The organism is Mucilaginibacter gossypiicola (genome assembly GCF_900110105.1).
Taxonomy (GTDB): domain Bacteria; phylum Bacteroidota; class Bacteroidia; order Sphingobacteriales; family Sphingobacteriaceae; genus Mucilaginibacter; species Mucilaginibacter gossypiicola.
Window position 1 is genome coordinate 1 of sequence record NZ_FOCL01000006.1, and the last position, 417,383, is coordinate 417,383.

A 417,383-nucleotide genomic window follows, 5' to 3' on the forward strand; every position below is an offset into this window, starting at 1 on the left:
GACTACTACGTTGATAGGTTACAGGTATAAAGGTGGTGACATCATAGCCGAGTAATACTAATTGCCCGAAGCTTTCTTCAGATAGAAATAAGGTGAGTGGTTGATGGAGTTGAATAGGAGAATGGTTGCAAAGCCGTACAAATAAACAATAAGAACGATCACTCACCTGAAACAAACAAAAACAACAAATGCTGTTGTTTTCTCTTAAATTCAATCACTTCTTTCAATAATATGTCATGTTAATGGTAGGTGAATAATAGTGAATGGTGAATAGTTGATTAAGTGGGTAGTTGAAAAGCTGCGAACAAAAGTCAACCATACAAGAACCACTCACCACTCACTAAATCAACCACTAACTTAAAAACATTCAGGTGCCTATATCGGCGGTGTCTACCTCTTCCCATTCCGAACAGAGAAGTCAAGCCCGCCAGAGCCGATGGTACTGCGGTAAAACGTGGGAGAGTAGGTCGGTGCCACCCTTTATCACCTTCAATGGTGCAACAATGCAAAAGCCTTAGCTAATACCTAAGGCTTTTTGCGTTGATAACACTTTTGCTCCTTCCTGCATATCAACCGGAAACCATTCTCCGCTCTCCATTCACTAAAAACATTACTATCCCCTTCTTGTCATCCTTCGTGCCTAACCATGACATGATTAAAATGGGTCATGCTGAGCCTGTCGAAGCATGGCGGGCAGGCCTCTGCGCGCGACCCTTCGACAGGCTCAGGGTGACAGCCCTTCCACACCAAATGTCATCTCACCTTTATAGATCCCGATTTTCTCTCACTCAGGGTGACAGGCCCTCTTTGCTTGATGTAAAAAAATACAAGTTAACACACATACTTTTCATTGTGGTAATAATAACTTACAATCATTTTTTTATGTTTGCGCTTCCAAAAATAGCCCGATGGAATTTGAAAAATTAGCAGCCCAAATTAAAGCAGAAATAGCCAAACTGGATACCACGCCCGAGCTTGATAAAATCAACAAGGCTTTTGACGAAAAGATCCGCAAGGTGGAGGAAGCCCGCCGCGAAAAGCTGGCTACCGTACCCGATAATGCCGTTGAACGGAAAAAACTTATCGCCGCCCTTGAGGCCCTGGGCGAAAAGTATGTTGAACCGGCTAAGAAGAAAAACAGGGAATAGTTTTAGCTCAGTAAAAGAATTTGAAGAAGGTTGGCCGGGTTTGGGCTGACCTTTTTTGTTTATGTGCGAGAGGGGCCGTTTGCTGTACTGTTCAATTTTTGAAAGTGTAAACACTTAGCGTTTTATAGAAAAATTGAACGGTTGATAATCAGTTGCTTACAAAATGTAAAATCTGTTCAAAAAGCTTATTTGAACAGATAGTATCTGATAATCAATTGTTTGTAAAGTTCGATTTAAAAACATTGAACACCTGGTTTTCAAAAACTGAACACTGACAAAACGGTGTCACCAACGGCGGGCCTTTTGGTTGGTAAATTTGAGTGCCTTTCATGATTGCCGGCAGGTTTGCGGCAAATAACGATGAATTATCCTGCTTTAGCTGCGGGACGGGCAACAATTTTTATGGACCATACTTCGGAGAAACCTTTGGTTGTTCAAATGATTCAAAAGGATGTGAGGGATATGGCGGCTGCGGCTGCACGTAAGGGGCAGATTGTGATTTCGGACCCGGATGCGGTGATTGAGCTGTTTGATATTTACCCGGCCAATGAGTGGATGGCTATGGAAACCGAACACGAAACGCCGCAAATGCTGTTTGGCAACTTTTGGCTGGAGGGCGAACTGTGCATCCTGTTTGCTGATACCAATATGGGCAAAAGCCTGCTGGCTGTGCAGCTTGCCGACAGCATTACCCGTGGCGAACCCATTGCCCCTTTTACGCTTGGGGCCGAAGCCTCGCCGGTGTTGTATATTGATTTTGAACTTACCGGCAAGCAGTTTGAACAACGCTATACCGACGGCCAAAACCGGTATCATTTTGCCTCCGAATTTTACCGCGGCGAATACAACCAGTTTAACCGTGCAAGTTCGCACTATCAAAAGCTCGACAAGTATGTGATTGAGGCTTTAACGCGGGGCATTAAGCGTACCGATGCCCGGGTGCTCATCATTGATAATATTACCTGCCTGCGCAACGGAACCGAGAGCGCCGGCGCTGCACTGTTGCTGATGAAGGAACTGAAAAAGCTTAAAACCCGCCATGGGTTAAGTATCCTGGTGCTGGCCCATACCCCTAAGCGTAACCCGCGGCTGCCGCTTAGCCGCAATGATTTGCAGGGCAGTAAAATGCTCATCAATTTCTGCGACAGCGCCTTTGCCATGGGCGAAAGCCACTCCATGCCCGGCCAGCGGTATTTAAAGCAAATAAAGCAGCGTAGCACGGCTGAAACTTATGGTGCCGATAACGTATGCCTTGCACAACTGGAGCGGCATAATGGCTTTTTAAAGTTTGTTTTTACGGGTAACGATTGCGAGAAAAACCATCTGCGAGATACCTCCAGGCAGGAGCGCGAACGCATGAACCGCGAGGCGAAAAGGTTAAGCGATGAAGGACTAAGCCAGCGGCAGGTGGCCGAGCGGCTTGGGATGAGTGCGGGGAATGTGAACAGGATGCTGAAGAGCCACCTGTAAATCTCCCTCCGGTATGTATTAAGCTGGCGCACGCGTGTCGCGTGTGCTTAATATGCTAAGTATGCCACGGAGTTTAACCGTTTTCTTTTATTGTTGAATTATTACAGGGGAATAAGAGATTGCAAGTTTTTGGGATGTAGATAGATTAATTATAAATTAAATATACTAAAAATATTAGTTTTTTTTCGACATTTCTGTTTGCTAATGTTGATAATAAAACTAAATTTGTCAAAAAAGGGTCAAATCATAAAATGTAAAAGATGCCTATGGCAAGTTTTGGAGATTTTATCAAGCAAGAGAGAGAAAACCATTCTTGGACGCAAACTGATTTTGGTGCTAAAATCGGAATAAATTCAAGTGCTATAAGCCGAATTGAACATGGCACTAAACAATTGAGTGCAAATAAACTACCAAGAATCGCTGAATTATTCGGGCTTGATATTAGTAAAGTTAAAGAGCTTTATTACAGCGATAAATTTGCCAGGGAAGTTTACAAAAATGATTGTCCGGAAACTGTATTCTCGGTTGCAGAGGAAACCGTAAAATATTTAAAAACTAAGCGCTCTTCAACTAAACAAGTTGCTGTTGTGTAATTACGCCATGCCTGATAAAAGCTTTTTACAAAATCTCGGTTTCAATGCCAAAGAAAATACATCCGGCATCTATCATAAAAAATATGATAGATGCGATGGCTATTGTATTGAAGTCGACTTTGAGAACGAAAAATTTAACTATGGTGAACTGATATTATCAGATAGTAAAACAACCTTAAATTTTTCGCAAACTGAAAACTGGGTAGTATTAGAATGTGTTGACCGTCTTTTAGAAAAAGGCTATAAACCTGCTAATATAAAACTTGAAAAAATATATCCTGCAGGGCACGGTCATTCCGGTAGGTTAGATATTTGCGTTACACGAGATAACAGTTCAGAATATTTACTAATTGAATGTAAAACATTTGGTAAAGAGTTTGATAATGCTGTTAAAAAATTAAATAAAGACGGTGGTCAATTATTTACCTATTTCAAATTCAGTAATAAAGCCGATATTTTGATGCTTTACGCTTCTGAATTAAAAGGAGGCAGTATCCGCTATAAGAATGAGATCGTTAAGATTGAAGATGATTATAGAACAGGTGACGTAAAAGACTTTTTTGAGAAATGGAATAAGTTAACTAAAGACAACGGAGTTTTTGAAAGTTGGGCAAATGTTTATAATTTCGAAAGTAAAGCGTTAACTATAAATGACCTGGATGAGATAAAACAAGAAGATAGTAGTTTTATATTCAATCGTTTTCTCGAAATATTACGTCATAATGTAGTTTCTGATAAAGGCAATGCTTTTAACAGAATATTCACTCTATTTCTTTGCAAAATTTATGACGAAAAGATCAACGAAGGCACTGATAACGAATTGGGTTTTCAATGGTTAGAAGGGGTGGACGATCATAGGAGTTTTCAAATTCGGTTGACCGACCTTTATAAAAATGGAATGCATGAATTTCTTGAAAAGGTAGTAACCGACTTTTCAGAAACTGAGTTCAATAACAAGTTTAAACACCTTGATGACGGACTACGCAATTCAATACTTGGCGAGTTCCAAAAAATTCGATTAGAAAAGAATAACGAGTTTGCTATAAAGGATGTGTATGATGAACAGTCGTTTAATGAAAATGCAATTGTTGTCAAAGAGATTGTTCAGTTGTTGGAGAAATACAAACTTAGATACACCAAAAAGCAGCAATATCTTTCTGATTTCTTTGAGTTATTATTAACTACCGGGCTAAAACAAGAAAGCGGACAATTTTTCACACCTGTTCCAGTAGCTCAGTTTGTTATCAAAAGTTTGCCAATTGACACAATATTGGAAGAAAAACTATCATCTGCTAAAATTGATAATGACACGTTATTACCCTATGTAATAGACAACGCAGCAGGGAGTGGGCACTTTCTTACGGAAACGATGCATGAAATGCAACGTTTGATTAAACTGAAAGTTGATAAAAAATACAACCCCAGTGTTGCGAAGAAGATCAGAAACTGGCAGGATGATCATTTTGCCTGGGCAATGCAGTATGTATATGGTATTGAAAAAGATTATCGCTTGGTAAAGGTTGGTAAGGTAGGGTGTTACTTACACGGTGATGGCTTGGCTAACGTAATACATTCAGATGGATTAGCTCGTTTTGGACATCATGATTATAAGGGGAAACTATTATCTACAGACAAGGACTTTCCCCAAGAAAACAAGCAGTTTGATATTTTGGTTTCAAATCCTCCGTATTCTGTTTCTGCATTTAAAAATGCTGCTCGCTCTTTTTATAAAGAGAATGACTTTGAACTATATAATAGATTAACTGACAATAGCTCGGAAATAGAATGTCTTTTTATAGAACGAACAAAACAACTACTAAAGGATGGAGGTGTTGCCGGGGTAATTTTGCCAAGTTCGATATTGAGTAATTCTGGTATATATTCTAAATCGCGCGAATTGATTTTAGAATATTTTGATATTGTAGGGATTACGGAGTTAGGATCCAACACTTTCATGGCAACTGGAACTAACACAGTTATCTTATTTTTACGACGGAGAAACAACTATGTAAGTATTAATTTAAAGAAAGCAGTAGAAAAGTTCTTTACTACATTTTCTGACGTTACTACTAACGGAATAGAAAAGCCGGTGGCTAAGTATGTTAATTATGTTTGGGAAAATGTTTCTTACGATGACTATGTAACTCTACTACAAAAAAATCCTAACAAGGCAATTACGGAGCACGAAATTTATATTGAATATAAAAAGAAGTTAAAGGTCAAAAATGAAAAGGAATTTTGGAGCTTACTTTTAGATAAAGAAGCTGATAAATTATTTTATTTCATTTTAGCTTACCCGCAAAAGGTTGTTTTGGTTAGAAGCGGAGAAAAGGATGCGGAAAAAAGATTTTTAGGATATGAGTTTTCCAATCGTAGGGGTAGTGAGGGAATACACCCAATGCAACGTGGGAAAAGTATAGAAGAATGCACACAATTATTTGATTCCGAGATTTTTGACAACCCACAAAAAGCAAGCACTTACATTTACAAAGCATTTCAGGACGACTTCGACTTCCCTATAGATGAAACGATGCAAGGTAATGTTAGCCGACATAATTTAGTAAATATGCTTACGTTTGACAAAGTTGACTTTGAAAAGAACATCTCACTTTCGGTAAAAAAAAAAGCAAATCCAATAATCAGCACTAACTCTCGATACCCTGTTAAAACACTTCAAGATGTTGCTGAATTTAAAAGAGGGCCTTTTGGTGGTTCGTTAAAAAAAGAAATTTTTGTAGACAGTGGATATAAAATTTATGAGCAACAACATGCCATTAAAAACGACTTTACGCTTGGTAGATATTTTATAGATGAAGAAAAGTTTAATGAAATGAAATCATTTGAACTTTTGCCAAACGATATAATAATGAGTTGCTCTGGAACTATTGGGAAAGTGGCAGTTTTTCCGTCTGATGCGAAAAGGGGCATTATAAATCAAGCTTTATTAAGACTAAGACCTTTAGGCAATATTTCTACTCCTTTCTTAAAAATTTTGTTGGAAAATATAACCAATAATTTTATCGAAAACAGTCATGGTGCGGGGTTACAAAACGTGGCATCAGTTAGTATATTAAAAGATATTAAGATTCCTTTACCGCCTAAAGATGTCCAAGAAAAAATAGTAGCAGAGATTTTGCATTTAGAAGAGCTTAAAAAAGTAACGACTCAAGAAAACGAAAGATTGAATTTAGAAATTAAAAGCATTTATGCACATGCAAAATCTTTGTTCGAATCACGAGTATTATCTAATGAAATTAATATTATTGGCGGAGGAACACCTAACACAAATAACCCTAAATATTGGAACGGAAACATTCCATGGCTATCAATAGCTGATTTTAAGAATATTAGCCGATATGTTACTATTACTGAAAAAAACATAACTCATGAAGGATTGAAAAACAGTAGTGCTAAATATTTAGATGAATCTGATATAATTATTTCAGCAAGAGGAACGGTTGGTGCTGTAGCTCAATTAACAAAACCTATGACATTTAACCAATCGTGTTATGGGATAAAGGTCAAAGAGAATCTTCTTTCAGATTATTTATTTTTTGCTCTAAAATTTGAAATTGAGCAATTTAAAAATAATGCTTATGGAGCTATCTTTGATTCAATAACAACCAAAACTTTCGATTTAATAGAAATCCCACTTCCTCCATTGGCCGAGCAACAGAAAATAGTTGATGAAATTGAAATCATAGAAAGCAAGATTAATAAGCTGAGAGAAGAAATAGCTGTCATTCCACAAAAGGTGGAAGCGGTATTAAATAGTTATCTAAATTAATCGACTATATATGAGTGGAGAGCATATCCTCACAGGTAAGGCAGCTCAACGATACCTTGATTTAAACAATGCTTTATTAAAGTTCAGTGAACTATTTCAATATAATGAGGGAGATGATAGGGCGATTGTAATAATTGGCGGTTCCTATCTTGATATAGTTTTGGAACATGTGTTATTAGCTTTCTTCCCCGAAGATGATAGTGAGGTCGATAGGTTAATCCAATATGACCAACCTTTAGGAACATTTGGCAATAAAGTAAGAATGGCCTATTGTCTTGGCTTAATTGAAAAAGTTGTTAAAGATGATTTGAAGCTCGTAGGAAAGATAAGGAATCGTTTTGCTCACGATTTATATGTTACGTTTGAAGATAAAACTATTAAGTCATGGTGCAATGAACTTAAATGGCATAAAATTTCGATGATGGCAAATCCCCCGGAAGGAGCAACGACAAGAGATTTATACCAGGTTGGAGTAAATCAACTAATTACCTTCTTGAATGGTGCTGTTGCAATAGGCCGTGGAGACAAGAGAAAAATTAGAAATAATTTTTGAGCACATCTCTTTCTTTAGTAAGATCGTTAGCCTTATCTTCCTTGATTGGCTTTACTAATTAGAGTAATCCCCAACTGGGGCGATGTAGCGCAGATTAATGTGCGGTGTACTCGTTACTTTTTAAGGTAGCAAATAATGAACTGGTTTTTATTGAATCCTCAATAGGGCTGTTCGCCGGATTTTAATTAGGGAGGTATATATCTTTTAACCTATAATTTATCCAGCCCTGAGCCCCAGCCGCGTTAGGGATTGCAGCGGAAAACCCACAGCCCGCCCCGGTCTTCGCGCGGAGGCCGGGGCGAGGATTTGCAGCGTAAAGCCCGGGCCGCAGGCAACGCCATTGTTTTGATTTCGGAATTGGGATTCTTGTAATGTTGATTTGATGGGGTAACAAGCAGTGGTGCAAATTTGCTCTGTATAGCATGCGGTTGCCACGCTATCGCTCGCAATGACATATTCATAAAATTTAGTCATGTTGAACTTGTTTCAACACCCCACATGCTAAGCCGGGTGCTGAGCAAATCGTTTACCTGTCCTGTGAGGTCCCGAAACAAGTTCGGGATGACGTTGGGGAAACAAGCGGTAATTAAGCAATTGCCACTGCCACTGCAACTGCCACTGCTACTAAAAAACAACTGCCAACCAAAAAACTACTGCAAAGTCACCACCTTATACAAGATCCAGCCGTCGGTTTCATAGGCCCGTTTGTAGTTTACACCGCTGTTGAGGCGGCGGATTTCGGGGATGTACTTGTCGTTGAGCTGGGTGTAGCCGGTGAAGGGGTTTTTGGGGGTGGCTATCAGGATATAGTCGTCGTATTTGTAGGGGGTTTCAATGGCTGATAGAAACGAACCGAGCTGGTAGGGCAGGGTTAGCTTTTTGATGTTGTTGGTAAAGGCCACTATAGGGTATGATACGGCATCGTCCATGAGGATGTGCGTACCATCGGGCAGACTGTTGATGTAGGCCGCTATTTCTTTGCTTTCGCTTTGATCGGCATTTGGCTCCAGGCGGTTAAGGGTGGTGATGAAGCGGCGTTCGTCGGTAATGAGCGAGTTGGTTAAAAAGATGTAGCCGGTGTACAGTTGCAGCACAATTACGCAGGCGAGGCCCACCTTAACAACCAGCTTATTTTTAATGGTATGTACCTTAAATATGATACACAGCAGCGCTACAAATAAAAATATAAGATAATATTGGTAGGTGAGGAACAGCTTATCGTACTTAATGTGCAAAAACTCCACAAAGGCAAACAGGGTGAGCACGGTTAACACGTGGTAAGTGCTTTCGCGCAACAGGTACAGGCCAAACAGTATCAGCGGACAAAAATAAATTACCCTTAATGATACCAGGATGCTGAGTTCGGGCAGCTGGTAGTTTACGGCGGTTACGGTGGTATCGTAATTAAGCTTATCAACCAGTACGTTCCAGGTGGCCAGCGGGCTTTCCATAAAGTAATTGTAATCGCTGGCATGGGTTTGGTTTAGCAGCTGATAGCAAATGAGCGATACTACGGGCAGGATAAACAGGATAATGTAAATGGCAAAGGTTTTACTAATGAGCTTACGCCTTAACGACGGACTGTTAAAGCTCATGAACAGCCTGAAGATGGATTCCTTTTCGCCCAGATTAAGACTGGCCAGCGTGATTGACAGCACCAGCGGAATAAAGAACAGCGTGAGCCAGATAAAACGGTAATCGCAAAAAATAAGCGTTACCAAGCACATACTGGCTACCGATACGTGAAACGTGGTGTTTGAGCGGTAAAACTTTAACAGGTTAAGGAAAAACAGGTATACACAAATAACCACCAGGTATATGGCTTTGCCCGAGCAGGCCATATAAATAATACCGGGGTGCAGCGCAAACAGTATGGCTACCATAAACAGGTAAAAATCATCCTTAACCCTAATGAGGAACGAGCGCGAAATAAGGTAGAAAAAGCCTGCCGTACCCAGTGCCGATGCTATTACCGGGGCCCAGTAACTGTTTATCCACGAAAATACGAGCGACGAGTAAAAAGGCAGCAGGGGGGCAGTTAAGCCCATCACCTTTAGGCGGTTGCCCAGTCCCTCAAACACGATCTTTGTTTTTTCGATATAAAACAGGCTCTCCTGGTTATAATAGCCCAGTTTATTGAGGTAGATGCCGATAAAAAGGTACCAGGCTGCCAGCACCAGGGTAAATATAAACAGGTATGTACTTTTGGCAATTTTCATTTAATAACGTTTGTGGGGTTATTAACCTTACTTAAACCGTGGTTGGTTTTTTCCCAGTAAAACGGATTGGTGATAAGCTGATACAGGCCCATATAGGCTGCCACCGAGTGCATAAGCCAGTAAATGGGGTTGGCTATGGCAAACAAAATGAGCTCAAAATAGCGGCGTTTAAACACGGCCATCATGTTGATATAGATCATGAGGATATTACCCACCATGAGGTTGAATATGGACATGAACAGCACCCAATCAGGAAACAGATTGCGGATGGTTGAAAAATCAAATATCAGGTAACAGATAAAGATGATGAGCAGCACCGGATAGATGAGGAAGGTAGCCGATGTAGCGCCGATGAAAAAGTTAAAACCCAGGAAACCGCGGAAGCCTATCTTTTTAATGAGTGCTACGGGGTTGCGCATGTGCACCAGGTAGGTTTGCATGTACCCCTTAATCCAGCGTGAGCGTTGGCGAATCCAGTTCCAGAAGTTGTTGTTGGCTTCTTCGTACGTGGTGGAGTTTATTATGGCTACCTTATAGCCTTTGGCATAGGCGCGCACGCCAAGGTCGGCATCTTCGGTTACGTTAAAGGGGTCCCAGGCGCCAAGCTCAATCAGCACGTCCATTTTAAAGTGGTTGCTGGTGCCGCCAAGGGGGATGGGGATATCCAGCGTATCCAAACCAGGCAGCATATAATCAAACCAGTACGAGTATTCGAGGGTAAACATCCGGGTAAGGAAGTTCTCGTTGCGGTTAAAGTAGTTTAAGGCGCTTTGGATGCAGATATAGTTTTCGGGCAGCTTGTTAAACAGGGCTACCACTTTTTTAAGCTGATCGGTATCGGGAATGTCCTCGGCATCATAAATGGTGAGGTACTGCCCCCTTGAAAAATGCAGACCGTAGTTACAGGCCTTGGGCTTGGTTTTAGGCATGTGGAAAGGCACCACAATAACTTCAAACACGGCAGGGAAATCAAGGTCTTTTACTGCGCCGAGGGTTTTGCTGTCGTCTTCCTCTATCAGGAGTTTGATATCGAGCTGCTCGCGCGGATAATCCAGACTTTGCAGGTTCCAGATGAGTTTTTTAATCAGCTTATCTTCCTTGTAAACGGGCAGCAGTATGGTATACACGGGCAGCTCATCATTTACAATGGCCCGCAGCTCGGTTTTGGTAACGGCCTGGTGCAGCTCAAAGCGCGAACCCACCAATGCCAAAAACAGCTTAAAGATAATAGCTACCAAAAAAAACGAGCTGATAACCAGGTTAATGCCGATGGATACCGTTTTAAAGTTAAGGAACAGGCCAATGGCGGTAAGGCCCCACAAAATAAATATAAAAGCAAGCTGCGGCGCGGTAAAGGTTGTTGAAGCCGAGCTTTTAGGGTCGCGCTTAAGGAGCTCAAAAACTGATGACTTAACATACTTTTGCCCGGTAAGCTTATGGCTTAGCCAGGTAATCTCCAAATCGGATGCTACAATAACTTCGGGTTCCAGATCATAGGTAAACCTTACAAAATCGAGGAAAAGGTTATTGCTTGGGTCGGCCAAAACAGTAACCACCTTATTGTTTTCGATGCGGAGGGGCAGGCCCAGCTGGTCGTTGGCAAATTTCAGGTCAACCTGGTCAAGGATCTTTTGGTCGAAGGTTTCATTGCGGATTTCGGCAAACTGGTAACCGGCGTTGCCTAAAGAGCGTTCGTAGTTTTTGCGGGAAACATAGCCGAAGTTAAGGGCTATTTTAAGGTATGACATACCCGATCTTTCCGAAAAAGCATGGATCTTTTCCTGGTCGGCCGGCGAAATAAAGCCGTCGGCAACCAAAATATCAGGAATTGAAATACTCAATGTATCCATATTAGGTGTTTTATAAACCTCACCCCCCGCCCTCTCCAAAGGAGAGGGGGCTTTTTTTAAGTTCTTTCCAGAGAGGACTCCGGTTTGTTGCTGTATTTATGATGATGCCTTAGCCTCATTTTTCTTAAAACCCTCTCCTTTGGAGAGGGCAGGGTGAGGCATCAATCGTTAAACAAATCCTGCGATTTCTGAACTTTTGAACGTACATACAGGAACGAAAGCAGGATCAGGATCAGGATGCCTAACAAAATGTACAGGTTATAGCTGTCCCAGAAACGGGTAAGGCCGCTCTTGGTATCAATGTATTCCAGGTTTTCGCTGGATTTGTTGATGTTAAACAGGTATTTGTTTGAGTTAACATCCGAGATACAAACATTGCTCGACAGGGTTGAAAGCTGCTCGGTAATGGATTTGGATACTGCCAAAAAAGCTTCGGAAACATGCTTGCCGGTGGCGGTAAGCACCAGGGTAGCATTGTTGCTTACCCCGTAAAAGATCTGGGCCAGGCCGTTTGATACCGTATCCGAAAGGGAATAAACCGGATTATTGTTATCGGTGTTGTATAGCCTGAAGTTCCTGTCGAACTGGATAGGGGCATCGCGAAACTCCTTAAGTATTTTATCATCTTTTGATAGCAGGGCTATGATATTGTTTTGCTTCAGATCAGTTGGCTTCAAATCTTTCGAGTAAACAAACTCGGGGAAGTTATTGGCATTGATGTTATTGTTAAGCTCGTAAATGATCTCGCCCATAGCACCGGCGGCATATTTGGCGTATTCCTCGCTTACTACAATTTTGGTTGTGCCCTTGTTAAATGCCTCGGGATACTGGTAAAAGCTCAGGTCGCTGGTAATGAACGGGTTTTTTGATTCGAGGTATGATTTGTCAACGTCAACTTCGGCAAAAAAGTTGGTGAAGCTGTTTTTACAGTTACCGTTGGTAGGGTAAAACCGAAATTCGGCCTCCAGCGTGTTATATTTGTGGTGCTGGTAACGGTTAATGGTGATGCTGGTGTTCAGCTTGCCCGATGCATCCAGCTTTTCGCTGCTGATAAGCAAACCGTTAAGGTAAATGTTGAAGAAACCGCGGTCGCCGGGGGCAAGGCCGCTGTAGTTGGCAACAAAACGGATTTCCACCTCTTTAGGGGTGAAGCTGAAATCGCTGTTTTTAAAACTGTAAGCACTTTTCAACGAGCCAATGCCCGACAGGAAATCGCTCACACCGCCAATTTGTTTTAACGATAGCTTCGAGCGGTTTTCGTCGATGGTTTTAAAGAAGGTGTTTTCGGCCTTGTTTATCAGCAGGTAATCGCCATAGGTTGAGTTAAGCACGTTCATGTTGCCCAGGGCAGTAATAGCCTTTTCGTAACCTGTATCATCGCCGCCGGTAACAAACAATACCTCTTTAGGCGATTGCTCCTGCGTTACGGTTTTAACAGGTACCAGCTGGCCTTTTACATCAACCATATGCACAATGGTATCTGTTAACAGGCTTACCGATTTGTGCAGGTAAAATAAACCCTGATTAGCCTGCGGGGTAACTTTTACCAGTTCGCGCGCATCGGCAGGTAATTTATCAATAGCACCTACCCTGATGTAGTTACGAACGCTATCGGGTAATTTGCTTTCTTCGTAAACTGCAATGTCACGTGTTTGGGTCTTTTTTAACCTCGAATAAGCCCAGGCTACTGCCTTAAGGTCATGCAGGCTTGGGTTTGATGGATAAACGATAGCTTTTTTTGAATCGAAGCAGTTGCTGATATTTACGTTATCAAAAAAGTTTTTATTGCTTTTAACCAATGATAGGTATGAGTAGTTTTTGATCTTTAACCACATAGCCGGGTTATCAAGGTCCTTACACTGATCATCGGTAATGGTAAGCAGGGTTTTGATCTGTACCTTCAGGAATTTATCGGGGCTTAAATCGGCGCGGCTTAGGTTAAGGGTGATCTTCTGGATAGAATCGGGACCTAAACGACTGCTGTATGCCGGTTTGTTATTAATAACCAGGTTTATGTATGAATGCGATTTTATCAATGCCTGCGATGGTTCAAAATATAAAACCAGTTTACTGCCATTCATTTCAACCAAAGGTGTAATCTTGAAGTAAAATGAAGTAGCACCACTCATGCCGTATATCATGTCATCGTCATGGCCATAAGCTTTAAAGGATACAATGCTGTTGCCCTGAGCCTGTGAAGCCGTGCTGAATAATAAAATAAAGGCTAATAAGGTAAAAAACTTATTCATTGATTATAAATATTAATTTATTACGTAAAATTCTACTCTGAAATAATTGCCGTTGTCGTCGCTGCGGTAGCTGAGCTCGCCGCCCATTTCCTGGGTCATGAGCTTGGCAATGGATAAGCCCAAACCTAAGCGGCTTTCGGTAACGCCCGATGTATCGTTAAGGGTTTTAAGCTTGTTAAACATCATTTCCAGTTCCTGCTGGCCTATGGCAATACCTTCATCAATGATCTCAAAAACAAACCGCTGGCGCTGCAGGCTGGTAACAACCTTTATGCTGTTATTGGTTTGCGAAAACTTAATGGCGTTTGATAACAGGTTCTGGAAAACCTGGCCTGCAAATACCTTATCCAGCCTTACATTAAGGGGCAGCTTCAGGATATTATCAATAAGGTGGATGTTTTTCATGAGGGCTGTTTCATACAGGCCTTTAAAAACATGCATCACTTCAACGTTAATGTCGAAGATTTCCATGTTGAATTTCATATCCGGCGATTCGATCTCCTTAACATCCATCAGCTTATTAAGCATGTACTGCATCTTATCCGCCGACTCGGAAATATATCCAACAAACTCTTTCTGATCATTGCTGAGCCTGAAGTCCTCTTCCTTGATCATATTATTGCTCATTACAATAGAGCCAATAAGGTTTTTAAGATCGTGCCCGGCAATGTTGATGAAGCTGTTCTTCTGGCTGTCGAGCTTGCGGAGCTGCTCATATTGCAGATCGATAAGGTTGTTTTTTTCGGCGATATCCTTGTTTTGCTGTTTAAGCTGTTCGTTTGATTTTTCGATCATGATCTGCGAGCGTACTTCACGCTGGATCACTTTATACCTTGCACTGGGGATCAGGCAGGAGATACCGGCAATGATAAAAAAGATTTGCCCGCCGTTACTCAAAACCAGGTCGAGATTGTATTCGCTTAGCAGGTTAAAGAAAATAGCAAGCAGCAGCAGCGCCATTAACGTTTGGATAATGGAGTTCAACGGTTCCCAAAAGGCCTGCAGGTTAAAAAACAGCAGGGTAGTGGCAAACAGCATAAAGTAAATGGTCATAAACTGAACGTTCACCAGGTTACACAATACTGCCGCTGTTGTTGAAAGCATGAAAAAGCTGATGTGCAGCAATATGCGGTAACTGAATTGTTTATGCTGAAAATAGCTGAACAGCCCGTATATAATAAGGATAGTTATAATGCGAATGATAAAAAACTGCAGCCAGAAGTTGTTTGCGTAGATGAAATCAACAATACTAAAAAGAGGGTACAGGAATATAATTGTCCAGATTATATTATTGGTTTGATACCACGCCTTTTTTGAGGTCTCTCTAATTAATTCTTCTTTAGTAATTTGAACAAACATTATTTGTTATCTTGAATTGTAATTAAAAATTAAGGCCGCTGTTTAAATTAATTCAGTTAAATATTGGTTGATAAAAATATTCGTTATACGATAATTCAAACAGGTTTGTTGTTGTTGCTGCTAACAGTAATCGCTTCTGTTGCAAAAAGCCGTCCAATTCATCAACAAGCCCGGGCTGTTGTTTTTAAACGGGCCCGAAGTTTAAACAACGGCATCAGTATTTCATGGCTGGAGCAAACCTGGAACGAAACTTCGCTGGCCCAAAATGCCATTAAAAAAACCGATTTCCTGCTGCTCAAAAAATTGGGCTTCAAAAGTATCAGGCTGCCGGTGGCTTTTACTTCCTTTGGCCCGGCTACAACTGCACAGCTATTTACCTCTATAGATAAAGTTGTTGAGCAATGCGATACTTACGGATTTAGGTTGGTTATAGATTATCATTACGGCCGCCTAAATGATAATAATTACCTTACAGAAACACCCCCTATAATTGATTTGTGGCTAAAAATAACCAAAAGGTATAAAAACGCAAGTTATGACAACCTGTTTTTTGAAATCTATAATGAGCCACCCCATATCAACCCCAAAGTGTGGAAGGATGCTGCATACAATATTGTAACTGCTATCCGTAAAATTGATAAACAACGCACGCTTATTGTAGGGGCATCAAACTATAACAGCATCTACGAGTTAAGCCGGTTTGAAAGGCTTGCCGACGATAATATTATTTACACCTTTCACTTCTACGAGCCTTTCATTTTTACCCACCAGGGTGCAAGCTGGGTAGGCGACCAGGTTGCCACTACCGGGGTATCATTTCCATACAATGCGGAAAATTTTCCTGCACTTAATCCACAGGCAAAAAATACCCCCGGCGAAAGCAACTACCGTATGTACCCGCGCGATGGTAATGAACAGTCAGTAAATGATAAATTACAAATTGTTAAAAACTGGGCCCTGAAGTACGATGTACCAGTTATTTGCGGCGAGTATGGTGTTTACAACAAGTATGCCGATGTAGATAGCCGGTGCCGGTATATAAAAGCCGTACGCAGAGCTTTGAAGAAGCTTGATATTCCTGGCATGCTTTGGGATTATAACAGTAGTTTTTCGCTGTTTACCGGCAAACCGGCTATAGCGAATTTGCCCTTGTGTATGAAAGACGCAATTAGCACTATACAGTGAAATATAAAAACATAAATGTTACAATTTTAGTTACCTTTGCTGATTAATATACCTGTTTTATGGAATTTTTTGTAGAAAAGCGCAGAGAAGTAATGGTGCACATTGAAAAGTTCATGTTAGAAAAAATACATGAATATTTAAAGCCCATTGATACCATCTGGCAGCCATCTGATTTTTTGCCCGATTCTTCCAGAGAGTCGTTTTTCAGCGAGATAAAAGAACTACAGGAAAGTGCCTCAGGTTTATCCTATGATTTGATAGCCGTTTTAATTGGCGATACTATTACCGAAGAGGCTTTGCCAACTTATGAATCATGGTTAACCATGGTGCAGGGTGTATCAGATGACGAAGAAGGCGGCTGGATGCGTTGGACACGCCATTGGACAGGCGAAGAAAACCGTCACGGCGATTTGCTTAACAAATATCTGTACCTATCAGGGCGCGTTAACATGCGTATGATGGAAATCTCAACCCAGTACCTGATAGCCGATGGCTTCGATATTGGTACCGGTCATGATCCGTACCGTAACTTTATATATACTTCTTTCCAGGAGCTGGCAACCAATGTGTCGCACCGCCGTGTAGCTTCGCAGGCAAAAAAATATGGCGATCCGCTGCTTTCAAAAATGTGCGGTGTTATTGCGTCAGACGAGGCGCGTCATGCTAAAGCTTACAAATACTTTATCGAAAAGATATTTGAGGTAGATCCAAGCGAAGCCATGATAGCTTTTGAAGATATGATGCGTAAAAAGATTGTAATGCCTGCCCATTTCCTGCGTGAGGTTGGTTTAAAGGTTGGTCAAACTTTTGGCCACTTTACCGATGCTGCACAGCGTTTAGGTATTTACACCGCTATCGACTATGTGGATATTTTGAAAGAACTAATAACCGACTGGCATATCGAAAGCGTAACAGGTTTGGACGAAGCCGGCGAAAAAGCCCGCGATTACGTTATGAACCTTCCGGCCCGCTTACTGCGTGTAGCCGAGCGCATGAAAAACCCAATGCTGGAGTACAAATTTACCTGGATAAACGGGTAGGTTTTTCAAATAGATTTTAAATAAGACTTATACCTGCGCGTCATTGCGAGGTACGAAGCAATCCCCGATTGGTGTAGAGAACATGCAAGTCTCTCAGTATAATTTGGAATGGTTTCGCGGTTTATTAATGACGTGGTTGTAAGTTGTTGATTAATAAAAGGTTTTTAATTAATTTGCTAACGTGGGCGTTGCCTGCGGCCCAGGCTTTCCGTTGCAAGTCCTCGCTATGCCCGCACTCAAACCCGGTGCTCGCTGTGGGCTTTCCACTGCAATCCCTAACGCGGCCCTCGCACACATCCTAAATATATTTGCAAGTCACACTATTTTTTCCGGACTGCCATGGTTGACAGTCGCAATGATGTCTTTGTTATACCTTGTTTACAAAGCCAAGCGCAATTCAATTTGCATTACTCTTCCCGCTCTATCTTATACCCCGGCTTTTTATATCCATCGGCAACGTAATTTTCGGGGATTTGGATATGGCTGCCATCGCGTATTGCAGTGAAATGCGGCGACATGATCTCCATGCCGGCTTCATTAAATTTATCCTGTATGTTTTGGTATAGCCTTGAATAAATGACAGCCATTTTGCCCGGCTGATCGGTATAAGCATTGATCTGGTAGCTTACATTAAAATCATTCAACGCGGTTTGCAGTACAAACGGCTTGGGATTGGCGAGGATCCCATCGGTAGCTTCGGCCGCACTGATAAGGAGGTTATGGATGGTTTCCCAGGGCGCATCATAACCAATGGTAACACTGGTGTTCAATATCAACCCTAAAGTTTTTGATGACGAGGTATAGTTAACTGTAGCGCCGCTTAAAATAGAAGCATTGGGTACAGTCACGTCTTCGTTTTTAATGGTGCGTACCCGGGTAACCAGCAGGTTTTTCTCAATTACATCACCCATAATTTCGCCCACTTTTATCCGGTCGCCAATTTTAAAAGGGCGCATATAGGTAAGCACAATACCCGATACCATATTGGATATTGCCGAAGATGATCCCAGCGAAAACAGTACACCAATAAAAACAGTCACGCCCTGAAAAACCTTAGACTGTGATCCCGGCAGGTAAGGAAATATCACTACAAACATAAAGGCATACATCAGTACACGGACGATGTTGTAAGTTGGGATAGCCCATTCGGGGTAAAAACCTTTTAGGGTGATAGCTCCATTAGCGATTTCGGTGGCTATGAATTTTACCAGTTTTACAATGTAGCGCGTAACCAGATAGATAACCGTTATAGTAAGCAGGTTTGGTATAAAATGAACAATGGCCAGCAATATGCTCTTAAGCGGATCGACCACAAAGCCGATAAGCTGGGTGGCAATAGATTGCGACGAGGGGAAAATATAAAACAATACCGGTAAGGCCAGGTAAACCAGCAACAGGATAATGAACAGGCGCGCAATATTTACCAGTCCGCTGATAAACGGGAGCAGTCGCGATGCATAGGCTATTGGAGCTCCCTTTTCTGCCAGTTTCTTAACACGGTTTTCCCATCCCTGTATAATTTTAAGTTTTATCCACCTAAAGCCTTTATTAACAATCCAGATCAGTACAATAAGCAATATAATAACCGCAACGGCTTCAAGAACGTTGGTGATCAGCTGTTTGGGGCTATTGCTTTCAAAAACGTTACCGAGCTTATTTTTTAATACAGACAGATAACTTGCCGCAAGTTGAGGCCGGTTAAGTTCGGAATAAGAGGCATCGGTATTATTAACGCCCATAATCATTTGGCCGTTATAGGTTATTATCGATATCGAGGTATCGTTTTTAAGGGTTAGCGAATCGGGATTAAAATCTATCCGGCTCATTAACGCTTCAATGCGTTTGGTAACAATCCCGGCGCGCTCTTTTGGGTCAAACAATCCTTGCGGTGCATAAAATTTAAACAAGGTATCCCGGTTAATAATTACCGGTTCGCCGTTTTTAGCGGGAAGTTTTTGTGCTTGTAAGGTAAATGCAGCAAACAGAAAAAGGATGAGCACGCTATAAATTTTAGGCATAGGGATGTTTTTCTGTTAAAGCTAAAAATTATTTGGCTCATTTCAACCCGTTTAATAAGGCTTTCAGCCCTCCTGCACCAGGTCGGTACCTAAATCTCCTGATATATCAGCGAACAGTTCGTTCATGATCGACTCAATAGCGAGTGAATTTACATCATCAACATAGTGCTCATTACGGGTTATCCACAATTCATGGCCATTAATCACAATGCTGAATAATACACTATCATAAGTTGAAGGCAACGAAATTTCAATAGTTTCGCCTTTGCGTTCAACTGCTACGTTTAAGTCGGTTTGCCGCCTTTTATGAAATATGGTGTTAAGCTTATCGTGCAGCAACAGGTATAGCTCGTTAACGTTGGTATCGGTATGGAGGGTGATGATTTTCATAATTTGGTATATTAGCGATGTATTAAATAGTACAAAACAGAGCTGGGGATTGTTTGGATTTATAGTGCGCCGGCCAGCGTTAGGGATTGCAGTGTAAAGCCCGGAGCGCGTGTTGGGATAGGGTTGGGAAAGCGAGGACTTGTAACGGAAAGCCCGACCCGTTAGCTAACGGGAACGCCCAAATTAACAGCAACGCTTCTGGAAAATATAATCAATAGCCAACAAATTACAATTACATCATTATAAACGTCACACTTCACCCGCAATAACACATTTAAGTAATAACACACCAAACATCACTACATATGAATTACAAATTATTAGGCCGTTCGGGCCTCAAAGTTTCTGAACTATGCCTGGGTGCAATGGGCTTCGGTACCGAAGGTGGCTGGGGAGCCGAAAAAGATGCCAGCTTTGCTATAATGGATGCCTTTGCCAATGCCGGCGGCAATTTCATTGATACCGCAAACGTGTATAAATTGGGCACCAGCGAGAAGATCATCGGCGAATATTTGGGTAATCACGATCGCGACTATTTTGTACTTGCTACCAAATACACTTTAAAAGATAATACCACCAACCCCAATGCATCAGGCAATAACCGCAAAAACATGATGCGAAGTGTTGAGGAAAGCCTCAAACGCCTCAAAACTGATTTTATTGATGTGCTTTACCTGCATATCTGGGATAATATTACCCCTATTGATGAGGTACTGCGCGGGTTGGACGACCTGATAAAACAAGGTAAAGTTACCTATGCTGCTATCAGCGATACACCTGCCTGGATAGTATCAAAAGGGAATACCCTTGCCGAGCTGATGGGCTGGAGCCAGTTCATTGCCTTACAGGTGGAGTACAGCCTGCTGGCACGCACTGCCGAGCGTGAGCTAATCCCGATGGCAAAACACTACGGTATGACGGTTACCCCATGGGCGCCGTTGGCTGGCGGTGCTTTAACCGGCAAATATCTGCGTGGCGAGCAGGGGCGTGTAAAAGCCGAAAGCAACCGCCGCAACAACAGGGCGCAAACTATTACCGAAGCCGTTGTTGAGATAGCGGCAGAATTGGGTGTATCCGAAAGTCATGTTGCCCTGCAATGGATGATGGACAGGGATTTTAGCTGCATACCTATTGTAGGTGCAACCAAAATTGACCAGCTAAATGATAACCTCAAAGCCATTGACACCAAATTAGCCCCTGAGCATTTTAAAAAGCTCAATGAAGTTAGTGCTATTGAGTTAGGTTTTCCCGGCGATTTTTTCAATGAAGATGCTGTGAAAATGAACAGCTTTGGCGGATTTTATGATAGGGTTGAAAAAAGGTAGTTATTGACTTGAATAGCATAAGTTTTGTCATCCTGAGCGATAGCGAAGGATCTTCTTCGATATGCAGAGCCGCAATACAGAGCGAAGAAGATGCTTCGTACCTACCCATGACATGACTAAAAAATGGGTGTCATGCTGAGCCAGTCGAAGCATAGCGGGTAGGGCCTCTGCGCGCGACCCTTCGACAGGCTCAGGGTGACAGCCCCTCCACACCAAATGTCATCTCACCTTTATAGATCCCGATTTTCTCTATGTCCCCTCAGGGTCTCTCGGAGAGGACCCTGAGGTTCACCACGTTCTAAACATATACAAGGGGTCAGAACAGCGAATCAGCATGGCGTAAGGATTTTCTTCGATATGCAGAGCCGCAATACAGAGCGAAGAAGATGCTTCGTTCCTACCCATGACATGACTAAAAAATGGGTGTCATGCTGAGCCAGTCGAAGCATAGCGGGTAGCGCCTCTGCGCGCGACCCTTCGACAGGCTACCCATGACATGTTAAAAAAGTGTGTTTCCCGTCAGCAGGAAAGCTTCGGGTGAAAACGGACAGAACAATGGTGGCCAGGAGCGAAGGACGGGGCATAGCAAGTTTTTGCAGCAGCGTTGGGAAAGCGCGCGCGAAGCGGGGCAAAATAATTGCAGCCCGTGGTTCTGACCGTTTTGCAGGGCAAAAGCCCGCGCGACGGGCAGCGGGAAGGGCAGCGCAAAGAAGCCTCCCTGCTGACTTGATTTTTTGGGTACTTTTGTATCAAGACAAAAGTACCTGGCCCCGCGCGGCCAAGAGCGCGACGATGCAAGTTTGATACCTCTAAACGCGTTACCTGCCAGTAGGGGATTGCTTCGTTCCTCGCAATGACGTGGTGGAGATGTCATTCCTCTTTCACAGATCTCGATTTTTTCCTACTCAGGGTGACAGCCTCTCCACACCAAATTTCATCTCACCTTTATAGATCCCGATTTTCTCTCATTCAGCATGGCAAGACTTTTCGTTTCTTTATAGCAATGACGCGTGTGTGAGATTTATTAGCTAATATTTCACCTAAAACTGCTTCAGGTAATTTTTGCTGATCAGTTCGCCATACAGGATACCACTGTGCTGGTCCATAGCAAACCAGGGCGAGCTGTATTGAAGCACCTGGATATTTTGTGCCGGCATAAAACTCTGCGCCAGCAAAAACTGTTTCTGATGAGCAGCATTTTCCACAACATCGAGCACGATGAAACAATGCCCCGGCGAGCCGCCACGGATAAATACATCCCCCGGTTTTACGTTGTTGGGGTCGGTTACTGTTTTTAATTCTTTTTGAAGAGATAGTGTGCCGGCATAGCTGAACACCAGGTTCATGTAGTTTAAAAACGTCTTGTACGAATAATCGGGTTTGGATTTTAATACCCAATGATCATTTTTGTAACGATAGCCTTTGGCATAATGCTCATAATCGCATTTAAAACCGCTGGTGAAGTTGAATGAAATTTCACTGTACTTTTTTTGCTGAAAAAGGTATTCGCCACGTAAACGCATTACGGCATCGGCGCATTGCTGCAGGTCCTGGTTACCTACACTCATATCAATAACCGCTGCGGTGTAAACATCGGTACGGGCAATATCGCCTTTATAGGTTTTAGTTGGCGTACCCGCCGGTTTCAACGGCAATGCCTGTAACCATGCCCCGAAACTACCGGGTGCGGTTGTTATACGATGATAACCTGTCGGCACTGCAAATCTTTTAACAACATTATCAGGTGGGATAATATTTGTATTCAAAAGCAACAGCAGGCAAGCGATCAGGATTTTCATAATGTCTTAGCTTTCTTTAACTGTTCGTAAGGATTGAAAGGTACAGGGATGTCATCCACCAATTTAAACTCCGAAAAATGCAGGTGTGTTGGCGAGCGTTTTTTATAAGCATTATAACCTGTTCTGCCAACCTCGGCTATTTTTTGACCTTGTTTAACCTGTTCGCCAGGAATTACAAAAATCTGGTTGTTATGGGCATAGTAGGTGAATACGTTACTTGCCGGGTGGTAGATCCAGATGAATTTGCCACCGCGCATATTGCTGTGAGGTTCCCATTGGTTGGTACATGCTACAACCCAACCGTCGTCAACACTAACAACATCAACTGGTTTACCGGTATGGTCATCCATACAATCCTGATTTTTGTCATTGATGAAAATATCATGTGCGGGATGTGCGCCATGTTTGTTGCCATCGAGGTATCGGTAACCCTTATCAAAGTAGCCATTGCCATGGCTACCACCTATGGCATTGCTTTTATAGCCTTTAAGCGGAAACACCCAGTTACCTTTAGGAAGTATGCCTTCATTTCTCACCTTTTCACGAAAGCTGATGTATTTTAATAAGCTTTCAAATTGCTTTTGTGCTTCGGCCTTTTTTATTCCTCCGTTTAGTACGGCGTTATTAAAATCATTGAATTTGGCAAAAGCAGAGGTATCGGCCTGTGCTAAGGCCCCGGTGCTTATTAATAAGAAAGAAAAAAGCAGGATAAGTTTTTGCATAAGGTTTATAATCAATAACATTAACTAATAAGTCGTCAAAATATTATCCTATGCGGATATCATATTTGGCAAGCAACCCCGGTAAACCATGAAGCGAAAACTTTGCCTTTTTAATGATGTTATCATCGGGGTCGATGATGAAGTTGTAAGAAGTACTCAGGTCGGCATTTTTTAGAACGGTGCGACTGAAGAATGCATTTTTAAGATTGCAGTTATTGAATTTACAATCGCTCAGATCGGCTTCGGTAAGGTCGGTTTCAATCATCGAGCAATCGGTGTAAGAGGCTTTCTTATTTTTCTTTTTGTAAAATACGGCATTATCTAAAATGCAATCCTCAAAATGTACCTCAAACAAAAAGTCGTTGGCTTTGCCAAAGTTTACGCCGCTTATTTTGCAGTGTTTAAAGCGGATGTTTTGCAGGCCGGTATTACCTAACTCTGCAAGGAGCAGGTTGCAGGTATCAAACTGGCAATCAACAAAGGTGATGCCTGCTAACTGGGCATGAGAAAAATCGCAGCCGATGAATTTGCAGTTTTCGTAAGCGGTGCCGGTAAGTTGACCGCTGGTTATTTTGGTGAAAGTTTGGTCTTCGTAGAGTAGGGTTTGCATAGTAACAAATGTAAAGTTTAACAGGATTATGTGCGAAAGAGAGGCCGGTTGGTAGAAAAAATGTATGTTTAAGTCTTTAACTTAACTAATTAACCTTATCAAAAATATGGGAAATACTTATACCCAATTATATATCCACTTTGTATTCGCCGTAAAATATCGTGCATCTTTAATCGATGAAACATGGGGAGAAAGGTTGCGGCAGTATATAACTTCTATTGTTCAGAAACAAGAACATAAATTGATTGCTATTAATAATATGCCAGATCATCTGCATTTATTTGTTGGATTAAATCCTAATCAGGCAATCTCTGATTTAATAAGAGTAGTCAAAAGTGATTCTTCTGAATGGATCAATAGAGAAGGATTAACACGCAGTAAATTTCAATGGCAGCAGGGGTATGGTGCTTTTAGCCATAGCAGATCACAGGTAGAGAAAGTTGTACATTATATTGCAAGTCAGCAAGAGCATCATAGAAAGAAAACATTTTTAGATGAGTATCAACAGATATTAAAGGATTTTAATATAGAGTTTGATGAACGATACATTTTTAAACTACCGGAATAGAATGTTTTACAAGTGGAGCTCCTAAGGAGCTCTAAGATAGTTGCTTTATGTGTTGCTACAAACCTGTTGTCCCGATGGGACAGATATTCCAGTTTACTTTTTAGCTATTGAACGGGAATAAACCTAATGCTTGCAACGGCTTCCGATGGTAATGTCAATAAGCTAAAACTTTGATAATTGCGCCGTAGGTGCAAAAGGTTTGTAGAATAATGTGAATTTAATTTTAGCGTGCCGTAGGTACGCAACTCCCGCTGTTCTCATCGACGCTACAGCTCATCATTGCATTTTAATAAAATTATTCTCCATCACTGGCACAGCTATTGTTTTAACTACCCTGCATCAAAACTATAAGCTATGAAAGCATTAAAAATAAAACTGGCCATGATGTTACTGGGATTAACGCTCGGAGCTGCTGCACCGGTATTGGCACAGTCATCACAAGATACCTCATCATTAACTACAAAGGCCAACGGGGCGGGAGCCGGAAATGGATCCAGTCAGGGAGCGCCCGGTACGGCTACGGTATCCGGTACCGGGACTGGCACCCTGCAGGATAGCGATAAAGCCAGCGTTCCCAGCGGCGACGCCAGTATAAAACAGAACGCAGATCAAAAAATGGTAAACCCTTCGCAATCGGCCGGATACTGGATATTGGGAGCGTTTAGCCTGGTTGGATTGATCATGTTGATCATATTACAGAGAAAGAGGCATATAAATTCATAATCAGGCATGATGCTGACTATTAGCTTCGCGCTCTTTGATAATGCGGTAGCCAAATTTTTGAGCAGGCAGCTCAATAAAGTGATGTAAAAATGTGGAAATAAGCATGCTGGCCGATAGTACTATTATTAGTCTTATGGTGTAATTAGCAACGGCGCCGGCTGGGCTTTGAACCGGCAAATAGTCAATTATATGAAAGCGCGTTAGCCAATGCAGTACAGCAAAATGGCTTAAATACATGCTGAAACTTATTTTGCCGGCATAGGCAGTAAAGCGGTTAACCAAAATTTTGTATTCGTGCCTGCTTAATGCAAGTGCCAGCACAAAAAACGCGATGGTACAAAATACATGATCAGGAAGAAGCACTACACCCAGATATTGTGTTAGTAAAAACACTGCAGCAATCAGTATAGCATAGGGCTTAACCTTGGGCTGGTAATTATCTTTAATGATAAAATAAAATAGTATGCCCAATGCAAATACAGGCAACTGTGACGGCAGATAAAAATAAAGATAGTTATACCACAGCATATCATTTTGCATCAGGTGGAAGCGGCGCAGTATGATATCGAGCACAAAACGAAGAACAAGTGTTAAAAGAAAGAATACCGTGGCTTGCTGGGTGTTTTTGATTTTATAAAATAAAAAAGGGATGGTGAGATAAAAAAGCATCTCGACAGCAATTGACCAGCCACCAGGCACAAGGCTATTTATCCAATAAGCATTAAACCCGTGTATAAAAAATACATTGCCGGTAATATTGCCTATTGTTACACCCAATGCATCACCTAACCAAAAACGCGGACCAAAGCCGTCCTGCCATAGGTAATAAATTATAGCGATGTAATACATTGGGGCAATCCTGAAAAAACGACGGATAAAAAAATTGCCCGTAAAGTATTTTTCCTTTCCATGTCTCGCATTCACCGAAAGAAACAGCGTGAATGCACTCACAAAGAAAAATAGCTGCACTCCGTTTATACCGCGGCTTATTGCATGAACAAGCATAGCCGGCAACATTGTATTGTTACCAAACTGCGAAGTATGGGTAATTACAACTGCTAAAATGGCCAAACCTCTTAAAGCATCAATATATCTTAATTTTAACATGCCCGCACTTGTGGTAAATTGTTCCTCTCGTCAATTATTTCAGAGAGCCTAAAAATGTAAAAAAGATAACACAAATAAGAAGGCTGAAAGCAGAATGCAAAAAGCCTAAAGCTAATAAGTTGATTATTAATTAGCTTCAGGCTTTATATAACTTGTTTTCCTTGCGGTTATTAGTTTACTTCTATGATCTTAATACCCCATGGTTCCAGCTTTAAACTGGCATTTTTACTAACGTTATCACCCGATAACAATTCTTTACCATTGCCGTAAGGGTAGGTGAGGCTGGTTTCGTTAGCCGAATAATTGAAGTAATAATGTACCGTTTTGCCTCCCTGGTTTACCCCTTGTTTGGTAATAACCGGCCAGGCTACCTGCTGATCGGCTCCCCATAAGCCAATGGATTTTACCTCATCGGCGAGTAGTTTATCGGTAACGGCGCTGGTGGTGAGCGTGCCTATATAGGTAGCTACACCTTTACCATATTTGTTTTGGGTGATAGCAGCGTATTTGCCCCAAACCGGATGATCGTAATGGGCCAATACTTTGGCTGTGGTTGGAGTAATGAGCTCCATCCAGGTGTTTAGCCTTTTATCTTCGGGTTTCAGGTTCCAGTCGTCGGCTTTTAATGAGGTATTGCCTGGTTCGGTGAACTGGCTGTAGTAAATACCACAAGCTTCGTCAATAATGCCCGGCTGATGCGTGGTGCGCACCTTTACGTTTTCATCGGCAAAACCGCTTTTGAATGTATAAATGATATGCCCGCCGTTTTTAACATAGGCATTAAGGCGTTTCAGCAAACTATCTGGTGCTGCATACAGCAAAGGGACTACCAGCAGTTTATAATTTTCAATGTTTTTACTTGTCGGATCCACAAAATCGCAGCCCACGTTCATGTGGTACAGGCCATCGTAAAACTGGCGCAATACATCGTTATAGCCGGTTCGTGTTCCCCAGCCAAAGCCAAAAGCTTTAAAACCGGTAAGGGCTTCGTTGCTGAACAGGATGGCTACATCGTTTTTCTTTTTCAGGTTGATGAGCTTGCTGCTTAACCTGTCGAAATCTTTGCCGATGGTTTTGGCTTCGTCATAAACCGGGTTTGGTTCAAAATCATGGCTTAGCAAACCTTTCCAGTAAGTTTCGGCCGAATTATGGATAGAATGCCATGGCCAGTAGCTCACCATATTGGCGCCTGATGCCAGGTGACTAAAAGCCTGCAACCTTAGCTGACCGGGATAAGGTACCCATTGCGGAAAGCCCTGCGCCTCTGTTTCGATAGTAAGATAATTCTTACCGCCTTTCATAGAGCGGGCCACATCGCCGCCGAAAGAAATTTCGACACCGGTAAGCTTATCCTGGCTGGGGTGATAAATATCTATGCCGGCAATATCCAACGCTTTAGCTGCCGCAAAGTGGTCAACATCCGGCTGGATGCCGAACGAATAGCCGTGCCATTCCAAATCGAAGTTTTGGGTGATGAACTGGTCGGGCCGTTTGTATTCGCGCACTATGGCGGCCTGCCATGCTAAGTAATCGGTAACCAGCTGGCGTTGAAATTTCGCAAACTCCGACGAAAGACTACCATTAATCGTATTAACCATCGACGGAAAATCGTCCCAGTTATTGATGCGGTTGCTCCAGTAATCGAGCCCAAAAATGTGGTTAATATTATCCAGTGTTTTATACTTTGCCTTCATGTAGTTAACAAATAAGGCCTGCACGTTTGGTCCTGCCGTACCGTATGATTTGGTTTCGTTGTCAACCTGATATCCTATCACTGCGTTGTTGTCCTTCACATGCTCCATTATCTTGCGGATAACACGTTCTGCATAAAAACGATAATCTTTGTTAGTGATGTCCATATTTTGCCTTGGCCCATACTGGTTTTGACCCGATGGGGTAATAGCTAAAATTTCTGGGTGCTTTTTTACCATCCATGTAGGTACGGCATAAGTTGGTGTACCGATGATAACATGGATCCCCGCTTTCTGCATGGCGTTAAGCACCCTGTCAATATGGGTGAAATCGAAAACACCATCCTGCGGTTCTTCGGTGCTCCAGGTTGATTCGGCAATGCGTACCACGTTAATGCCGCAGGCTTTCATCATTTGCACATCCTTGTCCAGCCTTTCGTAAGGCATGTACTCGTCATAATAAGCCACGCCATAAAGCAACTTATCCATTTTAGGATATTGAGCAAAGGCAGATGCAGCAAAAAGCAGTTGCGTGACGAAGAGCAGCAGGTATTTCTTATCCATAACAGCGATATTTAGGGTAATTGGCTTGTGCTGATGAAAGTACGAATTAATTGTATTTTTAACACACATTAAAAAATATTTTATAATGTGAAACAGATGTAGTAGTACACAAAACTTTTATTGCTGTTTAAAAACTGATATTAGCCCCCTGTTGTAATACCATTATAACCTGTTAGTATTTCCTTATGAAAACAGTTATCCGTTACCTGCTTGTCCTGATGTTTTGCTGCGCGATGAGCGCCCATGCGCAACAAAGGCGCCTTACTTATTGTAACCCGCTTAACCTCGATTATGGTTACACCCCCTTCGAAACATTTGCAGGCTGGGGTAAACACCGCGCTACTGCCGACCCAACCATGACTTTGTTTAAGGGTAAATACTACCTGTTCTCAACCAATCAATTCGGTTACTGGTGGAGCGATGATATGCTGAACTGGAACTTTGTTTACCGCAAATTTGTCCGCCCGTATAACGAGGTGAAAGGCGATGAACTTTGTGCTCCCGCTACATTGGTTTTGGGCGATACCCTGCTGGTGATCGGATCTACCTATAATAAAGATTTTACCCTGTGGATGAGCACCAACCCCACGCGCGACGACTGGAAAGCCGCCAAAGACTATTTTAAAGTAGGCGCCTGGGATCCCGGTATGTTTGCCGATGACGACGGCAGGGTTTATATTTATCACGGCTCCAGCAATACGCTGCCGCTGTACGGACAGGAGATTGACAGGCATACTTTTGAACCTATCGGCCCTAAAAAAGAAATGGTTAAGCTTAACCCGGAGGAGCATGGCTGGGAACGTTTTGGCGAACATAATGATAACGTTTTCCTGCTGCCCTTTATTGAAGGTTCGTGGATGAACAAGTATAAAGGCAAATACTACCTGCAATTTGGCGCTCCCGGTACCGAGCAAAGCGGCTATGGCGATGGCGTTTTTGTAGGGGATCATCCGCTTGGGCCTTTTACTTATCAAAAGCATAACCCATTCTCGTACAAACCCGGTGGTTTTGCCAAAGGTGCAGGTCATGGTGCTACATGGGCCGATAAATATGGCAATTACTGGCATATCAGCACGATGGGGATCTCGGTAAAAAATAATTTCGAGCGCCGCATCGGTTTCTGGCCAGCGGGGTTTGACCAGGACGGCGTACTGTACAGCAATACTTCCTACGGTGATTATCCACATTATTTATCCAACGGCCCGGAAGACCACCTGAAAAGCAATTTTACCGGTTGGATGATCCTAAACTACAATAAACCCGTAGAGGTTTCATCAACCCTTGGCGCTTATGCGGCTAACAATGCTGTTGATGAGGATATCAAAACCTACTGGAGCGCAAAAACAGCCAACAAAGGCGAGTGGCTCAAAACCGACCTGGGTGAGATCAGCACCATAAATGCCGTCCAAATAAACTATGCCGATCAGGATGCCGGTTTTATGGGTAAATCGTTAGGCGTGTACCACCAGTACATCATCTACTCATCGCTCAACGGCAAAACATGGCAGCCGGTTATCGACAAAAGTAAAAACCATAAAGATGTACCGCACGATTACATCGAACTAAAAACCCCAGCCAAAGCCCGCTATATAAAAATGGTGAACCTGCATATGCCTACGGGCAAATTCGCACTATCCGGCTTAAGGGTATTTGGCAAAGGAGCCGGTGCAAAACCCGATACCGTGCAAAACCTCATTGTGCTGCGTGGCGATAGCGAACGCCGTAACGCCTGGCTTAAGTGGAAACCAAACGACAATGCCACCGGCTACACCGTTTATTTCGGAATAGCACCAGATAAGTTGTACAACAGTATGATGATTTACGGTAAAAATGAATACTATTTTAATGGGATGGATAAAAGCCTGCCATACTATTTTCAGATAGAGGCGTTTAATGAAAACGGTATTTCGGCGAGAACGAAAGTTGTGAAGGTGGAGTAGTGTTGACTCACCCCGACATCGCTGCGCTTGTCACCCCTCTCTACGCAAGCGTAAAGAGGGGTTTTAATTTATGTTTTTTCTTACCCTCTTTATCCGCAGGATAAAGAGGGTGGTCCAGCGTAGCGCAGGCCGGGTGAGTAAACTATGCGCCATATAAAATTATTGCTAAATTTAGCGTTATTCGAATAACCTTCAACATAAGACATTAACTCCCCCGATGCTAAAAAACATCCTCCCCCTCCTCATAATCCTAATGCTCAGCATCGCTGCCAAAGCCCAGCAGGCCGACAGCACCCTGAAAAAATCGCCGGTAAAAACACTAAGCGATAAACAGTTTACCCAATTGATCAGCGGTGAATATTTGTTTGACGATATTGAGCAGGTAGCCCGGCTTAACCATTACCCCATGCCCGATGCTGCACTGAAGTTTAAAAAAGAACTTAGTTTGAGCCCTGTACAGGTTACCAAAATAACTGCTATTGCTGCCGAACTGCACCGCAAACGGGTAGAGATGGGCAATTTTATAGTCACCAATGAAACTACGCTTGATAAATTGATGAAAAAAGGGACGGATAATGGTAGTATCATCTTTTACTCCAACCGCTCGGGGTTATATTACGGCGAGCTTCGCAACGCCATTTTACAGGCCTGTTTAGGTACGGGGAATGCCCTTGCGCCACAGCAAATCACCAAGTTGGAAACACTCGCTGCTCATAATTGAAAATATACCATTTGATTTGCTTAATTTAGCGCCTCCAAATAAAGTGTATGAAGATTACGTTTGATTTTGAAAAACCACTGGCTGAGCTACAGCAGCAGATAGAGAAGGTAAAACAGGTTGAGGAAAAAAACAAACTCGACATGTCGGCAACCGTTGCCGAGCTGGAAGGAAAGCTGGAAGATGCCAAAAAAGATATATACAACAACCTAACAGGCTGGCAAAAAGTACAAATTTCACGTCACCCCGAAAGACCGTATACCTTGCAGTATATCGAACTGATGTGCGATGATTTTATTGAACTGCATGGCGACCGTACCGTAGGCGATGATAAAGCCATCATTGGCGGTTTCGGCACATTGAATGGCCAAACCGTTATGTTTATCGGTCACCAGAAAGGCCGTAACACTAAAGAACGTCAGTACCGCAACTTCGGTATGGCCAATCCTGAAGGCTATCGCAAAGCTTTAAGGCTAATGAAAATGGCTGAGAAATTTAATAAGCCAATTGTTACCCTTATAGATACTCCGGGAGCATATCCAGGCTTAGAGGCCGAAGAACGCGGCCAGGGTGAAGCAATTGCCCGCAATTTGCTCGAAATGTCGGTGCTTAAAGTGCCCGTGATTTGCGTTATCATTGGCGAAGGAGCATCGGGTGGTGCGTTGGGTATTGGTATTGGCGATAGGGTATTGATGCTGGATAACTCATGGTATTCGGTGATCTCGCCCGAAAACTGCTCAACCATCCTTTGGAAAACCTGGGAAAACAAGGAGCGTGCAGCCGAAGTACTTAAACTTACCTCGACAGAGATGTTGAAGAACAAGCTGATTGACGGTGTGATTAAAGAACCACTTGGCGGTGCACACCAGGATCCTGTTGCTATGGCCGGTATCCTGAAAAAACAATTACTAAAAGACCTTAAAACCCTCAAAGAGCGTAATATCGATGAGCTTGTAGCCGAGCGAATTGACAAGTTTTGCTCAATGGGTGTGGTTAATGAATAAAAGGTATCCCATTTTGATAGCAAGAGCTGCCCTAAAAGGCGGCTCTTGCTGTTTGTATTAAAACCATGTCATTGCGAGTATCCACCAGGGAAACCCCGGAAAAAATCGTAATGACGTGCAAGATATTTTTAGAGATGGTGCGCTGGGCCGCGTTAGGGATGGGAGCGGATACCGGCCTGTGGCTAAGGCCTGTGCAGTATGAGCATACAGCCCGGGCCGTAGGCAACGCCCATATTATAAATCTACCTAAAAAACACAATTAATAATCAATAACTTACGGCCACGTCATTATAAGGCACGAAGCAATCGCACGGAGGTTTGGCCGCCCTGCATAGCATGCGATTGCCACGCTGCGCTTGCAATGACATGGTTTTTATTTGTTTTTTCAGGCCATTTCCTCTTCTCTGCACTTGTGTGTTCAAACGAGTGCAAGAAAGAATGACATGCGTTTTATCACACCTCATAATAGTCGCAAATGCCCCTTACATAAAAGTTAATTTGAGGGTAAATTTGATCATCAATAAAACCATTCATTATGAAGACTGAAGAACCAGCCAGCCCTTTTGGCAAATTGGGTAACCCTGCCCGGCGCGCATTGGCCAATGCGGGTATCACATCATTACTTGAATTGTCAAAACTTACCGAGAGGGAGTTTTTGCATTTGCATGGCGTTGGCAAAAGCTCGGTGCCGATAGTGAAGGAGAAGATGAAAGAAGAAGGTTTAGGCTTCAAAGAATAAAATAAGTGAACCCCTGTGCCTTCCCGCACAGGGGTGTAAAGCTTACAGTATATAATATACGTCGGCTTTAGCGGCGGCAGGTTGTACTGCTGCCTTTTCACTCTCATGTTTATCGTTAAGCATCTGCTTTAAATCGCGTTCAATGGTTTGCGATATGGCAGTTGTTGGGGTGTCTGTTGGTTTGTTTTCAAACGGGTCCTGCAGGTGGATAGCCATTTTTTCTACCAGTAAAAATGCAGCTGCTATGGCTATGATCAAAGGCACTTCAAACATGCCGAAGAACTCGATCAAACCAAATGGCAACAGTATAATGAACAGGTACAAACAAAAATGAATGTACAAGCTGTAAGTAACCGGGAATACGGTGTTCTTGATCCGCTCGCATTTACCCATGGCATCGCACAACCGGGTAAGCGTACCATCTATTTGTACCTGCTGGTAATCATTAAGCCATCCGTTTTTATAAGCCAGTTTCAGATCGAGCCCGTGCAGCTTTAACAAGCTGTTAGGCATGTTGTTAAAACGATGGGTAAACTTCACTTCTTCGTCAACTAATAAATGAGCGTTCTTTGCATATGGGTCCTGTTTACGTAACGATTGGCTTAAGCCGTAGCACCAGGCAATCTGGCGGTGAACAAACCGTTTTTTGAAACCTTCTATTTCTTCGCAAGCCGCGTTATCGCCATCCAAAAAAGTGATCAGTTCGCGGGTTAACGATCTTGAATCGTTAACTATTGCTCCCCAAATGCTTCGTGCTTCCCACCAGCGATCATAAGCCTGGTTTGACCGGAATGCCAGCAACAACGATATGATGGTTGCCAATATGGCCGGTACAGCAATTGGAATTGAGATCCTGTATTCGGGAAAAAAACGGTGGAACAAGGCTATTGATACGGCATACCCGGCAACCAGTAAAAGCTCGTTCTTAATTTTTCCCACCACGTATTTTACCGGGATATTTTCTTTTAATAACATAGATAGTCTTTTAAATAAATTGATAAATATTAAACTTCCAGCAACTCGTGTTCGACTTCGGCTTTAACCACTGTTAATGATTGTTTAACCTCGGCTTTAAGGGTTACTATTTTATACCCGCTTCGTTGCATCAGTATGCTTGGGTCAAAACTGTTAGGTGTTAACCGGGCATAGTTATGGTTTTCGGGCATGGCAATCAGGTCTGTCTCTCTCTCTTCAAGATAGTTTTTAAATACCGCTACTGTGTTGCCGTAAAAAAAGTCGGGTGTAATGTTTTCAATCTGATCCTCATAATCATTTTTCAGCATGGTACAACCGGCATAAAATTCATCGCTGATGAGCTGGTATTCCCTGCTTCTGCGTGATAATAATAACAGGTCGGATATGGAGTCGGATAGTTGCAGAAAATGAACGAGCGAGATATTTAGTTTTTGCTTTGGATACCGCTCTGCTAAAACAGGTATAATGTTTAATGATGATAAGGCGAAATCAGACGGGATAATGATGTTTAATGTTTTCATGATGATACCTTTTTTTGTGAATACTACTGTTTGTTGATACAATAGTAGGTACCAGGCATTAAAGCGGTTTAAGAAAGAAATTAGAATGTGATTAGAATTGGTGTTTTTCTTGTCGGGGTGAAAGAAAGGGACATCACCACCACGTCATTGCGAGGTATGAAGCAATCCCCGATTAGCAGAGCAGCTATGCAGATCCCCCTGTAAAGTTCGCGATTGCTTTGTGCCCCGCAATGACGGGTTGTAGAAGGCTTCTAAGTGCATACTTCTGCAGGCGGCAAAAGTATAAAAATATTTAATTTTTCTCCACCTCATAAATCGGCAGCATCACCCTGATCTCGGTGCCTTCGCCCTCTTTGGAGATAATGCCGATATTACCCTTATGCAGTCTCACAATGTTCAGTGCCAGCGGAAGCCCTACACCATGCCCCTGGTATTTACCCGTGTTTGAGGCGCGAAAAAATGGCTCGAAAATATGCTGAACATCACTTTCAGGGATACCAATGCCCTGGTCTTTCACACTAAAAATGATGCTGTTGTTTTCGGCATATACTTTAAGTACTACGGGCTTGTTCTCGGAGTATTTACAGGCATTGAGGCCTATGTTACTTATAGCCAGTTTAAGCAGGTTGATGTTTCCCTGTGTTACCAGGCTATCCACATCATCGGGTAGTGACGAAAAATCAATGCTGAGCTGGTTGGCCGGGTTGATGTGATCAACAGCCTCTTTAACCATAAACGCCATTTCATCGGCGCGGATCTGTTCCCAGTTTTGCTTTTTGCCGTCGAAACCGCTTTGCGCCAGCCCGAGCAGACTGGTAATAATATCCTGCAGACTTTGAGTGCCGGTTAATATTTCCTGTAGGTTTTTATGAAGATCGGCACCGGGTTGGTCTATGTTTTTGAGTGAAAGCTCGGCCTCTCCTTTAATAATGGCCAGCGGCGTACGCAGCTCATGCGAGGCGTTGCTGATAAAGTTGTTCTGCGTTTCAAAGGCGGTTTCCAGCCTGTCGAGCATATTATTAAAGGTTTGGGTAAGCTCGGCTATTTCGTCTTTCCCGCTGTAATCTTCCAAACGCAGGTGCAGGTTACTGGCCGTAATGGTGTTTACCTTTTTAATGATGTTACGTACCGGCTTAAAGGTATGGTATGAAAAACGGCGGCCAATGAGGTAAACAATTAATATCGAAATCAGGAAACTAACAATCAATACCTGTTCAAGGTCATTAAGCTCACTAAGGCCCGAAGGATTGGTTGCCGAAACTACAATAATAGCGTCACCTTCGGGAAAGTGAAATATATTGCCGGCATAAAATACATTGTTGGCCTTAAATCTTGATTTTCCGTTGGCAAGGATATTATCTATCAGTTGGCGCGGAACACCTTTTACAGTTTTGCCTTTTGTATAAACCTCCGGTTTAATAATATATTGCTTTTCGGCAATGAGGCGTTCAAGATAGCGCTGGCGGATTTCCCTGTACATGCCAAGGCTGTCGCGATCATTAAGGTGATGAATCTGTGAGGATATGTTTACCCTTGTTTCCAGGCGTTTAAAAAAATCATCGAAGGTAAACTGGTGTACAAAATAAAAAATAGCGCCGCTAAATAATAATATTACCGATACCGTTAAGGCCAGGAACAGCAGCGCAACTTTTTTCTGGATACTCATTTAGGCTGCGTTGTTTTTTAAAATATAGCCCATGCCTATAACCGTGTGGATAAGCTTGTTGTCAAAATCCTTATCCACCTTTTTGCGCAGGTAGTTGATATACACATCAACCACATTGGTACCCATATTAAAATCAATGTTCCAAACATGCTCCAATATCTCAATGCGACTAAGCATATGGTTTTTATTTTTGGCCAGAAACTCCAGCAGGCGGTATTCGGTAGCTGTAAGATCGATGATCTTATCGCCGCGCTTAACTGATTTTTCGTCGCCGTTAATTACCAGGTCGGCAATTTGGATTACGTTTGCCGGTTGTGTAAGATTTGAATTGCGACGGGCTAATGTCCGGATGCGTGCGTTAAGTTCGGCCAGGCTAAAAGGTTTAACCATGTAGTCGTCGGCCCCGCTGTCAAGGCCTACTACCACGTTTTCGGTAGTACCGAGTGCGGTAAGCATTAATATGGCAGCGTTTTGGTTGGCTTGCCGTAAGCGGCGACAAACCTCAATGCCATTGATGCCGGGCAGCATAATATCCAGAATGATCAATTGAAAATCCATTTTAATGGCCATGTCCAGCCCGGTTGTACCATCAAGGGCAACACTTATTTCGTGGCCTTCGGCAGTAAGGTCGCGCTGGATAATGGATACCAGTTTCGCTTCATCTTCTATGAGGAGGATCTTCATTGTGGCAAATATATATTACGCTTACTATAAACAATAAATAACGCCGATGTTTTAGTTAAACTCATCAGGAATATCGGTAAATTAATGCAATATTAATTGTAAGCCAGATTATGCCTAATCCTTTCAAAATCATCAGTGTTTTAGCTTGTTTTGTGTTCCTATTAGGGGCATTGGGGTGTCATCCTGCAAGTAAACCGGCAGATAAACAACCATCGAAAAAAACAGCCAGAAAAAAAGTAAAAGAATATAAAGAGATCAAATATTCGGACAAACAGCTTATTGCTTTTTTTGACAGTGTGGGTAAACTACCTGTTAACCCAATGGCAAACAAAGTGGCTTTCTATGCCGATTCCGTTTTTAAAACTTTTACTAAACCGGTAAACCGCCAGCTTTCGGCTCCCGATTTTGCATTGTTAAAACAAGCCATACGGGCTAAAAAAATAAACGTCCATATCGCAAAAAAAATATTTGGAGAGTTTACGGTGGATAGTAACTGTAATTCAAATGGTTTATTTGATTCGGTGAAGAGGGGCTATGTGTATTTGCAGGCCTATCATTTTATCCGCAATAAAAACAAGTTTGATGAATTTGCGGTTGGCGTGGCCGACCGGGGGCACTGCGAGGGGGCTATGATCTATTATTTTAGGGGAAGTAAAATCATAGCTAAACAGGATGGCTATTCACGATATGGAAGTGATCCTGAATATTTTACTAATGTAGATGGTGAAAATATTGTTTACAGGCAATATGAGTTTGCCGTAGGATCAGGCGTTGGATGGTTTAATTACTTTTTTTATAAATACGATGGTGATAAATTAATCCCGGTGTTAAATGAACTTGCAACCGGGAATGTGCAGGGAAGTTGGATAGGGCGGGTGACATGGTTAGATGCCTCTGTTAAAAAAACGAATCCATTAACACTGAAGATGGTGTATTATAACCAGTTTGTTAGTGAAGACAGAACGACTTGGGGGCCTATGGTTATCAATGATTCAACTATGGTTAGTTATAAATGGGATGAAAAATCAAAAACACTTATCGGCCAATACGAAAAATCTAAAATTAGTAAAGCTCAGATTTTGTCATATTATCTGGAGGATAATGATCTATTGTTTATTAATGTTTTTAAGAAGCCTTTAAAGGCGGCTTTAAATAGCAAAGAAAACAGACCGTTAATATTGAGGTATCTCACTAACGTAAAAGCCTATCAGGATACCGTTCATAAATGATTTTCTAACACTGATTGAAATTTAGCGACAGCGTAACTTCAACCAGTATTAGGGTGATATTATTAATTTTAAACAACAGCTATATATTCAACAGTAAAATAACATGATAAAATAAGAGGGATGAGTTTGATAGTTAGTTATGACGATGTTGAACAAAAAGGCACTGACGCCGGCGGTGATATCATTTATTATTAATAGAGCGAACCTTTAACTGGAATAATTAAAGACTATAAGGATGGTGTATTAGTGGGTGAAGCTGAATTTACAGATGGGCACAGAGGAGGTATTCAAAGGGAATATAATTACCCCAGCGGAATATTAGTTGAAGAATATTTTATACAATTTAACAAACTGGAAGGTTCGTTTAAAAATTGGGATGATAACGGCATTTTAATAAGCCATACCATTTGGCAAAATGGAAAATGTGTACAAACGGTACTGTAACGGCAGGCTCTGGTCAAGGCAATCCTTCACCATCCCGTCATCGCGGGGTACGAAGCAATCCCCGATTAGTAGAGCGGCTAAGCAAATCCCTGTACAGTTCGCGATTGCTTCGTGCCTCGCAATGACGCTTTTTGTTGGCTAAACTTCGACCAGGAATTTACCAAAACAAAAAATGCCCGCTTTTGGCGGGCATTTAAATAAAAAAAGCATTAAAGGTTAACTTATCTCTTTCCTGTCACCCCAAATTTCTTTTCAAAGCCACTCAGTTGTGTATTGAATTTGTTGAACAGTTGCGGTTGCTTGTATTGTTTACTAAACTCAACCAATCCTCCCAATATCTGCATTGAATATTGCAGATCGCGGTTTTCGAGGTTGGTTTCTCCTTTTTGGATTTGGGCATAGCTATAGTTGAGTTGGTTATTTACATAGTCATCAACCAGGTTAGCCAGTTTGTTGCCTAACTGAATGTCATTTAAGCGATATGCGTTTTCAATCATGTAATATTTGCGCACCGCTATCTCTAACGAGTTGATGGTAGTTGGCATTACCTCGTCATATTTTTTAAGCACTTTGCGCGCCGAATCAGGTTTGCCTGCTTTTGCCAGATCATCGGCCAGGGTTGAATAAAGTCTGGTAATGAGCGGGTAAAACATGGTCATTGATTCGTGATCAAGATAGCTGGCGTTTTTCATGTTGCCCCATTTGTATTTGGTCATCATGTTTTCGTACATTTTACCTGTGTTGCTGGCCTCAAGAGGGCCAACTGCGGTATCAGGTTTTAACGGCAGCAAACGGTAAGCAAAACCTTCGTTATACATGTATTTATCCAAGCCAATCATGTTGCTGTTAGGTACAGTAACTGAAAAATAGATAGGACGCTTCCAGTCGTTGTGCGATAAGATATCCATCATCGCCAGTACATCTTTGGTAACATAACGGCCGCTAAATGTCCAGTTCATTTCAGGGGCTATCTTGTCTTTATCGGCTGCCTGTACGGTGCCGGTTTTAACAACCTCATCGGCATTAACGGTCAATTTGAATTTGTTGGTTGGCAAATAATTGGCAACATCGCCGTTATTGTATTCAACCATGGCTTCTTTTTTATCAGAAGTAATAAAGTCAAAAACATCTTTTAACTCGGTAGCTCCGGGAATTTTCTGATCACTAAAATAGATCACATCGCGTACGCCCGGTTTAAACTTGTCGTTTGTCATGCTGATCGGCAATGGCTCCGACTCGTTCATCTTGTTTTTCATGCCACGAATGTACCAGTCGGTACCCAGCAAGCTCAGGTTCACGATACGCACATCGGGACGCACATTTTCAACCTCCTGGATATACCAAAGCGGGTAAGTATCATTATCGCCATAAGTAAACAAAATGGCATTTGGTGCACATGAGTTAAGATAGTTATAAGCCATGTCATGCGGTGTAAGCTTGGTTGAGCGGTCATGATCATCCCATTCCTGGTTAGCCATTAGTAAAGGCGCCGCAACAAGGCAAACTGCTGTAGAAATGATTGCGCTTACCTTTGCATTAAGCTTTTTGCTCAGCACATCGGCAATGCCAATCACGCCCAGGCCTATCCATATCGCGAAAGCATAAAAGGAGCCGGCATAAGCATAATCACGTTCGCGGGGCTGCAGCGGGTCCTGGTTTAGGTAAAGCACAATGGCTAAACCGGTGCAAACAAACAGGATGGCAACAACACCGGCTTCGCGCTGGTTACGTGCAAAGTGAAATACCGCGCCAAACAAACCTATGATAAGCGGTAAAAAGAACAGGCGGTTGTAGCTTTTACTTTCGGTAACAGAATAGGGCAGAGGTTTGTTGAAATTCCATCCGCTGATCCATTCACCATCGGCACCTGAATTTAAACTCTGACCATCGAGATCGTTTGACCGGCCTGCGAAATTCCACAGGAAATAGCGGGTATACATCTGGTTAATTTGCCATTTAGCAAAAAAGTTAATGTTTGAGCCAAAGGTAGGGTGTTCGCTTTCGCCAAGGCCAGTCCACTCCCGATAAAACTCCGGGTGACCGGGCTTATCGCTGAACATACGCGGGAATATGGTATTTCGGTCGTAAACGGTATTGAGTTTTTTGCCGGCAATTTCGTATTTGGTTGCGCCGCGGCGGTAAATATTGGCTCCTTCTGTTTGTGCTGTAGCTTCCGAATCAAAAAACTGGCCGTACAATAATGGGGTATCGCCATACTGGTCGCGGTTAAGGTAGCTGTTCAGGGCGAAGGCATTCTCAGGGTCGCTGTTGTTAAGATTAGGATTGGCTTTTGCACGCACCACGATCATCACAAATGAGCTGTAGCCGAACAGGATAAACAACAGGCAGATCAAAAAGCTGTTGAGTGCAAAACGCTTTTCGCGAATTTTTACCACGTATTCCAGCAGGGCTAAAATACCTACGCTTACAATAAGCCCAATTATGCCGCCACTAATACCTAATATCAGCACAAAACATACGGCAGCTAAAATAATAGCGGGTTTAACCGGATTTATAGTATAGTAAATACCTGCAACAATGGTGATGATCAACAACAGGAAGAATACCACCGCACCACTGCCAAAGCCCATGCCCAGCGTATTAACAAAAAGCAGGTCGGAAAAAGCCGCGCCTTTTACTGTATACTGAATAACTCCCCAAAGCACAAATGCAAGTGCTACAACGCTTGCCAAAAAGGTAAGTAATGTGCCTTTTGTAGTAACATTTTTTGCCCTGCGGAAATAGATCACCAAGCCAATAGCAGGTATCACCAGCAAGTTTAATAAGTGGATACCTATGGAAAGGCCCATTACATACGCAATAAAAACTATCCACCTGTCGGCATGAGGTTCATCGGCATGGGCATCCCATTTTAAAATAGCCCAAAATACAACAGCGGTACAAAGAGATGATTGCGCGTAAACTTCCGACTCAACGGCCGAAAACCAAAATGTATCCGACCAGGCATAGGCTAAAGCACCTACAATACCCGAACCGATGATCAGGATCAGGTTTGTTGAATTGAGCTGCTCCTCTGTTTTAACCAAAAGCTTTTTGGCAAGAGCCGTAATGGTCCAAAACAGGAACATGATGGTAGCGCCGCTGGCCAGTGCCGATGCCATGTTGGCCCAATAAGCCACTTTGGTATTATCACCCATAGATAACAGGGTAAATACCTTGCCTATCATGGTAAATAAAGGGGCACCGGGCTGGTGAGCTACCTGTAAACGATAGATACAGGCTATAAATTCGCCGCAATCCCAGAAGCTTGATGATGGCTCAAGGGTTAAAATGTAGGTTACTGTGGCAATAATAAAGGCTACCCAGCCAAATATATTGTTGAGTTTTTTGTAATTCATGATTGGACACTATGTGAAAAAACAGGATTAATGCAGCCGAAAATAGTAAAACTATTGGGATGTTACCATCAAAAACGGGCTTTTGAGCCCTGTTTTAATTTTATTTTGCTGTATTTGAGGTGTTAATGAATTTTTTTAAAATTCTATTTTGACTTTCAAATATTCGCGCTATATTTGCATTCCTTTTCGGGGAGTAAGACAAACCAAAGGAGATTGCCTGATAGTATAATGGTAGTACGACGGTTTTTGGTACCGTTTGTCTAGGTTCGAATCCTGGTCGGGCAACAATAAAAATTCGGATTTCGGATTTTCAATTTCGGATTTATTCTGATTGGAAAACTTGAAATCCGAATTGTGTTTTAAGGCGTTTGTGAGCGGGATGTCTTATTTTTATAAGGCAGAATAATCAATCCGAAATCGAACATCCGAAATCCAAAATCAAAGAAAATGCCCTTACAATTTAACCCGGTTAAATTATTTACAGGATCAGGCTCGCCGGAGCTTGCGCGTTTGATAGCTGATGCTTATGGCCGCGAATTAGGTGAAGTTGTAATATCGCGTTTCAGCGATGGTGAATATCAGCCGCATTTTAATGAATCTGTAAGGGGGAGTGATGTTTTCCTGATCCAGTCTACCCATCAGCCTACCGATAATTTAATGGAATTACTCATGATGATTGATGCCGCCCGCCGTGCATCAGCTCATTATGTAACCGCCGTTATACCTTATTTTGGTTTGGCCAGGCAAGACAGGAAAGATAAACCGCGTGTTGCCATTGGTGCAAAGCTGGTAGCCAACCTGTTGGTTGCAGCAGGCATTAACCGTATCATGACCATGGATTTGCACGCAGCGCAAATTCAGGGCTTTTTTGATGTTCCGGTTGATCACCTGGATGCTTCTATCATTTTTGTGCCTTATATCAAAAGCCTTGGCTTAGGTCATCTTACTATTGCGTCGCCTGATATGGGCGGTTCATACAGGGCCCGGAGCTTTGCCAAGTTCTTTAATGCCGAAGTGGTAATTTGCGATAAACGCCGTAAACGCGCTAACGAAATTGAAGCCATGACGCTGATTGGTGATGTTACCGATCAGGACATTGTACTGATTGACGACATTTGCGATACCGCAGGTACATTGGCAAAAGCAGCCGGCTTGATCATGGAGCGTGGTGCACGCAGCGTTCGCGCGGTTTGTACGCACCCGGTATTATCAGGTAAAGCATATGAAACTATTGAAAACTCGGCATTAACCGAACTGATAGTTACAGATACTATACCGCTGAAACAGCAAAGCTCAAAAATAAAAGTGCTTTCAACTGCCGAATTGTTTGCAAAAGCGATCAGCAATGTAAACGAACACGGTTCGATAAGTACCTTGTTTAAGGTGGACTAAGAAACCTCTCCTAAATCCTCTCCAAAGGAGAGGACTTGAAAAGGTTAAAGTAGAATTAAAATATCCTTACAAAAGCTCCTCTCTTTCGGAGAGGGGTTGGGGTGAGGTTTAAATAATAAACAAATAAATAAAAATGAAATCAATTGCTATTAGCGGTTCTCCAAGAGAGAACGTAGGGAAAAGAGACGCGAAAGAGCTGCGTTACAATGGCCAGGTGCCTGCAGTTCTTTATGGTGGTGCTACCCAGACCCACTTTTATGTGTCCGCAGCTGATTTGAGAGCCGTAGTTTATACTCCGGTTGTTCATTTCATCGATCTTGAAATTGCCGGTGTTAAATCACAAGCTATCATCCAGGACATTCAGTTCCACCCACTAACTGAAAAAATCACTCACGTTGACTTTTTATTGTTAGACGAGAAAAAACCTATCGCCATCGAGATCCCTGTTAAATTAACCGGTACTTCTCCAGGTGTTAAAGTAGGTGGTAAACTGGTTCAAAAATTAAGGAAACTGCGTATCAAAGCGCTTCCTAAAGATCATCTTGATGCTATTGAAGTAAGCATCGAGTCTTTAGAAGTTGGTAAATCAGTAAAAGTATCTGATATTAAATTAGATAACTTAACTATCACCAACGCTAAAGAAGATACCATTGTTTCTGTAACTACCTCACGTGCATTACGTCAGGCTGAGCAGGAAGCAGCTCAAGGTAAAAAATAAGTTCTGCCTTTCCTTTCAGGAAGCAGAAGCTGAATTAAAAACAGCGGTAGAGTATCTCTATCGCTGTTTTTGTTTGAGCAATAAATAATATCTTCGCATAAAATTTTAATAATCATTCGGAGATTATCTGAAATGGAAATAAAAACGTCATTGCGAGGTACGAAGCAATCCCCGATTAGCAGGTCAGCTCTGTATTGTTCGCGATTGCTTCGTGCCTCGCAATGACGCTGGTTTATTTGTTTTTGGATAGCTTCATAAATTTCTCCGCTGATTAGCGGAGGCCAGGGGGCATGAAATATTTAATTGTAGGTTTAGGAAATATTGGTCCGGAGTATGCAGATACCAGGCATAATATCGGTTTTATGGTGTTAGATGAGCTGGCAAAGCAGGAGGGAACAAGGTTTCAAAACTCGCGCCTGGCTTATTATACCGAGGTATCGCACAAAGGCCGTACGCTTTGTCTTATAAAACCTACCACCTACATGAACCTGAGCGGAAAGGCCCTTAACCATTGGATGAAGGACTTGAAGATCCCTATTGAAAATGTTTTGGTTATCGTAGATGACCTTGCATTACCATTAGGTACCCTGCGCTTAAAACCTAAAGGCAGTGCCGCCGGGCATAATGGCCTTAAAAATATTGAAGCCGTGCTTGGCAATAACAATTACGCGCGCCTGCGTTTTGGCATTGGCGATAATTACCCCAAAGGCCGCCAGGTTGATTTTGTGCTGAGCGCTTTTGATAAAGACGAGCTGCCCGAACTTCCGGCACTGATAGATCGTTCGATAGAGATGATCAAGAGCTTTGCTACCATTGGTACCGAACTTACCATGACCCGCTATAATAAGTAACATGCCTGTTACAAACTAATAAATTAGTTAAAAAAGCGTTCAAATTGTAATTCGTGTTGTAACACACGAAGGTGTTCTTACGTCTTGTAAACCTAAATAACCTTATGAAACAAATCCTGTTAACGGTACTTTGCTGTTACTTTTCTACGCTCTTATTTGCTCAAACAAAAACTGCTCCTATTGCTCCGGCAGTCCCCAATATCACTGTAAAAGGTACCATCATTGATTCGGCTGTAAACAAACCTATGGGGTATGTTACCGTTGCCCTGCAGGACGCTGCTACCAAAGCCCCTGTAAAAAGTACCCTCGCTAAAGACGACGGTAGTTTTGAACTGAAAGCTCCCGAGGGTAAAACATACCAGTTAGTGGCTGTATTTATAGGTTATGCTACTAAAACTATCCCGGTAAAACTTACCGGTAATACATTTAACGCGGGTAGGATCCTGCTTTCGGCATCAAGCAAGCAATTGAAGGAAGTTACCGTAACTGCGGTAAGACCGGTGATGAAACAGGAGGTTGACCGCCTGAGCTATGATGTACAGGCCGATCCGGAAAGTAAATCGATCACCGCGTTGGATATGATCAGGAAAGTACCCTTACTTTCTGTGGATGGCAACGATGCGATCAAGTTACGTGGAAATGATAATTATAAAATCCTGATCAACGGTAAAGAATCGGCTATGATGGCCAAGAATCCGTCGGACGTATTGAAATCAATGCCGGCTGCCAATATCGAAAAGATTGAAGTGATCACCACACCGCCTGCAAAATATGATGCAGAGGGTTTGGCGGGGATCATCAACATCATCACCAAGAAAAATGCCGATCAGGGATATAACGTAAGTATTAACACTGGTTATAATAGCGTTTATGGCGAACGTGCTAATGTAAACTTAACGGTAAAACAAGGTAAATTCGGTTTTAGCGGGTATGCGGGCTATAACTACAGGCCGTTACGTACGTTATCGTTTGAGAACATGACCACTTTTTTTAAACCGCAGTCAACCGATCCGCAGTCAACACTTAGTCAAACCGGTACAAGAGGCAACAGTGGTAAAAATCTGTACGGTAGCGGCGAGTTAAGTTATGAGGTTGATACCCTGAACCTGATTACCGGTATGTTTGATTTTTATAATGGAAAAAGTAATTCGCAAAATTACCAGGTTACCACCCAACGTGATAGTGCCGACGCTGTTACACAATTTTACCGATTGTTTAACAATGGCACAGGCGAATTTAAAGGATCGGATGTGGGGCTGAACTACCAGTTAGGTTTTAAAAAAAACAAGGAGCAGTTGCTTACTGTATCCTATAAATATAACTATAACAACAATCTGCAAACCAGCGAAGCCACAAAAGGGAATGACTTTAGCGGCGAAGGTGTCCCTAAAGATTACAGGCAATACAATAACTCGGGTTCAAAGCAGCATGCTTTTCAGTTAGATTATATCCAGCCGTCCAAAATCCTGACTGTTGAAGCCGGTGGTAAAGTAACCCTGCGTAATAATTACAGCCAGTTTAATACCGATGTAAAGAGCGATGTGGATAACGAATATCATGCCGATACTGCACAGGTGAACAATTTTACCTACAAGCAAAACATTTACGGTGTGTACAATTCCTATTCGGTTAAGCTAACCAAATGGGCTTTTAAAGGCGGTATGCGCCTGGAACATACCACGGTTAATGCCAATTTTGCCATAGGGAAACCGGTTGTTAACCAGGACTATGATAATTTTGTGCCCTCGGTGTCGGTACAACGGAGCCTGAAAAGCAGCAGCCTTACATTGGGCTTTACCCAACGCATTCAACGGCCGGGTATTTATCAGCTTAACCCTTATACCGATAATTCCAACCCGCAATACCGTAACGTAGGTAACCCTAACCTGAAAGCGGCTGTTACCAATAACTTTGAGCTGGGATACAGCAATTTTGCCAAAGGCTCTATCAACCTGAGTACCAATTACTCGTTTGCCAATAATACAGTACAAAACCTGGCAAGTGTTGATACCGCAACAGGCGTTACCACTACTACCTATGCCAACGTAGGCTCCAACAAAAACTGGGGCTTTGATCTGAATGTGAACTATCCTATCACATCCAAACTGAATGTAAATATAAATTCAGAGCTGCTATTTGTTTGGTTGAAAGGTTATTATAATGGTTCGCTTTTTAGTAACAGCGGTAAACAGGGGCACATTTTTACATACACCACGTACAAGTTTAACGGCGGCTATCGTGCTGGCTTAAACATTGGTTACGATAGTCGTTACGTATTGCTGCAGGGAAAGGATAATTATTTCTTCTTTAGCTCTATCAGCGGCAGCAAAACCATGTTTAAAGAAAAATTGAGCCTATCCCTAAACGTTAACAATCCGTTCAAAAAATTCAACAAGCTCGATTTTTATACCAAAGCGATGGCTTTGAAACTTACACCGCCAATAACAACTTTTATCGCACCATTAATGTAAGCCTGAGCTACAAATTTGGCAGGCTTAACAGTAGCATAAAGAAAAATCAACGTGGTATTAATAATGATGATACCAGTAGCGGAAGCCGCAATTAACAACTTCAGTAACTAATCCGTTACCCGGCGCTGGCAAACGTTAAAAAGTGTTAAACGCATATTTTTTGGTGTCACACCCGGGTATTTTAAACGTCTTATGACCAAAATCGCAATTATGAAACAATTTTTACTAACAGTGATCTGCTGTTTTGTCACGGGTATGGCTATGGCCCAGGCTGCCGCACCGGTTACTGTGCAAAATATAACTGTTAAGGGCACTGTCATCGATTCTGCAACCAACAAGCCATTGGGGTATGGTACTGTTGCATTGCAGGATGCCGCAACCAAAACTCCTGTAAAAAGTACGCTTGCCAAAGATGATGGCAGCTTTGAGCTAAAGGCCCCCGAAGGTAAAATTTACCAGTTGGTAGTGGCTTCGGTAGGGTATGCAACCAAAGTACTCCCGGTAAAAATAAGTGGTAAAACGTTTGATGCAGGGCGCATCCTGGTGGCAGCATCAAGCAAACAATTGAACGAAGTAACCATTACGGCCGTAAAACCGGTAATGAAACAGGAGGTTGACCGCCTTAGTTACGATGTTACCGCCGATCCGGAAAGTAAGGCCATTTCTGCATTGGATATGATGCGTAAAGTACCGCTTTTAGCTGTAGACGGTGATGACAATATTAAGTTAAAAGGCAGCGGCAAATACAAGATCCTTGTTAACGGTAAAGAATCGGCGCTGATGGCTAAAAACCCATCAGATGTATTGAAAGCTATGCCTGCCACCAATATCGAAAAAATTGAAGTGATTACTACGCCGCCGGCAAAATACGATGCCGAAGGGTTGGCCGGTATCATCAACATCATCACCAAAAAGAACGCCGACCAGGGCTACAACGGCAGCGTTAATTTACGTTATAATAGTGTTTGGGGGCCGGGCTATAACCTTAACATGACTGCCAAGCAAGGTAAGTTTGGTATCTCGGGCTATGCAGGTTTTGGTAACCAGAGGCATAATACCAATACTTTCACAACCACACAAACCCAGTTCGAGCCGGATTCGAGAACGGTACGCTCAACCATTTTACAGGACGGTACCAATACTTTTGGTGGTAAATACCGTTATGCTAACGCGGAAATGAGCTATGAGATAGATACCCTGAACCTGCTTACCGGTTCATTTGAGTTTTTTCATGGCGAATTTGACCAGAACGGTTCACAACGATCAGCCCAGACAAACGCTGCTGGTGACCTTACCCAGGGTTATAACCTGCAAAGTAACGGCTATAATCACGATCAGGGCCTTGATGCATCTATCAATTACCAGTTAGGTTTTAAAGGGCATAAAGATGAGTTGCTTACTTTATCCTACAAATACAGCTACGGGCCGAGCAAGAATTTTACCGACAACCAGTTTTCGGACAGGGTTAATTATTACAATGCCATCCAGCCCGATTTCAGGCAGTATAATAACGCCGGTAACCGTGAGCATACTTTTCAGTTAGATTATGCTTATCCATTAAAAAAGATCAGTATTGAGGCTGGTGGTAAAGTGATCCTCCGTAACAATTTCAGCGATTACAGGCGTGAAGATAAAGATTCAACCAGTTCGGTATATAATGTAAATGCTGGTCAAACAGGCGAGTTTGATTATCATCAGGATGTATACAGCGCCTATAACTCGTACCAGTTAAAGTTTGAAAAATGGACGGGCAAAGCAGGTTTGCGTTTAGAGCATACCCAGGTTAATGCCGAATTTACGGGTGTGCCGCTTGATAAAAGCTATAATAATTTTATCCCGTCGGTATCTATCCAGCGGTCGATGAAAAGCAGCAGCATTAGCCTGGGCTTTACCCAGCGCATCCAAAGGCCGGGCATTTACCAGTTGAACCCTTTTATTGATAAATCAAACCCTAAATTCATCAACACAGGTAACCCTGATCTGAAACCTGAATTGAACAACACTTTTGAATTGAACTATAGCAACTTTTCAAAAGGATCGATCAACGTTGGTTTGAGCTATGCGTTCTCCAATAATGCTATTCAGAATGTGACCAGTCTGATTCAAAACAATATGGGCGATCATATTGATACGGTTACTTTTACCACTTATCAAAACCTGGGCAGTAACCGTTCGCTGGGATTAAACATTAATACTAATTATTCAATCACTAAAAAATTTACGGTTAACCTCAATGGCCAGATTTCGCATATATGGCTAAAAGGCACTTATAACGGTCAGTTTTATAAAAACGATGGTTATACCGGCAATGCTTTCGCCAATATTGGATATAAGTTTGATGGTGGATATCGTATTGGCCTGGATGCCGGTTTCTTTAGTGGTGATGTTACCTTGCAGGGTAAATCAAGCAATTTTATTTATAACTCTTATGTGGTTTCAAAAGAGTTGTTGAATAAAAAGATGACCATATCATTAGTAGCCAATAACCCGTACAGTAAGTACCGCACTTTCCGGTCGACCACACATACAGTTGACTTTGACCAGGAGTCGTTATATCATAACCGCTACAGGCATTTCGCCATCAGGCTGAACTATAAGTTTGGTAAACTGAGCAGCGATATCAAAAAGAACCAGCGCGGTATTAATAACGATGATACCAAAGGCGGCGGCAAAAGTAATGGTGGTGGCAATGGATAATTGTTAACAGATATTTGTTGGAAAAGGCGCGTAATAGCGCCTTTTCTGTTTTGTATCTATTCATTGTAAAAAGAGATGGGTTGGATGGGATTACGCGTCTGAATAGAATATCGAAAACCGTAAATTTGCCACATGAAAGTTTACGGAATAACCAATTGCAATACAGTAAAAAAAGCCCTCGACTGGCTTAAAGAAAATAAAGTAGCGTATGATTTCCAGGATTTTAAAAAGCTGGGTGTAAGCACCGAAAAGTTACAGGAATGGGATACCAAAGCAGGCTACGAAAAATTCATGAACAAACAAGGCCTCACCTGGAAGCAGCTTGACCCGGCAGTTAAAGAAAGCATCAAAACCAATACCGACGCGTTGCAATTATTACAGCAAAAAACCAGCATGATCAAACGCCCGGTTATTGAGGATAATGGTTTCCTTTTCTTCGGCTTTGATGAGAAGGTTTATGCCGATCATTTTTTGGAGAAGTAGGGAGAAAATAAATGATGCTTAATCATGTCTTTTCGAGTTCACATTTTGTGAACTTTTTTATTATATTTGATTTGTAATGAGGGTTCACCTAATTAAGAGGCAAACAGTGGAAGACTTTGCGATTCAATATCCGGGAAGTCGCGCCTCTTTAAACGATTGGCTTGGAAAGTTAAAATTTGCTGATTGGGATGAGCCGTCTGATATTAAACGGACATATAATGCAGTTGATGTTTTGGGCCGAAACAGCAATCGGGTAATTTTTGATATAGCAGGGAATAATTACCGTATGATATGTAAATACGCTTTTGGGGCAAATCAGGTGCATTTATTTGTTTGCTGGATTGGCACCCATGCAGAGTATGATAAAATTTGTAAGGCAGGTAGTCAGTATAGTATAAATATTTATTGAGATGAAAACAACAACGATTAAATATACTGTAATTAAGAGTAGGGAACAGTATTATCAATATTGTAAAGAATTAGAAGACCTATTGGCCGGAGATATAGATGTCAGTGTTCAGGATGAAATTGACCTGATTACTTTATTAATTGAAAAATATGACGAAGACCACAACAGCTTTACGGAAACTGATCCTATAGTTTTATTACGCTCTTTCATGGCCGATCATCATTTGAAATCGCAGGATTTAAGCGAAATACTTGGGATTAGTAAAGGATATGTATCTGATATTTTAAATTATAAAAAGGGGCTTTCAAAAGAAGTGATTCGAAAGTTGTCTGATTATTTTAAGGTGAAGCAGGAGGCATTTAACCGCCCCTATAAATTATCTTCAATAATCAATCCCCGTTTACTAAATCCTAATCTTTCCAATACAACAAAACAGTTGAGATACGTTAAGCATTAATTTATCGGTATGAAAAACCTGCTTAAAGAGATTTCCAAATTAGCTATCCCGGAAGATAGATGGAATCTTTTAACACAGCAACAGATTAAAAATGAGTGGTTAGGAGGTCTGCCTGTTGCTGAAAATGAAATAAAAATTGCTGAAGATAGGTTAGGTGTTAGATTTCCCGATGATTACAGGCGTTTTCTTTTAATTGCAAATGGCTTTTCAGCCCCAAATGATATTGAACCGGGATTTGAAGCTATTGATAAAGTAGATTTTTTAAAAACTATAGATCCTTTTCTGATTGAAGTTTGGAATGAAACAGGATTGGATGAAAGCGCTGATTTAGCCAGGGCGATAGTGGTTGCAGGAATTGATCAAGAGCAATATTTTTTACTCGTACCTCCGTCGACCACTGCAATAGAGTGGAAGTATTGGAAGTTCGCGAACTGGATTCCGGGCAGAGAGTCTTTTGATGATCTGAAAAAATATTTTGAACATGTTTTGGATTTTATGCGAGAGAACTAAAAGGCTTTGTCGTATTCTTTGTTAAGATCATTTTCTATATCTTCCCAGTCTCTTGCTGCCGTTTTTCCATCTGAAAAATCCTGCTTAGTTTGAAGCAAGTCTTCGATATCTCTTTCAGATAAATGATTTGCTTCGTTTGGATTAACAGATTGATTCATATGTAAATTTACAAATATTTATGTCGATAATAGATCTGTGGTTTTTTTAAACCTCATCCAAATCTACCTGATATATAGGCTTTAAGCCTGGATTTAATTATTTAATAAATCGGTAACAATCGTTTTACCAATCTTTTGCATCTGCCTAATTTGTAGTATACTTGTTCCTTTACGCAATTTATTTGACTGAACATGAAACTAAAACTGACGGCAGGTTGCAGCCTTGCCTTAATGTTGGCCGCAAGCGTAACTTACGCCCAGCAGCCAGCACCTCCCACCACTACCACACCCGCCGGATCTGTTTATGATTACCACGAAACTTTTGGTCCTGGGTTTTACACTAAAAACGGCACCGAATTTCGCGCGGCAAGCGGCGAACCAGGATATAAATACTGGCAAAATCGCGCCGACTATCAATTGGCTGCCAAACTAAACGATCAAACCAATGAAATTACCGGGTCAGAAGTTTTAACGTATACCAATAACAGCCCGCAAACATTGGGCTTTATGTGGATGCAGTTGGATCAAAACCTGTTTAAGCTCGATTCAAGGGGAACAGCTATTGTTCCGCCTGCAGGCAGCCGTAACTGGGGACGCGGCGAGGCATTTGATGCCGGTTACAAAATTAAAGCGGTAAAAGTTGCCGGCCTTAAAGGCGAATATGTTGACGTTAAATTCCTGATTACCGATACCAGGATGCAGGTTTTCCTTCCAAAGGAAATTGCTGCCAATGGTGGCCAGGCTAAACTGAAAATTGAATACTCATTTGTGTCGCCAAATTATGGGTCAGACCGTATGGGATATCTGCAAACTAAAAACGGTAAAGTTTATACCATTGCACAATGGTACCCACGCGTATGTGTATATGATGACGTAATGGGCTGGAACACGCTTCCTTACAGTGGGCCGGGTGAGTTTTACCTGGAGTATGGTGATTTTGACCTGAGTATCACTGCTCCTGCAAATCATATCGTAGTAGCATCCGGCGAATTATTGAACCCGCAGGAAGTATATACTCCTGAGCAATTGAAACGTTGGGCAGCTGCCGAAAAAAGCGAAAGCACTGTAATCATCCGCTCGGCTGATGAAGTTACCGATCCAAAATCGCGCCCGGCTGGTAAAACGCAATTAACCTGGCACTTTAAGATCAAGAATGCCCGCGACGCTTCATGGGCTTCATCAGCAGCATTCATCGTTGATGCTGCCAAAATGGATTTGCCAAGCGGTAAAAAATCAACTGCAATATCTGCCTACCCGGTTGAAAGTGATGGCAACGATGCATGGGGCCGCTCAACCGAGTATGTGAAAAAATCAATAGAGTATAACTCATCAAAATGGTTCGAATACCCTTATCCTGCTGCTACTGCCGTTGCCGGTATTGTGGGCGGTATGGAATATCCTGGTATCGTATTTTGCGGAGCTAAAGCAAAAAAGGCAAGCCTTTGGGGGGTAAATGATCACGAGTTTGGTCACACCTGGTTCCCGATGATAGTTGGCTCAAACGAGCGTATGTACGGTTGGATGGACGAAGGTTTCAATACTTTTATCAATACCCTTTCTACCGCTAACTTTAACAATGGTGAATACAAAAGTACCCGTGTGCCTGACATGCATGCCATCGGCAGTAACTTTACCAGGCCCGATCTTGAACCTATCATGAGCCAGCCGGCCAACCTGAAAGAAAGAAATACAGGTACCTTGCTTTACTCAAAACCAAGTGCCGGTTTAGTATTGCTGCGCGAGCAGATCTTAGGCCCAGAGCGTTTTGATTTTGCATTTAAAACATACATCAACCGCTGGGCATTTAAACACCCAACTCCCGATGACTTTTTCCGTACTATAGAAAATGCAGCCGGCGAAAACCTGCAATGGTTTTGGAGAGGCTGGTTCCTGAACGATTGGCGTTTGGACGTTGCTGTAAGCGATGTAAAATATGTTGATAACGATCCAACCAAAGGTTCATTGATCACTTTAGATAACCTGGGTAAAATGGCGATGCCGGTTATTCTGGAGATCAAAACCAAAAGCGGTAAAGTTGAACGTATGAAACTTCCTGTTGATATTTGGGAGCGTTACGCTTCATGGACATTTAAATATCCATCGACAGAAGAAATTGAATCGGTTACTTATGATCCGGACAAAGTATTGCCTGATTACAACCAGGACAATAACGTTTGGAAGAAATAATCTCCCCTAAAGGGGAAACTTCAAAGAAACGGCGATGAGTGTTAGCTCATCGCCGTTTTTGTTTTGTTACCGTTGATAGGAAATAAAAAAGGTTACAAAAAACATGTCATTGCGAGGAACGAAGCAATCGCACGGAGGCAGGGCCGTTCTGTATAGCATGCGATTGCCTCGTCGCACCCGGGGCTCATTTCCATTTTGCTCCTCGCAAGGACATGGTTACTATTTGTCGAAGAGTATTAGAACGGCTTTATGTAACAATAAAGTTCAACTGACAAACAATTAAATACTACACCGTTATTTTACAGTATCAAACACAAACTATCATGAAAAACAAAGTATGGTTAATAACCGGCTGCTCAACCGGTTTCGGCAGGGAACTGGCAAAGCTTGTTTTACAATCAGGCTACAAGGCTGGTGTTGCTTCGCGTAATACCGATGATGTAAAAGACATTGTTGAAAGTTATCCCGAAATGGCTGTTGCATTAAAACTCGATGTAACAAAACCTGAAGAAATCAAAACGGCTGTTGAAACAGTTACGCAAAAATTCGGTACCATTGATGTGCTGGTGAACAATGCCGGCATCGGTTATTTTGGCGCCATTGAAGAAAGCGAAGAGGACGAAGTAAGGCGTATGTTCGAGATCAACTTCTTTGGCCTTGCCAATATGACCAAAGCTGTTTTGCCAATTATGCGTACGCAGAAAAGTGGACACGTGGTTAACATAGCCTCTATAGGCGGACTGGTGGGTTTCCCGGCAGTAGGTTTTTATAACGCGACTAAATTTGCTGTCGACGGTTATTCCGAAGCGCTATCTAAAGAAACCAAACACTTGGGTATTAAAGTCACGGTGATTGCACCAAGTGGTTTCCGTACTGATTGGGCAGGCCGTTCGGCTAATAATAGCAAAATTGTTATCGACGATTATAAAGAAACTGCGGGTACCAATAAAAACAATATCCGCGGCTATAGCGGCAAACAGCCCGGCGACCCGGAACGTGCTGCCAAAGCTATTGTTGAAGCAGTTGAAGCCGAAAACCCACCGTTACGTTTGTTATTAGGTAAAGCCGCTCTAAAAGGTGCCCGGAATAAATTGCAGGAGTTGCAAAAGGATTTTGATACCTGGGAAGCGACTACCGTAGGTGCTGATTTTCCGGAAGGGGAATAAAGGGTTTGCTTTCTAAAATTTGTCATTTCGATTGAGCAGGGGCGGAATGTGCATGAGGGCGAAAGAGAAATCTTATACGCCAGGCATGACAGCTATGCAAATCCGCTTAGTATGTTATACAAGATTTCTCCCTACGGTCGAAATGACAATTTTTTGATTGCACCTTAGAAAGGATCTCTATTTAAAAGCCCCGCGGTTTTTTCGTAAATTGCATCTACAATAAACTGAAACCCATGGGACAGATTGTAATTGTTGCCTATAAACCCAAACCGGGCAAAGAGGAAGCACTAAAACAATTGATGAAAACGCATTTGCCGCGCCTTAAACAAGAGGGGTTGGTAACCGATCGTGAATCCATCATCATGGAAGCTGCCGATGGCACCATCATCGAGGTTTTTGAATGGCTGAGCGCCGAAGCTATCGCAAATGCCCATCACAATAAAGCAGTGCAGCAAATGTGGGGCGAATATGCTGAAGTATGTGATTACGTTCCGTTGAATACATTGAAGGAGGCTGGAGATTTGTTTGCCGGTTTTAAGCCTGTTGACTAAGATAGTATTTAATTTATCCACCCATCTGCAAGCGCTCATTCTTCAGCTTTTTCTGCACATCCTGTTTATAATTACGGCCTATAGGCAATTCATGCCCTGCGACATCCATACTGTAGGCATAGAAAGAATCTATTTTGTTTAACGAAACTATAAACGACCGGTGAATGCGCACAAACCGGCTCTCGGGCAGCATTTCTTCCAATAGGCTGATCCTTTGCCGGGTGATGTGGACCTGGTTGTTTACCGCCACTACTTTCACATAATCGCGCAGGCTTTCTATCCATAAAATATCATTGATGTTAACCTTGATGGTTTTGCGGTCTACCTTTAAATAAATGAAGGTATGCGTATCGCTTATAGGCTCTTCATGGGCAATAACGGGTTTGCCTTTATGCTCGTTAAGCTGATAGATCTTGTCGACTGCCCGCAAAAAGCGTTCAAAAGAGATCGGTTTTAGCAGGTAATCAACAGCATTAAGCTCAAAGCCATCAAGAGCGTATTCACTGTAGGCGGTGGTGAAGATAACTTTAGGTGGATTTTTGAGGCTTTTAGCAGATCGGTACCTTTTATTCCTGGCATCTGTATATCAAGGAACATCAGGTCGATAGGTTTTTGTTGCAACAATCTGAAAGCCTGGATGCCATCGGTACAGGTTGCGGTAACCTCCATCTCGTTGAAACGCTCAAGGTAATTTTTCAGTACCTCAATGGCATGTGGTTCATCGTCAACTATAAGCGTACGTATTTTCATGCGGTTACCATTTGTGGAGTTGCGGTTTGCTTTACAGTTTTCAGGTCGAGATCAAGCGCCACGAAAAAGGTATCTTCTTCGTTTACGATCTTCAGGCGCGAAGAATGAGGATAAAGCAGATTGAGTCTTTTGGTCACATTTCTTAATCCGATGTGCCCCGGCGTATTACCTGCCTCAACCGGGTGTTCGGGTTTGCTGTTGGCTACCTTTAGTTTAAAGTGGTTTAGCGTAACGTTGATATCAATATTTATCCAGGCCGCGCCTACCTGTTCGCTGGTACCATGCTTAAAGGCATTTTCGATAAAAGGTAAAATCAACAGCGGCGCTATGGTTTTATCTTTCAAATTACCGGTAATGGTAAAGTTGATATCGATGCGTTCTTCATAACGCAGCTTTTCAAGCTTCACATACTGCTGCATCATAAATACCTCTTTTTCCAAAGGCACTTCGTTATCTGAACACTCATAAAGCATATAGCGCAACAAATCTGAAAAACCAATAATGGCCTGCGGGGATTTAGGTGAATTATTAAGACTTAAAGAGTAAAGGTTATTAAGTGTATTAAATAAAAAATGTGGATGTACCTGGGCTTTCAGCGCATTGAGCTCGGCCTCAAGAGCTGCCTGCTTACGTTCATACCACATTTTAAAAAGCTTTATGGCCAAAACAAAACCCGTGAACAGGTTGGTACCTTTAAACGAATTTACCAGGCTTTGTCCATCCAGCAGTTGCTCAAAAAATGGGCGATGGGTAGAGGCTATATAGCCTGCATCGGTTACGCGCATTACCCTGATCAGGTAGGGGGCAACAAAAGTAATTCCGATTGCGCGGCTGATGAACATACACGCAAAAACAAGCGGTATCAACATCATGAAAAACATCACATATCGCTTTTCAAAAACGTATTTGGGCACCAGCCAATAGGCAATAGCATAATAGTAGCCTATTTGAATGGGCATGTACAAAAGATTATTGCGAAAGGATACCCAAAAATTGGTTTGCAATGAATAAAGCGCGGTGATAAAAAATGACACTATCACCCAAAATATTACATGCTGCCAAAAGCGTGGCAGTTTGATATTGTTAAGCATCATATCAAAACCATTATTCATATAGCTAATTTACTGCAAAACAGTTTAATCAGGTTGATTTTAGTGTGAATGTGCGACAAACTGCAATCAATTAATGACGAACTGCATAGGGGATACGGGCTTCAGTACGCATTGCGGGATGAATGTACATTCGTCGCATAAAAATACAGTTTATCGTACCTGGCCGGTAATGTGCCTATGTTGTTTTTGCCGGATTTTATAATCCCTTAAGTTTAGTTTATAAATTAAAAATAAGGCCATGAAAAAGTTAATTATCACAATTTGCATCCTGGCATTTGCAGCAGCTGCAGTGCAGGCTCAGAATAAAACAACAGACGTACACGGATTTTGGGTAGTTGAACACAACGTTAATTTACCCCGCGTGCAAACCGTTAAATTTTATAACGATAACAATAAGCTTATTTACGAAGAAACAGTTTACAGCAAACTCAATATCAAAAAGAAAAAGACGCGCCTGGCGCTTGATCAAATTTTAGACAGGCTGAATGAGCGTACAGCTTATATCGAAAATAAGAACCTCGTAATGCTGAGCCTTAATTTAAGGAATTAAGATTTTTTTAAATATACGTTTAAGAAACCGGTTGCCAACGCGAGGTATGGCGCCGGTTTATTTTTTGTAGGAAAGATTTGATTTTCTATAGCCTAAAATTGGCAAAAGGTGAGATGAGTTCTCCACCATGTCATTGCGAGGTACGAAGCAATCGCACAAAGGCAGGTAACGACTTTTGTTGTATTGAACTTACATCGTCGCGCTCTTGGCCGCGCGAGGGCCAGTTACTTTTGTCGCCACAAAAGTAACCAAAAAGGCTTGCAGCAGAAAGGCTTCTTTGCGCACAACCCATCCTCGAAGCCCACCTCGCGGCCTTTACCCTGCAAAACGAACAGAACCACGGGCTGCAATTATTTTGCCCAGGTTCGCGCTCACCCACTGCTTCTGCAAAAACTTGCTATGCCCCTGCAGCCGCACATTCCCTACATGTTCTGCTCGTTTTCACCCGAAGCTGATCTGCTGCGGAAAACATTTGGGAAACAAGATATCTTCGTTTTTGCGCGCTGGTATAATATCAAGAAAGGCTTTGCCTCTTAAGTGTATTTCCTAATACTCCAGATACTTCTCCACCCTTACCGCAACAAAATCCCCTTCAACATACTTTCCTGTCTCTTCACTTAAAACCCGGAGAATAATACCGCCATGCTCAAGGATCAGATCTTCATAAAAACCTTTAAACAATACTTGCTTAACAACCCAGTTTTTTACTGCGGCTATCAGCTTTATTTTGATCTGCTCTGGATAAATAACAGCATATTCTTTTGAGATTTCAATGCCGCAAAGGTGGGCTTCATGAGCAGTAAGTACATTGCAGTTGCTTAAAAGTTGTGCGGTATAAAGAAATTTAGGGTGTTTGTATAATGATTTAGGTGTTCCGTGCTCTACTATTTCGCCTTTATTAAGTACGATGAGCTCATCGGCCATGGAAAGCACTTCGGCAGGGTCGTGGGATACCATGATCACCGTTAAACCGATTTCTTTAACTATCTGCCTTATATCGTGCTGTAAGCCTTCCCTGAATGAAGTATCTACCTGGTTAAATGGTTCGTCGAGCAGTAATACCTGTGGATGCGTGATAATGGCGCGGGCAATGGCTACGCGCTGCTTTTCACCGCCGCTCAGGTCGGCCACACGCTTATCGGCCATGGCAAACATGTTGAGCTGTTTAAGCACTCTTTCGGTTTTCTCCTGTTTGGCTTTAAGGTCGGTTGCGGGGAGCATAGCCGCCACGTTATCCCAAACTTTTGCAAAAAGGTTAAGATCGTCGGTATGCTGTGTCACCATTTTCATGGCATCATGACCGGGGATTAGCTTTTCTTCAGGCCCCCAAATGCGTTCGCCCTTAAAGTAAACAGTGCCTTCATCGGGCGAGAGCAAACCATATAGCAACCTGAGTAAAGTACTTTTACCGCTACCGCTTTCGCCGATAATGGCCGTGATTTTGCCGGGTTCAATAATCAGTCCGGTTTTTTTTACGCCGGCCTGCTGTTTTCCCGGATATATTTTACTTACGGCAACCGCCTGCAAAAAAGGAATCTCTGACATCAGGGGCAAAGATAAACGTTTGAACCATGATTCTGAACCATGATTTGCCTGATTTAAGGATTACAGGATGGGGTATGAACTATGATTTGTCTGATTTAAGGATTATTGGATAGAGCAGGTTATCTATCTATCACGGTAATCCCAAAATCCTGAAAATCATGGTTCAGAATCATGGTTTTGTTTAAAAGCCAAAAGTTAACCCAAATGAGAAGTTTCTCAGGCCTTTTTGATCGGGGCTGTTTTCAAACATATCGTTGAAGTAATATTTGGCATATAGGCCCATGATGCCGTAACCCATGCGCACAAATACACCTTTGCGCAGTTTGGCAAAATGATAATCGTCGTTAAATTTCTGTTTGCCGTTTTCCTCACTGATCTGTTTTACGCGGCCATTAAGCAGGATGCCAATCTCCGGACCGGCAACTAACCTGAAATAGTTCCCCCGGTCATCTTCATGGCTGCGGTAATAGAACGATAGCGGGATGCGAAGGTAGGTTGATGAAAAACGGTTTTTGCTGAAGTGGATACTATCCTGAACGTAGGTTAATACCGGCGCATTACGCTGAATGGTGATATCATTACGCAGGCGGATGTGTGTCCAGTCGAAGCCGCCGGATACATAAATTTTGAAAGCGCTGTTAAAGCGATAGCCAAATTGCAGCACATCGAAACCAAAGTTGCTTGTTTTCCATTGGCGGTAGCTTAAAAATTTGTTTTTATCGGATAATGTGAAACTGCCATTGTCAATGAGCGTAGCAAAGCCAAGGTCGATCCTTGAAAAGGTTACCCCGAATGAAAAGCCCGGTGCTTTGTGTGCATGATAGGTGGTATCGGGCCCGTTGCTGTTAATGTTTACCTGCGGCACGTCATCGCCAAAGCCAAGCTTTACCTTAACATGCTTGTTATGGGTAGTGGTGGTATCGATGGTATTTCTTGCAGAATCGGCAGGTGTGCTCTGAGCAAAAGTAAAGCTCGCGGCAAGGCATATTGTGATGGTAAAAATAAGGCGTTTCATATGTTGTGGTATATATTTATCGTTCGCTAAAATATTATTTGTCTTTCTCTTTTTTTACTTTAATAAAGCCCAGGTTTAATCCTGTAATGGTGGCATCATCTTCATCGGTATTGCTAAATTCAATCACTTTATCTTTACGTTTATCAACAGCGGCTATCACCACGTTAAAAACATCGCCAAGGCTGCGGATGCGGTGCTTTTTTACAGGTTTGGCCGCAACAGGAGCCGCTTGCGACGGTACCCTGGCTATCAATACCGGCTGTGTGCTGTCGTTGTTAATAATGGCCAACTTTAGGCTTATCCTGGTTGCTGTATCCTGGACTGCGGCTTTAACAACAGGGTAATCCATGGCAGGAGTATTTGCCAGTAAGGGCTCGTCTGCATGGGCAGTTACAGCTGATTGGACAGGGTTTACAGGCTGTGATAGGGATGGCGTCAAATTGCTTTTTGTTTTGGTTTTATTAATGTGCGCTAACTGGTTAACAGGTGCTATAACCGGATTTGCAGGTACTTTGTTTTGGGCCGGGGTTGGAGGTACCACGGGCTCAACAGTAACTGCAACAAGTTGTTTTACCGGTTGGTGGGTTTTAACTATTGCTGTTGAATGGTCATGATGTTTAACTGGTTGTTTAGGAATAAACAGGATACCTGCGGTAATAAGTAAAATAACGCCTGCTGCCGCGCTTAGCAAAGGCAATATTATTCCTTTACGCCTGCCGGCGTTTAATTCGGCATTGATGCCCTGCCATACATGGGCCGACGGTTGTATCTCCAGGTCATCAAGCTTTTGTTGAAACAGCCTGTCCAGTTCCTTATCCTGCATATCCATAACTTTTGCCCTCCATTTTAGCAATTTGTTCTTTCAAAATTGTACGTGCCCTTGATAGCTGCGATTTAGAGGCACCCTCGGTAATGCCCACAATCTCTGCTATCTCTTTGTGCGAATAACCTTCAAGCGCATAAAGGTTAAACACTATCCGGTAACCCGGTGCCAGTTGCTGTATTATGCCCATCAGCACCTTTGCATCCAGGTTGGCCGCTGCCAGTGGATTAACCGATGGCTCATGTCCGGCCTCTTCAATATCAATTACCTGCATCATCTTATGATGTTTCCGATAATACTCAATCGAACTGTGAACCATAATGCGCCTAACCCAACCTTCAAATGATCCGTCGCCCCGGTAATCATTCATTTTTTGGAAAACCCTTATAAAGCCATTCTGCAACATATCTTCGGCCTCCATGCGGTCGGTAGCGTAGCGCATACATACCCCCAGCATTTTTGAGGCGAACTGTTTATAAAGCAGTTCCTGAGCCTTCCGCTCGCCTGCCCGGCAGCGGTCTATCAATTGGTGAATGGTATATTTAGGTTCCAAAAACATCATTTATAAGTAAGATGGTATAGTGATGTAAATGGTTGCATGGGGATGTAAATATTTTAATAAATAGTTTATCCGGTGAACAGCATGTAAAATAGGGAATCGCTTTTAAAATACGAGGCACCTCCGGAGCCCTTAAAATTGATTTAATTTTTTCTATAAACACGTTATCCCAAAGGGCAATGTCATTAAGTTAAGGGAAATTCCCCAGAGGGGGAACAGGTTTGTAGTAATGTCATATACCGAAAATAACCGTGCCAGAGGTACGGAACACTCGGGGTTGTGTACCTCTGGCACACCAAGACAAACAAATCTTTAATTTCTACAAACCTTTTGCACCTCTGGTGCAACCTGTCAAGCCCTTAACTTAATGACATTGCCCGCTGGGGTAAACAGCGATTTCAAAACTCCGTTAGGAGTATCGTGTTTATAGCAAAAAATTAATCGGAAAGTGGCTCCATAGGTGCCTCGTGTCGATGGTTAATTTATAAAAGTAGTCCATCTGCCTAAGGGGATTGATTGAATTGGCAGAAAAAATTGAGATAGCGGATTAGGTGATTACTTCTTCTCCCTATACCGCTTATAGATCTTCACGGCAATCATCAGGATAACCCCTAAAGAAACTATCCCAACCACGCCGAATACCCAGCTCAAAGCATCCTTTTTTACAGCAAGAAAAACAATGGCGAAAAGAAAAATAGTGGCCAGCTCATTCCAGAGGCGTAGCTGGCTGGAAGTCCATTTGAAAATGCCTTTGCGCATTTGTTTTATTTTGGATTCGCAAATGTGGTGATAGGCCACCAGGCCAAATACAAAAGCTAATTTGATATGCAGCCAGGGCATTTTTAACCAGGCTGGTGTTAAATATAGCATAGTACAGCCCGCCAATATGGTGATTAGCATGGATGGTTTGGCTATAACATTCCATAACCTGCTCTCCATAATTTCAAACTGTTTGGAGAGTATGGTACGTTCCGGTTCGGGTTTATCCTGTGCCTCGGTATGATAAATAAATAAGCGCACAATATAAAACAGCCCCGCCATCCAGCAGACTACAAAAATGATGTGTATGGCGAGAACGTATTGGTACATACCGTAAGTTCATGTCATTGCGAGGAACGAAGTAATCGCGAACTTTACAGAGTGACTTGCATAGTTCGCGATTGCCACGCTATCGCTCGCAATGACATACTTTTTTTTAATTTCTGTATTCTTTTATCACTTCCACCGCGTACTTCACATTATCAAACGGGATATCCGGCATAATGCCATGACCCAGGTTAAAGATGAAGCCGTTTTCGCCTTTCATGCGGTCGAACAGGCGGTAGATGCGTTCTTTAATTACTTTTTTATCAGCATAAAGGATGTGCGGATCAAGGTTACCCTGTACCGCTATGCCTGCCGGTAAGCGTTTTTTAATATCTAACAGATCAACATTCCAATCGATAGAAATTACATCCGGTTTAGCCTCGGCCATTAATGGTGCAAAAACCGAGCTGCCTTTACAGAAAGAGATCACCGGGATATCTTTACGGTTCAGCTTGCTGATGATCTCGGCAATATAACGGTGGCTAAATTCTTTATAATCATCCCATGCTAAAGCCTGCGCCCAGCTATCGAAGATCTGTACGGCGTTTACACCGGCAGCAATCTGCATGTTCAGGTAATCTGCGGTAACGGTGGCAATTTTTGATAACAGCTGATGGGCCATTTCGGGCTCATTGTGCAGCATCAGTTTGGTCCGCTTGAAATCTTTTGATGATCCGCCTTCAACCAGGTAGCTCATTACTGTAAATGGCGCACCGGCAAAACCGATCAGCGGAATACGACCGGCAAGGCGCTGTTGAATCACTTTGATGGCATCGCCAACGTATTGCAACTTGTCCAACACATCGGTTCGCAATGCATCAACATCGGCCTGTGTACGTACGGGGTTTGCAAACAGCGGACCAACGCCTGCGTTAAAGCTCAGGTCGCCGCCCATGGCTTCACCTGTTACCAGGATATCTGAAAATAAAATTGCGCCGTCGATGCCTAACAGGTCGACAGGCAGCATGGTAACATCGGCAGCAATCTCCGGTGTTTTACACATTTCAAGGAACGAGTATTTGTTTTTAATGTCCCAATACTCTTTCATAAAGCGGCCCGCCTGCCTCATCATCCAAACCGGTGGGCGTTCTGTTTGCTCCGAAAATGCCGCTTTTATTAATAACGAATCTCTCATATTTTAGTTAGATGCAAGAAGTTAGGTAGAAGCAAGAAGTCAAGAATCAAGAGACAGGAAAAGAAATTTCATCTATCTTGCTTCTTGCTGTTTTGTCTCTTGACTCTTTCCATCCTGACTCTTGCCGTCTTATTTCTTAATATCTTGTCTCCTGACTCTTAAAGTCTTGACTCTTTTTTTCTGGTTCTTTTTTCAATTCCTGCTGAAGGCGGCTTATCACATCCTTCATTTTGGCTGTTATTTTTTCTTTATGCTTTTCGGTTAATTGAAGATATGCTTTAGCTTTTTCAACATTACCGCGCCTGATGCTGATATTGGCCACACTAACCAATGCTGCTACGTGGTCATTAACCGAACGCAATGGATATTGTGCCGCTATTTCATAATGCTTTTCAGCCTCTTCAAAATCCTGCCTTTGCAAACAAAGACCGCCGTAAATGAATTCATAATAACCCCGGCGGTTTTTGCTGAGCCACTCGGGTTTTGCGATCTCACTTAATGAAGCGGCTGTTTTGTCGAAATCCTTTACATGAAAATGCTTGGATGCAACAATTAACGTACCCTGTCTGAAATAATCCCAGATAAGCAGGACGATCATCATTGCTGCCACTACTGCAAGTTCATAAATACGAAAATACACCAACACACCTAACGACAGCAGAAATACAAACGCAATGAATATACGTACCCTGTTACTGAACATTAATGCTGATTATCGGTAAATTTATAGCCTACACCACGGATAGAGTGAAAATAAACCGGGTTTTTAGGGTCTGGTTCAAAATACTTACGGAAGGTTAGGATGAAGTTATCGATGGTACGGGTTGACGGATAAACGTCATAATTCCATACTGTTTCCAGGATCTGCTCGCGCGATACAGCATCATTACGACGCTCAATCAACAGTTTAAGCAGCATGGTTTCCTTTTTAGTAAGGGCGGTAATTGAGCCATCTTCATTAACCAGTTCAAACGAGTTAAAGTGGATGGTTTTATCACCTATTTTGTAGCTGTTAAACTCTTTCAGGTCTTCACCTTTCAGGCTGCGTTTTACCAGGTTGTTCACCCTTAAAATAAGCTCTTCGAGGTTAAAAGGTTTGGTAAGATAATCATCGGCACCTTTCTTTAAGCCCGAAATCTTGTCCTCATTGGTGTTTTTTGCCGTAAGGAACATGATAGGTACTTCGGTATTTTCAAGCCTGATGGTTTCAGCAACAACAAAGCCGTCAATTTCGGGCATCATTACGTCAAGTATCACCAGGTTAAAGCGTTCTTCTTTAAATAGCTGTAAAGCTTTTTTGCCGTTTTTAGCCGGAGTTACCTTGTAGCCTTCCAGCTCAAGGTTAAGCTTAATTGCTTCTAACAAATGCTCTTCGTCTTCGGCCAATAAAATCCTTTTTTTGTTTGGCATGCTCATATTCAAATTTAGGTTAATCCAAATGTAACTTCAAAAATACTACCAGCAGGGCGGTTATCTTTAACCCTGATACTGGCCTGGTGTTTATCCAACACCTCCTTAACAATATAAAGGCCCAGTCCGGTACCTTTAGTGTTACGGGTTTCTTCGCTGCCTACGCGGTAAAAACGCTCAAAAATGCGGGTCTTTTCCTCGTCGGCAATACCGATACCATGATCGGCTACCTGTAAATAAACTTTATCGTCTTTCGAAAACAGCTTTACCCCAACAGACGAGCAGGGGCTTGAATATTTTACAGCGTTTTCGATCAAATTGGTTACTACCGATGTAAGGGCAAATTTATCACCTACAATCTCCACCTTAGGCTCAATCTCGGCCTCGATGATCTGTTGATTGCAATCGCATTTGGAGATCTGCAGGCGGTTAACAATGCTGTCAACCAAAACCGAAAGGTTAAAGCTGGCCTTAGGGAAGCTATATGAGCGGTTCTCGATCTTAGATGCAAGCAGCATATTCTCAACCATATCATCCAAACGTTCAACATCGTTTAATGATTTCTCAATAAAATCAAGAAGCTGTTCTTTGGTCAGATGACGCTTTTGAATAGTTTGCAGCAGGATCTTGATTGATGCCAGCGGCGATTTCAACTCATGTGTTACCGAAAGCAGGAAGTTCTTTTTTTGCTCCTGTAGCCTGCGCTCTTTGTTAAACGAGCGGTGAAGGTTGATTGCGCCAATTAAAAATACGGCTACAAACATGGCCCCTTCGCCCAGGATCATACCGGTGCGGCGCGGTTGCAGCGTAACCAGCATATAGCCCCACCATACCAGTTCGGCAACGGCATAGGTGATGAGCGCGTAAAAAATAACAAATGACTTCTTCATCTCAGTATGTTAATCAGTTTGCAGTTCTCGGTTTGCAGTTTGCAGTAGTCAATTAGTTAGCAATATGATTGTCCCCTTAACTGCAAACTGCCCACGGGCAACTGCCAACTTATTTACTATTAAATACCAAATCTAAACTATCAAATATAGCACGTTTTGTTTTCTCCAGGTCGGTTTTGGTGTGTGCCGACGATATAAAGCCAACCTCATACCCCGACGGACCCAAATAAATGCCCCTGTTCAGCAGCTCACGATGGAATTTCTTGAATTTCTCCATGCTTGAGGCATCAATATCTTCGGCTTTACGAATATACTCTTTATCTGTAAAAGCAAACCAAAATATAGAGCCTATGCCAAACACCTTGAACTTGTAATTACGGGCAGTAGCAAAACGTTGGATAGCTTCTACGAACTCTTGTGTTTTATTGTTCAGGTCGCGGTAAAAGCCCATACGTAAAAGCTCGCTGAGCTGGGCGATACCGGCACCCATAGCAACCGGGTTGCCTGATAAAGTACCTGCCTGGTAAACCGAACCCTCGGGCGAAATATTGCTCATAATTGTTGCCGATGAGCCATAGGCACCAACAGGCATACCGCCACCAATGATTTTACCATAAGTGATAATATCAGGTTTGATTTGGTAGTAACCGGCAGCACCTTCAAAGCCAACACGGAAACCAGAAATCACCTCATCAAATATCAGCATGGTGCCGTTTTGAGTGCAGATGTCGCGGAGGTATTGCAGGTATTCTTTTTCCTGTAATAGTAAACCATTGTTTGCCGGCACAGGTTCAATGATCACTGCCGCAATCTGGTCTTTAAATTCGTCAAAAGCTTTAGTCAAAGCTTCTTTATCATTAAGCGCTACCACAATGGTTTCGTCGGCAACTGATTTTGGTACACCGGCAGATGAAGTTTCGCCGAAAGTAACCAGGCCCGAACCTGCTTTTACCAATAAGGCATCGGCATGACCATGATAGCAACCTTCAAACTTAAGAATTTTATCGCGTTTGGTATATCCCCTTGCTAACCTGATGGCCGACATTACAGCCTCAGTGCCCGAGCTTACAAAGCGGATCTTTTCAATAAACTTATTGTTTTTCAGGATCAGTTCGGCCAGCTCATTTTCCAATGCGGTAGGCGCGCCGAAGCTCATGCCGTGTTGCATAACCTCGATAACCTTTTCCCTTACTTTGGCATTGTTGTGGCCCAGGATCAGTGGTCCCCATGAGCAGCAATAATCGATAAACTCGTTGCCATCGGCATCCCAGATATGGCTGCCATCGCCTTTTTGAATAAACAGCGGTGTGCCATAAACAGATTTAAAAGCCCTTACCGGTGAGTTAACCCCACCCGGAAAATAGGTTTGTGCCTTAGCGTAAAGCTCGGCCGATTTTTCACGACTGATATCGGGCTTGCCCGTAGTATTTACCGGTTCATCCTCTGCAGAAAACATCTTTTTTATTGAATCGAACATTTTTATGAGCTTAAAGCTGAAAGCCAAAGGCTTAAAGCTGTTTTATTATTTATTGAGGCCTGTGCCTTTATTTGTAAGCCGTCATTGCGAGGAACGAAGCAATCGCAAACTATACAGAGCAGACCTGCTTCCGTGCGATTGCTTCGTTCCTCGCAATGACGGGGTGTAGATCCAGCCTTACGAAGTTTTTAAAACTTCGTAAGGCTTAAACTGCTTTGTACCTCGCAATGACGTAGTGTAGATTAGCTTCTACCTTTCGCCTTTGACCTTTTCCCTTTCACCTCAACCTACAACCACTTATTCTCCAAAACCTCTTTGGCATGGTAAGTTAAAATAGCAGTTGCACCGGCACGGCGGATGCTGGTAAGCACCTCGGTGATGGCACGCTGCTCGTTTAGCCAGCCACGTTGTATGGCAGCTTTGATCATGGCATATTCGCCGCTTACGTTGTAGGCTGCAACAGGCAGTTCGGTATTATCTTTTATTAATTTAATAACATCCAGGTAGGGTAGGGCCGGTTTCACCATCAGGAAATCTGCGCCTTCCAGCTCGTCCAGTTCGGCTTCAATCAGGGCTTCGCGCTGGTTGGCCGGGTTCATCTGGTAGGTTTTTTTATCGCCAAACTTAGGAGCCGAGTTAAGGGCATCCCTGAACGGGCCGTAAAATGCGCTGGCGTATTTAGCCGAGTACGACATGATAGACACGTTTGTAAAACCGTTATCGTCAAGCACATTGCGAATGTACCCAACACGGCCATCCATCATATCCGATGGAGCGATGATATCAGCACCTGATTGTGCATGCGCCAAAGCCATTTTGCCTAAAACATCCAGCGTTTCATCGTTCAGGATCACACCGTTTTCCACAATGCCATCATGTCCGTCGCTGCTGTATGGGTCCATGGCTACATCGGTAATAACGCAGGCTTCCGGGAAGTTTTTCTTTACCTCGCGGATGGCGCGTAAGTAAAGACTTTCATCGCGGTAGCTTTCAGTAGCAAATTTGTCCTTCAGGTCTTCGGCGATATTAGGGAACAGATCGAAAGAGTTTAAGCCCAGTTTAAGGCAGCTTTCAATTTCGCGCAGCAGGTTATCGATAGAATAACGGAAGATGCCCGGCATTGACGCCACTTCACTTTTCTGGTTTACGCCGTCAATAATAAAAAGCGGGAAAATCAGGTTAGCAGCACTAACATGTGTTTCCTGCACCATTTGGCGTATCACTTCACTTTTGCGGTTCCTTCTTGGTCGTTGTAACATAATAAGTCATTATGTCATTGGGGCATTGAGTCATTACTTGTCAGCTTTATAAAAAATGACCTAATGACCCAATGACTCAATGACGTTTAAAGTCCAAACACTGCCTCTGCCAGCCCAACTTCGTCGGGTGAGTAGGGGAGCGTGTATTTTACACCCATTTCGTCAAACTTTTTGCCGGTTGATTTGCCTATGGCTACCACCTTTTGGTATGGGTCCAGCAGGTTATCGGCAAAATAAGCCTCTACGTTTGATGGGCTGGTGAATACCATCACATCAGCGCCGCTGGCCTCAACATCTTCTTCCAGTACGGTTTCATAAACAGGCAGGTCGATGATTTTTGTATCGGCAGATAAGCCTTGTTGTATGCTCCTCATCGGGCTTTCGGCACCGGGGAACAGTACAATTTTACCGTTAGCCAGTTTAGCAAATTCTTCAGCAACTTCGGCAGTATCGGTGCCTTCGCCAACATAATCGGTAAAGTGACCTTTACGACGCAGCATTTCTTCACTGCCGCTGCCCATTACCCCAAATTTTACTTTTTTAGGGAATTGCGGGTTCAACTGGAAAAAGTACTCAACAGCATTTTTACTGGAGAAGAATACCCAGTCGATATTTTTTAATATGTATGAGTCAAAGCGGGTGATCACAGGCACAGTACGGATTAGCGAACGATCTTCTATCTGGATACCATGTTTTTCAAGCGCTTTACGGAAATAGCTTTGCTCGCCAAGCTCGCGCGAAATAAACACGCTTGCAGGGTGTTTGCGACCTTTAGCAAATTTGGCTACTACTTTTTCTGCCAAACCTTCGGTTGTTGGTGCTTCTAAAAACAACCTATCCGGAAATTCATCTCCTTCGTTGGCCTTAGAAGTAAACACCTGGAAAAGGCCGTCTTCCTTACGGCAGTAACAGCCTAAAGGCAGGTGGCAACCGCCACCAAATAATTTCAATACGGTACGTTCAACAGCCAGTTCTTCGGCAACATCAATATGGTGTAAGGCCTGTAATGCTTCAAAAAGCTCATGGTCAGTTTCGCGGATCTGGATAGCCAATGCACCTTGTGCAGGAGCAGGGATCAGTTCAACCGGGGTGATCTCTTCTACATGAAATTCGCTCAGGTCGAGGCCTAAACGGGTAACGCCAGCTTTAGCCAGCATAATGGCATCATATTTTTCATCGCGAAGTTTACCTATACGGGTAGGCACGTTACCGCGAAGGTCTTCAATTTCAAGATCGGGGCGGTGAGCAAGCAACTGGGCTTTACGGCGGTTTGATGATGTGCCCACAATGGCGCCATACTTAACAGACAGCTTTTGATGAACATCAACACAATCCTTCAGGATCAACAAAAGTTCGGCGGGGTCTTCCCGTTCTGAAACTGCTGCAATGATGAGTCCCGGAGGATTTTCAGTTGGCAGGTCCTTATGTGAGTGCACGGCGATATCAATAGTGCCAGCAATCAATTCTTCTTCTAATTCTTTGGTAAAGAAACCCTTACCTTCCAGCTTGTCAAAGCTGAGGTTCAGGATACGGTCGCCCTGGGTTTTAATGATCTTTAACTCGGCGGTAATGTTAATGGCAGCGAGGCTGTCTTTAACGAAATTGGCCTGCCATAAAGCCAATTCACTGCCACGGGTTCCTATAATTAGTTTTCTGTCCAAAAGAATGATTGTTTTCAGCTGCAAATTTAATTTTTTATGCCGATGATAAGATACATCAACTGCATGAAATATTGTTAATTGCAACAAAATGACTGTAATGTGTGGGTTTTGATGTTTGTATAAATTTGCCCGGCATATCGCGTACTTAACATATTTGCCATAAGGCACAACCTCGCTGCAGCGGATGTAGCTTTGTAACAAAGCGGGTGTCCCAATTTTTTGATTCCCGAAAAAAAATGAAAAAAGCCTGGTGCTTCTTTTTCTTAAAAAATAGATATGTTCCATTTTTTAAGAGTGAAACAGTGAAACGGCTTTTAAATGTTACTTATTGGAAATCAGTAATTTAGTTTTTTACCTGAAACGGTATTAAATTATTGATAATCAGTATTTAAAACTTTTTAGAGTACGGGTCTGGTGTTTTATGATCATTGCGGATCGGAGCTTTTTTTGACGCGATTTTTTATGCTTTTTTTGATGTTTTTTCTAATCGGTGCGGGGTGTTTGAATTTGATGATGACAAAATGCTGCCACCATGTATTAAAGCAGGGAGGTTTAGCTTTGGGCATTAATACACCTTACGAAGCGAAGCTTCGTAAGGTCAATATCCTTTTTCTGGTCGAAGTTTAGCGAGGCGTAACTTCGTCCAGTTAATGAGCGGTGATAGGATCATAGTAGCCTCCGTAGCCCGCTGCTGTATCAGGCAAAAACGCACACCCGTTGTAACGTTTTCGAACGGTATTATAAATAAAATAACATTAATTTATTGTTTTTCAGTTATTTAAATTGATGGCATGGGTTTTAAGCACTACCAGTGTATCAGATAGTTTATTTAAGTTTAACAGCTTCTACAATCAACATCCCTATGCTCAAAACATATTTTAAACTTGCTTACAGGAACATAATAAAGGACAAAGCTTACTCCATTATTAATATATCCGGTTTAGCCATTGGCCTTGCCTCCAGTATCCTGATTTTGCTTTGGGTGCAAAATGAATTAAGCTACGATAAGTTCCATAAAAATGCCGCGCAGATCTATCGTATCGATAGCAATTTCGGCGATTCTAAAACAGCAGCAAGTTCGGCTGGGATGCCTTTTGGCTTGAAATCGGAGATCTCTGTTGTAAAGAACGTTGCTCGCTTATACCCCGGTTTTCCTTCCGTGCTGTTTGAAATTAACAACCGGAAATTCCAGGAAGAACACGTGTTTTATACTGATCCGGGTTTTATGGATATGTTTTCATACCCTTTAATAAAGGGCGACCGGGCTACAGCTTTAAGTCAGGCAAATGGGATTTTAATAACAGAAGACATCGCCATAAAATATTTCGGGAAAGAAGACCCTATTGGTAAGGTGATCCGGAAAGATAATAAGGAAAGCCTGGTAGTAACAGGTGTTATGGCCAATATTCCGGCCAATTCCGATCTGCAATTTGATATCCTGCTTCCGATGGCTTTGATAGCTCAAACCAATTACGATCTAAAAAATAACATCTGGGATAATTTTAACTTTTACGGCTATGTTCAGTTTGATAAACACTTTGATCCATCTGCCGCTAATCTATCTAAACTGGAAACACAAATTGGTCAGATTTTTCATAAACATAGCCCGGATACCAAGGCTACGTTCAAATTGCAGCCTTTAACCAAAATACACCTCGATCCGGAAAGGTTAGGGGATTCGCCGGGCCATGGTAATGCGCAGTACGTAAGTATCTTTTTTGTGATTGCCATATTGATATTGATTGTGGCCTGCATCAATTTTATGAACCTGGCAACTGCGCGTTCGGCCCGCAGGGCTAAAGAAATAGGCTTGCGTAAGGTTGCCGGTGCAGTTCGCGGACAATTGGTACTTCAGTTTTTAAGCGAATCGGTATTTATTTCATTCCTATCGTTATTACTGGCGCTTGTTATTGTACGTATGTTTTTGCCTGTATTTAATGATCTGGCCAACAGGAAACTTACTATTGATTTATCAGATGCCAGGCTTTGGTTAAGTCTTACAGGCATTGCCCTCATGACCGGTCTTATCTCCGGTAGTTATCCGGCATTATTCCTTTCTGGCTTCAACCCGGTTAAAGTGCTTAAAGGAAATGTAAAATCAATGGGTGGTAATTTGTTTTTCCGGAACACCCTTGTAGTGGTACAGTTCATGGTGTCAATTATATTGTTGGTAGGTACGGTAGTTATTTATAAGCAACTTAAATTTATCAGGGATAGGAATCCTGGTTTCGAGAAGGCTAATCTTTTGTATATGCCAATGACAGGCGAGATCTGGCATAAGCAAGAGGCTTTGAAAAATATGTTAAGACAAACCTCACTCACCAGCAATTTTACTACAATTTCCGATCTGCCGACCGAACTTGGCGGCTGGACACTCAACGTCCAGTGGAGCGGCAAAGATCCGCGGTCGCAATTATCTATCCCGGTAATGGCTGTTGATGGCGATTTTACGCGCACATTCAGAATGAAACTGGCCGCCGGCCGAAGTTTTTCACCGGCTTTTAAAACCGACTCGAACAACTACATGATTAACGAAAAAATGGCGGGCGTAATGGGCCTTAACGCCGGCACTGCCGTAGGTAAGCCGTTATCAGTTTGGGGCAACAAAGGTACAATTGTAGGGGTAATAAAAGACTTTAATTTTAAACCTGTTCAGCAAGCCATTGAGCCACTGGTTATACCTTTTAATAAAATAGGAGGATATGTGGTTGTACGGACATTGCCCGGAAAAACCGATGCTACTATAAAGGTTTTATCGGCAATTAGCCAGCAACTCAATCCCGCTTATCCCTTTAAATTTGATTTTATTGATCAGGAATTATCCAAACTTTACAAAGGCGAACAGCAGATGGGTAATATCTTTAACCTGTTTGCAGGGTTGGGCATCTTTATTTCATGCCTCGGCTTATATGGCTTATCGGCATTTATGGCCGAACAGCGAACTAAAGAGATTGGTGTGCGTAAAGTGCTGGGTGCTTCTGTAGTGAACCTGGTTTATTTATTATCATCGGGAATAACCAGGTTGATATTCGTCGCTATAATTATAGCGGTTCCAATTTCGTGGTACGCTGTTAATAACTGGCTGTCGGGTTTTGCTTATCACATTAACGTGGGGTGGACGGTGTTTTTCATTGCGTCTGTAGCCGCATTGGGTATTGCCTGGGCTACGGTTAGTTATGAATCGGTAAAAGCAGCAACCGTAAACCCGATAAAGAGTTTGAGAACGGAGTGACTAACCACTTCATTCACCCGGTCAAAGTCGAGAGAACACCCATTTCGACCGGGTGAAATTCTGGAAGGTTTTACCGCAGCATCGCCAGCATCTCGCCATTAGGCCGCTCTTTCGAGGTATAATGCAGGCTGAGCTCATGGTTATTATTTTTCTTTTCCAACTGCAATAGCTCTTTTACAGGGACTGTCATGGCAAAATCTGATGCATCGGAAAAATCCCATTTCTTTAATGTATTCCCTTTTTCATCCTGTAATGTGAGGCTGCGGCCGGTACCGGGGCCTTTAGTTTGGCAGTGATTATACTTAATGTGCAGTTCGTCGGCTTCATTTGCTTTACTCAGTTGCAAAACCCTTAGATTGACCGGCTGGTTTACATATTGTTTCAGGATAAGTTTGTTATTTAAGTAAATTTCGTAACCATCCAATCCAAATTTATTGGAGAAACCAAATGCAGTGAAGCTTAATGTAATCAGCGTAAACAATCCGATAAACGCCGGATAAAATTTGATGTGTTTCATGATCATAAATTTTAAATGAAATCCTTGATTCTTTGTACAATATTAAACGGATTGAAAATGAGGCTGAAAATTAGTAGACCAACAACCTGAATAGTCGACGTCAGCTTTTTTATCCTTATCTTCCTCTACTATTTGTGCAGTTTGTCGACATAATTTTGTTGGCCTGATGCTTTTGGTTTCTTTTATGCTCATTGATAATGAAACGTTAAAATGGATGCGCTGGATAAATCATTTCGGCTGCCGTTTTTAAAACGCAGCACAACCTTAAGGCATGCCCTGGTGCATGGCGCTTATTGGGTGCTGATCACCGGCTTTTTTATTTATGAGAAAAGATATCTTATTTATAAAGCCAGCATGCCTTATTTTGTGGCTTGCGTTGCCGGTCGCATTGTATTGCTCATCATCATAGCTTATTTTAACCTGCAATACTTTTTGCCCCGGTACCTGTTAAAGAAACGGTACGCTGCCTACTTTACGGCAATTATCCTGTCGGTTATTGGTTATTTAGCAGCTCAAAGCCTTTTTGATTTTTACCTATATGGATATGTGGTAGGACCAATGCGTAACAGTAACCTTGTAGAATCACTATCGTACAATTTTTTTAGCACGCTGTGGTACCTCGGATTGATGCTTGCGCTAAAGTTGAGTATGGACTGGTATAGTCAGCAGCTGATCATTCAGAAAATAACGGTTGAAAAATTGAATGCGGAAGTTAATTTTTTGCGGGCGCAGGTAAACCCGCATTTCCTGTTTAATGTCCTGAATAACTTGTACGCGTTGACGCTAAAAAAATCTGAACTTGCTCCGGATGTGGTGCTTAAACTGTCGGAAATGATGGAGTATATGCTGTATGATAGCACAGGCGAAAGAGTACCATTGGAAAAGGAGGTCGGCTATCTCCATAGTTATATGGAACTGGAGCGATTGCGGTTCGGCGGAGAGGCGGATATTGATCTTAATATTGATGCGGAGATAAATGGGCACGAAATTGCTCCATTGCTCTTAATACCACTGGTTGAAAATGCTTTTAAACACGGACTGGCAAGGCAAACTAAAAGCAGTTGGCTACGGGTAGATATCGGTCTGAAACAATCAACGCTTGAGGTTATCATAGAAAACGCCAAACCATCGTCAGTAATTAATAATGGTAAGGGAGGCATAGGGCTCGACAATTTGCGAAAGCGCCTCGACCTGCTTTATCCGAATAAACATGAGCTTTGGTTAGAAGATAGAGAAAATTCCTTTTGGGTTAAGCTGGTAATCGGATTATAAGGGCAGAATTTATATGGAAACCTTGCTGAAGTTTGTGGTGATAGATGATGAGCCGCTTGCGCTTGAGATATTGGACAGTTATCTGAAAAGAATTGATCATGTGCATTCGGTGTATCTGTTTCGCAACGCCGCTGATGCTTTACAGCATTTAAAAAATCACCATGCTGATGTGTTGTTATTAGACATCGAGATGCCCGAAATGACAGGGATCCAATTTCTGCAAACACTACCAGACCCGCCATTAACTGTTTTTACGACTGCTTACCGTAACTATGCCTTTGAGGGTTATGAACTGGGGGTAATTGATTTTTTGCTGAAACCTATATCATTTAAACGTTTTGAGCTGGCTATCAATAAGATCAGGGAGTTCCTGTTGCTGAAATCACAATATGATGATAAAGAGGATTCTTTAGCAGATAAAAGCACTGATTTTATTTTTGTTAAAAGTGGTGTTCAACGGATCAAGCTTTATTTTAATGACGTTACGCATATTCAGGGGCTAAAGGACTATGCCATCATTTATACCCATGCAGAGAAAATCCTGTTAAAAGGGTCCATCAAGGCTATGCTGGACATCTTCCCACAGAAACGTTTTATGAGGGTGCATAAATCTTTTATCATAGCTGTTAATAAGATAACCCGTTTGGAAAGTAACCGGATTATTTTGAACGGGCATGAAATTCCGATAGGGAGGAATTTTAAGGATAACCTGGAGCGGGCGTTAACAATGAGATGAGTGAAAATTTCAACTGGTTGAAGTTTATCGAAGTGTAACTTCGACTTAAAATAGGACAAGCATTCTGCTTCGTGTTGTGGGCTTGTCCTTTGAACCGGAGCTAACGAAGTAAAAGGGCGCAGGTAATTTAAACTGAAAGCTTAAATTATTTTAGGACTAAGTTTAGCAAAGCGAAACTTAGTCCTGATTGAAAATTAGGCGATTTTATAGAATAGTTGAAAGGTAAAAGTGCCAGCTGCAGGCATTGTAATTAGTGCGGACGCGCTGCCACCAGTGCAGGTAACTTTGTTAACACCATCAAAATAAACAAAGCCATATTCGGGAATAAACGGTAGTGTGATATTTGCCGAAGGTGCAGAAGTAGTAACTGAAGCCGCAAGGATAATTTGTTTGCCTTGTTGCGCAAACGACCCGGTTGCCAAAGTTATATTGGGAGGAGTTCCAATATTCCATGTCCCATCGATCCCACTTCCGGCTATCTTATAAAATGCAGCACCATCGCAATACAAATAGAAAATTTCATTTTTGGGTATTATAACTGCGGCGGCTGTTTGACCTGCCATTTTTACTCCTAATGGATAGCCTGTAGTGTTTCTTATAACGTAAGCTCGTTTAAAGTTATTGAAAATTATGTTTCTCGTCTGCGTTAGTAAGTTATTAGAATCGTTGATTCTGAATAATGACGAATTAAGTTGTTGTACCGTTGTATTGGTAATATCAGCATCAGCAGTGAAATTGATAAGTGTATAATTGGAATCAAATATATTGTTCACATTTTTATTTAAAACAACATTTCCTGATGTGTTAACTTCATCAAATTCAGCCGCCCCATAAACTTTTACGATTTCGCAATTGTTAAAAACGTTATTGGTGGTTCCAGTATCTGAAAACCTTACAATAGCAAAAATGCCCGAGGTGGCTTTATTGATGATCTTACTGTTATTAACAATATTATTGGTTGAGGTACCGCTTATCAAAGTAGTGTATATCGAATCGGATGAATATAAGTCGTTGTCGAATTTGTTTCCAGATGATGCCGATATGCTGACAGCGTAGTCTCCTGATACTATAAACTGGTTGTTTGAGAATAAACAATTATACAGATTTTTAAAATTATTGCGGGCATAGCCGACGCTTATATTACCGGAGACCACCAGATTGTTGATGTTTAAATAATCGGAATTATTACATTGCCATGAAAACGGTGAGTATTGAAAAGAGGAAGAAGAACTGGAAAAATTATTGTTTAATACCTCGCCGTTATTCCAACCGCCCACCAGTTCAATCCCGATTTTGTAACAATCACGAATGAAGTTGTTGTTCACCTTAAAATACTCTCCGCAGCCATCCAAACTTAAGAAAATCGAATCGCTCAGACCTAATAAGCCTATATGGTTTACATTATTATCTGAGATATTGATGTTTTTGCATTTATCAAATGCCGCAGTCCTGTTCATAATGGTTGTTCCAATTCTCCGTATGTTATTGTAGTTACAGTTAGTAATTGTCAGACCATCAATATAGTTATCAGTAACAGTATCTTTATTACAGTAAAACGATATTGCGCTTGTTCTTGCATATGGAACAGTAAAAGAACATCCGTTCACCGTAAGATTCTTAACATTATTGAAATAAGAGTACACTAATGCGCTCCCATTATCAACAGGTTCGGGAGCATTAGGATCAACTGGTATAGTGTTATAATTATTAACAAATGAGATACCTGTTATGGTCACATTGGATACATCAAGCAATCTTAATATAGCGTATCCATTATTTATGGTTATTTTTGAACAATTGTTCCCTATTATAGTACAATTGCTAAGTGCAGCTGCTATCTCGGCTGTTATGAAATAAGATTGAGTCAGGATGCCGGTTTTACAGTTTACAGCTTGAAAAAAAGCCGTTAATGCGATTGTATCGTCGGCGACGCCGTCGCCAATTGCGCCAAACATCTCAGGTGTTATAAAATATTGCCTTTTATACCTTTTTCCATCAGTAGTTACCAATATACTTCCGGTGTTATCCGAAGAGGAAGTATCGGCCGCATCATATATCCATTGACCTCCTCCATAGTCGGAGGTGCTTAAAACGCTGTAATTATCGGCGGCAGTCAATGCGCGCACTTGTGCTACTGTAAATACTTGGTAATTCATGAAAGATAGGTTTTGTGATGATTAATATATAAGTTAGATAAGGTTTGGCTGCTTTTAATAATATCGAAAAGTACTAAAAAAATAAACTTGTCTATTTGAAATTATATTAAAGGTATTTGGTACTGATATTATTAAATAAACAATTTATTAACTTGACATATTTTTTATTCGAAAGGATTTGCTGGCCGGGCGCAGTTTGTTATCGAAGAAAAATCTGCATTGGATTGAAGCGGATACCGGCTAATGTCATTAAGTTAAGGGATTGACAAGTTGCACCAGAGGTGCAAAAGGTTTGTAGAAATTAAAGATTTGTTTGTCTTAGTGTGCCAGAGGTACACAACTCCGAGTGTTCCGTACCTCTGGCACGGTTATTTTCGGTATATGATATTACTACAAACCTGTTCCCCCTCTGGGGGATTTCCCTTAATTTAATGACATTGGGATACCGGCCAATGAGCTTAAGACCTGCAGGCGTATGAGCGTACAGTCCGGGCCGCAGGCAACGTTGAGTTAGCAGCTTGTCTTAGCATGCCTACCACAAGGCACAGCCTTACTGTAGTTAAGGTATTTACTCCAGGTAATTGGGGGTTATTTAGATTTTGATATCAGTTTAACACTGTCTGATCTGATATCGCCTCCGGTGTAGTTGACCTTAATAAATGTAGTACATTGATCTTTAAATTCATCGCAAAAGTCAATTAAGATAGCAGCCCCGTTTGGTATTATCGCTTGTTTAATAATGCCGAAGATATCTGTTCCGCCTTTGGGGTCTACCCCTGTTAAGTCAAGAATTAAATGGTTTGTCCAGGAGAGCGTAGTATAAAGCTCCAGTTTTTTTCTCACATCCCCTGCAAGGGTATTTACTTTTGTCCTTCTTGTAAGCGATGGGGTATGGTAGATTTTTTCATATACCGGGTTGTCCTTATTGGCATGTTTTTGATGATACTTACCGATGGTTACCGGGGAAAAATGGTAGTTAAGGAAACTCTCCTTGAACTGTTCAACAAACCTAAACTCCGAATTTATTACAACAGGGTTATCGGTAACAGTACCGGTAAGCATTCTTTTTAGTTTGGATAAAAGGGGCTGAAACAAAGCACCACCCGGGAGCTCGATGACAACAATTTCGCCCTCATTTACTTGAAAGGCAGGGACAATAAAATTGTTAAAGTTTTGTTCTGGAAAACTGATCAACATGACGGGGTATGTAAACCCATCAACGTTTGTTTATCTAAGAAATTACCTGGTATGTAACAAAAAAGTTATAATGGACTTTTTTCAAAGCGTAAGGGAAACTACCTCAATCAATTTTCGTTGATTAATATATCCTTGGCCATGATCATGGGTACACTGATATATTTTTTCTCCATGTAGTTGATCACCTTTTCCAGGATCTCGCGTGATTGTTCGTCCAAACCTTGAACCTCATCGGCAAAAACAGAGTTAATGGCGGTATTGCGGATTTCTTTGATTTTTTCAGGAACCTGGCGCATGGCTACCTCTATGCGGCGCTGTTTAAGCTGCTGAATAAATTCGGCAATGTTTTGCTCAATGATAGCTTCGGCATGTACCAGTTCGTGGTAGCGTTCCTGCAGGTTCTTTTTGGCAACCTCGTTAAGGGAATGTACTTCGATAAAGTTAACCGGGAATTGCTCCAGTACTTCGGGAGCGGTATCATTAGGGATGGCAAGGTCAACAATAGTTTTCCTGCCGGTTTCGCCGTTTAACAGCGATTGATAAATTTCGGTAGTGATGATAGGCTCAACTGCAGATGTACAGGTGATAATAGCATCAAAACCTTTATTGTATGTTTTCAAAGCTTCCAGGTCAAACGCCTCACCGCCCAAATCGGCAGCTAATTTTTCGGCATTGGCCACAGTACGGTTAAATACTGCAAAGTTTGAAAATTTATGTTTTTGAAGATATTTAGAAATGTTGCGGTTGGTTTCGCCTGCGCCGATGATCAAAATACGGGCATTTGAACAAAGATTAAGGTCTTTTAGCTTACGGTAAGCCAGCGATACTACCGAGATTGGGTTTTTGGAGATGTTGGTATGTGTGTAAACCTCCTTGGCTGTTTTTACCACGCAGTTCATGATCATACGCATGGCATCACCGGTTAGGCCTGCCTCCTTGCAATGTTCGTAAGCCTTACGTAACTGGGCCAGGATTTCCTTTTCACCCACGATCAAACTCTCTAATGAACATGAAGTACGCAGCAGGTGTACCATGGCTTCCTGGTCTTCATAAATAGATGCACTATCCATAAAGGTACTCAATGAATCATGGCAAAGCTCTGTGTTAAAGGCTTCTATGAATTTTTTGGCAAAATCTTTATCAACCGATTGCGGGGTTGTCATCACAAATTCTACCCGGTTACAGGTAGCCAGATAAAAGATTTCGGGGATGTTAAACTGCTCTTTAACCTGCGCAAGTTTGTCTGTCAGATTTTCCTGGCATACCACCAATCTACCCAATTCCTTCAGTTCAATCTGTTTGTGCGTAAAAGCTATTACCTTTAGATACTTCAAAGCAGTTTTAAAATTTGACCGAACAAAAGTATCACTATTCGGCACATCCTATGTCAACACTTTGTCAAACAGGATTATTTGGAATGGTTATAAATTACAAAAATGGCTTGTTTTGCAGTATTTAAACTGTTTTATGATACGTATGACAAAATATTTGTAAATTAAATCATGAATAAGTATAAAAAAATAAGCCTGGTAATACTGGTAGCATTTTATGTGCTCGCAGGCCTCAATCACTTCCGCGATCCCGAATTTTATTATGCTGTTATGCCTCATAACCTGCTGTATCCTAAAGCTGTAAATATAGTAGCCGGCGTTGCAGAAATAACGCTTGGCTTGCTGCTCATACCAATAAAAACAAGGTATTGGGCGGCCTGGGGCATTGTGCTTATGCTGGTTGCTTTTTTAACTGTGCATGTTGGGATGATATTTAAAGCGCCATTTGAAGCTGAAGGGATGACAATTACTCCCTTTTTTGCCTGGCTTAGGCTGGCGGCTCAATTTGTACTGATTTATTGGGCCTGGTGGCATACAACCGATACTGAAAAAAGCCTAAACTAAAACCGGATTGGGCTGTTGCTATCGAAGCAAAACAAACATATGGATCTGCAAAGTATTGAAATGCGTAACCTGGAGGTACAGGACTACCAGGAGCTTAAAAAGTCAATGAAATCGGCCTATATGGATATGGATGAGGACTATTGGGACGCCAATTCTATCCGCAGGCTCATCAAAATATTCCCCGAGGGGCAGATCTGTATCACCGTTAATGATATGGTTGTTGGCTGCGCGCTGGCCATCATTGTTGACTATCAGAAATTTGGCGATAACCATACTTACAAGCAAATTACCGGCGATAGCACCTTTAAAACCCATAACGATAAGGGGGATGTATTGTATGGTATTGATGTGTTTATTCACCCAAAATACCGCGGGTTGCGCCTTGCACGCCGCTTATATGATGCCCGCAAGGCCCTGTGCGAAAAACTGAACCTGAAAAGTATTATCGCCGGCGGCCGCATCCCTAATTACCAGAAGTTTCAGAATGAGCTTACTCCGCGGCAATATATCGACAAGGTAAAATATAAGGAAATCTATGATCCGACGCTTTCTTTCCAGCTATCCAATGATTTTCACGTGCGCAAGGTATTGCGTAATTACCTGCCCGAGGATAGTCGCTCCAAAGGTTTTGCCACGCTCATAGAATGGAATAACGTATATTATGAAGAAGTAAGCGATGTTATCAATCACAAAACGGTAGTGCGCATTGGCCTGGTGCAATGGCAGATGCGCTCATACAGCAACATCAGCGAGCTCATGAAGCACGCTGAATATTTTGTTGATGCGGTGAGCGATTACCAGGCTGATTTTATCCTGTTCCCCGAACTGTTCAATACACCGCTTATGGCCGACTATAACCATATGGATTCGGCCAAGGCCATGCGTGAGCTGGCTAAATATACCCAGCCCATTATCGAGGAGTTTTCAAAACTGGCGGTATCCTACAACGTAAATATCATTGCGGGCAGTATGCCCTATATTTTCGAAGAATCATTATACAACGTGTCATATCTCTTTAGGCGTAACGGCAGTATGGAGGAGGTGTATAAAATTCACCCAACCCCGGCCGAGATCAGCTCATGGGGTATGCGTGGCGGCGATGAAGTAAAAGTATTTGATACTGATTGTGGCAAAGTAGGCATCCTGATCTGTTACGATGTGGAATTTCCCGAACTATCTCGCATCCTTGCCGGGCAGGATATGCAGATCCTTTTTGTTCCTTTCCTTACCGATACCCAGAACGGTTACAACCGCGTTAAGTTTTGCGCCCAGGCCCGTGCGGTGGAAAACGAATGTTATGTAGCAATTGCCGGCTGTGTAGGTAACCTGCCTAATGTAAATAATATGGGCATCAGCTATGCACAATCGGCAGTGTTTACGCCTTCGGATTTTGGTTTTCCGACTAATGGCATTCAATCGGAAGCTACGCCAAATACCGAGATGATAGTTATTGCCGATGTTGACCTGTCATTGCTGGATGAGTTGCATGAATATGGCAGCGTACAAAATATTAAAGACAGGCGTACCGATTTGTATAATATTACTTTTAATGGGAAAAGGGTGTAGGGAGTATTTTTTATATATTGCGATGCTGTAATTCATTATAATGAAAATCGTTGATATTAAGCCTAAACCATATATTAAACTCCGCATCATAGCGACATTGATAGATTACGGAATTTACTTTGCTTTTTTTTATACCTATGTAACTGTATTTAATCAAAGCCCGGTACCTGGTGTTTCCAGGGTAGATGGTATAATGGCGTTGCCCATATTTATAGTATGGTTTCTTTATTTTGTTGTAATCGAGTCTGTAAATGGAACTACTCCCGGACATGATATATGTAAATTGAAAGTAATCAAAACAGACGGCAACAAACTGACTTTAGATGATGCTTTTAAACGCAGAATATGTGATTGCTTTGATATCCTTTTTTATGGATTACCCGCGATAATTTGTATCATAAAAACAGAGAAACATCAACGGATAGGTGACCTTTTTGCCGGAGCCCTTGTTGTAAAACGCTCGGACATTACCGAAACCGAGGTAGTATTTTAATATGATCAGGAAAGATAATTTTACCCTTCCCGGCGCTAAAGGGCGGCCAATGCTTATTGATGTTACTTATGATGATGTTTTTAAAAACGCGCCGCTGGTAGTTTTTGCCCATGGCTTTAAGGGCTTTAAAGATTGGGGTACGCATGATCTTTTAGCCCGGTACTTTGCCGAAAAGGGTTTCCGTTTCCTGAAATTCAACTTTTCGCACAATGGCACAACGCCTGCCAATCCTTTAGACTTTGCCGATCTGACAGCCTTTGCCGATAATACCGTCTCCATCGAACTGGAGGATCTCGACACCATTATTGATTTTGCCTGCAGCGGTGCAAGCATTCCGGTTGCAAACGGAGTATATCTAATTGGGCATAGCATGGGTGGCGGCGTAAGCATTATTAAAACAGCCGAAGACGCCCGTATCAAAAAGCTGGTAACTATGGCTTCCATATCCGGTTTCCGGAACTTGTGGCCAAAGCAAATAGAGCAGCAATGGCGCTTGCAGAGTGTTTTTTATTTTGAAAATAAACGTACCGGTCAGCAAATGCCTGTCAAATCGACCTTGTTGGATGACCTCGATAAACATCCGCTCAGGCTGGATATTATCAGGCAGGCAAGCATGATAACACAGCCATGGCTTATCGTTCATGGCGATGCCGATCCTACTGTACCTGTAAGCCACTCCCTGCAGCTGCATGAAGCTAATCCGACAGCGGAATATGTAGTACAAAAAGGAGCAGATCATACTTTTGGTGGCGAGCACCCTTTTGCCGGAAATGCTTTGCCGGCTTCGCTGATTGAGTTTTGTGATACGGCAATATCATTCTTAAGTAAATAAAGGTTGAGCCGCTTCAACCATTCGTAACTTTTTTGCGTTAGTTATATCATACCTGATATAAGTACTATAATTGCTATTATGAGTTTACCCGCATCGCGTAAAAAAGGACGAAAATATCAAAATACTGTACCCACTGATGAAGCCGGCTTTGGCAAAATGATCCCCATTTTAAGGGAGTACATGAACAATAAGGCTGAGAATACACCTAAAAAAACTTTGGGTCCCTTTAAAACGGATTCTTCGGTTTACAGCACTCCGCCTGCTTCTGGTTTGCGCATTACCTGGATCGGCCACTCCAGTATCCTGATCGAGATCGATGGTAAACGCATCCTTACCGACCCGGTTTGGAGCGACAGGGTTTCGTTTTCACAATCATTCGGGCCTAAGCGGTTTTTTAACCCTCCGATAGCTTTAGAAGATTTACCTCCGCTGGATGCTGTGATTCAGTCGCATGATCATTATGATCATTTGGATAAGGCTACCATTAAGTTTTTTGCTGATAAAAACATCCCCTTTTTCTGTTCGGTAGGGGTAGCGCAATATTTAACAAGTTGGGGTATGGCAGCCAATTTTATCACCGAAATGGACTGGGGCGACAGTGCTATGATCGGCAACGAAATTGTGCTCACGTCAACACCCTCGCGCCATTTTTCGGGCAGAGGAATTATCGGGCGAAATGAAACGCTATGGTCGTCATTTGTGATCAAAGGTCCGCAGCATAATATTTACTTTGGTGCCGATTCCGGTTACTCGCCCGAATTTAAGGCGATAGGAGAGGCTTTTGGCCCGTTCGATCTGACCATGCTGGAGATAGGTGCTTACGGAAAATTCTGGCCGGATATTCATATGGGACCGGATAATGCCTCAAATGCGCATCTCGATCTGAAGGGAAAACTGATGATGCCAATTCATTACGGTACCTTTAACCTGGCCCCACATGCCTGGTACGAGCCTGTTGAATGGTTAGTGCCGATGGCAAAACAAAAACACATCGATTTATTTGTACCCAAACCCGGTGAACCAACTGAAGTAAAAGGTGCCCATAATTCTGATTGGTGGAAGGAATATTTATCTTAGAGGGATAAAACAAATAAAACAATGTCATTGCGAGCGAAGCGTGGCAACCGCACGGAGGCAAGTCGGCCCTGTATAGCATGCGATTGCTTCGTTCCCGAAAAAGGTTCGGGACAGGCTGTTCCTCCTCGCAATGACATGGTTGTGTAACCGCCCAGCGCCATGCCCCAATCCTACATATTAGTTATCAACGGTAAACCCGAAGGCCCTTTTACAATTCCTGAGCTCAAAGCCCGCGGCATTAAACCCGGCGATTTTGTAAAGACCGATGATATGGTAGATTACAAAGAAGCCCATGAAATTGCCGAATTAAGAGAATTGTTCGGCTTTGCCCGGCCTAAACTACTGATGCAGTATTACGGCAGTTTTGATCAGCGCTGGCTGGCTTCAGCGCTGGATTGGTTTATATTATTTGGCGCGTTTGTTTTGCTTGCAGCCATGGCGGTGTTTTTGTTCATTACAGATAAGCAGGCGCGCATATATACTTCTATCGGCATCGTCGCTTTTACACCCATTGGTAAGTTTATTTATCATGTGGTAATGGAAAGCTCGGTTACGCAAGCTACCTACGGTAAGCAAATGCTTAAAATAAAAGTAGTTGATATGGACGGCAACCGGATCACCGTTGGCAAAGCCATTGGCCGTAACCTGGCCAAAATATTTTCGGTACTGACTTTTTTTATCGGCTACCTGATAGCATTTTTTAATAAGCAACAACAGTGTTTACACGATATGATTGCAGGGACTTTGGTGATTAAGGATAGGTTGGTATGAGTGTAATGGTTTACCTTTGCCTTACCAATTTATACCTCAATTTATCCAAAACTAGTAATGACGAATCAGCATTGGGCCTGGTATCGTAAAGTTTCAACGTGTCGGCATCGAACTTAAAAGAATACGATTTGTGATGTCGGGCATCATCATCAAACCGGATCTCATCAAGGTTATCCATCGCGTCTGAATTAAGATCGATGTTTATCTCATAGTTTATAAACCTATTAAACCCTTTCACTTTTCCATCGATATCAAACGTTACTACTGAATTTGCCGTGGTATCTTGTAAATTATAGTTTCCGGCAATAAGTGCCTTGTTAATCAGCCGGTACATTCCATCTGCAATTTGCATTATCTTTTTGGAGTTTGCCCTGATAAATTGAGTGGCTTTTATCTGGCCCTTATCATATGGGTAATAAACAGTGATGGTCGTATCGCCATGATCAACATTGGTACAAAGTTCACCTCCTCCAAATATTAACGATGACTGCCGTTTCCCTTTTTTAAATGATAATGTGAGGTTGCTTCCGTCGTGATTATCCCAGCCAACGGGTACAATAATACTATCTCCTTTCATGTCTGCGGTATTGATGCTAAAGGATGATATGCCATTGGCTTCGTTCACCGCCGCCAATGGTGATTTTGTTTTTGCCACCTTGTCAATATAGGTCTTGTTTACCCAGGTGCCTTGTAGTAGCGGTTTGAATTTTTCTATGAGAGGGTTGGTGCTTTTTGAATTGTTGACTGTTAAAGAGGTATCTTTTATCAAAGAATCTTCCGTAGATTGTTTAGTGTTGCTTTTGCACGAAAAGATCAGGCAAAGTATGACGGGTAGAAACCAGTTTCTCATCATAGATTATTTTCTTTTAACTAATTTATACTCCAAAGTGCCCAATTTTAAATGGATAGAATCGGCACTGAAGTCAGTATTATAAATATTTAAGGTGTCGCCCTTTATCTTAAACAGGTAATCTTTTTGCTGTGGGGTGTTGATGTTAAAACTAAACTGGTCGAGATCATTTTGCGGGCCTGCCACGAAATCGGTATTAACATAATAGGCTTCATAATCTGGGAACCCGCTTACGTTGCCTTCGTTGGTAAAAGTGATAGATGATCGTTTTTTATTATCATCTATCATTACATAATCTCCGGTAATGAGTAGTTTATTGGTGATATAATTTATCCCATACCCCATATCGTTAACTGTTTGCTTATCCAAAACCCTGACGTACTTTGTGCTATCAATAACGCGGTTGTTTTTATTGTAATGATAAAGAAGTAAGCTGGTATCGCCGCTTGCAATCTTATAACCGAGCTCGTAAAAATTGGCAGGTGTTTTATAATCAATCCAGTTTGTTTTGAATGAAGTACGCTGATGGCCTTGTTTTAAAAACAAGGTCAGGTTTGCGCCTTCGTGGTTATTCAAACTTATGTCTACTACAAGGCTATCGCTTTCTGTCGATCCCAAACTAATTTCGAGAGCGGCGATGCCGGATAATTTTTTTGATGAAAGATAAGGTGATTGGGTACGATTAAGATCGTTGATATAGTCGCTTTTTACCCAAACGCCATTCATTATAGTTTTAATTTGCTGCAGAGAGTCCTGGTTTGTACTTGTATTTGCTGTTTGCTTATTGGATTGTAAGGCTGTGTCAGAAACAGGTGTTTTGTTTTTACTTTTACAGGATATAAGTGCAACAAAAATTAGAATAAGCAAGCTGCTGTTTTTCATATAGCCGGATAAGGTTTTCTTTAGCTAAAGTATATAATTTCCCATCTATGATAGTTAGCGTCATAATAATTTATCATTTACGCGCAGGTAGCCTAATCCCAACATATTCACTAAATTTGCATCATATTAATTTCCATCATTGATGAATACTGATGCTGTTAAAGTGCTGCCCGGCCGTTATTGTAATTCGTTAACCGAATATTCACGCTTTGTTACCCGCGAGGTTAATATTGGTGATGTGCCTATGGGCGGGAATAATCCAATTCGCATACAAAGCATGACCACTACCGATACCATGGATACCATTGGTACGGTTGAACAATCCATTCGCATGGTTGATGCCGGTTGCGAGTATGTGCGGATCACTGCGCCCAGCATTAAAGAGGCCCAAAACCTGGCCGAGATAAAAAAACAGCTTCGTGCGCGTGGCTATACTGTGCCGCTGGTTGCTGATATTCACTTTACCCCAAATGCTGCCGAAGTAGCTGCCCGCATAGTCGAGAAAGTGCGCGTAAACCCCGGCAACTACGCCGATAAAAAGAAATTCGACCAGATAGATTATACCGACCTGGAGTACCAGGGCGAACTGGAACGCATCTTTCAAAAATTTACACCACTTGTAAAAGTTTGCAAGGAGTATGGTACTGCCATGCGCATCGGCACCAACCATGGTTCGCTGAGCGACAGGATCATGAGCCGTTACGGTGATACCCCGCAGGGCATGGTTGAATCGGCCATGGAATTTATGCGGATGTGCGAGCGGCTTAATTTTTATAACCTCGTGATCTCCATGAAATCGAGCAATCCACAGGTAATGGTGCAGGCCTACCGTTTACTGGTTGAAACCATGGTTGCCGAAGGCATGAATTACCCGCTGCACCTTGGCGTAACCGAAGCCGGTGACGGTGAGGATGGTCGGATTAAATCTGCCGTAGGTATAGGTACTCTGCTCGAGGATGGCCTTGGAGATACCGTGCGTGTATCCCTAACAGAAGAACCCGAAGCCGAAGCGCCCGTTGCTATTGAGTTGGTTCGCCGTTATACTTTAAGGGAAAAGGCGAAAGGCGAAAGGCAAAAGGTAGAAGCTTCTGGAGAAAATAAAAACCTTTCGCCTTTAACCTTTGACCTTTCACCTTCAAAACACAATCCCTACGAATATAAGAAACGCGAAACCTATGAGGCCAACGCATTTATCGGCGGACATTTGGTGCCGCGGGTTGTTGTTGATCTATCTAAAAAGAACCTTAAAGATCCTGCTGTTTTGAACGAGGCCGGTTACCTGTACTCGCCATTGCTGGATAAATATAACATGGCCGAGCAATCAGTTGATTTTGTTTACCTGGCTGATGAATTACCTTCATTTACCCTGCCGGGCAACTTAAAGCAACTGTATAATTACAACACCTGGCTTAAGCTGACCGATAAAACCAATTGCCACCCGGCATTTACTTTACATGAATATATTGGCGATGTCGACCGTTCGTCAAAACTGAACCTGGTGCGTTTAAAACCAGCCGATATTGATTCGGATGCATTCGGATCTATCCAGCTGGATAACTCACTGGTACTGGTACTTGAAACGGATGCATTACACGGCATGGCCGAACAGCGTTCTTTTTTCTTCAAAATGGAAGAACTGGGGCTCGATGTACCAGTGATTGTGAAGAGAAGCTATGTTTTTGAGTCGGAAAGTCGGGAGTCGGGAGTCGGAAGTCAGGAAGAACAGACTCAAGACTTAGAACTTAAGACTCAGAACTTACAATTATACGCCTCTACCGATCTCGGCGCGTTATTGGTTGACGGTTTTGGTGATGGTATCTGGATTGATGCGCCTGAACTACCTACAAATGTTATTACCTCTACCGCTTTTGGCATTTTGCAGGCTACCCGCTCACGCATTTCTAAAACTGAATATATTTCATGCCCAAGCTGCGGGCGTACCCTGTTCGATCTGATGGTTACTACGCAGATGATCCGCAGTCGTACCAGTCACCTTAAAGGTTTGAAGATTGGTATCATGGGCTGTATCGTAAATGGTCCGGGTGAAATGGCCGATGCCGATTATGGTTATGTAGGCTCTGGTACCGATAAAATTACGCTTTACCGCGGTAAAGAAGCCGTAAAGAAAAACATCAGCTCGGCCAATGCACTTGATGAATTGATCAATATTATCAAAGGTGACGGCAATTGGATTGATGCCGTGCAGGAGTAATTGGCTGAACCGGGATTAAACTGATTAATCGGATTTAAGGATTTTAATCCCCTCTGAGGGATTCTTGTAGAGGAAAAGTGGGATTGTCACCCTGAGCCCGTCGAAGGGTCGTGCGAAGAGGCCTGCCCACCATGCTTCGATAGGCTACCCATGACATAATTAAAAAATTCCGCCATGTAGCTTTAACGTCCCATCAGGGTCTCTCTGCGAGTTTAAGTTAACCCACAAATTCACCAACCTGAAATTTCAATAGGAGGCACCTACGGAGCCAAAAAAGCCTTCTTTTAATGCTATAAACACGTGGCCCCGCTGGGGCCGGCAAGGTTTTGTAAGATAATTAGTTATTAATTGGGATGTTTAAGGACAGATGCACCAGAGGTGCAAAAGGTTTGTAGCATAAAAATTATAGAAATACCCTTTGCCCCCAGAGGGGCAAAACAAAACGCCTTGCCGATTAAACTGCAAGGCGTTTTGTGGGTTAACTTAAATCTGCGAGAGACCCTGAGGGGACATGAGTTTTGGAACTGCAAAAAAATGACTTAATGACTAATGACCCAATGACTTCTTAAAGAAGGTCAAAGCCTATATCTTTCCTAAAGTACATACCGTCATAATAAATACGGCTTGCATCGGCAGTTGCCTGCTGCAAGGCGCTGAACATATCATCCTGTACAGTAGTGATAGCCAATACACGGCCGCCCGTAGTGATCACATCGTCACCATCCATTGAAGTACCTGCATGGAACACGATCGAGTCGCGCACGTTTTCTGTGCCGGTGATCACTTTATTTTTCAAGTATTCGCCGGGATAACCGCCTGCAACCATAACTACGGTAGCAGCTGTTTTTGGGCTGATGATGATCTCTTTTTCGTTCAGGTTTCCTTCGGCAACGCCCAACAGCAGGTCAACAAAATCCGAATCAATGCGGCGCATTACGCTTTCTGTTTCCGGGTCGCCCATACGGCAGTTATATTCAATAACCCATGGTTCGCCGTCGCTGTTCATCAGTCCAATAAAAATGAAGCCTTTATAAGGTATGCCATCTTTTTTCAAACCTTCAATGGTAGGTATGATCACGCGTTCTTCTACCTTTTTCATATAGGCGGCATCTGCAAACGGAACGGGGGAGATAGAACCCATACCACCGGTATTTAAACCTGTATCACCTTCACCTATACGTTTATAATCTTTAGCTTCGGGTAAAATTTTGTAGCTGTTGCCATCGGTCATCACAAAAACTGATAGCTCAATACCTGTTAAAAATTGTTCCACAACCACGCGTGAGCTTGCTTCGCCAAATTTGGCATCGGCCAGCATGGCGGTAAGTTCAGTTTGTGCTTCTTCTAAAGTAAGGCAGATCAGTACGCCTTTACCGGCTGCAAGTCCGTCGGCTTTCAATACCACGGGTAAGCCGGCGGTAGCTAAATAAGTCAGGCCATCCTGTAAAGTATCTTTGGTGAAAGTTTTATAGGCAGCAGTGGGGATATTATGTTTCTCCATAAACTGCTTGGAGAAATCTTTGCTGCCTTCCAGCTGTGCGCCTTCCTGCTGCGGACCAACAACCGGGATGTTTTTCAATTGCTCATCGGCCAGGAAAAAATCATGAACGCCTTTTACCAGCGGTTCTTCAGGCCCAACCAATACCAGGTTAATATCCTCTTTTAAAACAAGCGCTTTAATACCTTCAAAATCGGTAACCTTAATATTTACGTTTGTACCGTACTGGGTGGTACCGGCATTGCCGGGAGCAATAAAAAGTTTGTCGCACTTAGGGCTTTGGGCTACTTTCCAGGCGAAGGCACTTTCCCTTCCGCCCGAACCAAGAATCAGGATGTTCATGCGGCAAAGATAGTTTTTTTAATAAGCCTTTAATACTATATATGAGGCTACTTGTGTTATAAGTAGTAAATTTACCACATGGCCCGTAGACTCGAAAAGTTTGAAAAGCTCCCGGTATACCAAAAATCGCAGGAATTATTTGACCTGGCAGATGTAATTGCCGAATCATTAAAAGAAGACAGCATGAAGGAACATCTGGCCATCCAGATGTGCAGTAATGCCGCCCTCATCCAGGCAAAAATAGCCGGCGCCGAAGGTGGTAGTCTGTATTCGCTGCGGATGCAGAATGCTGTGCTTATTAAACTGGCTGTGCAGGATATGTTCAACGCGGTGTCTTTTGCATCAATGGTAAAAATTAATGAAGAGGATTATGTGCAGTTGATGCGGGAAAAAGTGGAAGAGTTTCGGCTGGTTTTTGTAGAATGGATCAGGGGATTTGATAAAAGCTACGATATTCCGGATAACTGGGCCATCCGCTTTGACACCAGTACGCCCGAACAGGAAAAATTGGAAGAACTGATGTTTGACGAAGATCGCTTTTTTGGCGAGTTTAATGAAGATGACGAAGACACGGGCGATTTTGATGATTTTGACGATGATAGCTATGATGATGAAGAAGGAGATGATGAATCAAAAAACTAATAGAAGCGACCAACTATGTCATTGCGAGCGCAGCGTGGCAACCGCACGTAAGCATGGCCGCTCTGTATAGCATGCGATTGCCGCGTCGTTCCTCCTCGCAATGACATCTAACAACAACAATTCGATCACTAATCAACAAATACAAACACCGTAATGTCAATCTTACACCCCGCACGGCGCTTTAAGCCATTATCCTTTCGGCTTTCGGCGCAAAATCTTACATTTGCCTGTCAATTTGGCTCTAATGGCTGCTATGGCGCAATTGTTGAACCGGGTTGTATCATAATAAAATAATATGTTAAATTTTATCAGTAAGCTTTTCGGAAGCAAATCAGAACGGGATGTAAAAAGTATACAGCCTATAGTTGAGAAAATTAAGGCTGAATATGCCAAGCTTGGCTCCCTGAGTAATGATGAGCTTAGGGCTAAGACCATATATTTTAAAGAAACCATTGCCGAAGGCCTTTCAGGTATCGACAGTGAGATACAAGCCATTAAAGATCGTACAGAAAACGAGCTTGATATGGATGTGGCTGAAAAAGTTGAGCTTTATACTCAGCTTGATAAGCTTGAAAAAGACCGTAACAAAGAGCTTGAAGATATATTAATGAACATATTGCCGGAGGCATTTGCTGTAGTTAAAGAAACAGCAAGCCGCTTGTCTGCCAATAGTTCATTAGAAGTTACCGCTACCGAGTTTGACCGCACACTGGCTGCCCGCAAATCAAATGTTACTATTAAAGGCGATAAAGCCTTCCATAGCAGCACCTGGATAGCAGCCGGTAATGAAGTTACCTGGAACATGGTTCACTATGATGTACAGCTTATTGGCGGTACCGTACTGCACCAGGGTAAAATATCGGAGATGGCAACAGGTGAAGGTAAAACGCTGGTAGCCACGCTGCCCGCATACCTGAATGCCCTTGCCGGACAAGGTGTTCACATCGTAACGGTGAATGATTACCTGGCCCGACGCGATAGCGAGTGGATGGGCCCGTTGTATGAGTTCCACGGTTTATCTGTTGATTGTATCGACAAACATGAGCCAAACTCGGAGCAGCGCCGTGCTGCTTATTTAGCTGATATTACTTTTGGTACCAACAACGAATTTGGTTTTGATTACCTGCGTGACAATATGACACGCAGCCCCGAAGAGCTGGTACAACGCAAACTGCATTATGCCATGGTGGATGAGGTTGACTCCGTTTTAATTGACGATGCCCGTACACCTTTAATTATATCTGGCCCTATCCCACGTGGTGATGAGCATGAGTTTTACGAACTGAAACCACGCATTGAGCGCCTGGTTAATGCGCAGAAAAACTACATCAACGGTGTATTGAACGAAGCCAAAAAAGCGATTAACGATGGTAATACCGAAGTTGACGGCGGTGGTTTGGCGTTATTACGTGCTTACCGTGGTTTGCCAAAAAACAAAGCACTCATTAAATTCCTTAGCGAAGGCGGTAACCGTACCATCCTGCAAAAAGTGGAAAACCATTACATGCAGGATCAGGGCAAGGAGATGCCAAAGGTTGACTCTGAATTATTCTTCGTTATTGACGAGAAAAATAACCAGGTTGAACTTTCTGAAAAAGGTATTGAGCTGATCACCGCGTCTGGCGAAGATCCTCATTTCTTTGTGATGCCTGATGTGGGTACCGAAATTGCGGAGATCGAAAAATCAAGCTTAAGTACTGAAGAGAAAATTGCTCACAAAGATGAGTTGATGCGTGATTTCTCTATTAAATCTGAGCGTATCCACTCGGTTAACCAGTTGCTTAAAGCTTATACCCTGTTTGAAAAAGATACAGAATACATCCTTGACGAAGGCAAAGTAAAAATCGTTGATGAGCAAACCGGTCGTGTATTGGATGGCCGCCGTTACTCTGATGGTTTACACCAGGCTATTGAAGCTAAAGAAAACGTTAAGGTTGAGGATGCAACCCAAACCTTTGCCACTATCACCCTGCAAAACTACTTCAGGATGTACCACAAGCTTTGCGGCATGACCGGTACTGCTGTTACTGAAGCCGGTGAGTTCTGGGAAATTTATAAACTGGATGTGGTTGAAATTCCAACCAATTCGGGTATTGTACGTGATGACCGCCAGGATTTGGTTTATCGTACCGTACGTGAAAAATACAACGCGGTTGCCGAAGAGATTGTTAAGCTTACACAAGCCGGTCGTCCGGTATTGGTTGGTACAACATCGGTTGAGATTTCTGAATTATTGAGCCGGATGCTTAAGCTGCGCGGTATTAAACATAACGTACTGAACGCCAAAATGCACCAGAAAGAGGCCGATATTGTGGCCGAAGCCGGTAAAGCAGGCACTGTGACCATTGCTACCAACATGGCTGGTCGTGGTACGGATATTAAATTAGGCCCTGGTGTTAAAGATGCCGGCGGTTTAGCAATTGTAGGTACCGAGCGCCATGAGTCGCGCCGTGTTGACAGGCAGTTACGCGGTCGTTCCGGTCGTCAGGGTGACCCGGGTTCTTCGCAGTTCTTTGTATCGTTAGAGGATAACCTGATGCGTTTATTCGGATCAGAGCGGATTTCAAGCCTGATGGTACGTATGGGGATTGAAGAGGGCGAGGTTATCCAGCACTCCATGATCTCTAAATCAATTGAGCGTGCGCAGAAAAAAGTTGAAGAAAACAACTTCGGTATCCGTAAACGTTTGCTGGAGTATGACGACGTGATGAACTCACAGCGTACAGTGATCTACACTAAACGTAAAAATGCCTTGTTTGGCGAACGTTTAGACGTTGACCTGAGCAACACCATTTTTGATGTGGTTGAAGATATTGTTACCGAGTATAAAGAAAGCGCTAACTACGATGGTTTCACTTTAGAGGTGATCCGTTTGTTCTCTGTTGATATTGAGCTTAGTGCGGATCAATTTACATCAACAACAATTCCGGCATTAACAGATTTGACTTTCCAAACTGTAATGGATTTTTATAAACGCAAACAGGAAGCGGTTGCACAACAGGCTTACCCGGTTATTAAAGATGTTTATGAAACCCGCGGCCAATATGTTGAAAACATTGTTGTTCCTTTCAGCGATGGTATTCACGGCATCCAGGTAGCAGTTCCGCTTAAAAAGGCGGTTGAAAACCACGGTCATGAGGTATTCAAATCTTTCGAGAAAAACGTTACCTTATATCTGATCGACGATGCCTGGAAAGAGCACCTGCGCGAAATGGACGAGTTAAAACAATCGGTACAAAACGCGGTTTACGAACAAAAGGACCCATTGCTGGTTTATAAGTTTGAAGCGTTTGAACTGTTCAGAGGCATGTTGGCCAATGTGAATAAGGAAATTGTAAGCTTCCTGTTCCGTGGCGGCATCCCGGTTCAGCAACAGGCCGAAGAGGTGAGGGAAGCAAAGCCTGAACCAAAGCTTGACCTGCGCAAAATGAAAACCACCAAGGCCGAAGTAGTAAGCGAAAGCAACGGTGTGCCGATGGATGATTTCCCTCAGGAACAGCAAAAAATCACCCCGGTAAGGGTTGAAAACAAAATAGGCCGTAATGACCCTTGCCCTTGCGGTAGCGGTAAAAAATACAAAAACTGCCACGGCGTAGGGCAGAATTAATATAAGCCCGCGAAAGCGGGCTACAACAACCACGTCATTGCGAGGTACGAAGCAATCCCCGATTGGCAGAGCAGCTATAAAAGTTTGCCCTGTATAGTTTGGGATTGCTTCGTACCTCGCAATGACGGTTAAAAAGGGTGTCATGCTGAGCTTGTCGAAGCATGGTGGGCAGGCCTTTACACGCGACCCTTCGACAGGCTCAGGGTGACAGGCCTCTGCTCGTGATGTCATCCAGCTACTAACGGTTTAAAAGAAAATTTACCAAATGAAAAAAGCAGTATTTGATCATCAAGCTAAGCCAGCCATTATCAGATACTGCTTTTTTGTTTTATTACTATTGGCATCAACCCAAACCTTTGCCCAAACCCGTGGCAAGGTGGAGGTAATAAAAGACCCGCTGGTTGACTCGCTGATAGCTAAGCGTTTTTCACTAAGCGGTGCCGCCGGTACCGATGCAACAGGTGCTTCCTTTGGTTACCGGGTGCAGTTTTTCAGCGGCTCTAACCGTAAAGATGCTTACAATGCACAAAACCGGCTTCAACAACAGCATCCCGAATTGCGAACCTACATCACCTACCGCGATCCTAACTTTAAAGTAAAAGCCGGCGATTTCCGTACCCGCCTCGAAGCCGAAAAGCTGGTACAGGACCTGCGTTCGACGTTTACAAGCATATTCATCATTTCTGAAAAAATAAATCTCCCTAAAACGGATCCTAATAATGATTAAAGAGCAAATACAGGAATTATCCGCAAAAATATTCAACGAGGTAGTGGGCAACCGCCGCCACCTGCACGCTAATCCCGAGCTTTCGTTTCATGAACTGCAAACCTCGGTGTTTGTAGCCAACAAATTGGAAGAGCTTGGACTGGAATACCATAAAATGGCTGATACCGGTTTAGTAGCCTTAATTAAAGGTGAAAAACCGTCAGATGCAGGCAATGTAGTAGCTCTGCGTGCCGATATGGATGCACTTCCGATACTGGAAGCTAATGATGTTCCGTACAAATCGCAAAATCCGGGCGTGATGCATGCCTGCGGTCATGATGTGCACACTTCATCATTATTGGGCACCGCTAAAATTTTAACCGAACTGAAAAGCCAGTTTGCAGGTACCGTTAAATTGATTTTTCAACCGGCCGAAGAAAAGCTGCCCGGTGGTGCAAGCATCATGATTAAAGAAGGAGTTTTGGAAAATCCAAAACCTGCAGCTGTTTTAGGCCAGCATGTAATGCCTTTGATTGATGCAGGTAAAGTTGGTTTCCGGGCGGGTAAATATATGGCCTCAACGGATGAGCTTTACGTTACTGTTAAAGGTAAAGGCGGCCATGGTGCACAACCGCAACAAAATATTGATCCGGTAATTATCACTGCTCATATACTAACTGCTTTGCAACAGGTAGTAAGTCGTTTTGCCGATCCTAAAAGCCCGTCGGTACTGTCGTTTGGTAAGGTGATAGCTAATGGCGCTACCAACGTGATCCCTAACGAGGTTTACCTGGAAGGTACTTTCCGTACTATGGATGAAAAATGGCGCGAGGAAGCACACAAACGCATGAAGAAAATGGCCGAAGGCATTGCCGAAAGTATGGGCGGAAGCTGCGATTTTAATATCATGCGCGGTTATCCGTTCCTGATCAACGAAGAAAAACTAACCCATGCCACCCGCGGTCACGCCGAAGATTACCTGGGTAAAGAAAACGTGCTCGACCTGGATATCTGGATGGCCGCCGAAGATTTTGCTTACTATTCGCAAGCCGCCGATAGTTGTTTCTACCGCCTTGGCACCCGCAATGAAGCCCGAGGTATTACTTCTTCTGTACATACACCAACTTTTGATATTGAAGAAGATGCATTTAAAGTAAGTACCGGTTTAATGGCCTATCTGGCGGTTAAGCAATTAGGAAATTAAAAAACATGGTCATTGCGAGGAACGAAGCAATCGCGAACTCTGCAGATCGGCTCTGTATTGTATGCGATTGCCACGCTGCGCTCGCAATGACATAAAATTAAAATCATGTCATTGCGAGGAGGGACGACGAAGCAATCTCGTAGCTATGCATATCGAACAGGCATTGGCTACGAGATTGCCACGCTACGCTCGCAATGACATGCTGTAAAAAGTATTTAATGAAAAAACTACTCCTGATCCTTATCCTTACTTCTGCCAGTCTGTTCGTCAAAGCCCAGCAGATCAACCGCTTCAATCCGGATACCATCCGTACCATCGTGATTGATTCGCTGGTTGATATCCGTTCGCATAAACTTAATGCCCAGGATTTTATTGATGCTGTGTTGGCCGATACCGGCTTCTACAAAGCTTTCCAAAACATGAAGAAATTCGGCTTTACTGCTGAAAACCGAATTTTTACGTACGATAATAAGAATAAAGTAAGCGGGCGCATCTACCGCAAAATTCTGCATAGCAACGCGGCCGGTAAACATAAAATTGAATACATAGCCAAAAAGGATAGTGGCGATGTTTATAAAAAGAACGGCAAATACCAGCTGTACACTGTGGAGATGTTCGATTTTATTTTCATGAACGCCTATAATTCTGATTTTACCAAAGGCTATGCCCTGCCGGGTTCCGGCGGTAAAAACGAATCGTACAAAAGCAAACTCAAAGCGCTCATTTTCACACCAGGGCGCAAAATAAACGGCATTCCCTTCATCAGCAGTAAAACGGAAATATTCGGTGATGATATGCGCCAGTATTACTATTATGAGTTTGCGCGTGGTAAATACCTTGACACAATCCCGGTTTATCGCTTTAAGGTAAGGTGCAAACCCAGCACATCCGACAGTGATACCATGATCAAGGAAATGACCACCATATTTGATGAACGCACCTTCCAGATCCTTGGTCGTTATATCGACATGAAATTCAGCAATATGTTCTTCGATTTTAATGTGCAGATGAACATCGAACTTAATAATTTTGATGGCGAACCGCTACCCACCAAAATTACCTACCAGGGCAACTGGAACATTCCTTTCCATAAAGAAGAACGTGCCAGTTTTTTGATTGTGCATAAGGATTATAAAAAGGAGTAGAAGCCTGACTAACTAAAGCAGAAAAACCATGTCATTGCGAGCGTAGCGTGGCAATCGCACGGAAGCATGGTCGCTTTGTATAGCATGCGATTGCTTCGTGCCTCGCAATGACATCTTTTTTTAACACCTGTGGGTTTGAGACGAGCTATCTCTGGCTTTGTTAATGCTTCACCCGCCAGATCTTATTCCCTGCATCATCTGCTACCAACAATGATCCATCCTTTGCTACAGCCACCCCAACCGGGCGGCCATATACTTTTTGTTTGGCGCTATCGGCAATAAAGCCGGTTAAAAAATCTGTTATTTGGTCGGTTGGTTTATTATTACTGAAGGGAACAAAAACAACTTTATAACCTACCAGTTTTGAACTGTTCCATGAACCGTGTTGCCCGATAAAAGCTCCATTATGATATTCCTGCGGAAAGCTTGTGCCATTGTAAAATGCTAAGCCCAACGATGCTGTATGTGCGCCAAGGGCAACGTCGGGCACAATTGCTTTTTTAACCATTTCGGGATTGGGATCTTTCTGTTTCAATACCGGATCTTCATGCTGGCCAAAGTAAGCCCAGGGCCAGCCGTAAAAGCCGCCATCTTTAACGCTGGTGAGGTAATCGGGTACCAGTTGGTCGCCAAGGTCGTCGCGTTCATTGACGGCTGTATACAAAACACCTGTGCCGGGCTGAATATCAATACCCGCTGGGTTACGGAGGCCCGAGGCATAAACCCGTTCGGCGCTGCCGTCGGGATTAATCTCCAGGATATTTGCCCTGCGTTTTTCGTTGCTCATTCCATGCTCTGCAACATTGCTGCCCGATCCTACCGACACATAGATCTTGCTGCCGTTGGCGCTCAGGTGCAGGTTGCGGGTCCAGTGATTGTTATATCCGCCTGCCGGCAGATCTAATATTTTAATGCCATTGCCGCTTACCTTCATCTCGCCCATTTTATATGGATATCGCCACAAACCATCAGTATTGGCTACATAAAACCAGTCGCCGGCGATGAGCATTCCGTAAGGTTGGTTCAATCCGCTCAGGAAAACAGTTTTTGAATCGGGGAGGCCGTCTCCGTTGGTATCTTTAAATAATAAAATCTTATTGGCGCTTTTGCCAAAATGCTGGGATTTGCTTATGCCTATAATATCGGCACCAATCTTTTTTAACCCGGTAACTTCGGTGTTAGCCTCAGATACAAAAACATCACCGTTTGATGCTACAAAAACATCACCGTTTGATGCTACATAAATATTGCGCGGGTTATCCAGCCCATCAGCATACAAACTCACCGAAAAGCCTGCTGGTGCAACAGGGGTTTTGCCCTTAGGCCAGCCAATAACATCGCAGTAGTTTTTGACGGCTTTTGTTTCATATGGAGCGGGCAACCTAACTTCCTGCCGGCTTTTATTGATAACGGTATCCTCATTATTATAGTTAGCAGGTTTTTTGTGCTTACAGGCCGTAAGTACAGCACCAATAATAAAAAGAAATATGAGGAGCTTATTTTTCATATTAGGGGGCTTTTGTATACTAATAGTTAACTTTTGAGATGCCGGGATTGTTTGGGATAAGTGATTGTTTTGCAGTGTGTAATATATTAATAGCTAAACCGGTTTTTATGCATGGGCATTGCCAAAAAAATATATTTTTGGTAGTTCGATGTTTATATTCCTCAACCGTTTAATGCCTTTTAATACAATTAAATTATTTCTGGTGGTCTTGTTTGCGTTTGCTTGTGTGCAAGTTAAGGCACAATCGGTTGTTTGTAACGGTAGCCTTGGCGATCCGGTATTTAAACTTGATTTTGGATCAGGGCAGGGATATGGAGCCCCTTTGGGAAGTGCTATAACTGATTTTACCTATGTACAAGCTTGTCCTGAAGATGGTCAGTACACTATTGTAAATACAACAAATATCAATGTTAATAATGGCTTTGGTAATTGCCATCCGGAAGGATGGCAGGTTGTAACTCACGATCATACAGGCAATACTAATGGGTACATGATGCTTGTTAATGCTTCGCAAGACCCAAAGAAATTTTTTACTTATAAAATTAGTGCAGGGACGCTCTGTCAAAACACCAAGTATGAATTTTCAGCGTGGGTTTTTAATCTGATATTTCAGGCACATGCAGGTCCTGGCGTTCATGAGCCTGATATTACTTTTATAATAACTAATGCCAACGGCGAAAAAACTACGTATGATACCGGCGAAATTCCCGCGAGCAGCGACCCCGAAGATTGGCGCCGGTATGGCATGTTGTTTTCAACCGGTTCTGGTAATAACGAAATTACCATTGAGATGATCAATAACGCACCCGGCCTAAATGGGAACGATTTGATGCTTGACGATATAGAGTTCAGGCCTTGTGGCCCCACGATGCCTGTTGGATTTACTAACGTTGATGATAATGCCACAAAAGATGTATGTTTTGGTGAATCGAAAAATTTTACCCTCGTCTCAAATGTCGGGAATGACTATACGGACACGAGGTTGCAATGGCAAAAACAGAACGCAACCGGTACCTGGGAAGACCTTCCCGGAAAAACCGATCGTCAACTTGATGTTTCTATTCAGGGCAACACACCTGTAGGTGTTTATGAATACAGGCTTGCCGCTGCCGAAGGAAATAACATTAATTCGCCAACGTGCCGCACCTATTCGCAGGCACTTACCATAAACGTCGATGCATATTTGGACAAACCTTCTATTAGTGCCCCACCGGTATGTGAAGGTGATGCGCTTACGCTTACGGCCAATGCGCCCGGAGCGGTGAGTTATGAATGGACCGGGCCTGGCGTTACCGCTGATAACAAAGCTCAAAATCCGTTAGTAATTGACAATGCCACTGTTGCCGCTAACGGTGATTATCAGGTTAAGGTTTTTTCGGCAGGCGATTGCTCTACTCCATCCGACAAAGTAAGGGCCACGGTTAACTTAAAACCCGTTATACCTGTTATTACCCCTGCTCCAATTTGTAAGGGTAGCATAACCATTCTTAATGAAACTACGCCTAACGCCAAAAGCTATAGCTGGTTGCCGGTTACCGGGTTATCTGACCCAACTTCGGGAAGCCCCGCTGCCAAGCCGGCCGAGACCACTACTTATACAGTAACAGTAACCAGTAATGAGGGCTGTATAGCCACCCAAACGGTAACCGTTACAGTTAAACCTGCCCCCGAGGTAAGTATAAACCCACAAAAAAAGATTTTTGAAGGGCAATCGGTAGTGCTGGATGCCCAGGCAAGCAATGCCGACACTTATTTATGGAGTCCTGCCGATGGGCTTGACGACCCTACCAAGCAGAACCCTGTTGCCAGCCCTACCGATGATATTACCTACACGCTGAAAGCTACATCAGGCATCGGTTGCGGATCTGCCTTTACCTCGGTTTTTGTAAGGGTTTACAAAAAAATTGTTATACCCACCACGTTTTCGCCTAATGGAGATGGCTTAAATGATAACTGGGATATTGAGGCGCTATCAACTTACCCGCAATGCTCACTAAATGTTTTTAACCGGAACGGACAAAAAGTGTATGCTTCCACAGGTTATGACAAACCCTGGAATGGTGCCTATAAAGGATATGTTTTGCCCTCCGGTACTTATTACTACGTGATTGATCTTAAAAGTGGCGCACCACTTTTATCTGGTTGGGTGCTTATTGTACATTGATGAGGCTTCGTGGTTAATGCACAGTTATAAATGCTAAGAGGCTGTTTAAAAACGATAGTTTTTGAATGTAGAGACGCATAATTGCGCCTTTCGCTTGCAATTTACGGCAGCAGAGGCGCTTTTGAAATCGGCTTGTCCTCCGGGAGACGCAATTATGCGTCTCTGCAAAAATACTTTCTCTCATTTTTAAACAGCTTCTAAACAATCCGATTTGTGACTTCCGACTTAGACTATCGACTTAATTTATAAAACTGACCGTTGACTGCTGCCTGAATAAGAGTGGTTGAACATACTTTTGATGTTTTAAGTGTTGATCCGGTCATGCACGTGCGTTTTCCCCCGATTTTTTTACTGTGGATGTTATTTTTTATGACTGCCAATGCGCAAAGTATGGATTGTACCGGTAAGCTGGGGCATTGGTTATTCAGGGAAGACTTTGGCTCGGGTACCGGACACGGCCCTGCATTGCCCCCAGGCGTTACCAACATGGCTTATACACCCTATTGCCCGGCCGATGGATTTTATACGCTGGTTAATACCTCAGAAGGTTGTGCCGAAGAGTCATGGCATAAGGTAACACATGACCATACCGGCAATAATAATGGCTATATGATGATGATCAACGCATCAAACGAGCCAAGTACCTTTTACACCCGTATGGTGCCATCTCTTTGTCCTGCTACAACCTATGAGTTTTCGGCCTATATCCTTAACCTGCTTAAAAATACCGTAGTTGGGCCAACGGTACAGCAGCCGGATATTCTTTTTTCTATCGAAACAACAACCGGCGAAGTACTTGAAACACTGCGTACAGGGCCAATTGCCGCAAGCGCAGGGCCGGTATGGAAGAAGTATAAGCTGGCTTTTAAAACGCCGGATAATGTAAGCAGCCTTGTTTTAAAAATAAGCAACAATGCCCCCGGCGGTCCGGGTAATGATTTGTTGCTTGATGATATCGAATTTATAACAAGCGCGCCTAAGTTAACCATCCCCACTGCATTTTCACCTAACGGAGATGGGGTTAATGATGTGTGGAATGTTATCAATCTTGATGCTTATACCGATTGTGTTTTGACTATTTATGATCGCGGCGGTGCAGTGGTTTTTAAAAGCATAGGCTATAACACCCCCTGGAACGGTACCCGCAGCGGCGTACCCCTTGACACCGGGACTTATTACTATGTAATTGACTTCAAGAATGAGATTCCAAGGGTATCGGGCTGGGTGTTTTTGATTAGATAGATGGGGATTGCGTTGGATTAGAGTTAATAATATCGACCGCAGGCTCAATATATGTTTTGCAATTATGTTTCGCAGGGGAGCGTTAGTGATAGCAGCGGATACCGGCCTTGTGGCTTTAGCCCAATGTCATTAAGTTAAGGGATTGACAGGTTGCACCAGAGCTGCAAAAGGATTGTAGAAATAAGAGTTTTGTTTTTCTTAGTTTGCCAGAGGTACAAAACTCCGGTGTTCCGTGCCTCTGGCACGGTTATTTTTCGGTATATGATATTGCTACAAACCTGTTCCCCCTCTGGGGGATTTTTCTTAACTTAATAACATTTGGCTAATGCCTGTGCAGTATGAGCACGGGCCGCAGGCAACGCCCATATTTACAAGGCAGGTTAAAGAAATGTGATTAATAATCAATAGCTTACAATTGCGTCAATATAAACGAAGCGTGGCGATCTCGCAGCCCGCACATGTCCGCTCTGTATAGCATGCGATTGCTTCGTTCCTCGCAATGACATGTTTTTTAAGGTGCAATCCCCAATCAAAACTTAATGATCTTATCTATCTGCTCGTTTACGAACTTTATAGTGTCGGCCTTAAACAGGTTTCCTTCTTCGTCAAATTCTTTATGTATGGCTGCAATATGTAGTTTTAGCGCCATGATGTTCAGGTGCAGGTAATGGCAAACGCCCGTGAAATGGTCAACGCCGCGAATGTTGCCGTATTTGCCCGATGATAAGCCAACCAAAGCAGCTTTTTTATCATAAAAACTTTCGGGGAAACTGCAGGCATCAATAAAAACCTTGAGTACGCCCGGAAAGCTGCCATTGTATTCGGGGATAAGAAAAATAAATTTATCAGTATTGGTAACTACTTGCTGTATAACCTCAAATTCGGCGCTGCGTTTGTTATACAGGTCGGTTTCAATAATATTAGGCGGTAGTTGTGCAAGCGATAAAATACCTGCTTCCACGCCTTTTTCGCGCAGTTTTTGCTGGTAAACATGCGCAAGCTTAAGCGTTGAGCTCCCGGGCCTGTTGGTTGATGATATTATGGTTATCATTTATTATTTGTAAATTGCTGAATGATTTAATTAGTGCTATAGCCGCTGTTTTCCTGGTAATTTTTTGCAAATGAACACTTTAATTATAAGTATGATTTGCACAATAATATTACCAACATTGCTAAGCTGATAGTTAATTAATCGATCAATTTTGTTTGTAAATAGGCAAAAGCTGTGGAATTCTGCATTATTTAATTCCGTATCTTTATCACCGGATAAAAACTTTACGAAAGTAGAAATTTCTGTTTCTATTTAACGTTGTTATAAATCACAGAACTATAAATTTTTTTAAACTATAGAATGAGTAAAATTATTGCTTTAGCCAACCAGAAAGGCGGCGTAGGGAAAACTACATCATCTATAAATCTGGCTGCAAGTTTAGCTGTATTAGATTATAAAACTTTGTTGGTTGATGCCGATCCGCAGGCCAATTCAACTTCGGGCATTGGCTTCGATCCCCGTAATATAAAAAATAGTATCTACGAATGTATCATCAACGAGGTTGATCCTCATGATGCCATTCAGAAAACTGAAACCCCTAATCTTGACTTATTACCTGCACATATTGACCTGGTAGGTGCTGAAATTGAAATGATCAATTTAACCGGCCGCGAGTTTAAAATGAAACAGGTATTTGACAAGGTGCGCGACGAATATGATTTTATTATTATCGATTGCTCACCTTCATTAGGTTTGATCACCATTAACGCCTTAACTGCTGCCGACTCGGTAATTGTACCTGTACAGTGCGAGTATTTTGCGTTAGAGGGCTTGGGTAAATTATTAAATACTATCAAAATTGTTCAGTCGCGCCTTAACCCGCAGCTGGAGATTGAAGGTATTTTGTTAACCATGTACGATGTGCGTTTACGCCTGAGCAACCAGGTGGTTGACGAGGTTAAAACTCACTTTGAAGACATGGTTTTTGATACCATTATACAACGTAATACCCGTTTAAGCGAGGCGCCAAGCTTTGGCGTGTCGGTAATTATGCATGATGCTACATGTAAGGGTGCAATAAATTATTTGAACCTTGCCCGCGAAATTTTGGAAAAAAACGGGTTGGTTAAAGGTGAACAGGCAACAGCTACAGCAACAGTATAGTAAATGAGTGGTGAAAAGAGAAATGCCCTGGGCAAGGGACTGAGTGCGCTATTAAACGACACGCCTAACGTACAGCCATACCAAAACAGAAATAAAGAAACTGCAAGCCCTGCCGAGGTAAATGACATTGGCTCGGTTAATGAAATAAAACTGGCCGAAATTGAGGTTAACCCGTTTCAGCCCCGTACCGATTTTGACGAACAGGCACTAACAGAGCTTTCGGAGTCGATCAAACTACAGGGTTTAATTCAGCCAATAACACTCAGGAAATTAGGCGCGCATAAATACCAGTTAATATCGGGTGAGCGTCGTTTTCGTGCATCAAAACTGGCTGGTTTAACCCAGATCCCGGCTTATGTGCGTACCGCCAATGATCAGCAAATGCTGGAGATGGCACTCATTGAAAACATTCAGCGCGAAAACCTGAATGCTATTGAGGTTGCCCTGAGCTTTCAGCGTATGATTGAGGAGTGTAACCTGAAGCAGGAAGAACTGGGCGACAGGGTGAGCAAAAACCGTTCAACAGTTACCAATTACCTGCGCCTGTTAAGGCTGCCTCCGGTTATCCAGGCTTCTATTCGCGATGGGGAGCTTACTATGGGCCATGCCAAAGCTATTTTAACGCTAACCGATCCTGCAAAACAATTATTTATACATCAGCATATTATAAAGGAAGGTTTATCCGTTCGTAAGGTTGAAGAACTGGTGAGAGAGATGCAAAAGTCGCCGGTAAAAAAAGAGGGCAAACAGCCCGAGCCGGTATCATACCAGTTACAAAAGATCCAGGATGACCTGGCTTCAAAATTTAGTACAAGGGTAAAACTAAAAGTAGGCAGCCGCGGAAGCGGTGTTATTGAGATCCCTTTCCTGTCGGAAGATGACCTTGGCCGCATCCTTGAAATGCTTGATTGGTAATTGTTAATTTAAAAAATGTATAAATTCCTGTTTTTTTTAAGTGTATTCGCTTTTTTTATTTCTGCCGCACAGGCTCAAATAGTTGATAGTACGGAGAATAAAAAAAGTGATACGCTGAAAGTAAAGCATCCTGTTAAAACCCCTTCAGGTTCATTTGCCCCAAAGATCGATCCTGCCAAAGAAAAGATCTATCACCCGGATAGCACGCATATCCCGCATAAAGCAGTAATACATTCATTGATGGTACCGGGCTGGGGACAGGTATATAACCACAGATGGTGGAAAGTGCCGCTAATTTATGGTGGCTTAGGTCTGTTAACTTCGGCCATTATTTATAATCAGCATTATTATCACGAGTATTTAATATTATCGAGATACCGTCAGGGCAACCCGCCCAATCCCGGCGATCCGTATTATAATGAATATTACCTTTATAAGGACGTGCCCGATGCCAACCTGAGCGATGCGCGTGAAAACTCAAGGCGTAACCGCGATTTAAGCATCTTTGGCTTTTTAGCCGTATGGGGTATCCAGGCTATTGATGCTTATATCGATGCCAAGTTTATCCATTCATATACGGTTGATAACAACCTGTCGTTCAAGGTGACTCCCGGTTTAATTAATCAGCCGGTGTATGCACAGGGTGCTAATAATGCTTATATTCCGGGTTTAAAAGTTACCTTTACGTTTTAATAAGGAAAACCACAATACCTGAAATGAAGATAGCACTACTTGGCTACGGAAAAATGGGCAAAATCATTGAAAAGATAGCCCTTAGCCGCAAGCACGAAATTGTACTTACCATTGATCATGAAACCCTTCATGACCTTACGCCCGAAAACCTGCAAAAAGCAGATGTTGTAATTGAATTTACTACGCCGGCATCGGTATTATCAAATATCGAACATTGCTTTAATGCCAATGTTCCTGTTGTTATTGGTACAACGGGCTGGTACGAGAAACTGCCGGAAGTAAAGCAGCAATGTATTGACGGGAATAAATCATTATTGTGGGCTTCAAACTTTAGTGTTGGTGTTAATGTGTTTTTCCACGTGAATAAGCTGCTGGCTAAAGTGATGAACAAGTATCCTTATTATGAGGTACAGGTTGAAGAAATTCACCATACGCAAAAAATGGATTCACCAAGCGGCACGGCCATAACCATTGCCGAAGGTATCATAAACAATACCGATACCAAAAACGAGTGGGTTAACGTATTAACTACTGATGATAAGGATGATGATGCTAACGTTGCCCCAAATCAATTGCTCATTGAATCGTTAAGGATTGACAGCGTACCGGGCACTCACACCGTTATTTATGACTCGGAGGTGGATAGCATTGAATTTAAGCATACTGCGCATAACCGTAATGGCTTTGCTTTAGGCGCTGTACTGGCTGCCGAATGGCTTCACGATAAAAAAGGCTTTTATTCGGTTGAAGCCATGTTTGATTTTAACAGCTAATAGCTTTAATATAAATGGCAATAGCGGGCTATATTGGGTTTTACATCATGATAAGCCCGCTATTGGTTTTAATACTGGCAGGATACTGGAAACTTTTTGAGAAGGCCGGTCGCCCGGGCTGGGAAGCGCTCATACCGGTGTATCACCTTTATATTATGCTCAAGTTGAGCCAGCGGCCGCTCTGGTTGCTTTTGCTGCTTTTAATACCGGGCATAAACTTCATTATAAGCATCGGCATCCTCATTGATTTTATTAAGTCGTTCGGGAAAGTTGGTATAGGGCAAATTACCATGTCTGTACTGCTGCCTTTTATATTTATTCCTAAATGGGGCTTTGATAAAAGTACCCGCTATGTTGGGCCATCGGCAAGTGATGACTTCAGGGAGAAATACCGCGATCTCAGTAAATCGCCCGTACGGGAATGGACAGAAGCCATTCTTTTCGCTGTAATAGCGGCAACCGTTATCCGCGGGCTTTTCCTGGAGGCTTTCACTATCCCTTCATCATCTATGGAAAGTTCATTAATGGTTGGCGACTTTTTATTTGTAAGCAAGATCAATTACGGTGCCCGCCTGCCTATGACCCCGATAGCATTTCCGTTTGCACATCATACTATGCCGCTTACGGGTACTAAAGCCTATTGGGATGGGATAAAGCTGCCTTATTACCGCTTGCCCGGTTTTAGCGAAGTTAAAAAAGGTGATGCCGTGGTGTTTAATTATCCTATGGATGCCGATTCGCCGTTTTATCGACCGGTTGATAAGCAGGAAAATTATATAAAACGCTGCCAGGGCACCCCCGGCGATACCATTAAACTGGAGTATGGCCAGGTGTATGTAAATAACCAGCCTATGCCAGTTCCGCGAAATGGAGAAATGGAGTATCGTATACGTACAGACGGTTCGGTAAAAGGATTTGACCCCGGTACGCGCTATAACCTGCATATGGAAGATCTCCAGCAGTTTACAAGGGTTGATTTTACAGCGAATATGACAGCGCAATCGGTCGAAAAGCTGAAGGCCTATCCTTTTGCTAAAACAGTGAAGCCCGACATCAAATTAAGGGGCGTGTATGATCCGGAAGTTTTTCCGCACGACCCGCACTTTAGATGGAACGAAGATAACCTGGGGCCAATCATTATTCCGCGAAAGGGCTGGACAGTGAAGCTGGATAGCTTGACCATGCCTTTTTATCAGCGTGCTATTGAGGTGTATGAAAATAACAAGGTGCAGGTTAAAGGCAATGAGATATTGATTAACGGCACTAAGGCCGATAGTTATACCTTTAAAATGGATTACTATTGGATGATGGGCGATAATAGGCACAACTCCGAAGATTCGCGTTTTTGGGGCTTTGTTCCCGAAGATCACATTGTTGGCAAGGCGGTTTTTGTATGGATGAGCTGGGATGCCAACGCGCCGTCATGGTGTAAGATCAGATGGGATAAGGTGTTTAGGCGGATTGATTAGGAAGATGTGCAGATTTCAGATGTGCAGATGAAGGAGGATGTGCGGATGTGAAGATTTCAGATGTGCAGATGAGGAAGGATGTGCGGATGTGCAGATTTCAGATGTGCAGATGGGGGAAGATTTGGGGATGTCAGATGTGCAAATGATTAGGAATGGGTGCGAATGAATGGTTTGATTGGCATCTTTTAATTATTATTGGGGAGCGTAACATATAACGTGTAACATATATCTTATACATAAAATATAAACATTAAAAAATCTGCACATTTGCACATCTGAAATCTGCACATTTAAAATAATTTGCACATCAAGAACATGAACTGGAAATTCTGGAAAAAGAAAGATTCAACTAAAGTAAAGAAGAAAAAAAGTGCGCTTCGTGAATGGGGCGATGCTATCATATTTGCAGTAATAGCCGCTACCCTTATCCGTACGCTGTTTATCGAAGCCTATGTTATTCCCAGCGGTTCGATGGAAAATTCGCTTTTAATTGGCGATTACCTGTTTGTAAGTAAAGTGAATTACGGAGCAAGGATGCCAATAACGCCTGTTTCATTTCCTTTTATGCACCATACTACGCCTTGGGGAACTCAAGCTTACTGGGGCGGAATAAAATTGCCTTATTACCGCCTGCCCGGATTAAGTGATATAAAGAAACAGGATATCGTGGTTTTTAATGCACCAATCGAGGCCGATTCACCTTATTTCAGGCCGGTTGATAAACGCGAAAACATTATCAAACGTTGCCAGGGCACCCCGGGCGATACATTGAGCGTTGTTAATGCGCAGGTGTACATTAACGGTAAGGCTGCGCCAAATCCCGAAAGAGGAAAAGAAGGTTATTTTGTTGAAACTAATGGGCAGGAATTTAACCCCGCCATTTTAAATGAACTCAAGATAGAGATCAGGGGGAACACCGGCAATCGTTATGAAATGATGATGGCAAAGGAATCGGCCGCTACTTTGAAAACTTATTCAAATGTAAAATCGGTAGTGCCCGCAGTAACACTCAGAGGTACCAGCGATCCGCTGAACCCGGTTTTCCCTGCCAAGTATCCGCGCTATAAGATCACGCCTAACTTCCCGGATTTTAAATGGAACGTTGACAACTACGGCCCTATCATTATCCCTAAAAAAGGCTGGACTGTTAAATTAGATAGCCTTACTTTCCCGGTTTATGGCCGTGCCATTGAGATTTATGAAAATAATAAAGTAAATGTTGTAGGTAAGGATATCATGATTAACGGAAAAAAAGCCGATACTTATACCTTTAAGCTCAACTACTATTTTATGATGGGTGATAACCGCCATAACTCGGAAGATTCGCGCTTTTGGGGTTTTGTTCCGGAAGATCACGTAGTAGGCAAGGCATTATTTACCTGGATGAGTATTGATAGTACAGCCACTTTCTTTGGTAAAATAAGGTGGAACAGACTATTCAGGGGCATACATTAATTGAAAATATAAAAACACTGAAGTGAACGTTGTAGGATTTGTAATTGCATTTATTATTTTAATCATATTGCCTTACGTAGGCTTATGGAAGTTATTTGAAAAGGCCGGCAGACCGGGTTGGGAAGCTATAATTCCGCTCTACAATTTTTATATAATGATCAAATTAAGCGGAAGGCCTGGCTGGTGGTTTGTATTGTTACTTATACCGGGGTTGGGCTTTCTTGTTGCCTTGGGTATAACAATTGATTTTATTAAGTCTTACGGCAAGTTTACGTTTGCCGAACATTGTGCAGGTGTTGCACTGCAATTTATCTACCTGCCAAAATGGGGTTTTGATAAGGATACCAAATACTTAGGCCAGTCGGCCAGTCCGGAGTTCAGGGCTAAGTACAAGATCGCCTTAAAGAAAACCCAGGCACGTGAGTGGGCTGATGCCATCATTTTTGCGGTGATTGCAGCAACGCTGATCCGTACGCTGTTTATTGAGGCGTATGTAATCCCCAGTGCATCGATGGAAAGCTCGTTGCTTATTGGCGATTACTTGTTTGTAAGTAAAGTGAACTACGGTGCACGTTTACCTATGACTCCAGTTGCATTTCCTTTTGCACATCATACCATGCCGCTAATTAACACCAAGGCATATTGGGATGGCCTTGAGTTGCCATATTACCGTTTGCCTGGTTTAAGTGATGTAAAAAAAGGCGATGTGGTAGTTTTTAACTATCCTATGGATGCCGATTCGCCATATTTCAGACCTGTTGATAAACGCGAAAACTATATTAAACGCTGCCAGGGCACTCCCGGCGATACTTTGAGTGTTGTTAACGCACAGGTATTTATAAACAGCAAAGCCGCTATTACGCCGCCAAATGGAGAAATTACCTATGATGTTAAAACGGATGGCAATGAGCTTAACCCGCAAATAGCCACTGATTTACACTTATCTGATATCTCATCGATAAATAACACCGAATTTGTTACCAATACTACTGAGGAGTCGGCAAAAGCACTGAGGGGATATTCAAACATCAAATCAGTTACACCGAGATTAACACCAGGGGGAGCTTCTGATCCTATGAACCCGGTTTATCCTGCCATTTTCTCCAATTACAAAATAGGGGCAAACATTCCTGATTATAAATGGAACGTTGACAATTTTGGCCCTATCATTGTGCCTAAAAAAGGCTGGACAGTAAAGTTGGATAGTTTAACCTTCCCGATCTATGGCCGCGCTATCGCTGTGTATGAAGGTAATAAAGTAGAAGTAAGCGGTAAAGACATCCTGATCAACGGACAGAAAGCCGATAGCTATACTTTTAAAATGAACTATTATTTTATGATGGGCGATAACCGCCATAATTCAGAAGATTCACGTTTCTGGGGCTTTGTTCCTGAAGATCATATAGTAGGTAAGGCACTATTCATTTGGATGAGTGTTGATGATAACGCTTCGTTCATTCACAAGATCCGTTGGAGCAGGTTGTTTAACCTGATTCATTAACCCCCTACCCCCCTAAAGGGGGAACATTAGCACAAGGCCTGTTTTGCGAAGCAAAACAGGCCTTGTGCTTTTAAACTAAACTTTATTTATTGCTGAACAATCTAAGAGATTTCAATAATTAATTTTTATAGTAAGTTTTTGTTTGTGTTATTAAAATATATCTTTATACTAATTTGATATATCTTTATGCCCTTAATTAAATCTGCAAGAAATTTAGATGGCAGCTATGGCCCATCTTCCAACGGATATTACTACATATCAAAGCAGGATCACAGAAGAACTGCGAAGTACAAAAAGGACAAGACGAGGTGGTGTATAGAAGAGGGCGAAGAGTATAGCGTATTTAAGCCAGCCGTAGAGGATTATAACGCATGGTTTTCAAAAGAGAATAATTGTATATTTAGTATTATTGATTCTGCGACTGTAACCCTCGGAAAGAGTGGGGAGAAGCTGGCCAAATTTCCAAATGATAGGAATGAAGGGGAGCCTTGGCACGGCTATCCTGTGTCAACCGATGAATCGCAGAATAGACCTTCATCAGATCAATTGGAATTGTTGAAAGATAAATTGCCATTACATGTAATTGTAAAAATTGAGAAAGGAACTTTATGAAGACTATTAGATTCTACATCAAAGGTGATTTTCAGGATGGGTATTTATATGGAGGACAATTATTTCTTGTTGAAAATAACGGGGAGCTTAAAACTATTCCGCTGTGGGATATTATAACTCAACATATACACCCGGGATCAGAAGAATACGATTTTTTTAAGATTATATTTTCTCAAAATAATTGGTTAAAGAATGAACAGGGGAGATCTTTTTTTTCGATAAAACAATTTAAGGAAAGTTTTGATAGACTTTGGTCTAAATATGCAAATATTGAATATTGTTTTTCGATTGATAAAATGATACCCAAGGTATTACAAAAATTAGATAGCGTTCCGGTATTTGATATGCAGATTTACGGGATGAGATTATTTATTGGAAATAGAAAGGGTTTATATGAATCGGGTTTTAGTATTAATAATGATAATTCAGTTTATTTAAACGAAGATGTCGAAAGAGTATTTGATGCTAAAACTACAAATATCTCTGCAAAAGCAGGTTCTGTAATGATTTCTTCTAATTCCGATGGGTTGTTTCACGGGCAGATGGTTGGAATTGGAAGCAGATTGAAAGTTAAACCTAAAGCTATTTCTGACAATTCCTTGAGGTCTGGTTGGAGTGGATACGATGTGTTAAATTATGAGTCACAAAAGAATTTTGACTATTTGAAAAGCGCATTTAGTAGAACTGAAGAAAGAAAATATTTATACAAAGATGAAGCCAATACAAATAAGATAAGCATTGATGACGTCGGAACTGAGGCGTATTCCTTGCACGATCTTTTGAGTAATTCACAAATAAAAGAAGAAAACATAGTATATTCTTTTAATAGTTCATCTAATTGTTTTTTCTTTTTGAATGACGGAACTTTAAAGGGGCTTTCTTTCAGAAAAGATAATAAAGACATGCCTGTGAAATTAAGTTCTACGGATTTTTTGTTACCGAAAGGAATTACTGAAAGAAATAGGGCTATAAAGCCAATTTCAACGAAAATTGTGCCTAATGGATGTGTTATTGAATATTTTGATCAGGTTATACTTATTCACAATAATAAGAGAACAGTTTTAGAAAATAATTCCGTGATTTCTATTAAAACCTATCCTGGGTCGATAAGATATAAAAACGTCATTACGATATTTGATGGAAGAGGAGTTGCTATTCATTCTATGTATCCTTTTTAAGCTTTTATTAGAGTTAGATAAGTTTTTGAATATTCAAACGTTCCGCCAGCTTATTTAAATCCTCCACAACAGCATCAACTAATGGGATTCCATTGGCAATCCTGTCGGCTTCGGCTTCCAGTTCGGGTTCGCCGGGGATGATGACCTTTTGCTCCGGATCAACCGTAGTTGATGATTTAAACCGCTCTATCCAGTTATCTAAATGATTTTTGAACTCATCTACCGGGCGGAAGCCATCCACGCGCATGGCGCCTAAAAAGTGGCCTATACCCGCGCCAACCGGATCATTCGGTGGGTCAAGAAAAGCAACGAACGGCGGCACCCAGGGGCCGTAGTTTGCGCCGGATAATACTGCTGATAATATATCAACGGTAGCGCTCAGCCCGAAACCTTTATGGCTGCCGTGATCACGGTCGCTGCCAAGGGGCAGGAGGGAGCCGCCGCTTTTAAGAGCGTGGGGATCGGTGGTATAATTGCCTTCTTTATCCTGGATCCAGCCTTCAGGTACTTGTTTACCTAAACGCTGGGCTATTTCAAGCTTACCGTTGGCAGCAGCCGAAGTAGCCATATCAACTATCACCGGCGGATATTTACCTGCCGGGAAGGCATAGCACATTGGATTGGTACCCAAAAGTCGCTCACTTGAAAAAGTAGGTGCTACCAGCGGACTGGCATTGGTCATGGCAAAGCCTATCATATCTTTCTCTACAGCCATTAATGCATGGTATCCCGCAATGCCAAAATGGTTGGAGTTGCGCACAGATACCCATCCCGAGCCGTATAATTCGGCCTTTTTTATGGCTACCTTCATAGCGAAGGGAGCAACTACCAGACCGAGCCCTGCATCTCCATCTATTGTAGCCGTTGTTGGCGTTTCATGAACTATCCGGATGTTGGGTGTTGGGTTAATACGTTTCTTTTCCCAGAGGCGTACATAGCCGCTCAGGCGGGCCACGCCGTGAGAATCTATACCCCGCAGATCGGACTTGAGCAGCACATCAGCAGCTAAAACAGCATGTTCATGACTGCAGCCTATTGCTTTAAATATATCTTCGGTGAAGGTGCGTAGGGGAGATGGTGATATCAGCATAGGGGCAAAGATAACCGTTGATTTTTTTGATTACGCTGATTTCGTTGATTTTTCGGGGATTTCACCGATTGATTTTTGTCTGAACCTGGATTTGGGGGGATTTTTGGGATGGGCATGATTTTTTTGTCTGAACCTGAATTTTAAGGAATTATAAGAATTTATCGAATTTGCTGAGCATTCTGGTCATTCCTTAATTCCCCCAAATTCGAGTTCAGACCAAAGCAGACAGGCAAAATCCTATAATCCGACTAATCCCATAAATCACGGTCCAGACAAATTTTGCGTTAGGGATGGGAGCGGATACAGGCCTGTGCGTAATGCCTGAAGGCGTATGAGCGTACAGCCCGGGCCGCAGGCAACGCCAATAGTAGTGGGTTTAAATAATTATTAAAATATACGTCATTGCGAGGCACGAAGCAATCGCGAACTATACAGGGATGATTTGCATGGTTGCTCGGTAAAGTTGGGGATTGCTTCGTGCCTCGCAATGACGGGTGGGTGAGGATTGCTTCATTTCCTTACAGCTAATCCAATAAATATACCCATAAAAAAAGACCATCTGCTTACGCAAATGGCCTTTTTATTTTTTGATCCCACACCTTTCAGTGGGCCGGTCGTCTATCAAACTTTGATCTCAACCTCAACACCGCTTGGCAATTCAAGCTTCATCAGGGCATCTACAGTTTTTGAGTTAGAGCTGTAAATGTCTAATAAGCGCTTGTATGAGCAAAGTTGGAATTGCTCACGTGCTTTTTTGTTTACGTGTGGTGAACGTAATACGGTGAAGATTTTCTTTTCGGTTGGTAACGGAAGTGGTCCGCTAACTACAGCGCCTGTTGGCTTTACTGTTTTTACGATTTTCTCGGCAGATTTGTCTACCAGGTTGTAATCGTAAGATTTCAATTTGATCCTGATTCTTTGGCTCATTGTTAATTTGAATTTTAACTACCCTAAGAGCTATTTATTAGGGATAGTTGATTTTTATTATTTATTGAATTACTGAATCGGCTATAGTAGCTAATTCAGTAATTCAAAATTGATTATTAGTCGATAGCAACTTGTTTGCGGCCTTTTGATTTGGCTACAACTTCGTCCTGTACGTTACGAGGTGCTTCAGCGTAATGGTCAAACTCCATAGTTGAAGTTGCACGGCCGGAAGTGATAGTACGTAATTGAGTTACGTAACCAAACATTTCAGAAAGTGGTACCATTGCTTTGATTACCTGTGCACCGTTACGGGTGTCCATACCTTGCAGCTGGCCACGACGACGGTTCATGTCACCGATAACATCACCCATGTTTTCTTCAGGGGTTAAGATCTCGATTTTCATGATTGGCTCAAGCAATACCGGTTTACATTTTGGCAATGCTTCACGGTAAGCAGAACGACCGGCGATCTCGAATGATAACGCGTCCGAATCGACTGCGTGGAATGAACCATCAATCAAACGAACTTTTAAGCTTGTAAGTGGGTAACCTGCAAGTACACCATTGTCCATAGCGGCTTTGAAGCCTTTCTCAACAGATGGGATAAACTCACGTGGGATAGAACCACCAACAATTTCGTTAACAAACTGCAAGCCTTCTTTGTTGTCGTCGGCTGGAGAGATAACAACCTGGATATCCGCGAATTTACCACGACCACCAGTTTGTTTCTTGTAAGTTTCACGGTGTTGGATAGTACCGGTGATAGCCTCTTTGTAAGCTACCTGTGGAGCACCCTGGTTAACTTCTACTTTAAACTCGCGTTTTAAGCGGTCCATCAAAATGTCCAGGTGTAACTCACCCATACCAGAGATAACTGTTTGACCAGTATCTTGATCTGTTTGTACGCGGAAAGTTGGATCCTCTTCGGCCAGTTTACCTAAAGCGATACCTAATTTATCAACGTCGGCCTGAGTTTTAGGCTCAATTGCCAAACCGATAACCGGCTCAGGGAATACCATCGACTCAAGAACCAACTGATGTTTCTCGTCGCAAAGGGTGTCACCTGTTTTGATATCTTTAAAGCCTACTACTGCAGCAATATCACCTGCACCCACGTTAGGGATAGGGTTTTGCTTGTTAGCATGCATCTGGAAGATACGGCTGATACGCTCTTTGCTTTCTGAACGCATGTTGTACACGTATGAACCAGCATCAAGGTTACCAGAGTAAACACGGATGAAGCATAAACGGCCTACAAACGGGTCGGTAGCAATTTTAAATGCTAATGCTGCAAATGGTTCTTTTACATCTGGTTTAACCAAAATTTCGGCACCTGTGTCAGGGTTAGTACCAACAACACCTTTTGAATCAAGAGGTGAAGGCATTAACTCCATTACATAGTCAAGCATGGTTTGTACACCTTTGTTTTTGAAAGATGAACCGCAAGTCATCGGAACGATTTTACCGGCTAATGTAGCCTGACGTAAAGCGTCTAATACTTCACGCTCAGTGATGGTGGTAGGATCCTCGAAGAATTTCTCCATCAATGAGTCATCAAACTCAGCAACTGCTTCCAATAATTTCTCTCTCCACTCAGTAGCTTCGTCAAGCATATCGGCAGGGATAGGCACTTCGGTAAAGGTCATACCTTTATCATGCTCATTCCAAACAATACCACGGAAGTTGATCAAATCAACCACACCTTTAAACTGGTCTTCAGCACCGATAGGTAACTGCAATGGAATAGCAACGCTGCCCAACATTTCTTTAACCTGTTTTACCACGTTTAAGAAATCGGCACCAGAGCGGTCCATTTTGTTAACGAAACCAATACGCGGTACGTTGTAGTTGTTAGCCAAACGCCAGTTAGTTTCTGACTGAGGCTCAACACCGTCAACCGCGCTGAATAAGAACACCAAACCATCAAGTACACGTAATGAACGGTTTACCTCTACGGTAAAGTCCACGTGACCCGGGGTATCAATGATGTTCATGTGATAGTTGTGGTTACGGTATTTCCAGTTTACGGTTGTTGCAGCCGAAGTGATGGTGATACCACGCTCCTGCTCCTGGGCCATCCAGTCCATAGTAGCGGCACCTTCGTGTACCTCACCAATTTTGTGGCTTACACCAGCATAGTAAAGGATACGCTCGGTAGTGGTAGTTTTACCAGCATCAATGTGAGCGGCAATACCAATGTTTCTTGTATATTTTAGATCTCTTGACATTTTATTTGTTTTGTGATTTCACCTGACCCTTTAATAATTACACCGATTAAAAAGTGTAAACGTAAATAATCGGTGTAATCTTATTATTAAATCGGTGTAATCTAAATCTTTTAGAACCTGAAGTGTGAGAACGCTTTGTTAGCCTCAGCCATTTTGTGCGTATCTTCTTTCTTCTTAACAGCGGCACCTTCGCCTTTAGCTGCTGATATGATCTCGCCGGCTAATTTCTCCATCATGGTTTTTTCACCACGACGACGTGCATAGCTGATCAACCATTTCATACCTAAAGCTATTTTACGCTCCGGACGAACCTCTGTAGGTACCTGGAAGTTAGCACCACCTACACGGCGGCTTTTTACTTCAACAGCAGGCATTACATTGTTTAAAGCTTTTTTCCAGGTTTCTAAGCCGTTTTCGCTTGTTTTTTTCTCAACAATTTCAACAGCGTTGTAAAAAATAGAGTATGCGGTTGATTTTTTACCATCATACATCATGTTGTTTACAAACCTTGTTACCAAAGTATCATTGAACTTTGGATCAGGAAGGATAATTCTCTTTTTTGGTTTTGACTTTCTCATTGCTTTCTATCCTCCTTAATTATTTCTTTTTACCTTTTGTTGGCGCTGCTGCTACCTGACCTGGTTTAGGACGTTTGGTACCATATTTTGAACGACGTTGGTTACGGCCAGCTACACCTGATGTATCCAGTGCACCACGGATGATGTGGTAACGTACACCTGGTAAGTCTTTAACACGACCACCGCGGATCAAAACGATAGAGTGCTCCTGTAAGTTGTGACCTTCACCTGGGATGTAAGCGTTTACTTCTTTACCGTTGGTTAAGCGCACACGGGCAACTTTACGCATTGCTGAGTTTGGTTTTTTAGGGGTAGTGGTATACACGCGTGTGCATACGCCTCTTCGCTGTGGACAGCTGTCCAACGCTGGTGACTTACTCTTGTCAACCAGAGCTACTCTACCTTTTCTAACTAATTGCTGAATAGTAGGCATTTCTTGCTTTTTTGTCTAATTATTTTATCCCGCATTTCGGGACTGCAAAAGTACGAACATTATTTTTGATTTTCAAGTAGTTGTGTGAAAGTTTTTTTGAGGGGAAGAAGTTGAGGGTGTGAGGATTAAAATTTTGTTTTCGGGTGGTAAATTGTCTGAACTCGAATTTCTGGAATTAAAGAATTAGCAGAAGGAAAAACAGATTCAATAAATTCTAATAATTCATTTAATTCGAGTTCAGACAAAAGCAAACTAACCTCCAATCACTAAACCGGGCAATGCCTTCGGCCTGGGCTGTACGTTCATACGCCTGCAGGCCTTACGCTCATTGGCCGGTATCCACTTCCATCCCTATTGCGAAATTCGTTTCAATTAATATTATGCCTACAGGTATAATAAAAAAGGGCCGGTTACCGATGTAACCAGGTTTAGGTGACAGCGGGCCGGCCCATAATATTTTATATATTGATTTAATCGGGGAGCTTATTCTTTTACTTTATTCCAGGTATCGCGGTTAAAAGCCAATACTTTGACGGGGTTGCCGCTCGCATCTTTAGTGAATTTTAAAGGAAAGCCAAAAGCTTGATTTAAAAATAGCACATCTGATAGGGGCTTAAAATTGATCTCCTTGCCATCCCATGATTGCTTAAGCGTTAAACCATCAGGTATTGCAGTGATTGTGATAAAAAGATCAGTCCGTTCATCCGACTGATATTTGCCTGCCAAAACTTTTATCTGTTCGGGCTTTAGCTGTACCTCTTTTGGAGGAGTATAGCTTTTTATTTTAATAAAGGTTTGCCGGCCACCCAAAGAAATTTGGCTGATCTCTCCTGCTTCATTCTTTGAAAAAACAACGGGGATTTTTTCATCTCCATCGTCGTCCATAAGTTCAAATTCAAGATCCGATTTGCGGGTTAAAACTAATTTTTGATCTCCTCCAAGTTGTTGAGCAACCAATTTATCGCCATCTGCAACTAATTTATAAACCCTGAACTCATTTTCCTTTAATTGGTAAATGCCTTCAAAAGCTTTGAGCTGTGTATCTGTGATAATAGTTATATGATGTTTGGGAGTTTTTGCTATGGTTGTAACAGCGCTTACTATAAGTGATAAAGTTAATGCAGCTATAAATGCACGCTTGCACATGTAGCTCATGGTAGATTTAATGCTGGTCATTTTTGATAGGTTTATAATGTATGGACCAAATTTAGAAAAAAATATTTTTAAAAATCAAATTTTACAGAATTAAATTTTGCAATAATTTATTTTATAGATTTTTAATTTTGATTTTTTGACAAATAGCAATAAAATACGCAATAAAATTCGGCGTTTATTGTAGTCTGCACATATAAAAGAGCACCGGTAAAAACCGGCACTCTCTTTCATCACTCACTAAACTACTTATGGAAAACTTAAATTAACAATCTTAATAACCGCGGTCGTGATAATGGCCATGGTCTTCACCATTATTATAACCATTATTGTATCCGTTGTTATATCCGTTACGGTACCTGTGATGGTGACCATAATCTTCACGTACCACGCAACCTGAGGTTACTGATACCACTGCTGATATTAATAGTGCCAAAGCAACAAATTTCCTTTTCATGGTGTAAAATCTTTAATCATCATCTTTATTGAAGATGTACATATATATGACTAATGAAAATGGAAAAGGATTAATCAGCTGTTAGTTTATCTAAGAAGCTGTTTAAGTTTAATGGGTTTAAAATGTAGAGACGCATCACATACGTCTTCCGTATGCAAATTCCTGGAGTTAATAGTCAGAAAGGGACTTGTGCTATGGGTGACGCATGTAATGTGTCTCTACCCAAATAAAATCTAAATAACGTGTTTTTTACCTCGTTAAGGTAGTTGGCGAAATAATGATGCCCGATGATGCATTGTCCCAATGAAAAATAACCTGGGTTGGGGTTACTTCTACTGTGCCGTTATAGCCTATATCATGAAATAAAATATTAAGCGGATAAATGCCCGGGGTTAAAGGTGTTAAATAGGAACTAAAATCAGCAGTGCCTGTAACAGGCTGACTGCCTGCTCCGCATCCGGGTGTTATAAAAAATATGCCATTAAACTGGATAAAATAAGTTTGAGGATTAGAACCGAACCAAACACCAAACTCCAGGTGCGAGTTGGTGCAGTAGCTGTTTTTGGTTGTGGCTGTAAAGCCGATATAACTTGAATCGGATTTTGTGCTTTTAATGATTCGCGGCGTCATACTTATTTGCTCGCCGGCAGAGAAATCTGTATTGTAAACCGGCGCATAAACCGAATCTATTACCGTTACGGTAAGCGTGTTGGATGTTTCATCGCCGTTGCTTGCCTTAATCGTATAATTTCCGGCTTTACTAAATTTAATAACAGCGCCAATGGTATGGGTTTGCATTTCATCAGAACCTGCAGGGCTGATAGTCCAGGTGACTGCCTTGGTGGTATCGGCACCTACCAGCAGCATCGAGTCGGGCTCGTCGATCTTTACCTTTAATTTACTGATGGCAATTTGCCCGGCAGGTGCATTGGGAATGCCGTTTTTTTGGCAGGCGGTTATAATCAACAAAACTAAGCACAATAATGCCAGGGGACTTTTTAGGATTTTCATTTCTTTAATAGAAATTGCACCGCTAATTTAACTAAATCATCTGTAAATCAATACGTAAATTGGTGGGTGAGGAATATATTAAATTGAGCAAGTCCTTATACTTTTACGCATAATGTATGTACTGATGGAAGTAGAAAGGGTTGGGCAGGGTTACTTACTGCAATTTTTTTGAACGCCTGAGAACAGGCTTCTCAATTATGGTGTAAAATAAAGCGGCAAAACATACACAAAATAATATGGCCAGGGTGAAAAGAACTACCTGGTTGGATAGATAAGCTTTTGCAAATTTCAGAAAGAAAAATATGACTACAGTATGGGTGAGGTATAACGAATAGGAGACATTGCCCAAAAACAGGAATGGCTTGTATGGCTTTTTGTTAAAAAAAAGAATGATCACTACGGTAATAAAAGGCAATGTACCGGTTATGATGGAAACTCCCCATACTACAATGGCGCAAAAAGCTGCAAGATATATTATTGCGGTTTGCGTTCTGATTTTATTGGTCATGCACATAAACGCTATGTAGCCCGCAGCAAAATCATACCAATGGGTAAACACAAGATCGCGGATATTTAGCTTAGCAAGTACAGATATTACACTTATGCCGCAGATTATTAATATAGATACTGCAGGTTTGCACCGCATGAGTGGCGAAAAGAACAACCCCAGCAAAATGTAGTATTGAAACTCAATGGATAATGTCCAAAAGATAGGTGAATACCAGTTGTAATTTTTAAACAGTGGTGCGATATGAAATATATTTACTGCCAATTGCCTGATATCAAAGCTTTGCCAGGGCACAATGCCTACTATAAAAAGCAGGGCGATAGTTGCCCAATAGGGAGGCTCGATCCGGAGAAGCCTTTTTAGCATGAAATTTGGAAATCCGGCGATGGTGTAATTGATCTTGCTTATTGAATAGGGAAGCACAAACCCAGATATAACAAAAAATATCGAGACACCCAGTTGGCCGCTCATAAATAGTTGCTTGATCAAAGGGCTAAACTTATCTCCATTTATTATATAATAATGGGTGGCGCATACGCCTAATGCCGCCAATCCCCTTAATAATACAATACTCTCTATCTTAGTTTGTTGTCTAAACACCCTCGAATATCTGATAAATATTTGTTTAATCAGGAAGGATATTGAATTATATAAAAAAACAGAATGATAAATGCGATTTAATTTTGGACATGGAATAAAAGGATAGAAATTGGTATTCTATCTGATGAATAGCTTTACCAGCTTATCAAACCAATCCCATACTTTCCCTGTATTCCTGCTGAATAATGAGTAAACAGTTAGCACACAAACACCCGTCATACAGCTCGCTTACATATTGTACCTCATTAATAGTAAGCTGCACGGTGCTGCACTGACACTTGGTGAATGAATTGGCTTTACATTCAAAAGGTGTTTCGCAACGTTCGCAACGGATAATTTCGTGTTTGTGCATTTCTTGTTTGGGTTCATGGTCTATGGTTCATAGATCATGGTTATAGCAAAAATAGAGAATGGTACCGGTAATTATAAAATGTCAGTGTCATAAATGAGGCTACCTAATAACTATGATCCATGAACCATTATCTATGAGCTAAAAATAAAAAGCCCATAAACCGAAGTTCATGGGCTTAAAAAATTATCTTACGGACTTTCCGACTTCCGGATTAATAAGTATTACGCAGAGCAAGTAACGCAGCCTTCTTCCATTGAGCAGGTTGGGCCTGCAGGAATTTCGTCGGCAACAGCATCAACAACGGCCGGGATAACCGGATCCATGTTTTTGCCGCCCTGGTTTTCAACCGTAAATTTAACCGCTTGCGAAGCTGCCTGTGTACGCAGGTAGTACATACCGGTTTTTAAGCCTTTTTTCCAAGCATAGAAATGCATTGAAGTTAACTTAGACGCATTTGGCGAGTTGATGAACAGGTTAAGTGATTGTGATTGGCAAATGTACGCACCCCTGTCGGCAGCCATATCAATGATGCTGCGCATCTTGATCTCCCAAACAGTTTTGTACAATGCTTTGATATCAGCAGGAATCTCAGGGATTTCCTGGATTGAACCGTTTGCACTGATGATCTTATCTTTCATGCTGGTGCTCCACAAACCAAGGTTTACTAAATCGCGCAGCAGGTATTTGTTCACTACAATGAACTCACCGCTTAATACACGACGGGTGTAAATGTTTGAAGTATATGGCTCAAAGCATTCGTTGTTACCTAAGATCTGTGATGTTGAAGCGGTTGGCATTGGTGCAACTAACAGTGAGTTACGTACGCCATGGTTCATAACATCTAAACGAAGGTTTTCCCAATCCCACCTGCCGCTTTCTGGTTTTACACCCCACAGATCAAACTGGAATTTACCTTGTGACAATGGTGAGCCTTTGAAAGTTTCATAAGCACCATCTTTTATAGCCATATCTTTTGAAGCTGTCATAGCTGCAAAGTAGATGGTTTCGAAGATCTCGATGTTCAGTTTTTTAGCTTCGTCGCTTTCAAACGGCATACGCAGCTGGATGAAAGTATCGGCCAAACCTTGTACACCTAAACCTATAGGGCGGTGACGTAAGTTTGAGTACTCGGCTTCTTTTACTGGGTAGTAGTTACCGTCAATGATCCTGTTAAGGTTCACGGTAGCCTGGTAAGTTACTTCGTACAGTTTTTCATGATCAAAAGTGCCGTTGCTGATGTAGCGTGGCAATGCTAATGAAGCCAGGTTACAAACAGCTACCTCGTTTGCATCGGTATACTCAATGATCTCGGTACAAAGGTTTGAACTTTTAATGGTACCCAGATTTTGCTGGTTTGATTTACCGTTGGCAGCATCTTTATATAATAAATACGGCGTACCGGTTTCAACCTGTGCATCAAGTACAGCAAACCAAAGTTCCTGTGCTTTTACAGTACGGCGCTGACGGCCTTCTTTTTCGTATTTAACGTAAAGTTCTTCAAATTCTTTACCCCAGCAATCGGCTAAGCCTGGTGCTTCGTGCGGGCAGAATAAGCTCCAATCTTCATTGGCTTCAACACGCTGCATAAACAGGTCAGATACCCAAAGGGCATAGAACAAGTCGCGGGCACGCATTTCTTCTTTACCGTGGTTTTTACGCAGGTCCAAAAATTCAAAGATATCGGCATGCCATGGTTCTAAGTAAACAGCGAAAGCGCCTTTACGTTTACCACCGCCCTGATCTACATAACGCGCGGTATCATTAAATACGCGCAGCATTGGGATAATACCATTGCTGGTACCATTGGTGCCGCTGATGTATGAACCTGTAGCCCTTACATTGTGGATACTTAAACCAATACCGCCTGCACTTTGCGAAATTTTGGCAGTTTGTTTCAATGTATCATAGATGCCTTCAATGCTGTCATCTTTCATGGTTAACAGGAAACATGACGACATTTGTGGTTTCGGCGTACCAGCATTGAACAGGGTTGGCGTAGCATGTGTAAACCAACGCTCGCTCATTAAATGATAGGTTTTAATAGCGCTTTCGATATCATGCTTGTGGATACCTACCGATACACGCATGAATAAGTGCTGAGGGCGCTCGGCAATTTTACCGTCGATCTTTAACAGGTATGATTTTTCAAGGGTTTTAAAACCGAAGTAATCAAAACCAAAATCGCGGTCATAAATGATGGTGCTGTCAAGCAACTCTGCATTTTCCTGGATCACTTCCCACACATCATCAGCAATAAGCGATGCATCTTTACCTGTTTTCTTGTCAACATATTCATGCAGGAGGCGCATGGTTTCAGAAAACGATTTGATGGTGTTTTTGTGCAAATTTGATACTGCAATACGTGACGCCAGCAAAGCGTAGTCAGGGTGCTTGGTGGTTAATGAAGCGGCGGTTTCGGCAGCCAGGTTATCCAGCTCGGAGGTGGTAACGCCATCAAATAAACCTTCAATTACCTTTTTAGCCACATCAATAGGGTCAACTAATTGAAACCCGTAGCACAGTTTTTCAATACGTGCGGTGATCTTGTCAAATTTTACGGACTCTCTTCTACCGTCTCTTTTTATTACGAACATTTTCCCCCTCCTTTTGCCCCGTTAAAAGCGAAGCTTTTTTAGTTAATATTATTGTGATTTGATTATTTTCTTTGAACCTTGATTTTCCTGATTTTGGGATTTCTTGATGTCGGAGAAAATCTAACCTCTAATCTCCAACCTCTGATCTCTAACTCTAAAAATCATCATCAAGCGAAAAGCTCTTGCTTTCGGCAGATGCATTCAATACACCACTTTTTTGATAGTCGCCTACGCGTTTTTCAAAAAAGTTGGTTTTGCCCTGTAACGATATCATTTCCATGAAATCGAACGGATTGGTTGCGTTATAATATTTGTCATAACCCAATTCGCTCAGCCACCTGTCGGCCACAAACTCAATGTACTGGCTCATTAGTTTGGCGTTCATGCCTATCAGGTTAACCGGCAGCGCGTCGGTTACAAATTCTTTTTCTATCTCAACCGCGTCGGTAATGATTTTTGTAACCTGCTCCTGTGGCAATTTGTTTTCAAGCATGCTGTATAATAAGCAGGCAAACTCGCAATGCGAACCTTCATCGCGTGAGATCAGCTCATTGCTGAAAGTCAGACCCGGCATTAAGCCACGTTTTTTAAGCCAGAATATAGAACAGAAACTACCTGAAAAGAAAATCCCTTCTACTGCTGCAAATGCAACCAAACGCTCGGCAAAGTTGCCGTTGTTGATCCATTTCAATGCCCACTCGGCTTTTTTGCCTACACATGGTACAGTTTCAATGGCATGGAAAAGACGATCTTTTTCGGCCGGATCTTTTACATAGGTGTCTATCAGCAAGGCATAGGTTTCAGAATGGATGTTCTCCATCATAATCTGGAAACCATAAAAGCAACGAGCTTCGGGCAATTGAACTTCACTCATGAAGTTTACTGCAAGGTTTTCGTTCACGATGCCATCACTTGCAGCAAAAAAAGCAAGGATATGTGATATGAAATGTTTTTCGCCCGAATTAAGATTTTCCCAATGTTTCAAATCGTCCGACAGGTCGATCTCTTCGGCAGTCCAAAAGCTGGCTTCCGCTTTTTTGTACATCTCCCATATTTTGGGATACTTGATGGGAAGGATAACAAACCGGTCCTTGTTTTCCCGTAGCAATAATTCGTTTTCCAAACTCATAGACGTTTACCTTTTTTTATTTTTTCATTCAACGAGGTATTCAGACACGAAAGCAAGCCTTACTTTTCAATAAAGCTTTAAATTTTGATGCCTTCGGATCGCTCCTTAGCAACTGTATTGTGTAACTTTCTGACAGCCAGTGTTTTAATTAGGATTTGACGAGTGCGTCGGGCTGCCGGCTGAATGCCATTTTTATTACTTGTTGAGCAAAGTTAATGTTTGATGTGTGTACTTGTAAACGATAGTTTTTCACAAATACCCGAGTTATCAACACTTATGCTTATGGGAGTTATTAACACTAAAAATTAATGAACTTGAATAGAGGGCGTTAAAATCACAGCTGTAAATTAATGCCCCGGAAACTTGCAGATCACGATAATTTAACATTGTAAATTACTTGACGTTTTACCGACAATTATTGCCAATTATGAAATGCTTTTGCTTTGTGAAAGTATCAAAATCTAAATTGTGAAACTAATTGCACAACCTGTAAAAATGTGGAAAACAAAATACGCCGGTAAGTCATGGCTTATCGGCGTATTCCTCAAAGTTTTACGAATTATTTTGCTTCCTCTAACGGAACAAATTTCATTGATACCGAATTGACACAATGACGGGTGTTTTTGGCGGTCATATACTCGCCTTCAAATACGTGGCCCAGGTGGGCGCCGCAATTTGCACAAAGAATCTCCACCCTGCGGCCGTCGGCATCAACCTCACGGCGTACGGCTCCTTCAATTTCGTCATCGAAACTTGGCCAGCCGCAAAATGATTCAAACTTATCTTCCGACCGGTACAGCGGCGCATCGCAGCGTTTGCAAACATATAGCCCCTGAGCCTTGTTGTTTAGTAACGAGCCGGTAAACGGTCTTTCGGTACCTTTGTATAATATTACCCTTTCTTCTTCAGGCGTTAATTGATTGTATTCCATTTATAATTATTGATTTATAGAATTAATGATTTAGTGAATTTGCCTCGTTTCACTTATATAAAGATACGACAAACCGGGCCGAATTAATGTTTTACCGATTGATGTTTACACTGGTTTGACGGGGAAAACAAGTTAACTGCCGCGGGCTTTCAGCTCGTGGTTAAACATAGTTTCAGCTTTCAGCTGATGTGATGTAAGCTGAAAGCTTACCCTGTAATACCCACGGGCTGGAAGCCCGCGGTAGAGGAGAGACGAGGTTTAATACCCCGCGTCCAGCTTTTTCAATAGCTCAAGGCCCGCATCCCATTCGCCATAGCCTGCTGATACATTGATATGACCGGCATCGCCGATATTCACTATTTCACTTCCCCAGCTGGTTGCAAATAACCGGGCACGTTCCGGGCTTACATAGAAATCATTGTCACTAATTACAGTTATTGACCTGAACGGCAGTTTGGTTAAAGGTACAGGCGCAAAACCGCTCGTGCCTGATGGGTAACTATCTGCCTCGGTATCGCTGGGGGCAACTAACAATGCTCCTTTGATGCTAATGTTATGCTCAGCTGCCCAATAGGCTATGGTGGCGCAGGCAAGGCTATGGCAAACTAATATCACATTTGCCGGATCATGCCTGTTTACATATTCATTTAAAGTTTTTACCCAATCTGCGCAAACAGGTGTTTCCCAGTCCTGCTGTTCAACACGGATGAAGTTAAAGCGCTTTTCCCAAATGCTTTGCCAGTGCTGCTCACCTGAATTGCCCAGCCCGGGATGTATAAGAATGTCGGAATTAAAAGTCATGGTTTCAATAGGAAGCTAAATACATTAATAATTGAAGGCTCAATATATAGATTCCGGAAGAGCTATTCAATGTATTTTGCGGTTTCGTTTAGTAGGCTATTATTTTACTTATTAACTGCCGCGGGCTTTCAGCCCGTGGGTAAGCATGGTTTTAGCTTTCAGCTGAACCAATGTAAGCTGGAAGCTTACATTGGTGTTCCCACGGGCTGGAAACCCGCAGTAGTATTTATTGGCCTTCGGCTATTTGCTTGATTACCTCATTCCGCTTTAATAACAGCCTCGTCATATATTTTGATAAAAACAGGTAGTTCACCGCTTCTCCCAATATCCCACCCGGCGATTCAAACGTGAAAATATCACGCATCATGGTTTGGTTAAGGATGGGGTAAAAATAATGCTCATGGGTAAAGCTTTTGAAAGCGCCTTCAACCTGGATATCGGTAAAGTAATTAGGATATTCCATTTCGGTGATCTTTGAGGTAAGATTTTGCCATACGCCAAAATGTTTTGCCCTCCAGGTGACAGTTTCGCCAAGTTCAATCAGGCCGCTTGTCCGCCCGGCTATAGCCTGCTCACCGGTATGTTTGGTTGATTCTACATGCACATCGATATTACGTGCAATATCAAAAACTTTTTCAACCGGGGCTTTAATATGGGTGGCAAGCAGGATTTGTGACGGCATACTGTATAAAAAAATAGGCTGTTGCATAACAACAGCCTAAATATAGTATTACGCTTTTCAAATAATCAGCGTAATCATCAAAATCAAAAAACAATCAACGGTTAAAATTCTGCGTTCTTAGGGAACCTTGGGAAAGGGATCACATCGCGGATGTTGCCCATACCCGTAACAAACAGTACCAAACGCTCAAATCCTAAACCAAAGCCGGCATGCGGACAAGAGCCGAAGCGGCGGGTATCCAGGTACCACCAAAGTTCTTCGGTTGGGATGCCCATTTCGTTCATGCGTTGTTCAAGCTTGTCTAAACGCTCTTCACGTTGAGATCCACCCACAATTTCACCGATACCAGGGAACAGGATGTCCATGGCGCGTACGGTTTTACCGTCGTCATTTTGGCGCATGTAAAATGCTTTGATCTCTTTAGGGTAATCTGTCAGGATCACCGGTTTTTTGAAGTGTTTCTCAACCAGATAACGCTCATGCTCGCTTTGTAAATCGGTACCCCAGCCTTCAACAGGATAAGCAAATTTTTTCTTTTTGTTTGGGGTCGATTCTTTCAGAATGTCGATAGCCTCGGTATAAGTAAGGCGCTCGAAATCATTATTTAAGCAAAACTGCAGTTTTTCGAGCAGTGTCATTTCCGAACGCTCGTTTTGCGGTTTGGTTTTTTCTTCCTCGGTTAAGCGCTGGGTTAAAAACTCAATATCGTCGGCGTTTTTATCCAATGCGTATTTGATCACGTATTTCAGCATGTCCTCGGCAAGGTCCATGTTGTCAACCAGATCGTTAAACGCTACTTCGGGCTCGATCATCCAAAACTCGGCCAGGTGGCGGGTAGTGTTTGAATTTTCGGCACGGAACGTTGGGCCGAAGGTATAAATATCGCTCAGGGCCATAGCGCCAAGTTCGCCTTCCAGCTGGCCGGATACGGTTAAGTTGGTAGCACGGCCAAAAAAGTCTTGTTTGAAATCGATCTCGCCGGTTTCAGTTTTCGGGATGTTATCCAAATCGAAGTTGGTAACGTGAAACGTTTCGCCCGCACCTTCCGCATCTGAAGCGGTAATTACAGGTGTATGCAGGTAAACAAAACCGCGCTCCTGGAAAAACTGGTGTACCGCAAATGCCAGGCTGTTACGTACCCTGAAAATAGCGCCGAAAGTGCTGGTGCGGAAACGCAGGTGAGCGTTCTCCCTCAAAAACTCAAGGCTATGTTTTTTAGGCTGGATAGGATATTTTTCAGGATCACTATCGCCTAAAATCTCAATTTCAGTAGCAACAACCTCAACAGTTTGGCCTTTACCTAAAGATGCGATGAGCTTACCTTCAACGCTTAATGCTGCACCAACGGTGATGCGTTTAAGTAAAGCAGGATCGGTATTTTCAAAATCGACAACGATTTGGATATTATTATTAGTTGAGCCATCATTCAAAGCAATAAAACGATTTGAACGGAATGCACGCACCCATCCTTTAACTGTTACATCAATTTCGGTTTGCTGGCTTTGCAGCAATGCTTTGATCTTAGTTCGCTGACTCATAAATTGTAATTCTGTATAAAACTGTATAATTTTTAGAGTCGCAAAAATACAATTAATTATCAAAGCACACTTTGAAACATCAGCTAAAAAACATCAACCGGTTAGTATGGACGGGAAATATCGGAAGGAGGGGGGAGTGAGAAAAGTGAAAATCTGTATAAAAACATAGCCGGGAACATGCGGTGTTCCCGGCTATAGCTTTTTGACGCTTACTTGTTTGTAACCATGATGGTGTCACGGATAACTCTGTTCGTCGTTGCGCCGCCAACCATAATTGTGTCTTTACCTTTGTTAACCGATTGGTTAAGGATGCTTTTTTTAGTGACGCTATCCTGTTTAGGTGCTACGCCATTTTTCTGACAACCTGCAAATAACAATAATGATAATGCGGCAGCGGTAAATAAAACTTTTTTCATAATGCTAAATTTACAACTAATACGAATAATATATAAACTTGTTACAATTAATATTTTAGCTTGACTTTAAACTTGCCCTCGCTGAAAGAAACCTTATCCGGGTGGCTCCCGACAGGGCTATCGCTCGCTTTCAGAAATCTGAGCTCAAAAAAGCCCTGTAGTATTTTATCGGTCTGGTTGTATGAAATAATAGTTGCCGAACTAAGGTGGGTTGGATCAGGAGCGTATTTACCGGTTAGGATATTGTTTTTTGTTATACGGTAATAGTTTTCGTTTGCTTTGAGGGTGTAATATCCAACGCCATCAAACACAATTTTAAAACCAACCTGCTCTTCTTCGCCCGCGATGTTACTTTTGGCCGATACGGTAATAGTATCGCCCAATATATTTGACCCCGAGGGATCGGCCTCCCATTTGATATTGTTTTTTTGCGCGATTATAAAATCAGGAGCAACCTGGATATTGCAGCACTCCTTCTTTTTGCAGGCCGAAAAAAGCAAGGTCACGGCAATGGCTAACATAAATCCGGGATATTTCATTGCTTCAGTGATTACAGGTTAAAAAATTGTACAGGTAATGTAAAGGTATTTAAAAGTAAGGCATATTATGCAGGCTTTCAGTAAGTTTGCCGCTCATTTGATTTTTTGCCTATGAACCCCAAATTGAGCCTTGTTATTGGCATCTTATGCATTTCCTTTTCGCCGATATTTGTAAAGCTCGCCGGGGTATCGCCTATTGGTTCGGCATTTTACAGGGTGTTTGTAGCCTGGGTTTGCCTTGCGCCATTTTGTATAATTAAAAAGAAACTTAAGGTAGATCAAAAACAACTATTGGTATCAATAGCTGCAGGTATGGTTTTCGCCATGGATATTGCTGTTTGGAATATTTCATTGTTAAAAATCAGTGCCACTGTTTCAACGCTGATAGCCAATTTGGCACCGGTTTGGGTGGGCTTAATGAGTTTCCTGTTTTTAAGAAAACGGTCGGGCCTGTTATTCTGGATAGGCACGTTCATAGCCATCGCCGGTATGGTGATATTGGTAGGTTATGAGCATATATTACATATGGAACTTAATACGGGTATATTATTGGCCATGCTGGCCAGCTTTTTTTATGCCACCTACATCATGATCACTAAAAATATTATGGCCGGGATTGATGTGTTTAGTTTTATGTTTTACAGTATGCTAAGTGCCAGTATTTTTTTGCTGGTGATAAATGGATGCATGCATAATGATATTATTCATTTGTCATTAAAAGTATGGCTTTGTTTTATTGGTATGGGGCTTATTTGTCAGTTAGCAGGCTGGCTTACTATTAACTATTCGTTGCGCTATCTCGAATCAACCAAAGTATCTATCGCTTTATTGAGCCAAACAGTTTTTGCCGGGCTGCTTGCTGCATTTTTACTCCATGAGCGTTTGGGTTTTAATGAGATAGTGGGCAGCGCCATTGTTTTGGGCGGCATAGCGGTAACATTTTTAAAGCCACGGAGTCGAAAGGCAGAAGTTGTGGTTTAACCTTATACCTAAATGAACTTTTACCCTTATCACAATTTTAGCATTATCAGTCCACTCCCGCCGGAGGTAACCGAAGCGCGACTACTTGGCCTTATTACATCTAAATATATCCCTCCAAAAACGGTAAAACAATCTGATTTTGAGGGGGCCGTAATAAACGGACGATTTGAGCTGGCAACACGAATTAGAGGCAGGGAAATCTATGCATCAGCTTTGAAGGGTTATATACTATCAATCGAAAGTGGAAGTAAGGTGGTGGTGAAAATTTATCCGCCAACTTATAACATAATTCCTGCTTTGATTTTCTTTGGTTTGGAGTTTTTACTTCTTTATATAGCATTTAGTGGAGGTGATCATAGCGTTCCTTATTGGGTGCCCGTAATTATAGCTTTGTTTGGATATTTTCTGCTTGTGGTATTTGTAAAATATGAAACAGGTATTTACAGGCGTGTATTGCTGAAAACACTTAACGGTAAGCTTGCCTCAAAAAACGATTGAATTTTAAACTATTCGTTACCAGATAAAAGCGTATTTTAACGTTTCTGAATTAAGGGCGGCAACCGATCTTTGCCTACATTTGCATTTTTAACGCATGATCCAAAAATCCACTATCGACCGTATTATGGAAGCCACCGACATTGTGGAGGTGATAGGGGAATTTGTGCAGTTAAAAAAACGAGGGGCCAACTATGTAGGCCTTTCGCCTTTTGCTAATGAGCGTACCCCATCATTCACGGTGTCGCCGGCTAAAGGTATCTTTAAAGATTTCTCAACGGGAAAAGGCGGTTCGGCGGTTACATTTTTGATGGAACTGGAAAAGTTCAGCTATCCCGAGGCCCTGAAATGGTTGGCTAAAAAGTACGGCATCGAGGTTGAAGAAACCGTTGAGGCTCCCGAAAACCGTGAGGAGGAGCTTCGTCGGGAAAGCCTCATGATCGTATCGGCCTTTGCCGCTAAGTTTTTCCATGAAACCATGCTCGAAACCGAAGAGGGGCAAAGTATTGGCTTAAGTTACTTTAAAGAACGGGGTTTTACTGCCGAAACCATCAAAAAATTTGAGTTAGGCTATTCGCCCGATCAATGGGAAGCTTTTACCGGTGCTGCTATCAGAAACGGTTATAAAGAGCCATTTTTGGTTGAAAGCGGCCTGTCGGTAAAGCGGGATAATGGTGCGCTGTATGATAGGTACCGCGGCCGGGTAATGTTCCCGATCCATAGCTTTACAGGCAGGGTAATAGGCTTTGGTGGCCGTACGCTAAAGAAAGATAAGAACGTAGCCAAGTACGTTAACTCGCCCGAGTCTGAGATTTACCATAAATCAAACGTACTTTACGGGCTTTATTTTGCAAAAAAGGCTATCCGCGAGCAGGATAACTGCTACCTGGTAGAAGGCTATGCCGACGTACTTTCGGTACACCAGGCCGGGGTTGAAAATGTGGTGGCTTCATCAGGCACCTCGCTTACTACCGAGCAGATCAAGCTAATTGCCCGTTTTACCAAAAACATCACCATATTATATGATGGCGACGCCGCCGGTATCAAAGCCTCGCTGCGTGGTTTGGATATGATCCTGGAAGAAGGGCTTAACGTAAAAGTAGTGCTGTTCCCGGATGGACATGATCCGGATTCGTTTGTACAGTCAAAAGGATCAAGCGCTTTCAAAAAGCATATCGAGGAAAATAAAAAGGACTTTATCCTCTATAAAACCCAGATCCTGCTTAAGGAAGTTGGCAACGATCCTATCAAGAAAGCTGACGTGATCCGCGAAGTGGTTGAAAGCATCGCCAAGATCCCGGATAGCATTAAAGCTTCGGTATTTATAAAAGAGTGTAGCGGTTTATTACAGATAGATGAGCGCGCCCTTTTATCCGAGCTTAATAAAATGCGCACGGCTAAAGCCAAAAAAGAGGAGCAACAGCGTCAGCAGCAAAACAACAGGTTTGCGGAAATGCCCGATGAACCTCACTTTTTTGATGAGCCGATAGAACCGGAACCTCAGGTTGCCAAGGACGACGCTTTTCAGGAGAAAGAAATTGTGCGTTTATTGCTGCATTACGGAAGTCGTATGATTGACTGGGACGGCATTGCCAATACCTATATAGGCCCGTTCATTATAGCCGAGCTTAGCGATGTTACCTTTGATCACCCGGTTTGTAAGCAGATTACCGAAATTTACCGCCGTGAAGTGGAAAACGGTGTACTGCCGGATGAGGCTTATTTTATTCACCATAAGGATAAATCCATCGTTGATTTAACCATTAACATGCTGGCCAGTAAGTATTCGCTCAGCGAAAACTGGTACGAAATGCACAAGATCACGGTGAACGATGAGCAGGTAAATATGAAAGCTACTATCCTCGGTGCTATCTTTCACCTTAAAAAGCATAAGGTTGGTAAAATGCTGGAAGACCTGCGCTCCCAGCTTCAAAAAGCTGATACCGAGGCCGACCAGGAAATATTGCTTAACCAATATATGCGCATGAAAAAGGTGGAAAAATCCATATCCGACTTTTTGGGTTCCGTAATTATAAAATAATGGCCCAACACCTTGAACTTGGTCGCACCGGTGAAGCATTAGCTAAAACCCATCTTGAAAAGGCAGGCTACGAGATACTTGATGAAAACTGGACTTTCGGAAAAGCCGAAATAGATATTATTGCTTATAAAGACAAGGTTATTATATTTACCGAAGTAAAAACCCGCACGGGCAATGGCTTTGGCGAACCGGAAGACTTTGTTGATAACCGTAAACAAAAACTCCTGGCCGAAGCTGCCGATGAATACATTTACCTCATGAACCATCAGGGCGAAGTGAGGTTTGATATCATCGCCATTTTGTTTGACCGCGGCGGAAATTATATACTAAACCATATAGAAGATGCGTTTTGGCCTTCGGCCACATAACACTTATGAATAACAATAAACTAAAGCTATTCTTTGCAGCCCTTGCCCTAACGGCTTTCGGCTGCAGCTGTAACCATAAACCTGATAGCTCAGCTACAGACTATACCATAACCCCCGATGCCGGGACCAACTACAAAGCCGGCGATAAAATTGATATTAAAGTAGGTTATCCCGCAGGCAGCAAAGTTGATTCGGTAGTTTACCTGCTCGATTCTGCAAAAATTGCTTCGAGTAAAGATACTGCCGGCATCAGCATTAAGACTGATACTATTGGTTTAGGCATCAGGATGATTACGGCCAAAGTTTACGAAGCCGGTAAAAGCAATGAGGTAACAACAAACATCCTTTTACTGGCTGCAAAAGCCCCGGCCAGGTATACTTATAAAGTAGAGAAGGTTTTTCCGCATGATACCGCTGCCTATACCGAAGGTTTACAATATACCGATGGCGTTTTATATGAAAGCCTTGGCGAAAAAGGACATTCGTCCATTCGTAAAGTTGATTTAAATACAGGTAAGGTATTACAGGAAACCAAACTTGACACGCAATACTTTGGCGAAGGTCTTTCGGTTGTTGGCGATAAAGTAATACAACTTACTTATAGAGAAAAAGTAGGTTTTGTTTACGATAAAAATACCTTGAAGCTACTTAACAACTTCACCAACAATGTTGGCCCTGAAGGCTGGGGGATGTGTTATGACGGTAATAAGTTGTACATGGATGACAGTACCAACCGCCTTTGGTTTCTGGATAAGAACAACTACCGCCCGATAGGACACGTTGACGTATGCGACGATAAACAACAGATAGATTCGATAAACGAACTGGAATATATTAATGGTAAAATATACGCCAATGTTTATCAAACTGATAACATACTGGTGATCAATCCTAAAACCGGAGCGGTTGAGCAGGTGATTGATATGAAGGAGATTTACCCGGTAGCCAGCCGTCCGAAAGACAGGGATTGGGATAATAATGTATTGAACGGAATAGCCTGGGATGCCAAAGGTCAGCGCCTGTTTGTTACCGGCAAAAAGTGGCCTCATTTGTATCAGGTTAAGTTTGTGCCGGTACCTTAAGCCCTGCCTTCTAACTCCCTGAACGGGGACGATTGTTTGAAGGAATATATTATAAACAGTAATGGCCCGGAATTTCCGGGCCATTACTGTTTAATTGTTAATCAACTGCCAGCCGTACCTGTTCATAAACTCTTCAACTTCGTCGTTAAATGATTTCTTTTGATGATGATTTTCCTGGTTGTTGATATAACTTATAACTGCTGATACCTGTGATTCACTTACCGATACAGCAAAATAATCGTCTTGCCAACCGAAATGCTGGTCTATTAGCTGGGTTTTATTTATCCATAGAGATGATTCACCTTTAATTAGCTGGCTTATTTTAGCGATACTTTGATCTTTGCCTAAAGAAATAAGGCAATGGATATGGTCAGTATATCCATTGATGGCCTGTAAGAATATTCCTTTCTCTTTGCAGTTCTTAATGATGTGTTTGTGTACCTCGTATCTTATACTTTGCGTAAGTAGGGGCTGCCTATCCTTAGTTGAAAATACTAAATGGATCCAGATTTTTACAAATGACATAGTTTAGGAAGTAGTTCTTGTCCTAAAGGTATGGTTTATTTTGGCTAAAGCCATCGTATTGCTGTTGATCTTGTCCGTTGGTTAAAACCAACGGCAATGATGAGGGAAGTTAATTAGTTTTTTCAGTTCGGAAGGTATGGTGTATTGGGACTGGAGTCATAGTATTGCGTTTGATCTCATCTGTCAGTTAAAACCAACGGCTATGATCGGGAATTTTAAAATAAGCCTCTTCTATTTACCCGCTTTTGATTTATGCAAAATGTGAAGCTGATTATTAAGCATTAAAATTCATTGCCGTTGGTTTTAACCAACGGAACAAAAGGAGATTGCAAATCGGCTTTAGCCGAAATCTTAATCAGAAGGTTTACACTACGGAAAAGGTCATGAAGCTGTTGCTTAACAAATAATTATTCTTTGATTTTATATCTAAATAATATCTTTAAACCAGTTAATTTATTCCTAACCTAATCATTTAAACATGTTTCAGAATTTGTTTTCATTTGAAGGCCGTATCCGTAGAACGGAATACGGTATCAGCTTTATCATTTATGCCATTTGTTATTTAGTAATAATTAGCATTATACCTGGTGGTAGCGCAGTCTCAATGGTTGCATTCCTTGGTTTCATTCCGCTGCTTTGGTTTTTTTGGTCGCAAGGTGCAAAGCGTTGCCACGATTTGGGTAAGAGCGGTTGGTTTCAGATCATCCCTTTTTATTTTATAGCCCTTCTATTTTTTGACGGTGAAGCCGGTGAAAACCAGTATGGCGATAATTCGAAAGGCATAGGGACCTCATTTGATCCAGCTGATTATCAAAGTCCTTTCCCTCCACCGCAAAGTCAGTCCACAGAAAGTTATTCGGAGACAAAAGAATAATGATAGGCTACCATGGGTTTAGCGATAGCGTAACCCGTGGGAATTATACTGTAGCTTTCAGCTTACGATCCATCAGCTGAAAACTGAAGTTATGCCTAACACCGGGCTGAAAGCCCGGCAGATATAAAAACAACAAACGCCCGGATTTTCCGGGCGTTTGTTGTTTAAAACTATACCCCCCTTCAGGGGGCTGGGAGGCTACCTCCACGCTTTATACTGATTGATCAAACCATTGGTTGATGAATCATGGCTGCTGATCTCAGCGTTATCTTTCAACTCAGGAAGGATTTTGCCGGCAAGTTGCTTGCCAAGCTCTACACCCCACTGATCAAAGCTGTATATGTTCCAGATGATGCCCTGGGTAAAGATCTTGTGTTCATACGCGGCAATCAGTGCGCCCAAAGTGTAAGGAGTGATCTTTTTGATCAGGAATGAGTTTGTTGGACGGTTACCTTCAAACACTTTGAACGGAGCAATTTTAACAATCTCTTCGTCTGATTTTCCGGCAGCTTTTAGCTCTTCAATAACAACTTCTTCGGTTTTACCGTTCATTAAAGCTTCGGTTTGTGCAAAGAAGTTTGACAGCAGCATGTTGTGGTGCTCGCCAAGTGGATTGTGTGACTGAGCCGGAGCAATGAAGTCGGCAGGGATTAGTTTGGTACCCTGGTGAATTAATTGGTAAAATGCATGCTGACCGTTTGTGCCTGGCTCACCCCAAATGATCGGGCCGGTTGAGTAGTCAACATCTTTACCATTGCGGTCAACATGTTTACCGTTACTTTCCATATCTCCCTGTTGGAAATAAGCCGAGAAACGGTGCAGGTATTGATCATAAGGTAAAATCACATTGGTTTCGGCCTCAAAGAAGTTGTTATACCAAATGCCGATCAAGCCCATAATAACCGGAATATTTTGATCAAACTCGGCAGATTTGAAATGATTGTCGGTAGCATGTGCGCCAGCAAGCAGATCGGCGAAGTTTTCAAAGCCTATGCTCAGGGCAATTGATAAACCGATAGCGCTCCATAAAGAGTAACGGCCACCTACCCAATCCCAAAACTCAAACATGTTTTTAGTGTCGATACCGAATTTTTCAACCGCTGCTGCATTGGTTGAAAGGGCAGCGAAGTGTTTAGCAACATCAGCCTCGGTAGCACCGCTGGCCAGGAACCAGTCGCGGGCGCTGTGGGCATTGCCCATAGTTTCCTGGGTAGTAAAGGTTTTTGAAGCCACCAGGAACAGGGTAGTTTCCGGATCAACCGCTTTCAGGGTTTCAACTATATGTGTACCGTCCACGTTGCTTACAAAGTGGAGGTTCAAATGATTTTTATATGCTTTTAATGCTTCGGTTACCATTACCGGGCCAAGGTCAGATCCGCCAATGCCGATGTTAACTACATCGGTAATAGCTTTGCCGGTGTAGCCTTTCCACTCGCCCGAGATAATAGCTTCGCTGAAAGCTTTCATTTGGTCAAGTACTTTATTAACATCGGGCATAACATCTTTACCATCAACATAAATAGGGGTGTTGCTGCGGTTACGTAATGCAATGTGCAATACCGGCCGGCCTTCTGTAACGTTGATTTTTTCGCCCGAGTACATGGCATCTATTGCCTCTTTTAGTGAACACTCTTTGGCCAGCTGTATTAATAAAGCGATGGTTTCATCATCGATACGGTTCTTCGAATAATCGAGGAGGATATCCTCAAACTGGATTGAGAATTTATTAAAGCGCTGGTCGTCAGCGTCAAACATTTCCTTCAGGCTTTTTGATACAATATCAATGTAATGATCTGTAAGATATTTGTAGGCCTGGGTTGTTGTAAAATCGGTAGTTGGCAGCATAATTGTCTTATTTTTTAACAAAAGTAAAAAGTTAATTGAAAGGTGATTGTTAAATAAAATAATAGTCTGTCTTAGTGTTAATTAAACACGGGCGGCATAGTGTTTACTTTACACCTAAAAATTATGAGAATTACAAAAGAATTACAAATATATTTTGAAGTTTTAAATTTTTATTTGATATATTTGTTTCGATGGTAATCAAACGAGGTATTTATCATCAATTTGTAAATTTACTTTAAAAGCACGTATTACTATGTTTGAAAAACTGTTTTTGCTTGTAAAAGATAACGCCGGGACGGCTGTTATCAACAACCCGGTGATCCCTGCTAAATATCACGAGGCAGTGATCAATGAAGCTTCAAGTTCTATCATTGAAGTATTGAAAGGCCAGCTTGAAAGCGGCAAGGTAAAGGAACTTATAAAGTATTTTCAGTTTTCGGGTAGTTACAACAATTCATTAGTATCAAGCATTACCAATAGTTTTGCCAGTAAGCTTAATATTTTTTATAGTATCGATCCGGCAAGTGCTTTAGCTGCTGCAAAGGCTTTAATTCCAACCGTGATGAACGAGTTGGTTAAAGAGACTAAAAGCGGTGAAGCCAAAGAGTTTGCTTTGGGTACTATGCTTACAAAATTGAATGGTAACCGTGCCGATCTGGCCCCGCTTGTCAACAACCTGATGGTTGCTTAACATACTATTACATCTGCCTAATGAATGGGCCTGCTGATTGTTAAACAATTTGCAGGCCTTTTTATTTAGGGCAATTTTTCAAATTACATATATTTGCCGCATGACTAAAGAACAAGTTCAGGATTTAAGGGATAGAGTAACTTCCCTGAGGAGGCATCTTTGACATTGATAAGAAGCTGGAACTATTACAGGAAGAACAGGAAATAACCATTGGCCCGCATTTTTGGGATCATCCCAAAGAGGCCGAAAAGGTATTGGCATCCATCAAAGTAAAAAAAGTATGGACAGATGCTTTTCAAAAAGTGGTATCGGTTGTTGATGACGCCGGTGTGCTTTTTGAATTTTACCAGGGTGGCGATGCTACTGAGACCGAAATGCAGGAACAATATAATGCGGCTTTAAAGGCTGTTGAAGAGCTTGAATTTAAAAACATGCTCTCGGCCGAAGAAGATCAGCTCAATGCCGTATTGCAGATCACAGCCGGTGCCGGTGGTACCGAAAGCTGCGACTGGGCCGGTATGCTCATGCGTATGTACATTATGTGGGGCGAAAAGAATGGCTACAAAGTAACCGAACAGGATTACCAGGAAGGTGACGTAGCCGGTGTAAAAACGGTTACCCTGCAATTGGAGGGTGAATTTGCTTATGGCTATCTGAAAGGCGAAAATGGTGTACATCGTTTAGTGCGTGTATCTCCGTTTGATGCCAACGCCAAACGCCACACTTCGTTTGCTTCGGTGTACGTTTATCCGCTGGTTGATGATACCATTGAAATTGAGGTAAACCCTGCTGATATCGAGTTTGAAACATTCCGTTCGGGCGGTGCCGGTGGGCAGAATGTGAATAAGGTAGAGACTGCGGTACGCTTATATCACAAACCATCGGGCATTATCATCAAAAACCAGGAATCACGCTCGCAATTACAAAATAAGGATAACGCCATCCGCTTGCTGAAATCGCAATTATATGAAATTGAGATGCGCAAACGTATGGAATTGACCAACGCCATTGAAGGTAACAAGAAGAAAATAGAGTGGGGCTCACAGATCCGTAACTACGTTTTACATCCGTATAAACTGGTTAAAGATCTGCGTACCGATCATGAAACTTCAAACGCAGCAGCAGTGCTTGATGGCGATCTGGACGATTTCCTGAAAGCTTACCTGATGGAATTTGGTGGTCCGAAGACGTAAAAAAGAATAAGACATAAAAGGCGTCATTGCGAGGTACGAAGCAATCCCCGATGAGCAGAGAGATTTTGCAGATCCGCCCTGTAAAGTAGGGGATTGCTTCGTACCTCGCAATGACGTTGTTTTTTAAAGGCTAATGAACGGAGTATCAGAAATGATACTCCGTTTTTTGTTTTCAGCATATTAATTGTATTTTGGACACATCCAATTTGCCTTTTAAAAATATGAAGACCATTTTATCTGCCTTAGTCTTGACAGCTATAACATTTGCTTCCTTTGCACAGGAAAAACCGATGCCCCTTTATCCCAAAGGTGTTCCTAACTCTAAAAAAGCCCCGGCAACCTATGTTGAAAAAACAGACAACAGGAGCTGGATCACCATGGTAACCGAGCCAACATTAACGCCATATCTGCCCGAAAAAGGTAAAGCTAACGGAGCTGCAGTTGTTGTTTGCCCAGGTGGTGGATATTCCGGACTGGCTTCGGATCATGAAGGAAAAGCGGTTGCGCAAGCGTTTGCCAATATTGGTGTAACGGCGTTTGTGTTAAAATACCGCCTGCCAAGCGATGATATCATGGCTGATAAATCTATCGGCCCGCTGCAGGATGCGCAAATGGCCATATATACCGTGCGTAAAAATGCTGCTGAGTGGAATATCAATCCGTCTAAAATAGGTATTATCGGTTTTTCGGCCGGTGGTCACCTGGCTTCAACCGAAGGTACACATTTTGATAAACCGGTTATCGAGGATAAAGAAAATATCAGCGTACGCCCTGATTTTATGATGTTGATCTACCCTGTAATTTCTTTTGGAGAGTATGCCCACGTTGGCTCAAGAGAAAACCTAATAGGTAAGAGTCCGTCAGCAGAACAGTTAGAGCTGTATTCGAACGAAAAGCAAGTTACTGCCAACACCCCGCCAACATTTTTGGTGCATGCCGAAGATGATACTGTAGTGCCTGTGCAAAACAGCCTGTTGTTTTATGACGCGCTGTTAAAGAATAAGGTAAAAACCGAAATGCACCTTTTCCAGGAAGGTGGCCACGGTTTCGGGATGAACAACTCTAAAAATAAAGGTAAATGGTTTGAATGGGCTGCTTCATGGCTGGAGGAGAACGGATTTTTGAGCGGGAAATAAATAGACATAAATGAAACAACTTATCCTGCTCCTTGTCTTCATTTTATCAGGCTTTTGTGTAAAGGCACAAGCAATTAACGAGCAATTGTACAAAGCCGTAAATGCAAATGATACAACCCTGGCCGAAACTTTAATCAATAAGGGTGCTGATGTCAACTTCAAACGCAAGGTGATGAATTTTGAAATGAGTTTGCTGATGCTATCAGTTCAGCAAGATCAATTTAAAATGGTTAAACTTTTGGTTGATCATAAAGTTGAAATTGACTGGAAAGACTGGTTTGGATGCACTGCTTTAATGTATGCAGCAAACAAAGGCAATGTAAACATTATCAGCTATCTGCTAAAAAATGGTGCTGATGTCCATTTTGCAGACAAAGAAGGAAATACGGTGTTATCGGCTGCTAAAGAAGGTAACCATCCGGATGCCATTAAACTTATTGAAGATAACCTGAAATAAGGCTTGACGATTTTTAACAGATCAATCAAACACTAATCAAATTTTATTGTTGAGGTAAACAGTCTTTTTTGAAAGTACAAAGTTCGACCTTAATGATGATTTTATGTTGAAAAGAATACTGTTAGCGGCATTGCTCATTGCCGGTGCCTGCTTTAATGTTATCGCCCAATCCATCAAATACAAAAGCGTATCTAACCAGGATCTTACTTACGTTTTAAATAACCTGCAAAAGCGTTATGTATATACCGATCATAAAACGCTGAATATTGCGGTGTACCTTGTATCTGATCAGCAGGGAGACGCTGATGCCCCGGCAGATTGTAAAACGCCTGGGTCAATTTACATTGCAGTATCTGAAGTTAAGCCTCAGCCGCAGCAATATGTTTATAAACTGAACCCGGTTTGCGATCCTAAGTTTGTTAACTGGATCAAATCAAAAAAGATGTATAAAATAGCATTTAGCTATGGGGCGGCAGTTAAAAGGAAAACGGCGACTGTTGGGATTACGTTGAAAAAGCTGGTGGTGGAGTAGATTAAAAAAGCGTCATTGCGAGGAACGAAGCAATCCCCGACTTTACAGGGCGAATATGCTTAGCTACTCTGCTCATTGGGGATTGCTTCGTTCCTCGCAATGACGTGGTGAAAAGTATAGGTTCTTTAATTCCAATTGAGAATTAACTAATATCCATTATCCCAACAATCTTATCCTCATCAAAAGTAAAAATTGAATGCCCTTTCAGGTTTAGCTCATCGCCTTTTTTTAAACCATTTGGTAAGTCAACGGCTAAAATGGCGTTATAGTCAATAGCTATTTCGGTTTTGTTGCCGGTATGCTTAAATGACCGGATAATTTGCTCGCGGCGATCAAAAAGCTTGACGGCCTGTTCGGCCTGACTCCTGAAGGCTTCTATACCATCAAGTTCCATATTTACATCACCATTGGATATATTCTGAAATTTAAGGGATGGAGCAAGGTTTTTAAGCATGCCCTCAACATCAAAGCTGTTATAGGCCTTTACATAATTGCTGATGATAAGTTCGCGTTGCTGCATATTACAAATATAATCGCCCGTGAGGACACGGGCAACGGGAGACCCTTTCTATTCTCTTTAGTCATGTCCCCCTCCGGTCGTGTCTCCACGATCGGCTAATATCATTTGATCATCCCCAAATTCTGAATATAAGCGCCGCCTACAGGCAACATAAAGCCGTTGATGGTTACCTGATGACGCTCTATCTTATCAATTTTGCTTACGGCAGCAATAAACGACCGGTGGATCCTGATAAATTTCTCGGTCGGAAGCAGGGCTTCAACTTCGGTAATGGTCATTCGGGTAACTACCTTGCTATCCTTTAACACAAAATTGACATAATTGCCTGTGGCTTCCAGGTGATAGATTTCATCAAAATTAACGCGCACCTGGTCATAACCGGTTTTTAGGAAAATGTAATCCTTCACCTCGGCAGTGTTCCTGAAGTTATATAGCTCATAGGCTTTGTTACAGGCCTTCATGAAACGGGTAAGCGCGAAGGGTTTCAGCAGGTAATCAACCGCGTCGAGCTCAAAACTGGTAACGGCATGTTCGGTATAGGCGGTGGTAAATATTACCAGCGGTTTTTTGTTGAGGCACGTTAACAGGTCGATGCCCGAAATGTCGGGCATCTTAATATCCAGGAAAAGCAGGTCCACCGGTTCGCGTTGCAAATAATCCATCGCTTTAAAGGCATCTGTAAATTCGGCTTTTAGATCAAGAAATGGCACCTTGGCAGCATGTGAGCGGATCACATCAAGAGCTATAGGTTCGTCATCAATGGCTATTGCTGTTATCAAAGCTTATTACAGTTGTATGGTTAAATGTATGAAAAAATCTTTGGCGCTTTCGCGGATCACCAGCTCGTGTTTATTGGGGTACAAAAGAACAAGCCGCTGTTTAACGTTCTCCAGTCCTACACCATTGTTATATTTTTCGGTATCGTTAGCAATCTTAGGATGGATGCTGTTATGCACATCAAAGTAAAGCGTGTTCTCTTTGGTTTGCAGGCTGATGTTGATGTGGGATGGTTCGCGTAAGCTAATGCCGTGTTTAAAGGCATTTTCAATAAACGGGATCAGGAGCATTGGTGCAATTTGCAGGGCATTCACATGATCTTCAATTTGCAGCACGATACTAATATCCGGCGAGGTTTGGGTGCGCAATTTTTGCAGGGCAATGTAATTGTTGAGGTAATCGATCTCGCGTACCAGCAGTATCTTTTCCTGCATATTTTCCTGCAACATGAAGCGCATCATATCACCCAGGCGCTGTACACCTTCGGCGGTACGTTCGGCATCTTCCTGCAGGGCGGTGCCATATAAGGTATTAAGAGCGTTAAATAAAAAGTGCGGATTAATTTGTGAGCGAAGAAAATCCAAATCGGCGGTTGAGCGACCGAGGGCGGTTTTAAGGTAAGTGATCTCCTGGTTACCTGCCAGTTTGCGTTTGTAAACTATCCATGCAAAGGGCGCAGTTAACAAAATTTGTATGCCGCTATTGAAACCAAAAATAATGAGCACAGGGTCTTTTTGATCAAAAATTAAGGCTGTTATAAAGCCTATTGGTACGCCAATGATGATCATGATGCCAATAATCTTTAACAGGTAGTTAAATATCCCGCGGTTATTGCTTAAGGTTTGCGGAATAAGACTGTAAAATGATAAAGCATAAATACCAATAGCTACAGGACCCACGATAACGAAAGTGCTGATCAATTCAATGGGTGCATCAAAAAGCGCCATGAAAAACGCAATGATCATGAAAACCACAATGGCAATAATGCAATCGTGAGTAAGCACCCTGTATTTAGTCTGGATTTTTTCGACATTACCTAACAGAAAACTTGCCGAATACTTGATCATGCTGTAAAAAGTAAGCATCATCATTACCCATAAAGCATATAACACATTTGTTTTAAAAACAATGTTATAAACATATTCGGCAGATTTATGGTAAAACAGGTATCCTTTTAACCAGGTGTCGGTAATGCCAAATAATCCCCAAAGGGCAACAAGCAGGGCTACTGCTAAAATAATGTTCCAGGCAATTCGTCTTTTTTCGGCCAGGGCAGGAACAATAACGAAGTTCCAAAGTAAAAAAGCACCATAATAGCCGGTATATCTAAATACTTCCGGGAAAAAGTAATATTTAGAATAGGAGTAATGCAGGTGGTAGTTGTTGAACATGTACCTGTATGGGGTCCATATTTCTTTGTAATTACTGTCGGCAACTTTGGTTAGCAACAGTAAAACGGCAAAAGCGTAAATAGTGGTTGCGGCCCAAAATTCAATTTTGCTAAGGTTCAGGTTTTTTTTCAGCAGATCGTTCATATTGTTTTGAATTATGCCCGCAAGGTATAATGCACAATACTACTGAATAAATAAATGGGATGAAACCGGTTCCTGGTGTGATGGGTTTGCTTTTTTTTAGTTGCAGTTGCAGCGGCGAGTGGCAGTCATTTTTTAGTAGCAGTAGCTGCGGCGAGTGGCAGTTGTTTTTTAGTTGCAGTGGCATACTTGAGTAGCAGTTATTTTTAATGATACACTAATTGTATTAATAGACATTACTGCTGCTGCTGCTAAAGCCTGCTACTAATTACTGCAACTGCTACTAAAAACTGCTACTAAAATTACTCCCCCCGGGCATCATCCATGATCTGGAGCAGCTCATTCAGCTCCCGTACCTTCTCGGCCGATCCCAGGTTTTCATAAGCGCTGATGAGGTTACGGAGCACGCGCTTAATAATATCTGTATTAGAGCATGGCTCGTAAAACTGTTTATCGAATTTGAGATTAAGCTGTTTCAGGAACATATCCACATCACGTCTGCCAAACAGGAAACCTTTATTAAAGGCGTTGATATAAAACAGGATCCCGCTTTCAAATTCGCTTTGCATGCTTTCGTCAAGGTAGGCGAGTATAAAGTGCTGCGGAAGGTTCACACCATACACCGGTATATCCAGTTTTTGCGCTATGATAGAATAAATGATGGCTAACGAAATCTGGTTGCCTTTTTTGGTTTCAAGCACCTGGCTCAGGTAGCTGTTTTGAGGATCAAGGTGATTGGCCGTGTTGCCACTGAAACCATAGATATTGTAAAATACATGATTGATGAGCTTAATCTGCTCTTTAGGGCTGGCTTCGTTCATCATCTGGATCCAGATATCGCGTTTGATAGCCTCTATCTGGTTAATTACCTTTTGTTCGTCAAGATCGGGGTATTGATAGCGGTTAATGACGAGAATACCCTGCAGCAGATCGAAGGCGCCGCTTTGGTTCCAGAGTTTTAAATCGTTTTTAAGATTGCTGAACTGAATTTCATGAACCAGGTTGGCAATACGCTCCTGCAGGATAGGGTCAAAAGCTTGTTCAAATGCCGATTCAAGGTATGTTATGGCTTCGGCACCATATGAAAACAATTTGTTATACACATGTTCATAGATCTCGCTGTCCGGATCATCCAGCAAGCGGATCAATGAATTTACTTCTGTTGGATTTATCATACGCTGTAATGCTAAAATACTAAACCTTTTCTATTTTTACAGCGATGTATAATATAAGGTATGGGCTTAATTACCTGCGGCACCGTTTGGGAGCCAACAATAGGCACGGCATACACTCTCCATTTGTTTACAAGCTGATCGATACGGTTATTTACGATTATCACGACCAAAAAGTGTACCGTGAGATTAAAGAAATCGCCCAAAAAAAACATTCTGACAGGCGTGTGATAAATACGTTGCCTTTAAAATTTTACCGATTGCTTTATCGGTTTACTGTTTACTTTAATCCCCAAACGATATTATTAGCTGATACGGAGGATTATATTACTGAATTTGTTATCAAACAAGCTAATCCCGAAGTTCAAAGTATATCATTAGCAGCACATGGCATTCGCCCGGCTGATATGATCCTGGCAGATGCGTTGAAACAGGGCCCTGCCAATTATCTTACAGAGATTATGTCATCTGTTCATGATGATACCGTTATCATATTTACAAACATCCATCGCAATGTTTCCGCCAAAAAATCATGGGAGCAGCTTAAATTAAATCAACAGGTTAGGGTAACTATTGATTTGTATTTTATTGGTCTGGTTTTTTTTAAACCGGGGATGAGTAAGGAAGATTTTAGGGTGAGGTATTGATAGGTTGTCTGAACTCGAATTAAACGAATTAATTGAATCGGACAGAATTTGTAAAAAGAAATTCAAAAGAATTAACATTCGATAAATTCACCAAATTCGTTTAATTCGAGTTCAGACACTCTTAAAACGACTGGCCCAATCCAATATAAAAGCCGGTTAATCTTTTTTCGTTCGGGATTTTCTGACCTACGCCATAGTCAATACGTACGGCAAGTCCTTTTTCCACATCAAAAAAGTAACGGATGCCGCCACCGTAGTTGGGCTTTAGTTCAGATGTGCTGAAGCTGCTTTTAAAAACTTCACCTCCGCCAACAAAACCGGCAAACCCAATGCGGTCGCTTAGGCGGTAGCGCAGTTCGGCCTGGCCGGCAATCATGTTACGGTCGCGGAAACGGCCGTTGTAATATCCCCGCATCAGTTCATCACTTCCCAGATCGGGCAATAAATAAAACGGTGAAGTGCTGCCGGTTAAACTTTGTTCCTGTACGTCAAGGCCCAATACCCATTTAGGTGCCAGCAAAAAAAACTGGGAGTATTCGATGTTAAAGAACCCTCCTTTATAATCATTGTTGCCAAACATGCCATGTATGGCCTGGAAATAGGAGTTTACAATAAGGCCTTTGGTGGTATAAGTATTATTGTTCCGGTTGTCAAATATAATAGTAGGGCCTATATAAACACTTGGTCCGCCGTCGCGGTTTTCAACGCGCGGATCAGTATAAAATATGCCTGTTTTATCGTCGTCATTGAACTTGTAATCCCAGGCGCCGCCTATTATGCCGGCGTACAGGTTATTGGAAATCTTTTTTTCGGCAGTAAAATTTACTTTGAACCGTTTTTGCCCAACCCTGTCGGAGTTGGCCTTTAATGTATGATTACCGATTCCATAAAAATCGAAAGGGAAATTGATGTAACTGATGCCTGCGGTGAGGTGATAGTTGTTTCCGGGTGTCCAGTAGCTGGTAGTAAGGCTTAAACGGCTTTGGCCTTTTGTAGTAATAGAAGCATAGCCAAAAACATTGGATACCCGTGTATTGAGTTTTGACGTATCGGTATAAAAAGAAAGGAGACCGGCGCCGCCAACCTCAAGCCCGGTTTCGGGGGCTGAGCTTAATACAGGCAAAATAACAAAGCTGCTTTTGCGTGTGGTATCTTTATCAAAATACATGCGCTTTATAGCCCGGGATATTTGTGAAAAGGAGCTTGTTGAGAGGGCACAGAACAGTATTATTATGGTAAGTTTCTTCATAGGTGTTTGTAGTGGCTAATATAACCCATTTTGCTTTATAAGGTTCTGTGGACAGTATTTTAAAATTATGATGACAATACGCTGAGGGGGAGGGGATATGTAAGGTTAAATTTCAGTATGAAATGGTTATAAAAAGATAAAGTTTCATTTAAAATTCAATTTAACTAAAATGTCTACTTTTGCGGCTGAAATTTTATTGAAATATTATGAGCACTACAAGAGGACCTATTTCGCAGTTTATTGAAAGAAATTATCTGCACTTTAACGCCGCGGCATTAATGGATGCAGCTAAAGGCTATGAAACACACCTTGAAGAAGGCGGTAAAATGATGGTAACCTTAGCAGGTGCCATGAGTACAGCCGAGCTGGGTATTTCGCTGGCCGAGATGATCCGCCAGGATAAAATTGCGATCATTTCATGTACCGGCGCCAACCTTGAAGAGGATATCATGAACCTTGTAGCACATTCACACTACAAAAGGGTACCTAATTACCGCGACCTGAGCCCTCAGGAAGAATGGGACCTGCTTGAAAATCATTATAACCGTGTTACCGATACCTGCATCCCGGAAGAGGAAGCTTTCCGCCGTTTGCAAAAACATATCCACAAGATTTGGAAAGATGCTGATGACAGCGGCGAGCGTTATTTTCCGCATGAGTACATGTACAAAATATTATTAAGCGGCGAGCTGGAGCAATACTATGAAATTGATCCTAAAAACTCATGGATGCTGGCTGCTGCCGAAAAGAACCTGCCTATCGTTGTACCGGGATGGGAAGACTCAACAATGGGCAACATCTTTGCTTCATACGTAATTAAAGGCGAGCTTAAAGCATCAACCATGAAAAGCGGTATCGAATACATGGCATGGCTTGCCGACTGGTATACTAAAAACTCATCGGGCAAAGGCATAGGCTTTTTCCAGATTGGTGGTGGTATAGCAGGTGACTTCCCAATATGTGTTGTGCCGATGCTTTATCAGGATATGGAAATGCATGATGTACCTTTCTGGAGCTACTTCTGCCAGATCTCTGATTCAACCACTTCATATGGTTCGTACTCGGGCGCTGTTCCAAACGAAAAAATCACCTGGGGCAAGCTTGACATCCATACCCCCAAATTTATAGTAGAGAGTGACGCAACCATTGTTGCACCACTTATTTTTGCCTGGTTACTAAAACAATAGATAAAATTTTATAATTAAAGTTGGATTGTAATTATTCGGAAAAAATGGCAAATGACATTAATATGCATTTAGCAGCGTTTAAATGAGGTTTTTTGTCTATTTAGAACGATTATAAATTATAGGTTGGTGTCATTTATGTGTCACCGATAGTGTATAAAATTATACTTTTGTGCCTGTAATTATCCGATGAAACATACATCTTACAACAGTTTCAATCATTAATATAAAAATTATTTAGCATAAATACACTGTATGAGAAGTTTCTCATTGATTCTTAAACAATTCTCAAGGTCGGTTTTACTGATTGCCGGGTTTGCTTTTTGGAGTTTATCTACTGCGTACGCGCAAACTGACGCTGCTAAAGGCGAGGCCATTTTCAAATCAAAATGTACTACCTGTCACAAAATCGACACCCGTTTAATTGGTCCGGCATTAGGCCCGCAACTTACTGAAGAAACTGATGATAAATATCTTGTCCAGTGGATCCAGAACAACCAGGCGCTGATTGCTGCTAAAAACCCTAAGGCACTCAAAATTTATAATGAGTATAACCAGTCGGGCATGACCGTATTCGCTGACCTTAGCGATGCTGATGTAGGTAATATCTTAACCTACGTTCGTACTACCTGGAAAGACATGAAGTCTCAACCTGCGGCAGGTGCTGCAACTCCTGGTGCCAAAGTTGAAAGCGGCCCAAGTGATATGGTTGTTTTCGGTTTGATCGGTATCATTGTTATCGCTTTCATTGTTATCCTGGTATTGAACAGGGTAGTAGGTTCTTTGGAGCGTATCCTTCTTAAAAACAAAGACCTTGTTATTGAGGACGAAGTTGTTACCGCCGAAGGTGCTGTTGCAGTTGACGCTAAAAAGGAATTCATTACCAAAATCCTTAAAAACAAAAAACTGGTATTCTTTATATTGGTTGCAGGCACTGTTGCTATGTGTAGCTGGGGTTGGGTTTCTTTATGGAACACCAACGTACACCAGGGTTACCAGCCGGTACAACCAATTAAATACTCGCACGAGTTGCACGCCGGTATCATGAAAATTGATTGCCAGTACTGTCACACAGGTGCATACAAGTCAAAAAATGCTTCTATCCCTTCATTAAACGTGTGTATGAACTGCCACAAGGTTGTTAAAACCGAGTCGGAAGAGATCCACAAAATTTATGATGCTTTGGGTTACGATCCAAAAACACAGAAGTATGACAGCACTGCAGCTAAACCTATCCAATGGGTGCGTGTTCATAACCTGCCAGACTTAGCTTACTTTAACCACTCACAACACGTAAAAGTTGGCGGTATTAAATGTCAGCAGTGCCATGGTCCGGTACAGGAAATGAAAGAGGTTTACCAATACTCTCCGCTTACCATGAAATGGTGTATCCAGTGCCACAAACGTACCGAAGTTAACGGTAAAGGCAATGCTTACTATGACAGCATCCTGGCTGCACACGATAAGATCAAGAAAGGTGAGAAAGTTACAGCTGCCGTATTAGGCGGTATCGAGTGCGGTAAGTGTCACTATTAATAAAAAGAATTTAGCATTACAGTTTATATAGCTTAAATGGACAGCAATAAAAAATACTGGAAAGGTTTAGAAGAACTAAACAGAACACCAGAATTTGTTGAGAAAAATAAAAACGAATTTGCAGAGCCAATTCCTATCGAGGAAGTGCTTAGCGGATCTGGTTTGTCAGCTAAAACTCCACGCCGTGACTTTTTAAAGGCACTTGGCTTTGGTGTTGGAGCAGTTACATTGGCGGCTTGTCAGAAAGTGCCGGTGCATAAATCAATTCCATACCTGATTAAACCTGAAGAGGTTACCCCGGGTGTGGCTAACTACTACTCTTCAAGCTACGAAGGTCAGGCTATCCTGGTTAAAACCCGCGAAGGCCGCCCTATCAAAGTTGAGGGTAACCCTAATGACGTGTTTTCAAAAGGCGGTTTAAGTGCACAAGCTCAGGCTTCGGTACTTGACCTGTATGATGTTAACCGTTTAAAGGATCCTAAATTAAAAGGTAACGAAGCCGGTTGGGCCGAGGTTGACGCTTATGTAATGAAAGAGCTTGCAGCTATTGCTGCGGCAGGTAAAGGTATCCGTTTGGTTACTTCAACTGTATACAGCCCTTCAACATTAGCAGTTATTGCCGAGTTCATCGCAAAATATCCTACTACAAAACATATCAATTATGATGCGGTTTCATACACCGGTATCATCCAGGCCAATCAAAACAGTTTTGGTAAAGCAGTATTGCCTCACTACAACTTTGATAAAGCCGATGTAATTGTAAGTTTCGGTGCTGATTTCTTAGGTACCTGGATCTCTGGCGAAGAGTTTACCCGCCAGTACGTTTCAAACCGTAACAGCAAATCGCTGGCAAACAAAAAAATGTCCCGCCACATTCAGTTTGAAACTGGTATGAGCATGACCGGTACTAATGCCGATGCCCGTATCACTACCAAGCCGTCTGAAATTGGTGTTGCATTAATAAACCTTTACAATGCAATATCTGGTACCACGTTACCAGGTTCAAAAGCAACCGGCAGCAAAAAAGTTGATACTGCTATCCAGTTAGCCGCTAAAGAATTAATAGCTGCTAAAGGTAAAGCATTGGTTGTTTCAGGCTCAAATGATGTTGCTACACAAGTATTGGTTAACGCTATCAACTCCTTATTAGGTAGCTACGGTACTACTATTGATTTAGATAACCCTTCAAAACAATACGCCGGTAACGACGCTGCATTTGTTGAGTTTGTAAACGAAGTAAAACGCGGTGATGTTGGTGCTGTATTCTTCCTGAATGCTAACCCTGCTTACGATTACTATAAAAATGATGAATTTAAAGCAGCGCTTAAAAACGTTCGTTTAAACGTATCATTTGCTGATCATGACGATGAGACAGCGTTATTAGCTACCGTTAATGCTCCAAACCACCATTATTTGGAAACATGGGGTGATGCTAACGCTGTTGAAGGTTACTACACTGTAGTTCAGCCAACAATTAACCCGGTTTATAACACCCGCCAGGCCGAGCATAGCTTATTGGTTTGGATGGAAAACCCAATAAAAGATTATTACACTTACGTACGTAAAACCTGGGATTCAGGTTTGTTGGCAAAAGGTGGCTTATCTGGTCAAAAAGGCTGGGAAACCCTTTTACAAACGGGTATGGTAATAGCTGCTCCGGTAGCAGCAAGTGCTTACAACTTTAGCCTTGATCTTGCCGGTGTAACACAAAAAATATTAACCCAGAGCAAAGCTGTTGCCGCGGATGGCGACAAATTTGAATTGCAGCTTTATGTTAGCCAGGCTATAGGTGACGGTAAACGTGGTAATAACCCATGGTTACAGGAACTTCCTGACCCGGTTTCAAAAGTTACCTGGGACAACTTCGCTGCCATGTCAATTTCTGATATGAAGAAATTGAAACTGGAAGAAGGCGATGTGATTAAAATTGAAGCTAACGGTTACTCAGTTGAGTTGCCGGTATTGGCGCAGCCAGGTCAAACACAAGGTACTTTGTCAGTTGCTGTAGGCTACGGCCGTACAAATGCTGGTCCGGTTGGTAACAACGTTGGTAAAAATGCCTTCCCATTCTTTAGCTTAAGCAACGGTACTTTCCAAACAGCCGCTGTAGCATCATTCAAGTCGGCAGGTTACAAATCGCCGCTTGCACAAACACAAACCCACCACTCATATGAGGGCAGGAGCGTGATCCGCGAGGCTACTTTTGTTGAATACAAAAAGAACCCTGCTGCAGGTAGTGGTAACGAGCATGGCCGTAAAGATTACAATGGCGAATCTCTTTGGGATAACCATGATCGCCCTGTTTATGACTGGGTAATGGCTATTGACCTTAACGCTTGTACCGGTTGCGGTGCCTGTGTGGTTGCATGTTCTGCAGAAAACAATATCCCGGTTGTAGGTAAAGATGAGGTTTCACGTCGTCGTGAAATGCACTGGATCCGTATCGACCGTTACTACAGCTACAATGACCACGGTAACAGCGAAGAAGCGGTTACTAAAGAAAAGGAAATTGATAAGCTTGAAAACTTTGACAATGTATCGGTTGTGCACCAGCCAATGCTTTGCCAGCACTGTGACCACGCACCTTGCGAAACTGTGTGCCCGGTATTAGCTACCGTTCACTCGTCTGAAGGTTTAAACCACATGGCTTACAACCGTTGCGTAGGTACCCGTTATTGCGCTAACAACTGTCCGTTCAAAGTACGTCGCTTCAACTGGTTCAACTACTGGAACGATGCGCGTTTTGATAACTACCTGCAAGGTGAGCATACACAATTAGTACTTAACCCGGATGTGGTTACACGTTTCCGTGGTGTTATGGAAAAATGTTCAATGTGTATCCAACGTATCCAGGCTGGTAAACTGAAAGCTAAAATTGAAAAACGCCCGCTTAAAGATGGCGAAATCAAAATGGCTTGTCAGCAAACATGTTCTGCCAACGCTATCGTGTTCGGTAACAGAAATGATCCTAACTCTGAAGTTTCAAAAGCACTTGCAAGTGAAAGAACTTACTACGTGCTTGAAGAACTTAACGTACAGCCAGGTATTGGTTACCAGACAAAAGTTAGAAATATAATAGAAACTGAAGCTCAGGCATAAATTTTTATATACAGAGATTAAGATATATGGCATCTCATAGTGAATCAATAATAAGGGAACCGTTAATTACGGGTAAGGACATCACGTATGCAAAAATTACGAATGATGTATTACGTCCTGTAGAAAATATGCCGGGTAAAGCCTGGTGGATCGGTTTTAGTGTAGCCTCGCTTGGCGCCTCGCTTTGGGTTTTCGCAATCAGCTGGACCTTCTGGTTCGGTTTGGGCGAATGGGGCCTGAACAAAACAGTAGGATGGGCCTGGGACATTACCGGTTTCGTATGGTGGGTAGGTATCGGTCACGCCGGTACGCTGATCTCCGCCGTATTGTTACTCTTCCGTCAAAACTGGCGTAACTCTATTAACCGCTCGGCCGAGGCGATGACCATCTTCGCGGTAATTTGCGCGGCTACTTATATCGCCGCTCACATGGGCCGTCCATGGATGGCTGTTTATTCCTTACCACTACCAAACCAATACGGTTCGTTATGGGTAAACTGGAACTCACCGCTTATCTGGGACGTATTTGCGATCTCAACATACTTCTCGGTTTCATTGGTATTCTGGTACACAGGTTTATTGCCTGATATCGCTACCATCCGTGACCGTGCACAAGGCATCCGCCGCCGTATCTATTCGGTACTTTCATTCGGCTGGACAGGTTCAGTAAAAACCTGGCAGCGTTTTGAAACTGTATCGTTGATCCTGGCAGGTGTTTCAACACCACTGGTACTTTCGGTACACACCATCGTATCAATGGACTTTGCAACTTCATTGGAACCGGGATGGCACACTACCATCTTCCCTCCATACTTCGTTGCCGGTGCGATCTTCTCGGGTTTCGCCATGGTACAAACCCTGTTGCTTATAGCACGTAAGGTTTTAGGCCTGGAAAACTACATTACCATGTTCCACATCGAATCGATGAACAAGATTATCATGTTAACAGGTTCGATAGTAGGTGTGGCTTACTTAACAGAGTTGTTCATCGCTTTCTACTCACAAAACGAGTATGAGCAATATGCTTTCGCAAACCGTATAGCCGGTCCGTACTGGTGGGCTTACTGGAGCATGATGACCTGTAACGTAATTACCCCACAGCTGTTCTGGTTCAAAAAGATCCGTACCAACATTCCGCTGTCATGGGTATTATCAATCGTGGTTAACATCGGTATGTGGTTTGAACGTTTTGTAATTATCGTTACCTCACTGCACCGCGACTTTATACCTTCAAGCTGGGCTATGTTCTATCCAACCTGGGTTGACGTGAGCGTGTTCATCGGTTCAATCGGTGTATTCTTTACCATGTTCCTGTTGTTCATCAGGGTATTACCTTCAGTGGCTATGGCCGAGGTGAAATTACTGCTGAAGAGCTCAAGCGAGCAGGCTAAGAAAAAACTTATGGACGAAGGCCATGTTGTACCTGCCGAAGCAGAGTTTTATATCGCTTCGCTGGAGAAATTTGATAGTGTTGAACAGTCTGAATACTTAAAAGCATAATACTAATGAGTAGCACTAAATATATATTAGGCGTTTTTGATGATCCCGATGATATGATGCATGGGATCGATAAGCTGCAAAAGAACAGCGTACCTATTTATGACGTTTATACACCTATGCCTATCCACGGTATCGAGGCTAAATTAAACATCAAGGATTCGCGTCTTGGTTATGCAGCATTTATGTTCGGTTGTTTAGGTGGCACCATTATGTTCAGCATGGTTTATTATATGCTGGTTCATGACTGGCCTATCAACATCGGTGGTAAGAACTTTTTCGCTATCCCGGATTTTATCCCGGTTACATTTGAGTGGACGGTATTGTGGACCTCGTTTGGTATGACCTTTACCTTCTTCTTTGCAAGTCACCTGTTCCCGGGCCGTGCGCCAAGGGTAATGGACCTGCGTGCAACTGACGATAAGTTTGTAATTGCAATTAACGCTAAAGGAAGCATTCCTCACGACGATATAACTAATTTACTAAAAGAAGCGGGCGCTACAGAAGTTAAGCATAACGACAGAAAATATGTTAGCTATGAATAAAATTAAAATATTAGGAACAATTGTTACTATTATCGCTGCTTCGATAGTTTTTACATCGTGCAAGGATAAAAGAAGCACCGGCTGGGAGTATGCACCTAATATGTACGAGCATTTGGCATACGATCCGGATCAAAAAAATAACAACTTTAAAGATGGTAAAACTGCCCAGGTACCACCTGCGGGAACTATTCCGGTTGGCTTTACCAAATTTGATTATCCAAATACCAAAGAAGGTTATGAGTTAGCCAGCGTTGAGGTTAAAACGGTACTGGCGCAAACCCAGGCTAACTATGCTGAAGGTAAGATTTTGTTTGAGCATTTCTGCTCACCTTGCCATGGTGTTAACGGTCAGGGAGATGGCTTAGTGGTACAGCACGGTTATCCGGCTCCTCCATCATATTCAAAAGGCCAGTCATCACGCGGTGGTAACATGAAAGACCTTACAGACGGTAAAATTTATCATACCATTACTTACGGTGTAAATGCTATGGGTTCATACGCTTCTCAGCTTGCTCCCGAAGAACGCTGGAAAGTGATCATGTATGTTCACCATTTACAAACCTTATAAGAAAAAGATATTAATGAAGACTCATAATAATTTTGACGGGCAATACGAATTTGTCGGCAAAGCCAAAACATGGAGCTTGATATGCATCGTGATTGGTTTGGTTGCCATACTTGGTGGCTTTGCGCTTGGTCAAGCCGAGCGTACCTTTGCAAACCTGTTGCTGATGACCTACTACTTTGCAGCGGTTTGTATGTGCGGTATTTTCTTTTGCGCCGTACAGTATGCAGCACAGGCTGGTTGGTCTGCTTCAATGATCAGGATTCCTCAGGCTTTCGGTAAAGTGTTGCCGATTGCTGCAATCTCTCTAATTGTTGTAGTTATCGCAGGATTTTCATTAACCCATACAGTTACTAATGAAGAAGGTAAGCAGGTTGTAGCCCCTTACTTATATAAAATCTGGGCTGCTGCCGGTGTTACCGATCCTCACAACGAAAATTATAACGCCATTATTGCTGGTAAAGCAGGATATATGAACAAAGTAGGATTTGTGATCCGTTTGATCTGTTTCCTTGGTTCATATTGCATATTCGGTCGTTTATTGGCTAAATATTCAGAAGCAGAGGACGATTTGGGTGGCATGTTCTACTACAAAAAGAGCTTTAACATGTCATGCCTGTTCCTGGTGATCTTTGGTTTTACTACTCCTATCTACGCTTTCGATACCATCATGTCGTTAGAGGCAGAGTGGTTCTCAACCATGTTTGGTTGGTATAACTTCGCTGCCATGTGGGTAAGCGGTTTATCGGTTATTACACTTACATTGATCAGGTTGAAACGTATTGGTTATTTTGAATGGGTTAGTGAAGACCACATGCATAGCTTAACGAAATTTATCTTCGGTTTCTCTATCTTCTGGACTTATGTATGGTTTGCTCAGTTCTTGCTGATCTACTATGCTAACATGCCTGAGGAAACAGTTTACTTCTTTAAACGTTGGGAACCTGAGTTTAAACCATGGTTCTGGATCAACATCGTTGTCAACTTCCTTACTCCGTTATTGGTGTTGATGTCACGTGATTCTAAACGTATCTATCGTACCGTTGAGATTATGTGTATCATCCTTATTGTTGGTCACTGGTTAGATTACTTTATGATGATTATGCCTGGTACAGTTGGCCCAACTTCATCATGGTTAACTGAGATTGGCCCGATTGAGATAGGCGTGTTCTTAGGTTTTGGAGGTTTATTTACATTCACAGCGATGACAGCTTTAACTAAGTTTAAATCGTTGGTTCCTAAAAAACACCCGTTCTTACAGGAAAGCCTTCATCATCACATATAATAATTATTACATTTGCACCAAAATACAGAATACCAAACAGCTTACTAAAATGGGATTCAGAAAACTAATAAATTCTAAAAAACTACTATCGTTCTTCGCTGCGTTTATGCTCCTTGGCACAAACCTGCTGATGGCGCAAACTGCGGCCGCCGGTGCGGCCCAGGAAGAAGCCCCCAAGGTTGATTGGACCGGGGTGGCATATTATGTGCTGATATTTTTCCTGATCTGCTTAGGTATTGCTATTGTTGGCAAGATCCTTAAAGTATATGATCTTACCCTGAAAATGCAGGGTAAAAAAGGTATCAAGTGGAATACCGTGATGGCAGTAATTTGCATCGTTTTCCTTGTTGCCGGTCTTTATGGCGCTTTCTGGTCATTTACCGAACAAGGCAGCATGACCTTACCTGAAGCAGCTTCGGCACATGGTGTTAAAATAGATGAGATGTTTACCGTCACTACTGTTTTAACAATGATAGTGTTTTTTGTTACCCAGATCTTGTTGTTTGGATTCCTGTTTCAATACCGTCATTCTGATAAACGCCGTGCGCACTTCCTGCCACATAATAATACCATCGAAAAAGTTTGGACAATTGCACCAGCTATCGTTCTGACCATCCTGGTTGTGTTTGGTTTTTTCACATGGCAAAAAATCATGAATAGCGAAAACCTTAAAGGAGATATCAATATTGATGTAACCGGACACCAGTTTGCCTGGGAGTTGCGTTACCCTGGTAAAGATGGTGTATTAGGCCCTAAAGATTTCCGTTTGGTAACAGGTGCTAACCTTTTAGGTGTTAACTTTAAAAAGAAAAGCAGTTTTGATGACTTAAGGGTTGATACTATGTATCTGCCGGTTAACAAGTCAATCAGGCTTAATATCCTTGCTCAGGATGTGATCCATAGCGTTTACATGCCTCACTTCAGGGTTCAACTGAATGCGGTACCTGGCTTGCCAACTTTCTTTAAATTTACCCCGACTATTACAACCGCAGAGATGCGCACTAAATTAGACGACCCTAAATTTGAATATACCCTTTACTGTAACAAAATATGCGGCGGAAGCCACTACAACATGCAAAAAGTTGTACGTGTTGTTACCGAAGCCGAGTATCAGTCATGGCTGTCAAGGCAGAAGCCTTACCTGAATGATGCTTTGAGAAAAGAACTTCATTTTGCTTCAGCAGACAATGCACAAAGTGGTGCTTCAACAAATAGGTTAGCGTTAAATAATTAATAAAGATAAGAAATAGAGATATGTCAACATTAGCAGTTCACGACCACGCAGGAACACACCACGACGAACACGGTCACGAACACCACCATGACCAATCATTCCTGTCTAAATATGTATTTAGCATGGACCACAAGATGATTGCCAAGCAATTCCTGATCACAGGTATTACTATGGCGGTTATCGCAATGATTTTGTCAATCCTGTTTAGGATCCAACTTGCTTACCCTGATAAAACATTCCCGCTGTTAACCACTTTGTTGGGTCGTTTTGCCCCTAACGGACGTATCAGCCCCGATTTTTACCTTGCTTTGGTTACCATACACGGTACTATCATGGTATTCTTCGTATTAACTGCCGGCTTGAGCGGTACTTTTGCCAACTTATTGATTCCATTGCAGGTAGGTGCGCGTGATATGGCTTCGCCATTCATGAACATGCTTTCATACTGGTTCTTCTTTTTAGCCAGTGTTATCATGTTGTCATCATTCTTTGTTCAAAAAGGTCCTGCCAGCGGTGGTTGGACAATTTATCCTCCCTTATCTGCATTGCCTAAAGCTATGCCTGGTTCTGGTGAAGGTATGACCTTGTGGCTTATCAGTATGGTATTATTCGTAGCATCATCTTTAATGGGTGGTATCAACTACGTAAGTACTGTATTAAACATGCGTACAAAAGGTATGGACCTTTGGAAAATGCCTTTAACTATCTGGGCTTTATTCCTTACTGCTATATTAGGTATCCTTGCATTCCCGGTTTTAGTTGCCGGTGTTGTATTGTTGATATTTGACCGCAGTGTTGGTACAAGCTTCTATTTATCTGATATCGTATTAAACGGAGTACAGCAACCATTTGAAGGTGGTAGCCCGATCCTGTTCCAGCACTTATTCTGGTTCTTAGGTCACCCGGAAGTGTATATCGTAATTATGCCTGCGATGGGTATCTCATCTGAGATAATGTCGGTAAATTCACGTAAACCTATCTTCGGTTACCATGCGATGGTTTACTCTTTGATCGGTATCACTGTATTATCGTTCATCGTATGGGGCCACCACATGTTTGTTACCGGTATGAACCCGTTCCTTGGTGGTGTGTTCATGATCACTACGCTGATCATCGCTGTACCTTCTGCGGTAAAAACATTCAACTGGTTAGCTACGCTTTGGCGTGGTAACATCAGGTTTACGCCTGCTATGTTGTTCGCTATCGGTATGGTGTCGTTCTTTATCTCTGGTGGTTTAACAGGTATCTTCCTGGGTAATGCTGCTTTGGATATCAACTTACATGATACTTACTTCGTAGTCGCCCACTTCCACCTGGTAATGGGTTCGGCAGCAATATTTGGTATGCTTGCTGGTGTTTACCACTGGTTCCCTAAAATGTTCGGCCGCATGATGGACGAGAAATTAGGTTACCTGCACTTCTGGTTAACATTTATCTGTGCTTACCTGGTATTCTTCCCAATGCACTTTATGGGTCTTGACGGTGTACCACGTAGGTACTATGCCTTCACCGAGTTTGCTTCAATGCAAAAATGGTTAACCATTAATACATTTGTTACCTGGGCTGCTATTATTGCTGCGCTTACACAGTTCGGTTTCCTTTATAACTTTTTTGTATCAATATTCAAAGGACGGAAAGCAACTCAAAATCCATGGGAGTCAAATACATTAGAGTGGACTACTCCTGTTGAGCACTTACATGGCAACTGGCCAGGCGAAATTCCAACTGTTTACCGTTGGCCATATGATTACAGCAAACCAGGCGCAGAAGAAGATTATATCCCTCAAACTGTTCCGTACTCGCAAACTATGAGCTCAAACCAGCCTCATGATTTTGAAGATAATCCTGCAGGTTTAGAAGAACTTAACAAGTTTACAAGTACGCTGAAAGCAAACGAACAAGTAAAATAAATTAATACTTAATCTGATCTTTTAGGGTACCTACCTAATTTGAAGATTTGAAAATCTGAACAATTTGAAAATCACATTTTCAAATCAATAAATTTTCAAATCTTCAAATTCAGAATGGGTACCCTAAATTTTTAGAAATATTTAGATGAGCACAGCCGCAAAAAATAGGTTTCAAAAGATCAATATTACAACCATTGTTCTGCTGTTTGTTTTGATTCTTGCCGGTGGTGTTGTACGTAGCTCGGGTTCAGGTATGGGGTGCCCCGACTGGCCCAAATGTTTCGGAAGGTATATACCGCCAACTGACATAAGCGATCTCCCAAAAGATTATAAGCAGAAATACGTAGCTAAACGCGTGGAAAAAAACCAGCGTTTTGCAAAAACACTTGATGTGTTTGGTTACAGTGACCTTGCAAAGCGTATTCGCGAAGATCGGTCTATCCTTGTACCTGAAGAATTTAATGCGGGTAAAACATGGACGGAATATGTAAACCGCCTCATCGGCGCTTTATCAGGTTTTTTGCTCCTGCTTTCGGTAGTGTTCTCTTTCAGCTATTGGAAAACTGATAAAAGGATAGCTATACTGAGTATTTTTAACCTTGTGCTTGTAGGATTTCAGGCTTGGTTGGGTTCAATTGTGGTATCAACTAATCTGGTTGCCTGGATAGTTACTGTACACATGCTGTTGGCCCTGGCTATTTTGGCTATTTGTGTTTATACCTATCATGTGGCAAGGATATCGGGGAAGAATACATCTGGGTCATCACCATTAGTTTACATTATAACGCTTGCGGCGCTTTTTGTAAGTACCCTGCAAATAGCCTTCGGAACCGAGGTGCGGGAGAAAATAGACGCGGTTGCTAATCACTTTCAGGGCGGCTACCGTAAAGATTGGATAGCCAATGCAGGTGAGATATTTCAACACCATAGAGACATAGCTATTTTGGTGCTGATATTGAATGTTGCTTTATTTGTTTTAATCCGTAGGGGCTTTAACAGGCACTCTATTCAGCAACAGCTGATGAGCTTTACATTTTTAATGATCACGTTACAAATAGTTACCGGGATCTTATTATCATATCTCGCATTACCGCCGGTTGCCCAGGCCGCGCATATTGTGTTGGCGAGTTTAATATTTGGGGCGCAATTTTATTTGCTTTTGAATTTATTTCAAGGTGTTAACGGTAGGGAGGTAAGCAGATGAAATGGGCTGATTTTTCGAAACTGATTAAAACGAGGCTTACCTCTTTGGTAGTGTTTTCGGCATCCATATCATTTTTAATAGGTAGCCGCGCTAACGGACACATTGTTTGGATTGATTGGGTAAAATTGATTATAGGGGGCTTTTTGGTTACTTCAGCAGCTAACTCATTCAATGAGATCATTGAGAAGGATTTGGATAAGCTCATGAAACGTACCATGGACCGCCCAATCCCATCGGGTAAAATGACTACCGGCCAGGCATTAGTATTAGGCTTGGGCATGGGCATGGCAGGAACATATTTGTTAGGTAGTTTAAACCTTTTGACTGGCTTGCTATCGGTGTTCTCCATCTTATTATATGCATTTGCCTATACGCCTTTAAAACGTAAATCGCCGATAGCTGTATTTGTTGGTGCCATTCCGGGGGCTTTGCCGCCGCTGATTGGTTATGTAGCTGCACAGGTGCATGGCAGGATAGATGAGATAGCGATAATCTTATTTTCCATTCAGTTTATCTGGCAGTTTGTTCATTTCTGGGCTATTGCCTGGGTTTTGGATGATGACTATAAGCTGGCGGGTTTTAGGTTATTGCCATCAGGCAAAAGAGATTTAACAAGTGCTGTAATTACCTTTATATTTGCCATTGTTTTGGTACCTGTAAGCTTACTACCAACTATTTATGGTTATGGCGGTTACTGGGTTGGCGGCGTATCGCTGATCTGCAGCCTGATATTTTTGTACCAGTCATTTATGCTGTTGCGTACACTGCAAATACCCGAGGCTCGTAAATTAATGTTCGGCTCGTTTTTTTACCTGCCGGTAGTTCAAATAATGTTTTTAGTAGATTTTATAGTTAAGTGAGATGATGGCAAGGATAGAACAAGATAACGACAGGCTTAACCTTGGTGCCAAGAAGTTTAACATGTGGATTTTTATATTCACTTCGTTTATGCTTTTTGCCGCTTTTACCAGTGGTTTCATCGTTTATTCGGGAGGTAGCGGTCACGGTTTAAACGTGATCATGCCGCAATCGTTTTTGTATAGCACTATTGTTATAGTATTGAGCAGCGGTACGTTGTTTTTGGCGTCGAAGGCCGCTAAGGCGTTGCAGTTTGACAAACAGAAGCTGTATTTGTGGATCACATTGGGTTTAGGACTGGCATTTTTTGCCTTACAAATCTATGCCTGTTATGTATTAACCTTCAAAATGCAGATTTATTTTGTTGATCCTAACGCTTCACGCTCGTTTGTTTACGTTTTTGTTGGCGCGCATTTGGTTCACATTTTCGCCGCCCTTTTATTGCTAATAAATACACTTATAGGTACATACCGTAATATCCCGCAAGTAAAGAACATGTTTAAGATGGAATTAACCTCCATTTTCTGGCATTTTCTCGATATTATATGGATTTATCTGTATGTTTTTTTACTTTTGAATCATAATTAATACACCCATAGATTAGTACAGATGAGTACAACAGTTTCACAAATTGACGAAGTAAAAACTTCGCCCTGGTCGGGAGGAAGATCCCCGTTCAACGTGGAGTACGGAAAAATAATGATGTGGTTTTTCCTCCTTTCGGATGCGTTCACCTTTTCATCATTATTGATAGCTTACGGTTCATTGCGTTTCAGCGCAAGCGTATGGCCAGGTGCCGACAAAGTTTTTCAATCAGTACCCGGATTAGTTGATCATGGCGCACCATTGGTGTTTGTGGGTTTAATGACCTTCATCCTCATTGCAAGTTCTGTTACCATGGTATTGGCTGTTGAGGCTGGTCACCGTAATGCAAAAAAAGAGGTAGTTGGTTGGATGATAGCTACCGTTATAGGTGGTTTCATGTTCCTTGGTTGCCAGGCTTTAGAGTGGGGGCATTTACACCACGAAGGTTTCTGGTGGGGTAGTGTTCCTCCGGCAGAAGAGTTAAAAAAACTATTTACGGGTGGTTCTGAAGCTGTACAGCATATGACTTCGCAGGAGTTTGCTAACCTGTTCTTCACCATCACAGGTTTCCACGGTTTCCACGTATTTACAGGTGTTATTATCAACATCATTATTACAGTTAACGTTTTAATGGGTACATACGAAAAACGTGGCAGCTATTTAATGGTTGAAAAGGTTGGTTTATACTGGCACTTTGTAGACCTTGTTTGGGTATTCGTATTTACATTCTTTTACTTAGTTTAAAAACACTTTACATATGTCAGCAGAATCGCACGAAGTTCACCACGACGGTGAGCACGACACAATGAGCAAAAAGCGTATATGGCAGGTAGCAGGAATATTAACTTTTATCACTTGTATTGAGTTTATTATTGCGCTTGCTATAGTTCCAAATCACCCGGACTTGTTAAAGTATGCTAATCCGGTATATATCGTTTTAACGCTGTTTAAAGCATTTTATATCGTAGCATATTTTATGCACTTGAAATTTGAAAAGATGGGTTTGATCTTATCGTTAGTAATCCCAATCATATTTATTATAGGTTTGATCCTGGTGCTTACAAATGAAAGCCATCACTGGGTTGACTTGCGCCCGGTGTTCTAATGAACAAAGCTTCCATCTTAAAAAAGATTATGATCCTGGTACTCATTTTAGCGGTACCGGGATTTTTATATTATTTACTTACCGCCAAAGGTAAAAACAGGTATAAACCCCTTGCTGTTTTTGGGCCAAAGGTGGTTGCTAAAACCGGCCATAAGTTTCATGGCAAATACATCCCGGATACCATTTACCACACTATTCCGGATTTTAAACTTACCGATCAGGAAGGAAAGCCGGTTACCCTGAACACACTAAAGGGAAAGATTTTTGTAATTAATTTCTTTTACGCTAATTGCCCTACGGTTTGCCAAACCATCAACAAAAACATGAGCTGGCTGGTGGGTACGTATTACAAAAACAAGATGGTTTATTTTTTAACCATCACTGTTGATCCGGAACATGATACCCAGGAAGTATTAAACAAATATCTGCAAACCTTTAAGCCCGAATCAAACCGCTGGCTGATGTGTAGCGGTGATACTTCATCGGTTTACAACTTTGCAAGGAATGGCCTCTATGTAAATGCCGCAAAGGCCGGTAGCGACTTCGTTTACAGCGATGACTTTGTACTGGTTGATCAGGAACACCGGATCCGCGGATATTACAAAGCAGCGGTAACACCAGAGGTAAACCGCCTTAACGATGAGATAAAAGTGTTGATAGCCGAAGAACTTCGTAAAGTTGATAAGGCCCTATATTAATTTGCCATGAGCGATAAATTTATAATCCGCTTTGTTGCGGGTGTTACCATATTTGTAATTGCAGTAGTTGTTCTGTTAAACAGGCACCTGATCCCCGGTCCGGCGGAGGCGCCTGCTTTTACGCCTTATTTGCCAATGCTTAATGCTGTACTTAATGGCACTTGCACCTTATTGCTCCTTTTGTCGTTATATCAAATTAAACAGGGTAACATAACACTGCACAAACGACTTAACATTGTTACTTTTTGTTTGTCGTCTTTATTCCTGGTATCGTATATTCTGTTCCATTACCTGATGCGTAACGAGATCATTTACGGTGACCTTAACGGCGACGGGAAATTGTCAGAAGCAGAAAGGGCTTCGGCAGGGTCTTTACGGACAATATACTTAGCCATTTTGACGCCTCATATTATACTTGCAGCGGCTGTTTTACCGTTAATATTATTGAGCTTTTACCGCGGGCTGCAAATGCAGGTTGAAAAGCATCGTAAGCTGGTACGCTGGGCATTCCCGATCTGGTTATATGTTACAGCGAGTGGAGTGGTGGTTTACTTAATGATCCGCCCGTTTTATCATTTTTAATTTATAATTGGTTAAATTTGTACTTATGAAACAAGGTTTTAAGATTATCCTTTTTGTAATGGCCCTTGGCCTTATGCTGATTGCCCGTGAGCCGGTAAAAGCCCAGTGTGCGCAATGTGCTGCTACAGTTGAAACCAACGCTCAAAGCGGTAGCGCCAAAACAAGGGGATTAAATAATGGTATCCTGTTTTTATTAGGCGCACCTTATTTTGCAGTTGCATTAGGTGGTTACATCTGGTATAAAAAATACCGTCGTAAAGATGTAAAGCTTGAAATGCGTCCCGAAAAACTTAATCTGAATTAATAAACAATTGCGGTTATCAGTGGCCGCTTTTGTAACCTTATAAGATACTTATCGTGTCTCAAACACCAAAGTCATGGGCTATGCTTAAATGTAAATGTCCGCGCTGCAGGCGCGGCGATATGTTTAAGGGTAGCCCTTACAGTTTCTCCAATAAAATAAATCTGAATTGTCCGCATTGTGATCTTTTCTTTGAGATAGAACCAGGTTACTTTTATGCCGCCATGTATGTGAGTTATGCATTAAATGTGGGCGAGGCCCTTGGGATAGCATGGCTTACCTATTTGATTACCCATAACCAGGATTCACCGTGGTTATATCTCGGTACCATAATTTTAGGGTGTTTTTTCCTTGCTCCTGTAAATTTCAGATATTCGCGTGTGTTTTTGTTGTATTGGTTATCACCCAAAATACACTACCAAAGCTATTTAGATACCGATGATATACCAGGAAAGTATTGATTTTTTAAAAGATCTCGCCGAAAATAATAACCGTGAATGGTTTGCTGTAAACAAAGAGCGTTACGATAAGGCCCGCGAAAACGTAATTGATTTTACGGCGAAGGTGCTTGAGGGCGTGCGTAAAATTGAGGCGGGCATGGACGAGAACCTTGATGCCAAAAAATGCGTGATGCGCATTTACCGCGATATCCGTTTCAGTAAAAATAAAGCACCTTATAAAAATAACTTTGGGGTAAGTTTGCCTACTTCGGGTTTAAAAGGCGGCGGTGTTGAATATTACCTGCATATCCAGCCTGGTAATTCATTTATCGGTGGTGGATATTGGATGCCGGAAGCGCCGCATTTGAAGGCTATCCGCCAGGAAATTGATTATAATGCTGCAGACCTGAAAAAGATCATCGATGATAAAGAGTTTGTAAAACTATTTGGCGACTTTAGGAAGCAGGAACAGCTTAAGTCATTGCCAAAAGGTTACGAACCGGATAACGAAAACCTCGACCTGATAAAACTAAAAAGTTTTGTGGGCTGGCATAAACTTACAGATAAAGAATTAACCCAACCCGGATCGGAAAAAACGGTGATAGATATGTGCAGCAGGATCCACCCGCTTAATGTATTTTTGAAGAACGCCCTGGCGTAGTACGATATATAACCCTCAATAAACTATGAAAATTAAATATGCATTTTTAGCCGCTGCTGTATGTTTAACGATGTACTCATGCAAGGTAATGTCTCCAAAAGCATACAAAACCCTTGTAGCAGAGCGAGACTCATTGGCCAATCGTACAACCAACCTTGAAGGAGAGCTTGCGCAGTTGCAATCAGACACAGCACGTTTGCACAGGCAGCTTAATGATCTACGCAAAAACAACAGCGTATTAAACAGTAATCTGGATGCTACATCGTCAAAAGCTAATGAATTAGCTGCTCAAACAACAAGACTGGCTGCCGACTTGAAAAAACGTGAAGCCCGTTTAAAAGAAGTAGAAGACATTTTAAAGAAACGTGATGAAGCTACCAATGCACTGAAAGATAAACTGCAGAAGGCATTATTAGGTTTTCAGCAAAGCGGTTTAACGGTAGATATCAGAAATGGCAAGGTTTATGTTTCATTAGCTGATAAACTATTGTTCCCTTCGGGCAGTATTATTATTGATGAAAGAGGAAAGGCTGCCTTGAAACAGCTTGCTGTGGTGGTTAACAAGGAAGCGGATATCAATATGGCGGTTGAAGGTCATACAGATGATAAGAAGGTGAAGAACCTTGGCCAGATTAAAGATAACTGGGATTTGAGCGTATTGCGCGCTACCTCGGTAACCCGCTACCTGACCGAAACAGAAGGTGTTGACCCGCATAGGCTTACCGCAACAGGAAAGAGCGAGTTTCAGCCAATAGATGCCAGCGGTACTGATGAAGCCCGCGCAAAGAACAGGCGAATAGAGATCGTGCTTACCCCTAAGCTCGACGAGTTATACAACCTGATCACTAAGTAATAAATGAAGGCTCCCGGTAAACCACCGGGAGCTTTTTTGTTTTAGATGTTTTCCTTTCTATTATCGGAGGTTGTTATTCATTGCCGTTGGTTTTAACCAACGGTAACAAAATTGAAAGGTCTTGGCTTTAGCCCAATTAAAACAAGCGGATTTGGGCTGAAGCCCTATCATCGCCATTAATTATTCCGTTGGTTAAAACCAACGGCAATGAATTTTTATTCTATCGGCAAATAATATTAATCCATTTTTAAACAGCTCCGAAAATAAATTTGCAATTATATAAGCACTTATATAAATTGCATCATGAATCTATATCAAAGTTTAGGATACCTGGTTTTGGGCAGTCGCTTGCGGCGGCTGAGTGAAGCTTTTCTGGCCGAAATTAATCGTGCCTATCAAAACGCCGGAATTGATTTTGATGCCAGCTGGTTTCCTGTATTTTATTTGCTGTCGAAAAATGATGCCTTATCTATCAAAGAATTAAGTGAGCAGATAGAAGTATCACATCCAGCTGCCAGTCAACTGATCGCTAACCTCAAAAAGCGGGGGCTTGTAAGCACCGATACCTGTAGTGATGATGGTCGCCGTCAATTAGTTACCCTTACAACCAGCGGGCGCGAATTACTGGCGCAGATTATGCCTGTTTGGGCTGCAATCACTGAAGCCATGACCCAATTGGTTGAAGGCGACGAAACAGCACTTCAATTACTGCCTGCAGTTACTGCGCTTGAAAACACCTTCCGCCAAAGTAAACTGGCCGATAATATTGTTGAAAAACTAAATACCAACTTAAAACCCGCCGGCAATGAGTAATATATTTAATTACGGCACCGATCATCTCACCATAGGTATTTGCCTTGACATAGCATCTGGCAAAACTAAAGGGATCATTAATAAAGAAGCCGCAGACATGATCCAGGCATCATGGCGTGAGGTTGAAAAGATTGTACATAGCCACCACCCGGTTTATGGAATTAATACCGGTTTTGGCCCGCTGTGCGATACCCGGATCTCTGAAGAAGATACCAGTTTACTGCAAAGCAATATCCTTAAAAGTCATAGCGTAGGTGTGGGCAAACCTATTCCGCAGGAGATAGCGAAGCTTATGATGATCACCAAGGTGCATGCTTTAGCGCAAGGCTATTCGGGCATTGCCTTAAAAACGCTTGAACGGATCATCTGGCATATCGACAATGATATTGTCCCGGTTGTACCCGAAAAAGGTTCAGTAGGCGCTTCAGGCGATCTGGCCCCTTTATCACACCTGTTTTTGCCATTGATTGGTTTGGGCGAAGTATTTGAAAATGGGGAGCGGCAACCTGCTTCGAAGTTGTTAAATAAACATGGTTTACAGCCCTTATTGCTTGGCCCGAAAGAAGGCCTTGCATTGATCAATGGTACGCAATTCATTCTTTCATTCGCTATGAAGGCTGTACAAAGGTTGGATGATGCCCTGAACCGTGCAGACCTGATCGGTGCTATGTCATTAGAAGGGCTGATGGGGTCTATCCGTCCCTTTGATGAACGGCTGCACCAGATCCGTCCGTTTAAGGGGACAAGGATGGTAGCTCATCGCTTGTTCACTTTACTTGATGGATCTGAAATTAATTCGTCACACATAAATTGCGATAGGGTACAGGATCCATATTCGTTGCGTTGCATGCCGCAGGTGCATGGAGCATCCCGCAACGCATGGCTGCACTTGAAAGAACTTACCGAAATTGAACTCAATTCTGTTACCGATAACCCGGTTATTTTTAATGCCGATGATACCATCAGCGGGGGGAATTTCCATGGGCAACCACTGGCTTTACCCCTTGATTATGCAACCACAGCTGCGGCCGAAATCGGTAACATTGCCGACAGGCGCTGCTACCTGATGAGTGAAGGTCGCTACGGTTTACCCAAATTGCTCACACATGATGCCGGGCTTAATTCGGGTTTGATGATTCCGCAGTATACCACCGCCGCCCTCGTTACCGAAAATAAAACCTTGTGTTTCCCGGCCAGTGCCGATAGCGTACCAACCTCGCTTGGACAAGAAGACCATGTATCTATGGGCTCCATCAGCGGGCGCAAACTGCACCAGGTGATAGATAATATTGAATATATCCAGGCAATAGAGCTGCTTTACGCAGCCCAGGCCATGGATTTCCGCAGACCGCTAAGATCAACTCCGGTTATTGAAGCTTGCCATGAACTGGTAAGGCAGCATGTTGATTTTATACAGGATGATCGCGTTTTTGCTGTGGATATTAACAGCCTTCACAAATTGATTACAGATGGCTCCCTGCTGCAAACCGCGGGGGAAGCAGCTATTGCTCACCACATAGATTTAAGTCATGACGAGTTCGGAATTTATTAAAACCTACGCTAATCACCCGGTGTACAAAGCACCGCGTGGTATGCAGCTTCATGCCAAAAGTTGGCAAACCGAGGCCCCGCTTCGGATGTTGCTTAACAACCTCGACGGCCAGGTAGCAGAGAATCCTGATGAGTTAGTGGTTTACGGAGGTATCGGTCAGGCTGCACGTAACCCGGAGGCGCTTCGTAAAATTATTGAGTTGCTGTTGGAACTTGATGAATATCATTCGTTGCTAATCCAGTCGGGCAAGCCGGTTGGGATCATCCGCAGTCATCCTGAGGCACCGAGGGTTTTGATAGCCAACAGTAACCTCGTGCCTGCATGGGCTAACTGGGAGCATTTTAATGAGTTGCGCGAAAAAGGACTGATGATGTACGGGCAGATGACGGCTGGCAGCTGGATCTATATTGGTACGCAGGGTATTTTGCAGGGCACATATGAAACTTTTGTAGAATGCGGCAATCAGCATTTTAATGGCGATTTGGCAGGCAAACTCATTGTAAGCGCCGGCTTAGGCGGTATGGGTGGTGCTCAGCCATTGGCGGCGACTATGGCTGGCGCTGTATTTTTAGGTGCCGATGTGGATGCATCCCGGATTCAAAAACGGGTTGACACGAAATACATCGACCGGATGACGGATTCGTACGATGAAGCCATCAGATGGATCAAAGAAGCCATCGCCAAAAAAGAAACGCTTTCGGTAGGTTTGGTAAGCGATGCAGGCGACCTGCTCGAAAAGCTGTTGAAGGATAATATCATCCCTGATATGCTTACCGATCAAACTTCGGCGCATGATCCCTTGAATGGTTATATCCCTAATGATCTGTCATTAAATGAGGCTGCCACTTTAAGGAAAGAGGATGCGGTAGAGTATAAACGGCGTTCGTTGAAAAGTATGGCGAGGCATGTAGGCTTAATGCTGGAACTGCAAAGCAAAGGAGCTATTACTTTTGACTATGGTAACAACCTTCGTGAGTTTGCCAGGCAAGGCGGCGAGGCCGATGCTTTTAATTTCCCGGGTTTTACGCCGGCTTATATCCGTCCGCTGTTTTGTGAAGGCAAAGGGCCGTTCAGATGGGTAGCCTTGTCGGGTGACCCGGAAGATATTTATACTACTGATCAGGCGCTGATAGAGGCTTTCCCGGAAAATAAACCGTTAATCACCTGGCTTAAAAAAGCAAGGGAGAAAATTGCATTCCAGGGATTACCTGCCCGCATTTGCTGGTTGGGCATGGGCGAACGTGAAAAGGCCGGGCTGATATTTAATGAACTGGTAGCCTCGGGCAAGGTAAAAGGCCCCATAGTGATCGGTCGTGACCATTTAGACTGCGGCTCGGTAGCATCGCCCAACCGCGAAACAGAGGCTATGCTTGATGGCTCCGACGCAGTATCCGACTGGCCGCTGCTTAACCTGATGGCAAATGCATCAGGCGGCGCAACCTGGATCTCGTTCCACCATGGCGGCGGAGTAGGTATGGGTTACTCCCAGCACGCCGGAATGGTAGTACTGGCCGACGGCAGCCAACGCGCAGCTACCTGTTTAAAAAGGGTACTGTATAATGACCCGGCCATGGGTATCTTTAGACATACTGATGCGGGATACGATAAGGCTGCCGAATGGGCGGATAAGTTTGGGTTGAAGGTTTGGTAAAGTATAAAATATAAAACTGTAATTGCGAGTTTTAGAATCTGCCGGGTTCTGAAGGTGAAATGACGTCTGCCTACCGTCATGCCGAATTTATTTCGGCACCCCATAGGACAGGTGGCCGCTTTGCTCAGCATGGCCGCTTAGCGAGTGAGGTGCTGAAACAAGTTCAGCATGACCTCGATTTTATTATGCGGGTTAGCCCCGTACAGTTTGGGATTGCTTCGTACCTCGCATTGACGGTTTAAGATAGAACGATGAAAAAACTAATAGGTCCGTTTACACAAATACTACCTTTAACGGGTTTGCCCCTTAAAGGCGCCCTGAAGGATGAGCAATTGAACATCATTGACAATGGCGGCGCACTGGTTGAAGACGGCCTCATATTAACGGTTGATGATTTTGAAAAGCTTCGCAAAAACTATCCATCGGCACAAGTAGAGGAAATTACCGGAGATCATGTATTGCTGCCTGGGTTTGTAGATTGCCATACGCATATCTGTTTTGCCGGAAGCAGGGCTAAAGATTATGCCATGCGTAATGCAGGGAAAAGCTACCTGGAGATTGCTGCGTCCGGCGGCGGCATCTGGGATTCGGTTGCGCAAACCCGCGCAGCCACTGAAACGGAATTAAGCAATTTGCTGACGAAACGGATAGCCCGTCATTTAGCAGAAGGGGTAACCACTATCGAAGTTAAAAGCGGTTACGGTTTATCTGTAACAGAGGAGTTAAAACAGCTTAAGGCTATTCGGCAGGCGGCTGATAAAACGCATGCGCATATTATCCCTACCTGCCTTGCCGCGCATATCAAACCCAAGGATTTTGATGGTGCCGAAAGTGAGTATCTGAAATATCTGGTAAATGATCTGTTACCGAAAATAAAACAAGAAGGTTTGGCGAGCCGGGTTGACATTTTTATTGAGCAAAGCGCATTTAATACCAGCGATGCCCTGTTTTACTTAAGCAAAGCCAGGCAAATGGGTTTTGAAGCTACCGTTCATGCCGACCAGTTTACTACCGGCGGCACCGAGGTTGCAGTTAAGGCGAGGGCAGCTTCGGCCGATCACCTGGAGGCCAGCGGCGATTATGAGATAAAATTATTGGCCAATTCAGATACTGTTGCTGTAACTTTACCCGGCGCTTCGCTGGGTTTGGGAATGGGCTATGCCCCTGCCCGAAAGTTGCTTGATGCCGGAGCTTGCCTCGCCATAGCCAGCGACTGGAACCCCGGCTCGGCCCCGATGGGCGATCTGCTGATGCAGGCTTCAGTAATGGCTGCCTCCGAAAAACTAAGCGCAGCCGAGGTTTTTGCAGGCTTAACCTTTAGAGCATCACAAGCGTTAAAACTAAACGACCGCGGCATCTTAATCAAGGGAAAGCTTGCCGATATGCAGGCTTACCCGTGTAACGATTATCGTGAGATATTATATCAGCAAGGAAAACTAAAACCAGTCCGGGTTTGGACGTCTGAAAATAACGATTAAGCATGTTTTATGATTTGCTTAGCTACCAATGAACCATTGAACTAATGAACCAATGACCAAATTAATAGAATGCGTACCCAATTTTAGCGAAGGTGTAAACCTCGATATCATTAAACAGATAACAGATGCAGTTGAGTCTGTTGAGGGAGTAAGATTACTTAATGTTGATCCGGGAAAGGCCACTAACCGAACTGTAGTGACCTTCGTAGGCGAACCGGAGAAAGTGATTGAAGCTGCTTATCGTGCCATAAAAAGAGCAGGCGAGCTGATTGATATGAGCAGGCAAAAAGGCGAACATCCAAGGATGGGCGCTACAGATGTTTGTCCGCTGATACCGATCAGTAATATCACCATGGAGGAAACCGCAGAATATGCAGCCCGACTTGCCAAACGTGTAGGAGAGGAATTGCAGATCCCGGTTTATTTGTACGAGGCGGCACAACCCAATAAAAGCCGGAGCAACCTATCGGTAATCCGTGCTGGTGAATACGAAGGTTTCTTTAAAAAGATCAAGCAACCGGAATGGGCACCCGATTTCGGTCCGGCAGAGAATGATGTTAAGCGCGGGGCTACTGTAATTGGGGCAAGAGATTTTCTGGTAGCTTATAACGTTAACCTGAATACTACATCCGTTCGCAGGGCAAATTCTATTGCTTTTGATGTGCGTGAGGCTGGTCGCACCCTTCGCGAGGGCGATCCGATCAATGGTAAAATTGTATATGACGACCAAGGAAAAGCCAAAACCATTCCCGGTTCATTAAGGGCGGTAAAAGCCATTGGCTGGTTTATTGAGGAATATGGCGTTGCACAGATCTCGATGAATTTGACCAATATCAACGTTACCCCGGTTCACAAGGCATTTGATGAAGTGTGTGATAAAGCTGCTGCACGCGGCATCAGGGTTACAGGAAGTGAGCTGGTTGGACTGATCCCATTAAAAGCGATGCTTGATGCAGGCAGGTATTTTTTGGAAAAACAGCAACGCTCGGTAGGTGTAAGCGAAAGGGAGCTGATCAGGATTGCCATTAAATCGATGGGGTTGGATGAGCTTTCGCCATTTAAACCGGAAGAACGGATCATTGAATATTTACTGAAAGATAAAGCCGACAGCAAACTCATCAGCATGAGCCTTACCGATCTGGCTGATGAAACTGCCAGCGAAAGCCCGGCACCGGGCGGAGGTTCGATATCAGCGGCTGTTGGCGCATTAGGTGCGTCGCTGGCTACTATGGTGGCTAACCTGAGTTCGCACAAAAAAGGATGGGACAGCCGCTGGCAGGAATTTAGCGACTGGGCACAAAAAGGACAGCAATTTAAAAATGAACTGCTGGCATTGGTTGACCAGGATACCACAGCCTTTAACCGGATCATGGAAGCTTTCTCGTTGCCAAAATCAAACGATGAGGAAAAGGCTGCCCGAGATAAAGCTATACAGGATGCTACCCGCTATGCTATTGAAATTCCTTTTAAAGTAATGGAGGCCGCTTTGGATAGCATGGAGGTAATTAAAGCAATGACGCTAACCGGTAACCCCAATTCTATAAGTGATGCCGGTGTGGCCGCCCTTTGTGCCCGTACCGCGGTATTAGGTGCGTTCATGAATGTAAAGATCAACGCTTCGGGCTATAAGGATAAAGATTATGTGATCGATATCATTTACCGCGGTAATGAAATTGAACGGAAAGCCATTGCGCTTGAGGCGGAGATCATTGAGTTGGTGAATGCAAAAATAGGGTTAGGGTAGCCGAGGTTCTTTTCAAAACGTCATTGCGAGGAACGAAGCAATCGCGAACTATACAGGGCGAACCTGCAAATCGTGTTGGGGTAGCCGAAGCTCTTTCTAAAAACGTCATTGCGAGGAACGAAGCAATCGCGAACTATGCAGGGCGGACCTGCTAATTGGGGATTGCTTCGTTCCTCGCAATGACGGTAAGTTTAAGATTTGGAATTATCTCACACCAAATACTCAAACAAAGTTTGGTCTTTATTCAATTCAATAACATTGAAACGGTGGGCATGCATACGCTGTAACAGCGCAGGATAGTCTTCGGCATTTTTCAGTTCGATGCCTACCAGCGCCGGACCGTTTTCCTTCTCGTTCTTTTTGATGAATTCGAAACGGGTAATATCATCACCAGGGCCTAATACACTATTCACAAACAGTTTCAAAGCACCCGGACGCTGCGGGAAACGAACAATGAAGTAATGTTTCAGGCCTTCATACAGCAGTGACTTTTCTTTGATCTCCTGCATCCGGGCAATATCATTATTGCCGCCGCTGATGATACAAACCACCTTTTTACCTTTGATCTGCTCTTTGCAGGCGTCAAGTGCTGCTACTGACAACGCGCCTGCAGGTTCAACTACAATGGCATCCTCGTTGTAAAGTTTCAGTATGGTGGTACAGATTTTACCTTCAGGTACCAGTAGCATATCATTCAGGATCTCTTTACAGATATCATAAGTTAATGCTCCAACACGCTTAACGGCAGCACCGTCAACAAAGCGGTCTATTTCATCTAATGTAATGGGCTTACCATGGTTTATAGCGCCCAGCATTGATGGGGCACCTTCAGGCTCAACGCCTATCAGATGGATATTTGGGACATTGTTTTTAAGATAAGTACCTGTTCCCGACGCAAAGCCGCCACCACCGATGGGCATAATCGCGACTTCAACATCTGGCAGGTCCTGCAGTATCTCAACACCTACGGTTCCCTGGCCTTCAATAACGCGGTAGTCATCAAAAGGAGGGATGAAAGTCATCTTGTTTTTTTCGGTGTAAATGAGCGCTTCGGCCAGGCAATCATCAAAAGTATCGCCTGTAAGCACAATCTCTATATTACCGTTACCAAACATGGCGGTTTGTTTAACCTTTTGTTTGGGGGTAATTTCGGGCATAAAAATTACGCCTTTAATATTCTTTTTATTGCACGAAAAGGCTACGCCCTGAGCATGGTTACCCGCACTGGCGCAAACAACGCCGCGGCTCAATTCATCGTCATTTAACTGACTGATCATGTTGTATGCGCCGCGCAACTTATAGGAGCGAACAACCTGCAGGTCTTCGCGTTTTAAATAAACATCACACTCGTATTTTGCCGAAAGACCGGCGTTATATTGCAGCGGGGTACGTTTCACAACGTCCTTTATCCGCTGGTATGCCGCTTCAAAATCAAGCAGGCTTTTTGTATCAGTTTCCATTGTTAGTTTTTTACCAGTCGGTGCGCCATAAGGCTTTGCAAGTCCTGGTCATTTATGTCAAGCTTGCTATCGGCAAGCGTTAAAAAGTTATTGTAAACAAAAGCAAGTTCTTCCTTATCCAGCGTATATCCTAAACGCTCCAGATGGAATTTCAGAGCATGCCTGCCGCTGCGCGCGGTTAGCACTATTGTGGCGCTCGGAAAGCCTACATCTTCAGGGCGAATTATCTCGTAATTTTCGCGCATTTTCAGGAAGCCATCCTGGTGAATACCTGAGCTGTGGGCAAAGGCATTTGCACCTACAATAGCTTTGTTAGGCTGTACCGGCATCCGCATTTGCGTACGGATCATCTGGCTCAATTCATAGAACCGTTTAGAGTCGATATTGGTATGCAAGCCCAAAGTATGGTGCGTTTTCAGGATCATCACCACTTCTTCGATAGAAGTGTTACCTGCACGCTCGCCGATACCATTGATGGTACCTTCAATTTGGCGGGCACCGTTTTGTAAGCCGGCAATTGAGTTGGCAGTAGCCAAACCAAGATCATTATGGCAATGTACCGAAATGATAGCTTTATCAATATTTTTAACGTTTTCTTTCAAAAACTTGATCTTAGCACCGTATTGGTCTGGTAAGCAATAACCGTTAGTATCCGGAATGTTCACCACAGTTGCGCCGGCGGCAATAACAGCTTCAACCATCTGCGCCAGGTAAACCACATCGGCACGGCCTGCATCTTCGGCGTAAAACTCGATATCCTCAACCGATTTTTTTGCGTATTTAACGGCTTCAACAGCGCGCTCTAAAATTTCTTCGCGGGTGCTGTTGAATTTATGCTTGATGTGCATATCAGATGAACCAATGCCCGTATGGATGCGCGGACGTTTGGCATATTGCAGAGATGCTACAGCAGCATCAATATCACCTTTGTTGGCACGGGTAAGCGCACAAACAGTAGGCTCTTTAACTGCTTTTGAAATTTCAACAACGCTTTGGAAATCGCCCGGACTTGAAACCGGGAAACCTGCTTCAATAATATCCACGCCCAGTAGTTCCAGTTCCTTAGCTATCTCAATCTTTTCGGGGGTTGTTAACTGGCAACCCGGTACCTGCTCGCCATCGCGGAGCGTGGTATCAAAAACATAAACGCGGTTGGGATCGTGTAACATATCTTTTTATTTTGATTTGAGATGTTAGATATGAGATTTGAGGCTCTTATCCATCCATCTATATTGTTATTTTTTAATTCTTTACGTTTTTAAAAGCGAAGCGGGTATTCAAGTTAGAGAAAAAATCTCATATCTCAAATCTCACGTCTCATATCTAAGTCCTATTTTTTAATCGCCACAAATCTTAACCTTTTGTAATCGGCATACCATTGACCGTTGTCATTGTAAAAAGGTTCAAGCTTTTTGGTGATCTCGGCCAGGATTTGTTCTTTCTCATCCTCGGGAATGCCTTCTAAAAATTGTGCACCAAACATAGTAATCCATTTGGCTACACCCTGTTCACCGTCCTGCAGCTCGGTTCTGCGATCATAATGAATCATGTAGGTCACTCTGAAACCATGCTCTTCCAGTTTGGTAGCATACTCGCCAACTGAAGGGAAATACCATATTTTAGCGTCGGCATTTTCATTGTAACCATGATTATGCAGCACCAGTTTGGTAGCCTCAATCAAACGTTCAACATTATCCTTGCCGCCCATTTCGGCAACAAACCGGCCTCCTTTTTTAAGGCTGTTGGCTACGCTGTGAATAGCACCGTTGGCATCAAGCACCCAATGTAAGGCCGCGTTCGAAAACACGGCGTCATATTTTTCCGTGGTGTGAAAATCAGCTGCATTCTCTACCGCGAAATCAACATCAGGGTAAAGTTGTTTAGCCTGGGCTATCATTTCGGGCGAATAATCGGTGCCTTTTACAATGGCGCCTTTATCCTGTATTTGTTTAGTTAAATGGCCTGTGCCGCAACCCAGGTCAAGGATGCGCTCACCAGGTTTCACATCCAGAAACTCAAGCACATCTTCTCCGTATTTGAATACGAAGGCGTGCTTTTGGTCGTATAAATCAGCGTTCCATTTCATATTATCTTAGATTTCACCGATGATTTTTGATTTCACCGATTTTTGTTTTAGTTCCCTCCCTTGGGAGAGTCTTTAGCTTAAAAAAGCCTTGGATTCGTGCGGTGCCCCTCTTGAGAGGGGTGAAGGGGTGTGTTTCTACATTTTGGTTATCGCTTGCATAACACCCCTGCTTTCGCTCGTTTCCTCCGCGCCCCCTCTCAAGAGGGGAATTTAAAAGCGCGGGCACTTTTTATTGTCCCGTTATCTCAATTAGATATAACGATTTCTTCTTTGTTTTTGTTCCTGAAGTACGTTAACACATAGGTTATTGCACACAACATAAACAAACTATTCACCCAAATTACCTTGCCAATGACATCAGCCGAAGCAGCAGTTACAATTATTACCACCAGGCTCAAAGCTATAATCGCCCATAGCATCAGTTTACTGTTTGAGCGGATGATGGCATAAACCCCGGCTATCTGACCTGCTATCGCAAATAACAAAATCAGGTTTTCAAGCCTTTCGTTGTCATCCATGTTCATGGCCATCAGCACCTCGATAAAGGCAAATGTCCCTCCTCCGTTATTGGCTCCATAGCCGCAGAAGAGGAACAATATCATCATGAAGATGCTGAACTTAGTCATCATGACAAAGGCTATCTACTATAAATATTCAAGCACTTTTTGGCCCATTGCTGTAGTGCCTAAAATTTTGGCTTTGTCGGTGTTGGCATCAGCAATATCGCCGGTGCGGTAACCATCTTTCAGTGCTTTATCAATAGCGTCTGTTATCTTTTTAGCTTCCTCTTTAAGACCGAAGCTGATTTCAAGCATCAGCGCAACAGACAGGATTGAGGCCAGCGGATTTGCTTTATCCTGACCGGCAATATCGTGTGCCGAACCGTGGATTGGCTCAAAAAATCCTGTACCGTCACCTACCGAAGCAGAAGCCAGCATACCCATTGAACCTGCAATTTGTGATGCTTCGTCGGTAAGGATATCGCCAAAAAGGTTGGCAGTTAGCACGACATCAAACTTTTTAGGGTTTTTAACCAGCTGCATGGCTGCGTTGTCGATAAACATATGTTCAGTTTCAACGTCAGGGTATTGTTTGGCAATTTCCTGCACTACCTCGCGCCATAAGCGTGACGCTTCCAATACGTTTGCTTTATCAACCGAGCATAACCTTTTACCACGTACGCGGGCTGCTTCGTAAGCTTTGATAGCGATACGCTCAACTTCATAACGTGAGTAGATCATCAGGTCAGACGCGGTATTGCGGTCTTCACTGCGTTTTTTCTCGCCAAAGTAAACGTCGCCGGTTAACTCGCGGAAGAAAAGGATATCGGTACCTTTCAATATTTCAGGCTTCAGGCTTGATGCATCCAGAAGCTCATCAAACAACATAATAGGGCGCAGGTTGGCGTACAAACCAAGCTCTTTACGGATCTTTAATAATCCCTGCTCCGGACGTACTTTGGCCGAAGGATCATTATCATACTTGATGTGACCGATAGCGCCAAACAGGATAGCGTCGCTTGCTTTAGCTTTAGCCAGTGTTTCGTCAGGTAGTGGATTGCCGGTGGCCTCGATGCCCGCATGGCCCATCAGGGCTTCGTCGAATGTAAATTCGTGGCCAAAATCCTGACCGATTTTTTCTAAAACTGCTTTACCCCAGGTGGTAACCTCCGGGCCTATCCCGTCGCCGGGTATTACTAATATGTGTTTTTTAATTCCCATAACCCTTGTCGCTGCCATAGGCAGCGGTGTTTTTGTTTTATAGATGTTTTATTTATTCGGGTTTTACGCCGCGTACTTCTTTTAGTTTCATCACCATTTGCTCAGCCTCGTTTTCTACCCATTGGGTATACTCATCAATAGCCAGCAGGCGCGATTCGTCATCAATATAACCTTCCTCAACCATTTGATTTGATTGGGCTACTTTTGCCCAGATGCCCGCTTTGCTTTCAAAGTTATATTCGCCTTTCTGGTAAACTTCATCGGCATCAAATGTTTCGATCCCGGTAAAGCCTGCTTCCTGCAAATATTCGGGCAGGTCTTCGGCAATATGATTGTTCATGCCGGCATCGCCCCTCCACCTTAAAAATGTAGCATAAAAGCGCTGCATGCTTGCGGGCGGTTGTGGCTGCCATTCCAAAGCTTCGTGATTATAATCCAAAATGGACACTGTACCACCAGGTTTTAACAGCGAATACATTTTTTTCAAAGCCTCAACCGGATTGCTCAACCATTGTAATACTCTTGCCGAAACAATAAGGTCGTACTTTTCTTCCGGCGCAAAGCTGAACAGGTCAGTATAGATCAACTCCATATTTTGAACCGAAGCGTAAGTCTCCCTTCCGCTCTGGATAAAATACTCGGTATTATCAATGCCCGTAACATGACCGCTCTCACCAACCAACGCGGCAATATCTTTAGAGATAGCACCTGTACCGCAACCAACATCCAGCACCTTCAGGCCCGGCCTGAGCAGGGGGGCAAGGGTTGCATAATCATTCGCTAAACTCCGTTCGTCGAATAATTTGGCGGTACCTTTACCTTCTCTCTGGATGTGCTTGTTTGTTGTTGTCATTACGTTACTCTGTCATTTAGCTGCGCCGTCATTAGGTCATTGAGTCATTTTTTGATCTCTCTTACCTTTTGCCTTTAACCTTTCGCCTTTTACCTCGTCCCTTCAAATTCCGCTATTTCATCCTTTTTGCTCAGGATGTAGTCGATATCATCGTAGCCATTGGTCATGCAGGCTTTTTTGTAGGGGTTAACCTCAAAGCTTTCCTGTTCGCCTGTTGCTACAATTTTGATGAACTGATCAACCAGGTCAATCTCTACTATCGCGTGCTCATCGGCATAAACAGCATCGAAGATCTTCTTTAAAAAATCCTCACTTACCTGCACCGGTAACAGACCGTTGTTTAGCGCATTGCCTTTAAAAATATCGGCAAAGAAGCTGCTTACCACGGCATCAAAGCCATAATCGGCAATGGCCCAGGCAGCATGCTCGCGACTACTGCCGCAACCGAAGTTTTTACCGGCAACCAGGATCTTACCGCTGTAGTTGGGATTGTTAAGCACGAAATCCTGTTTAGGATTATCATCGCCATCAAAACGCCAATCGCGGAATAAGTTATTACCAAAACCGTCGCGTGTAGTGGCTTTCAAAAACCTTGCAGGGATAATTTGATCCGTATCGATGTTTTCGATAGGCAAAGGCACTACGCTGGTTTGAATGTGTTTAAATATTTTAGTTGCCATAATATTGTCTGAACTCGAATTTTTTGAATTAATGGAATTTTTCGAATCGAATAAATTCCTTAATTCAAGTTTGGGATATATTTTTTATTCAATAATCTTTTAAGCTCCATGCTTAAGCTGCCGAAGTTTATAAGTAAACCTGTTTGGATGTTATAAGCCTCAAGGTAATTGATGGCTTGAGCTAAATGAACGTTTTCTAACTGAGCAATAGCTTTCAATTCAACCATTATTTCCCCTTCAACAAAGAAATCCACTCTTCTTGTTCCGATTTGTTCGTTACGGTAAAAGATAGGCATCTCCATTTCCCGGACAAATCCAAGTCCTTCCAAACCCATTTCTATTTCTAAGGCTCGTTGATAAATTACTTCCTGGAAACCGTTTCCCAAAGCAGAATGCACGCGCATGGCACAGCCAATTATTTTGCTGGTACAATCTTTAAATTCTTCAGGTGTTCGTTTTCTATTAACTTCCATTCTGTTAATTCATTCAATTCCTCTAAAATTCGAGTTCAGACCAATTCCTCTTCCTTCAAGAAAGTGCGTATATCTGTAACCACACCCGTAATAGCACTTGCTGCCGCAGTTAGCGGGCTGGCAAGGAAAGTACGGCTGTTTGGTCCCTGGCGGCCTTCAAAGTTGCGGTTTGAAGTTGATACGCAGTATTTACCTGCCGGGATCTTGTCTTCGTTCATACCAAGGCATGCGCTGCAGCCTGGCTCTCTTAGCGGGAAACCGGCTTCGTTAAATATCTTGTCGAGTCCTTCGGCTATGGCTTGCTGCTGTACTTGTTTTGAGCCGGGAACTACCCATACGGTAACATTATCAGCTTTGTGCTTGCCTTTTACAAACTCAGCTACCTGGCGCAGGTCTTCAATACGCGAGTTGGTACAGCTGCCGATGAATACGTAATCAATTGGCTTACCCAATAATGTTTCATCGTCATGCAGGCCCATGTAATCAAGGGCTTTTTTATATGATCCCTGCTCTTTTGCTTCAAACGAAGCAGTTTCAGGAACATGCTGTGTAACACCGATGCCCATACCCGGATTGGTTCCGTAGGTGATCATCGGTTCAATATCTTCGGCTTTAAAGGATAATACTTCATCAAAAGATGCATCAGCATCAGAGTATAAAGTTTTCCAGTAAGCTACAGCCTTATCCCAGTCTTCGCCTTTAGGGGCAAACTCGCGGCCTTTTACGTATTCAATAGTTGTTTCATCAGGAGCGATCAGTCCGCAACGGGCACCCATTTCGATGCTCATATTACAGATGGTCATGCGGCCTTCCATGCTTAGTGAGCGGATGGTATCGCCGGCGTATTCAACAGCATAACCGGTACCACCGGCAGCCGAGATCTGTGAGATGATGTAAAGGATGATGTCCTTTGCACCAACGCCTTTTTGTAATTTGCCGTTCACTTCAATTTTCATGCGTTTTGGGCGTGATTGAAGTAAACATTGGGTAGCCAACACCTGCTCAACCTGCGATGTACCAATACCAAAGGCAATAGCACCAAAAGCGCCGTGGGTTGAAGTATGGCTGTCGCCGCAAACATAAGTACCACCCGGACGGGTGATGCCCAGTTCGGGGCCTATAACGTGAACGATACCCTGGTACGGGTGGCCTAAGCCATATAGCTCAACACCAAACTCTTTACAGTTTTTGGTGAGCATATCTACCTGGTAGCGTGAAAGTTCTTCTTTAATGGGTAAGTGCTGATTAATAGTTGGAACGTTGTGATCGGCGGTGGCCACAGTTTGTTTTGGCCTGAAAACGGGTAAACCTCTCTGACGCAAACCATCAAATGCCTGCGGACTGGTTACCTCGTGAATGAAATGTGTATCGATATACAAAATATCCGGGAACCCCTCGCTGCTGCTGACGACGTGCGCATCCCAGATCTTATCAAATAATGTTTGTCCCATTTTATTATTTTTCTTTAGTAACGTCATTGCGAGGTACGAAGCAATCCCCGATTAGCAGATCCGATCTGTAAGTTTGGAATTGCTTCGTGTCTCGCAATGACGTGTTGGTGAGTTTATTTTAAGGCCTTTCGCCTTTTACCTTTCGGCTTTCACCTAAATTATTACGCTTCTACAACCTGATTTTCAGGACGTAAGCTGCGTACGGTTTTGCCTGCTTGCCATAATTCGCTTTCGCGTAATTCTTTCAGTTCGGCATCCAGTTTTTCGCGGTAATCCGGCTGGCTGTTTGAATCGATAGAACGTTGAGACTCTTTACCAGTTGCAACGCTTTCGTAAAGCTCTTCAAATACCGGTTTAGTAGCGTCACGGAATTTTTTCCACCAATCAAGTGCACCACGCTGAGCAGTAGTTGAACAGTTTGCATACATCCAGTCCATACCGTTTTCAGCAACAAGTGGCATTAATGATTGGGTAAGCTCTTCAACAGTTTCGTTAAATGCTTCAGATGGAGAGTGACCATGGCTACGCAATACATCGTACTGAGCAGCGAAGATACCTTGAACACAACCCATCAAAGTACCGCGCTCGCCGGTTAAATCGCTGTATACTTCTTTTTTGAAGTTAGTTTCGAATAAGTAACCGCTACCTACAGCGATACCTAAAGCGATAACACGGTCAAATGCTTTACCTGTAGCATCCTGGAAGATAGCGTAGCTTGAGTTTAAGCCACGGCCTTGCAGGAACATACGGCGTAATGAAGTGCCTGAACCTTTAGGAGCAACCAGGAACACGTCAACATCAGCAGGAGGCACGATGCCTGTTTGCTCGTTGAAAGTGATACCAAAGCCGTGAGAGAAATAAAGGGCTTTGCCCGGAGTTAAGTGTTTTTTAACAGTTGGCCATAACGCTATCTGGGCTGCATCGCTCAATAAGTAGCAAATTACAGTTCCTTTTTCTAAAGCTTCTTCAATTTCAAAAAGGGTTTCGCCCGGTACAAAGCCATCGCTGATAGCTTTATCCCATGTTTTGGTGCCTTTACGCTGACCAACAATTACGTTGATACCGTTATCTTTTTGGTTCAGGGCCTGACCAGGACCTTGTACGCCATAGCCAATTACCGCTACTACTTCATCTTTTAATACTTCCTGAGCTTTTGATAAAGGGAACTCTTCGCGGGTTACTACGTTTTCTTCAGTTCCGCCGAAATTTAGTTTTGCCATTGTTTTTTGATTTTTGTGATTTCACCGATTAGTGGTGATTTCACCGATTTTATTTGTATTGAGTAATTTAAGTTTTTGTTTTTTATAAGTTTTCGGCTTTCAGCCTTAAGCTTTGTGCTTTACATTGTAAACACCTTCTCGCCCTGGTTAAGGTATTCGTTTTCGATTACTTCTTCGCCTGGTTCAAGCCTTTCAAATTCGCGCAGTTTGCTGTTAAAGCCTTCGCTATCCTTAATGATAGCAACGCGGGCACTGCGTACAAACTCTATCAGGCCATAAGGTTGTAGTATGTTGATCAGGTTATCGGTTTCCTCGCGATGACCTGTGGTTTCAAACACGGTGTAGTCCTTACGGATCACTACCGCGCGTGCACCGTTTTCGCGCAATAAACGCTCAACGCTAACCTTTTCTGCAATTACATCGGTTGATACCTTATATAACGCTAATTCCTGCCAAATCACATCTTCGTTGGTGTGATAATATGCTTTTAACACCTCAACCTGTTTTTCTATCTGGCGGGTAAGTTTACGCACTACTTCTTCATACTCGTTAATTACAATATTGAAGCGGTGAATACTGTCAATCTCCGACGGAGAAGTGTTCAGGCTGTCGATATTGATTTTACGGCGTGTAAATATAATAGCTATCCTGCTTAATAAACCAATTTGGTTCTCGGTATATATGGTGATGTTAAATTCCTGTTTTTTTTCTGCTTCGCTCATGATTCTGTTTTTTTAGAGGGCTTACTTTAACCTGATCTCGCTTACACTGCATCCTTGTGGTACCATTGGGAATACGTTATTCTCTTTGGTAACCATTACTTCTAAAAGGAATGATCCAGGAGTGGCAAGCATTTCTTTTAATGCAGTAATTAAATCGGCACGGTCATCAACCAGTTTGCCGGGGATACGGTATGCAGCAGCTAATGCCACAAAATCCGGGCTTTGAATATCAACAAATGAGTAACGGCGTTGGTTAAACAATTCCTGCCATTGCCTTACCATGCCAAGGAAACGGTTATTAAGGATAATTACTTTAACATCAACCCCGCTTTGCATAATAGTACCTAACTCCTGGCAGGTCATCTGGAAGCCACCATCGCCAATAATTGCTACTACAGTGCGGTTTGGTGCACCAAATTTAGCTCCTATTGCGGCAGGTAATGCAAAGCCCATGGTACCTAAGCCACCGCTGGTAACGTTGCTGCGGGTACTGTTAAACTTAGCGTAACGGCAAGCAACCATCTGGTGCTGACCTACGTCGGTTACAATAACAGCATCACCATTGGTTAATTCGTTTAGGTGCTTAACAACTTCGCCCATGGTCATCTCTGGAGTTGTTGGGTTAAGCTCGTTATGGATAACGGCTTCAACTTCCTGGCGGGTATAGTCGTTAAATTTAGCTAACCACTCAGTATGTTCTTTCTTTTCGATGGCTTTGGTCAGCAAAGGAAGTGTTTCCTTACAGTCGCCCCAAACCGGTACGGTTGATTTTACGTTCTTGTCGATCTCGGCAGGGTCAATATCCAAATGAACAACTTTTGCCTGTTTAGCATATTTATCCAGGCGACCGGTTACACGGTCGTCAAAACGCATGCCTATCGCGATCAATACATCACACTCGTTAGTTAAAACGTTAGGGCCGTAGTTGCCATGCATACCCAACATACCTACGTTTAACGGATGGTCTGAAGGGATAGCGCCGGCACCAAGTACTGTCCAGGCTGCAGGTATACCGCTTTTTTCAACAAAAGCTTTAAACTCCTGCTCGGCACCGCCCAAAATAACACCCTGACCAAACAGGATGAATGGTTTTTGAGCACTATTAATCAGTTCAGCAGCCTGCTGAATGTATTGCGGGCGAACAATTGGTTTCGGCCTGTAGCTGCGGATATGATCGCATGGTTTGTAACCTGCGAAATCAAACAGCTGGATCTGTGCGTTTTTAGTGATGTCGATCAATACCGGGCCGGGCCTGCCGCTGCGGGCAATGTAAAATGCCTTGGCAATAACTTCCGGGATTTCGGTGGCATCAGTTACCTGGTAGTTCCATTTGGTAACCGGGGTGGTGATGTTGATCACATCAGTTTCCTGGAAAGCATCGGTACCTAAAAGGTGCGCGAATACCTGGCCGGTGATACAAACAAGCGGAGTACTATCGATCTGGGCATCGGCCAAACCTGTTACCAGGTTAGTGGCACCCGGGCCGCTGGTAGCAAATACTACGCCCACTTTGCCCGAAGTACGTGCATAGCCCTGGCCGGCGTGAATGCCACCTTGCTCGTGGCGTACCAGTATGTGGTTCAGTTTATCATTATAATCAAACAAAGCATCATAAATGGGCATGATGGCGCCGCCCGGGTAACCAAAAATGGTATCGGTACCTTCGGCTATCAATGCTTCCAATAATGCTACCGATCCTGAAACGTTTACGGTTTCGGTGGCGGCTGGCGCGGTTAAGGTTTCTTGTGCAGTTTCCATACCTGTATTTTTTATATTCATAGCACTTTTTGGTGCTAAACTGATTTATTCTATCTGTCTCTAATTTGCTAAAATGAACGGGCTTAGTTTGTGTTCACTTTATTCATGGCTTTTATAATAAGCCATTTTGTTCATTAATTATTCGTCGGTAACACAGCCTTCGGCAGCGGTAGTTACGTTTTTAGCGTAACGATATAACACACCCTTGGTAACCTTCAGCGCCGGTTTTTGCCATGCGGCACGGCGTGCGGCTATTTCTTCTTGCGGTAGCGAAACGTTTATCTTGTTTGCAATGGCATCAATCTCAATTATATCATCATCTTTTACCATCGCTATAAACCCACCATCGTAAGCCTCGGGTGTGATGTGACCGACGACGAAGCCATGTGTACCGCCACTAAAACGTCCATCGGTAATTAACGCTACTGAGCTACCTAAACCGGCACCAAATATGGCCGAGGTTGGTTTCAGCATTTCCGGCATGCCCGGCGCACCTTTAGGACCTACGTTGCGGATCACCACAACATCGCCTTTTTTAACACGACCGCTTTGAATACCAGCTATCAGTTCAAACTCGCCATCAAATACACGGGCTGGGCCAGTGAAACGCTCACCCTCTTTACCGCTGATTTTAGCAACACTACCACCTTCGGCAAGGTTTCCGTACAAAATTTGTAAGTGACCGGTAGCTTTGATCGGGTTTTCAACAGGTTTGATGATTTTTTGGGTTTCAAACTCCAGTGCCGGTACATCTGCAAGGTTTTCGGCAATGGTTTTACCGGTAACGGTAAGGCAACTGCCATCTAACCAACCTTGTTCCAAACAGTATTTCATTACAGCCGGAACACCACCAATGTTGTGCAGGTCTTCCATCATGTATTTACCGCTTGGTTTCATATCAGCCAGTACCGGGATACGGTTACTTACTGCCTGGAAATCATCCTGGGTTAATTTAACGTCAACGCTTTTTGCCATTGCAATAAGGTGTAATACCGCGTTGGTTGAGCCGCCCAGTACCATGATCACAACAATAGCATTTTCAAATGCCTCGCGGGTCATGATATCTGACGGTTTGATATCTTTTTCTAACAGTACCTTGATAGCTTTTCCGGCTGCAAGGCATTCTGCTTTTTTCTCGGCGCTTAATGCAGGGTTTGATGATGAATATGGCAAGCTCATACCCAAGGCTTCAATAGCGGCAGCCATAGTATTAGCGGTATAAATACCACCGCAGGCACCCGCGCTTGGGCAGGCATTTTTAATAACACCCATGAAATCAACATCATCAATCTGGCCGGCAATCTTTTTGCCTAAAGCTTCAAATGCCGATACGATGTTCAGGTCTTCGCCTTTCCAGTGGCCTGGTTTAATAGTACCACCGTATACCATGATTGAAGGGCGGTTTAAGCGGCCCATAGCCATGATTGAGCCGGGCATGTTTTTATCGCAACCAGGCAGGGTAATTAAGCCATCATAATATTGAGCGCCGGTTACAGCTTCAATGGAATCGGCAATGATATCGCGACTTACCAATGAATAACGCATACCTTCAGTACCGTTGCTCATACCATCACTTACACCAATGGTGTGGAATATCAGGCCTACCATATCTTCATCCCAGATACCTTGTTTAACCAGTTTAGCCAGGTCGTTCAGGTGCATATTGCAGGTGTTACCATCGTAACCCATGCTGGCCACGCCGACCTGTGCTTTGCGCATATCGTCGTCGGTTAAGCCAATTCCGTATAGCATGGCCTGTGCGGCAGGCTGCGTTGGGTCCTGGGTAAAGGTTTTGCTATACTTGTTCAATTCTATAGCCCTGGTGGTATCTGATGATGAACTCATTTTATTAGATATGTAGACAGTGTTAGTATTTAATTTTGTTGATGATACTGGTTTACTTGGTATCGAAAATCAATATATGTAAGGTAGCCATCGCGTCAGGTAATAGCAATAGTCGCCACTGATTTTTTGAAATAAGTATTTTATTTTAACTATTTGTATTTTATAAAATTTAATTCTGTAAAATTTATTTATAAAGATATAAAATTTTTAATGAAATATACCAAAGTTCAAAACGGTATTCGGTATGTTTTTTATGCATGCATAGTAAGTTGTCGATTTTCTGCCTGAAATAGAGAGAAGGGCGGTTGCGATTGAAAAATAGAGGCTCAATTATGAAGTTTAAAATTTGATTTAAGGTTAAAGCTCGTGGTCGGTGTTTTCACCGCACCGCCTTTATGCCATGCGGCGAACGCTCAAGATTAAACATTTACTATCTGATCATATGCTACGGTGAAAACACCAGCCACAGGCTAAAAGAAATATGCCCACAAAAAAAGCGCCCGGATAATGATACCCGGGCGCTTTATGTAAGTTTATAAAGTAGCGCCTATTTGTGCTGAATACCTTCGGCCAAAACAGTTACTTTATTGTTTAATGCTTCAACAACACCGCCTTTAATAAAAAACACTTCTTCTTTAGCTGCACCACCGCGTACGGTAAGTTTGCCATCCTGAAGGGTGGAAATGATAGGGGCGTGGTTGTTCAGTATTTCAAATAATCCCAAAGCACCAGGCAGGGTTACCGAGGTGGCCTCGCCTTCGTAAACTTTTTTATCGGGAGTAAGAATTTCTAATGTCATGCTTTTTGAGATTCAAGACTTAAGAACCAAGAGTCAGTGTTTTTCCTGATCTTGATTCTTGAATCTTATTTTCTTGCTTCTTATTAAGCGTTAGCTTCAGCTAATAATTTTTTGCCTTTTTCAATAGCATCTTCAATGCTGCCAACTAAGTTGAAAGCTGCTTCAGGGTACTCATCAACTTCGCCGTCCATGATCATGTTGAAACCTTTGATGGTATCTTTAATGTCAACCAGTACACCTTTTAAGCCGGTGAACTGCTCTGCAACGTGGAACGGTTGTGACAAGAAACGCTGAACACGACGGGCGCGTGATACAACTAACTTATCTTCTTCAGAAAGCTCGTCCATACCCAAGATGGCGATGATATCCTGAAGCTCTTTGTAACGTTGTAAAGTTTCTTTAACGCGTTGAGCGGTATTGTAGTGCTCGTCACCTAAAACAGCTGGGCTAAGGATACGTGAGGTTGAATCCAATGGATCCACCGCAGGGTAAATACCAAGCTCGGCAATTTTACGTGAAAGTACGGTAGTAGCATCTAAGTGGGCGAAGGTTGTAGCCGGCGCCGGGTCGGTCAAGTCATCCGCAGGTACGTAAACGGCCTGTACTGACGTGATTGAACCGCGTTTGGTTGAAGTGATACGTTCCTGCATGGTACCCATCTCGGTAGCAAGCGTTGGCTGGTAACCTACCGCCGATGGCATACGGCCTAATAGCGCTGATACTTCTGAACCTGCCTGGGTAAAGCGGAAGATGTTGTCGATAAAGAAAAGGATATCACGGCCTTTACCATCTTCGTCACCATCACGGAAATACTCGGCAATAGTTAAGCCTGAAAGGGCCACACGTGCACGTGCACCCGGCGGCTCGTTCATCTGACCGAACACGAATGTTGCTTTTGAATCTTTCATGGCTTCGGTATCAACTTTAGTTAAGTCCCAACCGCCTTCTTCCATTGAATGCATGAAAGCGTCGCCATATTTTATAATGCCTGATTCAAGCATCTCACGCAAAAGGTCATTACCTTCACGTGTACGCTCACCAACACCTGCAAATACAGATAAACCTGCATAAGCTTTCGCGATGTTGTTGATCAGTTCCTGGATCAATACTGTTTTACCTACACCGGCACCACCGAACAGACCGATTTTACCACCTTTTGCATAAGGCTCTAAAAGGTCGATAACTTTAATACCTGTAAAAAGTACTTCAGTTTCGGTAGACAGGTCTTCAAACCTTGGAGGGGTTGCGTGAATAGGACGACCATTTGATTTGTCAAGATCAGGGATACCGTCGATAGCATCACCTACCACGTTAAATACGCGGCCTTTGATATTATCGCCTACCGGCATTTTGATAGCAGCTTCGGTATCTAAAACCTTCATACCGCGTAACAAACCGTCGGTCGAGTCCATCGCGATAGCACGTACACGGTCTTCGCCTAAGTGCTGCTGAACCTCTAAAATAACTTTCTGACCATTGTCTTTCGTGATCTCTAACGCGTCATAAATTTTAGGCAAATGAGCGTCATCAGCGAAACTTACGTCAACTACCGGACCAATGATCCTTGAAATTTTTCCAATGTTTGGCATATATAACCTGGTGTTTTTTAAAAAATGCTTTTACTGAACAGCAACATACATCATTTGTAACAGGAATGTATAAGATGCTATTTCAGAGGCGCAAAGTTAAGATTTCTATCCAATTATTTAAATAGTGTACCAAGTTTTTTAAAGGATAATTTCAACATTGTTAATTGTTTGCCTTTATTGCGCGAAAGTCAATACAATTTTGCCTGTATGAGTGCTACTTTCCATCAGTTTATGAGCTTCGGCAGCCTCGCGTGCGTCGAAAGTTTTATACACTATGGGCTTGATTTTTCCTGATGATAACAATGGCCATATTTTTTGCTCGAGGTTTTGGGCGATAGCGGCTTTGAATGCAACCTCACGGCTCCTTAACATGGAGCCCGTAATGATGAGTCTTTTGGCCATGACTTTAGCCAAATCAAGCTTCACTTCTCGGCCATTCATAGCGTTGATCATCACCAGTCGGCCTTCAATAGCCAACGAATCGATGTTACCGGGCATATAGTCGCCGCCAATCATATCCAGAATCACGTTAACGCCAATGCTATGGGTAAGCAATTTGATCGTATCTTTAAAGTCAGTTGTTTTATAATTGATGGCCTTGTCCGCGCCAAGCTGTTCGCAGAAGCCGCACTTTTCATCAGAACCAGCTGTTACATAAACTGTGCTGCCCAAAGCTTTGGCCATTTGAATAGCCGTAACACCGATGCCGCTCGATCCGCCATGTACCAGCAGCGATTGACCGGGTTGCAGATTGCCACGATCAAATACATTGCTCCACACAGTAAAAAATGTTTCGGGCAGTGAAGCAGCCTCGGTGAAGCTAAGGTTGGCAGGCACGGGCAGGCATTGGCCTTCGGGTGCTTTGCAATATTCGGCATAGCCACCGCCGGCAACTAACGCGCAAACCTTATCGCCGGGTTTCCATTGGATAACAGCGTCGCCTACTTCGACAATTATGCCGGCTACTTCCAGTCCGGGGATATCTGCAGGTGCGCTGGTAGGTGGAGGGTAGTTTCCCTTGCGCTGAAAAACATCGGGCCGGTTAATACCTGCCGCCATTACTTTTATCAGTACTTCATCGGCTCCGTATTGAGGCTTGGGCCTGTCGGCAAGCTGCAAAACTTCAGGCCCGCCGGGTTGGGTGATCACTATTGCTTTCATAGGTATGACGTTGAAAGCTAAGTTAAGATGAAAATGTCATGTAAGGAAAAGCCTCTGCGTATTGGCTTCAGATTAAAACTAATTGTATAAATTTATATCATCCTAAATATCAATTTAATTATTGTGGAGCCCCGTAAACTTATAACCTCGCTTGGCGTAATACTGACAACTATTACCGGTATAATTTTATTTTTTACGGAGTTTGATAAGATCAAGGCATTCTTTTTTCCTGCCGGGATAGCTATCAGCGTTCCGTTATATGTGTTTTCGTTATTAGGCATTGGTTTATTGGTGTTTTATAGTGTTTATATTTTTTATTTCAAAGAAGTTACCAGTCACAAGAAAACTAAAACAGAACTGGAAAACGTGAAAGCATTATTATTAGATTCTGAAAGGATGCGTTTGATAGACTTTGTGACCGGTATTGCCAATCAGGAGAAATTTAAAATAGATATTCAAAACAGACCTAAAGAGTTATTTCATCTAATACTGATTGATTTAGACGGTTTTGGTGAGATAAATAAAAAACAAGGGTTTCAAAAAGGCGATGAAGTGATCAGGACAATTGCCCAGGAGTTGTTTGGCAGGATGAGAAGGGATGAGGAGATTTACAAGCGGGATTATAAACTTGAAAATAACTTCATGAAACGCATCTACCGAAAATACACAGGTGGAGATGAATTTATTTTTCTGATAAAAGGCCCCCAGTATGAGGCAGTCGGTTTTTTAGCGAGGATCCAAAAGCAGCTGGAAGAACTGAACGCTGAATCTCCTGTTTTTTCAAATTACAAAATTACTTTTCACGGTGCTATCGTACCCTTATATCCATCAGATACCTTTGAACAGGCTTATGATAAGTTGCAAAGAGGATTTGTGCAGGCAGCCGAAGAAAGTAATGGGCTACGGGTTTATTGGGATAAAACAGAAGAAGATACATTTGTGAAATATAAATCCTTATATGATAACGCAAGAAGGATTTTTAAGATCCAATGATCTGAAGATAAAGGCTACTTATACCGTTGCTAAAGGCACAAGTAGCGATTGCCCTCCATTCCCGCCCTTCATACTTGCGCCGGTCGAGGGTTTGTTTTAGAATGCGGACGGTAAGTAATACGCTTTTAAAATCAACAGTAAATACGAGACACCTACGGAGCCTAAAGGTTTTCGTTTTATTTTCTATAAACACGGTACCTCTCTGGGGTATTCGGCGTTAAATTAAAACTCCGTTAGGAGTACCGTGTTTATAGCAACTTATAAAGTGACTTTTTGGCTCCGTAGGTACCTCGTGTTTAAAAGTGCTATATGTTAACAGAAATTACAAGGCAATCACCGGCATAGTAGCTCCCAACCTCTAATCGCTAACCCGCAAACTCTCAACCGGATTAGCCGCTGCAGCCCTGAAAGATTGTAGACTGATAGTAACAAACGCGATAACCACAGCCCCCGCGCCTGCTAATATCACCACCCACCATTGTATATCTTGCCGGTAAGCAAAACCCTGCAGCCATTTGTTCATAGTTAACCAGGCCAATGGCGCTGCAATTAAAAATGACATAGCCACTAACCTCACAAAATCTTTCGATAACATGGTTACAATAGCCGCTATGCTTGCACCCAATACCTTGCGGATGCCTATCTCCCGGTTACGTTGCTCGGCAGCATAAGCGGCAAGGCCAAATAAACCAAGGCAGGCAATAGCTATAGCTAAGCCCGTAAAAATGATAAATAGTTGCCCCATGCGTTGCTCGGTGCGGTACAGGGCATCAAAATCGGCGTCCATGAACGAATATTCAAAATGCTCATTTGGGGCGATGGTTTTCCAGGTTTTCTCTATTCCGGTCATCAGGATGGGCAGGTTATGGGTATTTATGCGGATGCTTAAACGCGCCAGCCAATCGTTGTCGAGCACCATTACCAGCGGGGTGACATTATCGTGCAACGAACTAAAGTTGAAATCCTTTACTACGCCTATCACATGATATTTTTTTAGGTCCTTAGCAGTGCCCGTGTTGATGGTTTTGCCAATGGCATCATTGCCATAGCCAAATACTTTTGCCGCTGTTTCATTGATAACCATCGCTGTTGAATCGGTCCTGAACTCCCCGGAAAAACCGCGGCCATTCTTTATTTGCATACCCATGGTACTGATGTAATCTTCATCAATTTTCCAGAATTGGGTAGACTGGCCTTCTTTTCCACCCGGCGACACATAGTTTAACACTTTGTTATTGGCTGTTGGTAAAAAGCTGGTAAGCGTAGCGTTAATAACACCGGGTAGCTTTTTAATCTCCTGTTTCAACAGTTCGGGGTGTTCAAGCGTATTAACGTTGTTGAGGATAAGTACCTGGTTTCGGTTAAAGCCGAGGTTCTTATTTTGAATATAGTTGAGTTGGTTATAGATCACCAAAGTGCCTATCACCAAAAAAATAGAAATGGAAAACTGGAAAACCACCAGCGTGCTCCGGAATGTACCACCTTTAAAGCCTGTTGAGATCTTCCCTTTTAAAACATTAATGGGTTGAAATGCCGAAAGGAAAAATGCGGGATAGGAGCCTGCCAAAACACCCACTATAACAACAATGCTTAATAATGCAGGCAATAGCCAGGTTGCAGTTTGCGCATTTATGACTAATTGTTTGTTTGAAAGATGATTGAATAAAGGTAGCAAGGCCCACGCGGCAAACACCGCAATAACGGCAGCTACGAAAGTTATGATCAATGACTCGGCAAGGAACTGGAAAATAAGATGCTTGCGCGATGAGCCTAATACCTTGCGTACCCCAACTTCGCGTGCCCGACTGGCCGAGCGGGCTGTGGACAAGTTCATGAAATTAATACAGGCCAGTAATAAAATAAATATAGCCACCGCCGAAAAAATATAAACATACTGGCTGTTGCCATTAGCACCCAACTCCATTATCCGGTTTGATTTAAGGTGTATATCTGTTACCGGCATCAGGCTAAGTTTGAAGTAGTTGCCGCCGGACCTGAACTTGCTGTAATTCATAGTGCTTGAACCTTTAAGTCCCTCTTGCATTTCTGCATTGAGTTTTGATTCAAGGCGGTTGATATTTGCGTTAGGTTTGAGCAGTACGTAAGTGGCAAAGGCGGTTAACCTGTTCCATGGAGCATCATTATTGATTGGGTGGTCTGTTGCCAGTAAAAAGTTGGCCCTGAAATGCGATTGTACCGGCATATCTTTCATGACGCCGGTTATTTTGAGTGATGTACCGCTTGTTACTAAAAACAAAGTTTGCCCAATCACATTGCTGCGATTAAAATATTTTTTTGCCATCGACTCAGCAATCACTACCGTGTTAGGTTCTTTTAAAGCCGTTTTGGCATCGCCGGAGAGTAGGGGGAGGGTAAATACATCAAAGATATTTGGTTCGCTGTAAAAGGTTGTGCCATCTTCCCGCACAATTTCATCGCCTTTTTTAAAGCGGATGTTTAATGCCGGTGTTACACGTACAGCTGTTTCAACTTCGGGGCATTCTGTTTTTAAAACATTGGCAACCGGAATAGCTGTTATGGCATATTCAGTAAGCGTTCCGCTAAATTTTAGGTCGGTATTAACCCGGTAGATCCTTTCGTGTTTGACATTATATTGATCGTAACTCAATTCATCTGTCACATAAAATGTAATGAGCAGGCAAATGGCCAACCCTAATGCTAAACCTATAATATTAATAAAAGTAAAGCCTTTGTTTTTTAATAAGCTTCGCAGCGCGGTTTTAAAGTAGTTCCTGAGCATAGCATAAAAGGTTTATGTTATAAAGATATAACTAAGTTTTTAGTTAATTGATAATAATAACTAATTTTTTAGTTTTTGTGTTATTTGATCGGCCTTTTATATAAAGCAGGCATTCATTTAAACATCTTAATGTTAAAAAAGGAGGTGTGCTTATTTAACTCATTTTATTTTCATTCATTTGCTTAAAACAAACAACACCATATGTCATTACAGATCGGCCAGCCGGCTCCTCAGTTTATTTTGATTTCATCGGCCTTAAAAAGCGTTTCATTGGCCGATTTTAAGGGCCGTAAAGTAGTTATCCATTTTTTTCCTTTGGCCTTTACAGGCGTTTGTACTACGCAGCTATGTACCATGCGCGACAGCTTTGGTTATTATGATGGCCTAAATGCTACTATATTGGGTATCTCTGTCGATTCGCCTTTTACCCTGGCTAAGTTTAAAGAAGAGAACAATTATCAGTTTGATCTGCTGTCTGATTTTAATAAGGAAGTATCTACTGCTTATGGCGCTATTTATGACCAATTTGTTATGGGACTTAAAGGCGTAGCCAAGCGCGCTGCCTTTGTAATTGACGAAGAGCAGAATGTCATTTACGCCGAGGTTTTGGAGGATGCAGGACAGCTGCCTAATTTTGAGGCTATTGCGGAAATTGTAAAATAATTTTGAATAAAAATTTGCAACGGGTTATTTAAATCCTATCTTTGCATTCCATTTCGGAACAGGCACTCGTAGCTCAATTGGATAGAGCATCTGACTACGGATCAGAAGGTTAGGGGTTCGACTCCCTTCGAGTGCACAAACGCACTGCAATTACAGGGTTTTCTACCCAAGGTGCACAAAACTAACTGATAAGCCTTTCTGTTGTATTACCGAAAGGCTTTTAATTTATCAAGAGCATGCTAAATCTGGTTTTGTTTGGCCCTCCCGGTGCCGGGAAAGGTACTCAGTCGAAAAAACTTATTGACAAATACGATTTGATCCATCTTTCAACTGGGGATTTATTGCGCGGCGAAATTGCACAAGGTACAGAATTGGGTTTGGAAGCCAAAAAACTAATGGACGACGGAAAACTTGTTCCGGATGCCGTAGTTATTGGAATGATAAGCAATAAGCTTGATGCTAATAAGGATGCCAAAGGTTTTATTTTTGATGGCTTTCCGCGTACTGTTGCGCAGGCAGAAGCTTTGGATCAATTATTAGAATCAAAGCAATCGGCAATTTCAGGCATGACAGCGCTTGAGGTTAACGATGACGAGCTTGAGCGCCGTTTGTTGGATAGAGGTAAAGAATCTGGCAGGGCAGATGATGCTAATCCCGAGGTTATCCGCAAACGCATTAAAGAATACAATGATAAAACTGCTCCTGTAGCCGGTTTCTATCAAAATCAAAATAAATTTAAAAACATTAACGGCGTAGGTTCGGTAGATGATATCTTCGGTGCTTTAGTTGATGTTATAGAAGAGTATAATAAATAGTCGTTCGGAAGTCTTTAGTCCGAAAGTCGGTAAAGTCCGCAGGTTGGGAACATTAATATTCTTAACTTTCGGACTTTACTAACTTTCGGACTTTCCGTCTAAATAAAAAAATTATGTCGCAGGGTTCCAATTTTGTTGATTATGTAAAAATCTGTTGCCGTTCGGGCCACGGAGGTGCCGGTTCTGCCCATTTGCACCGTGATATATTAACTTCAAAAGGTGGTCCTGATGGTGGCGATGGCGGCAGGGGAGGCCATGTTATTGTAAAAGGTAACGCCCAACTGTGGACCATGCTGCACCTAAAATACCGCAAACATGTTATTGCCGGCGATGGCGATTCGGGCGGTAGCTCATTACGTACAGGCAAAACCGGTCGCGATGAAATATTAGAAGTACCCCTTGGTACAACCGTAAAAAATGCCGAAACCGGCGAAGTACTTTTTGAGATAACTCAAGACGGCGAAACCAAGATCCTTACTCCAGGTGGCCGTGGCGGCCTGGGTAACTGGCATTTTAAAACATCAATCCAACAAACCCCACGTTTTGCCCAACCTGGCGAAGACGGTCGGGAGGATTGGAATATCCTCGAACTTAAAGTATTGGCCGATGTTGGCCTTGTTGGTTTCCCTAATGCAGGTAAATCAACCCTGCTTTCGGTAGTATCAGCTGCCAAGCCGGAAATTGCCGACTACGCATTTACCACACTTGTGCCTAATTTAGGTATCGTATCGTACCGTGGTGGGCGCTCATTTGTAATGGCCGATATTCCGGGTATTATTGAAGGTGCATCGCAGGGAAAAGGATTAGGGCTTCGGTTTTTGAGGCATATCGAGCGTAACTCGGTATTGTTGTTTATGGTACCTGCTGATACATCGCGCAGCATAAAAGAAGAATACGAAATATTATTGCGTGAGCTGGAAGAATACAATCCCGAACTGATGCACAAGCCCCGTGTGCTGGCAGTTACTAAAACTGATATGCTTGACGACGAACTGCAGGCCGAAATGAAAAAGGAGATCCCGGATGGCATCCCCTCTATATTTATATCGTCTGTGGCTCAGAAAAATATCGATCAGCTAAAGGACCTGCTCTGGAAAGAGATCAATGCGAGTGTGATTTAAATAAGCTAAAGAATAGTATAAAAGAGGCGTCATTGCGAGGTACGAAGCCAATCTCCGATTAGCAGGTTCTCCCTGTAATTTTTGGGATTGCTTCGTACCTCGCAATGACGTTTTTATTATAGATTTGTTTCTCTGCCCCCTTGTTGGTGTTGTCACCATAAGCGTTTGGAAGAAAATAAAAAGTTCGGGATTGTGCGATTCCCTCCCCTGGGAGGGTGTAGGGAGGGGTTTATTCGCTTAAAATAGCGCATAAACTCTGCCCCTTGTTGGTGTTGTCACAATAGGTGTTCGGAAGATGAAATTATCTCTACTTTTTAAATAAAAAAATATGTCATTGCGAGCGTAGCGCGGCAATCTCGTAGCCAATGCATATCCGCCCTGTATAGTTACGGGATTGCCACGTCGCCCCAAGTGCTCTTGCCCTCGCCGCTCCTCGCAATGACATGGCTTTTTTAACCAGCATTCCCAACCGATCTGAATCTTCCGAACACCTGTGGTGTTGTCACCGACAACTCTATACGCCCTGCTTTCGAGTAATGCTTTCCGTGTATTGCAAGAGCCTTAGAGTGCGAAAATATTTTGGTGAGAACACCAACAATGACGAGGGAATTAAAAAATCTTCCGAACACCAACAATGGCGCGGAATGTGCTCTTTGCCTACTTCGCCTCCCACAAAATATATGAGTTACTAAGCATCGTCATCTTAAAGCCCTTATAACCCGGAAAACATTTGCGCATGATAGTTGATTTTGGGCCGATATAATCGGAAGGCAAAACTATGTACAGCGGACCGGCGTGACCTTTATATACGTAATCTTCATAATCAATAGCTACATCGGGGCCAATTTCATCAACCGTTATGGTACGGTTATGTTCAATCTCCAGGCTCAGATCGGGACTTGTAACTACAAAAATGGCGTTGGTATTTTGCCTGTCCAGGTTGCGGATATAGTTTAACGACGGCTGATCAATAAATAACTGTGCTATCCCCGAATAGCCGTGTGCACTTGTGTTTTTATTTTGAAAATAGCTTGGTACAAAATATTTATAGCTTGAATAGGCGATAACGAAGCACACAAAATAAAACAGGTATTTGTAACCGGTTTGCAGTCCGCTTATCAAATAAATGATGCCCGGGGCAACGATAAGCCCAATGAGCCTTAAATGCCTTGCCTCGTACGAGATATTAGCCTGCCTCAAAAACGATTGCCCGAAAAACAATACCATCACCACATAAAAAACGAGCAGTAGCAGTACGTAATTTTTGTAGGGAACTTTTTTTACGATAAACCAGATGAGTAAAATACTTAATATGGCACAAACAAGCACAATTACCACGCCCCAAAAATAGGTAAACATAGGAGGGTCGTCATGAAATAACAGGCCGTTGGTTAAATCATCTATCGAAAAAGCTGTCAATATTGGTGATGCCAGCGGAAAACCGAAAGTTTCCCAGGCCAGCTTTATACTGCCATGCACGGTTGATGGATTACCTCCTTTAGAAAGATAAAAGTGACTGATGGTAAGTAGTGAAAGTATTGCCGGAATACCTATCCACAAGCCATTTTTTATCCAGCCGGAGATAGCCTTTGTACCTAATGAAAGCCTGAACCATAAAAAACAGCAGCCGGCGGCAAGCATCCACAAAAAGGATGATTTACAGATAAAACCAATGATACCGGCAACAAAAATGAATACAGCCAGTTTCCAACTAACTTTTTCGAACGCTATACAGCCGTATAAAAACCAGCCGGTATAGCCAAAAAGCAATACTTCGCCGCCATTGTAAAATACGTACGGCGTAGAAAATGATAGTTGAATTATGATGAACAGCACGCTTAAAGCCGAGATCATTGGCGTAAATCCAGCCTTTTTAAAGAAATAGTAAAAGCCGAAAATGCCAGATAACGAAAATAGCAGGGTTACTATGGAAGAGGCCTGACCGGTATTAACGCCAAAAATCAGTTTGAAAAAGTAAGGCACCAGGTATTGCCCCGGCGACCACCAAGCAAGAAATTCTGATGTGTTTTTGCTGATATCATTCTGGTCGGGTTTTACGACGATGTTGAACGCCGAGCCCAACTCCATAGAGCGCATTACCTGGAACCCTTTACTCGGGTCGGGATAAATGGCTGCCGGGGCTATGATCAGCATAATACCCATAATGAAAACAATCCCGCTCATAACCAATAAAATGATTTGATGGGTTTGTAGTTTTTGTTTTAGCATAGTGTTACTTTAAGCAGATGATGTAAATTTTTAACTGATCTCCCGTTCCCGGATCTTTACTGCAGGGTTACCCTGGTAAACGCCATAGGCCTCCATATTTTTCGTGGCAATAGAACCGCTGGTTAATACCGCATGTGAAGCCGCGGTTACGCCTGGGGTAACCATTGCCCCTGCACAAATCCATACCCCATCCTCCAAAATTATACCTTTGGTGATCAAATCAAACGATGTTTTTTTGTAATTGTGACTGCCCGTTAACAACACCGCCCCCTGCGACAGGCACACATGTGCGCCTATTTGGATCAGCACCAGGCTATCTATCCATACGTTTTCGCCTATCCAGCTTTCGTTGCCTATATGCAGGTTCCATGGATATTTGATGTTTACACAAGGCTTGATAGTTACGTTTTTACCAATTTTTGCGCCAAACAGCCTCAAAAAAAATACTTTAAATGCGCTTGATGGTATAAAGCTTGTTTTAAAAAACAAGGCATTAAAGTAATACCAAAAAATACGCTTCAATGCGTTGCCGCCCGGATTATAAGGATGATTGTTGTAAGTGGAAAGATCAGTTCTTGACATCGGTACCGGCAAGCTTATCGTTACGTTTAACCCAAATATAAAGGCTAAACGCAATAATGATGTAAAGTATAATATTGAAAATGGTGTGATGGTCAATTATCCGGTTGGCCTTTTTTGACCAAAAAATAGCCAGTAAAACAAAACGCAATACGTTTAAAAGCTGGATAACTAAAATCCCCGAAATGAGGAATACCAATTTTGATCGGAGCGGAGATGGATAGGCCAGCACAAAGGCCGAAAAAAAGCTAATCAATCCTAATCCCAGGCAGCTGTAAACCACGGCCAACGTACCTTTACCTGCAACCAATAATTCAGAGTTGTTATCAATTGCGGCATAGCCAAGCCACTTCAGGACCGTTACGCTGCAATCTAATAAGAGTTGTCTTAAGGCTGCGATGTAGTTTAGATGCTCGGCTAAAAATGGACTGTAATTTCCGCCGGGACTGGTAATGCCGAAAAAGAAAATGTTTAAATTGTAAAAAATAGCAAACAGCAATATGAACAACAGCATAAACCGTGTTGCCGGATTATTTAAAAAAGCGGGGCGCTTCATTATTTTTTGTTCTCCTTTCGTAACTCATAAATTTTAGCATCGATCAAAAACCTAAACCAAAAACCCTGTAAAAAATGGAATACCAGCCCGGTTTTTCCATCTAAAAAACCAAGCTTTATAAAATATCTTATCGTGAAATAAATTACAGGCCTTACAAATAAAGGGAACGCTTCGTACCTTTTTTTCATGTACCGGCGGCGTTCCATCGGGTTACCAAATAAGCGTGGATGTACCAACTTGCCGTTATCGTCAACTAAAGGAGCGTTTTGCTGCTCAACAAGATACTGTGCTTCCAGTGTTGCCCAATGGTTATGACGTGCAATGAAACTGGTAAGGGAATCGGTTATGACATCAATAATATCTGTTTTTAGTACCTGTGTGTTGCCGGTAACCTTAAAATGCTGGTCGTACAGTTTTTCCTCACAGTGTCCGAAACCCTGCCTGAACAGATTGGCGTGATAAGTAGGGTAGTGGCCACCATGTTTTATCCATTTACCCATAAACATGGTACGCCTGCTGATGAGGAAACCATTGATTTCCGGATCTACAGACTTACTGAAAATATCATTCAATTGTGCCGCAAGTTCTGGTGTAACCCGATGGTCGGCATCAAGATTAAGGATCCATGTACCTGTTAAAGGCAGGTTATCCAACGCCCAGTTACGCTGGGCTGCATAATTTTCAAATGGGTGATTGAAAATGTTTTGAGTATACAGCCTGCAAATATCCAAAGTGTTATCGGTTGAGCCGGAATCAACAATGTAAATATTGGCTTTAAGTAGCGCTGCACTTTGCAGGCAGTCGCCGATGTTTTTTGCTTCGTTAAAAGTTAAAATAATAATGTCCAGGCTTTCGCTCACTTGAATTTGGCTTTTATGATCATCGTCATCCAAAAATAAGAGAACCTGCCGCAACCCCTGAATGCGGTTACTTCAAACCCATGCTCGTTGAGAATTTGTGTAAGCGTTTTAACCGACCAGAATTTAATATGTCCGCCTTGCCACAAAGGGCTTATATGGTTATCCCATTTATTGAAGATACTTAAAAATAAGTTTTTTAAATAGCCATGATAGGGCGTGGATATGATAAGCTCTCCTTTTGATTCGCTTAAAACATCCCGACAGAGGCGTATAAAGGCATAAGGGTCATACAGATGCTCAATAACCTCGGTTGATATTATGGTATTAAATTGGACACCTTTCAATGGTGCCGGTAAACCTTCAACAGAAAGGTCATGGACAAAAAACCTGCCGGGGTTTATTTTTTCGGCAATGGCAATGCCGGGTTTAGATGCATCAATACCGTAGGCGTTAAATCCCTTTGCCAGCAAATAATTTACCAGGTGACCGTTACCGCAGCCAAGATCAAGGATACTGCTGTTAGCATCTTTATTTAATAAGGACATCAGTGGCTTCTCCAGCTCCTTAAATACATGGCAGGGACTTGCGTCGGGATAATCGTAATCTTTATAAGCGCTCATGCATTTGTTATTTGCAGATACATACTTTTATATTTTTATTCCGCAGCTGTTTTATGATGATTGGTGACCGGCTGTGGATATTTAAACCTCTTTTAAAATGTTGGAATTTACCAGTATTTTATGGATGAGCAACATGCTGATATAGCTCCAGAAAACGGTGTTGAACAAAAACTCAAAGCTAATGCCCCGCCACATGATCTGAAACAGCCCCGAAAATATAAGCGCTGTTCCTAATATATATCCTCCAAATAGTTTTTCGGCTTTAACGGCTATGAGTTGCGCAATAGCGCCGTAGCCAAAAAGGAAGATGAAGATCCCGAAATCCCCTCCCGAAAGGTAGGCATCAACAATATAGGCTGGTTTGGCCGATACGGAAGAATTACGGTTAACTACCCCGGCATCGTAAACGCGCTGCATAATCAGGTCTTCGGTAATAGGTTTGGACGGCCATAGTATTCGCGGTACTAATGCAATGGCCGATTGTTTAACGAGATCCAGCCCATAAAAATCAACATTTTTGGGTGTAGACTGTACAAAGCGGGTAAACATATCGATTTCGCTTAAGCGATAAACTAAAAAATCCCAGTTAGTTTCTTTAACATCTTCATCATCTACATTTAATGCAGCATCAAGCGCAAGTTGTGAGGCCTGGTCGCTATTGGTATCGCCATTCCAGGCATTGGCCCGGTAAATATGGTTATAGGTTGGCAATACAGTAAATAATAAAATAATAATAGGAACAAAGGTGATGGTTACCAGTTTTTTATAGGTAGGGTACAAAAAGATACCTAAAACAAGTACGCTGATGATGATTGGCTCTTTAAATCCGGAAGTGAGGGCCTGGTAAAAGTTAAAACCGTACAGTAAAAAACAGATGAGCGTATTGCCGGCTTTTTTTAATGGTATGGCGAAGGCTAATGCCAGTGTGCCGGCGATAAAACTTAATGAACTAAACTGGAAATAAAATTGCGAAAGCCCCGGAACCTTAAGAAACAGCAATGAAACCGGAAAGCTGATAATAGCCGACATCATAAGCAAATTGGCCAGTTTTTCTGTTTCGATGTGGTATTTTTTAACTACCGGATAGTTCATGAAAATAAGTACGCCCATTATAAAGGAAGCGTGCCCAAGGCAGTAATAGCGCTGACATTGGGCAATTAGCCCCAGGGTATCTTTATCATTTAAAGTATGAATAAATACATGCCTGAAATTTTCATAGCCGAGGGTATTCATAAAATAAAAGATGGACGTACTGCACATGTACCCGGCAAAAATTATCTGGATGATAAATAAGGGCCTCATCAATTGTTCGGCCATGGGGCGATCATTGGGAATAGGGCGCACCCAACCTGTAAGTGTTATCAGGAATATAAAAAATGAGCCGCCCCACGCAATAAAGTATGAAAGCACGCTATCACTTTTACATGCCAGTGCCAGCAGCCACGGTATAAACAATACAATATACCGCTCTATCGATTTGCTTTGCTGCATTTATTAATTAATTGTTCTATCGCTTCCACTTGTTTGTCAAAGCTCCAACCTTCAATAATTTTTCCGGATTGATGCCCCATTGTAAATAAAGCGGTTTTATTATACAGAAGCAATGTTTTTAGTGTGCTTTTTAAATCGGTAAGGTCGCCGGCATTAAAGATCATGCCATTTTCATGATCCTTTACCAAATCGGAGCCTGCGCCAACCTTGTTTGATATAAGTATGGCTTTGCTGCACGCCATAGCTTCGTTTACGGCCAGACCCCAGGTTTCACCGGGGCCTTTTGATGGCAGGCAAAAAATATCACATGCCTGGTAAACTACAGGCATATAAAGCTGGTTTTGGAAATCAATAAAGTGTACATTTTTATGCAGGCTGGCCTTATTTTTCAGTTCTATTTCTAAAATGCCGTTCCCGGCAAACAGTAAGTGGGTATCCGGTAAGTTTACATCAGTAAAAGCTTCAAGCAGCAATAATGGGTCTTTTTTATTTTCAAACTTACCCGCAAAAAGCAGGAGCTTTTCATCGTTAGCTATTCCCAACTGATTGCGCAAGACGGAGGCTTCGTCTGCTCTGTCGACTGCGAAACGGGCATTATCTACTGCGTGCGGCGCAAAAAATAGCTGCGTTTCTTTTAATCCGAATTTTTTAAAATAGGCCTTATTGTTTGAACCAGTGTACAGTGCGTAATCAATATTTCGGTAAACCCGTTTTAAAAACAAGCTTCGTAATAATGATTTAATCCCACCGGTATCGTCAAGTAAAGTTGAATCGCCCCGGAAAATGACAGGGACTTTACCTTTAAAATATTTAAGGGTTTTGAGGTGGCTTTTATAAAACCAGCCATAAACCAATACTGCATCAGGCTGCCACGTGTTTATCTGACTGATAAGATCAGGATTGTCGATCCCTTTTGAGTGATGTGAACCCGGATTTGCCGAGATATTTTTCATCCATTGGTAAGGATAGCCCTCAAGCAGCGGAAGGTCCCAGCTGATATTTTTGCCGAATCCCGGATCAAATTTTTGCATGGCACCCTCGCCCCAGGTATAGAATACCATGATACCTATTTTTTGCCGTTGATGCAGCAGCTTAAATACCGGAGCATAGTACTGTATAGGATGGGTGATAACAATGGCTAATTTCTTCATTTAAATAGTTTCGCCCCGTATTTTGCCAAGATTGCTTTCGGCATAAAACTCCAATTTATTTAACGGCCCGTACAAATGATTTTATCAAATAAGCGGCACTGTGCCAGTGTCATTTCCTGCGCAGAGTATTTTTTTACTACATCAGCGTTATATTCAACCGGTTTTAAACTGTGCTGAATTAGCTGACCGAAAAATGTGAATACATTTTCATTGGTAATATTATCGTAGTTGTAAACATGTTCTACACCATATTGCTGCATGATAGGTATAGCAGAACTTGCAGCATTAAATATGGCTAATACCGGATTTTTTGTAAGCAGGTACGGGAATATTTTTGATGCCGTATATTTTGGATCGTCAGATCCCGGGATAAACAGTGCATCGGCTTGTTGAAGTGTGAGCAGTGTTTGATAGTAGCTGATCCTGTCGGTAATTTCAACAACGTGGTCCTCAATGCCATATTGCTTCGCCAGAGGTTGTATAGTTGCTGTTCCCTGCCCGGCAGGGGCATAGCTGGTACCGATGAAGTAGAGTTTTATTTTAATGTATTGCTCCCTGTCTTCCTTTAACCCGGTTTGCAATGCTTCAAACACAGGGCTTATAGCCCTGTGCATATCCTTACCCCCGCGACCGATGTACACTACATTGATTAAGTTCTCATTAAGCAAACCAGTAAAAAGCTTTTGATTATCTGTCGCTATTTGCAAATCCGGTTCAAAAGCGCCGAAGGTTATGGTTGCCGCCGGGATATTCTGAATTACAGGATAGCGCGATTTAAGCTCGTCGATATAGGCGGATGATACGCTGATCAGTCCAGCTACGTTTTTTATGGCGATGGGCTCCAGGTATTTGTTTAAGCGATAGGAAAACCAATATTTAGGTGGCTGTTCGTTTTTGGGTTTATTGATATAATAATCGGAATGCCAGGGGTCCTGCATGTCAATAACATAGGGAACCTCGAAACGTTTTTTCCAATATGCCCCCAAAATACAAACCGGGAACTGTGTTGTCGAAAAATAAATGAGGTCAAACTTGTTATTCTTCAGTAAGCGGTTAACCGTTTTACGGTAATACCATAATGAGCGGATAGCAATACTACCCAGCCCTACTTTTGAAGTCAATTTCTTGCTTAAAGCTTTTACTTTGTGAATTTTAATGCCCGAAGGCAGGCTTTGCAGCAATAGCTCATCTTTGGCCAGGTCGGCATATTGCTCATCAATAGTAACTACTTCTGCATCCCAGCCACAGGCCGCAAAATAAGGCAGGCTCATCCTTACGCGCTGCATATCGGCCGCATTTACAGGCGGGAAGTATGGCGAAATAATGAGGAGCTTTTTATTCAAGGGTTATAGGTTTTGAACGAGATTTAAAAACACCCGGCTTTCAGTTTCCCAGTTCAATGATGTTTGCCCTAATTGGTAGTTTTGAAGGCGTGTTTGATATAAAACATCCGGGTTCTCAATATAAAAACAGATAGAATCCGTTAGCGATTGCAAATTGTCTTTTTGATATAATTTTCCGGTAGCCGGATGTTGTTCCATAAACAGTTTTTGTGCCTGTGTATTGCTTGCTATCATGGCAAGGCCGCATTGTATATAAGTAAAGATCTTATTGGTGAGGCAGATATCCCTGTTTAAAGGTACACCGGTTTCGGTGGCCATGCCGATATCAAAGCGGCTCGCAAAACTGAAGATCTCATCAGCAGCAATAGGCTCATGGAACTGAAGTTGATCCGCGTTTAATTGAAGTGCATGGCCGAGGTTTAACAATGCGAATCTGTGGTTTTTACTGCAATTGCCCAGCAGATGTAATTGTACATTACCTTTAGTAGCTGCCATTGCTTTGATAACATCTTCCAATCCTCTTTCGGGGCCTATCGTTTGCGAAAACCAAAATAGTTTTAGCGGCTCATCGGCTTTATAATTTGGCCTGATGTTGAGCGCTGTTTTAGGGAACACGTTGTTTATTACAACAGGGTTTAGATAACTGTGTTCGCGTTTATAATATTGAGCTATGAGCGGGCTTGCTGCTGTAAAATAACCAACCTGGCTAAAATATCTTTCTTCAATGTATTTATTGAGGCGATAGTTTTCGTCATGGGTTGAAGTGAACTGTCCCGAATGCATGTCCTCTGCATCGTAACCAACTTTGGCACCATTGCGTTTTGCCGCTAATACTGCAGCCGGCAGCGCACCAAGGTTATGGGCTATGTAAAGGTCTGTTTTTATTTTTTTTGCGATAGCCAAGGCCTCAGTATGGCTGCGGCTGATGGCGTTTTCCGGGATGCCGAAATTTCGGGTATATTTAAATAGCAGCGTACTTAGCTTTTGGCGGATACGGGTTTTAAAATAAGTAACCTTTTTCGCAACAGGATCTCCGCCACAATAAATATACATGTTAGGATACTTGTCAGTTAAAGCTTTATCGGCTTTTTGTGCCCATTGCTGGTAAAAGCAACAAATAACTTTAACGCTATAGCCAAGCTTATGCAATGTTTCGGCCTCTTTAACCAGGCGCGGATTGGTAGTAGGCTGACCGGTAGTTATGAAAGTAACGTTCTTCAATTCTTACGTGTTGCCAGTTGGTATAATTCCTCGTACTGTTTGGCCAGTACACCGGCGCTGAATTTTTGTTCGGCAATCTGTCGGCAGGTTATTCTGTTAATACTGTCAATGTTGCTGATTGCCTTGGTTAGGTCTGCCTTGGTATCGCAAACAAAGCCATTTATGCCATGACTTACAACCTCTGGTACTGCCCCCCGCCTAAGACCTATAACCGGCGTGCCGCAGGCCAGCGCCTCGGCCATAACGATACCAAAGGGTTCGTCCCAGGTTACAGGCATCAGGAAGGCTTTTGAGTTACGCAGCAATTGGTTTTTCTGCCTGTTGTTAACAGGGCCTATGTATTTAATCTGTTCACCATCAATATAGGGTTTTACCTGTTCTTCAAAATATTGCTGGTGTTTTGGCTCATTGGGTACATTGCCAGCTATTACCAATTTTTGATTAGTTTTTTTTGCTGCATGTATGGCAATAGCTGTTCCTTTTTCGTGCTGGATCCTGCCTAAAAAGGTAAGAGGCGCATCAGGGGCAACATCGGCATTGAAATCGTAATCGTTGATGTCAACCCCGTTATAAATAGTGGTTACATCAGCAAAAGTATTGATCTGGTTAGCTATGTAATTACTGCATGCTATAAATCTCAATGAGTTTTTATGAGCGATGCTTACTGCCTTTTTTACCTGCGATATAGTGGGTGGTAATTGATAGGATACAATTTTGGGAATCCGGCTTAACATGAGTAAAGCTATATTGCTCATACGGCCGAAGGTATGTACAATATCAAAATGCTGAAAAGCAATTTTTGAAGTAAGCCGGTTGATCTTCACCAAATCTTTTATCCCATAATGCGCTGATTCGCGGTAACCAACCAGTTTGCAGCCCGGCTGCGAATGTTCGTTGGCATACAGGGTAACATCGTGCCCGTTTTTTTTAAGCTCCTGGATCAGCATAAAAACAATGCGTTCAATACCACCGTATTGCTCAGGAGGTACAGGGATCAGCGGATTTACTATAATGGCTATTTTCAATTTAAATACTGTTTGATGAGTGCGCTGGCATAATGTATGCTTAGCGCCCAAAAATGACCCTCTTTATTTTTTTTAACGATGATGGGATAGCGTGGTCGTGCAAGGCTCTTTGTTGTCCGTTGATCCTTAGTTTATCCCTCTTTTCTTTGTTGTTGAGCAGTTCCGTTGCTTTTTGTACCAGTTCATCAACCGTGCGGTAAACGTTAATTTCATTATCGGTATCGTAAAGCTGCCCGATGCCTTCACAGTATTCGGTAAGGTAGCACGCGGCAAGCATCGGCGCTTCTATATCACGTAACCGGGAATAGGTTAGCGGCTTGTTGTGGGTACGTTTAAATGTTGGTACCCGGTTAATTCCCAAAGTAACCATGCTCCTTTGAGTGATGTTGATATACTCATCAAAATCCGGGCTCGGGAATATATGGTTGTCGGCGACGGGGATTATAGGAAGCTTGTTTAATTGCTGAAGCCCTTTAATTGCCAGGCCGGAAAAACCCTGCTGTTTTACAAAGGTAACCTGGTTGATAAGTTTTTGATAAACAGAACCAGGAACAAATGCCGGGGCTGTGCTCTGTCCTAACCAGCCAGCCCCGCGAATGCTTAGGGGCAGGCCTTTTTGAATAGCCTGGCCTAACAGATTTTCCCGCAGCATATCTTTTGATCCGATAAATGATACACCCGGTTGCTCATGAAGTGAGGTATACTGCCTTAGTTCGGGCTCAACCCACATAGGCATTGGCAGATTGATATACTTTACGCCCGCTTTGTTATACATTGCTAATGCCTCGTATTCAGGCACCCAAATCAAATCAAAGATCCTGAACGTTGCCGGTACAGTTTTAAATTCCCTGATGTTATCGCAATAAAAGTTAACACAGGGGATTCCCATTTTCCTGATCTGCGCTATCGCATCAGTATTTATTTGCTTTGGATACAGATATGTTAAAAAAATATCGATGTTTTGTTGGTTAGCTTTGATATAATTGATAGTGGCCTGCCAGCTCCGTTCCTGCCAGTTTTGTAATGTGGCCGAACCTTCGTCGTATACCAATCCTTCGGCCCAATCAACCTCCGGTACTTCAATGTAGCTCATACCAGCTTCTCCGATACCGTTTTTGATATAATGCTGCCAAAAGCGGTAGGAGGGCACAGGGTGAGGTTTGCTTACCTTATCCTGTAAAAATGAAAGCAGTATGCGCATAGATATATTACCTGCCAAACAAGGCTTTAAATTTTTGTGTTAATTTCCAACCGATGATTTGGTTTAACAGCTTTGTATAACCACCGGCCGGAAACCTGGCTTTTGAACCGCCTAACTCGTTAATACGCTGTTGGGCTTTGTTCATAATATCGGGATAGTGGGGATAATACGCATAAACAAAATTTTGCAGGCAATCGGCAACTGCGGTTCTGACCCTCGGGCTGTTTTCGTACAGCAGCATGTATGCTGTGCCTTCATAGATGGATGTAAAAGCCGACTCAATCCCCCGCCTGGACGTTAATGCAGACAGCGAATTGCCGATACCGCTCCGGTAATATAAAACAGCATTTTGGGCGAAACGAATTTCATTAGCCTGCAACAATACGCGTGTGATAAATTCAAAATCATTCACCAGGCTTAACCGCTCATCCCATAACCCCGATTTTTCAAGCACAGCCCTTGGGATTAGCCATAAGGCGCATTGCATCATGGCTTGTTTGCCATCCATGGATGATACCAGCCAGTCGATAGGTTTGCAATCTTCTTTAATAAACTCTTCGTTCAGTTTAAAGGTGCCGATATCATCGTTATAGAAACGGCCCCAGGCGGCTGAAGCTACTGCATCTTCGCTATTGCCCACCCGTTTAACTTGTTCGGCAATATAACCGGGCGTGATCATATCGTCAGCATCCATAAATTTAATAAGCCTGCCTTTTGAAAGATTGAAGGCTTTATTTGCAGCTGCACACTGGCCGCTGTTTTTTTGCTGATGAATGCTGATGCGCGGGTCGGTAAACCGATTAAGAACAACGGCAGTATCATCCGTAGAACCATCATTAATAATGATGAGCTCCCAGTTGGTATAGGTTTGCTCAAGTATTGAACGAACAGCCTCGCCAATATATTTGCCCGCGTTATAGGCGGGCATGCAAATAGATACTAACGGGTTACTTTTTTCCACTCGGTAGTAAAATAGGGCAGTTTAGCTTTGAAAATATAATGGCGTACGATGCTTTGACTTTTAAAGCCAGGTTTATTATCGTAAAAGATACTATATGATTTTTCGTCAAGCGCTTCGGCATTTTGATGATACAGCAAATAGCTCATCAAGGTTTGTTCAACCTGGGCTGGCCCTGCATGAGGATAGTGTTGTAGCAGTAGCCTGGCTTTTTCTTCAAGGTGGGCATAGTCAATTTTATCATTGTCATAAGCTATGATGCCGCCGTTAACGCTCTTTATACAGTTGATGCCATGTTTATCGCTGAGTATATCCTCGTTATCGACAAAGTAGGAGCTTGCCAGCTGCTCCCTCATATAAACGGCTGTTTTTTGTTGATATGCCTCCAGTATTTGATCGGGTTTGCCAAAAAAGATCATGTCGCTATCCATATGGATTGCCCATGAGGACGAGGTATGAATATCTATCAACCGTCGAAAAAAGGGGTGCCAATTACGCAAATACCTTAATGTTGGGAAATGATGCTGTGGTAAAACAACGTCGAGATGTTGTAACACCTGCTGCTCGGATATGGCTTCAATACCCGGCAATACCTGGTTTACAAAACCGATATGTTCATCGGTAAGTGTTCCGTCCGAATATAGCTTGATCCCTAACCGGCCATCCAGGTGACGAGCCAATGTATAAGCACAAAAAATAGTTTGGTGCCAGTATTTTGCCCCGGTCAGGAAACTTACTTCGAGTATTTTATCTGTTAAAAGCTTAACCGGCGGCAACTTCAGCGCTGCTTTTTTCATTTGCTGTTCGCCTCGCTGCATGTTTAGCCAGCCCCTCAGCCCGAAATGACTGATATGGTATCTTACCGAAAAGGTAGGCTTAAAAAGGTATTTGTATGCTATTTTACCTAAGGTCACGAGCTATAAAAAATGTTTCCAGGCGTGTTTAAAATAACCTTCTTTTGAAAGGTCGACATAATGGTGGAGTCTGCCTGTTTTGTTTTTGATCTGATCCGGGCCTGGGTTAACAATATATTCTTCGGCTTTCAAAACTGTGGCATTGTCATTCCCTATAAGCATGGCCGAAAGTGCCTGCTCTAAATAGTAAGAAGTACCTTCCTGCCCTTCGAGTGTTTTAACCCAGTTTTCAAGTTTGTCCCAATCAATGGCATCGCTTTTTAAACCAATAGCACCCACATTAAGTAGTGGTTTTATGGGTGAACCTGCCAGTTGTGTCATCAGCTGTTGCGAGTAACCATAAGCTTCTGTACAATCAATCATGTGAAGAGGCTGTTGCGGGTTGTTAAGCCAGTTAACCAAATCTGCCGGCTCATCCCAAAAAAGCATGTCCGAATCCAGTACCAGTTTCCAGTCATCGCCGGGAATGGTGTGCACATCGGTTAGTTTTTTGATGTGTGGATAAACCGCCCTTTTTTTATGAAGATAGGGATAGTGGGTTTCTGGCAATGTGTTTTGCAGGTTTTCGCTGATCTTGTTTTGCGTGATAACCTGTGCGCCGGGCAACTGTTTTTCTACTCGCTTAAGCAGCTCGAGATTAAAACTGCCATCGTCGACCAAGATGAATTTAAATTGCACTCCGGATGATTTAACCAATGACTGGATGCAATAAAGCGTTTGGTACAGGTAATTTTTACCGGTTAAAAAGTAAACCGGTAACCCATTTGCATGTGAAATTACCGGGGGCAATTCAACCGAGCGCTGTTCCATCTCCTTACGTCCGTTCATCATACGGAGGTAATTGAAGTAGCCGCCAAAACGCCTGAACTTTTGCAGTTGTGAACGCGGGTTACGATATAAAAAATTAATAAGCGATTGCATTGCTATTTATGGGGTAAGGATGCCAGGCCATCAAACGTGCCGCATGCTCCCTGCCATTTGATATAATCGGGCTTACTTTTCCAGGCCTTGTAGGAAAACCAGGCTTTTGTCTTCCGCAATAAAGCACCTGTTTTTGTTACTTGTTGCCAGGGATTTATATCATGGTTTTGCAGTAACTGTATCCATGATTTATTCGTGCTACTAAGCAGGCGGGCCAGGTAATCTGCCTCCATGCGTTGGGCCGGAATGATATGCTGTAACATCAGCTCCGGGAAATAACCAACCTGCCAGCTGCTTTTGAGGATTTCGAGCACCATATCATTATCTCCGCCCGAACTTAGGGAATTACCTGTGCGGTCGCTGATGCTGTTTTTGCCGAAAGTGATTTTTTTGATATAAGATGTAATAGCTTCCCGCCTTATTGCCATTCCGGCACCGATGGGTGCGGCGTTTGGGTATTCGTTGTTCCACGTTGCAGTAATAGGCTCATCACCCAGATCGCGTAACGCCAGGCTTCCGTAAAACTCACCCAGCCATTTGGGCGGAGTAGTTTCAAACAAGGGAACAGATTTACCGCCGATTGCTCCCATTTTTGGATTTTGGCCAAAAATGTTCGATGCTTTTTCAAAGTAAGCGGAATCAAGGATATTATCATCATCGGCCATTACAATGATATCTCCTGTTGATTCATTAAAACCTTTGAGGCGCGCATAGGTAAGGCCCTGTTTTGTTTCCCTTATAATTTTTGCAGCAGGGTGCCAGCTTAAATTAATTTGCTGCTCAAAATTGTTGGTAGAATTATTGTCGATGATAACCAATTCCCATTCATCAGCAGGCAGCGATTGGTTTTTTAAAGCCAAAAGCGTTTGCTGCAATCTCGCAGCATCAGGATTGTAAGTAGGAATAATTACCGAAAGCTGCATCAGTTAAAATCCTTGATCATCTTGGTGTAATAGGTCAATGAATTAGCGGCTAACCTATCGCCGGTAAATTTATCTTCAATGGTTTTGCGGGCATTCAAACCGAGTCGCTTTCTTAAATCATAATCATCAACTAAACTGATAATTTTATCGGCAAGGCTTTGCGCATTGCCTGCTTCGGCAAATAAACCGTTATAGTTATCAGTGATGATTTCAGGAACACCACCAACGTTACAGCCAATAGCAGGTTTGCCGTAACTCATAGCTTCAATAAATATCAAACCGAATGACTCGTACCGTGATGGGGCGACAAAAATATCACACGACTGATAGGCTTGTGATAATGCATCATGATCAACCTTCCCGCCGAAAGCAACTTTTTGTAAAACAGCATCAGGGTTATCATTCTTAAATCTGTTCTGGTAATCGTTACCGGTATCGCTGCCAATTAGCTGAAATACAACATTTGGAGTTTTCTGTAACACAAGTGGAATTGCCGCAAGCAAAACATCAGTGCCTTTGCGGTACTCAAACCGGCCTGCGTATAATATTTTAATTACTTCACCGGCAGTAGTGTCATCAGCTATAAGGGGTAGATCAATGCCATGCGGAATAATTTCAAATTGCTTAGCATCGATATTATAAAGACGTTCCAATTCCAGTGCATGGCTTTGTGCGTGGGTTAGTATATACCTGCTCCTTTTAATGAAGGTTATCTCCATTTTGGCTATCAGATCCATTCCCCTTGACTTAAAAGGGTAATGCTCGTTCATGATCTGCGAAAAGGTAGTGCTTACCCTTACGGCTACCGGAGCTTTGAGTTTTTTGTATGGCAAAAAATAGCACAGCGAAAAATAGCTGGTGGTTTCAATTACCTCAATGCCATATTGCTGAATAAGCTTCCTTAAAACCTGCGATGTAACACGCATGGATCTGATCTTCAATGCAAAATCAATGATAGCCCATTTATGCTTAAAAAGCTTATTGATAACAACAGGTACTTTACTTTTATAGGTAAGTACAATGATCCCTTCTGCAAGCGTATGTTTACTAAAATTATCCGGCTCATTTTTATGGCGCGGCCTTACGTGTACCACGATAACCTTATTCCCTTTTGCTGCTAAACTTTGTGCCAGCAGCAGGTAATGATTAGCTATGCCGCTATCAATGGTATGCTCATCTGGGAAGTATGGTGTTACCAGCGCTATTGTCATGGTTTGGGTTTCAGGCTCCAGTAAACCATCCTTAAAAAAGTTTTAAGCCTGAATGAGATGCCAAGCCCGTTGGTGCCGGTTATGTAATACAAGATATTTGCCCAGGCAAAAGTCATGCTTTGCTTTTCCTTTACTAACCAAAGGCTGCAGTATATGGATTGCTGCAGGAGGGTTGTTCTGTCCTCAATTTTATTTAATGCTTTATTTATCGACAGGAATTTGTAATGATAACTGTAAAAACGGTAGTCGTAAACTGACGAACTCAAACCTGCTTCCCCAAAGCGTGCAATATCCAGATCGATGTATTTGGTTTTAAATGCCGGGTTACAAAATACCTTCAATGTTAAATGATAGTCGGCAGCCACCCTGAACTTTAGATTGTACTTGCCTGTATCGTTAAACACTTCGCGTTTGTAAAAAATGCCCTGGTGGTGAATGCCGCGCGATAACACTTTGTTAATATTATCGTCAGCGTATTTGGTATTTGATACGGTACCCGTTACATTGCCATATATGAGGTCGACAGGTTCGTTTTGAATAGCGTTATAAATCTGATCTAATATTGCAGGACTATTTAAAATATCATCGCCCCCCATAAAATAAAGGCATTGCCCGGTTGCCATGTCAATGCCTTTGTTCATGGCATCGTAAATCCCCCTATCAGGCTCGGAGATGAACTGGATATGGTGATTTCCTGCTTTTTTGAAATTGCTGATGATAAATTGTGTATTATCATTTGAACCACCATCAACTAAAATCAGCTCGTAGTTTTTAAAACCCTGGCTGGTAATGCTATTTAATGCCTGCTGTAAGGTGCTTTCGCAATTATACAGCGGTATGATGATGGAAAAAAACGGGTTCAATTAACGCTTGATGTTAAAACTTTGTTGGCTTCATTTACCCAAGTGTCTAAACCTTGCGGGTTCCAGTGCGAATCGCTGCGGTAGAATAGATTGCGATTGTCGGCTTTGAAAATATTATATAGTGGAATTACTGTAAGATCGGTTTTTTGCTCCACTCTTTCCAATAGGTGGTTATAAGGCATTCGTTTATCATCATAAACAGAAACCGGGTTGGGGATCACTGAAAGGAAAACTTTTTTGAAGCCGATGCTCAAATAATAATTTTTTGCGATATCCAGGTTGTTAATAATAGAGTCTATTCCATGCTCAGTCTTTGGCCTGAAGGCCGACTGCACGCTGCTGGTATCAATAGTTGTATTAAAAAGCAACCTCTTTTTATCGGTACTTACCACTACCTCATTGGCTACGCGATCAAAAAGTTGATAGTTTAGTGATGCTTTAGCTTCTTTAAAAGGAGTTGCCAGTTTATTATCGAAAAGAATTAATTCGAGGTTACGGCTTAAATCTTTATGAAAGATGATCCTGCCCAATCGTTCAAAAATAGACTCATGTGGAAGCGGCGGGCCCCCTGGTAGCGGTTTATTACTAACGTTTACAGCACTTCTGATGTCGTTGGTTGTCCACCTGATTTCAAAAGTCTTATCAATATCATAGCCATTAAGGTTACGTTCAGAAAACTCCATTATCAGGTAGTTTTGTTTAGTAGTATCCAGTTTAATAGGGCCGAAACCGAAGCGGCGATCAAGAAAGATTACATTATCGAATGCGTCAAAAGCCCCGGAAAGTGTTTTATCGGCCAAATAGCTATCGCCTATTATATATAATACTTTGTTGGTGCTTTTTCTACCGGGTTTGTAAGGGTATTCCTTAAACGGTTCGAGTTTAAATTTGTACTGTGGCAGAAAAGAAACCCCGTAGAGGTCACCGTAATCCCACTTGTCTGAATGAACAAAAGCCGCTTTAAATAAAGCGCTTTCCTGCACCGATTGCGGGTTCAGGTGGTCAAAATACTTTTCAAATTTTATTTTAGTAACGAACGACTGGTTCATGGAACTGCCCAGTAGCACAATACTAACGATCAAAATAAGCAGAGCGGTAATTTTACGCATCAAAACTGGAAATAAATAAACTGTGCTTCATTAAAGATTCCCAAAAAATAACAGGCAAGCACTAAGCCGCCTATAAGAAGTAACTTGCCGGCGTTTGAATAATCCTTCGCTTTTCGTAAGTGGCGTTCACCTAACAGCAGTGCTATAATGATGAAAGTACAATACCAAAGTTCATGTACCGACATGAGGTTACCTGCCGAATAGGTAAAACTACCACCGCTAAATATTTTATTTAAGATATAAAGAGCATCGGTTACCGTACCCGCCCTAAAAAATACCCAGGCCAGGCAAACCAGGTTAAAAGTGATAAGCCATTTTAAAAAGGTAAAGCCCTTGATACGGATATTAAACTTATTGAACAACTGATAAGCGACAAGCAGCAGGCCATGAATTAGCCCCCAAATAAGGTACTTCCAGTTAGCACCATGCCAAAGACCGCTTATCATAAACACAATGAGCAGGTTAATGCAGGTTACCTGGAAATTAACCCTGCTGCCACCCAATGGAATGTACAGGTAATCCCGAAACCACGTAGAAAGCGAAATATGCCAGCGTTTCCAAAAATCGGATACGTTGGAAGCGAGATAAGGGAAGTTAAAGTTCTGCATCAGCTCGATACCTAAAACCAGGGCCGTGCCGATGGCGATATCTGAATAGCCGCTAAAATCACAATAGATTTGGAACGCAAAAAAATAGGTGGCTACAAGTAATTCAAGTGCCGAGTGATTGTGCGGATAATTAAAAACCGGGTCGACGTAAAGGCCCAGCCTATCGGCAATTACTACTTTTTTAAACAAGCCCATCGCCATAAAAAACAAGCCAGTTATAAAAGCCTTGCTTTTAAATGTATTAACCCGGTGCAATTGAGGCAGGATGTGTTGAGGGCGCTCAATAGGGCCTGCTACCATTTGAGGGTAAAACATTACATATAAGGCATACAGGCCAAAGTGCCGCTCGGCAGGCTGATTGCTCCGGTAAACCTCGATGGTATAACTCATAGCCTGGAACGTGTGGAATGACAGGCCAATTGGCAATATAAAATCAAGTAATGGTATTTGTGGACTATGAAATGAGCCGGATAGCAAATTCAGGTTCCCCGCTAAAAAGTTGAAGTATTTATAAAATGCAAGTACACCGATATTGGTTACTAAACTCAAAATGAGGTAAAACCTGCGGGTTTTGCCTGTTGCTTTTTCAATCAGGATGCCGGCACAATAATCAACAATGATGGTAAAAAGAATAATGAGGATGTATACCGGCTTAAAATACATGTAAAAATAGCTGCTTGCGGCTAAAAGCCACATCCACCTTAATTTATGCGGTAGCAGGTAATAAGTAATAGTTACAATTACAAAAAATAAAAGGAACAGCAGGGAATTAAAAAGCATTTAGGAGGTGAAATTATTTTTTTCGGCAGAACGTTGATAGTTGTAGTTTTTTATTTGTGCGGTACACTCGTACCACGCCCAAAACACAGAAAGAAGCAGCCCCGTGAAGCCATCTTTATATCCTTGCCTGGATTTATAACTGTATTTAAATGAACGGAAAGGCTCGGTTATAATACCTTTTAGGGTTGCCCGCCTTCCTGTTTTATAACGGGCCTCACCTTCGTTTCTTAAATATCTCAGGTGTTTCTCCAATAGCTTCTTATAGCCCGACATCCAATAGTGATGGATGAAATTTTTGCCGGTGTACTCAATGTTAAAGGTCGAGTAACCCTGCAAAACTTTCCGACCAACGTGAATTAGTGGTTTAAACTCAAAACGTTTATTATGCACCAGTAAAGTTCTGCGGCTAATGCCTCCCCAGTGGGTTCCGGTTAGCTTTTTATTTTTGAAGTAAAATATCCACGGAGCGGTAATTTCACCTACGTTCCTAAGCTTATCAGGCTCGTTAAACAGCATCGAAATCTCATCAGTCAATTCCTGGCTTAATATCTCATCCGGATCGGTGATCAGAAGCCACTCATATTGGGTACTATTGGCAAATTTTGCATGGATCCATTCACAACTGTCAACCTTTTCATGAATTGTAACCCTTGCTCCTAAACTTTCCGCAACTTCTCTTGATCCATCTTTGGAGCCTAAATCAAAATACAAGATCTCTTTGCAAAAGGCCAGTTTAGGCAGTGAATTTTTCAGCAAGTGAGCTTCATTATAGCCAACAATTATAGCTGATATAGGAAGTTGCATTTATTTTTTAGTAAAAAGGCTATAAAGCTTTATCCTGATCCGGTTTAAAAAAACAATCTTTTTCCATTCATGTACGGTGCCATGTGCATCGGCGGCCCATATTTTTTGATGATCGGCTTCCCACTGAGCCTTCATTTTTGGCGAATGGGTTTTGGCCTGATCGTGTACGTTTGCTACAGAAAGCGGCTCTTTGATCAGTACCCTGCTATGCCCTTTTACCAGCCTGAGCCATAGTTCAAAATCAAGGGAACAATGAAGCTCCTCCCAAATGGGCTCATGAATGGCGGCACTCCAAAAGGTAGAGGGCTGCACAAGGCCGGGGATCTTGATGAAATAATCGATAAAAGGCAATATCCTGGTTGTTGTTGTTTTGCCGGATAGCACATTATAGTCGTTGCCGTAGCCATATATAAAATCGACCTTGGCACTCATGAATTTGCTTATCACTTTATGAAAAACGCCTTTAAGGTAGTAATCGTCGCTATTGATCCATGCATGGTACCTGCCCGACGAAAGGCTGAACCCCATATTAATGGCGTGACTTTGCCCGTTATCCTTTTCGCTTTGATAATAGCTAAGCCAGGAGGCATATTTTTCAATGATCTGTTTGGACTGGTCATTGCTGCCGCCATCAATAATGATATACTCCAGGTTGGGATAATTTTGTAGGAGCACAGTCCTGATGGTTTGCTCCAGAAAATCAGCCTGGTTATAGGACGGGGTTACGATTGTAAGCTTAGGCCAGTTTATTTTATGATCATAAACAGCTGGTTCCACCTGTTCGTTCCAGGGCCAGCCGGTTTTGCCGGATGGAGGTGAAGGTAACTGTTTCAACAATCCGTTATCGGTACCGGCTATTACGGGCAAGGGCAGCTCAACACCTTTACTGATAAAGTTTGAACGGTATGACTGAAGATCAGGAAGGTTCATGTTTGTTGTTTAGCCTGTGATCTGTAAAAAAGTACGACCAACTTTTTCAACGCTTTCCTGATAGGTGTGTTTTTCAAATAGTGGTGGCGCAGCCTGCTGTTCGCTGGCTTGTTGAAGCAGTTGCACCAACTGACCGGTATTATGCGGATCAAAAAAACGAGCCGAACTGTTAACCAACTGTTCCCTGTGGATCTCAATATCTGAAACCAGCAAAAATTTATTCATGAGCTTGGCATCCTCTACAACAGTGCTCCAGCCCTCAAATAACGATGGCTGTATAATAGCAATAGCATTGTTCATCAGCTGAAGCTGGTCCCGCCGGTCAATAAAACCAAGGAATTTAATGTTACTGCCTATGTTGTTTTGTTCAACAAATTCCTTCAGTTCCATAAAATAATGGGGGTTCCGGTAATCGTTGGTATTGCCGGTAAATGCTATCGTAATTTCAATACCTCTGTCTTTTAATTCTTTAACAGCCTTTAGTACTACCAATTGGTTTTTATGTTTCCAGAACTGGTTGGGGCAAATAAAATAACGCGCAGGTAATTGATATTTTTCGAGCAGTAATTTGATATCTAAATCCTGGTAGGGGGGATGTGCTACCGCAAAAGGTAGCACGTTTACATGAACTGTATGCGCCGGAAAAATGGATTTGAAATGCCCAAGTGCGGTGTTGCTGCTTACAATCAAATGCTCGGCAGATGCCTGAATTTCCTGCTGATTTTGTAAACGGGAGGCAATATCATCTTTACTGAAAAACTCGGGTGCAAAATGCTCCTGGAAGTCAGCTACCCAATATATTTTCTTTTTTGCTGCCGATTGCTGCTCGCTTTTATAATACGGAAAAACGGCATCAAGTCCCTTTATTTTTTGGCTAAAAAGGCGCGTTTTAAACAATCGGTTTGTTACCCTGTTCAAAAATTGAAATGCTTTATTGGCTTCACCCGAGCCGAGCTGAAAGCTGATATAGGGGTAATTGAATTTTTGCTCGGCCACCCTAAAACTTTCGTAACTATCGGTAAGTAAAACAATGTGCGGCTTTTCCTCATCATTGAGCGAGTTTAACGCATTGATAAGGTTTTCGATATAATAGGTGCCGCCTATCCAGTTTTCGTTGTAGGCGTAGCTTAACCCTATTCTTTTCCTTTTAGCCATTTGCAATAGTTATTTATACCGTTGTCAAAGCTCACTTTTTGCTGATAACCCATGCTCAGCAGCTGGCTGTTATCGGCCTGCCAGTACAAGGGATCGCCGACGCGGTTGGTGCCTGTGAACGATAATGCACCGGCAAAGCCGATATACGTTAAAAATGTTTCGGCTGCTGTTGCTATAGTAATCGTATTATTATTGGCAATATTTGTAATACTAAATCCTGGTTTATTCGCACCGATAAACAGGCTCATGGCCTTTACAATATCAGTAACATGAATAAACTCCCTCGTTTCGGCACCAGTACCAAACAACGTGATATTGTCCTGGCATTGCGATTTTTTGTAAAGGTCCCAAAACAGTTGTTTTTTTAAACCTTCCCCATACGCCGAGAACACGCGAAGTATATGAACGCTTAATCCAAAATGATCATGATACAAACGGCAAAGTTCCTCGGCCTGTTTTTTATGAATACCGTAAGGGGAAAGGGGGGCAAGCGTATGAGTTTCTTTAATTGGTTGTACTTGCGGATTGCCATAAACTGCCGCGCTCGACATTTGAATGAGTCTGCAATTACTGTTGCTCTCCTTTATAGCATTAAGGATACTTACCAGGTGATGAACATTTAGCAGATAGTCGCGCTCTGGGTTATTGAATGATTCTGGCACAGATGCTGCCCCGGCGCAGTTGATACACCAGTTAAACCGATGATCGCTGAATACTTTTTTAAAATCGGCATTGGTAGCATCAATCAAAAAGTAGTTAGGATCGTCATATTCTACCATTACATCGGCACCATAAACTTCATGACCTGGCTGGCTTTTAAAGTAGCTATAGCAAGCAGAACCAATAAATCCTTTAGAGCCTATGACAAGTATTTTCATTGCTGAGGTAGTGTTTTGATAAATTGTGCCGGATTACCGGCAACCATAGTAAACGGTTCAACATCTTTAGTAACTACTGCTCCGGCTGCAACAATAGCACCTTTACCAATGGTGACGCCTTTTAAAATTACAGCGTTAAGGCTGATCCAGGCATAATCGTCAATGATGATTGGGGCAGTAAGTACGTTGCCTTTATCGGCCCAATGCCCGTTGCGTAAAAGGTCCATCCATCTATCTGCTCTTTCAATGGCTTCAAGTTCGTGGGCGTTGGTATCCATGATATTTACATTGTGCGATATCTGCACAAAATTGCCGATGGTTATACTTTCGCCCGACCAGATCCTGCTATGATCGCCAATGTAGCAGTTTTCGCCAATTGTAATTTTGCCGCCGTATTTAAATATGTTAAGCATTCCGCGGATATGTGTGCCTTTGCCTACTACTATCCTTGATTTATCGAGCGAATTTGATACTACCGCCTCCGGGTAAAAGGTAGCGCCAAGGTCGGTAATGCTTAATTGGATATTGCGTTTGCTTTGTTTTTCCTGAAGCAGGTGAATTAAATGAACAAGGTTGATCTTTTCAAAAAAAGCAAGCAGTATTCTTTTTACTAACTGTTTCATTATTTTATTTTCAATAACCTCAGTGCCTTGTTCAAGATAGAACTTTTGTATCTTTTGTTAAGATGTGTATAAACCTGCTTCAAATAATCGATATCCAAAAGCATTTTTTTTGGGTGGATCAACGGAAAGTTCATTGCGTTTAATGACAAACCGGCAATGGCATCATCTGCCGAATGTGTATGGGTGCCGTTTCCGTAACCTATGTTTTTTACAAGATTTACGGACGGGTTAATGGCCATACCATTGTTAATTAAGATACTGTAAAACCATTGAATATCCCAGGTATTTAATGATTTATTGAAAGATGATTCAAGCATACCATAATAGCTGTTATACCATTCCGGAGTACCAAGCTGGGTTTTGATCTTAGCTTTTGTTTTCTGTTCAGGCCAGCTTTTCATTTCTATATCATAAAGCTCCCAGGCACGTTTCCATGTAGCCCAGCCCCAAATGCCGCCGTGTGCCCAATGATATGATTGTGTGTTTTTTTTCCAGCCCTCAGGTAATAAGTTTGAACCTGATATCGACATTACCTTATTGTCAAAGCGATATTCTTCCAGTAACTCAGCACAAAAAGGGAAAAATGTTTGGTCGGGCAGGCAGTCATCTTCTAAAATAACACCTTCGCTTACGTTTTCAAAAAACCAGCTGATAGCTTCACTAACTGCCGATCTGCATCCCAGGTTTTTATCTCTTAGCAACGTTTTAACTTCACAGTTCCAGTTTATTCGTTCAATTACCGAACGTGTTTTAGCGCATAGCTCAATGTCATCAGGTTTATCCGGCCTTGGGCCGTCGGCAGCTATATACAGGTATTGAGGTTTAATTTCGGCTATTGCTTCAAAAACCATATCTGTAAAATCCGGGCGGTTAAATATTAAAAATAGTACGGGTACAGAATAGCCCATGATTTCAATGGCCGGTTAAAGCCCGGGATGTTTTTACAGTATTTAATATTTGTTTTACATGCTGATACTGATCTTTTATCAGCGCCCTGTTAGTTAGTAATGATTTGAGCTGACCACATTTTTGATAGTATGAAATTTTTTGTTCAACGCTTATTGGACGGAATTTAACTGCTTTTTGATAAGACAGGCTAACTATAACCCGGGCCAGCGATTTAGCTACCAAAATCAGGTCATGCTTTATGCTTTGCTCAATAGTCCGTTTATTATTAACCAGGGTAAAATACCCATTGAGTAAAACGCTGCTGTAGTTTAGCCAAAATGCCGCCTTTAACACATAGGCGATGTTTTGCCTGTCGAGCGGAACAAAGTGCTTAAACTTCAGGCTATCATCGGCTACTATCTTATAGCCCATTAAATAATTCATCAAGCACATTTCAACGTCCTCGCCCGAAAGCAGTTTTTTACCTATGCGGCCGGTTGTTACCTGGTGCCAGTTAGCCTTTTTTAATTCAAGCAATATACTTTTGCGGTAAACAGACCCGGCACCATAAACCCAGTGACTATCGGCAGCCCATGTTTGTGGCCCCCAAACTGTAGTGGATTTTAGTAGTTTTTCAGAAAGCGCCACCGGTTGTTCTGCCTCTATCAATCCGCATCCTCCCAATACACCTATCTGGCTATCTTTGCTCATTATTTGAAACACACGCTCAACATAATTATCAAAGAGCCAGTTATCATCATCGCAAAAAAGGAGGTATTCATATTTTGCATGGCTTAAACCCATATCCCGTGCGTGGCTTAAACCGGCAACGGGCTGGTTCACGACGGTAAAAGGGGGATTGGTTAACCCGTATTTCTCCCATTCGGTTTTTGCTATAGCTGCGGTATCATCTGTCGAAGCGTTATCAACAATAATAACTTCCCATTTAACAGATGCAGGCACCTTTTGTAAGGCCAGGTGTTTAATGGTTTCGGGAAGCCGTTTGCTGCTATTATAACAACACACAATAACTGATACTCCGCTATTCAATTTTTCTAATTAACCGATTTGTCCGGGAGCATTATATCCAATAACTTTTTTGACGACGAAGGATCGAGGGTAAATTTGTTTATCAATTCCTGGTTGGAGGATTTAATTTCCTCGTCGAGTTTAGTTTGATTTGCCCTGATTGCCTTTATTAAAGCGGTAAGTTCGGCGGTGGTCCGGCAATAAGCAATTGAGTTCGAAAGCTCATTTTCCCATGTGCTATCAACATTGTAAAGGATGGTTTTGAGGCCATGCCTGATCCCCTCCAGCCCCGAAAACCCGGTAAATTGGGCAATGGTAAAATTTATAAAATATCCATTTTTTACTTCATCAGTTAAGTCATGTAAAGGAATTGAAGTTTCAGTAAAGGAGATGTTTGAAGAAACCCCCAATTCATGGGCAAGGTTAAGTGTGTTTTGATAAACCTGCCGGCTATAAATTGCACCTATAAAAAGTATCTGAACATCATTAATCCCTTCATTTTTTAGTGTGTGAAGCACTTCAATAAGGTTGGGGAACGAGTTTTTGTCTTCCGCAATCCGTGATACCACATTTAAGTTAATCATTTAAAAAAAGCTTAAATAGTACCTTTTTGCATTTTACAGGAATGCTTTTTTCGTAATTGTTGAATTCTGCTTCCTGGTACGGATTGATGTATACTATTGTGTCATTGGCATTATCAAAATAGCTTTCAGGGAAATTATAGGCTCCCTGAATAGCGTTGGTGATGTGCCAAAAAAAACGGTGATTGTGAATGATGGTATCCTTTGCCCGATAAATATTGTATAAGCCTATAACATGAATACTTTCATATATGGCGCTGGCAAAGAATTTCAATTTGAACGACCAGTATAATGACCTGCACATTCTTAAAGGCGACCGGAAGTTTTTGATCCCCGTAAGCCTGGTCCTCACAACTTTAATTTTTTTTTGCTTAAATATATCGTCGTAGTATTCCTTTTGGTAGTTTTCCAAAATTAATATGGTAGGTTCGATGTTGTTTTTTTGTGCAAACGTGGCCAGTTCGTACATAAGCTTCTCAGCACCGCCAAGAACCAGCTGACCATTTACAATTAAAATTTTACGCATAAAACTTTTTGATGGTTTTACATACGTATTCAATTTCCTCGTCGCTCATTCCGGGGTTCAGCGGTAAGCTCAGGCAGGTTTCTGCAAGCTCTTCCGCTATCGGGAAATCGCCTTTTTGATAACCGAGGTGGCTATATGCTTTTTGTAGATGGGCTGGAACAGGGTAGTGGATCCCGGTACCTATCCCGTGGTTATTTAAATGTTTTTCCAATGCATCGCGTTTGCTGCTGCGGACAACGTATAAATGGTACACGTGCATTGCTCCCGATGCGATGGCTGGCAATATAAGCTCGCTGATACCGTCAAGCTGCTCATCATAAGCTTCGGCTATTTTTCTTCTCTCATCGATCCATCCATTCAGATATTTCAACTTTACCGAAAGAAAAGCGGCCTGTAACTCATCAAGCCTTGAGTTTAGGCCGATAACCTCGTTATAGTATTTTTTTTCCGAACCATAATTGCGCAGCAGGTTTACTTTGTGAGCCAAGTTAGCATCGCTGGTGGTTAATGCCCCTGCATCGCCATAGGCACCCAGGTTTTTTGTTGGATAAAAGCTGGTGGCATTGATGTGGCCAAAACTGCCGGTGAGTTGTTCGTTATAAGCGCAGCCCTGTGCCTGGGCATTATCTTCAATAACAAAAAGATTGTGTTTGCCTGCAATTTGCATAATGGCATCCATTTGGCAAGCCTGCCCATACAAATGCACCGGCATTATCGCCTTTGTTTTAGGGGTGATAGCCGCTTCGATCAAATGCGGATCTAAATTATAAGTAAGCCTATCCGGTTCAACCGGTACTATGGTTGCCTTTACCTGCGATATGGCCAGCCAGGTAGCTATAAATGTATTTGAGGGTACAATAACTTCATCACCTTCGCCTATATCAAGTGCCTTCAGGGCTAAATGCAATGCGTCAAGGCCATTGCCTACGCCAATGCAATGTTGAACCTTATTATAGGTAGCATAAGCTTTTTCAAAATCGCTGACTTCCTTGCCAAGTATGTACCATTTATTCTGAAAAACGCGCTCAAATGCCGCACGGATTTCTTCCTCAACTAAGTTATTCTGGCCGGTAAAAGATAAAAAGGGGATGTTCATTGATTCAGCTTTCAGCTTTAGGCATTTTGCTTTGAGCTTTTATTCTATATAAATGTTATGACCGTACCGGCCCATGAGTAACCAACGCCAAAACCGGCCAGCAGCCATTTTGCCTGTGGTTGCACAGGTTTTTCTTTCATGGCCTCGTATAATGCAATAGGTACTGATGATGATACGGTATTACCTACATTGGCCATGTAGATATAAAAGTTTTCGGGGGCGATGTCCATCTTTTTACGCAGGTGTTCCAGCATGTATTGGTTGGCCTGATGCAGGATAAATTGCCCGATATCGGCCTTGCTCACCCCGTTTTTTTTAAGGGTATCGGTTATTAATGCAGGAATTTCTTTTGAGGTAAAAGCAAATATTTCGGGTCCATCCATGTGTAAGTTGCCCGGCGATTGCTCGTTGCCGTAGCCGTCTTGTACGGTATCAGCGCTTTTTTCGGGATAACGGATAGCACCCTGCTTTACCATCAGGTTCCCGGCACCTTTGCCATCGGTACCCAGTTCAAAGTTACCTATGGCTGCAAAGCCTTCGGTACTAACAAGAGTAGCTGCCGCAGCATCGCCAAAGATGGTGAGGTTGCCTTTATCTTTAGGGTGTATAAATTTTGAATATGTTTCGGATGTAAGCAGCAGGATATTGGTGGCTATGCCGGCCGCAATCAAGCCTTTGGCTAATGCAAGTCCGTAAACGTAGCCAGAACAGCCCAGATTAAAATCAAGTGCGCCAGCTTTAACCGGGATACCGAGTTTATCCTGGATAATACAGGCCGTTGTAGGCAAAAAATAATCCGGACTTTGGGTACAGTACAATATAAAATTAATTTCTGCCGGATTAACGTTATGCTCTTCAAAAAGCTGCTGAGCGGCTGCTATCGCCATATCTGACGCAAATTGATCACCGGCGGCTATATGGCGGGTATCGATACCTATTTTGTTAGCTATTTTTTCAACCCCCCATTCTGGAAACAGGGCCGACAATTCAGCATTGGTTAGCTTATTCTCCGGCAAATAGTACGAAACAGCTTTGATAAAGGCCTGCATCTATCGTATTATAAAACCGCCGTCAACTACCAAAGTACTCCCGGTTACCCATTTGCTGGCATCAGATAATAAGTAAACCGCCGCATTGGCAACGTCAGTAGGTTCGCCATACCCCAAAGGATATTTTTCTTCATCTTTTTTCATCTGCTCCTCGGTAAAGGTGGGGTCATTAATGAGCTCGGTCCTTATCATTCCCGGCGAAATATTGTTAACCCTGATTTTTTGCATGGAGAGTTCTATGGCCAATACCTTTTGAAGAGCATTTATCGCCCCTTTTGAAGCACTGTACATAGAGTTACCTGGTGAGCCAATATAGTTGCCGGCGATGGAGGATATAAATATTACCGACCCTTTTTTATTTAACTTTTTAGTTTTTAATAGCTTATTAACTAAAAAGGCTGGCGAGAAAAAGTTTGTTTGGAAAATGGCATCCATATCGTTCCTGTTTACAAACTTAAATGGTAATGCCTTTATAATGCCTGCAGACAGTACTATGCCATCTAAATTTGGCATTAACTGAGTCAGGTTCTCCAGTTCTTCTTCTATCGCCAAATCGGCAATATATTTACCACCGGGTACTTCAAGCAGATCAAAAGTTTCTGATAGCCTTTGTTCATTCCTACCTGTGATATAGGTTTCTGCACCCATTCCTGAAGCGCTTATAGCAATTTGCCTTCCTATACCAGATGAGGCACCTGTAACTAAGATTTTTTTACCTTTTAAAGAGAACGGATTATCCATAATATATTAAATCGGGGATTACCAGGTTAGTAGTAGTGCACTGCATTGTTGCCCATGATAAGCCCACTCCAAAGCCGCAGGCTATTATGCTGGCTTGCCCATTTTTTAACTCACCGGCACTTTCGGTAACCATGGTTAGGGGGATACTGGCACTACTGGTATTGCCAAAGTTTTTTAACGAATAGGGTACTTTATTTTCGGGCAGTTGTAATTTTTTCCTGATACGTTCATTCATCATCAGGTTAGCCTGGTGAAAATAGAAATGATCAACAGAATCTTTATCTATCGCGAATTTGTTTAACAGCTGATTTACAGTTTCCGGAGCTTTTGAAATACCAAAAGAAAATACGTCCATACCATCTAACCACAACTCGATATTGTTACGGCTAATGCCCTGGTCAATCACGTGTTCCTGTAATGATGATTCAGAAAAGCGGTTACGGTGCCCTCCGTCGGGTATCATAATTGCTTTATAACCGCTTCCATCACTTGAAAGATGAAACTTCATTCCTTCATCGCCTTCGCAATATTCCAGCGCAGTTACGGTACCGGCGTCACCAAACAAAGGGTATGTACTTTTATCCTGTTTTGAGCAGGATACCGAGGATACATCGCCAACGCAAAGCAGGGCTTTCTTTATCATACCGCTTTGCATATAACTGGCCAACGTGCTTAATCCATAAATATAGCCGGAGCAGCCCAGGGAGATATCAATTGTAAAACAATTTTGCGATAGGCCTAACCTGTGCTGTAATGATGGCGAGGTTGCGGGTACAAGATAATCGGGCGATTGGGTTACCATGATCAGCCCTTCAATTTCATCTTTGTTCCAGTTTAACTCTTCCAGCAGTTTTTCGGCTGCTGCAAAACACATATCAGATGTACAGATGCCCGGTGTTGCCACATGCCGGCGTTCAACGCCGGTGGTTTTAATTAATTTGTCGATATCCATACTCGGGACATCGGCAATTTCCAGGTTTTCTTCAACGTACGCGGGGACGCACGCTGATATGCCTTTTATGGCAACATTTTTTATGCTTAAAAATGCCATTTAGTTTGATTTAGCCAATACGATATCGTAGATCTGTTGTATTGTTTTAGAGTTTCTGATATCATCGCCGGTTAACCTCACTGCATAGCTATCATCAACCATTGCAATAACTGAAAGGGCTGTCATCGAGCTCCATTCGTCATTCTCTTTAAATAAAGTTTCGGGGGTAAAAGCACTCGTATCTAAATCGTCAAACTGATCAGCAAATTCACTTACAAATTTTTCAATATTCATAGCTTGTGTGTTAGGTTATATTATACTTGTTAAAAATTCATTTTTTCGTTTAGCGCCATCTTCATCTATTGTAAAATAATAGTTGAGCTCATCTTCGCCGGTTACCCGTGCAAACATTTTATGAAACCGCAGGGCTTTTTTGTTGTCTTTCCTTACATCAAACACGCACCTTTTATTTTTCAATTCGGTGGCTGCAAATTCTGAAAGAAACAGATCTGATTTGATGCTGATAAACTCGTCGCATCCGGGTTTTACGATCCAGCTGCCGTTGGTGTATGTATCATCTTTAATATCATACACCCTTACAACGCCAACGGGCTCATTATCCTCATTGGCAAATAAAAAGTAAAATTCCTCCCGTTTTTCTTCCCGCTTTTTGTATTCCCTTATCCAATCAATTTGTTTTTGCAAATCATTGTCGGTAGGTGACAGGTACCGGGCGTGGACTTTGTCGGTTCGCAGGCTTAAAATAAATTCGGCATCGCCTTCCTCAACCAATCTAAATATTAAGCCAAATTTATGAAACGGGAACTGCATTTATAATGATTTGTATTCTTTGAATTGATTGTATTCTCTTAAATAGTCTTCTTCTGTGTACAACATGGAAGCCAGTACAAGACAAATGGCCCCCGACGAAAAATTTGAAATATCGCGCCAAATACCGGGCTTAATATGCAGCCCCATGTACGGACGGTTTAGCTGTACTGTTTTTTTATTAATTCCATCGTCAATGGTGATGTCAAAACTGCCGCTGGCCGCAACTATAAATTGCTCCAGTTGCATATGCCCATGCGCCGCACGTGATTCGCCCCCTGGTATATCATATAAATAATATACCCGTTTAACAGCAAACGGAATATGGATATTGTTTTCGACAGGAGTAATATTACCCGCACGGTTATGGATGCGGCGCAGATGAATGATACTGCAATCAAAAACGGTCGACGATTTACCTTCCATACTTGCTGCTTATAAATTGATCAAAGTCCCTGATGTATTCTTTTTCATCATATTTATCATCGGCCAGGATCAGCGCAAGTGAATTGGTAGAGAAGTTCTCAATTTCGCGCCACATCATTTTGGGTACATATAGCCCGTAGTATGAACGGTTAAGACTAAACCGCATTTCCTTTTCGCCGTCGTGCAGTATCACATCAAAGCTGCCGCTTATGGCTACAATGAATTCCTGAAGGTTTAAATATGCATGACCACCGCGCCGTTCGCCGCCGGGCACGTCATAAATCCAGTAAGTGCGCTCAATTTTAAACGGAATATGATTGTTTTCTTCGATGAAGGAAAGGTTCCCACGGTCGTCTAAAAATTTGGGCAATTGTATGATGTGCGGGCCTTCCATATATAATTATGACTGGTAACTAACAGTAAAATCGAGGTTAGGATGAATTACACCCGGAGCTAAAGAGCTGTTACTACCCTTGCTCTCATTTTCCACTTCAAAACCGATAAAATCATCGGCTCCAAATAACAGGTAACGCTGGTTTTCGCCAAAGATAAGCTTGAACGAATAATTGCCGGCGTTTAACAGGTTAGGCGGAATAGTACACTTAATAGTATAAAACCCGGTTTTTGAATTGTTGTTTGTTGAGATAAGCACACCATTATGAAATACAGGGATTTCATCGCTGTTTCTTAACTCAAATGTAGCGTCGAGATTAATGCCTGCCTTTTGATTAAAAAACACCATCTCAAAGCAAACACCTGTCGACATGGAAATACTTTCGCCTGTAAGTGGCTGGATAATAAACTTAAGCACCCTGATGTTTTCGTTACCGGGGGCGGAGCTTAAATCATCATGATGTTCAAAAGTTGAGCGGGTATTATTATTGGTTTGATAAAAGCTAACGGCTTCAAGCTGTTTGTTTTCATATATCAGCTGTCCGTTTGCAAGTACGATGCCGCGTGTACACAATGTTTTAACAGCAGCCATATTGTGGCTTACAAATAACACCGTACGCCCTTCGTTCCTGCTTACCTGCCCCATTTTACCGAGGCATTTTTTCTGAAACTCGGCATCGCCAACGGCCAAAACCTCATCTACTATCAGTATTTCGCTTTCAAGGTGGGCGGCCACTGCAAAGGCCAGGCGCACATACATTCCTGACGAGTATCGTTTAACAGGTGTATCAATATATCTTTCGACACCCGAAAAACTCACAATTTCATCAAATTTTCGTTTGATCTCGGCCTTACGCATCCCGAGGATAGCGCCGTTGAGGTAAATGTTTTCCCGGCCGCTTAACTCAGGATGAAAACCAGTGCCTACTTCAAGTAAGCTGGCTATCCTGCCCCGTAGTTTTACTGAACCCGTAGTAGGGGAGGTAACGCGACTTAATACTTTGAGCAATGTACTTTTACCCGCGCCATTGCGGCCTATAATACCAACGGCATCGCCTTGCTCAACTTCAAAATTAATATCATTTAAGCTCCATACCACATCGCTTTCGCCTTTGGTGGTACGGTCATTTATTTCGCCTATTTTTAAAAAAGGATCTTCCTTACCACGCATGCGCGCCCAAAAACGTTCCAGGTCGCGCGAGATGGTGCCTGTGCCAAAATCGCCTAACTGGTAGGCTTTTGACAGGTTTTCAACTTTTATTGCTTTGCTCATTTATACGGTATCAACAAAAGTTTTTTCAACCTTATTAAATATCACTATCCCAACCAAGAGTATTAAAATAGTACTTATGATGCTGTAGGTAAGTAATTCCCAGCTAAAGCTGCCTTTGCCCAATAAGCCGTACCTAAACGTTTCAATTACTGCTGTAATAGGGTTAAACTTAATAAGCCAGCTGTATTTCGGGTATTTGGTTTGCGCTACCGATAGTGGGTATATTACTGTTGTAGCATACATTAAAAGCGGTACACCAAAGGCTACTACAAAAGCTATATCCCGGTATTTGGTAGTAACTGCCGATATGATCATGCCCAGCCCCAGGCCCAAAGATGCAATCATGACAATAAGCAGTGGTAAAAGCAGGGCTGCTGCATTGGGCACAATATGTTCCCCCTTTAAAACAAATATAATGTACAGGATAATGAAAAGCAGGAACTGAACCGCAAAACGGATCAGGTTTGATAGCACGATACTAAGCGGCATAATAAGCCTCGGAAAATATACCTTGCCCAATATTCCGGCATTGTCTTTAAAAACAGTTGAGGTTTTGTTGAGGCAATCAGCAAAATAGTTCCAGATGATAGTGCCGGCCAGATAAAAGAGGGGTTTGGGCAAGCCATCAACCGGGATACCCGCAAGATTGCCAAATATCAGGGTGTAAAACAGGATAGTAATAACCGGCTGAACAAAAAACCATACCGGCCCTAAAATAGTCTGTTTATAAAACGAAATGAAATCACGCCTAACCAGTAGCACAAGCAGATCGCGATAATGCCATATATCTTTAAACTTAAGGTCGAGCAGGCTGCTTTTGGCATTTATTTCAATGTCCCACTTTTCCGGGTGCAAATCACTCATTTATTAACTGCTCAAGTTTGGTCATATAATCGTGTTCGTTAAAATGGCTTACGCATTTTTTCTGTAAATTTTTGCGGCTATCGGCAGTTATATGTTTTTGCATATGCCTGATGATGGCTTCATTAAGTTCATTGAGATTGTCAGGATCGATGGCTTCTCCCAGTTCCCCATTGCGTATGGCATCAATACTGCCATCTGCATTCCCGCAAATAACCGGTAAACCGCAGGCAAGGGCTTCGATAAATACAATGCCGAAACCTTCTTTTTTGCTTGGCAAAACAAACAGATCGGCAAGCAGGAAATGTTCTGTAAGTTCGGCTTCGTTAATAAAGCCTGTTAAAATTACGTTATCACTTACATTATGCTCAGTAATCATTTTTTTTATGCGAATGTATTCCTGGCTGTCATATTTTCCCGAGAGCACGTATTTTATTTGCGGGAATTTTGATTTAAGGCTTTCCAGTACGCTAATTACGTGGTCGTATCCTTTGTATTGCTCTGTAGACGCCAGACGGGTTAACGAAAACAGAATAAAATCATCATCATTTAAGCCGTAACGCTTCAACAAATTTTGTGGTTTTGCAAAAGTGTTGGGCAAGCGCATAAATGGGTCGATAGCATTATTTAATACTATGCATTTACCGGCATTTAGGTTATGCCTGCTTATCATCTGTTGTTTGGTGTAATTGCTTACACAAATTACGTTGTCGCAACGTTTAAGCATTAAGCGTTGAAGAAACGAAAGTGGCCGCCAAACCTCGATACCATGGGCTACAAGCCATAGCCGGCATTTAGGGTTAATAAACTTTATTATAAGACCAATAACGGCCAGGTTGATATGGCTTAATATAGCAACATCGGGGTTTGCGGTATTCCCTGCAGTTTTTAACACAAAATTTATCCTGTTTATACCAAATGCTTTAAAATTTGCAGCAGGCAAATACTGCTCCATCAGGTCATGTTGCTTATCATAAGCCGACCAAAGTTCAAAGTCCCATTTATTTATTTTGGAAGCACGATGTAAAGAATGCCCAAGTGTGCGGGTCATTTTTTGAATGCCTCCGGTAGTACTGAATGTTTGTAAGGTAAAAAGAATTACTTTTTTAGCCATTATTTTGAACAAGGTATAAAGCGAAAGCCTTTGACCAATGGGTCCTGTTATTTTTAAACTGCTTTATAATATTTTGCGCCGCTTTACCTTTATAGTTATCAGTATTGCTTATCTGTTGATGCTCATTCATCCATTTTTGTAAAGGGAATGTGAAACCCATTTTTGGCCTGTTCCAAATTTCAAGAGGGATAAGGCTGTTGAAACTATCAATAAGAATTTTTTTTGGCTGAATTTTGTTAAATCTGATTTCTGGCACAACGCTTTGCGCTGTTTGGTTGAAATCTTCATCCAAAAAGGGTACCCTAACTTCGAGGCCGTGGCTCATGCTCATCACATCAGTATCCCGAAGCAATTGGTTCTGCATATAAAAATGCGTTTCAAACCAGCTTGCGTGTTCATAATCATAACTGTGTGGGGGCTGGGCAGGTACAGTGCCAAATAGCACCTTATTGATATGGTCAATACCTGTATCAAGTAAATTGGATATATCGGCCACCGAAAAAAAGCCCCGCAAGGCCATGTAGTCGGCGGCAGGATGATCAGTAGCCATGGATGTTAACCGTTTATAATTGCCGGGAAAAAAATTGACGGACATTTTTAATAACCATGAAGGCAGCTTGCGCAAATAGCCCAGGTATTTGATACGGTTAAATGATGGATAGCCCCCAAAAAGTTCATCGGCACCAACTCCGGATAACACAGCTTTCAGTCCGCTGTCATGGGCATACTTGCTTATAAACCAGCTGTTAATTCCATCGGTGGTAGGCATGTCCATGGCATTAACTATCTGTGGAAAAAAGGTATCGAAATCTGATTGCTTTACGAGGTGTGAGAAATTTTGGCCGTTTATTTTATTGTTGATGATGTTTTGATAACTGCGCTCGTCGTAATTTTTTTCATCAAAAAATATAGAGATGGTTTTAAGCTGTTCTTTTTTTTGCTGATCGGCCAGCAGGGTAATCAGGCTTGAATCTATGCCTCCGCTTAAAAATACGCCTATGGGTGCATCGGCAATCAATTGCCTGTTTACACTTTGGTTAAGCATATCATGGATCAGCCGCTGGGCTTCGTCAGCACTGATTACGGTATTTTTCAAATTATCAGCGTAGTACCGGTTTAATGTGTAGCCTGCACTTTTGTGGTTCCAACATAAAAAATGCCCCTTTGGTAAGCTGAAAACATTTTTTAGTGTTGTATACGGCTCAGGAATATGACCAAATGCCAGTAACCTTATCGGCCAGTCGGGGTCTTTTTCGGTAACCAGTCCTGATTCTTTAAATGCCCGTACTTCAGATGCAAAACCCAGTTCGGCGTCGTTAACTGAATAATACAGCGGTTTGATGCCTGCAGTATCACGTACCAGGTACGTAAGGGCCTTGCCAGTATCATACAATGCAAAAGCAAACATTCCTCTTAGCCTTGCAAATGCAGCGGTGCCCCAGTTAAGATAGGCTTGCAGGATTACTTCAGTATCGGTAGCCGATTTAAATTGTGCTCCCAACCGGAGCAGCTCAGCTTTAAGTTCGGGGTAATTGTAGATTTCGCCGTTAAAGGTGATCCATACATTATTCCCGGCATCAGTCATTGGCTGATGTCCATTACTGCTAAGATCAATAATGGATAACCTGCGGTGGCCAAAGGCAACGTGGGCATTTGCATCTTCAAATATCCCCTCGTCGTCCGGCCCGCCGTGCTGTAAGGCCCGGCACATCAGTTTTACCTTGTCCCTGATCTCGTTTTGAGATAGCTTTTCAGAAATGATCCCTGCTATACGGCACATCGTTCGTTAAATTTCATAGCTTCGCCCCGTAAGTTACATTGTTTGGTTGTAACTAATTAATTATTAATGGTTTATGTTACAGGGCATAAACCTGCTATTTATTGAACTTTCGAGCGCAAATAATAAAATATTATTTGTTGCCTAAAAGATTTCTTCATGTTAAAACCGCTCAATAAGCGATGCTGCAACATTAACAATAATGGAGCACCCAATACTTTCCAGGCGCAAAATCAGCTGCTTTTGCGATCTGCGCGACACAACTTCACCAGTCATCCCTTTTAATGCCCCTGCTTTGATAATGATCTTTTCGCCCGGTTGAAGATCTTCTTCAGTTATCTCCAGTTCATACGGGCTTGCCATGAGTAACTTAAGTTCATGGATTTGTTTATCAGGCATAACAGCAGGTTTCCCCGAAAAATAAAGGAACCGCGAAATGCCTTTGGTCATTAGTACTTCGGCCAGTTCTTGTTCAGCAATATTTACAAACAAGTATGATTTTAAAAACGGCTCTTCAACCCATTTCCTGCGGTCGCTCCATTGTTTTAACTGGCGGTGCAGGGGCAGATAAACATTAATGCCTTTGCTCATTAATGCCTCATAAGCCTTTTTTTCGGCTCGTGGATTGGTGTAAACCGGGTACCATCTGTTTACTGCCATATTAATTTCAGTAACAATTTTTTTAAGTAAACAGGTTTATTTAAACCATCGTTTTAAATTCCACCATTTTTTCTTTTCATCATCAAGATAATAGCCAGATCCTTCATAACCGCTGTAATCTGAATAATAATAATAACGCGAACCTGCGTTTTCGCCGGTAAACTTGGTGGTGTAATATCTTGAATGCAGCAAATCCTCCTCAAAGGCATTTAAAACTATCACCGTATTATCCAGGTGGTACTCCTGAGCTATACGTTGAGGCACAGTTGCGGCATAATATTTTGATTTGCCCGAGCGGATCACGAAAACATTGATATCACTTATCCTGATAAGCGGTATAGCATCTGATACCAGCCCGATAGGGGCGGTATCAATCATTACTACATCATATCTCGTTTTAAGTATTTCAATTAAAGTACTCATCCGTTTGCTGTGTAACAATTCTGACGGATTAGGAGGCACCGGGCCCGAAACTATAAAATCAAGATTTTCCTGTCCCGAATGGCGAATGATATCATCAATTTCTGTTTGGTGGGCCAGGTAATTGGTTAAGCCAATGTCATTGGCTACGTGAAAAGTTTTATGCAGTCTTGAGCGCCTTAAATCGGCTCCGATTAGTATTACTTTTTTATCAATAAGCGAAAGGGTACTTGATAAATTTACTGCTACGAATGATTTACCTTCACCTGCCACTTCAGAGGTTATACAAATAACTTTACTCGCTTTTTCTGAAGAAAGGAAGCTGAGATTGGTACGTACAGACCTAACCGATTCGGCGAAAATTGATTTGGGTTTACTGATGGCAAGGATTTGCTCGCTACCTTCATCAATATCTTCAGGGAATTTTCTGATAACGCCCAGGATAGGTATAGTGGTAAGGCTTTCAATTGTTTCCTTGTCATAGATATAGGGGTTTAATACCCTGATGAGGATGATAAGGCCAAGGCCTATAGCCAACCCTAAGATGGTTGCCGTACGATGTATGTTATGTTCGTTGGGTGAAACCGGGTTAAAATTTGGTTGGGCAAGCTCGATGATAGTAGCACCCGGTAAAATTCCGGCGCGGCTGATCTGAGCTTCCAACTTTTTTTCAGACAAGAAGGAGTACACTTTATCATTAATATCAAAATCGCGCTGTAAGCTTACCATATCGCGTTGAGCAGCGGGTAAGGCTTCGATTGTTGAATTAACCTGTCCGAGCTGACCATCAAGAAACTGTAGGTTTTTTTCAATGCCGGATCTGATCTGTTTTATATTATTTAAAGCAGTGGTTTTAATTTGGATAATGCTTTGATTAATGTTTTGAACAGGCTGCGAATCGGCATTGTAAGTGGTTAATAAACTTGCCCTTTCCGTTATCAGGTTATCCAAACGGCCTACCAAAATCTCCAACGATGGAAGATTAGCACCGCCAACATTAAAGTTTAGGGTTACATTATTTTTTTCCTTGGTTATTTGAGTGCTTAGCTGATCAAGCGCTATTAATTGTATTTTTAATAATGATTTGTTTGATTCAAGCTCGGCTGCTTTTGTTGCTGAAGTGGTTGAAGCCGATGCTACATCAAGGATCTTAGATTTTTTCTTGTACTTCTCTATCGAACTTTCAGAGCCCTTTACTTCAGACGACAGATAGGCCAGCTGGCTGTCAATAAAGTCGATCATTTGTGAGGCCGACTGTGCTTTTTGGTTTCTGTCAAAAATCACATATTCGTTCATCACAGCATTGAGCGCATCTGCAGCAAACTGCGGATTTGAATCTGTTTGCTGAATGGCAATTATATTTGAGTTTTTTGCTGTTTCACCAGCATATAGGTTGCCCTGTATGCGACCAACAAAATCTTCGGGAATGTTGAATTTAAACAGATAAATTGTTTTGGAAGGAATTACACCCGGGTATTTGATCCGGAAACTTGTATTACCAATGCTTACAGCACTTCCGTAATTATAGTTGTTCTGAACCTCCTTTCCATTTAAGGTATAGGTAAGATTGAAACTTTGCGGGTTAACAGGTTTAAAAGTTATCAGGCTATGGAAAAAGTTAAGACTATCAAATTTTACCAGGGTAATATCAAGAGGCTTTTGAGGGTAAGTTTCTGATGTGCGTACCCTTCCCGAAATATAAAAGCTGATGCGATAATCAAGATCTTTTATAGCCGTAAGGATAAGGGTACGGCTGGTTAATACCGAAGTTATGCTTTGAATTTTTGACGGCCCGCGCTCGGGCGTGGTCATTACGCTGATAATGTCAGAGATCTCTGATTTTTTTTCTTCTACCTTAAGTGTACCGCCGGTGGCATATGTTTTAGGTGTATACCACAAATAGGCATAGGAAATAGCAGATGTAATAGCAACCGATGCCAATATCCAGTACCACCGGCTGAATAGTATTTTACCGATCTTAAAATAATCAATCTCCTGGTTGGGCAGCTTTCTTTGTACTTTTTCTAACTCTTCCATTTACCGATGAGAAAGCGTAAAAATAATTAAGGCAGTATTAAGCAGCAGTAACACCGGTTGTGTTATTACCGACAGGTTCTGCAATTTGTCGTTGCGTACGGCACGCTTGCTTTGTGCTATGTAAATAACATCGCCGCTTTGAAGTACGGCGCGGGGATCATTTATTGATTGAATATCCCGAAGGTTAATTTCAGTAACCTGTGGATTTTTCTGATTGCCCCTTATTATTTTTACGTTTGCTTCATTAGCCTTATCTGTCAGGCCACCTGCTTCACCAATTAATTCAACCAAAGTGGTCCTGTCTTTTGTTAGTGGATAGTTTCCCTGCCCTTTTATTTCGCCGAGTATAGTAACCTTAAGGTTAACAATTTTCAACTCGATTATGGGGTCTTTCAACAGGTTTTTACGGTAAAGTTCCTCAATTTGTTTTGCTGCTTCGGGCCTGGTAAGCCCCTCAACTTTTACATGGCCGATAGCAGGCAGGGCAACAGTGCCGTCGTCTTCAACCAGAAATGTCTGCCCTGTAGTGCCGCCCCCGCCTCCTCCTCCGCCGGCATTAGCAGAAGGTGCTTCATCAACAATATACTTTATACTTTGCAGGTTCCTGATCTGCAGTATATCCTGGGGTTTGATGCGGTACGGGCCTGCTGCTGCATCGCTTCCTTTCGATGCGGTATCAGTAACATTATACTTTTGTTCAAAAAGATATTGATATTGTTTGCTTGAGCAGGAGGTTAACAAAAAAAATATTCCAATAATCAGGCAAGTAGGTATATAATTGCGCATGTTCAGCTATAAAGTTCCACGTTATATTTAATATAATTAGGCCTCAAAGTCAAAATTACATAATTTCGGCTATTAATACGTTGTATTTTTCCCAAAGTTGCAAGATTGAAGATCTCGGTTGTCACTATTATTTATAATACCAAGGATACTATAAAAAGATGTATTGAATCCGTCATTAGCCAGGATTACAATAACATTGAGTATATTATAATTGATGGCGGCTCAACAGATGGTTCCCTGCAAATAATTAACCAATATAAATCGCATATTCAGGTTTTGGTATCCGAACCCGATCAGGGTATTTATGATGCCATGAATAAAGGCATCCGTTTGGCAACAGGCGAAATTGTAGGTACACTCAATGCCGACGATTTTTTTGCTGATCAGGGAGTTATATCGGAAGTGGCGCAAGCCTTTTCTGATAATGTAGCCGACATCATTTACGGAAACCTTGATTATATAAATTCTGCCAATAAAATTATCCGTAAATGGAAAAGCCACAAATGTGGAAAAAATTCCTTTAACCGTGGTTTTATGCCCCCGCACCCTACCTTTTACTGTAAGCGCTATTTGTTTGAAAAACACGGTTTTTACAGCCTTGACTACGGTTCTGCTGCCGATTATGAATTAATGGCGCGCTTTATGCATAAATGGCAGATAAGCAGCTTACATCTTAACAAGGTTATGGTTAACATGCAGGTAGGGGGTGTAAGTAACAGCAATTTAATAAACCGGATTAAGGCGTGGTCATTTGATTTAAAGGCAATGCGTGAAAACAATGTGTTTTTGCCTGTTTTAGCCATAGTACTTAAACCTCTTAGGAAAATTTTTCAATTTCTTTAATTTTTAGTTAACCTTTTATATTGTCTGCCGTATAAATATTTAAATGAATAAGCCGGTCACTAACACATTTATAGCATATGCTTGAATTTCTACGCTCTTATCATTTTGTTTATAATGTGCTGATAGTTGTATTTTCAACCCTGGTAACATTATTATGTATCCCTTCAATTTTACATGTTGCCCGTGCACGCCATTTATATGATGATGTTGGCCATTTCAGAAAGCAACATGACCATGGTATTCCCCGGTTGGGTGGTGTGGCTATTTTTGTAAGCTTTACCATTACTGTTTTGTTGTTCGGTATTATTGACAAATCACTGCCTATTAGTTATTTGCTTACAGCATGTATCATGTTGTTTGCCATGGGTTTAAAGGATGATCTTTCCGGGGTTAATTCCAGCACTAAGTTCATGATTCAGTTTGTGGTCGCCGCCATTTTGGTTATACCCGGAGATATCCGCATCAGCAGCATGTATGGGGTTTTTGATATTGCGGCACTACCATATATTCCCAGTGTAATATTGTCAATACTGGTTATTATGCTCATCATCAATTCGTTTAATCTCATTGATGGTATTGATGGCCTGGCCGCAACTACCGGTATCATTGCAAATAGCACTTTTGCTGCACTTTTTATTTATATGAAGCAGTATGAGCTTGCGGCAATTTCGCTTGCTATGGCTGGGGCTGTAGTTGGGTTTTTGCGTTTTAACATAACTCCTGCTAAAATATTTATGGGCGATACCGGCGCTCTGCTCATTGGCCTCGTAACGGCAGTAATGGCTATTAAGTTTATTGAACTGAGTAAAATATCCACGGTTAAACTGCCTTTTATATATACAGCACCCGCGCTAATTGTAGCCATACTGATAGGTCCTGTTTTTGATACGCTAAGGGTTTTCACTATCCGTATCTTAAATGGAAAATCGCCTTTTGATGCCGACAGGAACCATATTCACCATCGCATATTAAAAATTGGATTAACGCATTTGCAAACTACCCTTGTTTTGTCTTGCTTAAACCTGATATCTATAATAATGGTGCTAACTTTAAATGGCTTGAATAACTCATTGCTTATTGTGCTTATATTTTTACTGTCAATATCGTTTAACGGAGCAATAACTTATTTTATCCGTTCAAAAAAACGCGGGTTTTTGATGTTCAGAAATTTTGGTGATTGAAAGCCAATTGTAACCTGCAGGTAGTAATAAAGTAAATAATCAAATTAACCATCCAGCTTCATTAACTTTGATGCTTAATTACAGCATGCAATGAAGATAGCTATAAACGGATTTGGCCGCATTGGCCGCATTTTTTTAAGGAATATTTCATCGCACCCCGAAATACAGGTGGTAGCTATAAATGACCTTACCGATACGCAAACTCTTGCTCATTTATTCAAGTATGATTCCGTTCACCGCGGATTTAGGGGCGAGGTTAGCTTTGATGACAGTAGCCTTATTATAAATGGCAACCGCATCCAGGTACTTGCCGAACGCGACCCACTTAAACTGCCATGGAAAGCTCTTGATATCGATGTCGTAATAGAATCTACCGGTAAGTTTACCTCCAGGGAGGGGGCCGAAGCGCACTTAACCGCCGGGGCCCGGCAGGTTATTATATCTGCACCATCATCAGATAAAAACGTACCAACAGTAGTACTCGCTGTTAACGATAGACAGGTTGACTTGCAGGCGCCAATTCTTTCAAATGCTTCATGTACAACTAATAATGTTGCTGCAATGGTGAAAATATTAGATGAAAACTGGGGCATTATTGATGGCTACATTACTACAGTACACTCCATGACCGGTGATCAAAATCTTCATGATGCACCCCATAAAGATTTGAGAAGGGCAAGGGCAGCATCAGCCTCTATTATACCAACCACTACGGGTGCCGCCAAGGCCATCACCTCTATATTTCCGCATTTGGAAGGGAGGTTAGGTGGAGCCGGGATTCGTGTGCCGGTGCTTAACGGCTCATTAACTGATTTTACCTGCAGCCTTAAAAAGCAACCTACCATAACTCAAATTAATGAAGCCTTTAAGCAAGCTGCCAACGGGCCAATGAAAAATGTATTGGAGTATACCGAAGATCCTATTGTATCAACCGATATCTTGGATAACCCGCACAGCTGCATTTTTGATGCGCAGCTAACCTCAATTGTTGGTGGGCTTGTGAAAGTTGTTGGCTGGTACGACAATGAAATGGGTTACAGCAGCAGGCTGGCCGATTTGGTTGTTCAAATAGCCGAACTTAAAAAACAGCCGGCCTAAGCTGGCTGCTCAAGTTATTTTGTATATACAACAGTAGCCGTCACCGTTGTGGTATCCAGATTTTTACCGTTAGTATAATAGTATGCAGCAAAGCTGATTACATCTTTGGTTTGCTTTAGAATATCATTTTGTGCCTCAACAGCAAGATCATGTTGTTTGTACGCTTTTGAAAACTTCACAAGCCGTTCCAATACCAGTTTGGTGTACTGTTTACCATTGACGGTAGATGTAGAGGCCGATTTAATGGCAACATTATTTAAGTTATCATCAAGATAATTTGTTGCTGTTTGATTATCCTTATTGACAGTGGTAAAATTGAAATTACTGAGGCTTGACTTTGAAAAATCTTCTTTAAAATGTACAGCTGATGATTTTTGATAATCATCAGCGTTTAATATCAAATTTGCGGTTTCAGTGTAATTTAAATAGAGTGTGTCATTGCTTACTTTGGTAAGCACAACCTGGTTGGCAATGTCAAGCTTTACGGTACCCGATGTTATGCCAGTGTTTGTACCTGTATTTGTGCCGGTATTGGTATCTGTATTGGTACCTGTATTTGTGTTGGTTGATCCTTTAATTACTTCGGAAACTATATCTGTTTTTTTACAGCCGAAAAGTACGGTTGCGATAAGGATGCAGGTAAAATATTTTTTCATTTTAATCTCAGGTGTTTTCTCTCTTTTGGCAACAACTGTGCCTTACTCCTTATTTGTTTAATAGTAAGTAATAAGAAAATCCTTTTAATTGGTGGTTGGGGAGGCGCGGCGGCATAACGAAACATTAACCAGTAGTTATTATTTTAATGGGATTAAAATTCCCCATTTCGGGAAATTTCCCATTTTTGCAGGTATGATCAGGTTTATAAAAGTTGATGAGTTATTGCACGTACGCAACGAAGTATTACGTGAAGGTAAGCTCACTCTTGACGAATGCCGTTTTCCCTCAGATAATAACCAGGGCAATTTTCACCTTGGTTACTTTGTTGACGATGAATTGGCTTGTATAGCATCCTTTCATCGTCAAAGCTATGGGGAATTTGCCGGTGTTGGCTACCAGCTTCGTGGTATGGCAACAATCGAAAAATACCGGGGGCAAGGCTTAGGTAATCAGTTAGTTAACTTTGCCCTGGTTTACCTGCGCGGTCAACAGGCAGGTTACCTGTGGTGCAATGCCCGTAAAAAGGCGGTTCGCTTTTACAGTGGCCTTGGTTTCGAGATTGTTTCGCCCGAATTTGAGGTGCCGGGCATTGGCCCTCATCATGTGATGTATGTTAAAATAAGATGAAATTTAGGCGGATTGAAACAGCTTTTTTCGTTTTTCGTTAAGTATTTTGAATTAAAATGCTCAATTTGCGCCCGTTCATAACAAATGACCCTTTAATAGATATGAAAACAGTAGATCAAATTAGTTTTGCCGGTAAAAAAGCCCTGATCAGGGTTGATTTTAACGTGCCTCTTGATGAAAATTATAATATTACCGATGATAACCGCATGACGGCAGCTTTGCCAACCATTAAAAAAATATTGAAAGATGGCGGTAAAGTTATCCTGATGTCGCACCTTGGCAGACCAAAAGATGGTCCTACAGAAAAATATTCATTAAAGCATATTGTATCTCATTTGTCTGATCTGCTTGGTCAGCAAGTTCAGTTTGCTGATGATTGTATCGGTGAGCAGGCTATTGAAAAAGCAAAAGCGCTTGGTAATGGCGAGGTTTTATTATTAGAGAACCTTCGTTTTTATAAAGAAGAAGAAAAAGGTGATGTTGCCTTTGCAGAAAAACTTTCAAAATTAGGTGATGTTTACGTGAATGATGCTTTTGGTACCGCTCACCGTGCACACGCTTCAACTGCGATCATCGCCCAGTTTTTCCCTGAAGCTAAATTCTTTGGTTACCTGATGGCAGCCGAATTGAATAATGCCGAAAAGATTCTGAACAACGCACCTAAGCCTTTTACAGCTATTATGGGTGGTTCAAAAGTATCTGATAAAATTGAACTGATTGAGCGTTTGCTTGATAAAGTTGATAATCTGATCATTGGTGGTGGTATGGCTTATACTTTCGCTAAAGCTGATGGCGGTAATATCGGTACTTCATTGGTTGAGATGGATAAGCTTGACCTTGCATTGAGTTTAAGGCAAAAAGCTAAAGATAAAGGTGTAAACCTGTTGTTACCTTTAGACAACATTATTGCTGATGCTTTCTCGAATGATGCCAATACAGATGTGGCTAAAACCGGCGAAATAAAAGATAACTGGATGGGCCTTGATATCGGTCCTGAAACTGTTGCTTTATTTAGCAAAGTAGTTGAAGAATCAAAAACCATTTTATGGAATGGCCCTATGGGGGTATTTGAAATGGAGAAATTTTTAGGTGGTACTAAAGCCATTGCCGAAGCCGTAGCTAAAGCTACTGAAAACGGTGCTTTCTCATTGATTGGTGGTGGTGACTCTGCCGCTGCGGTTGCCAAATTTGGCATGACCGACGAGGTAAGCTACGTATCAACCGGTGGTGGTGCTTTGCTTGAGTACATGGAAGGTAAAGAGTTACCTGGTGTAAAAGCTATAAACGACTAATCCAAACTAAAATGAATATAAAAGCTCCGGTGACGGAGCTTTTTTTGTTTACGAGCGATCTCAACTTATACTTTATAATTGTTTAACTTCAAATTGAGTTTTTCGATATTGTATTAACCAATTATAAAGTATGGTCAACATTAATTCCGGAGGGGTAGCTCAACATACTTTTGATGCTATCGTAATCGGGTCTGGCATCAGCGGAGGATGGGCGGCTAAAGAGCTGTGCGAAAAAGGGCTAAAAACGCTGGTGCTGGAACGCGGCCGGAATGTTACGCATTTAAAGGACTATCCAACAGCTACTAAAAATCCCTGGGATTTTCCTCATCGCGGGCATTTACCAGAGGTTATAAAAAACGAAAACCCGATAGCCGGAAAGTGTTATGCTTTTAGCGAGGCTACAACTCATTTCTTTGTTAAAGATAAAGAGCATCCCTATGTTCAGGAAAAGCCGTTCGACTGGATTCGCGGGTACCAGGTGGGCGGGAAATCGTTGCTGTGGGCCCGGCAAACCCAACGCTGGAGCAGGTTTGATTTTGAGGGCCCGGCAAGGGACGGATTTGCCACGGCCTGGCCTGTTAGTTACCAGGATATTGCACCATGGTATAGCCATGTAGAGTTATTTGCAGGCATCGCCGGTAACAAAGACGGCCTGGAAACATTGCCCGATGGAGAGTTTTTACCTCCCTGGGAAATGAATGTGGTTGAAAAACATATTCAAAAAAGGATTATGGACGCCTATAAAGACCGGCATGTTGTTATCGGCAGGTGTGCCCATTTAACCCAACCGCAGTCCATTCATTTACAACAGGGGCGGGGCCAATGCCAAGCCCGGAGTTTATGTGAGCGTGGTTGTCCGTTTGGCGGATATTTTAGCTCTAATTCTTCAACCTTGCCCTGGGCGGCAAAAACAGGTAACCTTACACTCCGGCCCGATTCGGTTGTGCATTCAATTATATATGATGAAAAAAAGGGAAAGGCAACTGGAGTGAGGGTGATAGATGCACATACCAAAGTAGCAACCGAATATTATGCCCGGATCATTTTTGTAAATGCGGCTACCCTAAATTCCAATCTTATTTTACTGAATTCAAAATCATCCAGGTTTCCAAACGGATTAGGAAACGATAATGATTTACTGGGTAGGTACATCGCATTTCACAACTATCGGGGATCGTTAACTGCAACAATTGACGGATACCTGGATACTTATTATTATGGCAGAAGGCCTGCTGCGGTTATAATGCCAAATTTTAGAAATGTTTACAAGCAGGAAACCGACTTTTTACGAGGATATATGACGTTTTATACCGCCACAAGAAGCAGTTGGGGCCACGCAGTTGACAGCGATCAGATTGGCGCGGGGTATAAAGAAAATATTTCTGAACCCGGAGGTTGGAATATATACATGATGATGCAGGGGGAAACTATTCCGAAGGCTGCGAATAGGGTGAGCCTGAGTAAAGACCAAAAGGATGAGTGGGGAATACCTTTATTATCAGTTTCGGTAGATTATGATGATAATGACGTAAAATCATTGAACGATTTCTTACAGCAAGGTGCTGAGATGCTTGACAAGGCGGGCTGTAAAAACATAGCTACTAATGATAGTAAACAGGCCCCCGGCCTGGATATTCACGAAATGGGCGGGATCAGGATGGGGAACGATCCGCAAACCTCATTGTTAAACAAGTGGAACCAGTTGTATGCATGCCCAAATGTATTTGTAACCGATGGGGCCTGTATGACATCTACCGGAACTCAAAACCCTTCGCTAACTTTCATGGCCCTAACAGCCAGGGCTGCAAACTATGCTGCGGATGAATTGCGCAAAAACAATATATAGTTTTTGCGAAAGTTAAAGGGCTGTAAGCCTGTTAAGGAAACGAGGTGTTTCGATCTCCAATGGTTAATAAATAGTATTTTCGCTGGTATTGAAATCAAGCAATTTATATATCCGGCCATTTAATGAAGCAGATCGTGATAAGCTTAAGGAAATCTACCTGCTTTGCCGGATCCAGGTTTTTTATTGGATAGATAGTCTCTTATTTACATTAAACGATTTTGATGCTCATACCAGGGACGAGGACATATGGGTTGCCGAATGCGATGGTGGAGTAGTTGGGTTTATGGCCGTTTGGTCTCCTGATGCTTTTATTCATCATCTTTATATTGATGCAGCGCATAGGGGAAAAGGTATAGGCAAGGCGCTGCTTGCTTTGGCAAAGCAAACTTACCCGTCTCCGCTTAGCCTAAAATGTCTTGTAAAAAATGAAGCCGCTTTACAGTTCTACCGGGCTTTGGGTTGGGACGTTGCGGAAGAGGGTAGTGACGCTTTGGGCGATTATTTTTTAATGAAGAGTAAATAACAAACGGGCGGGACATTAAGTATATCCCGCCCGTTTTATTTTATTGAATTTTAACTGAAGTTACTACGTCATTCGCGTTTGGCGATAGTGTAGTGAAATTAGGCGTGTTTGCTGTTCGTGTCCATGATGTGCCGGTAGAGTTATCGTTCGAATACATCGTTACCGTCCAGCCGGTTGGAATTTTTACCGACGAAGCCCAGTTATCTACAAAGCCATAAGCCTGCAGTTGGGCAAGGGTATAGGTTCCTTTAGGTATGGCGCTTGTAACCGTGCCTCCGTAATTGATATCCTGATAAAAAGTTACCCCTGTAGTACTTGTTCCCGTATATACCGTAGGCTTACCGTACAATGCATTTGATACGCTTGTCAGGTAAGTATGCGAGTCGGTATTGGGCAGGTTATAATACAGGTAAATGCCATAGTTGTTATTAACCGTTTGTGTAGCCAGCGATGCCGCAGTTGATGAGCTGGTACTTTGAATATCAATTGCAGCAGGGCCAAGGTTAGCTGCGGTTAATCCCGGAACGTTTGGAACTGAATAAGTACCGTAAATGGCGTTCCAGCTATAGTTTACTTGAGAGCCTACAGTTACACCATTGTAGCTCAGGCGTGATGCTGCCGGCCCGTAAAAATAAAACGATATTATTTTAGTGGGCATCAGGTTACGTAAAGCGGTAACTAGGTAAACAAATGAACTGGCGTTAGGCTGGCCTGTACCATTGGTGCCGTAGTCGGCATATTCATCGTCAAAGTCAATACCGTCCAGTCCGTAAGTGGTAACTGCATTGCTTAACTGCTGAGCGAAATCATTTGCGGCGGCCTGGGTCGGGAAGTTGGAAATACCTGCACCCTGGTGGTTGCCCAAAATAGATAACAATACCTTAATACCTTTGGCCTGCAGGCTCTGAATATAGGTGGTTTTATTGTTAAGTACATTGGTTACCTGTGGGTTAAAATATAACACAGCTTTTTGTGTACCTGTGTCATAATTGATATTGGCCGCAAATATGATGGCTATATCAAAAAGTTGCTCTCCGGTTGAAAGGGTGTAGTTGCCCACATTGCGAATGTCATTATTGTTTACTTCTACATAGCAAACGCCTTTTGGACCGGTTACACCTATGGCATTGGTGCTTAACTTTGAAGGGCTGTTGCCTGCATCGGTAGGTAGCGCAGCTTTTTCCTTTTTACAGGCGGATGTGAGGAGTACAACTGCGCCTAATAAGGCGGTTAGTGTTTTTGTAAGGGGCAGATTAAGGTTTGTTCTCATAATTGTTGTTTTTTGTTAAAATGGTTATAAAAAGATTAATTGTTTAGCATTGCTTGGTTTACGTAAAGCCGACCCATGGCATGGCCAGGGGATAATCACTATCTCTTAAAAAAACTGTTTAAATATTTTAGGTTGCCGGGCGCTTAGGTCCTCGCTCCGGTATTATTTGGTTCAAGGTAATAGACCATTAAACGGGTATAATTGCCTACAGGTTTTAATTATTATTTTATAAAAACAGTATTATGGTTAATAAAGGTGCTTATTACACTTAATTTTAACTATAACAAAAACCTTTGTTCTGTAACAAAAAAGAGGCTTTTTGTAAATTGCAGCATGGTTAGTTGTCCTTTTTATTTTATTCGGCTACATTTGATTTGACTGACAAAAATTTTATGAAGAAAAATTTACTTTTCATTCTCTGCCTTTTGCTTTCGGCATCAGGTATTTATGCGCAGCCCAAAGCGCCTGATGCTGATTACATTAAAGCCAATTATCAGAAATATGAATACCAGATCCCGATGAGGGATGGTAAAAAGCTTTTCACATCGGTATACGTACCGAAGGATCAATCCAAGAAATACCCTTTCATGATGGACAGGACCCCATACAGTGTTGCTCCGTATGGTACCGAACTTTATAAAGGAAGCCTTGGCCCATCGTCATTATTCGCTCACGACGGTTACATCTTTGTTTACCAGGATGTACGCGGCCGCTGGATGAGCGAGGGTATTTACGAAGAAATGACACCCGAAAAGGAAGATCATAAAACCAATAAAGATGTGGATGAAGGAACCGATACCTATGATACTATCGACTGGCTGTTAAAAAACATTCCGAATAACAACGGTAAAGTAGGGGTATGGGGTATTTCATATCCGGGCTTTTACACTACAACGGCTTTGTTAAGCCGTCACCCGGCCTTGGTGGCTGCATCGCCGCAGGCTCCTATTGCCGACTTGTATCGTGACGATGCTTTTCATAACGGTGCATTTATGTTGGTGGCAAACTTTGGTTTTTATCCCGGCTTTACCAACAGGCAGGACGACAAACCAACTCAGCGCCGTGGTAAAGGCTTTGACGCGGGTACCGAAGACGGCTACGACTTTTTTCTGAAGATGGGTTCCGTAAAAAATACAAATGATAAATATTATAAAGACACTATCCGCCTGTGGAACGAAATGCTTGATCACCCTAACTATGATCAGCATTGGAAAGATCGTAATGTGCTTTATCATTTGCATGATATAAAAACAGCCGTGCTGGTAACCGGCGGCTGGTACGATGCCGAAGATTTATACGGAGCCATCAATACCTATAAAACATTGGTAAAGGAAAATCCTAAAACCCCGGTTTACTTTGCTATGGGGCCATGGGTACATGGTGGTTGGGCACGTGGTGAAGGAGATCATTTAGGCGATGTTGGTTTCGGCGGTTCTACCGGTCCGTTTTACCGCGAAAAAATTGAGTTCAATTTCTTTAATCACTATTTAAAAGGCACCGCAGATTTCGACCTGAAGCCGGTATCTACCTTTGAAACTGGTGTTAACGAGTGGAAAACCTATAATACCTGGCCACCAAAGGAAGCTACCGAGAAAAACTTGTACCTGCTGCCGGGCGGCAAACTATCATTTAGTGCACCCGCTGCTATAACCGATAGTCATGACGAGTTTGTGTCTGATCCAAACAAACCCGTGCCGTTCATCAACAGCATTGATATGGATATGAAGCGCGAATACATGACCGCCGATCAGCGTTTTGCATCACAGCGCCCGGATGTGCTTACTTATGAAACTGATATTTTAGATAACGATATAACTATTGCTGGTAATATCTGGGCCAACCTTAAAGTATCAACTACCGGTACAGACGCCGACTGGGTGGTTAAGGTAATAGACGTTTATCCCGACTCTACTAAAAACACCAAATGGGCAGGCAAAGACGTTTATCTGAGCGGTTATCAGCAAATGGTACGCAGCGAGGCTATGCGCGGTAAGTTCCGTAATGGTTTTGATAAACCCGAACCTTTTATTCCGGGTAAAGTAACACCGGTAAACTTTGAACTGCAGGATGTGCTGCACACCTTCAAAAAAGGGCACCGTATGATGGTACAGGTGCAAAGTACGTGGTTCCCGCTTATCGACAGGAACACACAGCAGTTTCAGGATATCATGAAAGCTAAGGATACCGACTTTAAAAAGGCTACGAATAAAGTTTACACCTCAAAAGCCAACCCGAGCTATTTAAAGGTTAGGGTTATTGAATAAACTATTTACAATGTAAGTGAAACAGCCTCATGTATTTACATGGGGCTGTTGCGTTTTATACCATAACGCCGTAAAGGTTATTAATTAAACCTATAACCATGCGTAAATACTTTATCTTTTTTCTGATAGCCTCAGTCTTATTGGGTTGTAAAAAGCACAACCAGCAAACCGGCTGCCCAAGCCAGGCCTGCACTACGGATTTCGCTGTGCTTTTTGTGAATTTTGTTGATAAGGATGGCCACATGGCATTTGGAAAAGATGTAAAGGCTGTAAATTTACGTACCAAACAGGCTATCATAGCCAAAGGAAATGGAGGACCTCCTTCAACAACTGTAGGCCCGCATTTGTACACCATCGCCACAGATAATAATAAAAATGAGTTCTCGACCGAAGGGGACGATGTAGAACTAACTGTAACTAATATCCAGACAGGAGTTACCCAAACCGTATTATTAAAAATTTCAGGCGGATGTAATTGCCATATAGCTAAAGTATCCGGGCCGGCTACTGTGGTGCTTAATTAGTATTACTTTTCTTCAACAAAGGAGCTGTGCAATAAATATTGTACAGCTCCTTTGTGTTTACTGTTATTTAAACTAATTATAAATAAAACTTGCAGAAAGGAAGTCTTTTTATACTTTTGCGCTTAATTAGACTTAATCTAAATAGAATGTTAAATAACCTTTACTACTCCCTGCGCACAATCCCATTTTTAATTTTATTCCTGTTTTTAAATATCTCGATCCTGAAAGCTGATGATGAAGGCAATAACGGTAAAATAACCGGTGTTGTTAAAACCAGCGATAATCAGCCGGCCTATTTTGTTAATGTGGCCATTAAAGGATTAAACAAAAGTACTACCACAACCGATAACGGATCATTCACTTTTAATAATATTAAGCCAGGTACTTACACCCTGATTGCTAAATACATTGGTACAAAGACAGAAGAGCAAACTGTAACTGTGGTTGCAAATAAAACAACTACAGTATCTTTTAAACTTTATGAAAGTTCAGCTGAGTTAAATGAGGTTGTAGTTTCTTCAACCAAAACCATTAACCGTAAAAACTTAAACATTGGCAAAATGAACGTATCGCCAATGGACCTGCCACAAAGTGTTACCGTAATAGGTCGCGATGTGCTTGATCAGCAACAGTCATTACGCTTAAGCGATGTTATTAAAAATGTGAATGGCGTGTATTTATACAGCAGCCGTGGCAATACCCAGGAAACATTTGGTGCCCGCGGTTATAACTTTGGTAGTAACAACATGTTTAAAAACGGTTTCAGGGTTAACTCGGGCGTTGTGCCTGAGATCAGCTCACTGGAGCGTGTTGAAGTATTGAAAGGCAGCGCTGCTTTATTATACGGAAACGTTGCACCCGGCGGTATCCTGAATATGGTAACCAAAAAACCTTTATTTGAGCAAGGCGGCAAGGTATCTATGACCTATGGCAGCTATGATCTTTACCGCCCATCGTTTGATGTTTATGGCCCTATATCTTCCAAATTAGCTTATCGTGTAAATGGTACCTATGAAAACGCTAAAAGCTACCGTGACAATGTAAAATCAGAAAGGGAATATATTAACCCTTCATTCCTATACAAAATAAGTGATAAAACAACCTTAATTGTTGAAGGTGATTACCTTAACTATGATTTTACCCCCGATTTCGGAACAGGGCAAATCAATAATGTTATCGCCAAAGTTCCGCGTAACAGGTATTTGGGCGCGTCATGGTCAACCGGTAATACCAAACAAACTACCGCAACCGCAACCATTAACCATCAGCTCAATAGCCTTTGGAAATTAAGCGGCGGGTTTTCATACCAACATTTTAACCGATCATACCAAACCACCGAGCGTGTATTACCTGACGCAAATGGCGACTGGGGCCGTACCCTCAACAGGGCCAGAACACTTGAAGACTACTATACTGGTCAGTTCAATATTACAGGCCAGTTTAACACAGGTGCGATTAAACACAACATTTTAGCCGGTGTTGATGCCGATTGGTACCGCAATAATGCTTATACTTATGTTGCTACGGTAAACAAGGTATCAAGTTACCTTGATCAAAATAATGCACCACAAAACGCTGTTTACGACAAGATCAATATTTTTGACCTTGATAAATACACGCTTCGCACTGATAAACCACAGATGAATCCGTTTTATAGCATCTTGACGCCGACCAATCGTTTTGGCGCTTATGCTAATGATCTCATTAGCTTGTCTGAAAAAGTTAAAGTGCTTGCAGGTATTCGCTGGTCATATCAATATGTATCACCAACATCGGTTAGCAATTATAATACACTTGCTACCGCAACTCAGGCCGCAGGTAAAGAAGATAAAGCATTTTCACCGCGTGTGGGCATCGTTTACAAACCAATAGCTAATACTGCGCTGTTTGCAAGCTACTCTAATTCTTTCATAACCAATACTGGCACCGATATCAACAACAATCCGCTTGATCCTTCAATGATCGATCAGTATGAAGTTGGTGTTAAAAATGACTTCCTGAACGGTAACCTGTCAGTAAACGTAACAGCATATCGCATTAAAAATAATAACCTGGCTCAAACTGCGCCATTCCAGGCCGATGGTGTTACACCTAACATTAATACCAATATCAAAGTGCTAAGCGGCGAAACAAGAAGCGATGGTGTGGAGCTTGATATCGCCGGTCACCCGGTAAAAGGTTTGGATGTGTTGGCAGGCTATAGCTATACCAACGCTAAATATACCAAAACAGGTACTGCAGTTGGCAGCAACATTGCAGGCCAGCCATTATTAAATACACCAAAGCATACCGCCAACACCAGCGTATTTTATACTTTTTATAACGGCGATTTGAAAGGGTTTAAAGTAGGTGCATCGGTTTATTACCTGGGCGATCGTGTTGCGGGTAACGCCAATACAGTAGGTCAAACCCAAACTATTTCAAGGTTAGTTAATGTATCGGGCTTTACCACGGTTGATGCTTCGGTAGGTTATACTTATAAAAAGATCTCTATTATTGGTAAGATCTCTAATATTGGCAACGTGCTTAATTATAATGTACACGAGAATTATAGTATTAACCCTATACCGCCAAGGCAGTTCTTAACTACATTGAGTTATCGATTTTAATTAATTGAATTTAACCGGGCATGGGAACATGCCCGGTTTTTATGCTTATAAAAACTGATGAAAGTATTTTTCCGCACCATCCACCTCTACTTAAGCCTTGCGGCAGGAGTAATCATTTTTTGCTCGTGCTTAACCGGTACCATGCTGGTTTTTGAAAAGGAAATTCAGCAGGCACTTAACCCTCAACGGTATTTTGTAAAACCCCAGGATAAAAGGTTGCCGATATCTGCTTTGACAGCAGGTGTTTTAAAGCAGATCCCCAAATCAAAACTGGCAACGGTTACCGTTTATGAGGACCCGGAGCGTACCGTAGAGGTTGCGCTTATCGTACCCGAAAAGAAGGATAAGAAAGCAGTTGGTGCTCCCAAAGCCGAAAAACATGCCGGCGCGTATACCAAAAAGGATGCTAAGCCAAAAGATGCCGAGCGCTCAAACCTTACCGCTTTTGTAAACCCGTATACCGGGCAAATAATTGATCAGTTTAACCGCAGGCAAACTTTCTTGTATTCGGTAGAAATGTTTCACCGTTATTTATTGGGTGGCAAAAATAGCCTGGGCGATTGGGTGATCAGCCTCTCAACGTTGTTTTTCCTGGTGATTTTGATAACGGGTGTAATACTTTGGTGGCCTAAAACCAAGGTTATTATGAAGCAGCGTCTTAAAATAAAATGGGGCGGGAGCGGCAAGCGTTTAACGCACGATCTGCATATTGTTACCGGTTTTTATACTTCTATATTCTTGATCATCATTTCGGCATCCGGCTTGGTTATGACCTTTAAATGGGCAAACAACACTTTGTTTTTCCTTACCAATTCAAAAGTTGTTACCAAAGAAGATATCAAAGCTCCGCTTTCTGTTTATCAGCCGGGAATTGCTGCTATTTCACCGGAAGCAGCTATTGGCGCGTTAGGTAGTAAAATAACTGATGCCGAAAATTTCACTATCCGTTATCCGAAGGATACAGCGGCGGTTTACACTTTTAATGTGCTCAAAAAAGGTTCGGTTGAACTGGCTACCGATACTTATTATATAGATCAATACAACGGTAAGCTTGCCGGCTCCGCCTTGTATGCCGACAAGAGCCTTGGCCAGCGTATCCGTGGGGTTATTAAACCAATTCATACGGGCTCTATTTATGGCTGGCCTACCCAGGTTTTAGCTTTTCTGATCACCTTGGTTTCGCTCATATTTCCGGTAACAGGGGTAATGATGTGGCTTAACCGCACGAGTAAGAAAAAGAAAAAGCCCGTTCGTAGCAGAGTGAAAGCGGTGTCTGCTGAGGTTATCTAAAATGAAAAAGATTATCTTTTCTCATCAGGACCGCTCTTAGAGGAGCCCTGATGAGATTTTTTATGTCGCTCGTTCCTTTTTTACCTTAAAGGTTCTCTTATCATGATCCAGTAAGGGCAGCCTGTAACTGGCTCGCTTACTTCCTTTGCTATTTTATACCCCACCCGTTCATAAAACCGGATATTTCGTGGAGTGAAGGTTTCGAGATAGGTTGGTATCCCGTTTTTATCTGTTTCGTTAAGCATTTCCATCAATAGATTAACCCCCAATCCCCGTCCCTGGTGACTTGGTTTGATCCCAGCTATCGACAAATACCAGGCATCGTACAATATCGGGTCAAGTTGTTTGCTCATGAACGAAACTATGGTTGAATAAGCTCTTAGTGCCGGTTCGCCCATATAGGTTGTTATAAAATCTTTCTTTAACAGGCTCTTTTCATTGTCTGCAGCAGGGTTTAAAGGTTGGCTCCAGATAGCGGCACCATAAGCAGGATCACCAGTAATAGTTAACCGGCCGTACTCTTCGCCTTCTTTCATGGAGTAATCCATATACCTCATTAGTATTTCCTGCTTTTTCTGCTCGCCGCCCGGAATATCCCGTAACAATTCTATGTAAAATGGGTCGGGGATGAGGGCTTCGTATAGCGCTAAAGCCAGGTCTTGATATTTATAGGTGTACATGCAATATATTAAGTTCAACGGCTTAATATACAAAATATTAGTACCCCACACCTGGTTAAGTAGTTGTAGTTTATGAAAGCGATGGCTCTGCAATAAATGGTTTTTTCTCCCACTTTTTTATGATTCAGAATTTATAGCCAATAGTTGTCGTAACTACTTGTTTATTAGTGGTTTTTAGCGGGGTGAAAATCTTGAAAAATCTTCAAAAAATATAAAACAGACCCGGCTAAAAATTGTTGAAAACTTTTAGTGGGGGAAAGTGGTAGAAAGTGGTAAAAGTATTTACTTTTACGTTACAAAATTGCCCAAGTCATACAATGTCGTTTTTAACCGGTGAATTTGAGTGTAAGCTTGATCCTAAATTTAGGATGATGATACCGGCTGGCCTTAAAAAGAAGCTTCCTGAACTGGAATCTGAAGGCCTGGTGATCAATCGCGGGTTTGAAAAATACCTCGTCATATACACTAAAAAGGAATGGGATAAACGACTTGAAGATTTGAGCAAACTTAATGAATACGAAGAGGATAATATAGCCTTTATACGATATTTTACCCGTGGTGCCACCGAGCTTATGCCTGATGCTGCCGGCAGGGTATTGTTGCCAAAATTCCTGTTGGAATATGCGGGTATAAAAGGGGATGTAGTGCTGGCTTGCCAGTTGAATAAAATTGAGGTTTGGGATGCCGAAGCGCACCGCAAACTGATGGATGATGAGCCCAAAAGTTTTAGCGCGTTGGCTAAAAAAGTAATGGGTGGTAAAAATAAGGAGCAGGAATGAGTGAGTACCATGTACCGGTAATGCTGAGGGAATGTATTGATGGGCTGAATATTGATCCGGACGGTACTTATGTGGATGTGACTTTTGGAGGTGGTGGTCATTCGCGCGAGATTTTGAAGCACCTGGGCCCAAAAGGCAGGTTGATTGCTTTTGATCAGGATGCTGATGCGCAGCGTAATATAATTGATGATGAGCGTTTTGTTTTTGTAGATCAGAATTTCAGGTATCTCAAAAACTTTTGCCGTTTACATGGCGCTATTCCTGTAAATGGTATTCTGGCCGATTTGGGTGTATCATCGCACCAGTTTGATGAGGCCGATCGCGGGTTTTCCATCCGGTTTGATGCCGAGTTGGATATGCGTATGAACCAGTTGGGCGAGCTGACTGCAAAGGATGTGGTGAATAATTATTCGGTGGCCGACCTGCACCGGATCTTTGGTATTTACGGCGAAATTCAAAATGCCAAATCATTGGCCGAAACTATTGCCACCGCAAGGTTAAATACATCGATAGTAACTATCGCTGATCTGAAAAATGTGATCAGCGCACGCATCCCGAAAGGAAAAGAAAATAAATACCTGGCACAAGTGTTCCAGGCATTAAGAATAGAGGTTAATCAGGAACTGGAGGCATTGAAGGATTTTTTAATGCAGTCGGCAGAAGTTTTAGCAGTAGGTGGCAGGCTGGTGGTGATGTCATATCACTCGCTTGAGGACAGGCTGGTAAAAAACTTCATCGCCAAAGGCAAGTTCAGCGGCGAGGTGGAGAAAGACCTTTATGGAAACGATAATAAACCGCTTGATGCTGTAAGCCGCGGAGCTATAACGGCATCGGCAGAGGAGATAACCAATAATAACAGGGCACGGAGCGCTAAGTTAAGAATAGCTGTAAAAAAATGACCAATCGTTTACGTACAGAAATTCAGGAGGAGGAAGAAGTTGAGGAGGTAATTGAGGAAAGGCCTGCAAGGGAATTGCCGGATAACTTCTTTACGCAACTTTTTACAAGGGGCTTTCTTACAACCGAGAAGGCTACCAATGCTTTGCCCTTTGTTTTGTTTTTAGCCTTTTTAGGTATGGTGTACATTGGTAACATGCACTATGCCGAAAAATCGGTACGTGAAATTGATGCGCTTACCAAAGAGGTTAAGGAGCTTGGTTGGGATTATAAATCAACAAAGGCCGATATGGCTTTTAAAAGCACGCTTACTGAAGTGGCCAAGCGTGCAGATACTTTGGGCTTGAGTCAATCCGTTGATCCGCCGGGAAAAATAACAGTGAAGGAGGTGGCAGATGGGAATTAGGACTAACATATTGGCCAGGGTTTATTTAGCCTTTGGTCTTGTTTTGCTTTTGGCCATTGCTGTTGTGGTTCAGTTGTGTCGCCTGCAATATGTTCAGGGCGATAAGTGGAAGGCAATGGCTGCTGATCTTTCGGCACAATACCAAACTGTTGAAGCAGCAAGGGGTAATATTTTTTCTGTTGATGGAAGTTTGCTGGCTACTTCGGTGCCGGAGTATGAACTGCATATGGATATGCTGGCTGGTGGCATAGCATCGGATACCGCTTTTAATAACAATATCGACCTGCTGGCTGCAAAGCTGTCGGGTATGTTTGGTGACAGGTCGGCAAGAGATTATTCGCGTGTGTTGCGCGAGGCACGCAGGGATAGTTCACGTTATGTGCTCATCAGGCGTAAAGTATCGTACCAGGACCTGAAAAAGATCCGCCAGTTTCCTGTGTTTAACATGGGGAAATACAAAGGAGGGTTAATTGTTATTCAAAAAAACAGGAGGATCCTGCCGTTCCAGTCGCTGGCGGCGCGTACTATCGGTTATAAAAACGAAAACGTAAAGAACCCGGTTGGTCTGGAAGGTGCTTATTCGTCATACATTAATGGCGAAAGCGGCAGGCGTTTAATGCAGCGGATCCCCGGTGGTATCTGGATGCCGGTTGACGATGATGACGAGATAGCGCCTAAAGATGGCGCTGATATTATTTCAACCATCAACGTAAACTTTCAGGATGTAGCGCAGGATGCTTTAAAAAAACAACTGGTAAAAAGCGCGGCCGATCATGGCTGCGTTGTGCTTATGGAGGTATCTACCGGCGAGATCAGGGCTATTGCCAATTATACCCGCACCAAGGATGGCGATTATAAAGAGCAAATGAACTATGCTATCAGTAACGCTATTGATCCTGGGTCGACCTTTAAACTGGCATCGTACATGACCATGCTCGATCAGCATAAGATTGATACCAGCACCATAATCAATGCCGAAGGTGGTAAATATAAATTCCCGAAAGGGCCAACCATTACCGATACCGAGCATGATAATTATGAAATGTCGGTTAAGCGTGCTTTTGAGGAGTCATCAAACGTGGCGGCTGCAAAATTGGTTGATAGGTTTTACCACAATAATCCGTGGGAGTACATTAATAAATTATACAGCTACCACCTGAACGAAAAACTTCAACTGCAAATTCAGGGCGAGGGCAGGCCGGTAATTAAAAATCCATCAAACCGCAGCTGGAACAAAAATTACAGCTTGCCAGAGATGGCTTATGGTTATGAAATGAATATTACGCCGCTGCAAATGCTGGCTTATTATAATTCGGTTGCCAACAATGGTAAAATGATTGCGCCGTTGCTGGTTCGAGAAATTCGCAGATTGGGCAATCCTATTGAGCAATTCCAGGCAAGGGTAATTACTGAGCAGGTTTGTTCCGAAGCAACTTTAGGTAAAGTGCGCGGGATGCTTGAAGGGGTGGTGATGAATGGTACCGGTAAAAATGTTATTAAAAACAAGCTATACAGTGTGGCGGGTAAAACCGGTACAGCACAGGTGGCTAACGGAACAAAAGGTTATAAGGATAAAAAATATCAGGCCTCTTTTTGCGGCTATTTCCCGGCCGATCATCCTAAATATTCGATGATTGTGGTGATTAATAATCCAACCCAGGGCGATTACCTGGCTGCAAAAGTTGCCGGTCCGGTGTTTAGGGAGGTGGCCGACAGGGTGTATGCTAATGACCTTGATATTAATCAAACCTCGCAGGCGCATTACGTAGGTAATACGGTATTGCCGCAGGTAAAGCAGGGAAATATGAAAGCCCTAAAAAAGGTTTATTCAAAACTGGGTGTTAAACCGCTGTATGCATCGGCTAACAGTACTGTTGATACAAGCAATGGTATCCCGTTTGAGGAAGTAAAATATAAAAACGGTACCGTGCCATCGGTAACAGGCATGGGGCTAAGCGATGCGTTATACGTAATGGGTAACGCTGGTTATAAGGTAACTGTGCGCGGAAGCGGGATAGTTACCACTCAATCGGTTACCGGAGGAAGTGCAATACCAAAAGGATCACGAATTTTAATAGAACTGCAATGAGGTATTTAAGCGATGTAATTGATGGACTGGCCTTCACTGAGTTGCAGGGAAGTGCTGACGTGGAGATCACGGCGATAGCTTTTGATTCGAGGGCAGTGATTCCTGGGGCAATGTTTGTTGCCGTAAAAGGAACTCTTGTTGACGGGCATGATTATATTGACCAGGCCATCAAAAAGGGCGCTGTAGCAGTAATTTGTGAAGATCTTCCGGCCCATACCACAGGCGAAGTTGATTTCCTGATGGTAGCCGATTCGGCAGTAGCATTAGGCATTGTAGCCGCTAATTTTTATGATAACCCATCGGCCAAATTAAAACTGGTTGGGGTAACGGGCACCAATGGTAAAACAACTATCGCAACACTGCTATATCAGCTGTTCCGCGATCTGGGATATAAATGTGGCTTGCTTTCAACTGTTGAAAATCAGATAAACGGTAAAGTGATCCCATCAACTCATACAACACCTGATCCGGTTGAGCTAAACAATTTGCTTGCCGAAATGGTGGATAGCGGTTGTGATTATTGCTTTATGGAAGTTAGCTCACATGCTATTTCACAAAAGCGTATTGAAAGTTTGGTTTTTGCGGGTGGTGTGTTTACCAATTTAACGCACGATCATTTGGACTACCACAAAACCTTTCTGAGGTATTTGAATGCCAAAAAGGAATTTTTTGATGGTTTGCCTAAAGATGCTTTTGCACTTACCAACAGCGATGATAAAAATGGTAACGTGATGCTGCAAAACACAGCAGCACATAAAAAAAGCTATGGCCTTAAAACCATGGCCGATTATAAAGCCCGCATCCTCGAAAATCAGTTCAGCGGCTTGTTACTACAAATTGACGGCGAGGAAGTATGGTTTAAAATGGTGGGTACATTCAATGCTTATAACCTGTTAGGAGTTTATGCTACTGCAATGCTGCTTGAGCAGGATAAAGCTAAAGTACTTACCAGCTTGAGCAAACTTACAGGTGCCGAAGGTCGCTTTGAGTATATCACCGCTCCTAATAAGGTGGTAGGTATAGTTGATTATGCGCATACGCCCGATGCCGTACAGAATGTACTAAGCACTATTCATGATATCCGCAAGGGTAATGAGAAAGTGATCACAGTAATTGGCTGCGGTGGCGACAGGGATAAAACCAAACGCCCCATTATGGCTAAAACTGCCTGTGAATGGAGTGACAAGGTAATCCTGACATCCGATAATCCGCGTACCGAAGACCCGGCGCAGATCATCAAAGAGATGGAAGAAGGTGTTGACCCGGCATTTAAGCGTCATACGGTAAGCATCATCGACAGGCATGAGGCTATTAAAACGGCCTGCATGCTGGCTAATCCTGGTGATATTATACTGGTAGCGGGTAAAGGGCACGAAAAATACCAGGAAATAAACGGGGTGAAAAACCACTTCGATGATATGGAAGAACTGGAAAACCGGTTCAAAGATTTGGTGTAAAAGACGGGGCAATAGCGAAAGCGGTTGGTTAGATTAAGAAGATACTATTAGTAAAAGAGAAAAGCAATGTTGTATTACCTGTTTAGTTACTTAAGCAAAAATTACAGTATCCCCGGGATAGGTGTATTTCAATACATCACATTCAGGATGGCGATGGCTGTAATCACATCATTGCTGATCACCACAGTTTACGGTCGGAGGTTGATTGATTACCTGCGCTTTAAACAGGTGGGTGAAACTGTAAGGAATTTGGGCTTGGAAGGGCAGATGCAAAAATCGGGTACCCCAACCATGGGTGGTATTATTATTTTGCTGGGTATTTTAATACCAACGCTACTTTTTGCTAAGCTGGAAAATGTATACGTGATCCTGATGATCATCACTACCGTTTGGTTGGGTGCCATTGGTTTCCTTGACGATTATATTAAAGTATTCAAAAAAAATAAAGAAGGCTTAGCGGGCAGGTTCAAGATCATTGGCCAGGTAGGTTTATCGCTTATTGTTGGTTGGACAATGTATTTCAACAGCAATATCATCATCCGCCAGGAAGTGGTGTTGCCGGTGAAAGACGATGCCCCGGTTGAGTTTCATATGAAACGTAATACGCCCGTTTACACTCAGGATGTACATTCTACCAAAACAACAATGCCATTCTATAAAAACAATGAGTTTGATTATGGCAAAGTGTTGAAGTTTTTGGGTAAAGGTTACGAGCAATATGCCCTTGTGGTGTTCCTGTTTTTTGTGATCCTTATTATCACGTTTATCTCCAACGGGGCAAATATAACGGATGGTATTGATGGCCTGGCTACGGGCACCTCGGCCATTATTGGTATTACACTGGCCATACTGGCCTACGTGTCGGGCAACACGGTTATTGCCGATTACCTGAACATTATGTACATCCCAAACTCGGGCGAGCTGGTAGTTTTTGCCGGTGCTTTTGTTGGGGCTTGCGTAGGCTTTTTATGGTACAACTCATATCCGGCACAGGTGTTCATGGGCGATACCGGCAGTCTTGCTATAGGTGGTATTATTGCGGTGTTTGCCATCATGATCCGTAAGGAGCTGATGCTGCCATTGCTGTGCGGTATTTTCCTGGTAGAGAATTTTTCGGTGATTATACAGGTATCATGGTTTAAATACACCAAAAAGAAATTCGGCGAAGGCAGGCGCGTGTTTTTAATGGCTCCGCTTCACCATCACTATCAGAAAAAGGGTTTTCACGAAGCTAAAATTGTTACCCGCTTCTGGATCATCTGTATCATACTGGCAATAGTCACGGTGATAACGTTGAAGCTCCGCTAAGAAGAGAAGCAAGAAATCAAGAGTCAGGAAACAAGAGATCGAGAGTTAGGAAATCAAGCGTCAAGAGACAAGAAAGAAAAAAGAAATCGGTGAAATCATCAAATAATCGGTGAAATCCCAAAAGAAAATAAAAATGAACGACAATAATAACAAAGACGCAAATCAAAAGCACCTCCTTCAGGGGGCGGGGGGGGCGGTACGTCTTGTCATCCTCGGTGCTGGCGAAAGTGGTGTTGGAGCTGCATATCTTGCGCAACAACAGGGCTTTGATGTTTTTGTGTCGGATTTTGGCGGCATTGCCGATAACTATAAAAAGCAGCTCGAAGATTGGAAAATTCCTTTTGAAGAGAAACAACATACAGAAGAACTGATCCTCAACGCAGCCGAAGTGATCAAAAGCCCCGGTATTCCGGATAAGGCGCCGATGATCAAAAAGCTGCACGAAAAAGGAACGCCTGTAGTATCGGAGATTGAGTTTGCCGGGAGGTACACTGATGCAAAAATCATTGGTATAACAGGTTCAAACGGTAAAACCACAACTACCAGCTTAACCTACCATATTTTAAAAAATGCGGGAATGAATGTTGGTTTGGCTGGTAACATAGGTAAAAGTTTTGCTTACCAGGTTGCTACCGAAAAGTTTGATTGGTATGTGCTGGAGCTAAGCAGCTTTATGCTCGACGATATGTTCAGGTTTAAGGTTGACATAGCGGTACTACTAAACATCACACCCGACCATTTGGACAGGTATGATTATAAACTGGAAAACTACGCGGCATCCAAGTTCAGGATAGCGCAGAACCAGACGGCCGCTGATTATTTTATTTATTGTGCCGATGACCCGGAAACAATAAAGGGAATGAAGGAGCGAACGTTCGGGGCACAGCTGTTGCCGTTTTCCATACAGCAAAAATTTGAACCGGGCGCATACCTGGATAGCAACGACAATATTGTCATTAACACAACACAAGAACATTTTACAATGTCAATTCAAGATTTAGCCCTGCAAGGCAAGCACAACATTTACAACTCCATGGCATCGGGTATTGTAGCAAAAGTGTTGGAGCTACGTAACGAAACGATGAGGGAGAGCATGGGTAACTTTAAAAGCATTGAGCACCGCCTGGAGTTTGTTGCCAATATCTCAGGCATCCGCTTCATTAATGATTCAAAGGCTACCAATGTTAATTCAACCTGGTATGCTTTGGAAAGCATGACCAGCGATGTTGTATTGATTTTGGGTGGTGTTGACAAAGGGAATGATTATAGTATGCTTAATGATCTGGTTAAGCAAAAGGTAAAAGCTATTGTGTGTTTAGGCAAGGATAATAAACGTATTCACGATGCTTTTGAAGACATGGTTGACATCATAGTAAATACGTCATCTGCCCAGGAAGCCGCAACTGTAGCTTATCACCTGGCAACTAAAGGCGATACTGTATTACTGTCACCAGCCTGCGCCAGCTTCGACCTGTTTAAAAACTACGAAGACCGCGGCAACCAGTTTAAAGCGGCAGTGAAAGAATTGTAAATGTGCAGATTTCGGATGTGCAGATTGCAAATGAGTAAGTAACACAAAATATAGGATCAGGTTAATCCCAAAATCCTAAAAATCAAGGTTCAGAATGCATAGGATATTAAACAACACAAAAGGAGATCGCTGGATATGGCTAATAGTCATATTGCTTTCTGTTATATCCTTGTTGGCGGTATACAGCTCGGTAGGTACGCTGGCATTTAAGCAGGGCAAAGGGGTAGAGATCATTCTCATGAAACACGTGTTTATGATAGTGGGCGGTATCGCGCTGATGTATTTTTCGCATAAGCTTGATTACCGTTATTATGCAGGTATCTCTAAGGTAATGATGATCGTTACCATTCCATTATTGGTGTATACGTTGGTTTTCGGTAGCCATATCAACAACGCCAGTCGCTGGATAGCCATCCCCGGAACGGGATTAAGCTTCCAGACTTCGGATTTGGCTAAGCTGGCTTTGATCACTTACCTGGCCCGTACATTATCGCGCAAGCAGGAAAATATTAAGGATGTTAAAGAGTCCTTTTTGCCTATTATGGGTTCGGTTTGTGTGGTGTTTATATTAATTGCATTGGCCAACCTTTCAACAGCGTTGATGCTGTTTGGGGTTAGCATATTACTATTGATTATCGGCCGTATCAGTATCAGGCAGATAGCTATTACCTGTGCTGCAGGTTTTATATTGTTAATGGGGGTAATATTCTTAGGGCCGAGGCGGCATACTTACGTGTCGCGTATGAAGGTGTTTATGCACCCGGAGCTGGCAAAGGCCGATAAATCTTTCCAGAGCGACCACGCCAAGATTGCTATCGCTACAGGTGGTTTATTTGGCAAAGGCCCCGGCAACAGTACCGAAAGAAATTACCTGCCCGAGTCATACTCTGATGAGATTTATGCCATCATAGTTGAGGAGTACGGTTTGATAGGAGGAATTGTAGTAGTGGGAATTTATGTGTTCCTGCTGTATCGATGTATCAAGATTATAACGAAGGCGCCGAAAGCTTTTGGGGCTTTATTGGCCTGCGGCTTAAGCTTTAGTTTAACTATACAGGCTTTTGCCAATATGGCGGTAGCAGTAGGCTTAGGGCCAGTAACGGGTGTGCCGTTGCCGTTGGTAAGTATGGGGGGAACCTCGATATTATTTACAAGTATTGCCTTCGGTATTATACTTTCAGTAAGCAAGGATATCGAAGAGCCAAAAAAAGATAAAACTATAAAAGAAGATAATACAGGCCCTAATAAAATTATAGTAGGAGAGATCAGGACGGCGTAGACTAATGATTAGTGGTTGGAGATAAGAGATTAGTTATAAACGAAGTTAGGAACAGGATTTAAGTTAAAATTAAAAGCATGTCAAAAAGGATAATCATAAGCGGTGGCGGAACAGGAGGACATATCTTCCCGGCTATCTCTATTGCAAATGCTTTAAAAAATATTGATCCTAATACTGAGATCCTGTTTGTAGGCGCTAATGGTCGCATGGAGATGGATAAAGTTCCGGCGGCGGGTTATAAGATCATCGGTTTGGATATCCAGGGGATTCAGCGTGGTTCTATAGTTAAAAACCTGATGTTCCCCGTTAAGCTGGCCAATAGTGTGCGCAAGGCTATCAAGATCATTAAAGATTTTAAGCCAGATGCTGCCGTAGGTGTGGGTGGATACGCTTCGGGCCCGTTATTATATGCTGCATCGTTGAAGGGGATACCATATCTCATACAGGAACAAAACTCGTATGCGGGTATTACCAATAAGTGGTTAGGTAAACACGCTCAAAAGATCTGCGTGGCCTTTGATGGTATGGATAAGTTTTTCCCTGCCGATAAGATCATTAAAACCGGCAACCCTATCCGCAAGGATGCGGTGAACATTGCCGGTAAGCACATGCAGGCATTGGAGCTGTACCATTTGTCTCATTTTAAAAAAACGATACTGATAACCGGCGGCAGCCTTGGGGCACGCACGCTTAATAACAGTATCATGAATGGTATTGATAAGCTGCTGGCTGCCGATGTACAGGTGATATGGCAAACCGGTAAGTTTTATTATAAAAGTATCATCGAAAAGCTGGGCGAAAATTATCATCCCGATTTACAGATCAGGGAGTTTTTAACCCGGATGGACCTGGCTTATGCTGCTGCCGATATCATCATATCAAGGGCAGGGGCCGGCACAATTGCCGAGCTGTGTGCTATCAAAAAACCGGTGATCCTGGTGCCTTCGCCTAATGTGGCCGAAGATCATCAAACAAAAAACGCTTTGGCACTGGTACACGAAAACGCGGCGGTATTTGTGGCCGACAGGGATGCTGAAGCAAAACTGGTTGACAGGGCGCTTGAATTATTGGAAGACCGCGACCTGCAGAAAAAATTGAGCATAAACATTGGTAAAATGGCCATGCCAAATGCCGATGAAGTTATAGCAAAGGAACTTATCCAAATTATAAGTAACAATTAAATGATGGTCCTCCTCTTCCAAAGGGAGGAGGGCCTTTTTTAAACGAATTGAAAATGGAACTGCACGATATAAAAAGAGTTTATCTCATAGGCATAGGCGGCATCGGTATGAGCGGCCTGGCTCGCTATTTCCATCATTTGGGTTGCATTGTTTGCGGATATGACAAAACATCGACTGATTTAACAAACCAGTTGCACAACGAGGGCATCCAGGTAGTTTTTGAAGATCATGCGGATTATATCCCTATGAGTTTTCAAAAGCCATGCAGCGATACGCTTATTATTTATACGCCTGCAGTACCAAAGGATTCGCACATCGTTAACTATTTCAAAAGCCACGGCTTTGAGCTATATAAACGCTCGCAGGTTTTAGGGTTGATCAGCAAGAGTTCATTTACTATTGCTGTGGCCGGTACACATGGCAAAACTACTACCTCAACCATGGTGGCATATTTGCTTAAGGCTTCGGGTAATGACTGCTCGGCATTTTTGGGTGGTATTTCATCAAACTACCAAACCAATGTGCTGTACGGCAAAAATAATGTAATGGTGGTTGAGGCCGATGAGTATGATCGCTCGTTCCTTACGCTGTTCCCTGATGTAGCAATCATCACCTCGATGGATGCTGACCACCTGGATATCTATGGTGATCATGCACATCTGACCGAGTCGTTTAGGTTGTTTGCTTCGCAGATAAAACCCGGTGGTACGCTGGTGCACAAAAATGGTTTGCCTTTGGATGGCGGTTACACCTACGCCTTTGAAGATGAAACTGCCGATGCCCATGCTTCAAATGTGAGGATAATTGACGGTGATTTTTACTTTGATTATAACAGCGCTGCTGTAAGTATTACAGATATAAAAATGGGTATAGCAGGTACCCACAACGTGGAGAATGCGGTAGCTGCCATTGAAGCTGTGTTGAAACTGGATATTGCCCCGGCTGATATCAAGGAAGCACTGGCATCATTTAAAGGGGTTAAACGCAGGTTTGAATACATTGTTAAAACACCGAAGCATATTTATATTGATGATTACGCACACCATCCCGAAGAACTGAGGGCTTGTATTTCATCAGTTAAAAGGCTATACCCGGCTAAAAAGTTAACGGCCATATTTCAGCCGCATTTATTTACCCGCACCCGTGATTTTGCCGATGGTTTTGCCGAAGTGCTTGACATGGTTGATGAGCTGATACTATTGGAAATTTATCCTGCGCGTGAATTGCCGATTGAAGGAGTTAATTCGCAGATGCTGCTTAACCGCATGCAACTGCAAAACAAAAGGATATTAAGTAAAGAGGCCGCGGTAGCCGCAGTAGCTGCCGAAAAGCCGGAGTTATTATTAACGGTAGGCGCCGGTGATATTGATACACTGGTGCAGCCATTAAAACAAGTATTAAGTAATGAATAAAAAACTCATTTGGAAGCGCCTGTTGATAGGTTGTGCCTGGGTAATAAGCCTGGGTGGCCTTGTGGTGCTCATGAGTTTTATTGAAACAAAAAAAGCGGGTGTTAAATGTACTGCGGTAAATGTGAGCATTCCTGGTGGGCAATATTTTATTGATAAACAGGAAGTTGATCACATTATCGAAGTTACCAGTCACTCGCTGGTAGGCAGACCTATTGAAAATATCAATATCCAGGAACTGGAGGATAAGCTTAAGGCCAACCCTTTTATTGAGTTTGCAAAGGTTTATACCGAAATGGATGGCGTGTTGAGGGTTGAGGTGAGCCAGCGCCAGCCGATACTACGGGTAATGAACCGTTATGACATGGATTTTTATGTAGACCAGCATGGTTTAAAAATTCCGTTATCATTAAACTTTACCGCAAGGGTATTGGTAGCCAATGGTTTTATAGACGAGCTGTTTACTAACCGTGTTGATTCGTTACATACAAGGTTGGCGAAAGATCTGTTTAAAGCAGCCGATTATATCCGGAGGGATTCGCTCTGGGACGCGCAGATAGCACAGATGTATGTGAATAACGATCGCGAGATAGAACTGATCCCGAGGGTAGGTAATCAAAGGATCCTGATAGGCAATGCAGATTCGCTTAATGTGAAACTGAACAATCTGCAGGCTTTTTATAAACAGGTGTTGCCAAAGGTGGGCTGGGATACTTATAAAATGATCAATGTAAAATATACCAACCAGGTTATTGGTATAAAGAATGAAAATATAAAGGCTGATTCTATAAAAGCTGCGAAAGCCGCTAAAGAGGATTCGCTTAGAACGAAAAGGGATTCATCTCAAATTAAATTGTAATATGGACAAAAGCTCAACTCAGGAAAAAAGTTCGCCAATTGTAGTAGGATTGGATATCGGAACTACCAAGATATGTGCCATCGTTGGGCGCAGGAGCAAGAACGGGAAGATTGAGGTTTTAGGAATTGGCAAGGCCGAATCTGCCGGCGTAACGCGCGGCGTGGTTTCAAATATAGATAAAACAGTACAGGGCATTCATCAGGCGGTGGATGTGGCGGGCTCGCAATCAAATGTGGAAATCAGGGTAGTGAATGTCGGTATTGCAGGCCAGCATATTAAAAGTTTACAGCACCGTGGCTTAATCACCCGTCGCGATCTGCAATCGGAGATCGGCCGTAAGGATATTGATAAGCTGATAGAGGATATGTACAACCTGGTGATGCCTCCGGGCGAGGAGATCATCCACGTTTTACCGCAGGAGTTTACTGTGGATAATGAGCCTGGAATTAAAGATCCTATTGGTATGGCTGGCGTTAGGCTTGAGGCTAACTTTCATATCATATCTGGTCAGGTAACTGCTATTAAAAACATTGTAAAATGTGTTAACAAGGCCAGTCTGGAAAGCCAGGAACTGATCCTTGAACCGCTTGCATCTTCAGAATCTGTTTTGAGCGAAGAGGAAAAAGAAGCCGGTGTGGTTTTGGTTGATATTGGTGGTGGTACTACCGATGTGGCTATTTTCCATGAAGGTATCATTCGCCATACAGCCGTTATCCCTTTCGGCGGTAACAGTGTAACTGAGGATATCCGCGAAGGTTGTTCTGTAATGCGCAACATTGCCGAGCAGCTGAAAGTAAGGTTTGGATCAGCTTTGGCCGACGAGAACAAGGAAAACGAGATTGTATGCGTTCCTGGTTTACGTGGCAGGGAACCAAAAGAAATTTCGGTAAAAAACCTGGCTTATGTAATCCAGGCCCGTATGGAAGAAATTGTAGAGCATGTTTACTACGAGATCAAATCATCAGGGTATGAGAAAAAACTGATAGCAGGTATCGTAATAACAGGTGGCGGTGCGCAGTTGAAACACTTACGCCAGTTGGTTGAATTTGTTACCGGTTTGGATTGCCGCGTAGGTTACCCTACCGAACACCTGGCTAAAAACGAAGTACTGCCAAAAGGTACATATGAAGAATTGCAAAGCCCAACTTTTGCTACCGGTATTGGTTTGCTGATTAAAGGTATCCAGAAAGTGGAATACATGAATGAAGCCATCCCGGCCGAAGTAAAAACGGCTAAGCCAAAATTTGATACAAAAAGTAAAGAAGGCGGTTTGTTAGACAGGCTGCTGAAAAAGAGTATAACATTTATTAAGGATGACATTAAGGATGAGGACTTTCTGAAATAATATTTATTCACAAGGGTTAAACTTATTCACATTGCTCACAATTGTGGATAAACCTTGTTGAAAAAGTGTTATTATTACGATGGTAAAATCTAATGTTGGGTTGAATTACATATAGCTGAAAACGAAGATTATGCATTTTGAAATGTTAAAAGAAAAATCGTCAATCATCAAGGTAATTGGTGTTGGCGGTGGTGGTGGTAACGCGGTAAACCATATGTACAGGCAAGGAATTACCGGTGTTGATTTTATAATATGCAACACGGATGCCCAGGCATTGGAGCTGAGCCCTATACCTAACAAGGTGCAGTTGGGTGCCAGTTTAACCGAGGGCATGGGTGCAGGCTCAATACCCGAAGTAGGCAAAAATTCGGCTATTGAAAATATCGATGATATTAAACAGATGTTGGGCGTTAATACCAAAATGCTGTTCATTACAGCTGGTATGGGCGGTGGCACGGGTACAGGCGCAAGCCCTATCATTGCCAAGGCAGCGCGCGAGATGGATATATTAACAGTGGGTATCATAACCACACCTTTCTCTTTTGAAGGTAAGCGCCGTAAAATGCAGGCCGATGCAGGTTTGGAAGAATTGCGTAAGTATGTCGATTCGTTCCTGGTGATCTCTAACGACAGGCTTCGTCAGATCTTCGGTAACCTTACCATGAGTTCGGCATTTGCACAGGCTGATAATATATTGACCACGGCTGCCAAAGGCATTGCCGAGATCATCACCTTACCGGGCTATATCAACGTTGACTTTAAAGATGTGCGCACGGTGATGAAGGATAGCGGTGTATCGATCATGGGTAGCTTTAGCGCCGATGGTGAAAACCGTGCCCTTAAAGCTGTTGAAGGTGCATTGGCGTCGCCATTGTTAAAAGATAACGAGATTGAAGGTGCAAGGTATATCTTGTTGAACATCAGTTCGGGCCTTAAGGAGGTTACCATGGATGAGATCAGTGTAATTACTGATTATATCCAGGAAGAAGCCGGCTTAGCTGCCGACCTGATCTGGGGTAACTGTATCGACGAAAACCTGGGTGAGCAATTATCGGTTACTATTATAGCTACCGGTTTCCAAACCAAGGATGAGCGCGAGAAAGAAAACAGCAATAAGAAAATAGTTTCGATGCTGGTTCCTGAAGAGCCTCAGCCAGTGCGCCCGGTTAATGAATTTATTAAACCTGTTAAAGCCGATGCTCCTGCCGAGCCTTATGCTAAAGCCCCTAAAGAAGATGCTAAGCAAGCTGGGTTATTTGATATGTTTGCCGGTAGCCGTCAGGAAGAGCCTGCTGTTGTAAGGCATAGCTTAATGCACGAAGAGCCGGAGGCCGATAATGAGCCGGATACTGCTGGTTTCACTTTTAAAATGAGCGAGCCTGTAAGCTACGAGCAGCCTGTAAGGGAGCAGCCACGCATGCCGGAGCCCGAACCAGAGCCTGCTCCGGCACCGCAACCGGTTGGCGCTGATGATAACAAAACCAACGAATCGATAGAAGAGCAGTTGAAAAAATCGCGCGAGCGCATTATGAGGCTGAAAGACCTAAGCATGAAACTGCGTACAGGTAATATCCAGGAGTTAGAAAATGTACCGGCTTACAAACGTAAGGAAATAGCACTGCAGGACACCCCTGCATCCGACGAAAGCCAGATCTCACGTTTTTCCCTGATGCAGGATAGCGAAGGTAACGTGGAGATCAGAAATAATAATTCGTACCTGCACGGAAACGCCGACTAAGAGAGAGTCAGGACTTTTAGAGTCAAGAGACAAGAAAGAATAGAAAGACCACAATAATTGAATGGGAGATCAACAAAAGAATTATATCTGAACGTTGATCTCCCTTTTTGTTTGAATACTTTTATTGCTCCTGATTCGTTAATCTGATTTTCCTGTTGTTTCTTGGGTCTTGAATCTCGTTGTCTTGGCCATGAATCTGATTCTCTCGGTTCTTGACTCTTGATTTCTTGCCTCTTTTCTATAAGTTATAAGCTATTCTAAAAAGTTATAGCTATTGTTTAAAGGTGTTTTAACGGCTATATTTGCATTTAAATTTATAAAAACAATTCATTTTGGATTTATTTGATAAAATAACAAAAAGCTTAGGTGGGCCGATAGGTCAGCACCAGAAGTGGTCGCATGGTTATTTTTCTTTTCCTAAACTGGAAGGCGAAATTGGCCCACACATGCAGTTTAAGGGAAAAGAGCATTTGGTTTGGAGCCTGAACAACTACCTTGGCCTGGCTAACCATCCCGAAGTAAGGCAAGCCGATGCGCAGGCTGCTGCCGATTATGGCATGGCTTACCCAATGGGTGCCAGGATGATGTCGGGAAACTCAATTCATCATGAAGAACTTGAGGACGGCTTAGCCAAATTTGTTGGTAAACAATCAGCCTTTTTGCTTAACTACGGTTACCAGGGTATGGTATCTATAATTGATGCCTTGGTTGACAGGAATGACGTTATTGTTTATGATGCCGAATCGCACGCTTGTATTATCGACGGCGTACGTTTGCATATGGGTAAACGCTTTGTTTATCAGCACAACGATATTGAAAGTTGCGAAAAGCAACTGGAGCGTGCAACCCGTTTAACAGAACAAACCGGTGGTGGTATATTGCTTATTACCGAAGGAGTTTTTGGTATGTCGGGCGCGCAAGGCAAACTTAAAGCCGTTGCTGATCTTAAAAAGAAATTCAACTTCCGTTTATTGGTTGATGATGCTCACGGTTTTGGTACTATGGGTAAAACCGGTGCCGGTACGCATGAAGAGCAGGATTGTATGGATGAGGTGGATGTGTACTTTGCTACCTTCGCCAAATCAATGGCCGGTATTGGGGCTTTTGTAGCTGCCGATCAGGATATCATCCACTACCTGCGCTATAACATGCGTTCACAAACTTTTGCCAAAGCATTGCCAATGCCAATGGTATTAGGTTTGAAAAAGCGTTTCGAAATGCTGAAAACCCAGCCGGAGCTTCGCGAGAAATTATGGTTGATCGCTAATACTTTACAAGCTGGTTTAAAAGAACGCGGCTTTGACCTGGGCGCTTCAAACACCATGGTTACCCCGGTATTTTTAAAAGGCGACTTATTTGAAGCAACAGCTTTAACCCGCGATCTTCGCGAGAATTATGGTGTTTTTTGTTCGATAGTGGTTTACCCTGTAATTCCTAAAGGATTGATCGTGCTAAGGTTAATCCCAACAGCATCGCATAGCTTAGAAGATGTACAGCGTACCCTTGACGCCTACAGCGCTATCGGCGAAAAGCTGAAAGCTGGTTATTACAAAGAAAATAAGCTGGAGATTGCTTAATTACAAATAACGATATACTTAGAAGCCTCAGAGAGATCTGGGGCTTTTTTTATTCTTTTTCCCCTTCGTCATTGCGAGGTACGAAGCAATCTCCAATAAGCACGGCGGCATTGCAGATCTGTCGTGTACAGTTCGCGATTGCTTCGTTCCTCGCAATGACGTTGCGATGGTAATTTTAGTTTGATAGAAAAAATCTTTCGAAAAACCTTGATAAAACGTTTTCTAAATTATTTTAGCAAGCTTTTTTGTTTAACTAAAACCTTTTCTATTTTTACGCCTACCATATCAAAACCATGAAATTAACCAGACGACATTTTATAAAAATTAATAGCGTTGCAGCAGCCGGTATCGGTTTGGGTGTAACCCCTGTATTCGCCTCGGCTGTGGCCCCTGCCTTCGAAAGCCAGCGCCCGAAACTGGCCGACCGTAAATTTACCAGTAAGGCTGTTGAGGCTATCATTAAAAAAGTTAAAGCTGATATTAAAGATCCTGAAGTTGCCTGGCTTTTTGAAAACTGCTATCCAAACACTTTAGATACCACGGTAAACTATTCTGAGAAAGATGGTAAACCGGATACGTTTGTGATCACAGGCGATATCAACGCCATGTGGATGCGCGATTCATCGGCACAGGTTTGGCCGTATCTGCCCCTTATCAAAAATGATCCGGCGCTGAAAAAGCTGATCCAGGGTGTATTGAGCCGTCAGGCTAAATGCGTTATCATCGATCCATATGCCAATGCCTTCAACGAAGGTCCAACCGGTAGTGAGTGGGATAGCGACCGCACCACCATGAAGCCTGAATTGCACGAGCGTAAATGGGAAATTGACTCACTTTGCTACCCGGTAAGGTTGGCTTACAACTACTGGAAAATAAGCGGTGATAGCAGTTTCTTTGACGAAAACTGGCAAAAAGCCGGTAAGATCATTCTGGCTACTTTTAAAGAGCAGCAACGTAAAGATGGTAAAGGTCCATACTTTTTCCAACGTAAAACCGAAACACAAAGCGATACTGCCCCTAACAGAGGCTATGGCAACCCGATTAAACCGGTTGGTTTGATCTGCTCTATCTTCCGCCCATCGGATGATGCTACAATCTATCCATTCCTGATCCCGTCAAACTACTTCGCGGTAGCAAGCTTAAATCAAATGGCCGAAATGTACAGCACTATCGGTCATGATAATGCTACAGCCGATGCCTGCAAGGCATTAGCTGCAGAAGTTGAGGCAGCACTTAAACAGTACGCTGTTGGCCATCACCCGCAGTTTGGACAGGTAATTCCATTTGAGGTTGATGGTTATGGAAACCAGTTGTTCATGGACGATTCAAATGTGCCAAGCCTACTGGCCTTGCCATATCTTGATTCGGTGAAGGTTGATGATCCATTATACCAAAGCACCCGTAAATTTGTATTGAGCGATAGTAATCCTTACTACTTTAAAGGTACGGCTGCCGAAGGTATTGGCGGTCCGCACGTAGGTATTGGCTACATCTGGCCAATGGCAATTATTATGCGCGGTATAACATCAACTGATAAAGCAGAGATTGTACAGTGTATCAAATGGCTGAAGAGCACACACGCGGGCACCGGTTTCATGCACGAATCCTTTAATAAAGACGATGCTAAAGACTTTACCCGTAAATGGTTTGCATGGGCTAACACTTTATTTGGCGAATTAATACTAAAAGTGCACGAACATTACCCTGATATACTACAACAGACTTTTTAAACCCGTAAAATATATTAATACTTGATAGTATTTAAAATACTGCGTTTAAGTTGTATGGTTTGCTGTAAATATTATTTATGCTGATTTATGATTTGTATTTTAATTATTAATCAATCTTATTTTAAAATATGGGTTTTATTTAAACTTTTTAATAAAAAATAAGCAACGGTTAATAAATCAAAAAGGGCGAAAATGTGGAAAAAAACCACTGTTAAGGCCGTATTTTTTAGCTTCAAAAATTTTTAATTAGCAAAAAACATTTTAGCTTAGCTTTAATTAAAACAATAAACCTCAAAATTTAAAAGGAGTAATTAAATGAAAAAATTTACTGAAGTAAAAGAGCTTGTAGCAGCTTTAGAGGCCGACGCCGACAAATTCTACAATAAAGGAAACAGCGCTGCCGGTACACGTGTACGTAAAGGCATGCAGGATCTAAAAAACCTGGCACAGGCTATCCGCCTTGAGGTTCAGGAAGCTAAGAATAAAGAAGCTTAGTAAGATTTTATCATCTTATTCCAATAAAAAACGCGGTCCATGGACCGCGTTTTTTATTTTATGTTAATCTTGAACAGATTTTGTCATTCTGAGCGATATCGAAGAATCTTCTTCGGTAAGCAGAGTGGCTATACAGAGCGGAGAAGATGCTTCGTTCCTCAGCATGACAAAAGTTTTGAGTTTGACATGGGTTGAAACGAAGCAATGAATACTCTTCTGCCTTTATATCTTTTTACGCTTTTACCGCTACCGGAGCCAGCTTTTTAAGCTCAACTGCAATAGCATCAGCTGTTTTTTCGCTTACCTGTACTAATGGTAACCTTACAGTGTCGCCACAAATACCTAATTGCTTCAAGGCGGTTTTAACGCCGGCCGGGCTGCCTTCAGTAAACATTAAGCGGGTAAATTCTATTAAATCGAAGTGCGCCGCATGTGCACCTTTATAATCGTTATTCAACAAAAGCCTAACCATGTCAGATAACTGGCGTGGCAAAGCATTACCAATAACCGATATTGCACCAACACCGCCTAAAGCCATCATTGGCAAGGTAACCGGATCATCGCCCGATATGAAAAGGAAATCCTCAGGTTTATCACGCATTAGCTGGTTAAACAGGTCGAAATTGCCTGATGCCTCTTTGATGCCGATGATGTTTTTAAACTCTTTTGCCAGGCGTACGGTTGTTTCTGCGCTAACTGTGCTGCCTGTGCGGCTTGGTACATTATATAGTATTATAGGCAGTTTTGCGTTTTGTGCAATTGCTTTATAATGCTGATATATACCCTCCTGGGTAGGCTTGTTATAATGTGGGCTTGCCGAAAGTATAGCATCGTAGCCGTTAATATCAAACGATCTTATTTGCTCAACAACTTCATGAGTATTATTACCGCCTATACCAGCTACCAGACCAACACGCTTATTTACCACTTCGGCAGTGAAAGCCCAAACTTGCTTTCGCTCAGCCTCGCTCAATGTGGCGCTTTCGCCGGTTGTACCTAACGATACCAGGTATTCCACCCCGCCATCAATCAAATGTTCAATCAGGTTTCTCAACCCGTCGTAGTCAATTTGACCATCCGCATGAAAAGGGGTCACCATAGCTACCCCTGTTCCGTAAAATATATTCATGAGTAAAATTAAAAGGATGCTAATATAGTGATTACTGATTGGAGATTAAGAGTTTATTAGAGGTTTATTTTTTGAAAAAGCGCCTTGATTGCGTTTAAAGTTAGATTTTGGAGTAATTGGGATGTGTGATTTGAATAGATTGAAGCCCATATTTAAATACTTGGCTAATGCAAAAGTTGCCGTGGAGGTACGGCAACGAGGATATATGTATTTTCTTCTTTTGACGCAAGTGTTTTGCGCCTGATTGTGCGTGACTCGCTTGTGCTGATTATGGACGTTGCCTGCAGCCGGGCTATCCGCTACTATCCCTAACACAAAAAATCAAAAAATAAAACAAAGCATTTCAAAACGCATTACCCTTTAGCCTTTAGCCTTTAGCCTTTAGCCTTTAGCCTTTAGCCTTTAGCCTTTAGCCTTTAGCCTTTAGCCTTTAGCCTTTAGCCTTCCTCAAATCACCCCAAACAATGATCCGCCTTTTTCGCCCAGTTTGTCCACCGTTTTTTCAACCTCAGGAACCCGTTCAAGTACAGGCGCGTGATGTGGTTTTATTCGGGCATCTATAATCAGCGGGCCTTTACAGCCCCAGTGTTTGTGCTCGGTAAAGCTGCCCACACCGTAAATGTCATGCGATGGGTTGCTGCGGGTAAAGGTTACCCATACAAAATTATTGATGGTTTGCGCGGCAAAACCGGCATCATCGCAAAGCACTATGAGTGGCATACCATTTAGGTCTTCGTCCTGCAAATGATATTCGATAATACTAATGATATTATCAATATCCTTGTGATTTACGTGCTTGGGTACTTCAACCATTAACACGCCCGGCATAGCCATTTTGTAGCCGGTTATAGGTCGGGGGAGGTTGAACCAATCAGGGAGTTCTGTCCAAAGTTCCCGCTTAATATCGCCTGCAACGGTAACAGCCAATTTACTGCCCGAGTTTAAGCCTTCGCCGCTATAGTCAAGCGTATCAATAGTGGTGTTGGTATGAAAATGCAGATCGCGGGTAAGGTCAACTCTTTGCAGGATATGTTTCAGGAACCCGCCAATGTCGTTTACATTAAGTTTGGGATCATCTTCGTGCGCGGCTATGAACAGGTATTTGGCAAGACTTAGCTGGCCTTTGCCCAGTATGTGATTCGCAATAGTAACTATCTCCTGTGGCTTGCGCTCTTTAAGATAGGGGGTGTAGCGCTCGCTGCCAATAGCAAAAAGAAGCGGGTGTACGCCAGCTGCATCAACGGCGTTAACGGCATGCAAACCTGGAATCTCTTTAGGAATAGCCGACCCCGTAATTTCATGGATCAATGCCCCAAAACTGGTATCCTCCTGTGGCGGTCGGCCAACCACGGTGAACGACCAGATAGCATCCTTACGATGATAAACATTATGCACCTTCATCAGCGGAAAAGGATGTACCAGGCTGTAGTAACCCAAATGATCACCAAAGGGGCCTTCGGGTTTATTTTCGTGCGGCATCACAGTGCCGGTGATCACAAAATCGGCATCCGCAGAAATACAGAAACCTTCATTGTCATAAAAATAACGGAAGCGGCGATTACCCAACGCACCGGCAAAAGTCATTTCAGACAAGCCTTCGGGTAGCGGCATTACCGCGGCTACAGGGTGTGCGGGCGGGCCGCCAACAAAGATGCTCACTTTTAAGGGTTGTCCTTTGGCATTGGCTTTGGTTTGGTGTACACCAATACCCCGGTGAATTTGATAATGCAAACCAATTTCCTGGTTTTGGATGTAATCATTGCCAGCCAGTTGGATACGGTACATGCCCAGGTTAGCGTTCATGATGCCCGGCTTATCGGCATCTTCAGTATATACCTGTGGCATGGTAACAAAGGGGCCGCCATCCATCGGCCAGTTTACTATTTGCGGGATATCATTGATATTGCATTTGCCAAATTTGATCGGTGCACCTGCTCCGCTTTTCATTGGCAACGCCGAAAGCGCTGTTAACCCAACACCGGCATATTTAAAAGGATTTTTGATCGCCTTTATCGGATCATTTTTAATATCGACCAAAATTTTGATCTTTTCAAGCGTGTCCCTGAATATAAATTTCGACCTGTCGAGTGTACCAAACAGGTTTGATACTGCCGGGAATTTACTGCCTTTTACATTCTCAAATAATATAGCAGGCCCCTCATTTTCAAATACGCGTAAATGTATTGCGGCCATTTGCAGATGAGGATCAACCTGTTCTTTGATGCGAACCAGTTGGCCATTTTTTTCGAGATCGGTAATGCAGGCTTGTAAACTTGAGTAACCCATGAGGCGAAATTAAGAAATTAGTTCATTGAGGCATTCATTTCATTGTCATCAGGATATTTCGCATAATGGTATTACAAATAGTAATCGACGATTAATATAAGCAATGACTTGCTGTATCAATGAGCTAATAATAAAATCCTTACTTTAGCCATCAAATATCAATTACCCCTATGTCGGTAACAATACTTACGCTTATTATACTTGTTGGGTCGTATTTGGCGGGTTTATTAGGCTCGTTAACGGGTTTAGGCGGAGGGGTTGTTATTATTCCTTTACTTACCATTTTGCTTGGGGTTAATATCCAGTACGCCATTGGCGCCTCGCTGATTTCTGTTATTGCTACATCCTCGGGTTCGGCAGCTGCTTATGTTAAAGAGGGGATAACCAATATCAGGCTGGGGATGTTCCTGGAGATAGCCACTACAGCAGGTGCCATGGTTGGAGCGCTGATAGCTGTTTATATCCCCACAAATTTTATAGCAGTTTTATTCGGTGTCATCCTGATCCTATCGGCAGTGATGTCATTAAAAAAGAAGGCAGAACATATTCACCAGCAAAAAAGTATACTGGCCGAAAAACTAAAACTGAACGGTAGTTTTCCAACGCCTGCGGGAGAAGTTGCCTACTCGGTTAGAAATGTAGGGGGCGGTTTTTTTATGATGCTTTTTGCCGGGGTGATATCAGGTTTGCTCGGTATAGGATCGGGTGCACTAAAAGTTTTGGCAATGGATGGTATTATGCGGATCCCTTTCAAGGTATCAACCACTACAAGTAATTTTATGATAGGGGTTACCGCAGCTGCAAGCGCAGTGGTTTACCTGCAAAGAGGATATATCGATCCGGGGCTTTCCATGCCGGTAGCCATAGGTGTTTTATTAGGTGCCTTAAGCGGATCAAAAATATTGGTACATACCTCTTCATCGGGATGGTTGCGTGTAGTTTTTGCCGTAGTGGTTACGTTTTTGGCGTCGCAAATGATATATAAAGGAATTACAGGAACTATATAGTTTATTGGTTCATTTGTTCACTGGTACATTGGTCTTTTCTGAAGTATAGAATGACAGATTTAATGAATGCCTTTTGAACTATGCTACCAATAAACTAATGAACAAGTGAACTAATGAACAAATTTAAAGATACCGATATGCAGGCCGTAATAGGCTGGATACTGCGCGCTGGGGTGCTGGTGTCAATGAGTGTTATTTTTATTGGCGGGATTATTTACCTGTACCGGCATGGGCAAACTCATGTTGATTACAGCAAGTTTGTTGGCGTTCCCGATTTTGTGAGCAATCCGGGTGGTATTATACAGGGGATATTTACTTTACGTGGCAGAGCTATTATACAGGCCGGGATAGTTTTGCTGATAGCTACTCCGGTTATCCGGGTGATATTTTCGGCTATTGGCTTCATTATGGAAAAGGATTTCATGTACACAGCAATTACAATGCTTGTGCTGTTTATTATTTTAGCCAGTATGATGAGCGGTCACGCAGGGTAATATTTTTTAAAACTTTTTTGTATTTAATATAGTATATATAATAAATGCAAAGGCGTGCAGTGCAATCTTCGGCTTTAAGCAGCGTTGGCTATGACCCCGACACTCATATCCTTGAACTCGAATTTCGGGAAAACGGGGGTGTATGGCAGTATTTCGGGTTTTCTTTAGCTACCTATAAAAAATTTATCAATGCCGACTCGCTTGGGCATTTTTTTGTTACCCGGATAAAAGGTAAGTATCCCGAGTTAAAAGTTAAGTTTATGCAGCATTAGTTTCCGGTGCGGCGGCGCTCGTCATCATTACCCGTATTACGTTTATTGGCCGATTTAATGGTGCTTTTGCCAAAACGATAACTAAAATTAAGCCTTACAATGCGCGTATCGCGTTTATTTACCTCCGAAAGATCAATGTTTTGATAGTTGGCATGATTACGCCCCCTGTCGGTATTAAATACATCGTTCAGGGTTAATTTAATAGTAGCCCGCTTATCTAATATTTGCTTGCTGATACCTGCATTTACCGAATAGCTGGCTTTGAGCTCATTGATACCGTAAATGGTAGGGGTTTCATACCTGCCTGATATTTCGCCAAGTAATGTGCTTGTGATGGTAAAATTTTGTGTGCTGCCGAAAATAATATCCTGTTTACCCCTGTTAAAATCGCCATTTTGTGGGTAAGCTTTATAACGAACATAAATAGCATCAAGGTTAAAACTGGCCGACCACCATTTGGTAAATTGAACCGGTGCATAAAATGAAGCACCGTAAACAAATATCTGCCCAAAGTTTTTGCGATAGGTTACATTAACCTTGGTAGAGTCGTTTTGATAATAAACAGGGAAATCATAAGCGTTATTGGTAACGGTATAATATAACTCTGTCGAAAAAGTTTGATCGTAAGTATGGGAGAGCTGTATGGTATTAGTGTATTCGGGCTTTAGTTGCGGGTTGCCGGCGCGATAATCATACAGGTCGGTATAGTACAAAAATGGGTTGATATCCTCATAAAGTGGCCTGTGAATACCGCGGTTGTAGCTAATACCAACGATGTTCTTTTTATCAGCCTCGTAACTTATTTGCGCCTGCGGAAAAAGGTTAAAATAATTATAGGTGTTTACATCAGGGATGTTGTCATATAGCCCCCACGACTTACCATTTGCGTGAGTGTTTTCGGCACGTACGCCTGCCGTAATATCCCATTTGCCAATTTTATTAACATAGTTGATATAACCCGCGCTCACTGCTTCAGTATAAAGAAACCTGTTGCTGAAATTTTCATCGGCCTGGTATACATTATTTACTTTCGGACCGAAAACAAGGTTGTTGTTGCTTCTGGCGTTATTGTACTTAATGCCTGCCTCCAATCGTGAGGTTTTATTTAGTGGGTTAACAAAATCAATTTTTGATGTCCAGATATGGATATCTGACGGCGAAAGGTTCTCGAGGTCAAGATCAGCCCGGTAGGTATCGCCCGCGGGGGTAAAAAAGCTATTGGTAATAAATTCATTTGAATGGCGGTTATAGGTTGAATAGTTACCATCTACTGATATGCTTCTGCCAGTTTTATCCAGTACTGCGTTATAATTGATATTGTAGTTCAAATAGCTGCTGCCCCTGTCGAGATTTGAACGGGCCCTGATTATCGAATCCAGTTTGCTCTGGTTACTAATATACAGGTCATTATGTTTTGTGAAATCATCTTCCCTGATGATGCCGCTTACCTGGAAGCCGATGGTTTGCTTTGAGGTTATGCTATAATCGGCCCCGATTTTAAAATTGTGGTTAGTGGTTTTTTGGATATTGTTGTAATCAACATCGTAATTGCTCAGGATATCATTATAGGTGATATTACGGTTGGTTGTAATCGTCCGTGTGCCTTTATTGTTATCGTAAGTGTAGTTACCAAAAATATTAAGCTTGCTGGTGCGGTTGTTGAAAACAATGCCTGCAGTACTTTTATAATATTTACCATAACCGGCCATTGCGGTAACGGTACCGTTGGTACCCAGGTTTTTACCCTTTTTTAATATGATATTGATAATACCTCCGCCCGATGCATCATATTTAGCTGATGGGCTGCTGATCATTTCAACCTGATCGATAGTGCTGCTTTGCATACTGCGGAGCAAACTGGTCAAATCATCGCCTGTAAGATTGGTAGGTTTGCCGTCGATAGTTATTAAAGCAGCCTGGCGGCCATTGATACTCAAAGTTTCGTTGCTGTTAACCCTTACCCCCGGCGATTGCCTCAGGATATCAAAGGCCGAGTTGCCTTCGGCCAGGATGCTGTTTTGTATACTTAATACAATTTTACCGGGTTTTACCTCTATGTATGGTTTTCGGGCAACTACCTTAACTTCCTTTAACTGGTTATCCGAAAGTTTTAAAACAATATCGTTAGTAGTTGTTTTTTGACCTGCGATAACTTTATACGGGCCAGCATAAACTTTTACATATCCTATTTTACTGATAAGTACTAAGTAAGTGTCTGGCTGTAGCCCTGTAAATTCAAACTGACCGTTTTTATTTACCAGGTTTGATTTTAATACAGATGAATCGGCAGCTGCAAGCAATACAGCGGTAGCTGCATCGGCCGGCTGATTATTTTCGGTTAAAACTTTGCCTTGTATTATTGACGGTTTGGTTTGAGCAAACGTAATACAATACATTCCTGTCAGGAATGCAAAAAATAAGCCTGCTGTTAAAACCCTCATTAATTAGTAGATGTAGAAGTTTGCTATAGTTTAAAAGATTATAAAATGTACCGCAATATAATACAATATATATAAAACTATATGTATTGTATTGGTATTTTAACGATATAATATAAAACAATGTTGCAACATCAGTATGAATTGTGGTGAGTAAAAGGTTTTATGTTATTACAATTAAATATTGTTTGCCAAAACGCATCCCATGGCATAAATAAACAAAACAACATGATTTTTTCTTTATTTTCGGCCTCAGTACATTATCGCACTGTATATTGACCATTATAACATGAAAAAACTGTATCTGTTTATATTAATTACCTGTTTTGCAGGGAAATTGTTTGCTCAAACGCCACCTGCCAACTATGCCACGGCTTTAAATAAGTTTAAGCAACTATATAACAACAATCAACCGGATAGTGTGTACAGCATGTTTGGCCCCGAAATGATGAAGGCTCTTTCGCAGGCTGATTTCAAAAGCACAACCGTGCAGTTAAAAACACAGTTAGGTTCATTACTACAAGCTGATTTGGCAAGCTATGAAACACCCATCGCACATTATAAAGCCGTATTTCAAAAAGGAGTGTTTTTATTAAACCTTTCATTAAATGCAGATAATAAATTTACTGGCCTGTCATTAACACCATATAAAGCGGAAAATGCCGCCACGGCGTCAGTTCCGGCAGGTGGTACAACTATAGCTACCGATCCGTCTTTGGTTGAGTCGCCTGTAACTGTTAAAACTATGCTGGGTTCAATATCCGGAACATTGGCTATGCCGAAGGATGCTAACGGGAAAGTGCCGCTGGTATTGATCATTGCAGGCTCAGGCCCTACAGATAGGGATGGCAATAGTCCTAAACTTGGGCTTCATGCCAATATTTATAAAATGATAGCTAACGAGCTGGGTAAAAAAGGCATAGCTACTTTACGTTACGATAAACGCCTGGTTGGGCAAAGCACCACATCTATTAAAGAAAACGAAATCAGGTTTGAAGATTACGTAGAAGATGCCGCTGCTTTGCTTAACATGCTTTCGTCAGACGAACGTTTTTCACGGATAATTATTCTGGGACATAGCGAAGGTTCGTTGGTGGGCATGATGGCTTCGCTTGATGAGCCGATTAAAGGGTTTATATCTGTTGCCGGTGCCGGAGATTCGGCCGATAAGATCCTTACCGAGCAAATGAAATCGCAGCCCGCATTTATTTCAGATGGATTTAACCGGATGCTTGATAGTTTGAAACGTGGTAAAACAACCGATAATATCGACCCCGCATTATATTTTATAGCCAGACCAAGTATTCAAAAATATTTGATGTCATGGTTCAGGTATAACCCTCAGCGCGAGATCAGGAAAGTAAAAGCCCCGATACTGATCATCCAGGGAACTACAGATTTGCAGGTAACTGTTGGTGACGCCGAAAAGTTAAAAAAGGCAAAATCAGATGCTATACTTGATATTATCCCTAACATGAACCACGTGTTGAAAGAAGCCCCGGCAGATAAGGAAAAGAACAAGGCCACTTACAACGAGCCCGATTTACCGCTGAAGCCGGAGTTTGTTACGGCAGTAACTAATTTTGTGCTGAAAACAACGAAGTAATACCCCCCTCTAAATCTCCCCCAAAGGGGGAGACTTTTAGAAAGTGTTTAAAGCCCTCTCCCTTGGAGAGGGTTGGGTGAGGTTTTTCCTACCAGGCGCCCAATAACCTTCTGATCACAATGATCTCGGCTACATGGTAAGCATTATGATCAGCTGCCTGTAACGCTTCACGAAGGATGGTTTGTCCATCGCCATGAGGGATCTTTTTATAGATATCCTCGCTTTTTACCAGCTTTATCAGCTCTTCCAGGTCATTATCAATTTGCGTAATGCTATTATTCCAGGCTTCATTATTTTGGGGTGCAAGCTCTTTGGGCCAGTAATCATCGGGCCAGTTGGGCGACTCATGACTGCCATCTTTACTAAACTCCAGCATATCCCACTGTGCTATCCGGATATGCTCAACCAATTGCCAAATGGTATAGGGTAACTTATCAACTTTAACCCCACGAAGATTGGGTGGTAAACCATCAAGGGCTTTTTTCAAATCGGCGTGGGCATTGCCGCCCTGCAGCAAATGCACAATTTCATCAATTAAAACGTTGTGTTCGTTACTCATAGGTAAATTCAAATTATAACAACTATTCTCGTACCTCTTTTAGGGGGACGGGTGCTAAATGTTTGTTAAAGTAACAAATTCGTCGCCGGTTTGATTTATTTGGCTTAAATGTTTTAAGTTTATACTTCATTGTAAAATCCATCAATTGTGATCAGAAATATATTCTTAAAATTAGCACTTGCCGTTGTTTTATTCATGGTAGCCTTTACTGGCTGTAAAAAAGATGGGGGCAGCGGTACAGGGCCGCTACTGGGTAAAGATGATGAGGCGTTCATTAAATATGAGAATACGTTCCTGGATAATTTCTGGAAGCTAAACCCCGATTGGGCTACATCGGCAGGGTATCATAAATATGATAGTTTGATGGTACTGCCTAACGAGCAAAGCCGCGATAAACTGGTAACCTTTGCCAAATACCAGGTAGATTCGTTAAGCCGTTTTGAAGTGAATACCCTGTCTGAAGCTAATAAGATAGATTATAAAATTCTGCAAAATCAGCTTGAATACCTGCAATGGCAGGTGCGCCAGCTAAAACAGTACGAGTGGGACCCTTCGTCATATAACGTTATTGGTACGTTCGCTTATATTTTAAATGAGCATTACGAGCCTCTGCCTAAACGCTTACGCCATTTCTACCAGCGAATGTCGTTTATTCCGCAGTATTATAAAGATGCCCAAAAGCAGATCAAAAACCCGGTGGTAGAGCTTACCAATTTGGCTATTGAACAAAACCTGGGGGGACTTGATGTTATAGAAAAAGACTTTGCCGATTCGCTTAAGAAAACCAATATCCCTAAAGCAGAGCAAAAATTAATGACCGACAGGGCTGCTCAAAGTGTTGTTGCCATTAAGGCTTATGCCGATTGGCTTAAAGCGTTGAAAAACGATCATCCAAGAAGTTTCAGGCTGGGTAAGGATTTATATGAAGATAAGTTTAAATATGAAATTGTAGCCACCAACACTGCCGAGAAAATTTATAACGCTGCCGTTGAACGTAAAAAATATATTCACCGCGAAATGGCCAAGATCAGCAAACAGCTTTGGTCGAAATATTTTGGTAAACAGGCTGCACCGGCCGATAGCTTGCAAATGATAAGCCAGCTGATAGATACCATATCAACAAAACACGTTAAACCCGAAGAATTTCAATCGTCAATTGAGCAGATCATACCTAAGCTTAATGCTTTTGTTAAGGCTAAAGATCTGTTAACGCTCGATCCGTCAAAACCATTGATCATCCGTAAGGAGCCGGGTTATATGGCAGGTGTAGCGGGCGCTTCAATGAGCGGCCCCGGCCCTTATGATAAAAATGGTAATTCGTACTATAATGTAGGTAGCCTGGCTGGCTGGAGCAAGGAAAAAGCCGAAAGCTACCTGCGCGAATACAATAATTATATTCTGCAGATCCTGAGCATTCACGAGGCTGTGCCCGGTCATTATGTGCAGGGCGTTTACTCCAACAAAGCACCAAGCATTATCAAAGCTGTATTTGGCAATGGTGCTATGGCCGAAGGCTGGGCAGTATACACCGAGCAAATGATGCTGGAGAACGGTTTTGGCAATAACGAGCCCGAAATGATGCTGATGTGGTACAAATGGAACCTGCGTTCGGTATGTAATACCATTTTGGATTACAGTGTGCACAGCGGTAGCATGACCAAAGATGAAGCTATTAAACTGCTAACCCGCGAAGCTTTCCAGCAACAGGCCGAAGCTGATGGTAAATGGAAACGTGTTAGTGTAACCAGTGTTCAGCTTACCAGTTATTACACCGGCTATAAAGAAATCATTGATTTAAGGGATGCCTATAAGATAAAAATGGGCGATAAGTATAAGCTGAAAGAGTTTAACGAAAAGTTTTTGAGCTACGGCAGTGCCCCGGTTAAATTCATAAGGGAAGCCATGCTGGCAAAAACCAGCGGAAATTAATTGATAGTCCACAGGGATAAACTCATGGACTATGAACCATGAGTTTATTTCCCATGAACTATCAAAATCTTTTTATCAACAGCTTACGCGTAATGAATTTTTATCTGGTGCTCAAGTTGAGCCATGACATTTTTTCTGAGCTTACCTTTATAGCAGGTACAACAGCCTTCATTTAATTTAAGTTCGGCAATTATTTTACCCTGGTCAACCACGCGGAATTTTCCTGCTTCATTGGGTAAAACGGCTACAATACGTTCATCTTCTCCCGCAAAATTGATAAGCACGTGAAATTGGTGCTGCGGCATAAATGCTATCTGCTGTAACATGAAAACCTCTCCTTTCGTTATTAGGTGTGTCAAAAAAACAAAGAGTCGTGTGTAGTATAAAGTTAACGAAATTAATTTCAAATAATTGTTAGGAATTTTCAGTTTTTTGAGAAAAATATTATAATATATTTAGCGCTTACATATCTCAGGCTATGAAGAAAATTTTGTTCGCCGCTGTACTCGTTATCGTATCAGTTGCAAGCTATGCCCAAAAGGTAAAACCGGTTTTAAAACTAATAAAAGGCAATACTTATTACCTCGCTACTACAGCCCATTCTGTTGTTAAGCAAACTATAAACGGGCAGCTTAATAGTATTGATATGACCATCAATGGTAAAATATCGTTCAAGGTATTAAATGCCGATGATTCCCTTTACTACATGGAAGTTAACTACACTAAAGTTGGTATGCAAATGCAATTGCCTAATGGTAATGTAGCTTTTAATTCTGATGATAAGGATACAACCAATGTTATGGCCAGGGTAATGTCTGGCATAACCAACAAACCGTTCACGGCAACGCTAACCAAAAGCGGCAGGATCAGATCGATAGAGAATGCAGAAAGTATGATCACATCCATGATAGATGGTTTTAAGGAAGTTCCGGCCGAAAAGAAGGAACAGTTAAAAACTCAGTTGAGCCAGTCGTTTGGTTCAGGAGCGCTTAAGAGCAATCTTGAAATGGCTATGTCCGTCCTGCCGGAGGTGCCGGTTTCCAAAAACGATAAGTGGACAATAAATAACAATCTGCAGGGAGCAATGAACGCCAAAATGGTTTCGGTTTACCAGCTGATGGATGTAACACCACAAAGCTTTGTGATCCACGGGAATGCAACGATAGAAACCGATAATACCGCCGACTATAAAATAGTTAGTAATTTGCCAATGAAATATAACATGAAGGGCACCATGGTATCGGATATTATTGTTGATAAGGCTACCGGCTGGATTTCAAGTTCAAAGGTTAAACAAAGCATCGACGGCAGTGTAGCCATAAAAGATAGCCCGCAGGTACCGGGCGGTGTAACCTTCCCCATGAGTGTTACAAGCGAAACTTCAACCACCAATCATTAAATTAAATGCACATAAACAAAAAATCCCTGCCAGCATGGCGGGGATTTTTTGTTTGTTAAGCAGGCCTGGCATTACAATGCCCACACCCCTTCAAGATAAAGCTTATATCGTGTTGGCTGAAACTCGCCATAGGCAAAAACAATTATGGTATCTCCCTTTTTAGCATAATATAACCTGAGCCTTTCGCTACCCTGGTATAGGTTTAGGAAGCCGCCGGTGCTAAAACCGGCTGTTTTTACAATGACTTTAAAATCATCGGGTGTAAGTATCTTTTGCAGATCTTCAAAATTGTTATTGGCAAAATCACTAAACTTTATATCGCCGGCCGGCAGATTAAAGGTTTTATGCACAGCATCGGCTTCATCTCCATCAAACAGCAATGATTTTGTTACTTCATATTTTGTGATCATATTTTAATAGTATGTTTTTTTATTGTTTTACTTCTTCAATGTAACCGCCTGCTTTCAGGTCGTTAACAGTGGCTGGTACTTCATATTGGATACCCAGGCCCGGTTTGCCAAACCATGGAATAATTTTGCCCTCTCTAACTTTGGCTATCGGTTTCAGGATCTTGTAAATTTTGTATGGTTTGCTAAGGGTATTATCCGGCAAAGCACGCATAGGGAAAGGTACACCTTTTGGCGATACAAAGGTACCTTTATCCTGAAAAGCGCCCGAGTCATCAGTATAACCTCCGTAACGGTCAATCAGCACACCTTTTTTAAGGGTGATGATGATCAGGTTTACCGCACCGCGGTTTGGCGGCCAGCCGCCGTTAAGATTGTTGGCGGTAAAGAATTTTTCGAGTGCATCCCATTTTTCGATTTTCCAGAGCAGCCAGGCCGAATCGGCAAGGGCTTTTTTGCTGCTGGTGTCGGCAAAATCAGCTACTGAGCTTTTAAAGTCGTTGTAAGTAATGCCCCGCACCGGCAGGTGGTGCACTTTTGCGGCATGATGTGCAGCGTTTGAGGGTTTGGTTTGCGCCGTTGCCAGGAAAGGCATCAGCCATACGGAAAGGATCAGCAATTTTAGTGTTTTCATTCGATGTAGTTTTGGTGTGATAAAACTACTATGCGCAATGCGTTTATGAAAGGGATTTATCATATTTATTTTATTCATATTATAATATGAAATATCAAAGGGGAGAGACTGGCCCGTCCGTCCGTTTCCGGATAAAGGATAGTTGATGACAGCAGCGGACATTGCTGATTCTTCCAGCTTGTAGTCGTTGGTTTCACCAGCAATGCCCGATTAAAAAAATCTCATTGTAAAAAAGCCCGTTCCATCCTATATTAATCCAACCAAAACAAACCAATAAACTAAATTATTACCTTCGTACCTATGTCATCAGCTGAAGCAAAAAAACAAATAGAGGCATTAACCGCCGAACTTAAACAGCACAATTACAACTACTATGTGCTGGCTATGCCAACCATTTCTGATTTTGATTTTGATAAAAAACTGGAGCAGCTTAACAAGCTCGAGAAGGAATACCCTGAATTTGCCGATCTTGATTCGCCAACACAAAAGGTGGGCGGCGATATTACCAAGGAGTTTGTGACTGTGAGGCACCGCTGGCCAATGCTATCGTTAGGTAATACCTATAATGAGCAGGAACTGCTTGATTTTGACCAGCGGGTACGCAAGGCCATTGGCGATAATTTTGAGTACGTGTGTGAGCTTAAGTTTGATGGCTTAAGCATGAGCCTTACCTACGAGGATGGCAAACTGGTGCGCGGCGTTACCCGAGGCGATGGGGTACAGGGCGATGAGGTGACCACCAATATTAAAACCATCCATACCATACCCAAGCGTTTGCATGAAGGCGAGGGATATCCTGCCTATTTCGACATTCGTGGCGAAGTGTTCATGCACCGTAAAGCTTTTGACAGGCTGAATAACGAGCGTATCGAAAACGGAGAAGTGCCTTATGCCAATCCCCGTAACTTTGCTTCTGGCACCGTAAAAATGCAGGATTCGGCCGAGGTAGCCAAACGCCCGCTCGATTGTTTCCTGTACTTCCTGTACACCGAAAAAACGTTGTTTAAAACCCACTGGGAAAGCCTGCAGGCTGTTAAAACCTGGGGTTTCCATACTAACGAGCATAGTGAGCTTTGCCCTGATATTAACTGCGTACTTGAGTTTATTAATAAATGGGATAAAGAGCGTTTTAACCTGAGTTATGATATTGATGGCATTGTTATTAAAGTAAACAACTACTCGCAGCAGCAGGAGCTTGGTTTTACCGCCAAATCGCCGCGCTGGGCTATCTCTTATAAGTTTAAAGCCGAAAGGGTGGAGACCGAACTGCTGGAGGCAAGCTACCAGGTTGGCCGTACCGGCGCTGTTACCCCGGTTGCTAATTTAAAACCTGTACTGCTTGCCGGTACTACGGTAAAACGTGCAACACTGCATAATGCCAACGAGATCATCCGTTTGGATTTGCATGAGGGCGATACTGTGTTTGTTGAAAAAGGCGGCGAAATCATCCCTAAGATCATCAGCGTAAATCCTGAAAAAAGGAAAGCTGATGCTGCTCCTGTTATTTATCGTACTACCTGCCCGGCCTGTGATACTGTGCTTGAGCGTAAAGAAGGTGAAGCAGCGTTTTATTGCCCTAATGATGAAGGTTGCCCGCCGCAGATTGTTGGCAAGATGCAGCATTTCATTGGCAGGAAGGCCATGAATATTGATGGTTTGGGTGACGAAACCATCGAAACCTTGTATGGTAAAGGGTTCATTAGTCATATCAGCGATATTTATGAGCTTCATACCCATGCTGCCGAATTAAAGCAGATGGGCCGCTTTGGCGAAAAATCCATCAATAACATGTTAGAAGGTATCGAGGCATCTAAGAAAATGCCTTTCGAGAAAGTTTTGTTTGGTTTAGGTATCCGTTATGTGGGTGAAACTGTTGCCCGTAAGCTGGCCTTCCATTTTAAATCGATAGATAAACTGATGGCTGCCCCGGTTGAAGAATTAACGGCTGCCGAAGAAATTGGTGAAAGAATAGCCCAAAGCATTACCGAGTATTTTGCAGGTGATATTCACCAGCAGGAGATACAAAAATTAAGGGATCAGGGCCTGCAGTTTATTGCCGAAGAGAAAGAAGTTGTGCTGGCCAGCGAAAAGCTTGCCGGGATGAACTTTATTATTTCCGGTACGTTCGAAAAGTTCTCGCGCGATGAGCTGAAAGATATTATTGAGCAAAACGGCGGCAAGATATTGAGCAGCATTTCGGCTAAGCTTAATTACCTTGTTGCAGGCGATAATATGGGCCCGGCCAAGCTCGAAAAAGCTAATAAGCTTAATATCCCGATCATTAGCGATGATGAGTTGCTGGGTTTGATAAAATAAAACGCATCTGCGTTGTTCATTTCGTTCATTGGAGCGAAAAATAAATTTTCTCAAGCTAAAAATCGCTTACTTTGTACTACCGAAAGGGGCCCCCATAATTAATTAAACGTACTATGTTCGAATGATTTACTATGGAAAAATTTATAGCGATACAACCCAATATTTTTTGTGAACCCTGCAAAGAATGCGGCGAAAGGCCGGTTATTGCGCAGGTTAAAAGTAAGTTTATTGTAAGGTGCCCTAAAAGCAAATCGCATTATCAAACAAAACCTGGTTTGGTTGATATTAAGGACTGGAATATTAAAAACAAGGTTCATGCGCCTCTTGGCAATAAAGAAACATCAAAGAAAAAGGCATCCTAACCAGGTGCCTTTTTTACATTATTTAACAATTTAGGGCTGTAACAATCAATTAATAAGTTTCATCTTAGCGTAAACATCTGCTAAATGAAGCAAACCTTAATTGCATTATTTTTAATACTAAATCTTTCCTCATACGCCCAGCAATTCAATATCAGCGGTAAAATAACAAACCAGGATGGTAAGCCGATCCCTTTTGCATCGGTATTTATAAAAAATACAACTATTGGGGTATCCGCCAATAGCGAAGGGACATACCTGCTGCATTTAAGTGGCGGCATACATGAAATTCAATATAAAGCCGTTGGATATGCCCAGCAAAGTAAAAAGGTTGATCTTGCCGGTAACCAGGTGATCAATATCAGCCTGCAAACAGAAACCTATCAGCTTAAGGATGTAACCGTACACGCCGGGGGCGAAGATCCTGCTTATGCCATTATGCGTAAGGCCATCAAAAAACGCAAATCCTATCTCAACGAAGTAAAAGCTTACACCTGCGATATTTATATTAAAGGGCTGCAAAAACTATTGGCGGCACCTAAAACCTTTATGGGTTTTGACGTGCAGAAAGCTACCAGCGAAGCCGGGCTTGATTCAAACCGCAGGGGGATAGTTTACCTTTCCGAATCGGAGTCGAAATACAGTTTTATAAGGCCCGATAAGGTGCATGAGGAGCAGGTATCGTCAAAGGTGTCTGGCCGTAACAGGGCGTTCAGCTTTAACCGTGCGTCGGATATGGCGGTTAACTTTTACCAAAACTACGAAACATGGCAGGGCATGAGTAACCGCCCGCTGGTATCGCCTGTGGCTGATAATGCCCTGTTTTATTACAACTACAAGTATGTAGGCACTTCGGTGGAGAATGGCGAAACAATTAACAAGATCGAAGTAATTCCCAAGCGGGCGCATGACCCATGTTTTGAGGGGTATATTTATATTTTAGATGATAGCTGGCGCATTTACGGGCTGCAGCTTTACATCACCAAAAAGGCCAACATTAATTTTGTTGATACGCTTAAAGTTAACCAGCAATTTTTCCCGGTGAGTGAAAAGGTATGGATGACATCATCTGTTAAATTTGAATTTACAGGAGGTTTGTTCGGCTTTAAGCTGGGCGGGTATTTTATCTCGATATATAAAAATTACAACCTCGATCCCGATTTAAATAAGGCTGATTTTAACGAGGTACTCCGGATCACCAAAGGCATCAGCAAAGATTCGGCTTACTGGAACCAGGCCCGCCCTATACCGCTCACTGCCGAAGAGGTTACCGATTACACCAATAAAGATAAATTAGCCAAAAAGCGCGAATCGAAAGAATACCTCGACTCGCTTGATAAAGCCAACAATAAATTTAAACCGGTAAACCTGCTCTTTACCGGCATTAACACCCGCAACCGCTATAAAAAGGAATATTTTCATTACGATCCAATCATCGGCTCGCTGCTTTATAACACGGTAGAGGGCCTGGCTTTCGACTACGGAGCATCATACAGCAAACTGATTGATACGGTTAATAACCGCTATTTTATGTTGAACGGTAAGGTGCGCTATGGTTTCGCCAATCATTTGTTAAATGGCACGGCTGGTGTCGCCGTACCGGTGATGCAACGGTTTACACTGGGTTTAAGCGGAGGATCGGATGTGGTTGATTTGAATAATCTGGCCCCGATGTCGACCTTTGTGAATACCGTTCATAGCCTGCTTTCGCAACAAAACTTTAAAAAACTATATCAAAAGCAGTTTGCATTGGCATCGCTTTCGGGCAGGATAACAGGGGGGCTGCGCGGAAGCGCATCTGTTGAATGGGCTAACCGCAAAGCCCTGTTAAACACAGCCTCATTCAGTATTTTTGACACTGAAGACCACCAGTTTGATTCAAATAACCCGCTTGATCCTGAGCATAATACGCTCTTGTTTCCCGAAAACCAGTCGCTTACGGTAAACCTGCAGGCCAGTTATGATTTCAGTAACCGGTATGAAACCTATCCCTCGGGCAGGCGCTATTTGCCATCAAAATATCCAATCATCAGCCTAAACTACACCAAAGGCATCAGCAATGTATTAGGCTCGGATGTTAACTATGACAAGATCAGCGCTGATATCTCTAAAGCAGATATTAGCATGGGCTTTTATGGCAGCAGTTCGTTTTTTATAGGTGCCGGTAAATTCCTGAATGCCAAAAGCGTTTATTTTCCCGATTATTTTCACTTTGCAGGTAACGAGGTGCTTTCGTACAAGCCAAGGTTAAACCGCTTCCTGTTGCTGGATTACTATGATTTTAGCACACCTGATAAATACATTGAAGGGCATTTTGAACACAACTTTTCGGGCTTTATCACCAATAAACTCCCGCTGATCCGCAAGTTTAAACTGCAGGAGATCATCGATGTAAATTACCTGTATACACCTACGCTCAAAAACTATACTGAACTGGGCTTCGGTTTGCAATACCTCAATATCCGGCTCATGTACGGCATATCCTATAATGGAGGCACCGAGGCGAAATCAGCCATTAGGTTGGGGATAAGTCTTTAGATTTAGGTGAGTGGTTGATTGGGTTGATTAGATGAGTGGTTGGTTTTTGAGTGAATGCTTGTGCGACTAATATAACTTTATCAACTACTCATCTAATCAACCATTCACTTAATCAACTCTTGTGCGTCCGTCCGTTTAGGGGAGTAAGACATTTTACGGCCAACAGGTGGACAAAAATAAAAAGCGTCATTGCGAGGAACGAAGCAAACCCCGACTTTACAGAGTAGCTATGCATGTGCCCCTGTACAGTTCGCGATTGCTTCGTTCCTCGCAATGACGTGGTGGAGATTTGCCCCGTCCGTCCGTTTAGGGGAGTAGGGGGAGTTTGGATTACGAGTGGACAATCTATCAGGGTAATCCTTCAATCCTAAAAATCAAGGTTCATAATCAACGTAATCACAATTCTACGACAACAAATTCAAATCAACGGTTTAACTTTGCCGCATGATCAAGAATATCTTCGCCTGCTTAATAATCACGCTTGTAGCTTTTGGCTGCACTAAGAAGAATGTACCGCATTATACCATATCAAGGGTTACCAAATCAGATACAGCTACCAGCCTTACAGTTAAAATAGATGGCAGGCTTAAATGGGCCGAACTGCTGAGCATCACCTCGCAAATTAAAGCCGACAGCGCTAAACTGAGCAACCTGCAGCTTAATTTTTTACTGCCGGGCCATAATGATAAAAGTACCGGTGCCAATACTTTTTACGCTGTAGCAAAGTACCCAAAGGGCGATAATGTTACCATGCAGGATACCACCAAAGATGCTGATGGCAATACTGTACGGTTAACTATCACAGGTATCTCGGCCGAAAAAGCTAAATACCTGCTGGGCTTAAACCCTGCCGATTTGGATGGAAAAAATATCATAGGCCGGTTTATTGATGATAATAACCATACCGTTATTGTGCCATTTACCGATATGGCTGGCGGTAAAAAAGAAACTTATATTATTGAGCTGGATACCACCGGCACTATTGTATCACGCACTATACCGCTTTTGGATAACCGCGATGGTGTTGAAAAGCTGCACGTAAGCGAGAGTGGCGACTATATCACCATAAAAGATAGCGTGCTTACGCAATACGCCGCCCATGATATGGGTTTGCCTTATAATAGTATTAAAGCCGGTATTTAATTACCGGTTTGCAAATATGCCAAAATCACCACAGGCTTAATTTGCCGTTAAAAAATTGGGGATAAGCGGTTAAATCATTTATTTTTTCGGGATTATACCGATATATTTATAGTGTATAAAACATTGTAGATATATGAACCGAGATTTTATCAAGATTTTTGCATTAAGCGTAGCCGCGGTATTTAGTGCCTGCCTGGCTACTGCCCAGGTGAGGCTGCCGGAAGGCTACTTCCTTAAAACATTGCCAAACGGGCTGGATGTGCTGGTTATTGAAAACAGCAAAGTACCTTTAACCACCATCGAAATAGCTGTTAAAAATGGCGCTTATACCGAAGGACCGGAGTATAGCGGCCTGTCGCACCTGTTTGAGCACATGTTTTTTAAAGCCAATAAGGACTATCCAACACAAGAGAAGTTTTTAAAACGCACGCAGGAGCTTGGCGCTATCTGGAATGGTACCACCAATACCGAGCGTGTAAACTACTTCTTCACGTTTGACAGGGATAGCCTTAAAGCAGGTTTAAAGTTCATGAACGCCGCTATCCGTTTCCCTATTTACCGCGAGGAAGATATGAAGAAGGAACGCCCTGTGGTTGACGGCGAGTTTCAGCGTGCCGAAAGCGATCCGGGTTTCCAGCTGTGGTATGGTATGCAGCAAAAGCTTTGGGGCGATCTTATCACCCGTAAAAACCCTATCGGCATCCACGAAGTGATCAATACGGCTACGCCCGAAAAAATGATGATCATTAAGGATAAATATTATTTCCCTAATAACAGCCTCCTTACTATTTGCGGCGATGTTAAGCATGATAATGCCTTTGCCCTTGCCGAAAGCATTTTTGGCGACTGGGCCAACAGTGGTTTCGATCCGCAAACCAAGTTCCCTATCCCCGCATTTAAGCCTTTAACCAAGCCCGAGTATTTTGTTAAGGAAGCCACCATTGCCCAAACCCCATACATGGAGTTTACCTGGCAAGGCCCTTCATACCCAACAGATTCTGCCGGTACGGTTACTGCCGATGTGTTTTCGACCATTGTGGGTTTAAACTCGTCAAAACTGCAGCAGGCTTTGGTTGATAAAGGTTTGGCCAGTGGTGTTTATGTAAACTACACCACAAGCCGTTATGTAGGCCCTATTGATATTTTTGTGGTGCCTAACCCTAACAAGCTTAAAGAGTGCTATACCGAGCTGATGAACCAAATTAGCATGTGGAACAAAGATGATTACTTTACCGACGAGCAAATGGCTACCGCTAAAGCTATCCTGCACCGTAACGACATCCACGCCAAAGAAAAACCATCATCATTACCAAGCCAGATCAGCTACCAGTGGTGCAGCACCTCGTTTAACTTTTATACCGATCTGGATGCTAACTATCAAAAAGTTACCCGTGCCGATATTAAAAAGTACCTGGAGACTTATGTAATTGGCAAACCATACGCTGCTGGTTTGATCATAGCGCCTGAGTTAAATAAAACAGTAAACGCGGCTTCTTTTTTTGCAGCCAAGTAATTTAAAACTACCTCATCATGATGAAAAAATATATAATTGCCCTGCTGGTAGCAGCGGCTATAGGAAATACAGCAAAGGCGCAAAAACAAGCCTATGAAACCACGGTAGATGGCGTAAAGGTTATTGTACAGCCAAGCGGTAATGATATTGTAGAAATCCAAACCATTATAAAAGGTGGCGTACAAAACTACCCGGCTACAAAAGCAGGTATCGAATCGCTGGCGATGAGTGCCCTTACCGAGTGCGGTACAGTTAAGCATGATAAAAACAGCTTTAAAGATGAGCTGGATAAGGTAAGCGCCACTGTATACGGCAGCAGTAACAAAAACTACTCGGTAGTACGCATGAACTGCATTAAAGGCGATTTTGACGTGGTTTGGCCTTTATATGTTGAGGCTATAACCCAGCCTAAATTTGACGAAAAGGAGTTTGCCCGTATTAAGCAGGATGCCATTAACAATATTAAACAGGAAGATTCACAGCCTGATAATGCTATTGATAAGTATGCCGATAAGGTTGCCTTTGCCGGCACCAACTACGCTAAAGACCCAAGCGGAACCGTAGCTATTGTTACTGCCTTAACCCCTGCCGAAACCAAGGCTTATTATCAGTCGATACTAACTAAATCGCGCCTGGTGATTGTTGTGGTTGCCGATTTGGATCAGGCTGCTATTGAAAGCAAAGTAAAAGCTATGCTGAGCGGTATTAAACAAGGCCCGGCTTTTGCCTTCAAGAAATCAACTTTCAGGGCCGACAAAAACAGCATCAATGTTGAAAAACGTGACCTGGCTACCAATTATGTAGAAGGTATTGCCAGCGGCCCTGCTGCAGGTACGCCCGATTTTAACGCCTTTAACGTAGCTATGCGCATTTTCTCGAACATGCACTTTTTAGAGGTACGCACCAACAACGGCTTATCATACGCGCCGCAGGCATGGTTCAGCGCCGGTCAAACATCAACTGCCCGTTTCTCGGTATCTACCACCGAACCTGATAAATACATTGCCGTATTTGATAAACTGGTTGACAAAATTAAACGCGAAGGTTTTAAGGCAGATGACGTGGCCGATATGAAGGTTACCTACCTTACCGGTTTCTACTATAAAAACGAAACCAACAGCGCCCAGGCATCATCAATAGCAGCAAACGAAGTACTGCATGATAACTGGAAACGTTCGTTAACTATGGTTGATGACGTAAAGAAACTAACTGCAGATGACGTGAGCAACGCCTTCCGCAAGTACATCAACAACATTGTTTGGGTATACCAGGGCGATCCTAAAAAGGTAAACCAAACGCTATACATCAACGGTACACTGCACAATGGCGATAACCCGGTGATGCATTAATTTGGTCATTACGCTGCGCGTCATTAGGTCATTGAGTCATTTTGCTGTGCATCATTAAGTCATTTCGCTGCGCGTCATTGAGTCATTTCGCTGCGCGTCATTGAGTCATTTCGCTGCGCGTCATTGAGTCATTGATCATTTTGGCGAATTAAAATAAGAAAGGAGCAGGAAGTATATTTCTGCTCCTTTTTATTGTCCATTAAAAATGACCTAATGACGCGCAGCAAATGACTATTTAAAATGACAGCGTAGCGTAATGACCTAATGACGCGCAGCCCAATGACGCGAAGCAAATGAACTATTCCTCCGGTAACACGGCCTTCTTCTTTGTTCTGCTCCAGCCTGCGCCTTTGGGTTTGGTGGGTACGGTATCGCCCAGGAGTTTGCCCCAGGGTTTGAGGGTGTCTATCCTGTCGAAAATGATTTTGAGCACTGCCACAAATGGGATGGAAAGGAACATGCCAGATAATCCCCAGAGCATGTTACCCAGTAATACTACCACGATGGAGATCAGCGCGTTGATTTGCACTTTTGATGATACAATGCGCGGCACCAGGATGTTGTTATCAATAAACTGGATCACCATATAGGCAATGATCACCCCTAATTGCGTGCTATAACCATCTTTAGTTACCGTTGCCATTAACACCGGCAAGGCAATGGCTATGATACCACCAATGTAGGGCAGCAGGTTAAGGATAGCGCCTATTACCCCTATCAGGATGCCGTATTTAACACCTAACAGCACCAATGCTGCTGAGTTCATGATAGCTACTATCAGCATTTCAATCAGTAAACCCTGTATATAGCTTTGTATGGCCGATTTGGTTTCTTTCAACACTTCGGCAACCTGTTTGGAGTTTTCTTCAGAAAACACCTCGAACAGAAAATTGAGGATCAGTACTTTGTAAAACAGTATCAGGAATATATACACAGGCAACACAAACAACAACCCAAAAGTGCTCAATACATTGCCCAGCGTGCGGCCCACCATTGCCTGGCTGTTATCCATGGCATCTTTAATAAGCTTGTCCTGCTTTTGAACGGAGTAATTGAACGTGGTGGCAACCCAATCTTTAAAAGTGATAAACAACTCTGCAAACTTCTTTTTAAGCATAGGCAATGAGTCGCCAAACTGGATGACCTGGGTAGAGAGGAAATAGAATAGCCCTGCTAACAAAACAGCGCCAAGCAGCATAGCTAAGCCTATGGCTAATATCTTGGGCACCTTACGCTCCTCAAGCCAGTTGCTTATTGGGTTTAGCAAAATGGCAATAAAGGCTGCAAAAGCCAATGGGATCATAACATCTGCCAGTTGGGCAAATACATAAACCAATAAAATCAATCCGAAAAGTATAACAGTACTTTTAAGGTAAAAGGGGTATTCTTTAACAGCAGGCATGTGAACAGGATTTTGTACAGAAAGGATCAAGATAAGCAATTGTTTGCTTTGCTGATAATTAGGCAGGTTTTATGCGGGTTGGATTGTGGCGTCCGTCCGAATAGGGGAGTAAGTGTTGTTTGGGACGGGGAGCGGACGGGAGGGGAGATTCTCAAACAAGTGTAAATTGTAAAAACCATGTCATTGCGAGCGTAGCGTGGCAATCGCACGGAAGCAGGGCCGCTCTGTATAGTATGCGATTGCCACGTCGCGCCCATAGCTCCAGCCCGTTTCGCTCCTCGCAATGACATGGTTTTGGAGAATGTCGTTGCCAGCAATAACGGAGGATAACAACAAAAAAGCCTGCACGTTTAAATGCAGGCTTCTCAATCTTATTGCTTGTGGTCGGTGTTGCTTGTGACCGGTGTTATTACCGCACCACTTTACTTACGCCAACACATTCCTCCAGCTAACCAAATCACCGATGATCTTATCCAACTGATCGGCGGCTACGCGCTCCTGGGCCATGCTGTCGCGGTGGCGGATGGTTACGGTATTGTCTTCTAATGTCTGGTGATCTACGGTGATGCAGAAAGGCGTACCAATAGCATCCTGACGGCGGTAACGTTTACCGATAGCATCTTTTTCCTCGTACTGGATATTGAAATCAAGTTTCAGTTTATCCATGATCTCACGGGCCTTTTCGGGCAGACCGTCTTTTTTGGTAAGCGGGAAAATAGCGGCTTTAACCGGTGCCAGGCAAGGGTGCAGGCGTAACACGGTACGGCTGTCTTGCTTATCTTCGGTGCTCAGGTCTTCCTCTTCGTAAGCGTTGATCATGGTAAGCAGGAACATCCTGTCTAAGCCTATCGATGTTTCAATTACGTAAGGGATATAGTTGCCGTATGGTTTGCCTGTTTCAGGATCAACCTCCGGATCAAAGTATTGCATTTTTTTGCCCGAGAACTCCTGGTGCTGACTTAAATCGAAATTGGTACGGCTGTGGATACCTTCAACCTCTTTAAAGCCAAAAGGAAACTCAAACTCAATATCATAAGCAGCATCGGCGTAGTGGGCCAGTTTGGTGTGCTCATGGTAGCGATATTTGGCAGCATCGGTACCCAAAGCAAGGTGCCATTTTAAGCGGGCGGCCTTCCACTGGTCAAACCATTCTTTTTGTGTGCCGGGGCGAACAAAGAACTGCATCTCCATTTGTTCAAACTCGCGCATGCGGATAATGAACTGACGGGCAATAACCTCGTTACGGAAAGCTTTACCAATTTGCGCAATACCGAAAGGGATTTTCATCCTGCCCGATTTTTGCACGTTTAAGTAGTTTACAAATATACCCTGAGCAGTTTCGGGGCGAAGGTAGATGGTATCGGCGTCATCAGCCACAGCGCCCATCTGGGTGCTGAACATCAGGTTAAACTGGCGTACATCTGTCCAGTTGCGGGTACCGCTGATAGGGTCGGCAATTTCGTGTTCCAGTATCAGCTCTTTCAAACGTGGCAGGTCCTCGGCTTTCAGGGCCTCGTCCATGTCGTTTTGCAGCTTTTCGGCCTTATCTGTTTTGCCGTCTTTACTGTAACGATCTATCTTATCTTCTAACAACTGATCGGCACGGTAACGTTTCTTTGAGTCTTTATTGTCGATCATCGGGTCGCTGAAGCCATCAACGTGACCGCTTGCTTTCCAGATCTTAGGGTGCATAAATATGGCCGAATCGATACCCACAATGTTATCATTCATTTGCACCATAGCTTTCCACCAGTAGGTTTTGATGTTGTTTTTGAGTTCGGCACCGTTTTGGCCGTAATCATAAACTGCACTTAAGCCATCATAAATCTCGCTGGAAGGGAAAACAAAGCCATATTCTTTGGCGTGCGATATAACATTTTTAAAAAGTTCGTCGGTTGATTTGCTCATAATAGCTGCAAAGATAATTTTTGATTTCGGAATTGGGAATTTCGATTTCGGATTTAGTTTGATTTTGGAATGGTGGGTTTGTCACAAGTCAGCATGGGCACAGCCGAGGTACAAGGTTTGCGCCAAAGGTGTGGAATTTAAAAATCCCCTCTTGAGAGGGGGCGCGGAGGAATGAGCGTCAGCAGGGGTGTGTTTCTGCGGTGGGTTTAATTAAAGCAGAAACACACCCCTCCACCCCTCTCAAGAGGGGAATCGCACGTTCCCCAGCTTTTTATTTCTCGAGTTGACGTTATGTCTGTACAGTTCGCGATTGCTTAATGTGGTGGTTAGGGTTGCGCAAAAGCAATGTTTTCGCTATTAAAAGTAAAGGGTCCGGTGTCCGTCCGTCGGCAGGTGTCCATTGCCTATATCTGATGCCCGACATCCGAAAACACTGGAGTATTGCTGCCGATATACGTCCGCCCGGTTTTTTAGGAGTTGAACACAGTGCGACGGACGGACGCACAGACGCTTGTAGATATATTCTTTAAGTGTAAAGAAATTTCTGTATATTTGTATTGCCGGTTGTTATGCCCAATAATAGAGGCTGTCCGCTTTTTGTCTTTCAGGTGTGTTACTCCCCCCTGTGGACGGACATACAAACCATCCCGGCTTATCCAATCATATCCATATAGAATGGTAGCATCCGCTTCCTTTCAAAGCAATATATAAATATTAGCTATTGGAGGGGTATTTTTAAAAAAAACTGGTTTTTTAAAATTAGCAGTAAAAAGTGTTATCGCAAGCCATATCCATTCCTCAGTTTATTTGGCAATGTTACCCTTTACTATACAGATGAGTCCAGTAAACCGGATTCTTTTTCGCAGTTCATCGTCAATAATACATTGAGGGAGCGTTATTTTTCGCAAAGTTGTGCCTCAATTTCCTTTATGTTTAGTCAGTAGTTTCTCATAATTTGTAAACCATTTACAATTATTGCCAATACTTATAAACTATTGGCTGTTTTGCACTATTATTGTATTAAGCCTACGATACCGATCACAAATGGAACAAATCGTTAAAATACTTTCTGCAAAATACGTTACCCACAATGTGAGGCAGTTCAGGCTTGAAAAACCTGCCGGTTATAGCTTTATACCTGGGCAGGCTACTGAATTATCAATCAATACAGAGGGTTGGCGTAATGAAACACGTCCTTTCACCTTTACGTGCCTTAATGACGATGATTACCTTGAATTTACGATTAAAACCTATACCGATCATGATGGTGTAACCAATCAGTTAAGCAAGGTTAAGGAAGGCGATGAGCTTATTATTCGTGATGTTTGGGGTGCTATTGAATACAAAGGTGCCGGTTACTTTATTGCAGGTGGTGCAGGTATTACGCCATTTTTGGCTATACTGAGGCAATTAAATAAGGATGGCGCAATAGGCGATAACAGGCTTATATTTTCTAACAAAACTGATAAGGATATTATTTTGAGCGATGAGCTGAAAAGCATGCTTGGTGCAAACGCGCATTTCGTTATTACTGGTCAAAAAGATAGTATGTATGATAACCGGCGCATTGATGCTGATTTTCTGAAAGCCGAAATAAAAGATTTCTCAAAGCATTTTTACATATGCGGCCCTGACGCTATGGTTGCTGAGCTCAGCGACATATTAGGGCAACTCGGAGCTGATAGTGACTCCGTTGTATTTGAAAGGTAGTTTATGCGGAGACGCATCACGTGCGGTCTTCTATGCTTTGTCTTGCATGTTATCCCTGCATATTACAGACACATGTGGTGCGCCTCTGCAAAACACCTTTATTATTAATCAGTATTTATAAAGCTGTACTGTCGTCCGTCCGTCACGGGGAATCACACACCGACGGGCAAAAGCAGACAGGCTTTATAAACCACAGGATTGTAATACGTTTTTTACAAACCATATGTTGCCCAATAGCAGCAAAATATTGTCAGAATGACATTCATATGAACTTTACGGCGCATTGGCTACCTAACAATCCCCCAATGTTGGGCTGTAAATTACCGTCCATAGTTGTTTGAAGCTACCCTGTTCTCCCAGACGGACGGACACTCCCGGATATTTCCTTCAATTAGCCGGAATCTCACATCTTGCATCTTTTTAATATCAGTTAAAAAGCTTAATTTCAGCCAACTTTTACTTTGTCACTTATCTAATCGAAACAATAATGTACCGGTTGTTTTCTGTTTTACGCGTTGCAGTGCTTTTGCTTGTTTCGTTAAGTTTTTATGCCCCCGATTTACTTGCCCAGGCACCCGTAATTAATTATACAACACCGCATACCTATAAACTCAATAACCCGATAACGCCTTTAGATCCAAGTAATACAGGTGGAGCAGTACCGGCAACCATATATGGTAAGGTGAGTACTATTGCAGGTGATGGCTTTCCCCCTTACGTTGGTATATTATCCGGTGTAACGGTTGATCCATTTGGAAATGTATTCATTTTATCATGGTCTCGTAATCTTATCTATAAATTAACACCTTCCGGAAATTTCTCATTGTTTGCGGGCAGCGGCGCAATAGGTTCAAACGATGGCCTTGGAGCAGCAGCGAGCTTTTCAGAACCAGATGGTATTGTTTCTGATGGCGCCGGGAATTTATATGTCAGCGATGATAAGTATAGCTTAATTAGAAAGATAACACCAGAGGGTCTTGTAACAACCCTTGCAGGAAATCCTCTTGTGTTGGGAGCTACCAACGGTACCGGCTCTGCAGCTACATTTAATAGCCCAAGGGGCTTAGCTATAGATGCTGCCGGAAATCTCTACGTGGCGGACCAGGCCAATAACCGGATCAGGAAGGTAACAGCCGCTGGCGTGGTAACCACTTATGCGGGTAGCGGTGCTGTAGGTGCTGTAAATGGTATGGTAAACGCAGCATCTTTTAATACTCCAACAGCTGTTGGTTTAGATGATTCAGGGAATTTATATGTTTCGGATAGTGGAAATGGTAGTATAAGAAAAATAACACCTGCGGGTGTTGTAAGTACTTTTGCTACGGGTTTAAATTTTCCGCGCGAACTTAGGGTGGATGGTACCGGTAATATTTATGTTGCCGAGCAAAATGGCAATACCATAAAAAGAATAAGCCCGGCCGGGGTAATAACAGTTATAGCCGGTAGCGGAAGAACCGACGCCAGCGGGAAAACGGCAACAATCCAAGGAGCAATTGGATTAGCAATGGACGGGAAAGGTAATTTATTTGTAGGCGAAACCATAGGTTTAGCGTTAAAAATAGTCATTACAGGCTATACCATTAGCAAGCCCTTACCGGCAGGTATGGTATTTGATCCTAAAACCGGCATTATTTCGGGTACTCCTACCGCTCTGTCGCCCGCTACAAATTACACCATAACTGCTTACAATGCCACGGGCAGTAATAGTACAACGGTGAATATCCAGGTAGCGGAGCCGCAGCCATCAGTTATTACTTTTCCGCCCCCGGCAATTGTAAATATGGATGTTGATAATATCCTGCATCCCAACGCCACCAGTACCAATACTAATGCCGAAACACCCATTACCTATACCAGCAATAACCCCGATGTAGCCATTGTAGGGGCCGATGGGCAAATTCATGCGGTAGCACCCGGTACAACTGTTATTACTGCTCATCAAAGCGGGAATGATGACTATTTGCCGGCTGTGCCTGTGTCCCAAACATTTACCATCATGAAAAATCAGGTGATCACTTTTCCGCCGCTGGCCGATAAATCGACATGCAGCCCTGATTTTCCGGCAGGGGCAACAAGCTCCAATTCAACTATTCCGCTTACTTATGTAAGCAGCAATACGGCGGTTGCCACGGTTTCGGCAACAGGTATTATTCATATTGTAGGGGCCGGCTCTGCCACCATCACCGCATCACAAAGCGGAAACAATTTGTATAATGCTGCTACCCCTAAATCGCAAACATTAACTGTTACAGCCCCGGTTGTGCCGTCGGTGAGTATATCGCCGCCGGGCATGTGGGCAGGGTGCGATGGCATGGAGGCTACCTACACCGCAGATGCCCAAAATGCGGGCAATAATGCAACCTACCAATGGATGGTAAACGGTCAAAACAGTGGTGATCATTCCAAAACTTTTACCAGTAGCACATTACACACCGGCGATATCATTACCTGTGTGGTTGTCAATAATGACGGATGTGTACCGTTAACCTCCCCCGTGTCCAATCAAGCTACTATTAATGCCGAACCGTATCATACACTTTCGCTGAATATCACCTCATCGGTTAGTGGAACTATAACCGCAGGTACTTCAGTTACTTTCAAAGCGCAGCCGTTTAATGTGCAGGATACTCCTGTTTATCAATGGTATATTAATGGGCAAACCGTAGGCAGCAACAGCGCCGCATTTACCAGCAATACTTTAGCAGATGGCGATGTGGTTAGTTGTACTATGGCTTCGGGGGGGGCATGCATTGCTAACCCTATTGTAAGTTCAAATGTTATTACGGTTGCTGTGATAACTCCCGAAAAAATTACAGTACCTAATACATTTACACCCAACAGTGATGGATATAACGATACCTGGTTTATCCCCGGGTTATTGTCATACACCAACTGTACAGTAAATATCTACAACCGGTATGGTGCCATAATGTACCGCTCGGTAGGTTATCAACACCCCTGGGACGGCACCAGTAACGGCAAAACAGTACCCGCCGGAGCGTACTATTATGTAATAGATACAAAAAGCAGCAGCGGAAAGCTGAGCGGGGAAGTGACGGTATTGAGGTAAGGGATGTACAGGCGGAGAGGGACGTGACTAAGCAAATCACCCTGTGCAGTTCACGATTGCTTTCCCGAAGCAAGTTCGGGAAAGGCTGTACTCTTACAGCAATGACGTTTTTTATTTTCCCGTCCACCTTTCGTCCATCAACCCAGTGTTACACCTAAACGGACGGACGCACACCAAATTCTCAAATCTCAGGTCTCAAATCTCAAATCTAAAATCTATTTTTACAGCCATGAGTATCAGTGTTGAGGCATTAACCAAAGTTTACGGCGTGCAAAAGGCTGTTGATGGTATTAGTTTTACAGCCCAGCCCGGTGTATTGGGCTTTTTGGGCCCTAACGGTGCGGGTAAATCAACCACCATGAAAATCCTTACGGGTTTTATTCCGCAAACATCGGGTACAGCATCTGTTTGTGGGTTTGATGTGGCTAAGCAGCCCCTTGAGGTTAAACGCCGCATCGGTTATCTGCCCGAAAGTAATCCGCTGTACACTGATATGTATGTTAAAGAATCGCTGGGCTTTGTTGCGGGCATCCATAAAATACATGAGCCTGCCAAACGCATTGCCGATATTATTGAACAAACAGGCCTCGGCCCCGAGCAGCATAAAAAGATTGGGCAGCTGTCAAAAGGTTATCGCCAAAGGGTAGGCCTGGCACAGGCTATGCTGCATGATCCCGAAGTACTGATACTGGATGAGCCCACTTCGGGCCTCGACCCTAACCAGTTGATCGGCATCCGCCAATTGATTCTCGACCTTGGCAAAACCAAAACCATTGTACTGTCAACCCATATTATGCAGGAGGTTGAAGCGGTATGCAGCCAGGTGATTATCATTAATAAAGGTACAATTGTAGCCAACGATACCCTGCAGCAGCTTCGGAAAAACAATGGCGGCAAGTCATTGGAAGAAGTGTTCATCAGCCTTACCAATAATTAAATGTAAAGCGTAGTCTTACGTTTTTTGCCCTTTTCTATGAAAAAATTGTTATTGCTGCTCCTTATCCTTCCTGCTTTTAAAACCTATGCCCAGGATGGGCCGAAGCCTTCTACCGCTTTTAGTGCCGGTGTAGAGTTTGGTATTCCATCCCGAAGCTTATATAACGTGGGTGTTGGTGCATCGCTTAAGTTAGAGCAGCCGGTGGTAAGCCCGGTAAGCCTTACGCTCACAGCGGGGTTCAGTAGCTTTTTTCGTAAGGATTCTCCGTTTAACAACGGGCATTCGGGCGGCGATATTTTTGTACCCTTAAAAGCCGGGGTAAGGTATAACGTTGGCTCCGGCGTATCTCTGGAAGCTGAAGCAGGCAGCGCTATCGAACTTAATTATGACAAGCGTAAATTGTTCGCCCTTTCCGTTGGCCCTGCAATCATGATCCCTACGGTTACTGATAGCCGCAATTTTGAACTGGGATTGAGGTACGAAAGCTGGTCGGCCCATACCTTGCAGCAAACAGCAATTAGGTTTGCGTACAGGTTTGGCAGGTAAAATATCAATTTTTTGTAGTAATATATTGCCAAAGGGCGTATTATAGTTAAACAATACCTGTAACCTTTATAATATGACTAATAAACCTATCTGCATCACCTTAATTTTGTTATTTACAGTATTTTCGTTTGCTGCTAAAGCGCAGCGCGGCAAGCAAACATCACTAAGCGTAGGCTCTGAAATAATTGCACCGCTTAATATGGATTACCAGGGTAACAATACCGACGTTCACATAAACGCGGGTTTTGGTGTCAATTTAAAACTGGAAAAGCCAATCACCGAAACCCTGCATTTTACAGTCGCCGCCGGTTTTATTTTTACCGAATCAACCCCAGAGTATTTATTTTCAAGCAACTCATCAAACGTTTTCTACGATAATAACTTTCATAACCTTTATGCTTACCTGCCGGTAACCGCAGGATTAAAATATTACTGGGCAAAACACTTTTATGTAAATGCCGAAGCCGGCAGTGCCTTTAGCATCAATAGCAGGGCGCGTACCTCGTTTATTTACGCAGGAGGGGCAGGGGTTGTTGTTCCTATTGGCCCTCATCACGGGCTTGATTTTGGCTTGCAGTTTGAGAGAGGCTATAAAAATACCGATTACGATCACGCCATCAGTCAGCTGGGTTTAAGTGTAGCTTATAAATACAGGTTTTAGCATGCTACAGCAGTCCGGCTTTGGCCACAGGTGGTCGTTCCTCCGGGCGGACGGACACAACATGCCGATCCGTTATGTTCTCCAGGCAATAGCTACTCTTCCTTAACTACTGTAGTTTCTGATATTTTATCATGCCATCCATCGTTTACGAAAAACCCTCGAACGGAATAAGTCTGCATAATGTGCGGATGATGACCTTTTTCACCGAAGGCTTATTTCCGTCATAGTCAATAACACGCGTTTGGGTAAGAAACTTGGCAGGAGAGCTGCCCAAAACAGATTCGCAAATGATGTAATAAAGAATGCGTAAGGCAATTATTACCAAAGTAATATTTTTCTGAGCCCAGCTTTCGGGTGTTTGGGTCATAAAACGGAACAATGCCCCCGAACTATAATCAACAAACCGGCCTAATATTTCTGAAAAAACGGCTATGGTAACCAACATATCAACCAATGGGTGCAATATCCTATACCCGATGGCGGCCTTAACGTAATATGATTGTGGATGCTCCCCGTCATTAACAACTTCCTGCTGCAAGGTTTTTTGGCTTTTTAGGTGGTTCAATACTTTTAACGCCACAACTATCCAAAAAACATAAAGCAGGTAATAAAGCAAATGTGTAAAGATGTCTTGCAGCCATATGGTGAAATACGATTTGAATATGAACAATAAAATTAAATTTACAAGTACCAACGCATTCGAAAGAAATATAATTGAGAACACAAACCTGATCAACTGTGTTCTTTTATATCCTGATGCAACAAATGCAATGGCCCCTAATAAAAGTATCCCATCAACAATCGCGTTAACATAGTTTAAGCCATTGTATCTTAATGAGCTGCCGGCGAATACCCAATCAAGGAAAAACGGGTTTAGCAGGTCTTTGTAACGCATCACAGCAAAATCGTGTGTTGGGAAAAAGGCGTTATTAATAATGCCGGTTATGGCTATAATAAAACTTGCCGCAGCTATAATAGGGTTAAGGTGTTTTTTGAGCATGATGAGGAATAAGGTTTTAGGATAATTATTTAAGCTTTAGTTAGCTGTTAACAAAGCAGCAAAGTAATACTTTTTATTGTTTCCTTATTATTAAACTTTGAGTTTTTAGGTAGATGTTAAGTTTTTGAGGGCGATATATGTGCTCTGCAAGTTCAGGCGTTTTTCGTCATAGCCGTTAACTTAAGATGCCCCCTCAAAAGCGTGGGAATGTGCGATTCCCCTCTCGAGAGGGGTGGAGGGGTGTGTTAGTCTACGTACGGCTTATCGCTTATATAACACACCCCTGCTCCCACACGTTCCCCCGCGCCCCCTCTCGAGAGGGGATTTTAAAAGGCTTGCACCAAATTACTCCCTTAGGTTAACGACTATGGCGAAGGGCGCTTAAACCTGCCATCGAAATAAATCCGAAATCGAAATTCCGAAATCCGATATCCTGTATCCGATATCCAAACGTTACACTTTGCTTTGGCGCAATATTGTTGTAATTTCGGCGCTTAACACAATATATTATAACGTGCTGAGCATCCTTAAAAAAGAAATAATATCCTACCTCAGTTCGCTGGTAGCCTATGTTACCATCGGCGTATTTTTACTGGTGCTTGGTTTATTTTTATGGGTATTTCCTGATTCAAGTATCCTGGAATATGGCTACGCCGGGCTCGAAAGCCTGTTCAGCACTGCTCCATACCTGTTCATGTTCCTGATCCCGGCCATCACCATGCGTTCCCTTGCCGAAGAGCGTAAGGAGGGAACCTTTGAGCTGCTGTTTACCCGCCCTTTAAAAGATTGGGAAATAGTACTGGGTAAATACCTTGCCTGTTTATTAATAGTGCTTTTTGCGTTACTGCCTACACTGGTTTATTACTATTCGGTAAGCGCATTAGGGATGCCGCATGGCAATATTGATACCGGGGCTGTTATTGGCTCATACATTGGTTTGTTTTTATTGGGTGCTGTATTTGTAGGGATAGGTTTGTTCACCTCATCTATCACCAAAAACCAGATCATCGCCTTTACGATATCCGTTTTCCTGTGTTTCTTTTTTTACAGCGGGTTTGATTCCATCAGTCAGCTGCTATCCCTGCAGGATCTGGGCTTACAGAATTTAGGCATCACCCAGCACTATGATTCGGTAAGCCGTGGTGTACTGGACACCCGCGATCTGGTTTATTTCATCATCACCACCGGTATTTTTATATGGCTTACGCTGTTTGTACTGGCAAAGCAACGCCAAAAAGGTTTGGGCGGTAGTGTGATGATCAGTGTGTTGGGAGTTTTGGTTTTTCTGGGGATACTATCATCATTTACTTTTACCCGTTTTGATTTTACTGCCGAAAAGCGTTATACCATATCGCCCATTAGCAGGCAAATTATGGATAAGCTGTCGAAAAAAGTAAAAGTGGTGGTTTATTTGCAGGGAGATAACCTGCCGGGCGGCTTTAAACGCCTGCAAAGTGCCACGCGTGATATGCTGAGCGATCTGCAAGCTTATAGTAAAGGTAAAATCCAGTTCGAGTTTCGTGACCCGTTGAAAGGTTTAAATAATGATCAGCAGAACGAGGTGATCCAGAATATGGCTGCCGAAGGTGTTGAGCCAACCAACCTGAGCGTTAAAACCGATAATGGCGTAACTCAAAAGCTGATATTTCCATCGGCACTGGTTTCTGCCAATGGGAAGGATATTCCTGTGAAATTGTTACTTAGTCGTATCGGTCTTTCTCCCGATGAAGTGCTGAACAATTCTATCCAAAACCTGGAGTATGCGTTTTCATCAGCCATAAAGAAGGCCGATAACGGAGGCCGACCGCAAATTGGTTTCACCGAAGGGCACCACGAATTAACAGACCTGCAACTGAACGACGCCATGAAAACCCTTGCCGAAGGTTTCCAGGTAGGCCGGGTTGATTTGAATGCCATTTCGTTTGCTGATCTGCAAAAGATCAAATTGCTGGTAATAGCCAAGCCCGATCAAAAGTTCAGCGAGGCAGAGAAATTTAAGCTCGACCAGTACATCATGCACGGAGGCCGGGTACTATGGACTATAGACCAGGTAAGCGCCGAACTGGATAGCTTGCGCGGGCATGGCGGTGAGCAGCTGGCTTTCCCCAAACAGCTTAACCTGGATGATCAGCTTTTCCGTTATGGCATCCGTATCAACTACGATTTGATAGCTGATATGAATTGTTCGCAGATTCCTATCAGTACCGGCAATGTTGGCGGGCAGGCGCAGATCCAGATGCTACCATGGTTGTATTACCCGGTGTTTATTCCGTTAAGCAAGCATCCGGTAGTGAAAAATTTAGATGGTATCAGCAGCGAGTTTGCAAGCACTATCGATATCCTGGATACCAAAAACGTAAATAAAACGGTACTGCTCACTTCATCGCCTTATAATAAAAAGCTAACCGCCCCGCATATATTATCATTGCAGGCTTTGGAGCAGGAGCCCAATCCCAAAGAGTTTCAAAGCACACCTAAAATAACCGGTGTATTGTTGGAAGGCAGTTTTGTAAGCGACTGGCAAAACCGCCCCCTCCCCGAAGGGCTTAAAGAGCAGGTTGCCATACGGCAGCAAAGTGTGCCTACTAAAATGATAGTGATAAGCGATGGTGATATCTTAAAGAACCAGGTAGGCAGCGATGGTTCGCCTTATCCGCTGGGTTATGATCATTATACACATCAAACCTACGGCAATAAAAACCTGCTCCTTAACATAGCCGATTACATGACCGACGATTCGGGACTGATTGCCCTGCGTACCAAGGAAATCAAGATCCGCCTATTGGACAGGGCGCGCATCCGCAGCGAAAAAATGTACTGGCAGCTGGTTAATACCATTGCGCCGCTGGTTTTAGTGTTAATATGTGCTATTTTTCAACATTATTTACGCAGGCAAAAGTATGCCCGTTAAATTTTCTATTTTTGATAGATTAATTACAACCATATGAGATTTATTGTTTCTACCTCAACATTACTCAAACAACTGCAATCGGTAAGTGGTGCGTTAAGCAGCAGTACTGTGCTGCCGATACTGGAAAACTTTTTGTTCGAGATAAAGGATGGGAACTTGACCATTTCTGCTACCGACCTGCAAACCAGCATGACCACCTCTTTACCGGTTGAGGCTAAAGAGAACGGCAGGATTGCTATCCCGTCGCGTATATTGTTAGAGACCCTGAAATCATTACCAGAGCAGCCTGTTGCTTTTTCGGTTGATGATAAAACCTTCGCCATTGAAATAAATGCCGGCGATGGTAAATACAAACTGAGTGGCGAAAACGGTGAGGATTTTCCAAAGATCCCTGTTGTTGAAAACGCTTCATCAGTAAACCTGCCTGCTTCAGTTTTAGCCGAAGCTATCAACAAAACCATTTTCGCGGTAAGTAATGACGAGCTTCGCCCGGCCATGACAGGTGTTTACTGTCAGCTAAGCACATCGGCACTTACTTTTGTTGCTACCGATGCACACAAACTGGTTCGTTACCGCCGTAAAGATGCAAAGGCTGCAAGTACTACGTCGTTCATCCTGCCTAAAAAAGCTTTAACCCTGCTTAAATCATCATTACCAAGCGATGATGTGAATGTTTCGGTTGAGTATAACACCACCAGCGCATTCTTTAAGTTTGGCAATATTAACCTGGTATGTCGGTTAATTGATGAGCGTTATCCTGATTATGAAGCGGTTATCCCACAAAATAACCCTAATAAATTAAATATCGACAGGCTTACCTTCCTGGGTTCGTTAAACCGTGTGGCTATTTACGCTAACAAAACTACCCACCAGGTAAGGCTTAAAATAAATGGCAGCGAGTTAAATATCTCGTCAGAAGATATTGACTTTGCTAACGAGGCCCACGAGCGTTTAAGCTGCCAATATGAAGGCGAAGACATGGAAATTGGCTTCAATGCAAGATTTTTAATAGAAATGTTGAAGAATTTAAGTTGCGAAGAAGTATCTTTGGAGATGTCAACTCCAAACCGTGCCGGCTTATTGCTGCCACAAGGCGGAGATGAGAATGAAGATGTGCTGATGCTGGTTATGCCGGTTATGCTCAATAGCTATGCTTAAGTGTAAACTTAAATTATAAATCCAAAACTAAGTCCGGTAACATAAAACCGGACTTTTTTTGTTCAGCACCCAATACCAAAAATTACAGTAAGCAGTTATAGCTTATAATTGTATATGAATATTAAGGTTAAAGCTTTATTGATCATCATAGCCATAACAGGCTACCTTACGTCCTGCAAAAAAAACAACGATAAGCCCGATGCGGTAGATTCGTCAACATCAACGTTAAATGTTATTAATGCTACTTTTAACAATGTGAACGTTTACCTTAATGGCATAAGGGTAAACAATACAACAACTTTTTATCCGGGAGGTACACTTGGTTATTTTTCGATAAAAGCAGGTACACAAAACTATTCGGTTAAGTTAGATGGGCCTAATAACCCGAACCCGTTGTTTAGCCTGCCTTTAACTTTAAGTAAGGATTCGGTGTATTCATTTTACATAGGCGGTAATTCAACAGACCAGGTTTTTAAAACTACCGATGTATTGGTTGCCGATACAGGCAGTTCTCCAAAAGCAAAGATCAGGTTTGTAAATGCTTCGCCCGATGCCGGGAATATAAGTGTACATTTTGAAGGTACAACGGCTGCCTTAGATACCGAAAAAGTAAAGGATCTTGCTTTTAAAGGTACCTCAACTTTTTATTTGGTAGCGCCGGGAGAGCATAATATGGCGATGCATTCGGCGACGTTTCCGGGTACTATTGTAAGGGATACGGTGTCACTAACTGCCGGCAAGATATACACCTACTACGGTTATGGTAATAAAAGTAGCGGTTTGGCAACAGGCCTGTTCACTAATCAATAATTACATTAATGGCTAATAAAAATAAAAGCAAGGTACTGGTTTCGTTTTTTGTAGCTGTGATATTCGGCCTTGTTGTTTGTGCTGTCTCATCATGCGGTAAGGGGGGCAATGCATCATCGGTAGGCCTTAATACCGGGCTTCAGATAGTTAATTTGAGCCCTGATATTCAACCGGTATACCTTTATCAGCATTATATCAGGTATAGCACCACTACTTATACTTATCCAAACAGTTCGGGTTATTTTTACCTTTCAACGCTTGAACCGCCTTTGCAATTGCGTACGGCAACTGCGGCTCCGGTAATTTTGCTTCAGTTTGATACTACGCTTAAGGCCAACAGGAAGTACACCATGTTTATAACCGGCTTCAGAAAAGATAGCTCATTTGTGAGTTCATTTATAGTATCAGATAGTACAAGCCTGCCAACAATAGGAAAGGGAAAAGTGAGGTTTGTGCATGCTTCGCCTAATACAGCTACGCTGGATTTGCGGGCTAACGACACACTTGTTGTAAGTGGTACTGCGTATAACAAGGTATCCAAATATGTTGAGCTTACTGCAGGTAACTATAACTTTACCATCACTACAACCCGAACGCCTACCAAAATTGAAACAACCCTGCAAAATATAACTATACAAGACGGGCGCGCCTATACCATTTACACCAAAGGCATTGTTGGCAGTGCCGACTCCCTGGCTTTTGGTGCAGGGGTACTTACTAATAATCTGCTTAGTAAGACACTTCAATAGTGCCGTTTTGTTTAATATTTATATTTTTGGGCAAAAATTTAGCCTGTGGAAGTAATAAAAAGCATAATCGACTTTGTACTGCATATTGATAAGCACCTTGTGCAAATAACCAGCACTTACCAGGGGTGGACCTACCTTATCCTGTTCCTGATCATTTTTGCCGAAACAGGTTTAGTTATCTTTCCTATTCTTCCCGGCGATTCACTGCTGTTTGCTGCAGGTGCCCTTATTGCCGGCGGTAATTCTGGTTTGGATATCTGGGTATTAGGCCTCATTTTAATTGCTGCATCTTTTATTGGTAATACAGTAAATTATTTTGTTGGCAATTATCTCGGCGTTAAAGTATTTAAAGAAGAAAACAAGGTTCTGAAACTGGAATACTATCTTAAAACACAGGCCTTTTTTGATAAACATGGTGGCAAAGCGGTTATCTTTAGCAGGTTTATGCCCATCATTCGTACCATAGCACCTTTTGTGGCAGGAGTTGGTAAGATGCCTTTTTTAAGATATAGCCTTTACAATATCATAGGCGGCGCTTCATGGATCATTGTGTTCCTGTTTGCAGGCTATAAATTAGGCCAGGTAGATATCATAGCTAAAAACTTTTCGCTGGTAGGTGTGATCATTATCCTGGTATCAATATTGCCGCCAATTTTTGCAGCTGTAAAAAGCCGTACTGCCAAGAATCCGGCTTAATCATAAAAATATTATTCCTTGATGCTGTTAATTGATGGCATCAAGGATCATAGTTCCCATCAGTTTATCGCCCCTATAGGTTTCGGATTTAACAAAACGGCCGAGCTTTGGACTATACCACTCGGTTACATGAAAGTTAAAGGGAATGCCAATGCCCATCATTTTCATTTTGGTAGTAGCATCATAGCTTATTTGTAAACAGTCAAAGCTGCCTGCATTGGTAGTTATGGTTTCGGCTTGCCCCACTTTGCGGTTTTTAATATCCATTTGCAGGTTGGCCATTGGTGCGCCGCCACTTCCCATATCAATAGTAACTGAGCCATCATCTAAAGTTTGCCCGGCGTGCATATCGGTAGGGTAGGTGAGGTACTTAGCTTCGCCACTTACCTGCATATTGCCTTTCATGTTTGCGGCGGGTACAAATGATTTCATATCTACCTTTATGGTATTGCCGTCGCATATCATTTCAGAATCGCCGCTACCTATAGGTTTTCCATTTTTGTCGTTTATTTCGGCGTGTACTGTAACCGTTGTGGCATCTTTTTTAGTGGTAGTATAAACGGCAGTCATCTGTTGTTTGCCCTTGGCATCCTGGTTTATGTAAGTGAGCTTTTTGCCGTTAACGTTGTTTACAAACTGGCTGCAATTTTGAGCGATTGCCGCTTTGCAGCAGAGTATCATTAATATGAAAAATAATTTCTTCATAGCGTAATAATTTAAAGTGGATGATTAACGCTAAGTTGCAGAAAATGCCATGCGTAAACAATGTTGCTACTACCCGTCTTTATTTCGGTTTTTACGTATTAATGGTTAACTACCAGTGTTTTGCCAGTTCGGTACAACAGCTCCTCTTGCTTAAGCTGAGCCCTTTGCTCATCCGTTAAAGGTTTTGCAATAAGCTTATTTAAATCCGGCTGCCCGGCATCAACCCAGGCCGAATACCAAAAACTCCCTACAGAAAGTATGGACGCCCGCATTTGTCTCGCAATCATCCCCCTCAACATTCTGTTATAGGCCGTGCTATAAGCGGCAGAGTAATCAGTAACCTGTTTTTTACCATGCTGTACCAACTCGTACTTTTTATCCTGGGGATAGGTTTTGCTTAAGAGACGTTCAAAGCGCAAAACAGTGTCAACGCGTTTATAAGTAGCTCTACAGATACGGAACGCCTCATTAAGTGGGTTGTCTACATAGCGGGCCTTGCCAACGAAGTAGTTGTAATGATCGGCAAATAATTCGGGCAGGCGGCTTTCCCAAAGGGCATGAATACCGGTTTGCCCTGTGAGCTGCCCGTTGTAATTTTGGGTGAGGTGCAGTGGCACATGGGCATCGGCAATATAATGCCCTAAGTATGCCGAAGCATTAAGTATATCGGTAGTATCATGCGCTTTGAAGGCCCGGATCAGCCTATAATATTGGTATTGAATAGCCCAAGGAACAGTGCCGTATTTAATGATGGTATCTTTGGAATACTTGGCGACGGCGTCCTTCCACTTTTTAGGCATGGCCTCAAATGGCTTTTTGCCATAATGGTCGGCATCAAAGAAATGCCGGGGCGCTTCTGACGAGTCGACATAGCGGCGTTTATCCGCACTCACGGCATGTTCGGTTATGTAATCGATATTGGCCTTGTAGAAACCGGCCATTGCCTTAGGAAGCGTGAAAACAGCCAACCGGTTAATGCGGTAATGCGCAAAGAACCCCCATGATGAGCATAACATGATTAAACAGATACCTGTTATGCTTAAAATTATACGGCGGTTCATGAAGGTAAAGATGCAATTTAAAGAGGGAGTTTTAATTACAAATTGTACTTCTCTCTCAATTGGCTGCTTACTTTATTGGCGTCATCAATAATACTCTCCGGAAATCCGACACCTTTTAATACTGCAATGCCATTTCGGTTTTTAAGCAGGCCTTCTTTGATTTTATAATCAAATACCAGCCGGTTGTCACCAATTACTTCCTCAAAAGAGAAAACTTTATAATCGCTGCCCAGTAATTCGGCCAGCTCGAGATCGTGTGTTGATACAAACACGAAGCTTTGATTTTGAATAAGATAGGTCAATACTGCTTTTGCCGCGGCTATGCGTTCGATGGTATTTGTGCCCCTGAAAATTTCGTCGATGATCACGAGGCTGTTAACGGGTTTGCTGGCCATAGCCTGGGTAACTATATTTTTAACTGCCAATGCCTCGGCCTGGAAGTAGCTTTTGTTGTCGCCCAGATCATCTGTCATATCAATGCTGGTAAATATTTTAAGCGGTGGGGCATTGTAAACCGTAGCAAAACTGGTATTAATAGTTTGTGACAGCAGGGCATTGATAGCGATGGCCCTTATGAAAGTGGTTTTGCCCGACATATTGGAGCCGGTTACCAAAACACCCCGGGCGTTATCGATAGAAATGGAATTTGATACACAGTTTTCAATGAGGGGATGGTAAAGATCGTTAATAATGATATTGGTATTGCCGGTTGTTAGCTGCGGTATACAATAATGAGCTGCACCATCCCGTACCGATTGGATAGCAATGGCAACATCTACTTCGGCAACCGCTTCGTAAATAACTTTTATATCGGTAAGATATTTGTTCACCTTGCTGATGGATTTTATAAATACCATCGGCTCAATAAGCAGGAACATTTTCAGCCATTCGGTTACCAGGTAATAAATATCGGTAGGGTCAATAGCCGCTTTGTTTTGCAGGGTAATATAATTTAACGACTTTTTGAGTTTACCCATGTTAGCTATACTGAGTTTTGTGTTTTCATCATCCCTGAGCAGGTTGTGGTTTTTAAGCCAGTTTGATACCTTGAATAAAACCAGCAGTTGTGGTAACGAGTGCGTGTAATTCAGCATCTGGGTTTTATTGCTGTAGTGAATAACTACATTGGCTACCATTAAAACCAGCAATAGCATAAACATAAATTGATTTGGGACTACAAAAAGACTGAATGCTACCCCGATGATCAAGAACGGCGCTATGCTGATATAAAAATTACCGATAGCCGGAAATATTGAATAGTGTGGTTTCCCGAAGAGTTCGGGCAGGTAATAGGCATCATTATTTCCTAATTCGGATAGTTTAAGTTCCGCGGTTTCTCTCAGTTCCTTATTAGCCGTTGTAAGTTTTATTCTTTGTTCAAGTTTCTCAAAATAATCAGCTGAAATTTGTGGCGAATGCAACTGCTTATATAAGTATTGCTGACCAGGTTTAGAGTTGGTACGGTCGATGTGTTCAAATACGCTGTCGATATCCAGATCGGTCGCAGTATCTGGCGAGATTTCACTTGCGCCGCCATAAGCTGTTAAATAACTGCTGATCGGTTTGAAGTTTCTGCCGGCTATTATAGGCTTGCCCCAGCGTTCCTTTATTTCGGCAAGTTTCTTTTTTTGTTGGGATTTGCTTTTTAAATGGCTTATTAAGATAAATATAAAAGGCAGCAGTATGACGATAATGATCCAATATATCATGTGTGTGAAAGTAGTATTAGTAAGCTGTTATTGCTTATTAGATAATACCCGCATGTAATTGTTTCACCTGTGCGAAATAATATTGACTTTACAGTTTACCCGAATAAACTTTGGTATCGTAATTTATAACGATAACACCATCCTGCTGAAATTTATCAAAGAGGGCATGTAAATCATCAATCATTGGCTGGAAGCCTATATCATTACGCGTGGGCATATATGATGATGAAAGCAATCTGCCTTTCAGCCCTTCAAAATCAAATACCTGTTTATTGGTAAATATTTCCATGTGGATTGGTTCTGGATTAAAGAAAGCCGTAATATGTTCGGTATCGATGTTGCGGTGATCAACCTTTACATAATCATTGCCATGTTTTATGATAAGTTGGTCGTATTCCTGCTCAAATGCCGAGGTTGTTTTCCTTTCATTCCAGATGAGGGCAACAATGCCATTCGGTTTCAGGATCCTTTTAAATTCGGTACGGGCTTTTTCTGCGTCAAACCAATGAAAAGCCTGCCCTGCTATAACTGTATTAACCGTGCTACTTTTAATACCAGTGTTTTCGGCGGTACCATTTTGGGGGATAAAACCGTGATAAGAGCCAAGTAGTTCTATTGCTTTTTCGCGCATCTCCGTGTTGGGCTCAACAGCAATTACACGGTAGCCCTTTTTTAAAAATAATTCGGTCGAGATCCCTGTACCGGCACCGATATCGGCAATAAGCTTGTCTTGCGTTAAGCCATAAGTGTCATGTAAAAACTTAACAATTTCGTCGGGATAACCGGGACGGTATTTTACATAATCTTCAACCCGGTTGCTGAACCGGGTGGTGCTGTTGATAACCATGATGCAATAGTTTTAGCTATATTAACGCTGCAAAAATCATTGTGTTGTATGAACACTTTGTGAATAGTAAGTTAACAGGTTATTAAATAGTATGGTGCACAGGTTGTAAGGCTGCACGTAATCCTACACATTATCAATTCAATTGCATTGAAATTTAAATCAAAAAACAACTTGCATATTAAATTTAATCGCCCTATATTTGCAGTCCTTAAAATAAGTAGAAAAGAATAACAAGCTATACGAGATGGCAAATCATAAATCATCATTAAAAAGAATCAGGGCAAACGCTGCGAAGCGTCTGCGTAACAGGTACCAGGCTAAAACAACCAGGAACGCTATTAAAAAATTAAGAAACACTACTACCAAAGCTGATGCAACTGCATTGTTGAGTAAAGTAATTTCTATGCTTGATCGTTTAGCTAAAAAGAACGTTATTCACAAAAACAAAGCTTCGAACAATAAATCAAAGCTTACTAAATTTGTTAACGGCTTAAGCTAATTTAGCTTTTAAAGTATACCAAAGGGGTAGTGTGCAAACGCTATCCCTTTTTTTGTTTGGTGCTTTTTCATACTTTAATGCCGTGGAAAACTACGAAAGCAAGATCAGCATTAAATCATGGGCCGAGGAAGATCGCCCGCGCGAAAAGCTAAGCGGACAGGGTCGCCGTGCCCTTACCGATGCCGAATTGATAGCGATACTGATTGGCTCAGGCAGCCGTACCGAAACTGCGGTTGAGCTGAGTAAGCGCATTCTGTATCACTATGATAATGATCTGAACAAGCTTGGCAAGGCTTCAATAGCCGAACTGTCCAAATTTAAAGGGATAGGGGAGGCTAAAGCCATATCTATTATTGCCGCGCTTGAAATTGGTCGCCGCCGTAATGAATCTGAGTCGGGCGCCATTGAGATGATCACATCAAGCAGGGACGGCTACAACGTGATGCGCAGGCACCTGATGGATCTGAACCACGAAGAGTTTTGGATTATATTGTTAGGGCGTTCCAATAAAGTATTAGGAAAAGAGCTTATTAGCAAGGGTGGTTTATCGGCTACGGTATGCGACCCTAAGATCATCTTTTACTCGGCCCTGCAATACCAGGCCAGTGGCTTGATCCTTGTCCACAACCATCCATCCGGCAATCTGAAACCCAGTAACGAAGACATTCAACTTACCAAAAAAATAAGCGCCGCAGGCAGGATGCTGGATATAGGTGTGTTTGACCATTTGATCATTACCGATGGAGGTTATTTCAGTTTGGCCGATGAAGGGATGATGTGATTTTGATGTGTGGATGTGCAGATTTCAGATGTGCAAATGAATTATTCAAATTCCGAATCCAGATTTTTGATAATTTTATATGCAATAATTTGTCATCTGCACATCTGAAATCTGCACATCTGCCAACCTCACATCCGAAATCTTTATATCTTTGCCGATTATCATTTCGGACTAATGAAAATATCTTATAACTGGCTTAAAGAATTTATTGATACTGATAAAACGCCCCAGGAAATTTCAATCATCCTCACCGGCACCGGTTTGGAGGTTGAAAGTCTGGAGAAAGTGCAGGCTGTTCCCGGCGGACTGGAAGGCCTGGTGATTGGTTACGTAAAGGAATGTGTTGACCATGCCAATTCTGATCACCTGCATGTTACCAAAGTTGACGTGGGCGGCGGGGAAGACCTGCAAATTGTTTGCGGTGCTGCTAACGTAGCTGCCGGACAAAAAGTAGTGGTTGCTGTGGTTGGCTCAACCGTTTACCCAACCAGCGGTGAACCTTTTGCTATCAAAAAATCAAAGATCAGGGGCGAAGAATCTCACGGGATGATCTGTGCCGAAGATGAGATAGGTTTAGGAACCAGCCATGCCGGTATTATGGTATTGCCTGAGGATGCGCCTGTAGGTACTCCGGCCAAAGAATACTTTAAGCTGAATGACGATTACATGTACGAGATTGGCTTGACCCCTAACCGTGCTGATGCGGCTTCGCATTTAGGTACTGCAAGGGATATTGCCGCTTTTCTGAAGATAGGTATCCACAAGCCAGATGTAAGTGCATTTAAAGTTGATAATACCAGCCGTACCATTAAGGTGGTAGTAGAGAACGAGCAGGCTTCGCCGCGTTACTCTGGTTTAACTATCAGCGGTGTTGTGGTTAAAGAGTCACCGCAATGGTTAAAGGAGCGTTTAGCTGTTATCGGCATCCGTGCTATCAATAACATTGTGGATATTACCAACTATGTGTTGCATGAGCTTGGTCAGCCCTTACATGCTTTTGATGCGGATGAAATAACCGGCAATGAGGTATTGGTAAAAAACTATGCTGAAGGCACAGTGTTCAAAACACTTGATGAGGTTGACAGAAAATTATCTGCCGATGACCTGATGATTGGTAACGCTGAAGAACCTATGTGTATAGCAGGTGTTTTTGGCGGCGCAAAATCGGGTGTTAAGGAATCAACCAAAAATATTTTCCTGGAGAGTGCTTATTTCAACCCGGTATCAGTGCGTAAAACTTCAAAAAGGCATGGTTTAAAAACCGATGCCTCATTCAGGTTTGAACGTGGTACTGATCCGGATATGACAGTTTTTGCGTTGAAGCGGGCTGCCTTGTTGATTCAGCAGGTGGCTGGCGGTGAGGTATCGTCAGAAATTTCTGATCACTACCCTGCTCCGGTTGCGCCGTTTGCTGTAGAGATCACCTATAACACCATTGATAAACTGATTGGTAAAAAGATTGGTAATGATGAGATCAAAGGCATCATCACGGCGCTTGATATTAAGATAGTGAATGAAACTGCGGATTCATTATCGTTACAAGTGCCGCCATATCGTGTGGATGTAACCCGCGATGTGGATGTGGTTGAAGAGATCCTGAGAATTTACGGTTATAACAACATTGAGATCCCTACACAGATCAGGGCGTCGTTAAATAACTCCACCCGCCCGGAAAAAGATACAGTTCAAAACCAGTTATCTGATTTATTGAGCGCGAATGGTTTTAACGAGATCCTGGCCAACTCGCTTACAAAATCTGCTTATTCAGATAACCTGGATACGGCTGTTAAAATCCTGAACCCTTTAAGCAGTGATTTGGATATAATGCGCCAAACATTGCTATACTCTGGTTTGGAAGCTATCGCTTATAATCAGAACCGCCGTAGCTCGGATCTGAAATTTTATGAGTTTGGTAAGGTGTACAGCCTTAAGGATGATAAATACATCGAGACGCAGCGTTTCAGCATTTTCATTACAGGGGCTAATGCCGGTGAACAATGGAACCAAAAATCGAAGCCGGTATCATTCTATAATATCAAGGCCGTGGTAGATGGCATTTTGCAGCGTCTGAGCATCAGTAACTTCACTGTTGAAGATGCAACCTGCAAAAAAATGTCGTTTGGCATTCAATACATGCTTAACGGTAAACAATTGGTAAAATTTGGCTCGGTTGCAGGTGCTTCACTAAAAAAGGCCGACGTTGATAAAGAGGTATTTTATGCCGATTTCAATTTCGACCTTGTATTGGCTGCCATCCGTAAAAATAAGATCGTTTATCAGGAAGTTTCAAAATTCCCGGCTGTAAGGCGCGACCTTTCTATGCTGATAGATCAAAGCGTGTCATTTGGGCAATTAAAACAAATTGCCCTGCGCACCGAGCGTAAATTGCTGAAGGAAGTTGATGTATTTGACGTTTACCAGGGCGATAAATTACCTGCAGGTAAAAAATCATACGCTTTAAGTTTTATCATCCAGGACATCGAAAAAACATTAACGGATAAGGCGATTGATTCTATTATGCAGAAATTAATTTATAATTTAGGAAAAGAAGCCGGAGCGGAGATAAGAAAATAATAGTGAATGGTTGATTGGGTGAGTGGTTGATTAGGTTGTTTTCTGATAAACCATTCACTCAATCAACTTAATCAACCATTAACCAAAAACATGGCCTCATTAGCAGAGCAGTTAAATAAAATTGTAGATAAAACCGAGCGCCTGATTGAACTGTGCGCTGCTTTGCAGGAGGAAAATGACCTTTTAAAACTGGAGAGCGAGGCGCTTACAGTAGCCCTTAATGCCAGTAAGGGCAAGACAAAAGAACTGGAAGAAAAATTAAAAGTTGTTAAAGTTGCCAAGTCTTTTTCTGAAACAAATGAAAAAAGTGTTGACATTAAGCAAAAAATTAACGACTTTGTGCAGGAAATAGATAAGTGTATTGTATTATTGAAAAAATAGTACAAAAAGTGAAAAGCTCAAATGGGAGAAATCTCAATAAAAATAAATATTGCTGACCGCGTTTACCCCTTAAAGGTGAACATGGAGGAAGAAGAAATAATACGCAGGGCGGCTAAGCTGATCAACGACCGGATAAAGGAATATCAAGAAAATTATGCGGTTAGGGATAAGCAGGATTTACTTTCAATGTGTGTGCTGCATTACGCAACATCATCATTGAAGGCTGAAAAGAAAGTTACCGTTGAGGATACAGAGGTAACAGAAAAAGTTTATCATTTAGATCATTTGTTGACCGAATTTTTTTCGAAGTAATAAACGTTCTTTACATAATATACAAGAGCACATTAAGATTTAACCGCAGTTAAATTTTAGGTTTCACTATTAAAAACTTAACGCTTCAATATTAAGCGGATCAAGAGGCATGCGTTAGTTGCGATTAACGTTAACCAACCCATGGTCCCCAATATCCGAAATGAAGTTTTAAATACATGATACTTAAAAATTAGTTGCGGTTTTTTTATTTACATACATATATACAACACCACCAAACCTAAAATGGACATATTACTATACGTTATCATCGGCCTGCTTGTAGGCGCCATCGTTGGCGTTTTGATAGGCCGCTTCCTGCTCCGTAAGCTTTTTAAAGACCAGGAAGCCTCAGCTCAGAATAAAGTGAAAAAGATTTTAAAAGATGCTGAAAACAATGCCGAGATCCTGAAGAAAAACAAGCTGCTTGAAGCTAAAGAGAAGTTTTTACAAATGAAAGCTGAGCATGAGCAGGAGGTTAACAATAAAAATAATGCGGTAAACCAACGCGAAAACAGTGTTAAGCAAAAAGAGCAATCATTAAATCAGCGTCTTGAAAATGTTAACCGTAAGGAAAACGAGCTTGACAACACACGCAAAAATCTTGAAAAACAAACCGAGATAGTTGTTAAAAAGCAAGACGAGGTTGAACATCTCAAAAATCAACACATTCAGCAATTAGAAACCATCGCCGGTTTATCTGCCGATGATGCTAAAAACCAGCTGGTGGATACCCTGCGTGAAGAAGCCCGCACAAAAGCGATGATCCAGATAAAGGATATTGTTGACGAGGCCAAGCTTACTGCTACCAAAGAAGCTAAGAAAATAGTTATCCAAACTATCCAACGTACTGCTACTGAAAGTGCAATTGAAAATACAGTATCTATTTTCAACATCGAAAATGACGAGATCAAAGGCCGTATCATCGGTCGTGAAGGTCGTAACATTCGTGCTTTGGAAGCTGCAACCGGTATCGAGATCATTGTTGATGATACCCCAGAGGCTATCATTCTTTCAGGCTTTGACCCGGTAAGGCGCGAGATTGCCCGTTTGGCTATGCACCGTTTAGTTACCGATGGCCGTATCCACCCGGCACGTATCGAAGAGGTGGTTGCCAAAACCAAAAAGCAAATTGAAGAAGAAATTGTTGAGATTGGTGAACGTACCGTGATCGACCTTGGTATTCATGGTTTACATCCAGAACTGATCCGTATGGTTGGCCGTATGCGTTACCGTTCATCATACGGGCAAAACCTGTTGCAGCACTCGCGCGAGGTTGCTAATTTCTGCGCTACTATGGCTGCCGAGCTTGGCTTAAATGTTAAGATGGCTAAACGCGCCGGCTTACTGCATGATATTGGCAAAGTGCCTGATGATAACCCGGAGTTGCCACACGCTATTTTGGGTATGCAGCTGGCCGAAAAATATAAAGAACATCCGGAAGTTTGTAACGCCATTGGTGCCCACCACGACGAAATTGAGATGACCTCAATGTTATCGCCAATAATTCAGGCCTGTGATGCTATTTCAGGTGCCCGTCCGGGTGCACGCCGCGAGGTTGTTGAAAGCTATATCAAACGTTTGAAAGAGCTGGAAGAGCTTGCATTGTCATATCCTGGTGTTGAAAAAACATTTGCAATACAAGCGGGCCGCGAATTGCGTGTTGTTGTTGAAAGCGAAAAGATCAGCGATGCGCAATCAGAAGTTTTGGCTGCTGATATCTCAAACAGGATCCAGACAGAGATGACTTACCCTGGTCAGATTAAAGTTACCGTTATCAGGGAAACCCGTTCGGTAGCATTTGCCAAGTAATCATTATGAAATTAAACAAAACCCTTTCGGTGTAAAACTGAAAGGGTTTTTTATTTTTACAGCGTGGCTGCAAATAACAAACAGAAAGGAACAGTAAACCCAACTGCAAATACCGATGAACGCCCTGTTGATCGTTATTTCAGGGAATATGAAAAATCTCATCAGGATAGGGTTAACCGGATCATACATTATATCTGCATCCCAACTTTGGCGTTTAGCCTCTTCGGATTGATCTGGGCTATCCCTTTTCCACATTTAGGCTTTTTAGGTGTTTATAATGGATATTTTAACTGGGCTTCATTTATTATAGCTATTGCTATTTATTACTATTTAAAGCTGTCGCCAATTATTTCGTACTTTATCTTATTTATTTTGTTAGGATTTAGTTACGGTATAATGGAGCTTGTAGCATGGCAGCAAGCGGGAGGACTGCCAATGTATCTCATTTGCGTGATGATTTTTGTTCCGTCGCTCGCTGTTTTGAGGATTGGGGAAACAAGGGAAGGGAAAAATCCTAAAACTTATATGGATATAAAATCATTAGCTATTGCGCCTGCATACCTGCTAAATCAATTGCTTAATAAACTGAGAATCAAAAATTGATTTTAACGGTTAATATATTAAGTCTTTGTTAAAGTGCTGATTGTCATTAGTAAAAAATATCATATAATCACGACAATATTTTAGCGCGAAACTACATGGCTATGTAATTTATCTTCCATATATGATAGATGAAAAATTAACATCCTGATAGGTAGTTAATTTTTATTTATTTGATAATCAGTTGTTTGTAGTGTTGAGGTGTGTGGGTAATGTTAAGTAAAAAAGAAATCATTAAGCAGTTGTTAATATAATAATCTGATGTTAATGTAAACTTAACATTGGTAGGGCAATTTTGTGCAATAAAAACTCACAAATGAAAAAGCTTTACTTTATTATTTTAACACTAATAATTATTGGGGTTGGGGGCGTTGCAAACGCTCAGATCACCACCTCGGTACTTGTTGGTAAAGTTACAGATCAGAAAGGTGCTACGCTTCCGGGTGTAACCATTTCTGTACTTAATACCAGTACGGGTACCAGGTATGGTGCACAAACCAATGCCGAAGGCCGTTTCTCGGTTAACAACATTAACCCGGGTGGTCCTTACACTGTAACTGCTACTTTTATCGGTTACAAAAAAGACGAAAAAAGCGATCTTACCCTTCAATTAGGCAACGCCACTTTAAACTTTGTATTGCAGGACGAAACTACAACCTTGCAAGAAGTTAAAGTAAAAGCTTCTGCTGGTCCGGCAAAAACAGGTGCAAGTACCCGTATCGGTCAAAACCAGATCCGCACTGCTCCTTCAATTAACCGCAGCTTACAGGATTTAACCAGAAATACCCCTCAAAGTAATAATAACTCATTTCAAGGTACCAACTACCGTTATAACAACGTAACGCTTGACGGTGCTATCAACAACGATGCGATCGGTTTCAGCCCATCATTAGGTGGTCAAAACAACGCTTCTGGTCAGGTAGGTAGCAGTACCCGTACAAGCCCTATATCACTTGACGCTATCCAGGATATCCAGGTTTATGTTGCTCCTTACGATATCAAAATCGGTAACGTATTAGGTGGTAGTATCAACGCTGTAACCCGTAGCGGTACAAATGATTTTAGTGGTGCGGTTTACGGTTACGGCCGTGGCTCGTTCATGGTTGGTGCTAACAATGCTAAAGCTGCGTTAGGTGGTGATGGTTCAAAACTTAGCGATTTTCATGATTACCAAAGTGGTATCCGTTTAGGTTTCCCTATCATTAAAAACAAATTATTCTTCTTTACCAATGAGGAAATTGCCCGCAGACAGGATCCCGTTATCCGTGGTTTAGATCATAATGGTGCTTCTAATATCTTAAGCCAGGCTGATGGTGATAAATTGGTTGCTGCATTTAAATCATTTACAGGCGGTATCGATCCGGGTACTTATAACAATACTACCATCTTCTCTAACTCAAACAAATACTTTAACCGTTTGGATTGGAATATTGATGATCACAACCAATTGACTATCCGTAACAATACCATTAGCTCAAAAGCTACTAACTTAGAGCGCGATCAGCAAAACTTCCGTTTCAGCGGTATTGACTACACTTCACATAACAACTCAACCTCAACTGTTGCTGAGTTAAAATCAAGATTTTCAGGTAACCTGAGCAATAGTTTGGTATTAGGATATTCTGCGGTACATGATTATCGCGATCCTAACTCAAACCCTGCTTTACCGCAAATCGAGATCACCGGCCGTACTCCTGGTACAACTATATTCATGGGTACCGACCGCGAGGCTGCTATATTTGATATGCACCAGAAGACAGCTGAGTTTACTGATAACTTGACCTGGACAAAAGGAAAGCATACGTTTACATTTGGTACGCACAATGAGTTTTATAACATCACTTATAACTTTGTGAACGCGTGGAATGGTCGTATTGCGTATAACAGCATTGAAGATTTTATTAATAATGCTCCAGCACGTGTACGTGCCAACTTTAACTATACTGATAACACACGCGATTATATCTTAGCGCACCCTTCAGCTCAGTTTAAAGTTAACCTGTTGAGCTTATATGGTCAGGATGATATTCAGTTAACTGATAATTTCAAATTGACAGTAGCTTTACGTGCTGATTATGCTGGTGTACCAAACAAACAGCCATTGAGTGATAAAACAACCAACGCTCCGGTTGATCCAAACTATGGTACTACCTACACTTACACCAAACCTAAAGATATCAAACAAAATTACCTGGGTAATATAGAGTGGAACCCACGTGTATCATTTAACTATGATGCAAATGGTGATCAAAGTGTTATTTTGCGTGGCGGTAGCGGCTTCTTTACTGGTCGTGTTCCGTTTGCATGGTTTGGTTATGCGTTTTATAACAACGGTGCTACTTATGGCGCTTATGATAAAAAATCATCTGCAGGTCCGTTTACAGCCGGTACTAACCCTGTACAAGCGCCATCTAATGGTGGTTTAAATTTCGTTAATCAACAAGGTGGCGTTAATACTAGTGCAACCGGTGCTACCCAGGTAGATATGATTGATAACAACTTCAAAATGCCACAGGTATGGAGAAGCAGTTTAGCTGTTGATTATACTACTGATAACCAGTGGAAATTTACTGCTGAAGGTATTTATACTAAAGTTATTCATGACTTGAAATTTCAGCAGGTAAATACCAAGGATAGCGTAACTTATTATCCTTATGATACTCAGCACCAGCAGCCTATATTTATTAACAAGGGAATCAACTCAAAATATACCAATGCTTATTTGTTATCAAACACAAGCGAAGGTTACCGTTACAGCGCCACTGTACAGGTAGCAAAATTCACCCAGTTTGATCAGCAGAGTGCATTAAACTTCTCAGTTGCCTATACCTATGGTCATTCAAAAGATGTTACCAATGGTATCCGTAACTCAATGGAGTCTAACTGGCAGTTAAACCAGGCCTTAAATCCTAACAACCCGGGTTTAGCCAATTCAAACTTTGATATCCGTCACCGTATTGTGTCAAATGTGAACTTCAAACATGATTGGGATGCCGGACACAACTATACTGCTAACTTCACCTTCTTCTTTAGCGCACAAAGCGGTAACCCATACACTTATGATACCTATCCAAATGCTACAGATGGAACAGGTCAGCAATTGAGCCTGGCTTACATCCCTAACAGGGGCGAAACTTCTAAGTTTATAGTTGATCAGGTGAAAAACGGTGTGGTAGTACAAACTGCTGCTCAACAGGTAGCTGCATTTGACGCATTTATCGATAACGATAAGTATTTAAGCTCACGTCGTGGTCAGTTTACTGAGCGTAATGCTGCCTTTACACCTTGGAATAATCAATTAGACTTCCGCTTTACTCAAGACTTTAAATTTGGTAATGGTAAACACAAACAGATGATCACATTTACTTATGACATCATCAACCTTACCAATTTATTGAACAAAAGTTGGGGCCAATATTATTTCTCAGCAAATACATTCAACTCTTCGGCAAGTGTTGGCTTAACACCTGTTAGCAAATTACCAGGCGCAGCTGGCGGCCCTACATTTGTTAAAGATGGTAATGTGACCTCATACCCAACTTACAATTTCACCAATCCTGGTGTACCATATTCAGTTGATTTGTTTGCTTCACGCTGGCAAATGCAATTTGGTGTACGTTACAGCTGGTAATTATAAAACAAACTATAACTAATAAAAACGCCTCCGATGGAAATCGGAGGCGTTTGTGTTTTGGATGGAATGATCTGTGACCTACCAAACCAACCTATAGCCCACCGTACGAATGGTGATGATTTGTACATTAGGATCGGCTTTTAGGTGGCCGCGCAGTTTGTTAATAAATACATCGAGGCTGCGCGCGTTAAAAAAACTGTCGTCGCCCCATAACTCATCAAGCAACAATTTTCTGGGTATTATTTCATGCTGATTTTTGCAGAGCAGTTTCAGGATATCACTTTCCCGGTTGGTTAACTGCCATGTGTTAATGCCCTGACGCACCGTATTTTTAAGCGGCGTAAAATTGATGCTCCCTATCTGGTAGTTTTCATTTTCAGGCTTTTGCTTCGGCGTATCAAGTAAACGGTTGCTGCTTAAAAGTACTTTTATCCTGATGATTAGCTCCTCCACACTAAAAGGCTTCTTTAAATAATCATTAGCACCAAACTCAAAGCCGGCTACAACATCTTTAGGCTGCGAGCGGGCGGTCAAAAATATAATAGGCGTTAGCTTGTCTGTTTCACGAATTTTTTTAGCTACTTGAAAACCATCCATTTTGGGCATCATCACGTCAAGCGCCATAATATCGGGTTTTGAGCTTTGATACTTTTGCAGCGCCTGTTCACCATTGGCGCATAGTATTACTTCAATGTTGCTTTCTTCAAGGCTTTCGCGTACAATATGCGCAAGCGCCAATTCGTCCTCAGCTAATAATACGCGGATCTTATTCATTATTTTGTGGTAGGGTGACGGTAAATTCTGTACCGGTATTAATATCACTTTTTACCGTGATCGTGCCTTTATGAGCCTCTACAATATACTTAACGTAACTTAATCCAAGCCCAGTGCCTTTTACATTATGCAGGTTACCGGTAGGTACACGATGAAATTTATCAAAAATATGGTTGATATGTGATGCTGGTATACCAATACCCTTGTCTGTGACAGATAGCTGTACTTTATTGGCATTTGACTGGAGATTTATATAAACGCTGGCCGGTTCGTTTGAATATTTAATTGCATTGTCAATAAGGTTTGTGATCACATTTCTTAAATGAAGTAAATCGGCATTAACATGCTTAATACCGGTTTTATTGGTATAAGTTATCGAAACCTCTTTACCTGCTTTCAGTTTTTCAGAAGTTATCACCTCATTAATTAACGTATCAATTTCGATTTTTTCTTTTATTAATGATATTTCATTGTTTTCAAAAGCTGCTACGTTAAGAACTTTAGTAACCAGTTCGTTTAAACGGTTAAGCTCGCTACGTGATGTTTGCAGGTAGCGTTGGGTTTTATCGGGATCATTCGATACGTTAAATTTCTGCAGGCCTTCAATGGCTACGGTTATAGTGGCAATAGGGGTTTTAAATTCATGAGTCATATTGTTGATGAAATCGTCTTTTAACTCCGCAAGCCGTTTTTGCTGTTTTAACATACTTACAATATAATAAAAGCAATAAATGGTAAACAGAATGAGCAACACCGAACAAATAAGTGTGAGCATCATCCCTTTAATAACAATAGATTGCGCCTGATGAAAAGTAGCTCTGAAAAATAATGGCTCGAAATTATGCTGATTAAAAAGAAGAAAGGCATTGTATCTATAATTATACTCAGTGGTTTCGCTATAACTTGACGTTGGGCTTTGCGGCTGGGTTGGGGTATTTGTTACAGCTATATTGAACGGACTATAGATGTGCATTTTTTTAAGTTCGGCAGTATAGTATTTTTTGATCTTCAGAACGGAGGCTTGCCGATAACTAGTCGGCATTGAAAAGGTGGCGTTTTTAAAAATGGAATCATAAGGTAATGGCTTGGTATCCTGCTTTTTTGATGATGCAGGTGGCAATACCGGAATATCGCCAGTACTTAGTATGGTAATGATGTAAGATGCTACTTCGGGAGTATAAAAAGCCATTTCAGTTAGTACTTGCGGAACCGTAGCTGTGTTGCCAACTTTGTGTTTATAGTAGTTGTATATCGGTATGCTTGAGGGAATAGGATTGCTTGATTGGGAGTGGCGATTGGAGATCCAGATGTTGAGCGGCGCATTGGCATCATTTTCTTTAATTGGCGGTGTCACTTTTGCAACTATCGCGTGAGAATGTTTTTGCTTTGATTGACCGTAAACGGTATCAATAATCTCATTCTGAAAAAAATGCTTTTGAATATCTTGAAGGCGAACGGTATCAATCTTTATCTCAACGTTATGATCCGAAAGTCTCCTTACTAAAACCGTTCTTATCGAATCAAAGTAATCTTTTTTACAGCTATCGAGCGCATGCTGCATTGCAACATCAATGTTTGCATCAAAGTTTTTTTTGTTTACCCGGTAGGCGTTTATACTCCAGTAGGTTTGAAAAACAATGATGCCGCTTAGCGATAAGGCTATCAGTACTAATACAATTTTTAGTTTCTTTTTCATGTAAATTATTGCTTACGATAAATGTAGGTTCGTCATAAGCAGGCATTGCAATTTGTTAACATTGCTTAACATTTAATAACCGGTGTTAATATTGTTGCACAAAAAATGCCGCCTCAAAATATGAAACGGCATTGATAAGTTTAACGGTAAATAGAGTTGTTATAAATTTTTCCCCAGCTTATCCAATATATCCTGTGGTACCTTTTCAAGGTCGAGTACCAGGAAGCCGTCCAAACAATCTGCAAATTTAGGATCGATGTTGAAACTGATGATCTTTGCATTCAGGGCAATATATTGACGTAGTAATACCGGAACTTTCATATTACGGGTTTCTACTTCTGATATCAGGTTATCAAGGCCTTTAAAACTATCTTCGCCGGCCATAAGCAGGTCGGTATCAATTTTGGCAAAATCAACCTTGAATTTCTTGCGTGGTTTAACATATTGCGCCATTTCATGGTCGAAATGGTTACGGTTGATATAATCGACAATAAGCGATTTAGAAAATTTGGAGAACGAATTGCTGATGCTTACCGGGCCTATCAGATAACGATAGCGTGGGTTATCAATCAGGAATTTTAGAATGCCTTTCCATAACAGGAATAACGGCAGCGGTTTTGTCTGATATTCCTTACGGATCCATGAACGGCCCAGTTCCAGACTTCTTCGTAATACAGGTATAAACTGGGTTTTAAGCTTAAACAGCTCATTTACATAAAACCCTTTTTTGCCTACGCTGTAAAATATCTCGTCGCCCAAACCTATCCGATAAGCTCCGACTATGCGTTTGGCTTCAAAGTCCCAAATGAATAGATGATGATAATAAATATCGTACTCATCAAGGTCGATAGCTTTATTTGTCCCTTCGCCAACCTCACGGAAGGTGATTTCACGCAGCCTGCCTATTTCCCGTATCACATTGGGAATAGTTGATGTTGGAACGATGAACACCTCGTAATTTTTCTCGGTCCAAACTTTATAGGTTTCGCGTAGTGGTTCTATCTCCTTTTCAAGAATGGCACTATCTATTTCCGGCGTAACTTCTTCTGCTTCACGTTTAATCTTAAACAGGTTACGCGGACTGAATATTTTCTTCTCTTCTTCCAAACCTGTGCCTAAAGCATAGGTACGGGCGCGTAAAAAGTTAAGCAGCTTGGTGGTATTGGTATACTCCGGAATTTCGGTTACGTTAATAGGCTTGCCTATGCGCAGCTTAATAGTATGCCCATGTTTGTTAAATAACTCTGATGGCAACTTAGCGGTACGCAGGGTAGGGTGCAATAAGCTGAGGAGGTTAAACAGCAAGCCGTTGTTGCCATGAAAATAAATGGGCACTACCGGTACTTTTGCCTTGGCTATTATTTTGCCTACAACGGGGTGCCACATACGGTCGGTTACCTGTTTTTGTTCTACTTTAAAGGTTGATACTTCGCCGGCCGGGAAAATTCCTATCGGGGTACCCTGATTCAATAGCTCGAGCGTGTTTTTTAAACCACTTATGCTTGATGAATGTTCAACGTTTTCAAAAGGGTTTACCGCAACAAAATAGTCGGCAAGGTTAGGGATTTTTTTTAGCAGGAAGTTCGCCATCAGCTTTGAATCGGGGCGGGCCATGCACAGGATTTTTAGCAAAACCATACCCTCAATACCTCCGTACGGATGATTGGCTATGGCTATAAATGCGCCATCTTTAGGGATATTGCGCAATTCGCGCTCATCAAATTCAATATCAATTCCGCAACCTTCTAATATAGCATCAACAAACTCAGGGCCTTGTTTGGGTTGTGCCTGGGCAAACAGATCGTTAACCTGGTTTATCTTCATTAACTCCATCAATAAAGCGGCCAGGCCCGGCATTTTCAACTTATCCAGTTTGGTGGCTTTGGCAAACTCTTCGGTGGTTATAACTTTCATTGTTTATAAGCAGTATGTTTTAACAAATAAATATCCTAAATTTTTATTTAATTTAACGCCGGTAACGTATATAAATGAGGCCGCAAATTAAAAACTACCTGTCTGTCACGAAAAAAGAGTGGAACGGAATGGTAGTGTTGATTATTTTAATAGCGATGGTTTTGTCGGCCCCTTATGTGTACCAGGCAAGCCACAAAGATAATACAATAAATTTTAAGGCTTTTGATAAAGCGACAGCCAAAACCGATAAAACAGATAGCATTATAGCTGATGAGAGTGCTTCTGCTGTTGGTCATAATACAGGGGCTGCTGTTCTCTTTAAATTTAATCCCAACAATCTACCACTGGCCGATTGGGTAAAACTTGGCCTTACCGAACATCAGGCCCTGGTTATTAAACATTATGAAGAAAAAGGCGGACAGTTTTTTACCAAAGGCGATGTGAAAAAAATGTACAGCATTGGCCCGGCCGAATACAAACGCATTGAACCTTATATTAACCTGCCCGACGGGCCGGCCTATTATAATAATAAAGTTAAAGCTGGTGAAGTGGTTGAAGTTAACACCGCCGATTCGGCCAGGCTTACGATGATCCACGGGATTGGCCCGGCATTTGCCCGTCGTATTGTTCGTTATCGCGAACGGGTTGGTGGCTTTTACAATAAAGAGCAGTTAAAAGAGGTTTATGGTATTGACGAAGAAAAGTATAACCAGATCAGGGCTGATATTGCTGTTGATGGTAAGCATATTATTAAAGTTAATATTAACGTGGCCACATTTGCCGAGCTTAAGCGCTTTCCTTATCTGAGCTATAAACAAATGGATGCTATTATTGCTTACCGTGATGAGCATGGTAATTACAATACCTTGACCGATCTGAAAAATATAGCCATACTTAATGACGGAATTTTGCGTAAAATTGGGCCTTATTTAGTTTTCAAATGATAGCCCAGCAAATAAAAGCAGCCATAAGGGACATTCCCGATTTTCCGAAACCAGGAATTATTTTTAAAGATATTACCCCGATACTTAAAGATCCCGAACTGTGCGAAAACATTGTTGAGGCTTTTGTTGAGCAGCTGAAAGGAGTCCGTATTGATGTTGTAGCAGGAATTGAAAGCAGAGGCTTCCTGTTCGGGCTTACACTGGCTACCAAATTAGGTGTCCCATTTATACCGGTGCGCAAGGCTGGTAAGCTGCCATTCACTATAAAACAAAAAGCGTACAAGCTGGAATACGGTACCGCGACTATTGAATTGCACACCGATGCCTTTGAACCCGGTCAGCATATATTATTACATGACGATTTGCTGGCAACCGGCGGTACAGTGACGGCAGCCAGCGAGCTTATTAAGGAAATGGGTGGCGTAGTTGCCGGCTTTTCATTTGTGGTTGGGCTTGGCTTTTTGAATGGCCGGGAGCGTATAACACCTATCTGCGATAAGCTGGTAGTACTGGCCGATTATTAATCATTGTCTTTTTATTACTGAAAATGCCAGCGTTAGGGATGGAAGCGGATACCGGCCAATGTGCCTAATGCCTGTGCAGAGCGTACAGCCCGGGCCGGAGGTAACGCCGTGAGTAATAAACAGGGCCAATTAAAAAATAAATTTCAAGCTTTTTTGACCCTTCTTATCATAACTGTCTTGATAATAGGTGGGTTATGGTGGTTAGTTGCTGTGAGCGATAGGAACAGGGCTGCAAATTTAAAGGAGATCAATAGCCACCCGGCATATAGTAAGGGTGTTATTACCCAAATTTTTTACTACAAAGGTCATTCGTTACGCGTAAAATATACGATAGATAATGTGACGTACGAACATATTGGTGGCTGGGACAAAAATCTTAACCATCTTGGTAAAGGCGATTCGGTTAGGTTTAGGTATTCGATAAATAAGCCTGAATTGATCATAACAGAGATGGAAAGCGAATATTGATTGTCTCTGAACTATCAGAAAGGTACCTTCACTTTAATTTCCTGAAAAATATTTTCTTCAAATTTTTTCCTCTCCAAAATCCCCCTATTTCAACTAAACCTATAATTCATACCAGATACTAAATCGTTCTTGATTTGCAGGCTTTTACGGGCAAACCAATCTCATTTTTTATACGTTATTTTGTTGTAACCAATTATAAAATGTATGGATGCTATGTTAACTGATACCCAGCCAACCGGTGGGTATGATTTTGCTATGAACGAAAATCAGCAAATGGTTGGCCAAATGGCTAAGGATTTTGCCGAACGTTATATTAAGCCTCATGTAATGGAGTGGGACGAGGCCCAACACTTCCCTATTGATTTATTTAAACAACTGGGTGAGCTTGGCATGATGGGGGTTTTTGTACCCGAACAATATGGCGGCTCGGGTTTTGGCTATTTTGAATATGTAACCGTAATAAGCGAGATAGCTAAAGTTTGTGGCGCTATCGGTTTATCGGTGGCCGCCCATAATTCGCTTTGTACCGGGCATATCCTGGCTTTTGGTAATGAAGAGCAGAAGCTTAAATGGCTGCCTAAATTGGCTACCGCCGAATGGCTTGGTGCCTGGGGACTTACAGAGGCCAATACGGGATCGGATGCGTTGGGAATGAACACTACCGCTGTTTTGGACGGCGATCATTATATAGTTAACGGCTCAAAAAACTGGATAACCCATGGCAAATCGGGCAACGTGGCCGTGGTGATGGTGCGTACGGGTAACAAAGGCGATTCGCACGGGATCTCGGCGCTGGTTATTGAGAAGGGTACGCCGGGATTTACCCATGGCAAAAAAGAAAACAAGCTGGGCATGCGTGCTTCAGAAACCACCGAACTGATTTTTGATAACTGCCGTGTACCTAAGGAAAACCTGTTGGGTGTTGAAGGTGAGGGTTTTAAGCAGGCAATGAAGGTGCTGGATGGCGGCAGGATTTCGATAGCAGCCCTTTCGTTGGGGATAGCTAAAGGTGCTTTTGAAGCAGCAGTAGCATATGCTAAAGAGCGCCGCCAGTTTGGGCAGCCTATCAGCAATTTCCAGGGTATAGCATTTAAGCTGGCCAATATGGCCACAGAAATTGAAGCTGCCGAACTGCTGATTATGCAGGCTGCTGATTTGAAGAATCGTCACCTGCCGGTTACTAAACAATCGGCTATGGCTAAATATTTTGCTTCCGAAGCAGCGGTACGTACGGCCACAGAAGCTGTACAGATCTTCGGTGGTTATGGGTATACTAAGGATTTTCCGGTCGAAAAATTTTATCGGGATGCCAAGCTATGTACAATAGGTGAGGGGACAAGTGAAATTCAGAAAATAGTGATCAGCAGGGAAGTATTAAAAGGATAAATAAATGATCAAAAGGCCTGGCAGAAGATAATTTTACGATCGTCTTCTGTCAGACTTGTGTCATTTAGTATTCGGTTAAAGACCATTTATGGTGGTTTTTATCACGTAAATATATTGTTACATCGATTTTTAAAGCATTAAAACATGATTTTGGTAATGTTTTTTTAAGCTTTTTCATTGAAATAATCTCTTCTTCGGAGCGGCTCGGCGGGCTTTTTTCGTCAAAATTCGCCAGATTTTACGAATCCTGACACCCCGATTTTCTTATCTAACCTATCGTTACAGTTAATTTTATTGCAGTTTGATACACAGAGGCTTATAAAGCAAATTAGGAAAATGCCTCGCGCATTTTCCTAATTTATAATTAACAATATTAACTGACTTATTACCGGCCGGATCTAATCGGCCATGTGGTATTAACGCTGGCAAAGGTAATTTCTTGTTGTTTACTTCCTAAATTATTCTCTATGGTTAAATAAATTCCTGTAAAGGAAATATTACATTTTGATGTTCTTTTATTTTAGCCTTCAGTATTAAGTTTGCCGACTTAACTATTAGCTAAATTTTTTCTATGAAAAAACGACTACTACTAATTTTGTGCAGTTTCGTATTTGCTGTAACACAGCTTTTTGCGCAAAATCACACTGTTACCGGTACGGTAACAGCCAAGGAGGACGGTCTTCCTCTGCCGGGTGTATCGGTTAAAATAAAAGGTACAACTACGGGTACCCAAACTACCGTCGACGGTAAATTTTCACTCAGCGTTCCAAACAACGCAGTTTTATCTTTTAGTTTTATCGGCTATGCTACACAGGATGTACCTGTTGGTGCTTCGGCAAACCTGAAAGTGGTTTTGGAAGCTTCGGCTAAAGGCCTTAACGAGGTGATCGTGACCGCATTAGGTATCTCAAGGCAACAAAAATCATTAGGTTATGCCGCGCAACAGGTAAAAGGCGATGATCTTACAGTTACCAAGCAATCTGACCTTAACACTGCCCTTGCCGGTAAAATTGCCGGTGTACAGGTGTTAGGCGGTTCTGGCGCTAAGTTTGGTACATCAACTATCCGTATCCGTGGTGTCAACTCACTTTCGGGTGGTAATCCTATTTATGTTGTAAATGGTGTAGTTACTGACCCGAATGCGGTAAACAATGATGATATTGAATCGCTTTCGGTATTGAAAGGCCCGGCTGCAACTGCCCTTTATGGTCAACGTGCTTCTGAAGGCGCGGTTGTTATTACGCTTAAAAAAGGTTCAAATAAGGGCATTGGTGTATCATTAAATCAATCTACAACTTTCGAAAAAGTTTACCAGTTACCTGAGTATCAAAACGAATATGGTGGCGGTACCAGCACAACATGGAAAACGTATACTTACGATCCGGCCAATGGTTCCCCTGCATCATTTGCCCAATTTAATGGGGTTAAATATTATGATTATGGTGTTGACGAAAGCTGGGGCCCAAAATTTGACGGTACAATGTATGCGCCATGGTATTTTTGGGATCCCTCGAACCCGGATTTTGGTAAGTTAAAACCGTTTGTTGCGCAGCCAAACAACGTGCGCGATTTTTACCGCACCGGTGTTACCTATAACACAAATGCTGCGTTTTCAAAAGCTGGCGATGACTATAATTTCAGGGTTTCGTACACCAACATCGATCGTACCGGTATTACACCAAACAGCGATCAAAAACGTAATAACGTTGGTTTAAATGGTGAACTTAAGTTAACCAAGAAATTAACTGTAAGCGCCAACCTTAACTTTTCGCAAATTAATTCAAATAATGTACCTCAGGAAGGTTATGGTACACAAACTGCCGGTTCGTTTAGCCAGTGGTTTCACAGGGATATTGAAATTGATAAGTTAAAAAACTATCAAAGGGCTGATGGTACCTATACTTCATGGAATATCATAAGCCCGGATAACATTGCCCCGCACTATTGGGATAACCCTTATACCGAGGCTTATGTAAATACCAATAAATCAAACAGTAACCGTGTTTATGGTAACATCACTGCATCTTATCAATTTACCAAAGATTTGTCGTTATCATTAATAGCAAGGGAAGACCTTTTAAATCGCGACGATAACTCGCGTGTGGGGTCAGGTACTATCAACGTTGATTCATACTCGCAAAGCCAGTATACTTACAAAGAAAACAACTACGTAGCCAATCTTGCGTATAGCCATAATTTCAAAGACTTATCGGTAAAAGCCGGTTTATATGCCGAAACCCGCCAGGACAGGTATCTTTATACCAGCGGTAATACCAACGGTGGTTTGGCAACGCCCGATCTTTATATATTAACCAACTCTATTGATGCACCTACCGCATTCAGCTACAATGCGCTGTCACGCGTAAATAGCTACTATGGTTATACATCGTTAGGTTATAAAGATTTCCTTTATTTAGATTTCAACGCACGTAACGATATTTCTTCTACACTACCGGTTAACAATAACTCGTACTGGTATGGCGGTTTATCAGGCTCATTTGTATTTACCGAATTAATGGAGAAAAATGATTGGCTTACCTTCGGTAAATTAAGGTTATCTGCTGCCAAAATAGGTTCAGATACGCAGCCTTACCAGGTTTATACAACTTACAACCTGAGCACTACACCTTATGGTAGTCATCCAATACAAACAGTACCTAACACGCTTACAAATCCAACTTTAAAACCTACGTTGTCAACAGCATACGAGGTTGGTACCGAGCTCCACTTTTTAAAGGATAGGGTGAAGTTTGACTTTAACTACTATACCCGTACAGCCAAAGACCAAATTTTGCCTTTGCCTGTAAACGGTACATCTGGTTATTCAACGGCTATAGTTAATGCCGGCGAAATTAAAAACCATGGTATTGAGTTAAGCCTTGGCGGCACACCGATCAAGAGCAAAGACTTTACCTGGAATGTTGATTTCAACGTTTCATTTAACCGCAATAAAGTAATCTCTATATATCCGGGCATTAATAGCTTACAGGTATCTCCTGATGGTTTGGGTGGATACGGACTTGCTGGCGGCAACCAGACAGCTGGTGCAAAAAGTTTCGGTTTCGTAGGTTCACCAAGCTTTGGTGTTAATGGTGTTGTTGGCAGTTCATATGGCCAAATCATCGGCTCGGGTTTCACTCGCGATGCCAAAGGAAACATTATTGTTGATGAAAGTGGTTTACCTATAGTAAATAATACAGTTAATTTAGGTAGCATGCTGCCAAGCTATACCGGTGGTTTTACCAACTCATTTAATTATAAAAACTTCGTACTTGCTTTTTCTCTTGATTTTCAAAAGGGAGGTAAATTTGTTTCTGTTACCCAACAAAACCTTAACGGATCTGGTCTTGGTATAGCAACAGTAGGCCTCAATGCAAAAGGTAATCCAAAACGTGATGCTGTATCAGCCGGTGGTGGTACCTTGTTCCCTGGTGTTCATGAGGATGGTACGCCAAATACTACTTATGTAAGTACCCGTTTGTTATATGAATCTGCTTTGAGCCAGATCTGGGAAAACTACACCTTTGACGCAACATACGTTAAGTTACGCGAGGTTAGTTTAGGTTATTCCTTCCCTAAAAAGATGCTGGGCAGGCTGCCGTTCCAATCAGCTTACTTTGGTATCACAACTCAAAATCCGTGGATGATTTACTCTAAACTAAAAGGCGTAGACCCATCACAGTTACAAACATCCTTTTACGAAGGCGGCCAGTTGCCAAACACCCGCAATATTGGCTTTAACCTGAAGGTAACGTTCTAACAACAAGCTCTTACAAATCATGAAAAAATCATATATAAAATATATAGCAGGGGCATTTATCCTTATCGCATCATCATGTAAAACCGGTGGCGATATAAATGTTAACCCCAACCAATCGCCTAATGCTCAAACTGGTTTCATGTTAACCGGAGCAATACAGTTTTTAGGCGGTGTAAACGGTGCCGGTGCTACAACAAACATTAACTCGTTTGCAGGCGAATTGTATTCGCAATACATGTCGGAAACCTTTTATACCAATGAATCTTTGTTTTCATTGAAGCAATACGATTATCAAACTTATTATACAGGGCCTCTGCAGGATTTGAAAACCATTATCGATGTAAATAGTGATCCGGCTAAGAAAAATCTGGCGGCGGTAACAAGGTTTGGAACCAATAATGACCAAATAGCTTCTGCTCGTATTCTTACAGCTTTTATTTATTTAACCATAACCGATAGGTGGGGGGATATTCCTTATACACAGGCGTTAAAAAGCTCGGCTAATTTTTCGCCTGCTTTTGATGCGCAAAAGGATATATACACCGCATTAATGAAAGAACTTGACGAAGCGCAAGCGCAGTTAGGTACTACCAATTCATTAACCGGCGATATATTATTTAATGGTGATAACCTGCGTTGGAAACATTGGGCTAATTCATTGCACGCTATTATGGCCTTAAGGCTATCAAAAGTTGACGCAGCAACCGGTAAAGCCGAATTTGCAAAAGCTGTTGCAGGCGGGCTGATGACATCAAATGATGATAATGCCGTGTACAAGTACAGCACTGCACAAACTAATGAAAATCCTTACTTTACCAATTATCGTAACCGCTATGATTATGCGGTAAGCTCATTACTGGTAAATACCCTGAAAGGTTTTAATGACCCAAGGCTTGCCGTTTATGCGGCACCTACCGCGGCAGGTACTTATGTTGGCCTGCCCTACGGCACCAATGGCGATGCTTTAGGCGATTATAATGCCGGTACTACCGATGCACCGGGCAATATTTCGCTGATAGGTAATGCACTGTCTAAAGCAGATGCGCCGTCCGTATGGACATCGTATGCACAGATATTGTTTACACAGGCCGAAGCTGCACACCTTAACTGGATATCCGGTGGTGATGGCGCAGCAGCCGATTTTTATAATAAAGGTGTAACTGCCTCTTTAGAACAAAACGGGATTAGCACAGGTGATGCTACAACTTACCTTGGTCAGGCATCTGTTAAGTTTAATGTGAGCACAGCTTTAAGCCAGATCCTGACACAAAAGTGGATTGCTAACTTCCTTGGTGACGGATGGGAATCTTGGGCCGACTATCGCCGTACAGGTTTACCTGTATTGCTTGATCCTGTACCTGATGCTCTGAGCCCGGGCGGAAAAATCCCGCGCAGGCAACAGTACCCTCAAACCGAGCACGACCTTAACCTAACCAATTACAATGCTGTAATTGCCCGTCAGGGTGCTGATGCACTTAATACAAGGGTATATTGGGATAAACAATAATTATTGAACCCAAAGTATATTTAAAACAACAAAGGCTGCCATTGGCGGCCTTTGTTGTTTATAAGGGCTATAAAAGCATGTCGCCATTCATGACGGAATAAAGCAGATCTTTGTTGATATACGCGGGTTAACGCTTAGGCGGGAAACAAATAATGTTATATGGACTAATGAAATTATTGTGAGATAATAAGTGTGCTTAATGGGGATAAAATTGTTACTTTGATAAGATGCAGAAAATGGATAAAATAATTATTTATTGCATTTTTGGTTCCGTGCCGATGTGCCTTGTATTATTTGTTACTTATAACTTGACATTTGGGCCATCTACCAGGCAAGTTATTATTCAAAATGACTCCTTGGAAATGGTTAGCGGTGTTGTAGATACAGTATACAACGATGCTCTCAATCATAATATACGAACCGCTATTTTAACAGATAAAACAAGGTATCAAATTATACCCGAATGGGAAAATAAAATTGAAGAGGGGGATTCATTATATAAAGCGAAAGGGTCTTTTTTATTAGAGATATATAAAAGGGAAGGTAAGAAAATAGTTCTTGATTACAGGTCAACTATTCCTTCTCAATAAAAGTTGGGTATTTAAGGAAAAGTATATCGTCCTTGCTCCAACTAATTAAATTGCTATAACCGTTGATGAAATCCTTTTCTGATCAGCGTAATTCTTAAAATCAAAAATAATTCCTGCTCTCTCTTTGATATTCAAAACATTGTGATTATCTTTGCCCTCCCTTGAAAGGAGGTATTTTAGGAATTATGATCATTATTAACGTAAAAGACGGCGAATCATTAGATAAAGCATTGAAACGCTTCAAAAAGAAATTCGAAAAAACAGGTGTTTTAAGAGAACTACGTAGTCGTCAGGCTTTCGAAAAAAAATCTGTAACCCGTCGTCATGTTGTTAAACATGCTATCTACAAACAGACTTTGAATCAGGAAACTGTTTAATTCTTTTTTGTTGAAAGAATTTTTTCAGATTTCTTAACACTATATTAAAACTATTTGTACATTCATCATCCCGGATGTATAAATAGTTTTTTATGTTTTTAGCGCGTTTTATCCAGTACATCAAGTATGAAAAGCGGTATTCAGCCCACACTGTTTCCGCTTATCAGTCTGATTTGGATCAATTCATGCGCTTTTTAAACAATCCCGGCGGTGCAGATCCCGCGCCGGAGCCGGTTATTACCCATCCATCGCAGGTAAGCTATCATGACATCCGTAACTGGATGGTTGAGCTTATTGATCAAAAACTTACCGGCCGTTCGGTTAACCGCAAAATGGCCACGCTGCGCAAATACTTTAAATTTTTATTGCAGGAAGGTATTGTTGAAACTAATCCGGTATCCAGGGTACGGTCGCAAAAAGTTGCTAAAACGTTGCCTGTGGTAGTTGAAGATACTCGCCTCACAAAAATGTTAGATAGTGATGACATTTTTACAAACGATTTCCCGGGCCTGCGCGATAAACTTGTTATCGAACTTTTGTTTGGTACCGGTATACGCCTTGCCGAACTGTTAGGTATTAAAGAACAGGATATTAGCTTTGAAGGCGGGGTAGTAAAGGTATTGGGTAAACGCAACAAGGAGCGTATCATCCCTATTAATAATGAGCTTAAGAGCCTGCTGCCCGAGTATTTGGGGTTAAAGAAAAATCAAAATTTCGATAACAATTCCTTTACATTAATCGTTACAAATAAAGGAGCTGATGCTTATCCTAAATTGATTTATTTAATAGTGCAGAAATACCTCTCCAACATATCAACCCAAAATAAACGGAGCCCCCATGTGCTCAGGCATACGTTTGCAACTACGATGTTAAATAATGGTGCCGATTTAAATTCAATTAAAGAACTTTTGGGTCACGCTAACCTCAGCGCAACCCAAATTTACACACATAATTCAGTTGAACGACTAAAATCTATTTATAAACTCGCCCATCCAAAGGCTTAAAAAGGAGGAAACATGAAAATTACAGTGCAGTCAATTCATTTCACCGCAGACAGGAAACTTTTAGATTTTATTCAGAAGAAGGCAGATAAGCTCGATACGTTTTATGACCATATTATTAGCGGTGAAGTTTACTTAAAGCTTGAAAATGTGGAAGATGAATGTAATAAGATAACGGAGATCAAATTATTGCTACCAGGAAACCAGATCTTCGCGAAAGAGAAATGTAAGAGTTTTGAGGAAGCTACCGACCTGGCAGTTGAGAGCCTGAGGAAGCAAATTGAGAAGCATAAACAAAAGAAAGCCATTGCTGATGCTACGGCCAAAAAAGCTGTTTTAACGGCAGCAGAGGACGGTTTTTAGTGATATAGAGGGGCTTACATTGAGCCAAAATCGGCGGGTTTTTAGCCTGCCGATTTTTTTTTATAAAAAATTTTGACGTGGTGTTATTTTTTGTAGATTTGCAGTCCCTTTCGGGGAGGTATTTAACGCCTCAAAAAAAAGTTAAAATAGTTCTTTAAAATATCAAAAAGCTTATTACTTTTGCGCTCCGTTATCGAAAGCAACACAACGTTTAGATAATGTAAAGGCAAAATAAATATAAGCCTCCTTAGCTCAGCTGGTAGAGCAACTGACTTGTAATCAGTAGGTCATTGGTTCGATCCCGATAGGAGGCTCAGTTTTTTTCGGAAAGACAATGTTTAGCTTCAATTTTGGACATTGTTAATCCGGGATAAACTACTGGGGGGATACCAGAGCGGTCAAATGGGACGGACTGTAAATCCGTTGCTTCGGCTACGAAGGTTCGAATCCTTCTCCCCCCACATATTGAGTAGGCAGTTTATAGTTCGCAGTTAGCATTAAGTTAACGGGATTGTAAACTGCTGACTTGATTAAAGAGGTTTGAGGAATGAGTTTTCAGTAATTGAAAACAACAAACCAAAAGCTTAACAAGCGGAAGTAGCTCAGTTGGTAGAGCGATAGCCTTCCAAGCTATAGGTCGCGAGTTCGAACCTCGTCTTCCGCTCGGTAATATCGGATTTCGAATTTTCGATTTCGGATTTGAACTAAGCAAAATGAGATGCCGGGCGGGTAAGTAGAAGGAGGAAAGAAAATCCGAAATCTAATTTCCGAAATCCGAAATCAAAAATAAGCCGACGTAGCTCAGGGGTAGAGCACTTCCTTGGTAAGGAAGAGGTCATGGGTTCAAATCCCATTGTTGGCTCAGTGTTATAAAAACATACATTAAAGTTAAATTAACCTACAAAATAATTTATAGATCATGGCAAAAGAAAAGTTTGACCGCAGTAAACCGCACTTAAACATCGGTACAATCGGTCACGTTGACCACGGTAAAACAACCCTTACCGCAGCTATCACTAAAGTTTTGGCTGATGCAGGTTTATCAGAAGCTCGTTCATTTGATTCAATTGACTCAGCTCCTGAAGAAAAAGAACGTGGTATTACCATCAACACTGCCCACGTTGAATATTCAACAGCTAACCGTCACTATGCACACGTTGACTGTCCAGGTCACGCGGATTACGTGAAAAACATGGTTACTGGTGCTGCTCAAATGGACGGTGCAATCATTGTAGTTGCTGCAACTGATGGTCCGATGCCACAAACTCGTGAGCACATCCTATTAGCTCGTCAGGTAGGTGTACCTGCACTTGTTGTTTTCATGAACAAAGTTGACATGGTTGATGATCCGGAATTATTAGAGTTAGTAGAAATGGAAGTTCGTGAATTATTATCATTCTACGAATTCCCAGGTGATGATATTCCAGTTATCCAGGGTTCTGCATTAGGTGGTCTTAACGGCGATCCTACCTGGGTTGGCAAAATTATGGAATTGATGGACGCTGTTGATAGCTACATCCCAATTCCTCCACGTTTGACAGATCTTCCTTTCTTGATGCCTGTTGAAGACGTGTTCTCAATCACTGGTCGTGGTACTGTTGCTACTGGTCGTATTGAGCGTGGTGTAATCAACTCTGGTGAGCCAGTTGATATCTTGGGTATGGGTGCTGAGAACTTAAAATCAACCGTAACTGGTGTTGAGATGTTCCGCAAAATCCTTGACCGTGGTGAAGCTGGTGACAACGTAGGTTTATTGTTACGTGGTATTGAGAAAACTGATATCCGTCGTGGTATGGTTATCTGTAAACCAGGTTCAGTAACTCCTCACACCGATTTCAAAGCAGAAGTTTACGTATTATCAAAAGCAGAAGGTGGCCGTCACACTCCATTCTTCAACAAATACCGTCCGCAATTCTATTTCCGTACTACTGACGTTACTGGTGAGATTTCATTAGAACCAGGTGTAGAAATGGTTATGCCAGGTGATAACGTTACAATCACAGTGAAACTGATCAACGCTATCGCAATGGAAAAAGGCTTACGTTTCGCTATCCGTGAAGGTGGTCGTACCGTAGGTGCTGGTCAGGTAACTGAAATCTTGAAATAATCATATTTCAATAAAAAGGTTAATTTGAAAACATAAGTTTAGCCTTCAACGGCAAACTTATGTTTTCTTATTATAAAATACACACGGGAATAGTTCAACGGTAGAATAGAGGTCTCCAAAACCTTTGATCAGGGTTCGAATCCTTGTTCCCGTGCTTAAGCACAATATAAAAATGGCAGGCGTAGCTGAATATATTAAGGAGTCATACATCGAGTTAACCGAAAAGGTTACCTGGCCTACATGGCGTGAGCTGCAAAGCAGCGCTGTTTTGGTATTGGTTGCCGCTATAATTATTGCGCTGGTTATCTTAGGTATGGACCAGATCATTAATTATTTGCTTAAACTGTTTTATACATCACTAACATAATATCAGGGGAGAAGGAGATGAGTGATCAATTGAAATGGTATGTAGTTAGGGCTATTAGTGGTAAAGAAAAAAAAGTTAAACAATACATAGATGCCGAAATTAGCCGTTTGGGCATTAGTCATTTGGTACCACAGGTATTAATACCTACTGAAAAGTATTATCAGATGCGCGACGGAAAGAAGATCGCTAAAGAGCGTAACTACTTTCCGGGCTATGTGCTTATGGAAGCTGTTTTAGATGGCGAAACCGAGCACATCATTAAAAATATTAACAGCGTTATAGGTTTCCTTGGTGATAAAGCCGGAAATGCTATCCCGCTTCGCCAATCAGAAGTTAACCGTATTTTAGGTAAGGTTGATGAGATGAGTGCCCAGGGCGAAACCATGAACGTGCCTTACTATGTTGGCGAGGCGGTTAAAGTTATGGACGGGCCTTTCAACGGTTTCAGTGGCGTTATTGAAGAGGTTAACGAAGAGAAAAAGAAACTGAAAGTAATGGTAAAGATATTCGGCCGCCGTACGCCGCTTGAATTGAATTACATGCAGGTAGAAAAAGAATAGTTTGGTGAATGGTGAGTGGTTGATTAAGTGATTAGTTAACTGCCGGCATTAATCCAAACATTAATAAAATATAATAGAGTATTGAAATGTGTAAATGAGGTAACTTCTCACCACTCACAAAATCAACCACTCACTAAAACCTTAAATGTTACTTAGCTTCCACTTACTAACATTGAGTTTATAATTAAAGTAAATTAAAATGGCAAAAGAGATCGGTGCAATGGTTAAGCTGCAAGTTAAAGGCGGCGCCGCAAACCCATCACCACCAATTGGCCCAGCATTGGGTGCAAAAGGTGTGAACATCATGGAGTTTTGCAAACAATTTAATGCACGTACCCAGGACAAAGCTGGAAAAGTATTGCCTGTTTTGATTACTGTTTATGTTGACAAATCATTCGAATTTATCATCAAAACCCCTCCCGTTGCTATCCAGTTATTGGAAGCTACCGGTTTAAAGAGTGGTTCTGCTGAGCCTAACCGTAAAAAAGTTGCCAGTGTTAACTGGGAGCAGGTTGAGACTATAGCAAAAGATAAAATGGTTGACTTGAACGCGTTCACAGTTGAATCGGCCATGAAAATGGTGGCAGGTACTGCCCGCAGCATGGGAATTACCGTATCAGGTACAGCTCCCTGGAATTAATTAATTTATACAAATCAGTTTAAAGACAGTGGCAAGATTAACAAAAAATCAAAAAGTGGCACTCTCCAAAATTGAGGCAAACAAATCGTACACATTAGAAGCTGCATCAGCTTTGGTAAAGGAATTAACCCTTACTAAATTTGATTCATCAGTTGATATAGACGTTCGTTTAGGTGTTGATCCACGTAAAGCCAATCAAATGGTACGTGGTATTGCAACATTACCTCATGGAACCGGTAAAACTGTACGTGTATTAGTTCTTTGTACTCCTGATAAGGAGCAAGAAGCTAAAGACGCAGGTGCAGATTACGTAGGTTTGGATGATTATATTGCCAAGATTGAAGGCGGATGGACTGATGTTGATATTATCATTACTATGCCAAGTGTTATGGCGAAGGTAGGTCGTTTAGGTCGTATTTTAGGCCCACGTAACCTTATGCCAAACCCTAAATCAGGTACAGTTACCCCAGAAGTTGGTAAAGCTGTAACTGAGGTAAAAGGTGGTAAAATCGATTTCAAGGTTGACAAAACCGGTATCATCCATACCTCAATAGGAAAAGCATCTTTCTCTGCAGATAAAATTTATGAGAATGCATTAGAAGTATTGCAAACAATCTCTAAATTAAAACCTTCTGCAGCAAAAGGAACATATTTCAAGAGCATTCATATCTCTTCAACTATGTCGCCAGGAATTACAGTTGAAACTAAATCAGTAGCGGGGATCTAATCATGAATAAAGAAGAAAAATACGACCTTGTTGTAGCCCTTACTGAGCAAATCAAAGAGTATGGTAATTTTTATATCACTGATACCTCTGATTTAACTGTAGCTAAGATCAATAATATCCGCCGTAAATGTTTCGAAAACGACATTACAATGCAGGTAACCAAAAATAGCTTGATTAAAAAAGCTATGGAAGCTGCAGGCGGTGATTTCAGCCCTATATATGATGTATTAAAAGGTTCATCATCAATCCTTTTCTCAAAATCAGCAACTGCACCAGCAAAGTTGATTAAACAATTGAGAAAAACTGGCGAAAAACCAATTTTAAAAGCAGCTTATATCGATTCGGCAGTATTTATCGGTGATAACCAGTTAGATACTTTAACCAAGCTGAAATCAAAAGAACAACTGATCGGCGAGATAGTTGGCTTACTTCAATCACCTGCCAAAAACGTTCTTTCGGCTCTTCAGTCAGGCGGAACTACAATTGCAGGCCTTGTAAAAACATTACAGGAAAGAGGTTAACGAACACCTCATTAAAGTTCGATAATAACAAACAAAAAGCATTAAAAGTAAAAATTTAAATAAAATGGCGGATTTAAAAGCGTTTGCTGAACAGTTGGTAAACTTAACAGTAAAAGAAGTAAACGAATTAGCTCAAATATTAAAAGACGAGTATGGTATTGAGCCTGCTGCTGCTGCTGTAGCAGTTGCTGCTCCTGCTGCTGACGGTGGCGACGCTGCTCCAGCTGCTGCTGAGCAAACTGCATTTGACGTTATCCTGAAAGAAGCAGGTGGCGCTAAATTAGCAGTTGTTAAATTAGTAAAAGACTTAACTGGCCTTGGTTTGAAAGAAGCTAAAGATCTTGTTGACGGTGCACCAAAAGAACTTAAAACTGGTGTAACTAAAGAAGAAGCTGAATCTTTGAAAAAACAATTAGAAGAAGCCGGAGCAGTAGTTGAGGTTAAGTAATTTAACCTACTGAAATATAGCATCAAGACTCCGACCATAACGGTCGGGGTCTATTGCTGTTTATAAAGGTTTGGAGTGCAGATATCCGATAGGAGATGGTAGATATGAGATTTAAGATATGAGATTTTTGCCGCTTGCGTTAGCGGTATCTGTCTGAATCGTATTTCTGTTCTCAAGTCCAATGCTCATGTCTCAAAATCCTAAATCTCACATCTATCAAAGTTTATTAATAAACTAAAATTTAAATACCTTGGCAAACAATAATAATCAAAGAGTAAACTTTGCAACCAGCAGAAAGGTACTTGATTACCCTGATTTTCTGGATGTTCAGTTACAATCTTTCCAGGAATTTTTTCAATTGGAAACCACTTCCGACAACCGTTACAAAGAAGGGCTGTTTAAAGTGTTTGCCGAAAACTTTCCTATTTCAGATTCAAGAAACATCTTTGTCCTGGAGTTTCTTGACTACTTTATTGATCCGCCACGTTATGATATACAAGAGTGTATTGAACGCGGATTAACTTACAGCGTACCATTAAAAGCCAAGCTTCGCCTGTCATGTAATGATGAAGAGCACGAAGATTTTGAAACAATTGTACAGGACGTGTACCTGGGTACCATCCCTTACATGACTCCAAAAGGTACATTTGTTATTAATGGTGCCGAGCGTGTAATTGTATCACAGTTACACCGTTCGCCAGGTGTGTTCTTTGGTCAGAGCCGCCACACTAACGGTACAAAATTATACTCGGCCCGTGTTATCCCTTTCAAAGGTTCATGGATTGAGTTTGCTACAGACGTTAACAACGTGATGTATGCATACATTGACCGTAAAAAGAAATTCCCGGTTACTACGTTACTTCGTGCCATTGGTTATGACTCTGATAAAGATATCCTGGAGTTATTTGAACTGGCCGACGAGGTTAAAGTAAGCAAATCAGGCCTTAAGAAATATATTGGCCGTAAGCTTGCTGCAAGGGTGCTTAAAACATGGATCGAAGACTTTGTGGATGAAGATACCGGTGAGGTAGTTTCTATCCCTCGTAATGAGATCATCCTTGAGCGTGAAACCTTACTGGAAGACGACCATATTGATATGATCATCGACTCTGGTGTTAAAACCATCATCCTTAACAAGGAAGATGCTTCAACCAGCGGTGATTACACTATTATATACAATACCTTACAGAAAGATACTTCCAACTCTGAGAAGGAAGCGGTTGAGCACATCTACCGCCAGTTACGTAACGCTGAACCACCTGATGAAGAAACAGCACGTGGTATCATCGATCGTTTATTCTTTTCAGATAAAAGATATGACCTGGGCGATGTGGGCCGCTACCGCATCAACCGTAAATTAAAACTGAGCACTTCGGAAGAAACTAAAGTTTTAACCAAGCAGGATATCATCGCGATTGTTAAATATCTGATCAAATTAATCAACTCAAAAGCCGAGGTGGATGATATCGATCACTTATCAAACCGTCGTGTACGTACCGTTGGTGAGCAGCTTTATGCTCAATTCGGCGTAGGTTTAGCACGTATGGCGCGTACCATCCGTGAGCGTATGAACATTCGTGACAACGAGGTGTTCACACCAACCGATCTGATCAACGCGCGTACATTATCATCTGTGATCAACTCATTCTTCGGAACAAACCAGTTATCACAGTTCATGGACCAAACCAATCCACTGGCAGAGATCACGCACAAGCGTCGTCTGTCAGCCTTAGGCCCCGGCGGTCTGTCGCGTGAGCGTGCAGGTTTCGAGGTTCGTGACGTTCACTACACCCACTACGGTAGGTTGTGTACTATCGAAACTCCCGAAGGTCCGAACATTGGTTTGATTTCATCACTTTGTGTACACGCCAAAATTAACAACTTAGGCTTTATCGAAACTCCGTACAAACGTGTAGTTGAAGGTAAAGTTATGGTTGACGAGCCGGTTATCTATTTATCTGCTGAGGATGAAGACGGTAAAACAATTGGCCAGGCAAACGCGGTTTATGATGACAAAGGTGAGTTTGAATTGCCACGTGTAAAAGCACGTTTCGAGGGTGACTTCCCGGTTATCGAGCCAGAGCGTCTGGATTTGATGGACATTGCTCCAAACCAGATCACTTCAATTGCTGCTTCGCTGATTCCGTTCTTAGAGCATGATGACGCTAACCGTGCATTGATGGGTTCAAACATGCAACGTCAGGCCGTACCATTGTTGCGCCCTGAAGCGCCGATTGTTGGTACCGGTTTGGAAGGCCGTGTGGCAAAAGACTCTCGTACCCTGATCAACGCCGAAGGCGATGGTGTGGTTGAGTATGTTGATGCTAACGAAATCCGTATTAAATATGACCGTAACGAACTTGATCGTTTGATCTCGTTTGAAGGAGATAGCAAAAGCTACCGCTTAACCAAGTTTAAGAAAACCAACCAAAGCACCACCATGAACCTTAAGCCTATTGTTAAAAAAGGCCAGAGGGTTGAAAAAGGTGAAGTACTTTGCGAAGGTTACGCTACCCAAAATGGCGAGCTTGCATTAGGCCGTAACCTTAAAGTAGCATTCATGCCTTGGCAGGGATATAACTTTGAGGATGCGATCGTGATCTCTGAACGTGTTGTTTCACAAGATATCTTTACTTCGATCCACGTTGAAGAGTTTGAACTTGAAGTTCGTGATACAAAACGTGGTGAAGAAGAGTTAACACCAGATATCCCTAACGTATCAGAAGAAGCTACTAAAGACCTTGACGAAGACGGTATCATCCGTGTTGGTGCCGAGGTTAAAGAAGGCGACATCCTGATTGGTAAGATCACTCCTAAAGGTGAATCAGACCCATCACCGGAAGAAAAACTGTTACGTGCGATCTTCGGTGATAAAGCAGGCGACGTTAAAGATGCTTCATTGAAAACCCCGCCGTCAATTGCCGGTGTAGTTATCGATACCAAATTATTCTCCCGTGCTAAAAAGACTTCAAAAGCTGAAGAAAAAGCACAGTTGGAAAAATTGGACAACAAGCATGATAAAGCTGTAAAAGATCTGAAAAATACCTTGATCGACAAGTTATTTGAGATCGTTAACGGTAAAACTTCGCAAGGCGTTTATAACGTTTACAAAGAGTTACAGGTTCCTAAAGGTGTTAAATTCACCCAGAAGATATTAGTTGAGCTTAATTACGATAATATTAACCCAACTAAATGGACTACTGATGACGATAAAAACGATCAGATCAAGATCCTTCTTCATAACTTCAACATTAAGTACAATGAAGAGCTGGGTGCTTACCGTCGTGATAAATTTGCTATCAGTGTGGGTGATGAGCTTCCATCAGGTATCGTACAAATGGCTAAAGTTTACATCGCTAAAAAGCGTAAGCTTAAAGTAGGTGATAAAATGGCTGGTCGTCACGGTAACAAAGGTATTGTTGCACGTATTGTACGTGATGAAGACATGCCTTTCCTTGAAGACGGAACACCGGTTGATATCGTGTTGAACCCGCTGGGTGTACCTTCACGTATGAACCTGGGCCAGATTTACGAAACCGTATTAGGCTGGGCTGGTAAAGAGCTTGGTGTTAAATTCGCTACTCCTATCTTCGACGGTGCAAGCCATGAAGAAGTGGAAGAGTGGATTAAGAAAGCCAACTTGCCGGAATCAGGCCGTACTTACTTATACAATGGTTTAACAGGTGATCGTTTTGATCAGCAAACTACTGTAGGTATTATCTACATGCTGAAATTGGGTCACATGGTTGATGATAAGATGCACGCCCGTTCAATCGGACCGTACTCATTGATCACTCAACAACCATTAGGTGGTAAAGCACAATTCGGTGGTCAGCGTTTTGGTGAGATGGAGGTTTGGGCACTGGAAGCATTTGGTGCATCAAACATATTGCAGGAGATATTAACCGTTAAATCGGATGATGTTATCGGCCGTGCCAAAACATATGAGGCTATTGTTAAAGGTGAAAACCTGCCAACGCCATCAGTTCCTGAATCATTCAACGTATTGGTTCACGAGTTACGCGGCTTAGGTTTGGATATCACATTAGAATAAGGTTAAAGCTTAAAGGCCAAAGGTAAAAGGTTAGGACAGGTTCCGAAACCTTTTGCCTTTCACCTTTTACCTTTCGCCTAAAAATTACCTTTAAAAAATCAAAGTAGACTATGTCTTACAAAAAGGATAATAAAATCAAAAGTAACTTTACCACCATTACAATCAGTTTAGCCTCTCCCGAGTCTATCCTTGAGCGTTCAAGCGGTGAAGTTTTGAAGCCGGAAACCATTAACTACCGTACCTACAAACCTGAGCGTGACGGTTTGTTTTGCGAGCGTATTTTTGGTCCGGTTAAGGATTATGAGTGCCATTGCGGTAAATACAAACGTATCCGTTACAAAGGTATCGTGTGCGACCGTTGCGGTGTTGAAGTAACCGAAAAGAAAGTACGTCGTGAGCGTATGGGCCACATCAACCTGGTGGTGCCTGTTGCACACATCTGGTACTTCCGCTCATTACCAAACAAAATTGGTTATTTATTGGGCTTGCCTACAAAAAGGCTCGACCTTATTATATACTACGAGCGTTACGTAGTTATCCAGCCAGGTATTAAAGAAGCAGATGGAATCAACAAAATGGATTTCCTTACTGAAGAAGAATACCTTGACGTATTAGATACCCTTCCAAAAGAGAACCAGTACCTTGACGACAAAGATCCTCAGAAATTTGTTGCCAAAATGGGTGCCGAAGCTTTGGAAGAATTATTAAAACGCCTTGACCTTGATGAATTATCATTCAGCCTGCGTCACCAGGCAGCAAACGAAACTTCACAACAACGTAAAAACGAGGCGTTAAAACGCTTACAGGTTGTTGAAGCTTTTCGTGATGCAAAAACCAGGATCGAGAATAACCCTGAATGGATGATTGTTAAGATCGTTCCGGTTATCCCGCCTGAATTGCGTCCGTTAGTACCATTGGAAGGTGGCCGTTTCGCTACTTCAGATTTGAATGACCTTTACCGTCGTGTTATTATCCGCAACAACCGTTTAAAACGTTTGATCGAGATCAAAGCACCAGAGGTGATTTTACGTAACGAAAAACGTATGTTACAGGAAGCTGTGGATTCGTTATTCGATAACTCACGTAAAGTTAACGCGGTAAAAACTGAAGGTAACCGTGCTTTGAAGTCACTTTCAGATATCCTGAAAGGTAAACAAGGCCGTTTCCGTCAAAACTTATTAGGTAAACGTGTGGATTATTCTGCCCGTTCGGTAATTGTTGTAGGTCCTAACCTTAAATTACACGAGTGCGGTTTACCAAAAGATATGGCTGCCGAATTGTTTAAACCATTTATCATCCGCAAAATGATTGAGCGTGGTGTGGTTAAAACAGTAAAATCTGCCAAAAAGATTGTTGACCGTAAAGACCCATTAGTTTGGGACATTTTGGAAAACGTATTGAAGGGACACCCTGTATTGCTAAACCGTGCGCCTACGCTGCACAGGTTGGGTATCCAGTCGTTCCAGCCAAAACTGGTTGAAGGTAAAGCGATCCAATTGCACCCATTAACCTGTACAGCATTCAACGCGGATTTTGACGGTGACCAGATGGCCGTTCACGTACCACTTGGTAACGCGGCAATTTTGGAAGCCCAAATCCTGATGCTTGCTTCGCACAACATCCTTAACCCTGCTAACGGTACGCCTATTACTGTACCATCTCAGGACATGGTACTTGGTTTGTACTACATAACCAAAGGCCGTAAAACTGATGAAACACGTGTGGTTAAAGGACAAGGCTTAACTTTTTACTCTGCAGAAGAAGTAATTATCGCTTATAATGAGAAAAAGCTTGACCTGCATGCGTTTATTAAAGTTAAAGCTTCGGTTAAAGAACGCGATGGCAAAATCGTAAATAAAATTATTGATACTACAGTAGGCCGCGTGTTGTTTAACCAGCATGTACCAACCGAGGTAGGTTATATCAATGAGCTGCTTACCAAAAAATCACTTCGTGATATCATTGGTGAAGTAGTAAAAATCACCGGTATGGCACGTGCCGCCCAGTTCCTTGATGATATTAAGGAGTTAGGCTTTAAAATGGCATTCCAGGGTGGTTTATCATTTAACCTTAAGGATATCAATATCCCTGCAGAAAAAGTAACCCTGATTGATACAGCTTCTAAGCAAGTTGATGAGGTAATGAACAACTATAACATGGGTTTCATTACTAACAACGAGCGTTACAACCAGATCATCGATATCTGGACACGTATCAACAACCGCTTAACTGCTAACGTGATGGACATCCTGAGCAACGATAACCAGGGCTTCAACTCTGTTTATATGATGCTTGACTCAGGTGCCCGTGGTTCTAAAGAGCAGATCCGTCAGCTTGCAGGGATGCGTGGTTTGATGGCTAAGCCTCAGAAATCAGGTTCAGGTGGTGAGATCATTGAAAACCCGATCCTTTCAAACTTTAAAGAAGGTTTGTCGGTATTGGAGTACTTCATCTCAACCCACGGTGCTCGTAAAGGTTTGGCGGATACGGCGTTAAAAACAGCGGATGCTGGTTACTTAACACGTAGGTTGCATGACGTTGCCCAGGATATGATTGTTGGTGAGGTTGACTGCGGTACTTTAAGAGGTATCTACACAACTGCACTGAAAGATAACGAAGATATTGTTGAGCCATTATATGACCGTATCTTAGGTCGTACTACGCTTCATGATGTTCATGACCCTATCACTAACGAACTGTTAGCAGTAGCCGGTCAGGACATTACCGAAGAGGTTGCCAAAAAGATCGAGAACTCTCCGTTAGAAGGTATCGAGATTCGTTCGGTATTAACTTGCGAAAGCAAACGTGGTGTATGTGCATTGTGCTACGGCCGTAACCTTGCAAGCGGTAAACGTGTGCAAAAAGGCGAGGCTGTTGGTGTAATTGCCGCACAGTCAATCGGTGAGCCGGGTACACAGTTAACACTTCGTACATTCCACGTGGGTGGTACCGCGTCAAACATTGCTGCTGAATCTCAGATCAACGCTAAGTTTGATGGTATCATCGAGTTTGAGAACGTACGTACTGTAACTTATGAAACTGCTGAAGATGGCGCTGTTGATGTGGTATTAGGCCGTTCTGGCGAGTTCCGCATTATCGAAGCCGGAAGTAATAAAGTAATTGTTACCAACAACATTCCATACGGTTCATACCTGTATGTAAAAGATGGCAGCAAGATCACCAAAGGCGACCGTATCTGTTCATGGGATCCGTACAACGCGGTTATTATCTCTGAGTTTGCAGGTATTGCCCAGTTTGATGCAGTATTGGAAGGTATCACTTTCCGTGAAGAATCAGACGAGCAAACAGGTCACCGCGAAAAAGTGATCATAGATACCAGGGATAAATCTAAAAACCCTGCTATCCAGATTGCCGACAATAAAGGTAATATCATTAAAGGATACAACATCCCGGTAGGCGCACACATCGCTGTTGATGAAGGCGACAGGTTACAAACCGGCCAGGTTATCGCTAAAATTCCTCGTTCAACCGGTAAAACGCGAGATATTACAGGTGGTTTACCACGTGTAACCGAGTTATTTGAAGCACGTAATCCTTCAAACCCTGCCGTAGTAACAGAGATTGATGGTGTGGTAACCTTAGGTGGTGTTAAACGTGGTAACCGCGAGATCACTATCGAGTCAAAAGATGGCCAGGTTAAAAAATACCTTGTACCACTTTCAAAACACATCCTTGTACAGGATAATGACTTTATTAAGGCTGGTATGCCATTATCAGATGGTTCAATATCTCCGGCAGACATTTTGGCTATCAAAGGCCCTGCTGCCGTACAGGAATATCTTGTTAACGGTATCCAGGAAGTTTACCGCTTACAGGGTGTGAAAATCAACGATAAGCACTTTGAGGTTATTGTTCACCAGATGATGCAGAAAGTATCTATCGAAGACGCGGGCGATACCCGTTTCTTAGAGCGCGAGGCTGTTGACGGATGGGATTTCATGACCGAGAATGATGAGATCTATGACAAGAAAGTTGTAACTGATCCAGGTGATTCAACTACATTGAAATCAGGTCAGATAGTTTCATTACGCCGCTTACGTGATGAAAACTCGGTATTGAAACGCCGCGACCTTAAACTGGTTGAAGTGCGTGATGCTATCCCGGCAACATCGAGCCCAATACTGCAAGGTATTACAAGGGCGTCGTTGGGTACCAAGTCGTTTATCTCAGCCGCATCGTTCCAGGAAACTACTAAAGTACTGAATGAAGCAGCTATCGCAGGTAAAAAAGACAACATGCTTGGTTTGAAAGAGAACGTTATCGTAGGTCACTTAATACCTTCGGGTACCGGTTTACGCGAGTACGAAAATATCCGCGTAGGTTCACAGGAAGAGTTTGACCGCCTGATGGCTTCAAAAGCAGAAGAGTTGGAAGCTTAATTCTCAACTGTTTAAATAATTTACTAAGTCCCCCGGTATCCCCGGGGGACTTTTTTTATGCTTTTAAAAAAAAGTTAAAACAAAAGTAGAACACTCCTGTTTTACGTGGGATCTTGCGCAGGCAGAATATAAGATGTAATTGCATTCTTAAAAGCTATATTTGCGCAGCATTTACCTCACAAAAAGGCAATTTATAAAGAACGTCTTTTTGTTATTTTAGTGACATGGAAGAACAAAACGAAAATCAGCTCAACATCGAGCTATCAGAAGAAATTGCAGAAGGTGTTTACTCAAATCTCGCTATCATTACCCATTCAAATTCGGAGTTTGTATTAGATTTTATACGGGTTATGCCCGGTGTGCCTAAAGCAAGGGTGAAATCAAGGATCATATTAACTCCTGAGCATGCCAAACGCCTTCTTTCGGCATTGCAAGATAATATAGAAAAATTTGAATCTGTTAATGGCCGCATCAGGGTACAACCTGATCATCCGGGTTTTCCTATGAATTTTGGTGGAACAGTGGGGCAAGCATAATTTTCAATATTATATTAAAATGCACTTTTGATTAAAAAAAAGGTACGGTTATCCCTGTTTTTTAAAAAAAATGATAAATTAAATTGTTGGGTGTGAAAAAAAGTACATATATTGCAGTGCTTTAAACTTTATACCTATTAAAAATGAAAGCTCAAACTTTATGAGAAAAAGTTCCTTGTTAAACTCATTGGTATTCTTGTCGATTTTCTTCATTTCTGCCGGTTTATTTTCTTGCTCATCCCCAAAAAAGATCAAATATTTTCAAGATATACCTGATTCCGGCCAGATGAAGAGTCTTGCGAAAGCAGAATATCAGGAACCTACAATACAGGTTGATGACATTATTACAATTTTAATTCAAACTGTAGATCCGCAGGCCACGGCTATGATAAACCAGGGTAACGTTCCTATAGCTGGAGCTGCATCGGCAATTGGTAGTGTAAGCAGTTCGGCACAGCCGGTAGTTGCAGGTTATCTCGTTCATAAAGATGGTTTTGTAGAGGTGCCTGTATTGGGGCGGATAAAACTATTAGGGCTTACTACAGGTGAAGCAAAGGAGTTAGTGCTTAAAGAGGCTCTTAAATATTATAAAGAACCAACTGTAATTATAAGGTATGCTAATTTTAAATTTAGTGTTACCGGTGAGGTTGCAAAGCCGGGGGTTTATATTACTCCAAACGAAAAAGTTAGTATACTTGATGCTATCTCGTTAGCCGGAGATTTGACAATTTTTGGTAAAAGAGAAAACGTTTTACTTATAAGGGAAAATTTGGATGGAACCAGATCTCCATATAGGATTAATCTTCAAAAAAGCGATATCATTTCTTCTCCCGTTTTTTATCTAAGGCAAAACGATGTTATTTATGTAGAGCCAAATAAAGCGAAAGCTTCTGCTACAGATGGCACTCAGGCCAAAACGTACACAATTATCGGAGCCGCTTTATCAGTACTTATTATTTTAATTACAAGAATCAACTAATTTTTATTACAAAATGGGAATCCAGGATCAGGAGTTCAATATCGAAGTAAATAACGAAGAGGGCGGCAAGGATTTTAAGAAGCTTGTTTCAATATTTATCAGCCATTGGATTGTTTTTGTTGTTGGGCTGGTTATTTTTTGTACCGGCGCGTATTTATATGCGCGGTATGCGGTACCTGCATATAAAATAAATAGCCAAATACTTATTGATGAAAGTCATGGAGGATCTGCAGGCGATCAGGTATTGAAAAGCAGTTCGATTGATTTTTCCGACTTGTTCGATATGAGCAGTAACTCATATAACGAGATCGATATATTAAAATCACGGTTATTGATGGAAAGAACCGTTAGGTCATTGGGTTTAAATGTAATTGTGTATTCTAAAGGAAGGATTAGATCTCTTGAAACATCTGATGAAGAACCATTTACAGTAAAGCTGATAACCAAGGTTGATTCGATTAAAGATAAGAATTACCAGGTTCAGATAGAAAACGGTAAAATTCATTTAGAAGATAGCAAAGGCAATATTTCAGTAGATGCCAAATTTGACGAACCAATAAAATTGGATCAGTACGATTTGGTGTTTTCGCAAAGGCCGGGGAAATTAAACCCTAAGGGATATCAGATAAACGTTCAGTCGGTTGATGAACGTGTTGACGATTTGATGCGAAGCTTTGATGTTCAGCTTACAGATAAAAAGAGTACTACGCTGGCATTGTCATTTGAATACTCCAACCCTAAAAAGGGTGAAATGATATTGCAAAAGTTGATGGACCTATATCTATTATCCAACCTGCAAAATAAAACGCAGATTGCCGATAGTACTTTGAAATTTATTGACGGGCAATTGGGTAAAGTAACTGCCGAATTATCAGGCATTGAAGGAGATTTCACAAAATTTAAAGAGGAAAATAAATTAGCAGATGTCGACCAGCAAGGCAAAGCTTTAATTGATAATGTATCTACTTACCAAAACAAATTAAGTGATTTGCAGGTACAGTTATCGCTGGTAACAGATATTGAAAAATATATCGATGCTCCAAATGTAAAGAGGATTATTCCGAGTTCATTTGCCGTACCTGATCCTGTTTTCGCCGCAGCTATAGGTAAGTACAATGATTTACTTGTTGAAAGAGATAAGCTGGCATTGTCTTATAAAGATGATAACCCGGTAGTAAAATCAGCAGATGATCAAATTGAAAATGCGAGGGTAGGCTTAGTTAAGAGTTTTGAATCTTACAAAAAGGGGCTTGAATCTACTGTTGCACAAGCTAAAAGCCAAAATTCTGCGCTTACCAGGCAGGTTTCTACAGTACCTAAAAAAGAGCGTGTTTTTCTTGATTACACGCGCGAACAAAATTTGAAGCAAGATTTATACTTGTATTTACTTCAAAAAAGAGAAGAGACAGCCATTGCAAAAACATCAACTGTTAATAGCGCACGTATTATTGATCCGGCTAAAAGTGATTACTTCCCTTTTAAACCTAAAAGACCGCTAATACTGCTTATTGGGATATTTTTAGGCTTACTGATTCCTGCTGGATATGTATATGGTAAGGACCTTCTCAATATTAAGATTTTAAATAAAAGCGACATTGAATCAAATACCAAGGTTCCGGTGGTTGGCGAAATCGGCAATAATCCTGAAGGTGTATCACTGGTGGTTGGAAATAACTCAAGGTCGATATTATCCGAGCAATTCAGGGGATTAAGAACCAACCTTCAGTTTGTATTATCGCAGGGAAAGAGCAACGTTCTCATGGTTACATCGAGTATGAGTGGTGAGGGCAAATCATTTATCACCATGAATTTGGGTAGTGTGCTCGCCTTAAGCGGTAAAAAGGTATTGTTAATGGAGCTGGATTTAAGAAAGCCTAAACTTTCGCAAAACGTAGGTTTAGATAGCAACAGTACGGGCTTTACAAATTATGTGGTATCTGAAACAATGACCATCGACGAGATCATTCAGCCCACATTTTTCTCAGAAAATTGTTTTATAATATCTTCGGGCCCAATCCCTCCTAATCCTACCGAATTATTATTGAGCGATAAATTTAACGAGTTGATCGATGCGCTTAAGAAAAGGTTTGATTACGTGATCATCGATAGTGCGCCTATAGGCTTGGTTTCGGATGCTCAATTGATAGAAAAACATACTGATGCCAGTTTATATATTGTTAGGCAGGAATACACTTATAAATCGCAGTTGAATATCATTAACGAGTTAACCCGCGAAAAGAAATTCCGTAGGTCTTATTTGGTTATTAACGATATAAAAACTAAAAAAGGCGGTTATTATGGCTATGGCTATGGTTACGGCTACGGTTACGGCTATGGTTACGGCTATGGCAGCACTACCGAAGAAACACCAAGTTTTTGGAACAAACTATTTAGCAAGAAGAAGTAAAAAGTAAAGTAATCAGGACATATCTATAATTCCGATTGCAATTGTTGTAATATTTTAACCAGATGTTGTTATGAAACCGGTATGTAGTTTAATAATTCGTTCATACAATGAACAGAAACATATAAGGAGGTTGCTTGAAGGTGTAAAACGGCAGACTATATTTCAGCAAATCGAAGTAATATTAGTAGATTCTGGTTCAAATGACGATACTGTAGTTATTGCGAGAGAATATGGTGTTAAGATTATTAACATTCGTCCCGAGGAGTTTTCTTTTGGAAGGGCGTTGAACCGTGGGTGTATGGCTGCCCAGGGAGAATATTTGCTTTTTGCAAGCGCTCACGTTTATCCGCTTTATACCGATTGGATAGAGCGGATGATAGCTCCTTTTAATGATAAAAATGTTGCTTTAGTATACGGCAGGCAGGTTGGTTGTGAAGTATCCAAGTATTCCGAACAACAGCTTTTCAATAAATGGTTCCCTTCCTTTTCAAATTATGATCAGGCAATTTCTTTCTGTAATAACGCCAACTGCGTTGTTAGGAAGGAACTTTGGGAACAACAGCCGTATGATGAGTCATTAACTGGTTTAGAGGATTTGGCCTGGGCCAGTCAGATAAAAGCGAAAAATCATAAAATTGCATACGAAGCTTTGGCCCCGATAGTGCACGTACATGAAGAAACGCCGTCGCGTATAAAAAACAGGTACAGGAGGGAGGCTATTGCTTTGAAAATAATCTACCCTAATGAAAAATTTTCGTTTTTCAATTTTGTACGTTTAACAATTGCCAATATATTTTCAGATAGCTTTCACGCTGTCCATGATAAAAATTTCATGAACAACTTTTTTTCGATTGTGATGTTCAGGTACATGCAATTTTGGGGCACCTACCTTGGATACAATCAAAAAAATCAAATCAATGAAACATTGAGGAACAGGCTATATTATCCAAATGATATGAAAAGGCCTCCTCGTCACAATGAGTTAACTCATTTGCCACCATCTGGAGAAAGAATTATATACAGTGGCTTTGAGGGTTAATCTGCTTTTTTACATCTACAAAAAACATCAACATTCAAATGGATAAATTTAAGTTAGCCGCTATCGTACCGATGCGGCATTCGAGCGAAAGGGTACCTGGAAAAAATTACAGGGATTTTGCGGGGAAGCCACTTTTTCATCATGTAATTCAAACATTATTAGATTGTCCTTTAATCGATAAGGTTGTGATTGATACCGACAGCCCTATTGTTATCGAACAGGCGCAGGCTTCTTTTCCGGATGTACTTGTGTTGGAGCGCCCTGAACATTTAAGAGATGGCGCCATCCCAATGAACGATGTGTTGTTGAACAGCATTAACCAGGTTCCATCTGAGTTTTATTTACAAACGCACAGTACCAACCCATTATTAACAGTTGAAACGTTAACCGCAGGTATCAAAAGATTTTTTGATATCCAGCCTATGTATGATTCACTGTTTTCGGTAACAAGAAAACATGTAAGGTTTTGGGATTCTTTAGCACGCCCGATTAACCATAACCAGAATATATTACTGCGTACACAAGATCTGCCTCCTATTTTTGAAGAGAACTCTTGTTTTTACGTATTCACTAAAGAAATACTTGAAAGAAAACATAACAGAATCGGCGACAGGCCATTTTTGTATGAAATGCCGGAGATTGAGGCGCAGGATATTGATGTGGAATTTAATTTCATAGTAGCGGAACTTTTGTATAAAATGATAAATAAGATCGTATGAAGATATTAATCACCTGTCCTCCGATGTTAAGAGGAATTGATCAGTTAAAACATTTTTTTGAGGAAAAGGGTATTGAGTTGATTTTGCCGGAGGTGGTACAAACACTAACTGAGGAACAGCTTATTGAGTTGGTTCCACAGGTAGAAGGTTGGATAATCGGCGATGATCCTGCTACCGAAAGGGTATTTCAGGCCGGTGTTCAGGGCAAATTGAAAGCTGCTGTAAAATGGGGCGTTGGTGTAGATAACGTTGATTTTAAGGCTTGCGAAAAGTTGGGCATTCCTATTTCAAATACACCAAGAATGTTTGGCAATGAGGTAGCCGATATGGCGCTTGCTTATTTTACAGGTTTGGCACGTGACAGCTACCGTGTTGACCGCGAAGTACGTAAAGGAAACTGGATAAAGCCTGCGGGTATGTCTGTTGAAGGCAAAACTGTAGCCCTGATAGGTATAGGCGATATTGGTTTAGGCACAGCACGCCGTTTAAAAGGTTTTGGCGTTAATGTAAATGCTTACGATCCGTTTAGTAAATTAACTGCTGAAGAAGCACAGGTTAACGAAATCCTTCCTTTCCCTGAAAAGCTTGGAGATGCTGACTTTGTAATTATTACCTGCGCTTTAACGCCATCAAGCTATCACCTGATCAATAAGGAAAGTATAGCTTTAATGAAAGACGGTGTGATTATTATCAACGTATCACGCGGACCGCTGATTGATGAAACTGCATTAATTGAAGCGCTGAATTCAGGTAAAGTAAAATCGGCCGGTTTAGATGTTTTTGAAATTGAGCCACTTCCGCAGGATAGCCCTTTACGCCAGTTCGAACAATGTATTTTTGGTACTCACAATGGGTCTAATACCAAAGAAGCTGTAGTAAGGGCAAGTTTAAGAGCTATTGAATTAATGTTTGGTTATTTAGGAATACAATAAAAATGGCTAAAGCAGTAGTAATAACCGGTGTATTAGGTGGTATTGGAAGCCAGCTGGCTAAAACCTTTAAAGAAAAAGGCTATGAAGTAATAGGCCTTGATGTAAAAGATAGCCAGCCGGAGTATTGCGATAAGTTTTTTAAATTCAATCTGAACGAATATTGCGCTAACCCGGAGTATAAGGCAAGCATTGAGGCTACTTTTGACAAAGAGATTCCTGAACTGTTTGCACTTATTAACAACGCTGCAGTACAGATCTTGAGCAATTTGGATGAAATAACCTTGCAAGATTGGAACCAAACACTAAACGTTAACCTTACCGGACCTTTAATGTTGAGCCAGTTTTTTTTAAAAAGGCTCGAAAAAGCAAAAGGTTCTATCATCAATATCGCAAGTATCCATCATCAGCTTACCAAAAAACGCTTTTTGGCCTATGCAAGTTCAAAAAGTGCCCTGGTAGGTTTAACCAAGGCGCTATCTGTTGATTTGCAGGGGCGTGTAAGGGTAAACGCTATAAGCCCGGCAGCAATTGATACGCAAATGCTGCGTGATGGTTTTGATAATGATGAAGCCAAGGTGCAGATGCTTAATGAATTACATCCAAGCCAACGCATAGGTAAACCGCGTGAAGTATCTCAATTAGCGCTATTATTGGCTGAGGACGAACTTGGTTTTATAAACGGCGCCAACATCAATATTGATGGCGGTATAAGTAATGTTTTGAAGGATTTAGACTGATATAGATCCCTGTATCATAATTATTCAATTCTTTAAGAAATCTTACCTAACTCATCCCGGTATTTATAATGATAAAAAAAACAGAAAAAGTAAATTATTTTGAAAATCTTGATATACTGCGAGTTTTTTTAGCTTTAGCTGTTGTAATTTTTCATATCCCTGAAATCTCGGCTTCAGTATTACATGTGCATTTGTATAGTGATTTCGCTATTTTTCACAAGGGTACTGAAGCCGTATTTTTCTTTTTTACATTAAGTGGGTTTTTGATCACACGCCTGTTATTAATTGAACGGGATGTGTACAGTGACATCAATTTAAAGATGTTTTATTTACGCAGGGTGCTAAGAATATGGCCCGTGTATTTTGCCGTTATTATTGTTGGGATTTTATATTACCATATAATCTTACCCAGATTAGGTATTGTTTCAAAAGCAAATTATAGTATTGGAGAGGCGCTGCTATTATGTGTGTTTTTTCTGTCGAATGTATTTCAAAGGCTTTTTAGACCCGGGTCTATTTTGTCAATAACATGGTCGATAGGCGTTGAAGAACAGTTTTATTTACTTTGGCCTCTGTTATTTAAGAAAAGCAGTAAAGGATTTATACTGGGGTTTTTGATAGTACTTTACCTGATCATAGCATCCTATAACTTTTTAAATCCGGGTTCTATACTGCTTAAATATCGCTTTCTGTTTGATTTTATGATAATAGGAGGTGTAATGGCATTGCTTATTCAAAAGTACGAGCAAATTCTAATCCCCTTTTTTAAATCGAAGTTAGTATTGTTTACTTTCTTCGTATTATTTGTTTTGGTTTTTTTTACCAATGTATTTAATCCGATATCGAGTTTGAATGAGCAATTATACCATACCGTTTGCGGTCTTATCTCAATAGGATGGATTGTTACCCTTGCGTTTTCACAACCTATAAGTGCGTTGAAGAAGTTTACTTACCTCGGTAAAATATCATACGGCATTTATATGTATCACATGATAATGGTAAACTTTGTTTTATTTATTGTACTTAAAACTAAATTAGCTCAGGTAGTAAATATTCCGCTGCTTTCAATTATAATTAACTTTTCGGTAATAGCCTTAACGTTAATACTATCTCATTTATCTTACAAATATTTTGAGACCTATTTTTTATCATTAAAAAACAAGTTTACTAAAGTAAAACCAGCGGCGGCTAACTGATTATTGCACATAGTCGGTGTGATATTTTAAATGGACTATGCCGGATAACATCATATTTAACTTATAATAACGTGGAAAAAAAAATAAAGGTTTTAAATGTTTTGGGTGGTTTAACGGCTGGCGGGGTTGAAACTTGGTTGTATAACGTATTAGGTCAGGTTGACTTTAATAAATATCAAATTGACTTTATGACTTTTTCGGATAAGAAAGGAGTATATGATGATTTGGTAACAGCTATGGGCTGCAAAGTTTATTACCAGCCTAAAACCAAAAATGTGTTAAAGGTAGCCCAATATTACATTAAAACGGTTAAAGAAAATGGCTATGATATTGTGCACTGTCACCGCCATTTGCTTTGTGGTTTGTTTTTTATTTTCAACCGGTTTACTAAAGCCCAATTTATAGCGCATAGCCATAATACATCTACAGATTCGAAGCTGTTTATTTTTAAATACTTTTCAAAAGCCTCAAGAGCTATTATTAAAAAGGTAAAGTATAAGTTAGCTTGCTCGGAAGATGCAAGTATTGCTTTGTTTGATAAGGTAGAAACTATCATCGATTACGGCATCGATACCAGTAAATTTGTGCTGGAAACCCCTAAAAACCAAGAGTTGCTAAAATTATTTAATTTAGATGCCGGTAATATAATAATTGGTCACGTTGGTAGGTTTACTGAACAAAAGAATCATACGTTTATAATTGAAATTGCAAGGAAAATTGTAGCGCAAAACCCTAATTACCATTTTGTTTTTATTGGCGACGGTATACTGGAAGAGCAGATCAGGCAAAGTATTATTGGCGGAGGTTTACAAAACAATGTTCATATGGCGGGCACCAGAACTGATGTAAATAAATTCATGAGCGGTTTATTCGATATGTTTTTATTCCCATCGTTATATGAAGGTTTAGGTATTGTACTGCTTGAAGCGCAGAGTGCGGGTTTGCCGGTTATTTTTACAGATGTGATTCCGCAGCGGGTTGATGTTATTGCAACCCTGGTAAACAGGATTAGCCTTGATAAAGGGGCCGATTTTTGGGCTAACCATATCTTAAATGAAGTTAAAATTCCTTCAGCAGCCGAGCGCCGTAATTATCACGAAGAGTTTAATAACTCCGAATATTCGATAAAAAAGTCGGCGGCTAAATTGTTGGATTTCTATAAAAATATTATTAGCCAGGGCTAATAATTTAAACAAAACAATATGAACATATTTTCAATTCAAAAGTATAGGAAAATTTTCCGCTCAGTAAATATAATCATATTGCTATTTTGTATTTTTAATTTTAAAGTAACTGCCGACTTTAATTTCATGGCGTCAGAAATTCTGTTCGTCATTTATATCAACTTGATTTTTTTCGTACTTGCATCGCGTATTTTTCAGTACCTCTACGAGCCCCCTGTTTTTTTTCTGATATTCAGTTTTGTATACGAGGTTTTAAAGTTCCCTTACTACTTTGCCTACGATACGCCCAAAAGCCTGGTTGATTTTACCGGGTTGCTAAATTCAAAACATGGAATAAGCGATTATTACGGATCATCAGCAATGATGCTGCTGTTTCATATGTTTTGTATAACATTGTTATTGATAACCTACGTTATATTCAGGAAGAAAATTACCCCAAAAACTACCGAAGCGCCGGTTTTTCGTTTTAAAAACTCGAGAATACTATTAGTAGTAATTATAATTGGGATGCTGTTTAGCGCCATATCACTATACAGGATCACTGGGGGAAATTTATTATACCTGCTATCCAGACGATCGGGTAATGCCGAGGCATCAGATGCCTTAAAGGACAACTTTTTGGTGTCGTTTATAGCGAGTTTAGTGCTGGTTTTAATACCAATGTACTTATCAATCAAGTTGCTTGAAAAAGACAAAAAGTGGAAGAGGGTTTTATGGATCTATGTACCAGGTATCGTTTTACTATTCCTTATTGCAGGTAGCCGCGGTTTTGCCATTTACTCAATAGGCACCGCGTTAATATTGATCTTCTCGTTTAAGAAAGTGCCTATCAGGGTGTTTTTACCGGCAATTCCGGCAATATTTGTAGGGTTTGCTGTGTTGGGGTTATTAAGGAGGTCATCTGATACGAGCGAAAGCAAATTTTCGGAAAATTTTGCAGCGCAGCAGGAAAAAAGTAGCCAATGGTATTACGAATTGGCAAATTATCAGTTGCAGTTAAGAGATGAAATGGTTTTTTCAAATCTTAAATCGAACGATATGTTGCTTGGGCTGTCATATCTTAACCTGGTTTTTTTCCCTATTCCGCGTACCTGGATAGGCGATTTAAAACCCGAGTTTATCGATGCCTATGTTGCAGAAACCTTCTGGGGCCGAACGGATATCGGTTTGCCTCTAAATGCTATGAGCGAAGCATACTTTAACTTCGGTTACTTTGGGATAATTGTGTTTTTTGTATTCGGGCTTATCATGGCTTCAATTACCAATTATTTAACCCGAAAGGGAAGTTTAATGCGGCAAAGCTTAATGATCACCTTAATGGTTTATCTCCAAACCTGGGCAACAACTGAGTTAGTTTACGTTTTTGAATTTTTGGTTTTCATTATACCACTAGTAATTTGTATAAGCGAAAAGAAATACCTTTCAAAACCTAAGTATTCCGTATCATGGGAAAATTAGTTATCACAGACAGCAATCAATTTCCCGAACATTTTTTGTTCGATTACTTTTACCCGTCGCCGGGCTTATGCCAGGATTTAAATCGGAACATATTTGCTACTATCTTTGAAAAAGATATATCTTTTTACAGCTTAGAAGGATTATTTGATACAACTATTAACCGGTATTTTTTGACGGATATCAAATTAATGGAGCATCCGTTGCTGGTTAAAAATATTGCAGCCCATTGCAAGCAGAACAACATTTCCGAACTGAGTTTGCTGATTCATAATAATAATAACAAGCTGGGCGAATTTTACAGTGAGGCGTTGAAAGCACACGGTATACAGGTAACCGTTGATTTCCATTCAAAGACGGTTTATTGGAAAAATTCATTATCCCGGTCAGAAAAGGTTTTTAATAAAAAACTAAAACTGGCTGCTACGGTAATTGCCCAGTATTTCATTTTGCTGATCAATTTTATGGTAAAAAGGGTGCAATGGAAAGGTAAAAAAGTTATATTATGGAACTCGTTTGCAAATAACAGGGAAAAGATTGATTATGCCTTTTTAGATAAACTTTACAATGAGGGGAATGCATTGGTTATACATCCAAATCCTTATTTGTTAAAATCGAAAACCAATTGGAACAAATCAATTTATTGGTTAGGCCAGTATAGTATCAGCCCCGGTAAATTTTTGGCCTTCGCTTTTTCTCTGCTTTCATTCAGGAAAAGTTTTAATAAAATATTAGCAAAATATGAACCATTTTTAGGTTCCATACCCGAGGCCTGGAATGCCGACGTTTTATTGAAAACAATTTACTTTTTTGAATATAACCTGCTTATGGGGAGTTTGATAGAAAACTTATCAAAAGATCCGGAGTTAAATGTAAGCAGCGTTTTTAGGGGAGGGGCGGCTGCAGGCTTAATTTATGCCGGTGTTTGCAAGAGAAAGTACCGGGCTAATCACATCAATCATATTTTAGTTCCTCATGGTACCGAGATCAATCCTATTGATCATTTTTCGTATTTCTATTTGGATTATAACATACTCCCGTCAAATAAAATTAAGAAGAATTGGGATGCGATTTTACACGGTCAGTACAGCCAATTCATGAAATATAATTATTGCGAAAATGTGAATGGCGGCCGCATCGACTATTCATTTTTACAGGAGCAATTGGCCGGTAATAAAAATGCAGGCAAAAATGGTAGTAAACTTCGGATAGGCATTGTATTAACTTATAACTCGGATAGTTATCAGCAATATTTTATTAATAGTATTGTAGAATCATTTACAAAATCCTTACCGGATACAGAAATAGAATTTGTTGTAAAACCGCGGCCTAATTTACCCTACACTCCCGAAGAAAAGTTAGCCAAAAATCCTAACCTGAAAATTGATAAGCAGGATATATATTCTTTTTTGAATAATATCGACATGGTTATCGGAACTGTTAGCGTTTACGGGGTACTTACCATGGTTGTTACCGATGGTATTTTGTGCGATATTCCGGGTATTTATTATTATCCCAATAAAAACATTCCGCAGGCCGATCTTGGTTATAGCTATCATTCATCAATGAATGGCTATTCTTTTGCACAGGAACCAGAGCTTTTAAATTTTCTGAAGAATTATAGCAATAAGCAGGATTTATTAAAAGGAGTTATAGCCCTGAATGATGCTACTAAGGAGTATCTCGTTTTTGACGGAAATCCTTATGATTACCTGGAAGCTTTAATGTTAAAATAGTACTTGCCGCCTGACCTTTAAATCGTAAGCAATGAAACACAAAAACGAAAAAATAATTTCAATTCAAGTACTACGGGCCATTGCCGTTTTGATGGTTGTTTTTATTCACACCATTTCATCGGCCAATTATCTGTTTACAGGTAAGGGATTGTTCCATAGTAAAGCGGTTATCGCGACTTATTATTTTTTAGCAGACTGGGGCGCAATCGGAGTCGATCTGTTTTTTATTATCAGCGGTTTTATCATGACCAGGGTTGTTGCACCTTTTGAATCAGTGAAAAACGGTTGGAAGGATTTTATTTTGAAAAGAGTGATCAGAATAATACCCTATTATTGGTTAATATCGGCGGTTTACCTGGTGTTATCAATAATGTGGCACCAGCCGGTAACGCTACAATCTGTATTAAGCACATTGTTCTTTTTTCCTGTTTTTAACAGTTTCCAATATATCAGTCCTATCCTGTTCGTGGGTTGGTCGCTATCTATCGAGTTGTATTTTTATCTGCTCATTGCGGTTCTTTTAATCTTTAAAACGCAAAATCTTAAAATAAAATTAGTGGTTATAATGTGTGCCCTAACGTTATTGGGGGTTCTGGTTAATTCTAATTACGTAATTATTGATTTTGCCCTTAGCCCACTTCTTTTTGAGTTTGCCTTAGGCGTTATTTTGGGTATGTTTTATGATCGTTTTAAAGGCTTCGAACGGAAAAATATAGCATGGTTTTTCTTTACGGTTTCAATAGTGCTCGGCGCGTTTTTAATGAGCCGGAGTATTTTTATTGATCATAAGGAAATCACTTTACCTAATAATATTTTTAGTAACACCTGGATAGCGTTACGTAGATCACTAATATGGGGAATACCCTGTATGTTGTTTGCCGGCGGCTATATTTTGCTCGAAAAATCGATTTTTGCAACCAATAACCTTTATGTAAAAATAACAGAACCTTTGGTTTTATTAGGTAATGCCTCTTATACCTGCTATCTGGTGCATATAATGGGTATAAAATTCTTTGCAATAATATTTCGGTACCTGGGCATTTCTTCGCCCGATGTTTATATTATACTCTGTACCCTGGTTTGCGTTGCTGCCAGTGTACCGGTTTATAAGTATGTAGAACTGCCGTTAATTAAAATTATAACGCCGCTTTTTTATCCTAAAAGAGAACCTGCTGCCTCAATTGTTTCTAAATAGTTATCAGTAAAAAAATGTCCTCAAAAGTATTAGTATTTGAAGCCTACCCGTTTTTTTCGGGAAGCCAACGTATCACTTTAAATGTATGCCGGATATTAAAGAAAAACGGATTTCACGTTACTTTGCTTCTTGTTGATGACCGGTTTGGTTCGCTGCGTAAAAACTTTGAACCTGTTGTAGATGAAATTGAGCTTATAAATGCAAGCGAGCATTTATTAACATACGGTGATGAGGATTCCTGGTTTAGCAAGAAGAAGTTTTTTAAGTCGGTTTTTGGTGGATTGCTCCCTTTTTACTTTAACTGTCTGAAACAGATCAACTCGAAAAAATATGATTTCCTTTATTGTTGCGACCCTCGGGGTGCAACAATGATGTTGTTATCGGCAAAGTTATTCCGGAAAAAAAGCATCCTGCATTTTCATGGTAAAAATCGCCTTCCTAATAAGCTGGCTAAATTATTTTTAAATACGTTTGATACCGTTGCTTGTGTTAGCGGCGACGTAGCCCGAAGTTTGCCTGAAGCCGGTAATAAGGTTGTTATTTATAATGGGATAGATTTTTCACAGTATAGTAATGTTGATTTAAGTGCAGTAAGGAATGAGGTTGGGCATGAAAGTGTTAATACTGCGGTTAAGTTTCTTTATGTAGGTTTGCTGCGGCCGCATAAAGGATTGCACCATTTGATACATGCTTTTGCAAAGTTAAAAAAGGAGCGTCCTGATCAGGACTTTGTGCTTTATGTTCTTGGCGCGGCCAAAACGCAGGCCGAGGAAAATTTTAAGAAGATATTGAGTGATTTTTCGGAAAAAAATTCAATAACAAAAAATATACATTGGCTTGGTTGGAAAGATAATGTGTTGGCATGGATGAATTACGCCGATTATTTTGTGTTTCCGTCTATTGATAAAGAAGATAATACCTTTGAAGGCTTTGGCGCAAAAATTGAATCGACCGAAGGATTGCCCACTGTTTTGATTGAAAGTTCGATATGTAAACTATATAGCATTGCTTCAACGGTAACAGGGGTAAGCGAGATTATCACGCCCGGAAAAAACGGAGAGTTATACAATAGCAATGAACCTGATGCTTTATATAACTCTTTAAATACAGTGTTAAGTGATTTGCCGAAATTTAAAGACTTTGAAACCGGCGAGAATTTCCATTTAAGCACTTTTGAAAATAAGATTCTATCATTATTCGATTCGAAAAAGAAATGAAAACTGCGTTTATAACAGATTGGCTTGAGAAATATGGCGGCGCGGAGCGTGTGGTTACAGCCATCAACGAACTTTATAAGTTTGATTATTATTATGCTTATGTAAATAAGATGGATCACGATACTCAGCTGCTAACATTAGGTGGTAATGATGTAACTGTGATCGAGTCGAATGTGCTAAAGAAATTTAAATATAAATTCAGGCTTTTTTTGCCCATTTTTCCATGGATCGTTAAACGGTTTAATCAGCAAACCCAAAAAAACAAGGTAGATTTGGTTATCAGTTCATCATGGGCCCTATCAAAAGGATACAGGATTGGCGATGAAGTTCATGTTTCTTATCTGCAGGCTCGAAACTTTAAATATGTTTGGGATGAGGCCGCGCTATATTTTAAGGGCATAGTAAAGTTGTTTTTGCCTGTAAAACCTGGTTTGCAGGATTTTGACTTGAAGAGTGCTCAAACTCCTGATTATTTGATATCCAATTCGAAATTTGTTCAAAATTGGGTAAAGAAAAAATATAATCGCGATTCGGTGGTAATTTATCCTCCGGTTGAGGTAGAAAGTTTTGAAATAAGCTCAAAAAAAGAGGATTACTTTGTAATAGTAGGACGTATTGAACCCTACAAGCGTTTTGATATTGTAATAGAAGCATTTAATCAAAATGGTAAAAAGCTGATAGTAATAGGCGATGGTTCGCAGTCGCGCTATCTTAAGAAAATAGCACGGAATAACATTGAGTTTATTGGGTTTCAGAAAAAAGATGTTATCAAAACTTATCTTGCCAAAGCAAGAGCGTTTGTATACGCCGGAGTAGAGGATTTTGGAATTGCCCTTGTTGAAGCCCATGCTTCCGGAACCCCTGTAATTGCTTACAAGGGCGGTGCCGCAGGCGAAATTGTGAACGAAAGCAATGGTTTATGTTATGAAGAGCAAACCGCGGAGGCCTTAAACAAAACATTAGATCATTTTTTAAGCAAAGAAAATGAGTATTCGAGTCAGGAAATTCGAAATAGCTCCTTACGGTTTTCAAAAAAACGCTTTCAAACCGAATTCAAAGAATATATTAATACCGTAATGAGCAAGCATAAGAAATAATTGGTAGAGGTACATAAGTATAGTGTGTAATTAACGTTATTGTTGCAGAAGAACTTAAATATTTGGTGATGAAAACACATGCGTTTTTACTAAAGCTGGTAGCTTTTTTCTTACTGTTGCTTAATTGTGGTGCAGAAACAATTGCGCAGGCCCATGAACACACTGCTCCTGAAAAAAACTCACGAACGGCAAAGCAATATTCGGTAATTGATGTATCAACCGACCTGAAAAAAATGGGTATAGCGCAGCAAAACATGCTGCCTGATAACAACACTATTGATGCCGGGCCATTATTGGAGGCGGCTGTAATTTATGCCGGAAAACATAATTATAATAAAGTAAACGTTCCTGCGGGTACATATTATTTTAAATCTGTAAGGGATAATGCCCATGCTTATATATTTAATACTAATAATGTAGTTATTGAATGTAATAACGCAACGTTTAGTTTTAGCTCCAGGAAGGCATGCGGAATTATTATCAGAAATTGTAATTACGTAGGCATACAAAACGTAAAATTAGATTACGGGCAGGACCTTCCTTTTACCTCGGCCACAGTAGCATCAGTAGATGCTGCTAACAATGCTATTTCTGTTGGTGAAGTTACCGGCAGGCCGCTATCTGATTTTACCAGTTCGTCGAGATATTCGGTAAGGATATTTGTTTTGAGAAAAACAGGAAATAACGAAGTAAAAAGTGTACCGGTTGAATGGTTGTTTGCTGCAGATGGGCCTTTAAGCAATACTAAGATAGTTTTAAAAGGTAACGGAGCACAGTTAGCTGCAAATCTTGCAAAGGTTCAGCCTGGCGATATACTATGTGTTTCAGAGCGCAGCTATGCCGGCAATAACGCCCTTGCTTTTATGACTTATCCCCCTGATATTGACTCGGGCAATTACGCAAAAAACGTAACCGTATATTCTTCACCTGCAATTGGAGTTTCCAGTATGTGGCAAAACAACCTTTCGTTTTCAAATTTGAAGGTAATGCCTAAACCTGGGCGCGTACAATATATTTCGTCAAATGCAGATGGCATTAATGTAGTTAACAGTGGCAACGGTAACTCCGTTAACAACTGCACCGTTTTATTTAGCGGAGATGACGGGATATCGTTTAGCGGTAATTTGTACGCAACGGTTACATCTGTAAATGATGTTAATGGTATGGCGGTTAATGAACGATATAAACTTAAAGCCAATCAAAAGATTACGTTTGTTGATCCCGACGATCTTCGTGAGATTGGATCTGCTACTATTTCGGATTTGCCGCAAAGATCGTCAGATAAGCAAAAAACGAATATCAGATTATCTTCAACTGTTCAAAATCTTAAAGCGGGAACGTTAATTTATTTGCCACAAGACAAACGTTCAAACGGCATAGCGATATCAGGAAATACTATAAGGTATCCGTACTCAAGAGGAATATATTTTAGCGGAGTAAATGGTGCCCAAATTACCGGTAATACTATTGAGCATACGCAATCATGCGCTATATTGGGGCAAGCCGGCCGAAATATTCCGGGAGTTAGTAATACCGTTATTAAAAACAATGTAATAAACAGCGCTTTTGAAAAGGGCACCACCAATCAGCCCGGCGCTATTGAAATATCTGTTGAAGGTAAGGTAACCTCTGCATTTGTAAACAGGGGTATGGAAATTAGAAATAACCAGATCACAATTGCCGATGGCGGCGTAAAACACGTTGGTATTTTTATTTCTAACACGCAAGGTTACAGTTTATCAGATAACAGTTTAAAAGTGAAGGTTAGTGATGCCGCGCTCAATGATTTGCCGGATGCACGTAAAGTGGTGGTTAGGGGATCGGCATCGGGTAATTAGTTAGTGATTTGCATATAGCTTAAAAGCTTGATGCCGGAATTATTAACGTGTGCGCAGCCTGTCATCTCTGAAGCTGAACAAACTGGCATTTTTCGGAATTGGGTTTTAAAGGGAGGGGTAGGCATAATATTGGTGGTATTTGGCCACGTAATTAAAGGCCTCATAACAGTCAAATTGATTGATCCGGTGTTTTTTTACTATGCTGTTAACTTTGTTTACAGCTTTCATATGCCTCTTTTCTTTATCCTATCCGGATACTTTTTTGTTAAAAGTTTTTTAAAAAGAGGGGCCGCTGATTTTACTGTAAATAAGCTGGAAACCATTATTTATCCTTATGTAGTATGGTCGCTGATACAAACCTTTATCGAAATAAGGTTATCCGCCTATACAAACAACCATACTAAAGCAAGTGAATTATTTACTTGTTTGTATTTGCCACGCTCTCAGTTTTGGTTTTTATTTGCTTTGTTTTTTATCAATATTTTAAATGTTTTACTATTCAAAATATCGGTAAAATGGGGCGCATTCCTTAGCATCATCATTTGGTGGGCTTATTATTTTCTTAACTACAAAGTCCCCGTTTTTGATAAGGCTTTATTAAATCTTCTTTATTTTACTGCCGGCATCTTGTTGTCACAATACAATCATGTGTGCAATTTGATCATTAAAAACAGTTATTTGTTTGCTGCCAACCTGTTAGTATTTGCAGCATCATTGTATGTTTATTTTAATTTTCCGCAAACAAGTTGGTACAACTTGATAATTCCGCAGCTATCAGGCTCATTTGTTATTATGTATCTGTCCGAAAAGATGACTTATCGTTCCGGGTTTTCTTTTTTAGAATATTTAGGCGTTAATTCTCTTGTAATTTACCTCGTGCACATGTTAGCTGGAAACGGAACCCGCATTTTTTTGGCAAAAATCTTACACGTTAACAATTCCATAGTGCATATAGTGTTAGGAACGTTAATGGGGATACTTATACCGTTGGCAGTATTAAATATCGCGTCTAAAACCAAATATCTATCCTGGCTATTTAAGTTCCCACTGTTAAAAAAGACAAAGGGTAAGAATTCCGGGACAGTTGCAGAAACAATTGCATAAAGATAATTGAAGCGACGATGTATGAGTTGCCTGTTAATAGGTTTTATAGGTAAAAAAACGCTAAAGCCGGGCTACAAGGATCCAGAAATTAAAGAGGCCATAAAACTAAATGTTTTATGGCCTCTTTAATTTTTAAAGGCCTGCCTATTGGTAAACGTTATGCAATCTGCTTGCATATTATGTTAACGCACTTTATGATGCAAGTAGCATTGGCAGACTATTTTGGGGCAAACAGGTTGTTAACATATTGCCCGGTGGCTATTTTAAATAATATAGCTATTTGAAAAATCTTTTAAGCGTAGTTTTTTCAAAGTATACTGTTACTCCTATAAACAGAAGAAACAATCCATTGCCGATGATCAGGTTCCGTTTAAATACAACAAAGCTTAAAAATATGATTACAACCGAAGCAATAATGTATGCGAGGTTTTTTTTGATATTGTAGGGTATCGGGTAGTTTTTTTGGCCCCACAAAAATGCCAGGATCATCATAACAGCATATGCAATAAATGACACCCAGGCAGACGCCATGTAACTATATTTGGGAATAAAGATCACATTTAAAATAATTGTAATGATAGCTGCTATGCCAGAGATATACAGTCCATATTGGGTTTGATCTGATAGTTTAAACCAAACAGATAAATTCATATATATACCAAGGCTCATATAGCCGAATAATAGCAAGGGAACAACGCCAAGCCCCGACCAATATAAGTTTTGCTGAACTGTATCATGGCCTTTAATAAAGTACTTAAGTATGTCAACATTAGCTACGATCCCAACGCAAATTATTGAAACTACAATGATGAAGTAGTCCATTATTTTAGCATATGTTTCGCCCGAATTTTTGTTCTGAGCCTGGCTGAAGAAAAAAGGTTCGGCACCAAGCCTGAAGGCCTGTACAAATAGGCTTAAAAACAACGCTATTTTTGCGCATGCGCCGTAAATACCTACCTCCTGCTCACTTATATTACTGGGCAGTAATTTCCCGAGCATTATTTTATCAAGGTTTTCATTGATGATGTATGATACGTTGGCAATTAAAATTGGCCAGCTGTATTTAACCATCTCAATAAATATCCTTCCATCAAATTTAAACCTGAATTTTAATATTTCAGGAACCAGTACTAAAAAGGTAATTATACTTGCTATAATGTTAGCCAAAAAGATGTAGCCCACCCAATGCGGTCGGTACCAGGTAATTAAATTTTCATACCCCCAAAGCTTATTTTTGATAAAATAAGGTATTACAAACAGGAAAACCATATTCAGTGATACAACCAATACGATGTTGAATATTTTCACCATACTGTATCTGATTGCCTTATTAACAGTACGCATATATGCGAAGGGGATTGCACAAAGGGCATCGATAACCAGTACCAGACTTAAACACCTGATGTAATAAACATAATCGCTGTATGACTCCATGTTATTGCCGTTAAGCCATAAAGCTATGTTTCCTATAAATGTAAAAACAGTAAGTAAAAAAATGGCGCAGGTTAAAGCAATCCCTAAAAAGGTATTGCAATACACCATTTCTTTGTCGTGCTCATTTTTATTAATGTATCTGAAAAAGGTTGTTTCCATGCCAAACGAAATGATGGCAGTAAGTATGGCAGTCCAACTGTACATTTTGGTAAATACCCCATAAACCTTTGCCGATAATGTACCCACATATATTGGAGTAAGCACAAAATAGAACGACCGGGAAATGATAGTACTAATGCCGTATACAGCAGTTTGACCGGCGAATTTTTTAGCTGATGACAATGTTTTTTGATTTAGATGTAAATTAATATATTTGCAGTATTGGCGCTAAATTAATGTAATTTTTTTAAAAATTGGATTAATTTAGTATGATTTTGTGTTTAAGTGTAAAGAAATTGTTAAGAGATGTATAACTTAACTGACTGAAAAAAAAATGCGGGAAAAAAGGCAAAACAGTCAGTCTTATATGATATATTTAAGAACTATTTGATTTAAACTATTATAAAAAAATGTCCCCTAAACCCAAAGTTTTCCAATATGGAAAGCATTTCCTTGAATTCTTCACAATAATTTTTTTTTGCTCCGTATTTTCAACTTCATGTAAAAAAAGCACTGTTCAAAATGAGCAGCCTGCAACCGACACAATAGGTATTCCTGGCGGTGGTGCGGTTCCTGCTACTCCTGTCGATACGGTTGATTATCGGCTCCGTTCACGCGGCTCTGTAATATTGCAGGCTGGATACATTGATCAACCTTATGTTTTAAAGCTGAGTAATGGATCTTACATCTGTTTTTACACTAAATCTCCCACAAATGAAGGCTCCTCTGGCGAAACAATAGGTATTAGCCTAAGTAACGACAAAGGTAGATCGTGGCAGGAAAGTACCGATTTAGAGCCGGCAACCGGAAATTCGGCGTTTTATGCTATTCCTTTTTTAAATGCCAACGGAAGGATATACGTTATTTACGGGTACAACATTGACAATACCAACGATGGTATCAGGTTTGATATGGTTGGAAAAATGTGTTACCGGTACTCGGATGATAACGGCGCAACCTGGTCAAATCGTTTTATAATTGATATGCCTGTAAGCGCCATCGATTTGGTAAATCAATATCACGATCATGGTGCTCACCAGGTTTTTTGGACCATTTGCAAACCTATTTTATCGAGCGATGGTCAGGTGTATTTCGGTTTTACCAGAAATGGTAACTATGATACCCACGAAGGGGCGATTGTTAACTCGCCAAATCTTAATACCGAAACGGACAACACTAAAATAATCTGGAATTTTTATCCTAAGGGTAATATCGGGATAAGGTCGCCAACGATGGGTAATGTACAGGAAGAGCATAATTTGGTTGAATTAAGCAACGGGAAATTTGCTTGTATTTTCAGAACGCAGCTGGGATATCCGGCTATAACTTACTCAAGCGATAGTTGTAAAACATGGTCGTTACCGAGGCCGATGACTTATGAAAATGGTGATACGATCAGAAATCCCAGAGCTTGTCCTCGTGTGTTTAAATGCTCAAACGGAAAATACATTTTTTGGTTCCACAACAACAGTTACGTTTGGGGATACCGTAATCCGGTTTGGGTTTCGGGCGGGGTAGAAAAAGATGGAGAGATAGCATGGTCGCAGCCCGAAGTATTATTGTATGATCCAACCTTATTGCCATCTCTTTTGTTAAGTTATCCGGATCTTATAGAAGACAACGGCGGTTATTTTGTTACAGAAACGCAAAAAAAGGAAGCACGCTTTCATAAGGTTAACCCAGCCTTGTTTGAGATGCTATGGGATCAGGGCACTAAATCGCAATTAATTGAAAGTTATCTTGTTGCTGATTTTAAAAAGGCTACTGGCCCATCGGTAGGAACGCCAATTAAAGTAACTTCCCAATCACGATGGAATGGAGTTTCTCTTAATATCAGGATGACCGGTTTTAAAGCAAACGATACGCTGGCTGTGTCACAAAGCGCGGATGGGCAAAGCTCTGTTCGTATTGTTGCTCAAAATAATGGTACAGTTGCCATCAATCTTTATACAAACAATAAGCTTATTTTGTCGTACGATTGTGGCAGTAGTAGGATTCATCATGATGATCAAACCGACAATGTGATTTCCTTTATGCTGGACAACCGGAGCCGTGTACTATCATCAATGGTTAACGGTGTTTTATATAATGGCAATAATAACACCAAACAGGGCTGGGTTAGGCTGCCGGCCAATTTTGATTTTAAACCGGTGAGCACATTCACCATAAAATCAGATGCAGTTAAAGAAGCCAGATTGTTTAATAGCGGTATGAGTACGTCGGAAATGTTATCCGAATACCGGTCTTTTCATTTAGAATAGCCGGAAACTATTTCAATTGGCAGTAGAAGCTAACCGGGAAATCAGTTGTTTCCTATTGCCAATTGATTTTTTGTTACATTTAACGGTGTTGGCTTATAATAAAGCCAGCCAAATAAAAGAGCTAATCATATCTCAAAATACAAAATGAAAGGGCGATAATAAAAAATGATGCAATTTGCAGTCGAAATCGGTTCAATATAAGTGGATTAAAGCGTGATAATTATATTTAATGCTGAAAAAATATGGTTGAAAGTGACAATCATTCAATAATTGTTGCTTTTTTTGTAACTACATTAACATAACTATGAAAAAGATCGCCTTAATAACAGGTATAACGGGGCAGGATGGTGCTTACCTTACCGAACTTTTACTGTCAAAAGGCTACGAGGTGCATGGTATTAAAAGAAGGAGCTCGTTATTTAATACCGATAGGATTGATCATTTGTACCAGGACCCCCATGATAACGATGTTCGGTTAACCTTACATTATGGTGATCTGAGCGATTCAACAAATTTGATCCGGATAATTCAGCAGGTTCAACCCGATGAAATTTACAATTTAGGTGCGATGTCGCATGTAAAGGTAAGTTTTGATACTCCTGAATATACAGCGAATGCCGATGGCATAGGTACCCTGCGGTTATTGGAGGCTATCAGGATATTAGGTTTGGAAAAAAAGACCAAGATATATCAGGCTTCTACTTCTGAATTGTACGGTTTAGTGCAGGCTGTTCCACAATCAGAAACGACGCCATTTTATCCACGGTCGCCATATGCGGTGGCGAAAATGTACGCCTACTGGATTACGGTAAATTACCGCGAGGCTTATGGTATTTATGCCTGTAACGGAATTTTATTTAATCACGAAAGTCCGTTGCGCGGCGAAACATTTGTTACCCGCAAAATTACACGCGCCACAGCTAAAATAGCGATGGGGCTTCAGGATAAATTATACCTGGGCAATCTTGATGCGCAACGCGATTGGGGACATGCAAAAGATTATGTTGAGGCCATGTACCTGATATTGCAGCAAGAAAAACCTACCGATTATGTTATTGCCACTGGCATTACAACCCGTGTTAGGGAGTTTGTTAGGATGGCTTTTGCCGAAGTAGGTATCAGAGTAGAGTTTAAAGGCGAGGGCGTAGACGAAAAAGGTTATGTAGCAGCTTGTGAATCGGCTGATTTCCAGATTGAGATCGGTAAGGAGGTGGTTGCAATTGATCCAAAATATTTCCGTCCAACCGAGGTAGATCTTTTAATTGGCGATCCTACCAAATCAAAAACATTGTTAGGCTGGACACCAAAGTATGATTTGAAGATGCTGGTTGAAGATATGATGAATGCCGATGTCGACCATTTCCGTAAAGAGAAATTATTAAAGGCGTCTGGTTACGCTATCAAAAATCAATACGAATAATCCTTATGGAAAAAGACGCCAAAATATATATTGCAGGGCATCGTGGAATGGTTGGTTCGGCTATATATCGTAAGCTTGAAAAAGAAGGTTTCAAAAATATAATAACCCGTACCTCTGACATACTTGATTTAAGGAGCCAGCAAGAAGTTGCAGCTTTTTTTGTACAGGAAAAGCCTGATTATGTTTTTTTGGCTGCAGCAAAGGTTGGTGGCATTGTTGCCAATAACACTTACCGTGCTGAATTTTTATATGATAACCTGCAGATTCAAAGTAACATCATCCATCAATCATACCTTAACGGGGTAAAAAAGCTGATGTTTTTAGGATCAAGCTGTATATACCCTAAAATGGCGCCGCAGCCATTGAAAGAGGATTATTTGCTCACAGGGCCACTTGAATCAACAAATGAGCCGTATGCTATTGCAAAAATAGCAGGCATTAAGATGTGCGATGCTTACCGGGCACAATATGGTTGTAACTATATTTCGGTAATGCCTACCAATTTGTATGGTTATAATGACAATTATCATCCGCAAAACTCGCACGTGCTGCCTGCCCTTATAAAACGTTTTCACGAAGCCAAACAACAAAACTTGCCGGATGTTACCATCTGGGGCACCGGATCTCCAAAAAGGGAGTTTTTGTTTGCAGATGATCTTGCAGAAGCATGCTATTATTTAATGCAGAACTATGATGAAGAAGGATTGGTAAATGTTGGTACCGGAGAGGATATCAGCATTAAAGATCTGGCATTGCTGATAAAGAAAATCGTTGATTACAAAGGCGATATTAATTTCGATACCACTAAGCCGGATGGCACACCAAGAAAACTGATGGATGTTACTAAACTGCATAACAAAGGATGGAAACATACAATAGAACTTGAAGAAGGAATTGCTTTAGCTTATAATGATTTTGTTAGTAAGCATGTTACCGTATAAATGGCTTTAAATTTATTTTTTGATTTTATCACTCATTAAACAACATCTATAATATATGACTCAAATTACAAAGATTTGCTGCATCGGAGCTGGTTACGTTGGAGGTCCAACAATGGCTATGATTGCAAAAAAATGTCCCCACATTAAAGTAACGGTAGTTGACCTTAATGAGCAGCGAATTGCTGCCTGGAATGATGAAGATGTGAATAAAATTCCGGTATATGAGCCGGGTTTAAGCGAAGTAGTTGCTGAAGCCCGCGGGCGTAACCTGTTTTTTTCTACAGAAGTAGAGTCTGCCATTGCAGATGCGCAAATGGTCTTTATATCTGTAAATACACCTACAAAAACATACGGTGCAGGTAAAGGTCAGGCTGCCGATTTAAAATGGATTGAGCTTTGTGCAAGACAGATTGCCAGGGTAGCAAAAGATAACAAAATTATAGTTGAAAAATCAACCTTACCTGTACGAACAGCAAGTGCCATAAGGGACATCCTTACTCATACTGGTAACGGATCTCAGTTTCAAATATTATCAAACCCTGAGTTCCTTGCAGAAGGTACTGCCGTAGAGGATCTTGATGCACCTGATCGTGTTTTAATTGGCGGTGACAGTACACCGGAAGGACAAATTGCGGTGCAAGCCTTAGTAGATGTTTATGCTAACTGGATCCCGAGAGAGCGAATTTTAACCACAAATGTTTGGTCGTCAGAATTGTCAAAGTTAACGGCAAATGCATTTTTGGCACAAAGGGTATCATCAATAAACTCATTAAGTGAGCTCTGCGAAAAAACAGAGGCTGATATTACCGAAGTAGCTAAGGCTATCGGTACTGATAGCCGTATAGGCCCTAAATTTTTAAAGGCTTCAGTTGGTTTTGGTGGTTCTTGTTTTCAAAAGGATATCCTTAACCTGGTTTATATAGCCAGAAGCTATGGCCTGCAAGAGGTAGCTGATTATTGGGAACAGGTTATTATCATGAATGACCACCAGAAAAAAAGGTTCGCTAATCAAATGATCCGCGATCTTTACAACACGGTTAATGGCAAAAAAATCAGCTTCTTGGGTTGGGCTTTTAAAAAGGACACAAATGATACAAGAGAATCGGCGGCAATTTATGTAGCTGATCATTTACTTTATGAACAGGCGTATATTTCTGTTTATGATCCTAAAGTTTTAGAAGACCAGGTTTATGCCGATCTTGATTATTTGGGCTCGCGGACGCAGGAAGAAAATAGAAATGGAGTTAAGGTTGTAAGCGATCCATATGAAGCTTGCAAAGGTGCTCACGCTATTGCTGTTTTAACAGAGTGGGACGAGTTTAAAAATTACGACTGGCAAAGAATTTATGATTCAATGCTAAAACCTGCTAAAATTTTTGACGGAAGAAACTTACTCGATACGAATAAACTGTCTGATATAGGCTTCATAGTACAGGCTATAGGCAAAAAATAATAGAGACTACTACGTTAATTTTTACAATTTTAAGAGATAATGACAGCACGTAAAAGAGTGTTAATAACCGGAGCAGCCGGTTTTTTGGGATCGCATCTTTGCGATAGGTTTATTAAAGAGGGCTATCATGTTATAGGTATGGATAACCTTATAACAGGCGATTTGCGTAACATTGAACACTTATTTAAGCTTGAAAATTTTGAATTCTATAATCATGATGTTTCAAAATTTGTGTACGTGCCTGGCGAATTGCACTATATCCTGCACTTTGCATCGCCTGCAAGCCCGATAGATTATCTGAAAATCCCAATCCAGACGCTGAAAGTTGGCTCACTTGGTACCCATAACCTGCTTGGTTTGGCCCGTGCTAAAAAGGCAAGGATGTTAATCGCTTCCACATCTGAAGTTTATGGCGACCCTAACATTAACCCTCAGCCCGAAGAATATTGGGGTAACGTGAACCCGGTAGGGCCAAGAGGTGTTTATGACGAAGCCAAACGCTTTCAGGAAGCTATTACAATGGCTTATCACACTTTCCATGGCGTGGAAACACGTATAGTGCGTATTTTCAACACCTACGGCCCCCGCATGCGCCTTAATGACGGCCGCGTATTACCTGCATTCATCGGTCAGGCGTTGAGGGGTGAGCCATTGACCATGTTTGGTGATGGATCTCAAACACGCTCATTTTGCTATGTAGATGATTTGATTGAAGGTATTTACCGCTTGCTGCAAAGCGATTATGTACAGCCGGTTAACATCGGTAATCCCGATGAGATCACCATCCGTCAATTTGGAGAAGAGATCATAAAACTTACAGGTACCGATCAGCAAATGATCAGCTTGCCATTGCCAACAGATGATCCTAAGCAGCGTCGCCCTGATATTACCAAAGCTAAGGCCATATTAGGTTGGGAGCCAAAAGTATCAAGGAGTGAAGGTTTGAGAATTACCTACGAGTATTTCAAATCGCTGCCCGAACAGGAAATAAACCATAAGGATTTCGCATACTACAATAAATAAGATTATGGCTACCCTACAAAAATAGCGGTAGCCATAACTATGAAAAATAATGAGTACTGATTACACCACATTAACGGCCGGGCTGGTTTATGAAGCTAAGGCAAAATTAGGCGAAGGCGCAATTTGGAATATTGAAAAACAGTGTCTTTACTGGGTAGATATTGAAGGGCAAACTTTCAATGTTTTTGATCCTGCTAAAGCTGTTAACAGGGCATATCCTACGCCTAAAAGGATCGGTACGGTGGTCCCTGTAAATGCAAAGCTTGTATTGGTTGCATTGGAAGACGGTATAGCAGCTCTTGATCTCGACAGTGGCGCAATTCGTTATCAGCTCAATACCGATATTCATCTAAGTCACAATAAACGGTTTAACGATGGGAAATGCGACCCGGCAGGTAATTTTTGGGTTGGAACTTTATCCATGGATGGTGTAGGGGAGGTTAGCTCATTATATTGCATCAAAGGAGATTTTAGTTTAGAGGAAAAAGTAACAGGAGTTTCCATCTCAAATGGCATTGCATGGAGCCTGGATGGTAATTATATGTATTATATCGATACACCTACCGGTGAAGTAGTGCAATACAATTTTGATGCGGCCAACAGCAATTTATCCCAAAGAAAAGTTATTGTTAAGATTCCGGAATCAATGGGCTATCCTGATGGTATGACTATCGATAATGAAGGTATGCTTTGGGTTGCTTTATGGGACGGATTTGGTGTTGCCAGGTTTGATCCTGCAACCGGCAGCTTGCTTCAGAAAATAGATGTTCCGGCTCCGAAGGTAACTTCATGCGCATTTGGGTCCGAAGGCTTAGACACTCTTTTTATAACTACTGCATCAGTTGAGATGACAGAAGAGGAATTAAGGCAGTACCCCTTAAGTGGAAGTGTTTTTGCTGTAAAAGTTGATGCTAAAGGTATAAAAGCCCATCACTTTAAACATGATGTTGAGTTACTCAATAACGGTGTGTCCTAAACAATAAGTATTATAAAATGCATTGCCCTGGTATTGGCCGTTGAAACCGATTTTGCTTCTGTTGATTTAGATACTGTTGAATAAAGTACCATTAGCAATAGTTAAATTTAATAATGTGAAACATTCATCTGTTACTGCTCGTTAAATCTTCTAAGCATTGGTTTGCAATAGCTTTTAGGAGTTTGTTATTGAACATATTTTTTTGGGAAATACCTGAAACCAAATTTTTATTTCCCCAATCTTAGTTGCCGGGAGATCATCAGTAAGCCTTGTGAAATTAATAATGATACTATAAATGACAATAATAAAAACCCCGATTGAGGGATGTTTACTAATAAAACCGCGTATTTTCAATGATGATCGCGGTTATTTTTTTGAGGCATTTAACCGGCAAAAATTTGCCGATGCCACCGGTTTTGATATCGACTTTATACAGGATAATCAATCTTATTCAACCAAAGGTGTGCTCCGTGGTTTGCATCTGCAAAAAGGTGAGCATGCGCAAGCCAAACTTGTAAGGGTAACCAAAGGTGCCGTTTTGGATGTTGCGGTAGATTTGAGGAAAGGTTCCGCAACGTATGGCCAGCATTATAGCGTTGTATTATCTGAAGAAAATAACGATCAGTTTTTCATTCCCCGCGGTTTTGCCCATGGTTTTATTGTATTGAGCGATGAAGCTGTGTTTCAATATAAATGCGATAATTATTACAATAAAGAATCTGAAGGCGGGCTGCATTACGCTGATCCCGATCTGAATATTGATTGGAACATGAGCATTGCTGATGTGCTGGTATCGGATAAGGACCTTGAATTACCTTTTTTAAAGGACGCCTCCGACTTTGGATTTTAATTGAACAACGTTTTAAAAAATAACACCACGAAAATGCAAAATGTTATCGTATTTGGAGCATCAGGGCAATTGGGCAACTGTTTAAAAAAAGTGGCCGGAGAAAGAGGAATAGATTATGTCCATTTTCTGCCAGAAGATGAAGCCAATATTCTTCGTGAAGATTTGCTGGATATAGTTTTTGAAAAATATAAGCCGACTTTTGCCATTAATTGCGCCGCTTATACCGCTGTTGATAAAGCAGAAGATGACGTTGATCTGGCCCGGGCCATTAACAAAACCGGCGCTGTTAATCTTGCCAAGCAATGCAAAACCTACAGCACCACGCTCGTACAAATTTCAACCGATTTTATTTTTAAGGGTGATGCAGCGTTGCCACGTACAGAAGAAGACCCTGCCGAACCTATCAGTATATATGGCCTTACCAAGCTGGAAGGCGAACAGGCCATAGCAGAAATTATTGATGAATACTATACCATCCGTACAAGCTGGTTATATTCAGAATATGGTAACAACTTTGTAAAAAACATGTTGAAGCTTGGCGTCGAGCGCGATGAGCTTAAGATCATTGCAGATCAGGTAGGAACTCCGACTTATGCTATCGATCTGGCGGGCGCAATCCTTGATATCATCGCATCCGGGAAAAACGCATATGGTATTTACCATTACAGCAATGAGGGTGTAACCTCATGGTATGATTTTGCCAAAGGTATCTTTGATATTTCAGGTACCGATGTTAAAGTGTTCCCGATACGTACATCCGAATTTCCGACGAGAGCGCAACGACCTGCATATTCGGTAATGGATAAAGCCAAGATTAAAGCTACGTTCGGTATTGAAATACCTTATTGGAGGGATAGTTTGGAGCAATGTTTAGCAGTACTTGCATCCCCTAAATAAAAAACTTTTTCGCTTTTTTAAATGAAAAGGGCCGTATCACTTATCTATGATACGGCCCTTTTTTCTATCCGCCCCTCTCAGTTACGTGGCAAATGACGTTTGTGCCGGCTTAATTATTAAAAAGGTTTGAGTATAGGTACACTATTCCAGGAAGTATCAACCTGAACCGGAAAGTTACTACCGGTATTGTTAGACGTAGCACCTCCAAATAAGGTGCCTGTAAAGATGGCTTTCTGATTTACTGCGAGTTTAACATTGTTTATCACTTTAGTTGCGAGAGGCCTATTGCTTGCGTCGTAAGCAATAATAGTTAAATTAAAGGGGGCAATAGTGTTTAAAACTATTTGGTCTATTGTGAAGTTCGGCTTCTCTTTAAGATTATCTGCAATTGTGTATTTATTTACCCACGAAGCATTATCAATGACATTTTGGTCAACTAGGTTAACTTTAGGGAGATAATAATGATATTCCTTGGATAAAGCCAACGTAATGTAGCTTGCGTTTTTAGGTATTGAATCCTGAATTATTACCTCTAAAGCGGCATTAACCCGTTGTAAATTCAAACTTACCGTCAGATCCGAATTGGTAACAGTAAAACTTTGATTAGCACAAAATGAATCCTTCCATTGGCCATCATAAGTAGCGTCTAAAACGCTGATAACATAAAAGCGTAACCCCTTTTTTCCTCCCATTGCAAAGGCTTTATAGGTACCCGGAAATAATTGCTGAGAAGGTATATTTATGGTTGTTAGATTTTTGGTACTGAAAGTGTATACTTTGTCGTTAAAGTTAATGTACAAGGTATCAATATAATTTCTAAAATCAACAGGGTTTACGGTTGAGTTTACTTTTAGCTTGTTGCTATTGCCAATACTTTGCGAAAAGCCGGATGGGTCAATAGTTAGCGTAACTGTATGCGCTTTATTATCAGGTGAACCTGGGTCGCTTTTTGAATGCTCTTTTTTGCAGGAGAATGCAGCAACCGTAATAAGCAATATGATAATATTAATTTTCTTTCTCATTATCTGATAAATTAATGTTGCCTTACAATTAAAATTTAGTTGTGGTTGTCAGGCCCCAGTCTGGGGTAAGTGTTATTTGGAACACATTATTATACTCTGGATCGGCATTTTTGAAAACTTTGCCACTTAAAATAGTAAGCTTATTGCTTTGGCACACAACGTTGCTAATGGCGATAAGAGGGCGCTGTTTGGTTGCCGATGTTGTTGTTATAGTTACTGAAAAGGGAGAATAGATGTTGTTACAAAAGGCATCCATACTTAAGTTTTTGCCTACATCACTTGCTTTGAAAGCTTTGACCATTGAATCTGAAAGTGTGGAATTAACATCAATCAAACCCTTATCAAGAAGAAAACTGGTATATGAAATATAACTAACGCGAATTTCTGTTACGTCGGGAGGAATTGTATCTTGTGAAACCAGTCGCAACTTCCCGTTAATCCGATCAAGCAAGACCTGTTGATTAATCGCAGAGTTGCTGACAGTAATTGCCACTTTTTTATAAAAAAGATCGATTTGCTGATTTAGGCCAGTAATTTTAGCTCCTCCGATATCAGAGAGGTTAGTAAAACTATTTATATCAAAGCGTGTGTTAGTAGCCGCGAATACTACAGTATATGTTCCCGGGAGGTATTCATCATTTATAACACCAAAATTTTTCGAGCTTGTATCCTGAAATAGGGAATGAACAAGTTTACCCGAATTATCATAGACCAAATATGCCAGTCGGCCTATGGGGGTTGCACTTGAAGCGGTGTTGGCATTTGTTTGTAGTTTGCTTTTCAGAGCATTGGTTTGCACGTTGGAGCTATCTACAGTAAAGGTCACACTGTATTTTTTACCAGTGGTATTGCTGGTATCCTGCGTTTGTGAATGCTCTTTTTTGCAGGAAAAAACAATCAATACGCTGCCGAGCAACAGGATTAGTGATAGGTTTTTCATTTTTAAATATTTATATAAAAATACCAGTTATTGAGTTATCTTCAAATAAATCAAGTATTTAAATTATAAACAAAAGTAAGGTACTTTTAGCGACCGGGAGTTTTTTTATTTGTAACAAAGTAATTGCAATGATGGTTGTTAAAAATCAAATCTCTTCGGTTTTTTGTGCTTACTTAGCTGTAGCAGGAGCCGGGTTGATATAAATAAAAGCCCGATAACAATCTGATCAAGTCAGGTACATTATCGGGCAAAATATTTTAATCAAAAATCTCCTTTCGGATACTGGGGTTACAAGAACGTTCCTGCCGCTACAGTTTCATTAGTTGATTCATCAACCAGGATCAACGAACCGGTAATGCGGTTTTTGCGATATTCATCGAAAACTACAGGTTGGGTAGTACGTAAACGGATCTTCACCATTTCATTCATCTTGATATCGGTATTTTCTTCCTGTTTCTCAAGTGTGTTGATATCCAGTTTATAATAAACTTCTTTAATGATCGACATTACCTCGCGGGTGGTGGTTTTAAGGTGATATTTAGCACCCGGGCGCGGACTACGTGTGGCCATCCAGCAAATCATTGCATCAAGGTCCTGGCTCACTTGTGGCTCACTATCGTCTTTTACAAGCATATCACCGCGGCTCACATCAATATCATCCACTAAAGTAATAGAAACCGACATTGGTGCAAATGCTTCCTCAACCGGGCCCGAATAAGTATCGATAGATTTGATGGTCGACGTTAGCCCTGAAGGCAATACGGTGATCTTATCGCCTGGCCTGAAAATACCACCTGCTATGCGACCGGCATAGCCACGATAGTCATGATACTCATCGGCATGCGGGCGAATAACGGTTTGAACCGGGAAACGTGCGTCTGAGTGGTTTTCATCGCTGGCTATGTGGATCGTCTCCAGCGTATGCAGCAAGCTTTCACCTTTGTACCATGGCATGTTTTCTGAATCGTTTACAACGTTATCACCGGCTAAAGCACTGATAGGTACAAAACGGATATCTTTAACATCAATTTTTGCAGCAAAAGCTTCGTATTGCTCAACTACTTTGTTAAAAGCTTCTTCGCTGTAATCAACCAGGTCCATTTTGTTTACACAAACAATAATGTGAGGTATTTTTAACAACGATGCAATGAATGAGTGGCGGCAGGTTTGCTCAACTACGCCTTTACGGGCATCAATAAGTACCAGCGCAAGGTTAGCGGTGGAAGCGCCGGTTACCATATTACGGGTATATTGGATATGCCCGGGGGTATCGGCAATAATAAATTTGCGTTTGGGGGTTGCAAAGTAACGGTAAGCTACGTCGATAGTAATACCCTGCTCGCGTTCTGAACGTAAACCATCGGTTAGTAATGAAAGATCAACATGCTGAAGCCCTTTGCGTTCGCTCGATTGTTTTACAGCTTCCATCTGATCTTCAAAGATGGATTTTGAATCGTACAGTAAGCGCCCTATAAGAGTGCTTTTCCCATCGTCAACACTACCTGCTGTAGTAAAACGTAATAATTCCATTGTGGTGGTATAATTTTGCTCCGGGCTTAACGCCTGAAGACTTATTGAATCAAAATTTAAAAATAGCCTTGTTTTTTCCTGTCTTCCATCGACGTATCTGAGCGTTTGTCATCACTGCGGTTACCACGTTCGGTACTGCGGGTGGCAGATACTTCGGCAACTATCTTCTCCAGGGTATCAGCGTCAGATTCAATACCGCCGGTGATGGTGATATCGCCCAGGGTACGGAAACGCATAAGTTTGTTTTCGATAGTTTCGCCATCGCGAAGCTGCAGAAACTCTGATGCTGGCAACCAGGTATTGTCGCGGTAAACGGCATCACGCTGGTGCGCAAAGTATAACGAAGGTATGGCTATGTTTTCCTGTAAAATATAGTTCCAAATATCCATCTCGGTCCAGTTACTGATCGGGAACACGCGAAAATGTTCGCCCATGCGTTTGCGGCCGTTAAAGATATTCCAAAGCTCGGGGCGCTGGTTTTTGGGGTCCCACTGGCCAAATTCATCACGGTGACTGAAAAAACGCTCTTTAGCGCGTGCCTTTTCCTCGTCGCGGCGTGCGCCACCTATAGCCGCATCTATCTTATGGCTTTCAATGGTATCAAGCAGGGTTACTATTTGCAGCTCATTACGACTTGCATTGATGCCACTTTCCTCAACTGCGCGGCCTTTGTTAATTGATTCCTGAACCGAACCAACAATAAGTTGTACGCCAAGGTTGTCAACCAGTTTATCCCTGAACTCCATTGTTTCGGGAAAATTATGACCAGTATCAATATGAATTAGCGGCATAGGGATCTTAGCCGGCCAGAATGCCTTTTTTGCCAGGTGCGTTACAACAATAGAGTCTTTCCCGCCCGAAAACAGGATGGCAGGACGATCAAACTGTGCAACCACTTCCCTGATAACGTAAATGGCCTCTGATTCTAATTCCTGCAGATGAGTAAGATAATATTTATGCATTTTAACGATAAAAACCCTGCTAACCCCACCTAAATAGTAGAGTTTTGCATTTAAATTGCAATTATACGCAATTATGCCAATTTTAATGCTATCTATTTGGAATTTAACACATGAAGTTTGTTATAGCAATCAGGTATATGTTAAACAAAGCAGTAATGTTTTGCGTAAACCGAAAAGCTGAAAAAAATATTTATTTTAGCTGAAAGCTATTACCGGATTTAAACAATAATTATAAAATAGCACACAAATAGGCATACCAAAAAAAACATACATATTTATGAAAGGAATTATTTTAGCAGGCGGCTCGGGTACACGTTTATACCCTATTACCAGGGCCATAAGTAAGCAATTGATGCCTATTTATGATAAACCGATGATTTATTATCCGCTGTCGGTTTTAATGCAGGCAGATATAAGAGAAATACTGATCATTACTACTGCCGAAGATAATCCAGGGTTTAAACGCTTATTGGGTGATGGTGCAGAACTTGGTTGCAAATTTGAATATGCTATTCAGGAGAAACCAAACGGACTTGCCCAGGCTTTTGTTATCGGCGAGCAATTTATTGGCAATGATAAAGTAGCATTAATATTGGGCGATAACATATTTTATGGAACAGGGTTTAACGAATTGATCCGCAGCTTCAATGACGTTGATGGTGCTGCCATTTTTGCTTACCACGTGGCTGATCCTGAGCGTTACGGCGTGGTTGAGTTTGACTCGGAGTTCAGGGCATTGTCAATTGAAGAAAAGCCTTTGCAACCGAAATCGAAATTTGCAGTACCCGGCCTCTATTTCTATGATAATTCGGTAATTCAGATAGCTAAAGATCTTGAACCATCGCCCCGTGGAGAGTATGAAATTACCGACGTTAACAAATTTTACCTTGAACAGGGTAATTTACACGTTGGCGTGATGGATAAAGGGACAGCCTGGTTAGATACCGGTACGTTTGATTCTTTGAGCGATGCTACAGAATATGTACGCGTAATAGAAAAACGTCAATCGACAAAAATTGGCTGTATTGAGGAAGTTGCTTATCGCCGCGGGTTTATTAATGACGATCAGCTGCAGCTATTGGTTAATAAATACCTTAAAAGCGGTTACGGCAAATACTTGCAAAGCTTATTACCACAATAAATTTATGCCGGTGTTTCAATTGTTTTGATCATTTGATCGATAACATCGGGGGCACCGGCATCAAACCAAATAAAATCTTTATCTTTTCTGAACCAGGTAAGCTGCCTTTTGGCAAAACGCCTGGTATTTTGTTTTATAAGCAGTAGCGCTTCGTCAAGGCTGTTCTTGCCATCAAAGTAATCGAACAATTCTGAATAGCCAACCGTATTTAAAGCATTCAATTGGCGATGGGGCAGGAGGCCTTTTACTTCTTCAACCAAGCCTTGTTTAGCCATCAGATCCACGCGCAGGTTTATACGTTCATATAATTTTTCGCGGGGCATATCAAGGGCCAGTTTGATAACATTAAACGGCCGCTTATTTATGGTGGCGTTGCGATAGGATGAAAACGGTTTACCCGATGTTTCAAAAACTTCTAACGCCCTGATGATGCGCTGTGGGTTATTAAGATCAACCAGGGTATAGTAATCTGGGTCTACCTGTTTTAGCTTTTCCTGCAAGGGTATGATCCCTTCTTCTTCCAGTTGCCGGTTTAGTTTTTCGCGTATTGAAATATCGGCGACGGGCAAATCATCAAAGCCTTCACAAATAGCCTTAACGTATAAGCCTGATCCTCCGGCCAGGATAACCTTATCATGTACGTTAAAAAGTTCATTTAACAGGGTTAGGCCCTGCTTTTCAAAGTCGCCGACAGAAAAACTTTCAGATATCGAATGCGAATTAATGAAATAGTGTTTAGCTGCTGCTAACTCGCCCTCGTTGGGTTTGGCAGTACCGATACTCATTTCCCTGAAAAACTGCCTTGAATCTGCCGAAACCACTACCGTACTGAAGTGCTGGGCCAACTCGATAGCCGCAGCCGTTTTGCCCACAGCGGTAGGCCCGGCAACTACGATAAGGGTGGGGGGAGTTTGGGAGTTCATAAAGGTATAAAAGCGTCATTGCGAGGTACGAAGCAATCCCCGAGTGGCAGAGCGGCTATAATAGCTCAACTGTCCTAAAGAAATTGCTTCGTACCTCGCAATGACGGAGTAATTGATATTGTAGGGTCAATTAATAATCGTCGCTGCCTCCTCTGCCCGGTCTTTCATCATCATCAAAGCCTTCATCGTCGCTAAATTCGTTGCCGAATTCATCTTCTTCCTCTTCTTCTTCGCCGCCGCTGTGCTTTTCTTCCGGCAGGTCATCTGTATCTGTAACTTCCGAAAAATCTTCAGCATCCTCCGGGTTGAAGGCCATTTCGTTCAGGAAGTCGAAATCTTCGGTAGTTGGTGGTAAAACTGTCGGGTTAAATGCATTGCCGAATTGTTTAGGCGCTTCGCCAACTGATTTTACAACAGCGGGGTAAGTTGTGCCCGGCGTTTCATCCAAAATGATTTTCATCAGTTCAACATGAAAATCAAACGGACGATCGAAATTGAATGTATAGTAAAATTTTTGATGCGGATCATCAATAAAGCTTAATAGTTTTACTTTATTCATTAAGGAAACGCCGCGGTCAATACGCCTTTGGTTAGGCAGGTAAGTTATTTCTTCACCTTTGGTCCACTGATCATTGCTGATATAAAAGGATGAAGAAAATTCCGGATTATAACCGGTTGACTGATGAATTGCGCGGTGAAGATCTTCGAAAGTTTGATTTGATTTTACATCAATTTCTCTCGTAACGTCATCGTAGTCTTCAAAAGTAACCCTGAACCTGTATAGTGCCATTGCTTATCGTAGATTTTGGACAAAAATAATAATGTTTTAATTTAATTTGGGGTAGTCACAACTTTTAAGCCAATTTCCAGGCCTTTGCTTATTGTAAAGCTCAATGCAGCTTCGCGATTGTTAGGGATTTCGCCTTCCAGTATAGCTTCGCGGATTTGATTTTTGATTATGCCTACCTCGCGGCCTTCTTTTATACCAAATATGGTCATGATATCATTACCGGTAACCGGCGGTTGCCAGTTGCGAATGCTATCGCGCTCCTCAACATCTTTTAATTTTTGTTGAACAAGCTCAAAATTGTTACGATATTTTTTAACCTTATATTCATTTTTAGTAGTGATGTCTGCTTTACACAACAACATCAAGGCCTCAATATCCTCTCCTGCATCAAAAAGTAAACGCCGCACTGCCGAATCGGTAACTATTGATTGTGAAAGCACAATAGGCCTTAAATGCAGCTGTACCAGTTTCTGTACCTGCTTCATTTTTTCATTGAGCGGTAGCTTAAGCTGTGCAAATATCTTGGGCACCATGCGTGCGCCGCGATCTTCATGGCCATGAAAGGTCCAACCATGGCCGGGCTCAAAACGTTTGGTGGCCGGTTTGGCAATATCATGTAATATAGCCGCCCAGCGTAGCCAAAGGTCGTCGGTGGTTTCGCAGATGTTATCGAGCACCTGTAGTGTATGGTAAAAGTTATCCTTATGGCCTTTGCCATCCACATAATCAACCCCATACAGGGCAACCATCTGCGGGAAAATCTTATGCAGCAGTCCGGTATCAAACAAGTAATTAAAACCAATGGATGGTACCGGCGAAAGGATGATCTTGTTCAACTCATCGGTAATACGCTCCTGTGATATGATACTGATCCTGTCGGCAGTAGTTTTGATAGCCTCAACGGCAATGTCATCTATACGGAAGTTGAGCTGCGTAGCAAACCTGATGGCACGCATCATACGCAGCGGATCGTCAGAAAAAGTTTCGTTGGGATTAAGTGGCGTACGGATCAGCTTGTTTTCCAGATCGGCGATGCCGTTAAACGGATCAAGCAGTTCGCCAAATGAATCGGGGTGAAGTGAAATGGCCAGCGCATTGATGGTAAAATCGCGGCGTTTCTGGTCGTCTTCCAAAGTGCCGTTCTCCACAATAGGTTTACGCGAATCGCGGCGATATGATTCTTTGCGGGCACCAACAAATTCTACCTCAAGATCGCGGTATTTGAGCGAGGCTGTACCAAAGTTTTTATAAACCGCCAGTTTAACTTTAAGCGTATTTGCAACGGCTTCGGCAAAAGCTATCCCATTGCCAATAATTACAATATCAATATCCTTCGAGGGGCGGTTCAGGAAAATATCGCGCACAAAACCTCCTATAGCATAAGCCTGTACATTTTGTTCGCCCGCCAAACGGGATATAACAGAAAATACGGGATGCCTGAGGTGTTGCTGCATAGTTTGATGCTTAAAAACGCTAATAAGGGTACAAAGGTAAGATTAATTGGTAACTATGCAGCCTGTAGTTACAAACTACAGGCATAATGGCCAGAAGTTGGAAACTTCCGACAGCGGTTCAGTAGCGCCTTTTATATGTTGGCCGATTAATCCTAATCTCTGATCTCCAACCTCTGATCTCTATCTTCGCAAAAACTCAAACCTCCCATCAGGGGCCAGCCTCATAATAGTTGACGGTGTCTTGATCTCTTTGCTGTGCTGTTCTAAATCAACAACGTAATCAACACCATCAATGATTTCCTGGTCTATTTGTGAAAAATACTGCGGCGAAGGTTTGCCACTGATATTTGCTGACGTGGAAACCAAAGGTTTACGCAAACGCTGAATAAGCTGCTGGCAAAACGGAGTGTCTTTTACAACCCTGATTCCTACGCTGCCATCTGCAGCAATTAGGGCCGGCGAAATGTTTTTGGCACCAGGCATTACCAGTGTTAACGGGTTTTCGGCATATTCAATCAGTTCGTAGGCCAACGGGTTAACTTCGCTGATATAGCTTTCCAATTTGTTTTCGGTATCCAGCAAAATGATCATACTTTTAGCCTCATCGCGCTGTTTAAGGCGATAAATTTTTTGGATAGCTTCGGTATTGGTGGCATCACAGCCTATTCCCCAAATGGTATCAGTAGGGTAAAGGATGATACCGCCATCCTGCACAATTTTTAAAGCTTTGGCTACTTCGTCTTTAAGCATGGTTCAAAATATTTTGGTATAGCTGCATTAATTGCAGGCTTAGTCTATCATCTGTAAAATTGGCTGCGTGAGCGTAGCCTTTAGTTATCATGTTTTGCCTCATGCCATCATCACTAAGCACCTGGTTTAGTTTTTCGGCAAGGCCGGCATCATCGTCCGGGTTAACGTAAAGACTGTTTGGTCCGCCTGCTTCTTCAAGGCATGAGCCCGTTGCCGCTATCACCGGGGTGCCGGAATTTAATGCCTCCAGCACCGGGATACCGAAACCTTCGTACCTTGACGGATAAACAAACACCAATGCCAGTTGATAAACAGCAGGCAACTCTGCAAAGGTAACGTCTTTTAAAAATATTACCCGGTGGGTTAAATTATTGGCTGTTAAATATGCTTTAACCTGTTCGGTGTATTGGGTTGCTTTGCCAACCACCACAAGCGGTATATTATCGCTTACATTTTTTAAAGCCTTTACTGTTAGCAGCAGGTTTTTACGTTCTTCAATAGTTCCAACGCTCAATATATAGCGGCTGGGTAAATGGTATTTTTCTTTTACTGCTGATTTTTGCTCTGCGGTTTGTTTGACAGCAAATGAAGGGTCGCATCCCTGGTAAATAACTTCAATTTTTTGGGGCGTTGTGTTGAGCAGTTCAACAAGATCATCTTTAGTTTTTTGACTTATGGCGATGATCCGGTCTGCAATGCGACAAGCATGTTTAACCTTAGCCAGGTAAATACGGTAATTAATTGCACCAAAATGCTTCGGATACCGCATGAAGATGAGATCATGTATGGTAACAACCGATCTGATGTTTGTTTGTTCGATACCCGAAGGAAGCTCGTGACTTAACCCGTGATACAATTCAATACTATCGCGTTTAAGATCTTTAATAATTCCCTTGCTGCGCCACCAGGAGGTAAACCATTTGCTTTTTGGAGTAACGGTTTGGATGTTAGGATAGCTGTCAATAAAATGAAGCCGGGGATTGGCCTTTGCCTTTGGCGTATATAAGTATAAAGTATTGGACGGGTTGAGCGAAGCTATGCCTTTTATTAACCAGCGGCTGTAATTGCCTAAGCCAGTGTTATTGTAAAAAGCCCGTTTAGCATCGTATCCTATCTTCATTTGAAGTCTTAAGTTCAAAGTTTTAAGCCGTGAGTCGCCTTATTAAATTAAAAGTCATAAGTGAAAGATGTTTAACTTAATCCATCAATCACTTATGACTTTAAACTTGCGACTTAAGACTAAATTATACCGCTACGTTATTTTCACGCAGGGCATCATTCAATGATGTTTTTTTATCGGTTGATTCCTTGCGGGTACCGATGATGAGGGCACAAGGCACCTGGTATTCGCCGGCAGCAAACTTTTTAGTATATGAACCCGGAATTACTACGGAGCGGGCAGGTACACGACCTTTGTATTCAATCGGGGTACTGTGGGTAACGTCGATAATTTTGGTTGATGCTGTTAATACCACGTTTGCGCCTAATACGGCTTCGTGTTCAACATGTACGCCTTCAACTACGATTGCGCGTGAACCTAAGAAACAGTTATCTTCAATAATAACCGGAGCAGCCTGCAGTGGCTCTAATACGCCGCCAATACCAACGCCACCACTTAAGTGTACGTGCTTACCAATTTGTGCACATGAACCTACAGTAGCCCAGGTATCAACCATGGTTCCTTCATCAACATAAGCACCAATGTTTACGTACGATGGCATCATGATAACACCTTTGGCCAGGTGGGCGCCGTAACGGGCAATACCATGAGGCACCACGCGAACACCGGTTTGTTTGTAATCGGTTTTAAGTTTCATTTTGTCATGAAATACAAAAGGACCGGTTTTAATTTCTTCCATTTGCCTGGTTGGGAAATACAAAATAACCGCTTTTTTAATCCACTCATTTACATGCCAGCGTGTGCCAATAGGTTCGGCCACACGGATTTCGCCTTTATCTAACCGACTGATAATGGTTTCGATGGCGTTGGTATATTCATTGTAGTTAAGCAGGTTCCTGTCTTCCCAGGCCTCTTCAATTAGTTTTTTAAGATCTTGCATTGGTGAAATTAAACTTTTGGCAAATTAAAGGATTTTTAAGGAAATATATTTTAAAAGATTGTATATCATGAAGTGTAAAGGCTGGGAAGGTTCAAGGCTGATCTGCAATCAAATGATGATAATCAAAATTGAATTATGCTGCGGTTCTCTTTAATTTGACGCCCTGATCGGGAAATAAATGGGCGTAATTGATGCGTTTCGTATAATATTTTGATTTACAGTGCCTTGTTTTGCACACATGTATACAATATCCGGACAATCGGTTAACGACTATATAAAAAACGTTAAGTAAGCCTTAATTTTATATAAACGAAAACCAACGTTTAAACTAATTAGGTGTCAAGGCCTTCCGGACAGCGAGTGTCGGGGAGGCTTATTTATTTAGTGGCATTGTGTTTTCGGGTAAATAAGTTACCGGTGGGGGTAAACATTGATACATCATTTACGTATAAACGGCTTCTTTAAATAATAAGAAACTGATATAATAAATTTTTACCTTTTAATTATCACAATAATCCCCCACTGCCCCAAAGTATGACCCCTTTTGTACTATTTGCCATTATTTTACTTGGCATGGCATTGCTGCTTATTTTAGGCGTTTTGTTTTTCGGAACACTTAAAAGTATCAAAAAGCGCTATTATCCAAACTGGAAATTTCCTGATTACGTTAGTGTAGGCTATGCAGAATATCTTTATCGCAAATTTGTAAAAAGAGACCTGCCTAAGTAAGTTTTGCTGTAGCCGATTTGCTTCATGCTTAGAAAAGTGTTAATTAGCATTATGGCGGCAAATCGAAACTTTTATAAAGACATACTTTTTGGAGTAGCTATAGGTGATGCGCTTGGTGTACCTGTTGAATTTAGATCGAGAGAAAGCATTGCGCAGAAACCAGTGATGGACATGATGGGTTTTGGCACTCATGATCAATTGCCCGGCACTTGGTCAGACGATAGCTCACTGACTTTTTGCCTTGCTGATGTTTTGGCAGAGGGTTACAACCTGCAAAAAATAGCTAACAGCTTTGTTAGCTGGCTGTACGACGAGCAATGGACTGCTCGCGGAGAGGTATTTGATGTTGGCATTGCTACCCGCGCCTCAATTGAACGTGTTTTACGCAAAGTGAGGCCAGATTTAGCTGGTGGGTTTGATGAATCATCAAACGGTAATGGTTCGTTGATGCGGATTCTGCCTTTGTTATTTTATATCAAAGATAAGCCTCTAAATGAGCGGTTTATCTTTACAAAAGAAGTATCTTCTATAACTCATGGACATGTACGTTCTGTAATAGCTTGTTTTTACTATCTGGAATTTGCCCGAAAACTGCTCACTAATGCCGATGCAATGGCTGTTTATCACGAAGTAAATACTGAACTGAGATTGTTTTTAGAAGGAACTACCATTAATCGCGATGAGTTAATGCTGTTTAACAGGTTGCTGAACGATAATATTTACGCATATGCTATAAATGAAATTCAAAGTAGTGGTTATGTTCTGCATACTCTTGAAGCGGCAATTTGGTGTTTGTTAACCACAACAAACTATAGTGAAGCTGTGTTAAAAGCTGTAAATTTGGGGCTCGATACTGATACAACTGCCGCAGTTACTGGTGGGCTGGCAGGTTTACTTTATGGCTTTGAAAGTATTCCCGAACACTGGGTACTTATGATTGCCCGCAAAAATAGTATTGATGAATTGGCCGAACGCCTGGCCGATAAATATGAAAGGAACTGATAAATGGCCGAAAAAGAGAAACTGAGAATAGATAAATACCTGTGGGCCATCCGCGTTTTTAAAACACGTACGCTGGCGTCTGATGCTTGCAAAGCTGGCCGTATAAAACTTGATGGCAAAAATATCAAACCATCGTACGAGGTTAAAATTGGTGACGTTTACAATGTTGCCAAAGGCATTGAGCGCAAGGTGGTAAAAGTAACCGGTCTGCTCGAAAACCGGGTGGATGCTAAAACAGCGGTGAATTTTTATGAAGATATAACCCCTGTTGAGCAAACACAGGCTTTTAAATCAATGTTCCACGCGCCGATACTTAAACGTGATCGTGGCACAGGCCGCCCCACCAAGGCCGACAGGCGTGAGATTGACGACCTGAAAGATAATTTTTTTGAGGAGCAGGAGGAGAATTAACCCCACCCAAACCCTCCCCTAAAGGGAGAGGGCTTTAAAACAAATCATATATAAGAAGTCTCCCCTTTAGGGGAGATTTAGAGGGGCGCTCAATAGTGTTCCCTATGCTCAGTTGTTTCCCAAAGCTTAAAGGCGGTTAAAGCTTCGTCCCTAAGAAGCTGTACAAACGGAAGTTTGCGTTTATCCATTGGGTTTTCCAGCTCGTCATAAATAAAATGATCGTCGAATCCTATTGCGGCGGCATCGGCTTTAGTATTGGCGTAATAAATTTTATCAATCCGTGCCCAATAAATGGCACCCAGGCACATAGGGCAGGGTTCGCAACTGGTATAAATTTCACAACCTGCTAAATTATAGGTTTCCAGTTCCTGGCAGGCCAGGCGGATCACTGAAACTTCGGCATGGGCAGTGGGGTCATTGGTGGGCACAACACGATTGGCGCTGCGGGCTACTATCATGCCATCCTTAACTATTACAGCGCCAAAAGGCCCGCCCATTCCGCGCTTTACATTGTCTTCGGCCAGTTCAATGGCTATGCGCATAAATTTTTCGTGTGCCGTATTTTCCATATTGCCCTAAATTAAAAAACCTCAACCGAAGTTGAGGTTTTTTTTATTGTCTTACTCAGAATTTTAATTAAGAATTCCTGTCATCTGAAATCTGCACATTTATAATCTGCAAATCTGCGATATTATTTCTTTTCTTTAGCGTAAGCTTCGTTAAGGCGTTTGGCAACATCAACAGTAACATCTAAAGATGGATCGCCATATAATACAGTAGGGTTAGCTTTTGAATAAGTTAACACCAGTTTGTAGCCTTTTTCTTTTGCATAGGTTTTTACGAAGTCGGCAATTTTATCGTACAACTTAGCATTTTCAGAAGCTTGTTCATTTTGGAATTCGGCACCTGCATTTTGCGAATACCCCTGTAATTCCTGTTGTTTACGTTGTAACTGTTGCTCAGTAGCCTGACGCTGATCAGCCGGCATGGTAGCCTGATTTTTTTGGTATTCAGCAACCTGACGCTGAAATGCCTGACCACGGTTTTGCAGATCGGTTTGAGATGCTTTACCTTTATCTTCAAGGCGTTTTGACATATCCTTAAAGTAATCGTACTTGTTTAATAAAGAGTCAGAGTTTACGTAAACAATGGTTTCTTTATCAGGAGTTGCTGTGGTTGCAGCAGTAGCCGGTTTATCGGCAGTTTTATTTTGGTTACAAGCAGCAACGCTACCTGCAATGGCTAATCCTAAAGTAAGCTTGGTTAAAATTGAAGCACTGGTTTTCATTATCTCAAATAAAAAATATTATAAAATTTTGACAAAGATAATCTTTCATCGCAAGTATCCTAATCAGATGTGCAGATTTCAGATGTGCAGATTTTGGATGTGCAAATGTGCAGCTATGTCTATAGCTGCCTTTATTGAGGGTGATGTTTTGCACGCCACGGCGCAAAGCCGCAAAAGTTTGTTTTACCTCAAGTTTTTATGGTATGTAAATTTGCGTTAGATGGCAGTGGATACCGTCCAATGTCATTAAGTTAAGAAAATCCCCCAGAGGGGGAACAGGTTTGTAGCAACATCATATACCGAAGATAACCGTGCCAGAGGTACGGAACACCGGAGTTGTGTACCTCTGGCACACTAAGACTAACAGACCTTTCATTTCATTCTGAACTTAATTTTTGATAATTAATGAATTAGCTGAGTTTAAAAGGTGACAAATTCTGTAAATTCTTTAATTCTCAAAATCCGGCTTCAAACAAACTATTCTGTGAAATGGTGTTAAGACAACATTAATTTAATGCTGCCGAATCTATTCCACAACGGTACTTTTATCCACAAATAATCGTTAATTCAGGGTATTTTTTGTAATTTTGAAGATTGTTTCATTAAATAAATATGAGCGAAGAAATTCAGGATAAATCCAATTATTCAGCAGATAACATACAGGTTTTAGAGGGTTTAGAGGCGGTACGTAAGCGTCCGTCGATGTACATTGGTGATACAGGCGTTAAAGGTTTGCACCACCTTGTATATGAAGTAGTTGATAACTCTATCGACGAAGCTCTTGCCGGTTATTGCGATGATATAAAAGTTACTATACATGTTGGCAACTCCATAACCGTATCTGATAACGGCCGTGGTATCCCTACCGGTATCAACACAAAAGAAGGTAAATCGGCGCTTGAAATTGTAATGACCGTTTTACACGCCGGTGGTAAGTTTGATAAGGATACTTATAAAGTATCGGGCGGTTTGCACGGTGTGGGTGTAAGTTGCGTTAACGCATTATCAACCCATGTACGTACGCTTGTTCACCGTGAGGGAAAAATTTTCACCCAGGAGTACGAGCGCGGTAAGCCAATGTTTGATGTGAAGGCCATAGGCGAATCAGACAAAACCGGTACTATCCAAACCTTTCAGCCCGATCCGGAAATTTTTACCACCACTACCGAATATAAATACGATACACTTGCTGCCCGTTTACGTGAGCTGTCGTTTTTGAACAAAGGTATTCGCCTGAGTTTGACCGACGAGCGCGAAACGTTAGAGGATGGTACTTTCCGCACTGAAGAGTTTTTCTCAGAAGGCGGTTTGCGCGAGTTTGTAAAGTTTTTAGACGGCACGCGTAACTCTATTATCCCGGAGCCAATTTACGTGGATGGCAATAAAGGCGGTATCCCGGTTGAGCTTGCCCTGCAATACAATGATACTTACAGCGAGAACGTATTCTCATACGTAAATAACATCAATACCATTGAAGGTGGTACGCACGTAGCGGGTTTCCGTCGTGGTTTAACCCGTACTTTGAAAGCTTATGCTGATAAAGAGGGCTTGCTGAAAAACGTAAAAGTTGAGATAAGTGGTGATGACTTTCGCGAAGGTTTAACGGCAGTTGTATCTGTAAAAGTTCAGGAGCCGCAGTTTGAGGGCCAAACCAAAACCAAGTTGGGTAACAACGAAGTAATGGGTGCGGTTGATGTAGCCGTAGGTGAGATTTTAGGTAATTTCCTTGAAGAAAACCCGAAAGAAGCACGGCTTATTGTAAATAAAGTGATCCTTGCCGCTACTGCCCGCGCAGCTGCACGTAAAGCGCGCGAAATGGTGCAGCGCAAGAGTGTAATGACTGGTTCTGGCTTGCCGGGCAAACTGTCAGACTGTGCTAACAGCGATCCAACCCTTTGCGAGTTATTCCTTGTCGAAGGTGACTCGGCGGGTGGTACCGCCAAACAGGGCCGTAACCGCGAGTACCAGGCTATTTTACCATTGCGTGGTAAGATCCTGAACGTGGAGAAAGCCATGGAGCACAAGATCTACGAAAACGAGGAGATCAAGAACATGTTTACCGGTTTGGGCGTAAGCCGCGGTACACCTGAAGATGATAAAGCCCTTAACATGACCAAGCTCCGTTACCACAAGATCATCATCATGACGGATGCCGACGTGGACGGTTCGCACATTACTACGCTAATCCTTACTTTCTTCTTCCGTTATATGAAGGAGTTGGTTGAGGCTGGTTATGTATACATTGCTTCGCCGCCGCTTTACCAGGTTAAAAAAGGTAAGGAGCATGAATACTGCTGGAATGATGTACAGCGCGATGCGGCCATTCAGCGCCTTAAAGGTGCCGGTAAGGAAGACAGCGTACACGTACAGCGTTACAAAGGTTTGGGCGAGATGAACGATATCCAGCTTTGGGATACTACCATGAATCCCGAAACCCGTACACTGAAACGTGCTACCATTGAAAACGCCGCCGAGTGCGACCATACCTTCAGCATGCTGATGGGTGATGAGGTTGCTCCACGCCGCGAGTTCATTGAGCGCAACGCTAAATACGCTAAGATAGATTCATAGCCCCGGCCTCCGCCAGTTGGCGGAGAGGAATGGTTTATAATATTAAACGCCTGCTTCTTTGGGAGCAGGCGTTTTTTTTATTAGAAACTGCCACAGGTTTATAATCTGTAGCTTTTTATGATTTAAGCTTAAGCCTAAGTAACTATTTTAAGCTTTACTTTTTGAGGCTTGCGGGTTTTTAGTGTCAATGTTTTGCGGCCATAATCAATAACCGCCTTATATTTCATTAAGATATCGCCGCCTAAAACACCTAATACCTTCGGGTGCCCCATCTGGCCGTAGGCGACATTAATTGTAGAAAGATCAAGTACAGCCGCCTCAAATTCGGCAATATGTAACTCGCCGATATGAAGATCGGTTACCGTTGCCGTGAACGACTCCATAGTATTAGTGCCAAGACCTGTTGAGAGTTTTTCACTGGCTAATATGCTCATCGTTTCATTTGCTTCTGTTATTGTGGTTTGATCAAAAGCAGTTTTTGATGCGCCGGTATCAAGTACCATAATAAACGTTTTTCCAAACAGGCCGACTTCAACCAATGGATGAAAGCCATCGTCGTGCAGATCGATAATATTTAACGGGACAGATATGATCATGATAGATGTTGCAAATTGCAAATGTGCGGATTAAAAGTAGTTGATTTTTATTGGCTGCAATTATAAAAGATGTATCAATACTGCCCGGTATGCTTCAAATATTTTATCAGCCATAAAAATGTTGGGTTTAAGCCGGCTTTACTTATACCTATTATAGGGTATCCTAAAGGTTTAATTTAAGATTAATGGATGTGCCTTTACCAGGTGCTGTCTCAATTTTCAGATCAGCACTCAATATTTTTGCACGCTCATAAATATTACGGATCCCCATGGTTTCGTATTTACGCAGATCGGGGTCAAAGCCCCGGCCGTCATCACGAATACTGATATGCAGTCGTTTTTTGTAAAGACTGATTTCCAGAAATGCGTTTTGCGCCTCCGAATGTTTGACAATATTGTTTAAGCCCTCCTTAACAAGAAGGTATATCTGCCGTCTTTTTTCGCCGCTAACGGCAACCCCGGTTTCGCTAACTGAAGCATTTACATGAAGGTCAATATCGCTGTATTCAAATATTTTAATAGCTTGTTTATGAATAAAGC

Annotated in this window: 362 protein-coding genes, 7 tRNA genes and 1 rRNA gene; 208 read left to right on the plus strand and 162 right to left on the minus strand. The window is 41.9% G+C overall.

The features are described 5' to 3' along the window. The coding region (locus tag BMX50_RS34755; RefSeq protein WP_208864751.1) for a hypothetical protein at window positions 1–214 on the minus strand (214 nt) is incomplete at its 3' end. Window positions 215–367: 153 nt separating this feature from the next. Between BMX50_RS34755 and rrf the strand changes: the two genes are divergently transcribed. The 6 genes from rrf (at window position 368) to BMX50_RS20035 (ending at window position 7,551) form a co-directional block, all read left to right on the plus strand. Continuing rightward, window positions 368–479 (plus strand): 5S ribosomal RNA (rrf, locus tag BMX50_RS20005). Window positions 480–908: 429 nt separating this feature from the next. Beyond that, the gene (locus tag BMX50_RS20015; RefSeq protein ID WP_091212647.1) at window positions 909–1,148 is read left to right on the plus strand and encodes a hypothetical protein; all 240 of its coding nucleotides are present in this window, start codon (window positions 909–911) and stop codon (window positions 1,146–1,148) included. 360 nt (window positions 1,149–1,508) lie between these two features. After that, window positions 1,509–2,618 (plus strand): AAA family ATPase, encoded by a 1,110-nt coding sequence (locus BMX50_RS20020; RefSeq protein ID WP_091212651.1) that lies wholly within the window; start codon window positions 1,509–1,511, stop codon window positions 2,616–2,618. Window positions 2,619–2,884: 266 nt separating this feature from the next. Then, on the plus strand, window positions 2,885–3,211 hold the full coding sequence (locus tag BMX50_RS20025) for a helix-turn-helix domain-containing protein (RefSeq protein WP_091213729.1): 327 nt from the start codon (window positions 2,885–2,887) through the stop codon (window positions 3,209–3,211). A 7-nt stretch (window positions 3,212–3,218) separates the two neighbouring features. Then, window positions 3,219–6,998 (plus strand): restriction endonuclease subunit S, encoded by a 3,780-nt coding sequence (locus tag BMX50_RS20030; protein WP_091212654.1) that lies wholly within the window; start codon window positions 3,219–3,221, stop codon window positions 6,996–6,998. A gap of 10 nt (window positions 6,999–7,008) precedes the next feature. Further along, a complete protein-coding gene (locus BMX50_RS20035; protein WP_091212657.1) occupies window positions 7,009–7,551 on the plus strand; it encodes an MltR family transcriptional regulator in 543 nt (180 codons plus the stop codon). Window positions 7,552–8,201: 650 nt separating this feature from the next. Here BMX50_RS20035 and BMX50_RS20045 read toward each other — a convergent pair. The 4 genes from BMX50_RS20045 to BMX50_RS20060 all read right to left on the minus strand — a co-directional run bounded on the left by BMX50_RS20045 (window position 8,202) and on the right by BMX50_RS20060 (window position 15,228). Further along, window positions 8,202–9,770 carry a hypothetical protein gene (locus BMX50_RS20045; RefSeq protein WP_091212664.1) on the minus strand — a complete coding sequence of 523 codons (1,569 nt, stop codon included), beginning with the start codon at window positions 9,768–9,770 and terminating at the stop codon, window positions 8,202–8,204. Then, the gene (locus tag BMX50_RS20050) at window positions 9,767–11,620 is read right to left on the minus strand and encodes a glycosyltransferase family 2 protein (RefSeq protein WP_091212668.1); all 1,854 of its coding nucleotides are present in this window, start codon (window positions 11,618–11,620) and stop codon (window positions 9,767–9,769) included. Before BMX50_RS20050 ends, BMX50_RS20045 begins: the two co-directional genes overlap by 4 nt. A 161-nt stretch (window positions 11,621–11,781) precedes the next feature. Further along, window positions 11,782–13,869, minus strand: a complete 2,088-nt coding sequence (locus BMX50_RS20055) for a cellulose biosynthesis cyclic di-GMP-binding regulatory protein BcsB (RefSeq protein ID WP_091212671.1) — start codon at window positions 13,867–13,869, stop codon at window positions 11,782–11,784. Window positions 13,870–13,881: 12 nt separating this feature from the next. Continuing rightward, window positions 13,882–15,228 carry a sensor histidine kinase gene (locus BMX50_RS20060; RefSeq protein ID WP_091212674.1) on the minus strand — a complete coding sequence of 449 codons (1,347 nt, stop codon included), beginning with the start codon at window positions 15,226–15,228 and terminating at the stop codon, window positions 13,882–13,884. Window positions 15,229–15,291: 63 nt separating this feature from the next. Here BMX50_RS20060 and BMX50_RS20065 point away from each other — a divergent pair, with 63 nt between their 5' ends. Both BMX50_RS20065 and BMX50_RS20070 read left to right on the plus strand, forming a co-directional pair. Further along, window positions 15,292–16,413, plus strand: a complete 1,122-nt coding sequence (locus BMX50_RS20065; RefSeq protein WP_167668032.1) for a glycoside hydrolase family 5 protein — start codon at window positions 15,292–15,294, stop codon at window positions 16,411–16,413. Between the two features lie 59 nt (window positions 16,414–16,472). Further along, entirely contained in the window at window positions 16,473–17,453 is a 981-nt protein-coding gene (locus BMX50_RS20070) for an acyl-ACP desaturase (protein WP_091212682.1), read from the plus strand. A gap of 407 nt (window positions 17,454–17,860) precedes the next feature. Here BMX50_RS20070 and BMX50_RS20075 read toward each other — a convergent pair whose 3' ends face one another. Both BMX50_RS20075 and BMX50_RS20080 read right to left on the minus strand, forming a co-directional pair. Further along, a complete protein-coding gene (locus BMX50_RS20075; RefSeq protein WP_091212687.1) occupies window positions 17,861–19,471 on the minus strand; it encodes a mechanosensitive ion channel family protein in 1,611 nt (536 codons plus the stop codon). 63 nt (window positions 19,472–19,534) lie between these two features. After that, window positions 19,535–19,861: a hypothetical protein gene (locus BMX50_RS20080; RefSeq protein ID WP_091212691.1), complete on the minus strand. Its 327-nt coding sequence runs from the start codon at window positions 19,859–19,861 to the stop codon at window positions 19,535–19,537. 305 nt (window positions 19,862–20,166) lie between these two features. Between BMX50_RS20080 and BMX50_RS20085 the strand changes: the two genes are divergently transcribed. Then, window positions 20,167–21,186: an aldo/keto reductase gene (locus BMX50_RS20085; RefSeq protein ID WP_091212697.1), complete on the plus strand. Its 1,020-nt coding sequence runs from the start codon at window positions 20,167–20,169 to the stop codon at window positions 21,184–21,186. 1,040 nt (window positions 21,187–22,226) lie between these two features. Here BMX50_RS20085 and BMX50_RS20095 read toward each other — a convergent pair. From BMX50_RS20095 to BMX50_RS20105, 3 genes are read right to left on the minus strand one after another with little or no spacing between them, the layout of a single operon-like run. Further along, window positions 22,227–22,985, minus strand: coding sequence for a DUF4846 domain-containing protein (locus tag BMX50_RS20095; RefSeq protein WP_208864752.1), 759 nt, complete (start codon window positions 22,983–22,985; stop codon window positions 22,227–22,229). Beyond that, window positions 22,982–23,707 (minus strand): M23 family metallopeptidase, encoded by a 726-nt coding sequence (locus BMX50_RS20100; protein ID WP_167668034.1) that lies wholly within the window; start codon window positions 23,705–23,707, stop codon window positions 22,982–22,984. Before BMX50_RS20100 ends, BMX50_RS20095 begins: the two co-directional genes overlap by 4 nt. 43 nt (window positions 23,708–23,750) lie before the next feature. Continuing rightward, the gene (locus BMX50_RS20105) at window positions 23,751–24,317 is read right to left on the minus strand and encodes a pentapeptide repeat-containing protein (RefSeq protein WP_091212710.1); all 567 of its coding nucleotides are present in this window, start codon (window positions 24,315–24,317) and stop codon (window positions 23,751–23,753) included. Between the two features lie 106 nt (window positions 24,318–24,423). Here BMX50_RS20105 and tnpA (BMX50_RS20110) point away from each other — a divergent pair, with 106 nt between their 5' ends. After that, window positions 24,424–24,885, plus strand: a complete 462-nt coding sequence (gene tnpA / locus BMX50_RS20110) for an IS200/IS605 family transposase (protein ID WP_091212714.1) — start codon at window positions 24,424–24,426, stop codon at window positions 24,883–24,885. A gap of 354 nt (window positions 24,886–25,239) precedes the next feature. Further along, entirely contained in the window at window positions 25,240–25,608 is a 369-nt protein-coding gene (locus BMX50_RS20115; protein ID WP_091212717.1) for a hypothetical protein, read from the plus strand. Here the strand turns inward: BMX50_RS20115 and BMX50_RS20120 are convergent, their stop codons facing one another. Both BMX50_RS20120 and BMX50_RS20125 read right to left on the minus strand, forming a co-directional pair. Further along, a complete protein-coding gene (locus tag BMX50_RS20120; RefSeq protein WP_091212719.1) occupies window positions 25,609–26,715 on the minus strand; it encodes an acyltransferase family protein in 1,107 nt (368 codons plus the stop codon). A 170-nt stretch (window positions 26,716–26,885) separates the two neighbouring features. Further along, window positions 26,886–28,970 carry a beta-galactosidase gene (locus BMX50_RS20125; protein WP_208864753.1) on the minus strand — a complete coding sequence of 695 codons (2,085 nt, stop codon included), beginning with the start codon at window positions 28,968–28,970 and terminating at the stop codon, window positions 26,886–26,888. A gap of 185 nt (window positions 28,971–29,155) precedes the next feature. Between BMX50_RS20125 and BMX50_RS20130 the strand changes: the two genes are divergently transcribed. The 4 genes from BMX50_RS20130 to BMX50_RS20145 all read left to right on the plus strand — a co-directional run bounded on the left by BMX50_RS20130 (window position 29,156) and on the right by BMX50_RS20145 (window position 33,371). Continuing rightward, window positions 29,156–30,910 carry a discoidin domain-containing protein gene (locus BMX50_RS20130; RefSeq protein WP_091212722.1) on the plus strand — a complete coding sequence of 585 codons (1,755 nt, stop codon included), beginning with the start codon at window positions 29,156–29,158 and terminating at the stop codon, window positions 30,908–30,910. 253 nt (window positions 30,911–31,163) lie between these two features. Beyond that, on the plus strand, window positions 31,164–31,631 hold the full coding sequence (locus tag BMX50_RS20135; protein WP_143065231.1) for a hypothetical protein: 468 nt from the start codon (window positions 31,164–31,166) through the stop codon (window positions 31,629–31,631). 47 nt (window positions 31,632–31,678) lie between these two features. Beyond that, on the plus strand, window positions 31,679–32,632 hold the full coding sequence (locus BMX50_RS20140) for an acetyl-CoA carboxylase carboxyltransferase subunit alpha (protein WP_091212727.1): 954 nt from the start codon (window positions 31,679–31,681) through the stop codon (window positions 32,630–32,632). Window positions 32,633–33,167: 535 nt separating this feature from the next. Further along, window positions 33,168–33,371, plus strand: coding sequence for a helix-hairpin-helix domain-containing protein (locus BMX50_RS20145; RefSeq protein ID WP_091212729.1), 204 nt, complete (start codon window positions 33,168–33,170; stop codon window positions 33,369–33,371). Window positions 33,372–33,413: 42 nt separating this feature from the next. Here the strand turns inward: BMX50_RS20145 and BMX50_RS20150 are convergent, their stop codons facing one another. From BMX50_RS20150 to BMX50_RS20165, 4 genes are all read right to left on the minus strand, one after another. Then, on the minus strand, window positions 33,414–34,346 hold the full coding sequence (locus BMX50_RS20150) for a bestrophin family protein (RefSeq protein WP_091212732.1): 933 nt from the start codon (window positions 34,344–34,346) through the stop codon (window positions 33,414–33,416). Window positions 34,347–34,375: 29 nt separating this feature from the next. Then, window positions 34,376–34,867, minus strand: coding sequence for a hypothetical protein (locus BMX50_RS20155; protein ID WP_143065232.1), 492 nt, complete (start codon window positions 34,865–34,867; stop codon window positions 34,376–34,378). 292 nt (window positions 34,868–35,159) lie between these two features. Then, window positions 35,160–36,533, minus strand: a complete 1,374-nt coding sequence (locus tag BMX50_RS20160) for a HAMP domain-containing sensor histidine kinase (RefSeq protein WP_091212737.1) — start codon at window positions 36,531–36,533, stop codon at window positions 35,160–35,162. Continuing rightward, entirely contained in the window at window positions 36,534–37,217 is a 684-nt protein-coding gene (locus BMX50_RS20165; RefSeq protein WP_091212739.1) for a response regulator transcription factor, read from the minus strand. A gap of 110 nt (window positions 37,218–37,327) precedes the next feature. Between BMX50_RS20165 and BMX50_RS20170 the strand changes: the two genes are divergently transcribed. Next, window positions 37,328–38,446 carry a hypothetical protein gene (locus tag BMX50_RS20170; protein ID WP_091212742.1) on the plus strand — a complete coding sequence of 373 codons (1,119 nt, stop codon included), beginning with the start codon at window positions 37,328–37,330 and terminating at the stop codon, window positions 38,444–38,446. A 665-nt stretch (window positions 38,447–39,111) separates the two neighbouring features. On the opposite strand, the gene BMX50_RS20180 is transcribed toward BMX50_RS20170, so the two are convergent. Beyond that, complete coding sequence (locus BMX50_RS20180) at window positions 39,112–42,249, minus strand: glycosyltransferase family 117 protein (RefSeq protein ID WP_091212747.1); 3,138 nt, start codon at window positions 42,247–42,249, stop codon at window positions 39,112–39,114. A 214-nt stretch (window positions 42,250–42,463) separates the two neighbouring features. On the opposite strand from BMX50_RS20180, the gene BMX50_RS20185 reads away from it, so the two are divergent. The 10 genes from BMX50_RS20185 to BMX50_RS20230 all read left to right on the plus strand — a co-directional run bounded on the left by BMX50_RS20185 (window position 42,464) and on the right by BMX50_RS20230 (window position 52,237). After that, a tRNA-Gln gene (locus BMX50_RS20185) sits at window positions 42,464–42,534 on the plus strand. Window positions 42,535–42,696: 162 nt separating this feature from the next. Beyond that, window positions 42,697–43,641 (plus strand): ribose-phosphate pyrophosphokinase, encoded by a 945-nt coding sequence (locus tag BMX50_RS20190; protein WP_091212750.1) that lies wholly within the window; start codon window positions 42,697–42,699, stop codon window positions 43,639–43,641. Between the two features lie 133 nt (window positions 43,642–43,774). Further along, window positions 43,775–44,359 carry a 50S ribosomal protein L25/general stress protein Ctc gene (locus BMX50_RS20195; RefSeq protein ID WP_091212752.1) on the plus strand — a complete coding sequence of 195 codons (585 nt, stop codon included), beginning with the start codon at window positions 43,775–43,777 and terminating at the stop codon, window positions 44,357–44,359. Between the two features lie 290 nt (window positions 44,360–44,649). Further along, a complete protein-coding gene (gene pth, locus BMX50_RS20200; protein ID WP_091212754.1) occupies window positions 44,650–45,210 on the plus strand; it encodes an aminoacyl-tRNA hydrolase in 561 nt (186 codons plus the stop codon). Window positions 45,211–45,314: 104 nt separating this feature from the next. Then, on the plus strand, window positions 45,315–47,681 hold the full coding sequence (locus tag BMX50_RS20205) for a TonB-dependent receptor (RefSeq protein ID WP_091212756.1): 2,367 nt from the start codon (window positions 45,315–45,317) through the stop codon (window positions 47,679–47,681). 210 nt (window positions 47,682–47,891) lie between these two features. Further along, a complete protein-coding gene (locus BMX50_RS20210) occupies window positions 47,892–50,378 on the plus strand; it encodes a TonB-dependent receptor (protein ID WP_167668036.1) in 2,487 nt (828 codons plus the stop codon). A 132-nt stretch (window positions 50,379–50,510) separates the two neighbouring features. Continuing rightward, window positions 50,511–50,861 carry a Spx/MgsR family RNA polymerase-binding regulatory protein gene (locus tag BMX50_RS20215; protein ID WP_091212761.1) on the plus strand — a complete coding sequence of 117 codons (351 nt, stop codon included), beginning with the start codon at window positions 50,511–50,513 and terminating at the stop codon, window positions 50,859–50,861. 106 nt (window positions 50,862–50,967) lie between these two features. Next, window positions 50,968–51,270 carry a type II toxin-antitoxin system HigB family toxin gene (locus BMX50_RS20220; RefSeq protein ID WP_208864754.1) on the plus strand — a complete coding sequence of 101 codons (303 nt, stop codon included), beginning with the start codon at window positions 50,968–50,970 and terminating at the stop codon, window positions 51,268–51,270. A gap of 1 nt (window position 51,271) precedes the next feature. Next, window positions 51,272–51,727 carry a helix-turn-helix domain-containing protein gene (locus tag BMX50_RS20225; RefSeq protein ID WP_091212765.1) on the plus strand — a complete coding sequence of 152 codons (456 nt, stop codon included), beginning with the start codon at window positions 51,272–51,274 and terminating at the stop codon, window positions 51,725–51,727. Window positions 51,728–51,736: 9 nt separating this feature from the next. Further along, window positions 51,737–52,237 carry an SMI1/KNR4 family protein gene (locus BMX50_RS20230; protein ID WP_091212768.1) on the plus strand — a complete coding sequence of 167 codons (501 nt, stop codon included), beginning with the start codon at window positions 51,737–51,739 and terminating at the stop codon, window positions 52,235–52,237. Here the strand turns inward: BMX50_RS20230 and BMX50_RS34605 are convergent. Beyond that, complete coding sequence (locus tag BMX50_RS34605; RefSeq protein ID WP_167668038.1) at window positions 52,234–52,395, minus strand: hypothetical protein; 162 nt, start codon at window positions 52,393–52,395, stop codon at window positions 52,234–52,236. The genes BMX50_RS20230 and BMX50_RS34605 overlap by 4 nt on opposite strands. A gap of 192 nt (window positions 52,396–52,587) precedes the next feature. On the opposite strand from BMX50_RS34605, the gene BMX50_RS20235 reads away from it, so the two are divergent. The 3 genes from BMX50_RS20235 (at window position 52,588) to BMX50_RS20245 (ending at window position 56,299) form a co-directional block, all read left to right on the plus strand. Then, window positions 52,588–54,582: a M1 family metallopeptidase gene (locus BMX50_RS20235; RefSeq protein ID WP_091212771.1), complete on the plus strand. Its 1,995-nt coding sequence runs from the start codon at window positions 52,588–52,590 to the stop codon at window positions 54,580–54,582. Between the two features lie 323 nt (window positions 54,583–54,905). Then, window positions 54,906–55,748 carry an oxidoreductase gene (locus tag BMX50_RS20240; RefSeq protein ID WP_091212773.1) on the plus strand — a complete coding sequence of 281 codons (843 nt, stop codon included), beginning with the start codon at window positions 54,906–54,908 and terminating at the stop codon, window positions 55,746–55,748. Between the two features lie 233 nt (window positions 55,749–55,981). Continuing rightward, a complete protein-coding gene (locus BMX50_RS20245; RefSeq protein WP_091212775.1) occupies window positions 55,982–56,299 on the plus strand; it encodes a hypothetical protein in 318 nt (105 codons plus the stop codon). 13 nt (window positions 56,300–56,312) lie between these two features. Here the strand turns inward: BMX50_RS20245 and BMX50_RS34945 are convergent, their stop codons facing one another. Genes BMX50_RS34945 through BMX50_RS20255 form a run of 3 tightly spaced genes read right to left on the minus strand, consistent with a single transcriptional unit; the run spans window position 56,313 to window position 58,161 of the window. After that, the gene (locus tag BMX50_RS34945) at window positions 56,313–56,729 is read right to left on the minus strand and encodes a LytR/AlgR family response regulator transcription factor (RefSeq protein WP_244281054.1); all 417 of its coding nucleotides are present in this window, start codon (window positions 56,727–56,729) and stop codon (window positions 56,313–56,315) included. 23 nt (window positions 56,730–56,752) lie between these two features. Further along, window positions 56,753–57,049, minus strand: a complete 297-nt coding sequence (locus BMX50_RS34950; RefSeq protein ID WP_244281056.1) for a LytR/AlgR family response regulator transcription factor — start codon at window positions 57,047–57,049, stop codon at window positions 56,753–56,755. Continuing rightward, window positions 57,046–58,161 (minus strand): sensor histidine kinase, encoded by a 1,116-nt coding sequence (locus BMX50_RS20255; protein WP_091212777.1) that lies wholly within the window; start codon window positions 58,159–58,161, stop codon window positions 57,046–57,048. Before BMX50_RS20255 ends, BMX50_RS34950 begins: the two co-directional genes overlap by 4 nt. Window positions 58,162–58,399: 238 nt before the next feature. Between BMX50_RS20255 and BMX50_RS20260 the strand changes: the two genes are divergently transcribed. Then, a complete protein-coding gene (locus tag BMX50_RS20260; protein WP_091212779.1) occupies window positions 58,400–58,711 on the plus strand; it encodes a hypothetical protein in 312 nt (103 codons plus the stop codon). 546 nt (window positions 58,712–59,257) lie between these two features. Here the strand turns inward: BMX50_RS20260 and BMX50_RS20270 are convergent. From BMX50_RS20270 to hemC, 12 genes are all read right to left on the minus strand, one after another. Continuing rightward, entirely contained in the window at window positions 59,258–60,256 is a 999-nt protein-coding gene (locus tag BMX50_RS20270; protein WP_091212783.1) for an ABC transporter ATP-binding protein, read from the minus strand. A 181-nt stretch (window positions 60,257–60,437) separates the two neighbouring features. Then, window positions 60,438–61,271 (minus strand): outer membrane beta-barrel protein, encoded by an 834-nt coding sequence (locus tag BMX50_RS20275; protein ID WP_091212785.1) that lies wholly within the window; start codon window positions 61,269–61,271, stop codon window positions 60,438–60,440. Window positions 61,272–61,305: 34 nt separating this feature from the next. Then, window positions 61,306–62,100: a hypothetical protein gene (locus tag BMX50_RS20280; RefSeq protein ID WP_091212788.1), complete on the minus strand. Its 795-nt coding sequence runs from the start codon at window positions 62,098–62,100 to the stop codon at window positions 61,306–61,308. Continuing rightward, window positions 62,084–62,653 (minus strand): RNA polymerase sigma factor, encoded by a 570-nt coding sequence (locus tag BMX50_RS20285; RefSeq protein WP_091213737.1) that lies wholly within the window; start codon window positions 62,651–62,653, stop codon window positions 62,084–62,086. Before BMX50_RS20285 ends, BMX50_RS20280 begins: the two co-directional genes overlap by 17 nt. Window positions 62,654–63,208: 555 nt before the next feature. Then, window positions 63,209–63,742 carry a CopD family protein gene (locus BMX50_RS20290; RefSeq protein WP_091212790.1) on the minus strand — a complete coding sequence of 178 codons (534 nt, stop codon included), beginning with the start codon at window positions 63,740–63,742 and terminating at the stop codon, window positions 63,209–63,211. 106 nt (window positions 63,743–63,848) lie between these two features. After that, complete coding sequence (hemE, locus tag BMX50_RS20295) at window positions 63,849–64,874, minus strand: uroporphyrinogen decarboxylase (protein ID WP_091212792.1); 1,026 nt, start codon at window positions 64,872–64,874, stop codon at window positions 63,849–63,851. A gap of 136 nt (window positions 64,875–65,010) precedes the next feature. Next, the gene (locus tag BMX50_RS20300) at window positions 65,011–65,577 is read right to left on the minus strand and encodes a hypothetical protein (protein WP_091212794.1); all 567 of its coding nucleotides are present in this window, start codon (window positions 65,575–65,577) and stop codon (window positions 65,011–65,013) included. Continuing rightward, complete coding sequence (locus tag BMX50_RS20305; RefSeq protein WP_090529686.1) at window positions 65,577–66,284, minus strand: response regulator transcription factor; 708 nt, start codon at window positions 66,282–66,284, stop codon at window positions 65,577–65,579. The genes BMX50_RS20300 and BMX50_RS20305 overlap by 1 nt, the downstream gene beginning before the upstream one ends. Window positions 66,285–66,298: 14 nt before the next feature. Beyond that, a complete protein-coding gene (locus BMX50_RS20310) occupies window positions 66,299–67,174 on the minus strand; it encodes a sensor histidine kinase (protein ID WP_091212796.1) in 876 nt (291 codons plus the stop codon). A gap of 109 nt (window positions 67,175–67,283) precedes the next feature. Continuing rightward, window positions 67,284–68,651 (minus strand): glutamate-1-semialdehyde 2,1-aminomutase, encoded by a 1,368-nt coding sequence (hemL, locus tag BMX50_RS20315; RefSeq protein WP_091212798.1) that lies wholly within the window; start codon window positions 68,649–68,651, stop codon window positions 67,284–67,286. Window positions 68,652–68,938: 287 nt separating this feature from the next. Beyond that, the gene (hemB, locus tag BMX50_RS20320) at window positions 68,939–69,910 is read right to left on the minus strand and encodes a porphobilinogen synthase (protein WP_091212800.1); all 972 of its coding nucleotides are present in this window, start codon (window positions 69,908–69,910) and stop codon (window positions 68,939–68,941) included. 86 nt (window positions 69,911–69,996) lie between these two features. Further along, the gene (hemC, locus tag BMX50_RS20325) at window positions 69,997–71,571 is read right to left on the minus strand and encodes a hydroxymethylbilane synthase (protein WP_091213743.1); all 1,575 of its coding nucleotides are present in this window, start codon (window positions 71,569–71,571) and stop codon (window positions 69,997–69,999) included. 862 nt (window positions 71,572–72,433) lie between these two features. Between hemC and BMX50_RS20330 the strand changes: the two genes are divergently transcribed. Continuing rightward, window positions 72,434–74,803: an ABC transporter permease gene (locus BMX50_RS20330; RefSeq protein WP_091212802.1), complete on the plus strand. Its 2,370-nt coding sequence runs from the start codon at window positions 72,434–72,436 to the stop codon at window positions 74,801–74,803. 70 nt (window positions 74,804–74,873) lie between these two features. Here the strand turns inward: BMX50_RS20330 and BMX50_RS20335 are convergent, their stop codons facing one another. Further along, window positions 74,874–75,320 (minus strand): hypothetical protein, encoded by a 447-nt coding sequence (locus BMX50_RS20335; protein ID WP_143065233.1) that lies wholly within the window; start codon window positions 75,318–75,320, stop codon window positions 74,874–74,876. Window positions 75,321–75,530: 210 nt separating this feature from the next. On the opposite strand from BMX50_RS20335, the gene BMX50_RS20340 reads away from it, so the two are divergent. Together BMX50_RS20340 and BMX50_RS20345 are read left to right on the plus strand one after the other, a co-directional pair. Continuing rightward, window positions 75,531–76,592, plus strand: coding sequence for a sensor histidine kinase (locus tag BMX50_RS20340; RefSeq protein WP_091212806.1), 1,062 nt, complete (start codon window positions 75,531–75,533; stop codon window positions 76,590–76,592). A 13-nt stretch (window positions 76,593–76,605) separates the two neighbouring features. Further along, a complete protein-coding gene (locus tag BMX50_RS20345; RefSeq protein ID WP_208864755.1) occupies window positions 76,606–77,328 on the plus strand; it encodes a LytR/AlgR family response regulator transcription factor in 723 nt (240 codons plus the stop codon). 194 nt (window positions 77,329–77,522) lie between these two features. On the opposite strand, the gene BMX50_RS20350 is transcribed toward BMX50_RS20345, so the two are convergent. The 3 genes from BMX50_RS20350 to hemA all read right to left on the minus strand — a co-directional run bounded on the left by BMX50_RS20350 (window position 77,523) and on the right by hemA (window position 82,015). Next, window positions 77,523–79,484: a hypothetical protein gene (locus BMX50_RS20350; protein WP_091212808.1), complete on the minus strand. Its 1,962-nt coding sequence runs from the start codon at window positions 79,482–79,484 to the stop codon at window positions 77,523–77,525. 588 nt (window positions 79,485–80,072) lie between these two features. Next, a complete protein-coding gene (locus tag BMX50_RS20355) occupies window positions 80,073–80,681 on the minus strand; it encodes a hypothetical protein (RefSeq protein WP_091212810.1) in 609 nt (202 codons plus the stop codon). 107 nt (window positions 80,682–80,788) lie between these two features. Continuing rightward, the gene (hemA, locus tag BMX50_RS20360) at window positions 80,789–82,015 is read right to left on the minus strand and encodes a glutamyl-tRNA reductase (protein WP_091212812.1); all 1,227 of its coding nucleotides are present in this window, start codon (window positions 82,013–82,015) and stop codon (window positions 80,789–80,791) included. Between the two features lie 168 nt (window positions 82,016–82,183). On the opposite strand from hemA, the gene BMX50_RS20365 reads away from it, so the two are divergent. The 6 genes from BMX50_RS20365 (at window position 82,184) to BMX50_RS20390 (ending at window position 87,315) form a co-directional block, all read left to right on the plus strand. Continuing rightward, window positions 82,184–82,576, plus strand: coding sequence for a DoxX family protein (locus BMX50_RS20365; RefSeq protein WP_091212814.1), 393 nt, complete (start codon window positions 82,184–82,186; stop codon window positions 82,574–82,576). A gap of 39 nt (window positions 82,577–82,615) precedes the next feature. Continuing rightward, the gene (locus BMX50_RS20370; RefSeq protein WP_091212816.1) at window positions 82,616–84,142 is read left to right on the plus strand and encodes a carbon-nitrogen hydrolase family protein; all 1,527 of its coding nucleotides are present in this window, start codon (window positions 82,616–82,618) and stop codon (window positions 84,140–84,142) included. A 40-nt stretch (window positions 84,143–84,182) separates the two neighbouring features. After that, window positions 84,183–84,635: an RDD family protein gene (locus tag BMX50_RS20375; RefSeq protein WP_091212817.1), complete on the plus strand. Its 453-nt coding sequence runs from the start codon at window positions 84,183–84,185 to the stop codon at window positions 84,633–84,635. Between the two features lies 1 nt (window position 84,636). Then, window positions 84,637–85,467, plus strand: coding sequence for an alpha/beta hydrolase family protein (locus BMX50_RS20380; protein ID WP_091212820.1), 831 nt, complete (start codon window positions 84,637–84,639; stop codon window positions 85,465–85,467). Window positions 85,468–85,545: 78 nt separating this feature from the next. Further along, complete coding sequence (locus tag BMX50_RS20385; RefSeq protein WP_091212822.1) at window positions 85,546–86,544, plus strand: MBL fold metallo-hydrolase; 999 nt, start codon at window positions 85,546–85,548, stop codon at window positions 86,542–86,544. A 159-nt stretch (window positions 86,545–86,703) separates the two neighbouring features. Continuing rightward, window positions 86,704–87,315 (plus strand): RDD family protein, encoded by a 612-nt coding sequence (locus BMX50_RS20390; protein ID WP_091212824.1) that lies wholly within the window; start codon window positions 86,704–86,706, stop codon window positions 87,313–87,315. A gap of 10 nt (window positions 87,316–87,325) precedes the next feature. Here the strand turns inward: BMX50_RS20390 and BMX50_RS20395 are convergent, their stop codons facing one another. Then, window positions 87,326–88,168 (minus strand): hypothetical protein, encoded by an 843-nt coding sequence (locus tag BMX50_RS20395; RefSeq protein ID WP_143065234.1) that lies wholly within the window; start codon window positions 88,166–88,168, stop codon window positions 87,326–87,328. 3 nt (window positions 88,169–88,171) lie between these two features. Continuing rightward, window positions 88,172–89,047 (minus strand): hypothetical protein, encoded by an 876-nt coding sequence (locus BMX50_RS20400; RefSeq protein ID WP_091212832.1) that lies wholly within the window; start codon window positions 89,045–89,047, stop codon window positions 88,172–88,174. Window positions 89,048–89,189: 142 nt separating this feature from the next. On the opposite strand from BMX50_RS20400, the gene ispG reads away from it, so the two are divergent. Further along, window positions 89,190–91,259 carry a (E)-4-hydroxy-3-methylbut-2-enyl-diphosphate synthase gene (ispG, locus tag BMX50_RS20405; protein WP_091212835.1) on the plus strand — a complete coding sequence of 690 codons (2,070 nt, stop codon included), beginning with the start codon at window positions 89,190–89,192 and terminating at the stop codon, window positions 91,257–91,259. Window positions 91,260–91,824: 565 nt separating this feature from the next. Here the strand turns inward: ispG and purD are convergent. Further along, on the minus strand, window positions 91,825–93,099 hold the full coding sequence (gene purD / locus BMX50_RS20410; RefSeq protein WP_091212838.1) for a phosphoribosylamine--glycine ligase: 1,275 nt from the start codon (window positions 93,097–93,099) through the stop codon (window positions 91,825–91,827). A gap of 78 nt (window positions 93,100–93,177) precedes the next feature. Between purD and BMX50_RS20415 the strand changes: the two genes are divergently transcribed. From BMX50_RS20415 to BMX50_RS20435, 5 genes are all read left to right on the plus strand, one after another. Further along, on the plus strand, window positions 93,178–93,741 hold the full coding sequence (locus BMX50_RS20415; RefSeq protein WP_091212842.1) for a hypothetical protein: 564 nt from the start codon (window positions 93,178–93,180) through the stop codon (window positions 93,739–93,741). 295 nt (window positions 93,742–94,036) lie between these two features. Beyond that, on the plus strand, window positions 94,037–97,348 hold the full coding sequence (secA, locus tag BMX50_RS20420; RefSeq protein ID WP_091212845.1) for a preprotein translocase subunit SecA: 3,312 nt from the start codon (window positions 94,037–94,039) through the stop codon (window positions 97,346–97,348). 265 nt (window positions 97,349–97,613) lie between these two features. Further along, a complete protein-coding gene (locus BMX50_RS20425; RefSeq protein ID WP_091212847.1) occupies window positions 97,614–98,075 on the plus strand; it encodes an SPOR domain-containing protein in 462 nt (153 codons plus the stop codon). Then, window positions 98,068–99,258 carry a M20 metallopeptidase family protein gene (locus tag BMX50_RS20430; RefSeq protein ID WP_091212851.1) on the plus strand — a complete coding sequence of 397 codons (1,191 nt, stop codon included), beginning with the start codon at window positions 98,068–98,070 and terminating at the stop codon, window positions 99,256–99,258. The genes BMX50_RS20425 and BMX50_RS20430 overlap by 8 nt, the downstream gene beginning before the upstream one ends. A 218-nt stretch (window positions 99,259–99,476) precedes the next feature. Further along, window positions 99,477–100,403, plus strand: a complete 927-nt coding sequence (locus BMX50_RS20435) for a hypothetical protein (RefSeq protein WP_091213751.1) — start codon at window positions 99,477–99,479, stop codon at window positions 100,401–100,403. Between the two features lie 160 nt (window positions 100,404–100,563). Here the strand turns inward: BMX50_RS20435 and BMX50_RS20440 are convergent, their stop codons facing one another. Further along, window positions 100,564–101,910, minus strand: coding sequence for a PQQ-dependent sugar dehydrogenase (locus BMX50_RS20440; RefSeq protein ID WP_091212856.1), 1,347 nt, complete (start codon window positions 101,908–101,910; stop codon window positions 100,564–100,566). 172 nt (window positions 101,911–102,082) lie between these two features. Between BMX50_RS20440 and BMX50_RS20445 the strand changes: the two genes are divergently transcribed. After that, complete coding sequence (locus tag BMX50_RS20445) at window positions 102,083–104,074, plus strand: T9SS type B sorting domain-containing protein (RefSeq protein WP_167668040.1); 1,992 nt, start codon at window positions 102,083–102,085, stop codon at window positions 104,072–104,074. A 357-nt stretch (window positions 104,075–104,431) separates the two neighbouring features. Next, window positions 104,432–105,316 carry a T9SS type B sorting domain-containing protein gene (locus tag BMX50_RS20450; RefSeq protein ID WP_167668042.1) on the plus strand — a complete coding sequence of 295 codons (885 nt, stop codon included), beginning with the start codon at window positions 104,432–104,434 and terminating at the stop codon, window positions 105,314–105,316. 529 nt (window positions 105,317–105,845) lie between these two features. Here the strand turns inward: BMX50_RS20450 and BMX50_RS20455 are convergent. Beyond that, window positions 105,846–106,367, minus strand: a complete 522-nt coding sequence (locus BMX50_RS20455; protein ID WP_091212867.1) for an NADPH-dependent FMN reductase — start codon at window positions 106,365–106,367, stop codon at window positions 105,846–105,848. Between the two features lie 300 nt (window positions 106,368–106,667). On the opposite strand from BMX50_RS20455, the gene BMX50_RS20460 reads away from it, so the two are divergent. From BMX50_RS20460 to BMX50_RS20500, 9 genes are all read left to right on the plus strand, one after another. Further along, window positions 106,668–107,471 carry a ParA family protein gene (locus BMX50_RS20460; protein ID WP_091212871.1) on the plus strand — a complete coding sequence of 268 codons (804 nt, stop codon included), beginning with the start codon at window positions 106,668–106,670 and terminating at the stop codon, window positions 107,469–107,471. Window positions 107,472–107,474: 3 nt separating this feature from the next. Further along, complete coding sequence (locus tag BMX50_RS20465; protein ID WP_091212874.1) at window positions 107,475–108,386, plus strand: ParB/RepB/Spo0J family partition protein; 912 nt, start codon at window positions 107,475–107,477, stop codon at window positions 108,384–108,386. 15 nt (window positions 108,387–108,401) lie between these two features. Next, window positions 108,402–109,079: a DUF5683 domain-containing protein gene (locus BMX50_RS20470; RefSeq protein WP_091212877.1), complete on the plus strand. Its 678-nt coding sequence runs from the start codon at window positions 108,402–108,404 to the stop codon at window positions 109,077–109,079. Window positions 109,080–109,102: 23 nt separating this feature from the next. After that, window positions 109,103–109,852 (plus strand): 4-hydroxy-tetrahydrodipicolinate reductase, encoded by a 750-nt coding sequence (dapB, locus tag BMX50_RS20475; protein WP_091212880.1) that lies wholly within the window; start codon window positions 109,103–109,105, stop codon window positions 109,850–109,852. 14 nt (window positions 109,853–109,866) lie between these two features. Beyond that, a complete protein-coding gene (gene lepB, locus BMX50_RS20480; RefSeq protein WP_091212883.1) occupies window positions 109,867–111,321 on the plus strand; it encodes a signal peptidase I in 1,455 nt (484 codons plus the stop codon). A gap of 315 nt (window positions 111,322–111,636) precedes the next feature. Continuing rightward, window positions 111,637–112,776: a signal peptidase I gene (lepB, locus tag BMX50_RS20485; protein ID WP_091212888.1), complete on the plus strand. Its 1,140-nt coding sequence runs from the start codon at window positions 111,637–111,639 to the stop codon at window positions 112,774–112,776. Between the two features lie 22 nt (window positions 112,777–112,798). After that, complete coding sequence (gene lepB, locus BMX50_RS20490) at window positions 112,799–114,277, plus strand: signal peptidase I (RefSeq protein ID WP_262494044.1); 1,479 nt, start codon at window positions 112,799–112,801, stop codon at window positions 114,275–114,277. A gap of 186 nt (window positions 114,278–114,463) precedes the next feature. Further along, a complete protein-coding gene (locus tag BMX50_RS20495; RefSeq protein WP_091212891.1) occupies window positions 114,464–114,889 on the plus strand; it encodes a hypothetical protein in 426 nt (141 codons plus the stop codon). Next, window positions 114,886–116,067: a hypothetical protein gene (locus BMX50_RS20500; RefSeq protein WP_091212894.1), complete on the plus strand. Its 1,182-nt coding sequence runs from the start codon at window positions 114,886–114,888 to the stop codon at window positions 116,065–116,067. The genes BMX50_RS20495 and BMX50_RS20500 overlap by 4 nt, the downstream gene beginning before the upstream one ends. A 13-nt stretch (window positions 116,068–116,080) precedes the next feature. Here the strand turns inward: BMX50_RS20500 and BMX50_RS20505 are convergent, their stop codons facing one another. The 18 genes from BMX50_RS20505 to BMX50_RS20595 form a co-directional block, all read right to left on the minus strand. Beyond that, complete coding sequence (locus BMX50_RS20505; RefSeq protein ID WP_091212897.1) at window positions 116,081–117,157, minus strand: Ldh family oxidoreductase; 1,077 nt, start codon at window positions 117,155–117,157, stop codon at window positions 116,081–116,083. Window positions 117,158–117,778: 621 nt separating this feature from the next. Continuing rightward, window positions 117,779–118,084 carry a 30S ribosomal protein S10 gene (gene rpsJ / locus BMX50_RS20510; RefSeq protein ID WP_022830652.1) on the minus strand — a complete coding sequence of 102 codons (306 nt, stop codon included), beginning with the start codon at window positions 118,082–118,084 and terminating at the stop codon, window positions 117,779–117,781. 116 nt (window positions 118,085–118,200) lie between these two features. Next, window positions 118,201–120,312, minus strand: a complete 2,112-nt coding sequence (gene fusA / locus BMX50_RS20515; RefSeq protein WP_091212900.1) for an elongation factor G — start codon at window positions 120,310–120,312, stop codon at window positions 118,201–118,203. A gap of 110 nt (window positions 120,313–120,422) precedes the next feature. Next, complete coding sequence (gene rpsG, locus BMX50_RS20520; RefSeq protein ID WP_022830654.1) at window positions 120,423–120,890, minus strand: 30S ribosomal protein S7; 468 nt, start codon at window positions 120,888–120,890, stop codon at window positions 120,423–120,425. A gap of 19 nt (window positions 120,891–120,909) precedes the next feature. Beyond that, window positions 120,910–121,323, minus strand: coding sequence for a 30S ribosomal protein S12 (gene rpsL, locus BMX50_RS20525; protein ID WP_073405808.1), 414 nt, complete (start codon window positions 121,321–121,323; stop codon window positions 120,910–120,912). 483 nt (window positions 121,324–121,806) lie between these two features. Further along, window positions 121,807–122,499, minus strand: a complete 693-nt coding sequence (locus tag BMX50_RS20530) for a hypothetical protein (protein WP_091212903.1) — start codon at window positions 122,497–122,499, stop codon at window positions 121,807–121,809. A gap of 250 nt (window positions 122,500–122,749) precedes the next feature. After that, a complete protein-coding gene (locus BMX50_RS20535) occupies window positions 122,750–122,932 on the minus strand; it encodes a hypothetical protein (protein WP_091212905.1) in 183 nt (60 codons plus the stop codon). 249 nt (window positions 122,933–123,181) lie between these two features. Beyond that, window positions 123,182–123,943: a hypothetical protein gene (locus BMX50_RS20540; protein WP_091212908.1), complete on the minus strand. Its 762-nt coding sequence runs from the start codon at window positions 123,941–123,943 to the stop codon at window positions 123,182–123,184. Window positions 123,944–124,097: 154 nt separating this feature from the next. Then, window positions 124,098–125,051, minus strand: coding sequence for an acyltransferase family protein (locus BMX50_RS20545; protein WP_167668044.1), 954 nt, complete (start codon window positions 125,049–125,051; stop codon window positions 124,098–124,100). Between the two features lie 145 nt (window positions 125,052–125,196). Continuing rightward, a complete protein-coding gene (locus tag BMX50_RS20550; RefSeq protein WP_091212913.1) occupies window positions 125,197–125,403 on the minus strand; it encodes a cysteine-rich CWC family protein in 207 nt (68 codons plus the stop codon). Window positions 125,404–125,624: 221 nt separating this feature from the next. Then, on the minus strand, window positions 125,625–127,997 hold the full coding sequence (locus BMX50_RS20555; RefSeq protein WP_091212916.1) for a ribonucleoside-diphosphate reductase subunit alpha: 2,373 nt from the start codon (window positions 127,995–127,997) through the stop codon (window positions 125,625–125,627). Between the two features lie 154 nt (window positions 127,998–128,151). After that, window positions 128,152–129,126 carry a ribonucleoside-diphosphate reductase small subunit gene (locus BMX50_RS20560; protein ID WP_091212919.1) on the minus strand — a complete coding sequence of 325 codons (975 nt, stop codon included), beginning with the start codon at window positions 129,124–129,126 and terminating at the stop codon, window positions 128,152–128,154. A 559-nt stretch (window positions 129,127–129,685) separates the two neighbouring features. Next, entirely contained in the window at window positions 129,686–130,057 is a 372-nt protein-coding gene (locus tag BMX50_RS20565) for a methionine-R-sulfoxide reductase (RefSeq protein ID WP_091212922.1), read from the minus strand. 258 nt (window positions 130,058–130,315) lie between these two features. Beyond that, complete coding sequence (locus BMX50_RS20570; protein ID WP_091212926.1) at window positions 130,316–130,858, minus strand: RBBP9/YdeN family alpha/beta hydrolase; 543 nt, start codon at window positions 130,856–130,858, stop codon at window positions 130,316–130,318. Window positions 130,859–131,084: 226 nt separating this feature from the next. Then, on the minus strand, window positions 131,085–131,567 hold the full coding sequence (locus BMX50_RS20580; RefSeq protein WP_244281058.1) for an SRPBCC family protein: 483 nt from the start codon (window positions 131,565–131,567) through the stop codon (window positions 131,085–131,087). Window positions 131,568–131,641: 74 nt separating this feature from the next. Beyond that, window positions 131,642–133,078, minus strand: coding sequence for an asparagine--tRNA ligase (asnS, locus tag BMX50_RS20585; protein ID WP_091212934.1), 1,437 nt, complete (start codon window positions 133,076–133,078; stop codon window positions 131,642–131,644). Window positions 133,079–133,287: 209 nt separating this feature from the next. Further along, entirely contained in the window at window positions 133,288–133,494 is a 207-nt protein-coding gene (locus BMX50_RS20590) for a hypothetical protein (RefSeq protein WP_091212937.1), read from the minus strand. A 47-nt stretch (window positions 133,495–133,541) separates the two neighbouring features. Further along, window positions 133,542–134,033, minus strand: coding sequence for a hypothetical protein (locus BMX50_RS20595; RefSeq protein ID WP_091212940.1), 492 nt, complete (start codon window positions 134,031–134,033; stop codon window positions 133,542–133,544). Window positions 134,034–134,144: 111 nt separating this feature from the next. Between BMX50_RS20595 and BMX50_RS20600 the strand changes: the two genes are divergently transcribed. The 5 genes from BMX50_RS20600 to BMX50_RS20620 all read left to right on the plus strand — a co-directional run bounded on the left by BMX50_RS20600 (window position 134,145) and on the right by BMX50_RS20620 (window position 139,000). Beyond that, the gene (locus tag BMX50_RS20600; RefSeq protein ID WP_091212942.1) at window positions 134,145–135,014 is read left to right on the plus strand and encodes a DMT family transporter; all 870 of its coding nucleotides are present in this window, start codon (window positions 134,145–134,147) and stop codon (window positions 135,012–135,014) included. Between the two features lie 12 nt (window positions 135,015–135,026). Next, window positions 135,027–135,512: a hypothetical protein gene (locus BMX50_RS20605; RefSeq protein ID WP_091212944.1), complete on the plus strand. Its 486-nt coding sequence runs from the start codon at window positions 135,027–135,029 to the stop codon at window positions 135,510–135,512. 94 nt (window positions 135,513–135,606) lie between these two features. Further along, window positions 135,607–137,550 (plus strand): DNA primase, encoded by a 1,944-nt coding sequence (dnaG, locus tag BMX50_RS20610; RefSeq protein ID WP_091212948.1) that lies wholly within the window; start codon window positions 135,607–135,609, stop codon window positions 137,548–137,550. Further along, the gene (locus tag BMX50_RS20615; RefSeq protein ID WP_091212951.1) at window positions 137,550–137,918 is read left to right on the plus strand and encodes a YraN family protein; all 369 of its coding nucleotides are present in this window, start codon (window positions 137,550–137,552) and stop codon (window positions 137,916–137,918) included. Before dnaG ends, BMX50_RS20615 begins: the two co-directional genes overlap by 1 nt. 5 nt (window positions 137,919–137,923) lie before the next feature. Further along, window positions 137,924–139,000, plus strand: a complete 1,077-nt coding sequence (locus BMX50_RS20620; protein ID WP_091212955.1) for a glutaminyl-peptide cyclotransferase — start codon at window positions 137,924–137,926, stop codon at window positions 138,998–139,000. Between the two features lie 90 nt (window positions 139,001–139,090). Here BMX50_RS20620 and tnpA (BMX50_RS20625) read toward each other — a convergent pair whose 3' ends face one another. Further along, the gene (tnpA, locus tag BMX50_RS20625) at window positions 139,091–139,525 is read right to left on the minus strand and encodes an IS200/IS605 family transposase (RefSeq protein ID WP_091212962.1); all 435 of its coding nucleotides are present in this window, start codon (window positions 139,523–139,525) and stop codon (window positions 139,091–139,093) included. A gap of 478 nt (window positions 139,526–140,003) precedes the next feature. Here tnpA (BMX50_RS20625) and BMX50_RS20630 point away from each other — a divergent pair, with 478 nt between their 5' ends. Next, entirely contained in the window at window positions 140,004–140,399 is a 396-nt protein-coding gene (locus tag BMX50_RS20630; RefSeq protein WP_091212966.1) for a DUF805 domain-containing protein, read from the plus strand. A gap of 198 nt (window positions 140,400–140,597) precedes the next feature. Here BMX50_RS20630 and pgi read toward each other — a convergent pair whose 3' ends face one another. Next, window positions 140,598–142,244, minus strand: a complete 1,647-nt coding sequence (pgi, locus tag BMX50_RS20635) for a glucose-6-phosphate isomerase (protein ID WP_091212972.1) — start codon at window positions 142,242–142,244, stop codon at window positions 140,598–140,600. A 253-nt stretch (window positions 142,245–142,497) separates the two neighbouring features. Here pgi and BMX50_RS20640 point away from each other — a divergent pair, with 253 nt between their 5' ends. The 5 genes from BMX50_RS20640 to BMX50_RS20660 all read left to right on the plus strand — a co-directional run bounded on the left by BMX50_RS20640 (window position 142,498) and on the right by BMX50_RS20660 (window position 146,253). Next, on the plus strand, window positions 142,498–142,935 hold the full coding sequence (locus BMX50_RS20640) for a hypothetical protein (protein ID WP_091212976.1): 438 nt from the start codon (window positions 142,498–142,500) through the stop codon (window positions 142,933–142,935). A gap of 100 nt (window positions 142,936–143,035) precedes the next feature. After that, window positions 143,036–144,128, plus strand: a protein-coding gene (gene prfB, locus BMX50_RS20645; protein ID WP_143065235.1) for a peptide chain release factor 2 whose coding sequence is annotated in 2 segments (ribosomal slippage) — window positions 143,036–143,095 and window positions 143,097–144,128 — 1,092 coding nt in all. Because the reading frame shifts where the segments join, the coding sequence is not laid out codon by codon here. A 221-nt stretch (window positions 144,129–144,349) separates the two neighbouring features. Next, window positions 144,350–145,264, plus strand: coding sequence for an alpha/beta hydrolase (locus tag BMX50_RS20650; protein ID WP_091212988.1), 915 nt, complete (start codon window positions 144,350–144,352; stop codon window positions 145,262–145,264). A gap of 10 nt (window positions 145,265–145,274) precedes the next feature. Continuing rightward, a complete protein-coding gene (locus BMX50_RS20655; RefSeq protein ID WP_091212993.1) occupies window positions 145,275–145,721 on the plus strand; it encodes an ankyrin repeat domain-containing protein in 447 nt (148 codons plus the stop codon). Window positions 145,722–145,824: 103 nt separating this feature from the next. Then, the gene (locus BMX50_RS20660; RefSeq protein ID WP_091212996.1) at window positions 145,825–146,253 is read left to right on the plus strand and encodes a hypothetical protein; all 429 of its coding nucleotides are present in this window, start codon (window positions 145,825–145,827) and stop codon (window positions 146,251–146,253) included. A 142-nt stretch (window positions 146,254–146,395) separates the two neighbouring features. Here the strand turns inward: BMX50_RS20660 and BMX50_RS20665 are convergent, their stop codons facing one another. From BMX50_RS20665 to BMX50_RS20680, 4 genes are all read right to left on the minus strand, one after another. Then, window positions 146,396–146,773 (minus strand): nuclear transport factor 2 family protein, encoded by a 378-nt coding sequence (locus BMX50_RS20665; RefSeq protein WP_091213001.1) that lies wholly within the window; start codon window positions 146,771–146,773, stop codon window positions 146,396–146,398. A 101-nt stretch (window positions 146,774–146,874) separates the two neighbouring features. Beyond that, the gene (locus tag BMX50_RS20670) at window positions 146,875–147,552 is read right to left on the minus strand and encodes a LytR/AlgR family response regulator transcription factor (RefSeq protein WP_244281059.1); all 678 of its coding nucleotides are present in this window, start codon (window positions 147,550–147,552) and stop codon (window positions 146,875–146,877) included. A 6-nt stretch (window positions 147,553–147,558) separates the two neighbouring features. Next, entirely contained in the window at window positions 147,559–149,085 is a 1,527-nt protein-coding gene (locus tag BMX50_RS20675) for a sensor histidine kinase (RefSeq protein WP_208864756.1), read from the minus strand. A gap of 299 nt (window positions 149,086–149,384) precedes the next feature. Beyond that, entirely contained in the window at window positions 149,385–150,257 is an 873-nt protein-coding gene (locus BMX50_RS20680; RefSeq protein ID WP_091213005.1) for a transglutaminase-like domain-containing protein, read from the minus strand. A 44-nt stretch (window positions 150,258–150,301) separates the two neighbouring features. Here BMX50_RS20680 and BMX50_RS20685 point away from each other — a divergent pair, with 44 nt between their 5' ends. Further along, window positions 150,302–150,901 (plus strand): hypothetical protein, encoded by a 600-nt coding sequence (locus BMX50_RS20685; protein WP_091213009.1) that lies wholly within the window; start codon window positions 150,302–150,304, stop codon window positions 150,899–150,901. Between the two features lie 121 nt (window positions 150,902–151,022). Here the strand turns inward: BMX50_RS20685 and BMX50_RS20690 are convergent, their stop codons facing one another. After that, window positions 151,023–152,150: a BamA/TamA family outer membrane protein gene (locus BMX50_RS20690; RefSeq protein ID WP_143065236.1), complete on the minus strand. Its 1,128-nt coding sequence runs from the start codon at window positions 152,148–152,150 to the stop codon at window positions 151,023–151,025. Between the two features lie 206 nt (window positions 152,151–152,356). Between BMX50_RS20690 and BMX50_RS20695 the strand changes: the two genes are divergently transcribed. The 25 genes from BMX50_RS20695 to ftcD all read left to right on the plus strand — a co-directional run bounded on the left by BMX50_RS20695 (window position 152,357) and on the right by ftcD (window position 179,529). Beyond that, window positions 152,357–153,337 (plus strand): deoxyhypusine synthase family protein, encoded by a 981-nt coding sequence (locus BMX50_RS20695; RefSeq protein ID WP_090530168.1) that lies wholly within the window; start codon window positions 152,357–152,359, stop codon window positions 153,335–153,337. 252 nt (window positions 153,338–153,589) lie between these two features. Then, window positions 153,590–154,870, plus strand: a complete 1,281-nt coding sequence (locus BMX50_RS20700) for a c-type cytochrome (RefSeq protein WP_091213017.1) — start codon at window positions 153,590–153,592, stop codon at window positions 154,868–154,870. 36 nt (window positions 154,871–154,906) lie between these two features. Beyond that, window positions 154,907–157,969, plus strand: a complete 3,063-nt coding sequence (locus BMX50_RS20705) for a TAT-variant-translocated molybdopterin oxidoreductase (protein WP_091213022.1) — start codon at window positions 154,907–154,909, stop codon at window positions 157,967–157,969. 26 nt (window positions 157,970–157,995) lie between these two features. After that, on the plus strand, window positions 157,996–159,468 hold the full coding sequence (nrfD, locus tag BMX50_RS20710; RefSeq protein ID WP_091165019.1) for an NrfD/PsrC family molybdoenzyme membrane anchor subunit: 1,473 nt from the start codon (window positions 157,996–157,998) through the stop codon (window positions 159,466–159,468). Between the two features lie 5 nt (window positions 159,469–159,473). Beyond that, complete coding sequence (locus BMX50_RS20715; RefSeq protein ID WP_091213026.1) at window positions 159,474–160,010, plus strand: DUF3341 domain-containing protein; 537 nt, start codon at window positions 159,474–159,476, stop codon at window positions 160,008–160,010. Beyond that, entirely contained in the window at window positions 159,994–160,578 is a 585-nt protein-coding gene (locus BMX50_RS20720; protein WP_091213030.1) for a c-type cytochrome, read from the plus strand. The genes BMX50_RS20715 and BMX50_RS20720 overlap by 17 nt, the downstream gene beginning before the upstream one ends. Before the next feature lie 13 nt (window positions 160,579–160,591). After that, window positions 160,592–161,860, plus strand: a complete 1,269-nt coding sequence (locus tag BMX50_RS20725) for a quinol:cytochrome C oxidoreductase (RefSeq protein WP_091213033.1) — start codon at window positions 160,592–160,594, stop codon at window positions 161,858–161,860. 49 nt (window positions 161,861–161,909) lie between these two features. After that, window positions 161,910–163,094, plus strand: a complete 1,185-nt coding sequence (locus tag BMX50_RS20730; protein ID WP_244281061.1) for a cytochrome c oxidase subunit II — start codon at window positions 161,910–161,912, stop codon at window positions 163,092–163,094. A 20-nt stretch (window positions 163,095–163,114) separates the two neighbouring features. Then, window positions 163,115–165,004, plus strand: coding sequence for a cytochrome c oxidase subunit I (locus tag BMX50_RS20735; protein WP_208864757.1), 1,890 nt, complete (start codon window positions 163,115–163,117; stop codon window positions 165,002–165,004). A gap of 145 nt (window positions 165,005–165,149) precedes the next feature. Continuing rightward, window positions 165,150–166,208: a COX15/CtaA family protein gene (locus tag BMX50_RS20740; protein WP_091213042.1), complete on the plus strand. Its 1,059-nt coding sequence runs from the start codon at window positions 165,150–165,152 to the stop codon at window positions 166,206–166,208. Continuing rightward, on the plus strand, window positions 166,205–167,068 hold the full coding sequence (cyoE, locus tag BMX50_RS20745) for a heme o synthase (RefSeq protein WP_091213044.1): 864 nt from the start codon (window positions 166,205–166,207) through the stop codon (window positions 167,066–167,068). Before BMX50_RS20740 ends, cyoE begins: the two co-directional genes overlap by 4 nt. A 1-nt stretch (window position 167,069) precedes the next feature. Then, a complete protein-coding gene (locus BMX50_RS20750) occupies window positions 167,070–167,654 on the plus strand; it encodes a cytochrome c oxidase subunit 3 (RefSeq protein ID WP_317040897.1) in 585 nt (194 codons plus the stop codon). Window positions 167,655–167,675: 21 nt separating this feature from the next. Beyond that, window positions 167,676–168,395: a cytochrome c oxidase subunit 3 gene (locus BMX50_RS20755; protein ID WP_091213049.1), complete on the plus strand. Its 720-nt coding sequence runs from the start codon at window positions 167,676–167,678 to the stop codon at window positions 168,393–168,395. 13 nt (window positions 168,396–168,408) lie between these two features. Further along, entirely contained in the window at window positions 168,409–168,756 is a 348-nt protein-coding gene (locus tag BMX50_RS20760; protein ID WP_091213053.1) for a cytochrome C oxidase subunit IV family protein, read from the plus strand. A gap of 29 nt (window positions 168,757–168,785) precedes the next feature. Then, window positions 168,786–169,454, plus strand: a complete 669-nt coding sequence (locus BMX50_RS20765) for an SCO family protein (RefSeq protein ID WP_244281063.1) — start codon at window positions 168,786–168,788, stop codon at window positions 169,452–169,454. Window positions 169,455–169,460: 6 nt separating this feature from the next. Beyond that, a complete protein-coding gene (locus BMX50_RS20770; RefSeq protein ID WP_091213064.1) occupies window positions 169,461–170,036 on the plus strand; it encodes a DUF420 domain-containing protein in 576 nt (191 codons plus the stop codon). 25 nt (window positions 170,037–170,061) lie between these two features. Beyond that, window positions 170,062–170,340, plus strand: a complete 279-nt coding sequence (locus tag BMX50_RS20775) for a hypothetical protein (protein WP_091213067.1) — start codon at window positions 170,062–170,064, stop codon at window positions 170,338–170,340. Window positions 170,341–170,393: 53 nt separating this feature from the next. Then, complete coding sequence (locus BMX50_RS20780) at window positions 170,394–170,798, plus strand: DUF983 domain-containing protein (RefSeq protein ID WP_208864758.1); 405 nt, start codon at window positions 170,394–170,396, stop codon at window positions 170,796–170,798. Beyond that, window positions 170,776–171,438 (plus strand): DUF2461 domain-containing protein, encoded by a 663-nt coding sequence (locus BMX50_RS20785; protein ID WP_091213070.1) that lies wholly within the window; start codon window positions 170,776–170,778, stop codon window positions 171,436–171,438. The genes BMX50_RS20780 and BMX50_RS20785 overlap by 23 nt, the downstream gene beginning before the upstream one ends. A gap of 25 nt (window positions 171,439–171,463) precedes the next feature. After that, the gene (locus BMX50_RS20790; protein WP_244281064.1) at window positions 171,464–172,291 is read left to right on the plus strand and encodes an OmpA family protein; all 828 of its coding nucleotides are present in this window, start codon (window positions 171,464–171,466) and stop codon (window positions 172,289–172,291) included. 303 nt (window positions 172,292–172,594) lie between these two features. Further along, window positions 172,595–173,104, plus strand: a complete 510-nt coding sequence (locus BMX50_RS20795; protein WP_091213073.1) for a MarR family winged helix-turn-helix transcriptional regulator — start codon at window positions 172,595–172,597, stop codon at window positions 173,102–173,104. Next, on the plus strand, window positions 173,097–174,656 hold the full coding sequence (gene hutH, locus BMX50_RS20800) for a histidine ammonia-lyase (protein WP_091213077.1): 1,560 nt from the start codon (window positions 173,097–173,099) through the stop codon (window positions 174,654–174,656). The genes BMX50_RS20795 and hutH overlap by 8 nt, the downstream gene beginning before the upstream one ends. Further along, window positions 174,634–176,307, plus strand: a complete 1,674-nt coding sequence (gene hutU, locus BMX50_RS20805) for a urocanate hydratase (protein WP_091213082.1) — start codon at window positions 174,634–174,636, stop codon at window positions 176,305–176,307. Before hutH ends, hutU begins: the two co-directional genes overlap by 23 nt. Before the next feature lie 251 nt (window positions 176,308–176,558). After that, window positions 176,559–177,785, plus strand: a complete 1,227-nt coding sequence (gene hutI / locus BMX50_RS20815; RefSeq protein ID WP_091213089.1) for an imidazolonepropionase — start codon at window positions 176,559–176,561, stop codon at window positions 177,783–177,785. 52 nt (window positions 177,786–177,837) lie between these two features. Next, window positions 177,838–179,529 carry a glutamate formimidoyltransferase gene (ftcD, locus tag BMX50_RS20820; protein WP_091213093.1) on the plus strand — a complete coding sequence of 564 codons (1,692 nt, stop codon included), beginning with the start codon at window positions 177,838–177,840 and terminating at the stop codon, window positions 179,527–179,529. A 209-nt stretch (window positions 179,530–179,738) separates the two neighbouring features. On the opposite strand, the gene ilvA is transcribed toward ftcD, so the two are convergent. The 16 genes from ilvA to BMX50_RS20900 form a co-directional block, all read right to left on the minus strand. Then, the gene (gene ilvA, locus BMX50_RS20825) at window positions 179,739–180,989 is read right to left on the minus strand and encodes a threonine ammonia-lyase IlvA (protein WP_091213096.1); all 1,251 of its coding nucleotides are present in this window, start codon (window positions 180,987–180,989) and stop codon (window positions 179,739–179,741) included. 2 nt (window positions 180,990–180,991) lie between these two features. Then, window positions 180,992–182,158: a 2-isopropylmalate synthase gene (locus BMX50_RS20830; protein WP_091213099.1), complete on the minus strand. Its 1,167-nt coding sequence runs from the start codon at window positions 182,156–182,158 to the stop codon at window positions 180,992–180,994. Window positions 182,159–182,319: 161 nt separating this feature from the next. Continuing rightward, window positions 182,320–183,075 (minus strand): class I SAM-dependent methyltransferase, encoded by a 756-nt coding sequence (locus tag BMX50_RS20835; protein ID WP_091213102.1) that lies wholly within the window; start codon window positions 183,073–183,075, stop codon window positions 182,320–182,322. Between the two features lie 245 nt (window positions 183,076–183,320). Beyond that, window positions 183,321–183,704, minus strand: a complete 384-nt coding sequence (locus BMX50_RS20840) for a hypothetical protein (RefSeq protein ID WP_143065237.1) — start codon at window positions 183,702–183,704, stop codon at window positions 183,321–183,323. A gap of 15 nt (window positions 183,705–183,719) precedes the next feature. Beyond that, window positions 183,720–184,790, minus strand: coding sequence for a 3-isopropylmalate dehydrogenase (gene leuB, locus BMX50_RS20845; protein WP_091213781.1), 1,071 nt, complete (start codon window positions 184,788–184,790; stop codon window positions 183,720–183,722). A gap of 58 nt (window positions 184,791–184,848) precedes the next feature. Then, window positions 184,849–185,649, minus strand: coding sequence for a methyltransferase domain-containing protein (locus BMX50_RS20850; RefSeq protein ID WP_091213110.1), 801 nt, complete (start codon window positions 185,647–185,649; stop codon window positions 184,849–184,851). Window positions 185,650–185,738: 89 nt separating this feature from the next. Beyond that, complete coding sequence (gene leuD / locus BMX50_RS20855) at window positions 185,739–186,329, minus strand: 3-isopropylmalate dehydratase small subunit (protein ID WP_091213114.1); 591 nt, start codon at window positions 186,327–186,329, stop codon at window positions 185,739–185,741. A gap of 59 nt (window positions 186,330–186,388) precedes the next feature. Then, a complete protein-coding gene (locus BMX50_RS20860) occupies window positions 186,389–186,802 on the minus strand; it encodes a GxxExxY protein (protein ID WP_091213116.1) in 414 nt (137 codons plus the stop codon). A gap of 35 nt (window positions 186,803–186,837) precedes the next feature. Next, window positions 186,838–188,253, minus strand: a complete 1,416-nt coding sequence (gene leuC, locus BMX50_RS20865) for a 3-isopropylmalate dehydratase large subunit (protein ID WP_091213784.1) — start codon at window positions 188,251–188,253, stop codon at window positions 186,838–186,840. Window positions 188,254–188,414: 161 nt separating this feature from the next. Then, entirely contained in the window at window positions 188,415–189,473 is a 1,059-nt protein-coding gene (gene ilvC / locus BMX50_RS20870; RefSeq protein ID WP_091213120.1) for a ketol-acid reductoisomerase, read from the minus strand. Window positions 189,474–189,592: 119 nt separating this feature from the next. Next, complete coding sequence (gene ilvN, locus BMX50_RS20875; RefSeq protein WP_091213124.1) at window positions 189,593–190,195, minus strand: acetolactate synthase small subunit; 603 nt, start codon at window positions 190,193–190,195, stop codon at window positions 189,593–189,595. A gap of 21 nt (window positions 190,196–190,216) precedes the next feature. Continuing rightward, complete coding sequence (gene ilvB / locus BMX50_RS20880) at window positions 190,217–191,953, minus strand: biosynthetic-type acetolactate synthase large subunit (RefSeq protein ID WP_091213787.1); 1,737 nt, start codon at window positions 191,951–191,953, stop codon at window positions 190,217–190,219. Between the two features lie 138 nt (window positions 191,954–192,091). Further along, complete coding sequence (ilvD, locus tag BMX50_RS20885; RefSeq protein WP_208864759.1) at window positions 192,092–193,798, minus strand: dihydroxy-acid dehydratase; 1,707 nt, start codon at window positions 193,796–193,798, stop codon at window positions 192,092–192,094. Window positions 193,799–194,345: 547 nt separating this feature from the next. Further along, window positions 194,346–194,597 (minus strand): ATP synthase F1 subunit epsilon, encoded by a 252-nt coding sequence (atpC, locus tag BMX50_RS20890; RefSeq protein ID WP_091174059.1) that lies wholly within the window; start codon window positions 194,595–194,597, stop codon window positions 194,346–194,348. An 83-nt stretch (window positions 194,598–194,680) separates the two neighbouring features. Next, window positions 194,681–196,186 (minus strand): F0F1 ATP synthase subunit beta, encoded by a 1,506-nt coding sequence (atpD, locus tag BMX50_RS20895; protein ID WP_091213129.1) that lies wholly within the window; start codon window positions 196,184–196,186, stop codon window positions 194,681–194,683. Between the two features lie 174 nt (window positions 196,187–196,360). After that, entirely contained in the window at window positions 196,361–197,347 is a 987-nt protein-coding gene (locus tag BMX50_RS20900) for an NAD(P)H-quinone oxidoreductase (protein WP_091213132.1), read from the minus strand. A gap of 123 nt (window positions 197,348–197,470) precedes the next feature. Between BMX50_RS20900 and BMX50_RS20905 the strand changes: the two genes are divergently transcribed. Beyond that, a complete protein-coding gene (locus tag BMX50_RS20905) occupies window positions 197,471–198,340 on the plus strand; it encodes a GGDEF domain-containing protein (protein ID WP_091213135.1) in 870 nt (289 codons plus the stop codon). Window positions 198,341–198,698: 358 nt separating this feature from the next. On the opposite strand, the gene BMX50_RS20910 is transcribed toward BMX50_RS20905, so the two are convergent. Further along, entirely contained in the window at window positions 198,699–201,101 is a 2,403-nt protein-coding gene (locus BMX50_RS20910; protein WP_091213138.1) for an ABC transporter permease, read from the minus strand. A 201-nt stretch (window positions 201,102–201,302) separates the two neighbouring features. On the opposite strand from BMX50_RS20910, the gene BMX50_RS20915 reads away from it, so the two are divergent. From BMX50_RS20915 to obgE, 4 genes are all read left to right on the plus strand, one after another. Continuing rightward, window positions 201,303–201,764, plus strand: a complete 462-nt coding sequence (locus BMX50_RS20915) for a redoxin domain-containing protein (RefSeq protein ID WP_091213141.1) — start codon at window positions 201,303–201,305, stop codon at window positions 201,762–201,764. 62 nt (window positions 201,765–201,826) lie between these two features. Continuing rightward, window positions 201,827–201,900, plus strand: a tRNA-Arg gene (locus BMX50_RS20920). Window positions 201,901–202,000: 100 nt separating this feature from the next. Next, entirely contained in the window at window positions 202,001–202,579 is a 579-nt protein-coding gene (locus tag BMX50_RS20925; protein ID WP_091213146.1) for an adenylate kinase, read from the plus strand. A gap of 113 nt (window positions 202,580–202,692) precedes the next feature. Then, entirely contained in the window at window positions 202,693–203,700 is a 1,008-nt protein-coding gene (obgE, locus tag BMX50_RS20930; protein WP_091213149.1) for a GTPase ObgE, read from the plus strand. A gap of 657 nt (window positions 203,701–204,357) precedes the next feature. Here the strand turns inward: obgE and BMX50_RS20935 are convergent. The 43 genes from BMX50_RS20935 to BMX50_RS21145 form a co-directional block, all read right to left on the minus strand. Next, window positions 204,358–205,929, minus strand: a complete 1,572-nt coding sequence (locus BMX50_RS20935; RefSeq protein WP_091213153.1) for a hypothetical protein — start codon at window positions 205,927–205,929, stop codon at window positions 204,358–204,360. Window positions 205,930–205,959: 30 nt separating this feature from the next. Next, complete coding sequence (locus tag BMX50_RS20940; protein WP_091213156.1) at window positions 205,960–206,511, minus strand: WcaF family extracellular polysaccharide biosynthesis acetyltransferase; 552 nt, start codon at window positions 206,509–206,511, stop codon at window positions 205,960–205,962. Then, window positions 206,498–207,064 carry an exosortase Y gene (gene xrtY, locus BMX50_RS20945; RefSeq protein WP_091213159.1) on the minus strand — a complete coding sequence of 189 codons (567 nt, stop codon included), beginning with the start codon at window positions 207,062–207,064 and terminating at the stop codon, window positions 206,498–206,500. Before xrtY ends, BMX50_RS20940 begins: the two co-directional genes overlap by 14 nt. Next, window positions 207,064–207,924, minus strand: coding sequence for a glycosyltransferase family 2 protein (locus BMX50_RS20950; RefSeq protein ID WP_091213162.1), 861 nt, complete (start codon window positions 207,922–207,924; stop codon window positions 207,064–207,066). Before BMX50_RS20950 ends, xrtY begins: the two co-directional genes overlap by 1 nt. Beyond that, a complete protein-coding gene (locus BMX50_RS20955; protein WP_091213165.1) occupies window positions 207,921–208,544 on the minus strand; it encodes a class I SAM-dependent methyltransferase in 624 nt (207 codons plus the stop codon). Before BMX50_RS20955 ends, BMX50_RS20950 begins: the two co-directional genes overlap by 4 nt. 81 nt (window positions 208,545–208,625) lie before the next feature. After that, the gene (locus BMX50_RS20960) at window positions 208,626–210,035 is read right to left on the minus strand and encodes an exosortase Y-associated Wzy-like protein (protein WP_091213168.1); all 1,410 of its coding nucleotides are present in this window, start codon (window positions 210,033–210,035) and stop codon (window positions 208,626–208,628) included. Further along, the gene (locus BMX50_RS20965; protein WP_091213172.1) at window positions 210,014–211,186 is read right to left on the minus strand and encodes a glycosyltransferase family 4 protein; all 1,173 of its coding nucleotides are present in this window, start codon (window positions 211,184–211,186) and stop codon (window positions 210,014–210,016) included. Before BMX50_RS20965 ends, BMX50_RS20960 begins: the two co-directional genes overlap by 22 nt. 59 nt (window positions 211,187–211,245) lie before the next feature. Then, entirely contained in the window at window positions 211,246–212,529 is a 1,284-nt protein-coding gene (locus BMX50_RS20970; protein ID WP_244281066.1) for a glycosyltransferase family protein, read from the minus strand. 3 nt (window positions 212,530–212,532) lie between these two features. Then, window positions 212,533–213,750 carry a glycosyltransferase family protein gene (locus BMX50_RS20975; protein WP_091213175.1) on the minus strand — a complete coding sequence of 406 codons (1,218 nt, stop codon included), beginning with the start codon at window positions 213,748–213,750 and terminating at the stop codon, window positions 212,533–212,535. Beyond that, window positions 213,747–214,775, minus strand: coding sequence for a glycosyltransferase family 4 protein (locus BMX50_RS20980; protein ID WP_091213178.1), 1,029 nt, complete (start codon window positions 214,773–214,775; stop codon window positions 213,747–213,749). Before BMX50_RS20980 ends, BMX50_RS20975 begins: the two co-directional genes overlap by 4 nt. Window positions 214,776–214,815: 40 nt before the next feature. Then, window positions 214,816–215,976, minus strand: coding sequence for a glycosyltransferase family protein (locus tag BMX50_RS20985; protein WP_091213181.1), 1,161 nt, complete (start codon window positions 215,974–215,976; stop codon window positions 214,816–214,818). A 7-nt stretch (window positions 215,977–215,983) separates the two neighbouring features. Beyond that, on the minus strand, window positions 215,984–216,937 hold the full coding sequence (locus BMX50_RS20990; RefSeq protein WP_167668046.1) for a glycosyltransferase family 2 protein: 954 nt from the start codon (window positions 216,935–216,937) through the stop codon (window positions 215,984–215,986). Next, entirely contained in the window at window positions 216,916–217,848 is a 933-nt protein-coding gene (locus BMX50_RS20995; protein ID WP_091213188.1) for a hypothetical protein, read from the minus strand. The genes BMX50_RS20990 and BMX50_RS20995 overlap by 22 nt, the downstream gene beginning before the upstream one ends. A gap of 3 nt (window positions 217,849–217,851) precedes the next feature. Further along, a complete protein-coding gene (locus BMX50_RS21000) occupies window positions 217,852–218,769 on the minus strand; it encodes a hypothetical protein (RefSeq protein ID WP_091213191.1) in 918 nt (305 codons plus the stop codon). Window positions 218,770–218,771: 2 nt separating this feature from the next. Then, a complete protein-coding gene (locus BMX50_RS21005; protein ID WP_091213194.1) occupies window positions 218,772–219,692 on the minus strand; it encodes a glycosyltransferase in 921 nt (306 codons plus the stop codon). Continuing rightward, on the minus strand, window positions 219,692–220,903 hold the full coding sequence (locus BMX50_RS21010; protein WP_091213198.1) for a glycosyltransferase family 4 protein: 1,212 nt from the start codon (window positions 220,901–220,903) through the stop codon (window positions 219,692–219,694). Before BMX50_RS21010 ends, BMX50_RS21005 begins: the two co-directional genes overlap by 1 nt. Beyond that, complete coding sequence (locus BMX50_RS21015; protein ID WP_091213201.1) at window positions 220,900–221,766, minus strand: glycosyltransferase family 2 protein; 867 nt, start codon at window positions 221,764–221,766, stop codon at window positions 220,900–220,902. The genes BMX50_RS21010 and BMX50_RS21015 overlap by 4 nt, the downstream gene beginning before the upstream one ends. Continuing rightward, window positions 221,763–222,875 (minus strand): hypothetical protein, encoded by a 1,113-nt coding sequence (locus BMX50_RS21020; protein ID WP_091213204.1) that lies wholly within the window; start codon window positions 222,873–222,875, stop codon window positions 221,763–221,765. Before BMX50_RS21020 ends, BMX50_RS21015 begins: the two co-directional genes overlap by 4 nt. Continuing rightward, the gene (locus BMX50_RS21025) at window positions 222,875–224,263 is read right to left on the minus strand and encodes an MBOAT family O-acyltransferase (RefSeq protein ID WP_091213206.1); all 1,389 of its coding nucleotides are present in this window, start codon (window positions 224,261–224,263) and stop codon (window positions 222,875–222,877) included. The genes BMX50_RS21020 and BMX50_RS21025 overlap by 1 nt, the downstream gene beginning before the upstream one ends. Beyond that, the gene (locus BMX50_RS21030) at window positions 224,264–225,067 is read right to left on the minus strand and encodes a glycosyltransferase family protein (RefSeq protein WP_091213211.1); all 804 of its coding nucleotides are present in this window, start codon (window positions 225,065–225,067) and stop codon (window positions 224,264–224,266) included. Then, on the minus strand, window positions 225,068–225,997 hold the full coding sequence (locus BMX50_RS21035) for a glycosyltransferase family 2 protein (RefSeq protein WP_091213215.1): 930 nt from the start codon (window positions 225,995–225,997) through the stop codon (window positions 225,068–225,070). A 9-nt stretch (window positions 225,998–226,006) separates the two neighbouring features. Continuing rightward, window positions 226,007–227,152: a glycosyltransferase gene (locus BMX50_RS21040; RefSeq protein WP_091213218.1), complete on the minus strand. Its 1,146-nt coding sequence runs from the start codon at window positions 227,150–227,152 to the stop codon at window positions 226,007–226,009. Continuing rightward, window positions 227,131–228,030, minus strand: a complete 900-nt coding sequence (locus BMX50_RS21045; protein WP_091213223.1) for an NAD-dependent epimerase/dehydratase family protein — start codon at window positions 228,028–228,030, stop codon at window positions 227,131–227,133. Before BMX50_RS21045 ends, BMX50_RS21040 begins: the two co-directional genes overlap by 22 nt. After that, complete coding sequence (locus BMX50_RS21050; RefSeq protein ID WP_091213228.1) at window positions 228,027–228,653, minus strand: acyltransferase; 627 nt, start codon at window positions 228,651–228,653, stop codon at window positions 228,027–228,029. The genes BMX50_RS21045 and BMX50_RS21050 overlap by 4 nt, the downstream gene beginning before the upstream one ends. After that, window positions 228,653–229,561, minus strand: a complete 909-nt coding sequence (locus BMX50_RS21055) for a hypothetical protein (protein WP_091213231.1) — start codon at window positions 229,559–229,561, stop codon at window positions 228,653–228,655. The genes BMX50_RS21050 and BMX50_RS21055 overlap by 1 nt, the downstream gene beginning before the upstream one ends. Window positions 229,562–229,565: 4 nt before the next feature. Further along, on the minus strand, window positions 229,566–230,591 hold the full coding sequence (locus BMX50_RS21060) for a glycosyltransferase family 2 protein (protein WP_091213235.1): 1,026 nt from the start codon (window positions 230,589–230,591) through the stop codon (window positions 229,566–229,568). Between the two features lie 5 nt (window positions 230,592–230,596). After that, entirely contained in the window at window positions 230,597–231,154 is a 558-nt protein-coding gene (locus tag BMX50_RS21065) for a hypothetical protein (RefSeq protein ID WP_091213239.1), read from the minus strand. After that, window positions 231,147–231,677 (minus strand): glycosyltransferase family protein, encoded by a 531-nt coding sequence (locus BMX50_RS21070; protein ID WP_091213244.1) that lies wholly within the window; start codon window positions 231,675–231,677, stop codon window positions 231,147–231,149. The genes BMX50_RS21065 and BMX50_RS21070 overlap by 8 nt, the downstream gene beginning before the upstream one ends. Then, entirely contained in the window at window positions 231,670–232,773 is a 1,104-nt protein-coding gene (locus BMX50_RS21075; protein ID WP_091213248.1) for a DegT/DnrJ/EryC1/StrS family aminotransferase, read from the minus strand. The genes BMX50_RS21070 and BMX50_RS21075 overlap by 8 nt, the downstream gene beginning before the upstream one ends. Window positions 232,774–232,817: 44 nt before the next feature. Next, a complete protein-coding gene (locus BMX50_RS21080; RefSeq protein ID WP_091213251.1) occupies window positions 232,818–233,822 on the minus strand; it encodes a ketoacyl-ACP synthase III in 1,005 nt (334 codons plus the stop codon). Continuing rightward, the gene (locus BMX50_RS21085; protein ID WP_091213255.1) at window positions 233,823–234,563 is read right to left on the minus strand and encodes an SDR family NAD(P)-dependent oxidoreductase; all 741 of its coding nucleotides are present in this window, start codon (window positions 234,561–234,563) and stop codon (window positions 233,823–233,825) included. Beyond that, window positions 234,556–235,614 (minus strand): ketoacyl-ACP synthase III, encoded by a 1,059-nt coding sequence (locus BMX50_RS21090; protein ID WP_091213259.1) that lies wholly within the window; start codon window positions 235,612–235,614, stop codon window positions 234,556–234,558. Before BMX50_RS21090 ends, BMX50_RS21085 begins: the two co-directional genes overlap by 8 nt. Beyond that, the gene (locus tag BMX50_RS21095; protein WP_091213263.1) at window positions 235,615–235,848 is read right to left on the minus strand and encodes an acyl carrier protein; all 234 of its coding nucleotides are present in this window, start codon (window positions 235,846–235,848) and stop codon (window positions 235,615–235,617) included. Window positions 235,849–235,863: 15 nt separating this feature from the next. Further along, window positions 235,864–236,385, minus strand: a complete 522-nt coding sequence (locus tag BMX50_RS21100) for a GNAT family N-acetyltransferase (protein ID WP_091213266.1) — start codon at window positions 236,383–236,385, stop codon at window positions 235,864–235,866. Beyond that, window positions 236,386–236,808 carry a sugar 3,4-ketoisomerase gene (locus BMX50_RS21105; RefSeq protein WP_091213269.1) on the minus strand — a complete coding sequence of 141 codons (423 nt, stop codon included), beginning with the start codon at window positions 236,806–236,808 and terminating at the stop codon, window positions 236,386–236,388. Continuing rightward, window positions 236,798–237,202 carry a sugar 3,4-ketoisomerase gene (locus BMX50_RS21110; protein WP_091213274.1) on the minus strand — a complete coding sequence of 135 codons (405 nt, stop codon included), beginning with the start codon at window positions 237,200–237,202 and terminating at the stop codon, window positions 236,798–236,800. The genes BMX50_RS21105 and BMX50_RS21110 overlap by 11 nt, the downstream gene beginning before the upstream one ends. A gap of 6 nt (window positions 237,203–237,208) precedes the next feature. After that, a complete protein-coding gene (locus BMX50_RS21115) occupies window positions 237,209–238,474 on the minus strand; it encodes an ABC transporter ATP-binding protein (RefSeq protein ID WP_091213277.1) in 1,266 nt (421 codons plus the stop codon). Further along, complete coding sequence (locus tag BMX50_RS21120) at window positions 238,475–239,338, minus strand: ABC transporter permease (protein WP_091213280.1); 864 nt, start codon at window positions 239,336–239,338, stop codon at window positions 238,475–238,477. It abuts the gene before it with no gap. Further along, window positions 239,331–240,449 carry a glycosyltransferase family 4 protein gene (locus tag BMX50_RS21125; RefSeq protein ID WP_091213283.1) on the minus strand — a complete coding sequence of 373 codons (1,119 nt, stop codon included), beginning with the start codon at window positions 240,447–240,449 and terminating at the stop codon, window positions 239,331–239,333. Before BMX50_RS21125 ends, BMX50_RS21120 begins: the two co-directional genes overlap by 8 nt. After that, window positions 240,442–242,229 (minus strand): asparagine synthase (glutamine-hydrolyzing), encoded by a 1,788-nt coding sequence (gene asnB, locus BMX50_RS21130; RefSeq protein WP_091213288.1) that lies wholly within the window; start codon window positions 242,227–242,229, stop codon window positions 240,442–240,444. The genes BMX50_RS21125 and asnB overlap by 8 nt, the downstream gene beginning before the upstream one ends. A gap of 159 nt (window positions 242,230–242,388) precedes the next feature. Beyond that, window positions 242,389–242,886 carry a UpxY family transcription antiterminator gene (locus tag BMX50_RS21135; protein WP_091213292.1) on the minus strand — a complete coding sequence of 166 codons (498 nt, stop codon included), beginning with the start codon at window positions 242,884–242,886 and terminating at the stop codon, window positions 242,389–242,391. A 36-nt stretch (window positions 242,887–242,922) separates the two neighbouring features. After that, a complete protein-coding gene (locus tag BMX50_RS21140) occupies window positions 242,923–245,343 on the minus strand; it encodes a GumC family protein (protein WP_091213296.1) in 2,421 nt (806 codons plus the stop codon). After that, window positions 245,344–246,129 carry a polysaccharide biosynthesis/export family protein gene (locus BMX50_RS21145; RefSeq protein ID WP_091213301.1) on the minus strand — a complete coding sequence of 262 codons (786 nt, stop codon included), beginning with the start codon at window positions 246,127–246,129 and terminating at the stop codon, window positions 245,344–245,346. It abuts the gene before it with no gap. 105 nt (window positions 246,130–246,234) lie between these two features. On the opposite strand from BMX50_RS21145, the gene BMX50_RS21150 reads away from it, so the two are divergent. The 3 genes from BMX50_RS21150 (at window position 246,235) to gap (ending at window position 249,251) form a co-directional block, all read left to right on the plus strand. Further along, complete coding sequence (locus BMX50_RS21150; RefSeq protein ID WP_091213305.1) at window positions 246,235–246,972, plus strand: glycosyltransferase family 2 protein; 738 nt, start codon at window positions 246,235–246,237, stop codon at window positions 246,970–246,972. Between the two features lie 77 nt (window positions 246,973–247,049). Continuing rightward, window positions 247,050–248,153 carry an MraY family glycosyltransferase gene (locus BMX50_RS21155; RefSeq protein ID WP_091213310.1) on the plus strand — a complete coding sequence of 368 codons (1,104 nt, stop codon included), beginning with the start codon at window positions 247,050–247,052 and terminating at the stop codon, window positions 248,151–248,153. Window positions 248,154–248,243: 90 nt separating this feature from the next. Continuing rightward, entirely contained in the window at window positions 248,244–249,251 is a 1,008-nt protein-coding gene (gene gap, locus BMX50_RS21160; protein ID WP_091213313.1) for a type I glyceraldehyde-3-phosphate dehydrogenase, read from the plus strand. Window positions 249,252–249,265: 14 nt separating this feature from the next. On the opposite strand, the gene BMX50_RS21165 is transcribed toward gap, so the two are convergent. Continuing rightward, window positions 249,266–249,907 carry a hypothetical protein gene (locus tag BMX50_RS21165; protein WP_091213317.1) on the minus strand — a complete coding sequence of 214 codons (642 nt, stop codon included), beginning with the start codon at window positions 249,905–249,907 and terminating at the stop codon, window positions 249,266–249,268. Window positions 249,908–250,100: 193 nt separating this feature from the next. Here BMX50_RS21165 and BMX50_RS21170 point away from each other — a divergent pair, with 193 nt between their 5' ends. The 4 genes from BMX50_RS21170 to BMX50_RS21185 all read left to right on the plus strand — a co-directional run bounded on the left by BMX50_RS21170 (window position 250,101) and on the right by BMX50_RS21185 (window position 254,196). After that, entirely contained in the window at window positions 250,101–250,535 is a 435-nt protein-coding gene (locus BMX50_RS21170; protein WP_091213798.1) for a GNAT family N-acetyltransferase, read from the plus strand. A gap of 101 nt (window positions 250,536–250,636) precedes the next feature. After that, window positions 250,637–251,827 (plus strand): phosphoglycerate kinase, encoded by a 1,191-nt coding sequence (locus BMX50_RS21175; protein WP_091213801.1) that lies wholly within the window; start codon window positions 250,637–250,639, stop codon window positions 251,825–251,827. Window positions 251,828–251,957: 130 nt separating this feature from the next. Further along, window positions 251,958–253,673 (plus strand): GMC oxidoreductase, encoded by a 1,716-nt coding sequence (locus BMX50_RS21180; protein ID WP_091213321.1) that lies wholly within the window; start codon window positions 251,958–251,960, stop codon window positions 253,671–253,673. A gap of 88 nt (window positions 253,674–253,761) precedes the next feature. Then, complete coding sequence (locus BMX50_RS21185) at window positions 253,762–254,196, plus strand: GNAT family N-acetyltransferase (protein ID WP_167668049.1); 435 nt, start codon at window positions 253,762–253,764, stop codon at window positions 254,194–254,196. A 40-nt stretch (window positions 254,197–254,236) separates the two neighbouring features. Here BMX50_RS21185 and BMX50_RS21190 read toward each other — a convergent pair whose 3' ends face one another. After that, window positions 254,237–255,466 carry an endo-beta-N-acetylglucosaminidase H gene (locus BMX50_RS21190; protein WP_091213330.1) on the minus strand — a complete coding sequence of 410 codons (1,230 nt, stop codon included), beginning with the start codon at window positions 255,464–255,466 and terminating at the stop codon, window positions 254,237–254,239. Window positions 255,467–255,858: 392 nt separating this feature from the next. On the opposite strand from BMX50_RS21190, the gene BMX50_RS21195 reads away from it, so the two are divergent. The 4 genes from BMX50_RS21195 (at window position 255,859) to BMX50_RS21210 (ending at window position 262,153) form a co-directional block, all read left to right on the plus strand. After that, the gene (locus BMX50_RS21195; RefSeq protein ID WP_091213804.1) at window positions 255,859–257,730 is read left to right on the plus strand and encodes a CocE/NonD family hydrolase; all 1,872 of its coding nucleotides are present in this window, start codon (window positions 255,859–255,861) and stop codon (window positions 257,728–257,730) included. 98 nt (window positions 257,731–257,828) lie between these two features. After that, window positions 257,829–258,254 carry a hypothetical protein gene (locus BMX50_RS21200; protein ID WP_143065238.1) on the plus strand — a complete coding sequence of 142 codons (426 nt, stop codon included), beginning with the start codon at window positions 257,829–257,831 and terminating at the stop codon, window positions 258,252–258,254. A gap of 146 nt (window positions 258,255–258,400) precedes the next feature. Continuing rightward, on the plus strand, window positions 258,401–260,863 hold the full coding sequence (locus BMX50_RS21205; RefSeq protein WP_091213336.1) for a TonB-dependent receptor: 2,463 nt from the start codon (window positions 258,401–258,403) through the stop codon (window positions 260,861–260,863). 57 nt (window positions 260,864–260,920) lie between these two features. Further along, window positions 260,921–262,153, plus strand: a complete 1,233-nt coding sequence (locus BMX50_RS21210) for a PepSY-associated TM helix domain-containing protein (protein WP_091213340.1) — start codon at window positions 260,921–260,923, stop codon at window positions 262,151–262,153. Between the two features lie 80 nt (window positions 262,154–262,233). Here BMX50_RS21210 and BMX50_RS21215 read toward each other — a convergent pair whose 3' ends face one another. Beyond that, window positions 262,234–262,833: a GNAT family N-acetyltransferase gene (locus BMX50_RS21215; protein ID WP_091213344.1), complete on the minus strand. Its 600-nt coding sequence runs from the start codon at window positions 262,831–262,833 to the stop codon at window positions 262,234–262,236. Between the two features lie 317 nt (window positions 262,834–263,150). Here BMX50_RS21215 and BMX50_RS21220 point away from each other — a divergent pair, with 317 nt between their 5' ends. From BMX50_RS21220 to BMX50_RS21295, 16 genes are all read left to right on the plus strand, one after another. Continuing rightward, window positions 263,151–263,612, plus strand: coding sequence for a division/cell wall cluster transcriptional repressor MraZ (locus BMX50_RS21220; RefSeq protein WP_091213347.1), 462 nt, complete (start codon window positions 263,151–263,153; stop codon window positions 263,610–263,612). After that, the gene (rsmH, locus tag BMX50_RS21225) at window positions 263,609–264,511 is read left to right on the plus strand and encodes a 16S rRNA (cytosine(1402)-N(4))-methyltransferase RsmH (protein WP_091213350.1); all 903 of its coding nucleotides are present in this window, start codon (window positions 263,609–263,611) and stop codon (window positions 264,509–264,511) included. Before BMX50_RS21220 ends, rsmH begins: the two co-directional genes overlap by 4 nt. Further along, on the plus strand, window positions 264,508–264,915 hold the full coding sequence (locus BMX50_RS21230) for an FtsL-like putative cell division protein (RefSeq protein ID WP_091213351.1): 408 nt from the start codon (window positions 264,508–264,510) through the stop codon (window positions 264,913–264,915). Before rsmH ends, BMX50_RS21230 begins: the two co-directional genes overlap by 4 nt. Continuing rightward, complete coding sequence (locus BMX50_RS21235; RefSeq protein ID WP_091213354.1) at window positions 264,905–267,004, plus strand: penicillin-binding protein; 2,100 nt, start codon at window positions 264,905–264,907, stop codon at window positions 267,002–267,004. The genes BMX50_RS21230 and BMX50_RS21235 overlap by 11 nt, the downstream gene beginning before the upstream one ends. Continuing rightward, a complete protein-coding gene (locus tag BMX50_RS21240; protein ID WP_091213356.1) occupies window positions 267,001–268,461 on the plus strand; it encodes a UDP-N-acetylmuramoyl-L-alanyl-D-glutamate--2,6-diaminopimelate ligase in 1,461 nt (486 codons plus the stop codon). The genes BMX50_RS21235 and BMX50_RS21240 overlap by 4 nt, the downstream gene beginning before the upstream one ends. 66 nt (window positions 268,462–268,527) lie before the next feature. Then, complete coding sequence (gene mraY / locus BMX50_RS21245; RefSeq protein WP_091213358.1) at window positions 268,528–269,769, plus strand: phospho-N-acetylmuramoyl-pentapeptide-transferase; 1,242 nt, start codon at window positions 268,528–268,530, stop codon at window positions 269,767–269,769. Between the two features lie 133 nt (window positions 269,770–269,902). Further along, entirely contained in the window at window positions 269,903–271,300 is a 1,398-nt protein-coding gene (gene murD, locus BMX50_RS21250; RefSeq protein ID WP_091213360.1) for a UDP-N-acetylmuramoyl-L-alanine--D-glutamate ligase, read from the plus strand. Between the two features lie 94 nt (window positions 271,301–271,394). Next, a complete protein-coding gene (locus tag BMX50_RS21255; protein WP_091213363.1) occupies window positions 271,395–272,579 on the plus strand; it encodes an FtsW/RodA/SpoVE family cell cycle protein in 1,185 nt (394 codons plus the stop codon). A gap of 77 nt (window positions 272,580–272,656) precedes the next feature. Beyond that, a complete protein-coding gene (gene murG / locus BMX50_RS21260) occupies window positions 272,657–273,760 on the plus strand; it encodes an undecaprenyldiphospho-muramoylpentapeptide beta-N-acetylglucosaminyltransferase (RefSeq protein WP_091213365.1) in 1,104 nt (367 codons plus the stop codon). A 53-nt stretch (window positions 273,761–273,813) separates the two neighbouring features. Then, the gene (gene murC, locus BMX50_RS21265; RefSeq protein ID WP_091213368.1) at window positions 273,814–275,172 is read left to right on the plus strand and encodes a UDP-N-acetylmuramate--L-alanine ligase; all 1,359 of its coding nucleotides are present in this window, start codon (window positions 273,814–273,816) and stop codon (window positions 275,170–275,172) included. Continuing rightward, on the plus strand, window positions 275,165–276,028 hold the full coding sequence (locus tag BMX50_RS21270) for a cell division protein FtsQ/DivIB (RefSeq protein ID WP_208864760.1): 864 nt from the start codon (window positions 275,165–275,167) through the stop codon (window positions 276,026–276,028). The genes murC and BMX50_RS21270 overlap by 8 nt, the downstream gene beginning before the upstream one ends. A 1-nt stretch (window position 276,029) precedes the next feature. After that, window positions 276,030–277,373 (plus strand): cell division protein FtsA, encoded by a 1,344-nt coding sequence (ftsA, locus tag BMX50_RS21275; RefSeq protein WP_091213371.1) that lies wholly within the window; start codon window positions 276,030–276,032, stop codon window positions 277,371–277,373. A gap of 130 nt (window positions 277,374–277,503) precedes the next feature. Beyond that, complete coding sequence (gene ftsZ / locus BMX50_RS21280) at window positions 277,504–279,111, plus strand: cell division protein FtsZ (protein WP_091213373.1); 1,608 nt, start codon at window positions 277,504–277,506, stop codon at window positions 279,109–279,111. Between the two features lie 332 nt (window positions 279,112–279,443). Further along, window positions 279,444–280,688 (plus strand): aminotransferase class I/II-fold pyridoxal phosphate-dependent enzyme, encoded by a 1,245-nt coding sequence (locus BMX50_RS21285; protein ID WP_091213375.1) that lies wholly within the window; start codon window positions 279,444–279,446, stop codon window positions 280,686–280,688. 293 nt (window positions 280,689–280,981) lie between these two features. Further along, complete coding sequence (locus tag BMX50_RS21290) at window positions 280,982–282,418, plus strand: glycoside hydrolase family 125 protein (RefSeq protein WP_091213377.1); 1,437 nt, start codon at window positions 280,982–280,984, stop codon at window positions 282,416–282,418. Window positions 282,419–282,733: 315 nt separating this feature from the next. Beyond that, on the plus strand, window positions 282,734–282,913 hold the full coding sequence (locus BMX50_RS21295) for a histone H1 (protein WP_090529881.1): 180 nt from the start codon (window positions 282,734–282,736) through the stop codon (window positions 282,911–282,913). Between the two features lie 232 nt (window positions 282,914–283,145). Here BMX50_RS21295 and dapA read toward each other — a convergent pair whose 3' ends face one another. After that, window positions 283,146–284,042 carry a 4-hydroxy-tetrahydrodipicolinate synthase gene (gene dapA, locus BMX50_RS21300; protein WP_091213381.1) on the minus strand — a complete coding sequence of 299 codons (897 nt, stop codon included), beginning with the start codon at window positions 284,040–284,042 and terminating at the stop codon, window positions 283,146–283,148. A 447-nt stretch (window positions 284,043–284,489) separates the two neighbouring features. Next, on the minus strand, window positions 284,490–286,328 hold the full coding sequence (locus tag BMX50_RS21305) for a UbiD family decarboxylase (protein WP_091213384.1): 1,839 nt from the start codon (window positions 286,326–286,328) through the stop codon (window positions 284,490–284,492). A gap of 170 nt (window positions 286,329–286,498) precedes the next feature. Here BMX50_RS21305 and BMX50_RS21310 point away from each other — a divergent pair, with 170 nt between their 5' ends. The 3 genes from BMX50_RS21310 to BMX50_RS21320 all read left to right on the plus strand — a co-directional run bounded on the left by BMX50_RS21310 (window position 286,499) and on the right by BMX50_RS21320 (window position 288,101). Next, the gene (locus BMX50_RS21310) at window positions 286,499–287,335 is read left to right on the plus strand and encodes a sulfite exporter TauE/SafE family protein (RefSeq protein ID WP_091213386.1); all 837 of its coding nucleotides are present in this window, start codon (window positions 286,499–286,501) and stop codon (window positions 287,333–287,335) included. Between the two features lie 113 nt (window positions 287,336–287,448). Continuing rightward, window positions 287,449–287,829 carry a DUF1634 domain-containing protein gene (locus BMX50_RS21315; protein ID WP_091213388.1) on the plus strand — a complete coding sequence of 127 codons (381 nt, stop codon included), beginning with the start codon at window positions 287,449–287,451 and terminating at the stop codon, window positions 287,827–287,829. Window positions 287,830–287,873: 44 nt separating this feature from the next. Then, window positions 287,874–288,101: a KTSC domain-containing protein gene (locus BMX50_RS21320; protein ID WP_091213390.1), complete on the plus strand. Its 228-nt coding sequence runs from the start codon at window positions 287,874–287,876 to the stop codon at window positions 288,099–288,101. Here the strand turns inward: BMX50_RS21320 and BMX50_RS21325 are convergent. Continuing rightward, window positions 288,098–290,542, minus strand: a complete 2,445-nt coding sequence (locus BMX50_RS21325; protein WP_091213392.1) for a TonB-dependent receptor domain-containing protein — start codon at window positions 290,540–290,542, stop codon at window positions 288,098–288,100. The genes BMX50_RS21320 and BMX50_RS21325 overlap by 4 nt on opposite strands. A gap of 286 nt (window positions 290,543–290,828) precedes the next feature. On the opposite strand from BMX50_RS21325, the gene BMX50_RS21330 reads away from it, so the two are divergent. Then, complete coding sequence (locus BMX50_RS21330) at window positions 290,829–292,145, plus strand: alpha/beta fold hydrolase (protein ID WP_091213394.1); 1,317 nt, start codon at window positions 290,829–290,831, stop codon at window positions 292,143–292,145. An 88-nt stretch (window positions 292,146–292,233) separates the two neighbouring features. Here BMX50_RS21330 and BMX50_RS21335 read toward each other — a convergent pair whose 3' ends face one another. Further along, on the minus strand, window positions 292,234–292,704 hold the full coding sequence (locus tag BMX50_RS21335) for a DinB family protein (protein ID WP_091213396.1): 471 nt from the start codon (window positions 292,702–292,704) through the stop codon (window positions 292,234–292,236). A gap of 147 nt (window positions 292,705–292,851) precedes the next feature. Here BMX50_RS21335 and BMX50_RS21340 point away from each other — a divergent pair, with 147 nt between their 5' ends. Beyond that, a complete protein-coding gene (locus BMX50_RS21340; RefSeq protein ID WP_244281069.1) occupies window positions 292,852–294,633 on the plus strand; it encodes a DUF885 domain-containing protein in 1,782 nt (593 codons plus the stop codon). 83 nt (window positions 294,634–294,716) lie between these two features. On the opposite strand, the gene BMX50_RS21345 is transcribed toward BMX50_RS21340, so the two are convergent. Further along, a complete protein-coding gene (locus BMX50_RS21345; RefSeq protein ID WP_091213400.1) occupies window positions 294,717–294,959 on the minus strand; it encodes a hypothetical protein in 243 nt (80 codons plus the stop codon). A gap of 152 nt (window positions 294,960–295,111) precedes the next feature. Here BMX50_RS21345 and BMX50_RS21350 point away from each other — a divergent pair, with 152 nt between their 5' ends. After that, complete coding sequence (locus tag BMX50_RS21350; RefSeq protein ID WP_091213402.1) at window positions 295,112–296,032, plus strand: DUF6263 family protein; 921 nt, start codon at window positions 295,112–295,114, stop codon at window positions 296,030–296,032. 71 nt (window positions 296,033–296,103) lie between these two features. Here BMX50_RS21350 and BMX50_RS21355 read toward each other — a convergent pair whose 3' ends face one another. Further along, the gene (locus BMX50_RS21355; RefSeq protein WP_091213404.1) at window positions 296,104–296,442 is read right to left on the minus strand and encodes a hypothetical protein; all 339 of its coding nucleotides are present in this window, start codon (window positions 296,440–296,442) and stop codon (window positions 296,104–296,106) included. Between the two features lie 19 nt (window positions 296,443–296,461). Next, entirely contained in the window at window positions 296,462–297,073 is a 612-nt protein-coding gene (locus BMX50_RS21360) for a TNT domain-containing protein (RefSeq protein ID WP_167668051.1), read from the minus strand. 300 nt (window positions 297,074–297,373) lie between these two features. On the opposite strand from BMX50_RS21360, the gene ligA reads away from it, so the two are divergent. The 6 genes from ligA (at window position 297,374) to BMX50_RS21390 (ending at window position 306,291) form a co-directional block, all read left to right on the plus strand. After that, window positions 297,374–299,389 carry an NAD-dependent DNA ligase LigA gene (gene ligA, locus BMX50_RS21365; RefSeq protein WP_091213409.1) on the plus strand — a complete coding sequence of 672 codons (2,016 nt, stop codon included), beginning with the start codon at window positions 297,374–297,376 and terminating at the stop codon, window positions 299,387–299,389. A 131-nt stretch (window positions 299,390–299,520) separates the two neighbouring features. Beyond that, window positions 299,521–299,751: a hypothetical protein gene (locus BMX50_RS21370; protein WP_091213411.1), complete on the plus strand. Its 231-nt coding sequence runs from the start codon at window positions 299,521–299,523 to the stop codon at window positions 299,749–299,751. 84 nt (window positions 299,752–299,835) lie between these two features. Further along, window positions 299,836–302,286, plus strand: a complete 2,451-nt coding sequence (locus BMX50_RS21375) for a DUF5686 and carboxypeptidase regulatory-like domain-containing protein (RefSeq protein ID WP_091213415.1) — start codon at window positions 299,836–299,838, stop codon at window positions 302,284–302,286. A gap of 444 nt (window positions 302,287–302,730) precedes the next feature. Then, window positions 302,731–303,429, plus strand: coding sequence for a hypothetical protein (locus BMX50_RS21380; protein ID WP_091213418.1), 699 nt, complete (start codon window positions 302,731–302,733; stop codon window positions 303,427–303,429). A 133-nt stretch (window positions 303,430–303,562) separates the two neighbouring features. Continuing rightward, a complete protein-coding gene (locus BMX50_RS21385) occupies window positions 303,563–304,942 on the plus strand; it encodes a M16 family metallopeptidase (RefSeq protein ID WP_091213421.1) in 1,380 nt (459 codons plus the stop codon). A 17-nt stretch (window positions 304,943–304,959) separates the two neighbouring features. Next, window positions 304,960–306,291, plus strand: a complete 1,332-nt coding sequence (locus BMX50_RS21390; RefSeq protein WP_091213425.1) for a M16 family metallopeptidase — start codon at window positions 304,960–304,962, stop codon at window positions 306,289–306,291. Window positions 306,292–306,589: 298 nt separating this feature from the next. Here BMX50_RS21390 and BMX50_RS21395 read toward each other — a convergent pair whose 3' ends face one another. Both BMX50_RS21395 and BMX50_RS21400 read right to left on the minus strand, forming a co-directional pair. Beyond that, window positions 306,590–307,693 (minus strand): AI-2E family transporter, encoded by a 1,104-nt coding sequence (locus BMX50_RS21395; RefSeq protein ID WP_091213428.1) that lies wholly within the window; start codon window positions 307,691–307,693, stop codon window positions 306,590–306,592. A gap of 426 nt (window positions 307,694–308,119) precedes the next feature. Beyond that, window positions 308,120–309,601 carry a glycine--tRNA ligase gene (locus BMX50_RS21400; protein WP_091213431.1) on the minus strand — a complete coding sequence of 494 codons (1,482 nt, stop codon included), beginning with the start codon at window positions 309,599–309,601 and terminating at the stop codon, window positions 308,120–308,122. 1,044 nt (window positions 309,602–310,645) lie between these two features. Here BMX50_RS21400 and BMX50_RS21410 point away from each other — a divergent pair. From BMX50_RS21410 to BMX50_RS21430, 5 genes are all read left to right on the plus strand, one after another. Beyond that, window positions 310,646–311,311 (plus strand): FAD-binding oxidoreductase, encoded by a 666-nt coding sequence (locus BMX50_RS21410; protein WP_091213437.1) that lies wholly within the window; start codon window positions 310,646–310,648, stop codon window positions 311,309–311,311. Between the two features lie 487 nt (window positions 311,312–311,798). Then, on the plus strand, window positions 311,799–314,381 hold the full coding sequence (locus BMX50_RS21415) for a T9SS type B sorting domain-containing protein (protein ID WP_091213440.1): 2,583 nt from the start codon (window positions 311,799–311,801) through the stop codon (window positions 314,379–314,381). 229 nt (window positions 314,382–314,610) lie between these two features. Then, window positions 314,611–315,318, plus strand: a complete 708-nt coding sequence (locus BMX50_RS21420; RefSeq protein WP_091213445.1) for an ATP-binding cassette domain-containing protein — start codon at window positions 314,611–314,613, stop codon at window positions 315,316–315,318. Window positions 315,319–315,354: 36 nt separating this feature from the next. Next, on the plus strand, window positions 315,355–315,864 hold the full coding sequence (locus tag BMX50_RS21425; RefSeq protein WP_091213449.1) for a hypothetical protein: 510 nt from the start codon (window positions 315,355–315,357) through the stop codon (window positions 315,862–315,864). Between the two features lie 73 nt (window positions 315,865–315,937). Next, window positions 315,938–316,525, plus strand: a complete 588-nt coding sequence (locus tag BMX50_RS21430) for a hypothetical protein (protein ID WP_091213454.1) — start codon at window positions 315,938–315,940, stop codon at window positions 316,523–316,525. A 145-nt stretch (window positions 316,526–316,670) separates the two neighbouring features. Here the strand turns inward: BMX50_RS21430 and BMX50_RS21435 are convergent, their stop codons facing one another. Further along, complete coding sequence (locus tag BMX50_RS21435; RefSeq protein ID WP_091213457.1) at window positions 316,671–317,525, minus strand: RDD family protein; 855 nt, start codon at window positions 317,523–317,525, stop codon at window positions 316,671–316,673. Between the two features lie 514 nt (window positions 317,526–318,039). On the opposite strand from BMX50_RS21435, the gene gldG reads away from it, so the two are divergent. From gldG to BMX50_RS21460, 5 genes are all read left to right on the plus strand, one after another. Further along, complete coding sequence (gldG, locus tag BMX50_RS21440) at window positions 318,040–320,436, plus strand: gliding motility-associated ABC transporter substrate-binding protein GldG (protein ID WP_091213808.1); 2,397 nt, start codon at window positions 318,040–318,042, stop codon at window positions 320,434–320,436. A gap of 33 nt (window positions 320,437–320,469) precedes the next feature. Further along, on the plus strand, window positions 320,470–321,594 hold the full coding sequence (dnaN, locus tag BMX50_RS21445; protein ID WP_091213461.1) for a DNA polymerase III subunit beta: 1,125 nt from the start codon (window positions 320,470–320,472) through the stop codon (window positions 321,592–321,594). Between the two features lie 114 nt (window positions 321,595–321,708). Continuing rightward, entirely contained in the window at window positions 321,709–322,404 is a 696-nt protein-coding gene (locus BMX50_RS21450) for a DUF4397 domain-containing protein (protein WP_091213466.1), read from the plus strand. Window positions 322,405–322,412: 8 nt separating this feature from the next. After that, window positions 322,413–323,153, plus strand: coding sequence for a DUF4397 domain-containing protein (locus BMX50_RS21455; RefSeq protein ID WP_091213469.1), 741 nt, complete (start codon window positions 322,413–322,415; stop codon window positions 323,151–323,153). Window positions 323,154–323,198: 45 nt separating this feature from the next. Beyond that, complete coding sequence (locus BMX50_RS21460; protein ID WP_091213473.1) at window positions 323,199–323,849, plus strand: VTT domain-containing protein; 651 nt, start codon at window positions 323,199–323,201, stop codon at window positions 323,847–323,849. 27 nt (window positions 323,850–323,876) lie between these two features. Here BMX50_RS21460 and BMX50_RS21465 read toward each other — a convergent pair whose 3' ends face one another. The 4 genes from BMX50_RS21465 to BMX50_RS21480 all read right to left on the minus strand — a co-directional run bounded on the left by BMX50_RS21465 (window position 323,877) and on the right by BMX50_RS21480 (window position 328,171). Continuing rightward, window positions 323,877–324,554 carry a TapB family protein gene (locus BMX50_RS21465; protein WP_091213478.1) on the minus strand — a complete coding sequence of 226 codons (678 nt, stop codon included), beginning with the start codon at window positions 324,552–324,554 and terminating at the stop codon, window positions 323,877–323,879. A gap of 98 nt (window positions 324,555–324,652) precedes the next feature. After that, window positions 324,653–325,615 (minus strand): zinc dependent phospholipase C family protein, encoded by a 963-nt coding sequence (locus BMX50_RS21470; RefSeq protein ID WP_244281070.1) that lies wholly within the window; start codon window positions 325,613–325,615, stop codon window positions 324,653–324,655. 35 nt (window positions 325,616–325,650) lie between these two features. Further along, entirely contained in the window at window positions 325,651–327,324 is a 1,674-nt protein-coding gene (locus BMX50_RS21475) for a MutS-related protein (protein ID WP_091213483.1), read from the minus strand. Window positions 327,325–327,412: 88 nt separating this feature from the next. Next, window positions 327,413–328,171 (minus strand): class I SAM-dependent methyltransferase, encoded by a 759-nt coding sequence (locus tag BMX50_RS21480; RefSeq protein ID WP_091213487.1) that lies wholly within the window; start codon window positions 328,169–328,171, stop codon window positions 327,413–327,415. Window positions 328,172–328,415: 244 nt separating this feature from the next. Between BMX50_RS21480 and rpsT the strand changes: the two genes are divergently transcribed. The 8 genes from rpsT (at window position 328,416) to BMX50_RS21520 (ending at window position 338,758) form a co-directional block, all read left to right on the plus strand. Further along, window positions 328,416–328,670 (plus strand): 30S ribosomal protein S20, encoded by a 255-nt coding sequence (rpsT, locus tag BMX50_RS21485; protein ID WP_091213491.1) that lies wholly within the window; start codon window positions 328,416–328,418, stop codon window positions 328,668–328,670. Window positions 328,671–328,752: 82 nt separating this feature from the next. Continuing rightward, window positions 328,753–329,451, plus strand: a complete 699-nt coding sequence (gene radC / locus BMX50_RS21490; protein WP_091213817.1) for a RadC family protein — start codon at window positions 328,753–328,755, stop codon at window positions 329,449–329,451. Window positions 329,452–329,625: 174 nt separating this feature from the next. After that, a complete protein-coding gene (gene pheT, locus BMX50_RS21495; protein WP_091213495.1) occupies window positions 329,626–332,025 on the plus strand; it encodes a phenylalanine--tRNA ligase subunit beta in 2,400 nt (799 codons plus the stop codon). A gap of 90 nt (window positions 332,026–332,115) precedes the next feature. Next, a complete protein-coding gene (locus BMX50_RS21500) occupies window positions 332,116–332,406 on the plus strand; it encodes a hypothetical protein (RefSeq protein ID WP_091213498.1) in 291 nt (96 codons plus the stop codon). 21 nt (window positions 332,407–332,427) lie between these two features. Continuing rightward, on the plus strand, window positions 332,428–332,718 hold the full coding sequence (locus BMX50_RS21505; RefSeq protein ID WP_090529762.1) for a cell division protein ZapA: 291 nt from the start codon (window positions 332,428–332,430) through the stop codon (window positions 332,716–332,718). Window positions 332,719–332,961: 243 nt separating this feature from the next. Beyond that, window positions 332,962–334,527: a ribonuclease Y gene (rny, locus tag BMX50_RS21510; protein ID WP_091213504.1), complete on the plus strand. Its 1,566-nt coding sequence runs from the start codon at window positions 332,962–332,964 to the stop codon at window positions 334,525–334,527. Window positions 334,528–334,590: 63 nt separating this feature from the next. Further along, on the plus strand, window positions 334,591–335,130 hold the full coding sequence (locus BMX50_RS21515; RefSeq protein ID WP_091213507.1) for an Mpo1 family 2-hydroxy fatty acid dioxygenase: 540 nt from the start codon (window positions 334,591–334,593) through the stop codon (window positions 335,128–335,130). Window positions 335,131–335,443: 313 nt separating this feature from the next. Further along, the gene (locus BMX50_RS21520) at window positions 335,444–338,758 is read left to right on the plus strand and encodes a TonB-dependent receptor (RefSeq protein WP_091213511.1); all 3,315 of its coding nucleotides are present in this window, start codon (window positions 335,444–335,446) and stop codon (window positions 338,756–338,758) included. Window positions 338,759–338,839: 81 nt separating this feature from the next. Here BMX50_RS21520 and BMX50_RS21525 read toward each other — a convergent pair whose 3' ends face one another. From BMX50_RS21525 to BMX50_RS21535, 3 genes are all read right to left on the minus strand, one after another. Beyond that, window positions 338,840–339,535 (minus strand): response regulator transcription factor, encoded by a 696-nt coding sequence (locus BMX50_RS21525; protein ID WP_091213513.1) that lies wholly within the window; start codon window positions 339,533–339,535, stop codon window positions 338,840–338,842. Next, window positions 339,528–341,231 carry a sensor histidine kinase gene (locus BMX50_RS21530; RefSeq protein WP_091213516.1) on the minus strand — a complete coding sequence of 568 codons (1,704 nt, stop codon included), beginning with the start codon at window positions 341,229–341,231 and terminating at the stop codon, window positions 339,528–339,530. The genes BMX50_RS21525 and BMX50_RS21530 overlap by 8 nt, the downstream gene beginning before the upstream one ends. A 159-nt stretch (window positions 341,232–341,390) precedes the next feature. Then, a complete protein-coding gene (locus tag BMX50_RS21535; RefSeq protein WP_091213520.1) occupies window positions 341,391–343,145 on the minus strand; it encodes a lysophospholipid acyltransferase family protein in 1,755 nt (584 codons plus the stop codon). A 74-nt stretch (window positions 343,146–343,219) separates the two neighbouring features. On the opposite strand from BMX50_RS21535, the gene BMX50_RS21540 reads away from it, so the two are divergent. From BMX50_RS21540 to BMX50_RS21735, 40 genes are all read left to right on the plus strand, one after another. Continuing rightward, on the plus strand, window positions 343,220–344,089 hold the full coding sequence (locus BMX50_RS21540; RefSeq protein ID WP_091213524.1) for a ComEA family DNA-binding protein: 870 nt from the start codon (window positions 343,220–343,222) through the stop codon (window positions 344,087–344,089). Next, window positions 344,086–344,613, plus strand: a complete 528-nt coding sequence (locus BMX50_RS21545; RefSeq protein WP_091213527.1) for an adenine phosphoribosyltransferase — start codon at window positions 344,086–344,088, stop codon at window positions 344,611–344,613. Before BMX50_RS21540 ends, BMX50_RS21545 begins: the two co-directional genes overlap by 4 nt. Window positions 344,614–344,790: 177 nt before the next feature. Next, window positions 344,791–345,081, plus strand: coding sequence for a hypothetical protein (locus BMX50_RS21550; RefSeq protein WP_143065239.1), 291 nt, complete (start codon window positions 344,791–344,793; stop codon window positions 345,079–345,081). A 204-nt stretch (window positions 345,082–345,285) separates the two neighbouring features. Then, complete coding sequence (locus BMX50_RS21555; protein ID WP_394332323.1) at window positions 345,286–346,467, plus strand: acyl-CoA dehydrogenase family protein; 1,182 nt, start codon at window positions 345,286–345,288, stop codon at window positions 346,465–346,467. A gap of 571 nt (window positions 346,468–347,038) precedes the next feature. Beyond that, window positions 347,039–350,227: a SusC/RagA family TonB-linked outer membrane protein gene (locus tag BMX50_RS21560; RefSeq protein WP_091213537.1), complete on the plus strand. Its 3,189-nt coding sequence runs from the start codon at window positions 347,039–347,041 to the stop codon at window positions 350,225–350,227. A gap of 19 nt (window positions 350,228–350,246) precedes the next feature. Continuing rightward, window positions 350,247–351,734 carry a SusD/RagB family nutrient-binding outer membrane lipoprotein gene (locus tag BMX50_RS21565; RefSeq protein ID WP_091213542.1) on the plus strand — a complete coding sequence of 496 codons (1,488 nt, stop codon included), beginning with the start codon at window positions 350,247–350,249 and terminating at the stop codon, window positions 351,732–351,734. Between the two features lie 236 nt (window positions 351,735–351,970). After that, window positions 351,971–352,324 (plus strand): hypothetical protein, encoded by a 354-nt coding sequence (locus BMX50_RS21570; RefSeq protein WP_143065240.1) that lies wholly within the window; start codon window positions 351,971–351,973, stop codon window positions 352,322–352,324. 185 nt (window positions 352,325–352,509) lie between these two features. After that, entirely contained in the window at window positions 352,510–352,701 is a 192-nt protein-coding gene (gene rpsU / locus BMX50_RS21575) for a 30S ribosomal protein S21 (protein WP_090528691.1), read from the plus strand. Window positions 352,702–352,793: 92 nt separating this feature from the next. Beyond that, window positions 352,794–353,705 (plus strand): tyrosine-type recombinase/integrase, encoded by a 912-nt coding sequence (locus tag BMX50_RS21580; RefSeq protein WP_091213548.1) that lies wholly within the window; start codon window positions 352,794–352,796, stop codon window positions 353,703–353,705. A 12-nt stretch (window positions 353,706–353,717) separates the two neighbouring features. After that, a complete protein-coding gene (gene hpf, locus BMX50_RS21585; protein WP_091213553.1) occupies window positions 353,718–354,065 on the plus strand; it encodes a ribosome hibernation-promoting factor, HPF/YfiA family in 348 nt (115 codons plus the stop codon). Window positions 354,066–354,306: 241 nt separating this feature from the next. Then, a tRNA-Thr gene (locus tag BMX50_RS21590) sits at window positions 354,307–354,379 on the plus strand. Window positions 354,380–354,445: 66 nt separating this feature from the next. Continuing rightward, window positions 354,446–354,526, plus strand: a tRNA-Tyr gene (locus BMX50_RS21595). Between the two features lie 130 nt (window positions 354,527–354,656). Beyond that, window positions 354,657–354,729 (plus strand) — tRNA-Gly (locus BMX50_RS21600). Window positions 354,730–354,855: 126 nt separating this feature from the next. Beyond that, window positions 354,856–354,927, plus strand: a tRNA-Thr gene (locus tag BMX50_RS21605). 57 nt (window positions 354,928–354,984) lie between these two features. Continuing rightward, window positions 354,985–356,172, plus strand: a complete 1,188-nt coding sequence (tuf, locus tag BMX50_RS21610) for an elongation factor Tu (RefSeq protein WP_090528682.1) — start codon at window positions 354,985–354,987, stop codon at window positions 356,170–356,172. An 83-nt stretch (window positions 356,173–356,255) separates the two neighbouring features. Then, window positions 356,256–356,326 (plus strand) — tRNA-Trp (locus BMX50_RS21615). Between the two features lie 18 nt (window positions 356,327–356,344). After that, window positions 356,345–356,539: a preprotein translocase subunit SecE gene (gene secE, locus BMX50_RS21620; protein ID WP_090529653.1), complete on the plus strand. Its 195-nt coding sequence runs from the start codon at window positions 356,345–356,347 to the stop codon at window positions 356,537–356,539. Window positions 356,540–356,556: 17 nt separating this feature from the next. Further along, window positions 356,557–357,099, plus strand: a complete 543-nt coding sequence (gene nusG, locus BMX50_RS21625) for a transcription termination/antitermination protein NusG (RefSeq protein WP_091166597.1) — start codon at window positions 356,557–356,559, stop codon at window positions 357,097–357,099. A 199-nt stretch (window positions 357,100–357,298) separates the two neighbouring features. Then, window positions 357,299–357,739: a 50S ribosomal protein L11 gene (gene rplK / locus BMX50_RS21630; protein ID WP_090528676.1), complete on the plus strand. Its 441-nt coding sequence runs from the start codon at window positions 357,299–357,301 to the stop codon at window positions 357,737–357,739. Between the two features lie 28 nt (window positions 357,740–357,767). Further along, window positions 357,768–358,466, plus strand: coding sequence for a 50S ribosomal protein L1 (gene rplA, locus BMX50_RS21635; RefSeq protein ID WP_091213558.1), 699 nt, complete (start codon window positions 357,768–357,770; stop codon window positions 358,464–358,466). Window positions 358,467–358,468: 2 nt separating this feature from the next. Beyond that, window positions 358,469–358,987, plus strand: a complete 519-nt coding sequence (gene rplJ, locus BMX50_RS21640) for a 50S ribosomal protein L10 (protein WP_090528670.1) — start codon at window positions 358,469–358,471, stop codon at window positions 358,985–358,987. A 64-nt stretch (window positions 358,988–359,051) separates the two neighbouring features. Continuing rightward, a complete protein-coding gene (rplL, locus tag BMX50_RS21645) occupies window positions 359,052–359,435 on the plus strand; it encodes a 50S ribosomal protein L7/L12 (RefSeq protein WP_022833154.1) in 384 nt (127 codons plus the stop codon). 250 nt (window positions 359,436–359,685) lie between these two features. Then, window positions 359,686–363,489 (plus strand): DNA-directed RNA polymerase subunit beta, encoded by a 3,804-nt coding sequence (rpoB, locus tag BMX50_RS21650; protein ID WP_091213563.1) that lies wholly within the window; start codon window positions 359,686–359,688, stop codon window positions 363,487–363,489. Window positions 363,490–363,599: 110 nt separating this feature from the next. Then, on the plus strand, window positions 363,600–367,889 hold the full coding sequence (gene rpoC, locus BMX50_RS21655) for a DNA-directed RNA polymerase subunit beta' (protein WP_091213568.1): 4,290 nt from the start codon (window positions 363,600–363,602) through the stop codon (window positions 367,887–367,889). A 224-nt stretch (window positions 367,890–368,113) separates the two neighbouring features. Then, window positions 368,114–368,425 (plus strand): DUF3467 domain-containing protein, encoded by a 312-nt coding sequence (locus BMX50_RS21660; RefSeq protein ID WP_091213572.1) that lies wholly within the window; start codon window positions 368,114–368,116, stop codon window positions 368,423–368,425. Window positions 368,426–368,585: 160 nt separating this feature from the next. Next, the gene (locus tag BMX50_RS21665; protein ID WP_091213576.1) at window positions 368,586–369,404 is read left to right on the plus strand and encodes a polysaccharide biosynthesis/export family protein; all 819 of its coding nucleotides are present in this window, start codon (window positions 368,586–368,588) and stop codon (window positions 369,402–369,404) included. 13 nt (window positions 369,405–369,417) lie between these two features. Next, the gene (locus BMX50_RS21670) at window positions 369,418–371,811 is read left to right on the plus strand and encodes a GumC family protein (protein ID WP_091213583.1); all 2,394 of its coding nucleotides are present in this window, start codon (window positions 369,418–369,420) and stop codon (window positions 371,809–371,811) included. 70 nt (window positions 371,812–371,881) lie between these two features. Then, entirely contained in the window at window positions 371,882–372,850 is a 969-nt protein-coding gene (locus BMX50_RS21675; protein ID WP_091213588.1) for a glycosyltransferase family 2 protein, read from the plus strand. Window positions 372,851–372,888: 38 nt separating this feature from the next. Then, complete coding sequence (locus BMX50_RS21680; RefSeq protein ID WP_091213594.1) at window positions 372,889–373,569, plus strand: acylneuraminate cytidylyltransferase family protein; 681 nt, start codon at window positions 372,889–372,891, stop codon at window positions 373,567–373,569. Beyond that, the gene (locus BMX50_RS21685; protein WP_091213597.1) at window positions 373,566–374,501 is read left to right on the plus strand and encodes a phosphoglycerate dehydrogenase; all 936 of its coding nucleotides are present in this window, start codon (window positions 373,566–373,568) and stop codon (window positions 374,499–374,501) included. Before BMX50_RS21680 ends, BMX50_RS21685 begins: the two co-directional genes overlap by 4 nt. Before the next feature lie 2 nt (window positions 374,502–374,503). Continuing rightward, the gene (locus BMX50_RS21690) at window positions 374,504–375,238 is read left to right on the plus strand and encodes an SDR family NAD(P)-dependent oxidoreductase (protein WP_091213600.1); all 735 of its coding nucleotides are present in this window, start codon (window positions 374,504–374,506) and stop codon (window positions 375,236–375,238) included. Window positions 375,239–375,306: 68 nt separating this feature from the next. Beyond that, window positions 375,307–376,434, plus strand: coding sequence for an acyltransferase family protein (locus tag BMX50_RS21695; RefSeq protein ID WP_091213604.1), 1,128 nt, complete (start codon window positions 375,307–375,309; stop codon window positions 376,432–376,434). Between the two features lie 71 nt (window positions 376,435–376,505). Then, complete coding sequence (locus BMX50_RS21700; RefSeq protein ID WP_091213608.1) at window positions 376,506–377,618, plus strand: glycosyltransferase; 1,113 nt, start codon at window positions 376,506–376,508, stop codon at window positions 377,616–377,618. A gap of 18 nt (window positions 377,619–377,636) precedes the next feature. Beyond that, window positions 377,637–379,076, plus strand: coding sequence for an O-antigen polymerase (locus tag BMX50_RS21705; protein WP_091213612.1), 1,440 nt, complete (start codon window positions 377,637–377,639; stop codon window positions 379,074–379,076). After that, window positions 379,064–380,809: a hypothetical protein gene (locus BMX50_RS21710; RefSeq protein ID WP_091213616.1), complete on the plus strand. Its 1,746-nt coding sequence runs from the start codon at window positions 379,064–379,066 to the stop codon at window positions 380,807–380,809. The genes BMX50_RS21705 and BMX50_RS21710 overlap by 13 nt, the downstream gene beginning before the upstream one ends. Window positions 380,810–380,840: 31 nt before the next feature. After that, a complete protein-coding gene (locus tag BMX50_RS21715) occupies window positions 380,841–382,004 on the plus strand; it encodes an acyltransferase family protein (protein WP_091213619.1) in 1,164 nt (387 codons plus the stop codon). 14 nt (window positions 382,005–382,018) lie between these two features. Next, window positions 382,019–383,221: a glycosyltransferase family 4 protein gene (locus BMX50_RS21720; RefSeq protein ID WP_091213622.1), complete on the plus strand. Its 1,203-nt coding sequence runs from the start codon at window positions 382,019–382,021 to the stop codon at window positions 383,219–383,221. Then, window positions 383,218–384,318 (plus strand): glycosyltransferase, encoded by a 1,101-nt coding sequence (locus tag BMX50_RS21725; protein ID WP_091213625.1) that lies wholly within the window; start codon window positions 383,218–383,220, stop codon window positions 384,316–384,318. Before BMX50_RS21720 ends, BMX50_RS21725 begins: the two co-directional genes overlap by 4 nt. 68 nt (window positions 384,319–384,386) lie before the next feature. Further along, the gene (locus tag BMX50_RS21730; protein WP_091213629.1) at window positions 384,387–386,156 is read left to right on the plus strand and encodes a right-handed parallel beta-helix repeat-containing protein; all 1,770 of its coding nucleotides are present in this window, start codon (window positions 384,387–384,389) and stop codon (window positions 386,154–386,156) included. Window positions 386,157–386,186: 30 nt separating this feature from the next. Next, on the plus strand, window positions 386,187–387,260 hold the full coding sequence (locus BMX50_RS21735) for an acyltransferase family protein (protein WP_091213632.1): 1,074 nt from the start codon (window positions 386,187–386,189) through the stop codon (window positions 387,258–387,260). A 276-nt stretch (window positions 387,261–387,536) separates the two neighbouring features. On the opposite strand, the gene BMX50_RS21740 is transcribed toward BMX50_RS21735, so the two are convergent. After that, window positions 387,537–389,036 carry an oligosaccharide flippase family protein gene (locus BMX50_RS21740; protein ID WP_091213635.1) on the minus strand — a complete coding sequence of 500 codons (1,500 nt, stop codon included), beginning with the start codon at window positions 389,034–389,036 and terminating at the stop codon, window positions 387,537–387,539. A 227-nt stretch (window positions 389,037–389,263) separates the two neighbouring features. Here BMX50_RS21740 and BMX50_RS21745 point away from each other — a divergent pair, with 227 nt between their 5' ends. The 8 genes from BMX50_RS21745 (at window position 389,264) to rfbD (ending at window position 398,674) form a co-directional block, all read left to right on the plus strand. Beyond that, on the plus strand, window positions 389,264–391,114 hold the full coding sequence (locus BMX50_RS21745; RefSeq protein ID WP_091213639.1) for a sialidase family protein: 1,851 nt from the start codon (window positions 389,264–389,266) through the stop codon (window positions 391,112–391,114). A gap of 304 nt (window positions 391,115–391,418) precedes the next feature. Further along, the gene (gene gmd / locus BMX50_RS21750; RefSeq protein WP_091213644.1) at window positions 391,419–392,534 is read left to right on the plus strand and encodes a GDP-mannose 4,6-dehydratase; all 1,116 of its coding nucleotides are present in this window, start codon (window positions 391,419–391,421) and stop codon (window positions 392,532–392,534) included. Window positions 392,535–392,539: 5 nt separating this feature from the next. After that, window positions 392,540–393,475 carry a GDP-L-fucose synthase gene (gene fcl / locus BMX50_RS21755; protein ID WP_091213648.1) on the plus strand — a complete coding sequence of 312 codons (936 nt, stop codon included), beginning with the start codon at window positions 392,540–392,542 and terminating at the stop codon, window positions 393,473–393,475. A 55-nt stretch (window positions 393,476–393,530) separates the two neighbouring features. Beyond that, window positions 393,531–394,928 (plus strand): UDP-glucose 6-dehydrogenase, encoded by a 1,398-nt coding sequence (locus BMX50_RS21760; RefSeq protein ID WP_091213651.1) that lies wholly within the window; start codon window positions 393,531–393,533, stop codon window positions 394,926–394,928. A gap of 39 nt (window positions 394,929–394,967) precedes the next feature. Continuing rightward, window positions 394,968–395,951 (plus strand): UDP-glucuronic acid decarboxylase family protein, encoded by a 984-nt coding sequence (locus tag BMX50_RS21765; RefSeq protein ID WP_091213655.1) that lies wholly within the window; start codon window positions 394,968–394,970, stop codon window positions 395,949–395,951. Between the two features lie 49 nt (window positions 395,952–396,000). Beyond that, a complete protein-coding gene (locus tag BMX50_RS21770) occupies window positions 396,001–396,927 on the plus strand; it encodes an SMP-30/gluconolactonase/LRE family protein (RefSeq protein ID WP_091213658.1) in 927 nt (308 codons plus the stop codon). A 295-nt stretch (window positions 396,928–397,222) separates the two neighbouring features. After that, window positions 397,223–397,777, plus strand: coding sequence for a dTDP-4-dehydrorhamnose 3,5-epimerase (gene rfbC, locus BMX50_RS21775; protein WP_091213662.1), 555 nt, complete (start codon window positions 397,223–397,225; stop codon window positions 397,775–397,777). A gap of 33 nt (window positions 397,778–397,810) precedes the next feature. Further along, window positions 397,811–398,674 (plus strand): dTDP-4-dehydrorhamnose reductase, encoded by an 864-nt coding sequence (rfbD, locus tag BMX50_RS21780; protein ID WP_091213825.1) that lies wholly within the window; start codon window positions 397,811–397,813, stop codon window positions 398,672–398,674. 116 nt (window positions 398,675–398,790) lie between these two features. Here the strand turns inward: rfbD and BMX50_RS21785 are convergent, their stop codons facing one another. The 4 genes from BMX50_RS21785 to cysD form a co-directional block, all read right to left on the minus strand. Next, window positions 398,791–399,696 (minus strand): hypothetical protein, encoded by a 906-nt coding sequence (locus tag BMX50_RS21785; RefSeq protein ID WP_091213665.1) that lies wholly within the window; start codon window positions 399,694–399,696, stop codon window positions 398,791–398,793. A gap of 28 nt (window positions 399,697–399,724) precedes the next feature. Continuing rightward, complete coding sequence (locus BMX50_RS21790; RefSeq protein WP_091213669.1) at window positions 399,725–400,636, minus strand: hypothetical protein; 912 nt, start codon at window positions 400,634–400,636, stop codon at window positions 399,725–399,727. A 288-nt stretch (window positions 400,637–400,924) separates the two neighbouring features. Next, window positions 400,925–402,166 carry a sulfate adenylyltransferase subunit CysN gene (cysN, locus tag BMX50_RS21795; protein WP_091213672.1) on the minus strand — a complete coding sequence of 414 codons (1,242 nt, stop codon included), beginning with the start codon at window positions 402,164–402,166 and terminating at the stop codon, window positions 400,925–400,927. A gap of 56 nt (window positions 402,167–402,222) precedes the next feature. Further along, window positions 402,223–403,128, minus strand: coding sequence for a sulfate adenylyltransferase subunit CysD (gene cysD / locus BMX50_RS21800; RefSeq protein ID WP_091213675.1), 906 nt, complete (start codon window positions 403,126–403,128; stop codon window positions 402,223–402,225). Window positions 403,129–403,405: 277 nt separating this feature from the next. On the opposite strand from cysD, the gene rfbA reads away from it, so the two are divergent. Next, complete coding sequence (gene rfbA / locus BMX50_RS21805; RefSeq protein ID WP_091213678.1) at window positions 403,406–404,269, plus strand: glucose-1-phosphate thymidylyltransferase RfbA; 864 nt, start codon at window positions 403,406–403,408, stop codon at window positions 404,267–404,269. Window positions 404,270–404,271: 2 nt separating this feature from the next. On the opposite strand, the gene miaA is transcribed toward rfbA, so the two are convergent. From miaA to BMX50_RS21835, 6 genes are all read right to left on the minus strand, one after another. Continuing rightward, window positions 404,272–405,192 (minus strand): tRNA (adenosine(37)-N6)-dimethylallyltransferase MiaA, encoded by a 921-nt coding sequence (miaA, locus tag BMX50_RS21810; RefSeq protein WP_091213682.1) that lies wholly within the window; start codon window positions 405,190–405,192, stop codon window positions 404,272–404,274. Between the two features lie 130 nt (window positions 405,193–405,322). Beyond that, complete coding sequence (locus BMX50_RS21815) at window positions 405,323–405,982, minus strand: IS1096 element passenger TnpR family protein (protein WP_091213685.1); 660 nt, start codon at window positions 405,980–405,982, stop codon at window positions 405,323–405,325. Window positions 405,983–406,023: 41 nt separating this feature from the next. Further along, on the minus strand, window positions 406,024–407,436 hold the full coding sequence (locus BMX50_RS21820; RefSeq protein WP_091213689.1) for a CCA tRNA nucleotidyltransferase: 1,413 nt from the start codon (window positions 407,434–407,436) through the stop codon (window positions 406,024–406,026). Window positions 407,437–407,616: 180 nt separating this feature from the next. Next, entirely contained in the window at window positions 407,617–408,186 is a 570-nt protein-coding gene (locus BMX50_RS21825) for an L-threonylcarbamoyladenylate synthase (RefSeq protein ID WP_091213694.1), read from the minus strand. Beyond that, the gene (locus BMX50_RS21830) at window positions 408,179–409,306 is read right to left on the minus strand and encodes a glycosyltransferase family 4 protein (protein ID WP_091213698.1); all 1,128 of its coding nucleotides are present in this window, start codon (window positions 409,304–409,306) and stop codon (window positions 408,179–408,181) included. The genes BMX50_RS21825 and BMX50_RS21830 overlap by 8 nt, the downstream gene beginning before the upstream one ends. A 124-nt stretch (window positions 409,307–409,430) precedes the next feature. Further along, on the minus strand, window positions 409,431–410,246 hold the full coding sequence (locus tag BMX50_RS21835) for a 2,3,4,5-tetrahydropyridine-2,6-dicarboxylate N-succinyltransferase (protein WP_091213702.1): 816 nt from the start codon (window positions 410,244–410,246) through the stop codon (window positions 409,431–409,433). 534 nt (window positions 410,247–410,780) lie between these two features. Between BMX50_RS21835 and BMX50_RS21840 the strand changes: the two genes are divergently transcribed. Genes BMX50_RS21840 through BMX50_RS21850 form a run of 3 tightly spaced genes read left to right on the plus strand, consistent with a single transcriptional unit; the run spans window position 410,781 to window position 412,388 of the window. After that, window positions 410,781–410,975 carry a hypothetical protein gene (locus BMX50_RS21840; protein WP_091213705.1) on the plus strand — a complete coding sequence of 65 codons (195 nt, stop codon included), beginning with the start codon at window positions 410,781–410,783 and terminating at the stop codon, window positions 410,973–410,975. 51 nt (window positions 410,976–411,026) lie between these two features. Then, window positions 411,027–411,977, plus strand: coding sequence for an ADP-ribosylglycohydrolase family protein (locus BMX50_RS21845; protein WP_091213709.1), 951 nt, complete (start codon window positions 411,027–411,029; stop codon window positions 411,975–411,977). A gap of 3 nt (window positions 411,978–411,980) precedes the next feature. Continuing rightward, on the plus strand, window positions 411,981–412,388 hold the full coding sequence (locus BMX50_RS21850; RefSeq protein ID WP_091213713.1) for an RNA-binding S4 domain-containing protein: 408 nt from the start codon (window positions 411,981–411,983) through the stop codon (window positions 412,386–412,388). 89 nt (window positions 412,389–412,477) lie between these two features. On the opposite strand, the gene BMX50_RS21855 is transcribed toward BMX50_RS21850, so the two are convergent. Both BMX50_RS21855 and BMX50_RS21860 read right to left on the minus strand, forming a co-directional pair. After that, a complete protein-coding gene (locus BMX50_RS21855) occupies window positions 412,478–412,957 on the minus strand; it encodes a nucleoside deaminase (RefSeq protein WP_091213716.1) in 480 nt (159 codons plus the stop codon). A 122-nt stretch (window positions 412,958–413,079) separates the two neighbouring features. Then, the gene (locus BMX50_RS21860) at window positions 413,080–413,676 is read right to left on the minus strand and encodes an OmpH/Skp family outer membrane protein (RefSeq protein ID WP_091213721.1); all 597 of its coding nucleotides are present in this window, start codon (window positions 413,674–413,676) and stop codon (window positions 413,080–413,082) included. A 612-nt stretch (window positions 413,677–414,288) separates the two neighbouring features. Here BMX50_RS21860 and gyrB point away from each other — a divergent pair. Then, entirely contained in the window at window positions 414,289–416,247 is a 1,959-nt protein-coding gene (gene gyrB, locus BMX50_RS21865; protein WP_091213725.1) for a DNA topoisomerase (ATP-hydrolyzing) subunit B, read from the plus strand. A 134-nt stretch (window positions 416,248–416,381) separates the two neighbouring features. Here the strand turns inward: gyrB and BMX50_RS21870 are convergent, their stop codons facing one another. Both BMX50_RS21870 and BMX50_RS21875 read right to left on the minus strand, forming a co-directional pair. Continuing rightward, entirely contained in the window at window positions 416,382–416,843 is a 462-nt protein-coding gene (locus BMX50_RS21870) for an aspartyl protease family protein (protein WP_244281073.1), read from the minus strand. Window positions 416,844–417,006: 163 nt separating this feature from the next. Beyond that, a partial coding sequence (locus BMX50_RS21875) for a sensor histidine kinase (protein WP_208864761.1) occupies window positions 417,007–417,383 on the minus strand: 377 nt, incomplete at its 5' end.

What these genes read in the sequence shown, in the direction of transcription:
- BMX50_RS20785 (WP_091213070.1), top strand. Translation starts at nt 170,776, where the DNA reads ATGATATACCAGGAAAGTATTGATTTTTTAAAAGATCTCGCCGAAAAT.
- BMX50_RS20465 (WP_091212874.1), top strand. Translation starts at nt 107,475, where the DNA reads ATGAGTGGTGAAAAGAGAAATGCCCTGGGCAAGGGACTGAGTGCGCTA.
- BMX50_RS21055 (WP_091213231.1), bottom strand. Translation starts at nt 229,561, where the DNA reads ATGGGCTATTCTGTACCCGTACTATTTTTAATATTTAACCGCCCGGAT.
- BMX50_RS20300 (WP_091212794.1), bottom strand. Translation starts at nt 65,577, where the DNA reads ATGTTCAGTAACAGGGTACGTATATTCATTGCGTTTGTATTTCTGCTG.
- BMX50_RS21255 (WP_091213363.1), top strand. Translation starts at nt 271,395, where the DNA reads ATGCATAGGATATTAAACAACACAAAAGGAGATCGCTGGATATGGCTA.
- BMX50_RS20740 (WP_091213042.1), top strand. Translation starts at nt 165,150, where the DNA reads ATGAGCACAGCCGCAAAAAATAGGTTTCAAAAGATCAATATTACAACC.
- BMX50_RS20445 (WP_167668040.1), top strand. Translation starts at nt 102,083, where the DNA reads ATGCCTTTTAATACAATTAAATTATTTCTGGTGGTCTTGTTTGCGTTT.
- BMX50_RS21570 (WP_143065240.1), top strand. Translation starts at nt 351,971, where the DNA reads ATGGATAAAATAATTATTTATTGCATTTTTGGTTCCGTGCCGATGTGC.
- BMX50_RS20290 (WP_091212790.1), bottom strand. Translation starts at nt 63,742, where the DNA reads ATGTACCAATACGTTCTCGCCATACACATCATTTTTGTAGTCTGCTGG.
- BMX50_RS20240 (WP_091212773.1), top strand. Translation starts at nt 54,906, where the DNA reads ATGAAAAACAAAGTATGGTTAATAACCGGCTGCTCAACCGGTTTCGGC.
- BMX50_RS20310 (WP_091212796.1), bottom strand. Translation starts at nt 67,174, where the DNA reads ATGAAGAAGTCATTTGTTATTTTTTACGCGCTCATCACCTATGCCGTT.
- BMX50_RS21115 (WP_091213277.1), bottom strand. Translation starts at nt 238,474, where the DNA reads ATGAGCAAAGCAATAAAAGTTGAAAACCTGTCAAAAGCCTACCAGTTA.
- BMX50_RS20135 (WP_143065231.1), top strand. Translation starts at nt 31,164, where the DNA reads ATGCTCAGCATCGCTGCCAAAGCCCAGCAGGCCGACAGCACCCTGAAA.
- BMX50_RS21420 (WP_091213445.1), top strand. Translation starts at nt 314,611, where the DNA reads ATGAGTATCAGTGTTGAGGCATTAACCAAAGTTTACGGCGTGCAAAAG.
- BMX50_RS20020 (WP_091212651.1), top strand. Translation starts at nt 1,509, where the DNA reads ATGAATTATCCTGCTTTAGCTGCGGGACGGGCAACAATTTTTATGGAC.
- BMX50_RS20195 (WP_091212752.1), top strand. Translation starts at nt 43,775, where the DNA reads ATGAAATCAATTGCTATTAGCGGTTCTCCAAGAGAGAACGTAGGGAAA.
- BMX50_RS20270 (WP_091212783.1), bottom strand. Translation starts at nt 60,256, where the DNA reads ATGTCAGAGATTCCTTTTTTGCAGGCGGTTGCCGTAAGTAAAATATAT.
- hemE (WP_091212792.1), bottom strand. Translation starts at nt 64,874, where the DNA reads ATGAGAGATTCGTTATTAATAAAAGCGGCATTTTCGGAGCAAACAGAA.
- BMX50_RS21730 (WP_091213629.1), top strand. Translation starts at nt 384,387, where the DNA reads ATGAAAACACATGCGTTTTTACTAAAGCTGGTAGCTTTTTTCTTACTG.
- pth (WP_091212754.1), top strand. Translation starts at nt 44,650, where the DNA reads ATGAAATATTTAATTGTAGGTTTAGGAAATATTGGTCCGGAGTATGCA.
- BMX50_RS21085 (WP_091213255.1), bottom strand. Translation starts at nt 234,563, where the DNA reads ATGGATAATCCGTTCTCTTTAAAAGGTAAAAAAATCTTAGTTACAGGT.
- BMX50_RS21670 (WP_091213583.1), top strand. Translation starts at nt 369,418, where the DNA reads ATGGGAATCCAGGATCAGGAGTTCAATATCGAAGTAAATAACGAAGAG.
- cysD (WP_091213675.1), bottom strand. Translation starts at nt 403,128, where the DNA reads ATGCATAAATATTATCTTACTCATCTGCAGGAATTAGAATCAGAGGCC.
- BMX50_RS20140 (WP_091212727.1), top strand. Translation starts at nt 31,679, where the DNA reads ATGAAGATTACGTTTGATTTTGAAAAACCACTGGCTGAGCTACAGCAG.
- BMX50_RS20910 (WP_091213138.1), bottom strand. Translation starts at nt 201,101, where the DNA reads ATGCTCAGGAACTACTTTAAAACCGCGCTGCGAAGCTTATTAAAAAAC.
- BMX50_RS20255 (WP_091212777.1), bottom strand. Translation starts at nt 58,161, where the DNA reads ATGAATAATGGTTTTGATATGATGCTTAACAATATCAAACTGCCACGC.
- BMX50_RS20330 (WP_091212802.1), top strand. Translation starts at nt 72,434, where the DNA reads ATGCTCAAAACATATTTTAAACTTGCTTACAGGAACATAATAAAGGAC.
- BMX50_RS20965 (WP_091213172.1), bottom strand. Translation starts at nt 211,186, where the DNA reads ATGAAGAAATTAGCCATTGTTATCACCCATCCTATACAGTACTATGCT.
- BMX50_RS20720 (WP_091213030.1), top strand. Translation starts at nt 159,994, where the DNA reads ATGTTAGCTATGAATAAAATTAAAATATTAGGAACAATTGTTACTATT.
- ilvA (WP_091213096.1), bottom strand. Translation starts at nt 180,989, where the DNA reads ATGGAAACTGATACAAAAAGCCTGCTTGATTTTGAAGCGGCATACCAG.
- BMX50_RS20385 (WP_091212822.1), top strand. Translation starts at nt 85,546, where the DNA reads ATGAGTTTACCCGCATCGCGTAAAAAAGGACGAAAATATCAAAATACT.
- BMX50_RS20530 (WP_091212903.1), bottom strand. Translation starts at nt 122,499, where the DNA reads ATGACCAGCATTAAATCTACCATGAGCTACATGTGCAAGCGTGCATTT.
- hemB (WP_091212800.1), bottom strand. Translation starts at nt 69,910, where the DNA reads ATGTTACAACGACCAAGAAGGAACCGCAAAAGTGAAGTGATACGCCAA.
- BMX50_RS21660 (WP_091213572.1), top strand. Translation starts at nt 368,114, where the DNA reads ATGGAAGAACAAAACGAAAATCAGCTCAACATCGAGCTATCAGAAGAA.
- BMX50_RS20750 (WP_317040897.1), top strand. Translation starts at nt 167,070, where the DNA reads ATGATGGCAAGGATAGAACAAGATAACGACAGGCTTAACCTTGGTGCC.
- lepB (WP_091212883.1), top strand. Translation starts at nt 109,867, where the DNA reads ATGGCAATAGCGGGCTATATTGGGTTTTACATCATGATAAGCCCGCTA.
- rsmH (WP_091213350.1), top strand. Translation starts at nt 263,609, where the DNA reads ATGAGTGAGTACCATGTACCGGTAATGCTGAGGGAATGTATTGATGGG.
- BMX50_RS21045 (WP_091213223.1), bottom strand. Translation starts at nt 228,030, where the DNA reads ATGAAAATACTTGTCATAGGCTCTAAAGGATTTATTGGTTCTGCTTGC.
- BMX50_RS20505 (WP_091212897.1), bottom strand. Translation starts at nt 117,157, where the DNA reads ATGCTGATATCACCATCTCCCCTACGCACCTTCACCGAAGATATATTT.
- BMX50_RS20695 (WP_090530168.1), top strand. Translation starts at nt 152,357, where the DNA reads ATGAGCACTACAAGAGGACCTATTTCGCAGTTTATTGAAAGAAATTAT.
- BMX50_RS21555 (WP_394332323.1), top strand. Translation starts at nt 345,286, where the DNA reads ATGGATGCTATGTTAACTGATACCCAGCCAACCGGTGGGTATGATTTT.
- BMX50_RS21050 (WP_091213228.1), bottom strand. Translation starts at nt 228,653, where the DNA reads ATGAAACAGTTAGTAAAAAGAATACTGCTTGCTTTTTTTGAAAAGATC.
- BMX50_RS20925 (WP_091213146.1), top strand. Translation starts at nt 202,001, where the DNA reads ATGCTAAATCTGGTTTTGTTTGGCCCTCCCGGTGCCGGGAAAGGTACT.
- xrtY (WP_091213159.1), bottom strand. Translation starts at nt 207,064, where the DNA reads ATGAAGCGCCCCGCTTTTTTAAATAATCCGGCAACACGGTTTATGCTG.
- BMX50_RS20775 (WP_091213067.1), top strand. Translation starts at nt 170,062, where the DNA reads ATGAAACAAGGTTTTAAGATTATCCTTTTTGTAATGGCCCTTGGCCTT.
- BMX50_RS21580 (WP_091213548.1), top strand. Translation starts at nt 352,794, where the DNA reads ATGTTTTTAGCGCGTTTTATCCAGTACATCAAGTATGAAAAGCGGTAT.
- BMX50_RS21295 (WP_090529881.1), top strand. Translation starts at nt 282,734, where the DNA reads ATGAAAAAATTTACTGAAGTAAAAGAGCTTGTAGCAGCTTTAGAGGCC.
- BMX50_RS21675 (WP_091213588.1), top strand. Translation starts at nt 371,882, where the DNA reads ATGAAACCGGTATGTAGTTTAATAATTCGTTCATACAATGAACAGAAA.
- BMX50_RS21315 (WP_091213388.1), top strand. Translation starts at nt 287,449, where the DNA reads ATGAACAAATTTAAAGATACCGATATGCAGGCCGTAATAGGCTGGATA.
- BMX50_RS21140 (WP_091213296.1), bottom strand. Translation starts at nt 245,343, where the DNA reads ATGGAAGAGTTAGAAAAAGTACAAAGAAAGCTGCCCAACCAGGAGATT.
- BMX50_RS21770 (WP_091213658.1), top strand. Translation starts at nt 396,001, where the DNA reads ATGAGTACTGATTACACCACATTAACGGCCGGGCTGGTTTATGAAGCT.
- BMX50_RS20375 (WP_091212817.1), top strand. Translation starts at nt 84,183, where the DNA reads ATGAAAATCGTTGATATTAAGCCTAAACCATATATTAAACTCCGCATC.
- BMX50_RS20755 (WP_091213049.1), top strand. Translation starts at nt 167,676, where the DNA reads ATGAGTACAACAGTTTCACAAATTGACGAAGTAAAAACTTCGCCCTGG.
- BMX50_RS21465 (WP_091213478.1), bottom strand. Translation starts at nt 324,554, where the DNA reads ATGAAGAAATTATTTTTCATATTAATGATACTCTGCTGCAAAGCGGCA.
- BMX50_RS21535 (WP_091213520.1), bottom strand. Translation starts at nt 343,145, where the DNA reads ATGAAAGTTATAACCACCGAAGAGTTTGCCAAAGCCACCAAACTGGAT.
- BMX50_RS20380 (WP_091212820.1), top strand. Translation starts at nt 84,637, where the DNA reads ATGATCAGGAAAGATAATTTTACCCTTCCCGGCGCTAAAGGGCGGCCA.
- BMX50_RS21840 (WP_091213705.1), top strand. Translation starts at nt 410,781, where the DNA reads ATGACCCCTTTTGTACTATTTGCCATTATTTTACTTGGCATGGCATTG.
- nusG (WP_091166597.1), top strand. Translation starts at nt 356,557, where the DNA reads ATGAGTGATCAATTGAAATGGTATGTAGTTAGGGCTATTAGTGGTAAA.
- BMX50_RS21030 (WP_091213211.1), bottom strand. Translation starts at nt 225,067, where the DNA reads ATGCAACTTCCTATATCAGCTATAATTGTTGGCTATAATGAAGCTCAC.
- BMX50_RS20400 (WP_091212832.1), bottom strand. Translation starts at nt 89,047, where the DNA reads ATGAAAAACAGCAGCTTGCTTATTCTAATTTTTGTTGCACTTATATCC.
- BMX50_RS20060 (WP_091212674.1), bottom strand. Translation starts at nt 15,228, where the DNA reads ATGTTTGTTCAAATTACTAAAGAAGAATTAATTAGAGAGACCTCAAAA.
- BMX50_RS21335 (WP_091213396.1), bottom strand. Translation starts at nt 292,704, where the DNA reads ATGAGTAACGAACACAACGTTTTAATTGATGAAATTGTGCATTTGCTG.
- BMX50_RS21100 (WP_091213266.1), bottom strand. Translation starts at nt 236,385, where the DNA reads ATGCAGTTCCCGTTTCATAAATTTGGCTTAATATTTAGATTGGTTGAG.
- BMX50_RS20050 (WP_091212668.1), bottom strand. Translation starts at nt 11,620, where the DNA reads ATGGATACATTGAGTATTTCAATTCCTGATATTTTGGTTGCCGACGGC.
- BMX50_RS21830 (WP_091213698.1), bottom strand. Translation starts at nt 409,306, where the DNA reads ATGAAGATAGGATACGATGCTAAACGGGCTTTTTACAATAACACTGGC.
- BMX50_RS20935 (WP_091213153.1), bottom strand. Translation starts at nt 205,929, where the DNA reads ATGCTAAAACAAAAACTACAAACCCATCAAATCATTTTATTGGTTATG.
- BMX50_RS20030 (WP_091212654.1), top strand. Translation starts at nt 3,219, where the DNA reads ATGCCTGATAAAAGCTTTTTACAAAATCTCGGTTTCAATGCCAAAGAA.
- BMX50_RS21545 (WP_091213527.1), top strand. Translation starts at nt 344,086, where the DNA reads ATGATAGCCCAGCAAATAAAAGCAGCCATAAGGGACATTCCCGATTTT.
- BMX50_RS21720 (WP_091213622.1), top strand. Translation starts at nt 382,019, where the DNA reads ATGTCCTCAAAAGTATTAGTATTTGAAGCCTACCCGTTTTTTTCGGGA.
- BMX50_RS21080 (WP_091213251.1), bottom strand. Translation starts at nt 233,822, where the DNA reads ATGCAGGCCTTTATCAAAGCTGTTTCGTACTATTTGCCGGAGAATAAG.
- BMX50_RS20280 (WP_091212788.1), bottom strand. Translation starts at nt 62,100, where the DNA reads ATGGATATGCAGGATAAGGAACTGGACAGGCTGTTTCAACAAAAGCTT.
- obgE (WP_091213149.1), top strand. Translation starts at nt 202,693, where the DNA reads ATGTCGCAGGGTTCCAATTTTGTTGATTATGTAAAAATCTGTTGCCGT.
- purD (WP_091212838.1), bottom strand. Translation starts at nt 93,099, where the DNA reads ATGAACATCCTGATTCTTGGTTCGGGCGGAAGGGAAAGTGCCTTCGCC.
- BMX50_RS21110 (WP_091213274.1), bottom strand. Translation starts at nt 237,202, where the DNA reads ATGGAAGGCCCGCACATCATACAATTGCCCAAATTTTTAGACGACCGT.
- BMX50_RS21860 (WP_091213721.1), bottom strand. Translation starts at nt 413,676, where the DNA reads ATGAAAACCAGTGCTTCAATTTTAACCAAGCTTACTTTAGGATTAGCC.
- BMX50_RS21520 (WP_091213511.1), top strand. Translation starts at nt 335,444, where the DNA reads ATGAAAAAGCTTTACTTTATTATTTTAACACTAATAATTATTGGGGTT.
- BMX50_RS20095 (WP_208864752.1), bottom strand. Translation starts at nt 22,985, where the DNA reads ATGAAAATCCTGATCGCTTGCCTGCTGTTGCTTTTGAATACAAATATT.
- BMX50_RS20620 (WP_091212955.1), top strand. Translation starts at nt 137,924, where the DNA reads ATGAATAACAATAAACTAAAGCTATTCTTTGCAGCCCTTGCCCTAACG.
- BMX50_RS21320 (WP_091213390.1), top strand. Translation starts at nt 287,874, where the DNA reads ATGCAAAGGCGTGCAGTGCAATCTTCGGCTTTAAGCAGCGTTGGCTAT.
- BMX50_RS20365 (WP_091212814.1), top strand. Translation starts at nt 82,184, where the DNA reads ATGAATAAGTATAAAAAAATAAGCCTGGTAATACTGGTAGCATTTTAT.
- BMX50_RS21790 (WP_091213669.1), bottom strand. Translation starts at nt 400,636, where the DNA reads ATGAAAAACCTATCACTAATCCTGTTGCTCGGCAGCGTATTGATTGTT.
- BMX50_RS21745 (WP_091213639.1), top strand. Translation starts at nt 389,264, where the DNA reads ATGTCCCCTAAACCCAAAGTTTTCCAATATGGAAAGCATTTCCTTGAA.
- BMX50_RS21435 (WP_091213457.1), bottom strand. Translation starts at nt 317,525, where the DNA reads ATGCTCAAAAAACACCTTAACCCTATTATAGCTGCGGCAAGTTTTATT.
- BMX50_RS21565 (WP_091213542.1), top strand. Translation starts at nt 350,247, where the DNA reads ATGAAAAAATCATATATAAAATATATAGCAGGGGCATTTATCCTTATC.
- BMX50_RS21470 (WP_244281070.1), bottom strand. Translation starts at nt 325,615, where the DNA reads ATGAACCGCCGTATAATTTTAAGCATAACAGGTATCTGTTTAATCATG.
- BMX50_RS21120 (WP_091213280.1), bottom strand. Translation starts at nt 239,338, where the DNA reads ATGAGTGATTTGCACCCGGAAAAGTGGGACATTGAAATAAATGCCAAA.
- BMX50_RS21105 (WP_091213269.1), bottom strand. Translation starts at nt 236,808, where the DNA reads ATGGAAGGTAAATCGTCGACCGTTTTTGATTGCAGTATCATTCATCTG.
- BMX50_RS21375 (WP_091213415.1), top strand. Translation starts at nt 299,836, where the DNA reads ATGAAGCAAACCTTAATTGCATTATTTTTAATACTAAATCTTTCCTCA.
- BMX50_RS20055 (WP_091212671.1), bottom strand. Translation starts at nt 13,869, where the DNA reads ATGAATAAGTTTTTTACCTTATTAGCCTTTATTTTATTATTCAGCACG.
- BMX50_RS21065 (WP_091213239.1), bottom strand. Translation starts at nt 231,154, where the DNA reads ATGATTAACTTAAATGTGGTATCACGGATTGCGGAAGACAAAAACTCG.
- hpf (WP_091213553.1), top strand. Translation starts at nt 353,718, where the DNA reads ATGAAAATTACAGTGCAGTCAATTCATTTCACCGCAGACAGGAAACTT.
- nrfD (WP_091165019.1), top strand. Translation starts at nt 157,996, where the DNA reads ATGGCATCTCATAGTGAATCAATAATAAGGGAACCGTTAATTACGGGT.
- asnB (WP_091213288.1), bottom strand. Translation starts at nt 242,229, where the DNA reads ATGTGCCGTATAGCAGGGATCATTTCTGAAAAGCTATCTCAAAACGAG.
- ftsA (WP_091213371.1), top strand. Translation starts at nt 276,030, where the DNA reads ATGGACAAAAGCTCAACTCAGGAAAAAAGTTCGCCAATTGTAGTAGGA.
- BMX50_RS20085 (WP_091212697.1), top strand. Translation starts at nt 20,167, where the DNA reads ATGAATTACAAATTATTAGGCCGTTCGGGCCTCAAAGTTTCTGAACTA.
- BMX50_RS20565 (WP_091212922.1), bottom strand. Translation starts at nt 130,057, where the DNA reads ATGGAATACAATCAATTAACGCCTGAAGAAGAAAGGGTAATATTATAC.
- BMX50_RS21180 (WP_091213321.1), top strand. Translation starts at nt 251,958, where the DNA reads ATGGTCAACATTAATTCCGGAGGGGTAGCTCAACATACTTTTGATGCT.
- BMX50_RS21040 (WP_091213218.1), bottom strand. Translation starts at nt 227,152, where the DNA reads ATGGCTAAAAGGAAAAGAATAGGGTTAAGCTACGCCTACAACGAAAAC.
- BMX50_RS21710 (WP_091213616.1), top strand. Translation starts at nt 379,064, where the DNA reads ATGGGAAAATTAGTTATCACAGACAGCAATCAATTTCCCGAACATTTT.
- BMX50_RS21135 (WP_091213292.1), bottom strand. Translation starts at nt 242,886, where the DNA reads ATGGCAGTAAACAGATGGTACCCGGTTTACACCAATCCACGAGCCGAA.
- BMX50_RS20580 (WP_244281058.1), bottom strand. Translation starts at nt 131,567, where the DNA reads ATGCAACAGCCTATTTTTTTATACAGTATGCCGTCACAAATCCTGCTT.
- BMX50_RS20455 (WP_091212867.1), bottom strand. Translation starts at nt 106,367, where the DNA reads ATGATAACCATAATATCATCAACCAACAGGCCCGGGAGCTCAACGCTT.
- BMX50_RS21835 (WP_091213702.1), bottom strand. Translation starts at nt 410,246, where the DNA reads ATGCAAGATCTTAAAAAACTAATTGAAGAGGCCTGGGAAGACAGGAAC.
- BMX50_RS20850 (WP_091213110.1), bottom strand. Translation starts at nt 185,649, where the DNA reads ATGACAACAACAAACAAGCACATCCAGAGAGAAGGTAAAGGTACCGCC.
- BMX50_RS21010 (WP_091213198.1), bottom strand. Translation starts at nt 220,903, where the DNA reads ATGACAATAGCGCTGGTAACACCATACTTCCCAGATGAGCATACCATT.
- BMX50_RS20690 (WP_143065236.1), bottom strand. Translation starts at nt 152,150, where the DNA reads ATGAAGAAACTTACCATAATAATACTGTTCTGTGCCCTCTCAACAAGC.
- BMX50_RS21165 (WP_091213317.1), bottom strand. Translation starts at nt 249,907, where the DNA reads ATGAAAAAATATTTTACCTGCATCCTTATCGCAACCGTACTTTTCGGC.
- BMX50_RS21235 (WP_091213354.1), top strand. Translation starts at nt 264,905, where the DNA reads ATGGGAATTAGGACTAACATATTGGCCAGGGTTTATTTAGCCTTTGGT.
- BMX50_RS20640 (WP_091212976.1), top strand. Translation starts at nt 142,498, where the DNA reads ATGTTTGAAAAACTGTTTTTGCTTGTAAAAGATAACGCCGGGACGGCT.
- BMX50_RS20190 (WP_091212750.1), top strand. Translation starts at nt 42,697, where the DNA reads ATGCCCTTACAATTTAACCCGGTTAAATTATTTACAGGATCAGGCTCG.
- BMX50_RS21360 (WP_167668051.1), bottom strand. Translation starts at nt 297,073, where the DNA reads ATGAAAACACTAAAATTGCTGATCCTTTCCGTATGGCTGATGCCTTTC.
- ilvB (WP_091213787.1), bottom strand. Translation starts at nt 191,953, where the DNA reads ATGGAAACTGCACAAGAAACCTTAACCGCGCCAGCCGCCACCGAAACC.
- BMX50_RS21390 (WP_091213425.1), top strand. Translation starts at nt 304,960, where the DNA reads ATGATGAAAAAATATATAATTGCCCTGCTGGTAGCAGCGGCTATAGGA.
- rfbD (WP_091213825.1), top strand. Translation starts at nt 397,811, where the DNA reads ATGCAAAATGTTATCGTATTTGGAGCATCAGGGCAATTGGGCAACTGT.
- BMX50_RS20100 (WP_167668034.1), bottom strand. Translation starts at nt 23,707, where the DNA reads ATGCAAAAACTTATCCTGCTTTTTTCTTTCTTATTAATAAGCACCGGG.
- BMX50_RS21765 (WP_091213655.1), top strand. Translation starts at nt 394,968, where the DNA reads ATGACAGCACGTAAAAGAGTGTTAATAACCGGAGCAGCCGGTTTTTTG.
- BMX50_RS21350 (WP_091213402.1), top strand. Translation starts at nt 295,112, where the DNA reads ATGAAGAAAATTTTGTTCGCCGCTGTACTCGTTATCGTATCAGTTGCA.
- BMX50_RS34605 (WP_167668038.1), bottom strand. Translation starts at nt 52,395, where the DNA reads ATGAATCAATCTGTTAATCCAAACGAAGCAAATCATTTATCTGAAAGA.
- BMX50_RS21095 (WP_091213263.1), bottom strand. Translation starts at nt 235,848, where the DNA reads ATGAATATTGAAAAATTTGTAAGTGAATTTGCTGATCAGTTTGACGAT.
- cyoE (WP_091213044.1), top strand. Translation starts at nt 166,205, where the DNA reads ATGAAATGGGCTGATTTTTCGAAACTGATTAAAACGAGGCTTACCTCT.
- BMX50_RS20285 (WP_091213737.1), bottom strand. Translation starts at nt 62,653, where the DNA reads ATGTTTTTGGAACCTAAATATACCATTCACCAATTGATAGACCGCTGC.
- BMX50_RS20160 (WP_091212737.1), bottom strand. Translation starts at nt 36,533, where the DNA reads ATGAGTATCCAGAAAAAAGTTGCGCTGCTGTTCCTGGCCTTAACGGTA.
- BMX50_RS20440 (WP_091212856.1), bottom strand. Translation starts at nt 101,910, where the DNA reads ATGAAAAATAAGCTCCTCATATTTCTTTTTATTATTGGTGCTGTACTT.
- BMX50_RS20675 (WP_208864756.1), bottom strand. Translation starts at nt 149,085, where the DNA reads ATGAACGATCTGCTGAAAAAAAACCTGAACCTTAGCAAAATTGAATTT.
- BMX50_RS20705 (WP_091213022.1), top strand. Translation starts at nt 154,907, where the DNA reads ATGGACAGCAATAAAAAATACTGGAAAGGTTTAGAAGAACTAAACAGA.
- BMX50_RS20760 (WP_091213053.1), top strand. Translation starts at nt 168,409, where the DNA reads ATGTCAGCAGAATCGCACGAAGTTCACCACGACGGTGAGCACGACACA.
- BMX50_RS34950 (WP_244281056.1), bottom strand. Translation starts at nt 57,049, where the DNA reads ATGAAAATACGTACGCTTATAGTTGACGATGAACCACATGCCATTGAG.
- BMX50_RS20120 (WP_091212719.1), bottom strand. Translation starts at nt 26,715, where the DNA reads ATGTTAAAATTAAGATATATTGATGCTTTAAGAGGTTTGGCCATTTTA.
- gmd (WP_091213644.1), top strand. Translation starts at nt 391,419, where the DNA reads ATGAAAAAGATCGCCTTAATAACAGGTATAACGGGGCAGGATGGTGCT.
- BMX50_RS20700 (WP_091213017.1), top strand. Translation starts at nt 153,590, where the DNA reads ATGAGAAGTTTCTCATTGATTCTTAAACAATTCTCAAGGTCGGTTTTA.
- BMX50_RS21430 (WP_091213454.1), top strand. Translation starts at nt 315,938, where the DNA reads ATGACTAATAAACCTATCTGCATCACCTTAATTTTGTTATTTACAGTA.
- BMX50_RS20340 (WP_091212806.1), top strand. Translation starts at nt 75,531, where the DNA reads ATGGATGCGCTGGATAAATCATTTCGGCTGCCGTTTTTAAAACGCAGC.
- BMX50_RS21785 (WP_091213665.1), bottom strand. Translation starts at nt 399,696, where the DNA reads ATGAGAAAGAAAATTAATATTATCATATTGCTTATTACGGTTGCTGCA.
- gap (WP_091213313.1), top strand. Translation starts at nt 248,244, where the DNA reads ATGAAGATAGCTATAAACGGATTTGGCCGCATTGGCCGCATTTTTTTA.
- BMX50_RS20345 (WP_208864755.1), top strand. Translation starts at nt 76,606, where the DNA reads ATGGAAACCTTGCTGAAGTTTGTGGTGATAGATGATGAGCCGCTTGCG.
- atpC (WP_091174059.1), bottom strand. Translation starts at nt 194,597, where the DNA reads ATGACATTAGAAATTCTTACTCCCGATAAAAAAGTTTACGAAGGCGAG.
- BMX50_RS20730 (WP_244281061.1), top strand. Translation starts at nt 161,910, where the DNA reads ATGGGATTCAGAAAACTAATAAATTCTAAAAAACTACTATCGTTCTTC.
- BMX50_RS20070 (WP_091212682.1), top strand. Translation starts at nt 16,473, where the DNA reads ATGGAATTTTTTGTAGAAAAGCGCAGAGAAGTAATGGTGCACATTGAA.
- BMX50_RS21480 (WP_091213487.1), bottom strand. Translation starts at nt 328,171, where the DNA reads ATGGTTATCAACAGCACCACCCGGTTCAGCAACCGGGTTGAAGATTAT.
- BMX50_RS20790 (WP_244281064.1), top strand. Translation starts at nt 171,464, where the DNA reads ATGAAAATTAAATATGCATTTTTAGCCGCTGCTGTATGTTTAACGATG.
- dnaN (WP_091213461.1), top strand. Translation starts at nt 320,470, where the DNA reads ATGAGATTTATTGTTTCTACCTCAACATTACTCAAACAACTGCAATCG.
- mraY (WP_091213358.1), top strand. Translation starts at nt 268,528, where the DNA reads ATGTTGTATTACCTGTTTAGTTACTTAAGCAAAAATTACAGTATCCCC.
- fusA (WP_091212900.1), bottom strand. Translation starts at nt 120,312, where the DNA reads ATGTCAAGAGATCTAAAATATACAAGAAACATTGGTATTGCCGCTCAC.
- BMX50_RS21525 (WP_091213513.1), bottom strand. Translation starts at nt 339,535, where the DNA reads ATGAATAAGATCCGCGTATTATTAGCTGAGGACGAATTGGCGCTTGCG.
- BMX50_RS21075 (WP_091213248.1), bottom strand. Translation starts at nt 232,773, where the DNA reads ATGAACATCCCCTTTTTATCTTTTACCGGCCAGAATAACTTAGTTGAG.
- BMX50_RS21690 (WP_091213600.1), top strand. Translation starts at nt 374,504, where the DNA reads ATGGCTAAAGCAGTAGTAATAACCGGTGTATTAGGTGGTATTGGAAGC.
- BMX50_RS20260 (WP_091212779.1), top strand. Translation starts at nt 58,400, where the DNA reads ATGAAAAAGTTAATTATCACAATTTGCATCCTGGCATTTGCAGCAGCT.
- BMX50_RS20245 (WP_091212775.1), top strand. Translation starts at nt 55,982, where the DNA reads ATGGGACAGATTGTAATTGTTGCCTATAAACCCAAACCGGGCAAAGAG.
- BMX50_RS20025 (WP_091213729.1), top strand. Translation starts at nt 2,885, where the DNA reads ATGGCAAGTTTTGGAGATTTTATCAAGCAAGAGAGAGAAAACCATTCT.
- BMX50_RS20075 (WP_091212687.1), bottom strand. Translation starts at nt 19,471, where the DNA reads ATGCCTAAAATTTATAGCGTGCTCATCCTTTTTCTGTTTGCTGCATTT.
- BMX50_RS20205 (WP_091212756.1), top strand. Translation starts at nt 45,315, where the DNA reads ATGAAACAAATCCTGTTAACGGTACTTTGCTGTTACTTTTCTACGCTC.
- BMX50_RS21540 (WP_091213524.1), top strand. Translation starts at nt 343,220, where the DNA reads ATGAGGCCGCAAATTAAAAACTACCTGTCTGTCACGAAAAAAGAGTGG.
- BMX50_RS21270 (WP_208864760.1), top strand. Translation starts at nt 275,165, where the DNA reads ATGAATAAAAAACTCATTTGGAAGCGCCTGTTGATAGGTTGTGCCTGG.
- BMX50_RS20145 (WP_091212729.1), top strand. Translation starts at nt 33,168, where the DNA reads ATGAAGACTGAAGAACCAGCCAGCCCTTTTGGCAAATTGGGTAACCCT.
- rplL (WP_022833154.1), top strand. Translation starts at nt 359,052, where the DNA reads ATGGCGGATTTAAAAGCGTTTGCTGAACAGTTGGTAAACTTAACAGTA.
- BMX50_RS20650 (WP_091212988.1), top strand. Translation starts at nt 144,350, where the DNA reads ATGAAGACCATTTTATCTGCCTTAGTCTTGACAGCTATAACATTTGCT.
- BMX50_RS20150 (WP_091212732.1), bottom strand. Translation starts at nt 34,346, where the DNA reads ATGTTATTAAAAGAAAATATCCCGGTAAAATACGTGGTGGGAAAAATT.
- BMX50_RS20390 (WP_091212824.1), top strand. Translation starts at nt 86,704, where the DNA reads ATGCCCCAATCCTACATATTAGTTATCAACGGTAAACCCGAAGGCCCT.
- ilvN (WP_091213124.1), bottom strand. Translation starts at nt 190,195, where the DNA reads ATGAGCGAAGCAGAAAAAAAACAGGAATTTAACATCACCATATATACC.
- ftcD (WP_091213093.1), top strand. Translation starts at nt 177,838, where the DNA reads ATGACCAAATTAATAGAATGCGTACCCAATTTTAGCGAAGGTGTAAAC.
- BMX50_RS20560 (WP_091212919.1), bottom strand. Translation starts at nt 129,126, where the DNA reads ATGAGTTTGGAAAACGAATTATTGCTACGGGAAAACAAGGACCGGTTT.
- BMX50_RS21685 (WP_091213597.1), top strand. Translation starts at nt 373,566, where the DNA reads ATGAAGATATTAATCACCTGTCCTCCGATGTTAAGAGGAATTGATCAG.
- murG (WP_091213365.1), top strand. Translation starts at nt 272,657, where the DNA reads ATGTCAAAAAGGATAATCATAAGCGGTGGCGGAACAGGAGGACATATC.
- BMX50_RS20685 (WP_091213009.1), top strand. Translation starts at nt 150,302, where the DNA reads ATGTATAATATAAGGTATGGGCTTAATTACCTGCGGCACCGTTTGGGA.
- BMX50_RS20335 (WP_143065233.1), bottom strand. Translation starts at nt 75,320, where the DNA reads ATGAAACACATCAAATTTTATCCGGCGTTTATCGGATTGTTTACGCTG.
- BMX50_RS20595 (WP_091212940.1), bottom strand. Translation starts at nt 134,033, where the DNA reads ATGAAATATCCCGGATTTATGTTAGCCATTGCCGTGACCTTGCTTTTT.
- BMX50_RS21200 (WP_143065238.1), top strand. Translation starts at nt 257,829, where the DNA reads ATGCGTAAATACTTTATCTTTTTTCTGATAGCCTCAGTCTTATTGGGT.
- BMX50_RS20215 (WP_091212761.1), top strand. Translation starts at nt 50,511, where the DNA reads ATGAAAGTTTACGGAATAACCAATTGCAATACAGTAAAAAAAGCCCTC.
- rplJ (WP_090528670.1), top strand. Translation starts at nt 358,469, where the DNA reads ATGAATAAAGAAGAAAAATACGACCTTGTTGTAGCCCTTACTGAGCAA.
- BMX50_RS20395 (WP_143065234.1), bottom strand. Translation starts at nt 88,168, where the DNA reads ATGATGAGAAACTGGTTTCTACCCGTCATACTTTGCCTGATCTTTTCG.
- BMX50_RS20155 (WP_143065232.1), bottom strand. Translation starts at nt 34,867, where the DNA reads ATGAAAACATTAAACATCATTATCCCGTCTGATTTCGCCTTATCATCA.
- BMX50_RS21455 (WP_091213469.1), top strand. Translation starts at nt 322,413, where the DNA reads ATGGCTAATAAAAATAAAAGCAAGGTACTGGTTTCGTTTTTTGTAGCT.
- BMX50_RS21240 (WP_091213356.1), top strand. Translation starts at nt 267,001, where the DNA reads ATGAGGTATTTAAGCGATGTAATTGATGGACTGGCCTTCACTGAGTTG.
- BMX50_RS21870 (WP_244281073.1), bottom strand. Translation starts at nt 416,843, where the DNA reads ATGATCATATCTGTCCCGTTAAATATTATCGATCTGCACGACGATGGC.
- BMX50_RS20570 (WP_091212926.1), bottom strand. Translation starts at nt 130,858, where the DNA reads ATGACTTTTAATTCCGACATTCTTATACATCCCGGGCTGGGCAATTCA.
- BMX50_RS21330 (WP_091213394.1), top strand. Translation starts at nt 290,829, where the DNA reads ATGAAAAAACTGTATCTGTTTATATTAATTACCTGTTTTGCAGGGAAA.
- secA (WP_091212845.1), top strand. Translation starts at nt 94,037, where the DNA reads ATGTTAAATTTTATCAGTAAGCTTTTCGGAAGCAAATCAGAACGGGAT.
- BMX50_RS20615 (WP_091212951.1), top strand. Translation starts at nt 137,550, where the DNA reads ATGGCCCAACACCTTGAACTTGGTCGCACCGGTGAAGCATTAGCTAAA.
- BMX50_RS20630 (WP_091212966.1), top strand. Translation starts at nt 140,004, where the DNA reads ATGTTTCAGAATTTGTTTTCATTTGAAGGCCGTATCCGTAGAACGGAA.
- BMX50_RS20035 (WP_091212657.1), top strand. Translation starts at nt 7,009, where the DNA reads ATGAGTGGAGAGCATATCCTCACAGGTAAGGCAGCTCAACGATACCTT.
- tnpA (WP_091212962.1), bottom strand. Translation starts at nt 139,525, where the DNA reads ATGTCATTTGTAAAAATCTGGATCCATTTAGTATTTTCAACTAAGGAT.
- BMX50_RS20835 (WP_091213102.1), bottom strand. Translation starts at nt 183,075, where the DNA reads ATGAAATGGAACGCTGATTTATACGACCAAAAGCACGCCTTCGTATTC.
- BMX50_RS21735 (WP_091213632.1), top strand. Translation starts at nt 386,187, where the DNA reads ATGCCGGAATTATTAACGTGTGCGCAGCCTGTCATCTCTGAAGCTGAA.
- BMX50_RS21005 (WP_091213194.1), bottom strand. Translation starts at nt 219,692, where the DNA reads ATGCAGCTTTCGGTAATTATTCCTACTTACAATCCTGATGCTGCGAGA.
- BMX50_RS20470 (WP_091212877.1), top strand. Translation starts at nt 108,402, where the DNA reads ATGTATAAATTCCTGTTTTTTTTAAGTGTATTCGCTTTTTTTATTTCT.
- BMX50_RS20355 (WP_091212810.1), bottom strand. Translation starts at nt 80,681, where the DNA reads ATGTTGATCAGTTTTCCAGAACAAAACTTTAACAATTTTATTGTCCCT.
- rpsJ (WP_022830652.1), bottom strand. Translation starts at nt 118,084, where the DNA reads ATGAGCCAAAGAATCAGGATCAAATTGAAATCTTACGATTACAACCTG.
- BMX50_RS21325 (WP_091213392.1), bottom strand. Translation starts at nt 290,542, where the DNA reads ATGAGGGTTTTAACAGCAGGCTTATTTTTTGCATTCCTGACAGGAATG.
- hemL (WP_091212798.1), bottom strand. Translation starts at nt 68,651, where the DNA reads ATGTTCGATTCAATAAAAAAGATGTTTTCTGCAGAGGATGAACCGGTA.
- BMX50_RS21195 (WP_091213804.1), top strand. Translation starts at nt 255,859, where the DNA reads ATGAAGAAAAATTTACTTTTCATTCTCTGCCTTTTGCTTTCGGCATCA.
- BMX50_RS21410 (WP_091213437.1), top strand. Translation starts at nt 310,646, where the DNA reads ATGGAACAAATCGTTAAAATACTTTCTGCAAAATACGTTACCCACAAT.
- BMX50_RS20715 (WP_091213026.1), top strand. Translation starts at nt 159,474, where the DNA reads ATGAGTAGCACTAAATATATATTAGGCGTTTTTGATGATCCCGATGAT.
- BMX50_RS21210 (WP_091213340.1), top strand. Translation starts at nt 260,921, where the DNA reads ATGAAAGTATTTTTCCGCACCATCCACCTCTACTTAAGCCTTGCGGCA.
- dnaG (WP_091212948.1), top strand. Translation starts at nt 135,607, where the DNA reads ATGATCCAAAAATCCACTATCGACCGTATTATGGAAGCCACCGACATT.
- BMX50_RS21290 (WP_091213377.1), top strand. Translation starts at nt 280,982, where the DNA reads ATGAAATTAACCAGACGACATTTTATAAAAATTAATAGCGTTGCAGCA.
- BMX50_RS20425 (WP_091212847.1), top strand. Translation starts at nt 97,614, where the DNA reads ATGAAAAAAGCAGTATTTGATCATCAAGCTAAGCCAGCCATTATCAGA.
- BMX50_RS21530 (WP_091213516.1), bottom strand. Translation starts at nt 341,231, where the DNA reads ATGAAAAAGAAACTAAAAATTGTATTAGTACTGATAGCCTTATCGCTA.
- BMX50_RS20460 (WP_091212871.1), top strand. Translation starts at nt 106,668, where the DNA reads ATGAGTAAAATTATTGCTTTAGCCAACCAGAAAGGCGGCGTAGGGAAA.
- BMX50_RS20660 (WP_091212996.1), top strand. Translation starts at nt 145,825, where the DNA reads ATGTTGAAAAGAATACTGTTAGCGGCATTGCTCATTGCCGGTGCCTGC.
- BMX50_RS21680 (WP_091213594.1), top strand. Translation starts at nt 372,889, where the DNA reads ATGGATAAATTTAAGTTAGCCGCTATCGTACCGATGCGGCATTCGAGC.
- BMX50_RS21475 (WP_091213483.1), bottom strand. Translation starts at nt 327,324, where the DNA reads ATGATATATTGGATCATTATCGTCATACTGCTGCCTTTTATATTTATC.
- BMX50_RS20500 (WP_091212894.1), top strand. Translation starts at nt 114,886, where the DNA reads ATGAAGACTATTAGATTCTACATCAAAGGTGATTTTCAGGATGGGTAT.
- BMX50_RS21035 (WP_091213215.1), bottom strand. Translation starts at nt 225,997, where the DNA reads ATGAACCTTCCTGATCTTCAGTCATACCGTTCAAACTTTATCAGTAAA.
- BMX50_RS21310 (WP_091213386.1), top strand. Translation starts at nt 286,499, where the DNA reads ATGTCGGTAACAATACTTACGCTTATTATACTTGTTGGGTCGTATTTG.
- BMX50_RS20735 (WP_208864757.1), top strand. Translation starts at nt 163,115, where the DNA reads ATGTCAACATTAGCAGTTCACGACCACGCAGGAACACACCACGACGAA.
- BMX50_RS20840 (WP_143065237.1), bottom strand. Translation starts at nt 183,704, where the DNA reads ATGATGACTAAGTTCAGCATCTTCATGATGATATTGTTCCTCTTCTGC.
- BMX50_RS20960 (WP_091213168.1), bottom strand. Translation starts at nt 210,035, where the DNA reads ATGCAGCAAAGCAAATCGATAGAGCGGTATATTGTATTGTTTATACCG.
- BMX50_RS20180 (WP_091212747.1), bottom strand. Translation starts at nt 42,249, where the DNA reads ATGAATTACAAAAAACTCAACAATATATTTGGCTGGGTAGCCTTTATT.
- BMX50_RS21070 (WP_091213244.1), bottom strand. Translation starts at nt 231,677, where the DNA reads ATGCGTAAAATTTTAATTGTAAATGGTCAGCTGGTTCTTGGCGGTGCT.
- ilvC (WP_091213120.1), bottom strand. Translation starts at nt 189,473, where the DNA reads ATGGCAAAACTAAATTTCGGCGGAACTGAAGAAAACGTAGTAACCCGC.
- BMX50_RS20350 (WP_091212808.1), bottom strand. Translation starts at nt 79,484, where the DNA reads ATGAATTACCAAGTATTTACAGTAGCACAAGTGCGCGCATTGACTGCC.
- BMX50_RS21230 (WP_091213351.1), top strand. Translation starts at nt 264,508, where the DNA reads ATGACCAATCGTTTACGTACAGAAATTCAGGAGGAGGAAGAAGTTGAG.
- BMX50_RS20915 (WP_091213141.1), top strand. Translation starts at nt 201,303, where the DNA reads ATGTCATTACAGATCGGCCAGCCGGCTCCTCAGTTTATTTTGATTTCA.
- BMX50_RS21450 (WP_091213466.1), top strand. Translation starts at nt 321,709, where the DNA reads ATGAATATTAAGGTTAAAGCTTTATTGATCATCATAGCCATAACAGGC.
- pgi (WP_091212972.1), bottom strand. Translation starts at nt 142,244, where the DNA reads ATGCTGCCAACTACCGATTTTACAACAACCCAGGCCTACAAATATCTT.
- tuf (WP_090528682.1), top strand. Translation starts at nt 354,985, where the DNA reads ATGGCAAAAGAAAAGTTTGACCGCAGTAAACCGCACTTAAACATCGGT.
- rpsT (WP_091213491.1), top strand. Translation starts at nt 328,416, where the DNA reads ATGGCAAATCATAAATCATCATTAAAAAGAATCAGGGCAAACGCTGCG.
- hutH (WP_091213077.1), top strand. Translation starts at nt 173,097, where the DNA reads ATGAGTAATATATTTAATTACGGCACCGATCATCTCACCATAGGTATT.
- ispG (WP_091212835.1), top strand. Translation starts at nt 89,190, where the DNA reads ATGAATACTGATGCTGTTAAAGTGCTGCCCGGCCGTTATTGTAATTCG.
- BMX50_RS21560 (WP_091213537.1), top strand. Translation starts at nt 347,039, where the DNA reads ATGAAAAAACGACTACTACTAATTTTGTGCAGTTTCGTATTTGCTGTA.
- BMX50_RS20130 (WP_091212722.1), top strand. Translation starts at nt 29,156, where the DNA reads ATGAAAACAGTTATCCGTTACCTGCTTGTCCTGATGTTTTGCTGCGCG.
- ftsZ (WP_091213373.1), top strand. Translation starts at nt 277,504, where the DNA reads ATGCATTTTGAAATGTTAAAAGAAAAATCGTCAATCATCAAGGTAATT.
- secE (WP_090529653.1), top strand. Translation starts at nt 356,345, where the DNA reads ATGGCAGGCGTAGCTGAATATATTAAGGAGTCATACATCGAGTTAACC.
- BMX50_RS21385 (WP_091213421.1), top strand. Translation starts at nt 303,563, where the DNA reads ATGAACCGAGATTTTATCAAGATTTTTGCATTAAGCGTAGCCGCGGTA.
- BMX50_RS20665 (WP_091213001.1), bottom strand. Translation starts at nt 146,773, where the DNA reads ATGCAGCAACGCGAACTTATCATCAGCAATTATGTAAAGGCCTATAAC.
- BMX50_RS20450 (WP_167668042.1), top strand. Translation starts at nt 104,432, where the DNA reads ATGTTATTTTTTATGACTGCCAATGCGCAAAGTATGGATTGTACCGGT.
- rny (WP_091213504.1), top strand. Translation starts at nt 332,962, where the DNA reads ATGGACATATTACTATACGTTATCATCGGCCTGCTTGTAGGCGCCATC.
- BMX50_RS21205 (WP_091213336.1), top strand. Translation starts at nt 258,401, where the DNA reads ATGTTAAATAACCTTTACTACTCCCTGCGCACAATCCCATTTTTAATT.
- BMX50_RS20860 (WP_091213116.1), bottom strand. Translation starts at nt 186,802, where the DNA reads ATGGAAGTTAATAGAAAACGAACACCTGAAGAATTTAAAGATTGTACC.
- tnpA (WP_091212714.1), top strand. Translation starts at nt 24,424, where the DNA reads ATGGGAAATACTTATACCCAATTATATATCCACTTTGTATTCGCCGTA.
- BMX50_RS20080 (WP_091212691.1), bottom strand. Translation starts at nt 19,861, where the DNA reads ATGAAAATCATCACCCTCCATACCGATACCAACGTTAACGAGCTATAC.
- pheT (WP_091213495.1), top strand. Translation starts at nt 329,626, where the DNA reads ATGAAAATATCTTATAACTGGCTTAAAGAATTTATTGATACTGATAAA.
- murD (WP_091213360.1), top strand. Translation starts at nt 269,903, where the DNA reads ATGAACGACAATAATAACAAAGACGCAAATCAAAAGCACCTCCTTCAG.
- BMX50_RS21845 (WP_091213709.1), top strand. Translation starts at nt 411,027, where the DNA reads ATGGCGGCAAATCGAAACTTTTATAAAGACATACTTTTTGGAGTAGCT.
- BMX50_RS20225 (WP_091212765.1), top strand. Translation starts at nt 51,272, where the DNA reads ATGAAAACAACAACGATTAAATATACTGTAATTAAGAGTAGGGAACAG.
- BMX50_RS20765 (WP_244281063.1), top strand. Translation starts at nt 168,786, where the DNA reads ATGATCCTGGTACTCATTTTAGCGGTACCGGGATTTTTATATTATTTA.
- BMX50_RS20605 (WP_091212944.1), top strand. Translation starts at nt 135,027, where the DNA reads ATGAACTTTTACCCTTATCACAATTTTAGCATTATCAGTCCACTCCCG.
- leuC (WP_091213784.1), bottom strand. Translation starts at nt 188,253, where the DNA reads ATGGGACAAACATTATTTGATAAGATCTGGGATGCGCACGTCGTCAGC.
- BMX50_RS20555 (WP_091212916.1), bottom strand. Translation starts at nt 127,997, where the DNA reads ATGTTCGTAATAAAAAGAGACGGTAGAAGAGAGTCCGTAAAATTTGAC.
- BMX50_RS20210 (WP_167668036.1), top strand. Translation starts at nt 47,892, where the DNA reads ATGAAACAATTTTTACTAACAGTGATCTGCTGTTTTGTCACGGGTATG.
- atpD (WP_091213129.1), bottom strand. Translation starts at nt 196,186, where the DNA reads ATGCCAAACATTGGAAAAATTTCAAGGATCATTGGTCCGGTAGTTGAC.
- BMX50_RS20955 (WP_091213165.1), bottom strand. Translation starts at nt 208,544, where the DNA reads ATGAGCGCTTATAAAGATTACGATTATCCCGACGCAAGTCCCTGCCAT.
- BMX50_RS21345 (WP_091213400.1), bottom strand. Translation starts at nt 294,959, where the DNA reads ATGTTACAGCAGATAGCATTTATGCCGCAGCACCAATTTCACGTGCTT.
- rplK (WP_090528676.1), top strand. Translation starts at nt 357,299, where the DNA reads ATGGCAAAAGAGATCGGTGCAATGGTTAAGCTGCAAGTTAAAGGCGGC.
- BMX50_RS21155 (WP_091213310.1), top strand. Translation starts at nt 247,050, where the DNA reads ATGCTTGAATTTCTACGCTCTTATCATTTTGTTTATAATGTGCTGATA.
- rpsG (WP_022830654.1), bottom strand. Translation starts at nt 120,890, where the DNA reads ATGAGAAAGTCAAAACCAAAAAAGAGAATTATCCTTCCTGATCCAAAG.
- BMX50_RS20015 (WP_091212647.1), top strand. Translation starts at nt 909, where the DNA reads ATGGAATTTGAAAAATTAGCAGCCCAAATTAAAGCAGAAATAGCCAAA.
- fcl (WP_091213648.1), top strand. Translation starts at nt 392,540, where the DNA reads ATGGAAAAAGACGCCAAAATATATATTGCAGGGCATCGTGGAATGGTT.
- rpsL (WP_073405808.1), bottom strand. Translation starts at nt 121,323, where the DNA reads ATGCCTACTATTCAGCAATTAGTTAGAAAAGGTAGAGTAGCTCTGGTT.
- BMX50_RS21850 (WP_091213713.1), top strand. Translation starts at nt 411,981, where the DNA reads ATGGCCGAAAAAGAGAAACTGAGAATAGATAAATACCTGTGGGCCATC.
- ilvD (WP_208864759.1), bottom strand. Translation starts at nt 193,798, where the DNA reads ATGAGTTCATCATCAGATACCACCAGGGCTATAGAATTGAACAAGTAT.
- BMX50_RS21000 (WP_091213191.1), bottom strand. Translation starts at nt 218,769, where the DNA reads ATGCAATCGCTTATTAATTTTTTATATCGTAACCCGCGTTCACAACTG.
- BMX50_RS21395 (WP_091213428.1), bottom strand. Translation starts at nt 307,693, where the DNA reads ATGCCTGCTGTTAAAGAATACCCCTTTTACCTTAAAAGTACTGTTATA.
- ligA (WP_091213409.1), top strand. Translation starts at nt 297,374, where the DNA reads ATGTCATCAGCTGAAGCAAAAAAACAAATAGAGGCATTAACCGCCGAA.
- gyrB (WP_091213725.1), top strand. Translation starts at nt 414,289, where the DNA reads ATGAGCGAAGAAATTCAGGATAAATCCAATTATTCAGCAGATAACATA.
- miaA (WP_091213682.1), bottom strand. Translation starts at nt 405,192, where the DNA reads ATGAACTCCCAAACTCCCCCCACCCTTATCGTAGTTGCCGGGCCTACC.
- BMX50_RS21220 (WP_091213347.1), top strand. Translation starts at nt 263,151, where the DNA reads ATGTCGTTTTTAACCGGTGAATTTGAGTGTAAGCTTGATCCTAAATTT.
- BMX50_RS21020 (WP_091213204.1), bottom strand. Translation starts at nt 222,875, where the DNA reads ATGCGTAAAATTACCGCTCTGCTTATTTTGATCGTTAGTATTGTGCTA.
- BMX50_RS21175 (WP_091213801.1), top strand. Translation starts at nt 250,637, where the DNA reads ATGAAAACAGTAGATCAAATTAGTTTTGCCGGTAAAAAAGCCCTGATC.
- BMX50_RS20305 (WP_090529686.1), bottom strand. Translation starts at nt 66,284, where the DNA reads ATGCCAAACAAAAAAAGGATTTTATTGGCCGAAGACGAAGAGCATTTG.
- BMX50_RS20495 (WP_091212891.1), top strand. Translation starts at nt 114,464, where the DNA reads ATGCCCTTAATTAAATCTGCAAGAAATTTAGATGGCAGCTATGGCCCA.
- BMX50_RS21695 (WP_091213604.1), top strand. Translation starts at nt 375,307, where the DNA reads ATGATAAAAAAAACAGAAAAAGTAAATTATTTTGAAAATCTTGATATA.
- BMX50_RS21125 (WP_091213283.1), bottom strand. Translation starts at nt 240,449, where the DNA reads ATGGCTAAAAAAGTAATTCTTTTTACCTTACAAACATTCAGTACTACC.
- BMX50_RS21760 (WP_091213651.1), top strand. Translation starts at nt 393,531, where the DNA reads ATGACTCAAATTACAAAGATTTGCTGCATCGGAGCTGGTTACGTTGGA.
- BMX50_RS20590 (WP_091212937.1), bottom strand. Translation starts at nt 133,494, where the DNA reads ATGAAAAAAGTTTTATTTACCGCTGCCGCATTATCATTATTGTTATTT.
- BMX50_RS20985 (WP_091213181.1), bottom strand. Translation starts at nt 215,976, where the DNA reads ATGCGCATACTGCTTTCATTTTTACAGGATAAGGTAAGCAAACCTCAC.
- BMX50_RS21715 (WP_091213619.1), top strand. Translation starts at nt 380,841, where the DNA reads ATGAAACACAAAAACGAAAAAATAATTTCAATTCAAGTACTACGGGCC.
- BMX50_RS20900 (WP_091213132.1), bottom strand. Translation starts at nt 197,347, where the DNA reads ATGAAAGCAATAGTGATCACCCAACCCGGCGGGCCTGAAGTTTTGCAG.
- BMX50_RS20435 (WP_091213751.1), top strand. Translation starts at nt 99,477, where the DNA reads ATGAAAAAACTACTCCTGATCCTTATCCTTACTTCTGCCAGTCTGTTC.
- BMX50_RS21415 (WP_091213440.1), top strand. Translation starts at nt 311,799, where the DNA reads ATGTACCGGTTGTTTTCTGTTTTACGCGTTGCAGTGCTTTTGCTTGTT.
- cysN (WP_091213672.1), bottom strand. Translation starts at nt 402,166, where the DNA reads ATGGAATTATTACGTTTTACTACAGCAGGTAGTGTTGACGATGGGAAA.
- BMX50_RS21500 (WP_091213498.1), top strand. Translation starts at nt 332,116, where the DNA reads ATGGCCTCATTAGCAGAGCAGTTAAATAAAATTGTAGATAAAACCGAG.
- BMX50_RS20415 (WP_091212842.1), top strand. Translation starts at nt 93,178, where the DNA reads ATGGCCCGTAGACTCGAAAAGTTTGAAAAGCTCCCGGTATACCAAAAA.
- rpoC (WP_091213568.1), top strand. Translation starts at nt 363,600, where the DNA reads ATGTCTTACAAAAAGGATAATAAAATCAAAAGTAACTTTACCACCATT.
- BMX50_RS21665 (WP_091213576.1), top strand. Translation starts at nt 368,586, where the DNA reads ATGAGAAAAAGTTCCTTGTTAAACTCATTGGTATTCTTGTCGATTTTC.
- BMX50_RS21370 (WP_091213411.1), top strand. Translation starts at nt 299,521, where the DNA reads ATGGAAAAATTTATAGCGATACAACCCAATATTTTTTGTGAACCCTGC.
- dapA (WP_091213381.1), bottom strand. Translation starts at nt 284,042, where the DNA reads ATGAATATATTTTACGGAACAGGGGTAGCTATGGTGACCCCTTTTCAT.
- BMX50_RS20430 (WP_091212851.1), top strand. Translation starts at nt 98,068, where the DNA reads ATGATTAAAGAGCAAATACAGGAATTATCCGCAAAAATATTCAACGAG.
- BMX50_RS21305 (WP_091213384.1), bottom strand. Translation starts at nt 286,328, where the DNA reads ATGGGTTACTCAAGTTTACAAGCCTGCATTACCGATCTCGAAAAAAAT.
- BMX50_RS20045 (WP_091212664.1), bottom strand. Translation starts at nt 9,770, where the DNA reads ATGAAAATTGCCAAAAGTACATACCTGTTTATATTTACCCTGGTGCTG.
- BMX50_RS21705 (WP_091213612.1), top strand. Translation starts at nt 377,637, where the DNA reads ATGAACATATTTTCAATTCAAAAGTATAGGAAAATTTTCCGCTCAGTA.
- BMX50_RS21215 (WP_091213344.1), bottom strand. Translation starts at nt 262,833, where the DNA reads ATGTACACCTATAAATATCAAGACCTGGCTTTAGCGCTATACGAAGCC.
- BMX50_RS20165 (WP_091212739.1), bottom strand. Translation starts at nt 37,217, where the DNA reads ATGAAGATCCTCCTCATAGAAGATGAAGCGAAACTGGTATCCATTATC.
- BMX50_RS20535 (WP_091212905.1), bottom strand. Translation starts at nt 122,932, where the DNA reads ATGAAAAGGAAATTTGTTGCTTTGGCACTATTAATATCAGCAGTGGTA.
- leuD (WP_091213114.1), bottom strand. Translation starts at nt 186,329, where the DNA reads ATGGCAACTAAAATATTTAAACACATTCAAACCAGCGTAGTGCCTTTG.
- BMX50_RS20105 (WP_091212710.1), bottom strand. Translation starts at nt 24,317, where the DNA reads ATGCAAACCCTACTCTACGAAGACCAAACTTTCACCAAAATAACCAGC.
- BMX50_RS20370 (WP_091212816.1), top strand. Translation starts at nt 82,616, where the DNA reads ATGGATCTGCAAAGTATTGAAATGCGTAACCTGGAGGTACAGGACTAC.
- BMX50_RS21380 (WP_091213418.1), top strand. Translation starts at nt 302,731, where the DNA reads ATGATCAAGAATATCTTCGCCTGCTTAATAATCACGCTTGTAGCTTTT.
- BMX50_RS20600 (WP_091212942.1), top strand. Translation starts at nt 134,145, where the DNA reads ATGAACCCCAAATTGAGCCTTGTTATTGGCATCTTATGCATTTCCTTT.
- BMX50_RS21820 (WP_091213689.1), bottom strand. Translation starts at nt 407,436, where the DNA reads ATGCAGCAACACCTCAGGCATCCCGTATTTTCTGTTATATCCCGTTTG.
- BMX50_RS21400 (WP_091213431.1), bottom strand. Translation starts at nt 309,601, where the DNA reads ATGAGCAAATCAACCGACGAACTTTTTAAAAATGTTATATCGCACGCC.
- asnS (WP_091212934.1), bottom strand. Translation starts at nt 133,078, where the DNA reads ATGAGTCAGCGAACTAAGATCAAAGCATTGCTGCAAAGCCAGCAAACC.
- BMX50_RS20170 (WP_091212742.1), top strand. Translation starts at nt 37,328, where the DNA reads ATGCCTAATCCTTTCAAAATCATCAGTGTTTTAGCTTGTTTTGTGTTC.
- BMX50_RS20725 (WP_091213033.1), top strand. Translation starts at nt 160,592, where the DNA reads ATGAAGACTCATAATAATTTTGACGGGCAATACGAATTTGTCGGCAAA.
- BMX50_RS21815 (WP_091213685.1), bottom strand. Translation starts at nt 405,982, where the DNA reads ATGGCACTATACAGGTTCAGGGTTACTTTTGAAGACTACGATGACGTT.
- BMX50_RS20115 (WP_091212717.1), top strand. Translation starts at nt 25,240, where the DNA reads ATGAAAGCATTAAAAATAAAACTGGCCATGATGTTACTGGGATTAACG.
- BMX50_RS21505 (WP_090529762.1), top strand. Translation starts at nt 332,428, where the DNA reads ATGGGAGAAATCTCAATAAAAATAAATATTGCTGACCGCGTTTACCCC.
- BMX50_RS20275 (WP_091212785.1), bottom strand. Translation starts at nt 61,271, where the DNA reads ATGAAACGCCTTATTTTTACCATCACAATATGCCTTGCCGCGAGCTTT.
- lepB (WP_091212888.1), top strand. Translation starts at nt 111,637, where the DNA reads ATGAACTGGAAATTCTGGAAAAAGAAAGATTCAACTAAAGTAAAGAAG.
- BMX50_RS20940 (WP_091213156.1), bottom strand. Translation starts at nt 206,511, where the DNA reads ATGTCAAGAACTGATCTTTCCACTTACAACAATCATCCTTATAATCCG.
- BMX50_RS20125 (WP_208864753.1), bottom strand. Translation starts at nt 28,970, where the DNA reads ATGGATAAGAAATACCTGCTGCTCTTCGTCACGCAACTGCTTTTTGCT.
- murC (WP_091213368.1), top strand. Translation starts at nt 273,814, where the DNA reads ATGGAACTGCACGATATAAAAAGAGTTTATCTCATAGGCATAGGCGGC.
- BMX50_RS21855 (WP_091213716.1), bottom strand. Translation starts at nt 412,957, where the DNA reads ATGGAAAATACGGCACACGAAAAATTTATGCGCATAGCCATTGAACTG.
- BMX50_RS20235 (WP_091212771.1), top strand. Translation starts at nt 52,588, where the DNA reads ATGAAACTAAAACTGACGGCAGGTTGCAGCCTTGCCTTAATGTTGGCC.
- BMX50_RS21090 (WP_091213259.1), bottom strand. Translation starts at nt 235,614, where the DNA reads ATGGCATTTTTAAGCATAAAAAATGTTGCCATAAAAGGCATATCAGCG.
- BMX50_RS20770 (WP_091213064.1), top strand. Translation starts at nt 169,461, where the DNA reads ATGAGCGATAAATTTATAATCCGCTTTGTTGCGGGTGTTACCATATTT.
- hutU (WP_091213082.1), top strand. Translation starts at nt 174,634, where the DNA reads ATGACGAGTTCGGAATTTATTAAAACCTACGCTAATCACCCGGTGTAC.
- rfbC (WP_091213662.1), top strand. Translation starts at nt 397,223, where the DNA reads ATGACAATAATAAAAACCCCGATTGAGGGATGTTTACTAATAAAACCG.
- BMX50_RS21825 (WP_091213694.1), bottom strand. Translation starts at nt 408,186, where the DNA reads ATGCTTAAAGACGAAGTAGCCAAAGCTTTAAAAATTGTGCAGGATGGC.
- rfbA (WP_091213678.1), top strand. Translation starts at nt 403,406, where the DNA reads ATGAAAGGAATTATTTTAGCAGGCGGCTCGGGTACACGTTTATACCCT.
- hutI (WP_091213089.1), top strand. Translation starts at nt 176,559, where the DNA reads ATGAAAAAACTAATAGGTCCGTTTACACAAATACTACCTTTAACGGGT.
- BMX50_RS21170 (WP_091213798.1), top strand. Translation starts at nt 250,101, where the DNA reads ATGATCAGGTTTATAAAAGTTGATGAGTTATTGCACGTACGCAACGAA.
- BMX50_RS21725 (WP_091213625.1), top strand. Translation starts at nt 383,218, where the DNA reads ATGAAAACTGCGTTTATAACAGATTGGCTTGAGAAATATGGCGGCGCG.
- BMX50_RS20550 (WP_091212913.1), bottom strand. Translation starts at nt 125,403, where the DNA reads ATGCACAAACACGAAATTATCCGTTGCGAACGTTGCGAAACACCTTTT.
- BMX50_RS20655 (WP_091212993.1), top strand. Translation starts at nt 145,275, where the DNA reads ATGAAACAACTTATCCTGCTCCTTGTCTTCATTTTATCAGGCTTTTGT.
- BMX50_RS20540 (WP_091212908.1), bottom strand. Translation starts at nt 123,943, where the DNA reads ATGAAAATCCTAAAAAGTCCCCTGGCATTATTGTGCTTAGTTTTGTTG.
- BMX50_RS21190 (WP_091213330.1), bottom strand. Translation starts at nt 255,466, where the DNA reads ATGAGAACAAACCTTAATCTGCCCCTTACAAAAACACTAACCGCCTTA.
- BMX50_RS20680 (WP_091213005.1), bottom strand. Translation starts at nt 150,257, where the DNA reads ATGATAAATCCAACAGAAGTAAATTCATTGATCCGCTTGCTGGATGAT.
- BMX50_RS21425 (WP_091213449.1), top strand. Translation starts at nt 315,355, where the DNA reads ATGAAAAAATTGTTATTGCTGCTCCTTATCCTTCCTGCTTTTAAAACC.
- BMX50_RS21145 (WP_091213301.1), bottom strand. Translation starts at nt 246,129, where the DNA reads ATGCGCAATTATATACCTACTTGCCTGATTATTGGAATATTTTTTTTG.
- BMX50_RS21025 (WP_091213206.1), bottom strand. Translation starts at nt 224,263, where the DNA reads ATGCTTTTTAATTCCCTGCTGTTCCTTTTATTTTTTGTAATTGTAACT.
- BMX50_RS21355 (WP_091213404.1), bottom strand. Translation starts at nt 296,442, where the DNA reads ATGATCACAAAATATGAAGTAACAAAATCATTGCTGTTTGATGGAGAT.
- BMX50_RS20230 (WP_091212768.1), top strand. Translation starts at nt 51,737, where the DNA reads ATGAAAAACCTGCTTAAAGAGATTTCCAAATTAGCTATCCCGGAAGAT.
- dapB (WP_091212880.1), top strand. Translation starts at nt 109,103, where the DNA reads ATGAAGATAGCACTACTTGGCTACGGAAAAATGGGCAAAATCATTGAA.
- rpsU (WP_090528691.1), top strand. Translation starts at nt 352,510, where the DNA reads ATGATCATTATTAACGTAAAAGACGGCGAATCATTAGATAAAGCATTG.
- BMX50_RS20795 (WP_091213073.1), top strand. Translation starts at nt 172,595, where the DNA reads ATGAATCTATATCAAAGTTTAGGATACCTGGTTTTGGGCAGTCGCTTG.
- BMX50_RS20830 (WP_091213099.1), bottom strand. Translation starts at nt 182,158, where the DNA reads ATGTTACACGATCCCAACCGCGTTTATGTTTTTGATACCACGCTCCGC.